Raw genomic sequence first — 461373 nt, forward strand, 5'->3', positions numbered from 1 at the left:
TGATTGAGCAACTCGGCGCCCGACACATCGAGGTCGGTCTTTGCCTGGATCTTGCCTTTGCCATTGTTCAGACGTTCATGGGCGACGACCTTGGTTTCGCCCTGGCTGGCAGCAATCAGGCCGCCAGCGTTGTCGAGTTGTCGGGTATCGAGATCCAGGCGTCCGGCAATGATTTTGCCGTCATCGTTTTGCAGCGCCCGAGCATTGAGCTTCAAATTGCCGCCGGCGATTTCGATTCGGCCCTTGCGGTTGTCCAGAGTATCGACAGAGAGCGTTGCCGCCTGGCCGTCGGCGAAGCGAATCAGACCACTGAGGTTGACGATTGCCGGGACGTTGAAGGCCAGGCTGGTCTCGCCGTAAATCCGTGCGTCAGCCCCTTGGTTGACCAGGCGAGTGGCGCCCAGCGCAACGGTCTTGGCCTGGACGATACCGTTCTGGTTGTCGAGCAAACCTGCGGCGCTGACGCTCAGGGAGCGACTGGCCAACAGGCTGCCACGGTTGCTCACCGCGCCGCTGTTGATGGCAACATCGCCATTGCCGTTACGGCTGTTGTCCGCGTTCACTCCGGCTTCGATCACGCCGGCGCTGGTCAGCGTGCCGCCGCTGGTGAGGCGCACGGAATCCCGGGCAGCGAGGCTTTGCTGGTTCACCAGGTCTTGTGCGGTCTGCACTGCCAGTTGCGTGCCTGCGTAAACCGCCTGTTGGGCTTCAAGACTGTTGGCCTTGATGTCGATCGCATTGCTGGCCGTGGCCTTGGCCATCGTCAGTTGGCCATTGGCGTCGATCTGGATATCCCCGGCGCTGGCCGCCAGTTCGCCAGCCAGTTTCACGCCGACACCCGCCTCGGTGCCCACCAGTTTGATCGCGCCGGCATACATCCCGCCGAGTGCCGATGAGTCGATGGCCAGTTGCGGTTTGGCGCTGCCGTCGTCGGCCCGCGCAGTGGCGTTGAGCGTTTCGGCGTTTACATCGTTGCGACCGGTGGTGATGTTCAGGCGTTTGGCGTGGATCTGCGCGTTGATTTGCGCACTGCGGGTGATGATTTCAAAGCTGTCGACAGCGCTGGCGTCCAGACCTTTGCCGTCGATGGAAACGCTGCCCTGATCGACCTGAAAGCGATCCAGACGTCCCGCGCCATCCAGCACCGGTTTGCCGGTGGTCAGTGTCACGCGTGGCGTATTGATGAAGCCGCACCCGTTACAGCTGATGCCATACGGGTTGGCGACGATCACCCGCGCAGACTGCCCAGCCACTTCGGTGTAACCGCGCAACTGGCTCGGGCTGCCGCCGTTGACTTCGTTGAGGATGGTCTGCGCTGCCGCTGCGCGCAGGTTCGGGTTGCCGAGAATGATCCCGCCCATCTGCGTCAGTTGAGTGCGACTGGTCGCGTTGTTGAGGATGACGCCTTGAGCGTCCACGTTGTAATCGTGGAACTGGTTGTGCGATAGCCCCGCGCCGTTGGGCGTGGCGATGTTGATGATCGGCACGCCGTTACCGGCCCGGTCGAGCGTGGTGCCGGGCGCACTGACCACGATTCCGTCCGCTTGCGCCCACATTGGCTGCCAGAACATGACATTGGCCAGCAGGAACGCCAGACCGCGCTTGGGCATGCCCCAGAAGTGATCGCGTTTTTCATAGGCAGCAGAAGGCTGCCTGGCCAGAAAGGCCAGGTGGCGAATGTTCATATCAGAAACTCAAAGCAGGCGGAATTAGAGGAAGAAATCCATGCGGAAATAGATCGGCGCTTCGCGCTCGGTGAGCGCGGCGGGTCGTTCCAGGGAATGGGCGAAGGTCACACTGGCTGCCACATGCTGGCCACGAGCAAACAACTCCAGCGAGTTGCTCGACATGCGTCCGTGCTGGTCACCGTTGTAGCGATCATTGCGAATCACGCCCTGGTCGTAGCCCAGGCTGGTGCCGTATTCGGCGAACACCGGACGCAGCCATTCGGCGGTCACCGGGCGTGCCCAGCGCAGGTCATTGCGCCAGTAGCCGCCGCTGTCGCCGGACAGCGATTGATCCTTGTAGCCACGGATCGATGACAGTCCGCCAAGGCTGGTGCGCTGCGGACTGAACAGCACGTCTTCACTGCGCTGGCCGGTCATCAGGCTGCTGAAGGTGAGCGACTCGCCCCACAGCTTGAACGGCTGCAGATAACTCAGGGTTGCGGTGTATTTGCGGTAGCGCGCGTCCGGCTCGCCGGGGCCCGGATCGTGGCTGCCCTGGGCATCGAACGCGCCGATGCCCTGCTGCATGCCGGCATCGAAGTTGACGAAGGCGCTGCCGATCCGCCGCCCGTGGTTGAAGCCGAACTGCGCTTCGCTGATGCGGTTGCTGCTCAGGCGCAGTTTGCTGTCTTCGATGAAATTGTTGCTGCGCAGGTAAGACAGGCCTGTGCTGAGGGAAGTCTTGCTGACGGCGTCGCGGTGGATCACACGCTCGGCGCGAAACTGGTGGTTTTCACTGTCGCCGGTCTGCTTGAAGTTGTAGCCGTTGGCGGCGATCTGCGAGCGGTATTCGCTCTGGCTGTAGGTGTAGCTGAAGTTCCACCAGCCCCACGGCAGGTTGTAATTGAGCATGGCGTTGTTGGAGGTGTGCTGATGGTCTGTCATCGCATCGTGACCGCCGCGCAGGCTCAACTGATCGGCCAGGCCCAACGGGCTGTCCCAGTCGAACGTGGTGCCCCACTGCTGCTCGCCGGTGCTGCGCTGGCCGTCGTTGCTGCGCGACAACCCGACACGCCAGGGCTTTTGCGGGGTGTTGTTGACCAGTACATCACTGCCACCGACGTTCTGGCCCGGCGAAAGCTCCATCTTGGCCTGATTGGACGGCAGGCGATTGAGCTGATCGACCATCTGCTCGATCTCGCGCAGATTGACCAGTTCGCCGGCCTTGCCAGGAAACGCCATCGACAGCTCACGCTCGGAAAGTTTGCTGTTGTCGGCACCTTTCAGGCTTTCGAGTTTGCCTTCGACCACCAGCACTTTCAGGTGCCCGGCGGACAGATCCTGTTGCGGCAGATAGGCACGGCTGGTCACCAGCCCCTTTTCGATGTAGTGGTCGGTGATGACTTTGAGCAGTTCATTGAGTTGCGGTACGCCCAGGCACTGGCCGATGTAAGGCTTGAGCAGGCGCGCCTTGTCGCTCTCCGACAGGCTGTCGGCGCCTTTGAGTTCGATGTCTTTGATCGGGAAGCAACGGGTGTCGGTCGGCGCCGCCGGTTGAACTGGCCTGGCTTCCTTGCCCGGCAGGTCCTTGAGTTCTTCGAGACGCCGCTGCTGCTCTTCGAGCAGGCGGTTCTGGCGGTCGCGAATCAGGTCGGTGTCACCGGGGGTGGGTGCAGCGGATACAGCATTAAGTGGAGAAAGGCACAGCAAAGCCAGGCACAACCTCGCCACGAGGGCGGGTGAGGACATGTTCGATCCCTCGAGACGGAAAGCGATATCAGAATAGTGGCGCCATGTTAAAGTGCCACTATTCTGACGTCAATTTAAGGATTTACCGAAATAGTGTTGCCGACGAACGGCATCGGTGAAATCGTCCGACTCCGACAGAGATGCAGGAGGTTTCGCAGATCAACCAAGGAAAACCGGCCACAGCATCAGCGAACGTTCCGAGAGGCAAAACATCCGACAGATCCGGCTCACTTCACCTCAATGCTCAACAGCCCGTTTCGTCGCCACATCCTCCGGTGCCAGTACCCGGCCATCGGCCGACAGCAACTCCAGCTTCCTGATCGGCTTCCCCTTCTGCGCATCGACCATTACCGATCCCGACTCACCGGGCTCGAACATGAACTCCCCGCCCCACTGCGACAGCGCGACGATCACGGTTTGCAGCGCCCGGCCCTTTTCCGTCAGCACGTACTCTTTGTAAGCACTGCCATCGGACGCCGGCACCAGGCGCAGGATGTCACGCTCGACCAGACCTTTGAGGCGAACGCTCAAGATGTTCTTGGCGATTTCCAGACTTCTCTCGAAATCGCCGAAACGACGGATGCCTTCCAGCGCATCACGGACGATCAGCAACGACCACCAGTCGCCGATCAGGTCCAGCGTCCGGGCGACCGGGCAGGCATTGCCGGCAAGGCTTTTGCGCTTCATTTCGTATATCTCCGGCAAACGAAAGATGGGATGCGGTTGCATCTTACAACTCATGTCGCAGAAGCGATAACACCCGCCACCACGAACTTAGCACCTGCGTACAAGTGGCCGAACTGCTTTGTCGCGATAGTGATCGCTGCCATCACGGCATCCACACAGGCCCATACCCAAGGAGTTTCCATGAGCACGTTCACCACCCAAGACGGTACCGAGATCTATTTCAAGGACTGGGGCAGCGGCAAGCCCGTGCTGTTCAGCCACGGTTGGCCGCTGGACGCCGACATGTGGGAATACCAGATGGAATACCTGAGCAGCCGCGGCTACCGCACCATCGCCTTCGACCGTCGCGGTTTCGGCCGCTCCGGGCAGCCGTGGACCGGCTACGACTACGACACCTTCGCCGATGACATCGCGCAGTTGATCGAGCACCTCGACCTGCGTGACGTGACCCTGGTCGGCTTCTCCATGGGCGGCGGTGATGTCAGCCGCTACATTGCCCGCCACGGCAGCGAGCGCGTTGCGGGGCTGGTGTTGCTGGGCGCGGTGACGCCGCTGTTCGGCAAGAAGCCGGACTTTGCCGAAGGCGTCGACAAGTCGGTATTCGACGGAATCAAGGCCGGCCTGCTGAAGGATCGCGCGCAGTTCATCGCCGATTTCGCCGCACCGTTCTACGGCACCAATCAGGGCCAGAAAGTCTCCGACGGCGTGCTGACGCAAACCCTGAATATCGCGCTGCTCGCCTCGCTCAAAGGCACCGTGGATTGCGTCACTGCATTCTCGGAAACCGACTTCCGCCCGGACATGGCGAAAATCGATGTGCCGACCCTGGTGATTCATGGCGATGGCGACCAGATCGTGCCATTCGAAACCACCGGCAAACGCGCCGCCGCGCAGATCAAGGGCGCCGAATTGAAGGTGTATGCCGGTGCGCCCCACGGCTTCGCCGTGACCCATGCGCAGCAATTGAATGAAGACCTGCTGGCGTTTCTCGATCGCTGAGTCCGTGTGATCCGAACACGCCTTGCAAAGGGCCGCCGACAACCCTGTCAGCGGCCCTTTTTTTCGTTGTCCCGGATTCCGGTGCCATGGCGAGGCCCAGCATTTACGGGGCTTTGAAGCCTCTGCATCACGTTTTTATCTTCACATGCCAGCTTAATAATATTTTACCGATAACCACCCCCTCCCTAGTCTGATCCCAAGCACAGAGAACAGGTCGACAGCGGCCTGAATCCAACGGCCTCGTGAGAAAGGATCAGAGATGACCACTGAAATAATAAAAACAGACACGCTTGTTGTCGGCGCCGGTCAAGCGGGTGTGGCCATGAGTGAACACCTGAGCAAACTCGGGGTGCCGCACCTGGTGCTGGAGCGCAGCCGCATCGCCGAACGCTGGCGCACCGGACGCTGGGATTCGCTGGTGGCCAATGGTCCGGCGTGGCACGACCGCTTTCCGGGGATGGAATTCGACGATGTCGATCCGGACGGCTTTGCCCACAAGGAGCGCGTTGCCGATTACTTCGAAGCCTATGCGAAGAAATTCAACGCGCCGATCCGCACCGGCGTGGACGTGAAGAGCGTAGTGCGCAATGTCGGTCGTCCGGGCTTCACCGTCGAGACTTCCGAAGGCGTGATCGAAGCCGCCCGCGTCGTTGCTGCGACTGGCCCGTTCCAGCGTCCGGTGATTCCGGCCATTGCGCCGAAAGATGAACGCCTGCTGCAGATTCACTCGGCCGACTATCGCAACCCGCAACAACTGCCGGCCGGTGCGGTGCTGGTGGTCGGTGCCGGTTCGTCGGGCGTGCAGATCGCCGATGAACTGCAGCGTTCAGGCAAGCAAGTGTTCCTCTCGGTCGGTGCCCATGACCGCCCTCCTCGCGCTTATCGCAACCGTGATTTCTGCTGGTGGCTCGGCGTACTCGGCGAGTGGGATCAGGCCGCAATGAAACCCGGCCGCGAACACGTGACCATCGCCGTCAGCGGCGCCCATGGTGGCCGCACCATAGACTTCCGTGGTCTGGCCCATCGCGGCATGACTCTGGTCGGTGTGACCGAGTCGTTCAGCAATGGCGTGGTGACCTTCAAGCAAGACCTGCGCGACAACCTCAAGCGTGGCGACGAGAACTACCTCGCGCTGCTGGATGCCGCCGACGCCTACATCGAACGCAATGGCCTCGATCTGCCGTTGGAACCGGAAGCCCGGGAAACCTATCCGGATCCTGAATGCGTGAAAAACCCGCTGGCCGATCTCGATCTGGCCGCCGCCGGCATCACCTCGATCATCTGGGCCACCGGGTTTGCCGTGGACTATTCCTGGCTGAAAGTCGCGGCATTCGACGACAAAGGCAAGCCGCAGCATCAGCGCGGCGTGTCCAGCGAAGCGGGTGTGTATTTCCTCGGCCTGCCATGGCAGTCGCGACGCGGTTCGTCGTTCATCTGGGGTGTGTGGCACGACGCCAAGCACGTGGCCGATCACATCGCCACCCAGCGCAAATACCTGGCCTATCGCGATGCCGAACAACGCGAAGCCGCGCTGCACAACAAAGCCGCCGACACCGTCGACGCTTGATTTCCCTCTTCAATCCCGGCGCCTGTCGCGCCGGGTCCGATTTCGTCAGGAGCCCCACATGAGTCAGCCAACCCACACCCGCATCCGCATGTTCAACACCAAGGACACCTACCCGAATCAAACCCTGGACAACGATTTGTGCCAGGCCGTGCGTGCCGGCAACACCGTGTATGTCCGTGGTCAGGTCGGCACCAATTTCGACGGTGAACTGGTCGGCCTCGGCGACCCGCGCGCGCAGGCCGAACAGGCGATGCGCAACGTCAAGCAACTGCTCGAAGAGGCCGGCAGCGACCTGAGCCACATCGTCAAGACCACCACTTACCTGATCGATCCGCGCTACCGCGAACCGGTGTATCAGGAAGTCGGCAAGTGGCTGAAAGGCGTGTTCCCGATCTCCACCGGGCTGGTGGTGTCGGCCTTGGGTCAGCCGCAGTGGCTGATGGAGATTGATGTGGTTGCGGTGATTCCCGAGTAATTCGACCTTAGCGAAAGGAGGCCACACATGACATTTTCCATCGCCGCCCGCTGCCCTGAAACCGGTCAGTTCGGCATCGCCATCAGTTCCTCCAGCATCGCCGTTGGCGCCCGCTGCCCTTGGCTGTTGCCGGGGGTCGGCGCGGTGTCGAGCCAGAACATCACCCTGCCGTCCCTCGGCCCGGAAGTGCTCACTTTGATGGAGCAAGGCCTGGCGCCCGAGGCGGCGCTGGACAAGGTGCTGACCCGCAATGGTTACAGTCAGTACCGGCAGATCACGGCGATCAACCACCTCGGCCAGACCGCGCATTTCAGCGGCGCGCAAACCCTGGGCGTGCACAACGCGGTGTCGGGCGAACAATGCGTGGCGGCGGGCAACATGCTCGCCGGGCGCTCTGTGATCGAAGCCATGGTCAGCGCGTTCGAAGACGGCGAGGGTCAATTGGCCGATCGCCTGCTCAAGGCCCTGCACGCCGCCCAAGCCTTGGGCGGCGAAGCGGGACCGGTGCATTCGGCAGCCGTGGTCGTGGTCGGCGAGTTGACCTGGCCCATCGTCAACCTGCGGGTGGACTGGGCCGATGAAGACCCGATCGGCCAGTTGCAGAAACTCTGGGACGCCTATCGCCCGCAGTTGCAGGACTACATCGACCGCGCCCTCGATCCGGCCAAGGCGCCGGGCTACGGAGTTGCCGGAGACGACCGATGAGCGACAGCGTCACGTTGCTCAAGACGCTGGTGGGGTTCGACACCACCAGCCGCGAGTCCAACCTGCAATTGATCAACTTCGTGCACGACTATCTCGAAGGTTTCGATGTGCCGTGCGAGCTGATTTACAACGATGAGCGCAGCAAGGCTAATCTGTTCGCCACGATTGGCCCGGCGGATTTGCCTGGCATCGTGTTGTCGGGACACACCGATGTGGTACCTGCCGATGGTCAGCCATGGACCGTGCCGCCGTTCGAACTCAGCGAGCGCGACGGCAAGCTTTACGGTCGCGGCACGGCGGACATGAAGGGCTACATCGCCTGCGTGCTGGCGCTGGTGCCGTCGTTGATCGAATCACCATTGCGCATGCCGGTGCACATTGCCCTGTCCTATGACGAAGAGGTCGGTTGCCTCGGCGTGCGCTCGTTGCTCAAGTTACTGGAGAAGCGTCCGGTCAAACCGCTGCTGTGCATCATCGGCGAGCCGACCGAACTCAAACCGGTGCTCGGGCACAAAGGCAAACTGGCGATGCGCTGCGATGTCCAGGGTCACGCCTGTCACTCGGCCTACGCGCCGCTCGGGGTCAACGCCATCGAATGCGCCGCCGAACTGATCGGCGAATTGGGACGCATCGGCCGGCAACTCAAGGATGAACACGTCGACCCGCGTTTCGACCCGCCCTACTCCACGGTGCAAACCGGCGTGATCAGCGGTGGCAAGGCGTTGAATATCGTCCCCGCCGATTGCCGTTTTGATTTCGAAATCCGTGCCCTGCCCTCGCAGGATCCGGCAGTCGTCGCGCAGCAACTCAAGGTTTACGCCGAGCAGCAGATGCTGCCGCGCATGCGGGCCGTCAGCGGGCAGAGCGATATCCGTTTCAGCGAGTTGTCGGCGTATCCGGGGCTGGCGACGGATGCCCGCAGCCAGGCGGCGCAATTGATCGCCACGTTCTGTGGCTCGGACGATTTCGGCACGGTGGCATTCGGCACTGAAGGCGGATTGTTCGACGCAGTGGGGATTCCCACGGTGGTGTGCGGCCCCGGCAGCATGGATCAGGGCCACAAGCCGGACGAGTTCGTCAGCCGCGATCAGCTCAAGGCCTGCGATGAGATGCTGCAACGGATGCTGACGTCGATTCGCCTTTGAAAAAACGGTCTGGCTGCTGGATAAGAATCCGCAGCCAAGCCGCAATAACACCGACAGACAGCTGCTCCAATGGAGGTCAGCTGCATTGTCGTTCATGGCGCTGAAACACCCGGAACAGAACACTTTCAGCTGACCGAAGAGCCTCGTATTTTTAACGCCTGAAGCAACAAAACTACTAATTTATCTCTCCCCTTTCCTTGCCCATGATCAACCCCAACAAGAAATGCGCCGTCCGTGCCGGCGCTCACTGAAGTACGTCCACGTACTCGTCCTTGCCTTGGAGTTCGTCATGGCCACCTCTGCAACAACGTCCGCACCGCTCATTGAGAAACACACGATCGGCTATGTGCCGCCCGAAGATCGCCACGGAAAGGTCAGGGATCTGTTCACCCTCTGGTTCGGCGGCAATATCGCGCCGTTGCCCATCGTCACCGGAGCCCTCGGCGTGCAGCTGTTTCACCTGAATCTGCTGTGGGGCATCGTCGCCATTCTGGTCGGCCATCTGGTCGGCGGTGTGCTGATGGCGCTGCACTCGGCGCAAGGCCCGCAGATGGGCATCCCGCAGATGATCCAGAGCCGCGCACAGTTCGGCTCACTCGGCGCGTTGTTGGTGGTGTTGATTGCCGGCGTGATGTACATCGGCTTCTTCGCCTCCAACATCGTGCTCGCCGGCAAGTCGCTGCATGGCGTGGTCGACAGCATTCCGGTGCCGGTCGGCATCGTCATCGGCGCGCTGGGTTCGGGGATCATCGGGATCATCGGTTACCGCTTCATCCACGTGCTCAACCGCATCGGCACCTGGGTGCTGGGGATCGGGATTGTGGTCGGCTTCGGCTACATCCTGACTCACGTGCAGACGGGTGACTTCCTCACCCGTGGCAGTTTCAATCTTTCGGGCTGGCTCGCCACCGTGTCGCTGGCGGCGTTGTGGCAGATTGCATTTGCGCCGTATGTGTCGGATTACTCGCGCTATCTGCCAGCCAATGTGCCGGTGGCCGCGACGTTCTGGACCACTTATCTCGGCTCTGCACTGGGCTCCAGCCTGTCGTTCATTTTCGGGGCAGTCGCCGTGCTGGCAACGCCGGTGGGCATGGACACCATGGACGCGGTGAAACTCGCCACCGGCTCGATCGGCCCGCTGATGCTGGTGCTGTTCCTGCTCAGCGTGATCAGCCACAACGCGCTCAACCTGTATGGCGCGGTGCTGTCGCTGATCACCCTGGTGCAGACTTTTGCCTACCGCTGGATTCCGACCGCCAAGAGCCGTGCAGTGATTTCGCTGATCGTGCTGCTGGCCTGCTGCTTCGCTGCGGTGGGTGCGTCGTCGGACTTCATCGGCCACTTCGTCGACATGGTGCTGGTGCTGCTGGTGGTGTTGGTGCCGTGGACAGCGATCAACCTGATCGACTTCTACGCCATCCATAAAGGTCAGTACGACATCGCCTCGATCTTCCAGGTCGACGGCGGCATCTATGGCCGCTACAACCCGCAGGCCTTGCTGGCGTATGCGATCGGCATCGTGGTGCAGATTCCGTTCATGAACACGCCGCTGTACGTCGGCCCGGTGTCGGCGCACATCAACGGCGCGGACCTGTCGTGGCTGGTGGGATTGCTGGTGACGTCGCCGCTGTATTTCTGGCTGGCCAGTCGTGACAGTGCTTATCGTCGGCGGCTGATGACCGGGAAACTGGCGGGCAGTCTCTGAGATAGATAAAAAAATGCCCGGTTCGGTAAACCACCGAACCGGGCATTTTTATCGAGTCACGCGTTCGATCAGGCCGGCACACCCAGAATGATGTGCGAAGCCTTGATCACTGCAGTGGCGCTGACGCCAGCCGCCAGGCCCAGTTCGTTCACCGCGTCGCGGGTCACGATCGAATAGACCTTCGAACCGCCGGCCAGCTCGATCACCACTTCGGCGTTGACGGCGCCATCGGTCACGCTCAGCACCTTGCCTTGCAGGCAGTTACGGGCCGACAGGCGAATGTCGCTGGACTCGGTCATCAGCATCACCCAAGGCGCCTTGACCAGGGCAACGGCTTCTTTGCCCACCGCGATGCCCAGGCTTTTGAGGCTGGCCAGGGTCACGACCGCCACCAGCTTCTCGCCGCCCGGCAGGGTCAGGACGACTTCCGCATTGACCGAGCCTTCCTGAACCTGGCTGACCTGACCTTTGAACACGTTGCGGGCACTGACTTTCATGATGGACGTCCTTTTGTTGACTTTGGAGTTAGGAAACGGCCTGCATCATCGAAGCAACCGCTATGTAGTTACAACTACAGCGCTACACCTCTTTGAACATCGACTCCTGACTCTAGCACCGCCAATGTGAATCAGATCAGCAGGTCTTCATAGAAAGCGCCGTACGGAAGCTCAGGGTGTTCGATCTGGATTTCCAGAATCCACACACCGGCATTCGGCGCCTGATCGAAGTCACCAAGATTGCCGCCACGGTAAATCGCGTGAGGAAAATCGCTGACCCGATGGCCCTTGATGTCCAGGTTCAACTCCCAGCCCATGGCCTGCGCCTGATCGGTGGCGTAGCGGTACAGCTCGACACCCGTTACGCCTTGGCGCCAGAAGGCTTCGACCTTGTCGAAGAGTTCCTTGGAGGCTGCCGCACAGGCAATCATTTGCGGATCGGACCCGGTGACGAACGTCGCCCCGGCATCGCCTTCGTGACCTTCCCAGACCACGCCCATGTCGATGAAGAAAATGTCTTCCTCACCCAGGACCGGATCGCCCTCGGAGCGCTCCTTGAAAGTCTTCAGCGTATTGGCGCCGAAGCGGATCAGCAGCGGATGCCAGATCCGGTCCATGCCCAGCTCCACGAGGATTTCCTTGCCACGTACATGGGCTTCGGATTCGCGCATGCCGGGTTTGATCACCTTGGCGATCTCGTCCACGGCCTTCCAGGTCAACTGCTGGGCGTGGCGCATGGTCTCCAGCACAAAACGCTCACCTACTGCTTCTTTACCGCTCAGGGCTGTGGTCATCGCTGATTCCTTCTGGCTAATCGCTTGCGCTGTATAGTTTTTTATATTTCGAAACAGGACGCCTAAGATACAACCATGACACAAAGTGTCAATTCTCTTCTGCACGCACCACGCCGCGCTCCTCGAGCAAGCGCACAAACATGCTCAGACTGCGCGACACCGTGCCCCGACGCCACACCAGCCACGTGGTCAAGTAGCGAAAGTCCGCCGCTAGCGGCCAGACGCTTACCGTCGCGCAACCGGGCATGCTCTGCAGCATGCTGCGCGGCATCAGGGCCAGACCCGCCCCCGCGCTGACGCAGGCGAGCATGCCGTGATAGGACTCCATTTCGAAGATCTTGCCGGGCACGGCCGCATCGGTACTGAACCATTTTTCGAAGTGATGGCGATAGGAGCAGTTCGAGCGGAACGCGTAGATATTCTCGCCATTCACGTCCGCAGCACGTTTGATCGGCCCGTGATGAAGCGGCGAGATGATGACCATTTCCTCTTCAAACGCCGGAATGCCTTCCAGTGCCGGGTGCAACACCGGGCCGTCGACGAACGCCGCCGCGAGGCGTCCGGAGAGCACCCCGTCGATCATCGTCCCGGAGGGGCCGGTCGAGAGGTCCAGATCGACCTTCGGATGTTGCTGGTTATAGGTCGCCAGCAAACCGGGAATCCTCACCGCTGCCGTGCTTTCCAGCGAGCCCAGCGGGAATGCACCTTGCGGTTCCTCGCCGGCCACTGTGGCGCGCGCCTCTTGCACCAGGTCGAGAATCCGCCGCGCGTACTCCAGAAAACTCCAGCCGGCGGGCGACAGCCGCAGACGGCTTTTCTCGCGGATGAACAGGTCGACGCCCAGATCCTCCTCCAACTGCTTGATGCGAGTCGTCAGGTTCGACGGCACGCGATGGATCTGCGCCGCCGCCGCGCTGATGCTGCCGTGCTCGGCCACGGCCTTGAAGATTTCCAGTTGCACCAGATCCACAGTCATTCTCCAATCGTGAAAGAAACGCTCTTTATTATTCAGTTTCCAGAAATCAAACGCCACCCTACTCTGAGCGCATCCACTGACCTCGCAGGACGATGCCATGAGCCCGATTTCCAGCCAGACCCACGCCATCTCGATCAACCCCGCCACCGGCGAGCAGATCGGTCACTACGCCTTCGAATCCGCCGCGGCCCTTGATGCCGCGCTGACCCGCGCCGCGTTCGGTTTCGGCAAGTGGAAACGCAAGCCGCTGCAGGACCGTTCCCGTGCCCTGACCGCGCTGGCCGGCGCGCTGCGTGACAGCAGCGAAGCCATGGCAACCATGATCACTCAGGAAATGGGCAAGCCGATCGCCCAGGCCCGTGGCGAAATCGAGAAATGCGCCAAGCTCTGCGAGTGGTACGCCGAACACGGCCCGGCCATGCTCAACGCCGAGGCGACCCTGGTCGAAGGCGGCAAGGCGCGCATCGAATACCGTCCGCTGGGGCCGATCCTCGCCGTGATGCCGTGGAACTTCCCGATCTGGCAGGTACTGCGCGGTGCCGTCCCGGCGCTGATCGCCGGCAACACCTACGTGCTCAAGCATGCGCCGAACGTGATGGGCAGCGCCTATCTGCTGCGTGATGCCTTCACCCGCGCCGGGTTTGCCGATGGCGTGTTTGAAGTGATCAACGTCACCCCGGAAGGCGTGTCCAGCGCCATCGCTGACCCGCGCATCGCCGCCGTGACCCTGACCGGAAGCGTCCGCGCCGGCATGGCCATCGGCGCACAGGCCGGTGCTGCATTGAAGAAATGCGTGCTGGAGCTGGGCGGTTCCGATCCGTTCATCGTGCTCAACGACGCCGATATCGATGAAGCCGTGCAAGCGGCAGTGATCGGTCGTTACCAGAACTCCGGTCAGGTCTGCGCCGCCGCCAAACGCCTGATCATCGAAGAAGGCGTGGTCGAAGAGTTCACCCGCAAATTCGTCGAAGCCACCCGCCAGTTGAAGATGGGCGACCCGTTGTCCGCCGACAACTACATCGGCCCGATGGCCCGTTTCGATCTGCGTGACGAGCTGGATCAACAGGTGCGCGACACCCTGGAAGAAGGCGCCACCCTGCTGCTCGGCGGCGGCAAGGTCGAAGGCGCAGGCAACTACTATGAGCCGACCGTGCTGGCCGACGTCACCGACCGCATGACCTCGTTCAAGCAGGAATTGTTCGGCCCGGTAGCCTCGATCATCACCGCTCGCGACTGCGCTCACGCCGTGGCCCTGGCCAACGACAGCGAGTTCGGCCTGACCGCCACGATCTACACCGCCAACGTCGCCCTGGCCCAGCAACTGACCAGCGAACTGGAAACCGGTGGCGTGTTCATCAACGGCTACTCCGCCAGCGATCCACGCGTGACCTTTGGCGGCGTGAAGAAAAGCGGTTTCGGCCGCGAGCTGTCGCACTTCGGTGTACGCGAGTTCTGCAACGCGCAGACCGTATGGCTGGATCGCCGTTGATCCGCTGAAAAAGAAGCCCGGAAGCGTTTTGCGCTTCCGGGCTTTTTCATTTATTCCGCAGCCTGTTGAGGCTCCGATACCGTCCGATCATTGCTCAACAGCCCCAAAACCACGGCTGCCGACGCCAGGGTGATGAGCGTCAGGATATGCAGCAGGTACTGGAACGCCGAAGCGTAGCCTTGCACCAGACGTTCATTGGCCAACCCTGGAATCGTGTTGATTGCGTGCGCCATGTCGCCTGTCGTCACCCGGTGCGCGGTCTCGGCAATCAAGGCAACGTCGGCGCTGCCGGCCACCGATTGCAGATCGGTATGCAGCAGCGAGGCAAGCATCGCCGCGACGCTGGCCAGTGCAATCCCCTCACCCGCCACCCGCACCGTGTTGAAGATCCCGGCTGCCATGCCGGCGCGCGCTTTCGGCACCACGCTGACCGACAGCCCGTCCATCAAGCCCCACGGCAAACCTGCGCCGATCCCGATCAACACCATCGGCACTACCAGCGCGAATTCCGGTTCGCCGACGTTGTACAGACTCAGCCAGTGCAGCCCCACGGCGGCAATCAAAAAGCCCACGCCTGACAAAATGCCGGCCGAGACAAAACGCGTCATCGAAGCCGCAAGCATCGGCACCACCAGCATCGGCGCCGACAGCGCCAGCAACAGCAGGCCGGCATCGATTTCACTCAAGCCTTCGACACCGATAAACCGCAGCGGCAGCATCACTACGAGCACGATGTAGCAATAGCAGGTGCCGACCGGCAGCATCTGCACCCCGATGAAGCGCGGAAAACGGAACAGGGTCAGATCGAGCATCGGACGTTTGACGCGCATTTCGATGAGGACGAACAGCGCCAGCAACAACGCCGAAGCGCCCAACAGACCGATCACCAACGGACTGCCCCAAGCGCTTTCGGGTGCCTGGATCACACCGAACGTGAACAGCGCGAGCATCGAACTGAACGTCACGGTGCCTGGCCAGTCGAGACCGGTGGCGTCGGGGTCGCGGGTTTCACGCATGCGCGGCAGGCCGAACACCATCGCGATCACACCGATCAGCGCGGTGAAGACAAAGATCGCGCGCCAGTTGAACGCCTCGATCAACGCGCCTGCCACCAACGGCCCGAACGCCAGGCCGATGCCAAACGTGGTGCCGAGCATGCTGTAGGCACGGGTGCGAGCATGGCCTTCGAATTCCTGCGCCAGCGCTGCCGAACCACTGGCCAGCGCCGCAGCACCGGCCACACCCTGAATCGCCCGAAGCACATCCAGCCAGAACACCGAAGGCGCCAGACTCTGGGCAATCGACGCCCCGGTAAACAGCAGCATGCCGCAGGTGAACAGGCGCTTGCGTCCATAAACATCAGCCAACGCCCCCGCCGCCATCAGCAGACTGCCGAACGACAACATGAACGCATTGGTGATCCAGGTCAGCGCCACAGGACTGCCGCCCAGGTCACGGCCGATGGCCGGCGTCGCCACCGCGCCACCGGTAAAACTTAACGGAAGGACCAGTGCCGACAGGCAAATGGCTGCGAGGATCAGCAGTTTGTCGCGGGCGCCATGGTATTGGGAGACGGTTTTCATGATTTCATCCAATGAAAAAAAATCAGGCTGCGATCAACAGAGCGCAGCCTGCGATGGCTTCAACGGGGGTTGTGTCAATCCTTGAAATCCGTGGACAGCGCCAGCGCATTCCACTGCGCCAGTTCCTGCGCCACCAGGCGGTTCTTCGCCTCGATTCGCGCAACCGTGTCGCTGCCCAGCGCCAACCGTTGCGGCGGGTTCGACGCATTGACAAGCGCCAGCATGGCTTCGGCAAACTTCACCGGATCGCCCGGCTGCGCATGGTTGGCGGCTTCGGCGAAGGTGCGCATCTTGCCGACTGTTTCGTCGTAGTCCGGCAGCACCAGCGCGGTCTTGACCAGCGATTGTTCGTCGAGGAAATCCGTGCGGAAGAAACCCGGTTCGACCACCGTGACCTGAATGCCCAGCGGCGCCAGTTCCTGATGCAGCGCTTCGCTGATGCCTTCGACCGCAAACTTGGTCGAGCCGTAGACACCCCAGCCCATGTAGGCCTGATAGCCACCGATGGACGAGATGTTGATGACCCGCCCGCTGCGCCGGGCGCGCATGTGCGGCAGCACGGCGCGAGTGACGTTGAGCAGGCCGAAGACGTTGGTGGCGAACAGGCGCTCGGTTTCGCTGGCGCTGGTTTCTTCCACCGCGCCCAGCACGCCGAAGCCGGCATTGTTGATCAGCACGTCGATACGACCGAAACGCTTGATGCCTTCTGCCACCGCTTGGTGGGCCTCGTCTTCACGGGTGACATCCAGACGCAGCGCCAGCAGGTTCGGGTGCTCGCCGAGACGATCCGTGATGTCCTGCGGTTTGCGCGCGGTAGCAATCACCGCGTCGCCGGCACGCAGGGCGTGTTCTGCGATGAGGGTGCCAAAACCACGGGAAGCTCCGGTAATCAGCCAGGTACGCATAGCAACTCCTCCTGTCGGTGACCCTGGCGTTATTGCCGGGCCTTCTCGATGAGTTGATGCGACTTTAAAGCCGTGCTACTGATGTGATAATCCCAACAAAATTACATGACTTTGTGAAAGGCGCTCATCAATGAAAAATCCGTCCACGGCGGATCTGTCGATCTTTCTGAGCATCGCGCAGCATCTGAATTTCAGTCGTGCGGCGGTGGATCTGGGCCTGACACCTTCGGCGCTGAGTCACTCGTTGCGGGCTCTGGAAAACCGCCTCGGCGTTAGGCTGTTCAATCGCACCACCCGCAGCGTGGCGCTGACCGAGGCCGGCGAACGGCTTTACGCGCGGCTGAAACCAGCGTTTCGCGATATCGAAGATGCACTTGAAGACCTCAACCATTTTCGCGACAAACCTTCGGGCAACCTGCGCATCACCTCCGGGCGCCAGGCGTGCGAACTGGTGCTGCTGCCGATTGCCAGCGAGTTTCTGCAGGCCTACCCGGACATTCGTCTGGAAGTGGTCGAAAGCGATGCGCTGCTGGATATCGTCGCTGCCGGATTCGATGCCGGCGTGCGTTTCGGCAATCGGCTGGAGGCTGACATGGTGTCGCTGCCTATCGGGCCGAACCTTCGCTCAGTGGTGGTCGGCTCGCCGGCGTTTTTCCAGCGACATCCCGCACCACAGAAACCGGAAGACCTGCATGCCCTGCCCTGCATCCGCCATCGGTTCCCGAGCGGCTCGATGTACCGCTGGGAATTCGAGCGCGGTGGCATTGAACAGGAAATCGAAGTCAACGGCCCGCTGACACTGGGCGATGTGAGCCTGATGGTCGGCCCGGCGCTGCAAGGCCTGGGGCTGGCCTATGTGTTTGAAGACATGGTGAGCGAACACCTCGCGGCCGGGCGTCTGGTGCAGGTGTTGGCGGACTGGTGCCCGTACTATCCCGGGCTGCACCTGTATTACCCGAGCCGACGCCATGTACCGGCGCCGCTCAAGGCTTTCATCGACTTTGCCCGCAATGTTCGCGACGGCAAAACCGGGTAGTTACAGGTACTTCAACCAGGCGATGTCCCGTCGCCGAGCCTTCAATGCCGAGAACCAACGCACAGCCGGAAACAACCCGACCGCCAGCACCATCGCCGCCAGCCACACCGCCGCCATCGATGAGAAGCCGAAATGACTGCCCTGATTGAGCCCGACCAACGCCACGCCGATCAGGTACAGCACCTTCAGCACATACAGGTGCAGCAGATAGAAAAACATCGGCGCCGAACCGAACACCGTCAGCCAGCGAATCCAGCGCCGATCCTGTGCACGCTCGAACACCAGCAACAGCAACAGCCCGACGCTCACTGTCAGCGTGATGAACAACAGCGACGGCGGGTATTTGGTGATGTTGAAGAAACTCATCAGGGTTTGCAGGCTACTGTCATTGATCGACCACGGTTTTTCGCCGTAACCGTTGACCAGTCGCAACGCCACAAAACCCAGCAGCCCGGCGATGCCGCCAATCAACAGGCGGCGCTGCCGCACACTTGCATCGGCAGCGCGAGCGAACCATGGCCCCAGCGCGTAACCCAGACCGATCACGCCAATCCACGGCAACAGCGGGTACGAGGTGCGCAGGCGCAAAGTCTCGCCAGCCTCGATCCAGCCCCGGTCGTGCAGGATCGCCCACGGCACATGCAGCGCCGATTCCGTTCCGAAATGCACACCATCGAGCAGGTTATGCCCGGCGATGATCGCCAGGCTCAACGTCAACAGCAGCCAGCGTGGCAGCCAGACCAGCAGCGACAGCGCGATCATGCTCAGGCCGATGGCCCAGATCACTTGCAGGTAGATCACGCTCGGTGGCAACTGGAAGGTCCAGGCGAAATTCACCAGGGTGAATTCGAGTACCACCAGGAACAGACCACGTTTGAACAGAAAGGCACTGACGTCAGCCTTGCCGTCGTACTTTTCCCCGAACAGCCATGCCGACAAACCGGTCAACAGCACGAACACCGGCGCACACAGATGCGCCAGCGTGCGGCTGAGAAACAGCTCCGGCTCGGTGCTGGCGATGTCCATCGGATCGGACACCTGACGATGCAACAGAAAGGTTTCGCGCACGTGATCCAGCAACATGAACAGAATGACCAGGCCTCTGAGCGCGTCAATGGACAGCAGCCGGCCAGTCGCCGGCGGGACGTTTCGGGGAACAGCAAGGGTCATGAAGGGTTCGCAATCGAGTGAGGAGTTCGATCGGGCCGCATGCTGACAGCCCGAACATTTGCGTTACCTTATAACACGAAAAATCGCTTCAATTGCCAACGGTTCTCAAGCAGAACGCAGCCTTTCAAGCAGCACCTGCAACGGATGACGCACCGTCCGGTCGGCCTGGCGCTTGACCTGGCTGCGGCAGGAATACCCGGTGGCCAGCGCTTCACCCTTCTCCACCGGTGCCTCGATCTGCTTCGCCCAGGACTGCTCGTAAATCACCGCCGAGGTTTCGCGATTGCGCGCTTCGTGCCCGTAGGTGCCGGACATCCCGCAGCAACCGGTGGCCTGAGTCGTCAGCTTCAGGCCGACACGTTCGAACACCTGCTCCCATTGCCGGGTCGCGGCCGGGGCGTTGGTTTTTTCGGTGCAGTGCGCGAGCAGACGGAAGGTTTCCTCGCGGCGCTGATCGGCTCGCTCCGGCATGACCTTGAGCAGCCACTCCTGCACCAGCGCCACCTCCGGGCATTTTTCCATCCCCGGCACTTTCAGATATTCCTGGCGATAAACCAGCGTCATCGCCGGATCGAGCCCCACCAGCGGCACACCGATCTCGGCCAGCGCGCGCAGTTGCCCGGCATTGCGCAACGCCGCGCGATTGAACGCCGACAGGAAGCCCTGCACATGCAGCGGTTTGCCATTGGCGCTGAACGGTGCCAGATAAACCTGATAGCCCAGTCGCGAAATCAGCTCGATCAGATCCGCCAACAGCGGCGCCTCGAAGTAACGGGTAAACGCGTCCTGCACCAGCACCACACTGCGCTCGCGTTGCGCCTGGGTCAGCGCCGAAAGCACCTCGACCGACGCCGGCTGAACCAGCCAGCGGCGCATCGCCGCGTGGAAGTCGAAACGACTGAGCAACGGCACATCGACCATGCCGCCGAGACGCTCGATCAAGCGACGGCTGAACGAGGCGCCCATCAAGCCGTTGTAGAGAAACGGAATCCGCGCCATGTACGGAATCGTGTACTCCAGCGATGCAATCAGATAATCCCGCGCCGGCCGCAGATAACGCGTGTGGTACAGCTCGAGGAACCGCGAACGGAAGTCCGGCACATTGACCTTCACTGGGCACTGCCCTGCGCAGGACTTGCACGCCAGGCAACCGGCCATGGCGTCGTACACCTCGTGGGAGAAGTCCTTTTCCTGGGCACGGCTGTTGCGCCAGCGCTGCAGCAATGTGCTGAAAAACGGCGGACGGCGACTGGCATCGGACAACACATCCACCCCTGCTTCGCCCTGCAAACGCAGCCATTCACGAATCAGCGAGGCGCGGCCTTTTGGTGATTGCGCACGCTGGCGGGTGGCTTTCCACGACGGGCACATCGCATCGTCGGGATCGAAGTTGTAGCAGGCGCCGTTGCCGTTGCAGTGCATGGCCGCGCCGTAGTCCTGCCAGACTTTCTCGTCGATCTGCCGATCGAGTTCGCCGCGCAGAGTCACTTCGTCGATCTTCAGCAATGCCGCACCGGGAATATTCGGTGTGGCAATCTTGCCCGGATTGAACTGGTTGAACGGATCGAACGCCGCTTTCAAGGCTTGCAGCGCCGGGTACAACTCGCCGAAAAAGGCCGGTGCGTACTCCGAGCGCAGGCCCTTGCCGTGCTCGCCCCACAACAGGCCGCCGTAACGCTGGGTCAGCGCGGCGACGCCGTCGGACACCGGTCGCACCAGTGCGGCTTGTTGCGGGTCTTTCATGTCGAGAATCGGCCGCACGTGCAGCACGCCGGCATCGACGTGGCCGAACATGCCGTATTGCAGATTGTGGCTGTCGAGCAGGTCGCGCAGTTCAGCGATGTATTCAGCCAGGTGTTGCGGCGGCACGGCGGTGTCTTCGACAAAAGGCTGTGGCCGCGCTTCACCGGCGACGTTGCCGAGCAAACCCACCGCACGCTTGCGCATGCCGTAGACGCGATTCACCGCCGCATGACCGACGGCCAGCGTATGGCCCAATCGCTCGACGGTGGCGTCGTTGCCCAGATGCTGGACAAAGGCCTCGACCCGACCTTGCAGCTCCTCGGGATCGTCGCCGCAGAACTCCACCAGGTTGATCCCCAGCGTCGGCCGGTCGGCGCTTTCCGGGAAATACTCGGCAACGCCGTGCCAGACGATGTCCTGCATCGCCAGCAACAGCACTTTGGAGTCGACGGTTTCAATCGACAGCGGCTTGAGCGCCATCAACGCCCGGGCATCGCGCAACGCGTCCATGAAGCCGGCGTAGCGAATATTCACCAGCATGGTGTGCTTGGGGATCGGCAACACGTTGAGCTTGGCCTCGACCATAAACCCCAGCGAGCCTTCGGCGCCGCACAGCACGCTGTTGAGGTTGAAACGGTTGTCGGCCTCGCGCAGGTGCGCCAGGTCGTAGCCGGTCAGGCAGCGATTGAGGTCGGGGAAAGTTTCCCGGATCAGCTCGCCCTGCTCATCGATGATCTGTCGCGCGCAGCGATACACCTCACCGGCCCGGCCCTCGCGGGCGCATTCCGCTGCCAGCTCGCGTTCTTCCAGTGGACGGCCGTGCAAGCGCTCACCACCGCGCAGGACCATGTGCAGTTCCAGCACGTGGTCGCGGGTCTTGCCGTAAGTGCAACTGCCCTGGCCGCTGGCGTCGGTGTTGATCATGCCGCCGACGGTGGCGCGGTTCGACGTGGACAGTTCCGGGGCGAAAAACAGCCCGGCGGATTTCAGGGCGGCGTTCAGCTGATCCTTCACCACGCCGGCCTGCACCCGCACCCAACGCTGTTCAACGTTGATTTCAAGAATGCGGTTCATGTGCCGCGACAGGTCGACGACGATGCCGTCGGTCAACGACTGACCGTTGGTGCCGGTACCACCACCGCGAGGGGTGATCACCACTTTCTGGTAAGCCGGCTCGGAAATCAGGCGTGCCAGCAGCGCCACGTCGTCGGCGTCGCGCGGGAATACCGCAGCTTGCGGCAAGCGCTGATAGATCGAGTTGTCAGTGGCCAGCACCACGCGGCTGGCGTAGTCGGCGCTGATTTCGCCACGAAAACCGCTGGTTTCAAGGGCTTTGAGAAACTGTTGGTAATCGGTGTTCAAGGCGGTGGAAGGCGACAGCTGGGCAATCATTGGGCGTGCAATCTCGGTCAAAAACGGGCCGTGTGGCGGTGAACAGTTGTGCGCAAGGAATGATTGCGTCACGCTCCCGCCATCTCATAGGCCTTATATTCAATGCAGAGCGATGTCGGGACAACCGTAAAATCGACCCGCAATCCATGACTAAAACGAATGAATCCGCGAACTCTCACTCCTTCGATGTCGTTGCTGCTGGCGTTTGAAGCCGCTGCACGCCATGAAAGCTACACCCGCGCCGCCCACGAACTGTCGCTGACCCAGAGCGCGGTCAGCCGTCAGGTGCAGATTCTGGAAAAGATGCTCGGCATGCGCCTGTTCAGCCGCGAAGGCCGGCGGGTGATCCTTACCGACGTCGGGCGCATGTACCAGCGCGAGCTGTCCGAAGCCCTTGGGCAGATCCGCAGCGCAACGCTGCAGGCCATGGCGTTTGGCTCGGGAATTCACAGCCTGCGCCTTGCGACCCTGCCGACCTTCGGCTCGAAATGGCTGCTGCCACGCTTGAAGGACTTTTACACGGCGCACCCGGGCATGACCGTGCACCTGCATTCGCGGATCGAAGCCATCGACTTCGACACCAGTGAAATCGACGCGGCGATTTGTGTTGGCGGCGGTGACTGGCCGGGGCTGACCGCCCACCGCTTGCACACCGAAGAACTGGTGGTGATCGCCAGTGCGCAACTGTCCGATGCCGAACGTCTGGCTGCCGATAGGGATATCGCCGGGCAACTGCTGCTCAACGTCAGCAGCAATGCTCAGGCTTGGAGCGAATGGTTCAGCCATCACGCCCTGCCCCATCGCAGCATGCGTATCGGCCCAAGTTTCGAGATGACCTCGCACCTGATCCAGGCCGTGCGCGCCAATATCGGTATCGGACTGGTACCAAGGATTCTGGTGGAGGATGAGCTGCACAGCGGTGAGCTGGTGCAACTGGGGGAACCCATCAGCAGTCGGCGCAGCTACTACCTGGTGTACCCGGCGCGCAATGAGTCGCTGGCGTCGTTGAAGGCATTTCGGGATTGGCTGGTGCAGACGCTCTGAGTTGATTTACCGATGCTCGGGTGGGCGGCGGCAACCCGGGGGCGAATAATCGCCCCCCTGCATTGGCTAGCGCTTCAGCGGTGGTGGCGCCTTTGGACCCTTGATCAGTGGTTTTTCCAACTGTTTCCCATCTGGCCCGTAGAACAGGCGCACGATGTGCGGCGGCATTGGCTGTGGCGCTCTGGCGGTCATGATGAACCCTCTGAAATCGGATTGAATTCAACCCATTTAACCTTCGCGGAATCTATCAACAAAAATTCAGCACCAAAAGGTACGTCGGTTCCATCGCTGTTGAGCCAACACGGAGATTGCAACAGAAACTGCCCACTTGAAGATTCGGGCGGCCACTCCACCGGCCAGCCTAGAACGCGCCTTTCATCATCCAGATGCAGGGTGATGACGCGATCATATTTCGCAAATGCGCTGAACCATTGGCTAGGGTAGGAAGATTGTTTCGTTACGTTTCTGCTACGCAACCAACCATGTAAGTTGCCACTGGCGGACAGGCAACAAGCCAGCAACCCAAACACCAGCGAAGCAAAAAAAGCCCATGCTGTTTCAGCCTTGGAATCCCACGTTCCTACAGAAAAACCCTCCCTCCCCACCCACAAACAGACCTCGCCAACGCCCAGAACGGTCCCTTGAATCACAAACGTAAAAATCAACGCCTGCACAATCTGCCCGAACGTATCCGGCCGCTTGAACGCCGTCAGGGTGTAGAAAATCCAGGTCGAGACAAACCCCGGGATCAGGTACTGCAACAGCGGAATCACCTCTTTCACCAGATCATCCATGATCGGTCACTCCTTGAATCAAAAAAAACAATCCTCCAGAAACAGCAATGCCGGCCCGTAATGGGCCGGCATTCAAAGCCTAGTGCACGCGGGAAAAACGCCCGCGATCAACTGTCACCGGGCATTACGCGTCCTGCAGAATCAGATCCGCGCCCTTCTCCGCCACCATCAGCACCGCCGCATGGGTGTTGCCTGACGTGACGTTGGGGAAGATCGACGCATCGACGATCCGCAACCCGTCCAGACCATGCACCTTGAGGCGCTTGTCGACTACCGAGGTCTGCTCGTCCGCGCCCATCGCGCAGGAGCCGCACAGGTGATAGATCGAGCCGCAGTTGTCGCGGAAGTACTGCAGCATCTGCTCGTCGGTTTCCACTGCCGGCCCCGGCAAGACTTCATCAACCGTGATGCCCTTCAGCGCCGGAGCACCCATGATCTTGCGCATCAGGCGACTGCCCTGGATCACCTCGTCGATGTCCTTTTGCGTGCTCAGGTAGTTCGGGTCGATCAACGCCGCATCGCGCGGATTTTTCGAAGCAATCTCGATGTGCCCGCGACTGGTCGGGCGGCACGGGTTGAAGCACAGCAGGAAGCCTGAATACGGCTCGGGCTTTAGGCTGGCCTTGTTGTTTTTCGGAATCTGGTACGACAGCGGGTTGAAATATAGCTGCAGGTTCGGATGGCTCTGCTCCGCGTTGCCCCGGAAGAAACCGCCAGCCTGATTGACGCTCATCGCCAGCGCACCCTTGCGGGTCAGCAGGTATTTCACGCCGAGTTTGAACTGGCCGAACAGCGAGCTGAGTTCATCGTTCAGGGTCGGGATATTGGCCTTGTAGTAGTAGCTGACGCACAGGTGATCCTGCAGGTTCTGCCCCACGGCCGGCAGGTGTTTGACCAGCGGAATCTGGTGTTTTTCCAGCAAGGTGCGATCCGCCACGCCGGACAGTTGCAGGATCTTCGGCGTGTCGACAGCACCAGCGCACAGGATCACTTCCTTGCGTGCCGTGAAGGTCCGCACCACGCCATGCTGGGTGATGGAAATGCCGGTGGCGCGCTGCTGGCTTTCATCGAACAGGACACGGTCGACCAACGCGTAGTGCTCGACCGTCAGGTTCGGCCGGCTCAGTGCCGGATGCAGATGGGCGAAGCTGCTGGAGCTGCGCTGACCGTTGCGGGTGTTGACGTCGTAGATGCCCGCACCTTCGAATTTCGGCCCGTTGAAATCGTCACTGCGCGGGTAACCGAGTTCGTCGCAGCCCTTGAGGAATACGTCGCAGATCGGGTGGGTCTGGCCGGCCATCGGGGTGATGCTGATCGGGCCGCTGCCGCCGTGGTATTCGCTGTCGCCCAGCGGATGGTTTTCCAGTTTGCGGAAGTACGGCAGCACATCCTTGAAGCCCCAGCCGTCGTTGCCGTTGGCCGCCCAATCGTTGAAATCATGGGCCTGACCGCGCACGTAGATCATCGCGTTGATCGAGCCCGAACCGCCCTGGACCTTGCCGCGCGGGGCGTAGATTTCGCGATTGCCCAGCTGCTTCTGCGGCTGGCTGTAGTACATCCAGTTGAAGGTCGGGTTGTAATACATTTTGGCGAAGCCGACCGGGATCTTGAACCACAGGGAACTGTCCTTGCCGCCCGCTTCCAGCAGCAGCACCGTGTGTTGGCCCGAGGCCGAGAGCCGGTTGGCCAGGACGCAGCCAGCGGCGCCTGCGCCAGCGATGATGTAGTCGTATGTCATGCACGGTTACCGCGTAAGTCTTTTTATCGAACCCGCCCGTTGCCGGGCGGGGAAATCCCGTCAGCCCTTGGCCGGCGATGTGTCTTTGACGTCGGCCGGGGTCGGGGCCATTTGCAGGTGCAGGCGCTCACCGGTGTACGGCGAATGCTTGCGCACCACGTCCATGTTCAGCTCCACGCCCAGGCCCGGCTCGGTGGACGGAATGATGTAGCCGTCCTCCCACTGCAACGGCTTTTTCAGGACCTCGGCGTGGAAGCCGCCCCAGGTCTCGATGCTTTCCTGGATCAGGAAGTTCGGCGTGCAGGCCGCGAGCTGGAAACTCGCCGCCGCGCCAATCGGCCCGTTGTACAGGTGCGGGGCGATTTGCGCGTAATAGGCCTCGGCCATGCTGGCGATCTTCTTGCCTTCGAGCAGGCCGCCGCAGCGCGCCACGTTCATCTGCAGAATCGACGCACCGCCGGCCTGCAATAGCTTGAAGAATTCGTACTTGGTGGTCAGGCGCTCACCAGTAGCAATCGGAATGCTGGTCTTGGCCGCGACTTGCGCCATGGCCTCTTCCTGTCCCGGCGGCACCGGTTCTTCGAACCACAGCGGGTCGTACTTTTCCAGGCGTTTGGCCAGACGAATCGCCGAAGACGGCACCATTTGCCCGTGAGTGCCGAACAGCAGGTCGCACTTGTTGCCCACCGCTTCGCGGATCTTGCGGCAGAAGGTTTCGCAGCGCTCCAGCACTTCCAGCGAAATCTGGTGCCCGGAGTACGCGGTGTACGGTCCGGCCGGGTCGAACTTCACGGCGGTGAAGCCTTTGTTCATGTTGTCGATGGCGCACTCGGCGGCCAGGTCCGGGTCGTCGTAGTCGTACTCGCCACGGCTGTTGACCGGGTACAGGTAGGTGTAGGAACGCAGGCGTTCGTGAACCTTGCCGCCGAGCAATTCATAGACCGGCTTGTTCGCGGCCTTGCCGATGATGTCCCAGCAGGCCATTTCCAGACCACTGACCACGCCCATCATGGTCAGGTCGGGACGCTGGGTGAAACCGCTCGAATAGGCCTGACGGAAGAAGCGTTCGATGTGGTGCGGATCCTGATTGAGCAGGTAGCGTTCGAACACGTCTTCGATGATCGGCAGCATGGCTTTGGGGCCGAAGGTGGCGGCGTAGATCTCGCCAACGCCTTCGATGCCGCAGTCGGTCTTGAGCTTGACGAACAGCCAGTACATGCCGCCGATGTGCGGTGGCGGTACGGCGACGATATGGGTTTCAAGGGCGACGATTTTCATCTCAGGCACCTGTTTTATACGAAGATTTTTTGTTGATCCGGGCACGCAGTGTCACGGCAGCCAGAGTGCCGATCAGACCGATAGTGGCGATGTAGCCGAAATAGAGTTTGTAGCCGAGGGCGCCGGGGAAATGTTCAGTGAGGTAGCCGTTGATCAACGGGATAAACGCATCCGGCATGTAACCGACCACCGAGACGATGCCGATGGCCAGTCCGGTGATGCGCAGCGGAATGTTGCAGCTGTCGAGGATCGCCCAGTACAGACCGCGAATCGCGTAGGTCATCAGGCCGATGAAGATCACTGTCGCGATCAGCAGCCCCATGCTGTTGAGCGCCGGGAACACGATCAGGCCGACGATTGCCAGACTCGCCAGCAACAGCGCAACGATCAGCACCGAGATGTTCGAAAACTTGTCCCCCAACCAACCGCCACCAATGCCGCCGATCGGGCGCATCCACAGTTTGATGGTGGTGATGGTGCCGGCCATGACGGCGGTCAGGCCGCTGCCTTGCAGGTAGTCCGAGAAGCTGTAGGTGGCCCAGAAGATGTGATAACCGCAGAACACGATCGCGGTGACCAGCCACAGCTCAGGGATCTTCACCAACGTTGCCAGATCAGTGAGCAGGTTGAACTTGCCCTTCTCCACCGGCGGCGTGTCTTCCATCGACTTCGGGTCCTTGATCAGCACTAGCACACAGCCGATGGCGATACAGGTGAAGGCGTAGAGGTAAACCACGTGCTTGAAACCTTCGGCGGTGGACTCGCCACGGGTTTCGGTGGCGAAGGCGAACAACGCCAGCGCGACCGTCGCCAGCAGCGCTTCGACCAGCCCGCGACCGCCATCAAGGATCCCGAAGAAACGGCCCTGCTCGGTGTGATGGGCAATCATCTTCACCCGCTTGAGCACCGAGGCCCAGAATGTCAGGCCGGTGGTCAGCCCCCAGCAACCGAAGATGATCATCAGCCCGGTCATCGAAGGCGCGGTCGAATACCACAGGCCCAGCGCGCCGGTTGCCACCAGCGAGAAGAAGATCAGGAAACGCGGCGCGATACGGTCGGCCAGCCAGCCGCTCGGCAAGTAGCTGAGCAGGAAAATCGTCCCAAGCATCGAGTACAGATAACCCAGCTCGCTGTGGCTGATCTGGAACACCTCGAGCATGGTGGTCTGGTAGACCTGGCGCAGGTACAGAATCGGGTAGATCGCACCGGCGGCGAGTACCAGCAACATCAGTTGGAAATAGCGACTTCCCTTGTCGCTGCGGCTTTTCGAAGCCGAATCGGAACCCTGAACAGCGGCAGCAGAGGATGCATGCTTGGACATTGAAGTGACCTCGGGCGACCCGTGCTCCGGGCGCCCCTGATAATTGTTTTTATAGGTGTAGCGTGAGGCGTGAGGCGGTGGATCAGTACTTCATGACCACGAGACGGGTCTGGGTAAATTCGAGCATGCCGTGCTTGCCGTCATCGCCGCCCAGGCCCGAGCGTTTCCAGCCGGCGTGGTAGCCCTGGTACGGATCGGCCGGCGTACGGTTGACGTACAACTCGCCGGCCTCGATGGCATTGGCGACTTTCTGCGCGGTGCGATAGTTCTCGGTGTACAGCACCGACGACAGACCGAACTGGTGGTCGTTGGCCATGGCCAGCGCTTCGTCGATGTCGCGGTACTTGAGCACCGGCAGCACCGGGCCGAAGATTTCTTCCTGGACGATTTCCATGTCCTGGCGGCAGCCGCTGAGCAGCGTTGGCGGGTAGAAATGCCCCGGACCTTCCGGCAGCACACCGCCGCTTTCGAGGACGGCACCTTCGGCAATCGCGCGCTCGACCATGGCGTGAATGTTCTTCTGCGAACTGGCGTTGACCAGCGGACCCATCAGGCTCGCGTCTGTGGCGCGGTCGCCAAACTTCACGGCGGCGATCTTGGTTTTCAGCAGCGCGAGGAAACGGTCGTAGACGCTTTCCTGCACGTAGACCCGCTCCACCGCCGTACACAACTGGCCGCAATGGGTGGTCTTGGAAGCAATGATTGCGCTCGCGGCCGCTTCAAGATCGGCGTCGGCCTCGATGATTGCCGGGGTCTTGCCGCCCAGCTCCAGCGACGGCTTGGCGATGTTGGCCTTGCAATAGTCGAGGACGATGCGCCCGGCGTTGACGCTGCCGGTCAGGGTGATCAGGCCCACGGCTTTGTGGGTGCAAACCGCAGCGGCGGTGGCGTGATCCATGGTCAGGATGTTGATTACGCCGGCCGGCATGCCCGATTGCTCCACGGCTTTGGCGATTTCGAACGCCGACGTCGGGGTGTTGTTGCTCGGGCGCACCACCACGGTGTTGCCGGCAATCAGCGCCGGAGCGATTTTGCGCAACAGGGTGTAGACCGGGTAGTTGAACGGAATCAGGCACGCGACGACGCCAATCGGCTCGCGGTGCAGGAACAGGTTTTCGTCGGGGCTGTCACTGGGAATGATCTCGCCTTCGATGCGGCGCGCCCATTCGGCGTGGTAACGGGTGATCTGCGCGGCATAACGGGCTTCGTTGCTGGCATCGCTCAGGCTCTTGCCGGACTCGGCGGCCAGGGCGGCGCCGATGGCGTCGGCACGATCTTCAAGGGCCGCCGCAAACGCTCGCAGGTGCTCGGCGCGCTCGATGCTGGTGAGTTTGCCCCAGACTTTCTGCGCTGCTGCGGCGGCATCTACGGCCGCCGTGGCCTCTTCGGCAGTGGCGGCCGACACCTGGCCGATCAACGCTTCGTTGGCCGGGTTGTAGACCGCGATCAGCGCCGCGCTGGCCGGCTCGATGAAGTGGCCGTTAACAAAATTTCGCTCGACTCGCATGTGCATCGCCCATCGTTTGTTTTTATCGATGGCGCCAGTCTTGTCATCGACAGCGGGTTCAACAAACGATTTATCCGGCGATCAAACATTCGAAAAATGCACGTTACTCAGAAAATCGCCTTCGAAGGCTCAAGTTGGCGCTGCGCCAGCCAGATCTCTTCCTGCAGCCACTGACTGAAGGCCTGCAATTGCGGCATCTGCGTCTGTTCCGGGCGGGTCACCAGCCAGTAGGACTGGTGCCCTTCCACGTGCACGTTGTGCACCTGGGTCAACTGCCCGCTGGCCAGTTCGGAGGCGACCATGTGCCAGTCGGCAATGGTGATCCCCAGACCATCGACAGCCGCCTGAATCGCCAGGTCCAGCAGGTCGAATTCATAACCGCCCTGGGTATCGACACCCGTGATCCGCGCCGCGTCGAGCCAGTGTTTCCAGGTCAGGTAGCGCTGATCCTCCCGGGCCAGCACATGCAAAAGGGTCAGGCGATTGAGGTCGATGCCCTGATCGCCGCCCTCCCGCGCATACAGGGTCGGTGCGCACACGGCGATGTGCCGTTCCTGAATCAGCAGCGAGCTGTCGAGCCCGTCCCACTCGCCGTCGCCAAAACGGATCGCGCAATCGAGGGTGCTGGTTTCCGCAAGACTGTCCTGCAAACGGGTGGTGATGCTCAGTTCCAGCTCCGGATGCTGCTCACGCAAGCGCCCGAGGCGCGGCATCAACCAGCGGCTGGTGAAGGTGGGCGGCGCGTTGATGTGCAGGCGGTTGGCATGGGTTTTCTGCTGGATGCTGCGCACGGTCAGCTCGATCTTGTCGAACGACTGATGCAGCGCCCGCAGCAGAATCTTGCCAGCACCGGTCAGTTCGAGATGGTGATGACGGCGCTCCAGCAGACTCTCGCCGAGCTGCTCCTCCAATTGCCGCACCTGACGGCTGACCGCGCTCTGGGTGACGTTGAGCAACTCGGCGGCGCGGGTGAAGCTGCCGGTGCTGCCGGCCACTTCGAATGCTTTGAGCGCATTCAGGCCGGGCATTTTGCGTTTCATACAAGGCACTCGAAAACCACAGACAAGGTGCGAAGCATCCCACGACGCTGGCGAATTGTCCTACAGGATTTTCCGAGTAACATGCATTCGATGCAGGTTCCCCTGACGTTTTTATCGTTTGTTCTGCAGCGGATAGATGGCAAAACTGCGCGGCATCTCTAATAAAAACAATCGAGAGCCGCTCCATGCCCTTCCCTGCATCTTTGCGCCTGCGCACAACCTCCATCGCTCTGTTCTGCAGCTTTGCCGCCCCGGCCATGGCGGTCCAGGTCACCGACAATCTCGACCTTGGCGGCGCCATTCGTGCCCGTTGGGACGTGGACCCGGATCGCGACATCCAGAAGTTCGGCCTCGACACGGTGTTCCTCAGCGCCAAGTACAACTCCGACTCGTGGATCGGCGAAGCGCAGTACCGCTTCTACGGTCGCTCCTACCCGTACCAGTACACCAAAAACTACGGCGACATCCGCTTCGCCAAGTTCGCGTGGGTCGGCTACAAGTTCAATCCCGACCAGCAAGTGCAAGTGGGCCTGAACACCGTGCCGTTCGGCTTGCAGCCGTACTTCGGCAGCACGTTCTACGAAACCCTGGGCAACGTCATCGGCCTGGAAGACGTGCAACAGATCGGCACCAAGTACATCCAGCAAAGCGGCGACTGGAACATTCAGGCCGGCTACTACCTGCGCCCGGCCTGGCAAGGCAAAGGCACCAGCAAAGGCGTGACGTATTCGAGCGTTGTGTCCGAAGCCGACAGCTATGTGGCCGACGGCAGCAACAACCAGGAACGCAACACCGTGGTACTGCGAGTGGCCAGGTCGCTGGATCTGGGACCGTGGAAATCCGAGGTCGGGATCTCCGGCCTGACCTCGAGCATCGAAAACAAAGACACCAACAACGACGGCCGGCGCAACGCCGTGGCCGTGCACTACATGGGCAAGAACGGCCCGTGGGGCATGCAGTTGCAGGCGGCGCGGCAGCAGATGTCACCGCGCAATCCCGGCAGTGATGAAGTGGTGACCCTCGGCGGTTACGACGGCACTTACAACGTCGCCAGTCGCGGCAATCTGTATGTGGCTGACCTGAGTTATGACGTCGGCGGCAAATACCTGTTCGACCAGATCAGCGGGATCAAGCTGTACGCCAACTACAGCGCGTTCGACAAGTCTGCCAGCGGGTTCAAGACGTCCGAGCGGATGATCCTCGGCACCTCGTTCTCCGTGAGTAAATTGTGGGTGGCCACGGAATGGCTGTTCGGCAAAAACGATCCGTACATCGGAGGCAGCAGCTACACCCAAAGCCTTGGCGCGGGCGGGCTGGATCAGTGGGAGAACCAGTTATATGTGAACGTCGGGTATTACTTCTGACGCTCGAAAAAATCGCAGCCAGGGCTGCGATTTTTTTTGCCTGCCCGTTGCGAATTCACCTTGCATCTGCGCCGCCCCGATAGTCAGATAGCCCTCACCCCAAAACAACAAAAACCGCCCGATCCGGAGTTCCGCCTCCATGCGTCAACTGCCCTCGCTCAACACCCTGCGCGTGTTCGAAGAAGTCGCCCGCCATCGCAGTTTCAGTCAGGCCGCCATCGGGTTGAGCGTCACCCAGGGCGCGGTCAGTCGCCAGATCAAACAGCTTGAAGACTACCTCGGCGTCGCGCTGTTCGTGCGCACGCCTCAAGGGCTGTCGCTGACCGAAGCCGGCAGCAATCTTTCCCCGCATCTGGCCGAGGCCTTCGACCACATTGAACGTGCCTTGCAAGCGGTGCGCGTGCCGAATCTGCGCCAGCGCTTGAAAGTGCTCGCACCGCCGACCTGGGCCACGCGCTGGCTGTCGCCACACCTGCGCGCGTTCTGTCAGCGCTACCCGGACATCAACCTCAGCGTGACCAACCAGATCGGCCACGACAGCCTCACGGAAGTCGATTGTCACATCCGCTTCGGCCTCGCGGCTGCACCCCACTGCGTCAGTCAGTTGCTGGTGATGGAACGCCACATCGCGGTAGCCAGCCCGGAACTGTTCAACGGCGATCAGCCACCGGACCTGCGGCAGTTTCCGTTGCTGCACATCCTGCACGACGGCAAACGTTTGAAGGTCTGGGAGAACTGGCTGGCGGCCATGGGACGGGATGACATTGACGCAGGGCAAGGGCTGGAATTCAGCACCCTGGATCAGGTGATCCACACCGCGCTGGCAGGCGGCGGTCTGGCAGTGATCGACCGGCAGATGATCGAAAAGGAACTGGCCAACGGCAGCCTGCTGCCGATCACCCCGATTGAGGTGATCGGCCCTTATGGGTATTGGCTGGATGTGGCGAATGACAAGCAAGGGTTGTCGAAGGTGAAGCTGTTTACCGAGTGGCTAGGGGTTGTCAGCAACCCCTGACCTGTATTCCTCAGACGGGCGTGGCGACTTTGCCGACCGGTCCTACCCCGACGTCCACCGGACTCTGCGCCTTGCACGCCTGACTCAACGTCAACGACTTGGTCTCCGGCGCCCACGCCCAAGACAGCAACGCGCCAATCGCCAGAATCGCCGCAAGAATCCCCATGGTCGGGCTCAAGCCGATCCCCGCCACACTCACCGGCAACAGGAACGTACTGACCGCCGAACCCAGACGGCTGACTGCAGTCGCCAGACCGATACCACTGGCCCGCACTTCCGTCGGGAAGCTCTCCGCCGGGAACACGCCCACCAGGTTGCTGACCGCCGACAGCACCAGCGTGAACACACCGAACACCAGCACCATCAGCCACGCCGCACTGCCCGGCAACACCGCCAGCAGAAACAACGCCACCGCCAGAATGATGAACGAGTTGATCAGGAACCCGCGTCGGGTGAATTTGATCGTGCACCAGATGCCGATCAACGCACCGAGGATCAGCAGCATGTTGAGCATCAGCTCGGTGCCGAAGCCTTCGGCCAGGCCCATCTTCTGCAGGATCGACGGCAGGAAGGTGTAGATGGCGAAGTACGGCATGACGATGCAGACGAAGAACAGGCAGTTGAACGCCGTGCGCTTGCGGTATTCGCGGCTGAACAGCACCGCGTAGCCCGAGCGGGTTTCCGTGGATTGGGTCTCGTCCAGCTCGACGTTGTCGCCCAGATGCTTTTTGACAATGGCACGGGCTTCGGCCACCCGGCCCTGATTGACCAGCCAGCGCGGCGATTCCGGCGTGCCGATTCGCGCGATCAGAATCAGCGCTGCGGGGATCGCCGACGACGCCAGCATCCAGCGCCAGGCATCATCACCGAGGCTGAGCATGGCGGTGCCGACGAAGGTCGCTGCGACATAGCCGAAAGTCCAGATCACACTGAACGAACCCAGCAACACGCCGCGATGTTTCTTCGGTGCGAATTCGGCGAGCATCGCGTGACCGACACTGAAATCCCCACCCAGACCAATGCCGATCAGCACCCGGCAGAGGAACAGGCTCATGGCGGTTTCGACGTAGAACTGCATCACCGAAGCGAGCGTGATGAGCACGAAACTGACCAGGAAAATTTTCTGCCGGCCGACCTTGTCCGAGATCCAGCCGAAAAACAGACTGCCGAGAAACAGGCCGATCAACGCCGACGCGCCGATCAGGCCCTGCCAGAACGCGTCGAGCTGCATTTGCGGGCTGAGCAAAGTGAATGCGATGCCGATCAGGCCAAGGATGTAGCCGTCGGTAAAGTGCGCGCCGAAGGTCAGGCCGGCGATCTTGATATGGAAGCGCCCGATGGGCAGGTCATCGATCTTTACGGGTTGAGCGGACATGTTCGTCTCCAATTGTTGTTATTGACGGAGAAACGGAAAGCTCTGGGAGAAAACTGCGGGAGCGAACTCCCACAGGTTTCGGGGAGGCCTAGAGGCCGCCCATCAACAGGTATTTGATCTCCAGATAGTCATCCAGACCGTACTTCGAACCTTCACGCCCAAGGCCCGATTCCTTGATGCCACCGAACGGCGCCACCTCCGTGGAGATGATCCCTTCGTTGATGCCGACCATCCCGGCCTCCAGCCCTTCGGCCATGCGCCAGACCCGACCGATGTCGCGGCTGTAGAAGTACGCCGACAATCCGAACGGCGTGTCATTGGCCCGCGCCAGCACTTCGGCTTCGTCCTTGAAGCGGAAGCACGCGGCCACCGGACCGAAAGTTTCGTCCTGGGCAATCAGCATGTCGCCGTTGGCTTCGGTGAGTATGGTCGGCTCGTAGAACGTGCCGCCGAGGGCATGGCGACGACCGCCGCACAACAGCGTGGCGCCCTTCTCCAGCGCATCGCTGACATGGGCTTCGACCTTGGCCAACGCGGCGGCGTTGATCAGCGGACCTTGCTCGGTGTCGCCGTCCAGCGCACTGCCCACGCGCATCGCCGCCACAGCTTCAGCGAGTTTGCCGGCGAAGGCTTCGTAGACGCCGTCCTGAATGAAGAAGCGGTTGACGCACACACAGGTCTGCCCGGTGTTGCGGAATTTCGAGGCCATCGCGCCTTTGACGGCCGCGTCGATGTCGGCATCGTCGAAAACAATGAACGGCGCGTTGCCGCCCAGTTCCAGCGAGACCTTTTTCAGGGTGTCGGCGGCCTGGCGCATCAGCAGTTTGCCGGTGCGGGTCGAGCCGGTGAACGACAGCTTGCGCACCACGCTGGACGCCTGCAGTGCACCGCCGATAGCCACTGCGTCGCCGGAAACGATGTTGAACACACCCGCCGGAATCCCGGCCTGCTCGGCCAGTACCGCGAGGGCAAATGCCGACAGCGGGGTTTCTTCCGAAGGCTTGAGAATCATCGTGCAACCCGCCGCCAGCGCCGGGCCGACCTTGCGGGTGACCATCGCCAACGGGAAGTTCCACGGAGTAATGGCCGCGACCACGCCGATGGCTTCCTTGGTCACGATGATCCGCGCATCGGCCTTGTGGCTCGGAATCACATCGCCGTAGGCACGCTTGGCTTCTTCACCGAACCACTCGAGAAAACTGGCGGCGTAGACCACCTCGCCTTTCGCCTCGGCCAACGGTTTGCCTTGTTCGCGGCTGAGCAGAGTCGCCAGTTCCTGCTGGTTGGCGAGCATCAGATCGCTCCAGCGCTTCAGGCGCTGACTGCGCTCCTTCGCGGTGAGTTTTCGCCAGGCCGGCAAGGCACGATTGGCCGCCTCGATGGCGAGATTGGTTTCCTCGGCGCCGGCCTTTTGCACGTCGGTGATCAACTCGCCATTGGCCGGGTTGCGCACCGGATAAGTCGCGCCGCCGCTACCCCACTGACCGTCGATAAAGTTGCCGTGACGAATCAACCCGCTCATGCCACCGCCCCCTGCAACGTGAAACGTTCCTGCCCCGGACGCGCCGTGCGCAGGATGCGTTTGCCGGCGGTGTAATCGTTGATCACGTCACACGGGGTGTAGTTGCGCTCCAGTTCATGCAGCTCTTCGGCGTCGAGCTTGGTCTCCAGCGCCGCCAGTGCGCTGTCGAACTGCGCGGTGGTGTCGGCGCCGACCAGCATGCAGTCCACGCCCGGATGGTTGGCGACCCAGGCCTGGGCGATCTGTGCGTTGGACACGCCACGGGCACGGGCCACGCGCTGCACCGAATGGGCGATCTCGAACGAGGCCTCGTCGCTGTACATCTGCTGGGTGAAGAAGTCGGTCTGGTTGCGGGTCGATTGCACGTCACCGGTCAACAGGCCACGGGCCAGCGGACTGAACACCGACACGCCGATGCCCTGGTCACGGCAGAACGGAATCATCTCGCGCTCTTCTTCGCGGTAGGCGCAGTTCAGTTGCAGTTGCATGTTGATCGGCTTGACCCAACCGTTGCGCTCGCAGGCCATGAGGATTTTCGCCAGCTGACCGGTGAGCATGGTCGAGACGCCGATGTAACGCGCCTTGCCGGATCGCACGATGTCGTTCAGTGCGCTCATGGTTTCTTCGACCGGGGTGTTCACATCGAAGTAATGCAGCATGAACACGTCGACGTAATCCATGTCCAGACGCTTCAGCGAGGCATCGATGCTGTCCATGATGTGCTTGCGCGAATGGCCGCTGGCGTTGATCGCGTTGCGGGTGCCATAGCCGACCTTGGTAGTGATCACCAGATCTTCACGACGAGCCAGACGCTTGACGATGCGCCCCACCACTTCCTCGCCGACGCCGGCGGAATAGAAGTCCGCCAGGTCGATGAAATTCACACCGTTGTTCAAGGCATGAGCGACGATCGGCTCGCTTTGTTTTTCATTGAAGATCCACGGTTTCCAGTCCGGGGTACCCATGTTCATGGTGCCCAGGCACAGGCGGGAAACTTGCAGGCCGGAGTTGCCCAAACGGATGTATTGCATGGCGCGGACCTCAGGCTTTTGGCGTGTAGAAAGGGTTGCTGATGTGGTTGACCACATCCTTGAGCTGCGCGGTTTCCGGCTTGCCGGTCAGGGCGGCGCGGATCGCGGTGCGGCACGCGTTGTAGTTGTTCAGGTAGACCGCATCGAGGTCATCGCAGGCCGGGTTGACCCAGTTGGCGGTGACGATCGCCCACTCGTCTTCGGCTTCCGATGGCAGCGTGCCGTCGAGCAGCGCTTCGAGCACAGCCTTGGCGATACCGGCCTGGGAAGCGCCCCAGGTTGCGTTGCCGTGCAGGTCACTGCTGATGGCAGCCTTGTTGACGTAAAGGGTCATCGGCTTGACCGGGATGTTCGGCTGGGCGATCACCATGAACGGGCAATGGCCCTGGCTCGGGGATGCCAGACTGTTGGCGAACGCCTGACCCGCCGGCCCGTTGCGCGGGCCGATCAGGATATTGATGTGCGCGGCGTTCACGCCCGGGCCTTCGAAACCTTCACCGATGTACAGGTCGAGTTCTTTCATCAGTCATTACTCTTTGCGATGCAGAGGGATTTTTTGGGGTGATCGACAGCTCACGCGGACCGAGAGGCCAACGGGATCAATAACGGACACGGGGAGACGCGAGGGGAGAATCGGGACATGGCTGCAAACGCTCTCTGGTTGTTATTGATGAGCTGTGTTTGCGATTTTTTAACACCGGGGATCGGGCCGGCCGTAACCATTAAAAATCATGGGGCAATGACTTTTAGTCATAGCCTTGATGCAGGTAAAAAAGGGCGGGCGAAAAAAATCCCGCTCGAGAGCGGGACTTCTTGGACTGCGCTTAGTTACGCGACAACCGGAATCATCGGATCAGCAGCCGCCAGCGCAATGGCACGGTCAGCGGCCGGCGGGTAGATCCACTGGGTGTTGATCTGGGTCTTGAGCGACTTGCCCTCCTCCTTGACCAGTTTCACCTGACGATCCCAGCCTTCGGTGTACACCGCGCCCCAGGCGCCGAGGTCGAGGCAGGTCACGTATTTCGGCTGGCTGTACGGGGTAGGATCGACACCGAGAATCTGCGCCGCGACATTGTTGCCGGCATGCCGACCGAGGGAAATCGCGTGCTGGCAGGTCATCAAGGCGAAGTTGCCGATATCGTCGGTGGCCGCATAAGCCACGTCGCCGGTGGCGAAGATATCGTCCTGGCCGATGACTTTCAGGTGTGCATCCACATGCAGACGACCCTGGCGATCGCGCTCGGCCGGAATCTGCTCGGTCAGGGAGCTGGCACGCACGCCGGTGGTCCAGACCACGGTTTTTGCCTCGATGCGCTGGCCGTCCGATAGAGTCACGCCGTTTTCATCGACCGACAGCACCGACACACCCAGTCGCCATTCGACACCCAGTGCTTCGCTCGCTTCGGCAATCGACACGCTGATGGCTTCGCCCATGGCCGCGCCGACTTTTTGCCCGCGGTCGACGATGATCACTTGAACGTCAGCCTGCTCGCCCAGCACTTCCCGCAGACGCGCCGGCATTTCGGTCGCGGTTTCGATGCCGGTGAAGCCGCCGCCAGCCACAACTACAGTGTTGCGCGCCTGGCTCGCAGACTGATCGACCAGGGATTTCAGGTGGTTTTCCAGGCGAATCGCGGCTTCGATCTGGTCAACGTCAAAGGCGTGTTCTGCGACGCCCGGGGTATCCGGCAGCGCCAGGCCACTGCCGGAAGCCAGTACCAGTTTGTCGTAATGGAAAACCTGAGCGGCGCCGTCGGCGTCGGTGTAACCCACGGTTTTGGCGTTCACGTCGATAGTGTTCGCGGCGCCCTTGATGAAGTTGACGCCTACCGCGTCGAACAGGTCGCCCAGCGGCGCAGCCAGCGTGTGGGCATTCGGCTCGTAGAAACGCGGACGTACACGCAGCTCAGCCTGCGGCGCCAGCACGGTGACATCGATGTTGTCGCGGTTGTGAATGTCGACCAGACGGGTCGCACTCAGCGCCGTCCACATGCCACCGAAACCTGCGCCGATTACCAGAATGTGCTGTTTCATTGTTGTCTCCAGGCCCGAAGCCAAGTCGTAGAAAGAGGTTCAAGAATTCACGTTTATCGGGAGTCGGCACGCTTGGGGTTTCTGAAAGCGCTGAACACTGCTCACCGGATAACGGCGACTGTATTGGTCGCCGTTATATCCAACAAGTCAGATTATCCGATCATTCGAATCGAAATATTCGATAGCTGATCTAACCCCTCCTGAGGATCTCGAAACCATAAAAGTCGCTGCATACCGAGCAAATACGGGTTTCAAGGCAAAGATTCAGGCACTTATCAGATTTGTCCGCCACGCATTACCCTGCTAATATCTGCGACAACTACAGTCGGAGATAGCTATGTCGCTTTACAGTGCGGGCGTCGAGTACGGCATCCATTGCCTGGCGTTTCTGGTGGGCAGCGGTGGTGACAGTCGCGAAGCGAGCGTGCGCGACCTGGCTGACCTGCAAGGGGTGCCGCTGGATTACCTGGCGAAGATCTTCACCAAACTGGCCAAGGGCAAACTGGTGGTGGCCACCGGCGGTGTACGTGGCGGTTTTACGTTGGCGCGCCCGGCGGATGAAATCACCCTGCTCGATATCGTCAACGCCATCGACGGCCCGAAAAACATTTTCGAATGCCGGGACATCCGCGGGCGTTGTGCGCTATTTGACGGCTCGCCCCCGGATTGGGCGGTGGACGGAACTTGTTCGATTCACGGGGCGATGATGGTTGCGCAGAAACGCATGGAAGAAGCCCTCGCCCAGCAGACCATTCTCGACATCGCCAGAAAGGTCGGACGCAAAGCGCCGGCGGAGTTCAACAGCCGGGTGGAAAACTGGATTCAGGAACGTCGCGACAAGAAGACAGCCGGCTCGGGCATCCCGCTCACCGACATCACCGACTGACAGGCAAAAAAAAGCAGAAACCGATCACACGGTTTCTGCTTTTTCATTTCGGCCGTTCTGCCTCAGAGGCAATCGCGTACCGATTTGCGCAGCGAGCCGGATTTGGCCCACGGCGGCCCCTGATAGAGCGACACGCGGCTGCCATCCTTGTACTTGACGATATCGAGGATCTCGTCGGCCGTGACGATGCTTGGCGCCGTGATCCGGTAACCGTTGGAAATCGCGACCTGTGAAGTCTTGGGAATATCCTGCTGCCACAACGGCAACACGCATGCGGCGTAGTCCTTGGGAGCCTTGCCACTGACCTTGCTAAGATTCGGCTCGCCCGGGACCAGCGATGCCGGAAGTGAACACCCGGCCAACGCGGCCATCAGCAGGCCCCCGATCAACATCCGCATATTGAATCCTTCATCTGAAAAAGCGCGAATTTACCCTGTTACTGGTTGAACATCCATCGTGGCGCAATGCTTTGCCCCCAAAAACCGGGCTCTCTGGCGTCACAAAAAACCATTGCTCCGACCAACGGCAGTTTGTTCACGCCCGTTCAGCTCATTGACCAGAACCTCTTGCCCCGCTCCCGAAAAATGCGGCTACTATTTTCTACCGAGAATGTTCCGGAGGTGATCATGCGGCTCAATGAATACGAACACGAACTTCAACGTGACCTGCAAAGCGTTGCATCGGACCTGAGATGGTCGGCGGTCGACCTCAAGCGTATTGCCGAGCAGTTGCGCAAGTCCGGCAACGAGGCGGATGCGCAAAGCGTGCTCAGGTCCTGCGAGGTGCTGCAAAGCGATGAAGAACGTTTGCAACTCTATGCCAGGGAAGTGAAGGCCCGCGCCATCAGCCGAACCAAAATCCACTGACACCTTCCCCCAAACAAAAAGCCCCGGAAAATCCGGGGCTTTTTCATTGCAGGCCTTCAGCCTGTCTTGCGGCCGTGGGTGCGGCTTTTGTAACCCGGAAGTGCAGCGGCGTACGCCAGTGCTTCCTCCCGGCTGGCGAAAGACGCCAGTCGATCACCCTGCGTGCAGACCCGCCACGGGCCGTTGTTCACGCTGAGTACGTCGTAGCCATTCATGTGCATTTTGTTCAGCATCGCCATGCTCATAGGCACCTCCTGTCGACTATCGATCAACTGCACTTTTGCACCTTACACCGGGTTCGACAGGGTGTGCCGACCAGACGTCGCCCCACAGCGGCGTCAAGCGTCTGGCACTTTTGCGCTTTTCGACCACTCTGACATCACAAGCGCCTCTAAACCAAGGCACGGCTTGAATATTGCATTTTCATGACCGATTCATGACAACCGGCAATCAGGTAACAAATGAAAGTACGTGCAACCATCATTTGCGAACAGGATCGACACATTCTCCTGGTGCGCAAACCCCGATGCCGCTGGAACTTGCCGGGGGGCAAGGTCGAGCCCGGGGAGACCAAGGTTGATGCCGCAACGCGTGAACTTGAGGAAGAAACCGGACTGCTCGCCGATGGCATGCTGTATCTGATGGAGCTGGAGGCTGGCGGCACGCGCCACCATGTCTACGAGGCGTCGGTACTGAATATTGATGAAGTACGGCCACAGAACGAGATCATCGATTGCATCTGGCATCCGTTGGATGCGGTGCAGAACCTGAGTGTCAGTGAAGCAACCCTGCAAATCGTCCGCGCCTTTCAGCGCCGACTGTGAGTCAACCGGCGAACGCCCGACGCCCGGCACTCATTTCAGTGCGCAATTCACCGATGAAGTTGGAGATGTCACGAATGGTGACCAGATGCTCCGGCGATACACCGTTGAGCAGCAGATCGACTCGCCCGCTGTCAGGTTCGTAAACCTTGATCTGCAACAGCCCCTGCCCCGTTTCCGTGCAGTCACAGTAAAGGGGCGAAAAGCCGGACTCGACGATGCGGCAAATGTCGGCAATGGCAAGCATGGGCGGGCGCCTCGCGGGCGATGGATCGGTCGATCGATTGAGCATAGATGAGCTTTTTCGACCTTGCGCGAGCGCTTGATCGCAGAAAATGCCAACCGCTTCACATCCTTGCGCAACACCGATCAGTTGGCGTCGCGCCCCCAGATCCAGTTCCAGATCCCCGGCAAGTGCACCGGATCCGAGCTCTTCTGCACCGTACGCGCCAGTGCCGCTTTTTCCAGCAGTGCGTGATCGTCGTAGAACGGTTTATCGGCCAGGCGCACGCCAGTGGCAGCAGCGCTGTCGAGCAGGATCTGCAGATACTCGCGGGCATGTCGCGCGGTATAGCGGTTGAGGTCATGGAAGGTCACCACCACCGGAATCACCCCGTCCACCGTCGGCAACTCACCGAGTGCGATCCGCTCTCGTACTTCCGACAGCTGACGCAACATATTGGCCCGGCGTCTGGGACTGCCGTTGAAGCCCCAGATCTTGCCGTCGTTGGCGCTCAGGTCCGTGAGCAATACATGCAGGCCATGTCGCTGATAGGCCGCGAACGTACGTTTGTCGTAGTTCCAGAAAGGTGGGCGCAGCAAAATCGGCGGCGCACCGGTGATCGCCGCGATGTCCGCCATGCCGTTGGTCAGTGAGGTTTCAAGCTCCTGCGAATCGAGCGAACGGTGATTGGTGTGCCAGTGCGTGGCGGTGTGAAAACCCAGAATGTGCCCTTCATCGTGCTCGCGATGCATGATCCGCCGACCGATCTCGCTGTTGCCGGCCCTCGGCGCGCGGGTCTGGACGAAAAACACCGCTTTGATATTCGGTTGCAGCGGGTTGTCTTTCAGGCTGTCGAGCACGGTTTCCGTGGGGTTGTAGAAACTCGAAGCGCTGGGGCCGTCATCGAAGGTCAGCAGAAACCTGACCGGCGCCTGCGCATCCAGGCGCGAGCGGGTTTGCGCGGTCAGTTCGATGGGAGCGGCAATGCAACCGGCCAGCCCGGTGATGATGGACGCAGCGCAGAAAAGCTTGAACCAGAGTTTCATGTTTTGCCTTGAGCCCGACCGTTGCGGTCACGTTGTCGATTGGCAAAACTCCCTCGCCGCTGCTGCCTCCCTGCGGCCCACCGAAATGGGCCGAGGTTGGATAAAGATAACAGGGTTTTGTTCCGGTGCTCACTCAGTGCGCCAATGCCTGCTGGAACGAGGTGTCGATAATCCCCGCAGTGGTCAACGGCGCCGGCAACGCCTTGACCTTGAACAGGAAGTCCGCAGTGCCTTGCAGGTCGGCGGCGGCTTGCTGATCCGCCGGGCCGACCGTCATGTGCGCCTGGCGCAACCAGTGCCGTGAGACTTCTTGATCGAGATTGGCTTTCTTCGCCCACAGATCCGCGTATTCGTCGGTGTGACTGTCGACCCAGGCCCGGGCCTGTTTCAGGCGCCCGAGAAAATCGGCAATCGCCTCACGCTTGCTGTCGATGGACGGCGCGGAAGCGGCGATGGCGCTCAACCCCGGCATCAGGTTTTTTGCAGTCAGAATCGGTCGTGCACCGGAGAACACGATCTGCTGGGAAATGTACGGTTCCCACACCGGGAAGGCATCGATGCTGCCCTGAGGTAATGCCGCCGCGGCGTCGATCGGCATCAGTTTGACGAAGTCGACGTAATTCTCCGGCAACCCATTCTGCTCCAGTGCCCGCAGGGTCAACTGCTGGCTCCAGGCGCCCGGCCAGTAGGCGACTTTCTTGCCTTTCAGATCCTCGATGGTTTTCACCGGTGAATCCTTGGGCACCAACAGTGCGATGGTGTCCGGGTTTTGCCGCGACACGCCGATCAGTTTCACCGGCGCCTGTTTCGCGGCGAGGAACAGAAAGCCCGAATCGCCGAGAAAGCCCAGATCCAGCGAACCGGTCTGTAACGCTTCGGCCAACGGTGCGGCGGCCTGGAAGTGTTTCCAGTCGATGGTGTAAGGCGCGCCCTTCAATACGCCGGACGCTTCTACCGAAGCGCGGATGTTGTAGTAATTCTGGTCACCGACGTGCAGGACCACAGGTTCGGCAGCGTAAGTCAGAGGTGAGGCAATCAAGGCGCTGGTCAACGCAGCACGTAGGAAACGGGAGAGCTTCATGGCAAGTCCTGCAAAGGGGATTTTTTATAGACCATAACGCTCTTATAAATCGCATTTGAAATTCGATTAATGAATAAGCTCAGTACCACCGACAACCGCTGTTGGCCTGGCAACAGTGGCACGGCACAGTGTTTTCCCGGCAACAGTTCAAAGCGCACAAATCGCATTAAAACCCCGTAAACATGGGACTCGGGACATATGGCACAGAGCCTGCAATATTCCATTCATGCAGGAAGCATTCGAAAAAAATATCTTTCTGGACATAAGAAACTGTTGCCTTGCCGGAGCGTGCCCATGAAATCCCGCTTACCCTTTTCTCGAGTCAAAACGCTGCTCGCGGCCTGCGCTGTAGCCCTGAGCCTGCAACCTCTCGCCCACGCAGCGGAAACGCCGCCCGCCGAAGTGCATCTGGACTATGCCTATTACTCCCCCGTCAGCCTGGCACTGAAACATTTGGGTTATCTGGAAAAGGCCCTGCCCCAGAGCAAGGTCAGTTGGGTGCTGAGCCAGGGCAGCAACCGTTCGCTGGAATACCTCAACAGCGGCGGCGTGGATTTCGCCTCGTCGGCCAGCCTTGCAGCGGTGCTGAGCCGTGCCAACGGCAGCCCGATCAAATCGGTGTACGTTTACAGCCGCGCCGAGTGGACCGCACTGGTGGTGCGCAAAGACTCGCCGTACCACACCGTCGCCGACCTCAAAGGCAAGAAAATCGCCGCCACCAAAGGCACCGACCCGTACCTGTTCACCCTGCGCAGCCTGCAACAGGCCGGGCTGAAAAAAGACGACGTGGAGCTGGTGCACCTGCAACACCCGGACGGCCGCACCGCGCTGGAGAAAGGCGACGTCGACGCCTGGGCCGGCCTCGATCCGCACATGGCCGCCAGCCAGGTACAGGCCGGTTCGCGCCTGCTGTATCGCAATCGCGACTTCAACAGCTACGGTGTGGTCAGCGTCACCGAGCAGTACGCCAAGGAACATCCGCAAACCATCGACACCGTGATCAAGGCCTACGAACAGGCCCGTGAGTGGTCGGTGAAAAATCCCGATGAACTGGCCAAATTGCTCGCCAGCGAATCTGGCCTGCCACTGGACGTGGCCAAACTGCAACTGTCGCGCACCGACCTGAGCAGCCCGCAACTCACCGCCAAGGACGTGCTGGCCTCGAAAGCCGCCGCGCCGATTCTGGTCTCCGAAGAACTGGTGCGCCGTGGGGTGAATGTCGATCAGGTCATCGATCAATTGATCGACACCGGTTTCCAGCAAGTCGCCGCCGCCCAGTAACCGATCAGGCTCACAACGAATCCGCGCCCGTCGCGGATTCGTTGTGAGCGGAGCCCTCTCCATGAGCAATGACCTGCCCGCCCGTCTCGCCGTCCCGGTGGCGCGCCGACAAATCCTGCCGTTGAATCCGCTCTGGCGGCGGCGCCTTAAGGGGCTGGCCCTGCCGCTGCTGATCGTGATCGCCCTGGAGATCATCGTGCGCGTCGGCTGGCTGCCGTCCTATCAGATGCCCGCGCCGAGCGAGGTCGCCCTGACCCTCACCGATCTGGCCAAAGGCGCACTGTGGAAACACATCGGTACCAGCATGATCCGGGTGCTGATCGGGTTTGCCATCGGCGCGAGTCTGGCATTGGTGTTTGCCGCGTGGGTCGGCCTGAGCCGTGAGGCCGAGGCATACCTGGAACCAACCTTCGCCGCGCTGCGCTCGATTCCCAGCCTGGCCTGGGTGCCGCTGTTGCTGCTGTGGCTGGGCATCGACGAGACCTCGAAAATCGTCCTGATTGCCATCGGTGCGTTCTTCCCGGTGTACGTCAACGTGGTCGCGGCGATCCGCAACATCGACCGCAAACTGGTGGAGGTCGGCCACATCTATGGTTTCAATCGCCTGCAACTGGTACGGCGGATTCTGCTGCCCGCCGCCCTGCCCGGCCTGTTCACCGGCCTACGCAGCGGTATGAGTCTGGCGTGGATGTTTCTGGTGGCGGCCGAACTGATCGCGGCGACCAAAGGCCTGGGCTATCTGCTGAGTGACGGGCGCGAAACCTCGCGTCCGGACATCGTGCTGGCGGCGATCATCGTTCTGGCGCTGCTGGGCAAACTCAGCGACGGCCTGCTCGCCACACTCGAACGTCGCTGGCTGGCCTGGCGCGACACCTTCACCGGCCAGGGCAGCAAGGACTGACTCGCACAACTAAGCTGAACCTTCAGGCAGTGTTCGCCGGAGGTTCGGCCAATGTGCGGAAGACTCTCGCAGTACCGGGGTATCCACGATTTCGTCGCGGTGCTGAGCATTCCCGATGCGCTGATCAATCACGTCGGCGATGCACCGCTGGCACGCTACAACGCGGCGCCCACCACCGCGCTGGCCATTCTGCATCAACACGAACAACGCTTGTACGCCGACAACCTGCGCTGGGGCTGGCGCCCGCACTGGGCCAGGGATCGCGCGGCACCGATTAATGCGCGGGTCGAAAAGGTCGTTCACGGCCCGTTCTTTCGGGCGATCTGGCGTCATCGCCTGATCGTGCCGGTCGACAACTGGTTCGAGTGGGTCGACGGGCCGGATAAAAGCCGACAACCCTGGCTGATCCATCGAATCGATCATCAGCCGGTTTTCTGCGCCGCCATCGGCCAATTTCCGACACCCGGATCAGAACCACGGGAAGACGACGGCTTTGTGATCATCACCGCCGACAGCGCTGGCGGCCTGCTCGATCTGCATGATCGCCGGCCTGTCGTGTTGTCCGCCGAGGGGGCGCGGGAATGGCTCGACCCGGCCACGCCCATGGAGCGTGCCGAGCAAATGCTCCTGTTCGAAGGGTTGGGCAGCGAAGCGTTCGAATGGCACAAAGTCGGCAAAGCTGTCGGCAACTCACGCAATCAGGGTGCGGAGTTGATTGAAGTAGTGGCTTAAATATTTTGTGGGCCAGCACGTCTATCGAATAGTCGGAAGACGTGAGTCAAATTGATATCACGCAGCAAGTGAGAACCGTTCGTTACAGTGAGTGTTTCAAACTCGAAACAATCATTGAATCAGTCGTTTGATTAAAACCAACCGCCTGTCTGACATTTCAATCGTCATACATACATTTAGTAACACTACAGATAGCATGCGCGCCGCATTTCCTATTGGCATACCAGTTGACCAAAGAGTCAACAAACCGGGAATACCCTACAAACTTACAAGCCTTGCAGAGAACTAAGTTGCGCGACGATTTTGCAATCAAACAGGCCAACGGCCTGGAGTGTATTTATCTGTCCATGACAGAACGCTTTCAACTCGACTGTTTTATCGCCCACTACATAAAGACTCGAAACCTGCGTGACGTACCCGAGATCGACCGCCTCCTGCGCGCTACTCTCCAGAACTATCCCTGCCACCCGCCGGTGATGGTCAACGAGCTGAATGCCTGGATCGACAAGACCTTGGGTTATCGGGCCTCACACCCCGATTTCACACAGCTGGACGATCTTTGATGAAACGAAAAAGCCCCGCAGTCGCGGGGCTTTTTCGTTGTGGCGTTCAGGGTTTCAGCGGGCGTTCCTGGTCGCGATCGGACAACTCGCGGCTGTCGTCATGTTTCCAGGTCTGCTCCTTGTGTTTCTCCCGCTCGATCTCTTCTTCGCTCGGTTCTTCATCTTCTTCGGGACGTTGCTGCTCCGTTGCCATGTTCACCTCGCCGTCATAAGTCATCAGTCATCCTTACAGCGTAGAACAGATTCAGACAGGCAACTTACAACCACCAGCGCAACAGAAAGAAGAACGCCATGCTCAACAGCATGCTAAGCAACGTATTACGCGTGTAGATCACGAGCCCGATGGCGACTAACGAACTCAGCAAATAGGGATTGTCCCACTGCAAATTCAGCTGTTTGTCCGGCATGAACACAATCGGCCCGCAAATCGCGGTCAACATGCCCGGTACGGCGAAACCCAGAAACTGCCGCGCATTGCTGCTCAAACGCACCGGCAGGCGCGGTTCGAGAAATACATAGCGGTTGAGGAACACCAGAATCCCCATGCCGAAAATCACTGCCCAGATCATCATGTGCGCTCCCGATACAGCTTGTTGCAGATAAACCCGGCCATCATTCCCGCCAGCCCCGACAGCACCAGCGCCGAACCCCACTGCCAATAACTGAACAGCACCGAGCAGAACAGCGACACCGCCACGCAGACAACGGTGGGCACATTGCGCACCACCGGGGTGATCAGGGCGATGAAGGTCGCGGCAATCGAGAAATCCAGCCCCAGGTGTTCAAGCCCCGGAATGCTGCTGCCGAGCACAATGCCGGCCAGGGTGAAGAGATTCCAGGCGATGTAGAACGTCAGGCCGACGCCCAAGGCATACCAGCGATTGAATTGCTGACGGTCGTGCTGGCTGGTCAGGGCGAACAGTTCATCGGTGAGCAAAAAACCCAGTCCGATGCGCCAGCGCCCCGGCAACGGCGAAATCACGTGGCGCATGCTCATGCCGTAGAGCAAATGCTGCGACGTCAGCAGCAGCGTGGTCAGCAGAATCGAGAAGATCCCGGCACCGCCCTTGAGCATGCCGATCGCCACCAGTTGCGCAGCACCGGCAAACACAATGGTGGACAAGCCCTGCCCCTGCAGTGGCGTGAGGTTGGCTTCGATCGCCATGGAGCCGGCCAGCAGCCCCCACGGCGCGGTCGCCAGGGATAACGGCATGATCGCCGCGGCTCCGCGAAGAAAGGCACTGCGCGGCATTAATGAGTCAGACATAACGCTCTTCAACCGTGAGACAAGACCCCGGACTCTGCCAGCAAATGCCTTTTGCTGGCTTGAACAATCTTGCGCAGTTGCCGCAAATCGCCCAGCTGCAAACCGATTAGCGGCGTACCATGACAACCATTCACATCCGCGTCAGGGAGACGACATGCTGTATCGAATTGCCGCCGACGGGCTGGTGCTGTTTCACCTTTCCTTCATTCTGTTCGTGCTGTTTGGCGGGCTATTGGTGCTCAAGTGGCACCGAGTGGCCTGGCTGCATTTGCCGGCCGCCACCTGGGGCGTGATGGTCGAGGTGTTGCACCTGACCTGCCCGCTGACCTACTGGGAAAACCTGATGCGCCACGCCGCCGGGCAGACCGAATACGCCGGCGGTTTCATCGAGCATTATGTCTGGCCGATCATCTACCCGGCGGGGCTGACCCCGCAGATTCAACTAGCACTGGGCAGCGTGGTACTGGTGATCAATCTGCTGGTGTACGGGCGCCTGATCCGCCAGTGGCAACTGCGCCGCGCCGCACGCATTCCGTTCTAACGCGACTTCAAGGTTTCCAGCCAGGCCGGATCGAGGCGCGCCTGATCGGTGTCCAGACCGAGCGCCTCCATCCGCGCCTTGTGTGCTTCGACTTCCCGGTGCAATTGCCCATGATCGCTGGAGTTGCCGTCCAGTTCATGCATTTGCGTCAGGCCAAGGTGATAGAAACGCAGCACTTTCATTGCCGTCGGATCGTCCTTCTCGACCGCCGCCGTCACCTGATGCATGACATTGGTGACGCTCATCAGGCTGCGCTTGAGCCGCCAGCCGTACACCGCCGGTGCCATCCAGGTCTGGGTCCAGAAACGCCCGCGCAGCAACGCTGCCGTCAACAGAAATGCGCCGAAGACACCGCCGACATTGAACCGCAGGTTATCCCCGCCCGGCTCGCCGAACAGCGCCACCGCCACGGTCGAAAACGCCATCGCCAGCACCAGGAGCAGCACCGCGATAATCAGCGTGCTGCGCCGGGTCTGCTGGCGATAGGTGATGGCATCGATCGGTTGAATCTCGAACATCGCGACAGGCTTCCATGGCTTGAAATAAAAAGAGGCCGGCGCATTATCGCCTCTGAGGCGGATTTAGCTATGCTGGAGCTCCTTTTCATCTTTTCATCGTCCAGCGGGGGACATGGCGATACCACGCAGATCGTGCCATCTTCATTCATGGATACACTCTATTCGGATGCCATTGACCAGGTCGGCAATGACATCGTTTTAAGGATCACTGCATGACCCAACGACACGTAATCAATGCCTCGGTCAGCCCAAAAGGCAGCCTGGAAACCCTTTCCCAACGTGAAGTTCAGCAACTGAGCCAGGCCGGAACCGGCAGTACCTACACCCTCTTTCGCCAGTGCGCCCTGGCAATCCTCAATACCGGCGCCCATGTCGACAACGCGAAAACCATTCTGGAAGCCTACAAAGACTTCGAAATCCGCATCCACCAGCAGGATCGCGGCGTGCGTCTGGAACTGCTGAACGCCCCGGCCGACGCCTTCGTCGACGGCGAAATGATCGCCAGCACCCGGGAAATGCTGTTCAGCGCCCTGCGCGACATCGTCTACACCGAAAACGAACTCGACGCCCTGAGCATCGACCTCAGCACCTCCCAAGGCATCAGCGACTACGTCTTCCACCTGTTGCGCAACGCACGCACCCTGCGTCCGGGCGTCGAGCCGAAGATCGTCGTTTGCTGGGGCGGCCACTCAATCAACACCGAAGAATACAAATACACCAAGAAAGTCGGCCACGAACTGGGCCTGCGCAGCCTCGACATCTGCACCGGCTGCGGCCCGGGCGTGATGAAAGGCCCGATGAAAGGCGCGACCATCGCCCACGCCAAGCAACGTATCCACGGCGGCCGCTACCTGGGCCTGACCGAGCCGGGCATCATCGCTGCCGAAGCGCCGAATCCGATCGTCAATGAGCTGGTGATCCTCCCGGACATCGAAAAACGCCTGGAAGCCTTCGTCCGCGTCGGCCACGGCATCATCATCTTCCCGGGCGGCGCCGGTACTGCCGAAGAATTCCTGTATCTGCTGGGCATCCTGATGCACCCGGACAACGCCGGCCTGCCGTTCCCGGTGATCCTGACCGGGCCGAAACATGCCGCGCCGTACCTGGAACAGCTCGACGCCTTCGTCACCGCCACCCTCGGCGAGGCAGCCAAGCAGCATTACGAAATCATCATCGACGACCCGGCCGAAGTGGCGCGGCAGATGACGGCGGGCCTCAAAGCCGTGAAGCAGTTCCGCCGCGAGCGCAACGACGCGTTCCACTTCAACTGGCTGCTGAAGATCGACGAAGGCTTCCAGCGTCCGTTCGACCCGACCCACGAAAACATGGCCAACCTCAAGCTGCACCGTGATCAGCCGGCCCATGAACTGGCGGCCAACCTGCGCCGCGCGTTCTCCGGGATCGTCGCCGGCAACGTCAAGGACAAGGGCATTCGCCTGATCGAAGAACACGGCCCGTACCAGATCCGTGGCGACGCCGCGATCATGCAACCGCTCGATCTGTTGCTCAAAGCCTTCGTCGCCCAGCACCGGATGAAACTGCCGGGAGGCGCGGCGTATGTGCCGTGCTATCGCGTGGTGTCCTGACCCTTCGTGATGGATGCAGCCTTGTGGGAGCAAACGCACTCCCACAAGGCGCATCGCCACTACCAAACCGCCCTGTTCTCTGACACAAAAGCCCCGCTGATTCCCCACGACAGCCACCGCGCGCGCGTACTAAGCTGGGCGATTGAATTTTCAGGGACGATCCATGAAACGTTTTGCCGCCTGCCTGTTGTCTCTTCTGGCCCTGACAGCCAATGCGGCAGATCTGCAACTGCTCACCGACAACCATCCTCCGCTGCATTTCCTTCAGGGCGATCAACTGGTGGGCTTCGGCGTGGATGTGGTGCAAGCCCTGGCAGCGCAGACCGGCGATCGCATTCACTTGCAGCAAGTGCCACTGCTGCGTGCCCTGCGCATGGCCAGCGAGACGCCGGATACCGGCGTATTTACCGTGCTGCGCACCGACGCACGGGATGACCGCTACCAATGGGTCGGGCCGTTGATCGAAGTGGAAACCGCGCTGTATGCCCACGACAACTTCCAGCCACCGGTCCGCAGCCTGCGCGAGGCCGATCACCTGGGGCGGATCACCGTGCCGCGCAAATGGCTGGTCTACAGCTATCTGCAGGAACAGGACCTGAGCAACCTCTACGGTGTGGAAACCCCGGAACAGATGATGCGTCTGTTCAGTCTCGGGCGAACCGACTTCGTGGTATCCGACACGCTGTCCAGCGCGTCCCTCGCCCGCGAGCAAGGCATGGAGCCGGGGCGTTTGCAGTATCAGATACCGCTGATGAAGCGCGACACCTATATCGCGTTCTCCCGCCAGACCGATCCCAGGCAGGTCGCACGCTGGCAGCAAGCGCTGGACACGCTGCGCGCCGACGGTCGTCTGGAGAAAATGCGCCAGCGCTGGCTGAGCAATACCCTGCCGCGCTGATCACGCATCAACGTCTTTGATAACAACTATCTGAAAAGGTGTTTTTTCTTCTGGTGCCCGTAGCCCTAAAGTGGCAGTCATCTTCCTCCCACTTTCTGGTACAGACCCATGAAAGACTTCATTGCCCTTGGGTTTATCGTCGCCCTGATCGGTGCCACTTCCGCCGCAATCGCCAGTGCGCAAGGCCACGGGCCGGCGGTCGCCATGACCGGCACCGTGAATGTCGACACCGTCGGCATTGACCGTGAGGCCAGGGGCAGTGTGGAGCAGAATCTTTACGTCGCGCAAAACGACTCGGGATTCGCCTACGATTATTGAGCCACCAGCCGCACCGCCAACGCCTTAGCCTGCGACGCAACATCGGTCACCGCCGTACTTTCCCACCACATCCCTCTCAGTGGCGGGCCCATCGCGAACAGTCGTTGTGACACCTTCCCCTGCGCATCCAGCACCGCACCGTCCACTGCCGCCGCAATCCCCAGCGCCAACGGCCCCGGTTGCACCAGCCCACGGGCCAGCAACTGCTGCGGCAAGGGCCGGTCCACCCGGCGCCAGTCGTATTCGATACCACTGGAATTGATCAGCGCCGCGCCTTGCACCACGTGCGTTTCACTCTCGCCCCGGCGGCGGACGCGAATGCCGACACCACCGCCCGACACCGGCTCGAGGCCCTTATAGGACGCGGCATGAATACGCAGGCGCCCTTCGCGGTGCAGCCGCTCGACCAGCTCTGCACTCAGCGGCGGCGAACGATGGTGATGGCTTTCCCACCACGGCCGCACATGCCGCACGAACTGCCGGCGCTGCACGTCGCTCGCCTGGCTCCACAACCGACCGATATGCGCGCGCACCGTATCGAGCGGCGCCTGCCAGTCGATACCTTGCTCGATCGCATCCCGGCAATGACGGCGCAATTCACGCAGTAACTGCCGGGGCGTACGGATGCTGTGATCCTCGGCGAGGAAGTCCACCCACGTCGGCGGCTGTCGTCGCACATGGGGCAACAGCCCGTGCCGTGAAAACACCTCGATCGGCCCGCGATGCCCGGCCTGTTCCAGCGACACCACGGCATCGACCATGGTCAGGCCGGAGCCGATGATCAGTACCGTCGATTGCGGATCGAGCTGGCGCATGGCGCTCACATCCCACGGATCGAGCCCGGCAGCGTTGAGACCGCTGGATTGCTTTTGCGGCGTACGGGCGGCGGGGAACATACCGGTGGCGAGCACCGCAAAAGCGCCTTGCAGTCTCTGGCCGTCGCTCAAGGTGAGCTGCACCGAATCGGCTGAAGCCTGTACATCAATCACCTCTGCGCGCACGTGCTCGACCGTCGAACCATGCCGCGCGCCCACCTGCTGCGCTTCGGCCAGTCGCTGCTGCACGTAGACACCGAACAGCCCCCGTGGCGGAAACAGTTCACTGACCGGCACATGCTGCTGATCCGACTCCGGCCAGCCGCCAGCGGCAATGTGAGCGGTCAGCCATTGAGTCAAGTCATCCGCGTTGTCCGGATCGACGCTCATCCGCGCCGCGTTACCGTTGAGCGTGTGGCCCAGTTCAACCGCACTGTACGCTTCACCCCGGCCCAGTTCGGCCCGAGGCTCGATCACCAGAATCTGTCGCCGGCCCGGCAGGCGCAGCAGTTGCACCGCCAGCATGGCGCCGCTGAGGCCGCCGCCGACAATCAGGATGTCGGCGTGACGGATCGTGGTCGTATCGGTTTGAGTCATGCCGTTCTCGCTGCCAAGGGTTTGCTCAAGTCAGTGTCGTGCAGACGCTGCGAGCGAGTCTAGACAGACGCGACCTTTTTCTCCCGCCGATGCAGCTCACCCAGATTTCGATACCCGCTGCCCGGATGAATCTCCGGCAACCTCGCTCCTTCGCCAAACAGCTTTTCGCGCAACGTCCCAGGTGCGTAATCGGTCTTGTAGACGCCACGCTTCTGCAACTCAGGCACCAGCAACTCCACGGCGTCGATGAAGGTTTCGTGGGTCAGCGCGTAGGCCAGGTTGAAGCCGTCGACGTCGGTTTCATCGACCCACTCCTGCAACAGGTCAGCCACCGTTTCCGGGCTGCCGACGAACAACGGGCCGAAACCGCCGATCCCGACCCAGTCGGCCAGCTCATTCGGAGTCCAGACTTTGTTCGGGTCCGCGGTGGAAAACGCCTCGACCGCAGACTGAATGGCGTTGGTGTGCACGTGCTTGAGCGGTTCGTCCGGTTTGAAGCGGCTGAAGTCGATACCGGTCCAGCCCGAAATCAGCGCCATCGCGCCCTCGTAACTTACCCAGGATTTGTACTCTTCGAACTTGGCTTTGGCCTTGGCATCGGTCTCGCCGAGGATCACGGTTTGCAGGTTGAAGATCAGGATCTTCGACGGATCACGTCCGGCCTCGGCGGCGCGGCGACGGATGTCGGCCACAGTTTTCTTCAGCAGCACTTTCGACGGTGCAGCGACGAAAACGCACTCAGCGTGTTCGGCGGCAAACTGCTTGCCCCGGCTGGATGCGCCTGCCTGATACAGAACCGGTGTGCGCTGCGGCGACGGTTCACAAAGGTGAATGCCCGGCACCTGGAAGTGTTTACCGTGGTGGCGGATTTCGTGGATCTTGCTCGGGTCACTGAAAATTCGCCGCTCACGATCCCGCAAAATCGCACCCTCTTCCCAACTGCCTTCCCAGAGCTTATAGCAGACCTCCAGATATTCCTCGGCGAAGTCGTAGCGCGCATCGTGTTCAGTCTGGGCTTGCTGGCCGATGTTCTTCGCGCCGCTCTCCAGATACGAAGTGACAATGTTCCAGCCGGCCCGGCCCTTGGTCAGGTGATCGAGGGTCGACAGGCGTCGGGCGAATGGATACGGATGCTCGAAGGACAATGAAGCGGTCAGGCCGAAACCCAGGTGCTCGGTCACCAGCGCCATTGGCGGGATCAGTTGCAAAGGATCGTTGACCGGCACCTGCGCCGCCTGCCGGATGGCCGCTTCGCCGTTGCCGTTGTACACGTCGTAGATGCCCAGCACGTCGGCGATGAACAGCCCGTCAAATTTGCCGCGCTCGAGGATTTTCGCCAGATCGGTCCAGTACTCCAGATCCTTGTATTGCCAGGAGCGGTCACGCGGATGCGCCCACAGGCCCGGCGACTGATGGCCGACGCAGTTCATGTCGAAGGCGTTGAGACGAATTTCACGAGCCATCAGACGGCACTCCCGATTTTCAGGAGGCGTTTAGAGGTTTGATTTGAAGCGGTCATGTGAGGCGACTCCGTGGTTCCGGATGAGGATCCACAACCCATAGCAGGAGTCATGCCTGAATATATTTTCTTTATATATCAATAAATTGAGATGCAAACCTAAAGCAATCTGCACGCAGAAAAGAACAAACTGTTCAACTGCTGTCGGCCCCGCAACAGTCAGATCACCACATTACGCACAAAGCGCGCCGCGACGTCCCCATCGTTGCGATAGGTGTGTGGCTGGTTACTGGCGAACATGAAAAACTCCCCGGCGGCGATGTGCTGCGGCTGGTCGCCGAGCATCAGGGTCAGGCAGCCTTCGAACACGAAAATCTGCTCGCTCCAGCCTTCGGCATCCGCCTGCGAGGGATAGACCTCTCCCGGTTGCAGGCACCATTCCCACTGTTCCACTTCCCGGGTGGCGGCTGCCTTGGACAATAGCACCGCTTTACTGCCGGGAATGCTGCCGGCCCAGGCCAGTTCGTTGATCCGGCTCGGATCGCGATTGTCAGGAGCCTGGATCAGATCGCTGAACGCTACTTCGAGGGCTTCGGCGACGCGGTCGAGGGTGGTCAGGCTGACGTTTTTCTCGCCGGCTTCTATCGCCACCAACATGCGCCGACTGACTCCGGACTTTTCCGCGAGAGTCGTCTGGCTCATGTCGGCGGCGTGGCGCAGGCGCCGGACGTTCTGGCTGACGTGTTGCAGGACCGAAGCCCGCTGAACAGAATCTTTGTGCACTATATTGCTCACTGGCTGGGGTTGGGCAGTATACTGCGCAACATTTGGCGCATTGTGCGTCCCCTCTTCAAAAGTGCGCAAGATCATGACGTCAGCCAGGTCCCCCCAAACTCCCCTGCGGTTTTCCCGTTTCAACAAAGCCGAGTGCGTGCTGGTCCTGATCACCATGCTGTGGGGTGGCACCTTTCTGCTGGTGCAGCACGCGATGACCGTCAGCGGCCCGATGTTTTTCGTCGGCCTGCGCTTTGCCGCAGCGGCGAGCATCGTGGCGCTGTTTTCGTGGAAGCACCTGCGTGAGCTGACCCTGTTCGAACTCAAGGCCGGCGCCTTCATCGGCGTGGCGATTCTGCTCGGTTATGGTTTGCAGACCGTTGGCTTGCAGAGCATTCCGAGCAGCCAGTCGGCGTTCATCACTGCGCTGTACGTGCCGTTTGTGCCTTTACTGCAATGGCTGGTGCTGGGCCGGCGCCCGGGTTTGATGCCGAGCATCGGGATCATGTTGGCGTTTACCGGTTTGATGCTGCTGTCGGGGCCGTCCGGCGCTTCATTGAATTTCAGTCCCGGTGAAATCGCCACGCTGATCAGCGCCATCGCCATAGCGGCCGAGATCATTCTGATCAGCACCTATGCGGGCCAGGTCGATGTGCGCCGGGTGACGGTGGTGCAATTGGCGACGACTTCGGCATTGTCGTTTCTGATGGTGGTGCCGACCGGTGAGGCGATCCCGGACTTTTCCTGGCTGCTGCTCAGCACAGCCCTGGGGCTCGGTGCAATGAGCGCAGCGATTCAGGTCGCAATGAACTGGGCGCAGAAAAGTGTTTCGCCAACCCGCGCGACCTTGATTTACGCCGGTGAACCGGTGTGGGCCGGGATCGCCGGGCGGATTGCCGGCGAGCGTCTGCCTGCGATTGCATTGGTGGGTGCAGGACTGATTGTGGCGGCGGTGATTGTCAGTGAGTTGAAGACCAAGGGCAAAGCGACACAAGCGGTCACAGAAGAGTTCGAGCGCGAGACAGAAGGCTAAGCGGGTTTTTTACGACTACCTTGTAGGATTCAGAGACATCCTCGCGTTTGGCGATCCGGGAGCTGGCACGTATGATGCTTCACAAACTTCCGCAGATTAGAAGCCTATGTCCCTGATAGTTCTACTGCTTCTGCCTTTTGTGGGCAGCTGTCTGGCAGCCGTGCTGCCGCACAACGCACGTAACGCCGAATCCCTGCTGGCAGGCCTGGTCGCTTTGATCGGTACTGTCTCGGTCGCCCTGCTATACCCGCAAATCGCCCACGGCGGCGTGATCCGCGAAGAATTTACGTGGTTGCCCAGCCTGGGCCTCAACTTCGTCCTGCGCATGGACGGTTTTGCCTGGCTATTCTCGATGCTGGTGCTGGGCATCGGTACCCTCGTTTCCTTATATGCCCGTTATTACATGTCGCCGGATGATCCGGTGCCGCGTTTCTTCGCGTTTTTCCTGGCGTTCATGGGCGCCATGCTCGGGCTGGTGATCTCCGGCAACCTGATCCAGATCGTGTTCTTCTGGGAGCTGACCAGCCTCTTCTCGTTCCTGTTGATCGGCTACTGGCACCACCGTCACGACGCCCGGCGCGGCGCCTACATGGCGTTGATGGTCACCGGCGCGGGAGGACTATGCCTGCTGGCGGGGGTCATGATCCTCGGCCATGTGGTTGGCAGCTATGACCTGGACAAGGTCCTGGCCGCCGGCGATCTGATTCGTGCACATGCCCTCTACCCCATCCTGCTTCCCCTCATTCTCATCGGCGCCCTCAGCAAAAGCGCCCAGTTCCCCTTCCACTTCTGGCTCCCCCACGCGATGGCGGCGCCGACACCGGTTTCGGCCTATCTGCACTCGGCGACCATGGTCAAGGCCGGGGTCTTCCTGCTTGCACGGTTGTGGCCGTCGCTGTCCGGCAGCGAAGAATGGTTCTACATCGTCAGCGGCGCCGGTGCCGCCACGCTTTTGCTCGGCGCCTACTGCGCAATGTTTCAGAACGATCTCAAGGGCCTGCTGGCCTACTCGACCATCAGCCATCTCGGCCTGATCACATTGCTGCTGGGCCTGAACAGTCCGCTGGCAGCGGTCGCGGCGGTGTTCCACATTCTCAACCATGCGACCTTCAAGGCTTCGCTGTTCATGGCCGCCGGGATCATCGACCACGAAAGTGGCACCCGCGACATCCGCAAGCTCAACGGCCTGTTCAAACTGATTCCATTTACCGCCACCCTGGCGATGGTGGCCAGTGCCTCCATGGCCGGCGTACCGTTGCTCAACGGTTTCCTGTCGAAAGAAATGTTCTTCGCCGAAACCGTGTTCATCAACGCCACCGCGTGGGTTGAAGCGACGTTGCCAATCGTCGCGACCATCGCCGGTACGTTCAGCGTTGCCTATTCGCTGCGTTTCACCGTCGACGTGTTCTTCGGCCCCACCGCCACCGATCTGCCTCACACCCCGCACGAGCCACCACGCTGGATGCGCGCCCCGGTTGAACTGCTGGTATTCACCTGCCTGCTGGTAGGGATTTTCCCGGCCCAGATCGTCGGCCCGTTGCTGGCGGCGGCTGCACTGCCGGTAGTCGGCGGCGTACTTCCGGAATACAGCCTGGCGATCTGGCACGGTCTCAACGCACCGATGATCATGAGCCTGATCGCCATGTCCGGCGGCATCGTGGTCTACCTGCTGCTGCGCAATCAGCTCAAGCGTGGCCGTTTCAAGTTCCCGCCGCTGGTGGGCCGCTTCAACGGCAAGCGCCTGTTCGAGCGCAGCCTCGTCGCAATGATGCGCCTGGCTCGGCGACTGGAGCGGCGGATCGGCACCAAACGCCTGCAAACCCAGCTGTTCCTGATGGTGCTGGCGGCGGTGCTCGCCGGGTTGATCCCGATGCTGCACAGCAGCCTGAGCTGGGGCGACCGGCCGAAGATTCCCGGCTCCATCGTGTTCGTGACCCTGTGGCTGCTGGCAATCGCCTGTGCCCTCGGCGCCGCGTGGCAGGCCAAGTATCACCGTCTCGCCGCCCTGACCATGGTCAGCGTCTGCGGCCTGATGACCTGCGTGACCTTCGTCTGGTTCTCGGCACCGGATCTGGCCCTGACGCAACTGGTGGTCGAAGTGGTGACCACGGTGCTGATCCTGCTCGGCCTGCGCTGGCTGCCACGGCGGATCGAAGAGGTTTCACCGTTGCCAAGCAGTCTGCGCAAGGCCCGTGTGCGTCGTCTGCGCGACTTGCTGTTGTCGATTGCCGTCGGCGGTGGCATGGCTTTGCTGTCCTACGCGATGCTGACCCGGCAGACGCCGAACGACATTTCCTCGTTCTACCTGAGCCGCGCCTTGCCGGAAGGCGGCGGCAGCAACGTGGTCAACGTGATGCTGGTGGACTTCCGTGGCTTCGACACCCTCGGGGAAATCACCGTGCTGGTGGCCGTGGCGCTGACCGTGTTCGCCCTGCTGCGCCGCTTCCGCCCGCCGAAAGAAAGCCTGCAACTGCCAGCCCAGCAACGCCTGCTGGCGCCGGACGTGGTCACCGATCTGGTCAACCCGCGTTCGGCCAGCGACACTGCGCTCGGCTTCATGATGGTGCCGGCGGTGCTGGTGCGCCTGCTGCTGCCGATTGCACTGGTGGTGTCTTTCTATCTGTTCATGCGTGGACACAACCAGCCGGGGGGCGGTTTTGTTGCCGGTCTGGTGATGTCGGTGGCGTTCATCCTGCAATACATGGTCGCCGGCACCCAATGGGTGGAGGCGCAAATGAGCCTGCGGCCACTGCGCTGGATGGGTACCGGACTGCTGTTCGCCACGGTCACTGGTCTCGGCGCGATGCTGGCGGGTTATCCGTTCCTCACCACGCACACCTGGCACCTCAGTCTGCCGGTGCTGGGCGATATCCATATCGCAAGTGCATTGTTCTTCGACATCGGCGTGTACGCGGTGGTGGTCGGTTCGACACTGCTGATCCTCACCGCCCTCGCCCACCAGTCGGTCCGGGGTCACAAAACCGCTGCCATCAAAGGAGCCGTCTGATGGAAGAAGTCATCGCAATCGCCATCGGCGTGCTCGCCGCGTCCGGGGTCTGGCTGATCCTGCGTCCGCGGACGTTCCAGGTGGTCATGGGCCTGTGCCTGCTGTCCTACGGCGTCAACCTGTTCATCTTCAGCATGGGCAGCCTGTTCATCGGCAAAGAACCGATCATCAAGGACGGCGTACCTCAGGACCTGCTCAACTACACCGACCCGCTGCCCCAGGCACTGGTACTGACGGCCATTGTCATCAGCTTCGCCATGACCGCGCTGTTCCTCGTAGTGCTGCTCGCGTCGCGGGGCCTGACCGGCACCGACCACGTTGACGGAAGGGAGCCCAAGGAATGACGGCGATGACCCACCTGATCGCCGCACCGATCCTGCTGCCGCTGCTGACCGCCGCCATCATGCTGATGCTCGGCGAAAAGCACCGGCCGCTGAAGGCGAAGATCAACCTGTTCTCCACCATGCTGGGCCTTGTGGTTTCCCTGCTGTTGCTGCAATGGACCCAGACCACCGGCGTACCCGGTTCCATCGGCGTCTACCTGCCGGGCAACTGGCAAGTGCCATTCGGCATCGTGCTGGTGGTCGATCGGCTATCGGCATTGATGCTGGTACTGACCGGCATCATCGGCGTCAGCGCCCTGCTGTTCGCCATGGCTCGCTGGGACGGCGCAGGCTCGAGCTTCCACGCGTTGTTCCAGATTCAGTTGATGGGCCTGTACGGCGCGTTCCTGACGGCGGACCTGTTCAACCTGTTCGTGTTCTTCGAAGTGCTGCTTGCAGCGTCCTACGGCTTGCTGCTCCACGGCTCGGGCCGGGCGCGGGTGTCGTCGGGGCTGCATTACATTTCGATCAACCTGCTGGCCTCGTCGTTGTTCCTGATTGGCGCGGCGCTGATCTACGGCGTCACCGGCACATTGAACATGGCCGACCTCGCGATGAAGATTCCGCTGGTGCCGGAAGCCGACCGTGGTTTGCTGCATGCCGGCGCGGCGATTCTGGCAGTGGCGTTCCTGGCCAAGGCCGGGATGTGGCCGCTGAACTTCTGGCTGGTGCCGGCCTATTCCTCGGCCAGTGCGCCGGTGGCGGCGATGTTCGCGATCATGACCAAGGTCGGCGTCTACACCTTGCTGCGCCTGTGGACGCTGCTGTTCTCCGGACAGGCTGGCGCTTCCGCCTACTTTGGCGGCGACTGGCTGATCTACGGCGGCATGGCGACCATGCTCTGCGCCGGCGTGGCGATCATCGCCGCACAACGCCTGGAACGCATGGCCAGCCTGAGCATTCTGGTGTCGGCGGGGATTCTGCTGTCAGCGGTGGGTTTCGCCCAGCCGAACCTGATCGGCGCGGCGCTGTTCTATCTGGTCAGCTCGACGCTGGCCCTGAGCGCACTGTTCCTGCTGGCGGAACTGATCGAACGTTCGCGCACCGCCGTCGAAGTGCCGCTGGAAGACGAAAACGAGCTGCTGCCGCGTCCGCAGCAATGGCAGCCACCGGTCAAGGGCATCAACCTCGACGATGACCAGAAAGCCGTGGTCGGCCAGGTGATTCCGTGGACCATGGCATTTCTAGGTCTCAGCTTCATCGCCTGCGCGCTGCTGATCATCGGCATGCCGCCGCTGTCGGGGTTCATCGGCAAGCTGAGCCTGATCGGCGCCCTGCTCAATCCGTTGGGGCTCGGCACTGGCGAACCGATCTCGAATGCTGCCTGGGCGTTGCTGGCACTGCTGATCCTGACCGGACTCGGCTCGCTGATGGCGTTCTCGCGCCTGGGCATCCAGCGCTTCTGGTCGCCGGAGGAGCGCCCGTCACCCGTGTTGCGCAAACTGGAATGCACGCCGATTTTCCTGCTGCTCGGCCTGAGCATCGCCCTGACCTTCCAGGCTGAACCGCTGCTGCGTTACACCCAGGCCGCCGCAGACGCGCTGAACAACCCGCAGCAATACGTGATGGCGGTGCTCGGCACCCGCGTCGTACCGAGCCCGGAAGCCAAGGCTGCGCTGCAGGAGGTGCAACCATGAAGCGCCTGTTTCCTGCTCCGTGGCTGTCGCTTGCATTGTGGTTGCTTTGGCTGGTGCTGAACCTGTCGATCAGCCCCGGTAACCTGCTGCTGGGGGCGGCGCTGGGTTTCTGCGCGCCGCTGATGATGCGCAAGTTGCGCCCGCAACAGATCCATATCCGCCGCCCTGGCACAATCCTGCGCCTGTTCCTGCTGGTCGGGCGTGACGTGATCATCTCCAATCTGGCGGTGGCGTGGGGTGTGCTCAGCGCGGGACGCCGGCCGCCTCGCTCACGATTCGTCAAGGTGCCGCTGGACCTGCGCGATGCCAACGGTCTGGCGGCGCTGTCGATGATCTGTACGGTAGTGCCCGGCACCGTGTGGTCGGAGCTGGCGCTGGACCGCAGCATTCTGTTGCTGCACGTCTGGGATCTGGATGACGAGGCGCAATTCATCCAGCACTTCAAGGTCACTTACGAGCAGCCGTTGATGGAGATTTTCGAATGAGCCCGCTGCTGTCGAATGCGATTCTGCTGACGCTGTTCCTGTTCTCGCTGGCGATGGTGCTGACGCTGATTCGCCTGTTCAAAGGGCCATCGGCACAGGACCGGGTACTGGCGCTGGACTACCTGTACATCGTCGCCATGCTGATGATGCTGACCCTGGGGATTCGTTACTCCAGCGACACCTATTTCGAAGCGGCGCTGCTGATCGCGCTGTTCGGTTTCGTCGGCTCGTTTGCCCTGGCGAAATTCCTCCTGCGTGGCGAGGTGATCGAATGAACGCTGAATTGTCTCTGTGGGTGGAAATCCCGGTGGCGATCCTGCTGGTACTCAGCGGTGTATTCGCCCTGATCGGCGCGACCGGCCTGTTGCGGATGAAGGACTACTTCCAGCGCATGCACCCACCGGCACTGGCTTCGACCCTCGGTGCGTGGTGCGTGGCGCTGGCGTCGATCATCTGCTTTTCCGCACTCAAGTCCGGGCCGGTGCTGCACGCGTGGCTGATCCCGATCCTGCTGGCGATCACCGTGCCGGTGACCACCCTGCTGCTGGCGCGTGCGGCGTTGTTCCGCAAGCGCATGGCCGGGGACGATGTGCCGGCTGAAGTGAGCAGCCGACGCACCGAAAGCGGCAGCTAGATCCAGGCAACGGCCAACAGCCCGGCTCCCAATATCAGACACAGCGGCGAGTAGACCCAAGTGTCGAGCCGGGCAAACCGCGACCCCTTCACTTCCTTGAAGAAACCCACCAGCTCCGAATCGCCGATCGCCCGCGCGAACATCAGCAGCGCAATCGCACTGATCACCCATTGCAACGCCCAGTGATGCACCGGCGAAAACCACCAGCCCACTCTCATGCACACCAGTGCGGCAATCAGTAGCAGGGCCGCCGCCACCACCAGCGTGATCCAGCCTGACGGCTTGAACGCCGGTCTGAGGGCCTGCCCGCCGTTATCCACCGGAACCTGCGGAATCACCGCCACGGCCGCCCACTGCCCACCCATCGCCCAATACACATGCATCAGGCTGATCGCCGCAAATATCGTCACCAGCCATTGAGCCAACACAAAGGTCATGGTCGAGAATCCTTTCAAGAGGCTTGAACAAAACATCCTAGTCGGCATTTTTCCATGTGCACGACCGGTCGGCGGTGCGGTAAAGTGCCGCCCCATGAAATTCACCCGTTCCGATCGCTCACTGCTGGCCTGGATGCTCTATTGCTGCGTCCTGTTCAACGTGTTCGCCTGCAGCATCGGTCACGGGCAAATGGTCGGGATGCAGCTCAACGGAATCGGTGGCCAGTTCTGCGCCGTCGACCCGAATACCCAGGCGCCACTCGCGTCCAATCCTTCCGAAGAAAAACTGCCAACCCTGGCCAAGGCTTTCGGTTGTCCGCTGTGCTCCACCGGCGGCATGGGCCCGGCGTTCAACTCCAGCCTGACCCTGGCGATCCTGCCGGAACAACACAGTCCGCCGCTGCCAGTCATCGTCAGTGCCGACCTCCCTGCCCGCTTCACCTGGCCTTCGGCCAACCCCCGCGCCCCGCCGCTCGCCTGAGTGTCTTTGCCTTTTTGATTTGTCAGCCCACTGCGCCAACGCGCGGCGTTCGCCTGTGCGCTGACTCCTAGACAAGCATTCAGGATTCAAACGATGAAACAACTTACCTTGCTGGCGAGCCTGTGCGGCTGCCTGTCCGTCAACGCCTGGGCCCAATCCACCGTGGATCTGGCGCCGATCACCATTGATGGCGAGTCCGCCGCCGAACCGGGCCTGAGCCTCGACCAGTCCAGCGGCATGGCTTCACGCCTCGGCTTGAGCGTGCGCGACACCCCGGCTTCGGTGGCCATCGCCAATCGCAATGACATCGAGCGTCATGGCTCGCAGAATTTTCAGGACGCTGCCAACACCCTGCCCGGCGTGAACGCCAGTGCGCCGCCAGGCTTTGGCGGATTCGTGTCCTATCGCGGCTTCACCAGCAGCCAGATCACCCAGATGTTCAACGGCATCAATGTCTCTAGCGGACTGGCAAGGCCAGTGGACTCGTGGATCTATGACCGAGTGGAACTGGTCGGCGGTCCGTCGTCGCTGATCAACGGCGCAGGCTCGGTCGGCGGTTCGCTGAACTACGTGACCAAACTGGCGACGCGCGACGAGCAAGCCGCCGAAGGCCGGGTCAGCTACGGCACCTACGACACCACCGAATCCGCGTTCGGCCTCAACCACGCCCTCAGCCAGCCCGGCGCCGACGTGCAGCATTACGCGCGCCTCGACGTCAGCCACAACACCAGCAACGGCTACATCGACCGTCAGGAACGCGATGCCTGGAGCATGGCGTTCTCGCTGCTCAGCGACCTGACGCCGAACCTGTCGCACACCTTGGCCCTGGAATATCAGGACGAACACGAAGACAGCCCGTACTGGGGCACCCCGGTGCTCAACCCCAAGGCTGGCGAGTTGAAAATCGACAGGCACAATCGCTTCAACAACTACAACGTCGAGGACGGTCGCTACGAGCAGCGGACGATCTGGGTGCGCTCGATCATCGACTACCGGATCAACGACAGCACAACCTTGCGCAACACGCTCTATCACCTCGACAGCCAGCGTGATTACCGCAATCTGGAAACCTACCAGTACAGCGCCGACAACAGCGCCGTGAACCGCTCCACGGCCTATCAGGTCCGGCATCAGGGTGAGCAGGATGGCAACCAGTTCGAACTGCGCCATGACAACACCCTGTTCGGCCTCGCCACCACTTGGTCCGGCGGCTTCGAATACAAGGTCAACCAGACCACCAACTCGCCGCTGAACGTCAAAGGCGCGAGCACCGTGGACCCGAACAATTATCGTCCGGGGCATTTCTACGACATACCGGGCACGAAGCCCGGTTTTGTCAGCGACAAGACCAACGAGGTCAGCACCAAGGCGCTGTTCGCCGAGAACCGCCTGGCGCTGACCGACAAGCTTTCGTTGCTCACCGGCCTGCGCTACGACGACATCGACCTGGACGTGACCAACCATCGCACGGTGACGGCGAGCAACCCGCGCCATCTCAAGCGCAGTTGGGAGCCTGTCACCGGGCGCGTCGGCCTGACGTATCAGTTCATTCCATCAGCCAATGTCTACGTGCAATACAGCACCGCCGCCGAGCAACCCGGTGGTACTCAGGACTTCGATGTTTCAACGGGCAAGCAATGGGAAATCGGCAGCAAGTTCGACTACCTGAATGGACGTGGGTCGGCGACGGTGGCTGCTTACACAATCGAGCGCAAAGACTTCGCGGTGACGGATCCACTGGATCCGACCAACAGCATTCCGGTCGGCCAGCAGACGTCCAAAGGCATCGAGATTGCCAGCTCCCTGCGGATCACCGACAAGCTGCTGGCCGAGGGTAATTTCGCCTGGGTTGATGCGCAATACGATGAGTTCAACGAGAAGAACGCCGCCGGCGTGGTGGTTTCACGCAAGGGCAACACGCCGACCAATGTGCCGGACCGGGTCGGCAATCTGTGGCTGACCTATGACTTTTCCCCACAGTGGCAAGGCGGGGTTGATGCGCGGTACGTGGCGTCGGTGTATGCGGACAATGCCAACACCATGACCGTGCCGTCGTACACCTTGTTCGGGAGTTTCCTCAGCTACAAGGTCGATACGCACACCACCGTCACCGGCCGGGTGCGCAACCTGACGAACGAGGTGTATGCCGAATTCGCCCATGTGTCACCGGCGTATTACCTGGGCACGCCACGCACCTTTGAGTTGGCCGTACAGACCCGGTTCTGAAACACAGCGGCGAGGGAGAAACTCCCTCGCCGCACTGCTATAAACCTGCCTGAACCTTGTCCGCCACATCCTTCGGCAACCACGCCTGCCACACATCCGGATGAGCCTTCATGAACGCCTCCGCCGCTTCCCGTGGCGGAGTGTGTTTCTCGCTCATATCAGCCAGCGCCTTGTTCAGATCCTCGATCGGAAAATCGACTTTGCTGAAGAACGCCGCGATCTGTGGGTATTGCTTCTGGAATGGCGCGGACACCCCGATCGACAGTTTCGAGGCCAGTGAACGGGTCGGTTTCGGGTTGGGATTGTCGGCGTCCGTCAAGGTCTTTCAGGCCTCGGCGTCGAACGGTGGCTCTTCCAGCTGCACCAGTTTGAACTTGCCGAGCAGTGGCGTCGGCGACCAGTAATAGAACAGCACCGGTTTGCCCCGGCGGATCGACGAACTGATTTCGGCATCCAGCGCCGCACCGGAACCGCTGCGGAAATTGGTGAAGTCGTCCTGCAGCCCGTACGCCGTAAGCTTCTGCTTGTTCACCACTTCCGAGGTCCAGCCGATCGGGCTGTTGAGAAACCGCCCCTTGCTCGGGGTTTCCGGATCCTTGAACACGTCCTTGTACTTCTTCAGGTCACTGACACTGCGCAGGTCCGGCGCCAGCGGCTTGATGCCTTTGGCGGCATCACCCTTGATCACGTACTCCGGCACCCACCAGCCTTCGGTGGCACCCTTGACCGTATCGCCCAGGCTGGCGACCTTGCCTTCGGCCTCGGCCTTGACCCACACCGGACTGCGCCCGGCCCACTCCTCGCCGATGACCTGGATGTCATTGTTGGCCAGCGCGGTTTCCAGGGTAATGGTGGTGCCCGGCAGCGTATCCGTCGGCAGGCCGTAACCCTTCTCGACGATGATCCGCAGGACATCGGTGATCAGGCTGCCGCTTTCCCAGTTCAGGTCGGCGAAGTGGATCGGGGTCTGTGCCGCATTGGCCGCCGGCACCGCAGCCATCAAGCCCATTGTGGCCAGCCCAGCGACCAGCAACCGTCGAAATCCGTTCATGCTTTTGCACCTCGTGCTGTTCACAGCAATAGCAGGATGGCCTGACAGAAGACCACAAGCCTCTGAATACTCAGTCAACTGACTGTAGACGAGGTTCCTGCTTTTTCAGAGGCATGAAACGGGCGAGGCTACTTTTCAGACATTTCCTGCAAGCGTTGAAGCTCGCGTCTGACCATGCTGGCGTATTCCGCAGGCTGCAAAGCGTAGATCTGCGAGGCGACCCAACCGAGCCAGGCACCCTTCAATTCGGCTTTCGCATCGAACAGGCGCCGGGCTTCATCGCGAGCGCTGTCGAGGTTCTGCAAATGGAAATCGGCGCGACTCACAGCCGTCACTCGCTGGCCTTGAAGGTCACCAGTTCGCCCTTGCGCCACTTGGCGGCTTTGGCAGTGACGGCTTTCAGGGTCTTGGTCAGGCCTTCCTGCAATTGCTCATTGGCGGCGAACACAGTGACTGCGCTATGGCCTTCCTTGAACACGATGGCATGGCCGTCGGCGGTGCTGACGAAGGCATAGTCGCCCAGTCCGTACACGGTCATCTTGATCTCGCGAAAACGGATGTCCATCTTGCCGCCTTCACGGCTGGGCAATACCGAAGCGCTGAAGTGATCGCCGACCTTGAGCTTGAGGCCGGGCTTGTCATCGACCACCAATGCGCTTTCGGTGTCGATTTCGGCAACGTAAATGCCTTCAGCGTTTTGCTCGGTGATGTAAACAAAACGCGACTGAAACTGCTTGACCAGCTTTGCCCGCAAATCACCCAGCACGAACAAAGCATGCATATCGAGGTTACTGACTGCCAAAGAAACATCCCCACACTTGAAAGAGTGCCACGCGCGAAAAACGCGCACGACGTTAAAAACGGCCAGGCCGATGGTATTGCGCAATGACTCGAATAAAAGCCTGAACGGGCAAAGTGCTTGTTCAGCGCGAGGTTCACAAGACTACTGGAATGGCGCTCGCGAAACCTGCAAAGACGTTCTCCAAATGTTGAAGGAAAAAGCTTCACGGTCGGCCAGGGAAAACTGACTACAAACTTTAGGGAAAATACTCACCAAGAAAAGAACTTTTCCGACATATCGCACGCAAAAAATTGCTTTAGATAACGCCATGCCGTCAACAGGTGTTGGCGATTCTAGAGCAGCGACGCTGCTTGCGACTACCCGCAACCGTCTGTAAATGCGGGTCAATCCATGAAAAGGACTTCATATGTGCACTTTGACGCATTTCGCCGTGGCTTACGAACAACCCTTTGTCCTGAATGCCCCAGACCTTGGCACTGACAACGCATCAGAGTCATGTGGCCGGGAACCGCGGTTTCAAGTGATTCCGGCCGGTAACGCCTTTTTCCATATCAGGGAAAAGTCGACCGGCCGTGTAAGAGGTTTCCGTGAGGATCACAACGCCGCCTGCGCCCTCGCCCGCTCGCTGGAATCACGGGTGGCCCACGATCATTAAACGCAATCAGTGCAGGCTGCCTGGCTCGTCTTTCAACTGCGCGAGCCACGCAGCCCTGCACTCTTCAGCCTCGTCACGACTGGCGAACGCCGTGCCCCGCCGCTCACCGTTGAGCAACACCACCCAGCAGACGCTTTGCCCCATCGCACGCAGCCCGGCCGGAACACCGCTGCCGATCATCACCGCGACATCGACTCTGCATTGCATGCTGACCTCCCAACTTCATTAGCTACCTAACTATGCAGGCATGTTAATGATTTGGATCAAGCGGATACAGCAACGCGCGTGCACAGCTTCATTGCAATTCCGGCAACAATGCCTCAGCGCGGATTCTCGGGTTTGTACCCCAGACGCAGCCCGCCCCAGTGCCGCCCCTTGACCATAATCGGTACCGACAGGTCGTGCATCAGCTCGCCGGTATCGCGGGTGTAGGTCTGCAACAGCACCGGTTGCTGATGACTGCCACAGCGGATGCCGGTGCGATCAGCAAACTTGCGCTTGGTGCGGTTGTGCACGGTGTCGGCCTGCACATCGCCGGTCAGCGGCTGGCTGAATGCCTGATTGTGGGTCGGCACATAACCCTGCTGCGTGCAGGCGATGGCGAACACCAGGCCTTCGTGGCGCGGCAGCAGGGGCTCCTGAATCGCCGGCAGCACCTGATCAGTGTAGCGGTCGAAACGGGTCTGGAACTTGGCAGGCTGAGTGTTCGGGATCAGCTGATACTGGCGATCGAACAAGTCCTCAAGACTGATCCGCCCTTGCTCGACATCGGCCTCGAAACGCGCAGCAATCTGACTCGCACCTTCACGAGCCAGATCGTAGATGCGCTGGTGATAGTCATCCAGCCCGACTTCGGCCAGGCGCTCGCTGATGGTTTCCGCCTGCCCTTCCATCTGCACCGCGGCTTCGGCCAGGCGCCGGGTCTGTTGGTCGCTGATCGCCAGATCGCTGCGCATTTGCTCGATGGCGGTGAACAGACTGTCGAGCTGTTCGCGATTGGTTTCGGCGCCCCGGGCGATTTCGCCGACCTGGTTTTCAACTCCGGCCGCCAGTCGCGCGATGTTTTCCAGGTGCTGACCGGTGTGTTCGACTTGCTCGACACCGGTGTGTAAATCGTCGGAGAGCTGGCGGATCTGCTCCACTACCTGCGCCGTGCGCTGCTGAATGTCGGCGACCATTTCGCCCACTTCACCGGTGGCCGTCGCAGTGCGAGCCGCCAGACCGCGCACTTCATCTGCCACCACCGCAAAACCGCGACCATGCTCTCCGGCCCGGGCCGCTTCGATGGCAGCGTTCAGTGCCAGAAGATTGGTCTGGCTGGCGATGGACTGAATCACCAGGGTCACGCGCTGAATGTCGTCGCTGCGCTCGCTCAAGGCTTCGATCAGTTCACGACTGGCGTTGGCGCGTTGACTGAGTTGATGCATGCGCGAAATGGAGTCGACCAGCTCGGTGCGCCCCGCTGCACTGCTGTGATGAGCTTCGCTCGCGGCGCCCAACGCTTCGCGGCTGAGTTGGGAAGTGGCTTGTTCCGTGGCGATCATCACTTCGGCGTTGTTGACGATCTGCGCGGCAGCATCGAGTTGTGACTGCAACTTGCCGGCCAGTTCCTTGACGGAAAACGCCACGCCGGCGGCTGACAGTGCGTTATGACTGGTTGTGTAGGAAAGGTCGCGAGTCAACTCGGACATCGCGTTGCTGCTATCGACCGGCTGCGCATCGGGGACAGCACGGGAGCGCAGGCGCGGCAGCCAGACAATCAGCACCGCCAGTGGCATGCCCACGTATAACGGCCATTCGCCGAAGCTCATCCCGGCCAGCAACAGCATCAGGGCGATGCTTTGCAGGGTCGGCGACAGCCAGCGATTCTTCGGCAAAACAACTGGTGCAGGCAGAGCCGCAACCAGAGATCCATCTCTCGTCATTTTGTTACCCCACGCTTGTTCTCATTGTTGTGACAGCATTAAACGCCACTACAAGGCCATTATCCATGGTCCGTTAGTCGTGGGTCTGTGGCAGGTCAATGGAACGGTGCGGGAGTTTCCGGCAGACGAGAAAAAGCAAAGATCGCAGCCTTCTGCCGCTTTAAACAAAAGCTGCAGAAGGCTGCGATCTTTTCGCGACGACCCGCATTGAAGGGGTCGCCTCAGGAATCAGGCCTGACGCTGGTGCTTGTCGATCTGCTCGTGACGCTCTTGAGCTTCGATGCAGTACTTGGTGGTCGGGCTGATCAGCAGGCGTTTCAGGCCGATAGGCTCGCCGCTGTCGTCGCACCAGCCAAAGCTGTCTTCCTTGATACGCTCAAGGGCTTGTTCCAGTTGAGGCAGCATGCGCTGGTCGCGATCGATCGCGTTTACCAGCCAGGTGCGCTCTTCTTCCACCGAGGCGGCGTCCGCCGGGTCAGCCGGGGTGTCCAGGCTCTCGATGGCAATACGGTTTTGCTCAATGCGCTCGTGGGTTTCGACTTTCATGTTCTGCAACAGCTCGCTGAAGAAAGCGTGTTGCTCGGCATTCATGTAGTCATCTGCCGGCATGGCCAGCAACTTGTCCTTTGTCATTGATATCTCTATAAAAAAACGTGCATTAAGGCGAATTAGGGAGCGTTCCGGCGAACCGTCTGCGGTCATCGGAAAGGCATCGTTTATTGCAAACGCCACCCGGCACTCAATTTACGAAGGGGCGGCAGTCTAAGGCCCGTTTGAGGCCTCAGCAACTGTAAATACAGGGAATTTGTCCGACAAAGCCCGGAAAGTGCTCTGACACAGGCCCCACGGCGCTCATCGGAGTGCGTTTATAGCAAGAAATTCAGTCGAGCGGCTGTATATAGAAGACAAACGGCGGATGAGCGGCGCTTTGTCGCATTTCTTTACAATCACCGACGGCAGAATCACCCCGCTTTCAGGACTGACAATCTTCCCAACCTCGGCTACGTTATGCCCTCCCCCGGTTCGACTTGAAGGAACGCGTCATGAAACTGATCGGCATGCTGGACTCCCCTTATGTGCGCCGCGTGGCGATCTCCGCCAGGTGCCTGGGAATCGAACTGGAACATGACCCGGTGTCGGTGTTCCGCCATTTCGAGCGTTTCCAGCAGATCAACCCGGTGGTCAAGGCGCCGACCCTGGTCCTCGATGACGGTGAAGTGCTGATCGACTCGACGCTGATCCTCGACTACCTCGAAGCCCGGTCCGGCAAAACCCTGCTGCCCACCGACTTGCCGCAACGGGTCAAAGCCCTGCGCCTGATCGGCCTGGGCCTCGCCGCCTGTGAAAAAGCCGTGCAGCTCTACTATGAACGCAACCTGCGCCCGGCCGACATTCAATATCAGCCGTGGGTCGAGCGCGTCGAAGGCCAACTCGCCGCCGCTTTCACCGCCCTCGAACACGAACTGCAAAAACATCCGCTGCCTACCGATGGCACCCTCCAGCAGGACGGCATCACCCTCGCCGTCGCCTGGAGCTTCACCGGCCTCGTCGTCCCCGACCAGATCGACGCCCAACGCTTCCCGCGCATCGCCCAGTACACCGCGTACGCCGAAGGCCTCGAAGCGTTCATCAGCACCCCGATGAACTGATCATGAGCACAACCGAAACCGCCGCCCCGGCCCTGAAAGAAATCTTCAACGCGGAGCGTCTGCAACACATCGCCAGCGAAATGAGCGCCGTGTACCCGGCGTTCAAGGCCAAGGCCTTTCTCAAGCACGCCAACGACGGCCTCGCCGACCTTTCGGTCATGCAGCGTATGGCCCGCGTCAGCGAAAGCCTGCACGCCGTGCTACCACTGGACTACACAGATTCCCTCGCCGTCCTGCGCGAACTCGCTCCACGCCTGAACAGCGGCTTCGTCAGCATGAGCCTGCCGCACTACGTCGCGAGCTACGGCGCGCACGCGTTCGACACCTCAATGGAAGCCCTGAAGTACTTCACCACCTTCGGCTCCTCCGAATTCGCCATCCGCCACTTCCTGCGCAGCGACCTGGAACGCTCACTGGAACTGATGCACGACTGGACCCGAGACGAAAACCACCACGTCCGCCGCCTCGCCAGCGAAGGCAGCCGCCCTCGCCTGCCATGGTCGTTTCGTCTGGAGCCGGTGCAGGCTGATCCACGCCTGGCCGCCGGGATTCTTGATCGGTTGAAGGCGGATGAGAGTTTGTACGTACGCAAGTCCGTAGCGAACCATTTGAATGACGTGACCAAGGAGCATCCGGAATGGGTGCTGGATACGATCGAGGGGTGGGCGCTGGAGAACAAGCACACGGCGTGGATTGCCAAACATGCCTTGCGGAGCTTGATCAAACAGGGGGATTTGCGGGCGCTCACTGTTATTGGTGCAGGGGCCAAGGCTGAGGTTGAGTTGCTGGATGTGAAGGTTGAACCGGCGGTTGTGCGGCTTGGGGAGACGATCACTTTGTCATTCACCGTGCGGTCGTTGGTTCCGGTTGAGCAACGGTTGGTGATTGATTATGCGATTGACTATGTGAAGGCGAATGGCGGGACTTCGGCCAAGGTTTTCAAGTTGAAGACGTTGGATTTGGCGGGGTTTGGGAGTGAGGTTGTGGCGCGGCGGCAGGTGATCAAGGATTTCACCACGCGCAAGCATTATGCGGGGGAGCATGCGGTGCATGTGATGGTTAATGGGGAGCGGTTGGGGACTGCTGCCGTTAACATCCTCGTTTCATAAATATAAAAAATAGTTTGGTCATCAAGCCACATAAGGATATCCCCTTGCGAAGATTGTTCCTCAGTAACAAAAAAATCCGAAACATCCCCCGTCACCTTCGCTCCTTGGAGCACTGGGCCGCTAGTTTTAGCGGCGAGTTCCATCCTCGCAGCGATGATCAAGAGCGTTACACACACTGGAAAATCCCGGTACTCAACAACCTCGTTCAAGGTCCGCAAGCACGTATCGAAGTGCAGGCCTTCTGTGTTCAGCAATTACTCGAAGCAGCGGCTCATCTTTCCCGCGCAGCGGATCGCAGCCAAGGTTACTACCGCATTGCCTGCCTGGTGGTATGGCCCTGGTTACACCAGAGCGAAGTGACAGTGTTCTATGACCGTGAGTACTACTTGAGTTTTCTGGGGCAGCATAACTCGCTTGCCCCGATACACTTGAGCGATAGGCTCGCGCTGAATGTGCCCGAGCAATTCATTGAGCATGGGCATGATGTAACCCACGACGATGATGAAGTCGACGTTCAGTGGTGGTGTATCGGGGAGCACGCCTGATCAGTAACAGCCTGTTGTCCGGGATGCTCCTGGCGGAAATTTTAATTTCCCGAATCTCAACTTCAGGCATCAAGTGATCGGTCGACTGATCTGACTGAGACGGTTACGCTGACGTTTTTCACCTGAACGGAAAGCGTATGTCAGAGGTGTACCAGGGAAGCTGTTTGTGCGGAGCCGTCGGTTACGAATTAATCACCTCACCAAAAGCAGTTAGCCATTGCCATTGCAGTCAATGTCGTAAAGGTCACGGGGCGGCATTCGCTTCGTACGGTAGTGTTCCGCAAAGCACACTTCGCATACTCCGTGGCTCCGCCAGCATTAAATCCTATGTTTCTTCGGAGTCGGTATTACGCGAGTTCTGCTCGGAATGCGGTTCTACTTTGTTCTGGTCACGGTCTCAAGATGAGTTTGCCGACTGGGTTTCGATAGCTCTGGGCACGCTCGATACGCCGTTCCTGCCTGAAAAGCAGAAGCACGTTCATACCGACTCTGCAGCTCCTTGGTATATGTCTGTCTAGTCCTCAAAAAGTGGGTACGGATTTTTTCCCTACTCCTGACCTTCAAGAATTACCAACTTCCGTACGGAATACCGAATTGATCGATATAGCGCTTGGACTTTTCACTGATCGGATATGCGTAACGCCCATCATTCTTGCCCTGACTAGGTCCCAACGGCTCGATCTCGGCTTGGGCTCGGGCCACTTTCACCGGATGGTGGCACGAGTCTCTGACCCAAACCTGCACGACACCACCAGGCGCCAGCCCCAGATAGATCGACGCCATATATCTTGCTTTTTGATCAGGCGTCTGCAGGCAACGCTGCTTGGTAGATGACACCATCACTTGCCTGGCCTCCTCAGGAATGTCCACCCAAGCCTGCCATGTCTTCTGCTCTACGATGGATTGCCAGCGGACGTAAATACGAATGGGAAGGTCGGCACCCACCACTTTCCTTCCACTGCCGCCAACGCCCTTCCAACCCTTGGCAGACTCTGTGCCGTCTTCAGGCTCACCGCCAGCGGCTGTGCCGCCGCCAGTCCTGGAGAAGACTTTGCCGGTGATATCTTGGACAGAGCTATCTTCCACCCAGACCTTCATGTAGTCCGGCTCAATAAAAGCCATCTCCCACCATTCGGACTTAGGATCATTTTTAGCGGAAAGTGGATTAGCAGACTGGCAGCCAGTCATGAAAAGTGCACAGATGAGAGTGACGAGTAACTTCATTACCAGAGCGTCCAGTCAGGTACGTGAGGATGTTGCACACGAATCGCGTCTGCCGTAGGCGCATTGATATACACGGCACGGAGACCACTGCCGTCTTTGCGACCAAGGGGATGGTTCCAGTTTGCGGACATGTGAATGTACTTCAGCTTCAGCTGTTTTTCCTCTTGTGGTGTAGTGCTGTAGTCACCTGCCACAAACCGGTTGCACAGTGATTGAAGCTCGGAAGGAACGGCTAACTCTGGCGTGTCCGGAATGTCGTTGAAACGAACACCCTTTTCTTTAGCCAACTGGTGCATTACACGCAGATATACCCTGGATAGCTTACCGCTCACGGGGCGCTTGAGCTGAACGGCCACGTAAACGCGTTTCTTGCGAGTACTGAGTCTATCTTGCAGATCTACCGGAAGGAGTCGCGCAGCGGGGGTGACGATTTCTAACATTTCCGCCGGCCAACCTTTGTCCAACCATTGTTTTTTCACAGCCAGCGCATCTTGGTAGATCGAGGTGGTGGACACATCGGTAAATTGCGAAACCTCAAGGGATTGCATAGGGCTGATGAGCACACACTCTTCAACCTCATCGCGGTAACCCCCACCAATATCCGAGTGAACGCCTGGCAGCGTGATCTCCAAATGGTCAGCTTTGACGCGACTCAGCGCAAAATTCGCTCGGCACTCATCTCGGGCAGATAATTGAACGACATCTGTAAAAAAACGACGGTCAAGGTACAACTTGATGCCCGTTGCGATTGGACTTTTGACGTCACCCAGATTCGACCATCCAGCAATCGAAGGCACCGTGTCAAAAAGGCCGATGAAGCCAATATTTATGCTGCTTTTGAATTGATCAACGAAGGTCCGGCTGAGGTGCTTTTCAATGTTTCTTAAAACATCCCCTAACGGTCCCTGTTTTCCACGGGCGACTTCGTTGGCGAAATGCCGAGCGGCAGCAGCTCCGCGACTAAAACCGAATACATCAAATTTCAGCGAGGTAATTTCCCCATTGGGATGTAGATCCAACACGTCTTTTATACGCAGTTCAATCTCCGCAAATGAGCTTTGAACTCGTCCTGCAACACCGGTATCACCTCGCCCAGTACCAGCACCGAATGTACTGTCCTGTTTACCAGATCGCGTTCCAATCCCCTCGACATACACCATCCGAAACGCTTGTTTGTACAAGCTATCCCCTTCGGCTTCCTGGGGTGCGAAATACAGCTCACTCAGTTTCTGCACATTACTTGTGTCGTTGGCGTAGCTGCTATCAGGATCACTCATGAAAGGCTTGCAACTGGTATCGATATCTTCGGGCGCAATTGGATGATGGGCACCACAAAGCAAGCCTGCTGCGGTGTTATTCGCATTGTTCCCCGTACCATCGAAGAACACTCCGATCCGCAGGGCTATGCCGATTTTTTCAGGCGCACGCGCAGGCTCTTTCCCGTGTTTCTCATACTCAGCCCAATGCTGGGCATGGATATCGACGGGTTTGGTGCCTGTGTTGCGGAAGTTTTTTGGCGGGTTGGGAATGTAGCCACTCAATCCTTGATTCCTTGTTCTGATCCTTTGAGAACGGACCGGAGGGTGACAGTCGAAGCGAGGTGACGCAAGGCGTGGCCCTGTGCCAGCGCTTGGCTTCCTGCAATGGTGGCGCCACGCCATGAATGATAAGGTTCAGCCTCAAAATCACGGACGACACCTCGTGCACAAACAATCTCTTGCTGCAGCCGCGATAACCTTCACCATCAGTCTTTCCGCTCTCGCCTCTCCTGTGCCGCAGGAAGAGCTGGAAGAGTGCCAACGAATAGAAAACTCGGCCAAACAGGTCATGAAAAGCAGGCAGCAAGGCGCGCCCATGGATTCGGTGTGGGAACTGGCCGAAGCGGCAGGCAAGCAGAGCGAGTATGTGGGTGAGTTGTTCAAGACGCTGATTCGCGAGGCGTACGCGATTCCGCAGTACTCAAGCGAGAGCTTGCAGCAGAAAGCGATCAGCGATTTCCATTCCAATTTCTACAAGGCTTGCATCGTGACGGCGCAAAAGCGAGCAGACGCCAACGGCTGAGTTCATCGAACAAAAAAGGGAGCAGATTCAGATAATGGATCTGCTCCCTTTTTACTTGCGTACAGCCTCTACGCTTTCAGCTCTACCTTATCCAGCGCCTGATTCACGGCCAGCCCTGCGACCATGACCACTTGGGCGATGCCCAGTGCGGTTTTGCGATGTGCAGGCTCAAGGATGGCGGCGAAGTTGCTGAGCATTTCGCTGGCGGAATCGAGGGATTCGCTGGCGTTGGCCAACAGGGATTCGCTGTTGTAGGCGGGGTTCGCCAGGAACATGGGGTCGTGTGTGGTGTGGCTGCCCATGATGCGTTGTTGCGGGGTCAGGTAATGATCGAGGGCGCGTTCGGCGGCTTCGTTGAGGGTTCGGGAATCGGGGAATTGGTAGGGTGAGACTGGATCGGTTTCTGGTGGATTCGGTGTTGGTTTGATCATGGTGAAACTCCTAATTATTGAAAAGGAGCCTTCACCCTCGCTACCAAACGAAGGGTGGCGGCCAATACGCGGGTTGGTAGACCGGTAACTAGGAACCCGGCGCACCCGAAGGTGCCCTGCGCATGGCCACCATTAAGCAGAGACCCGAAGAGGTCTGCGAACGATGTGCTATGCGACTAGTTAACTCGGGCTACCAAACCCGATCACTGTTTTTCAGTGACCCGGAAACGATAAAACCCGTGCCCCAGACGCACAAGCCGGCGGATTCTGTCTTAGGTGTAGGGCGTGGCGCAAGGCGTTGTGGGCATCGGGATGTGACGAGAGGCATCTCATAAACAGGCCTCGTGTTTCGTGTTTAATTTCTGACAAAAGAGACTGTTTCGCAGTCCGACGGGACTACGTAAATCAGCTCGTCCGCTTTCATCCAGACACCACAGTCCCCTGTGTCTAAAAAACCGGCCACCCTGCATAATCCGCGCAAATTCCACCATCAACCCAAGTCCGACCGTCATGCCTGAAGAGTTCGAAGTCCCCAGTCCTCACGAGCAACACGTTGAACACACCACCCATCATGCCCACGCAAAAGGCGATCGCTTTGCCAGCAAGATCGCGGTCATGACGGCGCTCATGGCGACGGTCGGCGCCCTGATGAGTTATCAAGCCGGTTCGACGGAGAGTGAGGCGGCCATGGACAAAAACAACGCCGCCATTCAGAAGACCGAAGCCGCCAACGAGTGGAACTACTACCAGGCCAAGTCCAGTCGGCAGAACCTGTCGGAACTGGCCAGCCATCTTCCGGGGCTGGACTCCGCTCATTACGTTGCCGAGACGCGGCGCTATGCGGAGCAGAAGGAGGAAGCGCGCAAAAAGGCGGAAACACTTGAGCTGCAGGCGAAAGAGTGGGACGAGAAGTCGGAACAGGTCCTGCACCAGCATCACCGCTGGGCCCAGGCCATGACTGCGATTCAAATCGCCATTTCACTGGCGGCCATCACCCTGCTGACGCGCAAGGAATGGCTCAGACGCGTCTCGTTTGGGGCGGCGGGTTTGGGTGTCATGCTGGGCTCGCTGGCCTGGCTGCATATTTGAGTCTTGAAAATCCTGCCTGCCGATACCTGAAGCATCGGCAGACCGGATCCCACCCTTCAATAACCTCAGAAAGGATTACACCGCTGCGCCACCGCCGTCGCCTGATCCACATACGGCCGCGCCGGTTCCAGGTTCCATTCCGGCTTGTTCCTCACAGGCTTGCCATCGAACGTCGCCGCCAGGTGACAAACCATCTGCCGGCGCAATGACCCGCCATTGACGCTGTACATCCGCCATTGCTCGTCGTCCTTATGTTTGTTGTACAGCTCGGCAAACATCCGGTCGGTCTGGTCATCCTTGATCGCACGGCCACACGCGGTGGGCACGACTTGCAGTGACCAGGTTTTCGGTCCGAGTTTCGGGTCATCGCGCTGGGCCCATGTGCTGGACTCGATGTACTTGTCGCAGAACTGCTGGGCCGGTGGTGCTGCGGTCTGGATACAGGAGAACGTCGCTTTGCCGTTGGGGGTTTTCGGGAAGTCGATCTTGACGACGTTGCGGTCCTTGCCAGTCCTGGCTTTGTAGTCGCGCTGGTTGGCCAGGGCGTCGTTCAGGCCCCGTGAATCGCTGTAGAAAAAGGCCAGGATCGGCAGCTCATCGGTCTTCGGGTTGCCCAGGCGCAGTTCGGTTTGGGTCTGGAATTCACGGGTGTTGATGACGCGCCGGGCGCCCATGAAGTTCTGGAAGGCGTTGACCCGATCCTGGCTGCTCATCGGCTTGCGCATGTTGAAGCCGCATTGCAACTGGTCTTGCTGGCGGTTGTTGTTGAACTTGGTGAAGTGCGCGACCCAGGCGTTGACGTTGGTGATCGGCGGGGCCATGGACTGGCAGACCGCTTCGGTCTGGCTGGTGTTCTTGTTGTTGCCGCAGCCACGGTCGTCGCGGAAGTCGGTCCAGGCATCGTTGGGAAACGCGCAGTAGACGTGCACCGGGGTTTCCGGGTCGCGCACCATGTCGACCGGGGTGATGATGTAGCCGTTCTGTGTGCTCATGCCGGGGTCTTCGTAGCTGATGCCATCGGCCCGCATGTAGGACGCGGCGAACGTGCCCAGCTCTACCGCTTTGGGGCTGGGGTTCCAGACATCCCACTTCTGCCCTTTTGCCGGATCGGCGCGGTGAGTGCCACGAATCAGCAATCCCGAACAGTCCGATGCCGGGTCCTTGCCGCAACTGGCGGTGGTGTTGTTGTACAAGGTTTCAACGCGTTTGAGCGTGTCTGCGCACGATTCGGCACTGGCCGAAGTCGCCTGCAGGAACAACGGCAACGCAAGCAGCGGGACGATCCTGTTCCAGCGTTCTTTCATGACGTGTTTCTCCCTGATTGTTCTTCTCGACTTCCCTGTTTGAAACCGAGTTAACGCGCCACCGGATTGCACCCCGCCGCCCGGGTCTCGGCGTCCGAAAGCGCAGGCCGGAACGGTTCAAGATTCCACGGCGTCTTGGCGCGGTAATTCACCAGTACGCAGTTCAGTTGCTGGCGCATGCTGCCGGCGGATTTCTCGTTGCTGCGCCAGTTGTCATCGGCACCTCTGAGGGCGAACAACTGCTGGTACAAGGCATCGATCTGCTCGTTGGGCAAGGCGCGCCCGGCGGCGGTCGGCACAACGCTCAAGGTCCACTCGTCCTGACGGGTGCCCGGGTCGTAGCGTTTGACCCAGTCGGCGGATGCAATGTACTGCGGCGTCTTGGCCGGCAGCGGGTTGCAACCGGCCTTGGCGGCTTCCTGTGGGCTGACGACGGGACGGAACGGCTCCAGGTTCCACTCGGTTTTGCCTGGATAGTTCTGCACCAGGCAACTGAGTTGCTGACGCATGCTGCCGGGAGATTTTTCGTTGTCGCGCCACTGGCTGTCGGCACCGCGCAGGGCGAACAGTTCCTTGTACAACGCTTCCTGATCGCTGGCCTGAATCGCCTTGCCCTGAGCGGTGGGCGTGACGTTGAGCGTCCATTCGTTTTTGCCGGTGCCGGGGTCGTGGCGTTCGACCCAATTGGCCGACGCAATGTAGCGAGACGTCACCGGTGCAGGCTGGCCGTTGCCGGCAACCGACAGATCGATCGCCTGATCCGCCGCCACATAGCTGAAGCGCTGCTCCGGCGGCTTGGTGAAGTCCAGCCGCAGGATCGGCACGCTGTAGCCTTGGGCCTGGAGTTTCTTCTGGAAATTGCGCGCACTGTTCAGGCCGTTTTCCGGTTTGGGTGGCGCCTGATCGCCACGGGTGGCGAAGTTCTGCGTGCTGTTGACGTTGTAGATAAAGGCATCGATGTACTTCATGTTTTCGCTGCCGTCGTTGGTGGCCGACGCGTTCTTCAACATGAATTCGTTGACCTGGGCACTGAAGGCGAAGGGGTCTTTGTTGGTGGTGTTCACCCGTGATTCGTGGACGCGGATCATCGCGTTCCAGTCGCTGGGTTTTTCCGCGTTCCAGGAGCACTGGCTGTACTGGATCGGCCCTTTCATCAACCCCGTGTACTTGCTGGTCCACTGTTCGGCGGTGTTCACGCCCGCTTCTGCGCAGGTGCCGTAGGCCAGTGCGGCGTTCCTGTTGTTCATCGGTGGCTGGGCAGCGCGCGGCGGTTCGCGGCTGTCGAAAAAGCCGCAGCCATACCACTTGCGTTCCGGCCCGGTGCCGCCATCGAAGGCGTAGATGCAAGTGAAGCCCTGCTCCTTGACCGGCAGGTTCAACGTCGCTGCATCGGTGGGTGTGCGCAGGATCAAACCGGCCGGGTGAATGAGGATCCGCGTGCTCAGATCCTTGCGAATCCACGAGTAGGACGTCGCGCCGATCTTGATCGCGTAAGGGCTGTAGTCCCACGGGTTGAACGGCCCGTCGTTGACCATGCGCAGGGTCACACCGCTGCAGTAGTAATGCCCGCGAGCGGCGCCGGTGTCGGGCTCCTGGCAGGAGTCTTTGAGGGTGTTGTAGTTGCGGTTGATGCGGTTAAGGGTTTCCAGCGGATCAAGCGGTGGCTGGGCAGCCACGGCGCTGAATGCCAGAGGCAGAAACAGGCTCAGGATAAAAGGCGAACGAACGGCTGCACGCATAACCGACACTCCTTGTCGTGCGAGATGACACTTCCATGAACAGCAGCGTAGTTAGCTCAATCCATACGGTCAAACCGCTGGCCGGGACGTCGTGAAAGTGCCCTCACTTTTTACCGCTGGCCAGATGATGGGCGACCAGTGCGTTCGCATGCCCGTGGCCCATGCCGTGTTCGGTCTTGAGCCAGGCGACCAGTTCCATGTGTTTTTTGTCGGTGATACTGGCGAGAAGCTTCAGCCAGTGATCGATGGGCTGGCCGTACTTCTTTTCGATTGAAGGAAAATAGGATGCCGGGCCTTTTACTTTGGTGTCTTCGGTCATGCTGCAAGCTCCCTGTTTGCGACGGAGTTTTATGAACTCACAGATTGAAGGCCAGGTTGGTCGCGTCGTCCAGTGCAGGCATGCGTCAGGGTGCAACGATCGGCGGCACAGGTCCTGGCAACCCGTCAGGTTCAGCACCGGACCGCGACACCGTCTCCGGCACCGCCACCCAAAGCAGCACCAGCGCCGCCATCGCTACCCCTGCCAACGTCAGGAACGCAGCACTGTACCCCGCCTCCTGAACCACAACCCCCGCCAGACTGTTGCTCAACGCCGCACCCAGACCGAACACCGTCGAAATCGCCCCAAGGCTGACGTTGAAGTGCCCGGTGCCCAGCGTCAGGTCTTTCACCACCACCGGAAACAGCGCACCGAAAATCCCCGCGCCGATGCCATCAAGCAGTTGCACCGAAACCAGCCACCACGGATCGTTGGACAGCACATACAACACGCCACGCAGCGGCAGGATCAGGAACCCCGCCAGCAGCAACGGCTTGCGCCCCCACACATCGGCCTTCGCGCCCACCAGCAACGCGACCGGCACCATCACCATTTGCGCCGCGACGATGCAGGCGGACGTAAGCGGCGTGGCCATCTGCAGATTGGCTTGCGCCAGCTTCTGACTCACCAGTGGCAGCATCGCCGCGTTCGCCAGATGAAACAGCGCACAGCAAATCGCGAACATCAGCAGCGGCCGGTTGGTGAGCAATACGGAAAGCCCCGAAGGCTGCTTGCCCTGCCCCGCTTCGCTGGGTGAAAGACCTCGGGCGAGATCGTGGTCAATGGCGTCGGCCGATACGAACGAGACAGCAATCACACTGGCCAGCGCCATGACCGCCATCAAATAAAACACCGCGACCGGGCCAAACAGATACGCGGACAAACCGGCCAGCAGTGCGGCGCAGGCGTTACCGGCGTGGTTGAAGGTTTCGTTGCGCCCGGTTCTGCGCGTAAACGCGCGAGGTCCGGTAATCCCGAGGGTGATCGCGCAGATGGCCGGGGCGAAGATCGAAGCGGCAGCGGCGCTGATGGCTTGCGTCAGGGCCACGAGGCTGAATGAGGTCACGAATGGCAGCAGCAGACAGCTTCCTGTTACCACCAATGCGGCAATCGCAATCAGCGCCCGTTTGACGCGTGTGCTGTCGACCAGCGCACCCGCCGGGGTCTGGGTGATGAGCGCGGCGATCCCGGCAATAGTCATGACCAGCCCGATACTTGCCGGCTCCCAGTGGTGAACCGCCAACAGATAAATCGCCAGATAAGGACCGAGTCCGTCACGCACGTCGGCGAGGAAGAAATTCAGGCTGTCGAGGGACAGATTGTTGCGGCGATCGAGGTGAGTGGCCACGGGTATCGTCTTCGTTGGCGAGGTTCTGCGAGATGACTCAACCTCTGCAAATCGAATGACCTTTTGCGGGGGATTTTAGTTGCATGAAACGGTGAGGCGCACTTGCCCCAAAAGCTGCGCAGTGCAGAAGAAATTGACGAGCACCCTGCAACGCTATCGCCAAGTGTTCTAAAGAACTGTCAGTTCTGTCAGGTTACTTAACGTTTGGCCGGGCATAGGCTCAACTCAACAATAGTAAGTCGAGGCGTTCAGCATGTTCCGGATTCTTCATCCATTGCCACAGGGAATTCTCCTGCTGGTGATGCTGACCCTGTTCAGCAGCGCACAGAGCGTTACGTTCACGTACACCCTCAATGTGGATTTTCAATGCGATAACGGCATAACGACACAGGGCTACAGTGTCTACGTGGTCGGCGCACCACCGGAGTTAGGCAGCTGGGATCCGGCCAAAGCCGTAAAACTCGATCCAGCTTCCTACCCGTCATGGGCAGGTACGATTCAATTCAAGGGCTCGAACCCCGGTGACGATGTGGCCTGGAAGTGCATCGTTCGCAACGAAACCAATCCTAGCGATGTGCAAATGTGGCAACCCGGCTCCGATAACCACGTGGCACTGGCTTTCAAACCAGTACCAAAAAGTGTTGGGCGGTTCTGAGCCGAACGAAGCCTTGTCTAGCCCATCAATAACTCACGCTCCCCCTCGCACAAGCCAACAACGTAATCCCAGACGACTCGAAGCCTGACCGACTTGTGCAACTCCCGCCGCGTGCTGATCCAGTAACTGCGCTCGATGCTCTCGTCCGGCAGCAGCGCCACCAGGTCCGGATCCGACGCCGCCATATAACAAGGCAGCACCGCAATTCCCAATCCCGAACGTGCCGCCTGCTGCTGGGCGATCACGCTGGTGCTGTGAAACACCACGCGCGGATTGCGGCAGAAGCTGTTGAGAAACATCAGCTCCTGACTGAACAGCAGATCATCCACATAGCCGATCCACGCATGCCGGCCAAGATCCTCGCGGCTGCGCAGCGGCGGTGCATTGTCGAGATAAGCTCGGCTGGCATAGAGCGCAAGCCGGTAATCGGTGAGTTTGCGGGTGACCAGCATGTCCGCCGCCGGCCGTTCCAGGTGAATGCTGATTTCCGCCTCGCGGTTGAGGATGCTGACGAAGCGCGGCACCGCCACCAGTTCCACTTCCAGCCCCGGATAACGCTCGAACAGCCCGATCATGCGGCTGGCGAGGAACATGATGCCCAGCCCTTCCGTCACGCCGACGCGGATCTTGCCCAGCGGCGCGGTGGACTGGGTGATTTCTTCCTGGGCCAGCAGCGCGACGTTTTCCATGGCCTCGGCGTGTTTGAGCAGTGCCTCCCCCGCCGGGGTCATTTCATAGCCTTGGGCGTGCTGAACGAACAGCGCGGTGCCGAGGCTTTTTTCGATGGCCTCGATATGCCGGGCGACGGTGGCGTGCGTGGTGTTCAGGCGGCGGGCAGCGGTAAGCAAACGGCCGCTGCGTTGCAATTCGAGAAAGAACCGCAGGTCGTTCCAGTCGAACATGGCTTGTCCTTGTCGGCTATCGTCAGGAAGCGCTGTTTGAAAACGCACAGCGGCTGCGCAAAAACTAACATTCTTTTGACGAAAGCTAACAACTAGGATGACTGACAACAAAAACAATAAGCGAGGTCAGGGAATGCAGACTTCCCTCGATGAATTCGATTACATCGTGGTCGGCGCCGGGCCGGCCGGCTGTTTGCTGGCCAATCGGCTGTCGGCGGATCCGCAGCGGCGCGTGCTGTTGCTGGAGGCCGGCGGGCGCGACAACTATCCGTGGATTCACATCCCCGTGGGTTACCTGTTCTGCATCGGCAACCCGCGCACCGACTGGTGCTTCAAGACCGAAGAACAACCGGGCCTCAATGGCCGCGCGCTGAGTTATCCGCGCGGCAAGGTGCTGGGCGGCTGTTCGTCGATCAACGGCATGATCTACATGCGCGGCCAGGCCAACGACTACGACGGCTGGGCCGCCGAGGGCAATCCGGGCTGGGCCTGGAACGATGTGCTGCCGCTGTTCAAACAGAGCGAAAACCACTTTGCCGGCGCGGCGGATTTTCATGGTGACAAAGGTGAATGGCGGGTCGAACGCCAGCGCCTGTCGTGGCCAATTCTCGATGCGTTCCGCAGCGCTGCCGAGCAAAGCGGCATCGCCAGCATCGATGACTTCAACCAGGGCGACAACGAAGGTTGCGGCTACTTTCAGGTCAATCAGAAGGCCGGGGTTCGCTGGAATGCGGCGAAGGCGTTTCTGAAGCCGATTCGCGATCGGGCCAATCTCACGGTGTTGACAGACGTCGAGGTGGATCGAGTGCTGTTCGAGGACGGTCGCGCCTCGAAAGTCAGTGCCCGTTGGCAGGGTCAGGAGAAGAGCTTCAAGGCGCGCAAGGAGATCGTGCTGTGCGCCGGCTCCGTGGGCTCGCCGAGCATTCTGCAACGCTCCGGGATCGGCCCGCGTCCGCTGCTGGAGAAGCTTGGGATCGGCGTGGTACATGAGCTGCCAGGCGTCGGCGGTAATCTGCAGGATCACCTGCAACTGCGGCTGATCTACAAACTGGAAAACGCCCGCACCCTCAACCAGATCGCCGGCAGCGTGTGGGGCAAGATGGGCATGGGACTGCGTTATCTGTATGACCGCAGCGGGCCGTTGTCGATGGCGCCGAGTCAGCTGGGCGCGTTTGCCCGCTCGGGGCCGGAGCAGACTTCGGCCAATCTCGAATACCACGTGCAGCCATTGTCGCTGGAACGTTTTGGCGAACCGTTGCACAGCTTCCCCGCGTTCACCGCATCGGTGTGTGATCTGCGCCCGCAGAGTCGTGGCCGGGTCGAGATCCGTTCCGCCGACCCGCAAGCAGCGCCGCTGATTCAGCCCAATTACCTGAGCCATCCCGAAGACCTGCGCGTGGCCGCCGACGCGATTCGCCTGACCCGGCGCATCGTCGGCGCCCCGGCCCTGCAAGCCTTCAACCCGGTGGAGTACCTGCCCGGCGCCAGCCTGCAAACCGAAGAACAACTGCACGAAGCGGCGGCGAAGATAGGCACAACGATTTTCCACCCGGTCGGCACCTGCCGCATGGGCAACGACGCGGACGCGGTGGTCGATGCGCAGCTGCGCGTGCATGGCGTACCCGGTCTGCGGATTGCCGATGCCTCGATCATGCCGCGCATTACCTCCGGCAACACGTGTTCGCCTACGCTGATGATTGCTGAAAAAGCGGCACAGCTGATGCTCAACCCCGAGACCAGGAACATCACACCGAAAACGGAAATGGCCCACACCCTGTAGACATCGCGCATCACCCGGACACGCAACACCAGTGGAAACAACAAAAACAATCACTGTGAGGGATACCGATATGTCAGAACACGCTCAGCCGCTGGACGCCGTGCGCAGCGCGGACGCCAGCCCCGATACCCGAAAGGTCATCTTCGCCTCGTCCCTGGGGACGGTGTTCGAGTGGTATGACTTCTTTCTTTACGGCGCCCTGGCGGCGGTGATCAGCAAGCAGTTCTTCGCCGGGGTCAACGACACCACGGCGTTCATCTTCGCGCTGATGGCGTTTGCCGCGGGCTTCATCGTGCGGCCGTTCGGGGCGCTGGTGTTCGGTCGGTTGGGGGACATGATCGGACGCAAATACACGTTCCTGGCGACCATCATCCTGATGGGTGTGGCGACCTTCGCGGTGGGCCTGCTGCCAACCTACGCCAGCATCGGCATCGCCGCGCCGATCATTCTGGTGGTGCTGCGCATGCTTCAGGGCCTGGCCCTCGGCGGCGAGTACGGCGGCGCCGCGACTTACGTGGCGGAGCACGCACCCATCGGCAAACGGGGTTTCCATACAAGCTGGATTCAATCCACCGCGACCCTCGGCCTGCTGCTGTCGCTGCTGGTGGTACTCGGTTGCCGTTACTTCACCGGTGACCAGTTCGAAGTCTGGGGCTGGCGCATTCCGTTCCTGCTGTCGATCGTGCTGCTGGGCATTTCCACCTGGATTCGTCTGAGCCTGCACGAGTCCCCGGCCTATCTGAAGATGAAAGAGGAAGGCAAGGCGAGCAAGGCGCCGATCCGCGAATCCTTCGGCAAATGGGAAAACCTCAAAGTCGTGCTGATCGCGCTTTTCAGCATCAACGCCGGGCAAGCGGTGACCTTCTACGCCGCGCAGTTCTACGTGCTGTTCTTCCTCACCCAATTCCTGAAAATGGACCCGGCGGTGGCCAACAGTCTGCTGATCATCAGCGTGGTGATCGGCGCGCCGTTCTTCATCATTTTCGGCTGGCTGTCGGACAAGGTCGGGCGCAAACCGGTGCTGATGCTCGGCCTGCTGCTGGCCACCGCGCTGTACTTCCCGATCTTCAAATCCCTGGCCCACTACGCCAACCCGGCCATCGACCACGCCAGCCAACAGGCACCGATCACCGTGGTGGCCGACCCGGCCACCTGCACCTTCCAGTTCGACCCGGTGGGCAAAGCCAAATTCGACAGCCCGTGCGACAAGGTCAAGACCTTCCTGGTCAAGCAGGGCCTGCCCTACTCCAGCGTCGCAGCGCCGGCCGGCAGCGCGGTGCAGGTGAGCGTCGGCGATGTGAAACTCGACGGCTTCGACGAAGCTGCCCTGCGCGGCGCAATCACCCTCGCCGGCTACCCGCAACAGGCTGACATGCAGCAGATCAACAAGCCGATGATCGTGGCCCTGATCGTCGCCCTGATCATCATCTCCTCCATGTGCTACGGCCCGCTCGCTGCGCTGATGGTCGAACTGTTCCCGACCCGCATCCGCTACACCTCGATGTCCCTGCCGTACCACATCGGCAACGGCTGGTTCGGCGGTTTCCTGCCGACCGTGTCGTTTGCGCTGGTGGTGTACACCGGGGATATCTTCTATGGGCTGTGGTACCCGGTGCTGATTACCGGGGTGAGCCTGGTGGTGGGGATGATTTGCTTGCGTGAAACGAAGAATATCGACCTCGACAAGAACTGATCCTGAAGCCTGTGGCGGGGGTTTCACGCCCTCGCCACAACCGGCCTGTCAGAGCTCCGGACCCAGCAATTCAAACTTCACCTGATCAGGATAGAACGCAACGTAATCCTTGATCTGGCTGACCGAAATCTTCGGATGTTCATACGACCACACCGCGTTCGCCCCCTCATGCCCGGGCACTTGCAGACTGAAATAATTGGCGTCGCCCTTGTACGGGCAATAACTCGTATGGTCGGTGCGGGCGAAGTACTTTTCGTCGATGTCTTCGCGGGGGATGTAGTAGACCGGCGGGTAATTGGCTTCGAGCAGCACCAGTGCGCGGGCCGAGGCGGCGACCTGGATGCCATGGAACTTCACCAACACACAACCTGGCTGCTCGGCGATGGTGATGACGGGGCTGGGACCGGAGGTTTTCATCGGTTTCTCCTGACTGCGACGAAGGGAGCGCTTCAGGTATAACCCATGTGGCCGGATCACGTCGGGTTCGCAGCCGAATGGTTTTTCCGCCCATAAAAAAACCGCAGCCGGCGAAGGCTGCGGTTTTCCGTTTTCAGATCAGGCGACGATATCGGTCGCCACGGCCTGCCCCACCATTCCTACTGCGAAATCAACCGAACCCTGGCCGGTCAGGTCGATCATCAGGCTGGTCTGGTTGGTCTCTGCGAAGTAAGTGAGGATCGCATCGCCCGCGTGGCCGGTGAAGCCGCTGACGAAGTTCAGCGTGGCCGCACCCGTGGCGAAACCGGCGATGCCCGACAGGTCGATCTTGTCCAGGCCGCTGGTGAAATCCATGATCCAGTCCGGCGCGGTCATGGTCGAGTCGCTGGCAGCGCCGAACACAAAGGTGTCCGCGCCTTCACCGCCCCACAGGGTGTCACCGCCGCCACCGCCGTAGATGATGTCGTTGCCGGCACCGCCGATCAGTTCGTTGGCCGCACTGTTGCCGATCAACAGGTCATTGCCCGAACCGCCGATGGCGTTTTCCACGGTGACGCCATAAGCGATGGACACGTTGCCCACCAGGCCGCCGACGTCGGAGAACGAACCTTCGTTGAGGTTGATCTTCTGGTTCTGGCTGAAGCCGGAGAAGTCCAGGGTGTCGTTGCCGCCGCCGTCCCACACCGAGAACACCACTTTGGAGGTGTTCGAAGTAGCGCTGTAGTAGTCGCGGTCGGCGTTGGAGTTGAAGCCGTACACGGTGTCATCGGCGCGGGTTTCCAGGTTGGCCCCGTAGAGCTTCTGCACCGCGACGATATCGTCCAGCAATGGAGCCGAAGCGTAGGCGCCGCTGCCGTCCTTGCTGAAGTTCTGGTCGGTGTTGGCTTCGCTCCAGTAGCTCATCAGGCTGTAGCCACGGGTGTCTTCGGCGTACTTGGCGTCGTTGTAGGTCGGGTTGCCGTTGCCGGCGTTGTAGGCGCCCGGGTGCGACAGGCCGAGGGTATGGCCGATTTCGTGGGTCAGGGTCTGACGCCCGTAGTTGTTGGTGTCCGGGTTCTTGTTGACCTGGTATTGGTCGTTGATCAGGTACCACGACTGGCCGTCATAGCTGCTGCCCTGTGGCAGGTAGGCGAACGCCGCGCCGCCGGTGCTGACGTCGTAGTTGCCGAAGGTCATGTGACCGTCGCCGCCCTTGCCTTCGGTGAAGGTGACTTTGGCCACGTCCGACCACGATTGCATCGACAGCACAGCCTGGGCTTTCTGCTGGGCGCTGAACTCGCTGAAGTTGCCGAGTTTCGGGTTGTAGTTCGACGGTTTGTCGGTCAGGAAGGTGTAAGTCAGATCAATCTTGCCGTCGGCATTCTTGTCCTGCCACGACATGCCCTTGCGCAGGATTTCATCGGCGGCCTGGTCGGCGGTGAACGACGGTTTGCCGTTGACGGTCCCGGTGCCACGGTCATACAGGTGGCTGAAGGTGTCGACCGCGGTGAAGGCGCTGCTGGCCTGGGAGGAAGGTTGAGACATGGTGTACGTCCTTGTTGCTGAAGAGTCAGTGTCAGACAGTAAAACGGCGATCTTCTGGCGAGATCGTCCTGTCACTCGCCCTGTTGAGGCGATTCGAACCTGACACAGTGCCGGTCGTGAGCGCCATTCAATTTCTCGATAACGTCCCCGATTGCCCCGACGCGGGCTGTCATGACCGGCAATCCTTTTATCTGTATATCCATACAGATAAAAGTTGCCCCGACGCCCGACTCAGGCCATTCTGTGCGCCTCTTCGGGCAATGATCGACGACGGTGGTTATGCGGCTGTACCTCTGTGAAAAACCTTCCCAGGCCAAGGATATTGCGGCCGTGCTGGGCGCCAGGCGCCGAGGCGACGGCTGCTGGCTGGGAACGGACGTCACGGTGACCTGGTGCATCGGCCACTTGCTGGAAACCGCCCCGCCGGACGCCTACGACGCCAAATACAAGCGCTGGGTGCTGGCAGACCTGCCGATCATCCCCGACAAATGGAAAATGACCGTCAAGCCGCGCACTGCCAGCCAGTACAAGGCAGTCAAGCGCCTGCTCGGCGAGGCCAGCGAACTGATCATCGCCACCGACGCCGACCGTGAGGGCGAGATGATCGCCCGGGAGCTGGTGGAACATTGCCGCTATCGCGGGCCGATCCGCCGCTTGTGGCTGTCGGCGCTGGACGAAGCTTCGATCCGCAAGGCGTTGGCGGCCCTCAAACCGGGCGCTGAAACTTTCAGCCTGTATCACTCGGCATTGGGGCGCTCGCGAGCGGACTGGCTGATCGGGATGAACATGAGTCGCCTGTTCACCCTGCTCGGCCGGCAATCGGGCTATCAGGGCGTGTTGCCGGTGGGCCGGGTGCAGACGCCGACCCTGCGGCTGGTGGTGGATCGCGACCGCAGCATTGCCGATTTCATACCCGTCGCGTACTGGGCGATCGATGTGCAACTGCTGCATGACGGCACGGATTTTACGGCGCAATGGCGTGCACCGAACGATGCCTGTGACGATCAGGATCGCTGCCTCAATCAGGCCCTCGCGCAGCAAGCGGCCGCCGCAATCAGCAGCGCCGCCAGCGCGCGGGTGGTCAAGCTGCGTACCGAGCGCATACGCGAAGTGGCGCCCCTGCCCTTCGATCTCGGCACCTTGCAGGAAGTCTGCTCGAAGAAGCTCGGCCTCGGAGCCCAGGAAACCCTCGACATCGCCCAGGCCCTCTACGAAACCTACAAAGTCATCACCTACCCGCGCAGCGATTGCGGCTACCTGCCCCTGAGCCAGCACAGCGAGGCGCCGGGGATTCTCTCTGCGCTGCGCCAGGCCGATCCGGGCCTCGAAGCCTTGCGCGATCATCTGGAGCCGCAGCGCCGCTCCCGCGCCTGGAACGACGCCAAGGTCAGCGCCCACCACGGCATCATCCCCACCGCCGCCGCCAAGAATCTGGAACGCCTGAGCGGTAAGCACCGGGCGGTCTACACGCTGATTCGCGCGCGGTATCTGGCGCAATTCCTGCCCAATCATGAATACGATCGCACCCAGGCCGATTTCGACTGCGCCGGTGAAGCCCTGCGCGCCGTTGGCAAGCAGATCATCGAACCGGGCTGGAAACGCGCACTGCCGGAAGCACTGGCCCCGGCCAAGGGCCGTGAAGCCCCCGCGCCACAAACCCTGCCGACGCTGACCCAGGGTGCCGAGTGCGCCGTGGCTGACGTGAAGCTCAAGGACCTGTGGACGCAACCGCCCAAGCCCTACACCGAAGGCGATCTGATCAAGGCAATGAAGAACGTCGCCAAACTGGTGGAAGACCCGCTGCTCAAACAGAAACTCAAGGACACTACCGGCATCGGCACCGAAGCCACCCGCGCCTCGATCATCCAGGGCCTGCTGGATCGCGGTTATCTGGTGAAGAACGGCAAGGCGTTATCCGCCACGCCCGCAGCGTTCAGCCTGATCGATGCGGTGCCTCGGGCGATTGCCGATCCCGGCACCACCGCGATCTGGGAACAGGCGCTGGACATGGTGCAGAGCGGCGAAATGAGTCTGGAAGAGTTCGTCACCAAACAGGCCGCGTGGATGAGCAAGCAAGTGACCCGTTGTGCCGGGCTGAGCCTGACCATCAGCGGCCCGCCGCCTGCCGGAAAAGCTGCAGAGCCGTGGAAGAACAAGCGCAAGACCACCCGGCGCAAAACCGCCGGAACCAGCAAACGTAAGGCAAAACCGGCTGCCAAATAGCCTGTTGCGCGCTACTGTTTCTGCAGTGATTGTCAGGAGCCAGCGGCATGTCTGTCATCGAACTGCGCGTCGCCCGGCGCGACGAACTGGACACCATCGAAAACCTGATGCAGTTCTACACCTACGACTTCAGTGAGTGGCTGCCGCTGAAGCTGGGCGGGCATGGTTTCTTCCCGATCCAGTTGAAAGACGATTACTGGCGCCAGCCGGCAACCCGGCCGTTCCTGATTCACGTCGACGGCGAGTTGGCGGGGTTCGTGACCGTGGACGACCATATCCTCATCGAAGGCGCCGACTACAACATCGGCTATTTCTTCGTCAGCCGACGCTGGCGTGGCCAAGGCGTCGCGCAGTTTGTCGCCTCTGCCCTCTTGAGCCATTTGCCCGGTCAATGGCAGATTTTCCATGTCGACGCCAACCTGCCTGCACAGCGGTTCTGGGCCAGGGTGATCCCTGAGGTGAGCGGCGGCGACTTCACTCGCCAGCAGAAAACCGTGGACGGTTACCCCTGCACCTTCTACTGCCTGCGCAGCCCTTCTCACGCTGCCTGAACGGCACTTTTCTCATTCCAGAATGACTTTGTCCGACAATATGTAGTGAGCAAAAATAATCACTACAAAACCGTTGACGGCGTCGTTTGGCTTTTGCATGATGCAGACGTCTCCCCGATCGGGAGCACTGGCAACACGCTTGAGCAAGCTCGTCTGACCGCCGAGCTGTTTTTTCCGGATACACGCTGCCCACAAGGCAGATTGAAGAAGCTGACCTGGCCTGAACGTCCAGTACAAGGACGAGAAGCGCTGGCGAAAATTCTCAAGACGCTTGTGGTCGACCCTGAAAACGTCGTCAAGGAGCCTCCCGGTTTTCGCTGCTTCTCCTCGTTGTGACGCTATTGCGTAGCAGTTATTCAACACGACTACATGCAACAGACGCATGACCCCGTACTTCACACGGGCGACCGCTGACGTCCTGGTTTCGGTGCCAGGGATCAACTAACCGATGGGCTACCTGTATTAGCGAATCAACTTTGAAAGATCACCAGACTGGTCAAGGGGCAATATCATGAATCTGAACAATCAACCTACTATCGAAGAACTGGCTCGTATGTTCGCTGCGCAAAAAGACAGCCACGACAGCCATATTCTGTGGATCAGCAAGTCGGGTCAGGTCCATATCGACTGCCTGTCGCCCCATGCTGGTGAAGAAGAGTTCGACCGGAACAACCAGAACCTGCTGGCCCGCCTGAAGATGTACCGCCGCGGCCACGGCTATGTCGGCAAGAAAGCCGCGGCCGACAAGGACTTCATCGGTAATGTTCTGCAAACGCTGAAACAGGCGTGGGACTCGATGCAGAACAAGAACGAAGTCCGGGTGATTGATCGGTTCTGCTAAGTTGAATCTTCAGTAAACAAAAGGGCCTGCTTCCGATAAGGAGCAGGCCCTTTTTTATAGATAACAAACAGTGCTCATGAACGGCTTTCCAACACCATCTCCATGAACGCCACCGCCGCCGCACTGTGATAGTTATTCTTGCGCCGCAACAACGCTGCCCCCCGCTGCGGCGCCTCACTCTCCACACGCAACCGGCGCAACGCCCGATCCTCCGTGGCTATCGCCTCCGGCAACATGGTCGCTAACGGCGCATGCCGGATCACTTCGAGCAAGGTACTCACCGAATTCACCTCGATCTGCACCTTGGGCGTGATGCCGTGTTGGCGAAAGTACTCATCGACGGACACCCGGGTGATGTAACCCGGCGCCAACAGTGCGAAATCAAGTTGCGCGATGTCATTGGGGCTCAGAACCAATGAGCTGTCATACAACGGATGCTCCCGCCCGACCATCACCCCCAGCGTCTCGACAAACGCCGGAATGCATTCAATGTCCGGATTGCGCACCGGGGTGAAGGCAATCGCGATATCCAGCGAGTCATCCGCCAGCCCCGCCTCGATGTCATCCATCGACAGCTCGAAAATCTCCAGATGAATCCCCGGATACCGCGCCACGTAGTCACGCACCAACGGTCCCACCAGATACGCCATGAATGTCGGTGTCATGGCCAGGCGCAGCGAGCCTCGGGACAAGTCCTTCACGTCATGCAACGCACGCTTGCCCGCCTCCAGTTCCACCAGCACCCGCCGCGCGCATTCGATGTAAGCCTGCCCGGCGTCAGTGGGTTTGACCGAACGCGAGGTGCGATCGAACAGATCCACACCGAGGCTTTCTTCCAGTTGGCGGATCTGTTGCGACAGGGTCGGCTGCGACACATGCAGAGCCTCGGCCGCCCGGGTGAAACCACCGTGATCGGCCACGGCCAGCAGATATCGCAAATGTCGCAGCAGCATGGGGCTCTCCATCTATAGGCAGTGCTTATGCTTTGCATTGTATATCGGTCTTGGACGCTATGGATCAATCGGCAGAAGATGAACCCCACACAGCAAGCCAACCCCGAAAGGAGAAGCACCATGCAATCCCAAGCCTACAACGACAGCCGCATCGCTCTGACCACCCGCGCCCTGGATGCCAAGGCACAGAAAAACCTGTCGTGGCAGGATCTGGCCGACGGCACCGGCCTGAGCCTGGCCTACGTCACCGCCGCCCTCCTCGGCCAGCACCCGCTGCCAAAAGCCGCCGCCGAAGTGGTCGGTGACAAGCTGGAACTGAGCGCCGAAGACGTCGCCGCCCTGCAAATCATCCCGCTGCGCGGCAGCCTCGACGGTGTGCCGACCGACCCGACCATCTACCGTTTCCACGAGATGATCCAGATCTACGGCACCACTTTGAAGGCACTGGTTCACGAGCAGTTCGGCGACGGCATCATCAGCGCGATCAACTTCAAGCTCGACATCAAGAAAGTCGAAGACCCTGAAGGCGGTTCCCGCGCCGTGGTCACCCTCGACGGCAAGTTCCTCCCGCTGCGTCCGTTCTGATCCCTCCGGGCCCGCACCCCGCGTGCGGGCCCATCCAAACCTGAATTGCCAAGTCGTCACCACATCTGTCTGGAGGCTGCCCCATGCAAAAAATCCTGCTGTCCCTGGCCCTGCTCGCCGGCCTCGCCGCCCAGGCCCAGGCCCAGGCTGATGAAGAGGCCGTCGCCTATCGCTACGGCATGCAACTGGACATCGCGCAAGTCGTGAGCATCACCCCGGTAGCCGACATCTGCGGCGTAGTGCCGGTCGAGATGACCTACCTCGACAGTCACGGCGCAAAACACATTCTTCAATACAGCGAATTCGGTACTGGCTGTTCGAACTGAGAGGACAACACCATGAAAAACCTGATCGAAGGCTTCCTGAAGTTCCAGAGCGAAGCGTTTCCGCAACGCACCGAACTGTTCAAATACCTCGCCACGACCCAGACCCCGGGCACCTTGTTCATCACTTGCTCCGACAGCCGTGTCGTGCCCGAGCTGCTGACCCAACAAGAACCCGGCGAACTGTTCGTGATCCGCAACGCCGGCAATATCGTACCCTCCTACAGCCCGCATCCGGGCGGGGTTTCGGCAACGGTGGAATACGCGGTGGCCGTGCTCGGCGTGACCGACATCGTGATCTGCGGCCACTCCGATTGCGGCGCGATGACTGCCATCGCCCAGTGCAAATGCATGGATCACCTGCCCGCCGTCAGCGGCTGGCTGCAACATGCCGAATCGGCGAAAGTGGTCAACGAATCACGGCCACACGCCAATGACGCCGCCAAGCTCAGTTCGATGGTGCGCGAGAACGTGATCGCGCAACTGGCGAACATTCAGACTCATCCGAGCGTGCGTTTGGCCCAGGAGAAAGGCCTGTTGAACCTGCACGGCTGGGTCTACGACATCGAGACCGGCTCCATCGATGCCCTCACCGCCGACCGTCGCACCTTCGTCTCGCTGGCCGAGCAACCGTCGATCTGCGCAGTGCATGGCCAAACGGTCAATGCCGCCTGAACCAAACGCCCCGCACCTGCCGGGGCGTTCGCTTTGTATCAGCGTGTAGCCAACGCCCCGCCAGACACAGTTTCATGCACCCGCGCCGGGAGGCGGACACATCCCCGATACAGCCGACGCCTTGAATAAGCCCGAACGCTGCATCCCTCCTCCCGACACAAGGAACACCCGATGAACAAGTTGTTTGCAGGTTTGGCCCTCGCCGCCGCCATGGCCGGCGCCACTTCGGCGATGGCCGCCGAGAAACCTACCGTGGTGCTGGTGCACGGTGCCTTTGCCGATTCCAGCAGCTGGAACGGTGTGGTGAAGATTCTGGAAAAGGACGGTTATCCGGTAATCGCCGCCGCCAACCCGCTGCGCACGCTCAAGGGTGATGCGCAATCGGTCGCCGACGTGCTGGCCGGGATCAAATCGCCGGTGGTGCTGGTCGGCCATTCCTACGGCGGGCCGGTGATCAGTGAAGCCGCTTATGGCAATACCAACGTCAAGGCGCTGGTGTATGTCGCGGCACTGGCGCCCGAAGCGGGTGAAACCGTGGCCGGACTAGCCGGCAAATTCCCCGGCAGCACCCTCGGCCCGACCCTTGCGCCGCCCGTAGCATTGAAGGACGGTGGCAAGGATCTGTATATCCAGCAGGACAAGTTCCACGACCAGTTCGCCGCCGATGTACCGAACGCCGAAGCGAAACTGATGGCCGCCACCCAGCGCCCGGTCACCGAGGTCGCGCTGAACGAAGCGGCCAGCGAGCCGGCGTGGAAATCGATTCCGTCGTGGTTCGTGTACGGCGACAAGGACAAGAACATCCCGCCGCAAGCCATGGCGTTCATGGCCGAACGGGCGCACGCCAAAAAGACCGTGGTGGTCAAGGGCGCGTCCCATGTGGTGATGGTGTCGAATCCGAAAGCCGTGGCCAGCCTGATCGAATCCGCCGCCACCGCCCAGTGAAACGAAAACGCCGCACCTGTCATTGCGACAGGCGCGGCGTTCTGGTTTTAGCGTTTTACGCCCAGATCGACCTGCGTCATGCGGCTGCGCACAGTGAAGACACCGTCACCCGAAAGAATCGCGCTACGGGCAAACAGGCGACCGCTTTCCCAGTTCGAAAGGCCCAGCTCCGGCTTGTTCAGCGCGTACTGGCCGTCGACCCAACGGGTAATGCCGTTGCCCACGAACGGCGCGTTGACCGCGCTGTAGAAACGCTCCTGAACGGCAGCGTCCTCGCTGATCAGCGACACGGTGAACTGCGGGCTGTAGCGGTTGAACAGTGCGATGGCCTGATCCAGATCATCGACGATCATCAGGCTGGTTTCCGGGGTTTCTTCCCATTCCCACTCGCGGCCCAGTTGCGCCTCAGGCAATGGCTCGGCCAGGGCTTCAGTCTGGTAACCCTCGGCGCGATAGACCTCGACCGTCGCGTTCTGCCAGTCGCTCGGCAGATAACCTTCACTGCCTTCGACGATGTGCAACTTGCAGCCCTGACCGCGCGCGGTGCCGGCTTGCTGCAAGGCATCGAGGAACAACGGCACCAGTTCGGCGGCGCGGTCGCGCTGGATCAGGCAGACGTTGAGGGTGTTGCAGACCTTGCGATCCAGCGAGTTGCGCACCACAGCAGCGAAGCGCTTGGCGTCGGCATCGCGATCGGCGATCAGCCATGCGCCACCGGTGCCGTGCAGGCTGACGGCGGTGCCGGCCTGCTGGGCGATGCTGCCCAACTGGCTGACTGCACGGCCCGAACCTCGGGCCACGGCCAGCGACAGACGCCGGTCGGCGAACATCGCCCAACCGGCGGCGTGGTTGACGCTCTCGACCAGCGACACCGCACCCGCCGGCAGGCCGGCATCGGCCAGCGCCGGGTTCAGGGCGTGAGTGACGATGGCTTGCGCAGTGCCCAGCGCATCGCTGCCTATGCGCAGCACGGCGGTGTTGCCGGTACGCAGTACGCCAGCGGCGTCGGCGAAGACGTTCGGCCGACCTTCGAACACAAACGCGACGATGCCCAACGGCGACACCACCTGCTCGACCTTCCAGCCGTCATGTTCGACGCTGCTGATTACTTTGCCGCGAGTGGCCGGCGCATCACGCCAGGCGCGCAGGCCGGCGATCATGTCGCGGCGCATGCGCTCGTCAGCGAGCAACCGGGTGGTGGACCGACCGCGGGCCTTGGCCCGTTCGATGTCAGCGAGGTTGGCGCTTTCGATCAGCGCCCAGGCGTCAGGGCTTTCCAGCCGTTGAGCGAACAGATCGAAGAAACGACTGATCGCTTCATCCGACACCGCGGACAACGCAGTAAACGCTGCCGCTGCACGTTCGATCGCAACCGAAGCGGCCTGCTGATCCACCACCGGAATCAGCAACAGCTCACCGCTCACCTGCTCCACCAACAGGTGGTCGCCGGGTCGGAAACGCTCGGCCAGTTCGGGGCTGACCACGGTGACGCGGTTACCGGCGAAAGGGATGGGCGTGCCAGCGACGAGACGTTCGAGCGCGAGAGACATGGAGCGGATTCACCATATTGAGGGCGGCCGGAAAATGTATAGCTTGCCCACCCTCAAAGCAACACAGGCTCAGAATACCGACCAGCCGATCCGCGAGCTGAGCATTTCCAGCGCCGCCATCCCCGCCAGCGAGTTACCCGCCGCGTTGAGTTCCGGCGACCACACGCACACTGTGAACTGCCCCGGCACCACCGCGACGATGCCGCCACCGACACCGCTCTTGCCCGGCAGACCGACGCGGTAGGCAAAGTTGCCGGCTTCGTCGTACAGACCGCTGGTGGCCATGATCGAGTTGACTTGCTGGGTCTGGCGGCGGGTCAGGATCTGTTCGCCGCTGTGTTTGCAATAGCCGTCGTTGGCCAGGAAGCAGAACGCCCGGGCCAGGTCGATGCAGCTCATGCGCAACGCGCAGTGACTGAAGTAGCTGCGCAGCACCGCTTCGACGTCGTTGTGGAAATTGCCGAAGGATTGCATCAGGTAGGCCATCGCCGCGTTGCGTGCGCGGTGCTGGTATTCGGACTCGGCCACTTTGCCGTCGACCATCACCTGAGGATTGCCCGACAGCCGTCGCACGAAATCGCGCATCGACAAGGCCGGCGCCGCGAAGCGCGACTGGTTGATGTCGCAGATCACCAGTGCCCCGGCATTGATGAACGGATTGCGCGGGCGGCCGCGTTCGAATTCCAGCTGCACCAGCGAGTTGAACGGCTGGCCCGACGGCTCGTGGCCCAGGCGTTCCCAGATCGCCTCGCCGGAGTGTTCGATGGCCTGCACCAGGCTGAACACCTTGGAAATACTCTGCACCGAGAACAGCGTCTCGGCATCACCGGCGCAATACATTTCGCCGTCGTTGCCATACACGGCGATGCCCAACTGGTCGGGCGGCACGGTGCCGAGGGCGGGAATGTAGTCAGCCACCTTGCCCTGCCCGATCAGGGGCCGGACAGCGTCAAGGATCTCGTTCAACAGCGCTTGCATGCCGGGTCTCGAAGTCTCGCCCCATGGGATTGCGGGGACACGGTGGCTAGACGCTGCGCCCGCCGGCCGAATCACACCGCCTTCGTGTATCGCACTGTATACGGCGCAGGCCCGGACACACGACAAGCACAAATCCCCCCGCTGACGACACATCCCCGATACAGCCCGACGTTCAAATGAGCCTGTCGATCGGCAGCCCCGATCAAGCCTTTGAACTCACATTTCTTATCGGAGATTCACCATGACCAAGCTCTCGAAAACCTCCCTGACCCTCGGCCTGCTGCTGGCCGGTGGCCTGGCCCTGTCCAACGCTGCATCGGCTTCCGAGGCGTTCAGCGTCAAGCAACTGGATCACGGCTACAGCCAGACTCAGGCCCAGGCCGACAACCCGGAAAAAACCTCGGAAGGCAAATGCGGCGAAGGCAAGTGCGGCGCTGGCGAATAACCCTCTGCACGGGGCACGCCGGTGCCCCGTTTTCCACTGAATTGAATGGAGTCGCACCATGACCACTGCTCTATCGACGGCCGTCAAAGGCCTGTACCTGAACCTCGACCGCGCCGGCCAGTGGCTGGCACCGCTGACCCTGCGCCTGTTCATCGCCTGGGAGTTTTTCGAATCGGGCCTGGAGAAATTCAACGGCCAGAACTGGTTCGAAGACATTCAGGACCGCTTCCCGTTTCCCTTCGATCGCTTGCCGGCGACGTTGAACTGGGAGTTGTCGATGTGGGCTGAGCTGATCTGCGCACTGGCGATCCTGATCGGACTCGGCACGCGGATTTCGGCGATTTCGCTGATCGTGGTGACGGTGGTCGCCACCGCCGCCGTGCACTGGCCGGCAGACTGGTCGTCGCTGAGTGAGCTGGCCCAAGGTTATGCGATCACCAATAAAGGCTTCGGCAACTTCAAGCTGCCGGCGATTTACCTGGCTGCGCTGGTGCCGCTGGTGTTCGCGGGGGCCGGCAAGTTGAGCGTGGATGCGTGGCTGGCGCGGTTTTTCTGGAAACGCGCCAGCCGTTGAGGATCAATGGGCCCGATCAAGGCCCGCGAGCAACGCGCTGTCACGGCTGTAGATGTCCGGCGCGTAGAGCACGCGGCCCTGCCCGTCGACCTGTGCCGTCCAGTACGTCATGAGGATCGGCACCGGGTTGCTCAGGCGAAACTCATGGGTGGTGCCGGTGGCGAGCAAGGTGTCGGTGCGCGCTCGTTCCGCCGGACTGAGCAGGAAGTCGCGCAGCTTCATCGGATGCTCGACCCGTACACAACCGGAACTGAACGCCCGTGGCCCCTTGTCGAACAGCGCCTTGCTCGGTGTGTCGTGCAGATACACCGAGAACGGGTTGGGGAAGCGGATGACCATCTGCCCCAGCGGATTGCGCGGCCCGGCGTCCTGGCGCAGAAGGATGTTGCCGGGGTTGTCCCAGTCGATGTCGGCGGCGGCCAGCGGCTGGCCGTTGGCGTCGAGCACTTGCAGGTTCTGGCGACTGAGGAAGGTCTGGTCCTTGCGGATTTCCGGCAGCTTGTCTTCTTTCCAGATGGTCGGCGGCACGGTCCAGGTCGGGTTCAGCGTCAGGCGCGTGACCCGGGATTTGAGCAACGGCGTCTGGCGCTCGGCGCGACCGACCTGAGTACGTGTCTGCCAAACCGGCTCTCCGCCCTGATACAGGGTCAGTTCCGCAGCGGCGACGTTGACCAGCAAACCATCGGGCTCCATGTCCTGGGCCAGCCAGCGGAACCGTTCAAGGTTAACCCGCAGTTGTTCGCGACGGGTCAGTGGGCTGATGTTCATCTCGGCAATCGTTCCCGGCCCGACCACACCGTCGGCCTGCAACGAATGGTTGGCCTGGAAGCTTTTCACGGCTTCGACCAAAACACCGTGATAAGCGTTGTCCGGCGTCCCGACCACGCTGCTCAGATAACCTTCGCTGTACAGCCGCCGCGCCAGCTCCGGCACGCGTTTGTCTTCCATGTCCGGGCGCAGCAACGGCCCGTTGCCCACCGACTGCCAGTGCGGCAAGGCCTGCAGGCGTTGTGCGGCGTAGAGATGGCGCAGATTCTGGTATTGCGCCAGGCGCGGGCGGGCCAGATCGAAGGCGGCGGCAACGTCATGCATGCCCGGCACGGCGATGGCGAGCAACTCCGCCTGACGGTCGCGGGGCGTGTCGTCGGAATGCCACAACGGTTCGAAATGCGATTGCAGCAGACGACCGTAATGCAGGTCTTGCAGGGCCTGCAGGTAATTGCGGCTGATGTCGATGTCGGCACACAGTTCGCCATCCTGCGGAGCCGTGTCGGCGACCGGATAGCGTTTCGGATTGAGGCCATCGTCGGCCAGCAACTGCAATTGCGCATGCAAGGCCGGCAATTGCCCGGCCGCTGCCCACACCGGCATCCAGTCCTGCTGCCGGTAGAAGGCCTGCAACTGTTCCAGGGCCGGGCCACTGAGACGGGAGGCAATTGCCGGGCAAGCCTGCGGCAGTCCGATCATCACGGCCTGCAACGGACTTTGCGGCTCCACGGGCACTTCCGCGGGCAGTGTCGGCAGTGCCTGCACCGGCTCTTCGGCACAAACGACAAACGGCGCAGCGAGCAGACAAATGCTCAAGTAGCATGCGTACTTTTTGAACAACTGCTTTACTCCAATCCATGGCCGTCATGATTGACGGCCAACCTTACATCAGGTGCGGTGATACAGTCAGGTCCGATTCGCGGGCCTGCCGGGGACGACTGGACGTCAGGAGCCAAAGTGCCAACCATGTAGCCAGTGAGGATTCACTTTAAATGTTGACGTTTTTGCGCCGACTTCTGCTGACTGCCGCTGCCCTGGGGCTGGGGACCAGTCAGGTTTTTGCCGCCGGCACCGCTTCGCCGGTTCTCTACAACAGCCTCGCCCACGCCGCTCCGGAACTCAATCCCCAGGCGCTGAAAGGTGCCCTGAACGCCATGCAATGCGCGATCAACAACGGCGCGAAGCAGTCCCGTCACCTGGCGATCATCGATTATTCGCAACCGTCCACCGAGCGACGCCTGTGGATCTTCGACCTGACGCAGAAAAAACTCATCCTGCGCGACCTGGTCGCCCACGGCTCGAAATCCGGGGACAACTTCGCCACCCGGTTCTCTAACCGTGAAGGCAGCTTCCAGTCCAGCCTCGGACTGTTCCGCACCCAGGAAAGTTACGAAGGCACCCACGGTTATTCGCTGCGCATGGACGGCCTGGAGCCGGGCGTCAACGACATGGCCCGGGACCGCGCCATCGTGATCCACGCCGCCGACTACGTGAATCTGTTCTGGAGCAAACGTACGGGCCGGCTGGGCCGCAGTCAGGGTTGCCCGGCGGTGCGTCCGCAGGTCGCCAGACGGGTGATCGACAGCCTGAAGGACGGCCAGTACATGTTTTCCTGGTACCCGGACCAGCACTGGCTTAAGTCCTCGCCGTACCTCAACTGCCAGCCGCAGCAGATTGCGAGCATTCTCAGTACCCACGGCAGTTGAAAACAGCCGCTTTCTAATCAATCCCCTGTTCTTACAGGGGATTTTAGTTTTCAGGGTTTCATTACAACTTTGTCATTGAGTTGTCGGTTTGCCGAGCGGATCGCCCGGTAGCCTGAAGTTGTTCCGGCACACCTGCCGATCCACTTCACCGACACGAGTGACTCATCATGAAAACCCTGATCCTGGCCTTCACCGCCCTCCTCGCCACCGGTACCGTGTTCGCTGCCGAAATGCCGGACAACACGGTCATTCACGACACCAACGGTTTCTACGTGCACCTGGATGTCGACAAAGTCCTCTCCAGCACCGATATTTCCCAGGCCTGCGGCGTCATTCCCGCACGACTCAACTACCTCGACCACCAGGGCCGCGAACATGTGCTGGACTATCAAGTGCAAGGCAGCGGTTGCACCAACTGACCAGTGAGGCGCAGTGCCCATGAATATCCTTGTCGTCGAAGACGAACCCAAGGCCGGCAATTACCTGCTCAACGGCTTGCAGGAACTGGGCTACAACGTGAGCCTGGCCCGGGACGGCGCCGACGGTCTGCACCTGGCGCTGGAACACGACTTCGACGTGATCGTGCTGGACGTGATGATGCCGAAAATGGATGGCTGGGAAGTCCTGCGCCGGCTGCGCAAGGAAGCCGACACGCCGGTGCTGTTCCTCACCGCCCGGGACGACATCGCCGACCGGGTCAAAGGCCTGGAGCTGGGCGCCGACGACTACCTGATCAAACCGTTTTCCTTCGCCGAACTGGTGGCGCGCCTGCGCACCCTGACCCGGCGCGGGCCGATTCATGAAGAAGAACAGTTGCAGGTGGCCGACTTGCAGATCGACGTGCTCAAGCGCCGGGTCACCCGCGCCGGCAGCCGGATCACCCTGACCAACAAGGAGTTCGCGCTGCTGCAACTGTTCGCCACCCACGAAGGGCAAGTGCTGTCGCGCTCGCTGATCGCGTCCCGGGTGTGGGACATGAATTTCGACAGCGACACCAATGTGGTCGATGTCGCCGTGCGCCGCCTGCGGGCGAAGATCGACGATCCGTTCCCGCTCAAGCTGATCCACAGCGTGCGCGGCATCGGCTATCGCTTCGATACCCAGCCATGAAAGTCGCCGGTTCGTATTCCCTGACGCTGCGCCTGGCGCTGGTGTTCGCGGTGCTCGCCTTCGCGTCCCTGGCGGGCCTCGGCGCGGCGCTGTACAACGCGCTGGATGAACAACTGACCCGCCGCGATGACATTCAGCTGGTCAGCCGCATCGATCAGTTGCGCACCATCCTCAACGACAGCAACACCCTGGAGCTGATCCAGAACAAACCGGCGCTGTTCCAGAACATGCTCGGCAACCGCGAAGCGCTGTTGACCATCGGCGCGCCGGGCCAGCCTCCCTTGTTCGTGGTCAATCCCAGTAACCTGACCTTGCCGACCGTACCCGCCGTGCCGATCAACCATGTGATGGCCCTCAACGATGTGCAACATCTGCCGAGCATCAATGGCGTGCCGTTCTCGGCGGTGGCGGCCAGTATCGACTCCGGCGATCAGGGTAATCTGCAAGTACTCATCGGCAAGGTGATGAGCGAACGCACGGCGATGCTCGCCAGTTACCGGCTCAGCGTGTATGGCCTGGCGTCACTGGCGGCGATTGTCCTGGCGCTGGTCGGCTGCCTGCTGGTGTATCGCGGCCTGCTGCCGTTGCGGCGGCTTGCCCGGCATGCCCACGGGATCGGCATCGCCAACCTCGGTGAACGCCTCGACCGCCACGGCACACCCCGGGAATTGCAGCCGATGATCGAAGCCTTCAACGCGATGCTGGACCGGCTCGACCGAGGTGTCACCCAACTGAGCCAGGTCTCCACCGACATGGCCCACGAACTGCGCACACCGATCAACAACCTGCTCGGCGAAACCCAGGTCGCCCTGCAACAGACCCGCAGCGTCGAGGCCTATCAGCAGTTGCTCGCCTCCAACGTCGAAGAACTCGAACGGCTGACGCGGATGCTCGACAACATGCTGTTTCTCGCCCGTACCGACCCGGCCAGTGCCTTGAGCCAGCGGCAGGAGCTGGACGCCTGCGATGAAATGCAGCGCATCGCCGATTACTTCGAAGGACTGGCGGCGGATGTCGGCGTCACCATCGAGGCCCGTGGCAGCGGCGTGATCTGGGCGGAGCCGATGCTGTTGCGCCGGGCCCTGGCCAATCTGTGCGCCAATGCGATCAAGTACGGCGCGGCCGATTCGACGTTGCAGGTTGAAGCCATCGCCGAACCGGACGGAAGCTACCTGCGGGTGCGCAATCACGGGGCGACGATTCCCCCCGAGCATCTGTCGCGGCTGTTCGAACGTTTCTACCGCGCCGACCCGTCCCGCGAGCGTTCGGCCCAGTCCAACGGTCTGGGCCTGTCGATCGTGGCGACCATCATGCAATTGCATCAGGGCCGCTACAGCGTCAGCAGCGCCGATGGCATCACCTGCTTTGAACTGTTCTTTCCGGCGCGGGAGACGCGAGACGCAGGTGTGTGAAGGCGCCGAGCCCGAGCGCCGCAAGCATCAATGCCGCAGCAACGCCGAAGGTCATGTGCAAACCGCTCGCGATGACCGCCGCCGTCGCCCGGGTCGGATCGTCCGTGGCCAGGGCAAACACCGCACCCATGGCCGCTGCCCCGGTGATCAACCCCAGATTGCGTGACAACCCGAGCATGGCCGAGACCACCCCGCGTTGATCCGGCCCGACACCCGCCATCAGTCCGGTATTGTTGGCCGCCTGGAACAGCGCATAACTCAAGGCCACCACCGTTATCGGCAACACATAGGCAAGCAGTCCGAGACTCACCGGCAACAGCGCCAGCAAACCACAACCGCAGGCCAGCCCGAGCAACGCACCCGGCACCATTCGCCGCGCCCCGAAACGATCCACCAGACGCCCGGCCGGCACGCCACTGAACGCCGCCAGCAACGGCCCGACCGACAACACCAGTCCGACCTGAGTGCTGCTGAGCCCCAAGCCTCGGCTCAGATAAAACGGCCCGACCACCAGCGTGGTCATCATGACCGTGGTCACCAGCAAGGTCAGCGCCAGACTGCTGCTGATTCGCGTGTCGGTGAACAATGACAAATGAATCAGCGGCGCCCTGCTCTTCTTCTCGATCAGGATGAACAACCCCACACCCAACAGACTGATCAGCAACAGCGACCGGGTGAATCCCTCAACCGTCATCGCCAGTGCATAGGCCGCCAGCGTCAGCATCAGCACCGCGGTGCCGGGATAATCGAACACTATTGGTTTGCGTACGATTCGGTCCTTGGGCAGATAGCGATACACCAGCCATGCGTTGAGCAAGCCCAACGGCACGTTGATCACAAAGATCGACTGCCAGCCGACATGCGCCATCAACAGCCCACCGAGCGACGGCCCGAGGGTGGTGCCGGTGGCCGACATCGTGGCCAGCAACCCCATCGCGCTACCGGCCCGGGCTTTGGGCACCGCATCGGCTACCAGCGCCACGGTCAACGCGAACATGATCGCCGCACCCACGCCTTGCACCGCACGCGCGCCGATCAGCCAGGCCAGGCTCGGCGCCAGTGCGCATGCAAGGGACGCGGCGGTAAAGATGCCGATGCCGACCAACAGCAAGCGACGCCGCCCGAAGCCGTCACCCAATCGCCCGACGCTGACAATCAAGGTGGTCACCGCCAACAGATAGGCCAGCACGATCCACTGCACTTGTTGAAACGTCGCATCAAACGCCGCAGCCAGGGTGGGTAGCCCGGCGTTGGCGATGCTGGTGTCCAGCGACGGCATCAACATCGACAGCGCCAGACTGGTCAGCGCCCAGCGGGCTGAAGGGCTCAGGGGTTCTCGGTGCATTGGGGGGCTCACAGGGCAGAAGTCATGGGGCATAGCCTGAGCCTCGACAATACAAGGCGCAAGACGCATGCTTTGCACTTGATACCTGCATGGAACGCCATGTCATGAATGCACCGGACCTGAACCTGTTGATCACCCTCGACGTGCTGCTGAGTGAAGGCAGCGTGGCCCGGGCCGCCACGCGCCTGGGTCTGAGTCCGTCCGCCATGAGCCGGGCGCTGGCCCGCCTGCGCGAAACCACCGGGGATCCGCTGCTGGTACGCGCCGGTCGCGGGCTGGTGCCAACCCCGCGTGCGCTGGAGTTGCGCGACCGGGTCAGCTATCTGGTGCAGGAAGCCGAAGCGGTTTTGCGCCCGGCAGAAGTGCTCGATCCCGGCCAGTTGCGCCGCACTTTCACCCTGCGCAACACCGACGGGTTTGTCGAAACCTTTGCCGCCGCCCTGCTCGCCCGCATCGCCGAAGAGGCGCCCGACGTGCGCCTGCGTTTTGTGCAAAAGGCCGACAAGGACAGCACGCTGTTGCGCGAAGGCCGGGTGGATCTGGAAACCGGCGTGGTCGACGACAGCACCGACCCGACGCTGCACAGCCGCATCCTGTTCCGCGATCAGTGGATCGGTGTGGTGCGTGAGGGGCACCCGCTGAGCAGCGGCAAAGTCAGCGCCAAACGCTTCGCTTCGGGCCAGCACATTCTGGTGTCACGGCGCGGGCGAAGCAGCGGCCCGGTGGACGAAGCGCTGCTCGCCTTCGGCCTGACGCGGGACATCGTCACTTCGTTCGGCGGGTTTTCCGCGGCGCTGACACTGGTCCGAGAATCCGACCTGATCGCCACCGTCCCGGAACGTCACACCAGCAAACTGCGAACAGGCCTGTTCAGTTTCGCCCTGCCGTTGCGCATGCCGGACATCAGCGTGTCGATGCTCTGGCATCCGCGCATGGACGCCGACCCGGCACATCGCTGGTTGCGCAACTGCGTGCGGGAAGTCTGCGCCTAGCGCGCCTCGCCATCCTTGGGTTTGTAGAACAGGAATTTCCCGGTCTCGGCGGTCTTGGTGTACTTCTTCGCCCAGCTCGGGTCGACGTTGTGGTCGTGGAAGTACAAAGCGCCGTGGGTACGATCGGGGAGCTGACGGTTCAGCGCCTTGCCGGCAATATCCTTGGCCAGCGCATATTCGGCGTCTTCCTTGACCTGATCCGACTTGCCGTCGCACCACCAGGAGAACTGGCAACTCTTGGTTTCCGAGCCTTGCTTGACCACTTCGCACACGGTGCCGGGGAAGCCGTCATGGCCGAGGCGATTCATCACAACGTTGGCCACGGCCTCCATTTCCGCCGTGTCCTTGCCTTTGGCCTCCCAATAGATGCTGCGTGCCAGGCAGGTGATCGGGTCGTCCAGCGGCGCTGTGCCGGCCGGGTCGACGGCTTGTACCTCTTTGGGGGTGATGGCTTCGGATTTCGGCGCCGGGGGCGCGTTGGGCTTGTCGGCCGCTTTCTCTTCCAGGACCTCGGCTTTCGCCTCGGCCTTTTCCTTGATCGGTGCCTGATCGGTAGCCAGCACCGCGCTGCTCAGCAGGGTCAACACAAGACAACAGATCAGCCCGTGCAATTTCATGATCGATTCTTCCGGCAGCGCCCGTTGCGGGCAAAGTGTTACGTGGCTGAGACGCCCGGTTTCCGGGGACTTCGCAGAGTGTAGACGGCAGAATCCGGCGCAACGTTCCGTGCTGAAAACCACACCATGAAGAAAAAAGACATTGCACGACCCCGGGGCGTTTCGCGCATCATGGGCGCACTCAGCCCAAGGGAGATTTCCATGCGCTTCATGCCATCCGTTCTGCGATTCGCCGCGTTGTCCACGGGCCTGGCGCTGGCCGCTTCGGCCATGGCCAGTGACGAGTCGCAATTGATCGAGTCGATCAACAGCTACCGCAGCCAGCCGCAGCGTTGCGGTACCCAGGCATCCAGTGAATTGCCGCCGCTGTCGGCCGACCCGCGCCTGCATCTGCCGGCCAGTGGTGTCGTCGATCTGCAACAGGCCATGGCCAGCGCCAGCTACCCGATGGTCAACGTGCAGGCGATCACCCTCAACGGCCCTCGCGACGCGGCGTCGGCAATGAAAGCGATTCAGGAGAGTTTCTGCCAGGTAGTGCTGGATCCGCAGTTCGTCGATATCGGCGTCAGCCGTGCCGACCGTGACTGGCGCATCACCCTGGCGCGACCGCTGCTGTCGGCACGCCTGGGTGACGGACAAGCCGAAGGCCAGAAACTGCTGACGCAACTCAACGCCGCCCGCAGCCAGCCGCGCCAGTGCGGCGGCCAGTCGTTCTCCGCGGCGGCACCACTGGCGTGGAACGCAGTGCTCGGAGGTGTCGCTCAGGATCACAGCCGCGAGATGGCCAACAACAACTATTTCGACCACAAGGACCGCAACGGCGGTACTCCCGGCGACCGCGCCGAACTGGCCGGTTACAGCGGCCAGCAGGTCGGCGAGAACATCGCCGCCGGGCAGGACACGGTGCAGAAAGTCGTCGCCGGCTGGCTCGCCAGCCCCGGTCATTGCGCCAACCTGATGAACCCGCAGTACCGCGAGCTCGGTGCCGCTTACGCAGTCGATCCGAAGAGCAGCGCCGGCATTTACTGGACTGCGATGTTTGGCGGGGAATAAACCTCAGCGCATCCTCCCCTCCAGGGGAGGATGCAAAATGCAGGCAATAAAAAACCGGAGCCAGGCTCCGGTTTTTTTATGGGTCAGTGGGTCCTCATCCCCGCCGCATACATCGCCAGTTTCAGCAGACTCGCCACCACTGCCAGCGACACCACGCTGCCGGACCAGATCAGCAGCAGCCAGCCCAGACGTTTGTACCAGCGGCTCTTCACTTCACGCATCTCAATGGTAGCCATCGCCGATCCTCACTTTGCCGCGGAACACGTAGTAGTTCCAGAAGGTGTACATCAGGATCACCGGCAGGATGAACAGCGCGCCGATCAGGGCGAACAACTGGCTGGTGGCCGGAGATGCCGCCGCCCACAGGCTGACCGACGGCGGGATGATGTTCGGCCAGATGCTCAGCGCCAGTCCGATGTAGCCGAGGAACATCAGCACCAGGGTGAACACGAACGGCCAGTGGGTGTGCCGCTGACGCAACGAGCGCAACAATCCGAACAGCGCCAGTGCCGCCAGCACCACCAACCCGGCGAACACGGTCAGGTGCGCATGGTTGAACCAGCGAGTGGCCAGTTCCGGATGCAATTGCAACGTCCACGCGCCGATCACCACCACCATCGCCAGCAGCAGCCACGCCAGCGGACGGCTGTAGTGACGCATCCGCGACTCGAGCATGCCTTCGGTTTTCACCAGCAGCCAGGTGCTGCCCAGCAAGGCATAAGCGACCACCAGACCGACGCCGCAGACCAGCGGGAACGGTGCCAGCCAGTCGAGACCGCCACCGGCAAACTGCCGATCCACCACCGGAATCCCGGCCACATACGCGCCGATCACCACGCCCTGGGAGAACGTCGCCAACAGCGAGCCGCCGATGAACGCCCAGTCCCACAGATGACGTTTTTCAGGCGGCGCCTTGAAGCGAAACTCGAACGCCACACCACGGAAAATCAGCCCCGCGAGCATGAAGATCAGCGGCAGATACAACGCCTCCAGAATCACCCCGTAAGCCAGCGGGAACGCGCCGTACAACGCCGCGCCGCCTAGCACCAGCCAGGTTTCGTTGCCGTCCCACACCGGTGCGACGGTGTTCATCATCACGTCGCGTTCCTGCTCGTCGCTGATCAGCGGAAACAGGATCCCGAGGCCCAGATCGAAGCCGTCCATGATCACGTACATCATCACCCCGAAGGCAATGATCACGCCCCAGATCAACGAGAGATCGATACCTTGAATACCCATGACTCAATGCTCCTTTATCAGTGGACCCGGGTCGCGGATTCGAGGTTGTCGGTAACCGCCGAGAGTGGCCGGCGCGGGGTCTGCAACGAGGTGCCTTCGGGCGGGTGTTCGTGGTGCGGCTGCGGGCCCTTGCTCACCAGTTTCATCATGTAGCCGATGCCCACGGTGAACACCGAGCAGTAGATGACGACGAACAGCGCCAGCGAAGTGCTCATCTGCGCCACCGAGTGATGGGACGCGGCGTCGTGGGTACGCATCAGGCCATACACCACCCACGGCTGACGCCCGACTTCGGTGGTGATCCAACCCGCCAGCAGCGCGATCAGACCGCTCGGCCCCATCAGCAACACCAGACGCTGGAAGCCGCGATGACGGTAGACCTTGCCGTTGCGCCGCAATGCGAGGCCCAGCACACCGACGAGGATCATCAACATGCCAAGACCGGCCATTACGCGGAAGCTCCAGAAAATCACGGTCGAGTTAGGCCGGTCTTCTTTCGGGAAGCTCTTGAGCGCCGGTATCTGCTTGTCGAGGCTGTGGGTGAGGATCAGGCTGCCGAGGTACGGAATCTCAATGGCGTATTTGGTCTTTTCCGCCTGCATGTCCGGGATGCCGAACAGCACCAGCGGGGTCGGCCCGTTGTCGGCGTTTTCCCAGTGACCTTCGATGGCGGCGATTTTTGCCGGTTGGTGTTCCAGGGTGTTCAAGCCATGGGCGTCACCGACCACTGCTTGAATCGGCGCGACGATCAGCGCCATCCACAGCGCCATGGAAAACATCTTGCGCACTGGTTGGGTGTCGTTGCCGCGCAGCAAATGCCAGGCTGCCGAAGCGCCGACGAAGAACGCCGTGGCAACAAATGCGGCAATCGCCATGTGCGCCAGACGGAACGGGAACGACGGGTTAAACACGATCGCCAGCCAGTCCAGCGGCATCACCCGGCCGTCGACAATGTCGAAACCCTGCGGGGTCTGCATCCAGCTGTTGGAGGCGAGAATCCAGAAGGTCGAAATCAGCGTACCGATGGCAACCATCACCGTGGCAAAGAAGTGCAAGCCACGGCCCACGCGGTTCCAGCCAAACAGCATCACCCCGAGGAACCCCGCCTCAAGGAAGAACGCGGTCAGCACTTCATAGGTCAGTAACGGCCCGGTGATGCTGCCGGCGAAGTCGGAAAATCCGCTCCAGTTGGTGCCGAACTGGTACGCCATGACCAGACCCGACACCACGCCCATGCCGAAGTTGACGGCGAAGATCTTCGACCAGAAATGGTAAAGATCGCGGTAAGTGTCGTTACGGGTTTTCAACCACAGGCCTTCGAGCACCGCCAGGAAACTCGCAAGACCAATGGTGATCGCCGGGAAAATGATGTGGAACGAAACCGTGAACGCGAATTGAATTCGCGCCAGGTCCAGTGCCTCCAGGTTGAACATGATGATGTCCTCATCAAGGCTGAAAAGCGGCAGCACACGGCCGGGCCACCGCCAGGCGCGAACGCCTGCAGCCAGTCAAAATGCAAAAGGGTTGGATCGCGTGAGCCGGTTACGCCACCGACGACGGAATCAGGTTGCTCGCTTCAGCCGCTTCGAGGCGGATCGCCACAAATTTGGAGGTCGGCGTGAAAGTGCGATCACCGTAGCTTTCCAGCGGCACCAGCGGATTGGTTTCCGGGTAGTACGCGGCAGCCTGCCCGGCCGGAATGTCGTAGGCGATCAGGGTGAAACCGCTGACCCGCCGCTCGCGCTCGTCGCCCCACAGCGCCACCAGATCGACCTTCTGCCCCGGTTCGAAACCGAGCCGGCGAATGTCCTGTTCGTTGGCGAACACCACGTCGCGCATGCCGTAGACCCCGCGATAACGGTCGTCGAGGCCGTACAGCGTGGTGTTGTACTGATCGTGGGAGCGCATGGTCTGCAGGATCAGATGCGGTTTGACCGGGAGGTTGCGCACGCCTTCGCTGATCAGATGCTCAGGCAGCACGCACGGGGTGAACTGAGCCTTGCCGGATTCGGTTTTCCAGACACGGTCGGAGGCGTCGTTGCCGAGGTGGAAACCACCGGGGATCAGCAGCTTCTCGTTGAAATTGTCGAAACCCGGAATCACGTCGGCAATGAGGTTACGGATGCGCCCGTAATCGCCCACTGCCCATTCCCAGTCGATCGGGTGTTTGCCCAACGTGGCGGCAGCGATCCCGGCAATGATCGCCGGCTCGGATTTCAGGTGCGCCGACTTCGGTTTCAACTGGCCGAACGACAAATGCACCATGCTGAACGTGTCCTCCACGGTCACGCCTTGCGGGCCTTCGGCCTGCACGTCGATGTCGGTACGGCCCAGGCACGGCAGGATCAGCGCGTCACGCCCGGTCACCAGATGGCTGCGGTTGAGCTTGGTAGAGATGTGCACGCTCAGGTCGAGTTTGCGCATCGCCGCGTGGGTGCGCGGAGTGTCCGGCGTGGCTTGAGCGAAGTTGCCGCCCAGACCGATAAACACCTTGGCTTCGCCACGCTCCATGGCACCGATCGCCATCACCGTGTTGTGGCCGTGCATGCGCGGCACCTTGAAGTTGAAGCGTTTTTCCAGGGCATCCATCAGCGCTTTCGGCGCCAGTTCGTTGATGCCCATGGTGCGGTCGCCCTGCACGTTGCTGTGGCCACGCACCGGCGACAGCCCGGCGCCCGGACGGCCAACGTTGCCGCGCAGCAATTGCAGGTTGATGACTTCCTGCAGGGTCGGCACCGAGTGCACGTGCTGGGTCAAGCCCATGGCCCAGCACATGATCACGCTCTTGGCGCGGGCATACATGCGCGCTGCAAGCTCGATGTCATGCAGCGGCACGCCGGACTGTTCGACGATGTGCTCCCAGCTCGTGGCATCGACTTCTGCCAGATAGCTGTCGAGACCCGACGTGTGCTCGGCAATGAAGGCGTGATCGAACACCGGCTCACCGCCGGTAGCCTGGGCTTCACGCTCCCACTCCAGCAGGAACTTGGCCATGCCGCGAATCATTGCCATGTCGCCGCCCAGTGCCGGGCGGAAGTACGCGGTATTGGTCGCTTCCCAGCCGTTGCTGAGCATCTCGATCGGGTTCTGCGGGTTCTGGAAACGCTCCAGCCCACGCTCCTTGAGCGGGTTGATGCACACCACCTGCGCGCCGCGTTTTACCGCTTCGCGCAGCGGTTCGAGCATGCGCGGGTGGTTGGTGCCGGGGTTCTGACCGATGACGAAAATCGCGTCGGCGTGGTGCAGGTCTTCATAGACCACGGTGCCTTTGCCGACGCCCAGGCTCTCGCCCATGCTCACCGCGCTGGCTTCGTGGCACATGTTCGAGCAGTCCGGGAAGTTGTTGGTGCCGTAGGCGCGAACGAACAACTGATAGAGAAACGCCGCTTCGTTGCTGGCGCGACCCGAGGTATAGAACTCGGCCTCGTGGGGGGACTTCAGGCCTTTGAGGTGCTTGGCGATCAGCGCGAACGCCTCGTCCCAGGTGGTTTCGACATAACGGTCGATCCGCGCGTCGTAACGCATCGGATGGGTGATCCGGCCCTGATATTCGAGCCAGTAATCGCTTTGCTCGGCCAGCGTCGACACCGTGTACTTGTTGAAGAATGCCGGATCGACCAGGCGGCCGGTGGCTTCCCAGTTCACCGCTTTGGCGCCGTTCTCGCAGAACTTCAGCATGCTCGCGCCGGGTGCTTCCCCCCAGGCGCAACCGGGACAGTCGAAGCCGCCATTCTGGTTGGTCTTGAGCATGGCGCGGATGTTTTTCAGGGCGTTTTCACTGCCCAGCCAATTCTTGGTGAGGCTGATCACAGCGCCCCAACCCGCAGCGGCGCCCTTGTAGGGTTTGTAACGGTCGACTTGTGACATGGGACTTCTCCATGACGATGCACACAGGCAAAAACCTGATCGGGTTTAAACAGCGACGACTGACTTTCAAGTTCAAAAGCGGTCGTTTCGTTTGACGGGGCCAAGGATATGAACCGCTGCAAAAACTTGTCTAATCGCTATTAATGACTGCGTTATCGAAAGCATCTATCACGGACGCAAACCCTTTAAATACGGCCACTTGCAAAACTAAGAAGCGTAAAAAAACGAATAATTATTTGATCATCGACAGCATCAATCGGCCGGTCATTAATAGTGATTGGACGCTGTTCCAAGTTGCTCATAACCTGCGCCGACCCAATCCCTTCAATAGCGGATTTCACCCAAGCGAGGCTGTCATGTCAGAGCGCGTCTTGATCGATGGTTACAACCGCCGCGTCGACTACCTGCGCATGTCGGTCACCGACCGCTGCGACTTTCGCTGCGTGTATTGCATGGCTGAAGACATGCAGTTTCTGCCACGCCAACGGGTACTGACGCTGGAGGAGATCTATCAACTGGCGCAGAGCTTCGTTGCGCTGGGTACCCGCAAGATCCGCCTGACCGGTGGCGAGCCGCTGATTCGCCCCGGCGTCGTCGGTTTGTGCAAACAGATCGCCGCCCTACCCGGCCTGCGCGAACTGTGCCTGACCACCAATGGCTCACAGCTCGGCAAACTCGCCGGCCCGCTGTTCGACGCCGGGGTCAAGCGCCTCAACGTCAGCCTCGACAGCCTCGATGCCGAGCGCTTCAAGCAGATGACCCGCACAGGCGACCTGGCACAAGTGATCAACGGCATCGATGCCGCCCGCGAGGCCGGATTTACCCGCACTAAACTCAACTGCGTGGTGATGCAGGGCCGCAACGATCACGAGATCAACGATCTGGTGCAGTTCGCCATCGAGCGGGATCTGGATATTTCTTTCATCGAGGAAATGCCGCTGGGCATCATCAGCGAACACAGCCGCGCCGAGTCGTTCTTCTCCAGTGCTCAGGTGCGTGAGCGGATTGCCGAGCGCTTCACCTTGATCGATTCCGCCGAATCGACCCAGGGCCCGTCGCGCTACTGGCGACTGGCAGAAGCGCCGCACATTCGGCTGGGGTTCATCTCGCCCCACAGCCACAACTTTTGCAGCACCTGCAATCGGGTGCGGCTGACGGTCGAGGGGCGTTTGCTACTGTGTCTGGGGAACGAGCATTCGGTGGACTTGAAAGCGGTGCTGCGGGCCCATCCGGGTCAACCGCAACGGCTGGAGAAAGCGATCATCGACGCGATGAAGCTCAAGCCTTACCGGCACAACTTTGAAGTGAACGACGACGTGCAAGTGGTGCGTTTCATGAACATGACCGGCGGCTGAACCGCCACGTCTTCAAGGCAAAAACAGCATGATCATCCGACCCAAGGTCAATCAGTTCGCCATCCTGTTCACCCTCAAGGGCTCGATTGCCAAACGCATCGCCCTGCGCACCCTGATGGTCACGTTGCTGGCGTCGGCCATCGTGCTGGTGGAAATCCTCCACCCGAGCAACTTCACCAAGGTCAACGCCACGCCGTTCACCCTGCTCGGCCTGTCGCTGTCGATCTTCATGAATTTTCGCAACAACGCCTGCTACGACCGCTGGTACGAAGCGCGCAAGGCCTGGGGCGAGGTGATCGTGCATGGGCGTTCGGTGATTCGCGAAACCCATGTCATCCGCGAATCGGCGCAACGTCGGTTATTGCTGCTGAATCTCTGCGGCTTTGCTCATGCCCTGAACGCACGGTTGCGCCGGGAAAACGAAGCCGCCGCCAGCGCCGAGTGGATCACCCCGCAACACGACGCGCAGGTGCCGGACTACAGCGGCCGCATCCTGCAAACCGTCGGCCAGCAGTGTTCCGATCTGCACGAGGCGGGGGATCTCAGCGAATGGCGCTACATGCTGCTGGCCAATCACCTGACCAGCCTGACCCAGGCGCAAGCGGTGTGCGAGCGGATCAAGAACACCCCGCTGCCCTTCCCTTACACCCTGCTGCTGCACCGCACGATCTACCTGTTCTGCATCCTGCTGCCGTTCGCCATGGCCGAACCGCTGGGCTGGCTGACGCCGCTGTTTACGGCGATTGTCAGCTACACGTTCTTTGGGCTGGATGCGATTGCCGATGAGCTGGAAGATCCGTTCGGCCGTGATGAAAACGACCTGCCGACCGATGCGCTGGTGCGGGGTATCGAGCGGGATATTCTGGCGGAACTCGGTGTCGAGCCTTTGCCTCCGGCGCTGAAACCGGTGGACTACGTGCTGAGTTGAACCGACACCTCCCCCTTCAGGGGAGGAAACTCCATCAATCCAGATGCGCCCAGGTCATGCGGAACGACGCCCCGCCCCACGGCGAATCGCCAACCTCAACCCGGCCGCCATGGGATTGCGACACCCGCCGCACCAATGCCAGCCCGAGGCCGAAACCACCAGTGCGGCGGTCGCGGCTGGCGTCCAGGCGCGAGAACGGTTCGAAAATCTTCTCCCGACCGGCCAGCGGCACACCCGGCCCGTCGTCGTTGACCTGCACTTCGTATTGATCGCCGATGCGCACCAGCGACACCTCGACCCGTTGCTCGGCATAACGAATGGCGTTACGCAGCAGATTGATCACCGCCCGCGCCATGAAACGCGGCTCGATCCGCACCTCTTCGACCCGGCATTCGCCGATCAGCAGTTGCACGCCGGCAGCCTCGGCTTCCAGGGCCACGCTGCCCACCACACTGTCGAGCCAGTTGGCCGCCTGAATATTCTCGCGGGTAATGACGGTTGCGCCACGTTCGAGGCTGGCGTAGGTCAGCAATTCGGAGACCATTTCCTCCAGCTCGCCAAGGTCGGCGTACATGTCGGCAATCAGTTCGCGGTTCTGGCTGGCGTCCGGTTGTTGCTTGAGCTGATCGAGTTCGAACGACAGCCGGGCAATCGGCGTGCGCAGTTCGTGGGACACGGCATTGGTCAGTTCACGTTGATTGGCGATCAGGCCTTCGATGCGCGCCGCCATCAGGTTGAAGTGTTCGGCCAGATCCCGGATGTTCGAGCGTTTTGAAAGCTGGATCCGCGCGGAGAGGTCGTTGTCGCCGAAGCGCTCGGCGGCCAGGCGCAGTTTTTCCAGATCACGCCAGTGCGGGCGCACCCAGAAGTACAGGACGATCCCGAGCAGCACGGCCAGCATCATGTAAGCCGCCGAGATGTAGAACGGCATCAGGCTCGGCTCGGGCGGCAGCTTGATGCTGAGCAGTTGCGAGCCGCCGTCGATGTTGCTGATGAACTGGGTGTAGTCGTGGCGGATCACCAGCAGGCCCTGGGCCAGTTCGGCTTTTTCCTCATCGCTGAGGTTCAGTTGATCGGCCTCGACCAGACTCAGCGTCAGCCCGTAGTGCGGGCGCAGCGCGTCCAGTTGCGCCTCGCGCGCCGCGCCTTTCTGGTCGCGCATGTGCTCGATCAGCGACCAGGCCTGACCACGCACCGCCTCGCGGTTGTAGGCCTGCATCTGGTTGTCGAGCAGCGCGTTGAAGGTGTGTTCGACGGTTTGCAGCGCCGCCACCAGCCCGACGGTCATCACCAGAAACAGCCCGAGAAATAACCGCAGCATCTACAACTCCCACGCAAACGGATTGAACAGATAGCCCTTGCCCCACACGGTCTTGATGCACACCGGTTCGCGGGGGTTGTCCTTGAGTTTGTTGCGCAACTTGCTGATGTACACGTCGACGCTGCGATTGAGGCCGTCGAAGGCGATGCCACGCATGCGGTTGAGGATGTCATCGCGCGACAGGATGTTGCCCGCTGCACTGGCCAGCAGCCACAGCAGTTCGAACTCCATGGTGGTCAGCTCGATCAGCTCGCCGGCCAGACGCACTTCGCGGCAGCTGCGGTCGATGTGCAACTGACCGAACTCCAGGGAACTGACCACGCCGCTGTCCGGCACTTGCCGGCGTTGCAGTGCGCGCAGACGCGCGAGCAATACAGGCGGCTTGATCGGTTTGATCACGTAATCGTCGGCCCCGGACTCCAGGCCCAGAATGTGGTCGAGATCGTCTTCTTTGGCCGTCAGGATGACAATCGGCGTGTCCGACACGCTGCGGATTTCCCGGCACACGTGCAGACCGCTCTGCCCCGGCAACATCAGGTCGAGCACCACGACTTTGGGCTTGAATTCAAGAAACGCGGCCACGGCCAGATCGCCGCGATGCACTGTGCGCACCTCGTAGCCGTGTTGTTCGAGAAAGTGGGCGATCAGCGCGGCCAGCCGCTCATCGTCTTCCACCAGCAAGACTCTGCCAAAACCCAGGTTATCCATAACGACCGTCGCCAACCCTCAGTGAAGTGGGCGACATTATGGCGGCATTCGCAGGCAAGACGATTATCGCGGGCAGCAAAAACCGGCCACTTGGGCCGGTTTTCGTTGATGTTTCATGCTCTTAAGAGTTTTTAACAATTCATGCCGCGACGGGTACGCCGCTGTGGAAACGGAATTCCTCGTCCGGCGACTCGATCAGGTCCTGCTCGGCGGCTCGGACTCTCTCGATCACCTGCGCGATGTCCCTGGCGTCGCCGTACTGGTAGGCCAGTTTCAGGTAACCCTGGAAATGCCGGGCCTCGCTTTTCAGCAGGCCGAAGTAGAACTTGCCGAGTTCTTCGTCCAGATGCGGCACCAGCGCTTCGAACCGCTCGCAACTGCGGGCTTCGATGAAGGCGCCGACCACCAGGGTGTCGACCAGTTTCACCGGTTCATGGCTGCGCACCACTTTGCGCAGGCTCGAGGCATAACGGCCGGCGTGAAGCTGGCGCAGCTCGATCTTGCGCCGCTTCATGATGCGCATGACCTGTTCGTGGTGCACCAGTTCTTCCCGGGCCAGGCGCGACATCATGTTGATCAGATCGACATGGGAATGGTACTTGGCGATCAGGCTCAACGCGGTGCTGGCGGCCTTGAACTCGCAGTTCTTGTGATCGATCAGCAGGGTTTCCTGATCGGCCAGCGCGGCCTGGACCCAGGCGTCTGGCGTGCGGCAGCCAAGGAATTCGTGGATTTCGGGAAGGATCATGGGGCTCACGGTCAAAGGTGTTCGAGCGAAGGGCGCCGATTATACCGGCCTGCCCGCAGACCACCAGCGCCAGCCCTTGATATGCATCAAGTCGCAGGCGCATCAGCAGCAACTATAGTTGTGCAACGCCGTGCCTTTTCATTGCTGGAGACTCACTCATGCAAGCCATTCGCAGCATTCTGGTGGTCATCGAACCCGAACACGCGGAAAGCCTGGCGCTCAAACGCGCCAAGCTGATCGCCGGGGTGACCCAGGCCCATCTGCACCTGCTGGTCTGCGACAAGAAGCACGATCACGCCGGCATGCTCAGCGTGCTCAAGGCCGCGCTTCTGGCGGACGGCTACAGCGTCACCACCGAACAGGCGTGGAACGAGAGCCTGCACGAAACCATCATCGACGTGCAGCAGGCCGAAGGTTGCGGGCTGGTGATCAAGCAGCATTTCCCCGACAGTTCGCTGAAAAAAGCCTTGCTGACCCCGGCGGACTGGAAACTGCTGCGCCACTGCCCGACCCCGGTGCTGCTGGTGAAAACCTCCGTCTCCTGGAAAGACCGGGTGATTCTGGCCGCTGTCGATGTGGGCAATGCCGATGGCGAACACCGCCACCTGCACACCACCATCATCGACCACGGCTATGACATCGCCAGCCTGGCCAAAGGGCATCTGCACGTGATTACCGCCCATCCGTCACCGATGCTCTCGGCGGCAGACCCGACCTTTCAGCTCAAGGAAACCATCGAGGCGCGCTATCGCGAGCAATGCCGGGCGTTCCAGGCTGAATTCGATGTCGATGACGAGCATTTGCATGTCGAGGAAGGCCCGGCGGATGTGCTGATTCCGTTCATGGCGCACAAGCTGCAGGCCGCCGTGACCGTGATTGGCACCGTGGCGCGTACCGGGTTGTCCGGGGCGTTGATCGGCAATACCGCCGAAGTGGTGCTGGATGCGCTGGAGAGTGATGTGCTGGTGCTCAAGCCGCAGGAGGTTGAAGACCATTTGGTGGAGTTGGCGGTGAAGCATTAAGCACTGTTGTCATCCTGTGGCGAGGACACTCGCCACAGGTAACGCTTACTCGCCCAGTGCATCCTTCAGGAAACCGGGTGCGATGTAGCGCTGATAGTGCGCTTCCGACAGCAGGAAAAATTCCCGATCAATGGCATCGCGCAGTTCCGGCAGGTTCCAGTCGCGAAACTCCGGCAGCAATACCATCCCGTAGGCTTCCAGATTAATGATCACCCGCGCGCCCCGGGCAATCAGCTGATACGCCCAGCAATATTCCGACTGATGCGGCACGAAGCGGATCTTGCGCTGTTCCAGCTGCTGGCGCAGGCGCGCCGGATCGAAGACCTCGACCTTGCTCGCCATCACTTGTGACAGCAATTGCTCAAGACGCAGCCACACCGCGCGCTTTTCCTCCTCGTTGTAACCGTTCCAGTGGATCACTTCGTGGTGGAATCGCTTGCAGCCACGGCACACCAGATCACCGTAAACAGTAGAGCAGAGGCCGACGCAGGGGGTCTTGATGGTCTGATTGGGCATAAATGGGCAGAACACTTGAAACGCGGAACAGGTCGGCATGTTAGCCCTTTGTCCGGCATTCATCACCCCTCAAACGTCAGGGGCAAGCGCTGGATCAAGGTTTGCCCCACCCACGCACAACGCCACCAAAGTCCAATAGAGCCCGACTTACCTTTAAATTTTTTTTGCCGTAGAATCAGCCAGCCTTTTTAGGCGCCAATGTCCGTTAGAAGCTGTTTTCAAAGCGTCACGAGCACAGTCGTTCCTTCAGAGCGGTGTTGGCGAAGGGTTTTTCCAGCGGGGAAAAGCCCAACGCCAACCCTCATCAGCTCCCCGTTCTGCAGGCGTAAAACTTTGAAAGCAGCTTCTGTAAGGAATTGCCGGTAATTCTGGCCGAACGACCCACAACGTCGTGAGGAGCATGAGTACGGCAATTTCGGGATGAGCGTCCCGGACACCCATTTGGGACCACTGATGAGGGTAATAACTGTGCTTGAAGCCTACCGCAAACATATCGAAGAGCGTGCAGCACTGGGTATCGTTCCCCAGCCGCTTAACGCCGAACAAACTGCAGGCCTGGTCGAGCTGCTGAAGAATCCTCCGGCTGGCGAAGAAGCTTTCCTCGTTGACCTGATCACCAATCGCGTACCACCAGGAGTGGACGAAGCCGCCTACGTCAAGGCCGGTTTCCTCTCCGCACTGGCCAAAGGCGAAGTCTCCTCCCCTCTGCTGGACAAGAAACGCGCTGTAGAACTGCTCGGCACCATGCAGGGCGGCTACAACATCGTGACCCTGGTCGAACTGCTGGACAACGCCGAGCTGGCGCCAGTGGCCGCCGAAGAACTCAAGCACACCCTGCTGATGTTCGATGCCTTCCACGACGTGGCTGAAAAAGCCAAGAACGGCAACGTTCACGCCAAGGCCGTGCTGCAATCCTGGGCTGACGGCGAGTGGTTCAAGAAGCGCCCTGTGCTGGCCGACAAGATCAGCCTGCGCGTCTTCAAGGTGACCGGCGAAACCAACACCGACGACCTGTCCCCTGCTCCAGACGCCTGGTCGCGTCCCGACATCCCGCTGCACGCCCTGGCCATGCTGAAAATGGCCCGTGACGGCATCGTTCCGGACGAGCAAGGCAAGACCGGCCCGATGAAGCAGATCGAAACCATGCGCGGCGAAGGCTTCCCGATCGCCTACGTCGGTGACGTGGTCGGTACCGGTTCCTCGCGTAAATCCGCGACCAACTCGGTCCTGTGGTTCTTCGGCGACGACATCCCTTACGTGCCGAACAAGCGCGGCGGCGGCTTCTGCTTCGGCAGCAAGATCGCTCCGATCTTCTACAACACCATGGAAGATGCCGGCGCACTGCCTATCGAGTTCGACGTATCGAACATGAACATGGGCGACGTGATCGACCTGTACCCGCACGCTGGCAAAGTCTGCAAGCACGGTACCGACGAAGTCATCACCACCTTCGAAATGAAGACCCCGGTCCTGCTGGACGAAGTCCGCGCCGGCGGCCGTATCCCGCTGATCATCGGCCGTGGCCTGACCGAGAAGGCTCGCGCCGAACTGGGTCTGCCTGCGTTCGACCTGTTCAAGAAACCTGAAGCACCGGCTGAAAGCACCAAGGGTTACACCCTGGCGCAGAAAATGGTCGGCAAGGCCTGCGGTCTGGCAGAAGGCAAAGGCATCCGTCCTGGCACCTACTGCGAACCGAAGATGACCACCGTAGGTTCTCAGGACACCACCGGTCCAATGACCCGTGACGAACTGAAAGACCTGGCGTGCCTGGGCTTCTCCGCTGATCTGGTGATGCAGTCCTTCTGCCACACCGCGGCTTATCCAAAGCCGATCGACGTGACCACCCACCACACCCTGCCTGACTTCATCATGACCCGCGGCGGCGTTTCCCTGCGTCCGGGCGACGGCATCATCCACTCGTGGCTGAACCGCATGCTGCTGCCGGACACCGTGGGTACCGGTGGTGACTCGCACACCCGCTTCCCGATGGGCATCTCGTTCCCGGCCGGTTCCGGTCTGGTCGCGTTCGCCGCAGCCACCGGCGTCATGCCGCTGGACATGCCGGAATCGATCCTGGTGCGCTTCAAAGGCAAGATGAAACCTGGCATCACCCTGCGTGACCTGGTTCATGCCATTCCTTACTTCGCTATCCAGAACGGTCTGCTGACCGTCGAGAAGAAAGGCAAGAAAAACGCCTTCTCCGGCCGCATCCTGGAAATCGAAGGCCTGGAAGGTCTGACCCTGGAACAGGCGTTCGAACTGTCCGACGCCTCGGCCGAACGTTCGGCTGCCGGTTGCACCATCAAGCTGTCGAAAGAGTCGATCACCGAGTACCTGCAGTCCAACATCACCCTGCTGCGCTGGATGATCGGCGAAGGCTACGGCGATGCGCGTACCCTGGAGCGTCGTGCTCAAGCGATGGAAGCCTGGATCGCCAACCCTGAGCTGATGGAAGCCGATGCCGACGCCGAATACGCCGAAGTCATCGAAATCGATCTGGCCGACATCAGCGAGCCTGTACTGTGCGCGCCGAACGACCCGGACGACGCCCGTCTGCTGTCCAGCGTTGCTGGCGAGAAGATCGACGAAGTGTTCATCGGTTCGTGCATGACCAACATCGGTCACTTCCGCGCTGCCGGTAAACTGCTGGATCAGGTCAAGGGTCAGCTGCCAACCCGTCTGTGGCTGTCGCCGCCGACCAAGATGGACGCTCACCAACTGACCGAAGAAGGCTACTACGGCATCTACGGCAAGGCCGGCGCCCGCATGGAAATGCCAGGCTGCTCGCTGTGCATGGGTAACCAGGCACGCGTCGAGCCGAACAGCACCGTGGTGTCGACTTCGACCCGTAACTTCCCGAACCGTCTGGGCGACGGCGCGAACGTCTACCTGGCTTCGGCTGAGCTTGCGTCCGTGGCTTCGATCCTGGGTCGCCTGCCGACCGTCGAGGAGTACATGGAATACGCTGGCAAGATCGACAGCATGGCGGCCGATGTTTACCGCTACCTGTCCTTCGACCAGATTGCCGAGTTCCGTGAAGCTGCTGCGAACGCCAAGATCCCTGTCGTTCAAGCCTGACGCTGCAACGCAATGAAAAACGCCGCCCATCGCGAGATGAGCGGCGTTTTTTTATGCCTGTGAAAACTCATGCATTCAGCTTGAGTGCCTGCTGAACCGCCTCATCCACACTCAATCCGCTCAACAGCACCTGCTCGCGTTCCAGCGCCGGCAATTGCGCCAGCACGGTCTGCGCCTCATGTTTGAGGCGGGCCAGAATCAACAGCTTGTCTTCGGCACGCACCTGCAGGAAGAACGCTTCCAGCGCTTCGATGCTGGTACCGTCCAGATCCGGTGATTCTTCCAGACTCAGGATGATTGTGTGCACCGTCGCCGGCGCATGACGGGCCAAGCGCAACGCGCCGCCGAGTATCCGTTCCACGTTGGCAAAGAACAGCGCCTCGCTCGGCCGCACGATCAGCACACCGGGGATTTCCCGGGCATCCGGATGGCGTTGCACGTCGACGTAATCGTGACCGCCGCCCATTTGTCCCAGCACCTGGATGTCCGCCGAGGACATCTGTTTGAGCATCAGCACCACGCTGATCGCCACTGCCAGCAGCAAACCGTCGAGCACACCGAGCACCAGCACCGCCGCCACCGCGCAGATCACCAACAGACGATCGCGGCGCCAGATGAAGTAGCGACCCAGCGGTTGCAGGCTCAACGCCCGTCCCAAGGCATGGATCACAATGGCGGCCAGCACCGGTTCCGGGGTCAGGGCGATGTAAGGCAGTACCGTCAACACGATCAGCAACACCACTGCCGCCGCGACAACTCCCGCCAACCGCGATGTAGCCCCCGCCGCCTCATTGGCCGACGTTGCCGAATAACCGGCGCCGGCGGGCATGCCGTGAAACAGGCCCGACAGCAGATTGGACGCGCCAAGGGCCAGCAGGTCGCGGTTCGAGGACACCCGATCGCCGTGTTTCAGGGCAAACGAGCTGATCGAGCCATAGGACTCGGCATACAGAATCATCACCATGGCAAACGCCAGCTCGCCGAGTCGCAGCCAGTCGGCAAACGGCATGTTCGGCAGTTGTGGCATCTCCAGCGCCAGATCGATGACCCCGATCAGCTTCACCCCGTGGGCCGGCAGATTCAGCCACTGACTAGCGGCGATGCCCAATGCGACAACAATCAAGCCACCCGGCACCCGGCGAAAACGGGCGCAGACCATCAGTACCAGCAACGCCACCAGCGCTACTCCAGCGCCTGCCAGATTCCATTTCGGCCACTGCTCGATCAACTGCGGCAGGAAGCGAACCAGGTTGCTTTCAGTCAGGTGGACATCGACGACGCTCGCCACCTGCTTGAGGATGATCGTCACCGCCAGTCCCAATGCGAAGCCACGCAACACCGGTTTGGCGATGAAGGATGTCACGCTGCCAAGCTTGAACAACCCCGCCAGCAGAAATAGAACTCCAGTCATCATCACCAGGCCGACCGCGAGACTCAGACGCAATGCCGGATCCCCGCCAGCCAGTGAAGCCGTCGCCGCCGCCAGCACCGCTGCCGAGGACGACGTGGCCGAGACCACGGCAAAGCGGCTGGTGCCCATCAACGCGTAACACAGCAGCCCGGCGAACAACGCGATCACCCCGGCCTGGGGTGGCAACGCGGCAATGCTGGAATACGCCACGGCCTCGGGCAGTAACAGACCGGCAATCGACAGCCCGGCCAGCAGGTCCTGGCTACGACTTTGCACTTCGGGTCGGGAAGCGGCACTCAGAGGTTCAGTTGACAATCGGACCCACCCACCCTGGCAGATAACGAGCTTCCTGACTGCGGGCCAGATTCATGGCTTTGGTCTGCAATTTGGGACTCAGGTCACTGATCTGATCACTGGCGATGCGGCTGCGAAAGAAATCCGCCCAGAGAAACTCGCTGTAGGGCGTGGCGTCCTTGGCGTAGCCACCGGCCCGGCGCAGGCGTCCGGCGAGGCTGCGATAAGGGTCGTCCTGCAGATCGGCGATGGACTTGGGAATGGCTTCAAAGGTGCGCCGGACACCGCGACCGTCGTAGGGGTGCGCCCACTGGTTGAAGTTCATCACGTTCCAGAAGGTTACCGTGTCGACAAACGAAAGATCCTTGAGCACCAGCAAGGAGGCCTTCTTGACCTCTTCCTCGATCAGCGCCAGACCAAAATGATGGTGATCGACGATGTAATAGACGCCTTCAGGCCCGAGCACACTGGGGAACCAGTGATTGTCCAGCGCTGCCGCCCGCTCCTTGCGTTTGAGTTTTTTCCATTCCTGGCGCTTGTCGGCGACTTCGGCGAGGCCGACCGTGAGCTGGGTGGGATGGAGTTTTTCCAGTTTGGCGCTGATCAATTGGGGTCGTGCACGGGGCATGAGGCATCTCCGGGGAAAAGTGCCTTTCAAGCGTAGCCGTTTATGCCTTGGGATGCGTGCCCTGGATCAGGCACTCGGGAGGTCTTGCAAAATCGGGGGCGAATGGCTCGCCCCCGTCTGGAACTGCTGGCCTGGAATCAGGCTGCCAGCGAGTAGATCAACGCCGAAATGGCCACCAGGCCTACGGCGGTAACAAACACGTTCGACGCCTGACCGCGATAGCGCGCCATGGCCGGCACTTTGCGGATCGCGTACATCGGCATCAGGAACAGGATCGCCGCGATGACCGGGCCACCGATGGTTTCGATCATGCCGAGGATGCTCGGGTTCAGGGTCGCCACGATCCAGCACACCACCAGCATGAACGCTGCGACGATGCGATCCAGAGCCTTGGCGCCCGGGCGCTTGCCGCTCTTGACGATCAAGCCTTTAAGGCCTTCGCTGGCGCCGATGTAGTGGCCGAGGAACGACTTGGAGATGGCCACGAACGCAATCAACGGCGCGGCGAACGCGATGGTCGGGTTGCTGAAGTGGTTGGCCAGGTACGACAGGATCGACAGGTTTTGCGCCTTGGCTTCAGCCAGTTGTTCCGGCGACAGTGTCAGCACGCAGCTGAAGACGAAGAACAGCACCATCACCACCATCAGCAGGTGGGCGCGGGACAGGATCTGCGAGCTGCGCTCGTCGGCGTGAACACCGTAACGACGCTTCTGATCCACCGCGAACGCCGAGATGATCGGCGAGTGGTTGAACGAGAACACCATCACCGGAATCGCCAGCCACAGCGTGTGCAGCAGCGCCGACGGCGCCGGCACCTGCGAAGCGGTGCTCAGGATGCCGCCGTTCCAGTGCGGAATCAGGTACACCGCCAGGAACAGCAGCGCGACGATGAATGGATACACCATCAGGCTCATCGCCTTGACGATCACTTGCTCACCGCAGCGAACAACCGCCAGCAGGCCGAGGATCAGCACGAACGACAGCAGCGCGCGCGGTGGCGGCGTGATGTGCAGTTGGTGTTCGAGGAAGCTGGCGACGGTGTTGGTCAGGCCAACGCTGTAGATCAGCAGGATCGGGAAGATTGCGAAGAAGTACAGCAGGGTGATCAGCGCGCCGGCCTTGATGCCGAAATGCTGTTCCACCACCTCAGTGATGTCGGCGCCTTCGCGACCGGAGAGCACGAAGCGGGTCAGACCGCGGTGTGCGAAGAACGTCATGGGGAATGCCAGCAGCGCGAGGATCACCAGCGGCCAGAAGCCACCCAGACCTGCGTTGATCGGCAAAAACAGGGTACCGGCGCCGATGGCCGTCCCGAACAGTCCCAACATCCAGGTAGTGTCATGGCGATTCCAGCTCGACAATTGGGCTGGTGCTGCCGTTTCAAAGCGTTGTTCGACGCTATTGGCCTGATCATTCATCCGGTCGGATCTCCGCATTCCGGTCACTTGCCACTCGGTCAGGACGCGTCGGAAAAAACCGACAGACATGCTCCGGCCGAAACAGGGGCGCGATTCTCCGCGATAAATGAGCGGAAGCAAAGACTTAGCTGAGGAATGGTTGTGCGGAGCAGATTGGAGGATTGTCGTTTTTGGGAAAAATACTGTCGGCATCAGATACGTCGCATGTCGTTTTATGGCAAGTACCGGCGTCCAATGTGACATGAAAAAACCCTATCAAATCGATCGGGCCAATATGAAGCCAAGGGACATGCAGAAGATGCCGAAGCCAAATAACCCCAACATCGGAAGCATTTCACCTTTGTGTTTGATGCGCATTCTCTCGACCCACTCATCGTGCTCTCGCTCTGAGCGTTCCATTCTGGCCTTGCGGTCATAGGTACTCATGTTGATCTTCCTTTGGGTCTCTTGGGCCTGACTGTTTTGAAATGCGAACACTTAAAATTTGAAAAAAAATCCTGCTACTGCAGTAAATGCGGTCACCACCCCACCCAATATCGCGACTGGATACAAGTTCGCCTCCCACCTCAGCTTTTTTTCCTCCGCCAGCAGCTTTTGTCTTTCAGCCACGAGCTTTCGTGATTCATTCTCCAGCCTTTCGAGTTCCAGATTTTCCCGATCGTTCTTGAGCATTCGCCTTCCCTGGCTAATGGCAATCCCCATTCAGGTTGCTGCCCCATCCTGAAGAGCACATCCCGTCTTGCCTGCATGATTTCGCGTTTCTCACCTGCCGAATAGCGGATAAATCCATCAGTCCCCGTAGGCAGCTTCCGTAACTTTCGCAGGACGGCACTTACACGGCCAAACGACTTTAAACACCCTCATCCAACGGCATTTTTCAGCTATACCCAATGGCGAACCGACTGACAGCCCTTCCAGTCCCCTGACCCATGGAGCCCTCCCATGCCCCTCGTCCGCGTCGAACTCAAGAAACGCCCCGACCCGACCTTCGCCAAACGCGTCGGCGAGCAGATCTACGCCGCCATGCGCAGCACGATCAATGTGCCGGAGCACGACAACTTCCAGATCCTGGCCGAGCACGACGGCGAGCATTTCGTCTTCGATCCGCAATACCTGGGGATCCAGCGCAGCGACCAGTTGGTGATCATCCAGATCACCCTCAATGAGGGCCGGACGCTGGAGCAGAAAAAGGCGCTGTACCAGACCATCGCCCGGAACCTGAACACGCACCTGTCGATCCGTCTGGAGGACGTATTCATCAACCTGGTCGAAGTGAAAAAAGAAAACTGGTCATTCGGCAACGGCATTGCTCAATACGCCAGTTGACAGCCTGTTGACGCCGCCAGCATGATCGGCCCCATGAACCTTCGCGCGCTGCACCTCACCTGCACCACCACGACCGCCACCGGCGGGTCGTGGTGTTTGCGCCTGAGGTAAAACCAGCGCAGCAAACCCAAGGCCCCGCCAGCAATGGACGGGGCCTTGTTGTTTCTCCCGTCCGTGCGGCACGTTCGGTACCCAAGGAGAAACACCATGTCCGCAGCACTGTTGATCATCGATATGCAGATCGGCCTGTTCCAGGGTCAGGAAAAACCCCACGACGGCGAACGCATGCTCGCCAACATCCAGCACTTGATCGCCCTGGCACGCCACCGCCAGGTGCCAATTTTTGCCGTTCGCCACACCGGCCCGGCGGGCTCGCCGATTGCCGCCAGCAGTGCGTTCTGGCAGTTACTGCCAGCGCTTGAGCTGGATGCCGCAAACGCCACCTTCGTCGACAAACTCCGCCCCAACGCCTTCCACGGCACCGAGCTGGCCCGGCAACTCAACTCCGCGAACATAGAAGACCTGTACATCGTCGGCATGAAAACCCAGTTCTGCATCGACAGCACTTGCCGTGCCGCGGCCGATCTGGGCTTCAAGCCATTGCTGGTAGCCGATGCCCACACTTGCATGGACACCCCCGTACTGCCGGCCCAGGCGATCATCGAGCATCACCACGCAACCCTCGGCGCGGCGTTCGTGCGGTTGATCAACACTGCCGACATCGCCTTCTGACGAAGCGCCCGCGCACTCCCCGCATCAGCTCCTACACTGGCTGGTGCGGGGCAATGTCGGCCATTGCCAAACCGCTCTGCAATCAGCACTCTGACACGACTTTCGCGACCGACCCGCCGACGATCACAGGAGCCGAGCAATGCCCGCCACCGTTCTGGTACTGGTTGAAACCATCAATGACTATTTGCCCATTCTTGAACGACAGGGCTTTCACCTGATTCTTGCCCCGACTCCCGCCGAACGCGCCCAGGCCATTGCCACTCACGGTGCTCGTATCGACGCAGTGCTGACCCGTGGCCCACTGGGTCTGTACGCCGAAGAAATCGCCGCATTGCCTGCGCTGAAAATCATCTGCGTGATCGGCGCCGGCTACGAACAAGTGGACCTGCAAGCCGCCAGCAACCGGGGCCTGACCGTCACCAACGGTGCCGGTGTCAATACGTTGTCGGTGGCCGACCATGCCATGGCGTTGCTGCTGGCGCTGGTACGCGACATTCCACGCTGCGATGCCGCGGTGCGCCGTGGCGAATGGCCGAAGATCATGCGCCCGTCCCTGGCGGGCAAGCGGCTGGGGATTCTCGGCCTCGGCGCGGTGGGCATGGCCATCGCCAAACGGGCGAACCTGGGTTTCGACATGGAGATCAGCTACCACAACCGCCAGGTGCGCAACGACGTGCCTTATACCTTCTGCTCGACCCCGACCGAACTGGCGCGGGCCTCGGATTTTCTGGTGGTGGCGACGCCCGGCGGCATCGGCAGCCAGCATCTGGTGACCCGTCCCGTGCTGGACGCGCTGGGGCCCAAAGGCTTTATCGTCAATATCGCCCGCGCCAGCGTGATCGCCACGGCGGACCTGATCACGGCACTTGAACAACGGCGAATTGCCGGCGCCGCACTGGATGTGTTCGACCACGAACCGCGGGTTCCGGACGCACTGAAAACCCTGAGCAACGTGATCCTCACCCCGCACGTCGCCGGGCTGTCACCGGAAGCCACCCAAGGCACCGTGGAACTGGTGGGGAAAAACCTGGTGGCGTTCTTTTCCGGGGAGCCAGTGCTGACACCGCTGACACTGCCGCCGAAGCAGAACAATCAGCGCGTGCACTAAAGCACGCCGAGCAACGTCCACAGCCGTCGCGATTCGGCGTCGGCCGAGATCAACTCGCCGAGCAGTTCGCTCAATGGCTTGTTGCCCCACTCCACCCCGCGCCGGATCAAGTACGGCACGGGGCTGTGGGGTTCGGTGCGGGCCAGGTATTCGGCGATCAGCAGCAATTGCCGATAGGCCTCTTCACGGCTCGCCGGCTCACGAAAGACCTGCGCCGCCACGGCGGCTTCCTCGACCGGTTGCGCCTCCACCACGGGGGCTTCGACGGGTGCGACCGGCGCCGGTTTTTGTGGATGCATGGCGATGAACTCCTGAACCAGTTTCAGCAGCGCTTGAATGATCTCCTGCAAGGGCTGCAATCCCGGCCCCTGATCACCCAGATACGTATCGCTCCAGGCGTTCAGGCGCTGCAGGTGTTGCTGGCTCAGCAGCAGGTTGCCTTGTTGGCGCAGCCAGAACGCCAATGGCGTGGCACGCACCTGTTCGCTGAGTTTCTTCTGTTCATTGCGTGCGGTCTCTGCCGAAGTCTTGGCATTCTTGCTGTCATTGACCTGCACCTGCTGCACCTGCAAGCGGCGCCAGGTTTCCAGGTTGTACGCCTCGAAATCGCTGTTGTGCGAGCCGAACAGCGGCACGCGGGTCAGCAGCACTTCACTGTACCGACGCACCAGCCACTCCAGTGGAATCACCCGCCACGACTGATCACCCTCCTCGGCCTGCGGGTGCAGCTGTTCGGGATAGCGCTCACACAATCCGGCGATCAGCGCCAGGCTGCCGGGCAATCCGTCCAATCCCTGAAGATGCAGCCAGGCCTCGCCGAGCCAGGCGCTGAGCATCAGGTCCTTGCTGCGCTCGATCAGCAGCGTAGTGGTGAGTGTTTCCACTGCCGGCCAGTTCGCCTGTTTCAACGTCGATTGCCAGACCCCGGTCGGCAGGCTCGCATCGTCTTCACGGCGCAGGTCGCGCAATTGATCGAACTCGCGCTCGTAACGCAGATCCGCACCACAAGGCGCATCGGTACTGATCGGTGCGAGCAACTGATCGATCAGGTCGGGCAAGGTTGCAGATGGCAGGCTCACAGGCCCTCCTCGCGGGATTCAATGGCGGCGGTGGTGCCGGTTACCTGGAACGGCGAACGCGGCGCCCGGGTCGGCAACGGTGGAATCGACAGCGGCAGTTTCGAACCCTGGCTCATCAACGACAGCCGCACGAACATCCGGGTGAATTCGCTGGTGACACTGTCATTGAGCGCAGTGACCGGCAGACGCAACGTCAGGGGAAAATCCGTGTAATCCATGCTCGGCTGGCGCTGCACCGAAAAATGCGCGCGCATCAGCCGCAACAATGACCACGGCCCGCCGTACTCCCAGCCCGCCTCCATGTCGCGCACCACCAGGTTTGGTTGCAGCGGATCATTGACCGGCCGCTCGCGCCCGTTGCGCGCCCAACGCAGGGTCAGGCGAATCGGCTGACCGACCATCCAGCGCAGGTTCGGCTGCTCGGCGGCGGGATAGCTGATTTGCTGACTGCCGGCCAGCAACCCCCCGGCGATTACCTGATCGGCGCCGCGCTCATCATCTCGATCAGTGCGCCAGCGAACGTCCATCTCGACACCAAGAATGCCGCTCTTGTCGCGCACGAACAGCGGCGTCAGCCACAGGCTCGCCTGTTTGAGACGGTTGAGAAAGTCTTCCGCCGCCAGTCGTTCCGGGGTCTGGCTCAGCACCAGTCCGGCCTGGGCCACCGGCAGACGCTTGTCGATGATTTCCAGAAAATGCTGCACCCGCGCCGGGTCCGCATCCTGCGCCTGCAAACCGTTGGCAAACGGAAAGCGATCGGCCAGGTACTGATTGAAATAATTGGCCAGTTCATTCCACGCCGCCGCAGCCTGCTGTTGTTGCAGGTACTGGCAACGCTGCATGGCCGACTGTTGCAACTCCACCGCACGCATTGCCAGGGTGCCGCGACCACCCGCCAGATTGGCGGTCTGCAACACCTGCACGCAGGAACCGGTGTCCATCTCGATGAAATCACGGCTGACCAGTTGCTCGATCTGCGCCGGCGAACTGGCCGGGTTCGAGTCCTTGTATTTGAGCAGTTCATCGTTGAGTGCGCTGAACTGGGTCACCCGCTCGTAATCCAGCGCCGACAGATTGCCCTGTTGAGTCATCAGCCACTGCAACGCCGAGGTGCGCCGCTCGGTGATGCCGAGCATGGTGTTGAATTGCTGCTTGAGGCTCAGCTTCAAATCCTGCACATCGCTGGCACCGTACAGTTGCAGGCCAAGGTTTTTCGAGCCGTCCCACTGACTGATTTCAGTCCGGCCACCGAACAGCGGTTGCGCGGTGATTTCATCCAGACCGTTGACGATCTGCGCCATGGCCCGACGATTCAGCGCGCCTTGCAGACGCGCCGCCAAATCGCTGCGATGGACTTCGACAAACGCCTTTTGCAAAGCCATCGCCTGCTCGGCCTGCACGTTGAACACCGCGTAAGGATGCGTCTGGTCGTTGTGATCCTTCAGACTCAGCCACATGGCCTGCGCCGCCGCGCCTTCTGCCGCTTGCAGCAACGCCTCGCGATAAACCGGCGGAATGCGCGGCAGTTCTTCGGCGACGTAACTCTTGTAGCTGGTGAAGTAGTTGAGGGAGGTATTCAGGTCGTCGCCATCGACGGTCTGACCTTGCAGGTTGACGTTGTCTTCGGTGGCGCGCATGGCGATGGACACGAAGTCGCGCTTGAACAGCGCCTGCACCGCGTTATTGAGTTTCACCACCTGATCCTGCAACGCCAGTTGCCCGCTGCCCTGTTGCACAAGCAAGTTGCCACGCGAACCGATCTGGGCGATCCACTGGTCACGGAAACTCTGCTGCAACTTGCCCGCCTGGGCGTCGAGTTGTTGCTCGACCGCAGGCCCGAGCAGCGTGCTTTTGCGCACCTTGTCGAGAAATTCGCGGTAGCCCGGCACCAGCTCCTGGCCCTTGCCGCGGCTCCAGGTCGAGTTGGTCAGGGCAATCGCGGCTTGCAGGTCATCGATCAGCGCGCGCAGGTCTTCCAGCTCGCTGAGGCTGTTGCCGCTCCCGGCCTCGAGCTGCTCCAGATGCAGTTTGAGGTAGCCGGCCTTGCTGACAAAGTTGTCGGCCAGGAAATACTGATCGAGCCAGCGCTCCATCAGTCCGTTGAAATTGCTGACGATCAACGGCCGCTCGACACTCAAATCCAGCGCCTGCAAATCACCACTGTCCCCCGCCGCCAGCAGCCGGTTGTAGTAAGCGGCGTGAGGTAGCGTCGCTGCGTTGAGGTTGAGCGACAGCGCGTTGTTGCTCAGTTGCACCAGATCGTCCAGTGGTACTCGCTGATTGTTCTGCACTTCGGCGAACAACTGGTTCTGTTGCTCCAGGCGCAGCGCCCGGTCCACCAGATCCGTGGCTTTCTGGTAGTTCTGCCACTGGGCCGGGTCTTCGCTTTCGACACTGTTGCGCCGATCCGTCGAGCGGATCGCCTTGAGCTTCGCCAGCTCCGCCACCAGCAATTCATGCAGCGGCTGGATCATATGACGCTGGGCGGCCTGGAACACCGCCCGTTCGATCTTCACATCGACAGAAGAAACCCACGATGAAGGAAACGCCAGCGACACGTAGTGCCAGTGCGGTGCCTTTTCCAGCACCCGCCAGAAGCTCTGAACGTTGCGCCGGGTCGGCTCGACGCGGTGAGCGTCATCGGTGACCGTGACGTAACTCTTCTGCGCGCCTTGCATCAGCCGCGCCAGCTCATGGGCATCCTTGACCGACTGGTTCCACACCCAGAACATCGCCAGCGCCCAGACGACCCCGACCACCAGCGCCACACCGGCCGTCAGCCGTTGCCAGCGCTGACGCAGGCGCAACAGACGCGGCACCCCCTGGGCCAGACCCCGCTCGCCCACCAGACGCTGGCGCCACAGCTGACGCATGAACACGCTGCGCTGCAGACCACTGTCATCGGCACTGAAGCCGTCCAGTGCGTCGTCGGCCGGTTGATTGGCGCTGAAGTACACGCCGCGAAAACACGGAGCCTCGCCCTGCGCGTTGCCCTGGAACACCGGTTCCAGCACGTTCTGCAGACCCCGACGCAGCGTTTCGAGACGCTCGGGCAAGGCATACAGATCTGCGGTCAACTGCCCGGACAACGTACCGAGTTCAATCACCGCTTCGGCAACCGCGCGGTGCAGGCGATCCAGTGCCTGATCACTCCACTGCCCCTGCCACACCGCATCTCGCGCAAACGGCGATGACCAGCCCAGGGTGCGTTCGCGTGCCTCATCCGGCAGCGCGCTGATCAGGTCCTGAAACCCCGGCAGTTCTTCAAGACCGGTGACAATCACGTAAACCGGCACGCTCAAACCAAAACGTTGCAACAGGTCGATGAAGCGTCGGCGCGCCGCCAGACCCAACTGCGTCGCCTGCTCCAGATTGCCCAGGCGACTGACCGGTACGGTCCAGATCACCCCGTCGAGCGGACGCTTGCTGCGCAGGCGCAGGATCAGTCCAAGCAACCGCCACCAGCCACCCCGTTGCAAATGCATGCCGTCTTCCGGCAGAAACAGGCCTTGGGGTACGACCAGCACCGCCCCTTCAGGGTCCGACCACCAACGGCCGAACCAGGCCGGTTTGTCGGTGGGTTGCAGGCGCCATTCGGTCACCAGTTGCGTGCCCTGGACCTCATCGCCGAGCATCAGCAGCCATGGCAACTGATAGCGATCGTGAGTGCCCTGCTCTTGCTCCATGTGCCGCACCGCAAGATAGAAGCTGCGGATCGCCGCACCGCTTCGAGTGCGCAGCCACCACACCGCCACCCCAACGATCACCAGCAACAACAGCACCGCCACCACCCACGCGACGATCGTCAAGGTACTCATGAGTCTTGCTCCGGCGCCGCCATCGAGTCGGTGGTTTGCAGCACCGGCTCCAGTTCGGAACGAATGTCGCTCCACAAGAACTGGCCGACCCCGGTCAGCAACAGCACCATCGCCAGAATCCCCAGCGCCAGACGAAAGCCGTCCGGCAACGCCGTGCGCACCGGCAGTTGCAACGGCGCGGCCAGCGACGGCTGCACCAGGCGCTGGCTGACATCGTCGTAACTGGCCTCGTCCTGCCAGGCAAAGGTGAACAGCGCCAGCCGCCACTTCTCCAGTTGCGCCTGGCTATGCTCGCCGCGCAAACGTCCGTGGAAACCGAGAATCAGGCATTGCAGATAAACGTTGGCGAGATCGCGGGTGGTGGGTTGCTGCTCATCGAGAAGAGTCTGGATCGCCGCCGGCAACTGCTCACCCGCCTGCCGGCTGGAGTAGAGGCGCGATTCCAGGGGTTTTTCCTGCCAGGCGCTCTGGCCCGGCCATGGGCTGAACAGCAGCGTTTCATCGACCAGCGCAACGAAGGCGTACACCAGCGCCTTGACCTGTTCGGTCGCCGAGTCGCCGACCCGCGAAAACGCCGTGCGCCACAGCCGTTGTGAAGCCTGGGTGGACAGCTCGACCACGGTTTCGACCAGCGCCGCATCGTCCTCGATGTCCTTGGGCAACTGCGTCCAGTCCAGTTGCCATTGCTGCCACGTCTGACGGAACGCGCTGCTCAACGGTGCGTCCTGCAACCCAAGGCTTGCGGCACTTCCTTGCGACATACGGCGTTCCTTGTGTGATCAGGCACTTTCACTGTTCTGGGCGACAAACAGCACCACTTGCCACGGACTGCTGGTCAACCGGGTGGCCGGCGCGGCGATCACCAGCGGCAATTGCGCGTCGAACCAGTTGCCTTCGGCGGTCACCACAAACAGTCGGGTGTCGTCGCCGACGCTGTAGGCCACTTGCTCGCTGCGACTCATGGCCTGGTGCGTCAGACCGCTCATGCGCTGGCGGCTGAGCAAGGCGATGTGTGGCGCCGAGGCGATGATCGCGCCGCGCAGCCACTCGCCGGCCGCCTGTTCGCTGGCGCCGTTGGGCATGCGCAGGCCGATGACCAGCCGCTGACTCGGCTGCTCGTCCGGCAACTGAATGGAAAAGCTGTGTTCACTGCGCTCGAATGCAATGCTGCGATAACCGGCGCGGATCAGCTCCAGCGTGGTTTCCAGCCAATCGAGCAGCGGTTCGTACCCACGCTGCAACTCGAAAAAATCCAGCGGCGCAAACGACGGCACCCCCGCCAGCGGATCCAGCGCCGACCACGCGCCGGCCAGCCCCAGCAACTGCACATACAACGCCTGCGGATGGGCAATGCGGCTGCTCAGCGCGCCCTCGACTTCCGGCAGCCGCGTCCATAACGCGGTAAGTTGACGACGAATCTCCAGCGCATCGTCCTGATTGCCGGACTGTTGTGCCTGACGCAGACGCCCGCCGAGAAACAGGCATTTCTCCCGGGCCCGCGCACAGAGCCCGGCAATCCGCCGGCCCAGCGGCGATTCCGGCAACAGGACCGGCGTCGGCGGTGTATACGGCAACGGCAGGAAACCGCCGCCCTCCCTGCGGATTTTCAGCAGCGGCAGGCAGATCGAATCCGCCTTGTTGAGTTGCGTGCACAGACGCGGATTGGGTCGCCACACCGTGATCGATTCGGGGAACTCGCCGCTGGTGAGATCCGGCAGGGCCTCGCCGACCACCGACTGCAAACGGCCCTTGAGCGGCAGCAATTGACCGGCGCGCCACAAAGGGCTGATCGCCAGGTACACGGTGACAGTCGCATCGTCGGTTTCGTTGATCGACGGGCCGACATCCAGCTCCAGCAACGGCCCGACTCCAACCTGCAGATTGACCGGCAACCCGTCGGGCATCGTCCCCTGCAAGGACATCACCCGCACCACCCCGGCACTCATCGCCGAAGGGTCGAACTCCATGTGACTGACCCCGAAGAACCACGGGTTGCACGCCTGGGCCAGATGCGCGCCGAGCGCTTCGGCCCGCAGGCCCTGCAACTGAAAATGCTGAGGCAGCAATTGCATGCCTTCATGCCAGCAGACCGCGTCAGGTAGCAGACTCATACGACTCCCTTCGACTGCACCGCGAACCGGCGGCGGACGGTTTTTTTCAGTTTTCCTTGCTGACCAGGGTCATCTCGCGGCTGTCGAACTTGAGCCACGCATCGCTCTGATCGTCCAGCCGCAAGCGGTGCGCTCCGGGTGTGTTATAGCTGGCGAAGACTAAAAGTCCAGCCGCCCGCTTGCCCCCCAGCGGGAAGGGTTGGCGGTCGATGAATTGCCCCGGCACCAGCTCCAGTCCCCACACGCTCATCAGCTGACGATAGTCGCGCTGGTACTGCTCGCGCCCGGCGAACCACTGCTGGGCGCTGATGCCCGACAGTTGCTTGAGCAGGTCAGGGTCATTGACCGCGATGAAATCCACGGCAATCGGTGTGTCGTCATTGGCCTTGGGTGCGACGTCGAGGGTCAGGCTGTCGAGGTCGACTTTCGGCCCGAAGAACGAACAGCCCGCGAGCAGCGCAAACCCGAATGTTAGAAAAAGTCGTGAAGACAAAATGAATTTTCCTTTTCGCGAGACAGTCCAAAAATGTTTTTCGCTTGCATTTTTATAGACCTGTTCTAGCGTCTTGGGTAGTTCGGTTCCTACAGCCGAATGTGGAAGGTTTGTCAAAGGAACGACAGGTCATCTGCCTCCCTTTCTAACCTGTGGTCCAGCAAGGGAAAGCGATGAACGGGCCTCCCCGATGCATTGCGCCCGCTCATCGCATCGGAGTCCGCCGACATGGCAGAAAGTACCCAGCACAAGCTCGACCGGGTTCGCCCGCCCCGAGTGCAAATCACCTATGACGTCGAAATCGGCAACGCCATCGAGAAAAAGGAATTGCCGCTGGTGGTCGGGATTCTTGCCGATCTCTCGGGCAAGCCGCTCGAACCACTGGCAAAACTGACTGAACGCCGTTTCACCGAAATCGACCGCGACAACTTCAACGACGTCCTCGCCTCCATCGCCCCTCGCGCCACGCTGCAAGTCAACAACACCCTCAGCGGCGACGACAGCAAGCTGAACATCGAACTCAACTTCAAACACATCGACGATTTCGACCCGGTCAAGGTGGTGGAGCAAGTCACCCCGCTGCGGCGCCTGTTCGAAGCCCGTCAGCGCCTGCGCGACCTGCTGACCAAACTCGACGGCAACGACGATCTCGACAAGCTGTTGCGCGATGTCATCGCCAACACCGAAGGCTTGCAAGAGATCAAATCGGCTCGCCCGGACACCGCTGTCCCGGCAGCTGATGCCGAGGCCCCGGCCGAACCGCAAGCCTGATCGTCCACCTGACCGAGGAAGAATTCGCCATGCCCGCCGCCGCCCAGAATCAAGCCAGCGAAAATGCTGCCGCCGAAACTTTATCCCTGCTTGACCGGATCATCGCCGAGGGCCGCATGGCCCATGACGACAGCCAGCAGGACTATGCCCGCGACATGCTCGCGGAATTCGCCACCCAGGTACTCGACGAAGGCATGGCCATCGACAAGGACACCGTGGCGATGATCAACGACCGCATCAGCAAGATCGATGAACTGATCAGCGCCCAGCTCAACGAAGTGCTGCACCACCCGGACCTGCAAAAACTCGAAGCGTCCTGGCGCGGCCTGCACATGCTGGTGCAGAACACCGAAACCAGCACCCGGTTGAAGTTGCGCCTGCTCAACGTGACGCAGAAAGAGCTGCAGAACGACCTGGAAAAAGCCGTCGAGTTCGACCAGAGCGCCCTGTTCAAGAAGATCTACGAAGAGGAATACGGCACTTTCGGTGGCCACCCGTTCAGCCTTTTGGTCGGTGATTACACCTTCGGCCGTCACCCACAGGACATCGGCCTGCTGGAGAAACTGTCGAACGTTGCCGCCGCTGCGCACGCGCCCTTCATCGCTGCCGCCAGCCCGCGGCTGTTCGACATGAACAGCTTCACCGAACTGGCCGTGCCCCGTGACCTGTCGAAAGTCTTCGAGAGCCAGGAACTGATCAAGTGGCGCTCGTTCCGCGAAAGTGAAGACTCGCGTTACGTCTCGCTGGTGCTGCCGCACTTCCTGCTGCGTCTGCCATACGGCCCGGACACCTCGCCGGTGGAAGGCATCAATTACGTCGAAGACACCAACGGCACCGATCACAGCAAATACCTGTGGGGCAATGCCGCGTGGGCGCTGTCGCAACGCATCACCGAGGCCTTTGCCAAGTACGGTTGGTGCGCGGCGATCCGTGGCGCTGAAGGCGGTGGCGCGGTCGAAGGTCTGCCGGCACACACTTTCCGTACCAGCTCCGGCGACCTGTCGCTGAAATGCCCGACCGAAGTGGCGATCACCGACCGTCGTGAGAAGGAACTCAACGACCTCGGTTTCATCGCCCTGTGCCACAAGAAGAACAGCGACATCGCGGTGTTCTTCGGCGGCCAGACCACCAACAAGTCCAAGGTCTACAACACCAACGAGGCCAATGCCAACGCACGAATCTCGGCGATGTTGCCGTACGTGCTCGCGGCTTCGCGTTTCGCCCATTACCTGAAGGTGATCATGCGCGACAAGGTCGGCAGTTTCATGACCCGCGACAACGTGCAGACCTACCTCAACAACTGGATCGCCGACTACGTGCTGATCAACGACAACGCGCCGCAGGAAATCAAGGCGCAATACCCGTTGCGTGAAGCGCGGGTGGACGTCACCGAAGTCGCCGGCAAGCCCGGTGCCTATCGCGCGACGGTATTCCTGCGGCCGCACTTCCAGCTGGAAGAGCTGACCGCGTCGATCCGCCTGGTCGCCACCCTGCCGCCTCCGGTAGCAGCCTGACCTGCCTGCGCCCGCAGGATTTCCCTGCGGGCGCTCCCCCGTTTGTCTAGCGCGACAACCTTCAGGAGTTTCAAGCGATGGATGCAATCATTCTCGACCTCGGCGGCGACATCAAAGGCGACAGCCTGCTCGAGGGCTACAAGGACAAGATCGAAGTCATGTCCTACAGCCACAACGTGGCGATGCAGGTGACCAACGACGTCAGCAACTCGGAGCGTACCTCGGGCCGGCCGCATATCGGTGAGTTTACCTTGTCGAAGTTCGTCGACAGCTCGACACCCTCCCTCAACGAATATTGCTGCGCCGGTAAACCGATCCCAGAGGCCAAGATCACCATCGGCCGCAACGCCGCCGAAGGCAGCGGGCAACTGATGCCGTTTATCATCTACACCCTGACCAACGTGGTGCTGTCCAACGTCAGCGTCAGCGGCGGCACTGGAGGTAAGCCGGTGGAAACCATTTCCTTGAACTTCACCAAAATCAAATGGGAACTTACCGCACAGAAAGACGACGGCACCAAGGAAGGCACCGCCGGTACGGTCTGGGACCTGGCCGCGAACAAGGCCAGCAAGTAACCGGACGTCTACGCCACCATGGCCGGCACCGGCATACGCGCACCGCTGTTCGAACGCCTCGCCTGGAGCGAGGCCGACGAACCGCCGGTGTTCGATCGCCAGGACTTGCTCGACTCGGTGCACGCCGAGCTCGGGCGCCTGTTCAACACCCGCCGTGGCCCGCGCGCACTGACGACACCCCCGAGCGTTATCGACTACGGCATCGCCGACTGGAGCGCCCTGCAACAACAGCGCAGCGATGACCGGCGTCGCCTGGCGCGGGACATTCGCGAGGCCATCACCCATTTCGAACCACGCCTGCTGCTGGGCGAGGTTCAGGTCAATCCCCTCCCCGAACAGCCCCAGCGATTGAGCATCCGCCTGCTCGGCGAATTGCGCAGCGGCTCGCTGCACTGGCCGGTGGCCTTTGTCATCGAGCCCGGCAACGAAGGGCTGGAGGTGCGCCATGAGCGACTCGATTGACCCGCAACTGCTCGACTACTACCAGCGTGAACTGACCTGGTTGCGTCACGCCGGCAGCCAGTTTGCCGAACGCTACCCGAAAGTCGCGCGGCGGCTGGAGCTGTCTCCCGGTGAGTGCCCCGACCCGCACGTCGAGCGATTGCTCGAAGGCTTCGCCCTGCTCGCGGCGCGTCTGCAACGACGTCTGGATGACGACTACGCCGAGTTCAGCGATGCCTTGCTGGAACAGCTCTATCCCTTGGCCGTGCGCCCGCTGCCGTCCTGCGCCATCGTGCAGTTCGAGCCGGACCCGAGCAAAGGCAAACTCGACGGCGGCTATCCCCTGCCCCGGGACACGCCGCTGTTCGTCACCACCAGCAAGGGCGAAAGCATTCACTTTCGCACCAGTTCCGCCGTGCGGCTGTGGCCGATCGAAGTGACTGAAGCGCTGTTGCTCGGCAGCGACGAAGCACAGGCGCTGACCGGCGTGGCGCAGTCCCGTTCGGCCTTGCGCCTGAGCCTGCGATGCCTGGGCGAAAGCCAATGGTCCGAACTGGAGATCGACAGTTTACGCATTCACCTGGCCGCCTCACCGGTGATCAATGCCGGGCTCTATGACCTGCTCGGCGCCCATGCCGTGCAGGTGCTCGCAGGCTCGCCGGGGAGCATTCCGGCGAAGGTGAAGGGACTGCCGCAGATCGTCGGGTTCTCCGACGACGAAGTGCTGCTGCCGGACGAGGACGGTGTACACCCGGGCATGCGCCTGTTGGCGGAATACTTTGCCTTCCCGGAGAAATTCCATTTCTTCGACCTGCCACTCGGCGGCGTTTCCAGCGACAGCCAGACGCTCTACCTCTATATCGTTTTCGACCGTGCGCCGGCGGGTCGATTGCACTTGCAGGCCAGCGACATCGCGCTTGGCTGTGCACCGGTGATCAATCTGTTCCCACGCACCTCCGAGCCGCTGCGCCCCGACGGCACCCGCAGCGAATACCGACTGGTCGCCGACAGCCATCGGGAAAACAGCGTCGAGATCCACAGCATCCGCGCGATGCGCTCCAGCTCCAGCGCCGGCGTGCAGCGCCTGCCCGCCTATTACGGCAGCCAGCACAGCGGCGGCGATCAACAGCGTTACTGGCATGCGCGGCGAGTCAACGGCCAGTCGCCGAACCGGCTCGGCAGTGATCTTCTGGTCAGCGTCGTCGACACCCGTTTTGAACCGCAAACCGATCTGCCCGACTACAGCCTAACGGCCGAACTGCTGTGCACCAACCGGCATCTGGCCCAGAGCCTGCCGGCCGGCACGCCGCTGGGATTCGAGCGGCCAGGCCCGGTGGCGTGGGCACGCCTGCGCAATCCGCCGAGCCCGCAGAGTCTGCCGCGACTGGACGGTGATTCGCGCTGGCGGCTGGTGTCGCAACTGACCCTCAATCATTTGTCGCTGGTCGAAGGGCCGCAGGCCATGGATGCGCTGAAGGAGATTCTGCATCTGCATAACCTGCGTGATGAAGCCAGCGCCCTGCGCCAGATCGATGGCTTGCTGAGCCTGGCTTGCGAACGGGTGATAGGCCATGTCGGCGCCGATGCCTGGCGCGGCTGGCGCAACGGACTTGAAGTGCAATTGCAGCTTGATCCGCAGCATTTCGTTGGTAGCAGCGCGGTGCTGTTCTCGGCAGTGCTCGCACAGTTCTTTTCGGTGTACGCCACGGCCAATCGCTTTGTGCGCACGGTACTCATGCAGGCAGACAAGGAGGTCAAGGCATGGCAACCCCAAGCCGGCATGCCCCTTTCGCTCTGACCCTGGGCCAGCGTCTGCGCCGCGATCCGCAGGCGTTCGAATGGTTGCAGGCGTTGCTGTTGCTGGAGCGCGAACAGCCGCAGGCCGACTCCCTCGGTTCAGGCACGTCGCCGCAGGTCGAAGCGCTGAAATTGCGCGGGCCGTTGACGCCCGTGTTCGCCGCCAGCCAGATCGAAAGCCTTGAAGAAAAACCGGGTGAACCACTGACCCTCAACTCGCCGATGTTCGGCCTCGGCGGCCCCGACGGCCCCCTGCCCTACGCCTATCAGGAATGGCTGCAACAACGGACCCGGGCCAAGGATCACGCACCTGCCGAGTTCCTCGATCTGTTCCAGCATCGGCTACTGAGTCTGCTGTACAAGGTGATGCGCAAACACCGGATCGCCCTCGGCTTTACCACGCCCGGCGCCTCGCCGGTGCAGGCGCAATTGCGGGCGCTGACCGGGTTGTTGCCCAAATCCCTGCAGGAACGCCAGGCGATTCCCGACTGCGCCGTGCTGGCCTGCACTGCGTTATACGCCGATGGCCGCCGGTCATTGGCCGGGTTCGCAGCCATTGTCCGCGAGCAATTTGCCGTGCCGGTGGAGCTGAGCGCCTATGAGGGCGCGTGGCGTGAGATTCCGGCCGCCAGCCGCAGCGTCATGAAGGCTGGCGGGCGCAATCTGCAACTGGGTCGCACCGCCGTGGCCGGCACGCGAGTCTGGGATGAGCATGCCGGGATTCGTTTGACGCTCGGGCCATTGTCCTCGGCGCAGGCCGGAAGCTTTCTGCCGGACGGCGAATCGCACCCGGCACTGGCGAGCCTGGCGGCGTTGTATTTCGGCCCGGATCTGGACGTGAAACTGGTGATGCTGGTGCGCGGTGCCGGGCCGCTGAAGCTCGGTCGCCAGGCCCCGGCGTTGTTGAGCTGGAACGGTGGTTTGCAGCGTCAGGCCAGCCTTGCAGTGCAACGGATCGAAACCCGTCTTCGTCAGCTGGAGATCACCTGAAATGGAACTGGCCAGCCTGATCGGACGCCTCAACCCGGACAACCGCCGCGCCCTCGAACGCGCCGCCCAGCGCTGTTTGCAGCGCGGGCATCACTTTGTCGAAATCGAGCATCTGTTGCTGGAATTGCTCGACATTGACGGTGGCGACTTTACTTTCCTGCTACCGCGTTTCGGGCTGGAACGGGATGCACTGACAGCTGAAATCAACAAGGCACTGGATCTGTTCAAGGCTGGCAGCACGCGTACCCCGGCGTTGTCATCGCACACGCTGGGACTGCTGGAGGATGCGGTGGTCCAGGCCAGTGTGCTGGGGATCGACAGCATTCGCTCCGGGCTCTTGCTACTCGCGTTGATTGATCGCGACGAGCGCCGAAGTCTGCTGCTCAACAGTGCGTCTTCATTGCTGCGGATTCCGAAAGAAGCCCTGCGCGCGAATCTGCTGGAGTGGACGGAGAACTCCCGCGAGCACGCTGGACCACGCTCTGTGTCTTCAGGAAATGCGGCGCCACGGCAGGATTCGGTACTGGACCAATACACCCAGGACCTGACCGCTGACGCTCATGCCGGGCGCATCGATCCCATCGTTGGTCGCGACGGCGAGATTCGTCAGTGCATCGACATTCTTTTGAGGCGCCGGCAAAACAACCCGATTCTGGTCGGCGCACCGGGCGTGGGCAAAACCGCCGTGGTCGAAGGCCTGGCGCTGCGCATCGCCGCCGGTGACGTGCCGCCGTCGTTACAGGAAGTCAGCCTGCGGGTGCTCGACCTGGGCCTGTTACAGGCCGGTGCCGGGGTCAAAGGAGAATTCGAACAACGGCTCAAAGGCGTGATCGATGCCGTTCGCAGCGCCGACAAGCCGATCATCCTGTTCATCGACGAGGCTCACACCTTGATCGGCGCGGGCGGAGCCGAGGGTGGCAGCGATGCGGCCAACCTGCTGAAACCGGCGCTGGCCCGAGGTGAGCTGCGCACTTTGGCCGCCACGACCTGGATGGAGTACAAGAAATACTTCGAGAAAGACCCAGCCCTCGCCCGCCGTTTTCAGCTGGTGCAGGTCGAAGAGCCGGACGAAATCACCGCTGTGGAAATGCTTCGCGGCGTGGCCGCCAAACTCGAACAGCACCACGGCGTGCAAGTGCTGGACGCGGCGATCCACGAAGCGGTGAAACTCTCCCATCGCTACATCTCCGGACGCCAGCTACCGGACAAGGCCATCAGCGTGCTCGACACCGCATGCGCCCGGGTCGCCCTTGGTCAGCATGACGTGCCGCCACCGCTGGAAAGCCTGCGCCACCGGCAGAACAGTTTGAAGGATGAAGTCGAGCGCCTGCGCCGGGAACAGGCCACGGGGCTGGATCATCGTGAGCGCATCACGCTGCTGGAAAATGAATCGAAAACCAATGTGCAAACCATCCGCGAACTGGAAACTCGATGGGGCGAAGAGCGCGTGGCTGTGCGCGAACTGCTCGAGACCCGTCGCGAGTTGCTGGCGTTGAGCGAAAGCGCCGACAGCGACAAGCCCGATGAAGCCACGGACAGCCGCATTGATCATCTGGCCGCCGAACTGCTGCGCCTGGAGGCAGGGCTCGATGCGATTCGCCAGGACGATCCGCTGGTGCCCGAACAAGTCGACAGCAAAACCGTCGCTGCCGTGATCGCCGGCTGGACCGGCATCCCCGTCGGCAAAATGCTCGCCGACGAAGCCCATGCCGTGCGCACCCTTGGCCAGCGCATGGGCTTGCGCGTGATGGGCCAGAAAACGGCACTCGCGACCATCGCACAGCGCCTCCAGGCCTACCGCGCCGGGCTCACTGATCCGCAAAAACCGGTTGGTGTGTTCTTGTTGGTCGGCCCCACTGGCGTTGGCAAAACCGAAACCGCGTATGCGCTGGCAGATGCCTTGTACGGCGGCGAACGCAACCTGATCAGCATCAACCTCTCGGAATATCAGGAAGCCCACACCGTCAGCCAACTCAAGGGCGCCCCGCCGGGTTACGTCGGTTATGGCAGTGGCGGCGTACTGACGGAAGCGGTACGGCGCAAACCCTATTCGGTGGTGTTGCTGGATGAGATCGAGAAGGCGCATCCGGATGTTCTGGAAGCGTTCTACAACGTCTTCGACAAAGGCTTGATGGAGGACGGCACCGGGCTGGTGGTGGACTTCAAGAACACCGTGATGCTCGCCACCAGCAATGTCGGCGCTGAGCTGTTGCTCGACACGCCCGTGGCGCAAATCGGTTCTGAAGCCTTCAACGAAGCGCTGCACAAAGTCCTTTTGCAAGCCTTCCGCCCTGCGTTTCTGGCGCGCATGACGGTGGTTGCGTACCGGCCGCTGGATGAGGCGACGCTGGAGGGGATTGTGTTGGCGAAGCTGGAGAAATTGCGTGGTCGTTACAAGGCCGCGACGGGCAAACAGTTCGAGTTTGATTCAGGAATCGTCAACGCAGTACTCGCCAAGTGCAGCGCAGCGGGTGCGCGTGATGTAGAGAATGTATTGATGACGCAGGTGACGGGGAAGTTGGCGGAATGGGTGCTGGAATAGCCAGTCTGACCTTTTCAGATGTCCGAAAAACAGGCGCCCCGACATTCACAGCAGGCGCCACCAGGAGGCCAAATGTCCCTGCAAGAAGCCGAATTTCTGACTAACTGCGGTCGTTACTGGTGCGCCAAGGTATGGCTGCGAAAGAGCGCAAAAGTGGCAACCACACTCTACACATCCACCCGGGTCATTGATGTCAAACCCCCAACTGATGAGGAGGTAAAAAAGGCGGATACCGCCAGAACAGACATAATTTCTGTCGTGAATGGTTACTTTTCCTCCATGAATCTACCCCACACAATAAAACTTGGTCGGGGCTGGCAGATTTATGATCCAGTCATCAGGGTCGACAACAAATGTCACCGATATCTTGATGTCGCAGCGTGGGCAGGGAGCATGCAGGACGGCGGAGTTGCACCAGCAATCAGTTTCCATAACTGGTACAGCGACACCGAAACCACACTTTTGAGCCTTCCCGTTCATTTACAGGCTTTGGCCGTCATTACTCACATGGCAGAAGTCGGTCGTGGCTATTCGAGTTCACTGGAAAGCGAACTCAAGCCCTGGATAGAGAGTATTTGCAACGCAAGCACCCCGCTCGAAGCGAAAAAACTATGGGGCGAAGTCAAAACACGTTTCACGCCATCGCTGACTTACCCCGAGGACTCGAGACTGGATTACATGGATTGAAACGTTATGAAATCAAAGGGGACAAATCAAAGGGGACAGATTTATTTATGAAACAAATAAATTCGTCCCCTTTTTTAGGACCAGTCATTACTCGATTGGCCCGACCACCAACAAGTCTGTCTGACCAAGGTGATCATGACGGCGCAAATGGCGCCTGCCGGGTGTGGGCGGTGTGATCTGGAACTTCAAATGACAAACGGAGATTCCAGCGATGCCATCGGTGCATGTGTTCCAGATGCAGCTGCATCAGAAAATCAAAAAGTCCCGCCTATGAGCTGAATCCAACAACCAGACGCGTGCTACGGACGCCCAGAATGAAACTAAAGAATCAGTACGACCTGGCCAAGATATCCACCACCATCGGCACACTGGCGCGCGGCCAGGAATGGAGTACTTCCGCCTATACAAAAGGCGAAAGTTATAAAGTCACCGAAGTGCAATGCGCGTTCTTCGAAGATGAAGAGCGAATTTTCATTGCCTGTAACAAGGGCGAACACGATCAGGTTCTGACCGCTCTCAACAGTTGCGGAGTGACGACCATCGCCAGTCTGCTGGAAGTACTGGAAGCCGCACATGGGGTGTTCTATCTCCAGGATGGTGACCGCAACAGACTGGGGATCAAACATTCCTACTCGAAGCAGGACAGGACTGCCTATGACCTGGTACATGCCACGGACGCGTCCTATGGCTCCATGGTGATGACCGCCCCCCAGATCAATAAAGTAAAAGCCGCCAGTAAGGTGGCGAACACAACATTACCGCCAGGCATTACCGCTGCCGATGTCTGGATGTTTAGAAAACTCTCGGGCAAAAAAGTCGAGACAGCTCGACCGGCGGGTAGCCTGCGAACTGTCAAAGGACCCGATAACGTCCGCGAGCAGACCATCAACATCATCGTCAACAGTGAAGATGCTCACGCGGAGCTGGCGATTTTGAAGTTTTTGACACGCGGCCTGGTGGAAGGTGTTTTTACCAAGTCGAAAATCTATCTGGGCGGAAGAAAAGTGGCATGTGCTAACTGCAAAACCTGGATAGACAACTATAAAAAAGTATTGAAAGCCGGCGTGACGCTGCATACCCCAGAAGATGCCCGTTCGGAAACACAGACAAACCCGGGAACCTGTCCCTCCGGGTTTGTACCGGCACTCACCGTCACAGTGACTTCCAAACTGCGCACCACCGAGCCCATGTTCGACAAGCTTTTCAGTGGCGAGCGGATAGACGGAGTCACATGGCCCGCCATCGCCGCGGAAACAGTTGCTGTGCAGCCACAAGAGGAAGCAGTCGAGTAGCCCTCGCGAGCGACGTAATCGAAAAACGATCGAGGTGAATCCATGCCACGCTCCACCGACAGCAACACCACCCTATCCCTCACCGCTGCCTCGCTGTCGGCGCTTTACCCTGATTCGCTGTCCGGCAATGAAGCGCTCAACATTCTGGGATCTCAAACCCTCAACGGCCTCAACGACGGCACATCCCTCACTCTGACAAACGCCATCGCCACCCACGTCACCACCACCCTGCACAACGATGCCCAACTCCGTCCCTTCGACGCGCTGGTCGCCGAGATCCGCCAACTCCCCGCCGACGCCACCGCCGAGCGATATCAACTGGTTTTACGTCCGTGGCTCTGGTGGCTGACCCTGGCCAGCAACAACCGCGTATTCCAGAACCTCGCCACCTCCGACATCGTCACCACAATCTTCAAAGCTCACGATTACACCGATTTCAAACTTTCACTGACCGGCAGTTACACGCCCCGCGAATACTGCGTGCAGTACGGCGAAACCGATTTCGCCTTCGTCTCTCGCCTGCTGGAAGAGGAAGGCATCTTCTGGTTTTTCACCCACGACGAGGGCAAGCACACGCTGGTGCTGGGCGACAGCAATGACGCCTTCGTGCAGATTCCCAACGGCCCGAAGGTCAAGTATCTGGGCCAGCAAATGGGCGAGCGCGAGTTGCATGGCATCCGCTCGGGCCAAGTGTGTCTGCAAGCGGTGGCCGGGGTGTACAAGGCAACGGATTACGAGTTCACCACGCCGACCACTTCACTCTATGGACAGGCTGAAGCCGTGGCCGGGCCACTTTCGTTTTATGAGCATCCAGGTGGCTACAACGCCAAGGCCCGTGGCGATGCGCTGACCAAACAACGGGTTGATGGGCTGCGCAGTGAGGAGAGGCGTTTCGTCGGCGAAAGCGACTGCCGCTGGTTGATCCCGGGCCACTGGTTCACCCTCGACGGCCACGATGATGCGAGCCTGAATATCGATTGGGTGGTCACGCACGTCACCCACGACGCCAGCCACGAAAGCTACCGCAACCGCTTCGAAGCCATCCCCAAAGCCACGCCGTTCCGCCCGCCCCGCACCACACCGAAACCGCGTATGCATCCACAAACCGCGATCGTCGTGGGCAAGTCCGGCGAAGAAATCTGGACCGATGAATACGGCCGGATCAAGTTGCAGTTCCCCTGGGATCGCGACGGCAAGAACGATGAAACCAGTTCCTGCTGGGTGCGTGTGGTGTTGCCGTGGAGCGGCAAGGGCTTCGGCATGCAGTTCGTGCCGCGCATCGGCCAGGAAGTCATCGTGACCTTTATCGACGGCGACCCGGACCGGCCGCTGGTCACCGGTTGCGTGTACAACGGCGACAACGCCCTGCCCTACGCCTTGCCGGCGAACCAGACACAGTCGGGGATCAAGACCCAGTCGTCCAAGGGTGGCGGCGGTTTCAACGAGCTGCGTTTCGAGGACAAGAAGGATGCAGAAGAGGTGTTCCTGCAGGCGCAGAAAGACCTGAAGATCAACGTGCTCAACGACACCACCGCCACCGTCGGCCACGACGAAACCCTCACGGTGCAAAACGCCCGCACCCGTACGGTCAAGGACGGCGACGAAACCGTCACGCTGGAGAAAGGCAAACGCAGCGTGACCATCCAGACCGGCAGCGACACCCTCGATGTGAAGGACAGCCGCACCGTGAAGGTCGGCGCCGACCAGAACCACAGCACCGGCGGCAATTACACCGACAAGGTCACCGGCGACTACAGCCTGACGGTGGACGGCAACCTGACGATCAAGGTCAGCGGCACCCTCACGCTGCAAAGCGGCGGCAGTTTCACGATCAAGAGCGGCGCGGATCTGGCGACCTCGGCCAGCACTTCGATCACCCAGAAGGCCGGCACCGCCATGACCAACCAGGCTGGCACCTCACTGGACAACAAGGCCGGCACGACGCTGACCAACGATGCCGGCATCAGCCTGACCAACAAGGGCGCGGCCTCACAGACCGTGGACGGTGGCGGCATGCTGACCATCAAGGGCGGACTGGTACAGGTCAACTGACAAGGAGTCGCCATGGCGATCACACCGCTGGATTTGCAGCAGAATGACAAACACCTCAAGGGGCGCCTCCAGGATGGGCAACTCGACGGTCCGTTGAATATCAAGGATGACGGTCGCCAGCAGGCAGAGCTGAATTACAGCCAGGGCCAATTGCAGGGCACGTCCCTGCTCTACCATCCCAACGGCAAGGTCTCGGCGCAGATGCCGTTTGTGCGCGACAAGCTGCAAGGTATCGCCAGTTTTTATGCGCCCGAAGGCTGGTTGCAGCGCAAGGCCACTTATCGGCGTGGGTTATTGCATGGCGAGGCGTTCAATTACTTTCCCGACGGGCAAGTGGCGGAGGCCGAGTTCTATCGCGATGGCGTGCGTGAGGGGCGTTATCAGCGCTTTCATCCCAACGGCAAACCGGCGGTGGATGCGCGTTATCTGAATGGGCAATTGATGGAACCGGAGCAAGGATTTGCCGAGGACGGGCGACCGCTGGATGCCGATGGCAAGCCGATTTCCCGGGTGCGCTGGTGGTTTCGCAAGTGGACGGATCCGCAGCAGGCCTGACTCAGGGAATCAACATCTGCATCTGCCCCGGCATCACGATCTTGATCACCCCCGCCCAGTTGCACATCAACGTGCTGTTGGCATCAATCGCCGGCATCCCGCCCAGCAGCAGAGTCGGTGCGCCGCCGGGGATCCACGGCGAAGCGGTGGCGGGAATGCACGGCATCGGTGTCAGTACGCCCATTGCCGCCGCCGTGGCAGCGGCGACCATCGGATTGGCCATGCTCATGCACATGCCGAACGTGGTGACGTTGACCAGCGGAATATGATCCATGATGTTCGCCGCCGGCATCCCGCCGGTCAGCGTGCGGTTGACCGGCAGCACGTTGAGCACCGCCGGTGCGGCGCCGAAACTGCATTGCAGGGTGGCGCTGGCACAGACTTGCGGGCAGCCCATTTCAAAGCTCCTTTCCGAACAAGGCATTCGTGCTAAACCTTAGTCGCCAGCGGCCCGCCGTGCACATTCCCAAAGGTGATTATCGTCCAACACGCTAACCTATAAGACCGAACCGCGCTTGTGACGACCCGAGCGCGCCATTAGATTAGCCAATGATGTCTGGCCTCCAAAATAAGCAGAAGGGATAAGCATGGCGCTTACTGACCAGTCCACCCGTATCCGCTCTGGCGAAGAACTCGATGCCAGCCTGATCGATCCGTACCTCAAGGCGCACATTCCGGGCCTGAGCGGCACGCCGCAGATCAGCCAGTTTCCCGGCGGCGCGTCGAACCTGACCTACCTGCTGGAATACCCGGACCAGGAATTCGTCCTGCGCCGTCCGCCGTTCGGCCACAAGGCCAAGTCCGCCCACGACATGGGCCGCGAATTCCGTATCCTCAACCAGTTGCGCGACGGCTTCCCGTATTGCCCGAAAGCCTACGTGCACTGCACCGACGATTCGGTGATCGGCGCCGAGTTCTATGTGATGGAACGGGTCAAGGGCATCATCCTGCGCTCGGACCTGCCGCCGGAACTGGGCCTGGACGCAGCAAAAACCGAAGCCCTGTGCAAGAGCTTCATCGACCGCTTCGTCGAACTGCACCGGGTCGATTACAACGCCTGCGGCCTCGGCGATCTGGGCAAACCTGAAGGCTACGTCGCCCGGCAGATCAAAGGCTGGAGCGAACGTTACGAAAAAGCGCTGACCCCGGACGCACCGCACTGGGAAAAGGTCAAAGCCTGGCTCAACGACAAGATGCCGGCCGATCACCCGACCTCCAGCATCGTGCACAACGACTACCGCTTCGACAACGTCATCCTCGACCCGAACAACCCGATGCAGATCATCGGCGTGCTCGACTGGGAACTGACCACCCTCGGCGATCCATTGATGGACCTGGGCAACACCCTCGCCTACTGGATCCAGGCCGACGACCCGGCCCCGGTGCAACTGATGCGCCGCCAGCCGAGCCACGCCCCGGGCATGCTGACCCGCCGCGAATTCGTCGACTACTACGCCAAGCGCTCGGGCATCCAGATCGACAATTTCGACTTCTACTACACCTACGGCCTGTTCCGCCTGGCCGGCATCGTGCAGCAGATCTACTACCGCTTCTTCCATGGCCAGACCCAGGACAAACGCTTCGCGCAGTTCATTCACATGAACAAACTGCTGGAGCATATGAGCCTGCAGGTCATTGCCAAATCCAGCCTCTGATGACGGCGTTATAACAAGGCTCACTACAAGGGAATCCCATGTCCAAGACTCAGTTGTTCGACCTCGACGGCAAGATCGCTTTCGTCTCCGGCGCCAGCCGTGGCATCGGTGAAGCCATCGCCAAACTGCTGGCCCAGCAAGGCGCCCACGTCATCGTTTCGAGCCGCAAACTCGAAGGCTGCCAGCACGTGGCCGACGCCATCATCGCCGCCGGCGGCAAGGCCACCGCCGTCGCCTGCCACATCGGCGAAATGGAACAGATCAGCCAGGTCTTCGCCGGGATCAAGGAACAGTTCGGGCGCCTGGACATCCTGGTCAACAACGCCGCGACCAACCCGCAGTTCTGCAACGTGCTGGACACCGACCTCGGCGCCTTCCAGAAAACCGTCGACGTGAACATCCGCGGCTACTTCTTCATGTCAGTGGAAGCCGGCAAGCTGATGCGCGAAAACGGCGGCGGCAGCATCATCAACGTGGCGTCGATCAACGGCATTTCGCCGGGGATCTTCCAGGGCATCTACTCGGTGACCAAAGCTGCGGTGATCAACATGACCAAAGTCTTCGCCAAGGAATGCGCGCAATTCGGCATCCGCTGCAACGCCCTGCTGCCGGGCCTGACCGACACCAAATTCGCTTCGGCCCTGGTGAAGAATGACGCGATCCTGAAGCAAGCCCTGACGCAAATCCCGCTCAAGCGCGTAGCCGACCCGAGCGAAATGGCCGGCGCCGTGCTGTACCTGGCGAGCGATGCTTCGAGCTACACCACCGGCGTATCGCTGAACGTGGACGGCGGTTTCCTGTCCTGATCCGCTTCTGACGCAAAACAAAAGGCAGCCCAAGGGCTGCCTTTTTCATGCCTCCAGTACCTTTGGCAATTGCCAGCCGAAATGCACCGACAGCAAGCGCAACAACAAACACGCCGCCCCCGCCAGCAACGCAGCCGCCACCGGCGAAACGCCCAGCCTGCGCCCGACGATCAACACCACCGCGCCGACAAACGCCGAACTGGCATACAGATCCGCCTGCAACACCACCGGCACCCGCGCCAGCACAATGTCCCGCAGCACCCCGCCACCAACGCCGGTAATCGTGCCCATCAGCATGGACACAAACGGCGAGATCCCGAAATTCAACGCCTTCTGCGCCCCGGCCACGGCAAACAGCGCCAACCCCGCCGCGTCCAGCACGATCAGCGTCGAACCGGACCAGCCCAGCACCTGCTCATGAAACACAAACGCCACCCCGCCCATGGCAAACGCCAGCGCCGGATAGCGCCAGTCGGCCACAGCCTTGGGCGGCGTAGCGCCGATCAACAGATCACGGGTCACCCCGCCGCCGAGCGCAACGATGAAGGCAATCACCATCACGCCCAGCAGATCGAGTTGAGCATGCATCGCCGCAATGGCGCCTTCAACGGCAAACACGGCGGTACCGACCAGATCGGCCACCAGCACAATCCACTCGACCCGCGCCTTCGACGGCGCGTGCGTTATTGAGTGACGCAACGCGTCTTGGTGATGTGTCGGGTTACCTGCCCGTCGGCATACATGTCACCGGCGACCTCGGTATTTTCCATCACCTGACAGGTGCGTTCAGGTGGCGGAGGCGGCGCTGCCGGCGGGGGGGGTGGAGGACTGGCACAGCCACTGAGCAGCACCAGACCGAAAGCCGACAACAACGAAAAACACACGCGTTTCCCAGGATTGTTCATAGGATGACCCGCGATAAAAGGAAGAAAAACTCCCGTCGCCGAGCGTGCAAATACCCGGTTATGGAAACCGAACCACTCATTCCTTATAGACCAGTGGGGGGTGAGTGCCAGTGGAATGGTGGGATTGGGGGGAAATGGCTGTCGATTTTGGGGTGGGGTGAACAAACGGACCGTGTGTTCCGACAGATTCTTGAACAACCTCAAGAACCAGCCCTCACCCCAGCCCTCTCCCGGAGGGAGAGGGAGCCGACGGAGTTGTTCATTCGAGTTGCATCGACGTGAAACACCGAGTTGAACTCAGGTTTTGAAGAGCACACAAGTCGGCTTCACGCTCTTCACCACTCAACACGATGAGCGTTAGCTCGAGTACCGCTTTTGACGTGCCGGCCCCGTCGGCAGGCTGAGTGGAGGGATTGATCCGGGGGTGGGCGCGTAGCGCCGTTCGACGAAGTCGAACACATCGAGAGGAGGTGCAGCGAAGCAAACCGGAGGCGATGCCCCCGGATGAATCCCGGAGCGAAGGAACACCGAGCCACAGCGAGGTGCCGAACGTTGGGGCCAAGCCTTTTGCTTACTTTTCGGCGTTTGGAAAAGTGAGCCGCTGTAAGAGCGGAACCGCCAGCCGCAACGCCCGAAGAAACGGATATTCACCCAAACCCACCCAGAGCATGGTCGGCCCAGAGGCCGCCAAGTTCACCCCGGCGACCGCAAAGAATTACTCTCAAGCTCATACCGCAATTCATCAATCAAGGCATCCACCGCTTCCGGCGTACGCAAGGCATCCAGACTCAACCCACTAATCACCAGATCCACCCGCCCCGAAACCGGCTCATAAAGCTTCACAGTAAGGGAGTGATCCCCATCCACCACACACTCACAAGCCAACGGCGAAAAACTGCGCTCAAGCTGCGCCCGCAACTGCGCCAGATAAATCATCGCGCAAGCTCCATAAAAAGGCGCAACACGCCAGACTCAACGACAAACAACACATTCATAAGGGGCTGATCCATTAGCAGGTTCAAAAGGGACGCGATCACGGAAAAAAACCGCACCGCACCTCACCAGACTAAGAACAGCCCGCCCGATCAAACACCCGAATTTGCACCCCATTAACTAGTGCATTTGCACCTTACCGCTGCCCCCGGCTGCTGCCCGAAAACAACCCACGCTCCCGAGCCCAGACAATCGCCTCGCTGCGACTGTGCACATCGAGCTTCGAATACACCGTCGCCACATGATTGCGCACCGTGTTCGGCGCCAGCTTCAACCGCGCAGCAATCTCCTTGTCCGCCAACCCCTCACAGATCAGCCCCAGCACATCACGCTCCCGGGCCGTCAGATCAGTGAACGAAACACTCGGCAGCTGCGGCGAGTTGACCTTCTTCACATTGGCCAGTTTTTCGATCAGCGTACGGCTGAACCACGACGCATCCTTCATCACCTCTTCAATCGCCGCCACCAGTTCAAGCTCGGTGCGCTTGCGCTCGGTGATGTCCATCAGCACCAGCAAATAGCACACCGTGTCCTGAATGTTGACGGTGTCGGCGGACACCGCGCACTCCAGCAGCTCGGCGTCTTTCCTGCGGATCCGCATGTCGACGCGGTCAACCCGGCCGGTCTTCTCCAGCGCCGCCAGCAACCGGGCGCGTTCCGCCGGTTCATCGATGAAGTCCAGTTGCGCGACGGTCTTGCCGAGCACGTCGTCGCTCTCGTAAGACAGGGTATCGAGAAAGGCCTGATTGACGTCGATCAGCCGCTGCTCGTCGGCGCTGCAGATCAGGATCGGCACCGGCGTCAGGCGAAAGGCCTTGGCGAAGCGCTCCTCGCTTTGGCGAAGGGCGACTTCGGCCTTGTGCCGCAGCTCCATGTCGACGAACGAAAACAGCATGCAGTCCTCGTCGTTGAGCACCAGCGGCTGGCCGGCGACGATCACCTGCTTGCTGCCACCGTCCGGCAGACGCAATTCAGCCTGCATCTGCGGAATGGTCGCGACATCGCGCAGGCGCTGGATCGCCAGTTCCTTGCGTTCGGCCTGTTCGAGAATGTCCAGCTCATAGGTCGAGGCGCCGATCACTTGATCGCGGGTGTAGCCAGTCATCTCCAGGAACCCCGGATTGACCTTGATGTAACGCAGATCACTGAGACGGCAGATCACCGCCGGTGCCGGGTTGGCGTTGAAGGTTTTTTCGAAGCGCTGCTCGGCGTTGGCCCAATCGGTGACGTCGCTCATGATCAGCACCAGCGATTCGGTCTCGCCGTCACGATCGGTCAGCACCATGCTGCGCACACTGTGTACCCAGGTGCGCTCTTCATCGCTGTGCGGGGTGACTTCCACCAGCACATCGCTGAAGGTTTCCCCCGCCGCCACGCGACTGATCGGGTACTGCTCCGGCGTCAGCGTGTGGTTGTTGCGATAACGCAGGTTGAATCGCTCGGCATACTCCCCGGCATTGTTGCCCAGCTCGCCGATCCGGCTGACGCCATGCATCGCCAGCGCGGCTTCGTTGGCCCAGAGGATGGTCTGGTCGAGTTCCAGCAGAATCACTCCGTCAGACAGACCGGCGATGATCTGTTGCAACTGGCGGCGATTGGTTTCGGTGGTCAGGACGTCCCGGCTCATTGGCTCTCCACAAGTACACGCATGTGAAGATTACGACCGCTGGCCGTCGCGATCGTGCCGGGCAATTTTGCCCTTGGTCAGCGCGATGAGTGATCCACCAGTTCCCGCAGCGTATCGAGAAACAGCTTGAGCACCGGTGAGGCATCATCCGCCCGATACGTCGCGTACAACGGCACTTGCGGCAACGCCGGGGTCAGGCGCCGGAACACCAGTCCGGCCGGCGCCAGTTGCTCGATGGAGGCCGGCAACAGCGCCACACCGAACCCGGCACGCACCAGACTGAGCAAGGTCTGCACCTCGATCACCTGCTGGCGGATCTGCGGGGTGAACCCTGCCTGAATGCAGCACTGATAGAGAAAATTGGCGAAGCGCGACTGCTTCAATTCCAGCGCCACGAACGGTTCCTGCGCAAGGTCGGCGGGCGCCAGCACCTCGCGACGAGCCAACGGGTGATCCGCCGGCATCACCACATGAATCGGCTCATGGATCAGCAATTCATTGCGCAACTGCGGGTCGTCATAACCGACCCGAAACACGCAGGCGTCGATGCGTTTCTCCTTCAGCGCCTTGACCTGGGCCGCCGGGGTCATCTCATGCAGACGCCAGGTCACCTGCGGATAGCGTTCGCGAAACAGGTGCAGCGCCTTGGGCAGCACGCCGACCATCACCGAACTGATCATGCCGATTTCCAGCTCGCCGAGCTGCCCGCGCCCGGTCTGCCGGGTCAGGTCCAGCGCCCGTTCGAGTTGTTCGAACACCAGCGGCGCCTGCTCCTTGAGCATCTGCCCCGCCGCTGTCAGCTCGACCCGGTGATGACTGCGCTCGAACAGCGGCGTGCCGAGCTCCTCCTCCAGCAAGCGGATCTGCTGGCTCAGCGGCGGCTGGCAGATGTGCAAGCGTTCGGCGGCGCGGCCGAAGTGCAGCTCATCGGCCAGGGCCATGAAGTACCGCAGCAATCGCAGATCCATGGCGGTTTACCCCAGGCTCAATGGCGTGGAACGCTGACGCACCCCGGTCAGGCTGAACAGCGCATTGGCAATCGCCGGGACCACCGACGGGCTGCCCAGCTCTCCGACGCCGCCCGGTTTGTCCGGCTGACCATCAAGCACGAGGATGTCCACGGGCGGCATGTCGGACATGCGCGTGACGCGATAGTCGTGGAAATTGCTCTGCACCACCCTGCCCTGCTGGATGTCGAGACGGTCGAACAGCGCATGGCCTAGGCCCCACATCAGCCCGCCGTAAATCTGCTCTTCGACTCCGCCGGGCGAGACCGCCAGTCCGCAATCGACCACGCAGGTCAGCTTCTCGACCCGGGCCTTGCCGTCCACTTTCGCGACCCGCGCCACCACGGCGATAAAACTGGTGTAACCCTGATTGGTGGCGATCCCCAGCGCCGTGTCCGGTGGCAATTTCTGGCCCCAACCGGCGCGTTCGGCCGCATGCTTCAGCACCGCGACATGCCGTGGTCGCTCCTGCATGTTGGCCAGCCGGAACGCCAGCGGATCTTCACCGGCCGCATGGGCCAGTTCATCCATGAAGCTTTCCACGGCGAATACGTTGGGAATGAAACTGACCGAGCGATACCAGCCGCTGGGCACGTTGCTTTCGTGTTTGACCCAGTTCAGTTCGAGATGCGGCGGACGGTAGGCGAAGTCCCACGCGGTGATCGCTTCGGTGGTGCTGTAATCCATGTGATCCGGGCGCTCGAAATAGCCCGGCTCCCACTGTTCCGGCGAGGCCGGCGATACCGCATGCAGTTGCAGCGCGGTGAGTTTGCCTTGGGCATCCAGCGCGCCTTTCACCCGATGAAGCGTGGCCGGGTGATTGAACAACGCGTGCATTTCGTCTTCGCGGCTGTTGAGCAGTTTCACCGGCACGCCGCTCTGCTGCGCCAGATACGCCACTTCGAACAGCCAGTATTTGGCTTCCCGCGCACCGAAGCTGCCGCCGGACACCAGCTCATGGATGGTGACCTTGTCCTTGGCGATGCCGCACACGGTCTGCGCCGCTTCCAGCGCCGACGAAGGCACCTGCACGCCGCCCCAATAGGTGATTGCCTTGTCCTTGACCTGCGCGGTGATACAGATCGGCTCCAGCGGGTTTTGCACCTTATAGGGCATGGTGTAATCGGCTTCGAGCAGCTTCGCCGCGCCCGGCCATTGTCCGGCGACATCGCCCTGGGCCATGGCTTTGACGGTTTGCGTTGCCGGGTCGCTGATCGCTGCGAGCTGTGCCTTGGGCAGCTCGGCGCTGTCGAAACCGGCCAGCGGGGAATCGCTCCATTTGATCTCCAGCAACTTGCGTCCCTGCTGTGCGGCCCAAAACGTTTCGGCCAGGACCGCGACGCCTTCGAGGTTGCCGCCGAGTACGTCCGGCCGGCCCGGAATCGCAATCACCTTGCGCACGCCCGGCACCTGCAACGCGGGTGCCGAATCCACTGCGACAACCTTGGCGCCCACCACCGGCGCACGCTGGATCACTGCTACCAGCATCCCCGGCAACTGCACGTCGATGCTGTATTTGAAGCGCCCGCACACCTTGGCCGCCGCATCGCGTTTGTGGCGCAATTTGCCGATGTATTTGAACTGCGCCGGATCCTTCAGCGTGACGTTGACCGGTACCGGCAGATGCGCCGCCGCGCCGGCCAGTTCGCCATAGCCGAGGCTGCGTTTGCTCGACGCATGCACGACCCGGCCTTCTTCGGTGGAGCAGCTGTCAGGGCTGACTTTCCACTGCTGCGCCGCCGCACTGATCAGCAGCGCCCGCGCCGTGGCGCCGGCCATGCGCAGGCGATCATATTCCAGCGACACGCTGGTGCTGCCGCCGGTGGAGAAGACTTTCCAGACCGGATGAATATAGGTTTCAAAGAACGGATCTTCCGGGGTGATGACCTGCACAGTCATCGGGTTCACATCCAGTTCCTCGGCCACACATGCGGCCAAAGCGGTCTGGGTGCCGGTACCGGAATCGTGCTTGTGCACCACCAGTTTCACCGTGCCGTCGGGCAGCACCCGCACCCAGGCGTTGGGTTCGAATTCGGTAGCCGAGGTTTTCGACTCAGCCGCCGCACCGGTTGGCAGATACAGCGCAATTGCCAGGCCGGACACCACCGTCACCGTCTGCTTTAGAAACACCCGACGCGACAGTTCGAAACCTGCATTTTCGACGAGGCTCATCACGCCTCCTTCGGCGCATTCGCCGCACGTTTGATCGCCTTGTTGATGCGCCCGTAAGTGCCGCAGCGGCAGATATTCCCGGACATGGCGTTGCGGATCGAGTCGTCGTTGACCGGCGCCCCGGTGTTGAGCAGCGCGGCGGCGGACATGATCTGCCCGGATTGACAGTAGCCGCATTGCGGCACATCTTCGGCGACCCAGGCCAGTTGCAGCGGATGGTTTTCGCTGGGCGACAGGCCCTCGATGGTGGTGATGCTGTGGCCCGCGACGGCGGCCAGCGGCAACTGGCAGGAACGCACCGCGACCCCGTTCAGGTGCACGGTGCAGGCACCGCACAGGCCCATGCCGCAGCCGAACTTGGTGCCGGTGAGTTTCAACTGATCACGCAACACCCATAACAAGGGCATGGAGGGGGACGCTTCATCCAGCTCGCGTCGTTCGCCGTTAACCGTGAATGCAATCATTGTCAGGCTCCAAAAGAGCGGCCCGTCTTTGTGCGGGCCTGGTCATCGATTATTGGAAGCCCGGGCAACACGCGGCCAGCGACGATTTCTGCCAACCGGTGTAAGCAGGACTAACAACATGTACAAGCGATACCCGTCGGTGCAGTCCATGAGCGCGTTCATCCACGCGGCGCGCAGCGGCAGTTTTTCCAGCGCCGCGCGCAAGCTCGACCTGACCCACAGCGCAATCAGCCAGCAGATCCGCGCCCTGGAAGAATTCATCGGCCAGCCGCTGTTCGTGCGCGAAGGCGGTGGCAGCAACCTGACCGACGCCGGGCAGTTGTTTGCCAGCGTGCTGTCGGATGGTCTGGCGCAGATTGACCGGGCATTGTCCTCGGTGAAAAACCGCAGCGTGGCCCAGCGTCTGACCCTGGATGTCGACAGCGAACTGGCCCAGAGCTGGCTCAATCCGCGCCTGCCGCAGTTGCTCGACGGTTTGCCGGATTTCGAAGTAACGATCCTTTCGATGCCGCGCAGTGATCGCAGCACGTTCGAACGGGTGGACCTGTCGCTGCGCTATGGCTACGGCGATTGGGATGATTGCGAGATGACGCAGATCTGCGGGGACCGGGTGCTGGCGGTGGCGTCTCCGGCGTTGCTGGAGCGGCATGGTTTGCAGCTGCCGTTGAGCCCGGCGCAGATTCTTGAATTACCGCTGTTGGGGTACACGCGACGGTCGTGGATTCCGTGGCTGGATGCAGCCGGGATGACGCCGACGGAGCCGCCGGCGCGGGTGGTTTTCGACAATGCGGCGAATCTGATTGCGGCTGCGGAGGCTGGCATTGGCGCCGGGCTGGTGCGCGGATTATTGGCTGCCGATGCGTTGCGCAGCGGGCGGCTGGTGGCGTTGAACGAGTCGCAGATTGCGGCGCATTACAACCTGTATGCGGTGTGGCCCCATGGGCAGGCCGAGCGGGTGGCGCCTGTTGTTGAAATGATCAAGCAGTTGGCCCGGCAAACACAGTTCTGACGCAATCGCTGGCAAGCCAGCTCCCACAGTGTTTTGTGCCGTGACACAAATCGGGTCAACACCTTCGATCCCTGTGGGAGCTGGCTTGCCAGCGATGGGGACAGCACATTCACCACAAAACCATATCGAACAAGTATCACCACCCCACCCAATTAATATTGTACGAACCCTCCCCCGCCTTCCAATACTCGCCTCAAGCAACCACCCACCCGGGCCGGATGCGAACAGGCGAGGGAATGCGCGAGTGCTGCGCATAGAAACGGCCGATTGCCCGGGACGTGGATGCTGTGAGCCGCAAGGCTCCCTTCCCCGCTATCAGGAGATCGACTTCAATGATCATCGATATCAGCTGCTATCCCACCGATCTGGTGGACCTCGCCTGGAGGCATGACGGTGACCCGTTCACCGGCGAGCGTCTGCTGGAGATGATGGATGGCCCGTACATGGTCAACGGCAAGCCTCGCCGCATCGACAAAGCCTTCATCCAGCCACCGCAAGGCAACACCATTTACACCTGGACCGACGGCGAACTGTCGGGCCGCGAATCCATCGACGCCTACATGGCCTACACCCTGAAAATGGTCCAGACCTACCCGGACCGTTTCATCGGCTGCTTCGTCTACAACCCGCGCTGCGGCGTGGAAAACGGCGTCGAGGCGATCGAGCGCTACGTCAAGGAACACGGTTTCAAGATGGTGCAGATGCAGGCCAACATGCACGCCTACCGTCCCGACCGTGCGCTGGACTGGGTGCGCCCGGCCTTCGAGAAATGCGCCGAACTGGGCATTCCGGTCAAACTGCACACCGGCGACGGGCCTTACAGCATCCCGTCGGAATGGGTGCCGATGATCAAGGAATTCCCCAACGTCGATTTCATCATGGCCCACTTCGGCGTGCAGACCGGCGGCGTCTACGTGTTCGAACCGATGCAGTGGGCAATGGAGCTGCCCAACGTCTATTGCGAATCCGGCTGGTGCCTGCAATCGCGGATCGTCGAGTTCGCCAAGGTGCTGCCGACCCACAAGATCCTGTTCGGCACCGACACCCCGCCGAACGAACCGGGCATGTGGCTGCGCCTGCTCGAAGTGCTGTGCCACGAGCCGCCGCAGGGCCTGAACCTCGACGAGGACACCCTCGAAGACTACCTGGGCAACAACACCGCACGGATGATCGGCCTTCAGCCGTCCCCGCCGCCGCGTTCCGTTTCCGAAGCAGAGGCGCAACTCAAGCGCCCCGTCACCACTCAACTGGCCAGGAGCTGAACCGATGATCATCGACACCCATCTGCACCCCACCAACCTGGTCGACGAGGCCTGGCGCCACACTGGCGAACCGTTCACCGGCGAGCGCATGCTTAAGCTGATGGACGGCCCGTACATGATCAACGGCAAGCCGCGCCGGATCGACATGGGCTTCATCCAGCCGCCACCGGGCAACACCGGTTATCGCGACGGCAACCGCCGGGGCCGCGAGGGCGTGCGCGACTACATGTCGTACGTCGCCGAATTGTGCGTGAAGTACCCGGACCGCTTCATCGGCAACTTCAACTTCAACCCACGCTGGGGGCCGGAAAACGGCGCGGCAGAGCTGGAATTCCACATCAAGGAATACGGCTTCAAGATGCTCAAGCTGCACGCCAACATGCACGGCTATCGCCCGGATCGCGCACTCGACTGGCTGCGTCCGGCGATGAAGGTCTGCGCCAAGTACAACATCGTGGTGCTGATCCACACCGGCGACGGCCCGTACACCATTCCGACGATGTTCTACCCGATCATCCGCGAGTTCCCGATGGTCAATTTCATCATCGGTCACTTCGGCATCCAGACCGGTGGCAACTACTCGTTCGAGGCGTTCTGGATGGCGATGGACACGCCGAACGTGTACTGCGAGTCCGGCTGGTGCTTCCAGTCGCGGATCGTCGAATTCGCCAAGGAGCTGCCGCGCAACAAGATCGTGTTCGGCACCGACTCGCCGCCGAACGAACCGGGCATGTGGCTGCGCGAGCTGGAAGTGTTGTGCTCGCCGGCACCCCAGGGCCTGGGGATCGACGAGGATCACCTTGAGGATTACCTGGGCAACAACATCGCCAGGCTGTGCGGGATCGAACCGACCCCGCCACCCAAGGACCTGGCCGAGGCGGACATTCGTCTGACCACGACCTACCTCTAAACCCGTACACAGCGACTTTACAGGCGCGAAGATGACCCGGCGTTCGCTCGACCGGCAGGCCAACGGCTTGTCGATCGAACGCCACCCTCACCCCTGCGCGCCTGCTTTTTACAAGGTGAAACCATGACCCGTTCGACGCTCGGCGACTCTCAGGATTTTCACGTATTCATCGACGCCTATCGCCGCCAGTACCCGGACGATGTGCTGACCATCACCCAACCTCTTTCCGCCGATCAGGACGTCACCGCCCTGGTCGATGCCCTCGCCGCCCAGGGCCGCGACCCGCTGCTGATCTGCGAACACGTCGGCAACCTCGGCGTGCCGGTGGCGACCAACCTGTTCGCCTCCCGCCGACGTATCGCCCGACTGTTCGGCGTCAGTGCCGCGCAGTTGCACGAAACCTTCCAGACCCGCGCCAACCAGCCGATCGCGCCGCGCTACGTCGAAACCGGCCCGGTGCTCGACGAGGTGTTCGAGGGTGAAGCGCTGGATCTGGCGCTACTGCCGATGCTCAAGCATTTCGACAGTGATCGCGGCCCCTACATCACCAACGCGATCATCATCGCCGAAGACCCGCTGACTGGCATCGCCAACATGAGCTACCACCGCTCGATGCGCCACGCCCGTCAGGCCCTGGCCACCAGCCTGCACTCGCGCGGGCACCTGTGGCGGATGTTGCAGACCGCCCGCGAACGCGGCGAAGAACTGCGCGTGGCCATGGTGGTCGGCGCGCACCCGCTGTTCATGCTCGCCGCTGCGGCTCGCTTGCCTTACGGCAGCGACGAACGCGCGGTGGCCGGCGGGCTGTTCGGTGCGCCGCTGGAACTGGTCAAGACCCCGCGCTATGGCATCGGCGTGCCGGCTTACGCCGAGTTCGTGCTCGAAGGCGCGATAGACCCGGCGGCCTATGCCGAAGAAGGTCCGTTCGGCGAATTCAGCGGTTACTCCTCGGATCGTTCGACCAACAATGTGTTGCGCGTCGACACCCTGTTGCGGCGCAAGGACGCCTGGCTGGTGGACGTGATGGGCGGGCGCTATGCCGAACACCTGACCCTGGCGCGGCTGCCCCGCGAAGCGGAAATGAGCGAGAAGCTCAAGGCGCGTTTCCCCGCCGTCACCGCCGTGCATTACCCGAATTCCGGCACGCACTTTCATTGCTACGTGGCGCTGGACCAGAGCCGCGACGGCGAGGCCCGGCAAATCATGCTGGCCCTGCTCGGCTGGGATCCGTACCTGAAAACCGTGATCGCAGTGGACAGCGATATCGACCTCACCGACGACAGCCAGGTGCTGTGGGCATTGGCCACGCACTTCCAGCCGCACCTCGACATTTTCACCATCGACGGTTTGCCCGGCAGCCCGCTGGACCCGTCGTCCTCGGTCAATGGCACCACCTCGCGCATGGGCCTGGATGCCACGCGCGGCTCGGGGTTTGACGGGATCAAGGCGCAGCTCGATCAGGACGTGCTCGAACGCGCCCGGCAACTGCTTGAGGGTCTGTCATCGTGAACCGCCAGCGGATGGTGGTCGGCATCAGCGGCGCGTCCGGGTTCATCTACGGCGTGCGCCTGCTGGAGTTGCTGGCCGAGTTGAATATCGAAAGCCACCTGATCATCAGCCGCGCCGCGCTGCTGACCATGGCCCACGAAACCGACTACAAACTGGCCGACGTCACCGCCCTCGCCAGCCATTATCACCGCGCCGACGACGTCGCCGCCGGGATCGCCAGCGGTTCGTTCCGCTGCCTGGGCATGGTGGTAGCGCCGTGCTCGATGCGCACCCTGGCGGAGATCGCCACCGGCACCTCATCGGGGCTGATCGGCCGCACCGCCGACGTCACCCTCAAGGAGCGTCGCACCCTGGTGCTGATGGCCCGCGAAACGCCGCTGACCCTCGCCCACCTGCGCAACATGACCGCCGTCACCGAGATGGGCGGGATCATCGCCCCGCCGGTGCCGGCCTTCTACGCCCGCCCCGACAGCCTGGCGCAAATGGTCGACCACAGCCTCGGCCGCGTCCTCGACCTGTTCGGCCTCGATGCCGGCACCGCACTGCGCTGGGGTGAAGCCCCGGCCACCGACCAAATCCAGCCTCACTCCCCTTCATCGTGCACCGGTCTATCAATACCAAGGAGCCTCACATGAACACCCCCTTCAACGCCCCGACCCCGAACACCAAAATCCCGGTCACCATCCTCACCGGGTTCCTCGGTGCCGGCAAAACCACCCTGCTCAACTACATCCTCAAGGAGAACCATGGCCGCAAGATCGCGGTGATCGAAAACGAGTTCGGCGAGGTCGGCATCGACGGCGATCTGGTGCTCAGCTCCGAGACCGAAGAGATCTACGAAATGGTCAACGGCTGCGTCTGCTGCACCGCCGAAGTCCGCGAGGATCTGGTGCGCATCGTCCGTGAACTGGTGGCGCGTCCGGTGCGGCTCGACCACATTCTGATCGAGACCAGCGGCCTGGCCGACCCGTACCCGGTGGCCCAGAGCTTTTTCATCAACGACCCGATTGCCGAGGAAGTCGAACTCGACGCCATCGTGACCATGGTCGATGCCAAGCACATCGCCCAGCACCTGGAAGACCTGCAACTGGACGGCGTCGACAATCAGGCCGTGGATCAGATCGTCTGCGCCGATCGCATCGTTATCAACAAGGTCGATCTGGTCAGTGCTGAAGAGGTGGAAACCCTGCGCGGCAAGATTCGGGGATTGAACGCCACGGCGGATCTGGTGACCTCGACCCATGCGCAGATCGACCTGTCGAAAATCCTCGGCATCGGCGCCTTCGAATGCACGCAGAAGCTGATGGAAATCGGCGCGGATCAGCACGATCACGATCACGATCACCACGACCATGACCATCACGCTGAAGAACCCGATCACGAGCACGACCCGAGCGTGTCCTCGGTGGGCATCGCCGTGGACGGCGCCGTCAACCTGATGGCCTTCCACCGCTGGATCAGCGAGTTGCGCAGTGCTCAGGCCGACAACCTGTACCGCATGAAAGGCGTGCTGGCGGTGGCCAACGAAGACCAGCGCTACGTGCTGCAAGGCGTGCACAGCCTGGTGGAATTTCGCGCCTCGACCGCGTGGGGCAGCGAGCCGCGCTCGAGCAAGATCGTGTTCATCGGCCGCGACCTGGATCGGGCGGCGCTGAACCAGGGCTTCGCCGCCTGCCTGGCCGGCTGAAACCCGGCATCGGAGCCGGTGGATGGCGGTTCCGGGCACACAGAACGAATACCCCTCTGTACCGAATAACAACAGCTAGAGGTGATTCCCCATGTCGTCAGCCAGTTCCTCCTCCACCGTCCACCCCGTCGACCGCGTCCTGCCGGTGCGACAGATGCTCACCCTCGGCCTGCAGCACATGGCCGTCTCGTACATCGGCGCCATCGCCGTGCCGTTGATTGTCGCCAGTGCCCTGAAGATGTCCCACGCCGACACGGTGGTGCTGATCAGCACCACCCTGTTCTGCTCCGGCATCGCCACGCTGTTGCAGACCGTCGGTTTCTGGAAGTTTGGCGTGCGCCTGCCGATTCTGCAGGGCGTGGCGTTCAGCAGCGTCGGGCCGGTGATTGCCATCGGCAGCAACCCGGAGGTGGGTTTCGCCGGGGTCTGCGGGGCGGTGATCGGCGCGGGGATTTTCACCCTGCTGATGGCGCCGTTCGTGGGCCGCTTGCGACGATTCTTTCCGCCGGTGGTGACCGGTTGCATCGTCACGGTGATCGGTCTGCAGCTGTTCCCGATTGCCTACGAGTGGGTCGGCGGCGGGCGCAACGCGAGCAATTTCGGCGCCCCGGCGTTTCTTGCCGTGGCGGTGCTGGTGCTGCTGACCATTCTGCTGGTCAACCGTTATGGCAGCCCGTTGCTGCGCAACATGGCGGTACTGGTGGGCATGCTGGTGGGCGCCGGTCTGGCTTACGCTCTGGGCATGGGTAACTTTCACAGCGTGCAGGACGCGCCGTGGCTGACCGTGCCCTACCCGTTCTATTTCGGTTTGCCGACCTTCAGCCTGATCCCCATCGCCACCATGGTGGTGGTAATGATCGTGCAGATGGTCGAGTCCATGGGCCTGTTCGTGGCCATCGGCGATATCGTCGACAAACCGGTGGACGACAAACAGGTGATCAACGGCCTGCGCGCCAACGGCCTGGCCAGCACCATCGCCGGGATGTTCGCCGCGTTCCCGTTCATTGCCTTCATGGAAAACGTCGGGCTGGTGATCCTGACCGGCGTACGCAGCCGCTGGGTGGTGGCGATCAGCGGTCTGCTGATGTGCTCGATTGCCTTGGTACCGAAGGCCGGGGCGATCATCGCCTCGATGCCGACCGCTGCGCTGGGCGGTGCCGGCATCGCCATGTTCGGCGTGGTCGCGGCGGCCGGCATCCAGACCCTGGCCAAAGTCGACTACGAGCGCAACCGCTACAACGTGCTGATCGTCGGTTTCACCATCGCCGCCGCCCTGGTGCCGGTGCTCGCCCCGACCCTGTTCAAACAATTGCCCGAGTGGTCACAGCCGTTCCTGCACAGCAGCGTGGTCATCGCCTGCCTGGTGTCGGTGCTGCTCAACGCGGCGCTCAACGGCGTCAGCGTGCCAGAAACCACACCCGGCAAATCCGCCTCGCACATCCTCTGACTGGAGCTGCCCATGACTCGACTTCAAAACATCCTGATCAAAAATCCCGTGGCGGTGATGACCGGCCTGCGCGGCCCCCGTGCCCGGGCCGGCGCCGTGGACATCCGCGTGGTCAACGGCCGCATCACCGAAATGGCCGCCAACCTTGAGCCGCAACCCGGTGAGCGAGTGATCGACGCGCGCAATTCGGTGGTCTATCCGGGCTGGATCAACACCCACCATCACCTGTTCCAGAACCTGCTCAAAGCCGTGCCCGAAGGCTTGAATCAGGACCTGCAAGGCTGGCTGGCCAGCGTGCCCTACCCGCGCCTGAACCGCTTCACCCCGCAACTGGCGCGGATCGCCGCACGACTGGGGATGGTCGAACTGCTGCTGTCCGGCGTCACCACCTGCGCCGATCACCACTACCTCTACCACGCCCACGGCAGCACCGAGACCGGCGACCTGCTGTTCGACCTCGCCGAGGAATTCGGCCTGCGTTTCGTGCTGTGCCGAGGCGGTGCGCTGGAGTCGGCGAGCGCGCATCCGGGTTTCTCGAAAACCGCGCTGCAACCGGAGTCCCTGGAACAAATGGTCGGCGATCTCGAACGGCTGAAATCGCGCTATCACCAGGACACCCCGGACGCGTTACGCCGGGTGGTCGTGGCACCGACCACACCGACCTTCTCGCTGCCGCCGACGCTATTGCGCGAACTGGCGCACATCGCCCGAGGCATGGGATTGCGCCTGCACACGCACCTGTCGGAAACCCAGAACTACGTGAATTTCTGCCGCGACAAGTACAACTGCCTGCCCGTGGAATTCGTCGCCGAACACGAATGGCTCGGTCCGGACGTCTGGTTCGCCCACGCCGTGCACCTGCAACCGGGGGAAATCCGCATGCTCGCCCAGACCGGCACCGGCGTCTCCCACTGCCCGGTGAGCAACGCCCGGCTGGGCAGCGGCGTCGCGCCGATCCCGCAGATGTACGAAGCGGGCGTGCCGATCTCCCTCGGCGTCGACGGTGTGGCCTCCAACGAATCCGGAAGCATGGTCGGCGAAGCCAACACCGCGTGGCTGATCCACCGCGCCGAACAGGGCGCCTCGGCCACCACCGCCGAAGACGTCATCCACTGGGGCACCGCCGGCGGCGCGCAAGTGCTAGGCCTCGGCGCGGTCGGCACACTGGAAGTCGGCCAGGCAGCGGACCTGGTGATCTACAGCCTCGACCATCCACGCTTCTACGGCTTCCACGACAGCGCCGTCGCACCGGTCGTCGCGGGTGAGCCGATTGCCGTGAAATACAGCCTGGTGGGTGGGCGGATCGTGGTCGATAACGGGGTGATTCCGGGGCTGGATATCGAGCGGATGCGGGCCGAGGCCTGGGAGGGTGTGCAGGCGATGATGAAGATCGACGATTGATGCATCTCCGGTGGGAGCGGCGGTGCGACGATTCGTCTCATCGGCTTCCACCGGCGGCATTAGCGCCTTCCCGTTTTGTCGACTAACGTTAGTACCTCATCGGATTGAGCCCCTGCCAGCTACACCGGGCTCTTGATCAAGGAGAGACTGATGACATCCAACCGCCTCATCGAACAGACCTATCGCACTTGGTCCAGCCCCATCCTGCTGGAGCTGAAAAGGCGCGAGCACGAGATGGCGCCGGCCGAGCGTCAGGCGCTTGAAAATGTAATGGTGGAAAGACGATTGCTGGACGTTGGCAACCCGAATGGCGTTGAACGGCGTAAAGGCGCGGCGAGTAAAACCGACAATCCCGGGTAATCACTTCACCCGTCCGGGTTCACGCTCAGCCCCAGTTTCAATAGCTCTTTGCGCAGGATCGAGGGCTTCAGAATCGCCAACCCAGCTTGCCATTCCATCGGCAGCAAACGACTCAACTTCTGCTGGCTGACCACGGGTTCGGCCAGCAAACAACTTTTGCGTTGGCTGATGCTGATGACGTTCAACAACCAGTCATCGCCCTGCCCGCCCATCCAGCGGCAAATCTCGCTGCGATACTTCTCGATCAATGCATCGGCGTCCCACACGGTCATCTGCGCAAAAACCTCGGGCAACCGGCTCTCGGGTTTCATGCGTTTGAGATCGGCGGCCAATGCAGCAGACATGTCTGATTCGATAGCCGCCTGACATTCGAGGAAGTACTGCTCGGGCCAGTCCGCCGTGAGTTTCCCGTGTGGCGCGAGTTCGGCGTAGGCGTCGACATCCGCCGCCGTGGTCATCTGCCCGGTGAAATTCAGCGTGTTGTCCAGAATCGCGGTGGCCAGCAGCGCGGCGCTTTGTTCGCTGATGCGCGGCAGCAAACCTGCGGCTTTCCAGCGCTGGAAAATCTGAGTCGCCGCCGCGCCGATCGGGCGGATATCGGCAGCAGATCCGAGCTTCTGCGCCCAATGGTCTTCAAAGCCCGGATGATGGTCGATGACTTCCACCACCCGGTCGAGTGCGACCATCGGGTCGAAGTGGTGGTAATCGGAGACATCGACCAGCACGAACTCATCGTCGGAGGTCGGACGGTAATCGTCCAGAACGGCGCCCCAGCCGAGCACGGTGTTCGAAACGCTGGCATTGGGTTTTGCGCTGCTGACGGCGCGGGCGGGAATGCCTTGCAGGTTGAGCAGTTCGGCGTAGGCGATGCAGCAGGCACAAGCGTCGATGTCCAGATACGCCGAGCCTGAAGTAATGATTTTGATAGGCGACATTGCGCGTCCCTGGCTTCCTTTTCCGGGGCGGCAACGTCGCACGAACAGATGACAGTTTGAAGTCAGGCAGCGCGTTGCCCACCCGCCACCGCCGCAGACGCCGCCAGCATCGCCCGCAGCAACACCGCACACCCGGCTGCCAGATCGTCCGGCGCGGCGTTTTCGATTTCGTTGTGGCTGATGCCGCCCTCGCACGGCACGAAGATCATCCCGGCCGGGCCGAGTTCGGCGAGGAAAATTGCGTCGTGGCCGGCGCCGCTGACGATGTCCATGTGCGACAGGCCCAGACCTTTGGCGGCGCCGCGCACCGCTTCGACACAGCCTTTTTCGAAGTACAGCGGCGGGAAGTCGGCGGTGGGGGTCAGCTCGTAGGTCAGGCCGTGTTCTTCGCAGGTGGTTTCGATGACTTGCTTGACCTCCGCGATCATCGAGTCGAGGCGTGCCGGTTCCAGATGCCGGAAGTCGAGGGTCATGCGCACCTCACCGGGAATGACGTTGCGCGAACCCGGATAGGCTTGCAGGCATCCGACCGTGCCGCAGGCGTGGGGTTGGTGTCCGAGGGCGGCGCGATTGACTGCGCCGACGATCACCGAGGCGCCCACCAATGCGTCCTTGCGCAGGTGCATCGGGGTCGGGCCGGCGTGGGCTTCGACGCCGCGCAGTTTCAGGTCGAACCACTTCTGCCCCAGAGCGCCAAGTACCACACCGATGGTTTTCTGTTCGTCCTCCAGGATTGGCCCCTGTTCGATGTGTGCCTCGAAATAGGCGCCGACCTTGTGCCCGCTGACCTTGCGCGGCCCGGCGTAGCCGATGGCGTTCAGCGCTTCGCCAACGGTTACGCCGTCGGCATCGACCTTGGCCAGGGTTTCTTCGAGGGTGAATTTTTCCGCGAACACGCCGGAACCCATCATGCACGGGGCGAAGCGCGAGCCTTCTTCGTTGGTCCAGACCACCACTTCCAGCGGCGCCTCGGTTTCCACGCCCAGGTCGTTGAGGGTGCGCAGCACCTCGACCCCGGCCAGCACACCGAAGCAGCCGTCGAACTTGCCGCCGGTGGGCTGGGTGTCGATGTGGCTGCCGGTCATCACCGGGGGCAGGTTCGGGTTGCGCCCGGGGCGGCGGGCGAAGATGTTGCCGACTTCATCGACCGTGACGCTGCAGCCGGCGTCTTTGCACCACTGCACGAAAATATCGCGGGCCTGGCGGTCGAGGTCGGTCAGGGCCAGGCGACAGACCCCGCCCTTGACCGTGGCGCCGAGTTTGGCCAATTCCATGAGCGACGCCCACAAGCGGTCGCGGTTGATGTGCTGATGGGTCGATTGCAGAACGTCTACGGCTGCGTTCATGGGGATCTCCTCAGGCAGTTTTCTTATGGATATTGCTGCGGTGACTGTCTGGCCACCATCGCTGGCAAGCCAGCTCCCACAGGGAATGCAGTCGTACACAAATGCTGTGTCCACCGGAAAACCTGTGGGAGCGAGCTTGCTCGCGATGAGGCCCTCCTCTACACCGGTGATTTCACGACAGAAGGCTGTGCCCGCATCGCGCACAACCCGTAATAGATCAACCCGCCCAACGCCGAGCCGGTGAACCAGCCGTAGCTGTAGAACCAGCTGAACGCGCTGCTACCCAGCGACAGCAGGGTCAGCACCACCGGCACGCCGAAGGCGATGAACCCGGACCAGTTCCACGCCGGGTACACGTCGTCGCGGTACAGGCCGGCCAGGTCCAGTTGTTGTTTCTTGATCAGGAAATAGTCCACCACCATGATCCCGGCAATCGGCCCGAGCAGGCTGGAATAGCCCAGCAGCCAGTTCGAATACACGGTTTCCAGGCTGACATCGGAGACGATCCAGCCGAGCTTTTTCAGCAACTCATGGCCCATCAGCGCCAGGCCGACGAACCCGGTGAGAATCACTGCCTTGGTGCGGTTGATGACCTTGGGCGCAATGTTCTGGAAGTCGTTGGTCGGCGAAACGATGTTGGCGGCGGTGTTGGTCGACAGCGTGGCGATGATGATCAACGCCATGGCTACCGCGACCCACACCGGGCTCTGGATGTGGCCTATCAACGTCACCGGATCGGAGACGCTGACGCCCACCAGTTTCACCGACGCGGCGGTCATCACCACGCCCAGTGCGGCGAACAGGAACATGGTCAGCGGCAGGCCGAAAATCTGTCCGAGGATCTGATCTTTCTGGCTGCGGGCATAACGGCTGAAGTCGGGAATGTTCAGCGACAGCGTGGCCCAGAAGCCGACCATCGCCGTCAGCCCGGCAGCGAAGTAACTAACCACGCTTGCGCCCTCGGGACGCTTCGGCGGAATCGCCAGCAGTTCAGTCATCGACACATTCGGCATGGCCCACACCAGCAGCCCGATGCCGACCGCCACCAACAGCGGCGCCGACAGGGTTTCCAGCCATTTGATCGACTCGGCGCCACGGATCACCACCCACAGGTTCAGCGTCCAGAAGATCATGAAACCGATCACCTCCCCCGTGCCGCCAAGGGTTTTCCAGCCCTCGAAGATCGAGCCAAGAAACAGGTGGATCGCCAGCCCGCCGAACATGGTCTGGATGCCGAACCAGCCGCAGGCCACCAGCGCCCGGATCAGGCACGGCACGTTGGAGCCGAGAATCCCGAAGGACGAGCGCAGCAGTACCGGAAACGGGATGCCGTATTTGGTGCCGGGAAACGCATTCAGCGTCAGCGGGATGAGGACGATGATGTTGGCGAACAGAATCGCCAGCAGCGCCTCGCCGACAGTCAAACCGAAATACGCGGTGAGCACGCCGCCCAGGGTGTAGGTCGGCACGCAGATCGACATGCCGACCCACAGGGCGGTGATGTGCCATTTGTTCCAGGTTCGTTCGCGCACCTTGGTCGGTGCCATGTCGTGGTTGTAACGGGGACTGTCGAGGACGTCGCTGCCGGCTTCGAGTTCGAACAAGCCGTCGCGCTCGGTCACTTGCGATCTGTTCTGTTGCATGGCCGCTCCACTGTTTCTTCTGATTATTTTTTTGCTCATCAGGCGGCTGCACACGCGGGTGCGAGCCGAACGATGGCCGGAGGAACTGACAACTTTCATGCACCGGCCATGGTGTCAGCGGCGGCATCAATAAACGTGCCGGGTGCCCCGCTTGCGCATCGGGCCGTGCTTTCAACTTTGCGTAACCAACTGATGTTTATCAGTTTTAATTATTCACCTTGTGAGGCCGCGAAAACTTGACTGAACACTCAGGCTAAATGCCAGGCAAGTTGTCCGAACTGTCAGGACTCAATCTGGTGCACCGCACTTTTTTTCATCGTGGGCGATCAGCCGCAGCTCAACTTCAAGCGGCTGATTTCACATAGGAAATCTTGCTCATATTTCCAACCTGTCAAGTGCGTCAAAATGGGGAAGCGCCTCACCATTTTGGTGATTTATGATTTTTATCGTTATTTATCAGCCATTTAAATCAGTCATAAGCTTATAAAAAATAATCTTGATCAATTGCAGAACTGCGACTAGCGTCTATTCCTGACAGCGCTGACAAGATTACACATTTGGCGCTGCAAACAATAAAACACTAGAACCGGCACAAGTCGGTCATGCCTGCGAGGAACTCGGAATGTCTCTGTTGATCCGTGGCGCCACCGTTGTTACCCATGATGAAAGTTACCGCGCCGATGTCTATTGCGCTGACGGCGTGATCAAAGCCATTGGTGAAAACCTGGATGTTCCCGCCGGCGCCGAAGTGCTCGACGGCAGCGGCCAGTACCTGATGCCCGGCGGCATCGATCCGCACACACACATGCAACTCCCGTTCATGGGCACCGTGGCCAGCGAAGACTTCTACAGCGGCACCGCCGCAGGCCTGGCCGGCGGCACCACCTCGATCATCGATTTCGTGATTCCCAATCCGCAGCAGTCGCTGCTCGAAGCCTTTCACCAGTGGCGCGGCTGGGCGGAGAAGTCGGCGTCGGACTACGGCTTCCACGTCGCGATCACCTGGTGGAGCGAGCAGGTCCGCGAGGAAATGGCCGAACTGGTCAGTCATCACGGGATCAACAGCTTCAAGCATTTCATGGCCTACAAGAACGCGATCATGGCCGCCGACGACACGCTGGTGGCAAGCTTCGAGCGCTGCCTGGAACTCGGCGCGGTGCCGACCGTCCACGCGGAAAACGGCGAGCTGGTCTATCACCTGCAACGCAAGCTGATGGCTCAGGGCATCACCGGGCCGGAAGCGCATCCGCTGTCCCGGCCCTCGCAGGTCGAAGGCGAAGCCGCGAGCCGGGCGATCCGCATTGCCGAAACCATCGGCACGCCGCTGTACCTGGTGCACGTCTCGACCAAGGAAGCCCTCGACGAAATCACCTACGCCCGCAGCAAGGGCCAACCGGTCTACGGTGAAGTGCTGGCCGGGCATCTGCTGCTGGACGACAGCGTCTACCAGCACCCGGACTGGCAGACCGCCGCCGGCTACGTGATGAGCCCGCCGTTCCGTCCGCGCGGGCATCAAGAGGCACTGTGGCATGGTCTGCAGAGCGGCAATCTGCACACCACCGCCACCGACCATTGCTGCTTCTGCGCCGAGCAGAAAGCCGCCGGCCGCGACGATTTCAGCAAGATCCCCAACGGCACCGCCGGCATCGAAGACCGCATGGCGGTGTTGTGGGATGAAGGGGTGAACACCGGGCGGTTGTCGATGCAGGACTTCGTCGCCCTCACCTCCACCCACACCGCCAAGATCTTCAACCTCTACCCGCGCAAGGGCGCGATCCGCGTCGGCGCCGATGCCGACCTGGTGCTGTGGGACCCGCAAGGCACCCGCACCATCTCCGCCAAGACCCACCATCAGCAGGTGGACTTCAACATCTTCGAAGGCAAGACCGTGCGCGGTGTGCCGAGCCATACCGTCAGCCAGGGGAAAGTGGTCTGGGCCGACGGCGACCTGCGCGCCGAGCGCGGGGCGGGCCGGTATATCGAACGGCCGGCGTATCCGGCGGTGTTTGATTTGCTGAGCAAGCGGGCTGAGTTGCATAAGCCGACTGCTGTGAAACGCTGAAAGCGGCCTTCGGCCTCATCGCTGGCAAGCCAGCTCACACAGGAATCCAGGGTGTTCATAAGCTCCTGTGGGAGCGGGCTTGCCAGCGATAAGGCCAGTTCAGACAACACAAAAGAACCACTGCCCGACAGAGGCAGAAAACCTCAAATAACCGTGAGGCAAAAAACCGTGATCGAGACCCTGAACCATCTCCCGCACCCGCACGAAAGTGCGGCCGCCCTCGCCGGCCATTTCACCGATCTGGCGCCGCCGCTCAACGACCGTCAGGCGCACCTGGAAGCCTCGCGCTGCCTGTATTGCTACGACGCTCCGTGCGTGAACGCGTGCCCGAGCGAGATCGACATTCCGTCGTTCATCCGCAACATCCATCAGGACAACGTGCCCGGTGCGGCGCAGAAGATCCTTTCGGCGAACATCCTCGGCGGCAGTTGCGCCCGGGTCTGCCCGACCGAAATCCTTTGCCAGCAAGCCTGCGTGCGCAACAACGCCCACGAATGCGCGCCAGTGCTGATCGGCCTGCTGCAACGCTACGCCGTGGACAACGCGCACTTCACCGAGCACCCGTTCCAGCGCGCCGCCGCCACCGGCAAACGTATTGCCGTGGTCGGTGCCGGTCCGGCGGGTCTGTCCTGCGCCCATCGCAGTGCGATGCACGGCCATGACGTGGTGATTTTCGAGGCACGGGAAAAGGCTGGCGGGCTCAACGAATACGGGATCGCCAAGTACAAACTGGTGGATGACTACGCACAGAAGGAACTGGATTTCCTCCTGCAAATCGGCGGCATCGAAATCCGCCACGGGCAGAAGCTCGGTGAAAATCTGACCCTCAGCGAACTGCATCAACAGTTCGACGCGGTGTTCCTCGGCCTCGGCCTCAATGCGAGCAAACAACTTGGCCTGGCCCACGAAGACGCGCCCGGCCTGCTCGCCGCCACCGACTACATCCGTGAACTGCGCCAGGCCGATGACCTGTCGCAACTGCCGCTGGCCGAGCACTGCATCGTCCTCGGCGCCGGCAACACCGCCATCGACATGGCCGTGCAAATGGCCCGCCTCGGCGCCCGCGACGTCAACCTGGTGTATCGCCGTGGCGCGGCGGACATGGGCGCCACCGGCCACGAACAGGACATCGCCAAGGCCAATCAGGTGCGGCTGCTGACCTGGGCGCAACCGGACGAAGTGCTGCTCGACGCTCAAGGCAAGGTGCGCGGCATGCGCTTCGCCCGCACGCATCTGGTGGAGGGTCGCCTGCAAACCACGGGCGAGACCTTCGAACTGGCCGCCGATGCAATCTTCAAAGCCATCGGCCAGGCCTTCGACGCCAGCGCCCTCGCCGACCCGCTGGCCCGCGAATTGAAGCGTCAGGGTGAACGGATTCAGGTCGATGAAAACCTGCGTACCAGCATCCCCGGCGTGTATGCCGGCGGCGACTGCACCAGCCTCGATCAGGACCTGACCGTGCAAGCGGTGCAACACGGCAAGCGCGCCGCCGAGGCGATCAACGCTCAACTGATGCTCAACGTGGAGGCTGCGTAAATGGCCGATCTTTCGATTGTCTTCGCCGGAATCAAAGCCCCCAACCCGTTCTGGCTGGCCTCCGCGCCACCGACCGACAAAGCCTACAACGTGGTGCGCGCCTTCGAGGCCGGCTGGGGCGGTGTGGTCTGGAAAACCCTGGGGGAAGACCCGGCAGCGGTCAACGTGTCCTCTCGCTACTCGGCGCATTACGGCAACAACCGCGAAGTGTTGGGCATCAACAATATCGAACTGATCACCGACCGCTCGCTGGAGATCAACCTGCGGGAAATCACCCAGGTGAAAAAGGACTGGCCGGACCGCGCGCTGATCGTGTCGCTGATGGTGCCCTGCGTAGAAGAGTCGTGGAAACACATCCTGCCGCTGGTGGAAGCCACCGGCGCCGATGGCATCGAGCTGAACTTCGGCTGCCCCCACGGCATGCCCGAACGCGGCATGGGGGCGGCGGTCGGTCAGGTGCCGGAGTACGTCGAGCAGGTCACGCGCTGGTGCAAGACTTATTGCTCGCTGCCGGTGATCGTCAAGTTGACGCCGAACATCACCGACATCCGCGTCGCCGCCCGCGCCGCGCATCGGGGTGGTGCTGATGCGGTGTCGCTGATCAACACCATCAACTCGATCACCAGCGTCGACCTCGAACACATGGTCGCCCTGCCCACCGTCGGCAGCAAAAGCACTCACGGCGGTTATTGCGGCTCGGCGGTCAAGCCGATCGCGCTGAATATGGTCGCGGAAATCGCCCGTGATCCGCAGACCCAGGGCCTGCCGATTTGCGGAATCGGCGGCATCGGCAGTTGGCGCGACGCGGCGGAGTTCATCGCCCTGGGCAGCGGCGCGGTGCAGGTGTGCACGGCGGCGATGCTCCACGGCTTCCGGATTGTCGAGGAAATGAAGGACGGCTTGTCGCGGTGGATGGACAGTCAGGGTTACGCCAGCATCGGCGAGTTTTCCGGGCGGGCGGTGGGCAACACCACGGACTGGAAGTACCTGGACATCAACTATCAGGTGATTGCGAAGATCGACCAGGAAGCGTGCATCGGTTGCGGGCGTTGCCACATCGCCTGCGAGGACACTTCACACCAGGCGATCAGCAGCCTGAAACAGGCCGATGGCACGCACAAATATGAAGTGATCGATGACGAGTGCGTGGGGTGCAATTTGTGTCAGATCACCTGTCCGGTGGCGGACTGTATCGAGATGGTGCCGATGGAAACGGGCAAGCCGTTTCTGGACTGGAATCATGATCCGAGGAATCCGTATCACGTCAGTGCCTGAATGATCGTTCCCACGCTGAAAGATCGTTCCCACGCTCCGCGTGGGAACGATCAGTTACGGTTCTAATCCGATCCCCCGCAAAATCACACTCGTCACCGTCTGCACCGCCCGCTCGAACTGCATGTCCGACAGCGGCTGATGCTCATTCAAAATATTCACCTGATGATCAAAGTCGGCATAGTGCTGGGTCGACGCCCAGATCATGTACAGCAAACTCGACGGTTCCACCGGCAGAATCCGTTTGTCCTCCACCCACTGACGGATCTTCGCTTCCTTCATCTTCGCCCAGTCGTACAGGCTGACATCCAGCGCCTCGCCCAGGGTCGGGGCGCCGTGGATGATTTCGTTGGCCCAGACTTTCGAGCCGTAGGGCCGGCTACGCGAGTGATTCATCTTGGCGCGGATGTAGCTGCTGAGCACCACCCGCGGATCGTCGAACATCTCGAAGCACAGCGCGTCCTGCTTCCACACTTCCAGCAGGTCGAACAGCACGGCGCTGTACAGCTCGCTCTTGGTTGAGAAGTAGTAATGCAGATTGGAGCGCGGCAGCTGCACTTCGGCGGCGATGTCGGCCATCGCGGTGCCGCCGAAGCCTTTTTCGGCGAACACTTTTTCCGCCGCCAGCAGGATCTTGTCGACGTTGGTGCGGCGAATTTCGATCTTGTGATTGCCCATGAGGGCTCCCTGAAGACAACGTTGTTGAAGACTAGCATCCGCTCTGGGCAAGGGGCGACAGGCGAGAACGATTCTTCACACACTTGGGCTTTTTTCTGGTTTAGGATCGCCCCCCTTCTCCCTGTCAGACACTGAAGGATCTTGTCCATGACCATTCGCCAACGTATTGCCGCGGACGATCAGCAACTTGCCGACCTGTGGGAACGTTCCGTCCGCGCCACCCACGATTTTCTTCCGGAAGACGACATTCACCGACTGTTCCCGCTGGTCCGTGACGCCTACCTGCCCGCGCTGGAGGTCTGGGTCTTCGAGAACCCCGACCGTTCCCCGGCGGGCTTCATCGCCACCGACGACGACACCGTGCAGATGCTGTTCATCGACCCGGCCCGGCGTGGCCAGGGCATTGGTCGACGCTTGCTCGACCATGTCCGCCGCCCGTTGCTGAAGGTCGACGTCAACGAACAGAATCCCCAGGCCCACGGCTTCTATCTGCACTACGGTTTCGAGGACATCGGCCGCTCGGAACTCGACGGTGAAGGCCGGCCCTTTCCGGTTGTGCACATGCGCCTGAAAAGCCTGTGATCCTCGCTCTATACTCAGTCCGCCATTTCACTGAAAGGACACTGCCCATGTCGATGAAAAAACTGTTCACCGCCGGCGCCCTGCTGGCTTCGCTGGTCGTCACCTCCCAGGCGTTTGCCCATGCTCACCTGAAAAGTGAAACCCCGGCCGCCGACAGCACCGTCGCCGCCCCTGCGGATCTGCGCCTGGTGTTTTCCGAAGGCGTCGAAGCCAGCTTCACCAAAGTCACCGTGACCCACGACGGCGCGCCGGTGAAGATCAAGCCGCTGACCACCGAAGGCGACAAGAAAACCCTGATCGTCACCCCCGAAGCGCCGTTGACCGCTGGCCAATACAAGGTCGAATGGCACGCAGTGTCGGTCGATACGCATAAGAGCGAAGGCGCCTATCAGTTCAAGGTTGGCCAGTAATTCATGAGCGACGCGCTGGTGCTCTGCCGGTTCCTGCATTTCATCGTGGTGTTGATGCTGTTCGGGGCCTGGCTGTTCCGGCCGCTGCTGCTCAAGGGTGAAGCGCCGGTGCTGGATCGGCAGCTGGCGCGGCTGGCTCGTTGGTTGACGGCGATTGCGCTGGCCAGCGGCGTTGCCTGGGCGTTGCTGATCACCGCGAGCATGGCCGGTTCGGCGGCTGCGGCGTTCGACCCGGACACCGTCGAGCTGGTGCTGGGCCATACGTTTTTCGGTCAGGTATGGCGCTGGCATCTGCTGATCAATGCCCTGTTGCTGGCGTTGCTGTTTACACCCTGGCGTTCGAACCAGCCCTTGCGGCTGGGCCTGAGTGCATTGCTGCTGATGACCCTCGCGCCGGTCGGCCACGGGGCGATGCTCGACGGAATCAGCGGCCAGATGCTGATCCTCAATCAGGTCATCCACCTGACCTGCGTCGGCGCCTGGCTCGGCGGTTTGCTGATGCTGGTGATGATCCTGCGCCAGTCCGGCGAAACGGTGCGCTACGTCTTGCAGCGCTTCAGCGGGGTCGGCTACGTGCTGGTTGCCGGTCTGCTGATCACCGGGCTGATCAACGTGCGCGTCCTCACCGGCCAATGGTGGCCGACGCCGCTGTTTTCGGGATTCGCCCTGATCCTGCTGATCAAGGCCCTGCTGGTGCTCGGGATGCTGGGGCTGGCGCTGTTCAATCGCTTGCGCATCCGTGATTGCGAACAGCGCGTCGACACCCTTAAACGCAGCGTAATGCTGGAGTGGCTGCTGGGAATCGGCGCGGTGGCGGCGGTTTCCGTGCTTGGCACCCTGCCGCCGATGATCGCCGCCTGACGTCAGTGTTTCTGAGTATCACCCTTTGCCGTATCGATGCTGACCACCACCGACATCCCCGGCCGCAAGCGCTCGATTTCCTGTTGGTCCGGATCGATGGTCACCCGCACCGGCACCCGCTGGGCGATCTTCACGAAGTTGCCGGTGGCGTTGTCGGCCTGCAATAACGCGAACTCCGAACCGGTGCCGGGCGAGATGTGCTGAACGTGGCCGGTGAATTTGCGGTGGTTCAGCGCATCGACGGTGAAGCTCACCGGTTGCCCGACCCGCACGTTATCCATCTGGGTCTCTTTCATGTTGGCGATCACCCACTTCTGGTCCGGGACCAGCGCCATCAGTTGTGCCCCGGAATTGACGTAGGCGCCGAGGCGCACGCCGATCTGCCCGAGCTGGCCGTCACGCGGGGCGATGATCCGGGTGTTGGACAGATCGATCCGCGCCAGTTGCACCGCCGCCTCGGCACTGGCCACTGCGGCTTCCAGCGAACCGCGATTGACGATCACCGTTTGCAGATCCTGCCGGGCGATTTCCAGATTGGCCTTGGCCTGGGCCACCGATGCAATGCTTTGCGCGTTGGCGGCCAGCGCCACGTCCATCTCGCGCTTGGACACCGAGCCGTCATTGACCAGCGCGGTGTTGCGGCGCAGGTCCGCCTCGCTTTTGCGCAACTGCGCCTCGCTGTCGGCTACCACCGCCTGCCGCAACTTGATGGTCGCCTCGGCGCTGTTGCGTTGCTGCACCACGTTGGCCAGTGAAGCTTTCTGCACCGCCAGTTGCGCCAGCGACTGATCCAGACGCTGCTGATAAATCCGGTCATCGAGACGCACCAGCAGATCCCCGGCCTTCACAAACTGAAAATCCTGCACCGGGACTTCATAGACATAACCGCTGAGCTGCGGACCGATGATCGTCACCTGCCCGCGCACCAAAGCGTTTTCGGTAGTCTCGACTGCACTGCTGAACGGCGGCAACTGCCACGCATACAGCACGATCAGCACGCCGACGATGGCAATCGCGGCAAAGCCCAGCGACGAGATGATCCGCACCCGCAACGAACGCGGCTCGGTGTTCGGCGATGACGGCGGCGCCTCGCCCTCGGGCGTGGCGGCAATGGCATTGGTGGTCGTGGTGGTCGGTTCGGTCATGAAGAAGTGGCACCGCTGGAAGGTACGGAAGGTGTCGGGGCGACGGCTTTGGTGGTGCTGATCAGCCATAGCGCACGGATGGAGATCCAGATCATGGTGAGGATCGCGATCACCGCGATCAGCATGAACACATCGTTATAGGCCAGCACGTTGGCCTCGCGGGTGGCGGCGTTGGCGAGGCTGCGAATGCCTTGCAGGTTGCGCAGGCTCGGGTCCGCTATCAGGGAGCCGACCGCCGAACCGCCACTCTGCACCCGAGCGGCCACCAACGGGTCGGACAGCACCAGCTGCTCGACGATATGGCTGGAATGGAATTTCTCGCGCACGATCTGAAACGTCCCCAGCAACGCCGCGCCGATCAGACCGCCGAGGTTGTTGCAGATCCCGAACAGCACGGAAAAGCTCACCAGATTGCGTGGATTGGTCAGCACGTTGCGGGTGCCAAGGACCATGGTCGGCCCGAGGAAAAAGGTGCTGCCGAAGGCCAGCAGGAACTGGCTGAAATACAGGTTTTCCGGACGGGTCAGGTTGTTCGAGGAACTGTCGATGATCGAACCGGTGGCCATCAACGCCAGCGAGACGATCAGCGGCATCAGCAGGTGTTTCGGGTCGATGGTCAGCGCACTGGTCAGCAGCCCGGCGACGCTGCCGATCAGCATCACCACATACAGGCTGTGCAACTGCTGGCTGCTCATGTTCAGGTTTTGCATGAAGCCGACAGCGCCGGTGGATTGCTCCGAGGTCACCATGCGAATCAGGATCACCGCCAGCGCCAGACGGATCATCACTCCGCTGCCGAGCCAGCGGGTCATCAGCATCGGGTTGCTGCGGTTGTGTTCGATGGCCAGCCCCGCGAGGATCAGGGCAATCGACGCGGCGAGGGCAATGCCGATCCATTGTGCTTCGAGCCACCAGTCAATCCGGCCCAGGGACAGCACCGCACACAACAGCGCCACTCCGGTGGCGAGGATGGCGAAAGTCAGGAAGTCGAGGGGCTCGAAAGTCTTGAAGCGGTCACCCGGCGGCAGCTTGAGCATCAACACGCAACCCAGCGACAGCAGCGCCATGCCCAGCTCGAACAGATACAAGCCGCGCCATTCGGCGATCTGCAGCAGGTCTTCGGAAAACAACCGCGCCAGCGGCAAGGCCAATTGCGAGGTGCCCAGCCCCAGCACCAACGCTTTCATCCGCCATTTGGCCGGAAACGCCTGCACCATGTAATACAGGCCCAGCGAACTCAGCGCCGCGCCGACCATGCCGTGGGCGGCACGCACGGCGACCGCCGAATTCAGGTCATTGACGAACAAATGGCCGAATGTCACCAGCGCATACAGCACCAGAAACACCTCGGTGAACGCCCGCAAGCCGAACTGCTGGCGAAACTTCACCAGCAGCAGGTTCATCGACACGTTGGTCATCACATACGCCGCCGGCAGCCAGGCCATCTCCGCCGTGGTCGCCCCGAGCGCGCCTTGCAGATAAGGCAGGTTGGCGACCACCAGCGAATTGCCCAACCCGCCGGTCAACGCCACCAGCAACCCGACCAGCGCATAGGCCAGGCGCTTGGGGTTGGAGTGCAGCGGTGTCGAGGGAGATCCGGGCAGACTGGGCTTCTCGTGAGGCTGCCAGTTGCGCGGGGCGTATCGATCCATGGAGAGGCCTTGTACGGTGATGGCTTGAGTGTGCCGCAAAACGGCAGCCAAACACATATCCCTGTGGGCGCTTGCTCCCACAAGTCAGTGGTGGATTCGTAAATTTTGTTTAAAGGTCATCTCGCCCGCAGCGGATTTTTCCCAAGCGTAGCGGATGCCAACCTTGCCGTACTTCTCAACCTGCAAGGTGCCCGTTATGACCACTTCCCGCTGGCAACGCTCCCCGCGTCTGCTGAAAAACCTGCTGGCAGCCGCCCTGTTGCTGCCCGCCCTCGCCTTCGCCCAGGAACGCCCGTGGCCGGATGGCTCGCAACTGGTGATTTCGGTGTCGATGCAATTCGAAACCGGTGGCCAGCCCGAGGGCGCGGAAAGTCCGTTTTCCGGCACACCGCTGCCCAAAGGTTATCCGGACTTGCCGGCGCAGACCTGGTTCGATTACGGCTACAAGGAAGGCCTGTGGCGCATGCTCGATCTGTGGGATCGCACCGGCATCAAAGTCACCTCCCACGTGGTCGGCGAAGCAGCGCTCAAGCATCCGGAACTGGCCAAAGCCATCGCCGAACGCGGTCATGAACTGGCGGCCCACGGCATGCGCTGGGCTGATTCGTACAACATGAACTACGCCCAGGAAAAACAATTCATCGGTGATGGCGTCGCGGCGGTGGAGAAAATCACCGGCCAGCGCTCGGTGGGTTACAACGCCAACTGGCTGCGGCGCAGTCCCAATACACTGAAGGTGCTGCAGGATTTGAACTTCACCTACCACATCGATGATGTCAGCCGCGATGAGCCCTTCGTGACTATGGTTCGCGGGCGCAAATTCGCCGTGGTGCCCTACACCCTGCGCAACAACGACATTGTGCTGATCGAAGGCCGGCACTTCTCCGCCGAGCAGTTTTATCAGCAACTGGTGCTGGAATTCGATCGCCTCTACGCCGAAGGCGCGAACAAGCGACGGATGATGTCGGTGAGTCTGCACGACCGCATCGGTGGCACGCCGGCGATGGTCGAGGCCATGGAACGCTTTATCCGCTATGCGCAGTCACATCCGAAGGTGACATTCATGCGCAAGGATCAGATTGCCCAGGTGGTGCTGACCGAGAAAAACCCGCTGATCGACAACACCGAGGCGGCGTACAACCAGTGACAAAAAAATCGCAGCCAAGGCTGCGATTTTTTTCTCTGCTTGACCACTCACGCCCGCAGCAGCATATAAGCCGCAACCACCAGGCACACACTGGCGAATCCCACCTGCAATGTCCTCGCCGGCACTCGCGCGCAAAGTTTGCGGCCAATGATCATGCCGACAATGCTGGCCACGATAAACGCCGCGCCCAAATGATCGATCCGCACGCCGGCATGAAACGCACCGATCACGCCGATGGCGGAAATCAGGCTGATCACCATCAGGGACGTGGCGACGATGCCGCGCATCTGCACATCGGTCAGTTGCTTGAACGCCGGCACGATCAGGAACCCGCCGCCGACGCCCAGCAACCCGGACACCACACCGGTGACCGCGCCCAACGCCGCGAGGGTTGCGGTGCATTTGGCGGTCCAGTCGAAACGGCCTGTCTGCTCATTGAGCATGCAGTTCTTCTGGCCCCAACTGGCGTGGCCATGATCGCTCGGCCCCTCTTGCTGGCGCTCGCGACGCAGCATGCGCCAGGCCACCATCACCATCAGCAGGCTGAAGAGGATCATCAGGACCTTCTCCGGCAACTGGTGCGCGAAGTAGATGCCCAGCGGCGAAAACACCGCCCCGAGCGCGGCGATCAACAGCGCAGCACGGTAGCGCACCAGTCCATGACGCAAACCGTCGATGGCCCCGACTGCCGCCGCACTGCCCACCGCGAACAGCGCCACCGGCGCCGCTTGCGTCATCGTCCAGCCCAGACCGAGCACCAGTGCCGGCACCGCGAGAATCCCGCCACCGGCCCCGGTCAGCCCGAGGATCAATCCCATTACCACGCCAAACAGACTTGCCAGCAACATAGGGAGTTCTCAGTCGACTTTGGACAGACTCGTCAGCCACTCGCGGCCCTTGAGCATGCCGTTCCAGTAGAACCACGGCAGCAGGGACGCCTTCAGCCACCACGCGGAACGGCGCGCCACGGTCGGATCGAGGGGAAAGGTCGGCAGCAACTTACCGCCATAGCCGAACTCGGCGAGGATCACCTTGCCCTTCTCCACCGTCAGCGGGCAGGAGCCATAACCGTCGTACTTCAGTGGCAACGCCAGAGACTTGCGCTGGGCCAACAGGTTCTCGGCGACCACCACGACCTGCTTGCGCACGGCAGCAGCGGTTTTCGCGTTGGTGGTGTTGCAGATATCGCCGAGTGCGAATACCTCGGGATAACGCGGATGTTGCAGGCTGTGCGGGTTGACCTCGCACCAGCCCGCGGCGTCGGCCAGCGGACTTTGCGCGATGAAGTCCGGGGAAACCTGTGGCGGCACGACGTGCAGCAGATCGAAGGTTTTGGCCACCTGACTGACGTTGCCGTCGGCATCCTTGATCTCGAACCAGGCGGTTTTCGCCGGGCCGTCGACCTTCACCAGATTGGCGTTGAACGCCAGGCGGGCGTTGTATTTTTCGATGTACTTCATCAGCGGCGGCACGAACGTCGCCACGCCGAACAGCGCCGCACCGGCCAGGTTGAATTCAACCTCGACCTTGTTCAATACGCCCTTCTTGAGCCAGTGATCGCAGGACAGGTACAGCGCCTTCTGCGGGGCGCCCGCGCATTTGATCGGCATTGCCGGCTGGGTGAACAGCGCCTTGCCGCCGCGCAGTTTCTGCACCTGATCCCAGGTGTATTGCGCATGCTGGTAGCTGTAATTGGAGGTGACGCCGTGCTGGCCGAGGTTTTCCTGCAGGCCTTCGATCTTCTCCCAGGCCAGACGCAGGCCGGGGCAGACGATCAGATTCTGGTAACTGACAGTCCGTTGATCGTTGAGGGTGAGCTGGCGTTTGTCGGGATCGACGGCCGTCACTGCCGCTTGAATCCAGGTGGCCTGACGCGGCATCACCTTGTTCATCGGTCTGGCGGTATCTTTGGCGTCGTAGGCACCACCGCCGACCAGCGTCCACGCCGGTTGGTAGTAATGCTGGGTACTCGGCTCGATCACCGTGATATTCAGGTGCGGATCACGCTTGAGCAGACTGGCGACAAAACCGATGCCGGCGGTGCCGCCGCCGATGACCACGATGTCTGCACTGATGGATGGGCCCCAGTGTTGATCGTTCATTGCTTGTTCCTTATTGCTGCACGCAAGGATAGCCGGGTCTATTGCGCCCAGCTTTTGAGCACGGCTCCGCAGTAGAGTCCGGACAGGGTTTTCATCACCTGGATGACTTCATGACTGGCGAGGCCGTAAAAAATGTACTTGCCTTCACGTCGGGTCGCGACCAGCCCTTCATCACGCAGGATGCCCAATTGCTGGGACAGGGTCGGCTGGCGCACGCCGGTCATTTTCTCCAGCTCGCCGACATTGCGTTCGCCCTGGGTCAACTGGCACAGGATCAGCAGCCGGTCCTCATTGGCCAGGGCCTTAAGCAGCGAACAGGCCTTGGAGGCCGAGGCCCGCAGTTGGGCGACTTCACATTCGGTCAGACTGGATTGCATTTGCAGGATGCCTTCAACGTCACTTAAGCTGCGGACATTATGTGTTTACATAAAGTGTTGCAACCCTGACTTTCCACCTTCCTGCACAGGACCCTGTCCATGCCCGCGCTGATTGAAGCTTTCCTCGACCCCGCCTCCTCGACCTATAGCTACGTGGTCTACGAGGCCGATGGCGGACAGTGCGCGATCGTCGATCCGGTGCTCGATTACGACGGTGCCGCCGGCCGCACCTGCACGGCCCAAGCCGACAAGATCATCGCCTTCGTGCGCGCCCACCATCTGCAAGTGCAGTGGCTGCTGGAAACCCACGCCCACGCCGATCACCTGTCCGCCGCGCCCTACCTGCGCCGCGAACTGGGCGGCAAGATCGCCATCGGCGAATCGATCAGCAAAGTGCAGAACGTGTTCAAGGCGCTGTTCAACCTCGAGCCGGAATTTCGTGTCGACGGCTCGCAGTTCGATCACTTGTTCGCACCGAACGAGTCCTTCCTGATCGGCAACCTCAAGGCCACCGCCCTGCACGTCCCCGGTCATACCCCTGCGGACATGGCCTACCTGATCGATGGCGAACAGATCCTGGTCGGCGACACGCTGTTCATGCCCGACGTCGGCACCGCCCGCTGCGACTTCCCTGGCGGTAATGCCCATCAACTGTTCCATTCGATTCAAAAACTGCTGGCATTTCCGGCGAGCGTGAAGCTCTACGTCTGTCACGACTACCCGCCGCAAGGTCGGGAATCGCAATGCCAGACCACCGTCGGCGAACAACGCAAAAGCAATATCCATGTGCATGACGGCGTCGACGAAGCCGCGTTTGTCGAGATGCGTACCAAACGAGATGCCGGGTTGGGTATGCCGACGCTGCTGCTACCGGCGATTCAGGTCAATGTACGGGCGGGAAATTTACCGCCAGCGGAAGGTAATGGCGTTGTCTACCTGAAGATCCCGGTTAACAAAATGTGAGTTCAATTGCCCAGATGATTATTCGCTCCCTCATTTAAAGGAGCGCTCTGGACCGTGCCCTAGCCAAAATGCCACTACCGTGTAATATCCGGAAACCTAAACCGCTACGGTAGACTCCCTGCGATTACAAATGCGCAGGTGAGCAATAACACGGACATCGTCGAAGTCACACTTCGTCGAGAAGACTTTTTGCAGGGAAACCATGAGTCAAACTTCTCCACAGGGGCAACCCCCTGAGCTGGAACCTGAAACATTCAATCGCCACCTCTCTATTTCCCGTCGCGCAATCGCCTACTTGTCATCCAAAGTCCTTGAGGCACTCAAAGCCATTGACGGGCGATCCTTCTTCGAGGGTAGAGAAGAAGGAATCAAGCTTGGCAATGACGCGGGCCTGCTTGCCGGAAAGGATCTCGGCTATGCTGAGGGTTTTGCAGAGGGGCGCGCCATTCTAGAGATCAACGACCTGCGCTCAGCCGCATCCTTGCCAGGAGAGGATCACTCCCTTTTTGATAATGAACTCATGCCCATCACCGATGATATCAAGCAGAAAATGCGCGACGAGGTGTGGGAAAAACTTGATGAGAAAGAACAACCGAGCGATCAGCAGTGGGCAATGATCTTTGCCGACACGACCTGTACTTCAGTGATCGCTGGCGCGGGCTCCGGGAAGTCCACGACGTTGGCCTTGCGTGTTGTGCTTAAACACTTTCACCTGGGCATCCCCCTTCATCACATGCAGGTGACTACCTTCACCACTGAGTCTAAAAAAGACTTGCAGAAAAAGATGGTGAAGATTTTCAAATCGTGGGGCAAAGACCTGAGTGAGAGTCAAACTAAGAGTTTGGTGCGCACCTTTCACAGCAAAGTATTCGGCTTCATGAAAGCGTTCTCGGATGCGCCTATCGACTATTTCGATTTCTTGGGCGCAAAAAAATCAGGTGAGGATGAGGACGAGTTGGAAAACCCCTTTTCGTCAAAGATCACGAATGAGCAAGGATTGGTTCTTTCCCAAGTATTCAATAGCCTTTACGAGAAAGACCTGACGTTCAAAAAACACATCCTGGATCTCTACCAATCGATCGTCTTCGTCAAGCCGGATCCTATGTCTGAGTCCATGCGAATCAAAAAAAATCAGATTCTCGGCAAGATGTCCGAAAAGGATGAAGCTGTCTGCGATGAAATTGAGGCCGCCTGGGTGGAGTTGGGTCTTTGGCCAATTCCAGGTGTGGCCGAGCGTCGAACCTTCAACATCGAGAGAAACCCGTTCATAGCCCATGGTTACTTGGAAGAGCTCGAAACACTGGTAATTCTTGGTTGGCCGGACACGAAAAACCAGTCGGCCGAAATTCCTAGGCGCGAAGGCCAGACAGTGAATCTCAAACAAGAGAGCTGGAGCCGCCAGGCGATGATTGGAGAATGTTATCGGGGGAAAAAATACATTCTCATCAATAACGCTATGGCCGCAAAGACGCTGATGGGCAATGCCCAGCACATGATCGTTCAGGACGCCGGTTTTGATTATCACTTGCCGGGCACGACTATCAAGGAAACGAAGCTGACCGAAGTGTTCTTTGCCGAAGCCAACTACATCGAGAACCTGGGGTTGGATGTAGTCCAGGCGATCGGTTCATTAGATTTTACGCCGGGCGACCCACGCCAGCCTTTCTACCTCGCCTTGCAGATCTATTGGCGCGGCTTTCATGATTATCTGGAAAGCATGTCACCCAAAAGATTGATCACCTTCAACAAGGCATTCGCACTGTTTGGCGAACACAATCCAGAAAATATTAAGCGCATTCCAACAGCCGAGCTAGACGGCATGCGGCACCTCATGATTGATGAGTTCCAGGACGTGTCCGGCCTGAACATTTCCTGGGTCCGGCAATGCTGCAAAGAGATCCGTAATCGTAATCAAGGCCTGCCCGGATTGGGCAACAGTCTGATGGCAGTCGGCGACGACTGGCAAAGTATCTATGGCTGGCGCGGTAGCTCACCCCAGTATCTGATGGACTTCCATAAGCATTTCCACGCCCATACGCGCAACACTCTGTACATGCAGAACAACTACCGTTCCCATCAGACAATCATTGATGCTGCCGAACAAGTTGTCCGTCCCACCACAACCGATAAAGCCAAGCATGGGATTGCAGCGAACGAAAAAGTCGTTAATCAAAAGACCCCCGTATACATGCACTACGTGGCTAAAGATAAAAAAATCGTCAAACCGGACGAAACGATTCTGCGACTCGTCAGACAAGCCTATGACGACGGCCATAGCATACTGATGGTGTTTCGCGTTGGCGATGTTGAAAAAGCATACAGAACAGCCCTACAAGGCCTATTGCACGACGCGCAAAAAAAACAGCGCAACGTCAAACTGATGACCTTTCACAAGTCCAAAGGATTGCAGGCACAATCTGTTTTCGTTATCGGTGATTGCTTCTATAACCCGACGAAATCCAAACGCAACGACATTTACAACCTCACCAATCTGGGCGACAAATCTCCAGCGCCTTATGACAACGCTCAATCAGATGAGGCACTGCGTTTAGCTTACGTTGGCATTACTCGCGCCGAACTCAGGTGTCATTGGCTGGTTGACCGCGAGGTCACCGCGACGACCAAACAAAGCGGAAGTAATGCTTCGGGGTATGCCGATCTTAAATCCGGATGCTACAAAAAGTGGACTGATCACGAACATCCGGAGTTTTAGCTCTTTCGCCGCAATAAGGTATTGATCCAGAGGCGGCGAAAGTGTCAGCGCTAGGTGCCCAACGTCAACCCATTCGCCGGTAAAGGCAGTGCCGTCTTGTAACGCACCTGCTTGAGCGCAAAGCTTGACCGGATGTTGGCCACCCCCGGCACTTTGGTCAGGAAGTCCATCATGAAGCGCTCAAGGGACTGAATGGTCGGCACCAGCACCCGGATCAGATAGTCCGGGTCGCCGGCCATCAGGTAGCACTCCATGACCTCCGGGCGGTCGGAAATCGCTTCTTCGAAATGCTGCAGCGCTTCCTCCACCTGCTTCTCCAGGCTCACGTGAATGAACACGTTCACGTGCAGCCCGAGCAGGTCGGCATCGAGCAGGGTCACCTGCTCACGGATCAGCCCCAACTCCTCCATCGCCTTGACCCGATTGAAGCACGGTGTCGGCGACAAATTGACCGAACGGGCCAGGTCGGCATTGGTGATGCGCGCATTCTCCTGAAGGCTGTTGAGAATGCCGATGTCGGTACGGTCCAGTTTGCGCATGAGACAAAACCACCTGTTTTTTATGTTTATGCAGATTTTCTATCTGCAAATGATCTCCAGCGCAACGAAACAGAGAGAAATATTCTTCTTGCCCGGGCCTATGATTGTTGTAGGACAAGATTTCTTTTATCGAAGAATGACTGCCAGCTCACTACAAGAAATTCACAAGATCGAGCGTAGAAGCCATGACCCAAGCGTATGAACCGCTGCGTCTGCACGTCCCTGAACCTTCGGGCCGCCCAGGCTGCAAAACCGACTTCTCCTACCTGCATCTGACCGATGCCGGCACGGTGCGCAAACCTTCCATCGACGTTGAACCCGCCGACACTGCCGACCTGGCCCGTGGCCTGATCCGCGTGCTCGACGACCAGGGCAATGCTCTCGGCCCATGGGCCGAAAACGTGCCGGTCGAGATCCTGCGCAAAGGCATGCGCGCCATGCTCAAGACCCGGATCTACGACAACCGCATGGTGGTCGCCCAACGTCAGAAAAAAATGTCGTTCTACATGCAGAGCCTTGGCGAAGAAGCCATCGGCAGTGCCCAGGCCCTGGCTTTGAACACTGACGACATGTGCTTCCCGACCTACCGCCAGCAAAGCATCCTGATGGCCCGCGACGTACCGCTGGTCGACCTGATCTGCCAGTTGCTGTCCAACGAGCGCGATCCGCTCAAGGGGCGTCAGCTGCCGATCATGTACTCGGTCAAGGACGCCGGTTTCTTCACCATCTCCGGCAACCTCGCCACCCAGTTCATTCAGGGCGTGGGCTGGGGCATGGCCTCGGCGATCAAGGGCGACACCAAAATCGCCTCGGCCTGGATCGGTGACGGCGCCACCGCCGAATCGGACTTCCACACCGCCCTCACCTTCGCCCACGTTTACCGTGCGCCAGTAATCCTCAACGTGGTCAACAACCAGTGGGCGATCTCGACCTTCCAGGCCATCGCCGGTGGTGAAGCCACCACCTTCGCCGGACGCGGCGTCGGTTGCGGCATCGCTTCCCTGCGCGTTGACGGCAACGACTTCTACGCGGTCTACGCCGCCTCCGCCTGGGCTGCCGAACGCGCCCGCCGCGGCCTCGGCCCGACCATGATCGAGTGGGTCACCTACCGTGCCGGCCCGCACTCGACCTCCGACGATCCATCCAAATATCGTCCTGCCGACGACTGGAGCCACTTCCCGCTGGGCGACCCGATCGCCCGTCTGAAACAGCACCTGATCAAGGTCGGCCACTGGTCGGAAGAAGAGCACGCTGCCGTCAGCGCCGAGCTCGAAGCCGAAGTGATCGCCGCACAAAAACAGGCCGAACAGTACGGCACCCTCGCCGGCGGCCAGATTCCAAGCGCCGCGACCATGTTCGAAGACGTCTACAAAGAGATGCCGGAGCACTTGAAGCGCCAGCGTCAGCAGTTGGGGATCTGACATGAACGACCACAACAACAATATTCAGTTGGAAACCGCCATGACCACGACCACCATGACCATGATCCAGGCCCTGCGCTCGGCCATGGATGTGATGCTTGAGCGTGACGACAATGTGGTGGTGTTCGGCCAGGACGTCGGCTACTTCGGCGGCGTGTTCCGTTGCACCGAGGGCCTGCAGGCCAAGTACGGCACCTCGCGGGTGTTCGACGCACCGATCTCCGAGAGCGGCATCGTCGGGACCGCCGTGGGCATGGGTGCCTACGGCCTGCGCCCGGTGGTGGAAATCCAGTTCGCCGACTACGTCTACCCGGCCTACGACCAGATCATTTCCGAGGCGGCTCGCCTGCGTTATCGCTCCGCCGGCGAATTCACCGCGCCGATGACCCTGCGCATGCCTTGCGGTGGCGGCATCTACGGTGGCCAGACCCACAGCCAGAGTATCGAAGCCCTGTTCACCCAGGTCTGCGGCCTGCGTACCGTCATGCCGTCCAACCCGTATGACGCCAAGGGCCTGCTGATTGCCTCCATCGAAAACGATGACCCGGTGATCTTCCTGGAGCCGAAACGCCTGTACAACGGCCCGTTCGACGGCCACCACGAACGCCCGGTAACGCCGTGGTCGAAACACCCGGCTGCACAAGTCCCGGACGGCTACTACACCGTGCCGCTGGACGTCGCCGCCATCGCCCGTCCGGGCAAGGATGTCACCGTGCTGACCTATGGCACCACCGTCTACGTGTCGCAAGTCGCCGCCGAAGAAAGCGGCGTGGACGCTGAAGTCATCGATCTGCGCAGCCTGTGGCCGCTGGACCTGGAAACCATCGTCAAATCCGTGAAGAAAACCGGCCGCTGCGTCGTGGTTCACGAAGCCACCCGCACCTGCGGTTTCGGCGCCGAACTGGTTTCACTGGTGCAAGAGCATTGCTTCCACCACCTGGAAGCGCCGATCGAACGCGTCACCGGTTGGGACACTCCCTACCCGCACGCGCAAGAGTGGGCGTATTTCCCTGGGCCGTCCCGAGTGGGCGCGGCGCTGAAACGGGTCATGGAGGTCTGAATGGGCACGCACGTTATCAAGATGCCGGACATCGGCGAAGGCATCGCAGAAGTAGAACTGTCGCAGTGGCACGTCAAGGTCGGCGATCTGGTCGTTGAAGATCAGGTGCTGGCGGATGTGATGACCGACAAGGCGATGGTGGATATTCCGTCGCCGGTACACGGCAAGGTGATTGCACTGGGCGGTCAGCCGGGTGAAGTGATGGCGGTCGGCAGTGTGCTGATCAGCATCGAGGTCGAAGGTGCGGGCAATCTGAAAGAGTCCGACAAACCGGCGCCTGTTGCAGCGAAGGAAGCACCTGTTGCACCGAAAGTTGAAGCGGTCGTTGAAAGCAAACCCGCCGCGCCACGTACGGCTCCGGTTTGCCAGGGCCCGATGGTTGCCCGTGAAGCCGATGAGCGCCCACTGGCCTCGCCGGCCGTGCGCAAACATGCGCTGGATCTGGGCATTCAGTTGCGCCTGGTGCGCGGCTCCGGCCCGGCCGGTCGCGTGTTGCACGAAGACCTCGAAGCCTACCTGGCCCAAGGTCAATCGAACGCTTCGGCGCCGGTCGCCGCCGCGTACGTCCAGCGTCACGATGAAGAACAGATTCAAGTGATCGGCATGCGCCGCAAGATTGCCCAGCGCATGCAGGACGCCACCCAGCGTGCTGCACACTTCAGTTATGTCGAGGAAATCGACGTCACCGCGATTGAAGAACTGCGCGCCCACCTGAACGAAAAACACGGCGCCAACCGTGGCAAGCTGACCCTGTTGCCGTTCCTCGTGCGTGCACTGGTCGTCGCCCTGCGCGACTTCCCGCAGATGAACGCCCGCTACGACGACGAAGCCCAGGTCATCACCCGCCTCGGCGCAGTGCATGTCGGCGTCGCCACCCAAAGCGATGTCGGCCTGATGGTGCCGGTGGTGCGTCACGCCGAAGCGCGCAGCCTGTGGGACAGCGCGGCGGAAATCTCCCGTCTGGCCACCGCCGCCCGCAATGGCAAGGCCAGCCGCGAAGAGCTGTCCGGTTCGACCATCACCCTGACCAGCCTCGGCGCCCTTGGCGGCATCGTCAGCACCCCGGTGCTGAACCTGCCGGAAGTGGCGATCGTCGGCGTCAACAAAATCGTCGAACGCCCGATGGTCGTCAAAGGCCAGGTGGTGATCCGCAAGATGATGAACCTCTCCAGCTCCTTCGATCACCGCGTGGTCGACGGCATGGACGCGGCGCTCTTCATCCAGGCCATTCGTGGTCTGCTCGAACAACCCGCGACCCTGTTTGTGGAGTGATGGCATGCAAACTCTGAACACCACGCTGCTGATCATCGGCGGCGGTCCTGGCGGTTACGTCACAGCTATTCGTGCCGGGCAACTGGGCATTTCGACCATTCTGGTCGAGGGCGAATCGCTGGGCGGCACCTGCCTGAACATCGGCTGCATTCCGTCGAAAGCGCTGATCCATGTGGCCGAGCAGTTTCACCAGACTCAGCATCACAATCAGCATTCGGCACTGGGCATCAGCGTTTCCGCGCCGACCCTCGACATCAGCAAAAGCGTTGAATGGAAGGACGGCATCGTCGATCGTCTGACCACTGGTGTCGCCGCGCTGCTCAAGAAAAACAAGGTTCAGGTCATCAACGGCTGGGCCAAGGTCATCGACGGCAAGACCGTTGAAGTCGGCGATACCCGCATCCAGTGCGAACACCTGGTGCTGGCCACCGGTTCGAAAAGCGTCAACCTGCCGATCCTGCCGATTGGCGGGCCGATCATCTCGTCTACCGAAGCGCTGGCGCCGAAGTCGGTGCCGAAACGTCTGATCGTGGTCGGCGGTGGTTATATCGGCCTGGAACTGGGCATTGCCTATCGCAAGTTAGGCGCCGAGGTCAGTGTGGTCGAGGCGCAGGATCGCATCCTGCCGGCCTACGACGCCGAGCTGACCCAGCCGGTGCACGAAGCGCTGAAGCAACTGGGCGTGAAGCTGTACCTGAAGCACAGCGTGCTGGGTTTCGACGGCACGTTGCAGGTGCGCGATCCGAACGGCGACACCCTGAACCTGGAAACCGATCAGGTGCTGGTGGCGGTCGGTCGCAAACCCAACACCCAGGGCTGGAACCTTGAAGCGCTGAACCTGGACATGAACGGCTCGGCGATCAAGATCGACAGCCGCTGCCAGACCAGCATGCGCAACGTCTACGCCATCGGCGACCTGAGCGGCGAGCCGATGCTGGCCCACCGCGCCATGGCCCAGGGCGAGATGGTCGCCGAGCTGATCAGCGGCAAGAGCCGCGAATTCAACCCGACCACCATCGCCGCCGTGTGCTTCACCGACCCGGAACTGGTGGTTGTCGGCAAGACACCGGACGAAGCCAAGGCGGCGGGACTGGACTGTATCGTGTCGAACTTCCCGTTCGCGGCCAATGGCCGGGCGATGACCCTGGAATCGAAAACCGGTTTCGTGCGGGTGGTCGCCCGTCGGGACAATCATGTGATTGTCGGCTGGCAAGCGGTGGGTGTCGGGGTCTCGGAGCTGTCGACCGCCTTCGCGCAAAGCCTGGAAATGGGCGCGCGACTGGAAGACATCGGCGGCACCATCCACGCGCACCCGACGCTGGGTGAAGCGGTGCAGGAAGCGGCGTTGCGTGCCCTCGGGCATGCGTTGCACCTGTAACTCTCAGCCTCAGATCGTTCCCACGCTCCGCGTGGGAACGATCAAAAGAACCGACGCGGGGGAGTTTTTTCATAAGCAGGCTAATAAATCTGCTGCTCCCCCCATCGCCCGGGCTGCGAAACCGCTCAAGAATGAAGTATTGTTGTGCCCATCCAAAAAAACGTCAGAAGCCTTGAACCGTTTCGACGGTTGTTAAGTGATAGAGGGTGTCATGGGTAACGAAAGCATCAATTGGGACAAGCTGGGTTTTGACTACATCAAGACCGATAAACGCTATCTGTCGTACTTTCGCAACGGCGAGTGGGACAAAGGCACCCTGACCGAAGACAACGTGCTGCACATCAGCGAAGGCTCCACTGCCCTTCACTATGGCCAGCAATGCTTCGAAGGCCTGAAGGCCTATCGTTGCAAGGACGGCTCGATCAACCTGTTCCGTCCGGACCAGAACGCCGCGCGCATGCAGCGCAGCTGCGCCCGCCTGCTGATGCCGCATGTGTCCACCGAGCAATTCATCGAAGCGTGCAAGGAAGTGGTTCGCGCCAACGAGCGCTTCATCCCGCCTTACGGCACCGGCGGCGCGCTGTACCTGCGTCCGTTCGTGATCGGCGTGGGTGACAACATCGGCGTGCGTACCGCGCCGGAGTTCATCTTCTCGGTGTTCGCGATCCCGGTCGGCGCCTACTTCAAGGGCGGCCTGACCCCGCACAACTTCCAGATCTCCACCTTCGACCGCGCCGCGCCACAAGGCACCGGTGCCGCCAAGGTCGGTGGCAACTACGCTGCCAGCCTGATGCCGGGCTCCCAGGCCAAGAAAGCGCACTTCGCTGACGCCATCTACCTGGATCCGCTGACCCACAAGAAGATCGAGGAAGTCGGTTCGGCCAACTTCTTCGGGATCACCCACGACAACAAGTTCGTGACCCCGAACTCGCCGTCGGTACTGCCGGGCATCACCCGTCTGTCCCTGATCGAACTGGCCAAGTCCCGTCTGGGCCTGGAAGTGGTCGAAGGCGACGTGTTCATCGACAAGCTGTCGGACTTCAAGGAAGCCGGCGCCTGCGGTACCGCTGCGGTGATCACCCCGATCGGCGGCATCAGCTACAACGACCACCTGCACGTGTTCCACAGCGAAACCGAAGTCGGCCCTGTGACCCAGAAGCTCTACAAAGAGCTGACCGGCGTACAGACCGGTGACGTCGAAGCGCCAGCCGGCTGGATCGTCAAGGTTTGATCTGACGCCCAGATGCACAAAAGCCCCCATCGAGTGATCGATGGGGGCTTTTTCATGGGGTCTGTTTTTGCAGCCACGTCAGAAATACCTGGGCCGCTGCGCAGGCCTGCGGTGCAACGCCGTAGTAATAACGGGGCAGCGGCATCCGCAGATCGGGCAACGGGCAGACCAGTCGACCGCTCGACAGGTGCGTGCCCAGCAACGTGGTCGGGCACAACGCGACGCCCTCGCCCGCCACAGCGGCCTCCATGACTCGGTGCATGTAATCGAACTGACGAATCTCCTGGGTCGCACTCTGACTCTGGCCGAAACGCAGCGCCCAGTGGTGCCAGTCTTCGCGTCGGGCCCTGACCGTCAACAAAGTGTGCCGGCCCAGATCCGCAAGATCCGCCAAGGGGATACGCTCGATCAGCTCGGGCGCCGCCACCATCAGCAACTCATCTTCAAACAGCGCGTGCGATTCGATGGTCGGTGCCCAGTCGTCTCGGCCACGGCGGATGACGATGTCGAAGCTGTCTCGCGCAGGATCCGGAGAGCGGGTCTGGGTGATCACCTGCGGTTCGATGTCTGGATGTTCTGCCGTGAAGTCATCCAGCCGGGGCATCAGCCACAACTGGGCAAAGGACGGTCGGGTGTTGATGGTCACGGTCGGCCGTGCGGCCTGCTGCCGCAACTCGGCAGCCGCGTCGGCGATCTGCGCCAGGCCGGCGCTGACCTGCTGATAAAAACGCTGGCCGGCAGGCGTCAGCAACGATTGCCGGATGCGCCGTTCGAACAGCAACACGCCCAAGTGTTCTTCCAGCAATTTGATGTGCCGGCTGACGGCGCTGTGGCTCACGTGCAGTTCTTCGGCCGCCAGCGTGAAACTCTGGTGACGGGCGGCGACCGCAAAGGCACGAACCGCATTGAGCGGCGGGAGTGATTTGTTCATGGGTCTAATTTAGTCACGTATGCGTTGCATTTAAAGCGTTTGTCACACGTTCGTCGCCACGCCAATCTGCCCGCACGCCCAACCCCGCGCCCCGACGGAGCCAGACATGCACAGCTACGGACTCTTTGTACTCTTCGCCACCCTGACCATTTTGAGCCCCGGCCCGGGCGTCGTGCTGACCCTGTCCAACGCCGTACGCCTGGGCTGGACCGGTGCGGTGCCGGGGATTCTGGGGATTGCCTCGGGAGCCTTTGTGGTTGCAGCCGTCAGTGCAACCAGTGTCGGCCTGATCCTCAGCGCCTCGGCGACAGCCTTCACTGTGCTGAAATACGCCGGCGCCGCTTACCTGTTGTACCTGGGTTTCAAGAGCTGGCGTTCGGATCGTTTCCGTACGCTGCAAGACGTTCGCCCATCGCGCCCGAGCTACCGTTTTCTGGAAGCCGCGTCCCTGCAATTTCTCAATCCCAAAGCTATCTTCTTTTTTCTGGCCGTGTTCCCGCAGTTCATCGACACCACACAGGCTTTCCTTCCGCAGTTCTTCAAACTGGTGGCTTCTTACGCCGTGCTGGTGATTCTGGTGCACGGCAGTTATGCGCTGCTCGCCAATGCCGCCAAAGGCTGGCTGTCGAGCCCGAAAGGGTCCTGGCTGACGGCGAAAGTTTCGGGGGTGACCTTTGCCGGTTTTGGTTTGTTGATGGCTTCGGCGACGCGCTGAACGGACGGCGGATGCTCCACCTGTTTCAACGCAATACGCTTGCCGCCGCGACCGGCAATTCCGCCGGCCTGCCCGTTCTGCTGTTTGCCCATACGCGCCTGGGTAATCAACCCGGGGATCAATTCGCCCTCCGGCAGGTTCTTCCAGAAACGCATGGGCAAGTGCCCCTGCATGACCTTCTCGTTCAACCGCGCCGGGTTGAAGATGTGACTGTAGTACGCCAGCCACAACTCACCCTGCGGGTCGTCAACGTTCTGCGCCAGTTGCTGCCATTCCATCGGGCACTGGCGCTGATGGATCAACTGTTCGCCATCGTAATAAACGCCGTCGCGGGGCGTCGCGATCAGCCAGCGATGCCGCCCCATGCGGCCGATGAAATGTTCGCTGGCGCTGCGCAGGATGTCGTGGGCCGCTTCGTGCCACGCCACGTATTGCGGACCCGGCAGCCCTGCCGGACGCTCGATGAAACGCACGAACGCATGCAAATGATGGGCTTCACGCTGCACCTGCTTGATCCGCCGCTGTAACTCGCTGCCGAGTTTGTCGCCGGCCATCATTGCGGTGCGATCGCCGTGGCTGACGCGCCAGAGCACTTCATACAGCAGACTCCAGCGCTGATCGCCACGGTAGCGTGACGCTTGTTCCAGGGTGTCGAGCAATGCACGCGGAATCCGCGCCTGAAACGGCCCCTGCCCTTCAGGCACCGACACGTCACTGGCAAACAGATCACTCACCCCTTCCGACGCCCAGCTCACCAGACTCGGATCGATTTCATGGCTGAGCAGCCAGCGTGCCTGTTGGCGCCAGGTGTCGAACAGGTCGTCGCAATCGAGATTGATCATCCCCACAACCCCATCTGCTGCGGCATCGGCCGGTCACGCAACTGTTGATAAAGCATCTGGCTGGTGACTTCCGCCTGCTGCGGGTGGTAATCGCTGGTGATGATGAACGGCTTGGCCTTGGCCAATACGCAGCGCATGCGGGCCACGTCTTCGTAGCGGATGCGCCGCTGCCGACGCAACTCCACCAATCGTTCGGTGGTACGTAAGCCAATGCCAGGAATGCGAGAGATCAACGCCGGCTCGGCACGATTGAGATCCAGTGGAAACACCTCGCGATTTTGCAGCGCCCAGGCCAGTTTCGGGTCGATATCCAGCGCCAGATTGCCCGGCCCCTGAAGCAATTCACCCGCGGTATAGCCATAACCGCGCAATAGAAAATCAGCCTGATACAAGCGGTGCTCGCGCATCAGCGGCGGCGCGGCCAGCGGCACGCTTTTCGGGCTGTCGGGAATCGGGCTGAACGCCGAGTAATAGACCCGGCGCAGACGGAAGTTGCCATACAACGCCTGAGCGCTGTGGAGGATGGTGCTGTCGTCGGTGTCATCGGCGCCGACGATCATCTGCGTGCTCTGCCCGGCCGGGGCGAACTTGGGTGCGCGAGGTTCGTTGAGTACGGTCTGCACACCGGTGTAGATGGTGTTCATCGCCTGCTTGATCGAGCCGATCTGCTTCTCCGGCGCCAGCGTCTGCAGACTGGCATCGGTAGGCAATTCGATGTTGACGCTCAAGCGGTCGGCATAACGCCCGGCCTCTTCGATCAGCGCAGGATCGGCTTCGGGAATGGTCTTGAGATGAATGTAGCCACGGAACTCATGCTCTTCGCGCAGCAACTTCGCGACGCGCACCAGTTGCTCCATGGTGTAGTCCGCCGAACGGATGATCCCGGAGCTGAGGAACAACCCGCTGACGCAATTGCGCCGGTAGAAATCCAGGGTCAGCGTCACCACTTCCTCTGGAGTGAAACGCGCCCGGGGCACGTCGCTCGAACGGCGATTGACGCAGTACTGGCAGTCGTAGAGACAGAAATTGGTCAGCAGAACCTTGAGCAGCGACACACAACGCCCGTCCGGCGTGTAGCTGTGACAGATGCCCATGCCATCGGTCGAACCCAGCCCGCTCTTGCCCTCGGAGCTGCGCTTGGGCGCGCCACTGCTGGCGCAGGAGGCGTCGTACTTGGCGGCGTCGGCGAGGATGCTGAGCTTGTCGATGAGTTGCATGGCACGGACCTATACTGTTTTTATATACAGTAATCAGCTCACTACCCAAACACAAGACTCTGCCGCTCACTTACCCTCATTCGCATTCAACGGTACTGGATACCCGCGCTCGCACGCCGGCGACGATATGAATTGGGAGCACTGCACAACAAAAGCTCAAATGATCACATCCAGTGCTTTCTCACCTGTCACCGCCATGACAAAAGCACACATGAATAATAATCCTTGAGCGATCATCCAAATAGTTGAAACGGCCAACAAATCAAAATTCACAAAATCTCCATATGGAAGAATTATCAAAGCCAGAGCACAATGAACCAAAGCAATCGTCACTTCTACGCTGGTCGATTTTATTGCACGAGAAAAATTGCCTGCCTCTTTAAATTTGTTAGTTCTAACCCACGGCATACTTACTTTAAAAACAGGCACAACAAAAGCGACAATAGCGGTCCATCGCAGCGCCCCTTTAATCATTATCGTCAAAAAGTAATCCTTGACACCTTGCCCGTTCAGCTTCCTTACACCGATCCATATCTTAATACAAAGCACGAGTAAAAGACTGGCCATCAGCAATAGCACGCCTGCGGGGAGAAGTATTTTTTTGTCATTCAATATTGAATACACACAAACCAGGAACAGCAGCATGTTAGCCGGAAGAATTATTGAGCGAATAAAATCCTTGAAAAAAGCAAGAACTCGGAAACTTCTCTGCGGCACGCTCAAACTCGTGGACTCATCAAAGCCCAAGTACCAACGCCAATGCACCATAAACTCTTGAGTGGCACCAGCCCACCAGCGAAACTGCTGTTTTTTTACACCCTCCATTGTTTCTGGAATCAAACCCCGCCCCCAGGTTTCCGCAAAAACGTGGCCGGTGTATCCGAGAGCCATAATTCTCACTGCCAGCTCAAGATCTTCTGTAAGGCTCCACTCTGCCCAGCCACCTAATTCATCAAGTATTGAGCGCCTGATCAAACACATAGTCCCTACCAAACAACCCGCACCATACTCATTAAGAGCAGGATGAACTGTCTTCTGCTGAATAAGGTAGTGAAAATAGACACTGGAAAGAAATGGGTTTTCCCGCCATTGGCGATAATCGTGACTAGTTTGAATAAAGCCTGTCGATTCATCGTTGAACAAGGGAACAAACCTTGATAGAAAATCCGGATAAGCAACATAATCCGCATCGATCACAGCAATAATTTCTGCATCAGGGTTGGTGTTTCGCAAAGCAAAGTTGATTGCACCTGCCTTCGCACCTGAAATGGGATCAATATGAAAAAACCGAAACCGGTCACCCAACAGCTGGCAGTAAGCCTCAACTGGCCTCCAGAGCCTCTCATCCTTTGTATTGTTATCTATCACTAAAACTTCAAAATTTTCATAATCAAGCCGAGAAATGGCCTTTAGCGTACCAATAACCAAATCCGGTGGTTCTGCATAGCATGGCACATGAATAGATACCATTGGGCGAACTGAATTCCCTTCCTTGCGCATCACTTCCAAAGCCCTATCTCGTTTATGGTAAACAATCGTAAATCGTGGCAATTCGGAAAGCGTAGAACAAAGAATATATAAAACAGACAGTGGAAAGGCCACAACCTGAGCCAAATACAATGTCAACTCAGACAAGAAATACTTTGACCACCCCCACTGACTGACAAGTTCATTCACAAGAACAAGAACACTGATAGGCAAGCAAAACCTGCAAGCTAACCACCCAATCCCAAAGAAACTTAAAATCGGTATGCGAAAACGAGCATACAGACTTAATAGCAACCCTCCAGCGGTTGGAATCATAACCCCATCGAAACTACCCGTTACTGCCAGTTTAAGGAAAGCAGAGATCGCCAAGCCTGCTCCCCACCACCAAACCCAAAAACGGTCAGGGGTACTTGTTAACTGAAACCTGACAAGAAGTGCGAACCCACCTACACAATAAAAAATAGCTGAAAAATATAAAGATTCCATTTACATAGACTCCTTTCCATCATTTCAACATACCCTCCCGATTGACTTTATCCACAATAAAAGCAGTAAGTCTACTGTCAGAAATGACAGTAGACTTGACGCCTATTGGCCGCTAGATTTTATTGAAATCGAAAAATGGTATCAGTAGAAAATGATGCAACACTTCTCCTCGAGCCCACCGAATACGGGAAACAACATGCAGCGTTGCAGATTGCCTAGCCTGGCTGATGGGTGGAAAACTCCAGAGACATCAGGGCACCATCTTCGGGCCGCTTACGATCTGCCAACATAACGCCAAACCGTGCCGCTATCTCCTTGCGCCCCGCCGCCGTCAATGTCAGCGCTCGACTGTCCAGATCCTGCGTCACCCACTTGCGCTTCAACGCGGTCTGCAACAGCGCCGCTCCAAGCGATCCACCCAGATGCGGCCGGCGCTTGCTCCAGTCCAGACAGGGGCAGGCAAAGCGTCGGCGCAAGGTCGACAGATCCTTGACCTCGATACCTAACCCTTCAAAAAACGCCTCGCCGCTTTCACTGAGGCGATAAACCTGCTCATCGGTTTCCACCAGCCAACCGTCCTCCAACAACCGGTCATGCAGCAACACCGCCAGCGTCCCGGCCATGTGGTCATAGCAGGTACGGGCAAATTGCAGACGGTCCGGCGTGTGCGGCTTGAAGGTCGGTGCGGGGTTCTGGCCGATCACCATCAGCGCTTCGAGCGCCTGGGCCACGCGTTTGTCGGCGAGGCTGTAATAACGGTGGCGGCCCTGCACGTGCAGGCGAACCAGCGCCAGGTCCTTGAGTTTGGCCAGGTGTGCACTGGCGGTGGAGGCGCTGACGTCGGCGAGGGTCGCGAGCTCCGTCGCGGTGCGGGCGTGGCCGTCCATCAGCGAGCACAGCATTTTGGTTCGCGCCGGTTCCGCGATGGCGGCGGCCACTTGCGAGACGCCGATGTCTTGATGTTCTGCGTGCATATTTCGCTCCCGGACGAATCATCGCCCCCAAGGACTGGAGATAGTAGCAACACTTTCCCCACCGACAAGGTTGCGATCCATGGACCCGATCATCGCTGCGACTCACGCCGATCCCTACCCTTATTACGCCGAACTGCGCGCGGCGGGTGGGCTGACCTTTCATCACGGACTGAAACTGTGGGTGGCCAGCGGTGCCCGGGCGGTTTGCGCAGTGTTGGCGCATGCGGATTGCCGGGTGCGTCCGGTGCAGGAGCCGGTGCCCAAGGCCATCGCCGACGGTATGGCGGGCAAGGTGTTCGGCCAGCTGATGCGAATGAATGATGGCGGAGATCAGCGTTGCCCGCGTTCGGCCGTTGAACCGCCGCTGGGGCTTATCAATGACAAAGATGTCAAAGCGCTGGTCGCCGCGCGGTTGATCACAAACGATGCCGACGGCTTATATAAGGCCATGTTTCGCGGGCCGGTATGCGTGGTCGCGGCTTTGCTCGGATTCACTCCGGCACAAGCGCGAACGATCAGTGAGCTGACCGCCGATTTTGCAGCGTGCCTTTCACCGTTGAGCAATGACCTGCAACTGGCGGCAGCCCATCGGGCGGCGGAGCAATTGCACGGTTACTTCATTGAATTACTGGCGGATCCGAACCCGTTTCTCGCCGACATTCAGCAACGCTTTTCAGGCGAAGAGGACGCACTGATCGCCAACCTCATCGGCCTTTGCTCGCAGACCTTTGAAGCCACCGCCGGCCTGATCGGCAATGCGCTGGTGGCGTTGCAGCGTCAGCCGGAATTACACAACGTGTCAGTCGATTCGCTGTTGGCAGAAGTCCAGCGCTTCGATCCTTCGGTGCAGAACACTCGACGTTTTGTCGCGAACACCTGCGAAATCGACGGCGTCCGACTTGAAGCAGGCGACGTGATACTGGTGTTGCTCGCCTCGGCCAACCGCGACCCGGCGCTGAATGAAAGCCCGGATCAGTTTCTGCCGGATCGCCCCAACCGCCGAAGTTTCACGTTCGGCAGCGGTCGTCACCAATGCCCGGGGCAAAGGTTGGCGATGACGATTGCCAGCGCCACCGTCGGTGAAATACTCGCCCATGACATCGACCTGAGCCGGTTCACCTGGCATTACCGCCCTTCACTGAACGGACGAATCCCACTGTTCAGCGAGCTACAGCCTTAAGCGTTACGCAACTCGATGGTCAGGTGCGACAACTCATGCACCGGCGCCAGTCGCTCGCGAATCGCCTCTGCCGTGACGCCCGCAGCCGCCACCACACTGACAATCGCCGCCCGCGCCTGCGGGCCGACCTGCCAGACGTGCAGGTCGCTGATGCGCACGTCGTCGGAGGTTTCCAGCAGTTCACGGATCTCCTCGGCCACCGGCTCATCGGTGGTGTCGAGCAGTACGGCGGCGCTGTCGCGCATCAGGTTCCAGGCCCATTTGGCGATGACGATGGACCCGACGATGCCCATCACCGGGTCCATCCAGACCCAGCCCAGATAACGACCGGCCAGCAGCGCCGCAATCGCCAGCACCGACGTCAACGCATCGGCGAGTACGTGCACGTAGGCTGAACGCAGGTTGTTGTCGTGATGGTGATGATGATGACCATGATCGTGGCTATGGCCGTGGTCATGATGACCGTGATGGCCGGCCAGCAGAAAGGCGCTAAGCAGATTGACACCCAGGCCGACCACGGCGATCAAGGTTGCTTCGCCGAACGCCACGCTGGTGGGCTCGAACAGACGGAAAACCGATTCCCCGGCAATGCCCAGCGACACCAGCCCCAGCACCATGGCCGAGGCAAAACCCGCCAGATCGCCGACCTTGCCGGTGCCGAAACTGTAACGGCGGTTGTTGGCATTGCGCCGGGCAAAACCATAGGCCGCCGCCGCAATACCCAGGGCACCGGCGTGGGTCGCCATGTGGAAACCGTCGGCCAGGAGTGCCATGGAGCCAGTGAGATAACCGGCGGCAATTTCGCCGATCATCATCACGAACGTCAGCGCCACCACCCACAAGGTGCGACGGGCGTTGTCGTCATGGGACGCGCCGAGGAACTGGTGGTCGTGGGAAAAGTCGTCAGAGCGCGTCGTCAGATTCATGGTGTCGGTGCTCACTTGGAATAACGGCGGATGGCTTGCAGCAACTCTTCCACGCCCTGGGCGCGGGCCTCATCGCTGAGGTCGGGATGGGCGACATGCTCGCGGGCGTGGGCCTCGATGAACTGCTCCATCAAACCGTTGACCGCACCGCGAATCGCCGCCATCAGGTGCAACGTCTTGGCACAATCGGCCTCGGACTCCAGCGCCCGTTCAACCGCCTGAACCTGCCCGGCAATACGCCGGACCCGATTGAGCAACTCGCCTTTGTGTTCGTGCGTGTGCGACATACCCATACCCCCTACCCCTATATGGTGAGCATAGTCGCTGTTCCAACCGAAAGGGGCAAGGCCTGTTTTCGACCGTCCGTCGCGGCTTGAGATTTTGATGTGGAAGAATGAGGCGGCGCGTCAGACGGTGCCGCCTCTGGAAGGCTTTTCAGAGGCAGGGCCGTTGGGAACCCTGGTCTGTCAGGCCCATTGCAGTGGCGGGGACGACGAGAAGCAGAGGTCTACGTCCAGTTGCGCTGCGGCCGACAGATTGACCAGCGCATCCAGAGAGAACTTGTCGATTTTGCCGTTGAGTACGTCGTTGAGGCGTGGCTGGGTGATGCCAAGACGCTTGGCCGCCTCCTTCTGCGGAAGCTCCCAGGCACGAATCGTTTCGCACAGCGTGCGCATCAGTTTGGCCCGCAGGCGCATGTTGGCCGCTTCCTGCGGCGTGTCTTCCAGTGCATCCCAGACGCTTGCGAAACGCTGGGAAGAGTTTTGATGATCCGTCATGGTTCAACCTATTTCCTGGTATCTGGCTCGTGCCAGTTCTATGTCTCGCGTCTCGGTTTTGCGCGTGGTCTTTTGCAGCGCGTGCAGCACATAAATCGCGTCAGGCCGGTTGACCACATAAAACACTCGAAACGCCCCTGAATCCTCGGTGATTCTGATTTCATTGACGCCCCGCCCGACTGTTTTCATGGGGCGCCAGTCAAAGGGTTCGTCGCCCTGTTGCAACAGATCCAGTTGGAATCCTGCGGCTCTGCGAGCATCGAGGGGAAAAGCTCTCAAATCCTTGAGCGCACTCCCGACAAACACCACGTCCTTGTGTCTTGGCATTGGCTTCTCCTGTGTTGGAAAGAAAAGCGTAATAGCCCGGACGGAATCGTGTCGCGGCGGTGTGTTGCAAGGAATGGCAGCGATCACATACCAGCAGACTATATCGAAACCGATATAAATCAAGTTTGAATTGGCTTATCTGACATTTGGTATCACAAAGCAGAAATTCGCGAGTCGGCACACTTGATAAGCCCACACAGAACCCCTGTGGGAGCGAGCTTGCTCGCGATGGCGGACTGAAAAATGACGCATCATTTTGCCCCCATCCGGGAGGCTACATTGCCTTGCGCCTTTGCCTACAACTACGCCAGAATCCGCCGGCTTGTGCGGTTTGGGGTCTGCCCGTAACTTGATTCGCATCACTGAATGGTCAGTGAACGGGTTTAGTCGCTCGGGAACCACAAACCATGCACAAGCTCCATCCAGTCAGATATTTCACATATCTGCACTCTATGGCGGCTGTGCGCAGGGCACCCTCGGGTGCACCGGGTTTGGTGGGTTCCCCGGTCGACTAACCTGTGTACAGCTGCCACCTCACTGTTTAGTCGCAAGGTGGTGTCGGCATCATTAAAGGGATACCCCCAAATGTTCAAACCTACGCCAAACCCACCAGAAACTGACTTACCGTCCGAATCCGACCCAACCTCCCCTTACTCCTCAACTGATTCAAAAAAACTCCACGAAGCCGCCGAGCGCGCCCTCGACCAATACCTGAAACCCACCGCCCCGAAACAGCACTGCCCCGGCCGCATGTTCCTCATCGCCCCCCACATCGATCAACATGCCTTGCTGGCCCACGCCTGCGAATCGATGGCTTCGGCCAGCGTGATGCTCAGCGACTTCGCCGCGCTGCTGGACCCGCCCTACCGCAGCACCGTGCTGGGCATCGCCCAAGTGGTGATGTGTGGCGAGCTCGCCGTGAACCGGGCGCTGGACACCCTCGATGCCACGACCTGAGGAACACACCATGGAAAGCAAATCCGATGCACACGTCGTCGCCGCCCTGATCTCCATCGGCCTCAACGAAAAAGACAGCCAATGGGCCGAAAAGGCCTGTCTGCTCCTGCTCGAAAGCGAAAGAAAATCCATCGTCACCGCCGCCCTCGAGGCCCTCGTCCAGCTCGCCCGCGATCACGGCAAACTGGACCGCAACCGAGTAATGCCGGTACTCAACAGCGTAAAACGCAGATTTCCGAGCTTGACCAGCACGGTTGCCGCAACGCTGGATGAGATGGCGATGGCTGCGTAACGCCTCAGGTAAAAGGCAAGAAAAAACCCGCTGCTCCATTATCGGAGGCAGCGGGTTTTATGACGTCAGCTGTAACGCGGAGCAATCAATCCTCCCGCGTCAACACTTCCAACAACTCAATCTCGAACACCAGATTCGAATTCGGCGGAATCTTGCCCATCGTCCGCTCGCCATACCCCAGATGCGCCGGCACCAACAGTTTGCGTTTGCCGCCGACCTGCATGCCCATGATCCCTTGATCCCAGCCCTTGATCACCCGGCCCGTGCCGATCACGCACTGGAACGGTTTGCCCCGGCTCCAGGACGAATCGAATTCGGTGCCGTCTTCCAGCCAACCGGTGTATTGGGTGGTGATCAATGCGCCTTTGACGGCGGCTTTTCCGTCGCCGGGCTGAAGATCGATTATCTGCAGTTCATCATTCATAACATTCACTCTATTGTTCCGCTGGCCGCCGTTTTCCCAGAAATGCCGGACATTGGCAACCGTTTGACCCAGCGTTGGCCGTGATGAATGATAGCCACCCGCCACCAACCCCGAATCGATACGCCATGTCAGCGATGCTTGAATGACTCAACTCTGGATCGGCTCTGCCCTTGTCGTTGTGCTGATGGTCGTGATCGCCGTGTTGATTCGTCGCGAGCGTGCCCTGCGTCGGCAACTTGCCGAATACCGTGAATTGCTCACTCGCGCGGCCGAAGGTCAGAACATCCACCAGGATGGCGACGCCGAGCGCTTCAAGCGCAGCCAGTATTTTGCGCGGATCGGCACCTGGGATTGGGAAGTCGACACTGACCGACTCTATTGGTCCGACGCGATCTTCGGCATGTTCGGCTTCAAGATCGGCGAAGTGACGCCGTCCTACGCCTTGTTCTGCTCCTGCGTCCACCCGGACGACCGCGCCAAGGTGCGCGCCGGGGAGTTGCGCTGTCTGGAAACCGGTGAGAATCACGACGAGGAATACCGCGTGGTCTGGCCCGACGGCACGATTCGCTGGCTGCGGGAAACCGGCAACGTGGTGAAGAACGATCATGACGCGATGATCAAGATGATGGGTGTGGTACGCGACATCACTGAAGAGAAGGCCTCGGCCAGTTACCTTCAGCACCTGGCCCACTTCGATCCGCTGACCGGTTTGCCCAATCGACTGGTGCTGGAAGAACGCCTGTCAGAAGCACTGGAACATGCGCGCGCTACCGAGACCCGGGTGGCGCTGGTGTTCATCGATCTCAACGGTTTCAAAAGCATCAACGACCGCTACGGCCACGCCGCCGGCGACCGCGTCCTGATCACCACCGCCACACGGCTGAAACGCATCCTGCGGGTCAGCGACACCGTCGCCCGCATCGGTGGCGACGAATTCGTGGTCATCCTGCAAGGCCTCGCCCCCGGCCTGAACCTGCAGGACGAAGCCCGCAGCATCTGTCAGAAAATCTTCATCGAACTGTCGCCGCCCATCACCATCGGCAACGACCAACGCCACATCGGCACCAGCCTCGGCGTCGCCGTGTTCCCCGACCATGCGCCGACCATGGACCGGCTGCTACACATTGCGGATCTGGCAATGTATGAGGCCAAGCGCAGCGGGAATAATCAGTATCGGTTGGGTGGTGAAAACCCGGTGCGGGCAAGTGCACCGGGATTTGGAATGTGAGCGTTAACGCTCCACCGGTTTAATGTCCACAATCGTCCCGTTGGTGATCATCACCATCACGTACTTGTCGTTCATCTGCACCCACTGTGCCTGCGGATCCGGTTGCTTGAGGCCTTTCTGTTTCCAGTTCTTGATGGCTTTTTCGCTGCGCTGGTAGACGTCCGGGGCGCGGTCGTTGACCTTCAGTTCGCGGCCGTCGGTGGGCGAGCGTTCGACGGTGTCGGTCGAGGGTTGCGCCGCTTGAACGAGTGGGGTGATCCCGGCGATGCCGGCGACGAGGGCCAGGCTGGCGATCAGGGGCTTGTTGTTCATCGGTGAACCTCCTTCAGATGTGTGATACCTGAACTCCGACTGCGGGGTTCGGGAATCATTCCTTGTTTTTAATCATGAACGCCTGAGTGAGGATAAATCAGCATCGACCCTCCCCGTAGAGAAGAAGATAGATACTGATTTTGACCGATGTGAAAAAGCCTACGGGTGTGCTGATCCTGTCTCTACGGCGTGCCTGCGGCAGTCTTTGCCCGTCGCCGCTGCACTCTCATTAAGTGGACTCTCTCCAGAACCGATGCGGCATAAAGTTCGGCATCGATACGACTCAATGCGGCTTTGGCCTTGAGTGCGATATCCGGAGGAGCCAAAGAAAGCCCTTGAGCCGACAACTCGGCATCGGTCTTGCGAAGTATTGCGAGTGCACCTGCGAGGTTGCCGGAGTCAGGAACCGGTCCGGAAAGAATGGCAGCCTCTGCCATTGGCGCCAGTCGCGCCCTGGTTCCCTTGATCACAGGTATGGGTGTGGGTAATGCGGCCAACGATTCTCGCGGCGTTGATAGCGACAGCAGGTGCAGCGGCGTGTTTGCTTCGGCATCCCGACGAGTCAACGCTGGCAAGCCCCACAAGGCTTCCAGCAAGGCTGGTACAGATGAGTGATCGTATGGCGTGGAATCTACCGTTCCCGGGGCGATCAGGGGAGATACGGCGACAGCAGGCACCCGAACACCGGCAGTCTTGAAGTCAAAACCGTGAGTGTTATAACCATAGGAGGGATTATCACCGGGGGCAGTAATATTCCCTGGCTTTACCGAATCGTAGAACCCGCCATGCTCGTCATAAATGACCAGCAGTAAACTGGTGTTCCAATAAGGCGAATTCCGGATGGCCGAGTAGACCGCACTGAGCATGTTCTCGCCGCCATAGACATCGTCCATCGGATGCTGCGATGAACCGCCGGCATAGGTTCCATTGGCCAGATTTCCGTAATGCGGCTCTATGAAGGTGTAGCCGTAGGGATAAGGACCTTGAAGGTCGTTGGCGAAAGACCCCAATGAATGCATATCCAACATGCTGATACCGTTCAGCGCTGAAACCTGAGTGATTGCTCCAAGCTTCGATCCGCTATTGGCGTCATCACTGTAGAGGCTGAGGCCATTGGCTTGAGCATCATGATAAATGCGATAGGGAATATTCGCGTTTTCCAAACGTTGAAAGATAGAACCGTTCGGGTATTTGAATCCACTCAGTTCCCACCCGGCCATCTGAGGCCCTGTCGGACTGTCATCGAAACCGGATGAAGACGCTCCATGCACAAAAAAACGGTTGGGCCATGTCGGCCCCGGCATCGAGGAGAACCAGTGATCGCAGACAGCGAATTGCGTTGCCAGGTTATAGATCGCCGGCAATTGATGCCGCGTGTCAAAGCAAGACATGACATCGATTATCTGTTCCGGTTGTGGTGGCTTGTGCGGGGTTTCAGAGGTGGATGTTGAATAGCTACTGGCAAACCCGGAGTTATTGATAGGAGGATAAGGAGCGACCGACGGCAAAGGGCCCGCACGACCGGTCAACTGCTGAACAACATCGGCAAATTCATGACCGGGATCTGTTGGCATATTTAGAGGCGCACTGCCTTGAACGAAATATTTTTGGTCATTGATTTCGTTGTAATCATTTTTGGTCGCAGCGCTTATTCCGGGAATTCCAGACATGGCAAAAACATTATCAAACGAATGATTCTCCAGCATCAGCACAAAGACATGAGTAATAGGCGCTGCCGGTGCCACACGCGTCATCCCGTCGGAACAACCGCCGGACCTCAGCGTCACACTGAATGTCGTGGAGCTGACAGAAAGAGTAAGGGTCTGGCCCGCGTCAGCACTTTGCAGTTGGCATTCTTTCCAGTATTCATCGGTGGAACTTCCAGAGTTAATGTAGAACCCCGCCGATGGACCATCCTTGACGTGTACCAGTACAGACCAATAATCCAGAATCGCGCCTGTTGCCAAACCTGTCTCGAAGAAAACCGTCATCGGGCCTGCGATCTGCCCCGGCTCGGCAGACCATGAACCGCGCTGCGTGCCGTTACTCTGGTTGGTGTGAAACAGGATAATCTCGGCGTTCCCGTTCGTGGCATTGATGATCTTGATACTGGCTGACTGTTGCGTTGCCATGTCGCTACCTCCGTGTAAGACATAGGTGGGAATTAATTAGTGTTTATCCAGGTTCGGCAGATCGCAAATGAAATTAATTCAAACGCCTCGCGCCGCTGGTTAAAACTAATAGCAGTGCCGTGACAGGGGCGCAAATATCACTTAGACGGAATAGCGAGCACTGCCTGCACAATCATGCAATTTTGCTATTGCCGGGCAATTCCAAAATTTCTTTTATCCACCCGGGCATTTAAAGTTAACTGGAACAACTCAACACTCCCTTCGCGAAACTTTCACACTTTATTGATTAATCGTGATTTCACTTAAAAAACGTTTTCCCGCCAAGGTCGATCCAAGTTGACACCTGAAGCAGCCTGGTTGCCTTCAGGGTCAAAGGTCACAGAAATTGATACGCTTTGAACATCAATCCATGCCAACTATGCAATTAACAGATCGATCCCCCTGCGCCACTATCCGCCCCAATAAAAACCGTGCGCCGCCTCCCCGTCGCGCACGTCATAAAAGCGGTGGAGTATTTTTCGATGACAGCCTCAATCCCACACGGCGGCTCGCGGGCCGGTGCCATTTTCCGGGTGACCTCGGGTAACTTCCTCGAACAGTTCGACTTCTTTCTGTTCGGCTTCTACGCCACGCAGATCGCGGCGGTGTTCTTTCCGGCGAGCAGTGAGTTCGCTTCCCTGATGATGACGTTCGCGGTGTTCGGCGCAGGCTTTTTGATGCGTCCGCTGGGGGCTATCGTGCTCGGTGCGTACATCGATGACGTCGGTCGTCGCAAAGGTTTGATCGTCACCCTGTCGATCATGGCCAGCGGCACAATATTGATTGTGCTGGTGCCCGGATACGAATCCATTGGCCTGTTCGCACCGGCGCTGGTGCTGATCGGGCGCTTGCTGCAAGGCTTCTCGGCTGGCGCGGAACTGGGCGGTGTGTCGGTGTATCTCTCGGAGATCGCCACCCCGGGCCGCAAGGGTTTCTTCACCGCCTGGCAGTCGGCCAGCCAACAGGTCGCGATCATCGTTGCCGCCGCGCTTGGCTTTGCCTTGAACCAGTGGATGGCGCCGGATGTGATTGCCGATTGGGGCTGGCGGATTCCGTTTTTCGTTGGCTGCATGATCGTGCCGTTCATCTTCCTGCTGCGTCGCAACCTGGCGGAAACCGAAGAGTTCGCCACCCGCAAACATCGCCCGAGCATGAAAGAAGTGTTCCGCACCCTCGGCCAGAACTGGGTCGTGGTCATCGGCGGGATGTTGATGGTTGCGCTGACTACCACCGCGTTCTACCTGATCACCGTGTACGCGCCGACCTTCGGTAAAACCGTGCTGCATCTGAGCACCTCGGATGCGTTGCTGGTGACGCTGCTGGTGGGCGTTTCGAACTTCTTCTGGCTGCCGATCGGCGGCGCGTTGTCGGACCGTTTCGGCCGTCGTCCGCTGTTGATCACCATGTCGCTGCTGGCCCTGGCGACCACTTATCCGGCGCTGTCGTATCTGGTGCAGGCGCCGAGCTTCAGCCATATGTTGCTGTCGCTGCTGTGGCTGTCGTTCATCTACGGCATGTACAACGGCGCGATGATTCCGGCACTGACCGAGATCATGCCGGTTGAGGTGCGTGTGGCCGGTTTCTCGTTGGCCTACAGCCTTGCCACCGCCATTTTCGGCGGCTTCACCCCGGCGATGTCGACCTTCCTGATTCAGTACACCGGCGACAAGGCTGCGCCAGGTTACTGGATGAGTGTCGGCGCGCTGTGTGCGTTGTGCGCGACGCTGTATCTGTATCGCCGTGCGGGCGGTCGTCTGCAACCTGTCGCTGCCTGAGGAGAGCATCATGAAAAAACTCATGACGGTTACTGCCCTGCTCGCCGGCCTTGCGTTCAACGTTGCGGCCCAGGCTGAAGAACTGCGGGTAATGACCTCCGGCGGCTTCACCGCCGCCTATAAAGTCCTCGGCCCGAAGTTCGCCGCGAACACCGGCAACACTCTCGACACCATCCTCGGCCCGTCGATGGGCAAAGCCCCGGAGGCGATCCCCAATCGCCTCGCCCGGGGTGAACAGGCCGACGTGGTGATCATGGTCGGCTACGCCCTCGACGACTTGATCAAACAAGGAAAGGTCGACCCGGCCTCGCGGGTGGAACTGGCGGATTCGCGGATCGGCCTGGTAGTGCGCGAAGGCGCGCCGAAACCGGATATCAGCAAAGTCGATGCCCTGAAGAAAACCCTGCTCGATGCGCAATCGGTGGCCTACTCCGACAGCGCCAGCGGCGTGTACATCGAGCAGCAGTTGTTCAAGAAACTCGGCGTCGAAGATCAGCTGAAACCAAAGGCGAAGATGATCCCGAAAATCCCGGTAGGCTCGGTGATCGCCACTGGCGACTATCAACTGGGCTTCCAGCAGGTCAGCGAATTGCTGCCGGTGCCGGGGGTGACGTATGTCGGGAAGATCCCGGAATCGGTGCAATCGGTAACGCGTTTCGCGGCGGGGATTCCAGTGGGTGCACAGCATCCTCAGGAGGCCAAGGCGTTGCTCGCCTATCTGGCCGCGCCTGCCGCTCAGGCCGACGTACAGGCCACGGGGCTGGATTCGGTCAAGCGCTGACCTTCGGCGGCTGGACTTTCATTTCCACCACCAGCCGCTCCAGTTCCAGTGCCGCCGGGGTCAGCGTACGACCCCGGCGCTTGATGATGCCGACACTGCGCATCACTTGCGGATCGGTCAGCGGCACCCGCGTCAGGATCGGATGATCCGCCGCCGGCATCGCCATCAGCGGCACCGCCGCCGCACCCAACCCCGCTTCCACCAGACCGATCATCGTCGTCACGTGCAGGGTTTCGCAGATGCTCGGCCGTTGCGGCACCACTTTCGCCAGCGCCTGATCGAGCAAGAAACGATTGCCCGACGTCTTGTCCAGCGAGATGTAATCCTGCTGGTAAAACTCGTCCCAACTGACGCTGCTGCGACCGGCCAAAGGGTGATCGCGGCGACAGGCCACCACGTAGCTCTCCTGCACCAGCGGCTCGAAATCCACACCCGCCTCCTGGGTGCCCATGAAACTCAGGCCGAAATCCGCCTCGCCATTGACCACCGCCGTCAGCACGTCGTGGGCGCTGGAGTCGAGGACTTTGACTTTGATGCGCGGGAACTGCTGGTGATAGCGGGCGACCACCCGTGGCATGAAGTAGTACGCCGCCGACGGCACGCAGGCCACGGTGACGTGGCCCTGTCGGTTAGAGGCGACTTCGCTGATGCCGAGCAACGCCACGTCCAGATCATCCAGCAAACGCTCGACACTCGGCATGAAGCCGCGCCCGGCCTGGGTCAGGCTGACCTTGCGCGTGGTGCGCTCGAACAACTTCACGCCGAGAGCGTCTTCAAGCTTCTCGATGCGCCGGCTCAGGGCGGGTTGCGAAATGCGCACGGTGTCCGCGGCCTTGCGGAAACTGCCCTGCTCGACCACCGCACGAAAGGCTTGCAGGTCATTGAGGTCGAAGTTGATGGCCATGGGAAACTCGGGAGGAATTGATTCGCTGAGGCTATAAATGTAACCAATTGATGCAAATTGTTACAGGAGCACATGCGCTCAAGCAGGGTCTGCGGTAGATCTGTAATCGTTTCAGCCTTTATCCTTGTCGCCCCCCGCCGTACCGCGTTACTGGAGTTCCGCTCATGCCCCATGAAGGCAATCTGTTGCAAGCCGCTGTCGTGTTTCTGTTCGCGGCCGTGCTCACCGTTCCCCTGGCCAAGCGCCTGCAACTGGGCGCGGTGCTCGGTTATCTGTTTGCCGGGGTGATCATCGGCCCGTCGGTGCTGGGCCTGATCGGCAATCCGCAGAGCGTCAGCCATATCTCCGAGCTGGGCGTGGTTTTGCTGCTGTTCATCATCGGTCTTGAGCTGTCGCCGCGACGTTTGTGGGTGATGCGTAAATCGGTGTTCGGCGTTGGCCTCGCGCAGGTGTTGTTGACCGGTTCGGTAATCGGCGTTCTGGCGTTGTCAGTGTTCGGCCAGCCGTTGAACAGCGCGATAGTGCTCGGCCTCGGTCTGGCCCTGTCGTCCACTGCGTTCGGTCTGCAAAGCCTGGCGGAACGCAAGGAACTGACCAGCCCCCACGGTCGCCTGGCGTTTGCAATTCTGCTGTTTCAGGACATCGCCGCAATCCCGCTGATCGCTCTGGTGCCGATGCTCGCGGGCGTCGATCATCACACCAGCACCGCCGACGATGTACGCCACAGTTTGCAGGTATTGGGCAGTATCGCCGTGGTCGTGATCGGCGGGCGTTATCTGTTGCGCCCGGTGTTCCGCATCGTCGCGAAAACCGGTCTGCCGGAAGTGTCTACCGCCACCGCGTTGCTGGTGGTGATCGGCACGGCGTGGATGATGGACATGGTCGGCGTGTCGATGGCGCTGGGCGCCTTCCTTGCCGGGCTGCTGCTGGCGGACTCGGAATATCGCCATGAACTGGAAGCGCAGATCGAACCGTTCAAAGGCCTGCTGCTGGGGCTGTTCTTCATCAGCGTCGGCATGGGCGCCAACCTCAGCCTGTTGTTCAGCGCGCCGATTACCGTGCTGGGGCTGACGCTGCTGCTGATCGCCTTGAAGTTGCCATTGCTGTTTGTGGTCGGGCGTCTGGCTGGCGGCTTGAGCAAAGTCAGTGCGATTCGCCTTGGCATCGTGCTGGCGGCGGGTGGTGAGTTTGCCTTTGTGGTGTTCAAGATCGGTCGCGATCAGGGTCTGTTCGAACCGCGCCTGTACGACTTGTTGGTGCTGACTATCACCCTGTCGATGGCCGTCACGCCGTTGCTGCTGTTGATCTGCGCACGGCTGGTCAGCCCGAAGGTGCAGCCGGTGGAAGTGCCGGAGAAGTTCCGCCAGATCGACACCGAAACCCCACGGGTGGTGATCGCCGGCATGGGCCGGATGGGCCAGATCGTGGCGCGGATCCTGCGGGCGCAGAACATCAAGTTCGTGGCGCTGGATACCTCGGTGGAAACCATCGAACTGTCCCGCAGCTTCGGCGGCGTGCCGGTGTTCTATGGCGACCCGATGCGCCCGGAAATCCTCAGCGCGGCCAAGGTTGGCGAAGCGGAGTATTTCGTGATTGCCACGGACGATCCGGAGACCAACATCAAGACTGCCGAGATCGTGCGCAAGCTTTACCCGCACATGAAAATCATCGCGCGGGCGCGTAACCGGCAGCACGTTCATCGTTTGGTGGATGTGGGCGCCGATCCGATCCGGGAGACTTACTACTCAAGCCTGGAAATGAGCCGTCGCACGCTGGTTGGCCTGGGTTTGACCCAGGCCCAGGCCGATGCGCGGATCAAGCGCTTCAAGCACCATGACGAACAGGTGTTGGAGGCTCAGCACGCGGTGTACGACGACGCGGCCAAAGTGCTGCAGACCGCACAGGAAGCGCGGGCGGAACTGGCCCGATTGTTCGAGTCGGATCAACTGGAAGAACAGTCCGGCAAGTCCTGAGCCCCGCCATCAAGCCTTCCCGCGCAATGCGCGGGAAGGTTCTGATCAGGCCATCTCCAGCGCCCGCTCTTCCTGCACGGGCGCCGCTGCAAACCGGTCCGCCAGAAACGGTGTGATGTCCAGCGGCAGCGGCTCATCGTTGACCAGTTTGTCCAGCAACACCCCGGTGATCGCCGACGTCAGCACGCCGGTGCGGAAGTGCCCGCAGGCGTTCAGGTAACCCTCCACCCCGGCCATCGGCCCGAGAATCGGCAACTCATCCGGCGAGCCCGGTCGCAGCCCGGCCCAGGTGCGTTTGAGGTTGATGTCCGCCAGTTCCGGCAGGCAGCGAACCGCGCCCTGCACCAGCCCGGCGATTTCCGGCCAGGTGGTGGTGACGTCGAAGCCTTTGTCCTCGGTAGTGCTGCCGATCAGGATTTCGCCGTTGTCCTTTTGCGCCATGTAGCAATCGCTGGTGGTCAGGCAACCGTTGAGGATTTTCGGCAGGCGTTCGGTCAGCAGGATCTGGCCTTTCACCGGTTTCACCGGAATGCGAATACCCGTGGCCCACTCGCTCAAGTCTGCAGCCCACGCGCCCGCCGCGTTGATCAGGGTCTTGCAGTGGAACACCCCGGCTTCGGCGGTTTGCACGCCGGTCACCCGTGAGCCGTGATGCAGCACGCCGGTGATGTTGGTGTTGACGTACATGTCCACGCCGTTCTGCCGGGCGCCTTCGGCGTAGGCGTCGGCCAAACGGAACGGGCTGACCTGGTGATCGCAGAGGAATTCCAGCGCACCGCGTGCTTCATGACTGACGCTCGGCTCGGACTCGCGCAACGCCGCCTGATCGAGCCAGCGCACCTGATCGGCCAGATGCGGAATGCAGCCGACGATGTGCTCGGCGTACAAGCGGTCCTCATCGTCATAGATCACGAATTTGAGCCCGGTCTTTTCGAACTTGAAGTCCATCCCGTGGTTGTCTTTCAGCTCACGGTGCAGCGCCGGGTACAGCGCGTTGGACTGCAAGGCGAAATCGAAGAACGATGGCGGCAAAATGTGCGGGGTGCTGGAGTCCACCGCCACCGCCGCGCCCTGGGTTTCACGCTTGCGGTTGGCCGACATCATGCGGAAGAAAATCACCCCGCAACCCAGCCCCACCGACTCACCGATGGCCCACAAGCCACCGGCCGAGGCGCGGGTCGCGTTACCCGGGCGCTTGGCGTCGATCATCGCGACCTTGAGGTTTTTGCGCTTGGACAACTGATAGGCGATGGACGCGCCGATCACACCGCCGCCGGCGATGACCACGTCATAGAACTTACTCATGGGAAACGGCCTCCGTGCCGAGGGACTGGAATGCGGAAAAGGGAATCGGATCGACCGGGAAACGCGGCCGCAGCCAGCCGACATCCTTGCGCCCGGTGGCCTGACGCAAACGGTCGCTGCAATAGCCGACGCACATCCGCCCTTGACAGTCGCCCATGCTCACGCGGGTGCGCATTTTCAGGCTGGCGATGTCTTGCACTCCCTGCTCCAGCGCCCGGTCGATGTCGGCGCGGGTGGCGTGTTCGCAGCGGCAGATCACCGTGTCAGCCGCCGGCAATGCAATCTGCCCGACGCCGCGTTCGGTGTAGCGATCCACCGCCGCACGGAATCGTACGATGGCTTTGAGTTTGCCCAGGTAACGGTCGCGGCGGACCCGCGCCAGCTCTTCTTCCAGCACACCGCGTTGCAACAGGATCGAAGTAGCGGCGATCTTGCCGGCCAGCATCGCCGCTTCACCGCCGCGAATCCCGCCCATGTCGCCGGCCAGATGCACGTGGGGTTCGCTGCTCTGCTGCCAGATGTTGGAATTGGCACGCAGGTAGCCGTCGTCGCTGAAGCCGTGATCCAGGCCCATTTGCTGACTCAACTGAGTACGCGGAATGAAGCCGTAGCCGACCGCGAGCGTCTTCGCTTCGAAGCGCTCGACGCGGCTCATGTCCGGCTCCCACGTCGCCGAGTACGGCGCCACGCTGACGCTTTTCAGTTCGCCTTCGCCGTGCGCCTCGACCACGCCCCAGCCGTAGTTCATCGGGATGCCGTGCAGTTTCAGGTAGGCCAGCATGCTCAAGCCGTCGAGGAACAGTTGCGGCTTGTTCAGCAGCGCCAGGCTTTCCTTGGCAATCTTGCCGAACGCGCAGGCCTCGTAGACACCGACCACGCTCACGCCGGACGCGTGCAACTGGGTCGCCACCAGTGGCAACAGCGGCCCGGTGCCGGCGATGACCACCGGCCCCTGCGGCTTGACCACACCACTTTTGATCTGCAATTGCAGGCCACCGAGCATGATCACGCCGGGCAGCGTCCAGCCGGGAAACGGCACGCTGCGTTCGTGACAACCGGCGGCCATCACCAGTTGCGGATAGCTGATTTCGTGCAGGCGCTCATCACCATCGAGCACCACCAGCGAGCGGGTGCCTTCGGCGCCGACCACCCGGTGATGCAGACGCACATCGATCAGCCCGGCCTGCTCCTGAAAGTCGCCGTGCAGTTTGCTCAGCGCTTCGGAGTAACGCGGCCCCAGATAATCCAGCTGCACGCCGTCACGCAGCGGTCCGCGATAGACCACACCGCCAAGGCGCGACGCCTCTTCCAGCAATGTGCTGCGCACGCCATGGCGCGCCAGTTCGATGGCCGCCGCCATGCCCGCCGGCCCACCGCCGACAATGACCGGATGCTGGCTCATGGCGCCTCCTGCCCGTGAATGCGGTTGACCTGGGTTTCGACCTGCATGCCGTCACGCACCACGGTCTGGCAGGCGCGGCGCTTGTGCCGGCCATTGATTTTCACCAGGCAGCACTGGCACACGCCCATGCCGCAATAGGCACCGCTGACCTGGTTGTGATCATTGCGCGCGACCTGGCGCACGCCGAGGGACTGAATGACGCTGAGCACGGTTTCGCCGATGGCGGCAGTGACCGGCTGGCCGTTGATGTGGACAGTCATATCCGCCTGCGTCAAAGGCTGGATATCGAAGGTTCTTTCTAGGCAGTGCATTGCGATGATCATCCGTGAAAAGGTTCAGGTGAGGTTGAAACAGCTCCTTGCTGCACTACACCTCGCCGGCTCGTGGAAGTTATCTCTCTATCGGGCCGGCAGGTCTGCTCTGATCGCGCAGCAAAGTGCGCGCAAGCAATGTAGTCGATCCAGCGGCAAGGGCCGGGAAATTTCACGGTAGGGGATATCGCGCCGGAGAATATTGATCCAGGCCATGGAAATGACTGTACGGTTCTGTACCGCTCCATCGACCGGACAGCAAAAAGCCGCTTTCACCCGAGGGTGAAAGCGGCCGAGGCATAAGCCCCAGAGGGATCAGTGCACGAACAGGGCAATCAGGATGATGATCGGGATTGGCACGCCGAGGAAAAACAACAGTAGTGAGCGCATGGTGATGCTCCTTGATTAACGGACTGGGGGCACAGTGGTCGTGGTGTAGGTGTCGACTTCAACGTACTCGACGGCATCCCGGCGGCGACCGCCGAAGGTGGCCGACAGGCTGGCGAAGAACGCGCCGGCCAGCAGCGCGATGAACATCCACAGCGAAGTCCAGGCAGCAACTTTGGCGGCGGTGTCAGCCGCCTGTTGCGCTTTCACTTTGGCGTCAGCGATGGCTTTTTGCGTGCGAGCGTAGATTTCATCCACGCGACGTTCGGCATCGGCCTGGCTCAGGTTGGTGCGTTGCGCCACGAGTTGCGCAAGGTAGGTACGATCCTCAGGGCTGAGCTGGCCGTTGGCCAGGCTCTGGGCGAAGATCCGGGTCACGGTGCCGCGAGCGGCGTCGTCACTGACGGCGGCAGGACGGTCATCGCGGAACAGACTGTCGACGAAGTAGCCGTACTGATCGCTGCTGGTGTTGGCCGCAGCCGTGCCGGCGGCTTGAGTCATTGCACTGGCGGCACCGCCGGCGACACTCGCACCGGCCTGCACGCCACCACTGACGATGCTGCTGACCGAGCCGACTACCAGCGTCGCAGTGACCAGCGTTGCCACGCACCAGGCGAGGAAGCCATGGGCGGTGTCGCGGAAATACACCTCGTCACCGTGCATGTTCGCCCACTTCACCCGCAGGCGACCGGCAATGTAGCCACCCAGGCCGGAAGCGATGATTTGCGTCGCCGCCAGCCACACGATTGTCGAAATGCCCACGCCCTTGGCGCTGACGCCCTCCCCGGCCCACGGTGAAACAGCAGAGAAGCCCAGACCGAAACCGAGCAGCACCAGAATCATCGACAGCGCCGCAGCCGCTGCGGCCCCGGCGAAGATCGCGCCCCAGGACACCCCTGAGACGTTGCTCGACTCTCCATCAAAGGCAGGATAAAACCCATCAGAGGATCTATTCATTGTTGTTCTGCTCCCGGCATGAAAAATGGTGTTACAACTCGTCAGCAGATGAATTGCAGTGACCGTGCCAGTCGCCAGCATTAAATAAATCGTTTTGATTCAATCAGTTAAAAAGACTGAACTTTAATAAACCATGCATTTTGCAAGTTCATCGAATAGTCACCGCTTTTATTGCATGAGTCTGGATCCGCACGCCACATCCCCCCCATTGGCTAGTTTGAGTTCTGGTAGCAGTGCTGCACTTCGGTGCCTTTGTAGGCAAGCTCGATCAAGCGATCAGTACACTTGTTTTTACTCGTGGGAAGCACATAACGAACATCCCCCTGCATATCGTGCATGAGGTTGACCATCAAAATCCTGGCCACCTCCGTCATACTGAACAGGTCCCCGCGCTCTTGCGCGCTCGCGCCCCAAAGCCCGAGAAAATTCACAATCCAGTTATTCAATTTCACCATCTGTGGAACACTGACGAACTCTTCGATCAGGTAAGTCAGTTCTCCCTCACGGATCAAGGATATTTCTTTTGCCTGGAATATCGCGTCAATGACGGACGATTCCATGACATCGCTCTCGCGCAACGACTCCGGGTTCAACCCTACAAACGAGCTATGGTAGGCACCGTAATCTTTATGCCGAACACCCTTCTCTTCAACCGTCTGCGAAAACACAGTCTTTCTGTAAAAAGGCTTACTTACCATATAAGCATAATCACTGAGCAGATGAGACATGTCATTCATGATTGCCTTGTCCCATGTGATCTTGTTTTTCTTTTTCCCCTCAAAATTTTCCAGACAGTTATGCGTCCAGTACCCTAGACGCTCCCAATAGATAGCAATCAATAAAGGCATACCATTATCGCGCGCATAATTATTGAGAGCGTGCTTTTGCTTCACCATAAGCTCACATGCTGTTTTCTGCCCCCGAACAGACTTCACTTCAACCAACAATGAAAATCTGCTTTTCTGCGAATCCTCAACCAGCAATGTATAGTCTGGAACCTGATATTCAGCCTTGTACTTCTCCTCTTGCCGCTGATGCATTCCATTAATATTTTTAATCCAGGGCAACGCGGAGAAGATGGATTTATAGTTATCTTCAACATCAAGCCCGCTTTTAATCCTGGCCAGATTCCCTTTAATCCCGGGATCAACAATTTGCTGATGAAGACGCTCCAGCATATCGGGAGGAACATCGAAATTCTTTGTCAGTTGATGGAGTAACTGCGCTCGCTCCATATCACTCATTACAGCATCCTTTTCCTGAAAAATGGCGGCATGTCGACTGGAAGACCAATCCATTTGCCCAAGCTGTCCAGGCGCCTCTCACATGCATCAATTGGGCTGGACATCCCGCGTTTCCCGTGTGAGGCTTGCGGGCGGAATCGTAATGCCATCATCACTCTCTGACAAGGATCGCCATGAACCTGGACAACCCTCAGCGTCTCAAGCTTGCGCTGAAACTGCTTATTCTGCTGATCGTCGTAGTTATGTTGTTCGCTGGAGGCTACTGTCTGCTTAGTCAGCAACTCAACACCGGACTATCCAAAGACAAGATCGTCGACTTTCCAGACTGCTTGTATTTCAGCATTGTCACCATCACGACCCTGGGTTACGGCGACCTGGCTCCGACAGGCGCAACACGAATACTAGCCGCTACGGAAGCACTCTTTGGTTTGATATTTGCCGGGTATTCGATTTCCCAGGTCATGTCGCTGAAACAAGAATCGCTGATCGAGTACCTGACCTCTGAAAGAATAAAATCCAACTACAACAAATGTATCGAAGACATCATTGATGCCAAGGAGCAAATCGGTGATCGCAGACGCTATCTTAAAATGTACCAGTCAGTAAATCCGATTGAATTTACGCTGTTTCGCGAACATCCGTTCTATCCAGCGCTCAAGAGCATGAAAGCACTCGCGGAATACTCTGCGCACATTGAACAGATCGGTCGCTCGCCCTCTCTAGTAGAAGAAATAAAGCTGACGGCTCATCATGTTGAAGAACTGGCAAGCTTCAGCAGAAAATACCTACACTGGCTTGTTCAATACAAAGTCGAGTGGAATACACGCCAGACAAAAGAAATAGTCATGGATCTTTGCAAGGAAATTGACAACTACGCTTCACTTCCCGCCATATCAAAGCACCTTTCAGCAACACCGTATAAAGGTGGCGGGAGTTACGTCCAGATTGTCAGCAACGCGACTCTGAATATTCGAAATAGATTCTAGCCATTCACAAAATAGTTCCCGGCGGAGGTCACAGATCAATCAAATACATCAGAACACGTTTGCGCACATGAATTTTTTTTCAGGTTGTGAAATCTGACTTATTGGCAAACTATACCCTTGACCGATTGATTTCAGATCAGGACTCACCATGACTCGCATCTTGACCATCGAAGACGACGCCGTGACCGCCCGGGAAATCGTCGCCGAACTGAGCAGCCACGGCCTCGACGTGGATTGGGTCGACAACGGCCGCGAAGGCCTCGACCGCGCCGTCAGCGGCAACTACGACCTGATTACCCTCGACCGCATGCTGCCCGAACTCGATGGCCTGGCCATCGTCACTACCTTGCGCACGATGGGTGTGTCCACGCCGATCCTGATGATCAGCGCCCTGTCCGATGTTGACGAACGCGTACGCGGCCTGCGCGCCGGCGGTGACGATTACCTGACCAAACCCTTCGCCACCGACGAGATGGCGGCCCGGGTCGAAGTGTTGCTGCGCCGCCAGAACAACGGCGGCACCCAGCCCACCACCCTGCGTGTGGCGGATCTTGAGCTGGACCTGATCAGCCACGAAGCCAGCCGCGCCGAGCAGGTGCTGACGCTGCTGCCGACCGAATACAAACTGCTGGAATTCCTGATGCGCAACAGCGGCCAGATCCTGTCGCGGATGATGATTTTCGAGGAAGTCTGGGGTTATCACTTCGACCCGGGTACCAACCTGATCGACGTGCACATCGGTCGCCTGCGCAAGAAGATCGACCCGCCGGGCAACGTCCCGCTGATCCGCACGGTGCGAGGCTCGGGTTATGTCATTGCCGAACCCGTCTGACGGTTGGCGTTCCTCCAGCAGCCGGTTGCTGGCGCTTTACAGTTCGTTGTTCGTGGCCTGGAGCGGGATCCTCATGGGGGTCATGTATTTCGAGGTGTCCGGTTACCTCGACAACCTGGCCAAGCATTCGCTGATGCAGCGTCAGCATCTGTTCTCGCACTTTCGCGGCGAGCAACTGGAAGACGCACTCGCCGCCAGCATGACCTTCGACATTCGCGGCATCGACGCCTACGGCCTGTTCGCCGCCGACCACACCTACCTCGGTGGTGCCTTGCAGCAGATGCCCGCCGGCCTGCCGCTGGACGGCAAGATCCACGAACTGCGCGACTGCTCCGAATCCGACGACCCGACCCTGCCCGCCGACAGCTGCGATGCGGTCGCCACGCCGACCCGCGACGGTCGCTGGCTGGTGCTGGTGCGCGACAACGGCTCGCTGTTCGCCGTGACCCGGATCATTCTGCGCGCCCTGCTCTGGGGTGTTTCGCTGACGATCGTGCCGGGGATCATCGGCTGGCATTTGCTGCGGCGCCGGCCGTTGCGGCGGATCCGCGCGATTCAGGCCAGTGCCCAGTCGATCGTTGCCGGTGACCTGACCCACCGCTTGCCCGTGTCCAATCGCCGCGACGAACTGGACATGCTCGCCGCCATCGTCAACGCCATGCTCGATCGCATCGAGCGCCTGATGAACGAAGTCAAAGGCGTGTGCGACAACATCGCCCACGACCTGCGCACCCCGCTGACCCGCCTGCGGGCGCAGTTGTATCGCATGCAGCAGCAGGCCGGCGAAGGCTCGCCGGAGGCGGCGCAACTGGATCTGGTGCTGGCCGAGGCGGATACGTTGATGGCGCGTTTTCGGGGTTTGCTGAGGATTTCCGAACTGGAAGATCGCCAGCGCCGTTCCGGATTCGTCGAGCTCGATCCGGTGCGATTGCTGCAGGAACTGCATGAGTTCTACCTGCCGCTGGCCGAGGAAGACGAACTGCGATTCGAGCTGAACATGCCGGAAACCCTGCCGATGCTGAATGGCGACCGGGCGCTGTTGTTCGAGGCGCTGGCCAACCTGTTGAGCAACTCGATCAAGTTCACCCCGCCGGGTGGCACGGTGATTTTGCGTGGAGTGAATGACGCGGGGCATACACGGATCGAGGTGCACGATTCCGGCCCCGGCATTCCCGAGTCGGAGCGGGAAGCGGTGTTTCAGCGTTTCTATCGTGCGGAGGGTGGACAACCGCAAAGCGGTTTCGGACTGGGGCTGTCGATCGTTGCGGCGATTGTCAGCCTGCACGGGTTCAGTCTTGAGGTGGGTCGCAGCGATCTGGGCGGGGCGAAACTGGTGCTTGATTGCAGGCAGAGCCTGATTTCACAGTCCTGACTTTTGGGCAGTGATCGTTCCCACGTTGCGTGGGAACGATCATGAAACTCAGGCCGGGTAATTGGCCCGCAGCGCCTCAAGTCCACCCTGATAGATGCCGCTGAACAGCGCCACCACTTCCTCATCGCTCACGCCCTTGGCCGTGAAGCGCCCTGACCACGTCACCTTCGCGCCCTGGCCCTGGGCTTCAACGCGAATCGTCGCCAGATAATCCGTGGCCGGAAACGGTGCCTGCAGGATCGAATAGCTGTAGGTCTTGCCGGCGTTATCAAAAGTTTCCAGGCGCTCGACCACCACCCCGCCGTCGGCGGTTTGCAGGCTGCGCACGCGCCCGCCTTCGCTCAGTTCACTCTTGGGAATGAACGGCAACCAGTCCGGCAGCGTGTTGAAGCCGCCGATCAATTGCCAGACCTGATCGGCCGAAGCCGGGATGTCGATGGATGCTGATGCTGTTGCCATAAATAAATGTCTCTCTCAAAAATTCAGATTGCCAGGCTGTCGACTACGCCGCCGTCGACGCGCAGTGCGGCGCCGGTGGTGGCCGAGGACAGCGGTGAAGCGATGTAGGTCACCAGGTGCGCGACTTCTTCGACATTCGCCACGCGCTGGATGATCGAGGTCGGACGGGCCCGGCGCACAAACGCGTCGGCTTCGTCCCGCAGGCTGCGACCGGATTCGGCGGCGGCATCCTTGAGCATCTCCTCGACACCGTCGGTGAAGGTCGGCCCCGGCAGGATCGCATTGACCGTGACGCCAGTGCCGGCCAGCCGTTTGGCCAGGCCATGGGACACCGCCAGGTTGGCGCTTTTGGTCACGCCGTAGTTGATCATGTCGGCCGGGGTCGCCACGCCGGATTCCGAAGACAGGAAGATCACCCGGCCCCAGCCCTGCTCGACCATCGCCGGCACGTAATGCCGCGACAGACGCACGCCGGAGATCACGTTGATTTCATAGAAGCGCGTCCACTCATCATCGGGCGCATCGAAGAAATCCACGGCGTTATAGATCCCGAGGTTGTTCACCAGGATGTCGGCTTTCGGTTCGGCGGCGAACAGTTTCTGCGCACCTTCGGCCGTGCCCAGATCTGCCGTCAGACCGCGCAGTTTCGCGCCCGGCACTTTGTCGCGGATGCTCGCCAGTGCCTGCTCGACCTTGGCCGTGTCGCGACCGATCACTACCACCGTGGCGCCTGCCTCGGCCAGTGACTGGCTGATGCCCAAACCGATACCCGCCGTGCTGCCGCTGACAATCGCCAGTTTCCCGCTCAGATCGATCTTCATGCTTTCACCTCGTCGATAGGTAATGGTGCACGTTCGGACACCAGTTTCGCTTCACGCATGGCCTGCCAGAAACCGGCAGGAATCACCGCCGACAACGCCGCCACGTCTTCGGCGATCCGCCCCGGTTTGCTCGCGCCGGGAATCACCGCCGCCACTGCCGGATTGGCCAGGGAGAATTGCAGCGCCGCTGCTTTTACATCCACACCATGGGCCGCCGCGATACGTTTGATCTGCTCGACCTTGGCAACGATCTCAGGGCTGGCCTTCTGGTATTCGAAGTGCGCGCCACCGGCCAGGATCCCCGAGCTATAAGGGCCGCCGACGACGATTTCAACGTTCTGTGCCCGCGCCGAATCCATCAGGCGTTGCAGGGCCCGTTCGTGGTCGAGAAGAGTGTAGCGGCCGGCCAGCAGAAAACCGTCGGGCTGCGCTTCGGCCAGATCAAGGGTCAACTCGCAAGGCTCGACCTTGTTCACGCCCAGCCCCCAGCCCTTGATCACGCCCTCTTCGCGCAGGCGGGTCAGGACTTTGAAGGCGCCGGTGCGGGCCTGATTGAAGTACTCCAGCCATTGGTCGCCGTAGAAGTCCTGAGCGATGTCGTGGACCCAGACGATATCGAGGCGATCGGTTTTCAGGCGTTCGAGGCTGTCTTCAATCGAGCGCAACGTGGCGTCGGCGCTGTAGTCGTTGACGATCTTGTTCGGGCGGCCGTGTTCGAACACCCCGCTCTTCTCGCCCAGATCCCGGGCGGCGGCGTCTTCGACTTCATCGAGAATCACCCGGCCGACCTTGGTGCTGAGCACATAGTCGTCGCGCTTGTAGCGGGACAGTGCTTCGCCGAGGCGGATTTCCGACAGGCCCGAGCCGTAGAACGGCGCGGTGTCGAAGTAACGCACGCCGGCATCCCAAGCCGCATGCACGGTGGCCTGGGCTTCTTCTTCAGGAATGGCGCGGAACATGTTACCCAGTGGCGCGGTGCCGAAGCCCAGTTGGCCGGGCAGTTTGTCTTTCAAACTCATGGGGATTTCCTCGTAGTGTCTGGGTCGTGGTTGACCGTTGAGCAGATCCTAGATTGCGACACTCAGACCGTCCAAGACATAATGCGCAGCACTTGAGTCCCTAAAGGTCTGACATGATCGATTTCCGCCAATTGCGCTACTTCGTGGTCGTCGCCGAAGAAGAGCACGTCGGCCGCGCGGCCGAGCGCCTGCATATTTCCCAGTCGCCCCTGAGCCGGCAGATCGCCCAGCTCGAAGAGCGCCTGGGCCTGACCCTGTTCGAACGCAGCCAGCAACGCATCCGTCTGACCCGGGACGGCCAGACGTTCCTCGCCGAAACCCGCGCCCTGCTGACCCACGCCAATCGCCTCGAATCCCTCGGCAAACGCCTGGGCCGTGGCGAGGAAGGTGGCTTGTGCATCGGCTATATCGAGAACGCCATGCACGCGGGCGTCCTGCCCAACGCCTTGCGCGTGCTGCGGGTGGATCGGCCGAACGTGCATGTCGCGCTGTACAACCTCAACTCCGCCGAACAGCTTGAAGGCCTGCGTCAACGCAGCCTCGATATTGCGCTGGTCAGTGAACCGCCGTCGGCGGACGATCCGGATCTGCTGGGTTTTCAGGTACTGGACGACCCGATGCTGCTGGCGCTGCCGGAACAGCATCCGCTGGTGGCAAAGGCTTCGCTGACCCCGGAGGATCTGGCCACTCAGGAATGGATCGGCGTGCAACCGCGCCAGGATGCCTGCGACGACTTCCTGAGCGCCTGTCTCCGTGCCGGCTTCACCCCGGATATGCGGATGCAAGCGACCGAGCCGTTCACCGCGCTGGGGCTGGTCGCTTCGGGGCTGGGGATTGCGATGATCCAGAAAGGCCTGAGCCACAACGCCCCGCCGGGTGTGGTGTTGCGGGAGGTGCCGTGGCTGGCGTTTACCACGCCGTTGTGGGCGTCTTGGCACCGGATCAATTTGCGGCCGTTGGTGGAGATATTCAGGACGATGCTGACGGGGCCGGATACTCCGGGCGCCTGATTGAAGGCGCGGTTCAGATTCCCATCCGCGCCCACCCCGCCACCAACTGCGCACTGATACTCACCCCACCACAAACAACAATCACCACATCCCGAGCCCCCGCCAGCGCCGGATGATCAAGATAAGCCACCGCCAGCGACACTCCGCACGCCGGCTCCACCAGTTGCCGCAAATCACTGGCGTAACGCACCACGCCCATGATCGCGTCATCGTCGGACAGCACCAGGCATTCGTGATCGAACTCGCCGATGTGCTGCACCGGCCACTTCGCCACCTGCGCGGCGCCCAGGGAGGTGGCGACCGTGTCGATCTTGCTCAGGCGCACCGGGTGGCCGGCCTCGACGGCGGCGGCAAACGACGCGGCGCCGCGGGTTTCGCAGGCGATGATCCGGCAGTCGCGCCGGTCGTGGCGCAGCAGTCCGGTGAGGATCCCTGCCAGCAATCCCCCGCCGCCGACCGAGGTGACCACGGTGTCGACCTGCGGGCAGTCTTCGAGGATTTCATCGATCATTGTGCTGTGCCCCTCCCACAACACCGGGTGGTCGAAGGCCGGGACGTATTCGGTGTCTGCCGCGCTGGCCAGCTCCCGCGCTCGCTGGTTGGCTTCGTCCCAGACTTTGCCGTGGACGATGACTTCGGCACCGGTACGGCGAATCCGTGCGCGGGTCGCTTCGGGGGTGGTGTGCGGCACCACGATGCAGGCTTGCAGCCCCAGACTGGCCGCCGCCACCGCAGTAGCCAGGCCGGCGTTGCCACCGGACGGGCAGACGACTTTGCGTTTGCCCTGCGCCGCCGCCTGACTGCACAACAAGCCCATGCCCCGCAGCTTGAAGGAGCCGCTGGGTTGCAGGTTTTCCAGTTTCAGCCAGATACGCCGGGAGGTGGTCGACAGAGTCGGATGGAGGATCAACGGCGTGCGGATGTGCAGCATGGCGGGCTCCTGATGACGCCACGCACGCAATGGCGCGTGGACGGTTGAAGTCGAAGCGTCCCTGTCTTCAGCTTAGTCCACCCTGTTCCCTGAACGGTAAACGCCGGGGATCGTGCCGGGATCTACACTGAACGGAACAGCCGTGAGGTGCCTATGAAAATGTCAGCGCAAATGACCGTCGTCGCGGTGCTCGCCACCCTCGCCTATCTGGGTCTGGCGATGTGGGGCATCGGTGGCGTGGCGGTGTTCTTCTCCCACGGATCACTGGTGGTCGTGGCCCTGGCGACGCTGGTGATGGTGGTGGTGTCGTTGTTCAGCGAAGTGAACCTCAGCTCCGGCGAACGCGAGGACCGGGCCAATCGCTGGGTGCTTCCGGCGTTCGGCGTGATCGGACTGGTCAGTGGTTTTCTGCCGGCGTATTGCGACCGTATCGGTTTCTGGACCGTAGGCAGCGAAGGCACCCGTTGGCTGGGGGCGTTGCTGTTCATTGTCGGTGGGGCGTTGCGGCTGTGGCCGGTGTTTGTGCTGGGGCATCGGTTCAGCGGACTGGTGGCGATTCAGCCGGGGCACCGTCTGGTGACCGATGGCATCTACACGCGCCTGCGCAATCCCAGCTATCTGGGGCTGGTCGTCAATGCGCTGGGCTGGGCCCTGGCATTTCGTTCGGTGGTCGGGATCCTGCTGGCGGCGCTGACGCTGATCCCGCTGATTGCCCGTATCCACTCGGAAGAAGCCTTGCTGCGCACCCAGTTCGGCGCCGAATACGACGCCTATTGCGCGCGCAGCTGGCGGTTGTTGCCGGGCGTTTACTGAGGTTGCAAACGCAACAGGCCGTCGCTGTCGATACTCAGCGCAACCTCGCGGTAGCTGGCGATGGTCGCGTGCGGAGCTTCGATCGGATGCTGGTGGGTCGACGTGATGACCATCAGCGGCGCACCGGCTGCCTCAGCCGCCTGGATGCCGACCGTCGCGTCTTCGAAAATCAGGCAATCGGCCGGTTTCAGACCCAGACGCCTGGCAGCCAGTCGGTAACCGGCCGGATCAGGTTTGCCGGCGCTCACATCTTCGGCCGTAATCATCACCGCCGGCTCCGGAATCCCCGCCGCCGCCATCCGCCGCAATGCCAGATCCCGTGGTGCCGAAGTCACCATGGCCCACTGATTTGCCGGCAAGGACTTGAGAAACGCCGCCGCACCCGGAATCTCGACAATGCCTTCAACGTCTTCGATTTCCGCTTCGGTGATGAACGCTGCTTGCGCCTCGGCGTCCACGCCCGGCAGGTTCAGACGCGTGATGGTATCGATGGCGCGCACGCCGTGGATGGTCGGCAGGAACGTTTCGACATTCACCCCGTGGCGCTCGGCCCAGGACGCCCAGATCCGCTCGGCGGCGGCGATGGAGTTGAGGACGGTGCCGTCCATGTCGAACAGGAACGCGCCGAACGCGCGGTTGAAAACAGCATCGTGAGCAGACAAGGGATCGCATCCTTAGGCAGAGCCGGGCAAATGTGCCCGGCAATGTAGCATCTGCCGCAGGCTTCAGTGCAGACGCGGCGCCTTGGATTTGAAGGCGCCGTCCACGCAATCGAGCAACTGACCGATGGCCCAGGGCTTCTTGATGAACGCCACCGGATGGCGGACGCCGGAGGTTTCCGGCGTTTCATAGCCGGACATGACCATCACCGGTTTTTCCGGCCAGCGCTCGCCTACCAGATTAGCCAGGTCCGCCCCATTGAGGGTGCCGGGCATGGTGATGTCGGTGAGCAGCAGCGCGACTTCCGGCGCGTGCTCTTCCAGGTACTGCGACGCCGCATCGGCACTGGTCTGCGGCTCGACCTTGAAACCTTCCTCCTGAAGAATTTCGCACAGAAACTCCAGAATCAACGGATCGTCTTCCACTACCAGAATCAACCCGCCAGGAAGGTGCGCGCTCGACGTCGGAATTGGACACATGAACTGGCACTCCCTGAATTGCATGAACGATTTAGCGGCATGATCCCGCTGCTTATCTGGTATGAGCAGCGCCTTGTACATAAATTCATTTTTGATACAGGTCTTTTCGATAACGTCGCTCGGCGGGCCATCGTGACGGCGCTTTTGTGGTTAAAATGCCCGCCCTTTTGCTGGCCGATCCCGATTGATGAACCCTCAAGCCCTCGCCGTTCTCCACGCCCACCTGCTTACCGCGCTGACTTCGGCACCGGCCGAAACCCGGCGCCTGTTCCATGGTCGTGGACGCTGCTGGCCGGGGCTGGAGCAAGTCACTGTGGACTGGCTGCAAGGCGTGGTGCTGGTGTCGCTGTTCAAGGAACCCGAGGCTTCGCAACTGGAAGACCTCAAGCGTCTGTTGCTGGAGATCACTCATTCGGAGCAATGGCAGCAGTCCGGCGCCCACACTCTGCTGATCCAGCACCGCTACCTGCCGCAAAGCACCGCCGAATGGCTGCTGGGGGAAGAAATCGACGAGATGACCATCGTCGAGGGTGGGCTGAAATACCGCGTGGATCTCGGCCGCAAGCAAAATGCCGGGCTGTTCCTCGACATGCGCTACGGCCGCAACTGGGTGCGCGAGCAGGCAGCCGGCAAACGGGTGCTGAACCTGTTCGCTTACACCTGTGGTTTCTCGGTGGCAGCCATCGAGGGTGGTGCCAGCCATGTGGTCAACCTCGACATGTCCCGCGCTGCTCTGAGTCGGGGGCGCGACAATCACCGTCTGAACGGGCATGACCTGAGCAAGGTGAGTTTTCTCGGCCACGACCTGTTCAAGTCCTGGGGCAAGGTCATCAACAGCGGCCCGTATGACCTGGTGATCATCGACCCGCCGTCATTCCAGAAAGGCAGCTTCCTGCTGACCAAGGATTACCAGCGCGTGCTGCGCCGTTTGCCGGAACTGCTGACGGCACAGGGCACGGTACTGGCGTGCATGAACGATCCGTCGTTCGGTTCCGACTTCCTGATCGACGGTGTAACCCAGGAGGCGCCGAGCCTGCGTTTCGAGCAGCGGCTGGAAAACCCGCCGGAGTTTCCGGATATCGATCCCGAAAGCGGCCTGAAGGCACTGCTGTTCAAGCAGATCGACTGATCCTGCTCAGCGCGGGCGCAACACCAGCGCAAACAACTCGCCATGCCCGGTGACGTTGAGCTTGTGATAGAGGTTGCGTCGATGGACCTTCACCGTCTCCGGCGAAATGTTCATGTGCTGGGCGATGGCTTTGCTCGAGAAGCCCTGGAGAATCAGGCGCGCCGTGTCGATTTCGCGCACGGTCAACCGCGCGTCGAAACGGTCCAGCAATGCCGCAATATCGCCGACCGGCGCCTCGACCGCCGCCCCTTGCGGTGGCATCAACTGCACATGCCGGCGCATCGCTGACAACACCCAGTCCCGTACGCAGAGCAGGCGTCCCTGCTCCTGCAAACTGAACGCCGTCGCCCGGCCCATCGACAAGCCGAGCACACCGTCATCGGTGTTGACCATGAATTGCAGTTCATCCGCGCCGACCACCGAACGGAAGTAGCTCAGGTAGTACTCGCTGTGCAGAAACTGGTCCGGCGCCACGGCTGCGAGACTGTGCAAACCGTCGGTGATCCCGGCGACGGCGGCCTGATAGAACGGATCGAGCAGGTACATGCCGGCGCAGTAACCGGCCAGTTCTTCCTGCTCGTCGGCGCGACCTTGGCTGTCGAAGTCGATCAGCAATTGCGGCGGCCGCCCCGCCTGCATCACCGCCACCAGCGCATTGTCCAGCGGCACCAGCAACCGCAAGGTATCGACCAGCGCCCGCCAGAAGCCGTCCTGACCGACTGTGGCGAACACCCGCGACAGGCTCTGATGCACCGGCAATTCCTGCAGCAACGCGTCCACGCTCTACCCCTTTGGAGTAACCCATGATGGGAATGGGTCTGGCATGGCCTGCCCGATAGGCTGACCACTCCTGTTCATCACCGGCCTGCCACAGGCCAGGAGTGCCGCATCATGCGTTGTCATCGTGGGTATATCAACCTGGGCCTGGCGGGCGTCGTGTCCGTCGCACTGACCGCGCAAGCGGCCGAAGCGCCGAGCGTGCATGTCTACAACTGGTACGACTACATCGGCCCGAACACCCTGCATGATTTCAAGCGCGACAGCGGCATCGAGCCGGTCTACGACACCTTCGACAGCGCCGAAGTGCTGGAAGGCAAACTGATGACCAGCCACAGCGGCTACGACGTGGTGGTGGCGAGCAACTTCAGTCTGCCGACCCTGATCAAGGCTGGCGCCCTCGCCCCGCTGCCCCGCAATCAACTGCCGGACTGGAAGAATCTCGACGATGATCTGCTGAACAAACTGGCCAACAACGATCCCGGCAATCAATACGCCGTTCCCTACCTATGGGGCACCAACGGCATCGGCTACAACGTCGACAAGGTGCGCGCCGTGCTGGGTGACAAGGCGCCGGTGGACTCCTGGGATCTGGTGTTCAAGGAAGAGAACCTGGCCAAACTCGGCGAGTGCGGCGTGGCGATGCTCGATTCGCCGTCGGAAATGCTCCCGGTCGCGCTGCACTATCTCGGCCTGCCGCCCAACAGCACCAACGCCGAGGACTATCAGAAAGCCGAAGCGCTGCTGCTGAAATTGCGCCCGCACATCGCCTACTTCAACTCCTCGAAATTCATCAGCGACCTGTCCAACGGCAACATCTGCGTGGCGGTCGGCTGGTCGGGCGCAATGCTCGAAGCCAAGACCAACGCCGAGCAGGCCGGCAACGGTGTGAAGATCCAGTACAGCCTGCCGAAAGAAGGCGCGCCGGTGTGGTTCGACACGCTGGTGCTGCTCAAGGACGCGCCGCATCCGACCCAGGGCCTGGCGTTCATCGACTACTTGCTGCGGCCCGAGGTGATTGCGCCGGTCAGCGATCACCTGTCCTACCCCAACGGCAACCGCGCCGCCACCGCGCTGGTCGCCGAAGCCACCCGCGACAACCCGGCGGTATATCCGTCGGCCACAGCGATGGCGACGTTGTTCACCCTTGAGCCCCTGCCCAAAGCCACCGAACGGGTGCGCACGCGGGTCTGGAGCAAGATCAAGAACGGCCAATAATCAAAAATGAACAGAGAAGAAAACACCATGAAATTACGTGCCCGCGACCTCGACATCCGCATCGGACAGCTGCAACCCGGCCCGCTCAACGCCATCACCGACGTACCCGGCGTGCGGGTCGGCCACAGCAATGTGCGGGGGCAAAGCGCCGTCGGACGCGACATCTGCACCGGCGTCACCCTGATCGAACCCCGTGCCGGTTCGACCAATGCACAACCGTGTTTTGCCGGCGTTCACGTACTCAACGGCAACGGTGATGCGACGGGGCTGGAATGGATTCGCGAAGCCGGCCTGCTGACCAGCCCGATCGCCTTCACCAACACCCACAGCCTCGGCGTGGTACGCGACGCCTTGATCGAACTGGACCGCGCGCAGCAACCGGACGACGGTCGTCTCTACTGGAACATGCCGGTGGTACTGGAAACCTTCGATGGATTGCTCAACGACATCAACGGCTTTCATGTGAAACCCAAACATGTGGCAGAAGCGATGAGCAATGCCGTTGACGGCCCGGTGCAGGAAGGCGCAGTGGGCGGTGGCAGCGGCATGATCTGCCATGAATTCAAAGGCGGGATCGGCACCGCATCACGCCGATTGAGCAAGGCTCAGGGCGGCTGGACAGTGGGCGCCATCGTCCAGGCCAACCATGGAATTCGCAACGAACTGCGGGTCGACGGCTACCCGGTCGGGCGTTACATGGAACAAGTGGATTCGCCGTTCCTGCGTGCCTCGCTGCCGCATCCTGGCATGGGTTCGATCGTGGTGTGTCTGGCCACCGATGCGCCGTTGTTGCCGCATCAATGCACGCGCCTGGCGCAACGGGCGAGCCTTGGTCTGGCACGTACCGGCGGTGGCAACGAAGACCACAGCGGTGACATTTTCATTGCCTTCGCCACCGGCAACGAACAGGTCCCGCCCGCCGCCTACGAGGGCAAAGGCGCGCCCACCTGCGACGGCTTGCGGATGGTCAACAACGATCACATCAGCGAGCTGTTTCTGGCGGCGACCGAAGCGGTTGAAGAGGCGATCATCAATGCCCTGCTTGCCAGCGACAGCACCGAAGGCAACGGGCATTCGGTGCCGGGGCTGGATGCCGCCACCCTGCTCGCCGCTCTCGAAAAAGCCGGCTGGCCGGGCGCTCGCTGAAACTGTTCCCAAGGAGCTTCAGCGAAACAGCCCTTGTCCGAGTTCGCATGCTGCCTGCAGCTGGATCGCAGGATCGCTCGACTCGGACTCCAGCAACAACGCCGAGCCTGCCACTGTCGCCCCGCAGTAATCGAAAATCCCGTGGTCGATCTGCGCTTTCATCGCCGCGCCGTAGCCGTGGCGTTCGTAGGTGCGTGCATCGGCCCCGCCGAGTGCAACCAGATGCACGCGCAGGCGTCCGAGCTTCTTGCGCGTCGAATCGCCGTCGAAATCAAACGCCCAGCCATTGCTGAACACCCGGTCGATCCAGCCCTTGAGCAGCGCCGGCATCGACCACCAGAACACTGGATACACCAGCACCAGCGCATCGGCGCGGTCGATGCGTGCCTGCTCGGCCAGGACGTCTGCTGGCGGCGCGGATTCGCGGTGATGCACGGCCCAGTCGGCCACGCCGAAACGCGGGTCGAATTCCTCGGCGTGCAGGTCAGCAATTTCGAAGGTGTTGGACGGATCGTTCTCCGACAGGCCTTTGGCGATTTTCTGCGCCAGTGCATGAGTCAGCGAACGGGGATCGTCATGAGCCACAACAATCAATGCGTGCATGGGAAATCTCCGGTTGGTGATTGCTGACCAAGGGCTTATCCTTTCGATAAGCTACACTTAGTAAGTTACCTTCAGTAAGTTACGTTTGGTATATAAGCAATGTCAACCACTGAAATCCCAGAATCCGTTCAGCCCCGCCGGCGACTCTCGCGGGAAGACCGCCAGCGCCAGTTGCTCGACATGGCCTGGCAATTGATTCGCGAAGAAGGCACCGATGCCCTGACCCTGGGTTATCTGGCGGAAAAGGCGGGTGTGACCAAACCGGTGGTCTATGACCACTTCACCACCCGCGCCGGTTTGCTGGCGGCGCTGTATCAGGATTTCGACAGGCGCCAGACCGCACTGATGGATGCCGCGCTGGACAATTGCGAGGCGACGTTGAGCGGCACTGCCTCGGTGATTGCCACGTCGTATGTCGACTGTGTGCTGACTCAGGGCAACGAGATTCCCGGGGTGATTGCCGCCCTGGCCAGCACGCCGGAGCTGGAGAAGATCAAGCGCGAATACGAGGCGATTTTCCTGGAGAAATGCCGCCGTGTGCTGTCGCCGTTCGCTGGCGGTGGCGACATTACCCAGGCGGGATTGCGCGCCATGCTCGGTGCCGCCGAGGCGTTGTCTCAAGCTGCGGCCACCGATGAAATCAGCGCCGCACAAGCCCGCGACGAGTTGTTGGCAACCATCACCGCGATGGTCGAAAGGGCCGCCGCCAGCGCTGCAAAGCAAGTGACTGACGGTACTTGAGACCGTCGGGGCACCTTCCTAGGATGGAGATACGCAGCCGCTTGGTTCGCCAAACCGCTGCGTAGGTGCGGGTGCCCTGAACCCCAATCAAGCCCGCACCTTGTTTCACGCGCATCTTGAGCCTCACGGGCTCTACTTCCTCCCCATCAAAGAGTCTTGAGGCTCTTTTTTTGTCCCTGAAAATCAGCGTTCCGGTTCGCGGCGGATCGAGCGCCACGTGGCCTGCGCCAGCAACTCGCGATAAGCCTTCGGACTGCCCTGCACTCTTCCCGACAACCACGCGCGGCAATAGCTGTCGGCCTGGCCGACGATCAGCGATGGCAGCAATTCGGCCGGGCATTCATTGAGTTCGGCGGCGCGTCCAGACTCGGCCAGCCAGGTGCGCAGACCCTGGTTGCGCGTCCTGTTACGGTCGGCGAGCTCGTCCTTGTGCGGCCCCCGGGTCACGGCATAACGCGCGTGATACTGGAACCGCGCCCATTCCGGCTGGTTTTCCACCCAGTCCACATAGCTGTAGACCAGCGCCTGCACGCCCTCCTCGGTCGTTGTCGCCTCGGCCAGATAGGCGTCACGCAAGCGCGCCTGATCTTCCAGCGCAGTGAAAAACAACGCGGCCACCAGCCCCTCCTTGTTGCCGAAGTGGTGGTAGATCGCACCGACACTGGTGTCGCACTCGGCACGGATCATTTCGATGGTGGTGGCCTCGATCCCCTGTTCGTTGAACAGGTGCAGGGCCTTGCGAAAGATGTCGCGCTTGAGTTCGGCCCGGCGGCCGGGGTAGCTGCGCTCGAGTAGATCTGCGGTGTCCATGGGGTTGAAGGCCTTGTAAATCCGGTTGAAAGGCACGCCCGTGCCGGTAATCGAAACGCGCCTAGGTTGACAGATTTCCCACGGACAGAATACCGTTCCGTTACAGAACAATATTCTGTAACGGAACATCATTCTGTAAATTCTCCTAATCGCGAGGCTTCACCATGAGTCAGTTTCTCAGCATGTTCACCAGCGCCGGCCCCCAAGCGTTCAGCCAGATGGCCTGTCAGGTCGCGCCGTATTTCAGCAGCATCAATCCGTTGGTCAGCGAGCTGCGCGCAGGCTCGGCGACGGTGCAGGTGCCGTTCCGCCGCGAGATCACCAACCATCTCGGCACCGTACACGCCATTGCCATGTGCAACGCCGCTGAACTCGCGGCCGGAATGATGACCGACGTGTCGATTCCCGCGGGCGCCCGCTGGATTCCGAAAGGCATGACCGTCGAGTACCTGGCCAAGGCCAAATCCGATGTCACAGCCGTGGCCAATGGCGAAGGGCTGGACTGGCAGACCGAAGGTGACAAGATCGTGCCGGTGGACATCCACGACGCCGAGGGCAAGAAGGTGTTCACGGCGCGGATCACCATGAACGTGAAGCTGTCCTGAAATCACGGGCACAAAAAAGCCCTTGCTGCGGTCATCGCAACAAGGGCTGTTTGCCGTTGGCCGGGTCAGTGCACGGTCAGGCGCTGGCGGACAAACTCTTCGGTGTGACGGGTGACTTGATCCAGGTGCCGGTCACGCTGCTTCTCGGCATCGACCATCGCCCGTTTGCCGTGCTTCTGCAGCAGGTAGGTGTGAATCTGCTGCACCTCCAGCGAGCGGTAGATCGGCGTGGTGTCGATAAAACCGCGCAAACCGTTGCTGCGGTAATGCCGGGTGCTCATCAGCACCTGAGTCTCCAACTGGCCCAGCACTTCAAAGCCCAGCGCTTCGAAATACGGGACTTTACCCACGCTGCACGTCAGTTCGGCATGGGGGTAACGCGCAACCATGTCGGCAATCAACGCACGGGCCACGCCCTGGCGGCGATGCTGCTGATCGACCGCCAGATAGGCCACATTGCACGCCTCCCAGTCGCCCTGCACCGGCAAGTACAACAGGAAGCCGATCACCTGTTCCGGATCATCGTCGTCGGTGGCCACCAGCAGCTCCACTTCGGTGCCCTTCTCGCCGTTCAGCGCCTCCAGATACAAATGCACCTCGTAGCCGACCGCGTACTGATAGACGTTGTACAGCAGGTTGCTCGGGCCCAGACCGATGGCGCTGATGTCGGTCAGGTAGTCGACCACCATCTGCAGGATCTGGCTGTTGACGCCTTCGGGGCACGGGGATTTGTAGTGGGTGATGCGGGGCATGGCGGGTGAACTCCGGCGGTAAAACACAGGTTGCCGGGCGGGTTGAGCGACCGGCGAACCGCGACATCATACCCTGTGCAAGCCTGACAAAAATTTCATCTGCCGGTGAGCGGACTTTTCGCCCGTTTGGCGTCCAATTCTTCAACTGCGTTCATTTTCCCGACGCAGGTCCTGAGGAGTTGTCATGAACGTTCTGCGTTCCCTGTTGAAATGGCGAAAAGCCCTGCTGCTGGTGCCCGTGACGCTGGCCGCGCTGGCCAGTTCCCCCGTGTTTGCCCAACCCGAAATGATCATCCGCGAAGCACCGCCACCGATGCGCATGGAACCGATGCCCGGTCCACGGGCAGGTTATGCCTGGGATCGCGGCCACTGGCGCTGGGAAGGCCGGGGTTATGTCTGGATGCCCGGTCACTGGCAACCGGTGCGTCACCACGGCGCACGCTGGGAACCCGGCCACTGGCAGGCGCGCGGGCCGAACTGGTACTGGATTGAAGGCCATTGGGTGCGTTGATCGCGCAACCGTCTGCCAACGTTACCCACCAGGAACATCACCATGTCGAAAACCATAAAAACCTTGATCACTGCCACGCTGGTGGCAATTACCCTGTCGGGTTGTGTCGTTGAACCGGCGCGCCCGCACCGGCCACCACCGATCGTCGAAGTGGTTCCGGCGATGCCTGCAGCGGGTTATCACTGGGTCGCCGGGCACTACCGCTGGGCCGGCAACCAATGGCGCTGGGTGCCGGGGCACTGGCGGGCGTATTGAGTCCGGTCACTGGGCCGGCGCAACGACCTTGAACTTGATCGCGATGTCGTTCGAAACCACGGTGTCGGCCCACTCGCCGGCACCGAGGCCGAAGGCATCGCGCTTGAGTACCAATTCACCGTCGAAGATGCCGATGCTGTTGTCCGGTTTCAGATGCACCGGCACCTGTACTTCATGAGTGATGCCTTTGAGGGTGAGCCGGCCGGCCACCAGGTAATGGTTTTCATCGACCCGGCTGAAACCGGTCGATTCGAACACTGCCGTCGGAAACTTTTGCGTGTCGAACCACGCCGGCTTCACCAGTTCGGTATTGGCGTCCTCGCTGCCGGCGTCGATGCTCGTGAGGTCGATGTGCAACGTGGTGCGGGCGTTGCCGAGATTGGCAGTGTCGAAATCCAGCGTCGCGTCGAACTTGCCGAACGTGCCGTACATCCGCGAGCCCATCTGGTTGTAAGTGAAGCTGATCTGGCTGGCGGCGGTATTGACCCAGGTGTACTCCACCGCCTGCGCCGTCGGCATGACGATCAGGCAACACACGGCAGCCAACAACAATCGAATCGACATGGGATGCTCCGGCGCCTCGGTGGGCCTCGATTGACTTAAGCAAACAACCGTCGCTTACGCCACTCCGTCCGGCATGTGCGCCTTCAAGTAGCCGATCAACGCCGTCACCTTGGGCGATGGCAGATGCTCGCGAGCCGTGACCGCGTGGAGATCTTGCGGCGGGCCGATCCACTCCGGCAGTACGCGGATCAGGCGTCCGGCCTGCACATCGGATTTCATGCTCTGATCCATCGCCAGACTCAGCCCCTCGCCGGCGAGCAACGCGTCGTGCAACAGCGCCGGGTCGTTGGCCAGGATGGAGGGTTCGACACGATAGTCTCTCAGTCGCCCCCCTTCCCGACGCAACGGCCAGACATAACCGACATCGCGCCGGGCCTGATGCAGCGTCAACGTCTGACGGTGAAGCAATTCTTCCGGCGTTTGCGGCGCACCGTGGCGGGCGAGATATTCCGGGGCCACGTAAATGCCCGTGGCAAAACTGGCCAGCCGCCGGGCGATCAGACTCGAATCCGGCAATGCCCCCAGCCGAAGTGCGACGTCGATCTCCTCGCCCACCAGATCCAGCGGCACATGAGAGGCCAGAATCTCCAGACGAATCTCCGGATACGCTTGACGAAACCCCGCCAGCAGCGGCGCAAACCAGCTCACCCCGAATGAAAACGGCACCGTCACCCGCAACCAGCCACGGGGCCCGTCACGCAATTGATGCACCGCCCGTTCGGCGTGCTCGAGTGTGTCGGCGATGGATTTGCACTGCTCGTAATACACCGCCCCGGCCTCGGTCAGGCTCAACTGGCGGGTGGTGCGACGCAGCAGTTGCACGCCGATGGCCTGCTCCAGCTCGCGCACCCGGCGGCTGACCGTGGTCTTCGGTATCTGCAAGGCATGGGCGGCGGCGGTGAAACTGCCGAGGCGCACCACGCAGACAAAAACCAGTGTGTCGTTCAAGTCACGGATCATTTCGGGCCTGCCTGAGAACAATCAACTGCGCCACCCATGGCACATTTCATGCCGCGATTATGGGCTAATCAGCTGAGATTCAGCGACCTAATATCGGTGCTCCCTTTCGGAGTGCTACCCATGAACCTCAACGAATACGCCGAACATGACGGCATCGGCCTCGCGCAACTGGTTGCCTCAGGCGAAGTCCACGCCAAAGAGCTGACCGCTCTGGCCATCGAAGCGATACAGCAGGTCAACCCGGCGATCAACGCCGTCATCGAGCACTGGACACCGGCCGCGACCACGGGCAGCGGCCCCTTGGCCGGGGTGCCGTTTCTGATCAAGGACCTGGCGATCACCGCAGCCGGACGACGCAATGAACTGGGCAGCCGACTCGCGCAAGGCCTGGTCGCGCAAAGTGATTCCACGCTGATGCAGCGCTTCAACGCCGCCGGGCTAATCACCCTGGGCCGAACTACCACGCCGGAAATGGCGTTCAGCACCGAAACCGACTCCCTTCTGCAAGGCCCGACCCGCAATCCTTGGAACCCGCAACTTTCCGCCGGAGGCTCAAGCGGTGGTGCCGGGGCTGCCGTCGCGGCGGGCATCGTGCCGATCGCCCATGCCACCGACGCGGCAGGATCGATCCGCGTTCCGGCCGCTTTCAACGGGCTGGTGGGCCTCAAGCCGACGCGCGGCCGCAGCTCCCACGGGCCATTGATGGACGAAGTGTTTGCCGGGCTCGGCGTGCAATTGGGCCTGTCCCGGACGGTGCGCGACAGCGCGGCGCTGATGGATGTGGTGCAGGGCTGTGCGCCGGGAGATCCTTATTACACGGCGGCACCGGCCGAAGGTTTTCTGGCTCAGGTCGGCCGCGATCCGGGACGCTTGCGTATCGGCTTGCTCGACACGCCGTGGAACGGAGCCAGCGTCGACCCCGAGATCAGTGATGCCACCGCCCGTGTTGCCCGTGAACTTGAAACCCTCGGTCATCAGGTTGAAACAGTCCGGGCACCGCTCGGTCTGTCGTGGGACGCGTTCGTCGAGGCCAACGCGCACATCTGGTGTGCCAGTCTGGTGCGCTGGATCAACCATCTCGCCGCCGCTACCCGGCGGCCAGTCGATCGCAGCACCCTGGAACCGGCCACCCTCGCCTGTTACGCGTTCGGCCAACAATCGCGCGGTACGGATTTCGCCGCCGCGCTGGAAGTGCGCAACAGCGTCGCCCGGCAAGTGGCCGCGTGGTTCGAGTCCATCGACATCCTGCTGACCCCGACCCTGCCACACCTGCCGCAAGCCATCGGTCTCTACAATCGCGGCGCCGACACGCTGGATGGCCTGCAATGGACGGCTCGGGTGTTCGAGCACTCACCGTTCACGCCAGTGTTCAACGTCGCCGGGACACCTGCCATTTCACTGCCGTTGGGGATGTCCCGCGACGGCTTGCCGATCGGCGTGCAACTGGCCGCTCGCTTCGGTGCGGAAGACAGGCTGCTGCGCCTGGCTTCACAACTTGAGCAAGCGTTGCCCTGGCGACATCTGCGCCCACGGATCCGGGCCGGCCACGCAGGCTGACATCACTCAGGCAACCGGTTCGCTACCGGGTGCCTGTGCCATGCCCGATCGCCCACCGGCCCGCAGTTTGTGACGCAGCTTCAGGGCCGGTTTTTCAATGACGTGGTAGGACACGATGCTCATGACAAATGACAGCGCCATCACCGCCTCGACATACCAGCCAATCCAGGCCAGCGGCCAGAGGGCACGCAGCAGGTACATCGCCACGAAATGATTGAGAAACACGCCATAACTGATGTTGCCGAAGAACTCGTCCAGCGGATGCTGTCGCAGCCTGGTCAACAGGTACACGGCGGGAATGCCCAGGGCGACGCCCAGTGTGACTTCGGCATTGAAGGGCCGACGCTCGATCCAGCCGGCCATGATTGCGACAAACAGCAATGCCGCAGCCACGAACGTGCCCATCGCGATCAGCCGGCCCTTGCCCTGCGCGTCATACAGGTAGCTGCCGCAGAGGAACATGAACAACACGCCCGGCAGCAGTCGGTAACCGTAGACATCCGTGTTGATGTAGCCCAGGCACGCGACCATGAACACGACCACGGACAGAGCAAACGCCACGCCCCGCAGCTTGAAGATCAGCAGAAACGGAATCGCCAGATAGAAACACAGCTCCAGCCCCAGCGACCACGCAGGCGGCATGAGTTGGGTGCCGGCCAGACCGAACATGTAGAAATCCAGTGGCACGATCGCCAGATTCGCGACGATATGCTTGAACGTCAGTTCGGCAGCCTGAGGTGTGCCGGGCAGCAGGAAATAGATCACCGCGCAGGACAGGCACAGATAAAACAGGAATTGCGGATAGAGTCTCAACGCCCGGTCCAGATAGAACGAACCGACTTTATCCAGCGCCTTGTAATTACGTTCGATGAGCGAGGTCATCACGAAACCGCTGATGATCAGAAACGAGATCACCGCGACCACACCCGGGTTCAGCCCCGCAAAATTGATCCCCATATGGGACAAAGCCACCAGCACCGCCAGCAACAATCGATAGACGCCCACGAACACCCTCACCTGTCCTTGTAGTTATGGGCGGCTAAGCTACGACGCTTTGCGACGGGACAACAGCTATTTTTCGCCGGGCGAAAGGATTCGGTTCAGAGGCTCTGCATCGGGCATGAAAAAGGGCCGTTCCCTGAGGAACGGCCCTTCTGGCTGCTGGGGGCAAGTACTACACCAACCGCTCGATTTTCTGATGCTGCCAGACCAGTTTGTAATACAGCGTCTGCAGTACCAGCATCCCCAGGTACGCCACCGGAAACGCCATCCACACGCCCTGCAAACCAAACTGTCCGTCCAGCCAGTATGCCGCCGGCAACTGCACGCCGACCACGCAAATGATCGCGATGGCCACCGGCACCAATACTGTGCCGCTGGCGCGCATGATGCCGCCGATGATTGCCTGGAAGCCGAAGATCAACAGGCTCCACAGCATGATGTGCAGCAGGTGCTCGGCCATGGCCCGGGTCGAGTCTTCGGTGAGGAACAGCCCCAGCAGCCAGTGCGACAACAGGTACCCGAGCACGATCAAACCACCGGTCAGGCACACGTTGATCCACAACCCGGTGCGCAGGATCGGGCCCATCCGCTCCAGCCGCCCGGCGCCAATCGCCTGGGCACCGAGGATCGATGCGGTGATCGCAATCGACAGCGCCGGAAACTGCACGTAGTTGACGATCTGCGTCACCGCGCCATAGGCCGCCGTTGCCTGGGAGCCGTGCTGGTTGACCAGTGCCAGGATCACCATCTCCGACAGCGACAACACAATCATCTGCACCCCGGTCGGCAGGCCGATGCGCAACACCTTGCCGAGAATCTCGCCGTCCAGCCGCAACGACGCAAAGAACTCCCGGTCCGGCGCCAGCGGATGCCCCTTGCGGATCAGACTCCATGACAGCCAGGCCATCGCCGCCAGCGTACCGGCCAGACCGGCGAACGCCGCGCTCTGAATGCCCAGTTGCGGCAAGCCGAACCAGCCGCGAATGAACGCCGGGGTCAGCGCCAGACCGACAACGGTCGACAGCAGCAGAGCGAGCATCGGCGACAGCGTGTCGCTCACCCCGCGCAACAGCTGGGTGAACAGCACGTACACCAGCACAAACGGCAAGGTCCACATCATCACCCGGGCGTAGGAAACCGCGTCATCAAGCACATCTGCCGGCGTGCCCAACCCCTGCAACGCCTGACGCGCAAACACACTGCCAAACACCGCCGCGACCAGCCCGATCAACACCCCCAGCAACAGCGTCGCCCCGGCAATCGCCTTCACCATATGCGACTCACGCGCGCCCCACGCCTGACCGATCAACACCCCTGCCCCGGCGCCCAGACCGATGACCAGCGCGATGAAGAAAAAGATGATCGGAAACATCCCCGACACCGCCGCCAGCGCCTGAGTGCCAAGCATCTGGCCGATGTAGATGCTGTTGACCGTACCTGACATCGACTGCAGGAAGTTCGACAGCACCATCGGGGCGAGGAACAGCAGGTAGGTTTTCCAGAGGGGGTTTTGCGCGGGGATTTGCATTGAGAGTCCGTCTCGGGAGGAGGCAATGTGAGAGAGTCTAAGGTATGCACAGCCGTTCAGGTCGTACCCCTTTGCATTAAAACTTCGTAATCTCCACCACCTGTCCAAAATGGAAGTGAACCGATCCAATGTCCCGCGTCTCGACCCTGCTGACCTCTACCCTTTTCGCCGTTCTGGCGACGACAGCCAACGCCGCCCCGACACCAGCGCCTGAAGCGCTGCAAAGCCTGCTGACTACCCTGAACGAACGCCTGAACATCGGCGACCTCGTCGCCCTGACCAAGTGGGACAGCGGCAAGCCGATCCAGGACAGTCCCCGCGAAGCCCAGGTCATCGCCAATGCCCGGACGCTGGCCGCCGAACGCAAGCTCGATCCGGAAGACGTGGCGCAATTGATCGCCGCGCAAATGGAAGCCAACAAACTGGTGCAATACGGTTTGCTCGCGAAGTGGCAGGCAGCCGGCGCTGCGCCGGACACCCCGCGTCCGGATCTGGGCAAACAGATTCGTCCGCGCCTGGATGAGCTGCAAACCCGGCTGTTGCAGCAATACGCCGACTTCACGCCCTATCGCCACGATCCGGACTGCACGGCGTGGCTGGCCAAGGCCCGCAGCGGCCTGGCTCAGGATGCGTTGCATGAACTGGCCCTGATCCGCGCCACCGGCGAACTGTGTATTCGGGCAACTGCCCCGTAAATCGGGGCTCAGGCGTCCATCGCTGGCGTCGATAGTCACCATCACGCCAATGAAGTTCTCATAAAAAATCCCGGGCGTAACATCAGCTCCATACCAACCAAACAACACCCCGGAGCACACGATCATGAAACGCCAAATCCTTCTCGGCATCGCTTTCTCGGTTCTCGCAGTCAACGCTTTTGCAGCAAAACCCGCTCACACCATGATCGCCGAAGGCGGTTCGGATCGATTGATCGAACAGCGTGTAGCTGAAGGTGGTTCGGATCGTCTGCTGGAACGCCGTGTAGCTGAAGGCGGCTCGGATCGTCTGCTGGAACGCCGTGTTGCTGAAGGCGGCGCGGATCGTCTGCAAGAACGCCGCGTAGCTGAAGGTGGCTCGGATCGTCTGCTGGAACGCCGCGTTGCCGAAGGTGGTTCGGATCGCCTGCAAGAACGCCGTGTCGCTGAAGGTGGTTCGGATCGTCTGCAAGAACGTCGCGTTGCCGAAGGTGGCTCGGATCGTCTGCAAGAACGCCGTGTCGCTGAAGGTGGTTCGGATCGTCTGCAAGAACGTCGCGTTGCCGAAGGTGGCTCGGATCGTCTGATCGAACGCCGCGTCGCATGACCTGAAAACGCTTTCGCAAGACAAAGAAAAGCCCGGCCTGATCAGCCGGGCTTTTTCACATCCAGCCGTCGCTTACTGAACGGTTTTCAGCTTGACCACATCACCGGAGACCTTGGTGGTGTAGCCGCTCAGAACCCATGCCCAGAACCAGTTTTCCTGAACCTGGGTGTTGATCATGGCATCGCCGCCCTTGGCCTGGATGGCGGCCTCTTGCGCGCGGACGAAACGGCTGTTCTGCCGGATCGGGATCACGCCGAACAGCATCAGGCCGGTGGCGGTCGCTTCGCTGTGGCCAATCACGGTGTACTGGTTGCTGTCGTAGTGTTTGGTGTTCATCGGGGTGCCGGTGCAACCTGCCAGAACCACACCGAACAGTGCGGCGGCGACTACTTTGCTGAGGTATTTCACTGCAAGACTCCATGGGTAAACGCCCGGGATCCATCTCTCGGGCGGCGCACACTTTACTGGAGGCAGTGGCACATTGGTATCAATCTGGAAATGTTTCATGAAGCGCGTGGAATACCGGCACTGCTCTCCACAACGCCCATGGCCCTTCGTTATTGCTCAGTGAATGACTGAAGATACGCCAACAAATTATCAATCTTCTCCTCGTCACTCAGCCCCCAGAAGATCATCCGCGTCCCCGGCACCACGCCCTTCGGATCTTTCAGATACGCCGTCAGCGTTTCCCGATTCCAGGTGATACCGGAGTTCTTCATCGCATCGGAGTAGACGTAGTTCGCCGATGTCCCCGCCGGACGACCGATGATGCCGTTGAGTTGCGGGCCGAATCCGGGGCGGGCGGATTCGCCGACCTGGTGGCAGCCGCCGCACAGGCGCGGGAAGATTTTGCCGCCGGCCTCGGCGTCGCCGGCCGCATAGGTGGCTGTGCTGAAAAGGCCTGCGTTGAGGATCAGGGCGAGGGTCAGTAATGCGGTGTTTTTCATCGGGAACATCCAGATCTTCGGCGGCGCCAAGGGTAATCCTGCGGGGAGCGTTGCGCTACAGGTAAGCCGCGATCACCTGCCGGACTTTGAGCAAGGCTTGACGCAGGACAAGCATGTCCACCGAGCCCAGCGCCAGCCGTATCGCGTGGGGCACATGGGCCGATACGGTGAACGGCTCGGCGTTGGTGACCGAGATCTGCGATTTCATCAGCTCGATCACCACTTGATCGGACCTTGCGTCTTCCGGCAGCGGCAGCCAGAGGAAATACGACGAAGGATGGCCAACCATCGGCAAGCCTTTCAGGATTTCAGCGGCCAGCGCCTGACGGGCCCGGGCGTCATCGCGCTTTTGTGCCTCCAGCAAGGTGACTGTGCCGTCGTCGAGCCAGCCGCAGGCCATCGCGGTCATCACCCCCGGCGTGTTCCAGGTGGTGGCGCGGATGATGCGTTCCAGTGCCGGGACGATTTTCAGCGGCGCGGCGATGAAGCCGACGCGCAGGCCCGTAGCGATGTTTTTCGAAAGCCCCGAGACGTACACCGTGCGCTCCGGCGCCAGATCCGCCAGTGGTGGCGGCGGGCTATCGACCAGAAAGGCGTAGGCAGCGTCTTCGATGATCGTCAGATCATGCTGTCGGGCAATCGCCACCAGTTGTTCACGCTGCGCCAGCGGCATCACCCAGCCCAGCGGATTGTGCAGGGTCGGCATGCTGTAGACGGCGCGCACCGGGCGGTTGCGGCAGAGTCTGTCGAGTGCCGCCAGATCCGGACCGTTCCCGGTCACGGGGATCGCGACCACTTCAAGGTGCAACGCTTCGGCGAGCACCTTGAAGCCCGAATAGGTCAGCGCATCGGCCGCGATCACATCGCCGGGGTTGAGCTGCGCCATCAGCGTCACCGCCAGCCCTTGCTGGGCGCCGTTGACGATCAACACCTGCTCGGCGTCGACGTTCAAGCCTCGGGCCTGCAAGTGTCGGGCAACCGATGCCCGCTCATGCTGGCGCCCGGCGTGGGGTTGATAACGCAGCAGCGCTTCGAGGTCGCCGGACAGCGCCAATTGCCGCAAAGCGGTGCGCAACAGATCGGCCTGCCCCGGCAGCGACGGGTAGTTGAAGTTGAGGTCGATCATGCCGACGGCAATATCTTTCTGATCGATCCCCTGCCCCGGCAATAACGAAGTTTCCCGGACAAACGTGCCGCGCCCGGTTTCGCCGCTGACCAGCCCCATCGCCTCAAGCTCCGCATACACCCGCGACGCCGTGACCAGCGCCAGCCCTTCGCTGGCGGCCAGTTGCCGGTGGGTCGGCAAACGCGTGCCGGGCAACAGGCGACCGCTGCGAATGTCGGCGGCATAGGTATCAACGAGGGTCTTGTACCGGGAGCGTGGCATGTCGGGATGTATCCATGACAATTCTTTGATTGTGCTGATTCTCAACCCTAGGATGAGCCACAAGCAACCCCACTTTTGAGCATGACCGACATGGAACGAACCACGAATCTGCCCGCACCGGCCCTGGAAATAACCAGTGGCTGGATCAACGGTTTCATCGGTGTCGTGATTTTCAGCGGCTCGCTGCCGGCCACGCGGCTGGCGGTGCTGGAATTCGACCCGGTGTTTCTCACCGTCATCCGCGCCACCATCGCCGGGGTGTTGGCGTTGTGCCTGTTGTGGCTGTTTCGTGAACGACGTCCGGCGCGGGATCAGTGGTTTTCGTTGTTGATCGTCGCGCTGGGCGTAGTCGTGGGATTCCCGCTATTGACCGCCCTCGCGCTGCAATATGTGACGTCGGCGCATTCCATTGTGTTTGTAGGATTGCTGCCGTTGGCGACGGCGATTTTCGGCGTGCTGCGCGGCGGTGAACGGCCGCGCCCGGTGTTCTGGGTCTTTTCGGTGCTGGGCAGTTCGCTGGTGGTTGGCTTTGCGGTTTCCCAGGGACTGACCGCTTCGCCCACCGGAGATCTGTTGATGCTGGCGGCGATTCTCGCCTGCGGTCTCGGTTATGCCGAAGGTGCAAAATTGTCGCGCACCTTGGGTGGATGGCAGGTGATCTGCTGGGCGCTGGTGTTGTCGCTGCCGGCGATGGCCGTGTTGAGCGTATGGCGGGCGCCCGCCTCGTTCAGCGGCATCAGCGTGTCGGCTTGGGTATGCCTGGCTTACGTTTCGCTGTTCAGCATGCTGATCGGTTTTGTGTTCTGGTATCGCGGCCTGGCCCAGGGCGGGATTGCGGCGGTCGGGCAGTTGCAGTTGCTGCAGCCGTTTTTCGGTCTGGCGCTGGCGGCTACGTTGCTGCATGAACACGTCAGCGTCGGCATGCTGGTGGTCACGTTGGGCGTGATTTTGTGCGTGGCAGGGGCGAAGAAATTCGCCAGATAAGCTTCAGCTCGTTCCCGCTTTCCACTCCCGTGGACTGAGCCCGGTCTTGCGCCGAAACGCCCGGGCCAGCGCCGAAGGACTTTCATAGCCGACTTCTTCGGCGATCAGGGCAATCGGCCGCCCTTCGCGCAGACGTTTCTGCGCGAGGCTGATGCGCCAGCTCACCAGATAATCCACCGGCGTCTGCCCCACCACTCGCCGGAAATGCTCGGCGAAACCGGCGCGGGACAAATGTGCGGTCGCGGCCAGTTCAGCGACGCTCCAGGCCTTGGCCGGTTGGTCATGCATCAGGCTCAATGCGCGGGCAATCTTCGGGTCGGCCAACCCCGCCATCATCCCCGGTTGCTGGTCGCGACTGCTGATCAGATGCCGCAACAGAAGAATCACCAACAGTTCGAACAGCCGATCCATCACCGCTTCGCGCCCACAATGACCATCGAATGCTTCCTTGAACAGCCAATCCAGAGTGCTGGTCATTTCCGGAAGGTCAGCGAGTTTCAGCACCAGATAATCCGGCAGCGCCGCCGCCAGTGCATTGCCCGCACCGCCATCGAAGGTCAGCGAGGCGCACACTAGTTGCGTGTTCATGGCCTCGTCGGCGAACAGTCGGTGAGCAAACGGTCGGGGGAAGAAAATCAGCGTCGGTTCGCTGAGCGTGAGTTCGGGGTCATTCCCCGGTTTGAGCAGCACTTGCCCGGCCTGCAGCAGATGCACATGGCCACACAACTGATCGCCACCATAGGCGCTGATGCCGCAGAAAGTACCGCTGTGGAAGGTGCCGGCATTCACGCCGAAGTGGCTGAGCAACGTGGACAAGCGATCCATGGACGAATCCTCGACGACAGGTTTGGACGATCTGTCGCATATCCTCGACGATTTGCACCCAAGGCACCAGCCTCGCTCAATAACATGACCTCCATCCCCGGCGCACTTCGCACCGGACTTTCGGAGAATCACCATGAGCCGCATTGCCCCGATCACCCTTGAAAACGCCACCGAAGCCACCCGCCCGACCCTGGAAGGCGTGCAGAAAAAAATCGGCTTCCTGCCCAACCTGTTCAAGACCCTGGCGGTTGCCCCCGCTGCACTGGATGCCTACGTGCAAGCCTCCGCCACGCTGGGCAAGACGTCCCTGAGCGCCAAGGAAAAAGAGGCGGTGTACCTCGCCACGTCGCAGGTCAACGGCTGCGATTACTGCCTCTCGGCGCACACCTTGTTTGCCGGCAAGGCCGGGCTGGCAGCAGAAGAAATCATCGAGGCGCGTCACGGCAGGCTGAATGCTTTTGCCACCCTCGCCCATCAACTGACGGAAACCCGTGGTCATCTGAGCGATGAGCAGATCGCCGCCGCCCGCGCTGCCGGTATCGACGACAAGAAGATCATCGAAGTGATCGCCATCGTCGCCGTGCAGACCCTGACCAACTACCTCAACAACACTGCACTGACCGACATCGATTTCCCGGCAATCGATGTCTGATCCGTGACCGGGGTCGATCTCAGTCGTGATCGACCCCGGCGCGTTTCAGCAGTTTCTTGCAGCGCTCGGACAGGTGAAACACCTGCAACTGCTTGCCGGCCTTGGCGTAGCGTTCGCGCAGGGTTTTCAGCGCGGCGATGGCCGAGTAGTCGACAAAGCTCAGGTGCCGGCAGTCCAGGGTTACCCGCTGAGGATCGTTGGCCGGGTCGAACTGATTGAGGAACGGCGTGGTCGAGGCGAAAAACAGCGTGCCGTGCAGTCGATAGAGTTTGCTGCCGTCGGCTTCCAGATGTTCATCGGCGTACAACTCGCGTGCCTGCTGCCAGGCAAAATTCAGCGCCGCGATGATGATCCCGCACAGCACCGCCGTAGCCAGATCGGTGAACACTGTGATGGTGGTCACCGCGATGATCACCAGCACATCGTTGAGCGGCACTTTGTTCAGCACCCGCAACGAGGCCCAGGCAAACGTCTGCTGCGACACCACGAACATCACCCCCACCAGCGCCGCCAGCGGAATCCGCTCGATCAGCGGCGACAGAAACAGAATGAACAGCAGAATCAGCACGCCCGCCACCACGCCGGACAATCGCCCGCGTCCGCCAGAACTGAGGTTGATCACGGTCTGGCCGATCATCGCGCACCCACCCATGCCGCCAAACGCGCCGGAGACCACGTTCGCCGCACCCAATGCCACGCATTCGCGATCCGGGTAGCCACGGGTTTCGGTGATTTCGTCGGTGAGGTTGAGGGTCAGCAGGGTTTCCAGCAGACCGACCAGCGCCATCAGAATCGCGTAGGGCGCGATGATGCGCAGGGTTTCGAGGTTGTACGGGATGTCCGGCAGCGCGAATGTCGGCAGACCGCCGGCAATGTGCGCCATGTCGCCGAGGGTACGGGTCGGCAGGCCCAGCAGATAGACCAGCGCCCCGACGCCGAGAATCGCCACCAGTGCCGGCGGAACAGCGCGGGTCAGACGCGGCAGGATGTAGACGATGGCCATCGTCAACAACACCAGCCCGGCCATCAGGTACAACGGCGTGCCGCTGAGCCACTGCTCGCCGCTCTTGAAATGTTCCAGTTGCGCCAGCGCAATGATGATCGCCAGACCATTGACGAACCCGAGCATCACCGGGTGCGGCACCATGCGCACCAGTTTGCCCAGGCGCAACAGCCCGAAGGCCATAATGATCAAACCGCCGAGCAACACCGTCGCCAGCAGGTACTGCACGCCGTGCTGCACCACCAGCGCGACGATCACCACCGCCATCGAACCGGCCGCCCCGGACACCATGCCCGGCCGGCCGCCGAACAGCGCGGTCAGCGTGCAAATGATGAAGGCGCCATACAGGCCCATCAGCGGATTGAGGTGAGCCACCAGCGCGAACGCAATGCATTCGGGCAACAGGGCGAACGAGGTGGTGAGTCCGGCCAGGACATCGGCGCGCAGACGAATCGGTTTCATGGCTTACCTGACAGCGCGGCCGCGACTGGCGGCCGCTGTATTCACGGGAAAAAGAGGGTTGCGGATGTTACGCAATTGCCCGGGCACGGGCCAGCGGTCGCTGACAGGGACGGCCCGGCGCTTTATGCTTGCGCGCTTCGTTGATCTTCGGGTTTGCACATGTCCTCTCTATCCGCCCGCGAAGTCTGCCAGCGCCTGCGCGATGCGGCATTGGGCGTTTGCGCATTACGGCGTATTGCACAGAAATCCGGGGCCGGCCAGATGTCGGTCGAGATCGACGGCTGGCACCTGTCGCTCGACTTTGACAGCCAACGCCTGCACCACTGCCTGCAATGCCGGTGCCCGGAAGGTCGCGTATGGACACTCGACACCACTCAACGTTTCGGCACCGACCCGGTCAGCCTGCTCAGCACTTGGGAACTGGCGCAGATCGAACGATTGCTGGCCCGGGCCGACTGACCGAATCAGCCCTGTCGCAGGTCCAGGTTGTAGGTGTAATAGCCTGTGTCACGCACCCAGCCAAGGGATTCGTACAAGCCCTGAGCCGTGAAATTGTCGGTCGCGGTTTCCAGCACCAGGCCCTTGGCACCGGTTTCCACGGCGAAGTCGCGGGCGGTGTTCATCAGCAATCGCCCGACGCCACGGCCTCGAGCGGCCGGTGTGGTGAACAGGTCGCTGAGCAACCAGGTGCGGTGGGCGTCTATCGAAGAAAACGTCGGGTACAACTGGACGAACCCCAGCGCTTCGCCGCATTGATCCTGAACCAGAAAAATCGCTGATTCATTGCCCGCCATGCGTTCGGCGATGAAGGCCCGCGATTGCTCAAGCTTCGATGGCTGGCCATAGAAGCCGCGATAACCGTCGAACAGTGCGGCCACGGCATCCAGATGTTCCGCGCTGGCGCGTATTGCCTGAAGACTCATATCCCCTCCCCGATCCCGTCAAATGATTGCAGCAGCATAGCGCTGTCCATCGAGTTCGCTGGCTTAATCGCTATATAGTTTTGTATATTTCGAACCCAAAACCGCCAGACTTTCAACGCCTTCCATGAGCAGCATCCGCGAACGCAACCAGCAACTGATCCTCAAGGCCGCCAGCGAAGAGTTTGCCGCCAACGGCTTTGACGCGACCCAGACCCGCGACATCGCCGCCCGCGCCGGTGTGCCCAAGGCCAATCTCTATTACTACTTCCAGAGCAAGGAAAACCTCTACGGCAAAGTGCTGCTCGGCTTCGTCGAACCGCTACTGGAGGCCTCGGCGGTGCTGCGCGAAAGTGACGACCCGCTGATCGGCCTGCGTGCCTACGTCGCGGCGCGCATCCGCATCGCCCGCGAGCATCCGGCGATTGCCAAGGTGTTCAGTGGTGAGCTGCTGCTGGGCGGTCGCCAGTTGCCCGACGAATGTCGCGACCTGCTGCACGCCGAAGCCCGGCGCAATGTCGAGTGCCTGCGCAGCTGGATCGAGCGCGGCTTGCTGGCGCCGGTGGATCCCGAGCATCTGATGTTGTTCATCTGGTCGGCGACGCGCACCTACACCAATATCGGCTGGCAGATGGGGCGCATCACCGGGCGTGAAGTGCCGCAGGATGAGGACTATGAAAGGGCGGCGGATACCATTACGCGGCTGGTGCTGGGCGGTGTGGTGTCCGAGCCGGTGAGTGATGTTCGCAGGTTGATGTTTGCGACTTGAGCGGCGGAGTCAGGGCATGATGTCCAGAGGTAACGCGCGGTCACCTTCCATCCGCTCGTACCATGCCTGGAACTGAGCAGGCAGGCGCTTTTTCCATTCCGGTACGTTGGTGTAATAACGGGCTCGAGTGTGTCCCCCTTTCTCAGGCACCAGCATCAGCACCCAGAAACGGTTACTGGCCGCACGCATCAGAATGGCCGCGTTCATATTGCCCAGTCCGCGCACCCACATCTCGATGACCTCGGCATCAGGCACATCAACCGCCGGGTCGCCGACGGTCATGGTACTCGTACGGTCCACCAGCTTCTGATAATCACCCTTGAGCAATTTATGCAACGCCTGATCCTCTTGCTGCGTACGAGCAAGTCCAACGCTGAGCAAGTTGTAATTCATCGAAAGTGGTTTATCAGACGCCACATAACGACCTGAGTAAAAGACACCCATACCGCCGCCGCAATCAACGTCATCGCCATTCTGCGTGACGTCCAGAACACCATTGATCGCTCGAAAAACAAGCGTGCAACTACCCTCTTCGAAACGAGCCTCACCACCGCTCAACACAGCAATGCCTTCCAGATCACCAGAGTTGGCGCCCTCCTGTGCCGAAACCTCAAAGCGGATGTGTGTGGCGTCCTGACGCTTGATGATCACTTCAGATCCCGAGTTCACCCCGTGAGGAATCAAATGCCATGTGGAATCCCAGTTGAACGCTCTGGCCGCATATTGCAGCTCAGTCAGGCGCATCAGATATTCACGACGCAAGCACGCCGGTTCAGCGCCACAAAGGCTGCGGTTCTTCAACCATGCTCTTTGATCAGCCTTGAGCGCTTTCGGATCAGCAACCTGCGCCAGCGTTGTCGTCCAGAGCTTCCCGAGTTTCTCATCAAGACTCGAGGTATACGGATCCGCACAAATGGCTTTTTCAACCGGACTGGAAGCGCCGGCGCAGTCGAAACTGGCAGCGTGGGAGTTGGCAGCAAAAACGAGGGACGTCAGCAGCAAGGCGTGACGGAGATTGAAAGCGAGCATCGACAGATTCCATTCCTGAGGCGGCGGCAGTATGCCGCGCCCGGGTTATCGATGCTCTGGAAATTTCACCGATTACTTCAAGAGAGTCAGAACGCGATCCCGGCCGCCGGTTTCACATCAATCCGCGCCACGGAACCGGTCAGGTGCGCCCAGTCCTTGTTGTGTTCGGTGATGATGTCTTCGGCGCTCATGTTGCCGTTGTCGACGGTGGAATGCGCGTCGGCTGCCAGTTCCACGTCATAGCCCAGTTGATGGGCCTGGCGTACGGTGGCGTTGACGCAGTAATCGGTCTGCAAGCCGCAGATCACCAGGCGATCGAAGTCTTCCCGGGGGATCAGCTTTGGCAGGTTGGTCTGGTAGAACGAGTCGTTGGCGGTCTTGTCGACGTGCAGGTCACTCGCTGCGGTATTCAGGCCATCGGCCAGTTGCCAGCCCTCGGCGCCGTAGGTGAGCGGGCTGTCCTTCTCGTTATGCTGGATCAGCACGACTGTGACGCCAGCCTTGCGCGCCCGGGCGCTGAGGCCGTTGATGGTGTCGATCACCCGTTTGATGTCGTGGCACTCGTATTCGCCTGTGCACAGGGCGCGCTGGACATCGATGATCAGCAATGCGGTGGTCATGGTGAGCCTTCCTTGATCGGTCCTTGAGACAGGGGCGGACGTGTGCCCGCCCCCTTTTTACCCTTCTCAGTAACCCAAAGACAACCCGGTGTTGCGCCGTGGATCGTTGGCGCCGTAGAAGCGATTCTTGCCCACCGGTTTACCCCCCAGCGACGGCGCGCCGACCAGAATCGCGGCGATGTGGTTGGCGTCCTGCGGGCCGGCAAACTTGTGACCCCAGCTCTCGAGAATCTTCTTCGTGTCGGGGCTGGCGGCGTAGTCTTCGAGGTTGGTCTGCTCCGGCATCCACTGCTGGTGGAAGCGCGGCGCATCAACCGCTTCCTGCAGGCCCATGCCGTAGTCGATGACGTTGAGCATGGTCAACAGAGTCGCCGTGATGATGCGACTGCCACCCGGCGTGCCCACCACCATCACCACCTTGCCATCCTTGGTGACGATGGTCGGGCTCATCGACGACAGCGGCGCCTTGCCGGGAGCGATGGCATTGGCTTCACCCTGCACCAGACCGTACATGTTCGGCACGCCCACTTTCGAGGTGAAGTCGTCCATTTCATCGTTGAGGATCACCCCGGTCTTGCTCGCCATCACACCCGCGCCGAACCAGTCGTTGAGGGTGTAGGTGACCGAGACCGCGTTGCCCCATTTGTCGACGATCGAGTAGTGCGTGGTGTTGCTGCCTTCGTGAGGCGCAACGCCAGGTTTCAGCTCAGCCGACACACCGGCCTTCTGTGGCTGGATCGCATTGCGCAATTTGGTGGCGTAGTTCTTGTCCAGCAGGTGCTCGATCGGGTTTTTCACGAAATCCGGGTCACCCAGATAGCTGTTGCGATCCACATAAGCGTGGCGCATTGCCTCGATCTGGTAGTGCATGCCCTGGGCCGAATGGAAGCCCAGATCCTTCATCGGATAACCTTCGAGGATGTTCATGATCTGGCAGATCACCACCCCGCCGGAGCTTGGCGGCGGCGCCGACACCACGTGGTAACCGCGATAGTCGCACTCCACCGGGGCCAGTTCGCGGGTCTTGTACTTGTCGAGGTCGGCCTGGGTGATGATGCCCTTGTTGGCCTGGCTGGAGGTAACGATGGCGTCGGCTACCCAGCCTTTATAGAAACCATCGGCGCCTTTCTCGGAAATGGTACGCAGGGTCTTGCCCAGATCCTTCTGCACCAGTTTCTGCCCGACCTGCATCGGCTCGCCGTTATGGAGGAAGATCGAGCCGGAATCTTTCATGTCCTTCTTGAACACGTCGGTGGCGTAGTCCAGCAGATCGACGTCACCCTGCTCCAGCTCGAAGCCTTCTTCCGCCAGTTTGATGGCCGGCGCGATCATGTCCTTGCGCGGCTTGGTGCCGTACTTGGTCAGTGCCAGCTCCATGCCGGAGACCGTGCCCGGAACGCCCACCGCGAGGTGGCCACGGGTACTCAGGTCAGGAATGACGTTGCCATCCTTGTCGAGGTACATATTGGCCGTCGCGGCCAGCGGGGCTTTTTCCCGGAAGTCGAGGAAGGTCTTGCGTCCGTCCGCCAGTTGAATGGTCATGAAACCACCACCACCGAGGTTGCCCGCCGCCGGGTAAACCACCGCCAGTGCGTAGCCCACGGCGACCGCCGCATCCACCGCGTTACCGCCACTTTTCAAGACATCGACACCCACGTGGGTGGCCAGGTGCTGGGCGGTGACCACCATGCCGTTTTCGGCGGCAACTGGGGCAACCGAGGCGGCGTGGGCCATGAGGCAGCTGAGCGCCAATGAGGTCGCAATCAGCGATTTGGCAAAAGGTTCGTACTTCATGAGTCGGTCTCTTCTTTTTATAAGGTAGGAAAGCGCTTCAAGAGCATCAGCCAGTATGGTCGCGATTGCGGTTTGCGCCTCCCCGATCGGGCAGTATGCTGGACGCTGTTGCCGACCCGACCCGGAGTTTTTCCCATGGCCTACACGTTCATCACCCTGCCCTCGCCCGTCGGTGAGTTGAAGCTGGTCGCGAACGATTCACGACTGGCCGCCATCCTCTGGGAAAACGACAAACCGAACCGGGTGCGCCTCGGACCAATGAACGAAGCACCGGACAACCCGGTGTTGCTGAAAACCGCGCGACAACTGGAAGAATATTTTGCCGGAACGCGAAGTGCGTTCGATCTGGAGCTGGACTTTGTCGGCACCGAGTTCCAGAAAAAGGTCTGGGCCGCGTTGCTGACCATTCCATTCGGCGAAACCCGTACCTACAGCCAGATTGCCCAGCAAATCGGTCACCCCAGCGCAGTGCGTGCCGTCGGTGCGGCGAACGGCAGAAACCCGATTTCGATCATCGCGCCCTGTCACCGGGTGATTGGTGCTTCGGGAAAACTGACCGGGTTTGCCGGCGGCCTTGAAGCCAAGGAATGCTTGCTGACACTGGAAGGTGGCCAGTGGTCAGACATCGGCAAAACCGGTGAGCTGTTTTAAGCGCCGAAGAAGTTATTCATCGCCGCGTATTGCAACAACATGATGGTCTTGGCATCGCAGATCTCGCCACGATGAAACGCGGCCATTGCATCGTCGAAGCGCCACTCCAGGACCTCCAGTTCCTCGGTTTCCTCCTCCAGGCCACCACCGTCGCTGACCTTTGACGCCGCATCGTATTCGGCAACGAAGAAGTGCAGCTTCTCGGTCACCGAGCCCGGACTCATGTACGCCTCGAACACCTTCCTCACATCGTGCACGCGGTAACCGGTTTCTTCTTCAGCCTCGTCGCGGATGCGCTGCTCCGGCGCCGCGCCTTCCAGCAACCCGGCAGCCACCTCGATCAGCAGACCGTCATGACCGTTGACGAACACCGGCAAGCGGAACTGGCGAGTCAGCACCACCGTACGCTTCTCACGGTTGAACAACAGAATCGCCGCACCATTGCCGCGGTCGTAGACTTCGCGGGTCTGGCGTTGCCATTCACCGTTGTTGCGCAGGTAGTCGAATGTGATTTTCTTCAGCAGATACCAGTCGTGGGATAACACCTGAGTGTCGATGATGTTGATCCGCTCGGCGGTGTTGGGCATGACGCTTCATCCTTTGTCTTGACCGGAAAAGCCCCATGTTAGGCGAAAAAAAGCCCGGCAGCGCTACCGGGCTTTTTCATTCGTTTACCGCTGACGGACCATGTCGGCCATTGCGACATCTGGCACATGCGCGGCTGCCGCCACGCCGTTGATCAGCGGCCCGTAACGCCGGCTGAACTCCCAGTTGTACGGCACACGATCCTTGCTGGTGCCGTTGTCCCAGTTCACCGACCAGGTCATCAGGCCCTTGATCGGATGCCCTTTGACCGCCAGACGTTTCATCGCGTTGCCGACCGCATTTTTGTCGATCACGTAACCGGTGGCAGCGGCGTCAACGTTGGCTGGCAGGCCGATGACGAACTTGTCCGCTGGGATCTTCGTGAACCCGCGCGTGCCGGTCACCAGACTTTCGGTCAGGTAATAGAGGAAGTCCTCTTTCATCGCATCGTTGTTCTGCGCGATCCACGCCCCGTTGCCGTTATTGGCTTCGGGGACCCAGACACCGTCACCACCCTGGTTGTAGAACTGCGGCGCGATGAAGTCGTAGTAGCCTTCCAGTGCCTGCAGGTAGCCGACGTATTTGCCGGAGGTGGTCAGGTATGGAAACTCCGGCGCCATGCTGATGATGAAATGCTTGCCCTGGCCTGCGTAGTGATCCTTGACCAGTTTCAGGGCGGCCGGCAGCACGGTCTTGTTGGCAGCGAAATCAATCGCGCTCTGTTCAAGATCGATGTCCAGCCCGTCGAAGCCGTAGGTTTCCACCAGACGGATGATTTCGTTGGCCAGCGGTTGCTCCTGACCGGCACGCAACTCGATGTGGGCATCAGCGCCGCCGAGGGATATCAGCACCGCCCGGCCCTGACTGTTGAGTACGCCGACCTGACGGCGGAACTCGGCATCGGAAACGTTGAACGGCTTGAAGGTCGGAATCCCGCTGCCCTTCATGAACGCGACCGCAACCACGTTGTAGTCCTTGGGCACGTTTTCCAGAGCGATGTTGGCGAACTGACCGCGCTGGTAGCCATCGCTCGGGCCCGCGGGCCAGTTGTGCCAGAAGCCCATGAGGATCTTCTTGCCGGCGATGCTCGGCATCAGCGAAGCCGCGTCGCTCGCCTGGTTTTGCATTAACGTGAAGTCGATATTTGACATGTTCTAATCCTTCAGAACGTGTAGGTAGGTGTTGCGGACTTATTTGAAGTCCACATCGAAAGCCTGATAGAAGGCGTTGCCGGTGTTGGCGACGATCCACATCAGGACGATCACGTGACGACCTTGCTTGTTGGCCGGAAGTTTCACTGCGTGATTGACCTTGGCCTTCAGCTCCGCCGAATGACTGTAGTACGGCACTTGCGGATAGAAGTCCTCGGCGAACGGTTTTGTTTCCAGTTGCGCACGGGTGATGCGTTGTTTCGGGTCCCAGCCATCCTTGGTGATCAGCCAGCGGTAACCGCGAGTGGTGTGCGGCGCGGTGTATTCCCATTTCACTTCGAGGGTCTGGCCAGGGGTGACGTTGAGCAGCGGCCAGGTGAACGGGCGACCGAGCTTCTTGCTCATTTCCTCGTCGGTGAAGTTCACACAGTCACGGGCGTCGTCCTTGCCGCCGCTGAGAAGGTGCCCGTCGGCCGGTGGCACGACACTCGGGTTGTCCGACTCGAAAGGCGCCGGGAACGGGCCGGCCACCAGTGCCGGGAAGTTCTTGCCGCCTTCCATCTCGTTGACCTGCCAGCCACCGAGCAATCCTTGTTCGATGGCCACCGCACCGCGGCTTGCAGGGGAAATGACGCGACCGTGTCGCAGTTGGGTTTGAGCTTGTGGTTGATTCATGTTTTTCACTCCATTGATTTAAGAACTCTCCTTTCCGGGGAGAGGCCTTCAAGCTAACGGAGGGGGATTTTTTGTCCATCGGCGGTTTTGTCGCAGCCTGCCGCAGTGACATCCGTAAAACACCGAAAATACTGGATATAAATACAGTGCATTGCGACGACGCTCACCCGACGCATGGCAAAAAGCCTACACGGCGTCATTACAAAAACCTGCATTCAAGCACTCAGGGAAGTTGCGCCTTGAACTCCTTTTCATACTGCCCGGCGAGCTGTTCTTTCTGTTTGTCGTCGAGCAGCTTGCCGGCCATCTGGAAGAACTTCTGCTCCTCTTCCTTCAAGTGGTGATGGACTTTGTCCGAGAGCTTTTTCGCCGTGGCCAGCCAGGCTGGACTGGACATTTCGGTCTCGTCGAGCTCCTCCATCATTTCGTCCATTTCATGGTGTTCGGCGATGGCGTGGCGACTGAGATCGACCCCGTTGTCGAACTCCATCAACGGGATGTAGAAGTGGCGCTCTTCGGCGGTCTCGTGGGCTTGCAGCTCGGCCTTGAGTTGCTTGTAGGCTTCGACGCGTTCCGGGGTGTCGCCGCTGGTCTTGATCAAGGTCTTGGCATAGCCGCGCTGGCGGTCGTGGCTCTCACGAAGGGCTTCGAAAATATTCATGGAATCTCCTCGGCAGACGCATTCGGAATGAACGCCTTCAAGGGCTAGACCCCGGCGCGGGAGCAACGGTTCCGGGCGATTGCTTCAATCGACTGCCACACGATAGGCTGTGAACTCATTACTACAAGGAAGACAACATGACGTTGCGGATCGAGCTGTCACAGGACCCCACCGAAGAACAGCGCGCAGCCATCCTGGCGCCCCTGCGTGCCTATAACATCGCCAAGGCCGGGCCTTCGCTGTACGAGCCGGTCGCGCTGCTGGTGCGCGACGATAACGACGCGATCCTCGGCGGCCTTTATGGGCACACGTTCTATCGGTGGCTGTTCATCGAGTTGCTGGCGGTGCCGGAAGAAGGCCGGGGCCAGGGTATCGGCTCGAAACTGATGCAGATGGTTGAGGAATTTGCGCGAGAAAAAGACTGCGTGGGAATCTGGCTCGACACCTTTGAGTTTCAGGCGCCCGGGTTCTACAAGAAGCTTGGCTATGTCGAGTGTGGCGAGATCAAGGATTATCCGCTGGGGCACAAGCGGCATTTTTTCCAGAAGCGCTTGATTGATTGAGTTCAGCGTCCCCCTCGCCAGCTAACTGGCGAGGGTCAGACACTTCAGCGCACTCAACCGCTCGTTACAGACAGGTCGCCAACGCTGCCAACCGGCGCTTGGCGACAAAGTCGTCCTTCTGCGCGTAGTAGTTCAGCACCGTGCCGGACGCATCCGTGGTCAAGTCGACGAACGACTCCGCCGAACGGGTGTAGACCGTCGAGCCGCCCTTCTTGCCCGGTTGCAGATAGGCCGCCGCATCCACGCCGAACACTGCTTCGTCCTGCCAGGCGAATTGCACACATTCGGCCACGACTTTTTCAGGCTTGTCCGAATTCAGGACCTTGTAAGGAGTTTGAGTGCGGGCGTCTTCCATCACCGAACCCGCGCAACCGGCCAGCAGGGTTGCCGCCAGTGCCACCATCAGCATTCGCATTGCATTCGCTCATTCGGAAAAAAGCGGACTGTATCACCGCAACGCGCAAAATCGTTCTGCTTTACTGCATTTAGCGCGCGACACCCGCCGACAGCTGCGGCACATTAAGGTCATCAGCCCACAAGGAACCCCCATGGCGCCTACCGACCAGCGACATGAACATGCTCTGAAACTGTTTCTCGACGCACGCCCCGAGCTGCGCGAAACCCTCGACCATCTCAATCCGTTACTGGCCCAGGCCAAGGGCGAAACCCCGGCACAGTACCGCGAGGAGCGTCTGCACGAGGCCTTTGAAGCCGAGGCCGAAAGCCAGGGCTTGTTCGCCTGGGAACTGACGCTGCAACTGACTGCAGCCACTCCCGAGGAATATCAGGCGCAACGCCTGGAAGTGCACCGCGAAGTCGCGGAGATGGCCGGGATGGACTGGTTGGAATATTGCGACCTTTATGGCATAGAACCCTGACCTCTACGCAAGGACCTCTGCGCCAATGCTGCCAACCGCCTCGACTCACCGCGCCAGCCCCGGCCACTTGCACACGCAAAAATGGCGCGGTCGCATAGGGCTGGCAATGGTGGCCGCGCTCTCGGTGCTGGCGGGGATGACCGATGCCATCGGCTTCATGGCCAGCGGCGACTTCGTTTCATTCATGAGCGGCAACACGACACGGCTGGCGGTGGCGATCAGTGATGGCGATGTGAGTCTGACGCTACGACTGGTGATCCTCGTCGCCACGTTCATCCTGGGCAACGCCCTCGGTGTGGTGATCGGTCGCCTCGGCGGGCGCCGCGCACTGCCGTTGCTGCTGTGCATCGCGATGCTGCTCTGCGGGGCCGCCGCCTGGCCGTCCGAGGTGCAACTCCCGGCACTGCTGGCGGCGATCATCGCCATGGGCATGCTCAATGCTGCGGTGGAGGAAGTGAACGGTCTGGCGGTCGGGCTGACCTATGTCACCGGTGCACTTTCACGGTTCGGCCGCGGTCTGGGGCGCTGGATCATGGGCGAGCGACGCAATGGCTGGCGCGTGCAGCTGGTGCCGTGGAGCGGGATGTTCATCGGCGCCATCCTCGGTGCCGTGCTGGAGCATCACCTGGGGCTCAAGGCGCTGTACGCCAGCGGTTTGCTGGCTGCATTGATCGGCCTGGTCTCGCTGAAAATCCCCCGGCGCTGGCAGTTGGGTTACATGCCGCGCTGACGTCTGCGGCAACATCGACTTCGCCGCCCCGCCGAGAAAGCTTTATCATGGCCGCAGTTTTGCTGATCGAGTCCGTCATGAAGTTCGCCATCGCACTGTTTTCCGCCGCCCATGCGCCCTCCTCGCGCCGCGCCCTGCTGTTCGCGCAGGCTGCGCTGGCCGGCGGGCATGAAATTGTCCGGCTGTTTTTCTATCAGGACGGGGTCTACAACGCGTCCGACGCCGTGGTCACGCCCCAGGACGAACTGGACCTGCCCAAACAGTGGCGAACCTTCATCACCGAACAAAACCTCGACGGCGTGGTGTGCATCGCTGCCGCCCTGCGCCGTGGCGTGCTGAATGCCGAGGAAGCCGGGCGTTATCAGCGTAATGCCGTGGCCGTCAGCGCACCGTGGGAATTGTCCGGTCTCGGCCAGTTGCATGATGCGGTACAGGATGCCGACCGTCTGATCTGCTTCGGAGGCGCATGACATGGCCAAGTCCCTTCTGATTATCAGCCGTCAATCGCCATGGTCCGGCCCCGGAGCCCGCGAAGCTCTGGACATCGTGCTGGCCGGCGGCGCCTTCGACCTGCCGATCGGCCTGCTGTTTCTTGACGACGGCGTGTTGCAATTGGCTGCCGGACAGAACGCCAAGGCCCTGCAACAGAAAGACCTGAGCGCCAACCTGCAAGCGCTGCCAATGTTCGGCGTCGAAGAGCTGTTCTACTGCGCCGACAGCGCCAGTGCTCGCGGCCTCGGCGATCGTTCACTGGACGAGGCGCAGCCTTTGGCCGCCGCGCAAATCACCGCCCTTATTGACCGTTACGACCAGGTGATCACCCTCTGATGTCGACTTTGCATGTGTTGTCTCATTCCCCGTTCGGCGACGAACGCCTGACCAGTTGCCTGCGTCTGCTCGGCACTGCCGACGCGCTGCTGCTGTGCGGTGATGCCGCTTATGCGTTGCAACCCGGCACCGCGCCGTTCAATGCGCTGGAAACTCGCCGGGTGAAACTGTTCGTCCTGGCCGAAGATGCGCAAGCCCGTGCCGTGCAGGTTCCAGACTGGGCCGAAGCCATCGATTATCCGGCCTTCGTCGAGCTGTCGATCCACCACGACAAGGTCAACAGCTGGCTATGAATGCGCTGACCGTCGGCGCACGCGCCATCGAACTGGACAAGGACGGCTTCCTGGTCGATCTCAACGACTGGTCGGCAGAAGTCGCCAGCGCCCTCGCCGCTGCCGAAGAGATCGAACTGAGCCCGGAACACTGGGAGGTCCTCGAACTGCTGCGCAGCTTCTATGCCGAATTCCAGCTGTCGCCGGCCACCCGACCGCTGATCAAGTACACCGCGCTCAAGCTTGGCGCGGAGAAAGGCAACAGCCTGCACCTGAACCGACTGTTCAAAGGCACCCCTGCCAAACTCGCCGCGAAACTGGCGGGCCTGCCCAAACCGACGAATTGCCTATGACCGACTATCCAACGCTGACCCTCGAAACGCCCGTCGAGCATCCGTTCGCCCAGTTCGTGCGCATCCTCGGCAAGGGCAAGCGCGGCGCCCGCGACCTGACCCGCGAGGAAGCCCGGGAAGCCATGGGCATGGTCCTCGACGAAGCGGTCGAAGAAACCCAGCTCGGCGCCTTCCTGATGTTGCTGCGGCACAAGGAAGAAAGCGCCGAGGAAATGGCCGGGTTCACCGAAGCCCTGCGCGAACGCTTGCAGGCGCCGGCACTGAATGTTGATCTGGACTGGCCGACCTATGCCGGCAAGAAACGTCACCTGCCGTGGTATCTGCTGGCGGCCAAGTGCCTGGCGCAGAACGGCGTGCGCATCTTCATGCACGGCGGCGGCGCGCACACTGCCGGGCGTTTGTATTCCGAACAACTGCTCGGTGAGTTGAACATTCCGCTGTGCCGCAACTGGCAACAAGTCGGCGCGGCGCTGGATAACGGCGGCCTGGCCTTCATGCCGCTGATGGACTGGGCGCCGCAGCTGCAACGGATGATCGACCTGCGCAACACCCTCGGTTTGCGCTCGCCGATCCACTCGCTGGCACGGATTCTCAATCCGTTGGGCGCGCGTTGCGGTTTGCAGAGCATTTTCCACCCCGGCTACCAGGCGGTGCACCGCGATGCCAGCGGGCTGCTCGGCGATACGGCGATCGTGATCAAGGGTGACGGCGGCGAAATCGAGATCAACCCGGATGCCGACAGTCACCTGTACGGCACATCCGGCGGCGAGAGCTGGGACGAGGAATGGCCGCAGCTGTCGGCGCAGCGTCACGTCAAACCGGCGTCGCTGGATGTCGAGCATCTGAAGGCTGTCTGGCGCGGCGATGTGGTCGACAGCTACCCGCAAATGGCGCTGATTTCGACTATGGCGTTGGCATTGCGTGGCCTTGGCCAAAGCCGGGAACAGGCGTTCGAAACCGCCGAGCAATACTGGGCTGCACGGAACAAATCGATTTAACCGATCATTCACGCCCGATCTTTGCGCTTTTTGTTCGAACTCATCGGAATAGACTCCACTCCAACGATTATTGGTTTCTGGAGTCTTGATCATGGGTTTACTCGTCGACGGCCGCTGGCAGGACAAGTGGTACGAAAGCAGCAAGGATGGCGCGTTCCAGCGCGAACAGGCGCAGCGCCGCAACTGGGTTACTCATAACGGCGAGCCGGGCCCGAGCGGTGAAGGCGGTTTTGCCGCCGAAGCAGGGCGTTATCACCTTTACGTCTCCCTCGCCTGTCCGTGGGCCCATCGCACGCTGATCCTGCGCAAGCTCAAGGGCCTGGAAAGCCTGATCGACGTTTCAGTCGTCAGCTGGCTGATGCTGGAAAACGGCTGGACCTTCGACCAGAACCTCGGCTCGACAGGCGACAAGCTCGACCACTTCGACTTCATGCACCAGCGCTACACCGCTGACACCGCTTACTACACCGGCCGCGTCACCGTGCCGGTACTGTGGGACAAGAAGCTCAAGCGCATCGTCAGCAACGAATCGGCGGAAATCATCCGCATGTTCAACAGTGCCTTCGATGACCTGACCGGCAACGATCTGGACTTCTATCCGGCGCCATTGCGCAGCGAGATCGATGCGCTGAACGAGCGGATCTACCCCGCCGTGAACAACGGCGTATACCGCGCCGGTTTCGCGACCTCACAAAATGCCTATGAAGAAGCATTCGACGATGTGTTTGCCGAACTCGATCATCTGGAGCAGCTGCTGGGCGCCAATCGTTATCTGACGGGCGAATACCTGACCGAAGCGGACGTACGGTTGTTCACCACGCTGATTCGTTTCGACGCGGTGTATCACGGGCACTTCAAATGCAATCTGCGGAGGATCAGCGATTATCCGAACCTGTCGAACTGGCTGCGTGAGATGTACCAGTGGCCGGGCATTGCCGAGACCGTGGATTTTCAGCACATCAAGAATCACTACTACGGCAGCCACAAGACCATCAACCCGACCGGGGTTGTGCCGAAGGGGCCGAAACAGGATTTCAAAGTTGCCCATGACCGGAACCGGTTGGGCGGAAAAGGGGTTTGGCGCAGAGGTTGAGAGCAGGATCGTTCCCACCGCGTGGGAGCGATCCCTTCAGAGTCAGACCTGACCCTGAGCGCCCTCGAACCACGCCAGTTTCTCGCGCAGTTGCACCACTTCGCCGACAATCACCAGTGTCGGCGCATGCACTTCATGCTCCGCCACCAGACGCGGCAGATCGGCCAGCGTACCGGTGAAGACCCGCTGATTGACCGTGGTGCCCTGCTGGATCAGCGCCGCCGGGGTATCGGCCGCACGACCATGCTTGATCAACTGCTCGCAGATGACCGGCAAGCCCACCAGGCCCATGTAGAACACCAGCGTCTGCGCCGGCGCGACGAGGTCGGCCCACGGCAGATCGGTGGAACCATCCTTCAGGTGCCCGGTGACGAAACGCACCGACTGCGCGTAATCGCGATGGGTCAGCGGAATCCCGGCATACGCCGCACAACCGCTGGCTGCGGTGATGCCCGGCACCACCTGGAACGGAATGCCATGGGCCGCCAGTTCCTCGATTTCTTCGCCGCCACGGCCAAAGATGAACGGATCCCCGCCCTTCAACCGCACCACACGCTTGCCGGCCTTGGCCAGGTCCACCAGTTGCTGGTTGATCTGATCCTGCGGCACGGCGTGATCGGCGCGACGCTTGCCGACGTAAACCCGCTCGGCATCGCGACGGCACAGCTCAAGAATCGCCGGAGCCACCAGGCGGTCGTACAGCACCACATCGGCTTGCTGCATAAGGCGCAAGGCACGGAAGGTCAGCAGATCCGGATCACCCGGCCCTGCGCCCACCAGATACACCTCGCCAGTGGTAACACTCGCTTCGCCGTCGATCTTCGCCTGTAACAGACGCTCGGCCTCGGCACCCTGCCCGGCCAGTTGCCGGTCGGCAATCGGCCCCTGAAACACGTCTTCCCAAAAACCGCGACGCTGTTGCACATCGGGAAACAGGCCTTTGACCTGATCACGAAACCGCGCGGCCAGCCCGGCCAGATGGCCGTAGGTCGAAGGAATCCAGGTTTCGATCTTGGCGCGAATCAACCGGGCCAGCACCGGCGCATCGCCGCCGCTGGACACCGCGATGATCAGTGGCGAGCGGTCGACGATCGCCGGGAAGATCACGCTGCACAGCGCCGGCGCATCCACCACATTGACCGGCACGCAACGCCGATGAGCATCAGCGGAGACTTGCGCGTTCAAGGCTTCGTCGTCGGTGGCGGCAATGATCAGCCCGCAACCGTCCAGATCCGTCTCGGCGTAACCGCGCAACAGGCACTCACCACCGCTGGTAGCGACCAGTTCGCGCAGTTGCGCTTCGATTTCAGGTGCGACCACCCGCAGCAGCGCACCGGCATCGGCCAGCAGGCGGGATTTGCGCAAGGCAATTTCCCCCCCACCGACAACCAACACACGACTGCCGCGCAGGTTGTGAAACAGCGGCAGATATTTCATTTAGCCGATGACCTCGAGGCCACCCATGTACGGCTTCAGCACGTCCGGTACCCGGATCGAACCGTCGGCCTGCTGGTAGTTTTCCAGCACGGCCACCAGGGTACGACCGACCGCGAGGCCGGAACCGTTCAGGGTATGCACCAGCTCAGGCTTGCCGGTTTCCGGGTTGCGGAAACGCGCCTGCATGCGGCGGGCCTGGAAGTCGCCGCAGTTGGAGCACGACGAGATTTCACGGTATTTGTCCTGGCTCGGGATCCACACTTCCAGGTCGTAAGTCTTGACCGCGCTGAAGCCCATGTCGCCGGTGCACAGCGCCAGGGTACGGTAAGGCAGACCCAGCAGTTGCAGGACTTTCTCGGCGTTGGCGGTCAGGCCTTCCAGCGCTTCCATCGACTTCGACGGCTCGACGATCTGCACCATCTCGACCTTGTCGAACTGGTGCTGGCGGATCATGCCGCGAGTGTCGCGACCCGACGCGCCGGCTTCGCTGCGGAAGCACGGGGTGTGGGCGACGAACTTGATCGGCAGCTGTTTCGAATCGACGATTTCGCCGGCCACGATGTTGGTCAGCGACACTTCGGCGGTCGGGATCAGGTACAGATCGGCTTCGCCTTCGCGACCGATCTTGAACAGGTCTTCTTCGAACTTCGGCAGTTGACCGGTGCCTTGCAGCGCCGGAGCCTGAACCAGATAAGGCGTGTAAGCCTCTTCGTAGCCGTGCTCGTTGACGTGCAGGTTGATCATGAACTGCGCCAGTGCGCGGTGCAGACGGGCAATCGGGCCGCGCAGCAGGGCGAAACGCGCGCCGGACAGCTTGGCGGCGGTTTCGAAGTCGAGCCAGCCGAACTTCTCGCCCAGGGCCACGTGGTCCTGAACCGGGAAGTCGAACGCGGTCGGCGTACCCCAGCGGCGGACTTCGACGTTGCCGTCCTCGTCTTCACCGACCGGTACCGATTCGTGCGGCAGGTTCGGAATGCCCAGCAGGATCGAATCCAGTTCGGTCTGGATCGCGTCCAGCTCGACTTTACCGGCGCTCAGTTCGCCCGCCATGCGCTCGACGTCCGCCATCAGCGGCGCGATGTCTTCGCCGCGCTGCTTGGCCTGACCGATGGATTTGGAACGCGCGTTACGCTCAGCCTGCAGTGCTTCGGTGCGGGTCTGGACGGTCTTGCGCTGTTCTTCCAGCGCTTCGATGCGCGCGACATCCAGGGCAAAGCCACGGGAAGCCAGGCGGTCCGCTACGTCCTGGAGGTTGCTACGTAACAGTTTGGAATCGAGCATGTCGGTTTCTCGTTATCAAAGTTTGGTCAGGGACAGGCCGGCCCACGTCGCGAGCAGCCCGCCGAATACGCTGATAGCCGCATAGCCCAGGGCCAGCGGCACTTGCCCGCTTTCCAGCAGGCGCACCGTATCCAGTGAAAAGGATGAAAAAGTCGTCAGCCCCCCGAGGAAGCCGACCATCAACCCGGCACGCACCTCGATGGGTACTTCCGGGCGTATCAAAAACAGGCCGTACAACACGCCGATCAACAGGCAGCCCACGATATTAACGGCCAGCGTCGCGGTATAGAAGTGCCGCGGCCAATTGGCGTTGACCCAATTGCCGGTGGCGAAGCGCAACAAGGTGCCGGCAATCCCGCCGACGGAGACTGCAACGATCAATGGAACCACTATTTTCTCCGCTGCCGGGGGCTTAAACGATCGAGTTGGGCAAGGTGGTTGAGCTTCTCGCCGATCTTCAACTCCAGGCCACGGGGCACGGGCTGATAGAACGGAATCGGGTCGAGTTCTTCCGGGAAATAGTCTTCGCCGGCGGCATAGGCGTCCGGCTCGTCATGGGCGTAGCGGTATTCGTCGCCGTAACCCAATTGCTTCATCAGTTTGGTCGGCGCATTGCGCAAATGCAGCGGCACTTCCAGCGAGCCGTGTTCGGCGGCGGCGCGCAGCGCGGTCTTGAAGCCCATGTACACCGCGTTGCTTTTCGGCGCGCAGGCCAGATACGTAATGGCCTGGGCCACTGCCAGCTCACCTTCGGGGCTGCCGAGGCGCTCCTGCACTTCCCACGCGGCCAGGCACAGGCTCAGGGCGCGGGGGTCGGCATTGCCGATGTCTTCGCTGGCCATGCGCACCACGCGGCGGGCCAGGTACAGCGGATCGCAGCCGCCGTCGATCATCCGCGCGAACCAGTACAGCGCGCCATCCGGATTCGAGCCGCGAACCGATTTGTGCAGCGCGGAAATCTGGTCGTAGAACGCCTCACCGCCCTTGTCGAATCGCCGGCGTGTGTCGCCGAGCAGGCTTTGCAGCAACTCGGTGCCCATCTCGCTGTTGTCTTCGGCCAGGTCCGAGGCGTTTTCCAGCAGGTTGAGCAAACGTCGGCCATCGCCATCGGCGGCGGACAGCAGCATCTGGAAGCCTTCATCGCTGAGGGTCAGATGACGCTTGCCCAGGCCACGGTCTTCGGTGAGGGCGCGGTGCACCAGTTTGCGCAACGCCGCTTCGTCGAGACTCTTGAGTACATAGACTCGCGCCCGCGACAGCAATGCGTTGTTCAATTCGAAGGACGGGTTTTCGGTGGTGGCGCCGATGAAAATCAGCGTGCCGTCTTCAACGTACGGCAGAAACGCATCCTGCTGGGACTTGTTGAAGCGGTGCACTTCATCGACAAACAGGATCGTGCGCTTTCCATACTGGCCGGCCTGCTGTTTGGCGATCTCCACTGCCTGACGGATCTCTTTGACGCCGGCCAACACGGCCGACACCGTTTCGAAGTGCGCATCCGAGACTTCCGCCAGCAGCCGCGCCAGGGTGGTCTTGCCCACGCCCGGCGGGCCCCAGAAGATCATCGAATGCAGGGCACCCTGCTCCAGCGCTTCGCGCAGTGGTTTGCCGCGAGCAAGCACGTGTTCCTGACCGACGTACTCATCCAGATTGGTCGCCCGCAAACGGGCGGCCAGTGGCTGGGCAATCGGTGCACTGCGAAACAGATCCATCACGTACCGTTGAAACCTCTGAGGTTATTCCTGGATCACATCGGCACCCTTCGGGATGTCGAACTTGAACTTCGAGGCCGGGACCGCTTCATTGGCCTTCACCCCGGTGAACAGGATGTTGGTGCGCTGGCCGACGCTGTCGATCAGTTGCATGTCATTGACCAGACCGTTGCGGAACGACAGGCGCAGGCTGTCGAACAGGGTGTCCTTGGTTTTCGGCTTCAGGGTGAAGTCGATCACGCCGCCCGCTTCTTTCGCGCTGATGTCGAAGCTCTGGCTGATCTTCGACACGTCACCGGACAGCAACAGGGCCGGGGTCTGGGTCAGACGCTCGTCCAGTTTCTTGATGGTGGCCTGCTCCAGGTCCGGGTCCCACAGGGTGACTTTCTTGCCGTCGGAGACCATGGTCTGCTCGGCCGGCGCATTGGTGTGCCAGTAGAACAGGCCCGGGCGCTGCAGGGTCATGTCGCCGGTGGTTTCCTGCAACTGGGTGCCGCTGCCATCGAGGGTCAGCTGGGAGAAGTTGGCGGTCAGGGTTTTGGATGTTTCCAGCAATTGGGTCAGGCGTGCCACATCCTTGTCATCGGCGTGAGCCGTGAGGGTGGTCAGAGCCAGTACCGGCAGCAACATGCGGATAAGACGCATGGGAGTCCTCTTGAATACGCGTGGGAAAGTGGACGGCGCTTCATGCACCGTCCATTGCATTTGAATCAGTCGCGCACCGGGCCAGGGGCCAGGACTTCGCGGGAACCGTTGGTGTTCATGGACGTCACGACGCCGGCCATTTCCATGGCTTCGATCATGCGCGCCGCACGGTTGTAGCCGATCTTCAGCTTGCGCTGCACAGCGGAAATGGAGGCGCGGCGGCTTTCCAGTACGAACTGCACGGCTTCGTCGTACAGCGCGTCGGCTTCCGGATCGTCGCCGTCACCGCCGCCGCTGCTGCCTTCAAAACCACTGCCCGCCTCTTCGACACCGTTGAGGATGTCGTCGTTGTATTCCGGCGCGCCGCGCAGTTTCCAGGCTTCCACCACCCGGTGAACTTCATCGTCGGATACGAAGGCGCCGTGAACCCGGATCGGCAGGCTGGTGCCTGGCGGCATGTAGAGCATGTCACCGTGGCCGAGCAGTTGTTCGGCGCCGCCCTGGTCGATGATGGTCCGGGAGTCGATCTTGCTCGATACCTGGAAAGCCATTCGTGTCGGGATGTTGGCCTTGATCAGACCGGTGATCACGTCCACCGACGGCCGCTGGGTCGCGAGGATCAGGTGGATACCGGCCGCACGCGCCTTCTGGGCGATACGGGCGATCAGTTCTTCTACCTTCTTGCCGACGATCATCATCATGTCGGCGAATTCGTCCACGACCACGACGATGGTCGGCAGCTTCTGCAGCAGCGGCGCTTCGTCGTGGATGCTTTCGCGCTTGTACAGCGGATCGCTCAGCGGCTCGCCGGCGTCCTGGGCTTCCTTGACCTTGGCATTGAAGCCGGACAGGTTTCGCACGCCCATTTTCGCCATCAGCTTGTAGCGACGCTCCATCTCGGCAACGCTCCAGCGCAGGGCGTTGGCGGCGTCCTTCATGTCGGTCACGACCGGGCACAGCAGATGCGGAATGCCTTCGTAGATCGACAGTTCCAACATTTTCGGGTCGATCATGATCAGCTTGGCGTCGTCCGGCCCGGACTTGAACAGGATCGACAGGATCATCGCGTTCACGCCCACCGACTTACCGGAACCGGTGGTACCGGCCACCAGCAGGTGCGGCATCTTCGCCAGGTCGGTGATGACCGGTTTGCCGCCGATGTCGTGGCCCAGGGCCAGGGTGACCGGCGATTTGAAGTTGTCGTACTCGGGCGTCGACAGCACTTCGGAGAAACGCACTATCTGGCGGTCTTCGTTGGGGATCTCGATACCGACCGTGGTCTTGCCCGGAATCACTTCCACCACCCGCACACTGGTCACCGCCAGCGAACGTGCAAGGTCTTTCGCCAGGTTGGCGATACGGCTGACCTTCACACCGGCAGCCGGCTGGATTTCGTAACGGGTAATGACCGGGCCCGGATGGATCGAGTCCACGGTGACTTCGACACCGAACTCCTTGAGCTTGATCTCCAGCAAGTGGCCGACCGCTGCCAGGGATTCGGGCGAATAATTGAGTTGTTTCTTTTCCGCAGGATCGAGGATCGAAATCGGCGGCAAGGTGCCTTCTACAGCGCTGTCGACGAACAACGGCACCTGCTTCTCTTTCTGCACGCGCTTGCTCGGCTCCGGCGCCTTGACCGGAGCCGGGGCGATGACCGGCGGAACCTGTTTCTCGCGCTCGGACATGTGCTTGCTCAGGGCCTGCTCACGCTCGATCAAGCGTTCCTTGACCTTGACCTGTTCGCGCTTGTCGGTGACGGTCGGTGCGACCACGTCGTGCACCCGGTCATCGACTTCACGCAGTTGCGCCACCAGTTGCTTGCGCTCGGTACGCGCCGACCACCAGCGATTGATCGCGCCCTGGAACAGTTCGAACAGATCGAGGGTGATCTTGCCGGTGACGTCCATCACCTTGAACCACGACAGGTCGGTGAATACGGTCAGGCCGAACAGGAACAGTGCGATGAACAGCAATGTGCTGCCTTGAATGTTCAGGGCATTGCGGGCCAGGTCACCGAGGCTTTCACCCAACGCGCCACCCGCACCGGCCGGCAACGCGGTGGCCGCATGGAAATGAATGTGCGCAAGCGCGGCGCCGGACAGCACCAGAAACACCAGGCCGATCAGGCGCCAGGAAAACAGCCAGCCGCTCCACTGCCAGGGTTCGTGGCGCTGACGGAAGATCTGATACGCCTTGATCGCCAGCAGCAACGGGAAGATGTACGCGAAGTAACCCAGCACCATGAACAGAATGTCGGCGCTGTAGGAGCCCGCCGGACCGCCGAAATTCTGCACGTCGTCGATCTTGCTGTTGTGGCTCCAGCCCGGATCATCCTTGCCGTAGGTCAGCAAAGCCATCATCAGGAACAGGCACAGAGCGCCGATGGCGATCAATGCACCTTCCTTGAGCCGGTAGTGCAATTGCTGGCGCCAAAGCGGAACGACTGTTTTTGGTGCTTCCGTGGATTTCTTCAAAACGCTTCTTTTCCTGCGCCAGCGGCGCGTCCATCTATTGAATGACGATAAAAAACTGCCCAATCCAGACAGGTAAAAAATTGACGGGCGCAACTGAGACTACTTTTAACACTGCGCCCGCTCTTTTATAAACATGACACACTGCGAATATTCTGTAACAGCCCGGCATTGTACGGGTTTGCGCGTTCGATGCCATGCTTCAAACCCCATGTTCAAGCATAGCCAAGCAGACCAAACCTGCGACGCAATTTGAGCATGCATTGTCTTTTGTGACAAAGGCTTATGAGGTGTATTTGATGAACGTAGCGAAGCATGCACCCTCAAGCTCGTCGCCCGTCTACGACCGCATCCCGGAAGGCAAGTTGCAGCAACGCCGACTTCGTGCAGGTTCGGGAGGACATTCGCGCCAATTAACGGCACACTTTGCAACGGGCCCCGCCGCCCACCGCCCTCCCCTTCTGCAAGCCTGGACGCCATGCTGACTTGGTTACAACGCAATTCACTGACTTTCCCGCCACTGGAAAAGGCCATGCGCGATCCCAACGGATTGCTGGCGGCTGGCGGTGACCTGTCCGCCGATCGCCTGATCCAGGCCTATCGCCACGGCTGCTTTCCGTGGTTCTCCGAAGGACAGCCCATCCTCTGGTGGTCGCCGGATCCGCGCACCGTATTGTTTCCCGACGAACTGCATGTCTCGCGCAGCCTGGGCAAACTGCTGCGTCAGCAACGCTATCAAGTGACCTTCGACAAGGACTTCGAAGCGGTTATCCGCGCCTGCGCCGCACCACGGGATTACGCAGATGGCACCTGGATCACCCAGGCCATGCAGGATGCCTATATTGAACTGCACCAGCGGGGCTTCGCCCATTCAGTGGAAGTGTGGGATGAGGGCAAACTGGTCGGCGGCCTCTATGGCCTGGCAATGGGGCAGCTGTTTTTTGGGGAATCGATGTTCAGTCGTGCCGACAATGCCTCCAAGTACGGCTTTGCCACGCTGGTGCGGCACTTGAAAGACTCGGGTTTCGTGTTGATCGACTGCCAGATGCCGACCGATCATCTGCACAGCCTGGGCGCCCGGGCAATTTCCCGCCCCGCCTTTGCCGAGTATCTGGCCCGGCACCTCGACCGGCCCAACCTGGCCACTTGGGTTTGCTGAGCGACTTTTGCGCGCGTGGCTTACACTTAATTCACCAGCTTACCCCTGAGGGTTGATCATGACCGAGTTGGCGCGGTTGAAGTTTTATGCCACTCAGCCTCATTCCTGCAGTTATCTGCCCGAGGAACAGGCCACTACCCTGTTTCTCGATCCGAGCCAGCCCATGGATGTGCATGTCTACGCAGACCTGTCGGAAATGGGCTTTCGTCGCAGCGGCGATCATCTGTACCGCCCGCATTGCCAGAACTGCAATGCCTGCGTGCCTGCGCGCATTCCGGTGGCGCAGTTCAACCCGAATCGCCAACAAAAGCGCATTTTCAAACGTAACGCCGACTTGCAGGTGCGCCCGGTCAAACCGGCCTTCAGCGAAGAGTATTTCGATCTTTATCAGCGCTACATCGAACAGCGCCATGCCGACGGCGACATGTACCCGCCGAGCCGTGATCAATTCTCGACTTTTCTGGTTCGCGACCTGCCCTTCTCACGCTTCTACGAGTTCCGGCTCGACGGACGGTTGCTGGCCGTCGCCGTCACCGATCTGCTGCCCAACGGCCTGTCGGCGGTCTACACCTTCTACGAACCGGAAGAAGAACGCCGCAGCCTCGGACGCTACGCCATCCTCTGGCAAATCGCTGAAGCCGGACGCCTTGGGCTTGAAGCCGTGTACCTTGGCTACTGGATCAAAAACTGCAAAAAGATGAACTACAAGACCCAATATCGGCCTATCGAACTGCTGATTAATCAGCGCTGGGTCATCCTGAACTGATCGAAAGCCCTAAACCCCTTGGCGTAAACCCCATTTTTCGGGCACAATGCACGCCGCTTTTGCCTGGCGCAGTTGCACCGGGCCATTCATTGGATACCGAGGGCTTTACTGCATGTCGAAAGAAGACAGCTTCGAAATGGAAGGCACTGTCGTCGACACCCTGCCCAACACCATGTTTCGTGTGGAGTTGGAAAATGGGCACGTCGTAACCGCGCATATTTCCGGCAAGATGCGCAAGAACTACATTCGTATTCTTACCGGTGACAAAGTGCGCGTCGAGCTGACGCCCTATGACTTGAGCAAAGGGCGTATTACTTACCGCGCTCGCTAATCAAGTCAATACAAGACGCCCGGCATTTGCCGGGCGTTTTTGTTTGTCTGGGATTTGGCGCTTTGGGTTTGTACTTGAGTTTTGAGTGTATATCCGTTGCTGCGGTAACGGCTTCTTAGGGTTCCGCCCTTACGGCCATCCCTTTCAAGGTCTTTGGTTAAAATGCCCCAAAAATTCAGTCAGGACGACGAAGCGATGTGGGCAGAGGTTTTAGCGAGGTTCGAGAAAAAAGCACCTGCCAGCGTTATGGCCAAATTGGCACTGGAGCACGCTATTGCCCCTGAGTGGGTTGATCAGGTCTTCGAAGAACATCGGCAACGGCAGTATTCTCGTGAGCTGTTGTTCTCGACCATTATCAAGCTGATGTCCCTTGTTTCATTGGGCTTGAAGCCTTCCCTGCACGCCGCCGCGCGGCAACTGGAAGATCTTCCTGTCAGTCTGGCGGCGCTCTACGACAAGATCAGTCGTACCGAGCCAGCTCTGTTGCGCGCACTGGTCACGGGCTGTGCGCAGCGCCTGGCTCCAACCATCAAGGAGTTGGGTTGCACGCAGATGCTGCCGGAGTGGCAGGTCCGGGTGGTAGACGGTAATCACTTGGCATCCACCGAGAAACGACTGGGGGCTTTACGCCACGAGCGTGGTGCCGCTCGACCCGGTTTCTCGGTGGTTGTCTACGACCCCGACCTGGACCAGGTCATCGACCTGCAGGCGTGCGAGGATGCCTACGCAAGCGAGCGTGTTTGCGTGTTGCCTCTCTTGGCCGATGCCGAGCCGGGCCAGGTGTGGCTGGCCGATCGACTCTATTGCACGCTCCCGGTCATGGAGGCTTGCGAGCAGGTCAAAACCTCCTTTGTCATTCGTCAACAAGCCAAGCATCCACGCCTGATTCAAGAGGGGCATTGGCAAGAACCAGTGCCTGTAAACACGGGCACTGTGCGTGAGCAGATTATTCAGGTCAGAGGCGGTTACCAGTGTCGGCGTGTTGAACTGACGCTTCACTCGCCAACGGACTCGGGTGACAGCAGCTTGATGTTCTGGAGCAACCTGCCTGAAAGCATCAGCGCACAGCAGATCGCGGAACTCTATCGCCGTCGCTGGAGCATAGAAGGCATGTTCCAGCGACTGGAAGCAATCCTGGAAAGCGAAATCGAAACCCTTGGTAGTCCAAAGGCTGCATTGCTCGGGTTCGCTACCGCGGTATTGGCCTACAACGTCCTGGCCGTACTCAAGCGAAGCGTCGAGCAAGCCCATCAGGATACTCAGCCTGACGGCTGGGAAGCCTCAACCTATCACTTGGCGGTTCAGGTCCGGAGTGGTTATGAAGGCCTGCAAATCGCGCTGCCCCTGGAATATTTTCCCGTCATACCTCTGGAAAAACTGGCCCAGCGCTTGTTGGAACTGGCCAGAAACATCCAACCCAAACAAGTTGCGAAAAGTCCACGGGGCCCCAAGGTGCCTAAACCCAAAACATGGGTGCAAGGCACTGCGGTGCATGCACATGTTTCAACGGACCGGGTAATCAAGGCCGCTAAAACGAAAAGACCTTGAAAGGGATGGCCGTAAGGGCGGAACCATAAGCCGCAGCACCCGAAGAAACGGATATTCACACCCAACAACCAGACAACAAAAAGGCGCCCGAAGGCGCCTTTTCACTTACCCGCCATCAAGCCATTTCTGCGGTGGTCTCGAAGTCAAACGTCAGCTCACCATCCTTGATGTCGATGTGCACCACACCGCCATGCTCGGCCAGTTCGCCAAACAGAATCTCCTCCGCCAGCGGACGTTTGATCTTGTCCTGGATCAGACGCGCCATCGGGCGAGCGCCCATTGCCGAGTCGTAGCCACCGGCCGCGAGCCAGCTGCGCGCCGCGTCGGTAACTTCCAGCAGAACCCGCTTGTCTTCCAGCTGCGCCTGAAGTTCGGTGAGGAACTTGTCCACCACGCTTTTGATGACCTCGTGACTGAGGCGACCAAATTGAATGATGGTGTCCAGGCGGTTGCGGAATTCCGGCGTAAAGCTCTTCTTGATCACTTCCATCGCATCGGACGAGTGGTCCTGATGAGTGAAACCGATCGAAGCACGCGCCGCAGTTTCGGCACCGGCGTTGGTGGTCATGATCACGATCACGTTGCGGAAGTCCGCCTTGCGCCCATTGTTGTCGGTCAGCGTGCCGTGATCCATCACCTGCAGCAGCAGGTTGAAGACTTCCGGATGCGCCTTCTCGATTTCATCGAGCAGCAATACGCAATGCGGTTGCTTGGTAATCGCCTCGGTCAGCAGACCGCCCTGGTCGAAACCGACATAACCCGGAGGCGCACCGATCAGACGCGATACGGTGTGGCGCTCCATGTATTCGGACATGTCGAAACGAACCAGCTCGATCCCCAGCGCCTTGGCCAATTGCCGCGCGGCCTCGGTTTTACCGACACCGGTAGGCCCGGCGAACAGGAACGAACCGACCGGTTTGTCCGGCGATTTGAGGCCGGCACGGGACAGCTTGATCGCGGTCGACAGCGAATCGATCGCCGCATCCTGACCAAACACCGTCAGTTTCAGGTCGCGTTCCAGGTTACGCAGCAGCTCCTTGTCGGAACTGGTGACGTGTTTCGGCGGAATCCGCGCGATCTTCGCCACGATATCTTCAACCTGTGGCACGTCGATGCGTTTCACACGCTTGTCGACCGGCTGCAGACGCTGGTAGGCGCCCGCCTCGTCGATCACATCGATGGCCTTGTCCGGCATATGCCGGTCATTGATGTAGCGCGAAGCCAGTTCTGCCGCGGCGCGCAACGACTCATCGCTGTACTCGATGTTGTGGTGCTGCTCGAAACGCCCTTTCAGGCCACGCAGGATACCGATGGTGTCTTCCACCGACGGCTCGACCACATCGACCTTCTGGAAGCGGCGGGCCAGGGCCCGATCCTTCTCGAAGATGCCACGGAATTCCTGGAACGTGGTCGAACCGATGCAGCGAATGTCACCCGACGACAGCAGCGGCTTGAGCAGGTTCGAGGCATCCATGACGCCACCGGACGCAGCACCCGCACCGATGATGGTGTGGATCTCGTCGATGAACAGGATCGCCTGCGGACGTTTTTTCAGCTCACCGAGCAGCGCCTTGAAGCGCTTCTCGAAATCGCCGCGATATTTGGTGCCTGCGAGCAAGGCGCCCAGATCGAGGGAGTAAACGACGCTGTTGGCCAGCAGGTCCGGCACCTGGTTGTCGACGATGCGCTTGGCCAGACCTTCGGCAATCGCGGTTTTACCCACACCTGCCTCGCCTACCAGCAACGGATTGTTCTTGCGCCGACGCGCGAGAATCTGCGCGACACGCTCGACTTCCGTTTCACGCCCGACCAGCGGATCGATCCGGCCCTGGCGTGCGAGTTCGTTGAGGTTGCTGGCATACGCATCCAGCGGATTGCCTGAAGAAGAAGACTCACCGCCCTCGTCGTCCTGCATATCTTGTTCACCTTCAGAGTGATCGCCATGCCCCGGCACCTTGGAAATGCCATGGGCGATATAGTTGACGACATCGATTCGTGCAACGCTCTGCTGTTTCAGCAGAAACACTGCCTGACTCTCTTGCTCACTGAAGATTGCAACCAGCACATTGGCGCCGGTTACTTCGCGCTTGCCCGAGCTCTGTACATGAAAGACAGCACGTTGCAGCACACGCTGGAAGCCCAGGGTTGGCTGGGTTTCGCGATCTTCGTCATGGACGGGGATCAGCGGCGTGGTGGAGTCGATGAACTCCTGCAGGTCGTGCTTGAGTTTGTCGAGGTTTGCGCCGCAGGCACGCAATACGGTGGCGGCAGCCTCATTGTCCAATAGGGCCAGCAGCAGGTGTTCGACGGTCATGAACTCATGACGCTTCGAACGAGCCTCCTTGAAGGCAAGATTGAGGGTGACTTCGAGCTCGCGGTTTAACATAGCTTCACCTCATACCCAAGTGGTCGGCGATTAACCGTCCTTCTCGATTTCACAGAGTAGCGGATGCTGGCTTTCCCTGGCGTACTGGTTGACCTGCATGGCCTTTGTCTCGGCGATGTCGCGGGTAAACACTCCACATACTGCCCGCCCTTCTGTGTGGACGGCCAGCATGACCTTGGTCGCCAGCTCGCGATTCAGGTTAAAAAACACCTCGAGCACTTCGACGACGAAATCCATCGGTGTGTAGTCATCATTAAACAAAACCACCTTGTACATCGGCGGCGCCTGTAACGCAGGCTTTGCTTCCTGAACAGCAACGCCTGCCGAATCGTCGTCGTGCTCCTGTGGAAGATCCTTTTGGAGAAGCGGGCGATCCTGATTGAATGTTAGTCGAATCTGGCTGATTGCATGCATGGAAAGAAAGGTTCGTCAGTTGTGCAAATACAGTGGTGGGGGCGGCTTGACACGTTTTCAACTCCGACTGCCCGGTCACCTTGACTATCGGGAAAACGGTGTTACAACCAATAGAACCCACAGTGGGTAAAAAAGATCCGCGGAGTCAATCTTTTTAACGGATTCGACTGCGGATGAATTGGATGATACTCCAGCGATGGAGACTGTTGCAGAGGGATTTGAGCATGGTTGTCGGCAAGGTGAAATGGTTCAACAATGCCAAGGGGTTCGGTTTCATCAACACCGACGCCCGCGAGGGGAAAGACGAGGACGGCAAGGAAATCGATTTCTTTGCGCACTACTCCGCCATTGAAATGGACGGGTACAAAACCCTCAAAGCCGGGCAAATCGTCAAATTCGAGATCGTGCAAGGCCCCAAAGGCCTGCACGCCACAAAAATTCAGAATGTCGAGGCCGCAAAAGACGCCGTCTCGCCAGCGGCTCATCACCAGTCAGTGACCAGCTGAAGCAACCAGAACACCTGCCAGAAAACAAACCGCCCGGCTCGATCACACGAGCCGGGCGGTTTCGTTGCAGCTGCCTTTCTTACATGTGCTTGACGATTGCCTCACCGAAGCCCGACGACGATACCAGTGTGGCGCCTTCCATCAGACGTTCGAAGTCGTAGGTCACGGTCTTGGCCTTGATCGCGCCGTTGGTGCCCTTGATGATCAGGTCAGCCGCCTCGGTCCAGCCCAGGTGACGCAGCATCATCTCGGCGGACAGGATCACCGAACCCGGGTTGACCTGGTCCTTGCCGGCATATTTCGGCGCAGTACCGTGGGTTGCCTCGAACATGGCCACGGTGTCGGACAGGTTGGCACCCGGCGCAATACCGATACCGCCCACTTCCGCCGCCAGGGCGTCGGACAGGTAGTCACCGTTGAGGTTGAGGGTAGCGATCACATCGTATTCGGCCGGACGCAGCAGGATCTGTTGGAGCATGGCGTCGGCGATTGCGTCCTTCACGATGACTTCGCGGCCGGTTTTCGGGTTCTTGAATTTCATCCACGGGCCGCCATCCAGCAGCTCGGCGCCGAATTCATCCCGCGCCACTTCGTAGCCCCAGTCCTTGAAGGCACCTTCGGTGAATTTCATGATGTTGCCCTTGTGCACGATGGTCAGCGACTTGCGATCGTTGTCCACCACGTATTGCAGGGCCTTGCGCACCAGACGCTTGGTGCCTTCTTTGGAAACAGGCTTGATGCCGATACCGCAATCCTGGTCGAAACGGATCTTGGTGACACCCATTTCTTCTTTCAGGAACTTGATGACCTTGGTGGCCTCAGGGGAGCCGGCCTTCCATTCGATACCGGCATAAATGTCTTCGGAGTTCTCGCGGAAGATCACCATGTCGACGTCGCCGGGCTTTTTCACCGGGCTTGGCACGCCTTCGAACCACACAACCGGACGCAGGCAGACATAGAGATCGAGCTGTTGACGCAGGGCAACGTTGAGGGAGCGGATGCCGCCACCGACTGGAGTGGTCAGCGGGCCCTTGATGGAAACGACGTAATCTTTGACGGCGTCCAGGGTTTCCTGGGGCAGCCAGGTGTCCTGGTCGTAGACTTGAGTTGCTTTTTCGCCAGCATAAACCTCCATCCAGGAAATCTTGCGCTTGCCCCCGTAGGCCTTGGCCACGGCAGCATCAACCACTTTGATCATCACAGGGCTGACGTCGACGCCAATGCCGTCACCTTCAATGAAGGGAATGATCGGGTTATCAGGGACATTGAGAGAATGGTCTGCGTTGACGGTGATTTTGTCGCCGACGGCTGGAACCTGAATCTTCTTGTAACCCATGCTGAACTCCATTGTTTGGATTGAACATCTGGCTTGGTTCGAGCGTAACCCAGTTGAATCAACACGCAAACCCTCTGTTCCGGGCGCGGCCACATCTCGTTTCGTACAAGCCTGAAAGCAAAGGGAAAAGCGCCAATCTCAAGCATTCACGGCGACTCTACGCCCCACCCCGCCCTGCGACCTTTAGACCAATGGACGAGAATCGTTGCATATGAACCATCGGCAGATTGCCAGCTACCTATGTATAATGCCGCCCGCTGACCAAAGGGTCACGACGGCTGGCCTCTCTAGCACGAGACTTTCCGCCTGATTGGTCGGGTTGTTACCGCAGTCCGACTGCTTGACGCTCTACTGATGCACCCAACATCACCGCGAAGATTCTCGACATTCGGTTCATGGATGACTTTGAACGAACGCGCTTACCCGGCGCCCCTCGAGTTTCTGCGCACGCTTTAGCAAAGAAGAGAGAGTTAATCCGAATATGCCCACCCGCTCGAAGATCATCTATACCTTCACCGACGAAGCTCCAGCCCTCGCCACCTATTCCCTGCTGCCGATCATCGAGGCTTACACCGCCTCGGCCGATATCGCCGTGGAAACCCGCGATATCTCTCTTGCAGCACGCATTCTGGCCAGCTTCCCCGAGCAACTGGGCGACAAAGCCGTAGCCGACCACCTCGCCGAACTGGGCGACCTGGCCATTACGCCTGAAGCCAACATCATCAAGCTGCCGAACATCAGCGCCTCGGTTCCGCAACTGCAAGCCGCGATCAAAGAACTGCAAGCCCAGGGCTACAACCTGCCGGACTACCCGGAAACCGTGACCAGCGACGCCGACAAAGACGCCAAGGCGCGCTACGACAAGGTCAAGGGCAGCGCCGTGAACCCGGTTCTGCGTGAAGGCAACTCCGACCGTCGCGCTCCGCTGTCGGTCAAGAACTACGCGCGCAAGCACCCACACAAAATGGGCGCCTGGGCCAAGGACTCCAAGTCCCACGTCGCTCACATGAGCACCGGCGATTTCTACGGCAGCGAAAAAGCTGCCCTGATCGACGCCGCTGACGCCGTGAAGATCGAGCTGATCGCCAAAGACGGCACCGCTACCGTCCTGAAAGAAAAAACCACCGTCCAGGCGGGCGAGATCCTCGACTGCTCCGTGATGAGCAAAAAGGCCCTGCGCGCGTTCATCGCCGCTGAAATCGACAGCGCCAAGCAACAAGGCGTGCTGCTGTCGGTTCACCTGAAAGCCACCATGATGAAGGTCTCCGACCCGATCATGTTCGGCCAGATCGTTGCCGAGTTCTACAAGGACGCCCTGACCAAGCACGCCGACGTGCTGGCCGAAATCGGCTTCAACCTGAACAACGGCATCGGCGACCTGTACGCCCGCATCAAATCCCTGCCGGCCGAGCAGCAAGCCCAGATCGAAGCTGACGTTCAAGCGGTCTACGCCGTTCGTCCGTCGCTGGCGATGGTCAACTCCGACAAAGGCATCACCAACCTGCACGTGCCGAGCGACGTCATCGTCGACGCCTCGATGCCGGCCATGATCCGTGACTCCGGCAAGATGTGGGGCACCGATGGCCAGCTGCACGACACCAAGGCTGTGATCCCGGATCGTTGCTACGCCACCATCTACCAGGCCGTGATCGAAGATTGCAAAGCCAATGGCGCTTTCGATCCGACCACCATGGGCAGCGTGCCAAACGTTGGCCTGATGGCCAAAAAGGCTGAAGAGTACGGCTCCCACGACAAGACCTTCCAGATCAAGGCCGACGGCGTGGTTCGCGTGACCGACAGCAAAGGCACCCTGCTGATGGAACAGGCTGTTGAAGCCGGCGACATCTTCCGCATGTGCCAGACCAAAGACGCGCCGATCCAGGACTGGGTCAAACTGGCCGTCAACCGCGCTCGCGCAAGCAGCACCCCGGCCATTTTCTGGCTGGACCCGATGCGCGCCCACGACGGCGTGGTGATCGAGAAGGTTCAGGCTTACCTGAAGGATCACGACACCGCCGGTCTGGACATCCAGATCATGGCGCCGGTCGACGCGATGAAGTACACCCTGGAGCGCACCCGCGAAGGCAAGGACACCATTTCGGTGACCGGCAACGTACTGCGCGACTACCTGACCGACCTGTTCCCGATCATGGAACTGGGCACCAGCGCCAAGATGCTGTCGATCGTGCCGCTGATGAACGGCGGTGGCCTGTTTGAAACCGGCGCTGGCGGTTCGGCTCCGAAACACGTGCAGCAACTGGTCGAAGAGAACTTCCTGCGCTGGGATTCGCTGGGTGAATTCCTGGCCCTGGCCGCTTCTCTCGAGCACCTGGGTGTGAACTACAACAACCCGAAAGCGCTGGTTCTGTCCAAGACCCTGGATCAGGCCACCGGCCAGTTCCTGGACAACAACAAGTCGCCATCGCGCAAAGTCGGCAACATCGACAACCGCGGCAGCCACTTCTACCTGGCCATGTACTGGGCACAAGCCCTGGCTGCCCAGACCGAAGACGCCGCACTGCAAGCGCAGTTCGCAACCCTGGCCAAGACCCTGACCGAGAACGAAGCGACCATCGTCGCCGAGCTCAACGCCGTTCAAGGCAAGCCAGTGGACATCGGCGGTTACTACCACGCCAATGCCGAGCTGATCAGCAAGGCCATGCGCCCGAGCGCAACCCTCAACGCGGCGATTGCTGCGCTGGTATAAGGTTGTAAAGGGAACATCACAAACCCCGGCCCCGTGCCGGGGTTTGTGTTTCCGGGCTTCAGGATCACCACAAGACACTGTGGGAGCTGGCTTGCCAGCGATGACGGCTTATCATCCAAAAAGGATGGTGCCTGACCCACCGCTATCGCTGGCAAGCCAGCTCCCACAGGGATAGTGTTTCAAGTTTTGGGAATTGAGGACGTTTTATGGAATGGCTCCCCCACATCACCGTCGCCACCATCGTCGAGGACAACGGTCGTTTCCTGATGGTCGAGGAACACAAGGCCGGCCGTAACGTGCTCAATCAGCCCGCCGGCCATCTGGACCCGGACGAAACCCTGATCGAAGCCGCCGTGCGCGAAACCCTCGAAGAAACCGGCTGGGACGTCGAACCCACCAGCGTGATCGGCATTTATCTGTACACCGCACCGAGCAACGGCGTGACTTACCAACGCGTGTGCTTCAGCGCCAAAGCCATCAAACACCGCCCGGATTATCAACTGGACGACGGCATCGTCGGCGCCAAGTGGCTGACCCGCGACGAATTATTGGCCCAGCGAGACAACTGGCGCAGCGAACTGATCATCCGCTGCATCGATGATTATCTGGCCGGCAATCGGTTCGGCCTCGAACTGATCCGCCCTTCCCTTTAGCCTTGAGGCCGTGAGCCTGATAGAATCGCGTCCTTTTTCAAGACACTCATTGAATCCCTATGCGTGATCCAGCCCCTTCTGACACATCCAAGAAGCGCGTCATTGTCGGCATGTCCGGCGGCGTGGACTCTTCCGTTTCCGCTCTCCTGCTGATCGAGCAGGGTTATGAGGTGGAAGGCCTGTTCATGAAGAACTGGGAAGAAGACGACGGAACGGAATACTGCACCGCCATGGACGACCTGGCGGATGCCCAGGCCGTGTGCGACAAGATCGGTATCAAGCTGCACACCGCCAACTTCGCCGCCGAGTACTGGGACAACGTGTTCGAGCATTTCCTGGCCGAATACAAGGCCGGACGCACGCCGAACCCGGACATCCTGTGCAACCGCGAGATCAAGTTCAAGGCGTTCCTCGACTACGCCATGATGCTCGGCGCCGACCTGATCGCCACCGGCCACTACGTGCGCCGCCGCGACATCGATGGCCGTACCGAACTGCTCAAGGGCCTGGATCCGAACAAGGACCAGAGCTACTTCCTGCACGCTGTTGGCGGCGAACAGATCGCCAAGACCCTGTTCCCGGTCGGCGAGCTGGAAAAGCCGGAAGTCCGTGCGATTGCCGAGAAATACGAGCTGGCAACTGCCAAGAAGAAGGATTCCACCGGAATCTGCTTCATCGGCGAGCGCCGCTTCAGCGATTTCCTCAAGCAATACCTGCCGGCGCAACCGGGCGAGATCAAGACCACCGAAGGCGAAGTCATCGGCCGTCACCATGGTTTGATGTACCACACCATCGGCCAGCGTCAGGGCCTGGGCATCGGCGGCCTGAAAGACGCCGGCGACGAGCCGTGGTACGTGCTGCGCAAGGATCTGGACACCAACGAGCTGATCGTCGGCCAGGGCAACAACCATCCGTGGCTGTTCTCCGGCGCCCTGCTCGCTTCGGAAATCTACTGGGTCAACCCGATCGATCTGAGCCAGCCGCTGCGCCTGACCGCCAAGGTCCGTTATCGCCAGAGCGATCAGGCCTGCACCCTGGAAAAAACCGCAACCGGCTATCGCGCCGTGTTCGACGAGCCGCAGCGCGCGGTCACGCCGGGCCAGTCGGTGGTGTTCTATGACGGAGAAATCTGCCTCGGTGGCGGCGTGATCGAAGTCGCCGAGCCGTGGAGCGGCCAGGCATGAGTCCGACTCAGGAGCAACTGACGGCTCTGGGCGGCGTGTTTCTCGCCGCCGTTCTGGTGGACCGGATCGCCAAGACCGGCCAGACCAACGAGGCCGGCCTGAGCTGCATGCTCGGCAGCCTGCTGGTTCGCGACCCGAAAGACACGCTGGACGTGTACGGCGGCGACGACATCAATCTGCGCGAGGGTTATCGCGCCTTGATCGGCGCCCTCGAGCGCGACCCGAGCACCTTGCAGCGCGAGCCGTTGCGCTACGCCTTGTCGATGCTCGGCCTTGAGCGGCAACTGGCCAAGCGCAACGACATGCTCGACGTGATCGGCAAGCGTCTGCCGCAGATCCAGTCGCAGGTCGAACATTTCGGCCCGGCCCACGAAAACGTGATCGCAGCCTGCGGTGCGCTGTATCAGGACACCCTGAGCACGCTGCGCCAACGCATTCAGGTGCACGGCGACATGCGCAACCTGCAGCAGCCGAGCAATGCCTCGAAAATTCGCGCCCTGCTGCTCGCCGGCATCCGCTCGGCACGCCTTTGGCGTCAGCTCGGCGGCCATCGCTGGCAGTTGGTGATCAGCCGTCGCAAGCTGCTCAAAGAGCTGTATCCGTTGATGCGCAGCGAGTAAATCACCGCGCAATAAAAGCTTTGTAGTCTGTAACGCGTAATACGCCGGTCAGTTGGCGACGGACCGGCGGATTTTTTCATGTATGATACGCGCCCCATTTCGTTGCCCGACTGTCCGAGAACACCCCATGCAGCTCTCTTCGCTCACTGCGGTTTCCCCTGTTGACGGCCGCTACGCCGGCAAAACCCAGGCCCTGCGCCCGATTTTCAGCGAGTACGGCCTGATCCGCGCCCGCGTTCTGGTTGAAGTGCGCTGGCTCCAGCGCCTGGCCGCTCACGCCGGCATCCCGGAAGTGCCAGCCTTCTCCGCCGAAGCCAACGCCGTTCTGAACGAACTGGCCGAGAACTTCTCGCTGGAGCACGCCGAGCGCGTGAAAGAGATCGAGCGCACCACCAACCACGACGTGAAAGCGATCGAGTACCTGCTCAAGGAGCAGGCGGCCAAGCTGCCGGAACTGGCCAAGGTCAGCGAATTCATCCACTTCGCTTGCACCAGCGAAGACATCAACAACCTGTCCCACGCCCTGATGCTGCGCGAAGGCCGTGACGACGTGATGCTGCCGCTGATGCGCCAGACCGCCAACGCCATCCGCGAACTGGCCCTGCGCTTTGCCGACGTGCCAATGCTGTCGCGTACCCACGGTCAGCCGGCTTCGCCGACCACGCTGGGTAAAGAGCTGGCGAACGTGGTTTACCGTCTCGAGCGTCAGATCGCTCAAGTCGCTGCCGTTCCGCTGCTGGGCAAGATCAACGGCGCTGTCGGCAACTACAACGCTCACCTGTCGGCCTACCCGCAGATCGACTGGGAAGCCAACGCCCGCGCCTTCATCGAAGACGAGCTGGGCCTGGCCTTCAACCCGTACACCACGCAGATCGAGCCGCACGACTACATCGCCGAGCTGTTCGACGCCATTGCGCGCTTCAACACCATCCTGATCGACTTCGACCGTGACATCTGGGGCTACATCTCCCTGGGTTACTTCAAGCAGCGCACCATCGCCGGCGAAATCGGTTCGTCGACCATGCCGCACAAGGTCAACCCGATCGACTTCGAAAACTCCGAAGGCAACCTGGGCATCGCCAACGCGCTGTTCCAGCACCTGGCGAGCAAACTGCCGATCTCCCGCTGGCAGCGCGACCTGACCGACTCCACCGTGCTGCGTAACCTCGGTGTCGGCTTCGCTCACAGCGTGATCGCGTACGAAGCCAGCCTCAAAGGCATCAGCAAACTCGAACTGAACGCTGACAAGATTGCTGCCGATCTGGACGCTTGCTGGGAAGTCCTGGCCGAGCCGATCCAGACCGTGATGCGTCGCTACAACATCGAAAACCCGTACGAGAAGCTGAAAGAACTGACTCGCGGCAAGGGCATCAGCCCTGAAGCGCTGCAGACTTTCATCGATGGCCTGGACATGCCGGCCGCTGCGAAAGCCGAGCTCAAGCAACTGACTCCGGCCAACTACATCGGCAACGCTGTAGCGCAAGCCAAACGCATCTGATCGACTGCTTGACCCGTTTGAGACGCCCGGCCGCGCCGGGCGTTTTTATTCCCGTCTGAAAAATGCTTTTTTTCAATAGGTTACATATGAATCCCGATATTCCTCTTCAACTTCTGGGTGGTCTCACGGCGCGCGAATTCATGCGCGATTACTGGCAGAAAAAACCACTGCTGATCCGTCAGGCGATTCCTGATTTCGAAAGCCCGATCGACGCCGACGAACTCGCCGGCCTGGCCTTGGAAGAAGAAGTCGAATCGCGCCTGGTGATCGAGCACGGCGAGCGCCCATGGGAACTGCGCCGCGGCCCGTTCGCCGAAGACGAATTCAGCAAACTGCCGGAGCGCGAGTGGACCCTGCTGGTGCAGGCTGTCGATCAGTTCGTGCCGGAAGTCAGCGAGCTGCTGGAAAACTTCCGCTTTCTGCCGAGCTGGCGCGTCGACGACGTGATGATAAGCTTCGCCGCCCCGGGTGGCAGCGTCGGCCCGCACTTCGACAACTACGACGTGTTCCTGCTGCAAGGCCACGGCAAGCGCAACTGGAAAATCGGCCAGATGTGCGATTCCGAGAGCCCGCTGCTGCAGCATGCGGACCTGCGCATCCTCGCAGAATTCCACGAGACCGAAGAGTGGGTCCTGGAACCGGGCGACATGCTCTACCTGCCGCCGCGCCTGGCCCACTGCGGCGTGGCTGTCGATGACTGCATGACCTACTCGGTCGGCTTCCGCGCACCAAGCGCCGCTGAAGTGCTGACCCACTTCACCGACTTCCTCAGCCAGTTCCTGACTGACGAAGAGCGCTACACCGACGCCGATGCGAAGCCGGTCAGCGATGATCCGCACCAGATTCAGCACGATGCTCTGGGCCGTCTTAAGGCACTGCTCGCCGAGCACATGAGCGACGAACGTCTGCTGCTGACCTGGTTCGGCCAGTACATGACCGAGCCGCGTTATCCGGAGCTGGTGGTCGGCCCGGAAGAAGTCGAAGAAGAAGACTTCCTCAGCGCCCTCGAAGACGGCGCCATCCTGATCCGCAACCCGAGCGCACGCCTGGCGTGGTCGGAAGTCGATGACGATCTGCTGCTGTTCGCCAGCGGCCAGAGCCGCTACCTGCCGGGCAAGCTGCGCGAGCTGCTGAAGCTGATCTGTTCGGCTGACGCCCTGCACACCGACAACCTCGGCGACTGGCTGAGCGACGAAGATGGCCGTGGCCTGCTGTGCGAACTGGTCAAACAGGGCAGCCTGGGGTTCGCCGACGATGAATAAGATTCGCGTACGTGTTGCAGACTGGCAAAAGGACAACGCCGAGATCCGCCGCATTCGCGAAACGGTGTTCATTGCCGAACAATCGGTTCCACCCGAGCTTGAGTGGGACGCCGATGACGCTACGGCGGTGCATTTCCTGGCCTTCGAGGGCGACTTTCCGATCGGCACCGCCCGCCTGCTGCCCGACGGGCACATCGGCCGGGTTTCGGTGTTGAAGGACTGGCGTGGGCTGAAGGTTGGCGATGCACTGATGAAGGCGGTCATCGCAGAAGCTGAAACTCGCGGGCTGAAGCAGCAGATGCTCAGCGCGCAGGTGCAGGCCACGGCGTTCTATGAGCGTCTGGGGTTCAATCTGGTCAGCGAAGAGTTCCTGGAAGCCGGGATTCCGCATGTCGATATGGTTCGCCATTCTGCATAACGCTTGATGAGCACCACAAAACGCCCCGCCATCGACCGATGCCGGGGTGTTTTGCTGTCTAGGATTCAACTTGCCCCACCCCGGGCCGACAAACTGGCAATATCAAGCCTTTCGAAAGCGGAGATAACGGACATGTCCCTACGCACCCTGCTCACCACCCTGCTGCTCGGTTGCAGTTTTTCGGTGATGGCAGCCACAGAAATCGTGCCCCTCAAGTACCACACCAGCGCCGACATGCTGCCGGTGGCCCAGGATTTCATCGGCAAGGACGGCCAGGTCAGCGCCTATGGCAATCAACTGATCGTCAAGGCTGAACCGGACAAGATCCAGGAATTGAAAGCCCTGCTCACCCAGCTCGATACCGCCCCCAAACGCCTGCTGATCACCGTCGACACCAACGAAAACAACCAGCAGAACACCGGCGACCAGCAAACCAGAATCATCAACTACAGCACCGCCAGCCGTGACGGCGGCATTCAGCAGGTTCAGGCCAGCGAAGGCGCACCCGCCCTGATCCAGGTCGGCCAGAGCGTGCCGATTACCAGCAGCCAGACCAACTCCTACGGCGATTACAGCAGTCAGACTCAATATCGCAACGTCACCCAGGGCTTCTACGTCACTGCCAGCGTCACCGGTGACACCGTTCACCTGGCAATCAGTACCAACCGTGACCGCATGAGCCAGGAACGTCCCGATGTAGTGAACGTGCAAAGCACCGACACAACTGTCACAGGGCGCCTGGGCGAATGGATCACCCTGGCCGGCGTGAACCGCGAGACTCAGGCCGACAAACAGGGCCTGGCCCGCAGCTACTCGACTCAAGGCCGGGATGACATGACGTTGCGGGTGAAAGTCGACACGCTGGACTAAAGCACCAAAAACTGACTGATTAGTCGTATTAGACGAAAGATGTAGTGCTTAAAAAAAAGCACTACAAAACGTTTGACGAGCCAAAAAAGCGAAGGCATGATGGCCTCGCTCCCGCTAATCAGAGGCCCTGGCAAGGGCCTTCGAAGCGATGCTCGCAACCATCCCCGCGAGCCGTTTCGTGTCTGTACCGCCCACAAGGTGTGTTTGACGAGGTTGCCGACTGGAACGAAGTTGTCCCGAGGGACGGAAGCGTAATTAGGTAACCCGGCTTTACACTGTAGTTCGCACAAAGGCCCACGACGCCCGAATGCGCCCGCCAGTTCGCCTTTACCTGCTCACTTCCCCTCGAGCCCATCGTTCATCCCGTCGCCTGCCCCGCCGAACCCGACCTGACCACCTAAGCTTCTGGTCAGCGAGCGCAAGGAATTTTCCACCGCAGAACAACTTTTCATAAAGACGCGACGAGGTTTATCTCCATGGCACTGACACGCGAACAGCAAATTGCAGCCCTTGAAAAAGACTGGGCTGAAAACCCGCGCTGGAAAGGCGTGACTCGCAATTACTCCGCTGCTGACGTCGTCCGTCTGCGTGGCTCGGTTCAACCAGAGCACACTTTTGCGAAAATGGGCGCCGAGAAGCTGTGGAACCTGGTCACCCAGGGTGCCAAGCCGTCCTTCCGCCCAGAGAAAGACTTCGTCAACTGCATGGGCGCCCTGACCGGCGGCCAGGCTGTGCAGCAGGTCAAAGCCGGTATCCAGGCGATCTACCTGTCGGGCTGGCAAGTCGCTGCGGACAACAACTCCGCCGAATCGATGTACCCGGACCAGTCGCTGTACCCGGTGGACTCGGTTCCAACCGTGGTCAAGCGCATCAACAACTCGTTCCGTCGTGCCGACCAGATCCAGTGGAAAGCCGGCAAGAACCCGGGCGACGAAGGCTACATCGACTACTTCGCACCAATCGTGGCTGACGCCGAAGCCGGTTTCGGCGGCGTACTGAACGCCTACGAGCTGATGAAGAGCATGATCGAAGCAGGCGCCGCCGGCGTTCACTTCGAAGACCAGCTGGCTTCCGTGAAGAAGTGCGGCCACATGGGCGGCAAGGTACTGGTTCCAACCCAGGAAGCCGTACAGAAGCTGACCGCTGCTCGTCTGGCTGCCGACGTTGCCGGTGTACCGACCATCATCCTGGCCCGTACTGACGCCAACGCTGCCGACCTGTTGACTTCCGACTGCGACCCGTACGACCAGCCGTTCGTAACCGGCACCCGCACTCAGGAAGGTTTCTACAAGGTGCGTGCCGGTCTGGACCAGGCAATCGCCCGTGGCCTGGCCTACGCGCCATACGCTGACCTGATCTGGTGCGAAACCGCCAAACCAGACCTGGAAGAAGCCCGTCGTTTCGCCGAAGCGATCAAGAAGGAATACCCGGACCAGATCCTGTCGTACAACTGCTCGCCTTCCTTCAACTGGAAGAAAAACCTGGACGACGCGACCATCGCCAAGTTCCAGCGCGAACTGTCCGCCATGGGTTACAAGCACCAGTTCATCACCCTGGCCGGCATTCACAACATGTGGCACAGCATGTTCAACCTGGCGCACGACTACGCCCGCAACGACATGACTGCCTACGTGAAGCTGCAGGAGCAGGAATTCGCTGACGCCGCCAAGGGTTACACCTTCGTGGCTCACCAGCAGGAAGTGGGCACCGGCTACTTCGACGACATGACCACCGTGATCCAGGGCGGCACGTCCTCGGTGACCGCGCTGACCGGTTCGACCGAAGAAGAACAGTTCCACTGATCGACTTCACCGAGTAAACGGCCTTTGCGGACCGTATAGAAAGCTAACCGCATAGCCGAAAGACTGACGCCCCGACTGGTTCGGGGCGTTTTTTTTGCCTGCCGCCTTCTGCACACCCCGGGACTGGCACAGCCTTTCAGGCGAAACATTGATCCAGAGCGCTATCCGCGTCACAAAAATCGGTTAAAACGGGCGCCGCCGCTACTTGCAGTAACGCGGATATAAGACAACTTCCCAACTGCCCAATCGCAGAACAGTTACAAAACCACTCCAAACGATATTAATTATCATTTAGCAGCAACTATGTTCGTTACATTTCCTACAAAACATAATTCGTGAAATCCCGCCTAATGCCCGCATTGCATGGGCTACAGGGCCATAGAGGTGCGCTATGTCCTTATTCCAATAAATAATTTCGCTATAGGAATTTTACTTGCAGGGTGTTTAGCCATAAAATCAGCGCGATTGATTGCTGCGACATATCGTCACTGCCTTATTTCTTTATCAAGCTCAGAGACCTTTGCTCTCTGTTAAGGATTTCCAGCATGCCCGAAGCGACAGGACTCATGGCCCACAACTGGGGCTTTGCCATTTTCCTTCTGGGTGTAGTCGGCCTGTGTGCCTTCATGCTCGGCGTCTCCAGCCTCCTCGGGTCAAAAGCCTGGGGCCGCAGCAAAAACGAACCGTTCGAGTCCGGCATGCTACCTACCGGTGGCGCCCGCTTGCGGCTCTCAGCCAAATTCTATCTGGTCGCGATGCTGTTCGTGATCTTCGATATCGAAGCCCTCTTTCTCTTTGCATGGTCTGTGTCCGTCCGCGAAAGCGGCTGGACCGGATTCGTCGAAGCTCTCGTTTTCATAGCAATTCTGTTGGCAGGTCTTGTCTACCTGTTCCGAGTGGGCGCCCTTGACTGGGCTCCGGAAGCTCGTCGCAAGCGGCAGGCGAAGCTGAAACAATGAGGCTTTGGCAATGCAATACAATCTCACCAGAATCGACCCCGATGCTCCTAACGAGCAGTATCCGATCGGCCAGCGGGAAACCGTTTCCGATCCGTTAGAAGATCAAGTCCACAAAAACATTTTCATGGGCAAGCTGGAAGACGTGCTGAGTGGCGCGGTCAACTGGGGACGTAAGAACTCCCTGTGGCCGTACAACTTCGGTCTTTCGTGCTGCTATGTGGAAATGACCACCGCCTTCACGGCGCCCCACGACATCGCGCGCTTCGGCGCCGAAGTTATCCGGGCATCACCGCGTCAGGCCGACTTCATGGTTATCGCCGGGACCTGCTTCATCAAGATGGCGCCGATCATTCAGCGTCTCTACGAGCAGATGCTCGAGCCGAAATGGGTTATCTCCATGGGTTCGTGCGCCAACTCCGGTGGCATGTACGACATCTACTCCGTGGTTCAAGGGGTGGACAAGTTCCTGCCCGTGGACGTCTACGTACCTGGCTGCCCGCCCCGTCCAGAAGCATTTCTGCAAGGCTTGATGCTGTTGCAGGAATCCATTGGCCAGGAGCGTCGCCCACTTTCCTGGGTCGTTGGCGATCAAGGCGTTTATCGCGCCGACATGCCTTCGCAGAAGGAACAGCGCCGCGAACAGCGAATCGCAGTCACCAATCTGCGTAGCCCTGACGAAGTCTGATCCAGATCTGTTTCAAAGAAACGAGAAGCTGGCTTCATTCTTTACGTTGACCGAAAGCGAAAAAATAACCATGACTACAGGCAGTGCTCTGTACATCCCGCCTTACAAGGCAGACGACCAGGATGTGGTCGTCGAACTGAACAACCGTTTTGGCGCCGAAGCGTTCACCGCTCAGCCGACCCGCACCGGCATGCCGGTGCTGTGGGTGGCCCGTGCCAAACTCGTTGAAGTCCTGACTTTCCTGCGCAACCTGCCCAAGCCGTACGTCATGCTCTATGACCTGCACGGCGTGGACGAGCGTCTGCGCACCAAGCGTCAAGGGCTGCCATCGGGCGCCGACTTCACCGTGTTCTATCACCTCATGTCGCTGGAACGTAATAGTGACGTGATGATCAAGGTCGCCTTGTCCGAGAGCGACCTCAGCTTGCCGACCGTCACCAGCATCTGGCCGAACGCCAACTGGTACGAGCGCGAAGTCTGGGACATGTACGGCATCGACTTCAAAGGTCACCCGCACCTGTCGCGCATCATGATGCCGCCGACCTGGGAAGGTCACCCGCTGCGCAAGGACTTCCCGGCGCGCGCCACCGAATTCGATCCGTTCAGCCTGAACCTGGCCAAACAACAGCTCGAGGAGGAAGCCGCGCGCTTCCGTCCTGAAGACTGGGGCATGAAGCGCTCCGGGGCGAACGAGGACTACATGTTCCTCAACCTCGGCCCGAACCACCCTTCGGCTCACGGTGCGTTCCGCATCATCCTGCAACTGGACGGCGAAGAGATCGTCGACTGCGTTCCGGACATCGGTTACCACCACCGTGGCGCCGAGAAGATGGCCGAGCGTCAGTCCTGGCACAGCTTCATTCCGTACACCGACCGTATCGACTACCTCGGCGGCGTGATGAATAACCTGCCGTACGTGCTCTCGGTCGAGAAGCTGGCCGGCATCAAGGTACCCGAGAAGGTCGACGTCATCCGCATCATGATGGCCGAGTTCTTCCGGATCACCAGCCACCTGCTGTTCCTGGGTACCTACATCCAGGACGTCGGCGCCATGACCCCGGTGTTCTTCACCTTCACCGACCGCCAGAAGGCGTACACGGTGATCGAAGCCATCACCGGTTTCCGTCTGCACCCGGCCTGGTACCGCATCGGTGGTGTCGCACACGACCTGCCGCGCGGCTGGGAAAAACTGGTGAAAGACTTCGTTGAATGGCTGCCAAAGCGCCTCGACGAATACACCAAGGCCGCCCTGCAGAACAGCATCCTCAAGGGTCGTACCATCGGCGTTGCCCAGTACAACACCAAAGAGGCCCTGGAATGGGGCGTCACCGGTGCCGGCCTGCGTTCCACCGGTTGCGACTTCGACCTGCGTAAAGCGCGCCCATACTCCGGCTACGAGAACTTCGAGTTCGAAGTACCGCTGGCCGCCAACGGCGACGCCTACGACCGCTGCATGGTTCGCGTCGAAGAGATGCGCCAGAGCGTCAGGATCATCGACCAGTGCCTGCGCAACATGCCGGAAGGCCCGTACAAGGCGGATCACCCGCTGACCACGCCGCCGCCGAAAGAGCGCACGCTGCAGCACATCGAAACCTTGATCACGCACTTCCTGCAAGTTTCGTGGGGCCCGGTCATGCCGGCCAACGAATCCTTCCAGATGATCGAAGCGACCAAGGGCATCAACAGTTATTACCTGACGAGCGACGGCGGCACCATGAGCTACCGTACCCGGATCCGTACTCCGAGCTTCGCCCACCTGCAGCAGATCCCTTCGGTGATCAAAGGCAGCATGGTCGCGGACCTGATTGCGTACCTGGGTAGTATCGACTTCGTTATGGCCGACGTGGACCGCTAAGCATGAACAGCACGCTTATCCAGACAGACCGTTTCACCCTGAGTGAAACCGAGCGCTCGGCCATCGAGCACGAGCTGCATCACTACGAAGACCCGCGCGCGGCGTCGATCGAAGCCCTGAAGATCGTCCAGAAAGAACGCGGCTGGGTGCCGGACGGCGCCCTTTACGCCATCGGCGAGATCCTCGGCATCCCGGCCAGCGACGTTGAAGGCGTGGCCACGTTCTACAGCCAGATCTTCCGTCAGCCGGTCGGCCGCCACATCATTCGCGTCTGCGACAGCATGGTCTGCTACATCGGCGGCCACGAGTCGGTGGTCAGCGAAATCCAGAACAACCTGGGTATCGGCCTGGGTCAGACCACCGCCGACGGTCGTTTCACCCTGCTGCCGGTGTGCTGCCTCGGCAACTGCGACAAGGCACCGGCGCTGATGATCGATGACGACACCTTTGGCGATGTCCAGCCTGCCGGCGTCGCCAAACTGCTCGAGGGCTACGTATGACCCTGACTTCTTTCGGTCCGGCCAACCGCATCCAGCGCTCGGCCGAGACTCACCCGCTGACCTGGCGCCTGCGTGACGACGGCGAAGCCGTGTGGCTCGACGAGTACCAGGCCAAGAACGGTTACGCCGCTGCGCGCAAAGCCTTCGCCGACATGGATCAGGACGCCATCGTCCAGACCGTGAAAGACGCCGGCCTCAAGGGTCGCGGCGGTGCTGGCTTCCCCACTGGCGTGAAGTGGGGCCTGATGCCCAAGGACGAATCCATCAACATCCGCTACCTGCTGTGCAACGCGGATGAAATGGAGCCGAACACCTGGAAAGACCGCATGCTGATGGAGCAACTGCCCCATCTGCTGATCGAAGGCATGCTGATCAGCGCCCGCGCGCTGAAAACCTACCGTGGCTACATCTTCCTGCGTGGCGAGTACACCACCGCCGCCAAGCACCTGAACCGTGCCGTGGAAGAAGCCAAGGCAGCGGGCCTGCTGGGCAAGAACATCCTGGGCAGCGGCTTCGATTTCGAGCTGTTCGTCCACACCGGCGCCGGGCGTTACATCTGCGGTGAAGAAACCGCACTGATCAACTCCCTCGAAGGCCGCCGCGCCAACCCGCGCTCCAAGCCGCCCTTCCCTGCCGCCGTTGGCGTGTGGGGCAAGCCGACCTGCGTGAACAACGTTGAAACCCTGTGCAACGTGCCGGCGATCATCGCCGACGGCGTGGACTGGTACAAATCGCTGGCCCGCGACGGCAGCGAAGACATGGGCACCAAGCTCATGGGCTTCTCCGGCAAGGTCAAGAACCCGGGCCTGTGGGAACTGCCATTCGGCGTGACCGGTCGCGAGCTGTTCGAAGACTACGCCGGCGGCATGCGCGACGGTTACAAGCTCAAGGCCTGGCAGCCAGGCGGCGCCGGTACCGGTTTCCTGTTGCCGGAACACCTCGACGCACAAATGTACGCCGGCGGCATCGCCAAGGTGGGCACCCGTATGGGTACCGGCCTGGCCATGGCGGTGGACGACAGCGTCAACATGGTGTCCCTGCTGCGCAACATGGAGCAGTTCTTCGCTCGCGAATCCTGCGGTTTCTGCACCCCTTGCCGTGATGGCCTGCCATGGAGCGTCAAGCTGCTGATGGCCATCGAACAAGGCCGCGGCCAGCCAGGCGACATCGAGACCCTGCTGGGTCTGGTCAACTTCCTCGGCCCGGGCAAGACCTTCTGTGCTCACGCACCGGGTGCCGTGGAGCCGTTGGGCAGTGCCATCAAATACTTCCGTCCAGAGTTCGAAGCCGGTATCGCGCCTGCAAGCGCCGCCGTCCCGCCTCTGGCGAAGCCGATTGTAGTCGGCGCGTAAACGCTTAAAAAAAGGCGAAGGGTCCGTGCCCTTCGCCTTTCGTCCGATGACGCCTTTCGGGGCTGACTGGATTCGGACGGATAACAAGATTCCATTAGCCACGCCCGCTGACACCGGGCCAACGAAGACCTTTGAACCATGGCCACTATCCACGTAGACGGCAAAGCGCTCGAAGTCGACGGGGCAGACAACCTGTTACAGGCATGTCTGTCGCTGGGCCTCGACATCCCATATTTCTGCTGGCACCCCGCGCTTGGTAGCGTCGGGGCCTGCCGCCAGTGCGCGGTCAAGCAGTACACCGACGAGAACGACACCCGTGGTCGCATCGTCATGTCCTGCATGACCCCGGCCACCGACAACACCTGGATCTCCATCGACGATGAAGAATCCAAGGCGTTCCGCGCCAGTGTCGTCGAATGGCTGATGACCAACCACCCGCACGACTGTCCTGTGTGCGAGGAAGGCGGTCACTGCCACCTGCAAGACATGACTGTGATGACCGGCCACAACGAGCGCCGTTATCGCTTCACCAAGCGCACCCACCAGAACCAGCAACTGGGCCCGTTCATTTCCCACGAAATGAACCGCTGCATCGCCTGCTACCGCTGCGTGCGTTTCTACAAGGACTACGCCGGCGGCACCGACCTGGGTGTATTCGGCGCCCACGACAACGTGTACTTCGGTCGCGTTGAAGACGGCACCCTCGAAAGCGAGTTCTCCGGCAACCTCACCGAGGTCTGCCCGACCGGTGTGTTCACCGACAAGACTCACTCCGAGCGCTATAACCGCAAATGGGACATGCAGTTCTCGCCGAGCATCTGCCATGGCTGCTCGAGCGGTTGCAACATTTCTCCGGGCGAGCGTTACGGCGAACTGCGTCGCATCGAAAACCGTTACAACGGTTCGGTGAACCAGTACTTCCTGTGCGACCGTGGCCGTTTCGGTTATGGCTACGTCAACCGCACCGACCGTCCACGTCAGCCACTGCTGGCCGACGGCACCAAACTAAGCCTGGACGACGCGCTGGACAAAGCCGCCGACCTGCTGCGCGGTCGCAACATCGTCGGTATCGGTTCGCCGCGTGCCAGCCTGGAAAGCAACTATGCGTTGCGTGAACTGGTAGGCGCCGAGCACTTCTACTCCGGTATCGAAGCCTCCGAACTGGAACGCATCCGTCTGGTCCTGCAAGTGCTGAAAGACAGCCCGCTGCCAGTGCCGAACATGCGCGACATCGAAGACCACGACGCCGTGTTCGTCCTCGGTGAAGACCTGACCCAGACCGCCGCCCGTATGGCCCTGGCCCTGCGTCAGTCGGTAAAAGGCAAGGCCGAAGACATGGCCGAAGCCATGCGCGTCCAGCCTTGGCTCGACGCCGCTGTGAAGAACATCGGTCAGCACGAACTGAACCCGCTGTTCATTGCCAGCCTGGCTGAAACCAAGCTCGACGACATCGCCGAAGAATGTGTACACGCCGCTCCTGACGATCTGGCCCGCATCGGTTTCGCCGTGGCTCACGCCCTGGACGCCAGCGCACCGGCCGTCGAAGGTCTGGACGCCGAAGCCCTGGAACTGGCCAAGCGCATCGCCGACGCCCTGCTCGCTGCCAAGCGTCCGCTGATCATCGCCGGTACTTCGCTGGGCTCCAAAGCCCTGATCGAAGCGGCTGCGAACATCGCCAAGGCCCTGAAGCTGCGCGAGAAGAACGGTTCGATCAGCCTGATCGTGCCGGAAGCCAACAGCCTCGGCCTGGCCATGCTCGGTGGCGAATCGGTTGATGCCGCGCTGCAAGCGGTCATCTCTGGCCGTGCCGACGCCATCGTCGTGCTGGAAAACGATCTGTACACCCGCACCTCGAAAGCCAAGGTCGATGCGGCACTGAACGCTGCGAAAACAGTGATCGTTGCCGACCACCAGAAGACCGCCACCAGCGATCGCGCGCACCTGGTTCTGCCAGCCGCCAGCTTCGCTGAAGGCGACGGTACGCTGGTCAGCCAGGAAGGTCGCGCCCAGCGCTTCTTCCAGGTTTTCGACCCGCAATACATGGACGCGAGCATTCTGGTCCACGAAGGCTGGCGCTGGCTGCACGCCCTGCGCGCCACCCTGCTGAACCAGCCGATCGACTGGACGCAACTCGACCACGTCACCTCCGCCGTTGCTTCGAGCACCGCGCAACTGGCCGGCATCGTCGACGCTGCACCGTCCGCCGCGTTCCGCATCAAAGGCATGAAACTGGCCCGTGAACCGCTGCGCTACTCCGGCCGCACTGCAATGCGCGCCAACATCAGCGTTCACGAACCGCGCACCCCGCAAGACAAGGACACCGCGTTCGCCTTCTCGATGGAAGGTTACTCGGGCTCCGCCGAACCGCGTCAGCAAGTGCCGTTCGCCTGGTCGCCGGGCTGGAACTCGCCCCAAGCCTGGAACAAGTTCCAGGACGAAGTCGGTGGTCACCTGCGCGCTGGCGATCCGGGCACCCGCCTGATCGAAAGCACCGGTGATTCGCTGAACTGGTTCGCTGCTGCGCCACGCGCGTTCAACCCGGCGCCGGGCACCTGGCAAGCCGTGCCGTTCTTCCACCTGTTCGGCAGCGAAGAGAACTCTTCGAAAGCCGCTCCGGTTCAGGAACGCATTCCGGCAGCCTACGTCGCTCTGGCCAAGTCCGAAGCCGACCGCCTGGGCGTCAACGACGGCGCACTGCTGAGCCTCAACGTTGCCGGCCAGACCCTGCGTCTGCCGCTGCGCATCAATGAAGAGCTGGGCGCAGGTCTGGTGGCATTGCCTGCGGGCATCGCCGGCATTCCACCGGCATTCGCCGGCGTATCCGTTGATGGTCTGCAGGAGGCAGCGCAATGACCTGGTTCACCCCTGAAGTGATCGATGTGATCCTGACGGTCATCAAAGCCATCGTGATCCTGCTGGCCGTTGTGGTCGCAGGCGCGTTGCTCAGCTTTGTCGAACGTCGCCTGCTGGGCTGGTGGCAGGACCGTTACGGTCCGAACCGCGTCGGCCCGTTCGGCATGTTCCAGATCGCTGCCGACATGCTGAAGATGTTCTTCAAGGAAGACTGGACCCCGCCGTTTGCCGACAAGGTGATCTTCACCCTGGCGCCGGTGGTGGCCATGTCCGCCCTGCTGATCGCGTTCGCGATCATCCCGATCACCCCGACCTGGGGTGTGGCGGACCTGAACATCGGCCTGCTGTTCTTCTTCGCCATGGCCGGTCTCTCGGTCTACGCAGTGCTGTTCGCCGGCTGGTCGAGTAACAACAAGTTCGCCCTGCTGGGCAGCTTGCGTGCCTCGGCGCAGACCGTGTCCTACGAAGTGTTCATGGGCCTGGCCCTGATGGGCATCGTGGTGCAGGTCGGCTCGTTCAACATGCGCGACATCGTCGAGTACCAGGCGCAGAACCTGTGGTTCATCATTCCGCAGTTCTTCGGCTTCTGTACCTTCTTCATCGCTGGTGTGGCCGTGACTCACCGTCACCCGTTCGACCAGCCAGAAGCGGAACAGGAACTGGCCGACGGTTACCACATTGAATACGCCGGTATGAAATGGGGCATGTTCTTCGTTGGTGAATACATCGGCATCATCCTGATCTCGGCGCTGCTGGTCACCCTGTTCTTCGGTGGCTGGCACGGTCCGTTCGGCATCCTGCCGCAACTGTCCTTCGTCTGGTTCGCACTGAAGACCGCGTTCTTCATCATGCTGTTCATCCTGCTGCGCGCTTCGATCCCGCGTCCGCGTTATGACCAGGTGATGGACTTCAGCTGGAAATTCTGCCTGCCACTGACCCTGATCAATTTGCTGGTGACCGCTGCAATCGTGTTGTGGAACACGCCTGCAGTTGCGGTTCAGTGAGGATTTGACCCATGTTCAAATATATTGGCGACATCATTAAGGGTACCGGTACCCAGTTACGCAGCCTGGTCATGATCTTCGGTCATGGCTTTCGCAAGCGCGACACCCTGCAATACCCGGAAGAGCCGGTCTACCTGCCGCCACGCTACCGTGGCCGTATCGTCCTGACCCGCGACCCCGATGGCGAAGAACGCTGCGTAGCCTGCAACCTGTGCGCCGTGGCGTGCCCGGTGGGTTGCATCTCGCTGCAGAAAGCTGAAACCGAAGACGGTCGCTGGTACCCGGACTTCTTCCGTATCAACTTCTCGCGCTGCATTTTCTGCGGTCTCTGCGAGGAAGCCTGCCCGACCACCGCGATCCAGCTGACCCCGGATTTCGAGATGGCCGAGTTCAAACGTCAGGACCTGGTGTACGAGAAAGAAGATCTGCTGATCTCCGGCCCCGGCAAAAACCCTGATTACAACTTCTATCGTGTTGCAGGTATGGCCGTTGCGGGCAAGCCGAAAGGCGCCGCACAAAACGAAGCCGAGCCGATCAACGTGAAGAGCTTGCTGCCTTAAGGAAGAACGATGGAATTCGCTTTCTATTTCGCATCGGGTATCGCTGTTGTGTCCACACTGCGTGTGGTCACCAACACCAATCCTGTGCACGCCCTGCTCTACCTGATCATTTCGCTGATCTCCGTGGCCATGACCTTCTTCGCCCTCGGCGCTCCGTTCGCCGGCGTGCTGGAAGTGATCGCCTACGCCGGCGCCATCATGGTGCTGTTCGTGTTCGTGGTGATGATGCTGAACCTGGGGCCTGCCTCGGTTCAGCAGGAACGCACCTGGCTCAAGCCCGGCATCTGGGCAGGACCGGTGATTCTCGCCGCCCTGCTGCTGGCCGAACTGCTGTATGTGCTGTTCGCTCACCAGAGCGGTCAGGCCATCGGTCAAACCACCGTGGACGCGAAAGCCGTGGGCATCAGCCTGTTCGGTCCGTACCTGCTGGTGGTCGAACTCGCCTCGATGCTGCTGCTCGCTGCAGCCGTCACGGCGTTCCATTTGGGCCGTAACGAGGCGAAGGAGTAAGACATGCCTGCTATCCCTCTCGAGCATGGACTGGCCGTTGCCGGCATCCTGTTCTGCCTTGGTCTGGTCGGCCTGATGGTCCGCCGCAACATTTTGTTCGTGTTGATGAGTCTGGAAGTGATGATGAACGCCTCTGCACTGGCGTTCATCGTTGCGGGCGCCCGCTGGGCGCAACCGGATGGACAGATCATGTTCATCCTGGTGATCAGCCTGGCAGCCGCCGAAGCCAGTATTGGCCTGGCGATCCTGCTGCAACTGTATCGCCGCTTCCACACGCTCGATATCGACGCTGCCAGTGAGATGCGCGGATGAACCTACTCTTTCTGACTTTCGTATTCCCTCTGATCGGGTTCCTGTTGCTGTCGTTCTCGCGCGGCCGCCTCTCGGAAAACCTGTCGGCGCTGATTGGTGTCGGCTCCATCGGCCTGTCTGCCATCGTCGCGGCCTACGTGATCTGGCAGTTCAACGTCGCTCCACCGGAAGGTGGCGTGTACGTCCACGTACTGTGGAAGTGGATCTCGGTGGAAGGCTTCCAGCCTAACTTCGCCCTGTATCTGGATGGTCTGTCCGTGACCATGCTGGGTGTGGTGGTCGGCGTGGGTTTCCTGATCCACCTGTTCGCCTCCTGGTACATGCGTGGTGAAGCCGGTTACTCGCGCTTCTTCGCCTACACCAACCTGTTCATCGCCAGCATGCTGTTCCTGGTGCTGGGCGATAACCTGCTGTTCATCTACTTCGGTTGGGAAGGCGTGGGCCTGTGCTCTTACCTGTTGATCGGTTTCTACTACAGCAACCGCAACAACGGTAACGCCGCACTGAAAGCCTTCATCGTCACCCGTATCGGCGACGTGTTCATGGCGATCGGCCTGTTCATCCTGTTCCAGCAACTGGGCACGCTGAACGTCCAGGAACTGCTGGTGAAGGCGCCTGAGCACTTCAAGGTCGGCGATTTCTGGATCGTGCTGGCAACTCTGATGCTGCTGGGTGGTGCGGTCGGTAAATCGGCTCAACTGCCGCTGCAGACCTGGCTTGCGGATGCGATGGCCGGCCCTACCCCGGTTTCGGCACTGATCCACGCTGCAACCATGGTGACCGCTGGTGTCTATCTGATCGCCCGTACCCACGGTCTGTTCGCCCTGGCGCCGGACATCCTGCACCTGGTCGGCATCGTTGGTGGTGTGACCCTGGTTCTGGCAGGTTTTGCCGCACTGGTGCAAACCGACATCAAACGTATCCTCGCCTACTCGACCATGAGCCAGATCGGCTACATGTTCCTGGCGCTGGGCGTTGGTGCCTGGGAAGGCGCGATCTTCCACCTGATGACCCACGCCTTCTTCAAGGCCCTGCTGTTCCTTGCTTCCGGTGCGGTGATCGTTGCCTGCCACCACGAGCAGAACATCTTCAAGATGGGCGGCCTGTGGAAGAAACTGCCACTGGCCTACGCCAGCTTCATCGTCGGTGGTGCCGCCCTGGCCGCCCTGCCGCTGGTGACCGCAGGTTTCTACTCCAAGGACGAAATCCTCTGGGAAGCGTTCGCCAGCGGCCACAACGGTCTGTTGTACGCCGGTCTGGTCGGTGCGTTCATGACCTCGCTGTACACCTTCCGCCTGATCTTCATCGCGTTCCACGGTGAAGCCAAGACCGAAGCTCACGCCGGTCACGGCATCGCTCACTGGCTGCCGCTGTCGGTGCTGATCGTGCTGTCGACTTTCGTCGGCGCCATGATCGTTCCACCGCTGCACGGCGTACTGCCGGAGAGCGTTGGCCATGCCGGTGGCGAAGCCAAGCACAGTCTGGAAATCGCCTCGGGTGCCATCGCCCTGGCCGGTATCCTGCTGGCGGCCCTGCTGTTCCTCGGCAAGCGTCGCTTCGTGACCGCGATCGCCAACAGCGGCATCGGCCGTCTCCTTTCGGCCTGGTGGTTCGCTGCCTGGGGCTTCGACTGGATCTACGACAAACTGTTCGTGAAGCCGTACCTTGCGATCAGCCACATGCTGCGCAAAGACCCGCTCGACCAGACCATCGGTCTGATCCCGCGCATGGCCAAGGGGGGTCACACCGCCCTGAGCCGTACCGAAACCGGTCAACTGCGTTGGTACGCTGCTTCGATGGCTGCTGGTGCCGTACTGGTAATCGGCGCTGTCGTGCTGGTAGCGGTCTGATATGAACCTTGCGAATTTGCGAAAGGAAACGAGCCCGTCATGATTCTGCCTTGGCTAATCCTGATCCCCTTCATCGGCGGCCTGCTGTGCTGGATGGGTGAGCGCTTCGGCGCTACCCTCCCCCGCTGGATTGCGCTGTTGACCATGACCCTGGAACTCGCCCTCGGCCTCTGGCTGTGGGCCCACGGTGACTATTCATTTGCTCCGGCGCCTGGCGCCGATCCGACCTGGGCGCTTGAGTTCAAGCACGTCTGGATCCAGCGCTTCGGCATCAACGTGCACCTGGCCCTCGACGGCCTGTCGCTGCTGATGATCCTGCTGACCGGTCTGCTGGGTATCCTGTCGGTACTCTGCTCGTGGAAAGAAATTCAACGTCACGTTGGCTTCTTCCACCTGAACCTGATGTGGATCCTGGGCGGTGTTGTCGGCGTGTTCCTCGCCCTCGACCTGTTCATGTTCTTCTTCTTCTGGGAAATGATGCTGGTGCCGATGTACTTCCTCATCGCGCTCTGGGGTCACAGTTCTTCGGATGGCAAGAAAACCCGTATCTACGCAGCGACCAAGTTCTTCATCTTCACTCAGGCTTCCGGCCTGATCATGCTGGTGGCGATCCTGGGTCTGGTACTGGTCAACTACAACAGCACCGGCGTGATTACCTTCAACTACGCCGACCTGTTGAAGACCAAGATGTCGATGACCACCGAGTACATTCTGATGCTCGGCTTCTTCATCGCCTTCGCGGTCAAGCTGCCTGTGGTTCCGTTCCACTCCTGGCTCCCTGACGCTCACGCCCAGGCGCCGACTGCAGGTTCCGTCGACCTCGCCGGTATCTTGCTGAAAACCGCGGCCTACGGTCTGCTGCGTTTCGCCCTGCCGCTGTTCCCGAACGCCTCGGCCGAATTCGCGCCGATCGCCATGACCCTCGGTCTGATCGGGATCTTCTACGGCGCGTTCCTGGCGTTCGCGCAAACCGACATCAAGCGTCTGATCGCCTTCTCGTCCGTTTCCCACATGGGCTTCGTACTGATCGGCATCTACTCCGGCAGCCAACTGGCGCTGCAAGGTGCCGTGATCCAGATGCTGGCGCACGGTCTGTCGGCGGCGGCACTGTTTATCCTGAGCGGTCAGCTGTACGAGCGTCTGCACACTCGCGACATGCGTGAAATGGGCGGTCTGTGGTCGCGTATCGCTTATCTGCCGGCGATCAGCCTGTTCTTCGCAGCCGCCTCCCTGGGTCTGCCGGGCACCGGTAACTTCGTTGGCGAGTTCCTGATCCTGATCGGCACTTTCGCCAGTGCTCCATGGATCACCGCGATTGCCACCTCCGGTCTGGTGTTCGGTTCGGTCTACTCGCTGATCATGATCCACCGCGCTTACTTCGGTCCGTCGAAATCGGATTCGATCCTGCACGGCATGGACGGTCGCGAACTGATCATGGTGCTGGGCCTTGCGGTACTGCTGATTTACCTCGGCGTCTACCCGCAACCGTTCCTCGACACTTCTGCCGCCACGATGCATGGCGTGCAGCAGTGGCTCGGCACCGCCTTCACTCAACTCGCTTCGGCCCGGTAAGAGCGCTATGGAATTCACGATTCAACACTTTATTGCGCTAGCGCCACTGTTGATCACCAGCCTCACCATTATCGTGGTGATGCTGGCAATCGCCTGGCGCCGCAACCACTCGCAGACCTTCCTGATTTCGGTGGCGGGTCTGAACCTGGCCTTGCTGTCGATCCTGCCGGCCCTGAAAGTCGCGCCTCTGGCCGTGACTCCATTGCTGCAGATCGACACCTTTGCCTGCCTGTACATGGCGCTGATCCTGGTCGCCACCCTCGCCTGTGTCACCCTAGCCCACGCTTACCTCGGCGATGGCGGTTCGGGTTACCCGGGCAACCGTGAAGAACTGTACCTGCTGATCCTGATGGCCGCCGCCGGTGGCCTGGTTCTGGTCAGCGCGCAGCACCTGGCCGGTTTGTTCATCGGTCTGGAACTGCTGTCGGTACCGGTCTACGGTCTGGTGGCCTACGCCTTCTTCAACAAGCGTTCGCTGGAAGCCGGCATCAAGTACATGGTGCTGTCGGCCGCTGGTTCCGCGTTCCTGCTGTTCGGTATGGCACTGCTGTACGCAGACTCGGGTTCCCTGAGCTTCGTAGGTATCGGTCAGGCACTGGCCACCACCAACCTGCCAAGCTCGCTGGCGCAACTGGGCCTGGGCATGATGCTGATCGGTCTGGCGTTCAAGCTGTCGCTGGTACCGTTCCACCTGTGGACGCCGGACGTGTACGAAGGTGCTCCGGCACCGGTGGCCGCGTTCCTCGCCACCGCGTCGAAAGTGGCTGTGTTCGCGGTAATGGTTCGTCTGTTCCAGATCTCCCCTGCCGCAAGCAGTGGTGTTCTGAGCAACGTGCTGACCATCATCGCCATCGCCTCGATCCTGTTCGGTAACCTGCTGGCCCTGACCCAGAGCAACCTCAAGCGTCTGCTCGGTTACTCGTCCATCGCGCACTTCGGCTATCTGCTGATCGCACTGGTGGCGAGCAAGGGTCTGGCGGTCGAAGCCATCGGCGTGTACCTGGTCACCTACGTGATCACCAGCCTCGGTGCCTTCGGTGTGATCACCCTGATGTCCTCGCCGTACAACGGTCGTGACGCAGACGCGCTGTACGAATATCGCGGCCTGTTCTGGCGCCGTCCGTACCTGACCGCCGTACTGACCGTGATGATGCTGTCCCTGGCCGGTATCCCGCTGACTGCAGGCTTCATCGGCAAGTTCTACATCATCGCCACCGGTGTCGAGTCGCACCAATGGTGGCTGGTCGGTTCCCTGGTACTGGGCAGCGCCATCGGCGTGTTCTACTACCTGCGCGTGATGGTCACCCTGTACCTGATCGAACCGAACCTGCGCCGCCACGATGCCCAGCTGCACTGGGAACAGAAGGCAGGCGGCGTAATGCTGCTGGCCATCGCCGTGGTCGCGTTCTTCCTCGGTGTGTACCCGCAACCATTGCTGACCCTGGTTCAGCAGGCGGGCCTGGCGGGCTGATTGCTCTGCTGGAATAGCTGCAAACAGAAACGGCACCTTCGGGTGCCGTTTTTGTTTTTGTGGGATTTGTTACCGCTGCGTTGCTCTCTTGCTGAATTTCCCGAAAACTCGCGCAAGACTGTCAGGTCCGTCCTACAGCCAGAATAAGGGGAGTGTCTCTATTCTGAGCGCCTGCGGAAAATATCAATCGAGGCAAAACAGATAATGAAACGCGAGACCTTTTACGAGTTGGTCGATGGTTATGGCGCTTTTGTGGGTGGATGCCAAAACAAAGTTCCGCCTGAGCGCTACAACGAAAAACCTCCACTTGCGTCATTCATCTGCACTGAAGCTTCGTTCAACTTTGCAGCCCCACGGAGTTCTGGCTATATTTGTCCAGAATACGAGGGACGAACCATGATCATTGTTCCGTTGGCCGAAGCCAAAAACAATTTATCCAAACTGGTCGATGACGCAGCTGCCGGACAAGTCATCACCATCGCCAAGCATGGCCGACCACTTGCTCGCCTGGTTCCTGTGGAGCGACCACGCGGGCAACGAATTGGCGCGATGAAGGGCAAACTTGTCGTGACCGACGACTTCGATGCCGCTCTGCCGGACGATCTGCTGGATGCCTTTGAAGGCCAGAAAGCATGAGGGTGCTACTCGATACCCATGTGTTGCTCTGGGTACTCGCCGATGATCAGAAGCTATCCGGTAAAGCCAGACAACTCATCAATAATGCAGCCGAAATCTATGTCAGTGCCGCGACGTTCTGGGAAATGGCAATCAAGGTCGGGCTGGGAAAACTGAGCGTTGATCTGGACGAGATCCGGCGATACTGCGTCGAAAGCGGTTTCATCGAGTTGCCCATCTCATCAGAACACGCGATAGCGGTGAAGGATCTGGAATCTCACCACCGTGACCCGTTCGACCGCCTGATTGTGGCAACAGCCATGACAGAACCCATGAAGCTTCTCACTGCTGATCCCATCGTTGCCAAATACACGCCATTGGCCATTTTGATCTAGCCCTCACGCCAGTTGCACTGAAGCTTTGCTCGCGCAATAAAAACGGCACCTTCGGGTGCCGTTTTTTGCGTTTATGCCATCACAGTTTCTTCACCATCGGCACGCAGGCCAGTTGCAGACCTGAAGGCGATTGATAAACCGCACTTCCCTCCCCGACGTAACCGCAGCGCCTGTAGAAATCGGCTGCATTCAAAGTCGCATCCAGGTAAACCTCTGCCACTCCCAGATCCCGTGCCAGCGCCTCAAGAAAGCTCAGCATCCGTTTACCCAGACCGCGCTGCATGAAATCCGGATGGATGAAAATTGCGCCAATTTCGCGATGTTCCAGATCGAGCATGCCGGTTGCCACGGGCTCACTCTCAACGTAACCCAGATAAAAATGCTTTTGCATGAGCGTGTCGTAACCGTCCTGCGCCGAGCCTTTTGTCCAGTCGAGCATTTGCTGCTCGCCGTAGGCACCGATGCATTGATGCCGGATCGCCAGTCGCCGGATCTCGAACGCTATCCAGGCATCCTCCGGGGTAGCTCTTTTGATATCGAACATTTCTCTCTCCATGAGCCATGTACGGACGGGTAATAAAAAGCCCCGTCCATTTCTGGCGGGGCTTTGGGTAACACGTCATTGACCAGACATGCATGACCTTATGGCCCGCCGGAAGCGGTCATAGCGGAGCACATCATGGTCATTCGGTGTTGGGCAGTCATGGCTGGATAGTGCTGCGGATTGTTCCGACGAGTCAATCGCAACACCACCTAACGAAATTGTAATTCCCCGATCACCTTGGCGTTATCCGCAGCCTGCAACGATGTCACCCGGCGACTCTCCCGGCGGGCCCTTGCCCGTCGAACAATAAAACCCACGCCGAAGCACGTTCCCGTTCTGCCGAACTCAGGAGTGATTGATGGTTAACAACACAAAAATATCGATGGCCGCTTTAGCAGTGGTCGTCGGCGCCGGGCCGTCCACGGTGTTTGCAGAAGACAAACCCGAAGGGTTTATCGAAGGCAGCAGCCTGACGGTGCTCAACCGCAACTTCTATTTCAATCGTGATCACCGCAACGGCCAATCCAGTCCCACCGGCAATGGTTATTCCGAGGCCTGGGCCCATTCGGTCATCAGCAAGTTCGAATCCGGTTTCACCCAGGGCACCGTCGGGGTCGGGGTGGATGCTTTCGCGATGATCGGCCTGAAGCTTGATACCGGTGACGGCCGCAACGGTGGCCGCAGTTCGTTCGATGTGTTGCCGGTCGACAGCGAAGGCAAAGCACGGGACGAATACACCAAGGTCGGCGGTGCCGCCAAAGTGCGGGCCTTCGATACGGTGGTGAAAATCGGCGATGTGTTCCCGGCCAACCCGGTGGTTGCGGCGGGTGATTCGCGACTGCTACCGGAAAGCTTTCGCGGTGTGACGGCGACCAACACCAGCATCGAGGGTCTGTCGATCCAGGGTGGCCGGTTGCATGCGATGAGCCAACCGGTGTCCAGCGACATGCGCGAGAACTTCGCGACCTTCTATGCCGGCCCGGTCAACTCGCCCTGGATTGCTTACGGCGGTGGCGATTATGCGCTGAACAAAAACCTCAGTTTCAGCCTGTACACCAGTCGCCTGAAAGATGCCTGGAACCAGTACTACGCCGGCACCGCCTGGACGTATCCGCTGTCGGATGACCTGTCGCTGTTCGGCGGCCTGAACTATTACAAGGCAGTCGACGAAGGCAAACAATTGCTCGGCAAATTCGACAACAATATCTGGAGCGGCCGCGTCGGTGTGAAGCTTGGCGCCCACTCTGTCGCCCTCTCCCACCAGCGCAACAACGGCAACAACGATTTCGATTATCTGCGCCAGTCCGACTCGATCTTCCTCGACAACTCGATCCAGTACAGCGACTTCAACTCGCCGAAAGAGCGTTCGTGGATGGTGCGCTACGACCTCGACATGACCACTTACGGCGTCCCGGGCCTGTCGTTCATGACCCGTTATGCCCGTGGCACCGATGCCGATTACTCCAACGCCAACGCCGTGTACATGCGCCGCGATGCAGACGGCAATCCGCTGACCGACCAGGAGCGTTGGGAGCGTGACATCGAAGTCAAATACGTGGTGCAGAGCGGTTCGATGAAAGACCTGTCACTGCGCCTTCGTCAGGCCACCACCCGTGCCACGGCGTTCGAGTCGGATCTGGATGAAGTCCGCGTGATCGTCGAATACCCGCTGGCGATTCTCTGAGTTTCACGAGCAACACATTCACCTTTAGAAGCTCCTTGCTCCTTTGGTAAGAGGTGAATTTTTTGGCGTCCTTCGGGGCGCCTTTTTTATGCCTGAAAAAAAGCCCGACTCACTCAACATGAACCGGGCGCTTGTGCCGTTACAGGCGCTATCCACCCTGCTGACGGCAGGTTCCCATGACGCTGTATGTGACGGTGTTGAGTTGCCCTTTGGAATCTTCATAAGTCATCGCAGCCGGCACCACCGCGCATTCATTTTTCGGCCGGACAACACTCACCACTTTCTTCACGTCCAGCTTCATTCCGTACGTATATTCCTTGACCACCGGCGCCGCTTTGCCCTGGGCCGCCGCGTACTGCTCCATGGCCTGGGCATTGGCGCTGAGCGCCCGGTCGAACGTTCTGTCGCCACCGCCTTCGGCCAACGCACTCAAGGACATCGCCATGACACCGGTGAATGCCAACAACTTTAGTAGTTTCATATCCAGCTCCTTCAAAACACGACTCATAAAAAAGCCCACCATCGATGCGCGATGACGGGCTCATTCACTGGCGGCACGCTTACAGGTCTTGGGTCTGTTCGGCCTTCTTGTCGTTCACGACAACGGGATCACGGGCCTTTTCCTTGGCAACGAACAGCTCCATGGAGCGGTCGTTGCTGGTCATCATCCGGTCGAAAGTGCGGTCGCCACCACCTTCGGCCATCGCCAGGGAAGACACCGCCAACGCCAACAAAAACGCACCGATCTGTACAGGTTTCATGTTTGATTCCTCATTTAAGTAACTGACGGGATCAAGGTAACAATCCGAACCTTTCGTGACGGTGGCGCCGAAATTACATATCCGTTATGTAGGAAGGCCCGCATTTGCGGGCCTTTTGTTAACGCAAAAAATGACTAGGCTGCAGTGGGTGACTCCTCGTCCCGGCGATGCGCAATCTGATACAGCGCCGGCAGGATCAGCAGCGTGAGAATGGTCGAGGACAGGATCCCGCCGATCACCACTGTGGCCAGCGGTCGCTGCACCTCCGCGCCAGTGCCGGTCGCCAGAGCCATCGGAATGAAGCCCAGGGAAGCCACCAGCGCAGTCATCAACACCGGTCGCAACCGCGTCAACGCACCGACGTTGATCGCCTCGGACAGCGAACGCCCCTCCTCCCGCAGATTGCGGATGAACGCAATCATCACCAGGCCATTGAGCACCGCCACACCGGACAACGCGATAAACCCGACACCCGCCGAAATCGACAGCGGAATGTCCCGCAGCCACAACGCCATGACCCCGCCAGTCAACGCAAACGGAATCCCGGTGAACACCAGCAAGCCGTCCTTGAGGTTGTTGAACATCATGAACAGCAACCCGAACACCAGCAGCAGCGCCACCGGCACCACGATCTGCAAGCGCTTGGCCGCCGATTGCAGTTGTTCGAACTGCCCGCCCCAGGTGGTCCAGTAACCCGCCGGCACCGGCACATCGCGCTCGATCACTTCGCCCGCCTCGGCGACGAACGATCCGATATCACGCCCGCGCACGTTGGCGCTGACGATCACCAGGCGCTTGCCGTTCTCGCGACTGACCTGATTCGGCCCCAGCACCAGATCGAGGCTGGCGACGTCCTTGAGCGCAATGAAACCGATCTGACGGGCGGCATCACCACCCGCCGCCGGTACCGGAATCAGCAGCGCCGACAGCCCTTCGATGTCCTTGCGCATGGCGTCGGACAAACGCACCACCATGTCGAATCGGCGGTCACCTTCGTACATCGTCCCGGCCTTCTGCCCGCCGACGGCCACCGCAATGGTGTCCTGCACATCGCCGACGTTGAGCCCGTAACGCGCCGCCTTGTCGCGGTCAATGTTGATGGTCAGCACCGGCAGACCGGTGGTTTGCTCGACCTTGACCTCGGACGCGCCGTTGACCTTCTGCATGGCGGCGGCGATCTTTGCCGCCGTGGCGTTGAGCACGTCCATATCATCGCCGAACACCTTGACCGCCACATCGCTGCGCACACCGGAAATCAGCTCGTTGAAGCGCAACTGGATCGGCTGCGACAGTTCATAGTTGCTGCCCGGCAGCGTGGCGGCGGCCTGTTGCAGCTCGGCCATCAAGGTTTCCCGGGACTTGCCCGGATCCGGCCATTGGTCTTTCGGCTTGAGCATCACGTAGCTGTCGGAGATGTTCGGCGGCATCGGGTCGGAGGCGATTTCCGCCGTGCCGGTGCGGGCGAACACGCGCTCGACTTCCGGCACTTTGCCCAGGATCAACTTCTCCAGCCGCTGCTGCATATCCACCGACTGCGTCAGGCTGGTGCCCGGCACGCGTAGCGCCTGCAAGGCAAAGTCACCTTCGCTGAGGCTCGGCACAAACTCGCTGCCCATGCGGCCGGTGACCACGCCACTGAGCACGATCACACCCAGCGCCGCGCCGACCGCCACAGTGCGGTGGGACATGACCCAGTTCAGCGCCGGTGCATAAACGCGACGCGCGACGCGCATCACCACGCCCTCTTCTTCCTTGACCTTGCCGGTGACGAACAGCGCAATCGCCGCTGGCACAAAGGTGACGGACAAGAGCATGGCGCCAAGCAACGCGATGACCACAGTGAACGCCATCGGGTGGAACATTTTCCCCTCGACGCCGCTCAGGGCGAAGATCGGCAGGTAAACAACCATGATGATCAACTGACCGAAAATCAGCGGTCGCCGCGCCTCTTTCGCCGCGGCAAACACTTCATGGAAACGCTCGGACCGCGTCAGCAACCGTCCATGGTGCTGCTGGGCATGGGCCAACCGTCGCAGGGTGTTTTCAACAATCACCACCGCGCCGTCGACGATAATGCCGAAGTCGAGCGCACCAAGGCTCATCAGGTTGGCGCTGACCTTGTTGCTGAACATCCCGGTGAAGGTGAACAGCATCGACAGCGGAATCACCATCGCCGTGATCAGCGCAGCGCGGATGTTGCCGAGGAACAGAAACAGGATCGCGATGACCAGAATCGCGCCTTCGACGAGGTTCTTCTTCACCGTGGCGATGGCCTTGTCGACCAGATGAGTGCGGTCGTATACCGGCACTGCGATCACGCCATCGGGCAAGGATTTGTTGATCTGTTCAAGCTTGGCGGCGACGGCCTGGGAGACCGTACGGCTGTTCTCGCCGATCAACATGAACACCGTGCCGAGCACCACTTCACGGCCGTTTTCCGTGGCCGCGCCGCTGCGCAGTTCGCGGCCGATTTCCACGGTGGCAACGTTCTTGATCCGGATCGGCGTGCCGTCGACGTTGGCCATGACGATGTTGGCAATGTCCTCGGTGCTCGCCACTTGCCCCGGTGCGCGAATCAGCAATTGCTCGCCGCTGCGTTCGATGTAGCCGGCGCCGACGTTGGCGTTGTTGCGCTCCAGCGCCGTCACCAGATCGGTGAGGGTCAGTTTGTAGGCCGCGAGTTTTTTTGGATCGGGCGCAATCTGGTACTCCTTGGCAAAGCCGCCGATGGTGTTGATCTCGGCCACACCGGGGACATTGCGCAATTGCGGCTTGATGATCCAGTCCTGGATCACCCGCAGATCGGTCGGCGTGTAGGGCGTGCCGTCATCCTTCAGCGCGCCTTCTTTCGTCTCGACCGTCCACAAAAAGATCTCGCCGAGCCCGGTGGAGATCGGCCCCATCACCGCCTCCACACCTTCGGGCAATTGCTCCTTGGCGGACTGCAACCGCTCGTTGACCAACTGCCGTGCAAAGAACAGATCTGTGCCGTCCTTGAAGATCACCGTGACCTGGGACAACCCCGAGCGCGACAGTGAGCGGGTCTGCTCCAGCGCCGGCAGGCCGGCCATCGCGGTTTCAATCGGGAACGTAATGCGCTGTTCGGTTTCCAGCGGCGAAAACCCGGCCGCGCCGGTGTTGATCTGCACCTGGACGTTGGTGATATCTGGCACGGCGTCGATCGGCAGTTTCTGGTAACTGGCGATGCCGAGGCCGGCCATGAGCAGAACGGCGAGCAGCACGATGATGCGCTGCTCGATGGCAAACTGGATCAGGCGTTCGAACATGGGAGTCTTCCGCGATTAATGACTGTGCTCGGCCGAGGCTTTGCCCAGCTCCGATTTGAGGACGAAGCTGCCGGCGCTGGCGACTTGCACGCCCGGTTCCAGCCCGGCGGTGACTTCCACCTGCCCCGCCGCACGACTGCCCAGCTCCACCGCTTGAGCCTTGAAGCCGTCGTCGGTGCGCACGAATACCGTGGGTTTGTCCTCGACAGTCTGGATCGCGGTTTCCGGTACGGCGACCTTGGCCTGACGGCTGTCGGTGGCGACCAGCGCGGTGACAAACAGACCCGGACGCCATGAGCCTTGCGGGTTTTCCAGGGTGACGCGCACGGTCGCGGTACGGGTCTGTTCGCCGAGCAGGCTGCCGACGTAAGCCACGGTGCCGCTGACTTCAGCATTCAGTTCCGCCGCGCTGACGGTGACGGGTTTGCCCACTTGCACCTTGTTCAGGTCTTTGGGAGAAACGCCGAAGGTGACCCACACCCGGGACAAGTCCGAGAGCGTGAAGGCCGCTGTGGTTTCATCGACCACCTCGCCCGGCGTCAGGTGTTTTTCCACCACCACGGCGTCGAACGGCGCCCGCAGTTCATAGCGATTGCCGCCGGTGGCGACCACGCTGCCGCTGAGGACGCTGATCTTTTGCCGGGCGTTGCTCACGGCGATTTCGGCTTCTTCCAGGGCCTGTCGCGCCTGGAGGAAATCCTGTTCGGCGGAGATCTTGTCCTGCCACAGTTTCTTCTCGCGCTCGAACGTCGTACGCGCCAAGGCCAGCCGGCGCTGCGCGGCTGCCTGCTCGCTGCGCTGATCGGAAATCTGCTGACTGGCAATCACCGCCAGCAACTGACCTTTCTTCACCGATTGCCCGAGATTGACCGACACCGACTCGACCACCCCCGGTACACGCGGCACCACATGGGCGGTGCGGTCCTCGTCGAAACGCACTTCACCGGGGAACGGCAGGCCGAGACTGATGCGCTGCGCCTTCGCTTCAGCCACTTGAATCCCCGCCGCCGTGATCTGCTCCGCCGTCAATTCGATGTGTCCTTCTTCGCCATGCTCGCCTTCGGCGGCTGCGCCTTCTTCAGCGTGATCCGCATGCTCGGAGGCTTCATCGGCATGCGCATCGATGCCCGAGTTGCCCGCCCACATCGACCCGATGCCAATGCCCAGCGCCAAGGTCGCCGCAGCGACCACGATCAGTTTTTTATCCATGGAAACTCCTCTGCGCCGTGCCATCGCGCAGTGATCAGAAAATTGAAATTCAACGGTTGACGCCGAGGTCGCCGAAAATGCGTTCGATGCGGACCCGGGCGTCGGTCGCCTCGCTCACCGCCTGGATGTATTGGCTGCGAGCGGCGATCAATGTGCGCTGGGCGTCGAGCACGTCGAGGAAGCCGAACTTGCCCATTTCGAATCCGCGAGTGGCGCTGTCGACCGCACTTTGCGCGGCGGGCAGGATGGTCTGATCGAACGCTTTGATTTCGCCGTTGGCGGTCTGCCATTGCTCAAGGGTGGTCTGGATTTCCGTGCGCAGACGCAGCTCGGTGGCGTTGCGCAGGTCCCGTGCCTGATCGGCACGCCGTGCCGCCGCCAGCACATTGCCCTGATTGCGGTTGAACAGCGGAATCGGCATCGACAGCCCGACCACGTTGACCCGCTCGCGCTCGGTTTCGCTGTACTGGCTGCCGATGCTGACGGTGAGATCGGGAATCCGCTGGGACTTCTCCAGTCCCAGAGACGCGTCGCGCTGATCGATCTGCAATTTCGCCAGACGCAGCTCCGCCGTTTCGTTGAGGCGCTCAAGCAAACGGGTCGGTGGTGGGACGCTTGGCAGGCTTTGAGCGGCGCTTTGCACCGTGGTCGAAGTCGGCAACGGTGCGCCCATGACCTGGGCCAGTTGCTGGTACGCATTGGCCTGATCACGCTCGGCGCGGCTCAGTTCCAGGCGAACCTCAGAGAGCTGTACTTGCGCCCGCGTGCCTTCTACCGGCGATGACTTGCCCGCCTCGATCCGCCCCTGGGCCACACGCAACCCGTGTTCGGCGAGTTGCAGCGACTGCCGGGCCAGTTGCAACCGTTGCTGCGCCGTTTGCGCGCCGTTGAACGCTTGAATCACATCGGCGCGCAACGCATTGCGCTTGCGCTCCAGCTCGAGGCCGGCGGCATCCTGCGCACGGCTCGCCACATCGATCCGCGCGCCACGCTTGCCGCCCAGCTCGATCGGCTGACTGAGCATCACCGTGGTGGTGCGCGACTGGCGCCGGGTGTCTTCGGCCTCCCACGAAACCTCGGGATTGGGGATCAGGCCCGCCTGTTTGCGGTCACCTTCGGCAATGCCGATTTCCCACTGCGCAGCGGCCAGATCCGGGTTACCGGCGAAGGCGGTTTGCAGGGCCTGATCCAGGGTCAGGGTCGATGCACTGGCAAGACCTGTACAGGCCAGCAACAAGAGGCCGCTGGCGGTTTTTTTCAGGCGTGAGCGCGCCGTCCGTTCTATTAAACCGGGCAATGGAAGACTTCCTTTAATCAAGAATCTTTGATTGCGCCACGGTAGGGTTTTGAACTTATCGACAAGGTGACTGGAAAATTACAAATCCGTTATCAACAGTTCATCGAAGTTGTTTTGCTCTAGGATTCCGGATTCGAATGGCGTTGTAGCAACACATGGAAACAAATACTGGTTAGTTATCTGCCGAACAGCACTTGCCGAAATCGAAGTCATGAAAAAACCGTTCTATTGCTGCGACAGGCTGTCGCGGACAGCCGGTTTAAAGGCCTTTAACGTTGACTCTGTAGCCACTACAGCCTTTACCTTGCATGCCATCCAGCAACAGAAACCGTCCGGAAGACCTTACAAAAACAACAACTTTCCTGGCCACCTTAATTAAATATCCATTGAATAAAAGTGGTGAAAGATCATGCGAATCCTTGTCGTCGAGGACGAGCTTAAAGCTGCCGAATACTTGCATCAGGGACTGACCGAAAGTGGTTATATCGTTGACCACGCTGTTAACGGCGCCGACGGTTTGCACCTGGCGCAACAACAGGTTTATGACCTGATCATTCTGGATGTGAATCTGCCGGAACTCGACGGCTGGAGCGTGCTTGAACAACTGCGTCGTACTCACTCCACCCGGGTGATGATGCTCACCGCACGCGGTCGCCTGGCGGACAAGATCCGGGGGCTGGATCTGGGCGCCGACGACTATCTGGTCAAACCGTTCGAGTTTCCGGAACTGCTGGCCCGGGTGCGCACCCTGATGCGCCGCAGCGAAAACATCCCGGTGCCGCAGGTACTCAAGGTCGCCGATCTGGAACTTGACCCGGGCCGTCACCGGGCGTTTCGCGGCACGCAGCGCATCGACCTGACAACCAAGGAATTTGCCCTGCTGCACCTGCTGATGCGCCAGTCCGGCGAAGTGCTGACCCGTACCCAGATCATCTCGCTGGTGTGGGACATGAACTTCGACTGCGACACCAACGTGGTCGAGGTCTCGATCCGCCGCTTGCGGGCGAAGATCGACGACCCGTTCGACAGCAAGCTGATCCACACCCTGCGCGGTGTCGGCTATGTGCTGGAGGCCCGGGAATGAAGCCGGCCAGCCTGTCGCTGCGACTGGGACTGACCGTCAGCATTCTCGGTGCATTGCTGGTGGTGTTTCTGGCGATCCTCGCGTATTTCGCCCTGACCCATGAACTAAATGCGTTGTCCCGGGACAGCCTGGAAAAGAAGATGGCGCAGGTGGAACACAGCCTGTCGCTGTACGTCGATGCCAATGAAGTCAGTGGCAAGCCGCACATTCTGCTCGATCAGGTCATGGGGCATGACAACCTGACGCTGACGATTTATGACCGGGGCAATTTGCGCTCACCGCTGCTCAAGTCCGGGTCGGGATTGACGGACCCACGGATTGAATTGAAAGCGGTGCGGGCGACAACCGATCAACTGACTTACACCGACAGCGCCGATGCCGAAGGCGCGAAATTTCTTACTGCCTCGAAGCTGATCCGCCTGAAGGACGGCAGCAACGTGCCGGTGCTGTTGTCGATGGACAATGCCCACGATCAGGCCCTGCTCAGCGCCTATTTGCGCTCGACGCTGATGGCCTTGCCGTTGCTGCTGGTGTTCATCGGCCTGACCGCCTGGGGCGCAGTGCAGCGTGGACTGGCGCCGCTGCGCGAGTTTCGCAAAGTGGCGGCCCGGGTGACCACCCAGGACCTCGACCACCGGCTTTCAGTGGTGAATATGCCTCAGGAACTGAGCGAACTGGCGCAGGGCATCAACGTCATGCTCGATCGCCTGGACAGCGGCGTGCAGCAGTTGTCGCAATTCTCCGATGACCTGGCCCACGAACTGCGCACGCCGATCAACAACCTGATGGGCAAGGCGCAGGTCACGCTCTCGCGCAAGCGTACGGTCGAGGACTACAAGGACGTGTTGGTGTCGTGCACTGAGGAACTGGAGCGCGTCGCGCGAATTGTCTCGGACATGCTGTTTCTGGCCCAGGCCAGTCAGCCGATGGCGCACGCGTCGTTCGAGCCGATTGCACTGGAAGATGAGGCGTTCAGGGTGGCCGACCTGTTTTCCCTGTCGGCGCAGGACAAGCAGATTCATCTGAAGGTGGTCGGCAGCGCCCGGGTGTCGGGCGACCGTTTGATGATCCAGCGGGCGATATCGAACCTGCTGTCCAATGCCCTGCGCCACTGCCCGCCCGGCAAAACCGTTTCGCTGTTCATTGAACAGTCACCGACACAGGTGGCGCTGCGGGTGAGCAATCCTGGTGCCGGCATCGAAGCGCAGCACTTGCCGCATCTGTTCGACCGCTTTTACCGGGTCGACAGCAGCCGTGCTCGCTCGCAGGGCAGCACCGGTCTGGGGCTGGCCATCGTGCGCTCGATCATGAGCCTGCATTCGGGCACCGCGCAGGTGCAAAGCCGTCCGGGGGCGATGACGGTTTTCAGCCTGGTGTTTCCCGTGTTCGCGGAAAAGCATTAAAGCCTTCAAGCAGATTTGTGCGGTGTTTTCTCAATCTTCGTCAGAAAAATCACCGCACAAGTGCGCCATACCTCCATGCAAATCCTTCAGTGCGATTTTGCGTCAGTCTCACGATGAATCGTCTGACATGGACAGGGAAAAACTTCGCAGACGATTGGTTCCTTATCGTTTCATTCGCCTTCTTGCACGCCGCTCCCGCCCCTCCAAAACAAGCCTTTGCGTTAAACCTGACGCGTCTATTCAAGATTTATCAGTACGTATTTCGGCGCGGGTAAAAACCGCGAACGGAAACGTCTGGATATTTTTGACCCCCTCGACACTGCCCTCTTAGATTCGGCTCGTGCTTGCAACAGCACACTCAAACAACAACCAAGGAGAAACCTCATGGGCTACATGGGCAGCTGGAACGCCAACCAGATCGACGAACTCGACGAACAGGAAACCCCTTCGGCCGAGCAGATCGAAGCACTGCAACTGACCGAAGAAGAACAGACGGAACTGAACGCCGAGTGACAAGACCCGCGAGGGCCGCGCGCCCTCGCGGGCTTTCCAGGAAGGTATCCATGGACAAGACAAGGATGGCCGAGCGTGAGCTGACGGCCGATCAGGCAGAGCGACGTATCCAGGCCGAGCTTGCACGCCTTGGCCTCACGCCGGTAACCCGCACACTCGGCAACAAGGTGGTCGCCGTTCAGGCGAGTCTTCACGGCAGCGACAATCGTCATGCCCGTGGCGGCGGCAAGGGTTATGCGGATCAGGCACACCTGGGCGCGCTGTATGAAGCGCTTGAGCATTATTGGACGGATGAACGCTTTGCGACCGATGTTCACCACGAGACGGAGCGCTATTTCAAAGACACACCGATCTTTGCCGATGACTCGCTTCTGCAGAGGCTCTGTCAGCAAAACGTGCGCATCCCCTGCAGGACCTACGTCTGTCCGCCGTGGCATGACCGTTTTTCCTATCCGGTTGCGCTGACTTCTCCCAACGGTTCACTTCAGCCTTCTTCACCGGACACGGCCGACTGCCGCGTGGTACGACGCTACGCCAGCAACAGCGGCACCGCCATTGGCGCCACTTACAGCGAAGCGATGCTGCACGCCACCAACGAATGCATCGAACGCGATGCCGTGTCGCTGTTTCTGCTCAACCATTTCTATTACGAAAACCACCCGCCCCTGCGACGGGTGGCCCGCCTCAGTGACGGCGATGACCTCGGTCGTCTGTGGACCGATGCCGAACAGGAAATCGGCGGCGAAATCGTGCTGGTGGATATCAGCAGCGAATTCAAGGCACGAACCTTTCTGGCCTTCACGACGAAGCCGGGGCCTCATCCACAGGTTTACGGCAGCGGCTGTTCACTCGACCCACGTCACGCCGCATGGCGTGCGCTCAGTGAACTGGTGCAATTGCAATTGAATGCCGCCGAGTCCGAATACCACCAGACGCTGACCAATGCACTACGCAACCTGCAGCCCTTCCCGCGCCTGCTGCGCTGCGCGCAATTTGATCCGCAGACGCTGTTGCATCGCTGCCCGCAACACGAAGTAGCGCTGCCCGGCGTCAGTGAGGACATGTCCGTGGACGATCAACTCCACTTGCTGACTCAAGACCTGCAAAGCCACGGCCGTACGCTGGGCGCTTCGATCCTGCAGCGAACCGAGCTCGGCACAACCCTGCTCAACGTGGTGATTCCCGGACTGGAGTGGTTCTTCGTGGTTTCCAGCGGCAACGTTGTCATCCCCCAGGCCCGGGGTCGTACTCTGGAGAGAACCGCCCCATGAACCGACTCGATCGCTCCCGGGAGCTGGCATTGGCAAGCTCCATGGCCCGACACCTGAACGAGAACGGTGGCGTCGGCCATTACCTCGAACCGCCAGGCAGCGGACTGCATCACGTATTTTTCCTGCGGGTGAATGGCGAGGTCTGGGTCGGCCGCAAGCGCCTGCAACGTGACCGGCATTTTCGATGGCAGGCCAGCAGCGTGCTCAAACCCTGCATGTTGCTGGGTCCGCATCTCCACTCACTATGGGGGGATGAAGGTTTGTCGATCGGCTATCGGACGGCCTCTGTCGAACAGAAAGCGCAGACCTTTGAACGAGCACTGCGTCTGGCTGACAGCGAGATTCTGTTCCCGTTTCCGATAGTTGACGCGGCAGGACGGGAAGTGGTCTGTCCGGCTGATTTCTGGCAATGCAGCGAATCACTGGCCGAACAATTGAACAACGATGAACAACACCTGCGCGAACAGTGCGCGGGGCTGCTCCAGGCAATCACCGAAACCGGCGCGTTGATCTACGACCCGGCCTGTTCGACGGGCGAGTTCATTGCCTACCTCGCCCGCGCCCTCCCTGACTGTCTGTGTCTGGGGAGTGATCGCTCAGCCTCAATGATTGAACACGCCCGACAAGTTCATGGGAGGACGTCAGTCGAGTTTCGTTTGCTCGATGCGCGTGACGCCTTTGATGCCGGAATTCACTGCGATGTACTGATCCTGCGTTTCCTCAATGCCGAAGTCTTGACCCGCCGGGAAGCCCGGGCCGCATTCGAATCACTGATCCGTTGCGTCAAACCTGGCGGCACCCTCCTCGTTTTCGGTCACACCCCGGTGCTGATCCCTGTCGTCTGGCTCGCCGCCGCCCACAAACTGCAACTGGAATCCAGCGTCGCGGCACGTCCGGGACAAATGGAACTGTTCCAGTTCTATCGCCTGAAGGTCGCGACCGCATGACGTTTTCCCTGCAAGGCAAAGGCTTTTACCCGACCGACGACGGTCATCAACTCTATTGGGAACGGCATGGGGTCACGGGAGGCGAACCGGTGTTTTTCCTGCATGGAGGCCCCGGCGGGCGAATCAGCCGCCATCACCTGGAATTCTTCGACCTGCGCCGTTTCGACATCATCCTGTTTGACCAGCGCGGTTGCGGGCGCTCGACGCCTTACGGCGAATTGCGCAACAACACCACAGGCCTGTGTGTCGAAGACATCGACGCTCTGCGCCAGCATTTCGGCTTCGAAAAGATCAGTGTGCTCGGCGTTTCGTGGGGCAGTTGGCTGGCGATCCAATACCAGCAGCGATATCCGCAGCACCTGCTGAAAACCACACTGGTATCAGTGTTCGTACCTTTCGCGACCAATGTCCGGGCGTACGACCGGGCTCTCAATGAGGGGCTGGCGCAATCGCCACCAGCGACCTCAAGCCATCGCGCCAAAGACATCTTCCGGATACTCGGCGAAGGCTGCCCGTTGCAACAGCGCGTCGCCGCCATCGAATGGTTGAATGCTGTTCTGCGCCGCACGGGCCAGACGGTTTGCCCCGGCACACTGGGGAGCTTCGTCGATCAGGAAGCGGTACTCGCCATCCGTCTGGAATTGCATTACCACCTTCAAGGCTATTTCTTCCAGCCAAGGGACCAGAAGCTGACCCTCGACGACAACACCCTGCTGATCCAGGGCATTCGCGATACCTTCGGCATGGCCAGCGTGCGCTGGCTCAGGCAACGCATGAACATTCACTGCCGTTTGCTGCATGCCGGGCACAACGCCTTCGAAAGCGCCATTCTCAAAGCCGTGCGCCGGGCGGTGAAACGTGAAATCGAGGGCTGAAAAAAACGACACCCGAAGGTGCCGTCCTGTCCCGCAAAAACGCTTACTTGCGTGCTGCCTCCCACGACTTGAGCAGTTCGTTGTAGCTCACGGTCTCGCCTTTCGGTTTCTCGTTGGCCAGTTTCGGCTTCGGTGCACCCGGCTGGTCGAACCAGTATTGCGCGTCGCGCTCGGGGTTCATTTTCGGGGCACAGGTGGCCTGGGCCTTGGAGCGCTCCAGACGGGTCATGATCGCGTCCTGATCCTTGGCCAGGCCGTCGAGCGCCTGTTGCGGGGTCTTGTCGCCGCTGGCGGCTTCGGCGATGTGGCTCCACCACAGTTGTGCCAGACGTGGGTAGTCCGGCACGTTGGTGCCGGTCGGCGTCCATTGCACCCGCGCCGGGCTGCGGTAGAACTCGACCAGACCGCCGAGTTTCGGTGCCAGGTCAGTCATGGCTTGCGAGTTGATGTCCGACTCGCGGATTGGCGTCAGGCCGACGATGGTTTTCTTCAGCGACACGGTTTTCGAGGTCACGAACTGCGCGTACAGCCAGGCCGCGAGTTTCTGTTTCTCAGGCGTGGACTTCATGAAGGTCCAGGAACCCACGTCCTGATAACCCAGCTTCATGCCCTCTTCCCAGTAAGGACCGCGCGGCGATGGCGCCATGCGCCATTTCGGTGTGCCGTCGGCGTTGACCACCGGCAGACCCGGTTTGGTCATGTCGGCAGTGAACGCGGTGTACCAGAAAATCTGCTGAGCGATGTTGCCCTGGGACGGCACCGGGCCGGACTCGGAGAAGGTCATGCCCGCCGCTTCCGGTGGCGCGTAGGCCTTGAGCCAGTCCACATACTTGGTCGTGGCGAACACCGCCGCCGGGCCGTTGGTATCGCCACCGCGGGTCACGCTGGAACCCACCGGGTGGCAGTCTTCGACGCGGATGCCCCACTCGTCCACCGGCAAGCCGTTGGGCAGGCCCTTGTCGCCGCCACCGGCCATGGAGAACCAGGCGTCGGTGAAGCGCCAGCCCAGGGACGGGTCTTTCTTGCCGTAGTCCATGTGCCCGTAAATGCGTTTGCCGTCGATTTCCTTGACGTCTTCGCTGAAGAATTTGGCGATGTCTTCATAGGCGGACCAATTCACCGGCACACCCAGGTCATAACCGTATTTTTCCTTGAACTTGGCTTTCAGGTCGGCGCGTTCGAACCAGTCGGCGCGGAACCAGTACAGGTTGGCGAATTGCTGGTCGGGCAATTGATAGATCTTGCCGTCCGGCGCGGTGGTAAAGGAAATGCCGATGAAGTCCTTGATGTCGAGGGTCGGCGAGGTGAAGTTTTTGCCTTCGTTGGCCATCAGGTCGGTGATCGACTCGGTCTTGCCATAGCGAAAGTGTGTACCGATCAGGTCCGAGTCGTTGACCCAGCCGTCGTAGATGTTCTTGTCCGACTGCATCACCGTCTGCATTTTTTCCACAACGTCGCCTTCCTGCAGCAGGTCGTGGGTCAGCTTGATCCCGGTGATTTCGCTGAAGGCCTTGGCCAGCACCTTGGATTCATATTCGTGGGTGGTCAGGGTTTCCGAGACGACCTTGATGTCCATCCCGCGAAACGGCTCGGCGGCCTTGATGAACCACTTCAGCTCTTCAAGTTGCTGCTCCGGTGTCAGGGTCGACGGCTTGAACTCGCTGCCGATCCATTTTTTTGCCGCGTCCTCGTAGGCATCGGCCCAGGCGGATGCGCTCAAACCGCTGAGTGCCAGCATGGCTGCCAATGAAATGCTATGTCGCAGCTTATTGTTTTTGTCGAACATAGAGACCTCCTGTTTAAGTTCTGGAGCACGATTGCCGAGCGATTCGACTAGCCCCAACGCATCACAGCCAACAGCCACACCAGGGACAACGCGGACGCTACCCAGATGCTCCAGTCGGTTACGCCGATCACCAGCAGATGCAGGTAGGCGCTGCCGAGAAGACCGATGAACAAGCGATCGCCACGGGTGGTGGCAATCGGCAGAAACCCTCGCCGCAAGATGCTCGGCGAGCGCAGCTCCCAGGTGGTCATGCCCACCAGGATCAAACCAATCACGATGAAAAATGCCGCCGTCGGGACGGTCCAGCTCATCCATTCCATCATCAGTTCCTCAGACCCGGCCCAGGGCAAAGCCCTTGGCCACGTGGTTGCGAACAAACCAGATCACCAGCATGCCCGGCAGGATGGTCAGCACCCCCGCCGCTGCCAGCACGCCCCAGTCGATGCCGGACGCCGACACCGTGCGCGTCATCACCGCCGCGATCGGCTTGGCATTCACCGAGGTCAGCGTGCGGGCCAGCAGCAGTTCGACCCAGGAAAACATGAAGCAGAAAAACGCTGTCACCCCGATGCCGGAACCGATCAGCGGGATGAAAATCTTCACGAAGAACTTGGGAAAGCTGTAGCCATCGATGTAGGCGGTTTCATCGATTTCCTTGGGCACGCCGGACATGAATCCTTCGAGAATCCAGACCGCCAGCGGCACGTTGAACAGGCAGTGCGCCAACGCCACGGCGATGTGGGTATCGAACAGGCCAATCGACGAATACAACTGAAAGAACGGCAGCAGAAACACTGCCGGCGGCGCCATGCGGTTGGTCAGCAGCCAGAAGAACAGGTGCTTGTCACCGAGGAAGCGGTAACGGGAAAACGCGTAAGCCGCCGGCAATGCCACGCTCAGGGAAATCACCGTGTTCAGGCTCACGTAGTACAGCGAGTTGAGATAACCGGTGTACCAGCTCGGATCCGTAAAGATCACCTTGTAGTTGTGCAAAGTGAAATCCTGGGGAAACAGCGTCAGGCCGCCGAGGATTTCGGTGTTGCTCTTGAACGACATGTTCAGCAGCCAGTAGATCGGCACCAGCAGGAACAGGATGTAGAGCAGCAGTGGGATCACTTTTCTCTTGCTCATGGCCGGGCCTCAGCGGTTGGCATCGCTGTGGGTCATGGCGGTATAGAACAGCCAGGACACCAGCAGGATGATCAGGAAGTACACCAGCGAAAACGCCGCCGCCGGCCCCAGGTCGAATTGGCCTACAGCCATCTGGGTCAACGTCTGACTCAAGAAGGTCGTGGCATTGCCCGGCCCGCCGCCGGTGAGCACGAACGGCTCGGTGTAGATCATGAAGCTGTCCATGAAGCGCAACATCACCGCGATCAGCAGCACGCTCTTCAGTTTGGGCAACTGGATGTGACGGAACACCGCCCACGCCGAAGCCCGGTCGATCCGCGCCGCCTGGTAATACACATCGGGAATCGCCCGCAGCCCGGAGAAACACAGCAGCGCCACCAGCGACGTCCAGTGCCACACGTCCATCACCAGCACCGTGACCCACGCATCCATGGTGTTGGCCGCGTAGTTGTAGCTGATGCCCATGGCATTGAGGCTCGATCCCATCAAACCGATATCGGCGCGGCCGAAGATCTGCCAAATGGTGCCAACCACGTTCCATGGAATCAGCAGCGGAATCGCCAGCACGATCAGCACCACCGATGACCAGCGGCCCTTGGTCGGCATGGTCAGCGCAATGGCAATTCCCAGCGGAATTTCGATCAGCAGCACACACGCCGAATAGATGAACTGGCGCAGCAACGAGTCATGCAGACGCGGATCAAGCAGCACCTGCTTGTACCAGTCGGCGCCGACGAAGTAGCGGCTGGACTGATCAAAGATGTCCTGCACCGAGTAATTGACCACGGTCATCATCGGTATCACCGCACTGAAGGCCACCAGCAGGAACACCGGCAACACCAGCCACCAGGCCTTGTTGTTCTGCACCTTGTTCATGGCTGCACCTCTTCGCTGGCTTCAAGCAGGAATTCATCGGCGTAGACCATCAGCCACTGCGCCGGAAAGCTGATGTACGACGTGCCCTGGGGCACCGGTTTGTCTTCGGCCAGACGCACCTTCAGTGCTGCGCCGTCCAGATCCAGGGTCATGATCTTGTAGGTGCCAAGGTCTTCGACGTGTACGACCCGCGCCTGCATCGCGTCATCGAACGGCTCGTCCCACACATGAATGAACTCAGGGCGGATGCCGACTTTCAGATTTTTCCATTGGCCGTGTTCGATATGGCGTTGCAAGGCGTCGGAAAGCGGCAGATGGGTCGAGTTGAAACCCACCCCGCCCGGTTGCGGCTGCACCTCGATCAGGTTCATTCCGGGGCTGCCGATGAAGTAGCCGACAAAGGTGTGGCTCGGCCGCTCGAACAATTCCCGGGGTGTGCCGAACTGCACGATCTGGCCGCCGTACATCACCGCAATCTTGTCGGCGAAGGTCGAGGCCTCCAGCTGATCGTGGGTGACGTAGACCATGGTGATGTTGAATTGCTCGTGGATCTGCTTGAGCTTGCGCCGCAGTTTCCACTTCAGATGCGGGTCGATCACCGTCAGCGGCTCGTCGAAGAGGATCGCCGAAACGTCGTCGCGCACCAGACCACGGCCCATGGAGACTTTCTGTTTTTCGTCAGCGGTGAGGTTGCGCGCCTTTTTGCTCAACAGGTTTTGCAGGTCGAGGACTTCGGCGATTTCCTGCACTTTGCTGTGGACTTTGGCCTCGGCCATGCCCTGATTGCGCAACGGGAAGGCCAGGTTGTCGAACACGGTCATGGTGTCGTACACCACCGGAAACTGGAAAACCTGGGCGATGTTGCGCTTCTCCGGGGTCAGGTCGTTGACCGCTTTGCCGTCGAACAGCACATGACCCTGAGACGGGCTGAGCAGGCCGGAAATGATGTTGAGCAAGGTCGACTTGCCGCAACCCGACGGCCCGAGCAAGGCATAGGCACCGCCCTGCTCCCAGATGTGATCCATCTCGCGGATGGCGTAGTCTTCCGGTCCGCCCGGGGTTTTGCTGTAGCTGTGGGCAAGGTGTTGCAAACGGATTTCGGCCATCAGGCAACCCTCGCGACACGCCGGCCCGGCGCCTGCACCAGACGGCCCTGCGCATCGAACACAAACAGTTTATGGGTCGGGATATAGATGCGGATCGGCGCATCGACGTCGTATTCGTGAACGCCGGGCAGGTGCAGCACCAGCAGGAAATGCTCGTTGCGCACGTGCAGGAAGGTTTCCGAACCGCTGATCTCCGCCACCTCGACGGTCACGGCCAATTCGAGGTCGTCATCGTTGCTCGGCACCAGCGAGATGTGGCTCGGACGCACGCCGAAACGGAACTCGCCCTCGCCCACCGGCCGCAGGTCAACGTTCAACGGGAAGTGCACGAAGTTGGCGAAACTCACTTCGTTACCGGCGATGCGCCCCGGCATCAGGTTGATCGGCGGCTCGGAGAACAATTCCGCCGCCAGCACCGTTTGCGGCTGGTGATAGACCTCGGTCGAGGGACCGCTCTGGATCACCCGGCCTTCGTGAAGAATGGTGGTCGTACCGCCCAGCGCCAGCGCTTCGTTGGGCTCGGTGGTGGCGTAGATGGCGATGGTGTGGCGCGCCTTGAACAGCTCGCGCATTTCCTGGCGCAGTTCTTCGCGCAGTTTGTAGTCGAGGTTGACCAGTGGCTCATCGAACAGGATCAGTTCGGCATCCTTGACCAGCGCCCGGGCCATGGCGGTGCGCTGTTGCTGGCCGCCGGACAGCTCCAGCGGATAGCGCTTCAGGAACTTCTCGATGCGCAGCATCTTTGCGGTTTCCTGCACCTTGCTCTGGATCTGCTCGTTAGAGATCCCGGCTTGGCGCAGCGGCGAGGCGATGTTTTCGAACACCGTCATGGTCGGGTAATTGATGAACTGCTGATAGACCATCGACACGTTGCGCAGACGCACCGGGCGTTGGGTGACATCGACGCCGTTCATCAGGATGCGGCCGCTGTCGGGCTTGTCCAGACCGGCCATCAGGCGCATGAGGCTGGTCTTGCCGGACAGCGTGCGCCCGAGCAGGACGTTGAAGGATCCGGCTTCGAATTTCAGGTTTGCATCGTCGATCCAGGTCTGGCCCTCGACGGTGCGGCTGACGTGCTCCAGGGTGAGTGACATGGCTCGGCCTTTTTATTATTGGAGTCAAGCGACGTGTGCAAGAGAGCGACATTCGTGCCAGAAATCCCAAGCCGTTGATTCGCCCCGAAAATCGCCAAAAACGCGGATAAGCCACCTTCATTGCTGAACACATTTGAACAGTTCAACGATTGACAATGAACAATAGTGAACAACACTCTATCGATGCTTTTCAGGTCCCGAGGGGCCTCATAACAATAATAAAAACGCTGCTTTCAGAGGCTGACTGCCATGTCCGCACCTGCCCCGCCGCTTTCCCACGAAGCCATCGTCCAGGACTCCTGGTCCCGTTGCCGCGCCTTCGGTCTCAAGCATCAAAGTGCACCGGCATTCGACCAGTTGCCCGCCTCCGGTATCGCGCAGTTGCTCGACAGTCACCATTCGCTGGTGCAGACCACCCATCAGGAAGTGCTGCCGTACTACGAGAATATCCTGAGCAACTCCAACTGCCTGATCATGCTGGCCGACAATCAGGGCCAGGTGCTGACGTCCTGGGGCACCCAGCGCTTTATCGAGCCTAATCTGGCACGGGGTTTTCAGGCCGGGGCAAGCTGGATGGAACACGCCAGCGGCACCAATGCCATCGGCACGGCGCTGGCCTGCGAGCAGGCGGTGCATATCGAGCACGACGAGCATTTCCTCAAGGCCAACCGTTTCATGACCGGCTCCGCCGCGCCGATCTTCAACGCCGAGCGCAAGGTCATCGCCGTGCTCGATGTGTCGAGCGACAGCTACCTGCCGCCCTCCCACACCCTCGGCATGGTCAAGATGATGAGCCAGACCGTGGAGAACCGGCTGATCCTCAACCTGTTCCATGGCCAGCATTTTCAACTGACCTTCAACACCGGGTTGAACAACCTCGACAGCCAATGGGCGGGTTTGCTGATTTTCGATGAGAGCGGTCAGGTGCTGTCAGCCAACCGCCGGGCCGACAATTTGTTGGGCGTGCGGCTGTCGCGGGTGAGTGTCGAGAGTCTGTTCAAGGTGTCGTTGCTGGAGTTGCTGAATCAGCCGGACGGGTTGCCGTTTTCCTTGCAGACGTCGGGGCGCAATCGATTCCAGTGCCTGTTGAAGCGGCCCAAGCAGGCACCCATTCAAGCACGAGTGTTTGCGGAGTCCGGACCCACCGAACCGAAAGTCGCCGCACCGACGGGAATCAGCCTGAGCACCCTGCACTTCGGCGACAGCCGCGTGGAAAAAGCCGTGCGTCAGGCCGAGCGCCTGCTGGAAAAAGACATTCCGCTGTTGATCCACGGAGAAACCGGCGTCGGCAAGGAAGTCTTCGTCAAAGCCCTGCACCACGCCAGTTCCCGCAGCAAACAGGCATTCATCGCCGTGAACTGCGCAGCGATCCCCGCCGAACTGGTGGAGTCCGAATTGTTCGGCTACGAGAAAGGCGCCTTCACCGGCGCCAACCAGAAAGGCAGCATCGGCCTGATCCGCAAGGCCGACAAGGGCACGCTGTTCCTCGACGAGATCGGCGACATGCCGCTGCCGACCCAGGCCCGCCTGTTGCGGGTATTGCAGGAACGTTGCGTGCAACCGGTGGGCAGCAGCGAGTTGTTTCCGGTGGATCTGCGGATCATCTCCGCCACCAACCGCTCGTTGCGCGAACAGGTGCAACTGGGGCGCTTTCGCGAGGATTTGTACTACCGCATCGGCGGCCTGACCCTGGAACTGCCACCGCTGCGCGAACGCAGTGACAAACAAGCGTTGTTCAAGCGCTTGTGGGAACAACATCGCGAACCGACGCAATGGGCGGGATTGAGTCGCGAAGTATTGGAATTGTTCGACCGGCATCCATGGCCGGGCAATCTGCGCCAGGTCAGCAGCGTGATGCAGGTGGCGCTGGCCATGGCCGAAGAGCAACCGGTAAGACCTGAGCATTTACCGGATGATTTCTTTGTCGATCTGGAGATGGAGCCGCTGGAAACGCCAGAGCCCTTGGGTATCGATCTGAATGACAGCGAGGCGTTGAATCGGGAACTGCAGGCGGCAGGGGGCAATATTTCCCATCTGGCTCGGCGGTTGGGGGTGAGCCGCAATACCCTTTATAAACGCTTGCGCCAGGCTGAAGGCTGACTGCCGCTCGCGAAGGCGTCAGTCCCGCCCCCCTAAAAAACCCTTCACTGCACCCATTGACCGTACCAGCTAGACTGTGACGAAATGTTTCAGGTTTTCGCCCCCTCTTCCTGATCCTCACAGGGTAAGTTCTTTGACCAACATCTGTTCTACCGGCCTTGATATCGGCTTCGCCTCGCTGGATTACCTGCAGATCGGCATCCTCGGCGTCATTCAAGGCATCACCGAATTGCTGCCCGTTTCCTCCACCGCCCACATGCGCATCGTTCCGGCCCTTCTTGGCTGGCCGGATCCCGGCTCGGCGTTTTCCGCCGCCATGCAACTGGCCGCACTGGCGGCGGTGGTCAGTTATTTCTGGCGCGATGTGAGACAGGTCGCGACCGGCAGTCTGGAGGCAGTGCGACAACGGGATTTCAACAATCAATGGTTCATCCTCGCGGTAGCCATCGTGCTGGCGACTATCCCCATCGGTATTGCCGGCATCGCCTTGTCGTCGACGCTCAATGCCTGCAACTCGCCGTTGCGCGGTTTGATGGTGATCGGGATTTCCTGCGTGGTGATGGCGGTGCTGCTGGCCATCGCCGAACTCACCTGTCGCCATCGCCGCACAGTGGGCGAAATGCGTCTGCGCGATGCGCTGATCGTGGGTATCGCTCAGATCGGGGCGCTGATTCCCGGCGTTTCGCGCTCCGGGTCGACGCTGACGGCGGCGTTGTTCCTTAACTTCAAACGTGAGGAAGCAGCACGCTTCTCCTTCCTGCTCGGGCTGCCGGCCATCGCGCTGGCGGGGTTGAAGGAGTTGTGGGTGTTGTTCCATGCGCAATTGCCGGCGCAAGCCTGGGCACACCTGATTTTCGGGCTGGTGATTGCCAGTATCTCGGCGTTTTTCGCGATCTGGGGCCTGATGCGGTTTCTGGAGAAATTCTCCACCTGGCCATTCGTGATTTACCGCGCAGTACTGGGGATTTTCCTGATTGTCGCGGTCAGCACCGGGCTCTTGAGTTAAGGCCCGCCGCAAAAAACAAAACCCGCCTGGTGCGGGTTTTGTTTTTTGTGGCTTCATACAACGCAGGTTACTGGCAGGTCGGTTCAACACTCGTTGATACGGCACCCAAGGTACGCAGCCCGGCCAGCACCACTATCAGCATCCCCAGCCCGGCGAAAACGGCGACGCCGAAACCGGCCCGAGCGCCATAGGCATCAACGATCAAACCCGAGAGCAAACCACCCAGGGCGACGCCGATGCTGATGCCGGTGGTCATCCATGTCAGCCCTTCGGTAATCCTCGACGGCGGGATGATGATCGTCCCCAGCTTCATGACCACGACCATGGTTGGCGCAAAGGATATGCCGGCGATAAACAGCATCGCCGAGAGGACATAAACGTCAGGTGAGAACAGCGGCAATACGCCTGTGATGGCCGTGACCAATATCCCGATAAAGAACTGCTTCTCTATCGGCAGGGTAACCCTCAAGGCACCGAACGTCAGGCCCGCCACCAGTGAGCCGAACGCATAGGCGGCGAGGATGAAGGTCGCTGAGGCAGGCCAGCCTTGCGCATTGGCGAAGGCGACGACGGCGACATCGATCGAGCCTCCGATTGCGCCCATCGCCAACAGCGCCAGCACGATGGTGGGAACGCCGGGAATCAGCAGGGTTGAACCTGTATGCCTTGTATGGCCCACAACAACCTTGGGTTCGGTCTGACGCTGCAGGAGAAACGCCGTCACCCCGACGGCCAGCAGCCCGACTGCGACCAGCGGCCCGGCTTCGGCAAAAAGACTCACGCTCAAACCGATCGCCAGGGGTGGGCCGATGATGTAAGCGAGTTCGGTCAGCACCGTATCCAGGGAGAACGCCGTGTGCAGCTGCGGCTTGCCCCGGAACAGTTGCGTCCAGCGGGCACGGATCATCGACGGCATGCTCGGCATGGTGCCCGCCAATGCAGCCAGAACAAAAAGTAATGCCGCCGGTGCTCTCATATAGACGGCAAAGATCAGCGCCAGCAGCATGCCGATGCTGAAAGTCGTCACGACAGGCAGCACACGGCTCTGGCCACGCTGATCGACGAGTTTCGAGATGTACGGGCCGATCAGTGCATTGGCGAGGGTGAACGTTCCGGCGACTGCACCGGCCAGCCAGTAGATACCGGTTTGCTCCACCAACATGGTAATGATGCCAATGCCGATCATCGCCTGCGGTAATCGTGCGATAGCGCTCGCGAGCACCAACCCCGTTGCGCCGGGGGTTGTCAGGAGTTCGCGATAGTGGTTTGCCATGATTTCTCCATCCCATAAACGTCGCCGACCAGCATCCCGCTACAAGGGCTGCTGCCCATGTTGGTCGCGTCAGTCATCAAGACCTACGCGCAGAGTAAAAGCAACACCACCTGAACAGCAGAAAAACAAAAACCCGCACAAGGCGGGTTTTGTTTTGAAGCCAAACACAACAATCAGTCAGCCAGACGCCAGGTCGTGCCGCCCTTGCCGTCTTCCAGCACCACGCCCATGGCGGTGAGCTGGTCGCGGATGCGGTCGGATTCGGCCCAGTCCTTGCCGGCACGTGCCGCCAGACGCGCAGCGATCAGCGCTTCGACTTCGGCTGCATCGACACGCCCTTCGGCGCCGGCCTGAAGGAAGTCATCGGCTTCGAGCTGCAACACACCCAGCACGCTGGCCAGTTCTTTCAGGCGTGCCGCCAGACCGGCCGCCGCATCGAGATCGCTCTCGCGCAGACGGTTGATCTCGCGCACCATCTCGAACAGCACCGCGCAGGCTTCCGGCGTGCCGAAGTCGTCGTTCATCACCGTAGTGAAACGCTCGACGAAGGCTTCGCCGCCCGCCGGAGCAACGCTCGGCAGACCTTTCAACGCGTGGTAGAAACGCTCCAGTGCGCCCTTGGCGTCCTTGAGGTTGTCTTCCGAGTAGTTGATCGCGCTGCGGTAGTGGCTCGACACCAGCAGGTAACGCACGACTTCCGGGTGGTACTTGTCGAGCACGTCGCGAATGGTGAAGAAGTTGTTCAAGGACTTGGACATCTTCTCGCCATTGATACGGATCATGCCGCAATGCATCCACGCGTTGGCGTAGGTCTTGCCGGTGGCCGCTTCGCTCTGGGCGATTTCGTTTTCGTGGTGCGGGAACTCGAGGTCGCTGCCGCCGCCATGAATGTCGAAAGTCTCACCGAGGCAGCAGGTGGACATCACCGAGCACTCGATGTGCCAGCCCGGACGCCCGGCGCCCCACGGCGACTCCCAGCTCGGCTCGCCCGGCTTGACGCCTTTCCACAGCACGAAGTCCAGCGGATCCTCCTTGGCTTCGTCGACCTCGATCCGCGCACCGATGCGCAGGTCTTCGATCTTCTTGCGCGAGAGCTTGCCGTAGCCCATGAACTTGCCGACGCGGTAGTACACGTCGCCATTGCCCGGGGCGTAGGCGAAACCCTTGTCGATCAGGGTCTGGATCATCGCGTGCATGCCAGGGATGTGATCCGTGGCGCGCGGCTCCATGTCCGGCTTCTTGATGTTCAGACGCGCTTCGTCTTCGTGCATCGCGGCGATCATGCGCTCGGTCAACGCTTCGAACGACTCGCCGTTCTCGTTGGCACGGTTGATGATCTTGTCGTCGATGTCGGTGATGTTGCGCACGTAGGTCAGGTCATAACCGCTGAACCGCAACCAGCGGGTCACCAGGTCGAACGCGACCATGCTGCGGCCGTGGCCCAGGTGGCAGTAGTCGTACACGGTCATCCCGCAGACGTACATGCGCACCTTGTTGCCATCCAGCGGCTTGAAGACTTCTTTGCTCTTGGTGAGCGTGTTGTAGATCGAAAGCACGATGGTTCCTTAAGACTTGATCACTGGCCCCACGAATCACGCAGGGTCACGGTACGGTTGAATACCGGATGACCTGGTTTCGAGTCCTTGATATCCGCGACGAAGTAGCCTTCACGCTCGAACTGGAAACGGTCTTCCGGCTGTGCATTGCCCAGCGAGGGTTCAGCACGACAACCGGTCAGCACTTGCAGTGAGTCAGGGTTGATGTTGTCCAGGAAACTCGCGCTGTCTTCGGCCTTCTCCGGGTTCGGAGAACGGAACAGGCGATCGTACAGACGCACTTCGCACTCGACGCTGGCAGCGGCCGGCACCCAGTGGATCACGCCCTTGACCTTGCGGCCTTCAGGGTTCTTGCCCAGGGTGTCCGGATCGTAGGAGCAACGCAGCTCGACGATGTTGCCGTCGGCGTCCTTGATCGCTTCGTCGGCACGGATCACGTAGCTGCCACGCAGACGCACTTCGCCGTTCGGCTCCAGGCGCTTGTAGCCTTTTGGCGGCTCTTCCATGAAGTCATCACGGTCGATGTAGATTTCACGGGCGAACGGCAGCTGGCGCACGCCGAGTTCTTCTTTCTGCGGATGACGCGGCAGTTCGAGGTTTTCGACCTGGTCTTCCGGGTAGTTGGTGATCACGACCTTCAACGGACGCAGCACGCACATGGCGCGCGGAGCGTTGGCGTCCAGGTCCTGACGGATGCTGAACTCGAGCATGCCGAAGTCGACCACACCGTCGGAACGGTTGGTGCCGATCATGTCGCAGAAGTTGCGGATCGACGCCGGGGTGTAGCCACGGCGGCGGAAGCCCGACAGCGTGGACATGCGCGGATCGTCCCAGCCATTGACGTGCTTCTCATCGACCAGTTGCTTGAGCTTGCGCTTGCTGGTGATGGTGTAGTTGAGGTTCAGACGGCTGAATTCGTACTGACGCGGGTGCGCCGGCACTGGCAGTGCGTCGAGGAACCACTCGTACAGCGGACGATGGCTTTCGAACTCCAGGGTGCAGATCGAGTGGGTGATGCCTTCGATGGCGTCCGACTGACCGTGGGTGAAGTCGTAGTTCGGGTAGATGCACCACTTGTCACCGGTCTGGTGGTGATGAGCGTGGCGGATGCGGTACATGATCGGGTCGCGCAGGTTCATGTTCGGCGAGGCCATGTCGATCTTGGCGCGCAGCACGCGGGCACCGTCCGGGAACTCACCGGCGCGCATGCGGGCGAACCAGTCCAGGTTCTCTTCCACCGAACGGTCGCGGAACGGGCTGTTCTTGCCCGGCTCGGTCAGGCTGCCGCGGTATTCCTTGGCCTGCTCAGGCGTCAGGTCGTCGACGTAGGCCTTGCCGGCCTTGATCAGCTCGACGGCCCAGTCGTGCAACTGGTCGAAGTATTGCGAGGCGTAGCGCACTTCGCCGGACCATTCGAAGCCCAGCCATTTGACGTCGCTTTCGATCGCGTCGATGTATTCCTGGTCTTCCTTGGCCGGGTTGGTGTCGTCGAAACGCAGGTGCGTGACGCCGCCGAACTCCTGGGCCAGGCCGAAGTTCACGCAGATCGACTTGGCGTGGCCGATGTGCAGGTAGCCGTTGGGCTCAGGCGGGAAACGGGTGACGATCTGGGTGTGCTTGCCCGAGTCCAGGTCTGCCTGGATGATCGGCCGCAGGAAATTGACCGGCACGGCAGGGCCGGACTTGGCATTCGAGGTAGGGTCGACAGTGGGCTTGCTCATAGGATCCTTGACTTACATGTGCGCGGCCGCAAAGGGGGCCAGACAAAACAAAGCCGCTATCATAGCCGATGCTGTCAAGGGGCTGACAGAGCAGGCTCTTATAAAGGTATGCATTTAATCGCCGGCAATTGAAAAACAGCCTCGAAATTCGCGCCTGTCACGCTAAACTGCGCTCCTTGGCCGAAGCAGGCTGAACCGGTTGCGGGGTGTGAGGCTCCAAGACCACGAATTCCTTATGAAGAGTACTGACCATGACTCAAGTCAAACTGACCACCAACCACGGTGACATCGTCATCGAACTGAACGCTGAAAAAGCCCCGATCACCGTGGCCAACTTCATCGAATACGTCAAAGCCGGTCACTACGAAAACACCGTTTTCCACCGTGTCATCGGTAACTTCATGATCCAGGGCGGCGGTTTCGAGCCAGGCATGAAGGAAAAGAAAGACAAGCGTCCAAGCATTCAGAACGAAGCCGACAACGGTCTTTCCAACGACAAGTACACCATCGCCATGGCCCGCACCATGGAGCCGCATTCGGCATCCGCGCAGTTCTTCATCAACGTGGCCGACAACAGCTTCCTGAACCACAGCGGCAAGAACGTTCAAGGCTGGGGCTACGCGGTATTCGGTAAAGTGACCGCCGGTACTGAAGTGGTCGACAGCATCAAGAAAGTCTCGACCGGCTCCAAGGCTGGCCACCAGGACGTACCAAGCGACGACGTGATCATCGAGAAAGCCGAGATCATCGAAGCGTGATATTGCTGATTTCAGACTTGCATCTGGAAGAGGAGCGCCCGGACATCACCCGGGCGTTTCTGGATTTGCTCGCCGGACGCGCCCGCTCGGCGAGTGCTCTGTACATTCTGGGCGACTTTTTCGAGGCGTGGATTGGCGACGATGCCATGACACCCTTCCAGCGTTCCATCTGCCAGGCCCTGCGCGAATTGAGCGACAGCGGCACGGCCATATTTCTGATGCACGGCAATCGCGACTTCCTGCTCGGCAAGGCTTTCTGCAAGGAAGCCGGCTGCACGCTGTTGAAGGATCCGAGTGTCGTGCAGCTCGCAGGCGAGCCGGTGCTGCTGATGCACGGCGACAGCCTCTGCACCCGCGACGAAGCCTATATGAAGCTGCGTCGCTACCTGCGCAACCCGGTGACTCTGTTCATCCTGCGGCACCTGCCGTTGAGCACCCGCCACAAACTGGCGCGCAAGTTGCGCAGTGAGAGCCGGGCGCAGACGCGGATGAAGGCCAATGACATCGTCGATGTCACGCCGGAAGAAATTCCGCGGATCATGCAGGAATACGGGGTGAAAACCCTGGTCCACGGGCACACCCACCGCCCGGCCATCCACAAGTTGCAGATCGGCGATCAGGCGGCGAAGCGGATTGTGCTGGGAGACTGGGATCGTCAGGGCTGGACGTTGCAGGTGGATGAGAACGGGTTTGTGTTGGCGCCTTTCGACTTCGCGCCGCCGCTGGCATTGCCGCACGGCTGAAGATCGCTCCCCCTCACCCCAGCCCTCCCGAAACGTCGGACCGCCCCCAAGGGGGCGAGGGGGAAAGGGAGCCGATCTTCGTAGTTTTCAGAATCTGAGTTCGACTCTGTTTCGCAAATTCGCAATTCAGGGCCTGTGTTCAACTCGATCTGTCAGGTCGGCGTACCTCGAAAGAACGCCTCGGTCAGTCCCCTCTCCCCCCGGGAGAGGGTTAGGGTGAGGGGCTTTTGATCTTAGTGCCCGGACGCAGCAGGACCTGCTTTAGCAGCAAACGGTGGCTTGGCCAGCCAGACAATCAAGATCAACCCCATGAACCCCCACCCCAACAGCGTGAAGTAATCCACGGTCGAAAGCATATACGCCTGACTGGTCAGCACATGATCCAGCTGCGCATACGCCGGATTCCCCGCCCCGCCCAGATTGTTCAGCGCTTCCCGGGTCGTCGGCTCATAGGTGCTGATGCTCTCACTCATGTAGGCATGATGCTGGTCCGCCCGGCGAATCCAGATCCACGTGGTCAACGACGCCGCAAAGCTGCCGCCCAGTGTCCGCAGGAACGTCGCCAGACCGGCGCCGTCGGCGATCTGGCTCGGCGGCAGGTCCGACATCAGGATGCTCAGGGTCGGCATGAAGAACAGCGCCACACCGATGCCCATGAACAGTTGCACCAGCGCGATGTGCTGAAAGTCCACCTCGCTGGTGAACTCGGCACGCATGAAGCAGCTCAGGCCGATCGCCAGGAACGCCAGCCCGGCCAGCAGGCGCAGGTCGAACTTGTGCGCGTACTTGCCGACAAACGGTGACAGCACCACCGGCAGAATGCCGATTGGCGCCACCGCCAGACCGGCCCAAGTCGCGGTGTAGCCCATCTGGGTCTGCAACCACTGCGGCAGGATCAGGTTGATGCCGAAGAACCCGGCGTAACCCAACACCAGCACCAGCGTGCCGATGCGGAAGTTGCGGTGGGCGAACAGGCGCAGATTGACCACCGGATGCCGGTCGGTCATTTCCCAGATCACGAACACTGCCAGAGCAATCACCGAAATCGCCGCGCCGATGATGATGAAGTTCGATTCGAACCAGTCCAGGTCATTGCCTTTGTCGAGAATCACCTGCAACGCACCGACGCCGATGATCAGCGTAATCAACCCGACGTAGTCCATCGGCTGACGGCTGGTCACCACCGGACGCTTGGCCAGTTGCGAACGCACCACCATCACCGCGAACACGCCGATCGGCACGTTGATGAAAAAGATCCACGGCCAGCTGTAACTGTCGGTGATCCAGCCGCCGAGAATCGGGCCGGCAATCGGCGCCACCACCGTAACCATCGCCAATAACGCCAGGGCCATCCCTCGTCTGGCGGGCGGATACACCGCGATCAGCAGCGTCTGGGTCATCGGGTACAGCGGCCCGGCCACCAGCCCCTGCAGGACACGGAAGCCGATCAGCTCAGGCATCGAAGTGGAAATGCCGCAGAGGAACGAGGCCAGCACGAACAGCATGGTGGCCCAGAGAAACAGCTTCACCTCGCCGAAACGCCGGCTCAGCCAGCCGGTGAGCGGCAGCGCGATGGCGTTGCTCACGGCGAACGAGGTAATGACCCAGGTGCCCTGCTCCGAACTCACGCCGAGGTTGCCGGAAATGGTCGGCAGCGCCACGTTGGCGATGGTGGTGTCGAGCACTTGCATGAAGGTCGCCAGCGACAGACCAATGGTGCTGAGCAACAGGCTGGGCGGCGAAAAAGAGGCGTTATTGCTCATCGCGAATCCTTTGGAACCGGGTTGACGCTGTGCCCTGTGGGAGCGGGCTTGCCCGCGATAGCGGATTCACATTCGACATGTGTGTTGAATGTTGCGCCGTCATCGCGGGCAAGCCCGCTCCCACAGGGTCGGAGTAAGGGCGAATCAGCGTTGCGCGGTCTTGCTGACTGCAGCGCTGTTGTCGTGGATCAGTTGCGCGATCATCGCGTCGGCTTCGCCCAGTTGGCGGTCGTAGACGCTGGTGCTGAACGAGGCCTGTTGCGGCGGCTGCTGGGCCAGTACCGGGCCGCTCTGGTCGTGCAGGTTGACCTCGACATTGGTCGACAGACCGACGCGCAGCGGATGCTTGGCCAGTTCTTCGGCGTTGATGTGGATCCGCACCGGTACACGCTGCACGATCTTGATCCAGTTACCAGTGGCGTTCTGCGCCGGCAACAGAGCGAACGCACTGCCGGTGCCCGCGCCGAGGCTGTCGACGGTGCCGCTGAATTTCACGTCGCTGCCGTAGATATCGGATTCGATGTCCACCGGTTGGCCGATGCGCATGTCACGCAGCTGGGTTTCCTTGAAGTTGGCGTCGATCCACAGCTGATCCAGCGGAATCACCGCCATCAGCGCGGTGCCCGGCTGTACGCGTTGGCCGAGCTGCACGGTGCGCTTGGCGACGTAACCGGTAACCGGTGCGATCAGCGTGCTGCGAGCGTTGGTCAGGTAAGCCTGACGCAGATCGGCAGCGGCCGACATCACGTCGGGGTGCGACGAAACCACGGTGTCATCCACCAGCGCGCTGGTGGTTTTCAGTTGCTGCTGGGCGTTGGCCAGGGCGTTTTGTGCCGAGGTCAGGTCATCGCGAGCATGGGACAGTTCTTCCTGGGAAATCGCGCCGCCGGCGGCGAGGTTTTTCCGGCGGTTGTAGTTGTCCTGGGCTTTCTGCACGTTCGCCTGTTGCGCGTTGACCTGGGCCTTCATGCCATCGACGTTGCTGTACAAACCGCGAACCTGACGCACGGTGCGCGCCAGTTTGGCCTGGGCACTTTGCAGGCCGACTTCGGCGTCGTTCGGGTCGAAGTTGACCAGTACCTGACCTTCGTGAACCAGATCGCCATCGTCGGCGCCGATGCTGACCACGGTGCCAGTCACCAGCGGGGTGATTTCCACGACGTTGCCGTTGACGTAGGCGTCGTCGGTGCTTTCGTTCCAGCGACCGATGAATTCGTGATACGCCCAGACGCCGGCACCGGCGAGGGCAACCACGACGGCCAGTACCAGCAGCATCACTTTACGTTTGCGCGGATTGCCGGTGTCGGGGGTGTTGTCTTGAGCTTGAGTGTTTTCGGCAGTGGCCATGACAAATACCTTGAATTAGTTGTGCGTGGTGGCTGGGCTGGCGTTGGCGGCGGTCAGGGTCTGCCCCTGAAAGCCGCCACCCAGCGCTTGCATCAGTTGAATCGACAGGTCGATCTGCTCGGCATTCAGGGTCGCCAGCTGACGCTGGGCCTGCAGCAATTGCTGCTCGATGCTGAGCACGTCCAGGTAGTTGCCGATTCCGGAACCGTAACGCTGGACCACGGTGTTGTAAGAATCCTGGGCAATCTCGGTCGCGTGCTGCTGGGCGCCGATCTGCCGGCCGATGTCACGCAACTGGTTGATGGTGTCGCCGACATCGCCCAGGGCTTTCACCAGGCTTTTGTTGTACTGCGCCACGGCCAGGTCGTAATCGGCGTCGCGAGCGTCGAGGTTGGCGCGCAGGCGGCCACCGTCGAAGATCGGCAGCGAAATGGTCGGGGCGATATTGAAGAAACGACTGGCGGAACCGAACATCGCGTCACCCAATAACGATTCGGCACCAGCGGTGGCCGACAGGTTCAAGTTGGGATAGAAGCGGGTCTTGGCCGAGTCGATGTCCTTGCTCGCGGCCTCGACACGCCAGCGCGCGGCGACCAGATCCGGGCGACGGCCCAGCAATTCTGCCGGCAGTACCGAGGGCACAGCGACGGCACTGGCCTGCAGGACTTTCGGCCGGGCGATTTCGTTGCCGCGATCCGGGCCTTTGCCGAGCAATACGGCCAGAGCGATCTTCGCGCTGTTCAGGCGCTTCTCGGCGTCGATCAGGCTGGCTTCGGAGCTGGCTTCCAGGCTTTGGGTCTGCTGGAACTGGTACTGGCTGTCGATCCCCGAGCTCAAACGACGCTGGCTCAGGTCGAGCATCTGCTTGGTGCGCTTGAGGTCTTCGTTGGCCAGGTCATAAACGATATGGGCCTGACCCAGATCGCTGTAGGCCCGGGCCACGTCGGCGGCGAGGGTCAATTGCGCGGCCTGACGGTCGACTTCGGCAGCACGAGCCTGACCGAGCGCAGCTTCCCACGCGTCACGCTGACCGCCCCAGAGGTCGAAGTTGTAATTGAAACCGGCGCTGATGTTGCGCGTAGTGGCGTAGGCATCGCCCTGCCCTCGCGGGTCCTGATCCTTGGCCAGACGCGAACGGGTAATGCCGGCGCTGGCGTCGAGGGTCGGATAACGTTCGGCATCGGCGGCATACGCGGCAGCGCTGGCCTGATGGGCGCGGGCGTCGGCGATCTGCATGTCCGGGCTGTCGTGCAGGGCTTCGCGGATCAGGCCGTCGAGTTGCGGATCGCCGAGGCTGGTCCACCAGTCGCTCTTCGGCCACGCGGCCGGCGACAGCGTCACGCCATTGAGGGACTGGCCGACCTTGAGGTCTTTCGCATCAAGGTTTTTGCCATGGGTATCGAGGCCACTGTAGTTGGCGCAACCGGCGAGAATCATCGCCGACAGCACCAGTGTCAGGCTGCTGCGCAAGGTTTTACCGCTCATTGTGTTCACCTAACCGCTGGATGGTGATGGGGTCACCGGCCGCCAGCAAAATTTTCTTGAGGATGTATTCCAGGGTTTTCAACTCGTCCGGAGTAATGCCGCCGGCCAACTCGTTCATGGCGTCGGCACCGATGTGCGGCAGACGATCGGCCAGCGCCTGACCTTGCCCGGTGAGCTTCAACTGCACCTGACGGCGATCGCCTTCGCTGCGCTGGCGCACCAGGAAGTCTTTCTGCTCCAGACGGTCGAGCATGCGGGTCATCGAACCGCTGTCCAGCGACAGGTGCCGGCACAGCTCGGCCGGGGTGTCGACGCCGTACTGGGCCATGATGATCAACACCTTGAACTGCGCGGCGGTGATGCCGTGGGGTTCCATGTGGGTGTCGATGATCCTGTCCTTGAGCAAGGCTGCACGGCCGAGCAACAGGCCGAGATGGCAATGCTTGAATTCGTCCGGGGTGAAATGCTTCATGTGCGCACCTAATAACTGCCTAGGCAGTGAATGTATGTCGAGATGTTACTGCCTAGGCAGCGAATGTCAACGTAATAGTTAGGTTGCTTTGTAATTACTTGACCAGCGGACTGGGTTTTTCTGCCGGGCAGCGACTCGGCATGAAGTGGTTCAGGATTTGTCGGAGGGATGATTCATCGAGGGTGGCTGAAGGGGATGGACTTCCTGTCCACGCAAAGCGGTCGCCACATAACCGCAGGCGCGTCGGGCTCCCGCGTAAATGCCGTGCCAGCCCGGCGGTGCCGGTTCGATGGCCGCGTGCAATGCCAACGCATAATCGAGCACCAACCCCGGCGTCCAGGCCATGGCCTCGGCGCGCTTGCGCACCTGGGCCGCGACCCAGAATTCAGGACTGATGATGACCCGGGCAAAATCCAGCATGCTCGAATGCCCCCGGTTCATCGCGCCTTCCAGCGCCGCTTCCAGGCTGTGCGCAACGGCACTCGAGCAATTGCGACTGGTGAGGTTGTAGGTGGTGTTCTGCCGATAGTCCGCCCAGAACGCCTGAAGCCGTGCGGCATCGTAGTGCACGAAACTGACCTGAACCGACGACGGGCACCAGTCGGCAACTTCGCTCGCATAGTCCTGCAGAAACCTGCCGGGAACATCGTTGTTCGGCGTGGCCCGCAGCAACCGCACGAAATCCCCCGCCGAACGATCGATATCGTCCAGCGGGTAATGGCTGATATAGAGGTTCGGCCCATATTCCAGTGCCGCATGACCGGCGGAAATAACGCCATTGTTGTCGACGGCGGCGATGTAACGGTTGAGCAACCGGTTACGCACGAGGGTGTCGTCAACCGTACCGCTGGGCGTCCAGACGTGGATCACCAACGCGCCACCGTTTGCCGGTGCGTACACCGGGGAAGGTGCCACCGGCGTATGCCCGTTCCTGAACCGCAAGGCCTGCTGCAACAAGGCGCAGCCCGAAAGAAAAATGCTCATGCCAATGCAGAACGGCACCGTCCCCTTGTAAAGCGTCGGGTACGGCTCGAGGATGAACAGCGCGAAGCCGATCTCGAACAACCCCGCCAGCAGTGACATTTGCCAACCGACGAAGCGCACCACCACCGCAGCCGCCAGTCGAAAACCGCCGTCGAGCAGAAAAGCCGCACCGAACAGCACCGCGAGAATCAGGCCGGCAGCATGTTGCCGATCGACAATCAGCAGCCCCAACAGCAGAAAAGCCAGCCCCCGCGCCTTGCGCAAAGCCGCCGCCGTGCCGGTTTGCGGGGCCGGCACCAGCAGAATGATCAGGGCCTCGAGCAACAACAGATAGCCGAACACATGCAGCGGGAAGTACAGAACGCCGTCCAGTGCATCGATGAAGATCGCCACTCCGGCCGCGCCCCAGACAACACCGGTCAGCGCCAGTGCTGACCAGCGCCGGCGGACAAAGTCGTTACCGAGCAAAACCATACTCAAACGGACCATGGGTGCCCCCGGGGACGTTTCGGGCAGTCGCCATCTGCAGCCTTGAAGCTGAGGTCAGTCTAATACATCAAAAAAAAGCCGGATCGTGGTGACACGATCCGGCTCTGTGGGAACGCGGTCTAGAAGTCCCGCTTGTAGAAGATGTCCAGCGAACTGGCCACGCCGCTGGCGGCTTCGAGGTAGACCTTTTTGCTCAACTTGTAGCGCAAGGCGATGGTGTTGGCCGGCTCGAATACGCCGACGCCGTAACGCAGGCTGAGCTTCTCCGAGATATTGCCGCTGGCCACCACGCTGGTGGTGTTGCCGCTACCCTGGGTGTCGAGCTGGAAATCCTGGATGCCCAGATCCTTGGCCAGGTTGCTGGTCACCCCGGAACTGCCCATCAGCCCCAGACCCAGCGCCGCTTGCGCGAGCATGTTGTTGTCTTCGCCGTTGCTGCTCAGCGGACGCCCCAGCACCAGATAGGACAACGCCTGCTCCTGGCTCATCGCCGGCTCCGAGAAGATCTGCGTGGTCGGTTGCTCGGCGCTGCCGCTCAGGCGGATGCCGGCGATCACGTCGTCGGTCTGGCGAATCGCTTCGATGTCGAGATACGGCTGATCGATCGGCCCGGCAAACAACAGACGCGCACGGCGCACCGTCAGGCGCTGGCCGTAGGCACGGTAGCGCCCGTCGTTGAGCCAGAGTTCACCACGGGTGTCCATGTTGTCGCCGATGTGCACATGGCCTTGCAGATTGGCGGTCAGGCCGAAGCCGGCGAAACTCAGTTTGTCCTCGCCGACCACCACGTCGATGTCCATCTTCATGGCCATCGGTGGTTTGCCCTCTTCGGTCTGCGCGCCGACGATGATCGTGTCATCGGAGACTTTCACCGTCGATGGCGGCAACTCGCGCACGGTGATTTCGCCTCGGGGTACCAGCACCTTGCCGGCGATCGCCAGTTCGTCGCCGGCCATGGAAATCTTCAGGTCCGGCGCCACTTCAAGCTTGGCGTAGGGCTCGACGGTGACCGGCAGTTGCGTGCCCTTGAGCGCCAGATCCACCATCAGCGCCTGGCCCCAGGCGACGTTGCCGCTGAGGCTGCCCTGCCCGGTCTTGCCGCTCTTCCAGCCGCCGTCCAGGCGCACCGATTCGCCGGCGATCACCGCTTGCAGTCGCAGATCCTGCAACTGCAACGGCAGTTCCGGGCCGGACACTTCACCGTCACTGAGTTGCACGGTGCCGTTGACCAGTGGCGCGAGCAGGCCGCCTGAAATCGTGCCGCTGCCATTCAGGCGCCCGGTGAGTTTCTCGACCATCGGCACGAACGGCCGCGCCACCGACAGATCCAGCCCGCTGAGACGGAACGAGCCATTCAGCGGCTTGTTCTTCGGCAGCGGATTGAGCTGTGCCTGCACCATCAGCTCACCAAGTTTGCCACCGACGAAGTTGAGGTCGGTGTCGATGCGCTTCGGCGTGAGTTTGCTGGTGAGCTTGAGGGTCTGGTACGGGAAGTCCAGCCACTGATCCTTTTCCTTCATGCGCAAGGTGCCGCCGCTGGCATCGACGCTGATCTGGCCGTTCGGGCCGCTGGCCGGCAGGTCCAGTTGCAGGTCGGCATTGAGCTTGCCCTGCCAGGCGAAATCCTTGGGCAGCCATTGCGCCAGGCTTTCGATCGGGAATTGCTTGAGGTGGTAACGCAGCTTCGGCTCCGGCATCAAGCGCTGGTCTTCGCCGCACAGGCTGGCATTGCCGGACATCCAGCAATGGGCGCCGAAGTTGATCTTGGCGTCGGCCAGACGCTCGAGTTTCGCCGGGTTTTGCAGCTTCCAGTCCTGACCGCCGGCCTGAATGTCACCGCTGGCCAGACGCCCGCGCCAGTTGCCTTTATCCAGATTGCCGTCCAGGCCCAGTGCGAGTTTCAGCTTCGGCCCGAGCAGATCGAGGTTGAGCTTCTGATTTTTGATATCGCCCTGCGCGCTGACGGTCAGCACACCCAGGTTCGTGTCGCCAGCCTGGATGCCGCTGCCCTTCAGATCGATTTTCGCCCGCTGTGCGCTGTCGAGGGTGGCATCGAGGTTGAGGCTTTGCAGGCGATTGTCCTGGAACACCAGTTGCGAGCCTTGCAGATCGAGTTTGCCTTGCGGGGCTTTCAGCGTACCCGCGACATCGACCCGACCGTTGACCTGCCCGCGCAGTTGCGGCCAGAGCTGGGCCAGACGCGGCAGCTTGATGTCGATCTGCCCGGCGAGCTTCTGTTGCAGGCTGCCCTTGCCGTTGATGCTGTTGTCGCCGAGGCGGATTTGCAGGGCATTCAGATTCCACTGCTCGCCAGCGCCATCAGCCTTGGCTTGCAGCACCGCCGGTTGCCCGCGCAGTTTGCCTTTGAGATCGAGGTCGGCGTTGAAGCTCAGGCGCTCGTTCTTCATTTCGCCCGTGCTTTTCAGCGGCCCGGCCAGTGTGCCCGGCAGCTCCGCCATCCAGTAAGCCGGGTTGAGCGCGGACAGTTCCAGTGCCGTGTCCCAGGCGATACCGTCGGCAAACTGCACGTTCACATGCCCTTCGGCCTTGCCCTGCCCCGCTTCGAGCTTGAATTGCGGCAAGAAGATCTGCTTGAGATTGCCGCTGAACGGACTGCTCAGGCTGAACGCCCCGGCCGGGCCATCCAGTGCGGCGGCGAAATTGCCGAGGTATTGGCCGTCGGTGTAGGAGACTTCCCCAGTGAACGTGCGCAAGGCGACTTGCGGCTCGTCGATCTCGGAATAGAGCCGATGCCACGGGAAATCCTGCCAATTGATGTTGGCCTGGGCGCTGAGGCCTTTGCTCCAATCGACATTGCCAGTGAGTTTGAGGCTTTGCTTGTCATTGGCCGTCAGGTCGAGGCCGGCGACTTGCGCACCCTTGGCGTCAACCTTGCCTTTGAGCAACAGCGCTACCGGGCCTTTGTCGGCTGGCAGCGTCGCATTGCCGAGCAATTGGTAACCGTTTTTCAGGTCGCCTTCGCCGGTCAATACCAGTTGATTGAGTTGCAGAGTGTCCGGCAGGTCGGCGCTCGGTTTGAACGCTTCCGAAGTGATGCGCACCTTGGCCGGCAGGTTTTCCGCCAGCGGTTGCAGCTCGCCGCTCAACTGGCCGTCGAGGTAGCCACGGCTGTCGGCGTGCAGGTTGAGGGTCTTGAGCAGATCGCCATCGACTTTCAGTCCCAGCGTCCATGGACCGGTGCCCGGTGACGGCAAGGTCAGATCACCGGCAATGTTCAACGGCCAGTTACCGGTGGGCTGCAACAGGCCGGAAAGATTCAGGCTCAGGTCGTCGCGCTGCAGTTTCACGCTGTCGATCTGCATGCCCTTGGCAGTCCAGTGCGCCGCCAGTTGCAGGCCTTTGAGCTGTTCGCTTCCGTTGAACAGCAGGCTGCCGACCTGCACGTCACCCAGCTCGATGGCCACCGGCAATTGCAGGTCCGGCAGTTTGATCGGACCGCTGTCGGTGGTTTCTTCGCCGGGCGGGAATTGCAGAATGACCTGATCGGCCTTGAGCTGCTCAATGCACAGCGTCATGCGTGTCAGGCACAGCGGCGACCATTCGAAGATCGGCTTGTTGAGCTCGACGCGGCTGCCATCCTGTTGCCAGAGCAAATGATCGGCGCTCCACTGTCCACCGAGGCGACCCTGGAAATTATCGACACTCAAACCCGGAACCAGACCCAGCACCCAACGGCTGCCAGCCTGGGTGCCGAGTACAGCGGCAATACTCAATACAATCAGCAGCACCAGCGACAACAGCGCCAGCGCCGAAATTTTCAAACCACGCTTCACAGCTCAGGCCCCATGGAAAAGTGCAGCCGGATGCCGCCATCGTCGTCCAGCGCATGGGCCAGGTCGAGGCGGATCGGCCCCACCGGCGAGACCCAGCGCACACCGATACCGACCCCGGTCTTGAGGTTCGGCAGTTCGAGTTTGTTGAAAGAGTTGCCCTGGTCGACGAAGGTCGCGACCCGCCATTTCTCGGCAATCGAGTATTGATACTCGACGCTGCCGGCCACCATGTAGCGCCCACCGATGCGGTCGCCTTTGGAGTTCTCCGGGGACAGGCTCTGATAGTCGTAACCACGCACACTCTGGTCGCCACCGGCGAAGAACCGCAGCGAGGGCGGCACCGAGCTGTAACCGTTAGTGGCGCTGCCACCGACCTGGACACGTCCAAGGAACCGGTGATTGTCGAACACCGTGGTCAGGCCTTTGATCAGCGCCGTGCCGTACAACAGGTTGTTGTCCGAACCGAGGCCTTCTTTCGCCACCTTGCTTTCGAAGGTCAGGCGATAACCGTTGTGCGGGTCGATGCGATTGTCACTTTTCAGGTAGGAGTAACTGATGCCGGGCATCAGCAAGGTACTCAGGCCCGAGTCGTCACCGAGCTGGTATTCCTCGCGCTGCCATTTCAGCGAGATCACCCGCTGCCAGCCGCTGGGCAGCTTGCTGTGCCATTCCGGGCCGAAGGTCAGCAGTTTGCTCAGGGTGTCGGAGCCGTCGATGTCTTCGTACTGATAACCGCCGGCCCAGCGCAGTTTGTCGGTCAACGGCGGGTCCAGCGGAATGTCGTAGAACAGACCGACGTTCTGCCGTGGCGCCGAGAGCTCGGCCTCCCAGCCGTAACTGTCGCCCTGCGGGTTGACCCAGTGACGGGTCCAGTTGGCCTTGATCCGCGGGCCGACGTCGGTGGAGTAACCGAGGCCGAGACCCATGGTGCGCGGCTTGCGGGTGTCGAGTTTGACCGCGACGGGGATTACGTCGTCCTTGGCGGCGGTCGGCGCCGCGTCGACCCGCACGCCTTCGAAGTAGCCGCTCGATTGCAGGTCACGGTTGAGTTCGGCGATCAGCTCGGAGTCGTAAGGCTCACCCGGTTTGAACGGCACCATGCGTTGCAGCAGGTCTTCGTCGAACGGTGTATCGCCCTCGAAACTGACCTTGCCCAGCGCATAACGCGGGCCGCTTTCGTAGATCAATTCGACATCGGCGACCCCGGCGCGGGGATCGACCATCAGTTTCTGGCTGGTGAAATGACCACTGAAGAAACCGAAACGCGAGGCCTGATTCTGGATCAGGCGCTTGGCGTCTTCGTAGCGGCCATGGTTGAGCACCGCGCCGGGCTTGAGCACGTCGCTTTTCGGTACACGAAAGGATTTGAGGGCGGCAGCGGGTCCGTCGACCCGCACGGTGACATTGCGCAGGCGAATCGGCTCGCCGGGATCGATCTTCAGCACCAGGCGCGGCTTTTCACCGCCCTTCACTTCGCTGTCGATCTGCGGCTGGTAGTAGCCCAAGGCCTGGGCGGCCTTGCGCGCCTGCTCTTCGGCACCGCGACTGAAGCGCTGCAAGGCTTCTTCGTCACGATCGCCGAGGCTGCCGATATAGCCTTCTATATTGGCCTTGAGTTCATCGTTGGACGGTTTGACCCGCACATCCAATTCACTTTGCGCCAGCGCCGCGCAGCTGGTTAACAGCATGAGCACGCCACTGGTAAATCTTCCTGGAAACTTCATAGGGGCGGATGCTATCACGTGCTTGGGAGCGTGATAGAACCAGACTTTTCTGAAAAAGTTCGATGGTTATGCCGTTGCAGTTTGCAACACCTGTGGATTGGCATGGAAAAACACGTGCTCACGTACCGGGCCGACGGCGACTTCGCCGATCTCCTCATACCCCTGACGTTTGTAAAACTCCAGGTAACGCGGATTGCCGGTATCGAGGATCACGCCCTGGGAGCTTTCATCCACCGCGCACCAGTTGTGCACCGCTTGCAGCAGCTGTTCACCGAAGTGTTTGCCCTGAAACTGTGGATGAACCCCCAGCAGCGGCAGCATGTGCACCGAGTCGGTCGGCACACAGGCTTCAACGGCGGCGTGATACTCCAGATAACGCCGGGTACAGCGGAAACCGGTGCTCAACACCATGCGCAAACGCCAGGCCCAACTTTCGGTGACGCCCAGACGCCGTTGTGGCGGCGCGATCAGGGCGATGCCGATCAACCGATCATTGACCAACAAGCCGATGGCCGGCAGATCCTGCAGGAAATGCTGTTTGACCAGTTCCCGCACCGTGGCACGCACCCGTTGCTCGTAACCCGGGCGTTCGGCCTCGAACAGATAAGCGAAGGTCGGCTCATGACGGTAAGCCTGATACAGCAAGGATCGCGCTTCACGGGAATAGCCGCGGTCGAGCATGTGGATGTCGGCGATGGCGGTCGAGGTTTCAGGCATGACGGTGATTCTCCCTGGACGGGACTCAACAGGCCCCGTTCTTGTTATACGAGCCTTGGGCTGAAGGGATCGTTCCCACACCCGAAAGACATTAGCAGCGCATATGGACTACCGCCACGCTGGCCCAGATCCTACATGTCAGCTAGCATCGCCCTTTTGCCAGGACTGCCGACCATGAAGATCGTTTCCTTCAACATCAACGGACTGCGGGCCCGCCCGCATCAGCTGGCGGCGCTGATCGAAAAGCATCAGCCGGACGTCATCGGCCTGCAGGAAACCAAGGTCCACGACGACCAGTTCCCGCTGGAAGAAGTGCGGGCCCTGGGTTATCACGTGTATTTCCACGGCCAGAAAGGCCATTACGGCGTTGCCCTGCTCTCGCGCCAGGAGCCGATTGCCGTGCACAAAGGCTTCGCCACCGATGAAGAAGACGCGCAGCGGCGCTTTATCTGGGGCACCTTCGCCGACGCCAACGGCGTGCCGGTGACGATCATGAACGGCTATTTCCCACAAGGTGAAAGCCGTGATCATCCGACCAAATTCCCCGCCAAACAGCGCTTCTACAGCGATCTGCAAACGCTGCTGGAAAGCCAGTTCAACAATGAACAGCCGCTGGTGGTGATGGGCGACGTGAACATTTCCCCGGAAGACTGCGACATCGGCATCGGCCCGGACAACATGAAGCGCTGGCTGAAAACCGGCAAATGCAGCTTCCTGCCGGAAGAGCGCGAGTGGATGGCCCGCCTGAAAAACTGGGGCCTGACCGACAGCTTCCGTCACCTGAACCCGGACGTGGCCGACGTCTTCAGCTGGTTCGACTACCGCAGCCGCGGCTTTGAAGACGAGCCGAAGCGTGGTCTGCGGATCGATGTGATTCTGGCGTCCCATGGTTTGCTGCCACGGGTGAAAGCCGCCGGTGTCGACTATGAACTGCGCGGAATGGAAAAGCCTTCGGATCATGCGCCGATCTGGCTGGAATTGAGCTGATAGCGCAATCACCGTAAATGGCTGTGGGAGTTCGCTCCCACAGCCTGAGCACTGTCATCTTTCAGAAACGTCCCTGACTTAATCTCCCCGGCAATCCCCTTGGCTGCATTCGGTGCCGGCATGACCCTGCGCGTTCTGTTCGTCTTTCTCCTGAGTGCCTGGCTGCAGGTTTCGGCCGCGGCATTGCCCATTCCCGAGAACGGCCCGGTATTGCGCATCCAGGGTTCCAACACCATCGGTGCGGCCCTCGGCCCGGCACTGGTTGAGGGACTGCTGGAAGAACAGGGGCTGGTGAAAGTCCACAGCGAAACCCCGGACACCGCCAACGAACAACGGGTCGTCGGCCTCACGGCTCAAGGTAAACGTGTGGTGGTGGAAATCGCCGCCCATGGTTCCAGCACCGGTTTCTCGGCACTCAAAAGCAACAGTGCCGATCTCGCTGCGTCTTCGCGCCCGATCAAGGACAGCGAACTCGCCAGCCTTGTTTCGCTTGGCGATCTGAAAAGCCCCGGCGCCGAGCAGGTCATCGCCATCGATGGCCTGGCGATCATCCTTCACCCCGACAATCCGCTGAATCAACTGAACACCGAGCAACTGGCGCGGATCTTCAGCGGCGAGGCCAAGACGTGGGAAGAACTCGGCGGCAAGGGTGGGACAATTCATCTGTATGCGCGGGATGATCAGTCCGGCACCTACGACACGTTCAAGGAACTTGTCCTCAGCCGTCGTGGGAAAACTCTGAACAGTTCGGCGAAACGTTTCGAGTCCAGCGAGCAATTGTCCGATGCGGTCAGCGCCGATCCACAAGGCATTGGCTTTATCGGCCTGCCCTATGTGCGGCAGGCCAAGGCCGTGGCCATCGTCGACGGGCAATCCCAGGCCATGCTGCCACTGGCCAGCCTGATCGCCACCGAAGACTATCCGCTGTCCCGCCGGCTGTTCTTCTATTTGCCACCCGACAATCAAAATCCGTGGGCCACCGCCTTGGTGGATTTTGCGCAAAGCCGTCAGGGCCAGGCGATTGTCGCGGCCAACGGCTTTATCGCCCAGACCGTGCACGCCATCTCGGTCACGCCGAATGCGCTGATGCCCGAGGGTTATCAATCCCTCAGCCGCCACGCCCAGCGTCTTACGGTGAATTTCCGTTTCGAAGAAGGCAGCGCCAGCCTCGACAACAAGGCCCGCCAGGATCTGGCCCGGGTGTTCGACTATATAAAGCACCACGACAAGACCGACCGCGCGGTAACACTGGTGGGATTCGGCGACGCCAAGGACGACCCGGCCCGGGCGGATCTGCTGTCGAAGCTGCGGGCGATGGCGGTACGCCGGGAGCTGGTGAAGAACGGCGTGGTGTTGCGCGAGGTGCGCGGGTTTGGTGCGCTGATGCCCGTGGCGACCAACAGCGGGGATGAAGGCCGGATCAAGAATCGGCGGGTTGAGGTGTGGGTTTACTGAGCTGACGCTGTCCGATCCCACGTTTTGCGTGGGACCGAACAGGTGCTGAATCAGCGCTCGCTACGCAGCATTTCCTTCGGCACGTACTTGCCGATCTCGAACTTGCCGATCGCCGCACGATGCACTTCGTCCGGGCCGTCGGCCAGGCGCAGGGTGCGTTGCATGGCGTACATGTAGGCCAGCGGGAAATCGTTCGACACCCCTGCCCCGCCATGAATCTGGATCGCCCGGTCGATCACCCGCAACGCGACGTTCGGCGCGACGACCTTGATCTGCGCGATTTCGCTCTTGGCGACCTTGTTGCCCACGGTGTCCATCATGTACGCCGCTTTCAGCGTCAGCAGGCGAGCCATGTCGATTTCCATCCGCGAGTCGGCGATCTTGTCGACGTTACCGCCCAGACGCGCCAGCGGTTTGCCGAACGCGGTGCGGCTCACCGAACGTTTGCACATCAGTTCCAGCGCACGTTCGGCCATGCCGATCGAACGCATGCAGTGGTGAATCCGGCCTGGGCCAAGGCGACCTTGAGCGATTTCGAAGCCGCGTCCTTCACCGAGCAGGACGTTTTCGTACGGCACCCGCACGTTGTCGAACAGCACTTCGGCGTGACCGTGGGGTGCGTCGTCGTAACCGAACACCGGCAGCGGACGGACGATCTTCACGCCGGGGGTGTCGACCGGCACCAAAATCATCGAGTGCTGGGCGTGGCGCGGGGCGTCGGGGTTGCTCAGGCCCATGAAGATCAAGATCTTGCAGCGCGGATCGCAGGCGCCGGAAGTCCACCATTTCTTGCCGTTGATGACCCACTCGTCACCATCGCGCACGGCACGGGCGGCCATGTTGGTGGCATCTGAAGACGCTACGTCCGGCTCGGTCATGGCGAACGCCGAGCGGATCTCGCCGCGCAGCAGCGGTTCGAGCCAGCGCTGTTTCTGTTCTTCGTTGGCGTAACGCACCAGCACTTCCATGTTGCCGGTGTCCGGCGCCGAGCAGTTGAACGGCTCGGGGCCGAGCAGCGAACGGCCCATGATTTCCGCCAATGGCGCGTATTCGAGGTTGGTCAGGCCGGCGCCGAGTTCCGACTCAGGCAGAAACAAATTCCACAGCCCTTCGGCCTTGGCCTTGGCCTTGAGCTCTTCCATGATTGCGGTCGGCTGCCAGCGGTCGCCCTCGGCAACCTGCCGTTCGAATACGGCTTCGGCCGGGTAAACGTAAGTGTCCATGAACGCGGTCACGCGCTCACGCAGTTCCTGAACCTTGGGCGAATAAGCGAAATCCATGAGCAATTACCTTCTGTGGCAGAGGTTGTTTAGGTCATGCAATCGATGCTAGAACAGCGCTGATAATTTACCTAGCCTATTCTCGGCGTGTATAAACATTCATCACCGATATATGATTGGTTGATTTTCCTGGCCGCCCTGACCCGCGCCATCCACCTATAAAAAGAGAGCCGCGTAATGAATCTGAGCAAGGTCGACCTCAACCTTTTCATCGTCTTCGACGCGATCTACACCGAAGCCAACCTGACCCGCGCCGGGCAGATTGTCGGCATTACCCAGCCGGCGGTGTCCAACGCATTGGCGCGGTTGCGCGAGACCTTCAACGACCCGCTCTTCGTACGCACGGCCCAGGGCATGGTGCCGACGCCCATGGCGCAGAACATCATCGGCCCGGTGCGTAACGCGCTGTCGCTGTTGCGGGTGTCGGTTCAGGAAAGCCGCATTTTCAACCCTTCGCAAGCGGTCAAGACCTACCGCATCAGCATGACCGACCTGACCGAAGCGGTGATTCTGCCGCCACTGTTCCAGCGCCTGCGTCGCCTGGCGCCGACGGTGATCATCGAAAGCTTCCTGTCCAAACGCCGGGAAACCACCAAGGAGCTGGCCGCCGGGCGCCTCGACTTTGCGGTGGATGCGCCGCTCAACACCGACCCGCAGGTGCGCCACGTCAAGCTGATGGAAGACCGTTACGTCTGCGCGATGCGCAAGGGTCATCCGCTGGCAACCAAGGAAAAATTCACCCTCGACGATTACCTGTCGCTGACCCACATTCATATTTCCAGCCGTCGCAGTGGCCTGGGCCACGTCGATCTGGCGCTGGGCAAAATGGGCATCCAGCGCAAGATCGCCCTGCGCTCGCAGCACTATCTGATGGCGTCCCAGGTGTTGCAGCAGACCGACATGGTGATGACCGTGCCGGAGCGTTTCGCCCGACGCCATGACCTGCACGCGTTCAATCTGCCGGTCAACGATGTGCCGCCGGTTGAAACCCATTTGTACTGGCACGAAAGCACCGATCAGGACCCGGCCAACCGCTGGATGCGCGAGCAGATGATCGAGCTGTGCCAGCAAGTGACGGCGCACGAGAAGAAGCTCGACAAGCTGCAGGCGCCCGCTACTTGACGTAAACGTCAACCTGCCATTAGCTTAGCGCCAAGACCTTATTTCGAGCGCTTTCATGAGCAGCCAGACCTACAGCATTTCCGACCTCGCCCGCGAGCTGGACATCACCACCCGGGCGATCCGCTTCTATGAAGAACAAGGCCTGCTCAGCCCCGAGCGCCGAGGCCAGGAACGCATCTATTCGCCGCGCGACAAGGTCAGCCTGAAGCTGATCCTGCGGGGCAAGCGCATCGGTTTTTCCCTGGCCGAGTGCCGCGAGCTGATCGAGCTCTACGACCCTTCCAGCGGTAACACCAAACAACTCAACAGCATGCTGGCGAAAATCAGCGAACGTCGGGAACAGCTCGAGCAGCAACTGCTGGACATCGAACAGATGAAGCTGGAACTCGACACCGCCGAAGAACGCTGCGTGCAGGCGCTGGAGCAGACGCTCAAGAGTCAGCAAGTCGCGCAGTAGCCTCCCGACAATTACAACAGGTCAACGCCATGTCCCTCCCCTCCCAAGTACGCCTGATCGAAGTCGGCCCCCGTGACGGCCTGCAGAACGAAGCCCAGCCCATCAGCGTCGCCGACAAGGTGCAACTGGTCGACGCGTTGAGCGCTGCCGGTCTTGGTTATATAGAAGTCGGCAGTTTCGTCTCGCCCAAGTGGGTACCGCAGATGGCCGGTTCCGCCGACGTATTCGCGCAGATCCAGCGCAAGCCCGGCGTGACCTACGGCGCACTGGCGCCGAACCTGCGCGGCTTTGAAGACGCGCTGGCCGCCGGGGTCAAGGAAGTCGCGGTGTTTGCAGCTGCATCCGAAGCGTTCTCGCAACGCAACATCAATTGCTCGATCAGCGAAAGCCTGGCGCGGTTCGCGCCAATCATGGAATCGGCGAAACAGCACGGCGTTACCGTGCGCGGTTACGTGTCCTGCGTGCTCGGCTGCCCTTATGAAGGCGAGGTCGCGCCGGAACAAGTGGCCATGGTGGCCCGCGAGCTGTACGCGATGGGCTGCTACGAAGTGTCGCTGGGTGACACCATCGGCACCGGCACCGCTGGCGCGACCCGTCGCCTGTTCGAAGTGGTTTCGAAGCAGGTGCCGCGAGAGAAACTCGCCGGCCACTTCCACGACACCTACGGCCAGGCCATGGCCAACATCTATGCCAGCCTGCTGGAAGGCATCGCGGTATTCGACAGCTCTATCGCCGGCCTCGGCGGCTGCCCGTACGCCAAAGGCGCCAGCGGTAACGTCGCCACCGAAGACGTGGTTTACCTGCTCAACGGCCTGGGCATTGAGACCGGTATCGACCTCGACGCCTTGATTGCCGCCGGCCAGCAGATCAGTGCCGTGCTGGGTCGCGCGACCGGTTCGCGCGTGGCCAAGGCCCGTAGCGCACAGTGAGGGCAAAGGTGTTACCGCTGTGTCCGAAACGTGGGCATAGGCGAGTAACACGGAAACAAATTGTCTGGTTTTGCCTGAAGGAAAAATCCTTCAAAAATCTCAAGCCATTGATTTGCATGGATTTTTAAAAGTTGGCACGGCTTCTGCTATCTCTATGGCATAACAAGAATAAAAAGCAGCAAACCAATAAAAATAAGACGTACCGACTCTGACATAACAAAAACAACACGGCAGAGACGCAGCTAACAGATTTTTTTGGAGAAGGTGTGCTTTTCAGGGTGTTCCTCGGAATGACCCGCAACCGGGCAGAGAACAATAAAACTACCTTCAGGTAGCTCCCGAATCGGTTGGATCGCTTAGCGAGAAAGCAGATCAGCGCTCAAAAAAATACGTTTGCTCTTGACCCCGGATGGGGGTCGCCAAAAACAGCGGTAAAGGGCCACGGTTGCCAAAAACAACAACAGACCGCCCCTCAATAATAAAAAAGAGCACGCGACGACAAAATTAAAGGGGAGCTTCGGCTCCCCTTTGTGCTGTCTGACGTTTTGAAATTGTCCGCGACGGATCTCCTCCCCCCATCTCGATTTTCCTATAAGCGCTCACTCTGCATGGTTTCACGCGCCTCGACTTCCAGCCACTCACATGCTGGCAACCCCATCTAAATCACTAAGGATTCACGGCTTTCGCTGTGTGTAAACACGACGGCGCACGGGCGTTTAAAATACACGAACCGTTACGCCATAAGGGCTACAACACCTTGCGTCGTTGCCTACGCGTACGCCAGAATCCGCCGGCTTACGCGGCTATGGGGCGGGCTATATCGTTTCCCTGTCACTGAAAAACAGTGATCGGGTTTGGTAGCCCGTCTGTAATAGCTGTATGGCAACACCGACTGCAGTCCCTTTTTGGGGCTCTGTTTTATGGTGGTCATGCGTGGGGCTCATTCGTGAGCGCCGGGTTCCTATTGCAGCCGGTCTACCAACCCGCGTATGGCCGCCACCCATCGTTTGGTAGCGTGGGTGATGGCTCCTTGAAGTCTGCGATAGGAGTTACACGTATGTTCAAAGCCACACCAAACCCGCCAGAAACCGATTCAATCCCCTACGACGCCGCACTCGAAGCCGAAAACATAAAAACGGCAACCGAGCGGGCGATCAATCATTACCTCGATCCCGGGGCGCAGAAGACGTCCAAGCCATCGCGCAAGCCCGGCAGGATCTATCTGGTCAATCCAACGGTGGATGACGAAACGCTGCTGGTCGAAGCGTGCGAAACGCTGTCGTCGGCCAGTGACATGGCCCGGGATATTGGCGACACCGTCGATCCGTCGCAGCGCAAGGCGATGCAGATACTGCAGCAGGTCATCATGCTGAGTGAGCTGCTGGTCAATCGTGTGCTGGATAACCATCACGTCTCGCGGTAGTTGCCGCCTCGGTGAGGGGCTTGTCCCCTCACTGCCTGGCAGCCGTCTACACAAATCCTCAAGCGACTCTTGTCCGGAGTTTTAGCTGATGTCCACGACCGTCATTCCACCGTTAGAAGATCCGGTGTCCCCCTACGAATTTCCCGATTCAAGAAAACTCCATGACGCCGCCGAACGCGCCCTCGACTATTACCTGACCCCGACAGCCAAGATCATGGCCACGCCTTACACCCCAAACGACATGTTCATGGTCAACCCGCAAATTGACACGGAGTCCTTGCTGGCCAACGCCTGCGAATCTCTCGCGTCAGCCACGGTCATGCTCGGTGACTTTGCCGGCCTGCTGGAAGGACCGAACCGCAAGACCCTGTTGGGTATTGCGCAAGTGGTGATGTTGGGTGAGTTGGCAGTGAATCAGGCGTTGGAAAATGTAGAGGTAAAGCAATAAGCGCCGCTTTCGAAGCCAGGGTCCGTGCCCTGGCTTCGAAGGCTCTGATCGATATAGAACGTTGAAACTGTGTCAGCCCTCGTTGCTACGCAACTCCTCAATACTGATCTCGCGCATCCGGAATTTCTGGATCTTGCCCGTCACCGTCATCGGAAACTCCTCCACAAACTTGAAGTACCGCGGCGTCTTGAAGTGAGCGATGCGCTCCTTGCACCACGCTTGCAGTTCTTGTTCGGTGGCGCTGTGGCCGGGATGGAATTTGATCCAGGCGACGATTTCCTCGCCGTAACGCGAGCAGGGAATGCCGATCACCTGCACGTCCGCCACCGCCGGGTGGGTGAAGAAGAACTCTTCCAGTTCGCGCGGGTAAATGTTTTCGCCGCCACGGATGATCATGTCCTTGTTACGGCCGGCGATGCAGACGTAACCCTCGTCATTCATGCTCGCCAGGTCGCCGGTGTGCATCCAGCCCGCCGCGTCGATGGCTTCAGCGGTGGCCTGCGGGTTGTTCCAGTAGCCGAGCATCACGCTGTAGCCACGGGTGCACAGTTCGCCGATGGTGCCGCGTGGCACCGGGTTGCCGGCCTCGTCGATGATTTTGCTTTCGAGTTGCGGCTGCGTGCGGCCGACGGTGGTGACGCGCAGTTCCAGTTCGTCCGATGGGCCGGTCTGCAGGGACACGGGGCTGGTTTCGGTCATGCCGTAGGCGATCTGCACTTCACTCATGTGCATTTCGCTGATGACCCGGCGCATCACCTCGATCGGGCAAGTGGCGCCGGCCATGATTCCGGTGCGCAGGGTCGACAGATCGAACTCGGCGCGTTGCGGCTGATCGAGCATGGCGATGAACATGGTTGGTACGCCGTACAGCCCCGTGGCCTTTTCTTCGGCGACGGTGTTCAGGGTCAGCAGAGGATCGAAGGCATCGTTCGGATAAATCATGGTGCTGCCGTGGGTGATGCAGCCGAGGTTGCCCATGACCATGCCGAAGCAGTGATACAGCGGCACCGGGATCACCAGGCGATCGGCGGCGGTCAGGCCGAGGCTTTCGCCGACCATGTAACCGTTGTTGAGGATGTTGTAGTGACTGAGGGTCGCGCCCTTGGGGAAACCGGTGGTGCCGGAGGTGTACTGGATGTTGACGGGTTGATCGAAGTGCAGGCTGTCGCTGCGTTCACGCAATTGTTCTGGAGAGACACTGGCGGCCAGATCTGCCAGTTGCGACCACGGGAGAAAACCCGAAGGCGGCTGCGGATCAAGGCTGATCAACCCGCGCAGCTCCGGCAGGCGCTCACTGCGCAGTTCGCCGATGGATTGCTGGGCCAGTTCCGGCAGCAAGCCTTGCAACATGCCGTGATAGTTCGAAGATTTGAAGGCACCGGCGCAGACCAGCCATTGGCAACCCGATTGCTTGAGCACGTATTCGAGTTCGGAGCTGCGGTAGGCCGGGTTGATGTTGACCAGAATCACGCCGATTTTCGCGGTGGCGAACTGAGTGATGCACCACTGCGCGCAGTTCGGCGCCCAGATGCCGAGCCGGTCACCGGCCTGCAAACCCAACGCCAGCAGGGCTCTGGCATGCACGTCCACCGCATCGGCCAGTTGCCGCCAGGTGTAACGCTGCTGCTGATGGCGCACCACCAGCGCCTCGCCGTCCGGGTACTGCGCGACGGTCTCGTCGAACTTCTGCCCGATGGTCATCGCCAGCAAGGCTTTGTCCTGGGAACCACGGGTGTAGCTGCGCTGCGGGTTTGCACTGGGTTGATCCATGACGACCCCTATTGTCTTTATTAGTGGGTGTTGGACCGGAGCCATATGAGCTCCGACCATTCAGAACTGGCCCTACTCTCGCTCAAGTTGACGTTAACGTAAAGGGTGATTGACAGCCATTCGTCACAGGCTTACGTTAACGTAAAGGTGAGAGCCAAACCGCCGCCCTCCCCGCCCTACAAAAAAGCCAAAAGGTGACCCATGAGCTACCCATCCCTGAACTTTGCCCTCGGCGAAACCATCGACATGCTGCGCGATCAGGTTCAGTCCTTTGTCGCCAAAGAGATCGCCCCGCGTGCCGCGCAGATCGACAGCGACAACCTGTTCCCCGCCGATCTGTGGCGCAAGTTCGGTGACATGGGCCTGCTCGGAATCACCGTGCCGGAAGAGTACGGCGGCGCGGGCCTGGGTTACCTGGCGCACGTCGTGGCAATGGAAGAAATCAGCCGTGGCTCGGCTTCGGTGGCGTTGTCCTACGGCGCTCACTCCAACCTCTGCGTGAACCAGATCAACCGCAACGGCAACCACGAACAGAAAACCAAATATTTGCCGAAGCTGATCAGCGGCGAACACGTCGGCGCACTCGCGATGAGCGAGCCGAACGCCGGTTCCGACGTGGTTTCGATGAAACTGCGCGCCGATAAACGCGGCGACCGTTTCGTGCTCAACGGCAGCAAGACCTGGATCACCAACGGCCCCGACGCCAACACCTACGTGATCTACGCCAAGACCGACCTGGAAAAAGGCCCCCACGGCATCACCGCATTTATCGTCGAGCGCGACTGGAAAGGCTTCAGCCGCAGCAACAAGTTCGACAAGCTCGGCATGCGCGGCTCCAACACTTGCGAGCTGTTCTTCGATGACGTCGAAGTACCGGAAGAAAACATCCTCGGCGTACTCAACGGCGGCGTGAAAGTGCTGATGAGCGGCCTCGATTACGAGCGCGTCGTGCTGTCCGGTGGCCCGACCGGAATCATGCAGTCGTGCATGGACCTGATCGTGCCGTACATCCACGACCGCAAACAGTTCGGCCAGAGCATCGGCGAATTCCAGCTGATCCAGGGCAAAGTCGCCGACATGTACACCCAGCTCAACGCCAGCCGTGCCTACCTCTACGCCGTGGCCCAGGCCTGCGAGCGCAACGAAACCACGCGCAAGGACGCCGCCGGTGTGATCCTCTACACCGCCGAACGCGCCACGCAAATGGCCCTCGACGCAATCCAGATTCTCGGCGGTAACGGTTACATCAACGAATTCCCGGCCGGCCGTCTGCTGCGTGACGCCAAGCTGTACGAAATCGGTGCCGGTACCAGTGAGATCCGTCGCATGCTGATCGGTCGCGAACTGTTCAACGAAACCCGCTAAACGGAGCTGTCCATGGCTATCCTGCATACCCAGCTCAACCCCCGTTCAGCGGAGTTCGCCGCCAACAGCACGGCGATGCTCAAACAGGTCGACGCCCTGCACACCCTGCTCGCCCAAGTGGCTCAGGGCGGCGGCGCGAAAGCTCAGGAACGGCACACCTCGCGGGGCAAACTGCTGCCGCGTGAGCGGATCAACCGCTTGCTCGATCCGGGCTCGCCGTTTCTGGAAATCAGTCAATTGGCCGCCCACGCCGTGTATGGCGAAGACGTGCCGGCCGCCGGCGTGATTGCCGGCATCGGCCGCGTGGAAGGCGTCGAATGCATGATCGTCGCCAACGATGCGACGGTGAAAGGTGGCTCGTACTATCCGTTGACCGTGAAGAAACACCTGCGCGCCCAGACCATCGCCCAGCAAAATCGCCTGCCGTGCATCTATCTGGTGGACTCGGGCGGCGCCAACCTGCCGCGTCAGGACGAAGTGTTCCCGGATCGCGAGCACTTCGGGCGGATCTTCTTCAACCAGGCCAACATGAGCGCCATGGGCATTCCGCAGATTGCCGTGGTCATGGGCTCGTGCACCGCGGGCGGGGCTTATGTGCCGGCGATGGCTGACGAAGCGATCATGGTGCGCAATCAGGCGACGATCTTCCTCGCCGGCCCGCCGCTGGTGAAAGCAGCGACCGGTGAAGTGGTCAGCGCCGAAGACCTCGGCGGGGCCGATGTGCATTGCAAGATTTCCGGGGTCGCCGACCACTACGCCGAAAGCGATGAGCACGCCCTCGCCCTCGCCCGCCGCAGCGTCGCCAACCTCAACTGGCGCAAGCTCGGCGAAGTGCAGCAGCGCGCACCGATTGCGCCGCTGTACGCCAGCGACGAGTTGTACGGTGTGGTGTCGGCGGACGCCAAACAGCCGTTCGACGTGCGTGAAGTGATTGCGCGACTGGTCGACGGTTCGGTGTTCGATGAATTCAAGGCCTTGTTCGGCACCACGCTGGTATGCGGTTTCGCCCATCTGCACGGCTACCCGATCGCGATCCTCGCCAACAACGGCATCCTGTTCGCCGAAGCCGCGCAAAAAGGCGCGCACTTCATCGAACTGGCCTGCCAGCGCGGCATCCCGTTGCTGTTCCTGCAGAACATCACCGGCTTCATGGTCGGCCAGAAATACGAGGCCGGCGGCATCGCCAAACACGGTGCGAAACTGGTTACCGCCGTGGCCTGCGCCAAGGTGCCGAAATTCACCGTGATCATTGGTGGCAGCTTTGGCGCCGGTAACTACGGCATGTGCGGGCGGGCCTATGATCCGCGTTTCCTGTGGATGTGGCCGAACGCGCGGATTGGCGTGATGGGTGCCGAACAGGCGGCCGGCGTGCTGGTTCAGGTCAAGCGCGAGCAGGCCGAACGCAGCGGTCAGGCGTTCAGTGCCGAGCAGGAAAGCGAGATCAAGCAACCGATTCTCGACCAGTACGAAGAACAGGGTCACCCCTACTATTCCAGCGCACGGCTGTGGGACGACGGCGTCATCGACCCGGCGCAGACCCGCGATGTGCTGGCCCTGGCCTTGTCCGCGTCGTTGAACGCGCCTATCGAACCGAGCCGCTTCGGCGTGTTCCGGATGTGATCGGGAGAACCTCATGAGCGACTTCAACACCCTCGAATTACAGAGCGATCCACGGGGTTTCGCGACCCTGTGGCTGAGCCGCGAAGAAAAGAACAACGCATTCAACGCCGAGATGATCCGCGAACTGATCCTGGCGCTGGACAAGGTTGCCAGCGACGCCAGCCTGCGTTTTCTGCTGGTGCGCGGACGCGGCAAACACTTCAGCGCCGGCGCCGATCTGGCCTGGATGCAGCAATCGGCCGAACTCGATTACCACACCAACCTCGACGACGCCCGGGAACTGGCGGAGCTGATGTACAACCTCGCCAAACTGAAAATCCCGACCGTGGCCGTGGTGCAAGGCGCGGCGTTCGGCGGCGCGCTGGGTCTGATCAGTTGCTGCGACATGGCGATTGGCGCCGATGACGCGCAGTTCTGCCTGTCGGAAGTGCGCATTGGCCTGGCACCAGCGGTGATCAGTCCGTTCGTGGTGCAAGCCATCGGCGAGCGCGCGGCACGGCGTTATGCGCTGACGGCCGAGCGTTTCGGCGGGCAGCGGGCGCGGGAAATCGGTCTATTGTCCGAGAGCTATCCGGCGACCGAGCTTGAACAGAAAGTCGAACAATGGATCGACAACCTGCTGCTCAACAGCCCCGCCGCCATGCGCGCCAGCAAGGATCTGCTGCGTGAAGTCGGCAACGGCGCACTGACCCCGGCCCTGCGCCGCTACACCGAAAACGCCATCGCCCGCATCCGCGTCAGCCCGGAAGGCCAGGAAGGTCTGCGGGCCTTTCTGCAGAAGCGTCCGCCGAGCTGGCAAGCCGCAACCACCACCAAGGAGCCGCGTTGATGAGCGCACCTGTTCTCACCACCCTGCTGGTGGCCAACCGTGGCGAAATCGCTTGCCGGGTCATGCGCACTGCCAAGGCGCTGGGCCTGACCACCGTCGCCGTGCACAGCGCCACCGACCGTGAAGCGCGGCACAGCCGCGAAGCGGATATTCGTGTCGATCTGGGCGGCAGCAAAGCGGCCGACAGTTATCTGCAAATCAACAAACTGATCGCGGCGGCCAAGGCCAGCGGCGCTCAGGCGATTCATCCGGGTTATGGCTTTCTGTCAGAGAACGCCGGGTTTGCCCGTGCCATCGAAGCGGCCGGCCTGATTTTCCTCGGCCCGCCGGCCTCGGCCATCGACGCGATGGGCAGCAAATCCGCCGCCAAAGCGCTGATGGAAACCGCCGGCGTGCCGCTGGTGCCGGGTTATCACGGCGAAGCCCAGGATCTGGACACATTCCGCGATGCTTGCGAGCGCATTGGCTATCCGGTGCTGCTCAAGGCCACTGCCGGCGGTGGCGGCAAGGGCATGAAAGTGGTTGAGGATGTCAGCCAACTGGCGGAAGCCCTCGCCTCGGCTCAGCGTGAAGCGCAGTCTTCTTTCGGCGATTCGCGGATGCTGGTGGAGAAATACCTGCTCAAGCCGCGTCATGTGGAAATCCAGGTGTTTGCCGATCAGCACGGCAACTGCCTGTATCTGAATGAGCGCGACTGCTCGATTCAGCGTCGTCACCAGAAAGTGGTCGAAGAAGCTCCGGCACCGGGTCTGAGTCCGGAATTACGCCGGGCCATGGGCGAAGCGGCAGTGCGTTCGGCGCAGGCCATCGGTTATGTCGGCGCCGGCACTGTGGAGTTTTTGCTGGACGCTCGCGGCGAATTCTTCTTCATGGAGATGAACACGCGGTTGCAGGTCGAGCATCCGGTCACCGAAGCCATCACCGGGCTCGATCTGGTGGCCTGGCAGATTCGCGTCGCCCGTGGTGAGGCGTTGCCGATCACTCAGGATCAGGTGCCGCTGAACGGGCATGCGATTGAAGTGCGGTTGTATGCGGAAGATCCGTCGAATGATTTCCTGCCAGCCACCGGGCGTCTGGAGCTGTACCGCGAATCCGCCGCCGGGCCGGGGCGCCGCGTGGACAGTGGCGTTGAGGAAGGCGATGAGATTTCGCCTTTCTACGACCCGATGCTCGGCAAGCTGATTGCCTGGGGCGAGGATCGTGAGCAGGCGCGTTTGCGGCTGCTGAGCATGCTCGATGAGTTTGCGATTGGCGGCTTGAGGACCAACATCAACTTCCTGCGGCGGATCATCGGTCATCCGGCGTTCGCGGCGGCGGAACTGGATACCGGGTTCATTCCGCGTTATCAGGAACAGTTACTGCCAGCGCCTGCTGCGCTGAGCGATGAGTTCTGGGATGCGGCGGCGCAGGCTTTTGCGCAGAGCCTGTCGGGGACGGCTCGGGTGGATGATCCGGCTTCGCCTTGGGCACTGCACAGCGGTTTGCGCGCAGGGTTGCCACGGGAAATCACGCTGCATTTGAGTTGCGAGGGGCAGGATCGGGCGTTGACGCTCGGTGCTGGCGGCAGTGCAAAACTGATCGGCGAGCAATTGGTGATCGAGCGTGATGGTTTGCGTCGTCAGTTGCGTGCGATTCGTCGTGGAGAGGTTCTGTATCTGCAATGGGACGGCGAGTTGCGGCGTATTGAAACGTACGACCCGATCAGCGCTGTCGAAGCCAGCCACAGTCATCAGGGCGGCCTGACCGCGCCGATGAACGGCAGCATCGTGCGGGTGCTGGTGGAGGCCGGCCAATCGGTTGAAGCCGGCGCACAACTGGTGGTGCTGGAAGCGATGAAGATGGAGCACAGCATCCGCGCGCCCCATGCCGGCGTGATCAAGGCGCTGTATTGCCAGGAAGGTGAAATGGTCAGCGAAGGCAGCGCACTGGTCGAACTGGAAGAGGTGTGAAAGGTGGATCGATCCTACGCCTGGCGAGGATCGATCTGACTAGTATTTGGCCGATGCCTGAACCACGACACCGATAATTCGGCACTCGTCGGTGAACAATGCTTTCGGCCAGGTCGGATTGAGCGGTACCAGGTAACGCTGGCCGCCCTCTTCGACCAGTTTGCGGAAAATCGCTTCATCGCTGTCCGGCCATTGGACGATCACCAGTTTTCCGGGTTCTGCCTCCAGCGCCGGATCCACCAGAATCAGCATGCCCTCGCCGATGCTCTGCCCGGTGGGCGCGGTCATCGAATTGCCCACCACTGTGAGCCAGAACGCCGGGCCACGGGCGTGGTAATCCGTCAGTTCGAAACGTCGCTTGTCCTTGCCGCTCGAATAGACCGGTTGGGCTTCACGGGCCTCGATAGGGGCTTTCCAGTCGCTGACCGGGTAGCGGAAATAAGGGTTGTACTTCTGCGCCAGCGGCATTTCGTCGTCCTTGTCGACTTGCGGTTCGCGGATCACCACCGCGACTTCGAGATACTCCATGCCCAGCGCTTTCAGCACACGGTTCATCTGCGTGATACCGGGCTCACGGCGTTTGTTCAGCCAATGGCCGATACCGCCCTGAGACATGCCGACGCGCTCGCCGAGCTCGACTTGAGTGACGTTGAGTTCACTCATTTTGGCCTTGACCAACTCAATCCATTTATCCATGTGCGGCACCATACGTGCCCGCCTTCGGCCGGCAAAACACATATTGTAGTATTTAAATTCTGGTCACAAATACTCTAGGTACTATTCTTGAGTCACGGATTTGAATCGACCAAGGAGTGACCTTTCACCATGAACATCACCAGCAACGACCTGCCCGACCTTCAAATGGACACCACTTTCAAGTCTCCACAGGGTTGCGCTGCCGCGCAGCGGGCATTGGACTATTACTTGAAACCGGCCGTGTCAGAACAGGAAGTGGAAGAGCGTTTTTTCGGCGTGAACAGTAATTTGAGTGGCGAAGAATCCCTGGTCCACGCCTCGGATTTGCTGCGATGTGCGGCGGCCACGGCATTCAAGGCTGCAGACGGCTTGCAGGGCGTCAGTCGGGATCTGGCGTTTTCGGTCGTGCACATGGTGGACATGGCACGGGCGATGGTCGATCACTCGCTGGACGGCGGTGTTCGCTAAAGACGGACAGGAAAGAATTTTCCAATCGAGCAGATAAAAACGTTTGACTTGCAAATGATAATGATTATTATTGCAAGCAGCTGGTCGCGAGATCAGTCGATGGACCAGAGACCTTAGGTCGGTCTTCTGGACTATCTCCTCATCAGGCTAATCACGGTTTTTGACCCGGCTTTTTGCCGGGTCTTTTTTTTGCCAGTTTTCTGGCTTTTGGCTTCAGGCTAATGAAGTCTTTGGGTGCTACAAATTCGGTGGCGCGGATAATATCAAAAGAATATCGCTTGGCAAGGGAACCCCGTCCGCATTGGGGAAAAGTAATGCCAATTAGCACTTGAGAATCAATCGCACAGCTACTAAGCTGCACCCGCGTCATGGAAGACGCCCCCCGCCACACCCCGCAATTTCCCTCGGTTTCACCCCTGTCTTGCGTGTAAAGTAGCCGCCATAAAAATCATATTCAGGAACCGATTATGACCGTGGCCAAATCTTCGTTCGACATCAGCGCCAACTTCGACAGCGGCAACATCCAAGTCATCGACATCAGCAACCCGCTCAACCCGGTTCTGGCAATTCGGCCAGATACCCGCAGCGCTCATTTCCAGTGGTTCCACTTCAAGGCCAGCGGCCTGCATGTTCATCAGGAACACTGGTTCCGCCTGGTCAACGCCAGCCAGTCTTCCTACAACAAGGCCTGGACCGGCTATCAGGCCGTCGCTTCCTACGACCACGTCAACTGGTTCCGCATTCCGACCCAATTCGAAGGCGACAGCCTGCGCTTCTGCCTTGAAGCCGAACAGACCCACGCCTGGTTTGCCTACTTCGAACCTTACAGCCGTGGCCGTCATGACTGGCTGATCGAGCAAGCGCTGACCAAGGCCGGCACCGAACTGCTGGCCACTGGCAAAAGCGTCGAAGGCCGCGACATCCAACTGCTTCGCAAAGGCACCGGCGCCGAAGGCCGACGCAAGATCTGGATCATCGCCCAGCAGCATCCCGGCGAACACATGGCCGAGTGGTTCATGGAGGGCGTGATCGAGCGTCTGGAACATCACAACGATCCAGTGCTGAACAAACTGCTGGAAAGTGCCGATCTGTACCTGGTGCCGAACATGAACCCGGACGGCGCGTTCCATGGCCATCTGCGCACCAACGCCATGGGCCAGGACCTGAACCGCGCCTGGCAGAGCGCGAGTCAGGAAGTCAGCCCGGAAGTCCTTTTCGTACAGCAGCAGATGGAAAAGTACGGCGTCGATCTGTTCCTCGACGTACACGGCGACGAAGAAATTCCCCACGTATTCACCGCCGGATGCGAAGGCAACCCGGGCTACTCCCCTCGGATCGAGAAGCTCGAAGAGCACTTCCGCAGCCATCTGAAACACACCACCAAAGACTTCCAGACCAAGTACGGCTACACCCGCGACGAACCGGGTCAGGCCAACATGACCCTGGCCTGCAACAGCGTCGGTCAGAAATTCGACTGCCTGTCGTTGACCCTGGAAATGCCGTTCAAGGATCACGACGATGCGCCGAACCCGCTCACCGGTTGGTCGGGCCAACGCTCGAAACAATTGGGCAAGGACGTGCTGACCACTATCGCCGACATGGTCGACACCCTGCGCTGATCCCCCCTGTTTCTCGCCCCATGAAAGATCGCAGCCCTGTCTGCGATCTTTTTTTTGCGCCGCACTTTTTCCCAATCAGGTTGCAAAACAAAACCAGATTACTTACCGTCATTCCAGTTTCCATTTGAAACCAGAAAAGGAATCAGGACATGAACGCGCAAAATCTCGGCAGTGGCGTGGTACTGCTGTTCGCCATCGCCTGCGGTCTGGCCGTGGGCAACGTGTATTACGCCCAACCGCTGCTGGACGCCATGGCTGACGCCTTCAACCTGTCGCCCGCGAGCATCGGCATCGTCATCACGTTGACCCAGGTCGGCTACGGCATCGGGCTGGTCTTGCTCGTGCCGCTCGGCGATCTGCTCAACCGCCGACGCTTGATTGTCACGCAAACCCTGCTGGCGGCTGCAGCCTTGCTGTTGATCGCGCTGGCAACCAACAGCACCTGGCTGCTGATCGGCATGACCCTGACCGGCTTGCTCGCTGTCGTGACTCAGGTGCTGGTGGCCTATGCCGCAACCCTGGCCATTCCGGCGCAACGCGGTCGTGTCGTCGGCGTGATCACCAGCGGCATCGTGGTCGGCATCTTGCTCGCACGCACCGTGGCGGGCGGGATGGCGGATCTGGCCGGTTGGCGGGCGATTTATCTGTTGTCGGCGGGGCTGACGCTGGTCATGGCAATGCTGCTGTTTCGCGTGCTGCCCAAGGACGAGAGCCCGCAACCGGCAACCTCCTACGCCGCGTTGATTACCTCGGTGTTCAGCCTGTTTCGAGAGGAACCAGTACTACGGCAACGGGCGATTCTGGCCCTGCTGACCTTCGCCAGTGCCATGGTCCTGTGGACGCCGATGGTTTTGCCGTTGGCCGCCCCGCCGCTGTCACTTTCCCACAGCGAAATCGGACTGTTCGGACTGGCCGGCGCGGCTGGCGCATTGGCCGCAGCAAGAGCCGGACACCTGGCGGATCGAGGTCTAGGGCAATGGGTCAGCGGACTTTCATTGCTGCTGATGCTTGGTTCGTGGCTGCCAATTGCATTCACCCAATCCTCATTGTGGGCGCTGTTGCTCGGCGTGATCACCCTGGATCTGGGCTTGCAGGCCGTGCATGTCACCAGCCAGAGCATGATCTATAGCGTCCGCCCAGAAGCACAGAGCCGTCTGACTGCCGGCTACATGCTGTTTTACTCGATTGGCAGCGCCCTGGGCTCAATCGCCTCGACGGCCATGTACGCCTGGGCAGGATGGCCGGGCGTCTGCTGGCTGGGTGCTGGAATCAACATCATCGCGCTGCTGTATTGGTGGCGAACATTGGCACCGCAAAAACGTGGCGAGCAGATGTGCACACTCGCCACGCCGGATTAACGTCTGCGGTCAGTTGCGATTACGTCCCCGCAGCATGCTGTCGAGCACCTCGTCGCGGCGCACCCAACCATGGAACAGCGCTGCCGCCAGGTGGAGCAACACCGTCAGAAACAACAGATACGCCAGATAACCGTGCGCCTTGCGCAACAGCGCAAACACTTGGGCATCTGCCGGCAGGATCGACGGCAATTGCAACGAATGGCCAAGCATTACCGGATCCCCCGCCGCGCTGATCATCGCCCAGCCCAGCAGTGGCAACACCAGCATCAAGGCGTACAGCAACAGGTGCGATGCCTTGGCCGCCATCACCTGCCAGCCCGGCAGATCCTCCGGCAGCGGCGGCTGACGCGTGCCCAGTCGCACCAGAATGCGCACGATCACCAGCAACAGGATCGCGATACCCAGCGGCTTGTGCAGGTTGATCAGCCATTCATGCCGCGCCGACACCGAAGTGACCATGCCGGCCCCGATGAACAACATGGCGATGATCATGAGTGCCATCAGCCAGTGCAGAAGTCGCGCCAGCGGATTGAAATGCGTCGGTGGCGTTCTCATGGGCGTGCCTCCTGTTTGCCAGTGGGCAATTGACTGACTTCGCTGGTGCGACGCAGGTAGGAATCGGCGTAACCGGCTGAACGAGCGGCGAGCAACGGGTCGTCGGAGCCTTCAATCCCGGCAGGCAGGACCAGTGGGTCGTAGTTGATGTCGCGGCATTCGCCACTGAGTTGCGGTTGGGTCTTTTCCAGCACCAGGGTGCCGGCGTTCAACATCTTGCGGCCGGCGGGCCAGGTCTTGCTCGCATCGTTCACCGGATCGTCAGCGTTGGCCAACGTGATATTCAACTGAAAGCGCAGCGGCCCTTCGGCCAGACGCTGCACCAAGTCCTTCTCGAGAAAATCGCTACCTTCCGGCGCCGTAGCGCCCGCTGCATCCTGGGCCAACGGCGCCATGCTCCAGCGCACGGCCTGCTTCTTGCCGCTCGCGTCGACCAGATAGAACGCGTTCACACTGTTGTAAGTCTCGGTCACGTAGCTGGCCGAAGGTTTGGCCGTCTTCACCCAGGTCAGGAACGGCACGGCTTCCGGATGGGCAGCAAAAAATGCCGGCACCTTGGCCGGATCCGGTTTACCTGTGGCGGGATCCGGCGATTGCGCCTGCTGCAACTGGTAGAAAGCCTCGGGTGTGCCGACCGGAAAAACCGGCATGCTGTTCATCCCGGTGCGCCACTGCTGGCCGTTGGCCTGAGTGAAACGCAGCGCCAGGCTACGAATCGGTACGGCGCTGTCCGGTGCATAAGGATTACCCGCCGGCAGCGCGAACCGCCCGACTACCGGAGTACGTGGTTCATTGAACACCTGCGCGACAGAGTAAGGACGCGCCTCGCCACTGCTTTCGAAATGGCCGATGACGCAAACACCCTTGGCGTGATTGCGACGAAACCCCGGATGCACGCCGTTATTCTTTTCCAGCACATCGACCAACGCCTTGGGCGTCAGTCGCTGCGGGTCAAAGTTACCGTGAACGTAGGCAAACGCCCCGGCCACGGCTGCGACAACCACGGCGATACCGCCGAGACGCAACACCAGGCTCGCGGCACTCAATGGCGGGCGTTGTGGGCCGCCGGGCGGTGAGCTGCGATCAACCATGAAAGACTCCAGGGCCATCGGCCACAAGTAGGAAGAATCAGCAAGACGCACGCCATCAGGATTTATTCCACGGCCCGGTATTTATTTTTCCGAACGTGGAATAACCTCGAATACCGGGCGTCTTCCTAGTCCACAGCGTAGTGACTAGCAGAGCTTCATGAGCGAATTCGACGAACAACTGAGAGAAATCATTCCCAGATTGCGGCGCTTTGCCGTGTCGTTGACGCGCAACGCCAGCAGCGCCGACGATCTGGTCCAGGCCAGCCTTGAACGTGCCCTCTCCAGTTGGGGTGACAAGCGCGCCGAGGGCGATCTGCGCGCGTGGCTGTTTTCGATCCTGTACCGCCAGTTCCTCGATGCGCACCGACGTTCCCGGCGCTACGCCCGGATGCTCGAATTCTTCACCGGCCGCGATGACGCCGAACCCTCGGTAGAACGCACCGTCATTGCCCAGTCAACCCTGCAAGCCTTCGATCGCCTGCCCACCGAGCAACGCGCCCTGCTGTTGATGGTGTCGGTGGAAGGCTTGACCTATAAGGAGGTCGCCGAGATTCTCGACGTCCCCACCGGCACCGTGATGTCGCGCCTGTCCCGCGCCCGCCAGGCTTTGCGCCAGCTCAGCGACGGCGAAATCAGCAGCCCTTCCTTGCGGATACTCAAATGATCAGCCTGCCCCCCAGCGAGCGTGATTTGCACGCCTACATCGACCACCAGCTCAGCGACGCCGACCGGCGTGTGCTGGAAAACTGGCTGGCCAGCCACCCCGACGACGCCGCGTTGATCCGCGCCTGGCAACAGGATGCCCAGCACCTGCGCGCGGCCCTCGGTGGCGCGTTGCAACAACCGGCCAACCCGGATCTGGACCCGGCGCTGATCCGCCAGCGGCTCAAGCATCGATCACACCGGCGCTGGGCCAGCGCGGCGGTGTTGCTGATAGCGGTCAGCCTCGGCGGTGTCAGTGGCTGGCAGGCCCGGGAAATGACCCTCGTGCGCTCGATAGCGCCGATGAGCGATGCCCTGCAGGCGTACCGCCTGATCGCTCAGCAAGGGATCCTGCCGGCGGACTACAAGGACGGCGGCGCAGGTGACATGCAGCGTTGGCTCGACCGCTACTTCACGCAGGCCAACCGTCTGCCGGACCTGACGGCAGCCGGGTTTCAACCGGTCAGCGGCCGCCTGCTGAGCACCGAAGAAGGCCCGGCGGCGATGGTCATGTATGAGGATCAAACCGGGCACAAGGTCAGTTTCTACGTGCGCCCGCCAGGGCCGAAAAATACCTTTCTGCCACGGGGTAGCCGTCGCGACGGGGATCTGCAGGCCGAGTACTGGTCCGGCGACGGTTACAACTACGCCATGGTCAGCCCGACCGATACCCCGGCGGCGCCGTTGCTCCAGCACACCGAGCGCTTCTGACCGGTTCAGAAGCCGACATCCAGCACCACGTTGTCCAGATAGGTGCCGGCGGGCGGCGTGGTCTGGTCGGTGTAGATCTTCGCGTTGTAGTTGAATATCTGGCTGCCGGTGCCCAGGCCATTGCCGGGATTGACCTCGGCATCGGTGCTGGCCCGACGTGCTGCGCCGACACTGCCCCAGCGGGTGGTGCCGGCGCTTTTGAAAATGTCGTAGGCCAGATAGTTGCTGCCCGAAATCATTCGCCGTCGGCCACCGACACTGATCGCGTTCTGCCCGTCGCCCAAACCCACGGTGTAGGCGCTGCCCTTGGTGCACGCCAGATTGATGGTCTGTCCGGTCACCGGGGTAAACGCGCTGATCACCGGTGCGCTGCCGAAGGCAATGTTGGGCGCGGTGATGGTGCAATCGTTGGACACGGTCAGGTTGACCGTCAGGGTCGTGGTGCCGCTGTTGATGTCGCGGCCCAGGCAGAGTCCCCCGACCCCGATGCCCGAACAGTAATTCCAGTTCCAGAAAATACTCAGGGTTTCGGTGTACACCCCGGCTGCCACGTTGCTGCCAATCGTGGTGCCGAAGTACAGCGGCACGGTTTTCGGCACCGTGCCGCCCAGCAATCCCAGCGCATCGATAATACCGTTGCGGGCGAAGTCGTAGGCCGTGCCTCGGGTCAGCGGGTAACTGGTGCTGTTGTTGGCGTATATCGTGTAGCTGATGACATCACCGGTTGGCCCGAGCAGACCGCTTTGAGTCGAAGTCACCGTGGCCCAGAAATGGTCATTGTTGGCCAACAGTGACAAGAGCGAGCCGGTGCAGCTCAGACCTCCGTTGAGTGTAGAGCTCGGTTGCGACGTGGTGCGCACCGCAATCGAACTGATCGTGCCGAACCCGGCCGGCGTGGTGGGAACCACCGAACACAGCGCCTGCGCCGCGCCCGGCAGCATCAGTGCCAGCCACAGGCAGAGCCGTACCCACGTCATTGACACACCAGCGGCCCGATCAGCGGGATCTGATCCTGTTGCAGGTCAACTTTGAACTGCGCCTGACAGGTCTTGCCATCGGCCAGCGTCACCCTCAGCGAGTTCTGCGCCTGCAGGTTTTCCAGATAGACCAGTCCGTCCCAGCCCACCACCGTACGCGTGCCACTCTCCTCATGCAGCACGCCGCTGCCCAGCGGCAATTCCTGTTGCTGCGCATCCACCAGCACGATGCTCGCGGCAATCACCCGGCTCAGTGGAAACTCCAGCAGGTAGCCACTGCCACGGCGCACGGCAATGCGCTGTTCGACATTCGGGCTGCGTACGTTGGCCGGCAGGTTCAACGGATCGATTTCATATTTGCCACGGTAGTAGGCGCTGCTCCACGGCACCAGCAAATGGCCGTTGCGATCGGTCTGGCCGACCTGCTGGTTCTCGTAACGCACCGGCACATCCGCGTAACCGTCGGTGCTGACCACCACGAAGGCATCATCGATGCGGTTGGCCGCGAACACTTGATGGTCCATCCACACCAGCGAACCGCTGGCATCGGCCCAGCGGGTTTCGGCCTCCGAAGTGCCGTAGACACCCGCCTGCAACTGCACCGATTGCAGACGCCACGTCACGTCAGCCTGACGGTAATCAGGACCGTCGCCGTTGGCGTAACCGAGGTTGAAGCCCACCCCGCCCTCGGACGGTACGGCGCGGCTGTAGTTGACGCGTTGTTGAGTCTGCCCGGTCTTGCTGCGTTCGCTGCTGATGGCCAGGCTGCCGCGCAGGTCGAAGGGGATCACCAGTTGCGCCTGCACCGCCCAGTTGGCGTCGCCGATTTCGCGGTTGGCCGACAGGTAGAAACTGCTGTTGCGCCACAACGGCTTGCTCCAGCTCAGGTTGAGCAACCGCGTGCGGGAATCGTCCGCCGCCCGGATATCGAAATAACCGACACCCAGACTGCCCCAGCGCTCAAGGTTGAGGCTCAGGGTCGCCTGCTCGCTGCGCTTGCTGAGGCTGGTGTAAGGACTGTCGACCACCGTGAGGTCGGCGTACTGGTCACGCCGTTGCAACCGTTGCCAGGAAAAGCTGAAGCGCTGGGCGCTGTACTGATAACCGAGGCTGTATTGCTGACCGCCGTCACCATCGAAACGGCTCTGGCTGATCGCACTGTTGAGCACCCCGAAATTGCCCAGCCGCAGATTGCCGCCGAGTCCGCCGAGGGTCAGTGAATCGGCCGCTTCGGCGTGGCTTTCCAGCGTGAAACTATCGCTGATGCCGTAACGCAGGCTGCCGGACGTTACGCCCGGCCCGTAGCTGAAATCCTTCAGCCCGTAATCCCGGCGCAGCGTACCGGCGCTGATCGAGAAATCGCTCAAGCCCTTCTGCAACAGGCTGCTGGTGACATAGAACGGCACGGTGGTCGATACCTGCCGACCCAGCGCATCGGTGGTCACCACCACAGCTTCGCCCGCACCGTTGATGAAGGGGATGTTGGTCAGGGTGTACGGGCCCGGTTGCAAATCGGTGCTGCTGGACTTGTAGCCGTTGATGAACAGATCCACCGAGGACGGCACCGCCGCTTCACCGGCGAACTGCGGCAGTGGATAAGTCACCAGATCCGGGCGCACCGCAAAATCCCGGGAGAACTGCACGCCCCCCAGACGCACCGAACTGCTCCACGGCAAGGCGCCGCTGACCACGTCCCCCGCCTCGTAAGTCAGCATCCGTTCATCATCGGAATAGCGCCACGTAGTGTCGTAGCGCAGATAACCGTTGCTCAGCGTGCTGACCGAATCCCCCGACAAGGTGCGCCGGTACTGCCCGGTGTTGGACAGCGTGCCCCAGCTGTCGAACACCCGCACCTCGTTCCACGCCGCCAGATAAGTCCCCGCGTCATCGGTGTCGTTGAGGTACAGGTCATAGTTGAACAGCGCGCCGAAACTGCTCAGCGCCGGGGTACGTGGATAGACCTGACGATTGCCGATGAACTGCTCCGGCAGCCAGTCCGGCGGCACGTCGAGCAGCAGTCGCTGGCCGACGCTGTCGTAGTCGCTGTGCAGCCCCGGCAGACCGTCGAGATCGACCTCGCCCCCCGCACTTTCGGGCAGTTTCATGCCGGTATCGCGCAACACGCTGGCCGGCAGGAACAGCCGCCCGCCGCGCTGCTCCACCGCCACTACGCGTCCGGTATTCATCTGGTTAACCACCAGTTCCAGGAACAACTGTGCATCGCTGACGGCCTCCATGCCGCTGGGAGGCGGCGGCAGTTCGCCGGCCCCGGATGGATGAATGAACATCAGGCAACACGCGCCGGTGACAAGCCACAACGGACGCTGAATACGGCGAGCCCATCCCGGGCTCATTAGCGTGCTTCGTCCGTCAATGGACTGGTTCCTCCTGAAACCGCTGCTGCCCGCCGGCCAATCGCTAGCCCGGCGGCCCCGCACTACCCGGCCCGCAGGCCGAAATCCTTACTTCGCCGGAGCGATGCTCTGTACCTGTGCCGCGCCATTGATCCGACCGGCCAGTTCTCCCGTTGTTGATCCCGGCGCCGGCCAGCGCATGACCGCGCCGGGCAGCACATAACCCAACAGCCCCTCCGCCAACGGCTTGCTCTGCCCGCCCTGCTTGAGCGCGACATCGGTCAACCGCGCATGCACCGCGCCCTGGTTGCGCACTTCCACATAGGGTTTGCCGTCGACCGAGACCGTGCGCCAGCTCAATTGCGGCAGGCCGATGCCCTTGGGGTCACGCTGTCGGGTCGTGTCTTCCTTGCTCCACAAGCCGGCACCGTAAGCAAACAGGGGCACCGAATAGCGCATCTGGAAGCGAATGGCCGCAGCCGTCTTTCCTGCATCGGCGACAGGTGGCTGCGCCGAAGGAATTTCGTCGATGATGATCCGGTAGGCCAGTTCCTGGCCGGGCGGCACGTCTTTGGTCCGGGTCAGGCGCACCAGTTGTTTCTGCCCCGGCTCGATCTTCGCCACGGGCGGACTGCCGATCACGTCACGCTGGTTCTGGTATTGCTCCTGGAAGCCGTTCTGGCTCCAGCCAAACACGCGGATCTGCAGATTCGCGGTTTCACTGCCACGATTTTCCAGCCATAACGCGCTGGCCTGCTGATCGGCTTCGAGCACCGGATCGATCGGCCAGATCAGCACCGAACTGGCCGCCTGCGCCTTGACCGCTCCGAGTGAAGCCAACACCAGCATTGCGCAACCCGCCCGCAACAGCCGTGACGAGACAACCCCCATAAACCCGCTCCTTGTGCCATTCATCACCACGACAGTTGCACCTGCAACACGTCGCTGTACGTCCCCCCAGGCTGATTGCCCGGCAATTGCACCTGACCGTAGATCGGCAGGCTGATGTTGTTCGCATCGCTATAAGCCACTGCCACGCTCTGACCGATGCCCAGACTCTGGCTGTAGGCCGCATCGCGAAACAGCGCATACGCCACCTTCGCGCTGCCGCCACTGATCTGCATGCGCCGCCCGCCGCTGTTGTACTGGCCGCCATCGACCGTCATGTTCAGCGTCACCCCCGGCGTGCATTGCAACTGCACGCCGCCGGTCAATGCCACTTGCACCGTGCCGGTGGCCAGCGCCGAACTCGAACCGAAATTCAGTCCGCCATAGTTCGACACGCCCCCCACCACCAGGCAGCCCGGTGTGATCGTCGCGCTGACCTGAAAGCTCTGGCTGGTCACCGCCGCCAGCGGCAATGGCACAACCCCCGCGCACAACAGAAGCAGCGCCGCACAACCATGCCGGCCCATGGCACTAGAACGTCAGCTCAACGGAAATCGTGTCGGTGTAAGTGCCCGCCGGCAGGCCGGCCTTGCCCACCGCCTGACCGTAGAGGTTCACGGTCTGCGCCACGCCGGTGCTGGCGGCGAGGTTGATCACGCCGTCGATAGCCAGCAATTGCGAGTGCCCGGCATCGGTGTACAAGTCGTAGGGCACATAGTTGGCAACACCGTCGTACAGCGCGCGGGTGCCGCCGGGCGACAACCCGTCATGAGCACCGGCCCGCACCTTGACCGACGGCGTAGTGCCGGCCGAGCAGAGAATCGACAACGCCCCGCCACCGCCGCCCAGCACCTGCCCGGTCGCGGTGGTGAACAGGCTGTTGGCGGTACCGAAGTTCAGGGCACCGAAGTTCAGGCCTGTGGAACCGCCGGAACCGTTGACCTGGCAACTGCTGATCAGGATCAGGCTGGAAGTGATCTGACCGGTGACCGTGGTAGCGGCATTGACGCTGGTGGCCAGCGTCAGGCCGAGCAACGACAAACCTATCCTTGATGCAATCGTACCCATGGTGTCCTTCCTCTACGGTTTACCAATCGAGCGTCACCGTCAGGGTGTCGGTATAGACACCGGCCGGTACCGCACGGGTGTTCGCCACCACCGAGCCAAATACCGGGATGGGTATCTGCGCGCCGCTGGTGACAGCGAAATTGTGTTGCTGGCCGATGCTGTAGCTCTGGCTGCCCGAAGCATCGAGAAACAGTTGATAGGGGATGGTCTGGCGACCGTTGCTCAGGCGACGGGTATTGCCGTCGCCGTGAGTGCCGCCGTCGATGCTCACGGTGAAACCGGTCACTGAAGGGTTGCAGGCCACGTTGAGCCTGCCGCTGCTGTCGTTGGCCAGGCTGGCCTTGATGGGAGCATTCCAGGTCGGGCCCTGCTGGCCGAAATCGAGTTTGCCGAAATCGCCTACCGGGCTGGCGGGGCTGGATGTATTGGTCACTTCGCAGCCGGCGATCAGGGTCAGGCGGGCGTGAATCTGCCCGTTGATGGCCGCCTGGGCATCTTCGGTGAGCAACAGCAATGCGCCTGCGGTGATGACCAGCCAGTGCTTGCCTGTCATTGCATCCCTACTCCTTCCGATCCCTGACCGCGTTCGTCATTGAACGCTCCTTCCGCACACGCTCCCGGCCGATCACCAGGTCACCGTCACCTTGACCAGATCCGAATACCGACCGGCTCTCGGCACCTCGGCCATCCGTTCGATCCGGCCGTACAGCGGCAGGTCCACCGAACCGCTGTCGGGCACCCGCCCGCTGACCGGCACGTCCACCACCAGCGGCACCCGCCGTGCGGCGTCCTGGTACAAACGGTAAGGAATGGCTTTGCCACCCGCCTCGCCCGTCATGTAGCGCACTTCTCCGGTCCCGCCATGCAGCCCGCCATCAACGCGCAGCTGATACGGCGTGTCGGGATTGCATTCCAGACGCGGCAATCGCGCATTCATCAGCGCCGCCCCGAGTGGCCCGGCCGGATCGTCAAGGCGTGCCGTGCTGCCGAAGTCGAGCACACCCAGTTGTTCGATACCGGCTCCGCGCTGCTGACCGATCAACTGGCAACCGCGCTGCACATCGACCCGCACTTCGACCTGCAGGTCAGCCGCCTGCACCGGTGTTGCGAGCCCGCCCAGCAATGCCCAGACCACCCTTGCATTCACTGCCCGTTCCTTGTCGGCGACAGCACCTGTGTCGTTACAGTGTTTCAGGTTAGCAACGGACGCCGATTGCGCCAGTCGATTGGATCCACTGAACGTGCGGGATATGTTTCGAAAAGTTGTCGATCCGTTACCCCATGGCACTGAAAAAAACTGTACGCGCCGCAGATTACTGTCCAGAAAGACCGTTGGCCGATAAAGCGCAGTGGAAGGAAAACTACCCGTCTGGTTACACTACGCCGCCGCGCTCGGGGGGAGCCGGCCCGACGATGACGGAGTGACCTCACCGTGCCCGCCCGACCGCCCGAACGTTCGCGTCTGTCCCAGCGCCTTTCAGGGTTGCGCCGTTTGTTCGGCAAGCGAAATCTGGCCAGTGCCGGCCATTGCGCCAGCGCCCAGTCAATCCGCGATTACTTCCGGCTCAAGGCCCATGGCCAGGGCTATACCCTCAGCCACAGCCAGCAGCGGGTGATCGACTGCATGGCGCAACAGGCCGGAATGTTGTTCGGTCCTGCCGCGCAAACCCCGCCCAGTCTTTATCTGTACGGTGCCGTCGGGCGCGGCAAGAGCTGGTTGCTCGACGGTTTTTTTCAGGCCTTGCCGATCCAGCAGAAACAACGCCTGCACTTCCATGAATTCTTCGCCCGCCTGCATCAGGGCATGTTCCGGCATCGCGAAGAGGACGATGCCCTCGGCGCCACCCTTGATGAATTGCTGCAGGACTGCCGGGTGCTGTGTTTCGATGAATTCCATGTGCATGACATCGGCGACGCGATGCTCATTACCCGGTTGTACAAGGCCTTGTTCCAGCGCGGGATCCTGTTGCTGGTGACCTCCAACTATCCGCCGGAAGGCCTGTTGCCCAACCCGCTGTATCACGCTCGCTTCAAACCGGTGATCGACCTGATCAACGCGCGCATGCAGGTCATGGAAGTCGGCGGCCCCCATGACTACCGCAGCCAGGCGCGCAATCACGCGCATCAGCTGTTCACCCAGGGCCATTACGTGTGGCCGGCCACACCGGCACAACGGCTGGCGCTGGATTTGCCGCCACGGGATACCGCGCCGCAACCGATAACGGTTGGCAACCGGGTCTTGCAGGCGCGGCTGTGCGAAGGCCGCCGCGTCGGTTTCACCTTCAATGACCTGTGCGAACAGCCCACGGCCGTGATGGATTATCTGGAATTGTGCCGGCGCTTCGACCACTGGATCATCGATGAACTGCCCGAGCTGGACGAATGCTCGATCGCCGTCCAGCAGCGCTTCATCAACCTGATCGACGTGCTCTACGACCAGGACAAACACCTGACGCTGCTCGGGCGCCAGCCTCTGCATGAAAGCCTGGCCGGCAACGCCATCGACCTGGCCCGCACCCGCAGCCGGCTGGGGCAATTGGCGGAAGTGCGCGAACCGGCCTGATTTGCCGTTATCATGCCGCCCATTCCCGGCGTCACGGCGCCCTCTCGATAGCGACCTTATTTACATGCACACCCTTGCTCAATTGCGCGCCGGCGAACTGTCGGGCATCACCCGGCTGGATCTGGTCGAAGGCTTGACCGAGTTCCCACAAGAGATCTTCGACCTGGCCGATACCCTGGAAGTGCTTAACCTAAGCGGCAACAAACTGAGCAGCCTGCCGGACGACTTACATCGTTTGTCCCGTCTGCGAGTGCTTTTCTGTTCGGACAACCGGTTCACCGAGCTGCCCGAGTGCCTCGGTCAGTGCCAGGCCCTGAGCATGATCGGCTTCAAGGCCAACGGGATCGTCCGAGTGTCCGGCACCGCCCTGCCACCGCAGTTGCGCTGGCTGATCCTGACCGACAACCTCATCGAAACCCTGCCAGCCGAACTGGGCGAGCGCCCGCTCCTGCAAAAACTCATGCTCGCCGGTAACCGTCTGCGCGCGTTGCCGCCATCCTTGAGCCAGTGCCATCGGCTGGAACTGATCCGCATCGCTGCCAACCAGTTGACGGAACTGCCGCAGTGGCTGCTGACCCTGCCGAGCCTGACCTGGCTGGCCTACGCCGGCAATCCGCTGGAAACCGAAGCCGATGCCGCCGCGCTGGAAGCCACGCCGTTGATCGACTGGTCGAGCCTGCGTCTTGAGCAGCGGCTGGGCGAAGGCGCGTCCGGGGTCATTTCCCGTGCGTCGTGGCAGCCGGTCGGCCAGCCTGAGCGTTCTGTGGCGGTGAAGCTCTACAAGGGCGAGATGACCAGCGACGGCTCACCGCTGCACGAAATGAACGCCTGCATCACGGCCGGGTTGCACCCGAACCTGATCCGGGTCGAGGGCCGCATCGGCAATCATCCCGAGGGCCAGCAAGGGCTGGTGATGCAACTGATCGATCCGAGCTATCGCAACCTCGCCGCTCTGCCGAGCCTGGCGTCCTGTTCGCGGGATATCTACACCGATGACTGCCGGTTCAGTGCCGATGTCGCCTTGCGCATCGCAAAAGGGATTGCGTCGGTCGCCGAACATCTGCATGAACAAGGCATCACCCATGGCGACCTTTATGGGCACAACATCTTGTTGAACGATCAGGGCGACTGTCTGCTGGGGGATTTTGGCGCGGCATCGTTCCATGCCACCACCGACAACCCGGAAACCCGCGCGCTGCAACGCATCGAAGTGCGAGCCTTCGGGATTTTGCTGGGGGAATTGCTGGCGCGAATCGACTCGGGGCTGAGTGCGGATCGGCGTGTGCGGCTGGAGGCACTGGAACAGCGCTGCTGTCAGCCGGATGTGCTGGCGCGGCCGGGGTTCAGCGAGGTCGTGCAGCAGCTGGAAGCGTTGTAAACGCTACACCGCCATCGCGAGCAAACTCGCGATGGCGGCATCATTGACGCAGTGGATCAGCCGGCCAGGCCGACGAACATTTCCTGCACGTCGTCGTGGTTGTCGAGGCCTTCGAGGAACGCTTCAACTTCTGCCATCTGCTCGTCGCTCAGACCGCTGACCGGGTTCTTCGGCTGATAGCCCAGCTTGGCCGACAGCACGGTGAAGCCTTGCTCCGGCAGGGCTTTCTGCACGGCGTCGAGGTCGGTCGGATCGGTCAGGAACAGGGTCGCGCCCTCTTCGCCCGGCTCGAAATCCTGGGCACCGGCTTCGATTGCGGCCATTTCCGGATCGGCGTCCGGGGTGTCCGGCGAGGCTTCGATCATGCCGACGTGGTTGAAGTCCCACGCTACAGAACCGGAAGCGCCCAGTTGGCCCTTGCGGAACGCCACGCGGATTTCCGCCACGGTGCGGTTGATGTTGTCGGTGACGCACTCGACGATCAACGGAACCTGGTGCGGAGCGAAACCTTCGTAAGTCACGCGATGGTACTGAACGGTCTCACCCAGCAGGCCCGCGCCTTTCTTGATCGCGCGATCCAGGGTTTCCTTGGGCATCGAGGCTTTTTTGGCCTGTTCGACCACCAGACGCAGGTGTGCGTTGGTGGCGGTATCGGCACCGTTGCGGGCAGCGATGGTGATTTCTTTCACCAGTTTGCCGAAGATCTTGCCCTTGGCGTTGGCTGCCGCTTCTTTGTGTTTAACCTTCCACTGTGCGCCCATTACTCACTCTCTTGATCTGTGGCGCCGAGACATCTATTGGCCGACGCGTGGCGCCAAGTTTATACGGCCTAAAGTCGGCAATCGACCAAAAATTCCGTCGCGCGTCGACATCTTCTACGCACCTTGTAGGGCGATTCTGAAAAACCGGTTTGCCATGACCATTTCGCACTGCGGTTTCGTACCCTCTGTGGCCCGTATTACCCGACAGAGCCCGTCCGAATGCTCAATGACAAGGAAAGTCCCTTCACGCTGACACTCACCGACGGTGGCCTGTGCCTGCCGGTATTGCGCTTCAGCGGCCACGAAGCGCTGAACCGCCCCTACCGATTCGAGATTGAAGTCATTGGCCTGGCTCCGGCCCTGGCCCCCGCCAGTCTGTTGCATCGCCCGGCATTCCTGCAGTTGAGTGAAGAGCATGGCCTTCATGGCACCCTTCACAGCGCCGGTTGCGAACACCGCGGCGCCCACCGGATCGGTTATCAGGTGGTGCTGGTGCCAGACCTGCAGAAACTGGAGCAACAGCCCAGACGCCGGGTGTTCACCCGATTGAGCGTGCCGGACATTCTCGAACGCTTGCTGACAGAACATCGCCTGCCCGCACACGGCTTCCGCTTCGATCTGACGGTGGGGTACTACCCGCCGCGCCCGTTCTGCATCCAGTACGACGAGTCGGACCTGGCACTGCTGCATCGACTGTGTGAAGAAGAAGGCATCCACTATCACTTCGAGCACCGGCCGGATGGCCATGTCGTGGTGTTTGCCGATGACAGCCTGAGCCTGCCGCAGCCCCCGATACCCGTGCCTTTCAGCCCGGAGAACGCGACACGTGCCCCCACCCTCAGCACCCTGTTTCTGCGTCACGACCCCGTCACGGCGCAGGTGTCGCCCACCGTCCGCGAACGCGGGCAGCCAGGCAGCGACGATGCAGCGGCCAATCACGCGGTGACAGGCGTCATACCCCTGCGAGGATGTCCGCCAACCGGCCAACGCCACGCAGATCAACGCAGCCGTCGACAGATGGAGCGCCAGCGCTGCCACTACCGCTGCATCGAGGGGCGCAGCGATTGCCTGCAGTTGCTCAGCGGCCGTTTGCTGCAGGTCACGGATCATCCGGTGGGTGCGTTCAACGACCAGTGGCTGATCACCGAATTGCGCCATCAGGGTCAACAGCCGTCGATTCTCGATCCGATGTCCACACCCCGTCGTTATCACAACGATTTCACTGCACAGCCCTGGTCAACCGAGTTTCGCCCGCCGTTGCGGCAGCCACGTCCGAGCATTCCGGGCTATCACCCGGCGCAAGTGCTGGGCTCGCCCGGGCAACCCGCGCAGCTGGACGATCTGGGTCGGCTCTCCGTGCGATTATGGCCCGCGCTGACACACAATGCCGACACTGACGGCTTGTGGCTGACGATTGCCGTGGTCGGCACCGGTGGCCGGATCAACAGGGAGGCGCTGCCCCGCGCCGGCAGCGAAGTGTGGGTGAGTTTTCTCGACAGCGATCCGGATCGACCGATCCTGTGCCTGGACGTCAGCCAGCCTCGCCCGGCACGCAAAACCCCGGAACCGTCCGACAACGGTCTGTTGCTCGACTGGCTGCTCAACCGCACCCCGCCTTCGTCCTGATGTTCACCCCTTGTCGGCCTTGCCGGCAGCGGCGGCGAATTTCGCCAGGCGCACATCGAGATGCCGTGGTCGCCGCCCGTGGTCTTCGGCGCGTTCCTTGCGGCGAATGGCGTTGCGCACCATCAGCGAGCCGAGATAACGGATCGGCTCCGGCGGGAAGTAGCCCAGCGGTCCGTTGACCAGCGGCGAACGTGTCCACGGGTTGTCGAGGCCTTGTACCAGCGAGGCGAGAATCTGCCCGCCCATGTGGCACGGCCCGACACCGCTGCCGGAATAACCGAAACCGTAGAACACATTGCCGCTGGCACTCATCTGGCCGAAAAACGGCAGGCCGGTGACCGAGCGGTCCGACGGGCCGTTCCACGTTGCGTCGACCTTCACATCGGCAAAGGCCGGGAAAAAATCGTCGAGGCTGCGCTTGAGCAACCCGGCGTAAGGCGATGGCTGGTCGAACACCGGCAACATCCGCCCGCCATAGGCGAAGGTATTGCCACCCTTGCCGAGCATGATCCGGCCGTCCGGGGTGTTGTGGTAGTAGTGCACGAAGATCCGCGAATCGAGCACGGTCACGCCGCTGGTCAAACCGATTTCCTGCAGCAGTTCCGGGCGCGGTTCGGTGATCAGCATGTCGCTGGAAACGATCGCCACGCTGCGTTCGAACTGTGGAAAAGCCCGGGCCATCCAGGCATTCATCGCCAGCACCACGCGGTCGGCGACCACGCTGCCACTGGCCGTCTGAATGCGCGCCGGACGGCCCTCCTCAAGCCCGGTCATCGCGGTGTTTTCATGGATCCTGACGCCGAGTTGCAGCGCGACTCGCCGCAACCCACGCACCAGTTTGCCCGGCTGCACACTGGCGGCGGCCGGCGAAAACCAGCCTTCCAGATGCTTGTCTGAACCGGCCATACGCTGCACGTCGGCAACGGGACGCTGGGTGAACGAGTTGATGCCGTTGCGCTCGAGCGCGGCAATCACCGCATCGGTCGAGCCGCACTGCGCCCGGTTGGTCGCGGTGTAAAGCGTGCCGTCGAGCCGATAATCGGCCTCGACGCCGTACTGCTCGCAGAACTCGCCGATGGCATGGATGCTGCGCTCGGATTCCTTGACCAGCCGTACCGCCTCTTCGACGCCGAACAACCGTTCCAGGGTGAAATACTTCGCCGACCACGACAACGCACAACCGCCGTTGCGCCCACTGGCGCCGGCGCCGCAGATGTCGGCTTCGATCAGCAACACATCGAGTTCGGGGTTCTGTTGCTTGAGCATGATCGCTGTCCACAACCCGGTGTAACCACCACCGACGATGCACACATCGGTGCGCACTTCGCCCTGCAATGGCGGGCACGGTTCGGACGTGTCGAGCTGCAAGGCCTGCTCCAGCCAAAACGGTCTCATGAACATTCTCCAGTCAGTCGGCCACGGCACAGCCTGCCGCGAATGCCGCAGCAGGCCGCGAGGCAGGTTTTTCAGTTACGCAGAGGTTTGATGGTCAGGGCCCGATTGGGCACCGAGGCACGGGGTTCCATGACGCCGACCGGGCGGCTGTTCCAGTGTGGTATCAGCACCAGCGCCGAGAACAGCGCACAACCGGCGAACACGATGAACACCGTCACCGAATCGAAGTAACCCGGCAGCAAACCACCGAGCACTGCACCGACCGAACCGCAACCGTTGACGAATCCCGCCGCCGTGGCGCCAGCCTTGGCCTTGCCGAAATCGATGGCGGCCGCGCCGCTGATCATCGAGTCCGGGCCGTACAGGGTCAGGCCCATCACGAACAACAACGCGACTACCAGCATCACGCTGCCGGTGTGCAAGGCGCCCATGAACAGCGCCAGGGTCACGGTCAGCGCCAGCAGGCTCAGGACGCAGGCCGGCATGCGTCGTGCGCCGAACAGTTTGTCCGAAGCCATGCCGATCATGATCGGCCCGAGCAGCCCGGCCAGTTCGAACGCGGTAGGAATGATCGCCGCCCCGACCTTGCCGACCGTGGGCATCTGTTCAAAGACGATCACCGGGCCCCACAGCAGAATCGCGTAACGCGCCGGTTTCAGCAGAAAGTACGCCAGACCCAGCACCAGCACCGTGCGGTTGCGCAGGATTTCCTTGAGCGGCTCCCACACGCTGAGTTTGCTGTTGGCTTCGGCTTCCTCGGCACTGATGACCGGTTCCGGCTCCACGGCGGGCAGACCGACGTCTTCCGGTTTGTTGCGCTGAAAGATGAAGAACAACAGCGCCACCACGGCCACCACCGCCGCACTGGAAATGAACGCCGCGTGCCACGAACCGATCAGCGTGTACGCCCACCAACCGGCGAACGGCGACGCCACCAGGCCGCCAAACGCGTAGCAGGAACTCCACAAGCCGAGCACCCGCCCGCGCTGTTCGGCGGGGAAGAAACTGCCGAGGTTCTTGCACAATCCCGACCAGCCGGTGGACTGCGCCAGGCCCTGAATCAGCATGCAGGTGGCGAAGATCGGCAAGGTCGCGAAACTGCCCATCACCAACGCGGCAGCGGCGGAAATCAGCAAACCGCCGAGCACCACGACCCGAGGGCCGAAGCGGTCGGCGAGCATGCCCCAGGTGAACTGGCCGATGGCGTAGGCCGCCAGATAAATCGCGTCGAGGTTGGCCATGGCCATTTTGTCGAGCATGAAGGTGGGATCTTCGGCGATGCCCAGTTTGGCCACCGAAAAGGCTTTGCGGGTGAAATAGAACGCGGCGTAAGCGAGCCAGGTGACAGCGAAGATCTGCATGCGCCAACGCGCAATGGTGCCGATGTGCTTGTTCATTGTGGTTCTGACCTCAGGGTGTGAGTGTGCCGGCAGAATCGTTAAGTAAACGCCTGTGTTTTTTATTGTTGAGCACTGCGATATCACCCCGTCCCTTCGGCGATACCGGTCAGATGAGTCCTGCTGTTGCACGCACAGGCTCATGGCCAGCGTCGCTGCCCGACCGGGCAGTCAGCGTTGGCGTGAGCGGATCAAAGCAATTACTGTTTAATAAATAAAATCGATTTATCGTATTTCACACATAAGCTCAGCTTGTTACTGAGTGTCATCTGTAAATGAGGAATCAGCGATGTCGGTTTCCCACGCCCAGCTCAAAGCCTTTCACGCCGTGGCCGTACACGGAAGCTTCACCAGAGCCGCCGAGCGGCTTTATCTGACGCAACCGGCGATTTCCGATCAGGTGCGCAAGCTCGAAGAGCGCTTCGGTGTGTTGCTGTTCCATCGCAACAAACGCTCGGTGCGCCTGACGGATCTGGGCGAGCGCCTCCTGGCAATCACCCAGCGCCTGTTCGTGGTCGAGGCCGAAGCCCAGGAGTTGCTGCAGGAATCCCAGGCGTTGCAGACCGGCAGCCTGATTCTGGCGGTGGACGCGCCGGTGCACGTGCTGCCGCAGATCGCCCGGTTCTGCGAGCGCTACCCCGGGATCAGCGTGAAGATCGAAACCGGCAACACCGATGAATCATTGTTCCGTCTGTTCAACTATCAGGCCGATCTGGCGCTGCTCGGGCGCGATGTCAGCGATGAACGCCTGCTGTGCGTGCCATTGCGCAACGATCCGATGGTGGCATTCGTGTCGCGCCATCATCCGTGGGCCGAGCGCGAATCGATCTGCCTGGCCGACCTCGATGACACGCCGCTGGTGTTGCGCGAACACGGCTCGGTAACCCGCCAGACCCTGGAAGAGGAAATGGCCCGCGCCGGATTCCGCATCCGCCCGGCGATCCAGGTCGAAGGCCGGGAAGCGGCGCGGGAAGCGGTGGTGGTGGGGATTGGCGTGGGCGTGGTGTCGGCGGCGGAGTTTGGTGCGGACTCACGGGTCTGCGCCCTGCCGATCACCGATTGCACCCGGCGGTTGACCGAGACACTGGTGTGCCTGCGTGAGCAGAGTTCACGGCGGGTGGTGGCGACGTTTCTCGAGATGGTGCGCGAAAGCCTCCTATAGATCGCTCCCACGCTCCGCGTGGGAACGATCAGCTGGGGGCCAAACCGAAGAACGCCTGAATCAAGCGCAATTCGCGCCGCCGCTCCACGCAGCCGATCATGTGCCGGTTCACCAGACCTTCTCCCGCGATGGGAATCGCCACGACACGGGGGTCATGGCTGACCTCCACCGATGACACCACGCCAACCCCCAGTTCAGCCGCCACCGCTTCCGTCACCGCTTCACGGCTGTCCAGTTCCAGCAACACCCGTGGACTGACCGACGCCTGCGCACAGGCCTGATCAAACGTGCGCCGGGTAATCGAACTCGGCTCGCGCAGGACCATGATCACCTGATCCAGCTCCTTGAGCCTGACCTCGCCACTGCGAGTCGCCCAGGGATGCCCGGCCGGCACGAGTGCGCAGATCCGCGATTCGCTCAGGGCTTGCAGGTGCAGGCCCTTGCGCGGCTCGACTTCAGTCAGCACCGCCACGTCCGCGTGCTCGGACAACAACGCCGCCAGGGTTTCCTGAGCGTTGCCCAAACGCAAATTCACCGTGATCCCCGGATAGCGCGCCCGCAGGCTGGCAAGCATCGGCATGACCATGTGCGGGCCGTCCGCCGCGACCTCCAGACGCCCGGTCAGCAACTGCCGATTGGCTTCGAGCAGCGCCTGGGCCTCTTCGGCCATGCCGAACATCGCCCGGGTGATCGCCGCCAGTTTGGTGCCCTCCTCGGTCAGCTCGACCCGGCGCGCCGTCCGTCGCAACAGGGTGATCTGGTAATGCTCCTCCAGCGCCTTGATGTGCCCGGTGACCGCCGGCTGACTGATGAACAACCGCGCGGCGGCACGGGTGAAGCTGCCTTCCCGGGCCACGGCGTCGAAGGCGCGGAGCTGGAACAGATTCATGAATAACCCTCACTGATGGCTGGCATAACAACAAACAATTTGATTGATGATCCGCCGAATTGCAACGTATGCCCCGTAGCTTCATCCCACAGCGCTATCGCGAGGACACACGAATGAGTACTGCCGCACCCATCCTGCTCACTCCCGGCCCGTTGACTACCTCGGCCCGCACCCGTCAGGCGATGATGGTCGACTGGGGTTCATGGGATGACCGCTTCAATCAACTGACCGCCAGCCTCTGCGAGCAACTGCTGGCCATCATCAACGGCGCCGACAGCCACCACTGCGTGCCTTTGCAGGGCAGCGGCACCTTCGCCGTCGAAGCCGCCATCGGCACCCTCGTGCCCCGTGACGGCAAGGTGCTGGTGCTGATTAACGGCGCCTACGGCAAGCGCCTGGCGAAGATTTGCGAAGTCCTCGGCCGCTCGTTCAGCACCTTTGAAACCGCTGAAGACGAACCGACCACCGCCGCCGACGTCGATCGCCTGCTGCGCGCCGACAGCGACATCACCCACGTCGCGCTGATCCACTGCGAAACCAGCACCGGCATCCTCAACCCGCTGCCGGAAATCGCCCAGGTCGTCGAACAGCACGGCAAACGCCTGATCATCGATGCCATGAGTTCCTTCGGCGCGTTGCCGGTGGATGCGCAGAAAGTCCCGTTCGATGCGCTGATCGCCGCTTCCGGCAAATGCCTCGAAGGCGTACCGGGCATGGGCTTCGTGTTTGCCCGCAAGGAATCCCTGGCCGCAGCCGCCGGCAATTCGCATTCGCTGGCGATGGACCTGTTCGACCAGCACAGCTACATGAAGAAGACCGGCCAATGGCGCTTCACCCCGCCGACCCACGTGGTCGCGGCGCTGCACGAAGCCCTGCTGCAATACAACGAAGAAGGCGGCCTGCCGGCCCGGCATGCACGCTACGCCGCCAACTGCCAGGCACTGATGGAGGAAATGGGCAAGCTCGGCTTGCGCAGCTTCCTGCCCGCCGCGATCCAGGCACCGATCATCGCGACCTTTCACGCACCGAAAGATCCGCGCTACCAGTTCAAGGACTTCTACGAACGGGTCAAGGCCAAGGGTTACATCCTCTACCCCGGCAAGCTGACCCAGGTCGAAACCTTCCGCGTCGGCTGCATCGGCCACGTCACCCCGGCGCAGATGCGCGAAGCCGTCGCGGCGGTGGGTGAAGTGCTGCGCGAGATGGAAGTGCTCGACATCTGATTCACCCGGCCCGCTCCCTCATTTGAATTGCATTGCCAACACAGGATTCTGACCAGCATGAACTACAACAACCCAAGCAAGCTGCAAGCCGCCATCCTCGACTGGGCCGGTACCGTCGTCGACTTCGGTTCGTTCGCCCCGACCCAGATCTTCGTCGAAGCCTTCGCCGAATTCGATGTCCAGGTTTCCATCGAAGAAGCCCGGGGCCCGATGGGCATGGGCAAGTGGGATCACATCCGCACCCTGTGCGACCAGCCGCAGGTTGCCGAGCGCTATCGCAAGGCATTTGGCCGCACCCCGACCGACGATGACGTGACCGCGATCTACAACCGCTTCATGCCACTGCAGATCGAAAAAATCGCCGAGCACTCGGCACTGATTCCCGGCGCACTGGAGACCATCGCCAACCTGCGCCAGCAAGGCATCAAGATCGGCTCCTGCTCCGGTTATCCGAAGCAAGTGATGGACAAGGTCGTGGCCTTGGCCGCCACCAACGGCTACGTCGCCGATCACGTGGTGGCCACCGACGAAGTGCCGAACGGCCGCCCATGGCCGGCCCAGGCCCTGGCCAACGTGATTGCACTGGGCATCGACGATGTCGCCGCCTGCGTGAAGATCGACGACACCGTACCGGGGATTCTCGAAGGTCGTCGCGCCGGGATGTGGACCGTGGCGCTGATCTGCTCCGGTAACGCGCTGGGCCTGGATTACGAAGGCTACCGCGCACTGGGCAGCGACGCCCTGGCCAGCGAGCGCAAGCGTATCCACGCCCTGTTCGAAGGCTCGCGTCCGCACTACATGATCGACACCATCACCGACCTGCCGGAAGTGATCGCCGACATCAACAAGCGCCTGGCCAAGGGTGAGATGCCGCAAAGCAGCTGATAACGCGGCCTGCAGCAAACAAAAACGCCAGTGTCTGCCCGACACTGGCGTTTTTTTTGGGCAAACCCCTGATTTCGCGCAATGAAAGAGTTTTTAGACGCGGGCAATTCGGCCAAAGCGGATTACAGTTAAAGCATGCCGTCGCTCAAGAACGGCACGTTTCGACCCTGATCCGTGAGGAAATACCGTATGCCGTGGACAAGTTCCGAATCACGCTACAGCACCGTGTCAGTCCTGTTGCACTGGTTGATGCTGGTGTTGTTGGTGCTGGTGTATGCCAGCATGGAATTGCGAGGCATCTTTCCCAAGGGCAGTGGCGGCCGCTCGCTGATCCGCGAAGTGCATTACATGCTCGGCCTGACCGTGTTCGTGCTGGTGTGGTTTCGCCTGCTGGCCCGCAGCATCGGCCCGGCGCCGAAGATCTTCCCCGCCTCACCGCAGTGGCAGACCGCACTGGCCCGGCTGATGCACTGGGTCTTGTACCTGTTCATGATTGCCATGCCGATCCTGGGCTGGCTGATCACCAGCGCCGAGGGCCATCAAGTGATGTTCTACGGTTTCGACCTGCCGTTGCTGGTGCACGAGGACAAAGCCTTCGCCAAACAGGTTGAACACTGGCACGTACTGATCGGCAACATCGGCTACTGGCTGATCGGCCTACATGCACTAGCCGGGCTGTATCACCATTACGTGGTGGGCGATAACACGCTGCTGCGGATGATGCCCAAGCGCAATCAGGGTTGACCGTCGAATCCACGCCGGCCCTGCAAGCCGCCGGTGTGGACGAAGATCAGGCGCGTTCCGCTCTTGAAACGGCTGGCCTCGATTTGCTGTTTGAGCGCGAGCAAGGCCTTGCCGGTGTACAGCGGTTCAAGGGGAACGCCGCTGGCCTGTTCGGTCTGCGCGATGAATTCAAGCAGTGACGCATCGACTTTGGCGAAACCGCCACGGCTGGCGTCGATCAGCTCGTAGCCGCCGATATCACCGACGATCGCCTCGACATTGGCCGCGACACCGTGATCGTCGGGCACGGCCATTGCGCCGTACACCGGGTGTTCACCCGCCTCTGCCAGCACCAGTCCCGCGAGCGTGGTGCCGGTGCCACAGGCCAGCCACCAACCGTCATGGTTGTCCCAACCGAGCTTGCCGAGTTGTTGACTGACCTGATCCTTCAGTGATGCGCAACCCTGCGCACCTGACAACCCACCGCCACCTTCGGGCACCGGATGCAGCGTCGGGTATTGCGCCAGCCACGAGTCCCAGAATCCCGGCTCATGCCGCGCCCGATAACCACCAAACCCGAGCCAGTGCAACTGCATGCCGAAATCCTGCAGATCCTTGACCGTCGGCGTGTCCTGCGGATGCCCGCGCAACAACCCGACCGTTGTGAATCCCAGGCGTTTCCCCGCTGCGGCCAGTGCATGCAGATGATTGGAGTGCGCACCGCCCAGGCTGATGATGCCTTCGGCACCCGCACGGTCGGCGGCCTTGAGGTGTTCGACGAGTTTGAACCACTTGTTGCCGCTGATCAGCGGGTCGATCCGGTCCAGACGCAGGATCGCCACTTCAATGCCGGCGGCACTGAGCCAGTCCAGATGAAGCGGTTCGAGAGGGGCTGGGGCCAGCCAATCGGAGGGAGGCAGAAACATGAAGGCCGGCTCTGTAAAAAGAGCCGGCATTCTAGGGTGGATCAGAGCTCGGCGGCCAGACGCGAGCCTTGATTGATCGCACGCTTGGCATCCAGCTCGGCCGCGACATCGGCGCCGCCGATCAGGTGCACGTTCTGCCCGGCAGCCACCAGGCCGTCGTGCAGCTCGCGCAACGGATCCTGGCCGGCGCAGATGACAATGTTGTCCACCGGCAGCACTTGCGGCTCGCCGGTTTCGCCGATGCGGATGTGCAGGCCTTCGTCATCGATCTTCAGGTATTCGACGCTGTTGAGCATCTGCACCTGCTTGTTCTTCAGGCCGGTACGGTGAATCCAGCCGGTGGTCTTGCCCAGACCGTCGCCGACCTTGGATTTCTTGCGTTGCAGCAGGAACACGTCACGGGCTGGCGCGTGCGGTGCAGCCTTGATCCCGGCCACGCCACCACGGGCTTCCAGATTGGTGTCGATGCCCCACTCTTTCCAGAACGCAGCACGGTCCTGACTGGTGGCCACGCCTTCATGGACGAGGAATTCCGACACGTCGAAACCGATACCGCCGGCGCCGATCACCGCCACACGCTTGCCCACCGGTTTGCGCTCGAGCAGCACATCCAGATAGCTCAACACTTTGGCGTTCTCGACACCCGGAATCGCCGGCACTCGTGGTGCAATGCCGGTGGCCAGGATGACTTCGTCGTAACCGCCCTCGACCAGTTTTGCCACATCGACGCGGGTGTTCAGGCACACCTCGACGTGGGTGGTCTGCAGTTTGCGTTTGAAGTAACGCAGGGTTTCGTAGAACTCTTCCTTGCCCGGCACACGCTTGGCGACGTTGAACTGGCCACCGATCTCGCTGGCCGAATCGAACAGCGTCACCTGATGGCCACGTTCGGCAGCCACAGTGGCAGCGGACAGGCCCGCCGGGCCGGCACCCACCACGGCAATCTTCTTGATCTGCTTGACCGGCAGATAGTTGAGTTCAGTCTCGTGGCAAGCACGCGGGTTGACCAGGCAACTGGTGAGTTTGCCGCCGAAGGTGTGATCGAGGCAGGCCTGGTTGCAGCCGATGCAGGTGTTTATTTCGTCGGCTCGGCCTTCGGCAGCCTTGTTGACGAAATCCGGGTCGGCGAGGAACGGCCGCGCCATCGACACCATGTCGGCATCGCCTTCGGCCAGGATCTGCTCGGCGACTTCCGGGGTGTTGATGCGGTTGGTGGTGATCAGTGGAATGCTCACCGAACCACGCAGCTTGGCCGTGACCTTGCTGAACGCCGCACGCGGCACTTTGGTGGCGATGGTCGGAATCCGCGCTTCGTGCCAGCCGATACCGGTGTTGATGATGGTCGCACCGGCCTGCTCGATGGCTTTGGCCAGGGTGACGATCTCTTCCCAGGTGCTGCCGCCTTCCACCAGATCGAGCATCGACAGACGGAAGATAATGATGAAGTTCGGGCCAACCGCTTCACGCACCCGGCGAACGATTTCCACCGGCAGGCGCATGCGGTTTTCGTAACTGCCGCCCCAGCGGTCGGTGCGGTGGTTGGTGTGGGCCGCGAGGAACTGGTTGATGAAGTAGCCTTCGGAACCCATGATTTCCACGCCGTCGTACTCGGCGGTCTGGGCCAGTACCGAGCAGGTGACGAAATCACTGATCTGTTTCTCGATGCCTTCCTCGTCCAGCTCTTTGGGCTTGAACGGGTTGATCGGCGCCTGGATTGCGCTCGGTGCGACCTGTTTCGGGCTGTAGGCATAACGGCCGGCGTGGAGGATCTGCATGCAGATCTTGCCGCCCGCCTCATGCACGGCGCGGGTGACGATGCGGTGCTTGAGGGCTTCTTCCTCGGTGGTCAGCTTGGCTGCGCCGGAGTACACACCGCCCTCGTCGTTCGGGCCGATACCGCCGGTCACCATCAGGCCGACGCCGCCACGGGCGCGCTCGGCAAAATACGCCGCCATGCGCTCGAAACCACCCGGTTTCTCTTCCAGGCCGGTGTGCATCGAGCCCATCAGGGTGCGGTTGCGCAGCGTGGTGAATCCCAGGTCCAGCGGGGCCAGCAGGTGCGGGTAAGTGGCGGTCATTGGTAACTCCACAGCGAGCGATCACGGAAAATGCGGGAGCTCTGCGTCCCCCGTCAGTCATGTTCGACAGCCTAAGAGTCGCATCGCTGTCACTCAATGACCGTAACTGACAAGTTATTGATCCAAATGCGCAGCGCCCCTTGGCAAGCGCAGGCATGGGCCCTACCCTAGTCCCACACTCTGTACCCGGCTGTTGTTGGATTTCATGCGCAAACTTCTGTACCTGACCTTTTCCATGGCGCTCGTTGCCGCGCTCACTTTCTACGCCATGTGGGCGGCTGACCGCCCGGCCGGTCATTACCTGTCGGACCTGCGGATCAAACTGGCGGTCGATCAGGGCACCCGCGCCGACCGTGGCAACCTGCTGGGCATCCAGCCGGAACTGTTCCCCACCGACTACCAAAGCTCCGAGCGCCTGCACCGCAAACTCGCGGCCTATCTGCAGCAGGCGCAGGATCAGGGCCTGCTCAATGACAAAACCATCGTGGTGCTGCCCGAGCATGTCGGCACCTGGCTGATGATCAGCGGCGAAAAAGACGAGTTGTACCAGGCACCCACCCTCGAAGAGGCGATGAACTGGCTGGCCGCCAGCAACCCGTTGCAGTTCGCCCGCGCCTGGCTCACCGCCAGGGGCAGCAGCCGTCTGGATGACGCCCACCTGCGAATGAAATCCCGAGACATGGCCAAGGACTATCAGCTGCTGTTCGGCGGCCTGGCCAGGGAATTCCATATCACTCTGGTGGCGGGCTCGATCGTGCTGCCGGAACCGAACATCATCGACGGCCGACTCAAGGCCGGCAGCGGCGCGCTGTACAACACCAGTGTGGTGTTCGGTCGTGACGGCGCGCCGCTCGGCCAGCCGCAGCGGCAGATGCGCCCGATCTTCGATCAGGATCAAGCAGCCGGCACCAGCGAAGCTTCACAGATCAATGTGGTCGACACCCCCGCCGGACGCCTCGGCGTGCTGATCGGCAACGACAGCTGGTACCCGGACAACTATCGCAGGCTCGACGAGCAAGGTGCGCAACTGATCGCGGTGCCTGCGTTCGTCATCGGGCATGGCGTGTGGGACCAGCCCTGGCAGGGTTACAGAGGCTTGAACGTGCCGGACTCGGTCAGCCTCAAACCGGGAGAGGTCAGCGAAGGCCAGGCCTGGCACCGCCTGACCCTCACGGCACAACCACCGGGGAGCCGGGCGATTGCCGGCATGAGCGTGTTCCTGCGCGGGCAGTTCTGGGACAAACCGAGTTCAGGACAGAGCTTCCTGAGCAGCAATGGCCAGCAGTTCGCCGACGGCGAAGCCCGTGGCGCGCGCTTGCTCAATCTCTGGTTGTAGACCATGAAGCCGCTGCCGATGCGTCTCGGGGATCTGTCAGTGGGCTTCGTCCATAGCCTGGCCGATGCCGTGCGCAGCCATGACGCCGACCCGCAGCCGTTACTCGAACAATACGGCCTCGACACCGCACGACTGGCCGAGGCCGGCGCACGCCTGTCGATCCCGCGCTACATGCGCCTGGGTCACGGTGCAATCCAGTTGACCGGCGATCCGGCCCTCGGCTTGCGCATGGGCCAGCTCAGTCGTCTGAGTCAGGCCGGACTGGCGGGCGTCACCGCAGCGCAGGCGCCGACCGTGCGTGAAGCCGCCCGCTGCCTGACGCGCTTCGAGCCGTTGTACGGCTCCAATTATCGTGGTCAGTCGAGTTTCCACGAAGACGCCAGCGGCGCATGGCTGCGGTTCTACTCGATCAGCCCGTACAACGCCTATAACCGTTTTGTGGTGGATTCGATCATCGCCGGGTGGCTGCATCAGTTGTCCAGCATCAGCTCCGAACCACTGCGCGCCGAACGAATCGAGATCGAGTTCGACACACCGGACTACCGCGATGCCTACGCCGTGCTCGGCGAGTGCCCGACCCAGTTCGGCGCCGAACACAATCAACTGCGCCTGAGCCTCCCCAGCCTGGCCGCACGCAACCCGGAACATTGCCCCAGCACCTGGAAACACCTGCTGCAACTGTGTGAACGGGAACTGGAACAACTGACGAGAACCCGCAGCCTGCGTGAACGCATCACGCAATTGCTCGGGCCGTTGCTCAATGGCGGCCGGGAACCCGACCTGGAAGAAGTGGCGGCACGCCTGAAGCTGCCGACCTGGACGTTACGGCGCAAACTGGCCGAAGAAGGCACGCAGTTTCGCGCGATCCTCAACGACACTCGCCGTGATCTGGCGATGACCTACATCCGCGACACTGAACTGGCGTTCGGTGAAATCGCCTACCTGCTGGGTTTTGCCTCGGCCGAAGCTTTCCAGCGCGCCTTCAAGCGCTGGAACGGCCAGACACCGGGCGAGTTTCGCCGCAGTCACCGCAAGACGGGCTGAAGCCTCAGAGCTCGGTGGCGTCTTCCGCAGGCTCCGGCGAATCCAGTTCGTAAGCCTGGAATTCAAGCAGTTCTTCTTGATAGTCATCCATCGTGTAATCCCCCTCACTGCTTTACTGAAATGGCCTGGAGCAAATGACCAGTGCTTCGAGCATAAAGTGCCCGTATGAAGGAAAAATGAAACACGGCCTTCATGAAATAAACGTAGCAGGCGGTCAGGGATTTATCGCGGGGATATTTTCAGAAGGTGTAAACCGACGTTTCAGCTCACACAGGAAACGAAGCGGGAGCGACATTGCATCGCTCCCGCAACCGGTCAATGCCCGCTTGGCATCGCCGGGATCGGCTCGGACGGTGGCGGCAAGTCAGTCGGATTGGCCGGTGGCGTGATGACTTCCGGTGCCGGCGCTGATGTTGGAACCAGCTCCGAACCCGGAGCCGGGGTGATCGGCGCCGCCTCGGCTGGTGGAACGACCGGTTCCGAGCTGGCCGGAGTAGTCTCGGCGGCGGCAGGCGCCGGGGTCGCGGCAGGTTCGGCGGCCGGGGCTGGCGTCGGAGTCGGCTCGGCCGCTGGCGTCGGGGCCAGCGCGGCCGGCGCTGCCTTGGGTTCCGGTACGCCCAGATCGGCCTTCGGCTTCTCGGTGATATGGGCGGCTTTCTTCGCATCGGCCGGCAGGAACAGCTCGACCAGGGTGAAGAAGCGCTCGTAGAACTTCTGCGAGGACACGGTTTCGCTGGCCACCTTGACCATCGAGTCGTCAGAGGAACCGATCGGCATCGACACCGAGCCCAGCACACCCACCCCGAGGCTGGCCGAGTTGTTGGTCTTCTTCAGCGCGTAGCGGTCCTGCAGGGCGTTGGCGAACACCGTCGCGTGGTGCGCGGAGCTGCCGTCATCGGTACACACCACGTTGAAGCTGATCTCCATGTGGGTTTCACCGGTCTGCTGGAAGCTCTTGTGCCCGCTGACCAGTTTCGGGTCGCTGCTTGTGATGATGTAGCCCTGGCTGAGCAACGCACGGCGCGCCGCTTCGCAGCTGGCGGCATCGGTGACCGGATAGTTGCGCGAAAAGGTGCCGGAGTCGTCGAAGTTCTCATGCTCGTAGATAGGCTTGTCCTTGGAGCAGCCGGCAGCGGCGGTCAGCAACAACGCCAACCCGAAAAAACGCACGGGAATAGAATTCAACATTAAACATCCTGAGGGAAAACGGTCCGGGGCGTATTGTGCAACAGATCGCTGCCCCGCGGCGTACGGATTAGTGTCTTAAAACAGTTACAACTCTACTGACCCTCGGCGACAGGAAAAAGTCGCGCCGACAAATGATCAATGAACACCCGCAATTTGGCGGTTGCATGGCGACTGGATGGCCATAGCACCCAGAACTGTCCGGTATGCTCCAGATGCTCATCCAGCACCCGCTGCAGGCACCCCTGCCTTTGCGCCTCGTGGATCATGAAGTCCGGCAGGCAGGCGATGCCCAGGCCGGCCAGTGCCGCATGGCTGACCGCTTCAATTGACGTACTGACCAAGCGTGTCGGCAAACCTGGCTCGGGAACGCCCTCCTCGCGCTTCAGCGGCCAGGGTTCCAGTTTGCCCGTCGCGTGAAACGTGTGGCGCAGACAAGCGTGCTGCGCCAGATCGGCGGGGACCAGCGGCACACCGCGCTCGCGCAGATACCCGGGACTGGCCACCAGCACCATGTGAAATTCTCCCAGCGGCCGGGCCATGAGTCGCGAATCCCGAGGTTTTCCTGTGCGGATGACAGCATCGAAGCCTTCCTCGACAACATCGACCATGCGGTCGGTCAGGTCCAGATCCAGCTCGATCTGAGGGTACAGCGCCATGAATTCATTCATGACCGGCATCACCAGTTCATGCACCTGGGGCAAGCTGACCCGCAACTTGCCGTGAGGCGCCGATGCGGCATCACACAACTCGAATTCAGCCGCTTCGACCTCGGCGAGAATCTTGCGGCAGCGTTCAAGAAACAGCGCGCCTTCACTGGTGAGCGTGATGCTGCGGGTGGTGCGATGGAACAACCTGACCCCAAGCCGCGCCTCCAGCCGCGCGATGCTCTTGCCCACTGCCGAAGATGACACGCCTTGCAAGCGGCCTGCCTCGGTAAAGCTGCGGGTTTCTGCCACCTGCACGAACACCGAAATACTGCCCAGACTGTCCATTCTTCCCCCCAGATTCACGACATTCCTGTCCGAGATGTTCGGAACCCTAACCTGTTTTTCCCGAATGCGCAGCGCCCTACCCTGTGGCCTTCATCTCCCTCGGCAAATTGGATGCTGGCTCATGAACGATGCACAACTCACTTCCGCAACGCTTGCCAACCCGGTCGAACCCGCAGAACGATTACCGTTGGGTGCCTTGCTCGCACTGGCTACCGCCGGATTCATTACCGTGCTGACCGAAGCCATGCCCGCCGGACTGTTACCGCAGATGAGCGCGGGTCTCGATGTCTCTCAGGCACTGATCGGGCAACTGGTCACGCTGTACGCCATCGGATCGATGCTGGCGGCCATTCCGCTGACCATCGCCACCCGAGGCTGGCGTCGCCGACCACTGCTGTTGTCGGCCATTGGGGGGTTTGCCATCGCCAACAGCATCACCGCGTTGTCGGAGCTGTACTGGTTAACGCTGATAGCACGCTTTATTGCCGGCGTGTTTGCCGGGCTGCTCTGGGCGCTGCTGGCGGGGTATGCGAGCCGCATGGTTGCCCCGCATCTACAGGGTCGCGCCATTACCGTGGCCATGCTCGGCGCCCCTCTCGCGCTTTCGTTGGGCATACCGGCCGGCACGCTGCTGGGTACCGTGGTCGGCTGGCGGCTGAGCTTCGCGCTCATGAGCGCAATGACCGTGCTGCTGGTGATCTGGGTACGCTGGCAAGTGCCAGACTTTGCCGGCGAACGTGCCGGAAAGCACCTGCCCCTGCGTCAGGTCTTTACCCTGCCGGGCGTGCGGTCTGTGTTGTTCGTGACGCTGTCCTACGTGGTCGCTCACAACCTTCTGTACACCTACATAGCGCCATTCCTTGAACCCTCCGGCCTCGGTGCCGAAATCGACCGCGTGTTACTGGTATTCGGCCTGGCGTCGGTGTTAAGCCTGTGGATTGTCGGCAGCCTGATTGTTCGCTGGCTGCGAGAGCTGGTACTGATCAGCACCACATTGTTCATGCTTTCCGCCGTAACCCTGGCTCTGTGGCGGGAAATACCCGGCGTGGTCTACGCCGCAACGGCGGTATGGGGGCTGGCCTTCGGCGCAATGCCTTCGCTGCTGCAGACGGCCTCGGCGAAAACCGCAAAGGACGCCGCCGACACCGCGCAATCGATGCTGGTGACCCTGTGGAATGTCGGCATTGCCGGTGGCGGACTGGCAGGTGGCCTGTTGCTGGCGAATCCGGGTGTCAGTGCCTTTCCCTGGATCGTTGCGGGCTTGTTGATTCTGACCCTCTGGGCGACCGCGAATGCCCGACAACATGGATTCCCACGCGCTGAATAGCGGGCAAAAAAAAGCCCCGGACTTTCATCCGGGGCTTTTTTTATCGCTCTGTCAGGCATCAGAAACGCTTGATGTCCGCTTCGCTTTCCAGCTGCTTGCGGTACGCCGCGAAGTCCTGCTGGCCTTCACGCGAAGCGAGGAAGCGACGGTATTGCGCTTTCTCTTCATCGGTCGGCGCAGCGGCTTCGTTCACAGCGTTCAGACGCACGATGGTCAGACTGCCATCAGGCAGTGTCACACTGCTGAAAGTCGGCTTGTCCTTGGCTGCCGGTTTCGGCATGCGGAACAGTGCTTGCAGCACTGCAGGATCAACACCTTCCTGGGCACGGGTGGCGGCCTGGGTGACTTTCCAGTTCTGACCGTCGATAGCCTTGTCCAGCGGGGTCTTGCCGTCACGCAGACCGGCGATCAGTTGCTCCGCCTTGGTCTTGGCAGCCGCGCTGGCGTGCTCTTTGGCCAACTGGGTGCGGATGGCAGTCGCCACAGCTTCCAGCGGCAGTTGCGCAGGCTTGAGGTGTTCCTTGGCGCGCAGCACGATCACGGTATCCGGATCCAGCTCGATGGCGGTGCTGTTGGCACCATCATCCAGCACTTCGTTGCTGAACGCGGCAGTGACCACGGCGCGGTTGGACGCAACACCTTCGCCACCCTCACGGCCGAACGGCTTGGAGGTGTGTACGGTCAGTTTCAGATCCTGCGCCGGCTGCGCCAGGTCAGACGCCTCGAACGAGGAGTCTTCCAGCTGCTTGGTCGCCTCGACGAAACGCTGCTCGACCTGCTGGGCTTTCAGCTCGTGGGTCAGCTTGTCTTTCAGGCTGGCGAAGGTCGGCACTTCCGGCGCTTCGACGCCCAGCAGCTTGATCAAGTGGAAACCGAAATCGGTGCGAACCGGCTCGGACACTTGATCCTTGTTCAACGAATACAGGGCTTTCTCGAAGGCCGGGTCGTAGACACCAGGACCGGCATAACCCAGGTCACCGCCGTTGTTGGCCGAGCCCGGATCCTGCGAGAACTCCTTGGCCAGCGCTTCGAACTTCTCGCCCTTGGCCAGACGTGCCTGGACTTCCTCGATCTTCGCCTTGGCCTGGGCCTCGGTGGTCTTGTCGTTCACTTCGATCAGGATATGCGCCGCGCGACGCTGTTCCGACAGGTTGGCGATTTCTTTCTGGTACGCCGCCTGCAGGTCTTCGTCCTTGACGGCGACCTGATCGAAGAACGAAGCCTTCTTCAGCTCGAGGTAATCGATGACCACCTGATCCGGGGTCATGAATTCCTTGGCGTGCTCGTCGTAGTAAGCCTTGACCTCATCGTCGGTCAGCTTCACGGCGGCCGGGTCAGCCTTGATGTTCAGCGAGGCGAAATCACGGGTCTGCTTTTCCAGACGGGCGAAGGCCAGCACTTGAGCGTCAGTCACGAAACCGCTGCCGGCTACGCCGGCGCGCAGCTGACCGATCAGCATTTCCTGAGCCAGCATCTGGCGGAATTGCATGCGGCTGTAGCCCAGCTGACGGATCACCTGGTCGAAACGGTCGGAGCTGAACTTGCCGTCAACCTGGAATTCAGGCGTTTGCAGGATCACTTGATCCAGCGCCGCGTCGGAGAAGGCAAACTTCGATTTTTCTGCGCCTTGCAGCAGCAGCTTGCGATCGATCAGACCCTTGAGGGCCGATTCGCGCAGCATTTTTTCGTCGAGCAAGGAAGCATCGAAGTCCTTGCCCAGCTGTTGCATCAGCTGACGGCGTTGCATGTCAACGGCCTGGCTCAGCTCGTTCTGGCTGATTTCTTCACCATTGACCTTGGCCGCCTCGTTGGTGTGAGTCGTGGCCTTGAAAATGGCATCGAAACCGGTCAGGGCCATCAGTGCAACGATGACCCCGATAATGGTCTTGGCAATCCAGCCTTGTGAATTGTCCCTGATATTCTGCAGCATGCGTCCCCCAGAAACGGTTGAACTTCAAAAATTAGGCAACCGTGGAGCGTGGGTAGAATCCGGATAGAAGAAAGGCGCATCCGAGGATGCGCCTTCTCGTAACTGGCGGAGCGGACAGGGCTCGAACCCTCGATCCCGGCGTAGCAGACAATTATTCCAAACTGCCTGCTCTACCGCTCCGCTGCCAAGTCAGGAATGACCCCGACCCGGATGGGTAAAAACCTGAATCAAACTTAGTTGACGGCTTCTTTCAGGGCTTTACCGGCTTTGAAACCTGGCTTCTTGGCTGCCGCGATTTCCAGAGTCTTGCCGGTCTGTGGGTTACGACCGATGCGAGCTGGACGATCGGTTACCGAGAAAGTACCGAAACCTACCAGAACTACGGAGTCGCCAGCCTTCAGAGCGCCAGTGACGGATTCGATTACAGCGTCCAGCGCACGGCCAGCAGCAGCTTTCGGGATATCAGCGGATGCAGCGATAGCATCAATCAGTTCCGACTTGTTCACTCTAAGTCCCCTTATATCTATTTTGAGATGATTCTAAGTTTTTTGGTGAAAGCAAAAACGAGTGCTGAATGGCCTACAGACACTTAAGAGCCGCTTTATAACAAGGGCTCTAAAAAACTGTCAACAAGCCCCCCAGCCAAAGACGTATTAATGCGTGCTAATTCTTTCCTTGGAATCGGACTCGCGTTTTTCATCCTTCGCGACAATCTCCGGAGCCACATCCGGCAAGGGCTCCGGCGCGTATTGCAGCGCAATTTGCAGGACCTCGTCAATCCATTTAACCGGTTTAATCTGCAGATCCTGCTTGATATTGTCAGGAATCTCCTTCAGATCACGCACGTTCTCTTCCGGAATAATCACGACCTTGATTCCACCACGGTGTGCGGCGAGGAGTTTTTCCTTCAGGCCACCAATGGCAAGGACTTGACCACGCAGGGTGATCTCGCCGGTCATGGCGACATCGGCGCGCACAGGAATACCCGTCAAAGCCGACACCAGCGCGGTGCACATGCCTACACCGGCGCTCGGACCGTCTTTCGGCGTAGCACCTTCCGGCATGTGAATATGGGTGTCGCGCTTCTCGTGGAAGTCCAGGGGAATGCCCAGGCTCTTGGCACGGCTGCGCACAACGGTCAGGGCCGCAGTGATCGATTCGACCATTACGTCGCCCAGCGAACCGGTCTTGATCAGTTGGCCTTTGCCCGGCACGACGGCCGCTTCGATGGTGAGCAATTCACCGCCGACCTGAGTCCAGGCCAGGCCGGTCACCTGACCGATCTGATCCTGCTGCTCGGCCAGACCGTAGCGGAATTTGCGTACGCCAAGGAAGTGCTCCAGCAGATCAGCTGTCACTTTCACCGAGAAACGTTTTTCCAGTGCATGCTCTTTGACTGCCTTGCGGCAGACCTTGGCAATCTGCCGCTCGAGGCCACGCACACCGGCTTCACGGGTGTAGTAACGGATGATGTCGCGGATCGCTTCCTCGTCGAATTCCAGCTCGCCTTTCTTCAGGCCGTTGGCGGCAATCTGTTTTGGCGACAGGTACTTGACGGCGATGTTGATCTTTTCGTCTTCGGTGTAGCCCGGCAGACGGATCACTTCCATCCGGTCCAGCAGCGCCGGCGGAATGTTCATCGAGTTGGAGGTGCAGAGGAACATCACATCCGACAGGTCGTAATCGACTTCCAGATAGTGATCGTTGAAGTTGTGATTCTGCTCCGGATCGAGCACTTCCAGCAACGCAGACGCCGGGTCGCCACGCATGTCACTGCCCATTTTGTCGATTTCATCGAGCAGGAACAGCGGGTTGCGGACGCCCACCTTTGTCATCTTTTGAATCAATCTTCCTGGCATCGAACCGATGTAAGTCCGACGGTGACCACGGATTTCCGCTTCGTCACGCACACCACCGAGGGCCATGCGCACGAATTTACGGTTGGTGGCGTGGGCAATCGACTCCGCCAGCGAGGTTTTACCCACGCCCGGAGGACCGACCAGGCACAACACCGGGCCACGAATCTTTTTCACGCGCTTCTGCACGGCGAGGTACTCAAGGATGCGTTCCTTGACTTCTTCCAGACCATAGTGATCGGCGTCGAGAATGTCTTCGGCACGGGCCAGATCCAGGCGTACCTTGCTCTGGGCCTTCCACGGCACCTGTACCAGCCAGTCGATGTAGGAACGCACGACGGTGGCTTCGGCCGACATCGGCGACATCTGCTTGAGCTTGTTCAGCTCGGCAGTCGCCTTGGCCAGGGCATCTTTCGGCAGACCGGCAGCGTCGATGCGCTTTTTCAGGTCTTCGATTTCGTTGTGGCCTTCGTCGCTGTCGCCGAGTTCCTTCTGAATGGCCTTCATCTGCTCATTCAGGTAGTACTCGCGCTGACTGCGCTCCATTTGCTTTTTGACGCGACCGCGGATGCGTTTTTCGACCTGCAGCAGGTCGATTTCGGCGTCCAGCAGAGCCAGAACGTGCTCGACCCGGGCAGCCAGATCGATGATTTCGAGGATTTCCTGCTTCTGCTCGATCTTCAGCGCCATGTGCGCAGCCATGGTGTCTACCAGACGGCCCGGCTCATCGATGCTGTTGAGCGACGACAGGACTTCAGCCGGGACTTTCTTGCCCAGCTGAACATATTGTTCGAATTGCGACAGCAGCGTGCGCACGAAGACTTCGGACTCGCGCTCGGCGGCGTCGACTTCGTCGATCAGGGAAACTTCGGCACGGCAGTGGCCATCGACCTCACTGAAACGCTCGACAGTACCGCGCTGCTCGCCTTCAACCAGAACCTTGACGGTGCCGTCAGGCAGCTTGAGCAGTTGCAGAACGGTGGCAATGGTACCGACGCGATACAGAGCGTCTTCTCCGGGATCGTCGTCAGCCGGGTTTCTCTGGGCCAGCAGCAGGATCTGCTTGTCGCCCGTCATCGCGGCCTCGAGGGCTTCGATGGATTTCTCGCGCCCCACGAACAGCGGGATAACCATGTGCGGATACACAACGACATCACGCAATGGCAGGAGAGGCAATTCGATGGTGGTCTTCATGATTTCGCCTCTACGGCGGCCATATGGCCGTAATCAGATGGAATTAAGCTTGAAACCAAGATGGGGGCTGCCTTGAAAAAAAACAAGCGCAAAGCGGATGTAAAAAACGACATAAAAAAAAAGAGGCCCGAAGGCCCCTTCTTTGTTCCGGCAGGGTGGACACTTACGCGTCCGGCGCTGCCTTGGCCGTCGGCTCACTGTTTTCGTAGATATACAGTGGCTTGGACTTGCCTTCGATCACGCTTTCATCGATCACGACTTTGCTCACCTCGGACTGCGAGGGGATTTCATACATCGTGTCGAGCAGCACACCTTCGAGAATCGAACGCAGGCCACGGGCACCGGTTTTACGCTCCAGGGCACGCTTGGCGACCGATTTCAGCGCGTCGGAACGGAATTCCAGATCCACGCCTTCCATCTCGAACAGCTTGGCGTACTGTTTGGTCAGGGCATTTTTCGGCTCGGTGAGAATCTGCATCAATGCAGCCTCATCCAGCTCGTCCAGCGTCGCAAGAACCGGCAGACGACCGACGAATTCCGGGATCAGACCGAACTTGACCAGATCGTCAGGCTCGACTTCACGCAGGGATTCACCAACCTTCTTGCCTTCTTCCTTGCTGCGCACTTCTGCGTTGAAACCGATGCCACCCTTGGTGGAACGGTTCTGAATCACTTTCTCCAGACCGGAGAAGGCACCACCGCAGATAAACAGGATGTTACGGGTGTCGACCTGCAGGAATTCCTGCTGCGGATGCTTGCGGCCACCTTGCGGCGGAACGGAAGCGACCGTGCCTTCGATCAACTTGAGCAAGGCCTGCTGCACGCCTTCGCCGGAAACGTCCCGGGTGATCGACGGGTTGTCGGACTTGCGCGAAATCTTGTCGATCTCGTCGATGTAGACAATGCCCATCTGGGCTTTCTCTACGTCGTAATCGCACTTCTGCAGCAGCTTCTGAATGATGTTCTCGACGTCTTCACCCACGTAACCCGCCTCGGTGAGGGTGGTTGCGTCGGCGATGGTGAACGGAACGTTCAGCAAGCGGGCCAGGGTTTCGGCCAGCAGGGTTTTACCGGAGCCTGTCGGGCCGATCAGCAGGATGTTGCTCTTGCCAAGTTCGACGTCGTCAGCCTTTTTGTCACGCTGGTTCAGACGCTTGTAGTGGTTGTATACCGCTACCGCGAGAACCTTCTTCGCACGCTCCTGACCAATGACGTACTGGTCAAGGATGCCGCTGATTTCTTTAGGCGAAGGCAATTTATGCGCGCTGCTTTCGGCCTGTGCTTCCTGCACCTCCTCACGGATGATGTCATTGCACAGGTCGACGCACTCGTCGCAGATAAAGACCGAGGGGCCGGCAATCAATTTGCGCACTTCATGCTGGCTTTTGCCACAGAAGGAGCAATAGAGCAGCTTGCCGTTGTCCTCGCCGTTGCGGGTGTCAGTCATTCGTTCGATCCAAATCCGATAGGCTTGCAACACAAGATGAAGGCTATTGCGGGCTTTTTCAAGCCCGCCACTGATCGGACCAGCCGATCAGGCCTGTTTTGAGCTGCTTATTTTAAGCTGGACGCTGGTTGATCACTTCGTCGATCAAGCCGTATTCCTTCGCAGCTTCTGCACTCATGAAGTTGTCGCGGTTGGTGTCGCGCTCGATTTCTTCCAGAGTGCGCCCGCTGTGCTTGGCCATCAGCGTGTTCAGACGCTCGCGGATGAAGAGGATTTCCTTGGCGTGGATTTCGATATCCGACGCCTGGCCCTGGAAACCGCCCAGTGGCTGGTGAATCATCACTCGCGAGTTCGGCAGGCAGTAACGCTTGCCCGGTGCACCTGCGGTCAGCAGGAATGCGCCCATGCTGCAGGCCTGACCGATGCAGGTGGTCGACACGTTCGGCTTGATGAACTGCATGGTGTCGTAGATCGACATGCCTGCAGTGACCGAGCCGCCCGGGGAGTTGATGTAAAGATGGATGTCCTTGTCCGGGTTTTCCGCTTCAAGGAACAGCAATTGCGCGCAGATCAGGTTGGCCATGTAGTCCTCTACCGGACCCACCAGAAAGATCACTCGTTCCTTGAGAAGACGCGAGTAGATGTCATAGGCGCGCTCGCCACGAGCAGATTGCTCGACAACCATCGGGACCAGGCCGCCGGCGGCCTGGATATCAGAGTTCTGCTGAATATAGGAATTACGGAACATGCTCTGCAGTCACTCCCAAATAGTCATGTCTTGAATACGCATAAGCCAGCTCGAAGGCTGGCTTATGGTGTGTGCTTCTAACGCAGAAACAATCAGTCGGCTTTTGGAGCTTCTACCGGCTTGACCGCTTCTTCGTAAGAGACCGATTTGTCGGTCACGCTAGCTTTCTGCAGAACAGTATCCACAACTTGTTCTTCCAGCACAACCGAACGGACTTCGTTCAGTTGCTGCTCGTTCTTGTAGTACCAGGACACGACCTGCTCAGGCTCTTGGTAAGCCGAAGCCATTTCCTGAATCATTTCGCGAACGCGGGCTTCGTCTGGCTTCAGGTCGAATTGCTTGACCACTTCAGCCACGATCAGACCCAGGACAACGCGGCGCTTGGCTTGCTCTTCGAACAGCTCGGCCGGCAGTTGGTCAGGCTTGATGTTGCCACCGAACTGCTGAACAGCCTGCACGCGCAGACGGTCAACTTCGTTGGACAGCAGAGCCTTTGGCACTTCGATCGGGTTGGTGGCCAGCAGACCGTCCATTACCTGATTCTTGACCTTGGACTTGATGGCCTGACGCAGTTCACGCTCCATGTTCTTGCGAACTTCGGTGCGGAAGCCGTCGATGCCGCTTTCCTTGATGCCGAACTGGGCGAAGAACTCTTCGTTCAGCTCTGGCAGTTTAGGCTCGGAAACGGTGTTTACAGTCACGGTGAACTCGGCGGTTTTGCCAGCCAGGTCCAGGTTCTGATAGTCCTCTGGGAAAGTCAGGTTCAGAACGCGCTCTTCGCCGGCTTTAGCGCCAACCAGGCCTTCTTCGAAGCCAGGGATCATGCGACCGGAACCCAGCACCAGCTGAGTGCCCTTGGCGGAACCGCCAGCGAACACTTCGCCGTCAACCTTGCCAACGAAATCGATGTTCAGTTGGTCTTCGTTCTGGGCAGCGCGATCGGCCACTTCGAAACGGGTGTTCTGCTTGCGCAGGATGTCCAGCATCTTGTCCAGATCGGCGTCAGCCACTTCAGCGCTCAGACGCTCAACGGTGATGCCTTCGAAACCGGCAACGGTGAACTCAGGGAACACTTCGAATACGGCTACGTATTCCAGGTCCTTGCCAGCTTCGAGCGACTTAGGCTCGATCGACGGCGAACCGGCCGGGTTCAGCTTCTGCTCAACCACAGCTTCGTAGAAGGAGGACTGGATCACGTCGCCAATCGCTTCCTGGCGCGCATCAGCACCAAAACGGCGCTTGATTTCGCTCATAGGCACTTTGCCTGGACGGAAGCCAGCAATCTTGGCCTTCTGGGCAGTCTGCTGCAGACGCTTGTTGACCTGAGTCTCGATGCGCTCAGCCGGCACGGTGATGCTCATGCGGCGCTCAAGAGCAGTAGTATTTTCAACAGAAACTTGCATGGATATTCCTCGTTGCACAGACGTTAGCCGGCCGTTTCCGACCCAAGAATCAAGGGCAAGCATTCTAGTAGGTCAAACTCAAGAAGTCACCCTACTGAAAACGGGTAAAAAAACAGCAGGCAAATTGAAGGCGGGGACAAACGGTTGCGCCTCGCCCTGTTAGCAAATACAGCCAATCAAGCCAGGGCCCTGCACCAACCTCTTCTATATATAGAGGCGGTTGAATCATCTCCCTGACAGCCAACCTCACAAGCAAGGTCAGTGGGCAGCGCAGCATCATCGAGCAACATTAATACGACGAAGCACCCTGCCCTGCGACCCGAAACCAGCTGTCGCCAGAAACTCGAATTCCTGAAACAAAAAAGGCGCCAGACTGTTAAATCTGGCGCCTTTCGAAATATGGGGTGGACGATGGGGATCGAACCCACGACAACGGGAGTCACAATCCCGTGCTCTACCAACTGAGCTACGCCCACCATATTGCGTGTCAAAGAAGCCAAACAACTTCTTTGTAGAACTTCACCCTACCAACGGCATGAATGAAGCTTTGATTGGTGCGGATGAAGAGACTCGAACTCTTACGCCTCGCGGCGCTGGAACCTAAATCCAGTGTGTCTACCAATTCCACCACATCCGCGGATGAAGCTTTTTAAAGCAAAGGCGCCAGACTGTTACATCTGGCGCCTTTCGAAATATGGGGTGGACGATGGGGATCGAACCCACGACAACGGGAGTCACAATCCCGTGCTCTACCAACTGAGCTACGCCCACCATATCGCGCTACTTGTGCCAAAGCTGCCTAATGGCGCACCCGGCAGGACTCGAACCTGCGACCATCCGCTTAGAAGGCGGATGCTCTATCCAGCTGAGCTACGGGCGCCTTGTTAGCTGTACCCTTGGAGGACTACAAACTAAGTGCTTTCCAGTCTCGCAAAACCTTGATTTCGCTCGACCTTCTTAACCAGTGCTAGGCTGTGCCCGACAAGTGCGACGAATAGTATAGAGCGACCTGCAGGTCGTCAAATCCTTTTTGAAAAAAATTCATTTAATTAAAGGGCTTAGGGGAATTTGCTGACCAAGCGCCTTTGCCCTCACCGTTTGACATGCGAGAATGCGTTCTCTTTTTTTCCCCTCTCGATGGTTAATCACGCGCAATGACTGCACAACTAATCGACGGCAAATCAATCGCCGCCAGCCTGCGCCAGCAGATCGCTCAACGGGTAGCCGAACGTCGCGAGCAAGGCTTGCGCACTCCCGGCCTCGCGGTGATCCTGGTCGGCAGCGATCCTGCCTCTCAGGTTTATGTCTCGCACAAGCGTAAAGACTGTGAAGAGGTCGGCTTCCTCTCCCAAGCCTACGACCTGCCTTCTGAAACCACTCAGGAAGCACTGACCGATCTGATCGATCGACTGAACGACGACCCGGCAATCGACGGCGTTCTGCTTCAACTTCCTCTGCCTGAGCACCTGGACGCGTCCAAGTTGCTGGAGCGCATCCGCCCGGACAAGGACGTCGACGGTTTCCATCCTTATAACGTCGGTCGCCTGGCCCAGCGCATTCCGCTGCTGCGTCCGTGCACGCCGAAAGGCATCATGACCCTGCTGGAAAGCACCGGTGTCGATCTGTACGGAATGGATGCAGTGGTCGTCGGCGCTTCCAACATCGTCGGTCGCCCGATGGCCATGGAGCTGCTGCTGGCCGGCTGCACCGTGACCGTGACCCACCGTTTCACCAAGGACCTGGCCGGCCACGTCGGCCGCGCCGATCTGGTGGTGGTTGCCGCCGGCAAGCCGGGCCTGGTCAAGGGCGAGTGGATCAAGGAAGGCGCGATCGTGATCGACGTCGGCATCAACCGTCAGGACGACGGCAAACTGGTCGGTGACGTGGTGTACGAAACCGCCCTGCCCCGCGCCGGCTGGATCACACCAGTACCGGGCGGCGTCGGCCCGATGACCCGTGCCTGCCTGCTGGAAAACACCCTCTACGCGGCAGAAACCCTGCACGCTTAAAGCGCTTTTTCCGCTCCAGAAGAACCCCGCCTTGTGCGGGGTTTTTCGTATCCTCGAAAAAACCTTTACCGTTCGCCGGAAACCCCTATTTTTACAGGGCTTTTCACGACTTTTTCATGCCCTTCAAACAACCATCGACAGATCTTCAGCCATACTCCTAGAATGCGTCGTTTTACGATACAGTCCGTTACAAAAAACGGCATTTCCAACCTTCATGAGTTCGCCCGCGTGAATATTCGTCTGTCCATCCTGAGCCTGGTTTTTGCATTTTCAGGCACGCTCCTCACGCCAACGGTCAACGCCGCCGAAACCACCGCTGCCCCCCGAGACGCTTCACAGTTGAAGATTGCCTCCGGCAGCGCCCTGCTGATGGATCTGCAGACCAACAAAGTCATCTACTCCAGCAATCCGGACGTGATCGTGCCGATCGCTTCCGTCAGCAAGTTGATGACCGGCCTGGTCGTGGTTGAAGCCCACCAGAACATGGACGAATGGATTGACGTCGACATCAGCCACACCCCGGAAATGAAAGGCGTGTTTTCCCGGGTCAAACTGCGTAGCGAACTGCCGCGCCGGGAGATGCTGCTGATCGCTTTGATGTCCTCGGAAAACCGCGCCGCCGCCAGTCTCGCCCATCACTATCCGGGCGGTTATGCAGCCTTCATCGCCGCGATGAACGCCAAGGCCAAGGCGCTGGGCATGACCAGCACCCACTTTGTGGAACCGACCGGCCTGTCGGAGCGCAACGTTTCCACCGCCCGGGACCTGAGCAAGTTGCTGATGGCTGCGCAAAAGCATCCGATCCTGACCGAACTCACCACCACCAAGGAAAAGACCGTCTCGTTCCGCAAACCCAACTACACCCTGGGTTTCCGTAACACCGACCACCTGGTGAACAAGGCCGACTGGGACATCAAGATCACCAAGACCGGCTTCACCAATCCGGCCGGCCATTGCCTGGTGCTCGTGACCCGGATGAGCAACCGCCCGGTCGCCCTGGTGATTCTCGATGCATTCGGCAAGTACACCCACTTCGCCGATGCCAGCCGCATCCGCAGCTGGGTGGAAACCGGCCGGAGCACCAACGTTCCGGCGGTGGCCCAGCAATACAAGGCCGAGAAGAACCTCAAGGGCCGCCAGAGCGGCGTGGTCGAAGCGTCCAAGTAAATCGCGATACAAAAAAGCCCCGAACATTCGGGGCTTTTTTTCGTCTGCCGGTTCAGTCGTTGGGCAGCGGCATCTGGTCATCATCGGGAATGCCGTCGCCGGCACTGGGATCTCGGTGATGTTCCGGAGTCACCACGGCCGGGCGAGCCAATGGATCGCGTAGCGGGCTGTCCGGATCCAGCACCGAATCGACGTCCGTCTCCGGTGTGGTCGGCACACTGTCCGGTTTATGGTCGTCAAAGCTCGAATCGGTACTCATACGCACCTCTCATTCGGGTAATCACCCGAAAAACCGGGCGTTACCCTTAAGAGCGTAGCTGCGCGCCAGGGTGCCCGTCAGGAGACGGACGGAACCTCACTTCGCTTCCAGAGCCTTGCGCGCCTGCGCCGCCTCGCGTTCCTGGCCAGCCTGCGCCAGTTCATCAGCGGCTTTCAGCCAACGCTGGCGATCGACCGCTGCCGGGAGCTGCGAAGGCTTCTGAATCAATACCGCCCAGCCACCCGACTTCTCGAGCGCCGATTCAAAAGAACTGAAACTCATCAGTTCACGACGATTCATCCCCGCGCGCAGCAGAACCTTCTGCTTCTTGCGGTCATAACCGGAAAGGATTGCGTACCGCGGCTCGGCCCAGAACGCCGATCCCTCGCTAAAACGCACCATCACCGGGTAACCCGCCGCGACCTGGGTCAGCAGCGCCGGCAAACGGGCATCTACCGGGTACACGACCATGCCGTATTCGCGGGCCAGGTTCTGCATATTCTGTTGAAGCTTGTCCTCGGCGCCCGGCAGGTGCAGAGGCTTTTCCAGCAACCCCGGGGTGATCACGATGCCTTGCTGCGACAGCAGACTGGCCAACACCTGCGGCCCGCTCTGATTGGCTTCGCCCCGATAGAAGGTGCCGCTGAGTTCAACGCGCTCCGGCAGGCGCTGGACTTCCGGCGCCACACTGCCCGCACACCCCACCAAAGCTGTCACGCAACCGGCCACCAGCAGTGCCATGCGAATCCGGGAAAATAGCTGCACCATCGTCACTCTCTTGATCAGTTACCGGTCATCGTGTTCCGGCTTGGTCGAGGATCATAGGACGGCGCAACGCTGCGGTATAGCCCAAAGGGGCAGATGCATCGGCTGTATAGAGCGAAGTGATTGGTCACCACCGACCTTTGGTCAATAGCCTGAAACACGCCAGCGACTAGACTGTCACTCGAAAGACAGCAAAAGAGTGAGCGCCCGATGCAGGGCAAAGAGGAGGCACCGATGAGCCTGACCATGACCATTGTGATGTTGATTGCCGGCTGGCTGGCCGTCGCCGCCGCCATGTTGTGGGGCGTGCTGCGGATTTCCCGCCGCCACCACCACCCTGTGCAACCTGCACCGATCAAGAAGATCGAGAAACACAGCGCCCGTCACGCCACCGCGCACTGACATCTTTCAATCGACTCAAACGAAAAAGGCCGCGTGACTCTTGCGAGTGACGCGGCCTTCGATTTTCCAGCGGTTACGCCTGGGCAGCCAGCTTCTTCTGCTTCGCCCGACGGGACATCATGTTCAACACCTCGATCGCAGCCGAGAACGCCATGGCGGCATACACATAACCTTTCGGTACGTGGGCGCCGAAACCTTCGGCGATCAGCGTCATGCCGATCATGATCAGGAAGCCCAGGGCCAGCATCACCACCGACGGGTTGTCGTTGATGAACTTGGCCAGCGGGTCAGCCGCAAACAGCATCACCAGTACCGAAACCACCACCGCGATCACCATGATCGGCAAGTGTTCGGTCATGCCGACCGCGGTAATGATGCTGTCGATCGAGAACACCATGTCCAGCATCAGGATCTGCCCGATGGCGGCGGCAAAGCCCAGAGTCACCGTCGAGGTAGCCGACTTCGGATCGTCCGGCACCGGGTCCATGCTGTGATGGATTTCGGTCGTCGCCTTCCACACCAGGAACAAGCCACCGGCGATCAGGATCATGTCCTTCCAGGAAAACGCCTGGCCCAGGATCTCGATGACCGGCGCGGTCAACTGCACGATGAACGCGATGGTGCTCAACAGCGCCAGACGCATGATCAGCGCCATGCCGATACCGAGGCGGCGTGCCTTCTGCCGATACTGCTGGGGCAGCTTGTTGGTCAGGATCGAGATGAAGATCAGGTTATCGATGCCAAGCACGATTTCCATCACCACCAGTGTGGCCAAGGCAATCCAGGCCGTCGGGCTGGAAGCGAGTTCTAACAGGTATTCCATGGGTCAGTCCTGACTCTTGTAAGACGGTTTAGATGGTCTTGGAGGAAGATTCGGATTTTTCCGCATCTTTTTCCGGGGCTTCTTTTTTCTCGATCAGGCCGCCAGTGGCTTCGCTGAGCGCCTGCTCGGCGGCTTTGTGCGTGTCGTCGATCGCTTGTTTGGCGCTTTCGGCGGCCTTGCCCATCAATTGCTGGGCGCTTTTTTCGGCCTGGTCGCAACCGGTCATTAGCAGTAAAGACGTAAACATCAGTGCCGGGATTGTGTATTTCATAAGGCTTCCTTCGAATGAACAGACAGGGTCGCAGACCGCCCGTCGATGGCTGGGCATTCTAGGGAGACAAACACTTCAGGAAAATTCGTATTTTTAGCGGCTATACTTCGATTTATACGAACTGTATTTGACGGACCAAACCCCATGCTCAATTACCGACAACTGCATTACTTCTGGGTGGTGGCCAAGACCGGCAGCATCGTGCGCGCCTGCGAGCAACTGAACCTCACGCCGCAGACCATCAGCGGGCAGATTTCCCTGCTGGAACAGACCTACGGCATCGAGCTGTTCCAGCGGGTCGGCCGGCAACTCGAACTCACCGAAGCCGGGCGCCAGGCCCTGCCCTACGCCGAGCAGATGTTCCAGCTCGGCGGCGAACTGGAACTGATGCTGCGTGCCCAGCCCAACGAACAGCAGATCCTGTTCCGGGTAGGCGTGGCGGATGTGGTGCCCAAATCCATCGTCTATCGCCTGATCGCACCGACCATGGAATTGAGCGAACCGCTGCGCATCACCTGCCGCGAAGACAAACTCGAGCGATTACTGGCGGACCTGGCGATCCAGCGCCTGGATCTGGTGATCTCCGACAGCCCGATGCCGTCGCACCTGGACATCAAGGGCTACAGCCAGAAACTCGGGGAATGCGGGATCAGTTTCTTCGCCACCGCCGAGCTGGCGGCGTTATACGGCCAGGACTTCCCCCGCAGTCTGCACGGCGCGCCGCTGCTGATTCCCGGCGCGGAGACCGTGGTGCGCAGCCGTTTGCAGCGCTGGTTTGCCGAGCAGCAGATTCAGCCAAGAATTGTCGGGGAGTTCGATGACAGCGCCTTGATGCAGGCGTTCGGCCAGTCCGGCAGCGGGATCTTCATCGGGCCGAGCGTGATTGCCGATGAGGTGAAGCGCCAGTACGGCGTCGAGTTGATCGGCCAGACCGATGCGGTGAGCGAGTCGTTCTACGCGATCTCGGTGGAGCGCAAGGTCAAGCACCCCGGCATAAAAGCGATTACCGAAGGTGCCCGACGCGAGCTGTTTACCGAGTTTTAAGCCTGTGCGCAGACCTCGCGCGGCTTGAGCACCATCAACACCATGGCGAGGAAAATCGACAGCAGGATGAACGCGGCGGCCGCAAAGCCTACGAAGCCCAGGCCGGCACTGTCGATCACTCGACCGCCAATGATCGCGCCCAGACCAATCCCGAGGTTGGCCCCGGCAATGTTCAGAGACGCGGCGAAGGCCGGCGCTTCAGGCGCAGCCTTCATCAAACGCACATGGCTGACCAGAAACAGCGCCGCCTGCGTCACGCCCCAGATCCCCATCGCCGCCGCCAGACCCAGCGACGAATTGATGTTCGGCACCAGCGCCACCATCCCGGGGATCATGAACGCGCAGAACATCACCGAGGCCATCAGCGGATGGCGATCCACCGCGCGCCCGCCCAGTGAGTTGCCGATCAGCCCGACTGCGCCGAAGCCCATCAGGCACCAACCGACCACGGTGCCATTGAAGCCGGCCAGACGCTCGAGAATGTCCGCCAGATAGGTGTAGGCCGTGAACATGCCGCTGAACACCAGGATCGACAGCAACACATGGCCAAGCATCAGCGGGCTGCGCAGGATCTTGAACTGCGAAGCGAAGCTGACCTGATGCTGGTGCAGGCTGGTTTTCGGCAGGTAGACAAACAGCAGCAAGGCCTTGGCGAACGCGATCACCGCCAGAATGGCGAATGCACTGCGCCAGCCGAATGCGTCGGAAATCAGCGTGCCCACCGGAATCCCGAACACCGTGGCGCAAACGATGCCGAAGCCGATCTTGGCAATGGCGCGACCGGCGAAGTCCGGGCCGACGATGTCCACGGCGGTTTCACTGGCCAGGGCCCAGAACACCGGCAACCCCAGCGCCGGAATCAGCCGGGCAATGGCCATGACCCAGATGTTCGGCGCCAATGCCGCTACGGTGTTGGCCAGACCGAACATGATCAGGATGGTGATGAACAGTTTGCGCCGTTCGAATCGGGCGAAATAGGCGGTCAAGAAAGGACCGAACATGGCCACGGTGAAAGCGAATAGAGTCACCAGCAACCCGGCTTGCGGGATGGTGACTTCCAGGTCGCGGGCAATCGCCGGCAACAGGCCGACGATGACGAACTCCGTGGTCAGCACCGTGAATCCGGCGGCAGACAACAGAAGGATGGGCAACAGCATGAGGAACTCCAGCAAAACGACGACACCAGCGCTAACCCGAGGGCCCGCCGGCAGAACTTGAAAATAAGGATGCGCAATCTTAACAGAGTGTTTCCCGAGTGACTTGCACAAACCTGTCTATGTTGCCGGACGTTTCGGTGGCAGATCGTCACAGGCCTGAAGGATAAGGCCTACGCTGTGATAAAGTCCGCGCCCTGAAAAACGTACACCCTGTTCAGCCGCCCGTTTAACGGTGTGGCTGTCGCGTCATTCCTTTCGGTTCGTGTCTGTGGCCTGCCCCCGATTCATCGCCCGGATCACGCAACCTTGCACCCTATAAAAAGCAGAGATGCCGTTATGACCGCTTCATCCCCTTCTCTATTGCAACGCCTGAAAAGCCTCAGCCTGGTCACGCAGATCCTGATCGGCCTGATTGCCGGCATCGCCCTGGCGCTGCTCGCACCGGAGGCCGCCAAAGGCACCGCTTTCATCGGCAAGGTGTTCGTCTCGGCGCTCAAAGCCGTGGCACCGATTCTGGTGTTCGTGCTGGTCATGGCCTCGATCGCCAACCACAAGCACGGCCAGGAAACCCATATCCGGCCAATCCTGTTCCTCTATCTGCTGGGCACTTTTGGCGCTGCGGCGGTGGCCGTGGTTGCCAGCACCCTGTTCCCGTCGCATCTGGTGCTGTCCACCGACAACGTCGCCGTGACGGCACCGGGCGGCATCGGTGAAGTCCTGCAAAGTCTGCTGCTGAGCGTGGTCGACAACCCGGTCACCGCGCTGATGAACGCCAACTTCATCGGTATTCTGGCCTGGGCCATCGGCATGGGCGTCGCCATCCGCCACGCCGGTGACACCACCCGGGAAGTGGTCAGCGACCTGTCCAACGGCGTGACCCTTATCGTGCGCGTGGTGATTCGCTTCGCGCCGCTGGGGATTTTCGGCCTGGTGGCTTCGACCCTGGCCACGTCCGGTTTTGGCGCACTGGTCGGCTACGCCCACCTGTTGGCGGTGCTGTTGGGCTGCATGGCCTTCGTGGCGCTGGTGATGAACCCGCTGATCGTGTTCTGGAAGTTGCGCCGCAACCCGTACCCGCTGACGCTGAAATGCCTGCGTGAAAGCGGCATCACCGCGTTCTTCACCCGCAGCTCGGCGGCGAACATTCCGGTCAACCTGGAGCTGAGCAAGCGACTGGGCCTGCACGAAGACACCTATTCGGTGTCGATTCCGCTGGGCGCGACCATCAACATGGCCGGCGCGTCGATCACCATCACCGTACTGACCCTCGCTGCCGTGCACACCCTGGGCATCGCCGTGGACATCCCGACCGCGATCCTGCTCAGCGTCGTCGCGGCAATCTGCGCCTGCGGCGCCTCGGGTGTGGCCGGTGGTTCGCTGTTGCTGATCCCGCTGGCGTGCAGCCTGTTCGGCATTCCGAGCGAAATTGCCATGCAGGTGGTGGCAGTCGGCTTCATCATCGGCGTACTGCAGGATTCGGCCGAGACGGCGCTGAATTCCTCCACCGACGTGCTATTCACCGCTGCAGCTTGCCTGGGCGAAGAACAGAAAGCCCAACGTCCGGCGTAAACACCGAGCGCAATAAAAAGCCCGCCAAGGCGCAAACCTTGGCGGGCTTTTTTATGCGTCGGGTTTAGAACGCGCCCATGTAATCGCGCTTGCCGACTTCAACACCGTTGTGACGCAGCAAATCGTAAGCAGTAGTCACGTGGAAGAAGAACTGCGGCAGGCCGTAGCTCAGCAGGTAAGCCTGGCCACTGAAGCGCTTCTCTTTCGGGGTGCCCGGACGGGTCACGATCTCGATGCCTTCCTTGCCGTTGATTTGCTCAGGCTTGATCTCGCCGATGAAGGCCAGAACCTTGGTGATCAGCGCTTGCAGCTCGGCGAAAGTGGTTTCGGTGTCGTCGTATTTCGGGATTTCGACTTCAGCCAGACGCGAGGAAACGCCTTTGGCGAAGTCCACGGCGATCTGCACCTGACGCACCAACGGGAACATGTCCGGGTACAGACGCGCTTGCAGGAAGGCGTTCGGGTCGATGTTTTTCGCGGTGGCGTGGGCTTCGGCCTTTTTCAGCACATCGCTCAGGGCGTTGAGCATTTGTTGGAAAACCGGGACGGATGCGGCATACAGGGAAATGGTCATGGCAGTCTCACGTGGTGGCTGGGTGAATCGTGGGGCGATTATAGCCATGCTCGCGGGCCGCGCGACTTGTCTTTTATCCAGCAAGGATTAGGCTAGGCGCCTTCGACTGCAGAGGGAACGCGCGATGTCCACAGAATTTGAAACCAACGTCAACGAACCACGGCTCAACGCCACGGAAATCCGCATTCTGGGTTCGCTGATCGAGAAGCAGGCCACCAGCCCGGAAACCTATCCGCTGACCCTCAACGCGCTGGTACTGGCCTGCAATCAGAAAACCAGCCGCGAACCGGTGATGAACCTGACCCAGGGCCAGGTCGGCCAGAGCCTGCGTGCCCTCGAAGGTCGCGGTTTCGCCAAGCTGGTGATGGGCAGCCGCGCCGACCGCTGGGAGCACAAGGTCGACAAGGCGCTGGAACTGGTGCCGGCACAAATGATTCTGACCGGGCTGATGTTCCTGCGCGGCCCGCAGACCGTCAACGAACTTCTGACCCGCAGCGGTCGCATGCATGAATTCGAAGACGCCGAACAAGTGGTGCATCAACTGGAACGCCTGATCGCCCGGGATCTGGCGGTGCTGATTCCGCGTCAGGCGGGCCAGCGCGAAGATCGCTACACCCATGCACTGGGCGATCCGGCGGACATCGAGGCGATTATCGCGGCGCGACAGAATCCGAGTGATCGCGGCGCTGCCAGCGGTGTGTCAGTGGAGCGCATCGAAGAGCTGGAAGCGCGGATTGCGGCGCTGGAAGAGCGTCTGGCCCGACTCGAATAAGCGGAATGGGGCGGCGTTACTCGCCGTCCCAGTAATCCACCCCGTCCGACTGCCGCGCCACCGCCACGAACCCCGAGGCATTGCCCTCGGCATCGATGCTGAAATTATCCATCACCGCATATTTGTTCGAGTCCGGGTACTCGCAGATGTCCGGTTGCTGCTGGGTGCTGACTGCCAGATAGCGCAGCTCCTGCGAGCTGGTGTTGATGATTTGATGCGCCTTTTCCGGGCCGCCCGGCGGGCAGGCGATCACGTCGCCGGCGCGGATCGGGAAACGCTCGGCGCCCAAACGCACCTCCCCTTCCCCGGCCACCACGTAGAACATTTCCTCATTGACCCGATGACTGTGAAACGGGCTGCCGCGCATGCCCGGCGGCAGCGCATACAGCCGATAACCGAGCTTTTGCGCGCCCAGTTGCTGGCCGATTCGGGCGAACCGCTGCTGATAACGCCCGGCGGTTTCGCCTTCGGGGGCCAGGGCTTCGGGCAACGGTTCGAGTTCGACATCATTCAGGTTGAGAATGGGCGGGTGCATGCAAACCTCGGTTTTTTGTCGTGGGGCAAGTCTGTGCCTGCTGAGCCGGCAGTATAGGCAATGACCAACCCCGACACCGAGATCAATCAGCTGCGGGCAAACGCCACCGCTGCATCGAACTGCTCGACCGTCGGCCGCACACCGGTGTACAGCACGAACTGCTCCAGCGCCTGGATCGCGATCACTTCCAGCCCGGTAATCACTTTTTTGCCTTCGGCGCGGCCGCGCACGATCAGTGGGGTTTCCGAGGGGATCGCCACCACATCGAACACGGTGTCGGCAGACTTGATCACATCTACCTCAAACGCCAGTTGCCCCGCTTCCGGACCACCGTCCATGCCGACCGGCGTCACGTTGATCAGCATCTGCGGGCGCTCGTCACCCAGATCCGCCTGCCAGCGATAACCCAGGGAATCGGCCAGCGCCCGGCCGGCGCGCTCGTTGCGGGCGACAATCAGACCATTTTTGTAACCGCCGTCGCGCAAGGCACTGGCCACCGCTTTGGCCATGCCGCCGCTGCCGCGCAGGGCGAAAGTCGAGTCTTTCGGTACCGCGTGGGTTTCCAGCAACTGGGCGATGGCGATGTAATCGGTGTTGTAGGCCTTGAGATGGCCATCGGTGTTGACGATGGTGTTGATCGACTGGATCGCCGCTGCCGAGGCATCCAGCTCATCGACCAGGGCAATGCAGGCCTCCTTGAACGGCATCGACACCCCGCAACCGCGGATGCCCAGCGCCCGGATCCCGCCGACGGCGCCCGGCAGATCCTGGCTGCTGAAGGCCTTGTAGTAGAAATTCAGGCCCAGTTGCTCGTACAAATGGTTATGAAAACGCAGACCGAAATTCCCGGGACGCCCAGACAGGGACATGCACAATCGGGTGTCTTTGTTGGGGTTCATCTGCATGGGAGTCTCCTTCGAATGCACTTTCGGATGGACGGGATTAGCCAGACCATCGGGTTCTGAACGATCATAGGGCGGTCTGTTCCGGGCATCACAGCCATTGCCTGAAACCCGGTAAGCAAGCCGGTACAAGACCTTACACAAAATTTACCCAGCCGCCGTGCTGTTTTTCCAAATGTTGCTGTCTTAGAAGTATCCCCGCGCTATCCCGAGCCTGTTGCAGGCCTGGACGCCGGGTTGAAGAACCGAGGATTAATCATGATTCGTAAACTCCCCATCGTGGCCTTGTTGATTGGTGCATTCGCGATCACGGGTCAGGCAGAAGCCCACGGCGGTGGCTGGCAGGGTCCGGCGGTATTTGGTGCGATCGTCGGCTCGGCCATCATCGGCTCGGCGCTCATCAACCAGGATCGTCCGGTGTATGTTCAACAGCCTGTTTACGCTCAACCGGCGCCGGTGTACGTGCAACAACCGCCACCACCGGTCTACTACCAGCCGGCCCCGGTTTACGTACAACAACCGGTTTATGTTCCAGGCCCGGTCTACTACGGTCCGCCCCGTGGTTATTACGGCCACCCGCACTACTACGGTGGTCGCTGGTAAGCACACAGACAGAGCCCCGCTTTACAGCGGGGCTTTTTTTTGGCCTCAAGAAAGCCAACCGTCCGTCGGCCAACGTCTGAAAAAATCTCGCCAAGGTCGCTGTGGGGACAGTTTCACCCGCTAAAGTCGGCATGATGGACTCGACCGTCGGGCCGAAACACAAAACGGTCATCTATTTGTCATGACGGAACCGCAATCTGAATCCGTCCGCATACAACAGGTTGATAAAAACAAGGACGACTGGAATGCCAACACAGAATCCGCACCGCATCGTCGGTTTATGCACCTCGAGCAAGGTGTACAACGCCCTGACCGAGCTCAAGCACCTGGAAGGCCATCGCACGGCGAAGTTTGTGTCGCTGCTGGCGGAAAACCTGGTGCGCAAGGGTTTGCTCAACGAGCACGAGATCGTGCACATGCTCGATCAGGTGGTCGATTGATCCGGCCCTCAACGGCATCAATGTCCACTATCGAAAGCGTTGATTGTCCCTGAAACGGCCAAGTCCCTAAGGTAGCTCCATAGATTGATGGAGGTACTTTTCATGGCTCAGGTTCAAATCATGTCCGTTGTCGGCAGCGCGGTTCCCGCATCCCTCAGAGAGCTTGGACTGCTCGCCTGCTGGTATCTGGTGCGCGACGGCGAACCGGTCAGCGGCCCGCTCACCTCTTTGCCAGCCGCCCAGGCGCTGTCGCAACGACTGATCAACGGCCCGTTCAAGGCTTAAGGCAACTGCACCTTCGGTCTGGTTTCGACGAACAGCGCCCAGCTCGACATGAATAATGCGGCGATCAGCGGCCCGATCACGAAACCATTAAGACCAAACACCGCCATGCCGCCCAGCGTCGAGATCAGGATCATGTAGTCCGGCATGCGCGTGTCCTTGCCCACCAGCACCGGACGCAGCACGTTATCCACCAGACCGATCACGAATACCCCGAACAGCCCTAGCACCACGCCCTGCCAGATCATTCCGCTGAGCAGGAAGTAAACCGCCACCGGTGCCCAGACGATCCCGGCCCCCACCGCCGGTAACAGCGACAGAAAGGCCATCAACACCGCCCAGAGCAACGCACTGGGTATGTCGAGAAACCAGAAAATCGCCCCGCCCAGCGCGCCTTGCGTAATGGCCACCAGCAGGTTGCCTTTGACCGTGGCGCGCACCACCCGATTGAATTTCAGTTGCAGGCGCCGCTTGTGATGCTCTTCCAGCGGCACCGCCGTGCGCACCTTGCGCGCCAGTTCGGCACCGTCGCGCAGAAAGAAGAACAGCAAGTACAACATGATGAAAAAACTCACCACGAAATCGAAGGTGCCCTGGCCGAAACTGAACGCCTGGGTCGCCAGCACCTGACTGCCCTGCATCGCCGCCTTGACGATCTTCTCGCGCAAGGCATTGAGTTCGCCCATACCGAAACGGTCGAGCAGGTGCTGAAAGTACGGTGGCAGGCTGTGCTTGAACTGCGCCAGATACGCGCCGATATCGAGCTTGCCGCTTTCGATGTTGTCGTAGAGCGTCGCCCCTTCCTGCACCAGCAACACGCTGATGACGATCACCGGCAGAATCGCGATCACCACGCAGACACTCAGGGTGCACAGTGATGTCAGGTTGCGTTGCCAGCCGAATTTCTGCTGCAACCGGCGCTGCATCGGCGCGAATACAATGCCGAGAATCACCGCCCAGAACACCGCACCGTAGAACGGCAGCAGGATCCAGATAAAGGCCACCGTCACCAGCAGCAACAGCACGGTGAGGGATTTGAATTGCAGACTCTTTTGGTTCATGTCCGGTCCATGTCAGTCAGGCGCCACGCGCACCCGCCCAACTTAGTCAGCCCACGCCCGCGCGAGTGCCATCTTTGTTCATGGAGCATAGATCCAGATCAATAAACCCTCGCCGCACCTCGTTTACCCTCCCGCGCTTTTGCGACCGACACCGCCATGACGCCCTCCTTCACCCCGGAATTGCTCGCCCCCGCCGGCACCCTTAAAAACATGCGCTACGCCTTCGCCTACGGCGCCGATGCGGTCTACGCCGGCCAGCCGCGCTACAGCTTGCGGGTGCGCAACAACGAATTCGACCACGCCAACCTCGCCCTCGGCATTCGCGAAGCCCAGGCCCAGGGCAAGCGTTTCTACGTGGTGGTCAACATCGCGCCGCACAACGCCAAGCTCAAGACCTTCCTCAAGGATCTCGCGCCGGTGATCGACATGGCACCGGACGCGCTGATCATGTCCGACCCCGGCCTGATCATGCTGGTGCGCCGGCACTTTCCGCAGATGCCGATTCACCTGTCGGTGCAGGCCAACACGGTGAACTGGGCGAGCGTCGAGTTCTGGCAGCAACAGGGGCTGAGCCGGATCATCCTGTCCCGGGAACTGTCGCTGGAAGAAATCGGCGAAATCCGTGAGCAGGTGCCGGGCATGGAACTGGAAGTGTTCGTCCACGGCGCGCTGTGCATGGCTTATTCCGGCCGCTGCCTGCTCTCGGGTTACATGAACAAGCGCGACGCCAATCAAGGCACCTGCACCAACGCCTGCCGCTGGAAATATTCGGCGCAGGAAGCCACCGAAAACCAGCTCGGCGAGATCGTGCAGACCTTCGAACCGCAACCGACCCTCGGCCTCGGCGCCCCCACCGATCAGGTGTTCCTGTTGCAGGAAGCCAATCGTCCCGGCGAGATGATGCCGGCCTTCGAAGACGAGCACGGCACCTACATCATGAACGCCAAGGATTTGCGCGCCGTGCAGCACGTCGAGCGCCTGACCCGCATGGGCGTGCACTCGCTGAAGATCGAAGGCCGGACCAAATCCCACTTCTATTGCGCGCGCACCACCCAGGTCTACCGCCGGGCCATCGACGATGCGGTGGCCGGTCGCGAATTCGACCGCAGCCTGATGACCGATCTGGAATCCCTCGCCCAACGCGGCTACACCGAGGGCTTCCTGCGCCGGCACGTGCATGATGAATACCAGAACTACCAGAACGGCAGCTCGGTGTCGGAACGTCAGCAGTTCGTGGGCGAGCTGACCGGCGAACGCCGGGATCGGCTGGCCGAGGTCAAAGTGAAGAACCGCTTTGCCCTGGGCGATCATCTGGAACTGATGACGCCCAAGGGCAATTTCCATTTTGATCTGCACGAATTGCAGAGCCTCAAGGGCGAGGCCATCGACGTGGCGCCGGGGGACGGGCACACCGTCTACCTGCCGATTCCGGATGCGGTGGATCTGCGCTTCGGCCTGTTGATGCGCGACGTGAGCGGGACCTGATCCGGCTCAGGCAAACTCCTCGCGCAACATCGCCACAAACGCCTCACGCGCCGGGTGCACCCCGGCGTTTTCATGCCAGTAGAACAAGTTGTCGATGGCCGTCAGTTCGGGGAATTCGTAACCCGCACATCCGGCGCCTTTGGCGTACTGCTCGAACACGCCTTTGGGCACCAGCGCCACGCCAGCGCCGGCACTCACGCAACCGACAATCGCCCCGTAACTGGCCAGGCTGACAATCGGCAACGCCAGGCCCTGACGCAACAGCCAGTGCTCCAGCGCGGCGCGATACGGGCAGCCTTGCGGCCACATGAACACGGTCTTGTCCTGCAAGTCGTCGAGGTTGCGTATCGGCCCGAAAGAAGTCGAAGCGATCAGTAGCAGTTCCTCTCGATACATCGGTGTGCGCTTGAGCTGGGAGCGCTCGACGTCCACCGCGACGATCGCGCCATCCAGACGATGACTGACCGTATCGTCGAGCAACTGGCCCCAGGTGCCAGTAGTCAATTCCAGTGCCACGTTCGGATAGCGCTTGTGAAATTTCGCCAGCAGCCGCGGCAGACGCCCGGTGGCCGAAGATTCGATGGCACCGATGCGCAGCGGCCCGGACGGTTCGGCGGCAGGATCGACTGCGCGTTTGGCTTCAGCCGTCAGTGCCAGAATTTTTTCCGCGTAAGCCAGAAAGGTCTGCCCGGCAGGGCTGATCCGCAGCCCGCGCCCCTCACGCAGAAACAGCGCCACCCCCAGTTCCGCCTCCAGGGACTTGATCCGCGCCGTGATATTCGACGGCACGCAAAACAGCTTTTCAGCCGCTTTGGCGATGCTGCCGACCTCGGCCACGGTCTTGAACATGCGGATTTGCGCCAGCTCCATAATCATCACTCTGAGTGAACGGTTTGCGCAGTATAAGTCAGTTGTGGCGAATGATTGGCCACCCGGATACTCGGCGCATCAACCCTCTCGGTGCCTCGCTCATGCCTTCCACTTCGCCTTTGAAAATCCTCTTGGCCATGGCTTTCGTCGTCGGCTGCTGGGCCTATTCGCCGACCGGCATCCACCTCGGCCTGCAAGCCTACGATCCGGGTCATCTGGCGTTGCTGCGGTTTCTGCTGGCGTCGCTGTTCATGGCGGTGATTGCTGGTTTCAAAGGCATTCATCTGCCGCGCCTACAGGATTTGCCACTGTTATTGGCCCTTGGCTTTTTTGCCGTCAGCCTGCATCACGTGGTGCTGAACATCGGCCAGCAAAGCGTCAGCGCTGGCGCGTCGAGCGTACTGGCGCAATCGACGCCGCTGTTCAGCACGCTGCTGGCGCGGTTTCTGTTCAAGGATCGGGTCAGCGTCTGGCGCTGGGGCTGCGTGCTGACGGGATTCGTCGGCGTAGTGATTGTGGTCAGCGGCGATCGCGGCCTCGGCAGTATCGACGCCCACGGTTTGCTGATTCTGCTGGCCGCCGTTTCGTGGAGCGTTTACTTCGCTCTGCAAAAACACCACGCCCGGCGTTACGACGGGCTGACGCTGGTTTGCTACACGGTGTGGTCCGGCACGTTGTTGCTGTTGATTTACTTGCCGGGGCTGGCCGACAGCGTGGCCAGTGCGCCGCTGCGGGTGCAATGGGCGGTGCTCGCTCTGGGGGTGTTTCCCAGCGCCCTCGCCTATCTGGCGTGGGCGTTCGTGCTCAAGCATGTCGATCTGAGCCGGGCGACGATGACGCTGTATCTGATTCCGCCGACCGCGATGGGGATTGCTTCGGTAGGTCTGGGCGAACGGCCGACGCTGTTGGTGCTGGTGGGTTCGGCGGTGGTGTTGATCAGCGTGCTGGCGTTGAATCTGGAGCGGCAGGCGGTGGTCCGGGCCATCGAAACTTGAGTCGCGGCATCAGGCGCCGCCCGCCGAAAACCGGTCGCGGCTGTTGCTCAGGTGCAGCCACATCGCCGCCCGCGCCGCTTCCGGATCCTGGCGCTTGATCGCGTTGAAAATCGCCTCATGCTCCAGGTTCGCCAATTGCCCGAGCTTGCTCAAATCCACCGCGCCGCGCTCGGCCGCATTGACCCGCGTGCGCGGAATCATCGCGCTGCCCAGGTGCTGCATGATTTCGGTGAAGCAGACATTGCCGGTGGCTTCGGCAATCAACAGATGAAAGCGCCGGTCGGCCTCGACGCAACTGTCGTTGTTGGCCAACAGACGCTGGTAGTCGTCCAGCGCCTGGCGCATCTGCACCAGTTGTTGTTCGCTGCGGCGTTGCGCGGCCAGTGCCGCCGCTTGCGTCTCGAGGCCCATGCGCAATTCGAGAATGCTGCGCACGCCCAGCGCGGTGTCGACATTCAGCCGCAGCCCCTGCTCCGGCGCGCGCTCGATCACGAACGTGCCGATGCCGTGCCGCGTCTCCACCAGCCCCGACGCCTGCAACTTGGAAATCGCCTCGCGCACCACGGTGCGACTGACGCCGTGTTCCTGAACGATCGAGTTTTCCGAAGGCAACTTGTCACCGGGCAACATCTGGCCGAGCAGGATGCTCTGGGTGAGTTTTTCCACCAGGTCATGGGCCAGGTTGTGGGCGCGTTTGCGAGCAGGTGCGTCGAGGTCTTCTTGCATGGTCGATTCCGGTGAACGGGGCAAGCCGATCGTAGCACTGCAGGCGATGACTTATATGAGCTCCTATGATTTCAGGCGCTCAACTTGTATGACAACAAGCGATTTTCGCTAGAAAACTTTCAATAATTTCACGCCAACACTCCACATTCGCTGGCCTGGCACTCTGCACTTCGGCCCGCCGCCACCCCTTAAAGCCCAACAAATACGACACTTAAAATCCAGAAAAGCATAAAAACCCTTCGCCGTAGATAAATTTGATTGAGCGCTCCCACTTGTAGGACAAAAAATTGCAGTTGTATGATGTCTATCAACAACGCAGCACCCAGCCACACCCCGCATAAAAATAACGAGTGGGAGAAAACCAAGTGAAATCATCCATTGCCGGGATGAACGAGGGCGCCGATTCGGTGCTGTCCTCCGCCATTGCCAAAGTCAAACGCCACGTCCTGCCGCTGTTCGTGATCATGTTCATCGTCAATTACATTGACCGGGTGAACATCGGCTTCGTCCGCACCCACATGGAACATGACCTCGGCATCGGTGCCGCTGCCTATGGGTTCGGTGCCGGGCTGTTCTTCATCGGTTACGCGCTGTTCGAAGTCCCCTCCAACATGCTGCTGCAAAAGGTCGGCGCGCGCATCTGGCTGACCCGCATCATGCTCACCTGGGGCCTGGTGGCCGCCGGCATGGCGTTCATCCAGAACGAAACCCACTTTTACATCCTGCGCTTTCTGCTCGGCGTGGCCGAGGCCGGGTTCTTTCCCGGGGTGATCTACTACTTCACCCGCTGGTTGCCGGGGGCCGAGCGCGGCAAGGCGATTGCGATTTTCCTCAGCGGTTCGGCCGTGGCCTCGCTGATTTCCGGCCCGCTGTCCGGCCTGCTGCTGCAGATCGAAGGGCTCGGTCTGCACGGCTGGCAGTGGATGTATTTCATTGAAGGGATGTTCTCGGTCGGCCTCTGCGTGTTCGTCTGGTTCTGGCTCGACGCCAAACCCCACGACGCCAAGTGGCTGACCCGCGCCGAGCAGGATGCGCTGGTCAAAGCCATCGATGACGAACAGAAGGCCCGCGAAGCCGCAACGCCGATCCGGCCGTCCCTGGGCAAACTGCTCAAGGATCGCCAGATCATCCTGTTCTGCCTGATTTACTTCTTCATTCAATTGACGATCTACGCCGCGACGTTCTGGCTGCCGAGCATCATCAAGAAGATGGGCGAGATGAGCGACTTCCAGGTCGGCCTGTTCAACTCGATTCCGTGGCTGCTGTCGATCATCGGCATGTACGCGTTCGCCTCGTTCTCGGCGAAATGGAAACACCAGCAGGCATGGGTCGCCACGGCATTGCTGATCGCCGCTGCGGGGATGTTCATGTCCACCACCGGCGGGCCGATTTTTGCCTTCGTCGCGATCTGCTTCGCCGCACTGGGTTTCAAATCTGCATCGTCGCTGTTCTGGCCGATCCCGCAGGCCTATCTCGATGCGCGAATCGCCGCTGCCGTGATCGCGCTGATCAACTCGGTGGGCAACCTCGGTGGCTTCGTTGCCCCCACCACGTTCGGCCTGCTGGAACAACACACCGGTTCGATCCAGGGCGGCCTCTATGGTCTGGCCGCGACCTCGATCATCGCCGCGATCATCGTGTTCGCCGCCCGCATGACACCCAAATCCGCACCTGACGTCGCCGTGGCCGATGCCGCGCCGAAACACGCTTGAAAGGACAATCCCAAATGACCGCACACGACATCGCCAAAGCCCCGATCATCACCGAGATGCAAGTCATCCCGGTGGCCGGCCACGACGGCATGCTGCTCAACCTGAGCGGCGCCCACGGGCCGTTTTTCACCCGCAACATCGTCATCCTCAAGGACAACGCCGGCCACACCGGCGTCGGTGAAGTGCCCGGTGGCGAACGCATCCGCCAGACGCTGGAAGACGCCCGCAGCCTGGTGGTCGGCAGCCCCATCGGCACGTATCAGAAGATCCTCAATCAGGTGCGCCAGACCTTCGCCGACCGCGACGCCGGCGGCCGTGGCCTGCAGACCTTCGACCTGCGCATCACCATTCACGCGGTCACCGGGTTGGAAGCCGCGCTGCTCGACCTGCTCGGCCAGCACCTCGACGTGCCCGTGGCTGCTTTGCTCGGCGAAGGTCAGCAGCGCGACGAAGTGAAGATGCTCGGTTATCTGTTCTACGTGGGCGATCGCCGGGAAACCGACCTCGCCTACCGCAGCGAACCGGATGCCGACAACGACTGGTTCCGCGTACGTCACGAGAAAGCCATGACCGCCGACGCCGTGGTGCGTCTGGCCGAGGCTGCCCATGCGCGCTATGGCTTCAAGGACTTCAAGCTCAAGGGCGGCGTGCTCAGCGGCGATGCCGAAATCGAAGCGGTGACCGCACTGGCCGAGCGCTTCCCCGACGCCCGCATCACCCTCGACCCGAACGGCGCTTGGTCACTGAAAGAAGCGATCCGCCTGTGCCGCGACCAGCATCATGTGCTGGCCTACGCCGAAGACCCGTGCGGCGCGGAGAACGGTTATTCGGGCCGTGAAGTGATGGCCGAATTCCGTCGCGCCACCGGCCTGAAAACCGCCACCAACATGATCGCCACCGACTGGCGCGAAATGGGCCACGCAATCCAGTTGCAGTCGGTGGACATTCCGCTGGCCGACCCGCATTTCTGGACCATGCAGGGCTCGGTGCGCGTGGCGCAGATGTGTCACGAATGGGGCCTGACCTGGGGCTCACACTCCAACAACCATTTCGATATTTCCCTGGCGATGTTCACCCACGTCGCGGCCGCCGCGCCGGGCGACATCACCGCCATCGACACCCACTGGATCTGGCAGGACGGCCAGCGCCTGACCAAGGCACCGCTGCAAATCGTCGACGGCTGCGTGCAGGTGCCGAAGAAACCGGGACTGGGCGTGGAACTGGACATGGATCAGGTGGCCAAGGCCCACGAACTCTATAAAGGCATGGGACTGGGCGCGCGGGATGACAGCGTGGCGATGCAGTTTCTGATTCCGGGCTGGACGTTCGATAACAAGAAGCCGTGTCTGGTGCGCTAAGCCTGCGCAACCTCCAGCAACCAGTGCCTGAACGCCGCCATCGCCGACGTCTCCGGCCGTGACTGCAACCGCGTCAGCCAATAGCTGCCGGTGGTGATTTCGATGGCAAAAGGTTGGCGGATCAGGTCCGCCGCCAGTTGCCGGGCAAACATCAACGGCGGCGCCAGTGCCACCCCGCCGCCCTGCAACGCCGCCTCCATCATCGCCAGCGACGAGTCGAACACGATGCTCTGGGGTGGCGCGACATGGGTCGCCAGACCGGCCGCGTGAAACCATTCCGGCCATTCATCGGTGCGATAGGAGCGCAGCAGACGCTGCTGCAAAAGATCCCCCGGCGCGTGCAATTGCCGGGCGATTTCCGGCACGCAGAGCACGGTCAACGGCGCCTCCAGCAAACGGGTCGCCTCGATACCATGCCACGCCCCGGCGCCGAACCGGATCGCGTAATCCAGCCCTTCGGCGGCCACGTCCACCCGATTGTTGTTGGTCGACAGCCGCAAATCTATGAGCGGATGTTTCGCCTGGAAGTCCGCCAGCCTCGGCAACAACCAGCCCACCGCGAAAGTGCCCACCGCGCCGACCGTGAGCATTTCCCGATATTGCCCGCCCGCCAGACGCTCGAGCATCTGCGCGATATGATCGAACGACGTGGTCAGCACCGGCAGCAGCGTTTCGCCCTCGCCGGTCAGCATCAGCCCACGGGGCAGGCGTTTGAACAGGATCACGCCGAGTTGCGCCTCCAGGCTTTTGACCTGATGGCTGACGGCAGCCTGAGTCACGCACAACTCCACGGCAGCGCGAGTGAAGCTCAAATGACGCGCAGAAGCTTCGAAAGCACGTAATGCATTCAAAGGCAATTGAGGTCGAATCATGCCCAATCCCAAATTTTTCTAATGGCTCGTCCGAGTTTTCATCGTTTGTCGAAAGACACCGGACTGCCTAGATTTGGCGGCGCCGATCAGCCGGCCCGACGGAAAACGCTCGCAGTGTAGCGGGATAACACCATCAACACTCATGGAGAGTGGCCCAAGCATGTTTTCGATCAACCTGAACAAACTCAAGTCCGCCTGCGCTTTCGGACTTTTCTTCAGCGCCGCCACCTGCCTGGCCGCCCCGCAAACCGACGATCAGTTGCAGGCGCTGGTAAAGGCTGCCGTGACACCGGTCATGCAGCAACAGGACATCGCCGGTCTGGCCGTGGCCGTGACCGTCGATGGCAAAGCGCATTACTTTAACTACGGTGTTGCCGACAAGAGCACCGGGCAAGCGGTGAGTGAAAACACCCTGTTCGAAATCGGTTCGGTGAGCAAAACTTTCACCGCGACCCTCGCCGCCTACGCCCAGGCCAGCGGCAAACTGGAATTCGCCGACAAGGCCAGCCAGCACTGGCCCGAGCTGAAAGGCAGTGCCTTCGACCAGATCAGCCTGCTGCAACTGGGCACCTACAGCGCCGGCGGCCTGCCGCTGCAATTCCCGGATGCCGCGGATTCTTCCGACAAGATGCTCGGCTATTACCAACAGTGGAAACCGACGTATCCGGCCGGCAGCCAGCGCCTGTACTCCAACCCGAGCATCGGCCTGTTCGGCTATCTGGCGGCGAGAAGCCTCGGCCAGCCGTTCGATCAGATCATGACCGAAACCCTGCTGCCGAAACTCGGACTCAAGCACACCTTCCTGTCGGTGCCCGCGTCTGAACAAAAGCTCTATGCCCGGGGCTATGACAAGAACAACAAACCGATTCGAGTCAGCCCCGGCGCACTCGATTCCGAAGCCTATGGCGTGAAAACCAGCACCTCAGATCTGCTGCAATTCGTCCAGGCCAACCTCGACAGTGCAAAACTCGAAATACCGCTGCAAAAAGCCATCGCCCTCACCCACACCGGCTACTACACCGTCGGCGACATGACCCAGGGCCTGGGTTGGGAACGCTACGCCTACCCGATCAGCCTCGACCGCCTGCTGGACGGCAACTCGACGCCGATGGCCATGGAGCCGCACAAGGTCAAATGGCTGAATCCGCCACAACCTGAGCCGGCGAATGTGCTGCTGAACAAGACCGGCGCCACCGGTGGCTTTGGCGCGTATGTCGCGTTCGTACCGTCGAAGAACGTCGGGATCGTGATTCTGGCGAACCGCAACTACCCGAATGGAGAGCGGGTGAAAATCGCGCACAAGATTCTGGGTGAACTGACCCGGTGATCACGCCATAAAAAACGGGCGACCTGAGAAGGTCGCCCGTTTTCGTTTGGGGGTTTGAAAACTACGCCTGTAGCTTCCAGCCCAGCACATCCATCAGGTCGCAGCTGTCGCGCAGAGGGATTGCCAACACCCGGGCGAAGTCCTGCAGCAACAAGGCGTCGTGGCCGGTGCCTTCTCCGAGCGAAATGGTTTCCAGCAATTGGGTCACGCTACGTAATCGGTATGCAGCGGTGCCGTGGAGTACGTCTACCGGGGCTTCGCGGTCGATCAGGAGACAGGGAATCTGGCAGTCGATGCCAGTGATGGGGATGTAGCGGGGTTTGGGGGAATCTGTGTTCGTCGGCGTTTCGGGTGCGTTTGGGCCTGATTTTTCCATGTGTGAATATCTCGATAACTAAAGGAACACGCCAGCGGGTACTGGCGCAAATATGTTCTCGGTGATCATCGGACTTCCACATCCGGCCGCTGATTTTGCAGCGACCCAAATAGATTATCGGCCTATCACTCAAGCCACCAGTTCACCAACGCCGCCGCGCTTTGAAGGAAACGTCCGACGGTTTTGAAGGGTGTTACCGCGTAAATTTCCGGGCACATTCAGCAATGATTTTCAAAGGTGACCGGCTGAAAGAGATGCATCTAAACTGCACCGCATTACCCGGTTATCGCGGATGAGATGACGTTCGCCAAACATCTGAGCGACTGAAAAACAGAGGGGGATTAGTGAAGATCAACAGCCTCAAACTCACGAATGTCGGTCGGTTCAATGACATCACCGTTCATTTGGCTCCTCTTTCCGGATCCCCTTCCCGCGTCACCGTGTTCGTGGGAATCAATGGCGCCGGCAAAACCACTCTGCTGAAAGCGCTCACCACCTGCCTGAGCTGGCTGATAGCAAGGATTCGTACCCGAAAAGGCAATGGCAGCCATATCGCAGAGGAAGACATTCGAAACGGGACTTCTGCTGCCATCGTCTCGATCGCGGTAGCAGAACCTGCACATCCCCGAGTCAATGCCGAGTCTGATCCCGATGAAGAAGACGATGTATTCGTATGGGGCATGTCACACAGCAAACAGGAAGGGAAAACAACTCTGCGCAGCTCCTTGGAAGACGTAAACCTGCTCGCCGATCACTATCGCACCCTGCTGACAGCCGATGACAACGCCTCACTTCCCCTGATCGCCTACTATCCGGTGGAGCGCTCGGTTCTCGAAATTCCGCTGAAAATCAAAAGCGGACAAACCTTCGATCAACTGGCGGGCTACGACGACTCACTGAAACACAGCACCGACTTTCGCCGCTTCTTTGAATGGTTTCGAGAACGTGAAGACAGCGAAAACGAGTCCGGCATTTCCGATTCCGCATTGAACGAAATAGCTCAAAAGCTTGGTGCCGAGAGCGAAGCCTGGAAAACGTTATCCAATCTCAAAGCTTCCTCCCGTGACTCCCAACTGACGGCCGCCCGCTCCGCCATCGCGGCCTTCATGCCGGGCTATACCAACCTGCGAGTACAACGAAAACCTCGCCTGCACATGGCGATCGACAAGGACGGTGTCACTTTCAATGTCGCCCAACTGTCGCAAGGCGAAAAGTCGATGCTGGCACTGACCGGTGACATCGCCCGTCGACTGGCCATGATGAACCCGTCAATGGGCAATCCGCTCCACGGCGAAGGCATCGTACTCATCGATGAAGTGGATCTTCACCTGCATCCGGAATGGCAAATCAACCTTATCCAGCGGTTGAGCAAAACATTTCCAAACTGCCAATTCGTGCTGACAACCCAGTCTCCCTTGGTCATCGCGGATGCAAAAGAGGCTCTGGTTTATGCCTTGAGAGATGGTGAACTTCACGAGTTCAATGTCGGTTAAGGGGTAATACCCCTCCCCCCTGATAAAAAGTTACACCCCAGCGCCAAAGATACCTCTGCACGACACCTCCCATTGCTTCCCCCCGTAAACCTTGTAGGATCGCGCCTTTTTTTCACTGCCCCACCACCACGCATCCGATCTGCCGGGCCTGCCATCCCCTGCGGACTATGCTGAAACAGGGCCTGAGGGTTGATCCATGAAAGTGCTGTTGGTCGATGATCACGCGGTAGTGCGCATGGCGATCGGGATGATTCTGGCCCGCGAGGGCCATGAGGTTGTGGGTGAGTGCGACAACGGTGTGGATGCGTTGAGCCAGGCGTTTGCGCTCAGGCCCGATGCGATTGTGCTCGACCTGGATATCCCGCAGCTCGACGGCATGGCGGTGATCGACCGCTTGCGCATCGGCGGCAGCAAGGCTCATGTGCTGGTGCACACCGGCCTGAAAAGCCAGGCCTATGCGGCGCAATGCCTGCGGGCCGGGGTGTCGGCGTTTTTGTCGAAGGTCGACGATCCGGTGGAGATCGTCACCGCGCTCAAAGCGGTGGCCAGTGGCAAGACATGGTTTCCGGTCAATGCGCTGAATTCGGTGCGGGCCAGCGACTTTGCCCGAGACGATGCGCAACTGCTCGATGGCGTGTCGCGCCGCGAACTCAAGGTGTTGCACGGATTGGCCCAGGGCAAGAGCAACAAGCAGATCGCCGATGACATGCTGCTCAGCAACAAGACCATCAGCACTTACAAGACCCGTCTGATGCAGAAACTCAACGCAGGCACGTTGCTTGAGCTGATCGATTTCGCCAAACGCAATCACCTGGTCTGAACCATGAGGTTCGGGCGATGGCTGAGCGCGTTGAGCCTTACGCTGCTGACGCTGGCGGCGAATGCCGGGCCGCTGAGCCTGCTCAGCCGTGCCGCAGACAATCAGGTCGCCCTGCCCCTCAACAACGCTCAGCATCAATGGTTGGCCAACAAAAATGTGCTGCGCGCCGGGGTGTATTCGCCGGATCGGCCACCGCTGGACATCACCGCCAACCAGAAAGATTACGAAGGCCTGTCGGCAGACTATCTCGATGTGATCGCCCGCAGCCTTGGCCTGCGAATCGAGATCCAACAATACGCCAGTCAGGCCCAGGCCCTTGCCGCGCTGCAACGGGGCGATGTCGATCTGGTACCGCGTATCAACCACCTTAAAACGAACTACAGAGATCTGAGACTGAGCGCGCCTTACGCTTACGACCAGGCTGTATTGATCAGCCACTTCGGCACCCACTGGCCCAGTGACCGGTTGCCGACCGGCACCACCGTGCTGTTCGATCAGGACTGGATCACCCGGGAACGAGTGGCGTCGTTGTTTCCCGAACACCCGCTGCAAGCCGTCGACTCGACCCAGCAAGGCCTCGGCCGGGTGGCCTACGGTGAAGGCTCGGTGCTGCTGACCGATGCGATCACTGCGCAATACCTGCTCGAACGCAGCTACCAGCAGAGCCTGAAACAGACCATTCAACGAGACTCTGAGGGGCTGGGTTTCAGTTTCGCCGTGCAGCAGGATAATGCGCGGTTGTTAAGCCTGCTCAATGCGGCGATGGCGAGGATCACACCCCAGGAGCGCACGGTCATTGCCCGGCGCTGGGGCATCGGCGCCAATCCGAAACTCGGTTACAACCGCCTGCAACTGACGGCCGCCGAACAGCAATGGATCAAGGATCATCCACAGATCGAGGTCCTGGCCAACGACCGCTATTCACCGTTCAGCTTCTTCGACAACGAAGGCCAGTTGCGGGGTATGGCCGCCGATCTGCTGGAGACGATCAACGACCGCACCGGCCTGACATTCCGGCCGGTCAAGATGTCCTCCGTCGACGCCATGACCGGCCGCGCGCAACGGGATCCGCCCAGCCTGATCGGTGCGATGACCTACAGCGCCCGCCGCGACGAACGCCTGACGTTCTCTCGGGCCTACGTGATCAACCCGTTCGTGCTGGTCACCCGCACGCAACCGGAACGTCAGGGGCTGGCCGGCCTCAAGGGCCATCGGGTCGCGATCATCAAGGATTCGGCCGCCGCCAACTGGCTGGAGCGTGAATGGCCGGACATCCGCACCGTGCAGGTCGACACGCCAATCGAGACCTATGAACTGCTCGCCGAAGGCCAGGTCGATGGCGTGATCCAGCCGCAAATGGGCGCGGCATATTTGATCGACCGATTCTTTCGCGGTCGCCTGCAAATCGATTCGGTGCTCGGTGCACAACCGGCGCTGATCGGTTTCGCCACCGGCAAACAGAACGCCATGCTGGTTTCGATTCTCGACAAGGCACTGCTCGATATCGCCCCGGACGAGTTAAGCGACCTGGCCAGCCGCTGGCAGAATTCCCAGGACAGCCAGGACACCTGGAGCACTTACAAAAACTGGATTCTGCGTGCGGTGTTGGTGCTGCTGACCGTGCTGCTGGTGATTCTGGCGTGGAACCTGGGTCTGCGGCGGCAGATCGCCGAGCGGCAAAAGGCACAAAAAGCCTTGAGCGATCAGTTGCTGTTCATGCAGGTGCTGGTCGATGGCACGCCGCACCCGATCTACGTGCGTGACCGCAAAGGGCTGCTGTTGAGCTGCAACCGCGCGTATCTGCAAGTGATGGAAGTGGAGCCGCACCAGGTGCTGAACAAAGGCCTGATCGAGGCGAACATCCTGCCGCTGGACACCGCCCACCAGTACAAACGCATCCACCGCGCCACCCTGGAAAGCGGCGAACCGTCGTTCGACAGCTTCACCATGACGGTCAAGGACAAAACCTACCACATCTACCATTGGGCCCTGCCCTACCGTGATTCCGACGGGACCATGACCGGCGTGATCGGCGGCTGGATCGACTTCACCGAACAGCAGCATCTGCAACACGCCTTGCTCGCGGCCAAACATCAGGCCGAGGCAGCCAACCGCGGCAAGAGCCATTTCCTGGCGGTGATGAGCCACGAGATCCGCACACCGATGAGCGCATTGATCGGCGTACTCGAACTGCTGCGTCACCAGTCCGCACCGCGTCCGGACGACACCGAACTGATCGATATCGCCCAGCAATCCGCCGGCGGCATGATGGAATTGATCGGCGAGATTCTCGACCTGACCCGAATCGAGGCCGGCCAGTTCGAACTGCGCAACAGCCGCTGCCATCCCGAACCGCTGGCGCGAACCGTGACCGAGGGATTCGCCAGCCTGGCCCGGCAGAAAAACCTTGAGCTGAACTTCATCAGCAACCACGCCGACAGCGCCGTGGAGCTGGACTCGCTACGGTTCAGGCAGATTCTTTCCAACCTGCTGAGCAATGCAATCAAGTTCACAGCTCAGGGAACCGTCACCGTCGAGCTGCGCCTGGAGCCCGACGGCGAACTTGCCCGACTGCGCCTGGTGGTGCGCGACACCGGCATCGGGCTCGACGAACAGCAGCGTCAGCGCCTGTTCCAGCCCTATACCCAATTCGAGGTCGGTGATCGTGAGGTTCAGGTCGGCAGCGGTCTCGGGCTGTCGATCTGTCGGCAATTGACCGAGCAGATGGGCGGCCGACTGACCTGCGAGAGCCAGCCGGGACAAGGCGCCTGCTTCACCCTGGAACTGCCGGTCAAACGCCTGCCGGACGACGAGGCAACTCCGGCAACCGACGATGCAACGCTGCCGCCACTGCCCGTGCGTCATGTGTTGATCGTCGAGGATCACGAGTTCAACCGCGTGGTGCTGCAGCGCCAGCTGGAGTCCCTGGGCATGCGTGTCACCTGCGCCGAAAACGGGATCGACGGCCTGCGCCTGTGGCGCGAAGACACCTTTGATTACCTGATCACCGACTGCAACATGCCGCTGCTCAACGGCGACAAGATGACCCGCCAGTTGCGCGCCATCGAAGCCGCCGAAGGCCGTGCACCAACCCATGTGCTGGGGCTGACGGCCAACGCCCGCCCCGAGGAAATCCAGCGCTGCCTCGAGGCCGGAATGAACGACTGCCTGTTCAAGCCCCTCACCCGCCCTGTGCTCGAACGCTACCTGCGCGAGGCCGAACGGGCCAGACAGGCCACTGCGCCGTGCTTCGATCTGTCGAAGGTCACTGCCATCACCGCAGGCGATCTGAGCATGACCCGGCAACTGCTCGCCACGGTGCTGCGCACCAACCAGGAAGATTTCGAAACCATGCAGGCGCTGTTTCAGGCCGGTGACTTTTCCGAGATGAAACGCTGCTGCCACAAAATCCTCGGCAGCGCGCGGATCATTCACGCCGCGCCGTTGATCGCTGCATGCGAACAACTGGAAGCGACCTGCGAAGTCAGCACCACGCGCCAGGAAGTGCACCGCTTGTTCGAAGCCTTCGGGCAGCAGATGAAGCGTTTGCAGTCGCACCTGCAAGTGGCCTTGCACAGTGCTTCTGTGTAGGACGCTTCCTACAAATACTTGGGAAGTGCCTGCGTTACCCCGACCACTCGCCTGAGCAGAATTCGCCGCCTCTTATAGCGGTTGTCGGCGGATCATCATGCTTGCGTTGAATGTACGGTTTTCTCGGGTTTCACTTTCGGGTGCCCTGCTGGTGCTCAGTGCCGCGCCCATGGTGGTACAGGCCGCCAGTTGCGACGGTTTGCCTTGCCTGACCTCGCCACAAAGCAACCTGTTGGTCGATAACGGCTCAACGGTCCTGGCCGGCACCGGCGCAACACTGACCGACAGCATCGTGAGCCTTGGCACCCTTCAGTTGCTTGATGAGAGCGTGGCCAGCAGCACCACGATCAAGGACAGCGGATGGCTGGAAGCCCGTGACAGCGCGAAGCTCACCGACACCCTGATGGAAAACGGCACACTGGTATTGATCGGTTCTGCCACAGCGCTGACGACCCGGGTCAACGACGGCTTTTTTGAAGTAACGCAAAACGCCGCAGTCAGCGACACCCGGCTCGACGGTGGCCAGATGTATGTCTACGGCGATGCGCTGGCCAAGAATACCCTCGTCGCCAACAGCCTGATGACCGTCTACCAGAATGGTCATGCGCAACAGACCACGGTCAATGCCGGCGGCGAACTGGCGGTCAACGACACCGCGTCGGTCGACGATACGCGGATCAATCAGGGCGGTACGATGACAAGCGTGGCCGGCACGACGGTCTCCAATACCACAGTCAATCAGGGCGGCGTGATGGTGCTGGGCGCCGCAGCCACCGCCAGCGACACCACGCTGAACGACGGTGCGCTGCTGCGCCTCAAGGGTGACGCCGCATTGAACGGAGCCAACCGCCTCGATGGCCGGGTCGAGTTTGCCGATCCGGCCATCAGCGGGGCATTCCACACCCTGACCATCAACGGCCCGCTGACCGGCAACGGAACGTTCGCAATGAACACCGATCTGGCGTCATTGCGCGGCGACCTGCTCAAGGTGCAAGGCACGATCAGCGATCTGCACACCTTGGTGGTGGCGGATTCCGGCAATGCACCGAGTGGCGCACAGCAGGCTCTGAAGCTGGTCGAGGGCAATGGCGGCAATGGTGATTTCCAGCTGTTCGGCGGCACGGTCGATGCCGGGGCCTACCGCTACTCGCTGCAGAAACAGGGGAATGACTGGTATCTGGGCAAACCGGCGATCAGCACACCGGATGAAAGTATCCAGGAGCCGCAGGTTCCACCGGTCGATGGCCAACCGGAAACCGCGGTGCAACCGGTAGTGATTCAACCGCCAGCGACACCGCAACCGCAGCCTCAGCCGCAATCACAGATTCTGAGTAAAGGTGCGAACGCCGCCGTCGCCAACCAGGCCGCCACTGCCGCATTGCTCGATGCGCAAAACGGCAGCACCCGACAGCACTTTTCCGATTTGCGTTCGGGCAAGGATCAGGGCGGCATCTGGGCTCGAGGTTACGGCACAGAACAGAAACTCGACACCCGCACCAGCCGCGCTTTTCAGCAACAGGCCAACGGCATGGAAATCGGTGCCGACACCGCGCTGCCGACGGCCAGTGGAACGCTGTATGTCGGCGCCCTGTTCGGTCAGGGTCAGGGCCGCCAGGATTTCGGTGAGCGCAGTAAAGGCACGATCGACAGCACCACGCTGGGCGCCTACGCCAGCTATCAGGATCAGAGCGGCTTGTATGTCGACGGTGCCCTCAAATATTCGCGGCTGAACAATGAGATCAAGATCACCAGCAACCTCGGCGACCCGGTCAAGGCCCATTACGACAACCATGCCGTCAGTGCCGAGGCGCAGATCGGCAAGGTCATCGATCTGGGCCGGGACTGGTTCGTCGAACCTCAGGTGAGCGTGCAGGTGACGCGCATCAGCGGCGGACGTTACACCGCCAGTAATGGACTGGATGTACAGCAGGATGCGATGACCTCGGTGCAGAGTCGGGTCGGTGCGCAGTTCGGGCGCGAACTGCAACTGGACAAGGGCCTGCGGATCAAACCGTACGTCAAGGCTGCCTGGGTCACCGAACATGCCGGCGACAGCGAAGTAAAGGTCAACGGCGCACGCCTGGACAGTCGCCTGCCGGGATCACGGGCGGAACTGGGTGGCGGGTTGATGCTGACTGCAGCACAAAACCACCATGTGTATGTCGAGGGGCAGTACGCCAAAGGCAGTGACATCGAGCAGCCCTGGGCGGTGAATGTCGGGTATCGCTACAACTGGTAATTTGCGGGCAATAAAAATGGCGAACGGAAATATCCGTTCGCCATTTTTTGTTCAGGTCACCCGAACCGTGCTCTCAATCATCCGGCATTTCCGGCGGCTTGGCGGGTTTCGCAGGTTTTGCCGGTTTGCCGTTCTTCGCCCCCTTGGCCGGTGCTGCCTCGGTGGCTGCTGGAGGTGGAGGCGCGGCGACCAGTTCCTTCTCGGCGGCCGGCAATGCATCGATGGTGTCGAAGACTTTCTTCAGGTCCACCGACTTCGCCTCGTCCCCGGCGGCCGACAGTTTGGTTTCCCCATCCTTGCCCATCAGAAAGACTTTCGGATAGGCCCCGGCACCCAGCTTCAGCGAGCGCAACAGCGCCATGGTGTCCTGTTGCCCAAGATCCTTGCCGTCAAGCTGTCCGGCCATATTGAGGATGGTGTAGACCTTGAGCTTGCGGTCGGCGATCCCCTGCTTGTTGGCCGGGTCCTCTAGGGATTTTTTCAGGCTCACCCAGACCGGGTCGACCGTACTGCTGGCGATGACGATCAAGGGGCGGTAATTGCCTTTGTCGACATCCAGAGGGGAATCGTTGTCCCCGGCGAACAAGGGGCCGGCAATCGCCAGCAAGAGTGTCAGGGTCAATGACCTGATGAGCATGCGCATCTCCTTTTGATATCCACGCTCTAATGATTGCGCATCGTGGCGATTGTTCCGGGGTTGCCCGGCAAATATGTTTCGCCTTGTTCAAAGCGTAGGTCAGCAACGATTTTGCGCAACCGGACGGGCGCGATCCTGTCGCCCATTTGTTTACCTTTTATGACCGCCCCGGAGCGACTGTCGAGCTTGCCGGGTCATGCCGGCACGCGGATCAGAACGCCAGCTTGTACCCGATCAATACCAGCATCGTCGCCAGGCACGGACGCAGCAGTTCATCGGAGACCCGACCGGTCAGGTGACTGCCGAGCCAGATGCCCGGCAGCGAACCCACCAGCAGGAAGCCCAGCACGCCCCAGTCCATGTTGCCCATGCTTGCGTGGCCGAGGCCGGCGACCAGGGTCAGTGGTACGGCGTGGGCGATTTCGGTGCCGACCAGACGGCGGGTCGGCAGCAGCGGATAGAGGATGAACAGCGCGACGGTGCCGAGGGCGCCGGCGCCGATGGAGGTCAGGGCGACCATGGTGCCGAGGATCAGGCCGGTGATCACCGTCATGATATTCAAGCGAGTGCCGCTGGGGTTGTAGTTGCCGCCCGCGCGTTTGTGGGCGAATTCCAGCAGGCGCTTCTTGAACAGAATCGCCATCGCCGTGGCGAACAGCACGTAGCCCAGCGCCTGCTTGATGATGGCGTTCATCGCATCCGGTGCGGTGTGCAGGGTACTGAGGAACCACAAGGTCATCGCCACCGCCGGCACACTGCCAAGGGTCAGCCAGCCGGTGATGGCCCAATCGATGTTCTTGTTCTTCCTGTGCACCAGCACGCCGCTGGATTTGGTGATGGCGGCGTACAGCAGGTCAGTGCCCACCGCCGTGGCCGGGTTGATGCCGAACCACAGCAGGATCGGCGTCATCAACGAACCGCCGCCGACACCGGTCATGCCGACGATAAAGCCCACCACCAGCCCGGCAATCACCAGGCCGAAATTTGCCAATTCCATGAAGACATCCAGAAGACGACAGGAAAAATCTGGCCCGCAGCATAGCGATTTTTCTTATAACCACCTATATCGATCCGATCTATCGTTATGCCATTTCATGCTTCAGTGTTGCCGCCGGCCGGGTTTGAAACTGTGGGTGGAATTGATCCACACCGTGGCCAGCGCAATCAGCGACAGAATCAACAGCGCCCACGGAAACGACATCGCCCCCGCCCGGTCCAGCAGCAACCCGCCAAACAATCCGCCGCCGGCAATCGCCACGTTCCACGAAGTGGTGAGCATCGCCTGCACCACATCGACATGTTCACCGGCAGAGTCCGCAGCAGCGGTAAGCAGCAATGTGGCCGAACCGCCGAACGACAACCCCCACACCGCCATGCACGCATAAATCAGCCACGGCGAAGGCGCGGCCAGCGCCAGCACCAGTGCGGTCACGGCAAACACCGCGAGGCTGATCAGGGCCAGCCCCCGCAACCAGCGATCCACCAACAGGCCGATGATCCAGATCCCCAGCAGCGAGCACAGGCCAAAGACCAGCAGCACCAGATCGACCCGCTCGCCAAGACCGGCCTGCATCAGAAACGGCGCGATGTAGGTGTAGAGAATGTTGTGGCCGAGCATCCAGGTCAGCACCACGAACAGCACCGGGCGTACGCCGGGCAAGCGCAGTGACTGCATCAGCGGCAAACGCTCGGCGCGGGCCTGGCCCGGACGGTCCGGCACCGCGATGACGATCCACGCTGCCAACACCAGAGCCAATGCCGACATGATCCCGAACGAGGCGCGCCAGCCGATCGCATTGCCCAGCCAGGTGCCGGCTGGCGTGCCCAGCGACAACGCCACCGGGGTGCCGAGCATGGCAATCGCCAGCGCCCGGCCCTGCTGATGCACCGGCACGATCCCGCGCGCGTAACCGGCCATGATCCCCCAGGAAAGCCCTGCCGCCATCCCGGCCAGAAACCGCGACGCCAGGGTCACGCCGTAATGAGTGGAAAACGTGGTGACGGTGTTGAACAGCAGAAACCCGCCGACCGTCATCAGCAGCACCCGCTTGCGCCCCCAGCCTCGGGTGGCGACCGTCAGCGGAATCGCCGCGACAATCGAGCCCAGCGCATACAGCGTCACCAGTTGCCCGGCCAGCACTTCACTGACGTTGAGGCCCGCGCCGATCTGCGGCAACAGACCGGCCGGCAAGGTTTCCGTGAGGATGGCGATGAAGCCGGTCATGGCAAACGCCAGCAGCGCGGCGTAAGGCAGTTTGTCGGTGCGGATGGCCCTTTCCAGGCTCGTGTATTCGGCGCTTGCGGGGTCGGTCATGACAGGTGCAGCTCCCTTTGAGTCAAATCGGACGACGGATTGTATACAAATCTCATCGTCCGCCACTCTACCCGACCTGGCTTACTGCACGGGCAAAAAATTCAAAAACAGCAGGCTCTGGGCGTAGTTCAAACCAATACGCCGGTAGCGCTCGTCGAGCATCTGGGTCAGCAGATCGAGACGCGCCACGACTTTGCCGAACTCCGTGGCGAAGCTCAGGTTGCTGCCCTCCTCCGATATCTCATTGGAGAACAGCAGCGGCTGACCTTCCTCGTTCTGCCGTTGGGCGAGGATCCACGTGGCTTTCTCGATGTTGCGCGCGGCGTTGTTGACGAAGGTCGGGTTGATCGCATCGGTCATGTAGAACTCGGTGCGATTGCCGTGGGCGGTGACCAGCATGCTGCCGATGGCATAGATGAAGGCACCGACCCGGTCACCGAGAAACTCCGGACTCATCGCATAGCTCAACGCCGCCAAGTCTTTTTTACCGCCGAGGGTCGGCAGCGGTTGCTGCTGCTCAATGGCCAACCGCACTTGCTTGACCGCCGTGCGAATGTCGAGGAAGCCGGATTTGCGCAATTCGTCCGGGTTGCGCAGGTACAACTTGCCCATCAGGCGATAGAGGCTGTCGAGGTTGTCGCGCATCGCCAGGGTGGCCATGCGGTCGACGCTGGTCTGAAGAAACTCCTGAGGCCTGCCCTCACGCATCTGGCTGACGAAATTGTTGCCGTCCTGATGACTGCAAGCGCCGAGCAACAGGGTCGACAGGCAGGCCAGCAACAGGCACGGGCGATGAATGAATGCAGCGATGTGGGGCAAAACTCTCGGCATGAATTCTTTGACAGACACGTTCCTGTGCGGCGGGAGTCACCGCAACCTGGCCATGGATAGAGCCGGGGATTGCGCAAAAGTGCAGTGCCGCAGCGTTTTCCCGACTTTCGGTGTTTGACGAATCATCATTTAGTCCGACTTTATTTTTGCAATAAACGTTTAATCGTCTATAAATTTTCATTCAAACGACAATTAGCATGACTATTTAGTGATTTTGAAAACAACAACAAAAAGGAAGGTCAACCATGCTTCAATCCCGACACTTACTCTGCGGCCTCGGACTGTCCCTGATGATCGCCAGCCTCTCCGCCCAGGCCGCCGGCCTGTCCAGCGAACACAAAGCCTTCGGCAAAACCAATGACGGCACCCCCGTCGAGCAATACATCCTGCGCAACAGCCACGGCATGCAAGCCACGGTCATCACCTACGGCGCGACCTTGCAGGCGCTGCAGGTGCCGGACAAGCACGGCAAGCTCGACGACATCGTCCTCGGTTTCGACGATGTGCAGGGTTACCAGAAAGGCACCGCGTACTTCGGCGCGACCATCGGCCGCTTCGGCAATCGCCTGGCCGACGGCGCCTTCGAACTCGACGGCAAACGCTATCAAGTGCCGCAGAACGACAAGACCAATGCCTTGCACGGCGGCACTCAGGGCTTCGACAAAAAAGTCTGGAAGGCGACGGAAACCAAGGACAAGGATTCGGTAGGCGTGACCCTGACCTACCTGTCGGCGGATGGCGAAATGGGTTTCCCCGGCAACCTCACCACCGAAGTGACTTACCGCCTCACCGACAACAACGAACTGCGCATCGACTACAAGGCCAGCACCGACAAACCGACGGTGCTCAACCTGACCAACCACAGCTACTTCAACCTCGCCGGTGCCGGCAACGGCGACATTCTCAAGCAAGTCGCCACCCTGCATGCCGGCCATTACACCCCGGTGACCGCCAAACTGATCCCGACCGGAGAACTGGCGCCCGTGGCCGGCACGCCGATGGACTTCACCAAACCCACCGCCATCGGCCAGCACATCAAGGCCGATCACCCGCAACTGAAATTCGCCGAACCGCAACACGGTGGCTTCGATTTCAACTGGGCGCTGGACACCAAAGGTGACGTCAGCAAACTCGCCGCCGAAGTCAGCGACCCGCAATCCGGTCGCCACTTGCAGCTGTACACCAACGAACCCGGCGTGCAGTTCTACACCAGCAACTTCCTCGACGGCACGGTCAAGGGCAAGGGTGGCAAGGTCTATCCACACTGGGGCGCGTTCACCCTGGAGACCCAGCACTACCCGGACTCGCCGAACCAGCCGAACTTCCCGAGCACCCGGCTGGATCCGGGACAGACCTACACCCAGAGCGTGGTGTTGAAGTTTTCTGCGAAGTAAAAGCAAAAGATCGCAGCCTGCGGCAGCGTCTACAGGGGAGAATCAATCCTCATGCAGAGCTGTCGCAGGCTGCGACCTTTTTGCTTTTTGAACACTGGGACTGGCCCTGCCCACTCTAAATATCGATCAAGGCAGACAGAAGTAACCGAAATTCAGGGACTCAGCTGATTACGGCGCCTTTCGGGCCACTGGAGATCAACGCGGCTCCACAGGCGGTTTTCATGCCGTCCAGCGCGATGGGCACGCCATCGACGGTGTAGGTGCTGCTGCCCTCGGCAATAGGGAAAACCCCTTTGCATAAGGGACAGCTGACTTTGTGACCCACCCCGGCAATTGGCTTACCGTTGAGGTTGGTTTGGGAGAATGCTTCGAGCACCTTGCCACCGTGAGTGGTGGAGTCGCCCAAGCGGATTGCGTCTTTCATCACGTCACTCCATTGACAAGTATTGACTACTCATACTTCAACGTTGTCTTGAGCAGCATTGAAACCGGTTTTCCTCCGGTTCCTCTATTTATCGTTTCTCAGTCATCCATACGTCTTCATACCCTTGCGCATCAGTAATGAACTTTGCCCCTGTGGGCAGAGAGAGAAAGCTCACCGTCTGCGGCAGAATTTCATTCAAGTGGCGAACATGGACAGCCTGGTAAAAATCATCCGCCGCAGCGCAATACTCTCCGCAGTGAATGAACCAACTTACATTTCCTCCCTCAGGTGGCTCCACTCTACTGCCGTAAATGGGAGATCGGCCGAGTGTCTTCAGGGCGACAGCAACCATGTCCTCAGGGGGCTGGATGGCGAGCCCATATTTTTCACAGAGTATTCTCTGAGACGAGTCAGGAGTGGTCGTTTCAAGCTCGCTCAAGAGATTTTCCTCCGACCACCGTGTTGTTCCTCGCCCATCACTTCAACTCTGTAGCCACCAGTTCAGAAGCGTCTCGTCCTCGTCGTCATCAATGTTTTTATAGATGTTTGCGTAATACCATTGGATGCCGGTTTTCTCGCTAAACCGATCAAAAAACTGATTGATCTTATCCATCCCATTGATCGCCGGGACGGCTAGCGAGAGGTTGCCCTCATGTACACCGTCCAGTGTTCCACCCAGCTCAAGACCGACACCTCGTTCAAGTCCGTCTATTTCCTCAGGGGGAATGTAATCGGCATAAATGTGGATGCAAAAATTGCCACCTCGCTTCAACACGTCTGCATGGGCGTTTTTGTTCTTGATCGAGATCACATCACCCCGTGCCAGATTCAGCGCCAGGCCCGGAGAGGAAAGCAGCTCATATGTATCCTCCGCAACCTGTCGAGCCGGCAGTTCCTCATACACCGGGCCATCGTCATCTGCGACGAATACTTGAATCAAAACAGGTGCGCTTCTATCGTCCATACGGTGCTCCGCAGCTTCCACGTTCAACACACGACATACCTTCTTTCACGTAACCACTGTTCCCAGCGCTCAGGTTACAGGATGCACCCTCAAGATCCACGTTTACATCGGCGAGGTTGCCACCATTGGACGTCGCCACGTTCTTGTGGCCCAAGTGCATGTCATCCGGGTTTGTAGAGGTATGTCCACAACGCCAGCACTTGTAGACACCCACAGGCTTGCTCTTGGCGATAAGCTTTTTGCGGCAAGCAGACTGCCCTTTCCGACTGCCACCACCGACCTTGCTCGCCGCCATGTCTTGAGCCGATGCTCCATGACCATCTTTCAGTGCGACCTTTGACGGGGCTTTTTTCACCAGACCAAGCGGGTCGATCCACTGGGTTGGATTAGGTGCGTATTGGTGAAGGTTGATACCACCAGCCAGGCCTATCGGATCCTTCGAGATGAAGCGCCCGACCTGCGGATCGTAGTATCTGTAGCGGTTATAGTGCAGACCCGTTTCATGGTCGTGATATTGCCCCTGGAAACGTATGGGGTTGGTCAATCCGTGCTGGACAGCAAAACTGGTCTTCTCTTCCTTTACTTGTCCCCACGCCTGGTAACGAGCTGCCCACACCACCTGCCCCTTTTGGTCTGTCAGCTCGAGGGGAGTCCCCAGATGATCACACTGATACCAGGCCAACACATCGAAAGGTTGCGCCTTCGGCTCATGAGCCCATAACGGGTCATCATCGAGGCTGTAACTCCCGAGGTACTCAGGCTGACCAACCAAATTGATCGGACTCTGTCGAAGCGCCTGCGCTATGGGTATAAACGTGCCCGGCTCATAAATGTAATGCACGGTACGCCCGGTACCGCCGTCCATGTCGGCAGGGCTGCTTTCCCACGACAAATTGTCTCCATCCCAGCCGTAGAGTGTCAGGCTGCAACCGAGCTCACGCTGTATGCGTCCCTGTTCATTTCGATTCCAGTGCGAACCGGCTTCGTGACGATGCTTGAAGTGCGCCGTCGAATTCTTGTAAATCCGACGCCCCAGCGCATCGTAAGCAAACTCGACAGAGAGACGAGAGTCTTCAAAATGAACCAGTCGATCAAACAAATCCCACCGCATTTGACTGCGGTTGCCATTGTGCCAACGCAGCGTCTGATTTCCGCGCTCGTCGTATTCATAGTGGGTACCGGCATACTCGCGTATCAGGTTATCCAGAAGCTTGCTGCGTGGAGGATCGAGTTCCAGAGGCCTGCGTACCTCTGAAGCCTTTTCATCGAGCAGGTTACTGGCCGGGTCGAAAGAGAATGTCTCCAACCCATTACGGCTCACGGCACTGAGCAATCGCCCGACCGGATCATAGCGATAGACTGCTGGGCCTCGGCGACTATCGTTGAGCTCCGACAATTGGCCGACAGCGTCATACTTGTATTCGCGCTTGAGCAATGTGGACTTGTCATCCACTCGCGCCAGTAATTGCTCTTGCAGACGACCAGCAGGGTCCCACTTCTGCGTTTGCAATAAATGGTTGCCCTGATGACGGGCAACCTCTCGATGCAGGTCGTCACGCTCATACCCGACCAGCTCGTGCTCATCCAGACGCAGCGCAAGCAAGTGGCCACTGCCATAGGTCAGCCAACTGACACGGTGACCGTCTGGGCGAGTCGTCGCAACGCATTGATTGAGCACGTCATACTCATGCTTCCAGATAGCAACTGTCGGCTGCTCAAGACCCAGATAGTGCTGGTGCTCTCTCGTCAGATTGCCCGCCGGATCATAGAACCACTGCAGGCGGCTCTGATCGTTCGTGGCCATGACCATGTTTCCATTGCCGTCGTAAGCAAAGGTCTCGCTTTGAGCTGTCTCGCCAAGACTCGCGTGACGACCGATCAATCGTCCCATCGGATCGAATGTCATCGAGATAACGCGCTCTGCGGATACAGCCTGAGCCAATCGGCCAGTTTCGGGATCGTACTGATATCGAGTCGTGTGACCGTCGAACCCCGTCTCCTCAAGGAGTCGTCCTGCCGGATCGTAATGGAACTGGGTACGTTGATTGTTTTCGTTTTCGAGTGCCACCAGGCGCCCCAGCCGATCCCAGCGATAACAAAGACTCTGTTCGCAAGCATCGACTCTTTCGGCGATCAACCCCGCTGCCGTGTAAGTCCAGGTCGTGCAGCGATCCAGGCCATCAACATGGGTCAGCAAACGCCCTTCGGCGTCGCGTTTAAAGTGTTCTTCAGTTTTATCGGAATGCGTAACAAGTACAACATGTCCCGACTCGTACTGGTATTCAGTACTCTGTCCCGCTGCATCAGTGAAGCAGATCATCTGACCGCGTTCGTTGTATTCCCAGGCACTGGCCTTACCCGAACAGTCTGTGTATTTCAGCAACAAGCCTGCATCGTTGTATTCGAGTTTCTTTTCGTTGCCATTGGCGTCCTTGATAGCAACAGGTCGACCAGCCTTGTCATAGGAATACTCCGTCTTATTGCCCAATGGATCGACGGACTCCACCAGATTTCCAGCGTCATCGTAGGCGCGTTCCCACTGCCCCCCCTCCGCATCGCTGATCCTGATCAACTGATTCTGATCGTCATAAGCGTAGTGAGCCACACTTCCGTCGGGACTTATGTGCTCGAGCAAGTTACCTCGCTCGTCATAACTGTAACGTTCAGTACTTCCGTCGGTATGAACGTGACGAATCACATTTTTGGCTTCATCGCGGAAGAACCACTCCGATCGTTCGTCCGGATATCGAATTCGATAGGTGTAGCCCAAAATGTCGTAGTAGTGCCAGGTCTCATTGCCGTGTGCGTCAGTAACGTACGTGAGACGAATGTTTTCGTCCCAATCCAGGCGAGTATCGAAACTGCCGTCGTCAGCCCATTCGCGAACAGCTTTGGCATCAGCGGTGTGCCCTTGCCATTGCAGATTCATGCCACGGCCGGTGCGATCGGTATATCGGGTGAGTAGATGGTGTTGGTATTGGTATTCCCAGGTCGCCCCGTTCTCGTCTTGTGCCTGAACCAAATCCCCGAAGTCATCGTACTGATAGCTGCAGAGTTGCCGCCGGGGTGCACCATCGCAAATTTCCCAAAGGCCTGTTATCCGGCCATGGTCGTCGATGAGAGTACCTACATGTAGGAGAACCTGAGTCACGTCATCCTGATAAGTGATCAGATCTGAAAGAACAGAGACATCACCGTGGCGATGCTCGTAATGCAGCATTAACCCGGCACCATTACGCATCACCACATTCGTCAGCCAGTAACTGCGACCACGGCGCACATAGGTTTCTTTTCGCTCGAAACCAAAGCAAACCAAAAGTTGATCTTCGCTCAAGCGTACGAGTGTGACATTTTCAACGGCGTTGTATTGGAATTGGCCAACCTTGGGCAATGGGAAGTCAATACTTCGACCGTCGGCGCCAAAAAACACTAATCCGTCGCCCCGACAGTCAAACCGGGTGGAAAACTCCGTCACCCACCGTGCTCCCAACTCGCTCGTGTCAAATGCATCAAATCGAGAGCTGTAAGTACGCACCCATTCAATCGGGAATAGACCGGGCAGGCTGAAGTCGGTGTGGCTCAAGGATTCTGAGCCCAGTGCAAAGTTGATACTGTTGCAAGTACCGGTACAGCAACCGTTCTTATCCCCCTTCGCAGCCTGACTTGCCGGGCTTTCCTTACTGCTCGCGCCCAGTTGACCATCAGTACCCTGACGTTGAGCTTTACTGGTCGCACCCGGTTTGACACTGGCGCTCTGTCCATGAGCATTACGCTT

General features: G+C 60.6%; 434 protein-coding genes, 4 tRNA genes and 6 pseudogenes (2 of these 444 cut by a window edge). 222 read left to right on the forward strand and 222 right to left on the reverse strand.

The genetic code is table 11. The features are described from left to right. The 3 genes from IF189_RS16315 to IF189_RS16325 all read right to left on the reverse strand — a co-directional run. Window positions 1-1685: the beginning of a DUF637 domain-containing protein gene (locus IF189_RS16315; protein WP_192551905.1), read on the reverse strand. 6937 nt of this gene lie to the left of the window's left edge; the window shows 1685 of its 8622 coding nt (coding positions 1-1685); its start codon is at window positions 1683-1685; the stop codon falls past the left edge of the window. Window positions 1686-1709: 24 nt separating this feature from the next. Next, window positions 1710-3416 carry a ShlB/FhaC/HecB family hemolysin secretion/activation protein gene (locus tag IF189_RS16320; RefSeq protein ID WP_134826417.1) on the reverse strand — a complete coding sequence of 569 codons (1707 nt, stop codon included), beginning with the start codon at window positions 3414-3416 and terminating at the stop codon, window positions 1710-1712. 237 nt (window positions 3417-3653) lie between these two features. Beyond that, complete coding sequence (locus IF189_RS16325; protein WP_085711606.1) at window positions 3654-4103, reverse strand: winged helix-turn-helix transcriptional regulator; 450 nt, start codon at window positions 4101-4103, stop codon at window positions 3654-3656. A 180-nt stretch (window positions 4104-4283) separates the two neighbouring features. Here IF189_RS16325 and IF189_RS16330 point away from each other — a divergent pair, with 180 nt between their 5' ends. From IF189_RS16330 to IF189_RS16355, 6 genes are all read left to right on the forward strand, one after another. Beyond that, window positions 4284-5102: an alpha/beta fold hydrolase gene (locus IF189_RS16330; protein WP_134826416.1), complete on the forward strand. Its 819-nt coding sequence runs from the start codon at window positions 4284-4286 to the stop codon at window positions 5100-5102. Window positions 5103-5361: 259 nt separating this feature from the next. Beyond that, a complete protein-coding gene (locus IF189_RS16335; RefSeq protein ID WP_192551906.1) occupies window positions 5362-6669 on the forward strand; it encodes a flavin-containing monooxygenase in 1308 nt (435 codons plus the stop codon). A gap of 58 nt (window positions 6670-6727) precedes the next feature. Then, window positions 6728-7144, forward strand: coding sequence for a RidA family protein (locus IF189_RS16340; protein ID WP_085711367.1), 417 nt, complete (start codon window positions 6728-6730; stop codon window positions 7142-7144). 27 nt (window positions 7145-7171) lie between these two features. Next, entirely contained in the window at window positions 7172-7849 is a 678-nt protein-coding gene (locus tag IF189_RS16345; RefSeq protein WP_192551907.1) for a DUF1028 domain-containing protein, read from the forward strand. Then, window positions 7846-8994 carry an acetylornithine deacetylase gene (argE, locus tag IF189_RS16350; RefSeq protein ID WP_192551908.1) on the forward strand — a complete coding sequence of 383 codons (1149 nt, stop codon included), beginning with the start codon at window positions 7846-7848 and terminating at the stop codon, window positions 8992-8994. The genes IF189_RS16345 and argE overlap by 4 nt, the downstream gene beginning before the upstream one ends. Window positions 8995-9283: 289 nt before the next feature. Continuing rightward, the gene (locus IF189_RS16355) at window positions 9284-10699 is read left to right on the forward strand and encodes a purine-cytosine permease family protein (protein ID WP_192551909.1); all 1416 of its coding nucleotides are present in this window, start codon (window positions 9284-9286) and stop codon (window positions 10697-10699) included. A 68-nt stretch (window positions 10700-10767) separates the two neighbouring features. On the opposite strand, the gene IF189_RS16360 is transcribed toward IF189_RS16355, so the two are convergent. The 3 genes from IF189_RS16360 to ptrR all read right to left on the reverse strand — a co-directional run bounded on the left by IF189_RS16360 (window position 10768) and on the right by ptrR (window position 12960). Beyond that, a complete protein-coding gene (locus IF189_RS16360) occupies window positions 10768-11196 on the reverse strand; it encodes a TOBE domain-containing protein (RefSeq protein ID WP_007950468.1) in 429 nt (142 codons plus the stop codon). A 131-nt stretch (window positions 11197-11327) separates the two neighbouring features. Then, window positions 11328-11990, reverse strand: a complete 663-nt coding sequence (locus IF189_RS16365) for a M24 family metallopeptidase (RefSeq protein ID WP_134826412.1) — start codon at window positions 11988-11990, stop codon at window positions 11328-11330. Window positions 11991-12078: 88 nt separating this feature from the next. Further along, window positions 12079-12960: a putrescine utilization regulator PtrR gene (gene ptrR, locus IF189_RS16370; RefSeq protein ID WP_085711607.1), complete on the reverse strand. Its 882-nt coding sequence runs from the start codon at window positions 12958-12960 to the stop codon at window positions 12079-12081. A gap of 103 nt (window positions 12961-13063) precedes the next feature. Between ptrR and IF189_RS16375 the strand changes: the two genes are divergently transcribed. Further along, window positions 13064-14455, forward strand: coding sequence for an aldehyde dehydrogenase family protein (locus tag IF189_RS16375; protein ID WP_134826411.1), 1392 nt, complete (start codon window positions 13064-13066; stop codon window positions 14453-14455). Window positions 14456-14505: 50 nt separating this feature from the next. Here the strand turns inward: IF189_RS16375 and IF189_RS16380 are convergent, their stop codons facing one another. Both IF189_RS16380 and IF189_RS16385 read right to left on the reverse strand, forming a co-directional pair. Then, window positions 14506-16038, reverse strand: a complete 1533-nt coding sequence (locus IF189_RS16380) for an MFS transporter (RefSeq protein ID WP_192551910.1) — start codon at window positions 16036-16038, stop codon at window positions 14506-14508. Window positions 16039-16112: 74 nt separating this feature from the next. Continuing rightward, window positions 16113-16943 (reverse strand): oxidoreductase, encoded by an 831-nt coding sequence (locus IF189_RS16385; RefSeq protein ID WP_134826409.1) that lies wholly within the window; start codon window positions 16941-16943, stop codon window positions 16113-16115. A 130-nt stretch (window positions 16944-17073) separates the two neighbouring features. Between IF189_RS16385 and IF189_RS16390 the strand changes: the two genes are divergently transcribed. Continuing rightward, window positions 17074-17979, forward strand: a complete 906-nt coding sequence (locus tag IF189_RS16390) for a LysR family transcriptional regulator (RefSeq protein WP_085711376.1) — start codon at window positions 17074-17076, stop codon at window positions 17977-17979. Here IF189_RS16390 and IF189_RS16395 read toward each other — a convergent pair whose 3' ends face one another. Both IF189_RS16395 and IF189_RS16400 read right to left on the reverse strand, forming a co-directional pair. After that, window positions 17980-19149, reverse strand: coding sequence for a DUF1624 domain-containing protein (locus IF189_RS16395; RefSeq protein ID WP_134826408.1), 1170 nt, complete (start codon window positions 19147-19149; stop codon window positions 17980-17982). It abuts the gene before it with no gap. 105 nt (window positions 19150-19254) lie between these two features. Beyond that, the gene (locus IF189_RS16400) at window positions 19255-22284 is read right to left on the reverse strand and encodes an FAD-binding and (Fe-S)-binding domain-containing protein (RefSeq protein WP_192551911.1); all 3030 of its coding nucleotides are present in this window, start codon (window positions 22282-22284) and stop codon (window positions 19255-19257) included. 159 nt (window positions 22285-22443) lie between these two features. Here IF189_RS16400 and IF189_RS16405 point away from each other — a divergent pair, with 159 nt between their 5' ends. After that, a complete protein-coding gene (locus IF189_RS16405; protein WP_134826406.1) occupies window positions 22444-23328 on the forward strand; it encodes a LysR substrate-binding domain-containing protein in 885 nt (294 codons plus the stop codon). A gap of 188 nt (window positions 23329-23516) precedes the next feature. On the opposite strand, the gene IF189_RS16410 is transcribed toward IF189_RS16405, so the two are convergent. The 6 genes from IF189_RS16410 to IF189_RS16435 form a co-directional block, all read right to left on the reverse strand. Further along, window positions 23517-24122, reverse strand: coding sequence for a DUF6338 family protein (locus IF189_RS16410; RefSeq protein ID WP_134826405.1), 606 nt, complete (start codon window positions 24120-24122; stop codon window positions 23517-23519). 124 nt (window positions 24123-24246) lie between these two features. Further along, window positions 24247-25860: a GMC family oxidoreductase gene (locus IF189_RS16415; protein WP_134826404.1), complete on the reverse strand. Its 1614-nt coding sequence runs from the start codon at window positions 25858-25860 to the stop codon at window positions 24247-24249. A gap of 60 nt (window positions 25861-25920) precedes the next feature. Next, window positions 25921-27138 carry a mandelate racemase/muconate lactonizing enzyme family protein gene (locus IF189_RS16420; protein WP_085731929.1) on the reverse strand — a complete coding sequence of 406 codons (1218 nt, stop codon included), beginning with the start codon at window positions 27136-27138 and terminating at the stop codon, window positions 25921-25923. Between the two features lies 1 nt (window position 27139). Then, a complete protein-coding gene (locus IF189_RS16425) occupies window positions 27140-28459 on the reverse strand; it encodes an MFS transporter (protein ID WP_192551912.1) in 1320 nt (439 codons plus the stop codon). Window positions 28460-28541: 82 nt separating this feature from the next. Continuing rightward, window positions 28542-29966, reverse strand: a complete 1425-nt coding sequence (gene aldA, locus IF189_RS16430) for an aldehyde dehydrogenase (RefSeq protein ID WP_192553590.1) — start codon at window positions 29964-29966, stop codon at window positions 28542-28544. A gap of 107 nt (window positions 29967-30073) precedes the next feature. Then, window positions 30074-31006: a LysR substrate-binding domain-containing protein gene (locus IF189_RS16435; protein WP_096820112.1), complete on the reverse strand. Its 933-nt coding sequence runs from the start codon at window positions 31004-31006 to the stop codon at window positions 30074-30076. A 185-nt stretch (window positions 31007-31191) separates the two neighbouring features. Here IF189_RS16435 and IF189_RS16440 point away from each other — a divergent pair, with 185 nt between their 5' ends. Continuing rightward, on the forward strand, window positions 31192-32370 hold the full coding sequence (locus tag IF189_RS16440; protein WP_192551913.1) for a hypothetical protein: 1179 nt from the start codon (window positions 31192-31194) through the stop codon (window positions 32368-32370). 139 nt (window positions 32371-32509) lie between these two features. Beyond that, window positions 32510-33385, forward strand: a complete 876-nt coding sequence (locus tag IF189_RS16445; protein ID WP_134826401.1) for a LysR substrate-binding domain-containing protein — start codon at window positions 32510-32512, stop codon at window positions 33383-33385. 10 nt (window positions 33386-33395) lie between these two features. On the opposite strand, the gene IF189_RS16450 is transcribed toward IF189_RS16445, so the two are convergent. From IF189_RS16450 to IF189_RS16470, 5 genes are all read right to left on the reverse strand, one after another. Further along, on the reverse strand, window positions 33396-34760 hold the full coding sequence (locus IF189_RS16450; protein ID WP_134826400.1) for an MFS transporter: 1365 nt from the start codon (window positions 34758-34760) through the stop codon (window positions 33396-33398). A gap of 88 nt (window positions 34761-34848) precedes the next feature. Next, complete coding sequence (locus IF189_RS16455) at window positions 34849-36282, reverse strand: NAD-dependent succinate-semialdehyde dehydrogenase (protein ID WP_192551914.1); 1434 nt, start codon at window positions 36280-36282, stop codon at window positions 34849-34851. Then, window positions 36279-37313: an aldo/keto reductase gene (locus IF189_RS16460; RefSeq protein ID WP_192551915.1), complete on the reverse strand. Its 1035-nt coding sequence runs from the start codon at window positions 37311-37313 to the stop codon at window positions 36279-36281. The genes IF189_RS16455 and IF189_RS16460 overlap by 4 nt, the downstream gene beginning before the upstream one ends. A gap of 10 nt (window positions 37314-37323) precedes the next feature. Further along, window positions 37324-37836 (reverse strand): formaldehyde-activating enzyme, encoded by a 513-nt coding sequence (gene fae / locus IF189_RS16465; protein WP_085687829.1) that lies wholly within the window; start codon window positions 37834-37836, stop codon window positions 37324-37326. Window positions 37837-38141: 305 nt separating this feature from the next. Beyond that, window positions 38142-39347: an NAD(P)/FAD-dependent oxidoreductase gene (locus tag IF189_RS16470; protein WP_192551916.1), complete on the reverse strand. Its 1206-nt coding sequence runs from the start codon at window positions 39345-39347 to the stop codon at window positions 38142-38144. Window positions 39348-39684: 337 nt separating this feature from the next. Between IF189_RS16470 and IF189_RS16475 the strand changes: the two genes are divergently transcribed. Then, entirely contained in the window at window positions 39685-40233 is a 549-nt protein-coding gene (locus IF189_RS16475) for an RrF2 family transcriptional regulator (RefSeq protein WP_134826397.1), read from the forward strand. A gap of 62 nt (window positions 40234-40295) precedes the next feature. Here the strand turns inward: IF189_RS16475 and IF189_RS16480 are convergent, their stop codons facing one another. After that, window positions 40296-40631, reverse strand: a complete 336-nt coding sequence (locus IF189_RS16480; RefSeq protein WP_065259781.1) for a hypothetical protein — start codon at window positions 40629-40631, stop codon at window positions 40296-40298. 228 nt (window positions 40632-40859) lie between these two features. On the opposite strand from IF189_RS16480, the gene IF189_RS16485 reads away from it, so the two are divergent. After that, complete coding sequence (locus IF189_RS16485) at window positions 40860-41099, forward strand: hypothetical protein (RefSeq protein ID WP_085711391.1); 240 nt, start codon at window positions 40860-40862, stop codon at window positions 41097-41099. Between the two features lie 56 nt (window positions 41100-41155). On the opposite strand, the gene IF189_RS16490 is transcribed toward IF189_RS16485, so the two are convergent. Next, window positions 41156-41344, reverse strand: coding sequence for a DUF2188 domain-containing protein (locus IF189_RS16490; protein WP_114883693.1), 189 nt, complete (start codon window positions 41342-41344; stop codon window positions 41156-41158). 216 nt (window positions 41345-41560) lie between these two features. Between IF189_RS16490 and IF189_RS16495 the strand changes: the two genes are divergently transcribed. Next, on the forward strand, window positions 41561-41923 hold the full coding sequence (locus IF189_RS16495; RefSeq protein ID WP_134826396.1) for an NUDIX hydrolase: 363 nt from the start codon (window positions 41561-41563) through the stop codon (window positions 41921-41923). A gap of 1 nt (window position 41924) precedes the next feature. Here the strand turns inward: IF189_RS16495 and IF189_RS16500 are convergent, their stop codons facing one another. Next, a complete protein-coding gene (locus IF189_RS16500) occupies window positions 41925-42167 on the reverse strand; it encodes a DUF1652 domain-containing protein (RefSeq protein WP_096820123.1) in 243 nt (80 codons plus the stop codon). A gap of 122 nt (window positions 42168-42289) precedes the next feature. Continuing rightward, entirely contained in the window at window positions 42290-43189 is a 900-nt protein-coding gene (locus tag IF189_RS16505; protein ID WP_134826395.1) for a polysaccharide deacetylase family protein, read from the reverse strand. A gap of 133 nt (window positions 43190-43322) precedes the next feature. Between IF189_RS16505 and IF189_RS29150 the strand changes: the two are divergent. Continuing rightward, a pseudogene (locus IF189_RS29150) lies at window positions 43323-43430 on the forward strand (hypothetical protein); the annotation flags it as partial. Here the strand turns inward: IF189_RS29150 and IF189_RS16510 are convergent. Further along, a pseudogene (locus IF189_RS16510) lies at window positions 43404-44270 on the reverse strand (ABC transporter substrate-binding protein); the annotation flags it as partial. The pseudogenes IF189_RS29150 and IF189_RS16510 sit on opposite strands and share 27 nt — an antisense overlap. A gap of 294 nt (window positions 44271-44564) precedes the next feature. Here IF189_RS16510 and IF189_RS16515 point away from each other — a divergent pair. From IF189_RS16515 to IF189_RS16530, 4 genes are all read left to right on the forward strand, one after another. Beyond that, on the forward strand, window positions 44565-45551 hold the full coding sequence (locus IF189_RS16515) for an aliphatic sulfonate ABC transporter substrate-binding protein (RefSeq protein WP_192551918.1): 987 nt from the start codon (window positions 44565-44567) through the stop codon (window positions 45549-45551). Window positions 45552-45612: 61 nt separating this feature from the next. Next, window positions 45613-46452, forward strand: coding sequence for an ABC transporter permease (locus tag IF189_RS16520; protein WP_192551919.1), 840 nt, complete (start codon window positions 45613-45615; stop codon window positions 46450-46452). Between the two features lie 51 nt (window positions 46453-46503). Further along, entirely contained in the window at window positions 46504-47184 is a 681-nt protein-coding gene (locus IF189_RS16525; RefSeq protein WP_192551920.1) for an SOS response-associated peptidase family protein, read from the forward strand. Window positions 47185-47474: 290 nt separating this feature from the next. Next, window positions 47475-47747 carry a hypothetical protein gene (locus tag IF189_RS16530; protein WP_134826390.1) on the forward strand — a complete coding sequence of 91 codons (273 nt, stop codon included), beginning with the start codon at window positions 47475-47477 and terminating at the stop codon, window positions 47745-47747. A 46-nt stretch (window positions 47748-47793) separates the two neighbouring features. Here the strand turns inward: IF189_RS16530 and IF189_RS16535 are convergent, their stop codons facing one another. From IF189_RS16535 to IF189_RS16545, 3 genes are read right to left on the reverse strand one after another with little or no spacing between them, the layout of a single operon-like run. Continuing rightward, a complete protein-coding gene (locus IF189_RS16535) occupies window positions 47794-47964 on the reverse strand; it encodes a hypothetical protein (protein WP_167748741.1) in 171 nt (56 codons plus the stop codon). A 40-nt stretch (window positions 47965-48004) separates the two neighbouring features. Continuing rightward, window positions 48005-48316: an AzlD domain-containing protein gene (locus IF189_RS16540; protein WP_167443797.1), complete on the reverse strand. Its 312-nt coding sequence runs from the start codon at window positions 48314-48316 to the stop codon at window positions 48005-48007. Beyond that, complete coding sequence (locus IF189_RS16545; RefSeq protein WP_085711402.1) at window positions 48316-49014, reverse strand: AzlC family ABC transporter permease; 699 nt, start codon at window positions 49012-49014, stop codon at window positions 48316-48318. The genes IF189_RS16540 and IF189_RS16545 overlap by 1 nt, the downstream gene beginning before the upstream one ends. Before the next feature lie 154 nt (window positions 49015-49168). Between IF189_RS16545 and IF189_RS16550 the strand changes: the two genes are divergently transcribed. Continuing rightward, window positions 49169-49555 carry a DUF2784 domain-containing protein gene (locus tag IF189_RS16550; RefSeq protein WP_114883708.1) on the forward strand — a complete coding sequence of 129 codons (387 nt, stop codon included), beginning with the start codon at window positions 49169-49171 and terminating at the stop codon, window positions 49553-49555. Here the strand turns inward: IF189_RS16550 and IF189_RS16555 are convergent. After that, window positions 49552-50073 (reverse strand): DUF3087 domain-containing protein, encoded by a 522-nt coding sequence (locus tag IF189_RS16555; RefSeq protein WP_192551921.1) that lies wholly within the window; start codon window positions 50071-50073, stop codon window positions 49552-49554. The two genes, IF189_RS16550 and IF189_RS16555, sit on opposite strands and share 4 nt — an antisense overlap. Before the next feature lie 212 nt (window positions 50074-50285). On the opposite strand from IF189_RS16555, the gene ppnN reads away from it, so the two are divergent. The 3 genes from ppnN (at window position 50286) to IF189_RS16570 (ending at window position 52875) form a co-directional block, all read left to right on the forward strand. After that, window positions 50286-51659: a nucleotide 5'-monophosphate nucleosidase PpnN gene (gene ppnN / locus IF189_RS16560; protein WP_085711405.1), complete on the forward strand. Its 1374-nt coding sequence runs from the start codon at window positions 50286-50288 to the stop codon at window positions 51657-51659. Window positions 51660-51822: 163 nt separating this feature from the next. Next, entirely contained in the window at window positions 51823-52557 is a 735-nt protein-coding gene (locus IF189_RS16565) for a substrate-binding periplasmic protein (protein WP_192551922.1), read from the forward strand. Window positions 52558-52665: 108 nt separating this feature from the next. After that, entirely contained in the window at window positions 52666-52875 is a 210-nt protein-coding gene (locus tag IF189_RS16570; protein ID WP_192551923.1) for a hypothetical protein, read from the forward strand. Here IF189_RS16570 and IF189_RS16575 read toward each other — a convergent pair. From IF189_RS16575 to IF189_RS16585, 3 genes are all read right to left on the reverse strand, one after another. Next, window positions 52869-54287, reverse strand: a complete 1419-nt coding sequence (locus IF189_RS16575) for an FAD/NAD(P)-binding protein (protein ID WP_192551924.1) — start codon at window positions 54285-54287, stop codon at window positions 52869-52871. The genes IF189_RS16570 and IF189_RS16575 overlap by 7 nt on opposite strands. A 59-nt stretch (window positions 54288-54346) precedes the next feature. Next, complete coding sequence (locus IF189_RS16580) at window positions 54347-55750, reverse strand: LLM class flavin-dependent oxidoreductase (protein ID WP_192551925.1); 1404 nt, start codon at window positions 55748-55750, stop codon at window positions 54347-54349. 215 nt (window positions 55751-55965) lie between these two features. Next, window positions 55966-56529 (reverse strand): helix-turn-helix domain-containing protein, encoded by a 564-nt coding sequence (locus IF189_RS16585; RefSeq protein WP_134826383.1) that lies wholly within the window; start codon window positions 56527-56529, stop codon window positions 55966-55968. A gap of 85 nt (window positions 56530-56614) precedes the next feature. On the opposite strand from IF189_RS16585, the gene IF189_RS16590 reads away from it, so the two are divergent. The 7 genes from IF189_RS16590 to IF189_RS16620 all read left to right on the forward strand — a co-directional run bounded on the left by IF189_RS16590 (window position 56615) and on the right by IF189_RS16620 (window position 63699). Further along, a complete protein-coding gene (locus IF189_RS16590; protein ID WP_192551926.1) occupies window positions 56615-57553 on the forward strand; it encodes a DMT family transporter in 939 nt (312 codons plus the stop codon). 106 nt (window positions 57554-57659) lie between these two features. After that, entirely contained in the window at window positions 57660-60560 is a 2901-nt protein-coding gene (locus IF189_RS16595) for a monovalent cation/H+ antiporter subunit A (protein WP_192551927.1), read from the forward strand. Next, a complete protein-coding gene (locus IF189_RS16600) occupies window positions 60560-60904 on the forward strand; it encodes a Na+/H+ antiporter subunit C (protein WP_003192163.1) in 345 nt (114 codons plus the stop codon). The genes IF189_RS16595 and IF189_RS16600 overlap by 1 nt, the downstream gene beginning before the upstream one ends. Continuing rightward, complete coding sequence (locus IF189_RS16605; RefSeq protein ID WP_192551928.1) at window positions 60901-62580, forward strand: monovalent cation/H+ antiporter subunit D; 1680 nt, start codon at window positions 60901-60903, stop codon at window positions 62578-62580. The genes IF189_RS16600 and IF189_RS16605 overlap by 4 nt, the downstream gene beginning before the upstream one ends. Further along, window positions 62577-63065 carry a Na+/H+ antiporter subunit E gene (locus tag IF189_RS16610; protein ID WP_192551929.1) on the forward strand — a complete coding sequence of 163 codons (489 nt, stop codon included), beginning with the start codon at window positions 62577-62579 and terminating at the stop codon, window positions 63063-63065. Before IF189_RS16605 ends, IF189_RS16610 begins: the two co-directional genes overlap by 4 nt. Further along, a complete protein-coding gene (locus IF189_RS16615) occupies window positions 63062-63340 on the forward strand; it encodes a K+/H+ antiporter subunit F (RefSeq protein WP_003225959.1) in 279 nt (92 codons plus the stop codon). Before IF189_RS16610 ends, IF189_RS16615 begins: the two co-directional genes overlap by 4 nt. After that, complete coding sequence (locus tag IF189_RS16620; protein ID WP_085711416.1) at window positions 63337-63699, forward strand: Na+/H+ antiporter subunit G; 363 nt, start codon at window positions 63337-63339, stop codon at window positions 63697-63699. Before IF189_RS16615 ends, IF189_RS16620 begins: the two co-directional genes overlap by 4 nt. Here the strand turns inward: IF189_RS16620 and IF189_RS16625 are convergent. Beyond that, on the reverse strand, window positions 63696-64136 hold the full coding sequence (locus IF189_RS16625; protein ID WP_192551930.1) for a DUF3995 domain-containing protein: 441 nt from the start codon (window positions 64134-64136) through the stop codon (window positions 63696-63698). The two genes, IF189_RS16620 and IF189_RS16625, sit on opposite strands and share 4 nt — an antisense overlap. A gap of 94 nt (window positions 64137-64230) precedes the next feature. On the opposite strand from IF189_RS16625, the gene IF189_RS16630 reads away from it, so the two are divergent. Together IF189_RS16630 and IF189_RS16635 are read left to right on the forward strand one after the other, a co-directional pair. Further along, complete coding sequence (locus IF189_RS16630) at window positions 64231-64617, forward strand: DUF2946 domain-containing protein (RefSeq protein ID WP_192551931.1); 387 nt, start codon at window positions 64231-64233, stop codon at window positions 64615-64617. Window positions 64618-64710: 93 nt separating this feature from the next. Continuing rightward, on the forward strand, window positions 64711-66843 hold the full coding sequence (locus IF189_RS16635; RefSeq protein WP_192551932.1) for a TonB-dependent receptor: 2133 nt from the start codon (window positions 64711-64713) through the stop codon (window positions 66841-66843). Between the two features lie 37 nt (window positions 66844-66880). On the opposite strand, the pseudogene IF189_RS16640 reads toward IF189_RS16635, so the two are convergent. From IF189_RS16640 to IF189_RS16650, 3 genes and pseudogenes are all read right to left on the reverse strand, one after another. Beyond that, a pseudogene (locus IF189_RS16640) lies at window positions 66881-67894 on the reverse strand (ABC transporter substrate-binding protein). A gap of 128 nt (window positions 67895-68022) precedes the next feature. Continuing rightward, on the reverse strand, window positions 68023-68220 hold the full coding sequence (locus tag IF189_RS16645) for a hypothetical protein (protein WP_119427404.1): 198 nt from the start codon (window positions 68218-68220) through the stop codon (window positions 68023-68025). 5 nt (window positions 68221-68225) lie between these two features. After that, a complete protein-coding gene (locus IF189_RS16650) occupies window positions 68226-68696 on the reverse strand; it encodes a hypothetical protein (protein ID WP_085711422.1) in 471 nt (156 codons plus the stop codon). Window positions 68697-69102: 406 nt separating this feature from the next. On the opposite strand from IF189_RS16650, the gene IF189_RS28875 reads away from it, so the two are divergent. After that, window positions 69103-69351 (forward strand): hypothetical protein, encoded by a 249-nt coding sequence (locus IF189_RS28875; protein ID WP_134826375.1) that lies wholly within the window; start codon window positions 69103-69105, stop codon window positions 69349-69351. A gap of 6 nt (window positions 69352-69357) precedes the next feature. Here the strand turns inward: IF189_RS28875 and IF189_RS16655 are convergent, their stop codons facing one another. From IF189_RS16655 to IF189_RS16665, 3 genes are all read right to left on the reverse strand, one after another. Then, window positions 69358-69558, reverse strand: a complete 201-nt coding sequence (locus tag IF189_RS16655) for a hypothetical protein (protein WP_134826374.1) — start codon at window positions 69556-69558, stop codon at window positions 69358-69360. A gap of 113 nt (window positions 69559-69671) precedes the next feature. After that, a complete protein-coding gene (locus IF189_RS16660; RefSeq protein ID WP_134826373.1) occupies window positions 69672-71276 on the reverse strand; it encodes a methyl-accepting chemotaxis protein in 1605 nt (534 codons plus the stop codon). A gap of 228 nt (window positions 71277-71504) precedes the next feature. Further along, window positions 71505-71909: a TraR/DksA family transcriptional regulator gene (locus IF189_RS16665; protein WP_007935965.1), complete on the reverse strand. Its 405-nt coding sequence runs from the start codon at window positions 71907-71909 to the stop codon at window positions 71505-71507. A gap of 410 nt (window positions 71910-72319) precedes the next feature. Between IF189_RS16665 and IF189_RS16670 the strand changes: the two genes are divergently transcribed. The 4 genes from IF189_RS16670 (at window position 72320) to IF189_RS16685 (ending at window position 75097) form a co-directional block, all read left to right on the forward strand. Further along, a complete protein-coding gene (locus tag IF189_RS16670) occupies window positions 72320-72925 on the forward strand; it encodes a glutathione S-transferase (protein WP_192551933.1) in 606 nt (201 codons plus the stop codon). A gap of 2 nt (window positions 72926-72927) precedes the next feature. Beyond that, window positions 72928-74034, forward strand: a complete 1107-nt coding sequence (locus IF189_RS16675) for a DNA alkylation repair protein (protein ID WP_192551934.1) — start codon at window positions 72928-72930, stop codon at window positions 74032-74034. A gap of 44 nt (window positions 74035-74078) precedes the next feature. Beyond that, window positions 74079-74579 (forward strand): DUF3916 domain-containing protein, encoded by a 501-nt coding sequence (locus IF189_RS16680; RefSeq protein WP_192551935.1) that lies wholly within the window; start codon window positions 74079-74081, stop codon window positions 74577-74579. A 137-nt stretch (window positions 74580-74716) separates the two neighbouring features. Continuing rightward, window positions 74717-75097 (forward strand): GFA family protein, encoded by a 381-nt coding sequence (locus IF189_RS16685; protein ID WP_192551936.1) that lies wholly within the window; start codon window positions 74717-74719, stop codon window positions 75095-75097. Window positions 75098-75146: 49 nt separating this feature from the next. Here IF189_RS16685 and IF189_RS16690 read toward each other — a convergent pair whose 3' ends face one another. Continuing rightward, complete coding sequence (locus IF189_RS16690) at window positions 75147-75803, reverse strand: DUF2931 family protein (protein WP_192551937.1); 657 nt, start codon at window positions 75801-75803, stop codon at window positions 75147-75149. Then, window positions 75803-77344: a T6SS phospholipase effector Tle1-like catalytic domain-containing protein gene (locus IF189_RS16695; RefSeq protein WP_192551938.1), complete on the reverse strand. Its 1542-nt coding sequence runs from the start codon at window positions 77342-77344 to the stop codon at window positions 75803-75805. The genes IF189_RS16690 and IF189_RS16695 overlap by 1 nt, the downstream gene beginning before the upstream one ends. Before the next feature lie 118 nt (window positions 77345-77462). Between IF189_RS16695 and IF189_RS16700 the strand changes: the two genes are divergently transcribed. Continuing rightward, the gene (locus tag IF189_RS16700) at window positions 77463-77864 is read left to right on the forward strand and encodes a hypothetical protein (RefSeq protein ID WP_225739907.1); all 402 of its coding nucleotides are present in this window, start codon (window positions 77463-77465) and stop codon (window positions 77862-77864) included. 68 nt (window positions 77865-77932) lie between these two features. On the opposite strand, the gene IF189_RS16705 is transcribed toward IF189_RS16700, so the two are convergent. Beyond that, on the reverse strand, window positions 77933-78295 hold the full coding sequence (locus IF189_RS16705) for a DUF6124 family protein (protein WP_192551939.1): 363 nt from the start codon (window positions 78293-78295) through the stop codon (window positions 77933-77935). A 510-nt stretch (window positions 78296-78805) separates the two neighbouring features. Between IF189_RS16705 and IF189_RS16710 the strand changes: the two genes are divergently transcribed. Then, on the forward strand, window positions 78806-79384 hold the full coding sequence (locus IF189_RS16710) for a DUF4337 domain-containing protein (RefSeq protein ID WP_192551940.1): 579 nt from the start codon (window positions 78806-78808) through the stop codon (window positions 79382-79384). A gap of 65 nt (window positions 79385-79449) precedes the next feature. Here IF189_RS16710 and IF189_RS16715 read toward each other — a convergent pair whose 3' ends face one another. The 4 genes from IF189_RS16715 to IF189_RS16730 form a co-directional block, all read right to left on the reverse strand. Then, window positions 79450-80688 (reverse strand): DUF2599 domain-containing protein, encoded by a 1239-nt coding sequence (locus tag IF189_RS16715; RefSeq protein WP_192551941.1) that lies wholly within the window; start codon window positions 80686-80688, stop codon window positions 79450-79452. A gap of 50 nt (window positions 80689-80738) precedes the next feature. Then, the gene (locus IF189_RS16720; protein ID WP_192551942.1) at window positions 80739-82427 is read right to left on the reverse strand and encodes a DUF2599 domain-containing protein; all 1689 of its coding nucleotides are present in this window, start codon (window positions 82425-82427) and stop codon (window positions 80739-80741) included. A 103-nt stretch (window positions 82428-82530) separates the two neighbouring features. Continuing rightward, the gene (locus tag IF189_RS16725; protein WP_192551943.1) at window positions 82531-82746 is read right to left on the reverse strand and encodes a DUF4287 domain-containing protein; all 216 of its coding nucleotides are present in this window, start codon (window positions 82744-82746) and stop codon (window positions 82531-82533) included. An 85-nt stretch (window positions 82747-82831) separates the two neighbouring features. Next, a complete protein-coding gene (locus IF189_RS16730; protein ID WP_192551944.1) occupies window positions 82832-84094 on the reverse strand; it encodes an MFS transporter in 1263 nt (420 codons plus the stop codon). A 253-nt stretch (window positions 84095-84347) separates the two neighbouring features. Here IF189_RS16730 and IF189_RS16735 point away from each other — a divergent pair, with 253 nt between their 5' ends. Next, window positions 84348-84749, forward strand: a complete 402-nt coding sequence (locus IF189_RS16735) for a carbohydrate-binding module family 20 domain-containing protein (protein WP_134826362.1) — start codon at window positions 84348-84350, stop codon at window positions 84747-84749. A 17-nt stretch (window positions 84750-84766) separates the two neighbouring features. Here the strand turns inward: IF189_RS16735 and IF189_RS16740 are convergent, their stop codons facing one another. Then, window positions 84767-85651 (reverse strand): LysR family transcriptional regulator, encoded by an 885-nt coding sequence (locus tag IF189_RS16740; protein ID WP_134826361.1) that lies wholly within the window; start codon window positions 85649-85651, stop codon window positions 84767-84769. A gap of 133 nt (window positions 85652-85784) precedes the next feature. On the opposite strand from IF189_RS16740, the gene IF189_RS16745 reads away from it, so the two are divergent. Both IF189_RS16745 and IF189_RS16750 read left to right on the forward strand, forming a co-directional pair. Next, a complete protein-coding gene (locus IF189_RS16745) occupies window positions 85785-87431 on the forward strand; it encodes a GMC family oxidoreductase (RefSeq protein ID WP_192551945.1) in 1647 nt (548 codons plus the stop codon). A 70-nt stretch (window positions 87432-87501) separates the two neighbouring features. Then, window positions 87502-89124: an MFS transporter gene (locus tag IF189_RS16750; protein ID WP_192551946.1), complete on the forward strand. Its 1623-nt coding sequence runs from the start codon at window positions 87502-87504 to the stop codon at window positions 89122-89124. 48 nt (window positions 89125-89172) lie between these two features. Here IF189_RS16750 and IF189_RS16755 read toward each other — a convergent pair whose 3' ends face one another. Together IF189_RS16755 and IF189_RS16760 are read right to left on the reverse strand one after the other, a co-directional pair. Beyond that, window positions 89173-89541 carry a DUF427 domain-containing protein gene (locus IF189_RS16755; protein WP_192551947.1) on the reverse strand — a complete coding sequence of 123 codons (369 nt, stop codon included), beginning with the start codon at window positions 89539-89541 and terminating at the stop codon, window positions 89173-89175. A 138-nt stretch (window positions 89542-89679) separates the two neighbouring features. After that, window positions 89680-91086, reverse strand: coding sequence for a serralysin family metalloprotease (locus IF189_RS16760; protein WP_192551948.1), 1407 nt, complete (start codon window positions 91084-91086; stop codon window positions 89680-89682). Window positions 91087-91365: 279 nt separating this feature from the next. On the opposite strand from IF189_RS16760, the gene IF189_RS16765 reads away from it, so the two are divergent. Next, entirely contained in the window at window positions 91366-93309 is a 1944-nt protein-coding gene (locus IF189_RS16765; protein ID WP_192551949.1) for a DNA topoisomerase III, read from the forward strand. 47 nt (window positions 93310-93356) lie between these two features. Continuing rightward, window positions 93357-93860, forward strand: a complete 504-nt coding sequence (locus tag IF189_RS16770) for a GNAT family N-acetyltransferase (RefSeq protein ID WP_085711451.1) — start codon at window positions 93357-93359, stop codon at window positions 93858-93860. A 12-nt stretch (window positions 93861-93872) separates the two neighbouring features. On the opposite strand, the gene IF189_RS16775 is transcribed toward IF189_RS16770, so the two are convergent. Continuing rightward, complete coding sequence (locus IF189_RS16775) at window positions 93873-94244, reverse strand: hypothetical protein (RefSeq protein ID WP_085654241.1); 372 nt, start codon at window positions 94242-94244, stop codon at window positions 93873-93875. 127 nt (window positions 94245-94371) lie between these two features. Here IF189_RS16775 and IF189_RS16780 point away from each other — a divergent pair, with 127 nt between their 5' ends. Next, complete coding sequence (locus tag IF189_RS16780; protein WP_047293552.1) at window positions 94372-94701, forward strand: hypothetical protein; 330 nt, start codon at window positions 94372-94374, stop codon at window positions 94699-94701. Window positions 94702-94775: 74 nt separating this feature from the next. On the opposite strand, the gene cynR is transcribed toward IF189_RS16780, so the two are convergent. Then, complete coding sequence (cynR, locus tag IF189_RS16785) at window positions 94776-95654, reverse strand: transcriptional regulator CynR (protein ID WP_192551950.1); 879 nt, start codon at window positions 95652-95654, stop codon at window positions 94776-94778. Between the two features lie 120 nt (window positions 95655-95774). Here cynR and cynS point away from each other — a divergent pair, with 120 nt between their 5' ends. The 4 genes from cynS (at window position 95775) to IF189_RS16805 (ending at window position 98182) form a co-directional block, all read left to right on the forward strand. After that, complete coding sequence (cynS, locus tag IF189_RS16790; RefSeq protein ID WP_011334741.1) at window positions 95775-96239, forward strand: cyanase; 465 nt, start codon at window positions 95775-95777, stop codon at window positions 96237-96239. Between the two features lie 83 nt (window positions 96240-96322). Beyond that, window positions 96323-96565, forward strand: a complete 243-nt coding sequence (locus IF189_RS16795; protein WP_192551951.1) for a DUF2790 domain-containing protein — start codon at window positions 96323-96325, stop codon at window positions 96563-96565. 12 nt (window positions 96566-96577) lie between these two features. Then, window positions 96578-97237, forward strand: coding sequence for a carbonic anhydrase (locus IF189_RS16800; protein WP_192551952.1), 660 nt, complete (start codon window positions 96578-96580; stop codon window positions 97235-97237). Between the two features lie 171 nt (window positions 97238-97408). Continuing rightward, window positions 97409-98182 (forward strand): alpha/beta fold hydrolase, encoded by a 774-nt coding sequence (locus tag IF189_RS16805; protein ID WP_192551953.1) that lies wholly within the window; start codon window positions 97409-97411, stop codon window positions 98180-98182. 47 nt (window positions 98183-98229) lie between these two features. Here the strand turns inward: IF189_RS16805 and IF189_RS16810 are convergent, their stop codons facing one another. Both IF189_RS16810 and glsB read right to left on the reverse strand, forming a co-directional pair. Continuing rightward, window positions 98230-99732: an aldehyde dehydrogenase family protein gene (locus IF189_RS16810; protein WP_192551954.1), complete on the reverse strand. Its 1503-nt coding sequence runs from the start codon at window positions 99730-99732 to the stop codon at window positions 98230-98232. Window positions 99733-99801: 69 nt separating this feature from the next. Continuing rightward, window positions 99802-100710, reverse strand: a complete 909-nt coding sequence (gene glsB / locus IF189_RS16815) for a glutaminase B (RefSeq protein WP_096820185.1) — start codon at window positions 100708-100710, stop codon at window positions 99802-99804. Window positions 100711-100951: 241 nt separating this feature from the next. On the opposite strand from glsB, the gene IF189_RS16820 reads away from it, so the two are divergent. After that, on the forward strand, window positions 100952-101155 hold the full coding sequence (locus IF189_RS16820; RefSeq protein ID WP_134826352.1) for a hypothetical protein: 204 nt from the start codon (window positions 100952-100954) through the stop codon (window positions 101153-101155). A gap of 58 nt (window positions 101156-101213) precedes the next feature. Continuing rightward, window positions 101214-101729, forward strand: coding sequence for a DoxX family protein (locus IF189_RS16825; protein WP_134826351.1), 516 nt, complete (start codon window positions 101214-101216; stop codon window positions 101727-101729). Between the two features lie 3 nt (window positions 101730-101732). Here IF189_RS16825 and IF189_RS16830 read toward each other — a convergent pair whose 3' ends face one another. Further along, window positions 101733-103337, reverse strand: coding sequence for a L,D-transpeptidase family protein (locus tag IF189_RS16830; protein WP_192551955.1), 1605 nt, complete (start codon window positions 103335-103337; stop codon window positions 101733-101735). A gap of 152 nt (window positions 103338-103489) precedes the next feature. Between IF189_RS16830 and IF189_RS16835 the strand changes: the two genes are divergently transcribed. The 4 genes from IF189_RS16835 (at window position 103490) to IF189_RS16850 (ending at window position 106725) form a co-directional block, all read left to right on the forward strand. Then, on the forward strand, window positions 103490-104203 hold the full coding sequence (locus tag IF189_RS16835) for a murein L,D-transpeptidase catalytic domain family protein (protein WP_085711462.1): 714 nt from the start codon (window positions 103490-103492) through the stop codon (window positions 104201-104203). 167 nt (window positions 104204-104370) lie between these two features. Next, window positions 104371-104622 (forward strand): DUF2790 domain-containing protein, encoded by a 252-nt coding sequence (locus IF189_RS16840; RefSeq protein WP_085711463.1) that lies wholly within the window; start codon window positions 104371-104373, stop codon window positions 104620-104622. A 19-nt stretch (window positions 104623-104641) separates the two neighbouring features. Next, on the forward strand, window positions 104642-105313 hold the full coding sequence (locus tag IF189_RS16845) for a heavy metal response regulator transcription factor (protein ID WP_085711464.1): 672 nt from the start codon (window positions 104642-104644) through the stop codon (window positions 105311-105313). Beyond that, window positions 105310-106725 carry a heavy metal sensor histidine kinase gene (locus IF189_RS16850; RefSeq protein WP_192551956.1) on the forward strand — a complete coding sequence of 472 codons (1416 nt, stop codon included), beginning with the start codon at window positions 105310-105312 and terminating at the stop codon, window positions 106723-106725. The genes IF189_RS16845 and IF189_RS16850 overlap by 4 nt, the downstream gene beginning before the upstream one ends. Here IF189_RS16850 and IF189_RS16855 read toward each other — a convergent pair. Next, window positions 106670-108070, reverse strand: a complete 1401-nt coding sequence (locus IF189_RS16855; RefSeq protein WP_192551957.1) for an MFS transporter — start codon at window positions 108068-108070, stop codon at window positions 106670-106672. The two genes, IF189_RS16850 and IF189_RS16855, sit on opposite strands and share 56 nt — an antisense overlap. 104 nt (window positions 108071-108174) lie before the next feature. On the opposite strand from IF189_RS16855, the gene IF189_RS16860 reads away from it, so the two are divergent. After that, on the forward strand, window positions 108175-109062 hold the full coding sequence (locus IF189_RS16860) for a LysR family transcriptional regulator (RefSeq protein ID WP_114883793.1): 888 nt from the start codon (window positions 108175-108177) through the stop codon (window positions 109060-109062). On the opposite strand, the gene IF189_RS16865 is transcribed toward IF189_RS16860, so the two are convergent. After that, entirely contained in the window at window positions 109059-109679 is a 621-nt protein-coding gene (locus IF189_RS16865) for a cell wall hydrolase (protein WP_134826344.1), read from the reverse strand. The genes IF189_RS16860 and IF189_RS16865 overlap by 4 nt on opposite strands. 201 nt (window positions 109680-109880) lie before the next feature. On the opposite strand from IF189_RS16865, the gene IF189_RS16870 reads away from it, so the two are divergent. Beyond that, on the forward strand, window positions 109881-110732 hold the full coding sequence (locus tag IF189_RS16870) for a CAP domain-containing protein (protein ID WP_192551958.1): 852 nt from the start codon (window positions 109881-109883) through the stop codon (window positions 110730-110732). 83 nt (window positions 110733-110815) lie between these two features. Here the strand turns inward: IF189_RS16870 and IF189_RS16875 are convergent, their stop codons facing one another. From IF189_RS16875 to IF189_RS16890, 4 genes are all read right to left on the reverse strand, one after another. After that, window positions 110816-110968, reverse strand: a complete 153-nt coding sequence (locus IF189_RS16875) for a DUF2474 domain-containing protein (RefSeq protein ID WP_074688757.1) — start codon at window positions 110966-110968, stop codon at window positions 110816-110818. Beyond that, window positions 110955-111971, reverse strand: coding sequence for a cytochrome d ubiquinol oxidase subunit II (gene cydB / locus IF189_RS16880; protein ID WP_192551959.1), 1017 nt, complete (start codon window positions 111969-111971; stop codon window positions 110955-110957). The genes IF189_RS16875 and cydB overlap by 14 nt, the downstream gene beginning before the upstream one ends. A 17-nt stretch (window positions 111972-111988) precedes the next feature. Beyond that, window positions 111989-113404, reverse strand: a complete 1416-nt coding sequence (locus tag IF189_RS16885; protein WP_192551960.1) for a cytochrome ubiquinol oxidase subunit I — start codon at window positions 113402-113404, stop codon at window positions 111989-111991. Between the two features lie 109 nt (window positions 113405-113513). Beyond that, window positions 113514-115838, reverse strand: a complete 2325-nt coding sequence (locus IF189_RS16890; RefSeq protein ID WP_192551961.1) for an FdhF/YdeP family oxidoreductase — start codon at window positions 115836-115838, stop codon at window positions 113514-113516. A 356-nt stretch (window positions 115839-116194) separates the two neighbouring features. On the opposite strand from IF189_RS16890, the gene moaA reads away from it, so the two are divergent. Both moaA and IF189_RS16900 read left to right on the forward strand, forming a co-directional pair. Then, window positions 116195-117193, forward strand: a complete 999-nt coding sequence (gene moaA / locus IF189_RS16895) for a GTP 3',8-cyclase MoaA (RefSeq protein ID WP_134826339.1) — start codon at window positions 116195-116197, stop codon at window positions 117191-117193. Between the two features lie 28 nt (window positions 117194-117221). After that, window positions 117222-118121, forward strand: a complete 900-nt coding sequence (locus IF189_RS16900) for a bestrophin family protein (protein ID WP_192551962.1) — start codon at window positions 117222-117224, stop codon at window positions 118119-118121. A gap of 34 nt (window positions 118122-118155) precedes the next feature. On the opposite strand, the gene IF189_RS16905 is transcribed toward IF189_RS16900, so the two are convergent. From IF189_RS16905 to IF189_RS16915, 3 genes are all read right to left on the reverse strand, one after another. Beyond that, on the reverse strand, window positions 118156-119442 hold the full coding sequence (locus tag IF189_RS16905; RefSeq protein ID WP_134826337.1) for an ATP-binding protein: 1287 nt from the start codon (window positions 119440-119442) through the stop codon (window positions 118156-118158). Continuing rightward, window positions 119443-120150, reverse strand: coding sequence for a response regulator (locus IF189_RS16910; RefSeq protein WP_085711475.1), 708 nt, complete (start codon window positions 120148-120150; stop codon window positions 119443-119445). It abuts the gene before it with no gap. Between the two features lie 139 nt (window positions 120151-120289). Next, window positions 120290-120898 carry a tRNA-(ms[2]io[6]A)-hydroxylase gene (locus IF189_RS16915; RefSeq protein WP_134826336.1) on the reverse strand — a complete coding sequence of 203 codons (609 nt, stop codon included), beginning with the start codon at window positions 120896-120898 and terminating at the stop codon, window positions 120290-120292. Between the two features lie 158 nt (window positions 120899-121056). Between IF189_RS16915 and IF189_RS16920 the strand changes: the two genes are divergently transcribed. Beyond that, the gene (locus IF189_RS16920) at window positions 121057-121920 is read left to right on the forward strand and encodes a universal stress protein (protein WP_192551963.1); all 864 of its coding nucleotides are present in this window, start codon (window positions 121057-121059) and stop codon (window positions 121918-121920) included. Window positions 121921-121965: 45 nt separating this feature from the next. Here IF189_RS16920 and IF189_RS16925 read toward each other — a convergent pair whose 3' ends face one another. Continuing rightward, the gene (locus IF189_RS16925) at window positions 121966-122436 is read right to left on the reverse strand and encodes a DUF1289 domain-containing protein (RefSeq protein WP_085711613.1); all 471 of its coding nucleotides are present in this window, start codon (window positions 122434-122436) and stop codon (window positions 121966-121968) included. 468 nt (window positions 122437-122904) lie between these two features. Between IF189_RS16925 and acnB the strand changes: the two genes are divergently transcribed. Then, window positions 122905-125514, forward strand: a complete 2610-nt coding sequence (gene acnB, locus IF189_RS16930; protein WP_134826535.1) for a bifunctional aconitate hydratase 2/2-methylisocitrate dehydratase — start codon at window positions 122905-122907, stop codon at window positions 125512-125514. A gap of 67 nt (window positions 125515-125581) precedes the next feature. Here acnB and IF189_RS16935 read toward each other — a convergent pair whose 3' ends face one another. The 5 genes from IF189_RS16935 to IF189_RS16955 all read right to left on the reverse strand — a co-directional run bounded on the left by IF189_RS16935 (window position 125582) and on the right by IF189_RS16955 (window position 129937). Then, window positions 125582-127240 carry a SulP family inorganic anion transporter gene (locus tag IF189_RS16935; protein ID WP_225739908.1) on the reverse strand — a complete coding sequence of 553 codons (1659 nt, stop codon included), beginning with the start codon at window positions 127238-127240 and terminating at the stop codon, window positions 125582-125584. Further along, window positions 127230-127847: a ParB-like protein gene (locus IF189_RS16940; protein WP_119427308.1), complete on the reverse strand. Its 618-nt coding sequence runs from the start codon at window positions 127845-127847 to the stop codon at window positions 127230-127232. Before IF189_RS16940 ends, IF189_RS16935 begins: the two co-directional genes overlap by 11 nt. A gap of 137 nt (window positions 127848-127984) precedes the next feature. Next, window positions 127985-129265 carry an HAAAP family serine/threonine permease gene (locus tag IF189_RS16945; protein WP_085732019.1) on the reverse strand — a complete coding sequence of 427 codons (1281 nt, stop codon included), beginning with the start codon at window positions 129263-129265 and terminating at the stop codon, window positions 127985-127987. A gap of 255 nt (window positions 129266-129520) precedes the next feature. Next, on the reverse strand, window positions 129521-129691 hold the full coding sequence (locus tag IF189_RS16950; protein WP_167748742.1) for a hypothetical protein: 171 nt from the start codon (window positions 129689-129691) through the stop codon (window positions 129521-129523). Window positions 129692-129742: 51 nt separating this feature from the next. Beyond that, the gene (locus IF189_RS16955) at window positions 129743-129937 is read right to left on the reverse strand and encodes a hypothetical protein (protein ID WP_134826333.1); all 195 of its coding nucleotides are present in this window, start codon (window positions 129935-129937) and stop codon (window positions 129743-129745) included. Between the two features lie 270 nt (window positions 129938-130207). Here IF189_RS16955 and IF189_RS16960 point away from each other — a divergent pair, with 270 nt between their 5' ends. The 3 genes from IF189_RS16960 (at window position 130208) to IF189_RS16970 (ending at window position 132431) form a co-directional block, all read left to right on the forward strand. Next, window positions 130208-130591 (forward strand): tautomerase family protein, encoded by a 384-nt coding sequence (locus IF189_RS16960; protein WP_192551964.1) that lies wholly within the window; start codon window positions 130208-130210, stop codon window positions 130589-130591. A gap of 207 nt (window positions 130592-130798) precedes the next feature. Then, entirely contained in the window at window positions 130799-131323 is a 525-nt protein-coding gene (locus tag IF189_RS16965; protein WP_192551965.1) for a cysteine hydrolase family protein, read from the forward strand. Between the two features lie 139 nt (window positions 131324-131462). Then, window positions 131463-132431 carry a 2-hydroxyacid dehydrogenase gene (locus IF189_RS16970; protein WP_192551966.1) on the forward strand — a complete coding sequence of 323 codons (969 nt, stop codon included), beginning with the start codon at window positions 131463-131465 and terminating at the stop codon, window positions 132429-132431. Here the strand turns inward: IF189_RS16970 and tssA are convergent. From tssA to IF189_RS16995, 5 genes are read right to left on the reverse strand one after another with little or no spacing between them, the layout of a single operon-like run. After that, window positions 132428-133510, reverse strand: coding sequence for a type VI secretion system protein TssA (gene tssA, locus IF189_RS16975; RefSeq protein WP_134826329.1), 1083 nt, complete (start codon window positions 133508-133510; stop codon window positions 132428-132430). The genes IF189_RS16970 and tssA overlap by 4 nt on opposite strands. After that, window positions 133507-137328: a type VI secretion system protein gene (locus IF189_RS16980; RefSeq protein ID WP_134826328.1), complete on the reverse strand. Its 3822-nt coding sequence runs from the start codon at window positions 137326-137328 to the stop codon at window positions 133507-133509. The genes tssA and IF189_RS16980 overlap by 4 nt, the downstream gene beginning before the upstream one ends. Beyond that, entirely contained in the window at window positions 137325-138089 is a 765-nt protein-coding gene (locus IF189_RS16985; RefSeq protein WP_114883823.1) for a DotU/TssL family secretion system protein, read from the reverse strand. Before IF189_RS16985 ends, IF189_RS16980 begins: the two co-directional genes overlap by 4 nt. Before the next feature lie 18 nt (window positions 138090-138107). Next, the gene (gene tssK / locus IF189_RS16990) at window positions 138108-139439 is read right to left on the reverse strand and encodes a type VI secretion system baseplate subunit TssK (RefSeq protein ID WP_134826327.1); all 1332 of its coding nucleotides are present in this window, start codon (window positions 139437-139439) and stop codon (window positions 138108-138110) included. A 46-nt stretch (window positions 139440-139485) separates the two neighbouring features. Next, on the reverse strand, window positions 139486-139932 hold the full coding sequence (locus IF189_RS16995) for a type VI secretion protein (RefSeq protein WP_134826533.1): 447 nt from the start codon (window positions 139930-139932) through the stop codon (window positions 139486-139488). A gap of 228 nt (window positions 139933-140160) precedes the next feature. On the opposite strand from IF189_RS16995, the gene tssB reads away from it, so the two are divergent. The 11 genes from tssB (at window position 140161) to IF189_RS17050 (ending at window position 153148) form a co-directional block, all read left to right on the forward strand. Continuing rightward, on the forward strand, window positions 140161-140703 hold the full coding sequence (gene tssB, locus IF189_RS17000) for a type VI secretion system contractile sheath small subunit (protein ID WP_007958861.1): 543 nt from the start codon (window positions 140161-140163) through the stop codon (window positions 140701-140703). 29 nt (window positions 140704-140732) lie between these two features. Beyond that, on the forward strand, window positions 140733-142217 hold the full coding sequence (gene tssC, locus IF189_RS17005) for a type VI secretion system contractile sheath large subunit (RefSeq protein ID WP_085711487.1): 1485 nt from the start codon (window positions 140733-140735) through the stop codon (window positions 142215-142217). Between the two features lie 77 nt (window positions 142218-142294). Then, on the forward strand, window positions 142295-142792 hold the full coding sequence (locus tag IF189_RS17010; RefSeq protein ID WP_134826326.1) for an Hcp family type VI secretion system effector: 498 nt from the start codon (window positions 142295-142297) through the stop codon (window positions 142790-142792). Between the two features lie 18 nt (window positions 142793-142810). Beyond that, a complete protein-coding gene (gene tssE / locus IF189_RS17015; RefSeq protein ID WP_085732028.1) occupies window positions 142811-143254 on the forward strand; it encodes a type VI secretion system baseplate subunit TssE in 444 nt (147 codons plus the stop codon). After that, the gene (tssF, locus tag IF189_RS17020; protein WP_134826324.1) at window positions 143238-145031 is read left to right on the forward strand and encodes a type VI secretion system baseplate subunit TssF; all 1794 of its coding nucleotides are present in this window, start codon (window positions 143238-143240) and stop codon (window positions 145029-145031) included. The genes tssE and tssF overlap by 17 nt, the downstream gene beginning before the upstream one ends. Beyond that, the gene (gene tssG / locus IF189_RS17025) at window positions 144995-146020 is read left to right on the forward strand and encodes a type VI secretion system baseplate subunit TssG (RefSeq protein ID WP_134826323.1); all 1026 of its coding nucleotides are present in this window, start codon (window positions 144995-144997) and stop codon (window positions 146018-146020) included. The genes tssF and tssG overlap by 37 nt, the downstream gene beginning before the upstream one ends. Before the next feature lies 1 nt (window position 146021). Beyond that, window positions 146022-148562, forward strand: a complete 2541-nt coding sequence (gene tssH, locus IF189_RS17030) for a type VI secretion system ATPase TssH (protein ID WP_134826322.1) — start codon at window positions 146022-146024, stop codon at window positions 148560-148562. A 72-nt stretch (window positions 148563-148634) separates the two neighbouring features. Next, window positions 148635-149249 (forward strand): hypothetical protein, encoded by a 615-nt coding sequence (locus tag IF189_RS17035; protein WP_192551967.1) that lies wholly within the window; start codon window positions 148635-148637, stop codon window positions 149247-149249. 314 nt (window positions 149250-149563) lie between these two features. Then, the gene (locus IF189_RS17040) at window positions 149564-150541 is read left to right on the forward strand and encodes a hypothetical protein (protein ID WP_134826320.1); all 978 of its coding nucleotides are present in this window, start codon (window positions 149564-149566) and stop codon (window positions 150539-150541) included. 42 nt (window positions 150542-150583) lie between these two features. Continuing rightward, window positions 150584-152593 carry a type VI secretion system tip protein VgrG gene (gene tssI, locus IF189_RS17045; protein WP_192551968.1) on the forward strand — a complete coding sequence of 670 codons (2010 nt, stop codon included), beginning with the start codon at window positions 150584-150586 and terminating at the stop codon, window positions 152591-152593. 12 nt (window positions 152594-152605) lie between these two features. Further along, window positions 152606-153148 carry a toxin-antitoxin system YwqK family antitoxin gene (locus tag IF189_RS17050; protein ID WP_134826318.1) on the forward strand — a complete coding sequence of 181 codons (543 nt, stop codon included), beginning with the start codon at window positions 152606-152608 and terminating at the stop codon, window positions 153146-153148. A gap of 1 nt (window position 153149) precedes the next feature. Here IF189_RS17050 and IF189_RS17055 read toward each other — a convergent pair whose 3' ends face one another. After that, window positions 153150-153545, reverse strand: coding sequence for a DUF4280 domain-containing protein (locus IF189_RS17055; protein ID WP_192551969.1), 396 nt, complete (start codon window positions 153543-153545; stop codon window positions 153150-153152). A gap of 190 nt (window positions 153546-153735) precedes the next feature. Here IF189_RS17055 and IF189_RS17060 point away from each other — a divergent pair, with 190 nt between their 5' ends. Both IF189_RS17060 and IF189_RS17065 read left to right on the forward strand, forming a co-directional pair. Further along, window positions 153736-154803 carry a phosphotransferase family protein gene (locus tag IF189_RS17060; protein WP_192551970.1) on the forward strand — a complete coding sequence of 356 codons (1068 nt, stop codon included), beginning with the start codon at window positions 153736-153738 and terminating at the stop codon, window positions 154801-154803. 38 nt (window positions 154804-154841) lie between these two features. Next, window positions 154842-155609 (forward strand): SDR family oxidoreductase, encoded by a 768-nt coding sequence (locus IF189_RS17065; protein WP_085687598.1) that lies wholly within the window; start codon window positions 154842-154844, stop codon window positions 155607-155609. A 45-nt stretch (window positions 155610-155654) separates the two neighbouring features. Here the strand turns inward: IF189_RS17065 and IF189_RS17070 are convergent, their stop codons facing one another. The 6 genes from IF189_RS17070 to IF189_RS17095 form a co-directional block, all read right to left on the reverse strand. Next, on the reverse strand, window positions 155655-156308 hold the full coding sequence (locus IF189_RS17070; RefSeq protein WP_225739909.1) for a trimeric intracellular cation channel family protein: 654 nt from the start codon (window positions 156306-156308) through the stop codon (window positions 155655-155657). Window positions 156309-157207: 899 nt separating this feature from the next. Beyond that, window positions 157208-157450, reverse strand: a complete 243-nt coding sequence (locus IF189_RS17075) for a DUF1652 domain-containing protein (RefSeq protein WP_192551971.1) — start codon at window positions 157448-157450, stop codon at window positions 157208-157210. Window positions 157451-157643: 193 nt separating this feature from the next. Next, on the reverse strand, window positions 157644-159134 hold the full coding sequence (locus IF189_RS17080; protein WP_192551972.1) for a helix-turn-helix transcriptional regulator: 1491 nt from the start codon (window positions 159132-159134) through the stop codon (window positions 157644-157646). Window positions 159135-159211: 77 nt separating this feature from the next. Then, window positions 159212-160102: a LysR family transcriptional regulator gene (locus IF189_RS17085; protein ID WP_085711502.1), complete on the reverse strand. Its 891-nt coding sequence runs from the start codon at window positions 160100-160102 to the stop codon at window positions 159212-159214. A 6-nt stretch (window positions 160103-160108) separates the two neighbouring features. Then, on the reverse strand, window positions 160109-162313 hold the full coding sequence (locus tag IF189_RS17090; protein ID WP_192551973.1) for a xanthine dehydrogenase family protein molybdopterin-binding subunit: 2205 nt from the start codon (window positions 162311-162313) through the stop codon (window positions 160109-160111). Then, window positions 162313-162777, reverse strand: coding sequence for a (2Fe-2S)-binding protein (locus IF189_RS17095; RefSeq protein ID WP_085602752.1), 465 nt, complete (start codon window positions 162775-162777; stop codon window positions 162313-162315). The genes IF189_RS17090 and IF189_RS17095 overlap by 1 nt, the downstream gene beginning before the upstream one ends. A gap of 118 nt (window positions 162778-162895) precedes the next feature. Here IF189_RS17095 and IF189_RS17100 point away from each other — a divergent pair, with 118 nt between their 5' ends. From IF189_RS17100 to IF189_RS17140, 9 genes are all read left to right on the forward strand, one after another. Further along, window positions 162896-163786: a LysR substrate-binding domain-containing protein gene (locus IF189_RS17100; protein WP_134826312.1), complete on the forward strand. Its 891-nt coding sequence runs from the start codon at window positions 162896-162898 to the stop codon at window positions 163784-163786. A gap of 332 nt (window positions 163787-164118) precedes the next feature. Then, window positions 164119-165048, forward strand: coding sequence for an amidohydrolase family protein (locus IF189_RS17105; RefSeq protein ID WP_011334798.1), 930 nt, complete (start codon window positions 164119-164121; stop codon window positions 165046-165048). A 4-nt stretch (window positions 165049-165052) separates the two neighbouring features. Then, window positions 165053-165958, forward strand: coding sequence for an amidohydrolase family protein (locus tag IF189_RS17110; protein ID WP_007952854.1), 906 nt, complete (start codon window positions 165053-165055; stop codon window positions 165956-165958). Window positions 165959-166081: 123 nt separating this feature from the next. Beyond that, window positions 166082-167467 carry a UbiD family decarboxylase gene (locus IF189_RS17115; protein ID WP_192551974.1) on the forward strand — a complete coding sequence of 462 codons (1386 nt, stop codon included), beginning with the start codon at window positions 166082-166084 and terminating at the stop codon, window positions 167465-167467. An 11-nt stretch (window positions 167468-167478) separates the two neighbouring features. Further along, on the forward strand, window positions 167479-168102 hold the full coding sequence (locus IF189_RS17120) for a UbiX family flavin prenyltransferase (RefSeq protein WP_192553592.1): 624 nt from the start codon (window positions 167479-167481) through the stop codon (window positions 168100-168102). Further along, on the forward strand, window positions 168099-169154 hold the full coding sequence (locus tag IF189_RS17125; RefSeq protein WP_192551975.1) for a CobW family GTP-binding protein: 1056 nt from the start codon (window positions 168099-168101) through the stop codon (window positions 169152-169154). Before IF189_RS17120 ends, IF189_RS17125 begins: the two co-directional genes overlap by 4 nt. 91 nt (window positions 169155-169245) lie before the next feature. Continuing rightward, on the forward strand, window positions 169246-170601 hold the full coding sequence (locus tag IF189_RS17130) for a nucleobase:cation symporter-2 family protein (RefSeq protein WP_134826308.1): 1356 nt from the start codon (window positions 169246-169248) through the stop codon (window positions 170599-170601). A gap of 12 nt (window positions 170602-170613) precedes the next feature. Further along, the gene (locus IF189_RS17135) at window positions 170614-172002 is read left to right on the forward strand and encodes an amidohydrolase family protein (RefSeq protein WP_192551976.1); all 1389 of its coding nucleotides are present in this window, start codon (window positions 170614-170616) and stop codon (window positions 172000-172002) included. Between the two features lie 150 nt (window positions 172003-172152). Then, complete coding sequence (locus IF189_RS17140; RefSeq protein WP_134826306.1) at window positions 172153-172362, forward strand: hypothetical protein; 210 nt, start codon at window positions 172153-172155, stop codon at window positions 172360-172362. A gap of 5 nt (window positions 172363-172367) precedes the next feature. Here the strand turns inward: IF189_RS17140 and IF189_RS17145 are convergent, their stop codons facing one another. From IF189_RS17145 to IF189_RS17155, 3 genes are all read right to left on the reverse strand, one after another. Continuing rightward, on the reverse strand, window positions 172368-173288 hold the full coding sequence (locus IF189_RS17145) for a DHH family phosphoesterase (RefSeq protein WP_192553593.1): 921 nt from the start codon (window positions 173286-173288) through the stop codon (window positions 172368-172370). Window positions 173289-173359: 71 nt separating this feature from the next. Then, on the reverse strand, window positions 173360-174643 hold the full coding sequence (locus IF189_RS17150; protein WP_192551977.1) for a Zn-dependent hydrolase: 1284 nt from the start codon (window positions 174641-174643) through the stop codon (window positions 173360-173362). A 158-nt stretch (window positions 174644-174801) separates the two neighbouring features. Beyond that, window positions 174802-176286, reverse strand: a complete 1485-nt coding sequence (locus IF189_RS17155) for an NCS1 family nucleobase:cation symporter-1 (RefSeq protein ID WP_192551978.1) — start codon at window positions 176284-176286, stop codon at window positions 174802-174804. Window positions 176287-176908: 622 nt separating this feature from the next. Between IF189_RS17155 and hydA the strand changes: the two genes are divergently transcribed. From hydA to preA, 3 genes are all read left to right on the forward strand, one after another. Beyond that, window positions 176909-178348, forward strand: a complete 1440-nt coding sequence (gene hydA / locus IF189_RS17160) for a dihydropyrimidinase (protein WP_134826302.1) — start codon at window positions 176909-176911, stop codon at window positions 178346-178348. A gap of 168 nt (window positions 178349-178516) precedes the next feature. After that, window positions 178517-179884 (forward strand): NAD(P)-dependent oxidoreductase, encoded by a 1368-nt coding sequence (locus IF189_RS17165; RefSeq protein ID WP_134826301.1) that lies wholly within the window; start codon window positions 178517-178519, stop codon window positions 179882-179884. Then, window positions 179885-181159 carry an NAD-dependent dihydropyrimidine dehydrogenase subunit PreA gene (preA, locus tag IF189_RS17170; RefSeq protein WP_192551979.1) on the forward strand — a complete coding sequence of 425 codons (1275 nt, stop codon included), beginning with the start codon at window positions 179885-179887 and terminating at the stop codon, window positions 181157-181159. It begins immediately after the preceding gene. A 54-nt stretch (window positions 181160-181213) separates the two neighbouring features. Here the strand turns inward: preA and IF189_RS17175 are convergent, their stop codons facing one another. Next, on the reverse strand, window positions 181214-181834 hold the full coding sequence (locus tag IF189_RS17175; RefSeq protein ID WP_007952885.1) for a TetR/AcrR family transcriptional regulator: 621 nt from the start codon (window positions 181832-181834) through the stop codon (window positions 181214-181216). 147 nt (window positions 181835-181981) lie between these two features. Between IF189_RS17175 and IF189_RS17180 the strand changes: the two genes are divergently transcribed. The 3 genes from IF189_RS17180 to copD are packed head-to-tail and all read left to right on the forward strand — an operon-like array spanning window position 181982 to window position 183687. Further along, a complete protein-coding gene (locus IF189_RS17180; protein WP_134826299.1) occupies window positions 181982-182416 on the forward strand; it encodes a GNAT family N-acetyltransferase in 435 nt (144 codons plus the stop codon). Between the two features lie 47 nt (window positions 182417-182463). Further along, complete coding sequence (gene copC, locus IF189_RS17185; RefSeq protein WP_085711519.1) at window positions 182464-182826, forward strand: copper homeostasis periplasmic binding protein CopC; 363 nt, start codon at window positions 182464-182466, stop codon at window positions 182824-182826. Window positions 182827-182829: 3 nt separating this feature from the next. Next, the gene (gene copD / locus IF189_RS17190; RefSeq protein WP_192551980.1) at window positions 182830-183687 is read left to right on the forward strand and encodes a copper homeostasis membrane protein CopD; all 858 of its coding nucleotides are present in this window, start codon (window positions 182830-182832) and stop codon (window positions 183685-183687) included. A 2-nt stretch (window positions 183688-183689) separates the two neighbouring features. Here the strand turns inward: copD and IF189_RS17195 are convergent, their stop codons facing one another. Together IF189_RS17195 and IF189_RS17200 are read right to left on the reverse strand one after the other, a co-directional pair. Then, the gene (locus tag IF189_RS17195) at window positions 183690-184832 is read right to left on the reverse strand and encodes an HlyD family secretion protein (RefSeq protein WP_085711521.1); all 1143 of its coding nucleotides are present in this window, start codon (window positions 184830-184832) and stop codon (window positions 183690-183692) included. Beyond that, window positions 184829-186484: an MFS transporter gene (locus IF189_RS17200; RefSeq protein ID WP_134826297.1), complete on the reverse strand. Its 1656-nt coding sequence runs from the start codon at window positions 186482-186484 to the stop codon at window positions 184829-184831. The genes IF189_RS17195 and IF189_RS17200 overlap by 4 nt, the downstream gene beginning before the upstream one ends. Before the next feature lie 196 nt (window positions 186485-186680). Here IF189_RS17200 and IF189_RS17205 point away from each other — a divergent pair, with 196 nt between their 5' ends. Then, on the forward strand, window positions 186681-187631 hold the full coding sequence (locus tag IF189_RS17205; RefSeq protein ID WP_134826296.1) for a polysaccharide deacetylase family protein: 951 nt from the start codon (window positions 186681-186683) through the stop codon (window positions 187629-187631). A gap of 47 nt (window positions 187632-187678) precedes the next feature. Here IF189_RS17205 and IF189_RS17210 read toward each other — a convergent pair whose 3' ends face one another. Genes IF189_RS17210 through IF189_RS17220 form a run of 3 tightly spaced genes read right to left on the reverse strand, consistent with a single transcriptional unit; the run spans window position 187679 to window position 190110 of the window. After that, window positions 187679-188479, reverse strand: coding sequence for a sulfite exporter TauE/SafE family protein (locus tag IF189_RS17210; RefSeq protein WP_065258956.1), 801 nt, complete (start codon window positions 188477-188479; stop codon window positions 187679-187681). A gap of 9 nt (window positions 188480-188488) precedes the next feature. Then, the gene (locus tag IF189_RS17215) at window positions 188489-189733 is read right to left on the reverse strand and encodes an FAD/NAD(P)-binding oxidoreductase (protein WP_192551981.1); all 1245 of its coding nucleotides are present in this window, start codon (window positions 189731-189733) and stop codon (window positions 188489-188491) included. A 38-nt stretch (window positions 189734-189771) separates the two neighbouring features. Next, complete coding sequence (locus tag IF189_RS17220; RefSeq protein ID WP_007952897.1) at window positions 189772-190110, reverse strand: ArsR/SmtB family transcription factor; 339 nt, start codon at window positions 190108-190110, stop codon at window positions 189772-189774. A gap of 99 nt (window positions 190111-190209) precedes the next feature. On the opposite strand from IF189_RS17220, the gene IF189_RS17225 reads away from it, so the two are divergent. Beyond that, a complete protein-coding gene (locus tag IF189_RS17225; protein WP_134826294.1) occupies window positions 190210-191073 on the forward strand; it encodes an MBL fold metallo-hydrolase in 864 nt (287 codons plus the stop codon). Between the two features lie 202 nt (window positions 191074-191275). Then, on the forward strand, window positions 191276-193786 hold the full coding sequence (locus tag IF189_RS17230) for a UvrD-helicase domain-containing protein (RefSeq protein ID WP_134826293.1): 2511 nt from the start codon (window positions 191276-191278) through the stop codon (window positions 193784-193786). Between the two features lie 50 nt (window positions 193787-193836). On the opposite strand, the gene bkdR is transcribed toward IF189_RS17230, so the two are convergent. Further along, complete coding sequence (gene bkdR / locus IF189_RS17235; protein WP_008059350.1) at window positions 193837-194325, reverse strand: Bkd operon transcriptional regulator BkdR; 489 nt, start codon at window positions 194323-194325, stop codon at window positions 193837-193839. A 185-nt stretch (window positions 194326-194510) separates the two neighbouring features. Here bkdR and IF189_RS17240 point away from each other — a divergent pair, with 185 nt between their 5' ends. The 5 genes from IF189_RS17240 to IF189_RS17260 all read left to right on the forward strand — a co-directional run bounded on the left by IF189_RS17240 (window position 194511) and on the right by IF189_RS17260 (window position 200687). Further along, entirely contained in the window at window positions 194511-195746 is a 1236-nt protein-coding gene (locus tag IF189_RS17240; RefSeq protein ID WP_114883893.1) for a 3-methyl-2-oxobutanoate dehydrogenase (2-methylpropanoyl-transferring) subunit alpha, read from the forward strand. Between the two features lies 1 nt (window position 195747). Next, the gene (locus IF189_RS17245) at window positions 195748-196806 is read left to right on the forward strand and encodes an alpha-ketoacid dehydrogenase subunit beta (RefSeq protein WP_085711528.1); all 1059 of its coding nucleotides are present in this window, start codon (window positions 195748-195750) and stop codon (window positions 196804-196806) included. Further along, window positions 196807-198078: a dihydrolipoamide acetyltransferase family protein gene (locus IF189_RS17250; protein WP_134826292.1), complete on the forward strand. Its 1272-nt coding sequence runs from the start codon at window positions 196807-196809 to the stop codon at window positions 198076-198078. 4 nt (window positions 198079-198082) lie between these two features. Continuing rightward, on the forward strand, window positions 198083-199456 hold the full coding sequence (lpdA, locus tag IF189_RS17255; RefSeq protein ID WP_134826291.1) for a dihydrolipoyl dehydrogenase: 1374 nt from the start codon (window positions 198083-198085) through the stop codon (window positions 199454-199456). A gap of 211 nt (window positions 199457-199667) precedes the next feature. Beyond that, window positions 199668-200687: a branched-chain amino acid aminotransferase gene (locus tag IF189_RS17260; protein ID WP_011334831.1), complete on the forward strand. Its 1020-nt coding sequence runs from the start codon at window positions 199668-199670 to the stop codon at window positions 200685-200687. Between the two features lie 52 nt (window positions 200688-200739). Here the strand turns inward: IF189_RS17260 and IF189_RS17265 are convergent, their stop codons facing one another. Then, window positions 200740-201618 (reverse strand): LysR substrate-binding domain-containing protein, encoded by an 879-nt coding sequence (locus IF189_RS17265; protein ID WP_134826290.1) that lies wholly within the window; start codon window positions 201616-201618, stop codon window positions 200740-200742. Window positions 201619-201724: 106 nt separating this feature from the next. On the opposite strand from IF189_RS17265, the gene IF189_RS17270 reads away from it, so the two are divergent. Next, complete coding sequence (locus IF189_RS17270) at window positions 201725-202333, forward strand: LysE family translocator (RefSeq protein WP_134826289.1); 609 nt, start codon at window positions 201725-201727, stop codon at window positions 202331-202333. Between the two features lie 23 nt (window positions 202334-202356). Here the strand turns inward: IF189_RS17270 and IF189_RS17275 are convergent. The 4 genes and pseudogenes from IF189_RS17275 to IF189_RS17290 form a co-directional block, all read right to left on the reverse strand. Next, window positions 202357-203175 (reverse strand): annotated as a pseudogene (locus IF189_RS17275) (TIGR03915 family putative DNA repair protein); the annotation flags it as partial. Beyond that, on the reverse strand, window positions 203172-204392 hold the full coding sequence (locus IF189_RS17280) for a putative DNA modification/repair radical SAM protein (RefSeq protein ID WP_085711534.1): 1221 nt from the start codon (window positions 204390-204392) through the stop codon (window positions 203172-203174). The pseudogene IF189_RS17275 and the gene IF189_RS17280, both read right to left, overlap by 4 nt. A gap of 156 nt (window positions 204393-204548) precedes the next feature. Beyond that, window positions 204549-206366 carry a glycosyltransferase gene (locus IF189_RS17285; RefSeq protein ID WP_134826287.1) on the reverse strand — a complete coding sequence of 606 codons (1818 nt, stop codon included), beginning with the start codon at window positions 206364-206366 and terminating at the stop codon, window positions 204549-204551. Between the two features lie 215 nt (window positions 206367-206581). After that, window positions 206582-207340: an ArsR/SmtB family transcription factor gene (locus tag IF189_RS17290; protein ID WP_225739910.1), complete on the reverse strand. Its 759-nt coding sequence runs from the start codon at window positions 207338-207340 to the stop codon at window positions 206582-206584. Window positions 207341-207419: 79 nt separating this feature from the next. Between IF189_RS17290 and IF189_RS17295 the strand changes: the two genes are divergently transcribed. After that, the gene (locus IF189_RS17295; RefSeq protein ID WP_134826286.1) at window positions 207420-208520 is read left to right on the forward strand and encodes a cytochrome P450; all 1101 of its coding nucleotides are present in this window, start codon (window positions 207420-207422) and stop codon (window positions 208518-208520) included. Here IF189_RS17295 and dmeF read toward each other — a convergent pair. From dmeF to IF189_RS17315, 4 genes are all read right to left on the reverse strand, one after another. Then, entirely contained in the window at window positions 208517-209446 is a 930-nt protein-coding gene (dmeF, locus tag IF189_RS17300; protein WP_134826285.1) for a CDF family Co(II)/Ni(II) efflux transporter DmeF, read from the reverse strand. The two genes, IF189_RS17295 and dmeF, sit on opposite strands and share 4 nt — an antisense overlap. Window positions 209447-209457: 11 nt before the next feature. Continuing rightward, a complete protein-coding gene (locus IF189_RS17305) occupies window positions 209458-209733 on the reverse strand; it encodes a metal/formaldehyde-sensitive transcriptional repressor (RefSeq protein ID WP_065258432.1) in 276 nt (91 codons plus the stop codon). Window positions 209734-209913: 180 nt separating this feature from the next. After that, window positions 209914-210225 carry a helix-turn-helix domain-containing protein gene (locus tag IF189_RS17310; RefSeq protein ID WP_114883906.1) on the reverse strand — a complete coding sequence of 104 codons (312 nt, stop codon included), beginning with the start codon at window positions 210223-210225 and terminating at the stop codon, window positions 209914-209916. A 3-nt stretch (window positions 210226-210228) separates the two neighbouring features. Next, window positions 210229-210552, reverse strand: coding sequence for a type II toxin-antitoxin system RelE/ParE family toxin (locus IF189_RS17315; RefSeq protein WP_065258430.1), 324 nt, complete (start codon window positions 210550-210552; stop codon window positions 210229-210231). Between the two features lie 585 nt (window positions 210553-211137). On the opposite strand from IF189_RS17315, the gene IF189_RS17320 reads away from it, so the two are divergent. Further along, on the forward strand, window positions 211138-211509 hold the full coding sequence (locus IF189_RS17320; protein ID WP_192551982.1) for a DUF6124 family protein: 372 nt from the start codon (window positions 211138-211140) through the stop codon (window positions 211507-211509). A gap of 10 nt (window positions 211510-211519) precedes the next feature. Further along, entirely contained in the window at window positions 211520-211801 is a 282-nt protein-coding gene (locus IF189_RS17325) for a hypothetical protein (RefSeq protein WP_085711540.1), read from the forward strand. An 85-nt stretch (window positions 211802-211886) separates the two neighbouring features. On the opposite strand, the gene IF189_RS17330 is transcribed toward IF189_RS17325, so the two are convergent. Beyond that, window positions 211887-212225, reverse strand: coding sequence for an FKBP-type peptidyl-prolyl cis-trans isomerase (locus IF189_RS17330; RefSeq protein ID WP_007952931.1), 339 nt, complete (start codon window positions 212223-212225; stop codon window positions 211887-211889). 142 nt (window positions 212226-212367) lie between these two features. Between IF189_RS17330 and IF189_RS17335 the strand changes: the two genes are divergently transcribed. Further along, window positions 212368-213453, forward strand: coding sequence for a sensor domain-containing diguanylate cyclase (locus IF189_RS17335; protein WP_192551983.1), 1086 nt, complete (start codon window positions 212368-212370; stop codon window positions 213451-213453). Between the two features lie 3 nt (window positions 213454-213456). On the opposite strand, the gene IF189_RS17340 is transcribed toward IF189_RS17335, so the two are convergent. Continuing rightward, on the reverse strand, window positions 213457-213765 hold the full coding sequence (locus IF189_RS17340; RefSeq protein ID WP_134826282.1) for an RcnB family protein: 309 nt from the start codon (window positions 213763-213765) through the stop codon (window positions 213457-213459). 182 nt (window positions 213766-213947) lie between these two features. Then, on the reverse strand, window positions 213948-215897 hold the full coding sequence (locus IF189_RS17345) for an alkaline phosphatase family protein (RefSeq protein WP_205884484.1): 1950 nt from the start codon (window positions 215895-215897) through the stop codon (window positions 213948-213950). 521 nt (window positions 215898-216418) lie between these two features. On the opposite strand from IF189_RS17345, the gene IF189_RS17350 reads away from it, so the two are divergent. Together IF189_RS17350 and IF189_RS17355 are read left to right on the forward strand one after the other, a co-directional pair. After that, window positions 216419-217711 (forward strand): MFS transporter, encoded by a 1293-nt coding sequence (locus tag IF189_RS17350; RefSeq protein ID WP_192551984.1) that lies wholly within the window; start codon window positions 216419-216421, stop codon window positions 217709-217711. A gap of 10 nt (window positions 217712-217721) precedes the next feature. Next, window positions 217722-218492: a substrate-binding domain-containing protein gene (locus tag IF189_RS17355; RefSeq protein ID WP_134826280.1), complete on the forward strand. Its 771-nt coding sequence runs from the start codon at window positions 217722-217724 to the stop codon at window positions 218490-218492. Here IF189_RS17355 and IF189_RS17360 read toward each other — a convergent pair. Further along, the gene (locus tag IF189_RS17360) at window positions 218482-219396 is read right to left on the reverse strand and encodes a LysR family transcriptional regulator (protein ID WP_192551985.1); all 915 of its coding nucleotides are present in this window, start codon (window positions 219394-219396) and stop codon (window positions 218482-218484) included. The genes IF189_RS17355 and IF189_RS17360 overlap by 11 nt on opposite strands. A 164-nt stretch (window positions 219397-219560) precedes the next feature. Here IF189_RS17360 and IF189_RS17365 point away from each other — a divergent pair, with 164 nt between their 5' ends. Further along, entirely contained in the window at window positions 219561-221369 is a 1809-nt protein-coding gene (locus IF189_RS17365; protein ID WP_114883912.1) for a monovalent cation:proton antiporter-2 (CPA2) family protein, read from the forward strand. Between the two features lie 45 nt (window positions 221370-221414). Here the strand turns inward: IF189_RS17365 and hcnC are convergent, their stop codons facing one another. The 5 genes from hcnC to IF189_RS17390 form a co-directional block, all read right to left on the reverse strand. Further along, on the reverse strand, window positions 221415-222674 hold the full coding sequence (gene hcnC / locus IF189_RS17370) for a cyanide-forming glycine dehydrogenase subunit HcnC (RefSeq protein WP_192551986.1): 1260 nt from the start codon (window positions 222672-222674) through the stop codon (window positions 221415-221417). After that, window positions 222667-224076, reverse strand: coding sequence for a cyanide-forming glycine dehydrogenase subunit HcnB (hcnB, locus tag IF189_RS17375; RefSeq protein WP_134826278.1), 1410 nt, complete (start codon window positions 224074-224076; stop codon window positions 222667-222669). Before hcnB ends, hcnC begins: the two co-directional genes overlap by 8 nt. Continuing rightward, window positions 224073-224387, reverse strand: a complete 315-nt coding sequence (gene hcnA / locus IF189_RS17380; protein WP_114886732.1) for a cyanide-forming glycine dehydrogenase subunit HcnA — start codon at window positions 224385-224387, stop codon at window positions 224073-224075. Before hcnA ends, hcnB begins: the two co-directional genes overlap by 4 nt. Window positions 224388-224792: 405 nt before the next feature. Continuing rightward, complete coding sequence (locus IF189_RS17385; RefSeq protein WP_192551987.1) at window positions 224793-225731, reverse strand: hypothetical protein; 939 nt, start codon at window positions 225729-225731, stop codon at window positions 224793-224795. 212 nt (window positions 225732-225943) lie between these two features. Beyond that, window positions 225944-226975 carry a hypothetical protein gene (locus IF189_RS17390; protein ID WP_192551988.1) on the reverse strand — a complete coding sequence of 344 codons (1032 nt, stop codon included), beginning with the start codon at window positions 226973-226975 and terminating at the stop codon, window positions 225944-225946. A 173-nt stretch (window positions 226976-227148) separates the two neighbouring features. On the opposite strand from IF189_RS17390, the gene IF189_RS17395 reads away from it, so the two are divergent. The 3 genes from IF189_RS17395 (at window position 227149) to IF189_RS17405 (ending at window position 230165) form a co-directional block, all read left to right on the forward strand. Then, entirely contained in the window at window positions 227149-227961 is an 813-nt protein-coding gene (locus tag IF189_RS17395) for a potassium channel family protein (RefSeq protein WP_192551989.1), read from the forward strand. Between the two features lie 148 nt (window positions 227962-228109). After that, complete coding sequence (locus tag IF189_RS17400) at window positions 228110-228793, forward strand: response regulator transcription factor (RefSeq protein WP_085711556.1); 684 nt, start codon at window positions 228110-228112, stop codon at window positions 228791-228793. Continuing rightward, on the forward strand, window positions 228771-230165 hold the full coding sequence (locus IF189_RS17405; protein WP_114883917.1) for a sensor histidine kinase: 1395 nt from the start codon (window positions 228771-228773) through the stop codon (window positions 230163-230165). The genes IF189_RS17400 and IF189_RS17405 overlap by 23 nt, the downstream gene beginning before the upstream one ends. A gap of 48 nt (window positions 230166-230213) precedes the next feature. On the opposite strand, the gene IF189_RS17410 is transcribed toward IF189_RS17405, so the two are convergent. Genes IF189_RS17410 through IF189_RS17420 form a run of 3 tightly spaced genes read right to left on the reverse strand, consistent with a single transcriptional unit; the run spans window position 230214 to window position 232464 of the window. Beyond that, window positions 230214-230624: an SRPBCC family protein gene (locus IF189_RS17410; RefSeq protein WP_134826277.1), complete on the reverse strand. Its 411-nt coding sequence runs from the start codon at window positions 230622-230624 to the stop codon at window positions 230214-230216. A gap of 23 nt (window positions 230625-230647) precedes the next feature. Beyond that, on the reverse strand, window positions 230648-231445 hold the full coding sequence (locus IF189_RS17415) for an SDR family NAD(P)-dependent oxidoreductase (RefSeq protein ID WP_134826276.1): 798 nt from the start codon (window positions 231443-231445) through the stop codon (window positions 230648-230650). Then, window positions 231442-232464: an aldo/keto reductase gene (locus IF189_RS17420; protein WP_134826275.1), complete on the reverse strand. Its 1023-nt coding sequence runs from the start codon at window positions 232462-232464 to the stop codon at window positions 231442-231444. Before IF189_RS17420 ends, IF189_RS17415 begins: the two co-directional genes overlap by 4 nt. Before the next feature lie 113 nt (window positions 232465-232577). Between IF189_RS17420 and IF189_RS17425 the strand changes: the two genes are divergently transcribed. Next, window positions 232578-233474: a LysR substrate-binding domain-containing protein gene (locus tag IF189_RS17425; protein WP_192551990.1), complete on the forward strand. Its 897-nt coding sequence runs from the start codon at window positions 232578-232580 to the stop codon at window positions 233472-233474. Window positions 233475-233487: 13 nt separating this feature from the next. Here IF189_RS17425 and IF189_RS17430 read toward each other — a convergent pair whose 3' ends face one another. Further along, a complete protein-coding gene (locus tag IF189_RS17430) occupies window positions 233488-234405 on the reverse strand; it encodes a pyridoxal-phosphate dependent enzyme (protein ID WP_134826273.1) in 918 nt (305 codons plus the stop codon). Between the two features lie 153 nt (window positions 234406-234558). Between IF189_RS17430 and IF189_RS17435 the strand changes: the two genes are divergently transcribed. After that, the gene (locus IF189_RS17435; protein ID WP_085711563.1) at window positions 234559-235218 is read left to right on the forward strand and encodes a methyltransferase family protein; all 660 of its coding nucleotides are present in this window, start codon (window positions 234559-234561) and stop codon (window positions 235216-235218) included. Here IF189_RS17435 and IF189_RS17440 read toward each other — a convergent pair. Both IF189_RS17440 and IF189_RS17445 read right to left on the reverse strand, forming a co-directional pair. Beyond that, a complete protein-coding gene (locus IF189_RS17440) occupies window positions 235212-235880 on the reverse strand; it encodes an HAD family hydrolase (RefSeq protein ID WP_134826272.1) in 669 nt (222 codons plus the stop codon). The genes IF189_RS17435 and IF189_RS17440 overlap by 7 nt on opposite strands. 63 nt (window positions 235881-235943) lie before the next feature. Continuing rightward, the gene (locus IF189_RS17445; protein WP_085711565.1) at window positions 235944-236357 is read right to left on the reverse strand and encodes a response regulator; all 414 of its coding nucleotides are present in this window, start codon (window positions 236355-236357) and stop codon (window positions 235944-235946) included. 187 nt (window positions 236358-236544) lie between these two features. Here IF189_RS17445 and IF189_RS17450 point away from each other — a divergent pair, with 187 nt between their 5' ends. Further along, window positions 236545-237486: a class I SAM-dependent methyltransferase gene (locus IF189_RS17450; protein ID WP_192551991.1), complete on the forward strand. Its 942-nt coding sequence runs from the start codon at window positions 236545-236547 to the stop codon at window positions 237484-237486. A 6-nt stretch (window positions 237487-237492) separates the two neighbouring features. On the opposite strand, the gene IF189_RS17455 is transcribed toward IF189_RS17450, so the two are convergent. Then, on the reverse strand, window positions 237493-238266 hold the full coding sequence (locus IF189_RS17455) for a helix-turn-helix transcriptional regulator (RefSeq protein WP_134826270.1): 774 nt from the start codon (window positions 238264-238266) through the stop codon (window positions 237493-237495). 111 nt (window positions 238267-238377) lie between these two features. On the opposite strand from IF189_RS17455, the gene IF189_RS17460 reads away from it, so the two are divergent. Together IF189_RS17460 and IF189_RS17465 are read left to right on the forward strand one after the other, a co-directional pair. Continuing rightward, window positions 238378-239481, forward strand: coding sequence for an extracellular solute-binding protein (locus tag IF189_RS17460; RefSeq protein ID WP_192551992.1), 1104 nt, complete (start codon window positions 238378-238380; stop codon window positions 239479-239481). A 27-nt stretch (window positions 239482-239508) separates the two neighbouring features. Beyond that, a complete protein-coding gene (locus IF189_RS17465; RefSeq protein ID WP_192551993.1) occupies window positions 239509-240627 on the forward strand; it encodes a P1 family peptidase in 1119 nt (372 codons plus the stop codon). A gap of 18 nt (window positions 240628-240645) precedes the next feature. On the opposite strand, the gene IF189_RS17470 is transcribed toward IF189_RS17465, so the two are convergent. Then, window positions 240646-241230 carry an NAD(P)H-dependent oxidoreductase gene (locus IF189_RS17470; protein ID WP_134826267.1) on the reverse strand — a complete coding sequence of 195 codons (585 nt, stop codon included), beginning with the start codon at window positions 241228-241230 and terminating at the stop codon, window positions 240646-240648. A 99-nt stretch (window positions 241231-241329) separates the two neighbouring features. Here IF189_RS17470 and IF189_RS17475 point away from each other — a divergent pair, with 99 nt between their 5' ends. Further along, window positions 241330-241971 carry a TetR/AcrR family transcriptional regulator gene (locus IF189_RS17475; protein ID WP_192551994.1) on the forward strand — a complete coding sequence of 214 codons (642 nt, stop codon included), beginning with the start codon at window positions 241330-241332 and terminating at the stop codon, window positions 241969-241971. Between the two features lie 183 nt (window positions 241972-242154). On the opposite strand, the gene IF189_RS17480 is transcribed toward IF189_RS17475, so the two are convergent. Beyond that, a complete protein-coding gene (locus IF189_RS17480) occupies window positions 242155-242781 on the reverse strand; it encodes a TetR/AcrR family transcriptional regulator (RefSeq protein ID WP_134826265.1) in 627 nt (208 codons plus the stop codon). Window positions 242782-242945: 164 nt separating this feature from the next. Here IF189_RS17480 and IF189_RS17485 point away from each other — a divergent pair, with 164 nt between their 5' ends. Beyond that, window positions 242946-243386, forward strand: a complete 441-nt coding sequence (locus IF189_RS17485) for a hotdog fold domain-containing protein (protein WP_134826264.1) — start codon at window positions 242946-242948, stop codon at window positions 243384-243386. A 65-nt stretch (window positions 243387-243451) separates the two neighbouring features. Here IF189_RS17485 and IF189_RS17490 read toward each other — a convergent pair whose 3' ends face one another. Continuing rightward, the gene (locus IF189_RS17490) at window positions 243452-244138 is read right to left on the reverse strand and encodes a GNAT family N-acetyltransferase (protein ID WP_134826263.1); all 687 of its coding nucleotides are present in this window, start codon (window positions 244136-244138) and stop codon (window positions 243452-243454) included. A gap of 184 nt (window positions 244139-244322) precedes the next feature. Between IF189_RS17490 and IF189_RS17495 the strand changes: the two genes are divergently transcribed. Continuing rightward, the gene (locus tag IF189_RS17495; RefSeq protein ID WP_119427072.1) at window positions 244323-244649 is read left to right on the forward strand and encodes a YXWGXW repeat-containing protein; all 327 of its coding nucleotides are present in this window, start codon (window positions 244323-244325) and stop codon (window positions 244647-244649) included. Window positions 244650-244691: 42 nt separating this feature from the next. After that, complete coding sequence (locus tag IF189_RS17500) at window positions 244692-244904, forward strand: YXWGXW repeat-containing protein (protein ID WP_192551995.1); 213 nt, start codon at window positions 244692-244694, stop codon at window positions 244902-244904. A 6-nt stretch (window positions 244905-244910) separates the two neighbouring features. Here IF189_RS17500 and IF189_RS17505 read toward each other — a convergent pair whose 3' ends face one another. Then, on the reverse strand, window positions 244911-245468 hold the full coding sequence (locus tag IF189_RS17505; RefSeq protein WP_192551996.1) for a YceI family protein: 558 nt from the start codon (window positions 245466-245468) through the stop codon (window positions 244911-244913). Between the two features lie 54 nt (window positions 245469-245522). Continuing rightward, a complete protein-coding gene (locus tag IF189_RS17510) occupies window positions 245523-246428 on the reverse strand; it encodes a LysR family transcriptional regulator (protein WP_134826261.1) in 906 nt (301 codons plus the stop codon). A 120-nt stretch (window positions 246429-246548) separates the two neighbouring features. Here IF189_RS17510 and IF189_RS17515 point away from each other — a divergent pair, with 120 nt between their 5' ends. Next, window positions 246549-247985 (forward strand): amidase, encoded by a 1437-nt coding sequence (locus IF189_RS17515; RefSeq protein ID WP_134826260.1) that lies wholly within the window; start codon window positions 246549-246551, stop codon window positions 247983-247985. Window positions 247986-247991: 6 nt separating this feature from the next. On the opposite strand, the gene IF189_RS17520 is transcribed toward IF189_RS17515, so the two are convergent. Together IF189_RS17520 and IF189_RS17525 are read right to left on the reverse strand one after the other, a co-directional pair. Continuing rightward, complete coding sequence (locus IF189_RS17520) at window positions 247992-248990, reverse strand: acyltransferase family protein (protein WP_134826259.1); 999 nt, start codon at window positions 248988-248990, stop codon at window positions 247992-247994. Window positions 248991-249159: 169 nt separating this feature from the next. Next, a complete protein-coding gene (locus IF189_RS17525; RefSeq protein WP_134826258.1) occupies window positions 249160-250515 on the reverse strand; it encodes an MATE family efflux transporter in 1356 nt (451 codons plus the stop codon). 128 nt (window positions 250516-250643) lie between these two features. On the opposite strand from IF189_RS17525, the gene IF189_RS17530 reads away from it, so the two are divergent. Together IF189_RS17530 and IF189_RS17535 are read left to right on the forward strand one after the other, a co-directional pair. Further along, window positions 250644-251210 (forward strand): chorismate mutase, encoded by a 567-nt coding sequence (locus IF189_RS17530; RefSeq protein ID WP_134826257.1) that lies wholly within the window; start codon window positions 250644-250646, stop codon window positions 251208-251210. Between the two features lie 124 nt (window positions 251211-251334). Beyond that, complete coding sequence (locus tag IF189_RS17535) at window positions 251335-251814, forward strand: phage infection protein (protein ID WP_134826256.1); 480 nt, start codon at window positions 251335-251337, stop codon at window positions 251812-251814. Window positions 251815-251886: 72 nt separating this feature from the next. Here IF189_RS17535 and IF189_RS17540 read toward each other — a convergent pair whose 3' ends face one another. The 3 genes from IF189_RS17540 to IF189_RS17550 all read right to left on the reverse strand — a co-directional run bounded on the left by IF189_RS17540 (window position 251887) and on the right by IF189_RS17550 (window position 254148). Further along, on the reverse strand, window positions 251887-252222 hold the full coding sequence (locus IF189_RS17540) for a hypothetical protein (RefSeq protein ID WP_085711582.1): 336 nt from the start codon (window positions 252220-252222) through the stop codon (window positions 251887-251889). Window positions 252223-252371: 149 nt separating this feature from the next. After that, on the reverse strand, window positions 252372-252761 hold the full coding sequence (locus IF189_RS17545) for a c-type cytochrome (RefSeq protein WP_134826255.1): 390 nt from the start codon (window positions 252759-252761) through the stop codon (window positions 252372-252374). Window positions 252762-252816: 55 nt separating this feature from the next. Continuing rightward, window positions 252817-254148 (reverse strand): PLP-dependent aminotransferase family protein, encoded by a 1332-nt coding sequence (locus IF189_RS17550; RefSeq protein WP_192551997.1) that lies wholly within the window; start codon window positions 254146-254148, stop codon window positions 252817-252819. Window positions 254149-254238: 90 nt separating this feature from the next. Between IF189_RS17550 and IF189_RS17555 the strand changes: the two genes are divergently transcribed. Beyond that, window positions 254239-255132, forward strand: a complete 894-nt coding sequence (locus tag IF189_RS17555; protein WP_192551998.1) for a DMT family transporter — start codon at window positions 254239-254241, stop codon at window positions 255130-255132. 3 nt (window positions 255133-255135) lie between these two features. Here the strand turns inward: IF189_RS17555 and IF189_RS17560 are convergent, their stop codons facing one another. Then, on the reverse strand, window positions 255136-255957 hold the full coding sequence (locus IF189_RS17560; protein WP_134826252.1) for a cupin domain-containing protein: 822 nt from the start codon (window positions 255955-255957) through the stop codon (window positions 255136-255138). A 133-nt stretch (window positions 255958-256090) separates the two neighbouring features. Here IF189_RS17560 and IF189_RS17565 point away from each other — a divergent pair, with 133 nt between their 5' ends. Next, complete coding sequence (locus IF189_RS17565) at window positions 256091-256609, forward strand: carboxymuconolactone decarboxylase family protein (protein WP_192551999.1); 519 nt, start codon at window positions 256091-256093, stop codon at window positions 256607-256609. A 19-nt stretch (window positions 256610-256628) separates the two neighbouring features. Here the strand turns inward: IF189_RS17565 and IF189_RS17570 are convergent, their stop codons facing one another. After that, window positions 256629-258074 carry a SulP family inorganic anion transporter gene (locus tag IF189_RS17570; RefSeq protein WP_192552000.1) on the reverse strand — a complete coding sequence of 482 codons (1446 nt, stop codon included), beginning with the start codon at window positions 258072-258074 and terminating at the stop codon, window positions 256629-256631. Window positions 258075-258233: 159 nt separating this feature from the next. On the opposite strand from IF189_RS17570, the gene IF189_RS17575 reads away from it, so the two are divergent. After that, complete coding sequence (locus IF189_RS17575) at window positions 258234-258533, forward strand: hypothetical protein (protein WP_192552001.1); 300 nt, start codon at window positions 258234-258236, stop codon at window positions 258531-258533. 5 nt (window positions 258534-258538) lie between these two features. Here IF189_RS17575 and IF189_RS17580 read toward each other — a convergent pair whose 3' ends face one another. Beyond that, window positions 258539-258997: a GNAT family N-acetyltransferase gene (locus IF189_RS17580; protein WP_134826248.1), complete on the reverse strand. Its 459-nt coding sequence runs from the start codon at window positions 258995-258997 to the stop codon at window positions 258539-258541. A 124-nt stretch (window positions 258998-259121) separates the two neighbouring features. Between IF189_RS17580 and IF189_RS17585 the strand changes: the two genes are divergently transcribed. Beyond that, window positions 259122-259763 (forward strand): TetR/AcrR family transcriptional regulator, encoded by a 642-nt coding sequence (locus tag IF189_RS17585; protein WP_085711594.1) that lies wholly within the window; start codon window positions 259122-259124, stop codon window positions 259761-259763. 9 nt (window positions 259764-259772) lie between these two features. On the opposite strand, the gene IF189_RS17590 is transcribed toward IF189_RS17585, so the two are convergent. From IF189_RS17590 to ggt, 3 genes are all read right to left on the reverse strand, one after another. Then, on the reverse strand, window positions 259773-260792 hold the full coding sequence (locus IF189_RS17590) for a lysozyme inhibitor LprI family protein (protein ID WP_192552002.1): 1020 nt from the start codon (window positions 260790-260792) through the stop codon (window positions 259773-259775). Between the two features lie 86 nt (window positions 260793-260878). Beyond that, window positions 260879-261412, reverse strand: coding sequence for a cysteine hydrolase family protein (locus IF189_RS17595; protein WP_134826245.1), 534 nt, complete (start codon window positions 261410-261412; stop codon window positions 260879-260881). Between the two features lie 66 nt (window positions 261413-261478). After that, window positions 261479-263206, reverse strand: coding sequence for a gamma-glutamyltransferase (ggt, locus tag IF189_RS17600; RefSeq protein WP_085711597.1), 1728 nt, complete (start codon window positions 263204-263206; stop codon window positions 261479-261481). Window positions 263207-263341: 135 nt separating this feature from the next. Between ggt and IF189_RS17605 the strand changes: the two genes are divergently transcribed. After that, a complete protein-coding gene (locus IF189_RS17605; RefSeq protein WP_134826244.1) occupies window positions 263342-263857 on the forward strand; it encodes a methylated-DNA--[protein]-cysteine S-methyltransferase in 516 nt (171 codons plus the stop codon). On the opposite strand, the gene IF189_RS17610 is transcribed toward IF189_RS17605, so the two are convergent. From IF189_RS17610 to IF189_RS17625, 4 genes and pseudogenes are all read right to left on the reverse strand, one after another. Next, complete coding sequence (locus tag IF189_RS17610) at window positions 263854-264444, reverse strand: NUDIX domain-containing protein (protein WP_192552003.1); 591 nt, start codon at window positions 264442-264444, stop codon at window positions 263854-263856. The two genes, IF189_RS17605 and IF189_RS17610, sit on opposite strands and share 4 nt — an antisense overlap. Before the next feature lie 147 nt (window positions 264445-264591). Next, window positions 264592-265593 (reverse strand): annotated as a pseudogene (locus IF189_RS17615) (chitinase); the annotation flags it as partial. A gap of 39 nt (window positions 265594-265632) precedes the next feature. Further along, window positions 265633-266268 carry a lytic polysaccharide monooxygenase auxiliary activity family 9 protein gene (locus tag IF189_RS17620; protein ID WP_192552005.1) on the reverse strand — a complete coding sequence of 212 codons (636 nt, stop codon included), beginning with the start codon at window positions 266266-266268 and terminating at the stop codon, window positions 265633-265635. A gap of 223 nt (window positions 266269-266491) precedes the next feature. Beyond that, entirely contained in the window at window positions 266492-266929 is a 438-nt protein-coding gene (locus IF189_RS17625; RefSeq protein WP_085712365.1) for a hemerythrin domain-containing protein, read from the reverse strand. A 137-nt stretch (window positions 266930-267066) separates the two neighbouring features. Between IF189_RS17625 and IF189_RS17630 the strand changes: the two genes are divergently transcribed. Further along, window positions 267067-267492 carry a GNAT family N-acetyltransferase gene (locus IF189_RS17630; RefSeq protein WP_085712366.1) on the forward strand — a complete coding sequence of 142 codons (426 nt, stop codon included), beginning with the start codon at window positions 267067-267069 and terminating at the stop codon, window positions 267490-267492. A 64-nt stretch (window positions 267493-267556) separates the two neighbouring features. Here IF189_RS17630 and IF189_RS17635 read toward each other — a convergent pair whose 3' ends face one another. Beyond that, window positions 267557-267907 carry a hypothetical protein gene (locus IF189_RS17635; protein ID WP_085712367.1) on the reverse strand — a complete coding sequence of 117 codons (351 nt, stop codon included), beginning with the start codon at window positions 267905-267907 and terminating at the stop codon, window positions 267557-267559. 133 nt (window positions 267908-268040) lie between these two features. Between IF189_RS17635 and IF189_RS17640 the strand changes: the two genes are divergently transcribed. The 8 genes from IF189_RS17640 to IF189_RS17675 all read left to right on the forward strand — a co-directional run bounded on the left by IF189_RS17640 (window position 268041) and on the right by IF189_RS17675 (window position 272644). Next, window positions 268041-268370, forward strand: coding sequence for a DUF6388 family protein (locus tag IF189_RS17640; protein WP_085712368.1), 330 nt, complete (start codon window positions 268041-268043; stop codon window positions 268368-268370). Between the two features lie 25 nt (window positions 268371-268395). Beyond that, a complete protein-coding gene (locus IF189_RS17645) occupies window positions 268396-269100 on the forward strand; it encodes a YoaK family protein (RefSeq protein WP_134826239.1) in 705 nt (234 codons plus the stop codon). Between the two features lie 77 nt (window positions 269101-269177). Next, the gene (gene tusD, locus IF189_RS17650) at window positions 269178-269570 is read left to right on the forward strand and encodes a sulfurtransferase complex subunit TusD (protein ID WP_134826530.1); all 393 of its coding nucleotides are present in this window, start codon (window positions 269178-269180) and stop codon (window positions 269568-269570) included. 1 nt (window position 269571) lies between these two features. Next, window positions 269572-269928 carry a sulfurtransferase complex subunit TusC gene (tusC, locus tag IF189_RS17655; RefSeq protein WP_134826238.1) on the forward strand — a complete coding sequence of 119 codons (357 nt, stop codon included), beginning with the start codon at window positions 269572-269574 and terminating at the stop codon, window positions 269926-269928. Further along, window positions 269928-270221 (forward strand): sulfurtransferase complex subunit TusB, encoded by a 294-nt coding sequence (tusB, locus tag IF189_RS17660; protein WP_114883996.1) that lies wholly within the window; start codon window positions 269928-269930, stop codon window positions 270219-270221. Before tusC ends, tusB begins: the two co-directional genes overlap by 1 nt. Continuing rightward, the gene (locus tag IF189_RS17665; RefSeq protein WP_134826237.1) at window positions 270218-270553 is read left to right on the forward strand and encodes a TusE/DsrC/DsvC family sulfur relay protein; all 336 of its coding nucleotides are present in this window, start codon (window positions 270218-270220) and stop codon (window positions 270551-270553) included. Before tusB ends, IF189_RS17665 begins: the two co-directional genes overlap by 4 nt. After that, the gene (locus IF189_RS17670) at window positions 270550-271551 is read left to right on the forward strand and encodes a glycosyl transferase family protein (RefSeq protein WP_134826236.1); all 1002 of its coding nucleotides are present in this window, start codon (window positions 270550-270552) and stop codon (window positions 271549-271551) included. The genes IF189_RS17665 and IF189_RS17670 overlap by 4 nt, the downstream gene beginning before the upstream one ends. A 91-nt stretch (window positions 271552-271642) precedes the next feature. Further along, the gene (locus IF189_RS17675; RefSeq protein ID WP_134826235.1) at window positions 271643-272644 is read left to right on the forward strand and encodes a glutathione S-transferase family protein; all 1002 of its coding nucleotides are present in this window, start codon (window positions 271643-271645) and stop codon (window positions 272642-272644) included. A gap of 42 nt (window positions 272645-272686) precedes the next feature. On the opposite strand, the gene cysG is transcribed toward IF189_RS17675, so the two are convergent. The 6 genes from cysG to IF189_RS17705 all read right to left on the reverse strand — a co-directional run bounded on the left by cysG (window position 272687) and on the right by IF189_RS17705 (window position 280193). After that, complete coding sequence (gene cysG / locus IF189_RS17680; RefSeq protein WP_134826234.1) at window positions 272687-274081, reverse strand: siroheme synthase CysG; 1395 nt, start codon at window positions 274079-274081, stop codon at window positions 272687-272689. Next, window positions 274082-275362, reverse strand: coding sequence for a serine--tRNA ligase (gene serS, locus IF189_RS17685; RefSeq protein WP_134826233.1), 1281 nt, complete (start codon window positions 275360-275362; stop codon window positions 274082-274084). A 15-nt stretch (window positions 275363-275377) separates the two neighbouring features. Next, entirely contained in the window at window positions 275378-275752 is a 375-nt protein-coding gene (gene crcB, locus IF189_RS17690) for a fluoride efflux transporter CrcB (RefSeq protein ID WP_007958188.1), read from the reverse strand. After that, window positions 275752-277074, reverse strand: a complete 1323-nt coding sequence (locus IF189_RS17695) for a replication-associated recombination protein A (protein WP_114884005.1) — start codon at window positions 277072-277074, stop codon at window positions 275752-275754. Before IF189_RS17695 ends, crcB begins: the two co-directional genes overlap by 1 nt. A 24-nt stretch (window positions 277075-277098) precedes the next feature. Further along, window positions 277099-277719, reverse strand: coding sequence for an outer membrane lipoprotein chaperone LolA (gene lolA, locus IF189_RS17700; protein WP_007958184.1), 621 nt, complete (start codon window positions 277717-277719; stop codon window positions 277099-277101). 65 nt (window positions 277720-277784) lie between these two features. Continuing rightward, window positions 277785-280193, reverse strand: coding sequence for a DNA translocase FtsK (locus IF189_RS17705; RefSeq protein ID WP_134826232.1), 2409 nt, complete (start codon window positions 280191-280193; stop codon window positions 277785-277787). Between the two features lie 475 nt (window positions 280194-280668). On the opposite strand from IF189_RS17705, the gene aat reads away from it, so the two are divergent. The 4 genes from aat to IF189_RS17725 all read left to right on the forward strand — a co-directional run bounded on the left by aat (window position 280669) and on the right by IF189_RS17725 (window position 283994). Then, window positions 280669-281349: a leucyl/phenylalanyl-tRNA--protein transferase gene (aat, locus tag IF189_RS17710; protein ID WP_134826231.1), complete on the forward strand. Its 681-nt coding sequence runs from the start codon at window positions 280669-280671 to the stop codon at window positions 281347-281349. A 58-nt stretch (window positions 281350-281407) separates the two neighbouring features. Further along, window positions 281408-282115, forward strand: coding sequence for an arginyltransferase (locus IF189_RS17715; RefSeq protein WP_119427033.1), 708 nt, complete (start codon window positions 281408-281410; stop codon window positions 282113-282115). Window positions 282116-282227: 112 nt separating this feature from the next. Further along, entirely contained in the window at window positions 282228-282446 is a 219-nt protein-coding gene (infA, locus tag IF189_RS17720) for a translation initiation factor IF-1 (RefSeq protein WP_002553999.1), read from the forward strand. Window positions 282447-282692: 246 nt separating this feature from the next. Continuing rightward, on the forward strand, window positions 282693-283994 hold the full coding sequence (locus IF189_RS17725; RefSeq protein ID WP_134828704.1) for an IS4 family transposase: 1302 nt from the start codon (window positions 282693-282695) through the stop codon (window positions 283992-283994). 115 nt (window positions 283995-284109) lie between these two features. On the opposite strand, the gene clpA is transcribed toward IF189_RS17725, so the two are convergent. Both clpA and clpS read right to left on the reverse strand, forming a co-directional pair. Further along, entirely contained in the window at window positions 284110-286380 is a 2271-nt protein-coding gene (gene clpA, locus IF189_RS17730; RefSeq protein WP_085712381.1) for an ATP-dependent Clp protease ATP-binding subunit ClpA, read from the reverse strand. A gap of 30 nt (window positions 286381-286410) precedes the next feature. Beyond that, on the reverse strand, window positions 286411-286794 hold the full coding sequence (clpS, locus tag IF189_RS17735) for an ATP-dependent Clp protease adapter ClpS (protein WP_011334948.1): 384 nt from the start codon (window positions 286792-286794) through the stop codon (window positions 286411-286413). Between the two features lie 224 nt (window positions 286795-287018). Between clpS and IF189_RS17740 the strand changes: the two genes are divergently transcribed. Continuing rightward, on the forward strand, window positions 287019-287300 hold the full coding sequence (locus IF189_RS17740; RefSeq protein WP_114884011.1) for a cold shock domain-containing protein: 282 nt from the start codon (window positions 287019-287021) through the stop codon (window positions 287298-287300). Between the two features lie 79 nt (window positions 287301-287379). Here the strand turns inward: IF189_RS17740 and icd are convergent, their stop codons facing one another. Next, window positions 287380-288636, reverse strand: coding sequence for an NADP-dependent isocitrate dehydrogenase (gene icd, locus IF189_RS17745; RefSeq protein ID WP_085712383.1), 1257 nt, complete (start codon window positions 288634-288636; stop codon window positions 287380-287382). A gap of 481 nt (window positions 288637-289117) precedes the next feature. On the opposite strand from icd, the gene IF189_RS17750 reads away from it, so the two are divergent. From IF189_RS17750 to IF189_RS17865, 24 genes are all read left to right on the forward strand, one after another. Continuing rightward, window positions 289118-291343, forward strand: a complete 2226-nt coding sequence (locus IF189_RS17750; RefSeq protein ID WP_192552006.1) for an NADP-dependent isocitrate dehydrogenase — start codon at window positions 289118-289120, stop codon at window positions 291341-291343. A 206-nt stretch (window positions 291344-291549) separates the two neighbouring features. Continuing rightward, window positions 291550-291996: an NUDIX hydrolase gene (locus IF189_RS17755; RefSeq protein ID WP_134827359.1), complete on the forward strand. Its 447-nt coding sequence runs from the start codon at window positions 291550-291552 to the stop codon at window positions 291994-291996. A gap of 59 nt (window positions 291997-292055) precedes the next feature. Beyond that, on the forward strand, window positions 292056-293180 hold the full coding sequence (mnmA, locus tag IF189_RS17760) for a tRNA 2-thiouridine(34) synthase MnmA (RefSeq protein WP_085712386.1): 1125 nt from the start codon (window positions 292056-292058) through the stop codon (window positions 293178-293180). Beyond that, complete coding sequence (hflD, locus tag IF189_RS17765) at window positions 293177-293800, forward strand: high frequency lysogenization protein HflD (protein WP_064380694.1); 624 nt, start codon at window positions 293177-293179, stop codon at window positions 293798-293800. Before mnmA ends, hflD begins: the two co-directional genes overlap by 4 nt. Window positions 293801-293927: 127 nt before the next feature. Beyond that, window positions 293928-295298, forward strand: a complete 1371-nt coding sequence (purB, locus tag IF189_RS17770) for an adenylosuccinate lyase (RefSeq protein ID WP_085712387.1) — start codon at window positions 293928-293930, stop codon at window positions 295296-295298. Between the two features lie 86 nt (window positions 295299-295384). Then, window positions 295385-296560 carry a cupin domain-containing protein gene (locus IF189_RS17775; RefSeq protein ID WP_114884016.1) on the forward strand — a complete coding sequence of 392 codons (1176 nt, stop codon included), beginning with the start codon at window positions 295385-295387 and terminating at the stop codon, window positions 296558-296560. After that, complete coding sequence (locus tag IF189_RS17780; protein ID WP_134827362.1) at window positions 296553-296978, forward strand: GNAT family N-acetyltransferase; 426 nt, start codon at window positions 296553-296555, stop codon at window positions 296976-296978. Before IF189_RS17775 ends, IF189_RS17780 begins: the two co-directional genes overlap by 8 nt. Window positions 296979-297110: 132 nt before the next feature. Continuing rightward, window positions 297111-297848 carry a secretin N-terminal domain-containing protein gene (locus IF189_RS17785; protein WP_134827363.1) on the forward strand — a complete coding sequence of 246 codons (738 nt, stop codon included), beginning with the start codon at window positions 297111-297113 and terminating at the stop codon, window positions 297846-297848. 476 nt (window positions 297849-298324) lie between these two features. Then, window positions 298325-299650 carry an isocitrate lyase gene (aceA, locus tag IF189_RS17790; protein WP_039767419.1) on the forward strand — a complete coding sequence of 442 codons (1326 nt, stop codon included), beginning with the start codon at window positions 298325-298327 and terminating at the stop codon, window positions 299648-299650. Between the two features lie 545 nt (window positions 299651-300195). Continuing rightward, entirely contained in the window at window positions 300196-300609 is a 414-nt protein-coding gene (locus tag IF189_RS17795) for an NADH-quinone oxidoreductase subunit A (RefSeq protein ID WP_003223812.1), read from the forward strand. Window positions 300610-300619: 10 nt separating this feature from the next. Next, window positions 300620-301294, forward strand: a complete 675-nt coding sequence (locus IF189_RS17800) for a NuoB/complex I 20 kDa subunit family protein (protein ID WP_007951456.1) — start codon at window positions 300620-300622, stop codon at window positions 301292-301294. Window positions 301295-301364: 70 nt separating this feature from the next. After that, window positions 301365-303149 (forward strand): NADH-quinone oxidoreductase subunit C/D, encoded by a 1785-nt coding sequence (gene nuoC / locus IF189_RS17805; protein ID WP_134827364.1) that lies wholly within the window; start codon window positions 301365-301367, stop codon window positions 303147-303149. Between the two features lie 2 nt (window positions 303150-303151). Further along, entirely contained in the window at window positions 303152-303649 is a 498-nt protein-coding gene (gene nuoE / locus IF189_RS17810; RefSeq protein WP_003223804.1) for an NADH-quinone oxidoreductase subunit NuoE, read from the forward strand. After that, window positions 303646-305001, forward strand: a complete 1356-nt coding sequence (gene nuoF, locus IF189_RS17815; RefSeq protein ID WP_064380702.1) for an NADH-quinone oxidoreductase subunit NuoF — start codon at window positions 303646-303648, stop codon at window positions 304999-305001. Before nuoE ends, nuoF begins: the two co-directional genes overlap by 4 nt. 138 nt (window positions 305002-305139) lie before the next feature. Further along, window positions 305140-307854, forward strand: a complete 2715-nt coding sequence (gene nuoG / locus IF189_RS17820; protein ID WP_134827365.1) for an NADH-quinone oxidoreductase subunit NuoG — start codon at window positions 305140-305142, stop codon at window positions 307852-307854. After that, entirely contained in the window at window positions 307851-308858 is a 1008-nt protein-coding gene (gene nuoH, locus IF189_RS17825; RefSeq protein WP_007951460.1) for an NADH-quinone oxidoreductase subunit NuoH, read from the forward strand. The genes nuoG and nuoH overlap by 4 nt, the downstream gene beginning before the upstream one ends. A gap of 11 nt (window positions 308859-308869) precedes the next feature. Continuing rightward, complete coding sequence (gene nuoI / locus IF189_RS17830; RefSeq protein WP_085712394.1) at window positions 308870-309418, forward strand: NADH-quinone oxidoreductase subunit NuoI; 549 nt, start codon at window positions 308870-308872, stop codon at window positions 309416-309418. 9 nt (window positions 309419-309427) lie between these two features. Then, window positions 309428-309928: an NADH-quinone oxidoreductase subunit J gene (nuoJ, locus tag IF189_RS17835; protein ID WP_085690004.1), complete on the forward strand. Its 501-nt coding sequence runs from the start codon at window positions 309428-309430 to the stop codon at window positions 309926-309928. Between the two features lie 3 nt (window positions 309929-309931). Further along, window positions 309932-310240 carry an NADH-quinone oxidoreductase subunit NuoK gene (gene nuoK, locus IF189_RS17840; RefSeq protein WP_003180046.1) on the forward strand — a complete coding sequence of 103 codons (309 nt, stop codon included), beginning with the start codon at window positions 309932-309934 and terminating at the stop codon, window positions 310238-310240. After that, entirely contained in the window at window positions 310237-312090 is a 1854-nt protein-coding gene (nuoL, locus tag IF189_RS17845; protein WP_085712395.1) for an NADH-quinone oxidoreductase subunit L, read from the forward strand. The genes nuoK and nuoL overlap by 4 nt, the downstream gene beginning before the upstream one ends. A gap of 39 nt (window positions 312091-312129) precedes the next feature. After that, entirely contained in the window at window positions 312130-313662 is a 1533-nt protein-coding gene (gene nuoM, locus IF189_RS17850; protein ID WP_007951464.1) for an NADH-quinone oxidoreductase subunit M, read from the forward strand. 7 nt (window positions 313663-313669) lie between these two features. Further along, window positions 313670-315133, forward strand: a complete 1464-nt coding sequence (nuoN, locus tag IF189_RS17855) for an NADH-quinone oxidoreductase subunit NuoN (RefSeq protein WP_085712396.1) — start codon at window positions 313670-313672, stop codon at window positions 315131-315133. A 204-nt stretch (window positions 315134-315337) separates the two neighbouring features. Then, entirely contained in the window at window positions 315338-315769 is a 432-nt protein-coding gene (locus tag IF189_RS28880) for a type II toxin-antitoxin system Phd/YefM family antitoxin (protein ID WP_225739911.1), read from the forward strand. Then, complete coding sequence (locus IF189_RS17865; RefSeq protein ID WP_134827367.1) at window positions 315766-316143, forward strand: type II toxin-antitoxin system VapC family toxin; 378 nt, start codon at window positions 315766-315768, stop codon at window positions 316141-316143. The genes IF189_RS28880 and IF189_RS17865 overlap by 4 nt, the downstream gene beginning before the upstream one ends. A gap of 79 nt (window positions 316144-316222) precedes the next feature. Here the strand turns inward: IF189_RS17865 and IF189_RS17870 are convergent, their stop codons facing one another. After that, window positions 316223-316687 carry a GNAT family N-acetyltransferase gene (locus IF189_RS17870; protein WP_134827368.1) on the reverse strand — a complete coding sequence of 155 codons (465 nt, stop codon included), beginning with the start codon at window positions 316685-316687 and terminating at the stop codon, window positions 316223-316225. Window positions 316688-317045: 358 nt separating this feature from the next. On the opposite strand from IF189_RS17870, the gene IF189_RS17875 reads away from it, so the two are divergent. Further along, entirely contained in the window at window positions 317046-318371 is a 1326-nt protein-coding gene (locus IF189_RS17875; RefSeq protein ID WP_134827369.1) for an OprD family porin, read from the forward strand. Between the two features lie 148 nt (window positions 318372-318519). Here IF189_RS17875 and IF189_RS17880 read toward each other — a convergent pair whose 3' ends face one another. The 5 genes from IF189_RS17880 to IF189_RS17900 form a co-directional block, all read right to left on the reverse strand. Next, window positions 318520-318852, reverse strand: a complete 333-nt coding sequence (locus IF189_RS17880) for a DUF2790 domain-containing protein (RefSeq protein ID WP_134827370.1) — start codon at window positions 318850-318852, stop codon at window positions 318520-318522. A gap of 79 nt (window positions 318853-318931) precedes the next feature. After that, complete coding sequence (locus IF189_RS17885; RefSeq protein ID WP_134827371.1) at window positions 318932-319132, reverse strand: co-regulatory protein PtrA N-terminal domain-containing protein; 201 nt, start codon at window positions 319130-319132, stop codon at window positions 318932-318934. A 134-nt stretch (window positions 319133-319266) separates the two neighbouring features. Next, on the reverse strand, window positions 319267-322419 hold the full coding sequence (locus IF189_RS17890; protein ID WP_192552007.1) for a CusA/CzcA family heavy metal efflux RND transporter: 3153 nt from the start codon (window positions 322417-322419) through the stop codon (window positions 319267-319269). 15 nt (window positions 322420-322434) lie between these two features. Then, a complete protein-coding gene (locus tag IF189_RS17895; RefSeq protein WP_192552008.1) occupies window positions 322435-323628 on the reverse strand; it encodes an efflux RND transporter periplasmic adaptor subunit in 1194 nt (397 codons plus the stop codon). Window positions 323629-323677: 49 nt separating this feature from the next. After that, a complete protein-coding gene (locus IF189_RS17900) occupies window positions 323678-324925 on the reverse strand; it encodes a TolC family protein (protein ID WP_192552009.1) in 1248 nt (415 codons plus the stop codon). Between the two features lie 409 nt (window positions 324926-325334). On the opposite strand from IF189_RS17900, the gene IF189_RS17905 reads away from it, so the two are divergent. The 6 genes from IF189_RS17905 (at window position 325335) to IF189_RS17925 (ending at window position 331018) form a co-directional block, all read left to right on the forward strand. Continuing rightward, complete coding sequence (locus IF189_RS17905) at window positions 325335-326009, forward strand: heavy metal response regulator transcription factor (protein ID WP_007951475.1); 675 nt, start codon at window positions 325335-325337, stop codon at window positions 326007-326009. Then, window positions 326006-327412: a heavy metal sensor histidine kinase gene (locus IF189_RS17910; protein WP_192552010.1), complete on the forward strand. Its 1407-nt coding sequence runs from the start codon at window positions 326006-326008 to the stop codon at window positions 327410-327412. Before IF189_RS17905 ends, IF189_RS17910 begins: the two co-directional genes overlap by 4 nt. 384 nt (window positions 327413-327796) lie before the next feature. Then, the gene (locus IF189_RS29015; protein ID WP_263974432.1) at window positions 327797-327925 is read left to right on the forward strand and encodes a hypothetical protein; all 129 of its coding nucleotides are present in this window, start codon (window positions 327797-327799) and stop codon (window positions 327923-327925) included. A gap of 50 nt (window positions 327926-327975) precedes the next feature. Then, a complete protein-coding gene (locus IF189_RS17915; RefSeq protein WP_192552011.1) occupies window positions 327976-329196 on the forward strand; it encodes a YcaO-like family protein in 1221 nt (406 codons plus the stop codon). Further along, window positions 329193-330143, forward strand: a complete 951-nt coding sequence (locus IF189_RS17920; protein WP_192552012.1) for a class I SAM-dependent methyltransferase — start codon at window positions 329193-329195, stop codon at window positions 330141-330143. The genes IF189_RS17915 and IF189_RS17920 overlap by 4 nt, the downstream gene beginning before the upstream one ends. After that, window positions 330140-331018 (forward strand): alpha/beta fold hydrolase, encoded by an 879-nt coding sequence (locus tag IF189_RS17925; RefSeq protein ID WP_134827378.1) that lies wholly within the window; start codon window positions 330140-330142, stop codon window positions 331016-331018. Before IF189_RS17920 ends, IF189_RS17925 begins: the two co-directional genes overlap by 4 nt. Before the next feature lie 43 nt (window positions 331019-331061). Here IF189_RS17925 and IF189_RS17930 read toward each other — a convergent pair whose 3' ends face one another. The 6 genes from IF189_RS17930 to IF189_RS17955 are packed head-to-tail and all read right to left on the reverse strand — an operon-like array spanning window position 331062 to window position 337011. Beyond that, the gene (locus IF189_RS17930) at window positions 331062-332804 is read right to left on the reverse strand and encodes an ABC transporter substrate-binding protein (RefSeq protein ID WP_085712410.1); all 1743 of its coding nucleotides are present in this window, start codon (window positions 332802-332804) and stop codon (window positions 331062-331064) included. A 47-nt stretch (window positions 332805-332851) separates the two neighbouring features. After that, the gene (locus IF189_RS17935; protein ID WP_039767461.1) at window positions 332852-333124 is read right to left on the reverse strand and encodes a DUF2160 domain-containing protein; all 273 of its coding nucleotides are present in this window, start codon (window positions 333122-333124) and stop codon (window positions 332852-332854) included. 10 nt (window positions 333125-333134) lie between these two features. Further along, entirely contained in the window at window positions 333135-333935 is an 801-nt protein-coding gene (locus IF189_RS17940) for a carbohydrate ABC transporter permease (protein ID WP_119428986.1), read from the reverse strand. Between the two features lie 9 nt (window positions 333936-333944). Next, window positions 333945-334811: a carbohydrate ABC transporter permease gene (locus IF189_RS17945; protein ID WP_085712412.1), complete on the reverse strand. Its 867-nt coding sequence runs from the start codon at window positions 334809-334811 to the stop codon at window positions 333945-333947. Beyond that, on the reverse strand, window positions 334808-335917 hold the full coding sequence (locus IF189_RS17950) for an ABC transporter ATP-binding protein (RefSeq protein ID WP_134827379.1): 1110 nt from the start codon (window positions 335915-335917) through the stop codon (window positions 334808-334810). The genes IF189_RS17945 and IF189_RS17950 overlap by 4 nt, the downstream gene beginning before the upstream one ends. Next, complete coding sequence (locus tag IF189_RS17955; RefSeq protein ID WP_192552013.1) at window positions 335917-337011, reverse strand: ABC transporter ATP-binding protein; 1095 nt, start codon at window positions 337009-337011, stop codon at window positions 335917-335919. The genes IF189_RS17950 and IF189_RS17955 overlap by 1 nt, the downstream gene beginning before the upstream one ends. A 249-nt stretch (window positions 337012-337260) precedes the next feature. Here IF189_RS17955 and IF189_RS17960 point away from each other — a divergent pair, with 249 nt between their 5' ends. Further along, window positions 337261-339111: a sigma-54-dependent Fis family transcriptional regulator gene (locus IF189_RS17960; protein WP_192552014.1), complete on the forward strand. Its 1851-nt coding sequence runs from the start codon at window positions 337261-337263 to the stop codon at window positions 339109-339111. A 133-nt stretch (window positions 339112-339244) separates the two neighbouring features. Beyond that, complete coding sequence (locus tag IF189_RS17965; RefSeq protein WP_085712416.1) at window positions 339245-340117, forward strand: undecaprenyl-diphosphate phosphatase; 873 nt, start codon at window positions 339245-339247, stop codon at window positions 340115-340117. 67 nt (window positions 340118-340184) lie between these two features. On the opposite strand, the gene IF189_RS17970 is transcribed toward IF189_RS17965, so the two are convergent. The 3 genes from IF189_RS17970 to IF189_RS17980 form a co-directional block, all read right to left on the reverse strand. Then, entirely contained in the window at window positions 340185-341390 is a 1206-nt protein-coding gene (locus IF189_RS17970; RefSeq protein ID WP_134827382.1) for an MFS transporter, read from the reverse strand. 173 nt (window positions 341391-341563) lie between these two features. Next, window positions 341564-342946, reverse strand: a complete 1383-nt coding sequence (cysS, locus tag IF189_RS17975) for a cysteine--tRNA ligase (protein WP_134827383.1) — start codon at window positions 342944-342946, stop codon at window positions 341564-341566. Between the two features lie 20 nt (window positions 342947-342966). Then, entirely contained in the window at window positions 342967-344667 is a 1701-nt protein-coding gene (locus tag IF189_RS17980) for a glutamine--tRNA ligase/YqeY domain fusion protein (RefSeq protein ID WP_134827384.1), read from the reverse strand. Window positions 344668-344918: 251 nt separating this feature from the next. Between IF189_RS17980 and IF189_RS17985 the strand changes: the two genes are divergently transcribed. Continuing rightward, window positions 344919-345425 carry a peptidylprolyl isomerase gene (locus IF189_RS17985; protein WP_085712420.1) on the forward strand — a complete coding sequence of 169 codons (507 nt, stop codon included), beginning with the start codon at window positions 344919-344921 and terminating at the stop codon, window positions 345423-345425. Beyond that, window positions 345422-346168, forward strand: coding sequence for a UDP-2,3-diacylglucosamine diphosphatase (gene lpxH / locus IF189_RS17990; protein WP_134827385.1), 747 nt, complete (start codon window positions 345422-345424; stop codon window positions 346166-346168). Before IF189_RS17985 ends, lpxH begins: the two co-directional genes overlap by 4 nt. 233 nt (window positions 346169-346401) lie before the next feature. Here the strand turns inward: lpxH and IF189_RS17995 are convergent, their stop codons facing one another. The 8 genes from IF189_RS17995 to IF189_RS18030 all read right to left on the reverse strand — a co-directional run bounded on the left by IF189_RS17995 (window position 346402) and on the right by IF189_RS18030 (window position 358943). After that, window positions 346402-347931, reverse strand: a complete 1530-nt coding sequence (locus IF189_RS17995) for a DHA2 family efflux MFS transporter permease subunit (protein WP_134827386.1) — start codon at window positions 347929-347931, stop codon at window positions 346402-346404. A 144-nt stretch (window positions 347932-348075) separates the two neighbouring features. Then, window positions 348076-349278: an efflux RND transporter periplasmic adaptor subunit gene (locus tag IF189_RS18000; protein WP_085712423.1), complete on the reverse strand. Its 1203-nt coding sequence runs from the start codon at window positions 349276-349278 to the stop codon at window positions 348076-348078. Between the two features lie 15 nt (window positions 349279-349293). Then, the gene (locus IF189_RS18005) at window positions 349294-350763 is read right to left on the reverse strand and encodes an efflux transporter outer membrane subunit (RefSeq protein WP_134827388.1); all 1470 of its coding nucleotides are present in this window, start codon (window positions 350761-350763) and stop codon (window positions 349294-349296) included. Further along, window positions 350753-351235 carry a MarR family winged helix-turn-helix transcriptional regulator gene (locus tag IF189_RS18010; RefSeq protein WP_085712425.1) on the reverse strand — a complete coding sequence of 161 codons (483 nt, stop codon included), beginning with the start codon at window positions 351233-351235 and terminating at the stop codon, window positions 350753-350755. The genes IF189_RS18005 and IF189_RS18010 overlap by 11 nt, the downstream gene beginning before the upstream one ends. Before the next feature lie 150 nt (window positions 351236-351385). Then, window positions 351386-352708, reverse strand: coding sequence for a hypothetical protein (locus tag IF189_RS18015; RefSeq protein ID WP_192552015.1), 1323 nt, complete (start codon window positions 352706-352708; stop codon window positions 351386-351388). 119 nt (window positions 352709-352827) lie between these two features. Then, a complete protein-coding gene (locus IF189_RS18020) occupies window positions 352828-356502 on the reverse strand; it encodes a translocation/assembly module TamB domain-containing protein (RefSeq protein ID WP_192552016.1) in 3675 nt (1224 codons plus the stop codon). Next, window positions 356499-358226: an autotransporter assembly complex protein TamA gene (locus tag IF189_RS18025; RefSeq protein ID WP_119428995.1), complete on the reverse strand. Its 1728-nt coding sequence runs from the start codon at window positions 358224-358226 to the stop codon at window positions 356499-356501. Before IF189_RS18025 ends, IF189_RS18020 begins: the two co-directional genes overlap by 4 nt. 66 nt (window positions 358227-358292) lie before the next feature. Continuing rightward, window positions 358293-358943: a GNAT family N-acetyltransferase gene (locus tag IF189_RS18030; RefSeq protein ID WP_085712429.1), complete on the reverse strand. Its 651-nt coding sequence runs from the start codon at window positions 358941-358943 to the stop codon at window positions 358293-358295. A gap of 174 nt (window positions 358944-359117) precedes the next feature. Between IF189_RS18030 and xthA the strand changes: the two genes are divergently transcribed. Next, a complete protein-coding gene (gene xthA / locus IF189_RS18035) occupies window positions 359118-359930 on the forward strand; it encodes an exodeoxyribonuclease III (protein WP_085712430.1) in 813 nt (270 codons plus the stop codon). A 120-nt stretch (window positions 359931-360050) separates the two neighbouring features. Next, window positions 360051-361385, forward strand: a complete 1335-nt coding sequence (locus tag IF189_RS18040; RefSeq protein ID WP_192553594.1) for a substrate-binding domain-containing protein — start codon at window positions 360051-360053, stop codon at window positions 361383-361385. 50 nt (window positions 361386-361435) lie between these two features. Here the strand turns inward: IF189_RS18040 and IF189_RS18045 are convergent, their stop codons facing one another. Next, window positions 361436-362665 carry an acyl-CoA dehydrogenase gene (locus IF189_RS18045; protein ID WP_041075051.1) on the reverse strand — a complete coding sequence of 410 codons (1230 nt, stop codon included), beginning with the start codon at window positions 362663-362665 and terminating at the stop codon, window positions 361436-361438. Window positions 362666-362842: 177 nt separating this feature from the next. Here IF189_RS18045 and IF189_RS18050 point away from each other — a divergent pair, with 177 nt between their 5' ends. The 5 genes from IF189_RS18050 to IF189_RS18070 all read left to right on the forward strand — a co-directional run bounded on the left by IF189_RS18050 (window position 362843) and on the right by IF189_RS18070 (window position 367044). Continuing rightward, window positions 362843-363787: a LysR family transcriptional regulator gene (locus IF189_RS18050; protein ID WP_011334997.1), complete on the forward strand. Its 945-nt coding sequence runs from the start codon at window positions 362843-362845 to the stop codon at window positions 363785-363787. Between the two features lie 55 nt (window positions 363788-363842). Next, entirely contained in the window at window positions 363843-364244 is a 402-nt protein-coding gene (locus IF189_RS18055) for a MerR family transcriptional regulator (RefSeq protein WP_007951507.1), read from the forward strand. A 29-nt stretch (window positions 364245-364273) separates the two neighbouring features. Continuing rightward, window positions 364274-365173 (forward strand): hydroxymethylglutaryl-CoA lyase, encoded by a 900-nt coding sequence (locus tag IF189_RS18060; RefSeq protein ID WP_192552017.1) that lies wholly within the window; start codon window positions 364274-364276, stop codon window positions 365171-365173. A 1057-nt stretch (window positions 365174-366230) separates the two neighbouring features. Continuing rightward, the gene (locus IF189_RS18065; protein ID WP_179694406.1) at window positions 366231-366596 is read left to right on the forward strand and encodes a DUF6124 family protein; all 366 of its coding nucleotides are present in this window, start codon (window positions 366231-366233) and stop codon (window positions 366594-366596) included. 88 nt (window positions 366597-366684) lie between these two features. Further along, complete coding sequence (locus IF189_RS18070; RefSeq protein WP_192552018.1) at window positions 366685-367044, forward strand: DUF6124 family protein; 360 nt, start codon at window positions 366685-366687, stop codon at window positions 367042-367044. Window positions 367045-367116: 72 nt separating this feature from the next. Here IF189_RS18070 and IF189_RS18075 read toward each other — a convergent pair whose 3' ends face one another. Next, window positions 367117-368814 (reverse strand): AMP-binding protein, encoded by a 1698-nt coding sequence (locus IF189_RS18075; protein ID WP_192552019.1) that lies wholly within the window; start codon window positions 368812-368814, stop codon window positions 367117-367119. Window positions 368815-369015: 201 nt separating this feature from the next. Between IF189_RS18075 and IF189_RS18080 the strand changes: the two genes are divergently transcribed. From IF189_RS18080 to IF189_RS18095, 4 genes are read left to right on the forward strand one after another with little or no spacing between them, the layout of a single operon-like run. Then, window positions 369016-370179 carry an isovaleryl-CoA dehydrogenase gene (locus tag IF189_RS18080; RefSeq protein ID WP_064597789.1) on the forward strand — a complete coding sequence of 388 codons (1164 nt, stop codon included), beginning with the start codon at window positions 369016-369018 and terminating at the stop codon, window positions 370177-370179. A gap of 12 nt (window positions 370180-370191) precedes the next feature. Continuing rightward, entirely contained in the window at window positions 370192-371799 is a 1608-nt protein-coding gene (locus IF189_RS18085; protein WP_192552020.1) for a carboxyl transferase domain-containing protein, read from the forward strand. 13 nt (window positions 371800-371812) lie between these two features. Then, window positions 371813-372628 (forward strand): gamma-carboxygeranoyl-CoA hydratase, encoded by an 816-nt coding sequence (locus tag IF189_RS18090; protein ID WP_085712437.1) that lies wholly within the window; start codon window positions 371813-371815, stop codon window positions 372626-372628. Further along, window positions 372628-374577 carry an acetyl/propionyl/methylcrotonyl-CoA carboxylase subunit alpha gene (locus IF189_RS18095; protein ID WP_192552021.1) on the forward strand — a complete coding sequence of 650 codons (1950 nt, stop codon included), beginning with the start codon at window positions 372628-372630 and terminating at the stop codon, window positions 374575-374577. The genes IF189_RS18090 and IF189_RS18095 overlap by 1 nt, the downstream gene beginning before the upstream one ends. Window positions 374578-374616: 39 nt before the next feature. Here the strand turns inward: IF189_RS18095 and IF189_RS18100 are convergent, their stop codons facing one another. Further along, entirely contained in the window at window positions 374617-375273 is a 657-nt protein-coding gene (locus IF189_RS18100) for a LexA family protein (RefSeq protein ID WP_192552022.1), read from the reverse strand. A gap of 129 nt (window positions 375274-375402) precedes the next feature. Between IF189_RS18100 and IF189_RS18105 the strand changes: the two genes are divergently transcribed. Beyond that, window positions 375403-375741, forward strand: coding sequence for a DUF6124 family protein (locus IF189_RS18105; protein WP_114884082.1), 339 nt, complete (start codon window positions 375403-375405; stop codon window positions 375739-375741). A gap of 151 nt (window positions 375742-375892) precedes the next feature. On the opposite strand, the gene IF189_RS18110 is transcribed toward IF189_RS18105, so the two are convergent. Continuing rightward, window positions 375893-376111: a hypothetical protein gene (locus IF189_RS18110; protein WP_192552023.1), complete on the reverse strand. Its 219-nt coding sequence runs from the start codon at window positions 376109-376111 to the stop codon at window positions 375893-375895. Window positions 376112-376208: 97 nt separating this feature from the next. Here IF189_RS18110 and IF189_RS18115 point away from each other — a divergent pair, with 97 nt between their 5' ends. Together IF189_RS18115 and IF189_RS18120 are read left to right on the forward strand one after the other, a co-directional pair. After that, window positions 376209-377360, forward strand: a complete 1152-nt coding sequence (locus tag IF189_RS18115; protein ID WP_134827405.1) for a M14-type cytosolic carboxypeptidase — start codon at window positions 376209-376211, stop codon at window positions 377358-377360. Between the two features lie 149 nt (window positions 377361-377509). Continuing rightward, complete coding sequence (locus tag IF189_RS18120) at window positions 377510-378718, forward strand: MFS transporter (RefSeq protein ID WP_134827406.1); 1209 nt, start codon at window positions 377510-377512, stop codon at window positions 378716-378718. A 9-nt stretch (window positions 378719-378727) separates the two neighbouring features. Here IF189_RS18120 and IF189_RS18125 read toward each other — a convergent pair whose 3' ends face one another. Both IF189_RS18125 and IF189_RS18130 read right to left on the reverse strand, forming a co-directional pair. Further along, window positions 378728-379273: a cytochrome b gene (locus tag IF189_RS18125; RefSeq protein WP_114884090.1), complete on the reverse strand. Its 546-nt coding sequence runs from the start codon at window positions 379271-379273 to the stop codon at window positions 378728-378730. After that, the gene (locus IF189_RS18130) at window positions 379270-380364 is read right to left on the reverse strand and encodes a catalase family peroxidase (RefSeq protein WP_134827407.1); all 1095 of its coding nucleotides are present in this window, start codon (window positions 380362-380364) and stop codon (window positions 379270-379272) included. The genes IF189_RS18125 and IF189_RS18130 overlap by 4 nt, the downstream gene beginning before the upstream one ends. Window positions 380365-380521: 157 nt before the next feature. Here IF189_RS18130 and IF189_RS18135 point away from each other — a divergent pair, with 157 nt between their 5' ends. Both IF189_RS18135 and IF189_RS18140 read left to right on the forward strand, forming a co-directional pair. Next, the gene (locus tag IF189_RS18135; protein WP_085712444.1) at window positions 380522-381028 is read left to right on the forward strand and encodes an RNA polymerase sigma factor; all 507 of its coding nucleotides are present in this window, start codon (window positions 380522-380524) and stop codon (window positions 381026-381028) included. Further along, window positions 381025-381777 (forward strand): anti-sigma factor family protein, encoded by a 753-nt coding sequence (locus IF189_RS18140; RefSeq protein ID WP_192552024.1) that lies wholly within the window; start codon window positions 381025-381027, stop codon window positions 381775-381777. Before IF189_RS18135 ends, IF189_RS18140 begins: the two co-directional genes overlap by 4 nt. 5 nt (window positions 381778-381782) lie before the next feature. Here the strand turns inward: IF189_RS18140 and IF189_RS18145 are convergent, their stop codons facing one another. From IF189_RS18145 to IF189_RS18175, 7 genes are all read right to left on the reverse strand, one after another. Next, a complete protein-coding gene (locus tag IF189_RS18145; protein ID WP_192552025.1) occupies window positions 381783-382754 on the reverse strand; it encodes a spore coat protein U domain-containing protein in 972 nt (323 codons plus the stop codon). Beyond that, a complete protein-coding gene (locus IF189_RS18150; RefSeq protein ID WP_192552026.1) occupies window positions 382751-385108 on the reverse strand; it encodes a fimbria/pilus outer membrane usher protein in 2358 nt (785 codons plus the stop codon). Before IF189_RS18150 ends, IF189_RS18145 begins: the two co-directional genes overlap by 4 nt. Before the next feature lie 108 nt (window positions 385109-385216). Then, window positions 385217-385999 (reverse strand): molecular chaperone, encoded by a 783-nt coding sequence (locus IF189_RS18155; RefSeq protein WP_134827411.1) that lies wholly within the window; start codon window positions 385997-385999, stop codon window positions 385217-385219. 23 nt (window positions 386000-386022) lie between these two features. Continuing rightward, the gene (locus tag IF189_RS18160) at window positions 386023-386523 is read right to left on the reverse strand and encodes a spore coat U domain-containing protein (RefSeq protein WP_134827412.1); all 501 of its coding nucleotides are present in this window, start codon (window positions 386521-386523) and stop codon (window positions 386023-386025) included. Between the two features lie 4 nt (window positions 386524-386527). Further along, the gene (locus IF189_RS18165) at window positions 386528-387064 is read right to left on the reverse strand and encodes a spore coat U domain-containing protein (RefSeq protein ID WP_134827413.1); all 537 of its coding nucleotides are present in this window, start codon (window positions 387062-387064) and stop codon (window positions 386528-386530) included. A gap of 19 nt (window positions 387065-387083) precedes the next feature. Beyond that, window positions 387084-387617: a spore coat U domain-containing protein gene (locus IF189_RS18170; RefSeq protein WP_085712451.1), complete on the reverse strand. Its 534-nt coding sequence runs from the start codon at window positions 387615-387617 to the stop codon at window positions 387084-387086. A gap of 72 nt (window positions 387618-387689) precedes the next feature. Beyond that, window positions 387690-388211, reverse strand: coding sequence for a spore coat U domain-containing protein (locus IF189_RS18175; protein ID WP_085712452.1), 522 nt, complete (start codon window positions 388209-388211; stop codon window positions 387690-387692). A 285-nt stretch (window positions 388212-388496) separates the two neighbouring features. On the opposite strand from IF189_RS18175, the gene zapE reads away from it, so the two are divergent. Next, entirely contained in the window at window positions 388497-389627 is a 1131-nt protein-coding gene (gene zapE, locus IF189_RS18180) for a cell division protein ZapE (protein ID WP_134827414.1), read from the forward strand. Between the two features lie 64 nt (window positions 389628-389691). Then, window positions 389692-391005 carry a leucine-rich repeat-containing protein kinase family protein gene (locus IF189_RS18185; protein WP_134827415.1) on the forward strand — a complete coding sequence of 438 codons (1314 nt, stop codon included), beginning with the start codon at window positions 389692-389694 and terminating at the stop codon, window positions 391003-391005. 56 nt (window positions 391006-391061) lie between these two features. Here the strand turns inward: IF189_RS18185 and IF189_RS18190 are convergent, their stop codons facing one another. Continuing rightward, window positions 391062-391766: a YebC/PmpR family DNA-binding transcriptional regulator gene (locus IF189_RS18190; protein ID WP_085712455.1), complete on the reverse strand. Its 705-nt coding sequence runs from the start codon at window positions 391764-391766 to the stop codon at window positions 391062-391064. Window positions 391767-391985: 219 nt separating this feature from the next. On the opposite strand from IF189_RS18190, the gene IF189_RS18195 reads away from it, so the two are divergent. Then, window positions 391986-393392: a type VI secretion system Vgr family protein gene (locus IF189_RS18195; protein WP_192552027.1), complete on the forward strand. Its 1407-nt coding sequence runs from the start codon at window positions 391986-391988 to the stop codon at window positions 393390-393392. A 3-nt stretch (window positions 393393-393395) separates the two neighbouring features. Here the strand turns inward: IF189_RS18195 and IF189_RS18200 are convergent, their stop codons facing one another. Together IF189_RS18200 and IF189_RS18205 are read right to left on the reverse strand one after the other, a co-directional pair. Further along, window positions 393396-394793, reverse strand: coding sequence for an FAD-dependent oxidoreductase (locus IF189_RS18200; RefSeq protein WP_192552028.1), 1398 nt, complete (start codon window positions 394791-394793; stop codon window positions 393396-393398). Between the two features lie 65 nt (window positions 394794-394858). After that, entirely contained in the window at window positions 394859-396184 is a 1326-nt protein-coding gene (locus IF189_RS18205; RefSeq protein WP_085712458.1) for an MFS transporter, read from the reverse strand. 289 nt (window positions 396185-396473) lie between these two features. On the opposite strand from IF189_RS18205, the gene IF189_RS18210 reads away from it, so the two are divergent. Further along, on the forward strand, window positions 396474-397346 hold the full coding sequence (locus tag IF189_RS18210; protein ID WP_134827419.1) for a LysR family transcriptional regulator: 873 nt from the start codon (window positions 396474-396476) through the stop codon (window positions 397344-397346). 28 nt (window positions 397347-397374) lie between these two features. On the opposite strand, the gene IF189_RS18215 is transcribed toward IF189_RS18210, so the two are convergent. After that, window positions 397375-398235 (reverse strand): LysR substrate-binding domain-containing protein, encoded by an 861-nt coding sequence (locus IF189_RS18215; RefSeq protein WP_134827420.1) that lies wholly within the window; start codon window positions 398233-398235, stop codon window positions 397375-397377. Between the two features lie 113 nt (window positions 398236-398348). On the opposite strand from IF189_RS18215, the gene IF189_RS18220 reads away from it, so the two are divergent. The 3 genes from IF189_RS18220 (at window position 398349) to IF189_RS18230 (ending at window position 401087) form a co-directional block, all read left to right on the forward strand. Further along, window positions 398349-399458: a 2-aminoethylphosphonate--pyruvate transaminase gene (locus tag IF189_RS18220; RefSeq protein ID WP_085712460.1), complete on the forward strand. Its 1110-nt coding sequence runs from the start codon at window positions 398349-398351 to the stop codon at window positions 399456-399458. Window positions 399459-399515: 57 nt separating this feature from the next. Beyond that, entirely contained in the window at window positions 399516-400343 is an 828-nt protein-coding gene (gene phnX / locus IF189_RS18225) for a phosphonoacetaldehyde hydrolase (protein ID WP_134827421.1), read from the forward strand. Window positions 400344-400532: 189 nt separating this feature from the next. Next, a complete protein-coding gene (locus tag IF189_RS18230; protein WP_085712462.1) occupies window positions 400533-401087 on the forward strand; it encodes a cytochrome b in 555 nt (184 codons plus the stop codon). On the opposite strand, the gene IF189_RS18235 is transcribed toward IF189_RS18230, so the two are convergent. Next, on the reverse strand, window positions 401078-401992 hold the full coding sequence (locus IF189_RS18235) for a 1-aminocyclopropane-1-carboxylate deaminase/D-cysteine desulfhydrase (RefSeq protein ID WP_192552029.1): 915 nt from the start codon (window positions 401990-401992) through the stop codon (window positions 401078-401080). The two genes, IF189_RS18230 and IF189_RS18235, sit on opposite strands and share 10 nt — an antisense overlap. 41 nt (window positions 401993-402033) lie before the next feature. Further along, window positions 402034-404070, reverse strand: coding sequence for an NADPH-dependent 2,4-dienoyl-CoA reductase (locus IF189_RS18240; RefSeq protein WP_134827424.1), 2037 nt, complete (start codon window positions 404068-404070; stop codon window positions 402034-402036). A 205-nt stretch (window positions 404071-404275) separates the two neighbouring features. Between IF189_RS18240 and IF189_RS18245 the strand changes: the two genes are divergently transcribed. Both IF189_RS18245 and IF189_RS18250 read left to right on the forward strand, forming a co-directional pair. Continuing rightward, entirely contained in the window at window positions 404276-405406 is a 1131-nt protein-coding gene (locus IF189_RS18245) for a carbon-nitrogen hydrolase family protein (RefSeq protein WP_134827425.1), read from the forward strand. Between the two features lie 3 nt (window positions 405407-405409). Then, window positions 405410-406450, forward strand: a complete 1041-nt coding sequence (locus IF189_RS18250) for an AraC family transcriptional regulator (protein ID WP_134827426.1) — start codon at window positions 405410-405412, stop codon at window positions 406448-406450. 315 nt (window positions 406451-406765) lie between these two features. Here the strand turns inward: IF189_RS18250 and IF189_RS18255 are convergent, their stop codons facing one another. Both IF189_RS18255 and IF189_RS18260 read right to left on the reverse strand, forming a co-directional pair. After that, window positions 406766-407638, reverse strand: a complete 873-nt coding sequence (locus IF189_RS18255; protein WP_192552030.1) for a DUF2242 domain-containing protein — start codon at window positions 407636-407638, stop codon at window positions 406766-406768. A 92-nt stretch (window positions 407639-407730) separates the two neighbouring features. Then, window positions 407731-408630 carry a LysR family transcriptional regulator gene (locus IF189_RS18260; RefSeq protein ID WP_134827428.1) on the reverse strand — a complete coding sequence of 300 codons (900 nt, stop codon included), beginning with the start codon at window positions 408628-408630 and terminating at the stop codon, window positions 407731-407733. A 121-nt stretch (window positions 408631-408751) separates the two neighbouring features. On the opposite strand from IF189_RS18260, the gene IF189_RS18265 reads away from it, so the two are divergent. Beyond that, complete coding sequence (locus IF189_RS18265; protein ID WP_192552031.1) at window positions 408752-409957, forward strand: MFS transporter; 1206 nt, start codon at window positions 408752-408754, stop codon at window positions 409955-409957. Between the two features lie 58 nt (window positions 409958-410015). On the opposite strand, the gene IF189_RS18270 is transcribed toward IF189_RS18265, so the two are convergent. From IF189_RS18270 to IF189_RS18315, 10 genes are all read right to left on the reverse strand, one after another. After that, complete coding sequence (locus IF189_RS18270) at window positions 410016-411887, reverse strand: SurA N-terminal domain-containing protein (RefSeq protein WP_085712470.1); 1872 nt, start codon at window positions 411885-411887, stop codon at window positions 410016-410018. Window positions 411888-412120: 233 nt separating this feature from the next. Continuing rightward, entirely contained in the window at window positions 412121-412393 is a 273-nt protein-coding gene (locus tag IF189_RS18275; RefSeq protein ID WP_002552737.1) for an HU family DNA-binding protein, read from the reverse strand. 147 nt (window positions 412394-412540) lie between these two features. Continuing rightward, complete coding sequence (gene lon, locus IF189_RS18280; protein ID WP_085712471.1) at window positions 412541-414937, reverse strand: endopeptidase La; 2397 nt, start codon at window positions 414935-414937, stop codon at window positions 412541-412543. A gap of 163 nt (window positions 414938-415100) precedes the next feature. Next, entirely contained in the window at window positions 415101-416384 is a 1284-nt protein-coding gene (gene clpX / locus IF189_RS18285) for an ATP-dependent Clp protease ATP-binding subunit ClpX (protein WP_016775335.1), read from the reverse strand. 112 nt (window positions 416385-416496) lie between these two features. Continuing rightward, window positions 416497-417132 carry an ATP-dependent Clp endopeptidase proteolytic subunit ClpP gene (gene clpP, locus IF189_RS18290; RefSeq protein ID WP_053161532.1) on the reverse strand — a complete coding sequence of 212 codons (636 nt, stop codon included), beginning with the start codon at window positions 417130-417132 and terminating at the stop codon, window positions 416497-416499. 92 nt (window positions 417133-417224) lie between these two features. Beyond that, complete coding sequence (gene tig / locus IF189_RS18295; RefSeq protein ID WP_085712472.1) at window positions 417225-418535, reverse strand: trigger factor; 1311 nt, start codon at window positions 418533-418535, stop codon at window positions 417225-417227. A 400-nt stretch (window positions 418536-418935) separates the two neighbouring features. Next, window positions 418936-419011: transfer RNA gene (locus IF189_RS18300), tRNA-His, on the reverse strand. Window positions 419012-419087: 76 nt separating this feature from the next. Further along, window positions 419088-419172 (reverse strand) — tRNA-Leu (locus IF189_RS18305). Between the two features lie 58 nt (window positions 419173-419230). Then, window positions 419231-419306, reverse strand: a tRNA-His gene (locus IF189_RS18310). A gap of 32 nt (window positions 419307-419338) precedes the next feature. Then, window positions 419339-419415: transfer RNA gene (locus IF189_RS18315), tRNA-Arg, on the reverse strand. A gap of 274 nt (window positions 419416-419689) precedes the next feature. On the opposite strand from IF189_RS18315, the gene folD reads away from it, so the two are divergent. Both folD and pbpG read left to right on the forward strand, forming a co-directional pair. Then, the gene (gene folD, locus IF189_RS18320) at window positions 419690-420544 is read left to right on the forward strand and encodes a bifunctional methylenetetrahydrofolate dehydrogenase/methenyltetrahydrofolate cyclohydrolase FolD (RefSeq protein WP_085712473.1); all 855 of its coding nucleotides are present in this window, start codon (window positions 419690-419692) and stop codon (window positions 420542-420544) included. A 228-nt stretch (window positions 420545-420772) separates the two neighbouring features. Continuing rightward, window positions 420773-421711, forward strand: coding sequence for a D-alanyl-D-alanine endopeptidase (gene pbpG / locus IF189_RS18325; RefSeq protein ID WP_085712474.1), 939 nt, complete (start codon window positions 420773-420775; stop codon window positions 421709-421711). 52 nt (window positions 421712-421763) lie between these two features. Here pbpG and IF189_RS18330 read toward each other — a convergent pair whose 3' ends face one another. Then, window positions 421764-421970: a hypothetical protein gene (locus IF189_RS18330; RefSeq protein ID WP_192552032.1), complete on the reverse strand. Its 207-nt coding sequence runs from the start codon at window positions 421968-421970 to the stop codon at window positions 421764-421766. Between the two features lie 96 nt (window positions 421971-422066). Further along, window positions 422067-422738 (reverse strand): peptidase C39 family protein, encoded by a 672-nt coding sequence (locus IF189_RS18335; protein ID WP_114884145.1) that lies wholly within the window; start codon window positions 422736-422738, stop codon window positions 422067-422069. 231 nt (window positions 422739-422969) lie between these two features. Between IF189_RS18335 and IF189_RS18340 the strand changes: the two genes are divergently transcribed. After that, window positions 422970-423137, forward strand: a complete 168-nt coding sequence (locus tag IF189_RS18340; protein WP_167443780.1) for a hypothetical protein — start codon at window positions 422970-422972, stop codon at window positions 423135-423137. 73 nt (window positions 423138-423210) lie between these two features. Here the strand turns inward: IF189_RS18340 and IF189_RS18345 are convergent, their stop codons facing one another. Together IF189_RS18345 and IF189_RS18350 are read right to left on the reverse strand one after the other, a co-directional pair. Continuing rightward, entirely contained in the window at window positions 423211-423960 is a 750-nt protein-coding gene (locus IF189_RS18345; protein ID WP_192552033.1) for a TerC family protein, read from the reverse strand. Window positions 423961-423988: 28 nt separating this feature from the next. Further along, on the reverse strand, window positions 423989-424231 hold the full coding sequence (locus tag IF189_RS18350) for a hypothetical protein (RefSeq protein ID WP_134827433.1): 243 nt from the start codon (window positions 424229-424231) through the stop codon (window positions 423989-423991). 144 nt (window positions 424232-424375) lie between these two features. On the opposite strand from IF189_RS18350, the gene nhaR reads away from it, so the two are divergent. Beyond that, window positions 424376-425275: a transcriptional activator NhaR gene (nhaR, locus tag IF189_RS18355; protein ID WP_085712480.1), complete on the forward strand. Its 900-nt coding sequence runs from the start codon at window positions 424376-424378 to the stop codon at window positions 425273-425275. Here nhaR and IF189_RS18360 read toward each other — a convergent pair. After that, window positions 425272-426432: an MFS transporter gene (locus IF189_RS18360; protein ID WP_119428001.1), complete on the reverse strand. Its 1161-nt coding sequence runs from the start codon at window positions 426430-426432 to the stop codon at window positions 425272-425274. The genes nhaR and IF189_RS18360 overlap by 4 nt on opposite strands. Before the next feature lie 336 nt (window positions 426433-426768). Here IF189_RS18360 and sstT point away from each other — a divergent pair, with 336 nt between their 5' ends. After that, window positions 426769-428001 carry a serine/threonine transporter SstT gene (gene sstT, locus IF189_RS18365; RefSeq protein WP_134827434.1) on the forward strand — a complete coding sequence of 411 codons (1233 nt, stop codon included), beginning with the start codon at window positions 426769-426771 and terminating at the stop codon, window positions 427999-428001. 64 nt (window positions 428002-428065) lie between these two features. On the opposite strand, the gene IF189_RS18370 is transcribed toward sstT, so the two are convergent. Continuing rightward, window positions 428066-428575, reverse strand: coding sequence for a DUF1993 family protein (locus IF189_RS18370; protein WP_134827435.1), 510 nt, complete (start codon window positions 428573-428575; stop codon window positions 428066-428068). 124 nt (window positions 428576-428699) lie between these two features. Between IF189_RS18370 and IF189_RS18375 the strand changes: the two genes are divergently transcribed. Then, window positions 428700-429347, forward strand: coding sequence for a YceH family protein (locus tag IF189_RS18375; RefSeq protein ID WP_192552034.1), 648 nt, complete (start codon window positions 428700-428702; stop codon window positions 429345-429347). A gap of 16 nt (window positions 429348-429363) precedes the next feature. Here the strand turns inward: IF189_RS18375 and IF189_RS18380 are convergent, their stop codons facing one another. Next, a complete protein-coding gene (locus IF189_RS18380; protein ID WP_114884155.1) occupies window positions 429364-429882 on the reverse strand; it encodes a cupin domain-containing protein in 519 nt (172 codons plus the stop codon). Window positions 429883-429968: 86 nt separating this feature from the next. Further along, entirely contained in the window at window positions 429969-430787 is an 819-nt protein-coding gene (locus IF189_RS18385; RefSeq protein ID WP_134827436.1) for a shikimate 5-dehydrogenase, read from the reverse strand. A 255-nt stretch (window positions 430788-431042) separates the two neighbouring features. Here IF189_RS18385 and IF189_RS18390 point away from each other — a divergent pair, with 255 nt between their 5' ends. From IF189_RS18390 to IF189_RS18400, 3 genes are all read left to right on the forward strand, one after another. After that, window positions 431043-431387, forward strand: coding sequence for a hypothetical protein (locus IF189_RS18390; protein ID WP_025108898.1), 345 nt, complete (start codon window positions 431043-431045; stop codon window positions 431385-431387). Window positions 431388-431632: 245 nt separating this feature from the next. Next, window positions 431633-431827, forward strand: coding sequence for a hypothetical protein (locus IF189_RS18395; protein WP_085712486.1), 195 nt, complete (start codon window positions 431633-431635; stop codon window positions 431825-431827). A 102-nt stretch (window positions 431828-431929) separates the two neighbouring features. Continuing rightward, the gene (locus IF189_RS18400) at window positions 431930-432112 is read left to right on the forward strand and encodes a hypothetical protein (RefSeq protein WP_085712487.1); all 183 of its coding nucleotides are present in this window, start codon (window positions 431930-431932) and stop codon (window positions 432110-432112) included. On the opposite strand, the gene IF189_RS18405 is transcribed toward IF189_RS18400, so the two are convergent. Then, window positions 432109-433170 carry an AI-2E family transporter gene (locus tag IF189_RS18405; RefSeq protein ID WP_119427996.1) on the reverse strand — a complete coding sequence of 354 codons (1062 nt, stop codon included), beginning with the start codon at window positions 433168-433170 and terminating at the stop codon, window positions 432109-432111. The two genes, IF189_RS18400 and IF189_RS18405, sit on opposite strands and share 4 nt — an antisense overlap. 156 nt (window positions 433171-433326) lie before the next feature. On the opposite strand from IF189_RS18405, the gene yegQ reads away from it, so the two are divergent. Continuing rightward, window positions 433327-434655: a tRNA 5-hydroxyuridine modification protein YegQ gene (gene yegQ, locus IF189_RS18410; protein ID WP_192552035.1), complete on the forward strand. Its 1329-nt coding sequence runs from the start codon at window positions 433327-433329 to the stop codon at window positions 434653-434655. A gap of 6 nt (window positions 434656-434661) precedes the next feature. On the opposite strand, the gene IF189_RS18415 is transcribed toward yegQ, so the two are convergent. Further along, a complete protein-coding gene (locus IF189_RS18415) occupies window positions 434662-435525 on the reverse strand; it encodes a LysR family transcriptional regulator (protein ID WP_114884163.1) in 864 nt (287 codons plus the stop codon). Between the two features lie 101 nt (window positions 435526-435626). On the opposite strand from IF189_RS18415, the gene IF189_RS18420 reads away from it, so the two are divergent. Then, entirely contained in the window at window positions 435627-436520 is an 894-nt protein-coding gene (locus IF189_RS18420) for a DMT family transporter (protein ID WP_225739912.1), read from the forward strand. A gap of 9 nt (window positions 436521-436529) precedes the next feature. On the opposite strand, the gene IF189_RS18425 is transcribed toward IF189_RS18420, so the two are convergent. Beyond that, complete coding sequence (locus IF189_RS18425) at window positions 436530-437246, reverse strand: FadR/GntR family transcriptional regulator (RefSeq protein WP_085712492.1); 717 nt, start codon at window positions 437244-437246, stop codon at window positions 436530-436532. A gap of 365 nt (window positions 437247-437611) precedes the next feature. On the opposite strand from IF189_RS18425, the gene IF189_RS18430 reads away from it, so the two are divergent. Beyond that, on the forward strand, window positions 437612-438958 hold the full coding sequence (locus IF189_RS18430) for an MFS transporter (protein ID WP_134827439.1): 1347 nt from the start codon (window positions 437612-437614) through the stop codon (window positions 438956-438958). A gap of 14 nt (window positions 438959-438972) precedes the next feature. After that, window positions 438973-440316: a glucarate dehydratase gene (gudD, locus tag IF189_RS18435; RefSeq protein WP_085608310.1), complete on the forward strand. Its 1344-nt coding sequence runs from the start codon at window positions 438973-438975 to the stop codon at window positions 440314-440316. On the opposite strand, the gene IF189_RS18440 is transcribed toward gudD, so the two are convergent. Then, complete coding sequence (locus IF189_RS18440) at window positions 440313-441188, reverse strand: LysR family transcriptional regulator (protein ID WP_192552036.1); 876 nt, start codon at window positions 441186-441188, stop codon at window positions 440313-440315. The genes gudD and IF189_RS18440 overlap by 4 nt on opposite strands. Window positions 441189-441348: 160 nt before the next feature. Between IF189_RS18440 and ampC the strand changes: the two genes are divergently transcribed. Further along, window positions 441349-442515, forward strand: coding sequence for a class C beta-lactamase (gene ampC, locus IF189_RS18445; protein WP_192552037.1), 1167 nt, complete (start codon window positions 441349-441351; stop codon window positions 442513-442515). 61 nt (window positions 442516-442576) lie between these two features. Here ampC and IF189_RS18450 read toward each other — a convergent pair whose 3' ends face one another. Then, on the reverse strand, window positions 442577-442891 hold the full coding sequence (locus tag IF189_RS18450) for a hypothetical protein (RefSeq protein ID WP_134827443.1): 315 nt from the start codon (window positions 442889-442891) through the stop codon (window positions 442577-442579). 344 nt (window positions 442892-443235) lie between these two features. Here IF189_RS18450 and IF189_RS18455 point away from each other — a divergent pair. The 4 genes and pseudogenes from IF189_RS18455 to IF189_RS18470 form a co-directional block, all read left to right on the forward strand. Next, window positions 443236-444369, forward strand: a pseudogene (locus IF189_RS18455) (AAA family ATPase); the annotation flags it as partial. Between the two features lie 211 nt (window positions 444370-444580). Then, complete coding sequence (locus IF189_RS18460; RefSeq protein WP_085712498.1) at window positions 444581-445204, forward strand: response regulator transcription factor; 624 nt, start codon at window positions 444581-444583, stop codon at window positions 445202-445204. A gap of 3 nt (window positions 445205-445207) precedes the next feature. Continuing rightward, window positions 445208-448795, forward strand: a complete 3588-nt coding sequence (locus IF189_RS18465; protein ID WP_134827445.1) for an ATP-binding protein — start codon at window positions 445208-445210, stop codon at window positions 448793-448795. 97 nt (window positions 448796-448892) lie between these two features. Continuing rightward, window positions 448893-451034 carry an autotransporter outer membrane beta-barrel domain-containing protein gene (locus IF189_RS18470; protein ID WP_134827446.1) on the forward strand — a complete coding sequence of 714 codons (2142 nt, stop codon included), beginning with the start codon at window positions 448893-448895 and terminating at the stop codon, window positions 451032-451034. Window positions 451035-451107: 73 nt separating this feature from the next. On the opposite strand, the gene IF189_RS18475 is transcribed toward IF189_RS18470, so the two are convergent. The 4 genes from IF189_RS18475 to IF189_RS18490 all read right to left on the reverse strand — a co-directional run bounded on the left by IF189_RS18475 (window position 451108) and on the right by IF189_RS18490 (window position 454816). Next, a complete protein-coding gene (locus IF189_RS18475) occupies window positions 451108-451671 on the reverse strand; it encodes a DUF4174 domain-containing protein (protein WP_134827447.1) in 564 nt (187 codons plus the stop codon). 211 nt (window positions 451672-451882) lie between these two features. After that, window positions 451883-452668, reverse strand: coding sequence for a sulfite exporter TauE/SafE family protein (locus IF189_RS18480; RefSeq protein WP_085712503.1), 786 nt, complete (start codon window positions 452666-452668; stop codon window positions 451883-451885). A gap of 102 nt (window positions 452669-452770) precedes the next feature. Continuing rightward, a complete protein-coding gene (locus IF189_RS18485) occupies window positions 452771-453985 on the reverse strand; it encodes an MFS transporter (protein ID WP_192552038.1) in 1215 nt (404 codons plus the stop codon). Window positions 453986-454066: 81 nt separating this feature from the next. After that, window positions 454067-454816 carry a hypothetical protein gene (locus IF189_RS18490; protein ID WP_192552039.1) on the reverse strand — a complete coding sequence of 250 codons (750 nt, stop codon included), beginning with the start codon at window positions 454814-454816 and terminating at the stop codon, window positions 454067-454069. Window positions 454817-455061: 245 nt separating this feature from the next. Between IF189_RS18490 and IF189_RS18495 the strand changes: the two genes are divergently transcribed. Then, the gene (locus IF189_RS18495; protein ID WP_192552040.1) at window positions 455062-456210 is read left to right on the forward strand and encodes an aldose epimerase family protein; all 1149 of its coding nucleotides are present in this window, start codon (window positions 455062-455064) and stop codon (window positions 456208-456210) included. Window positions 456211-456370: 160 nt separating this feature from the next. On the opposite strand, the gene IF189_RS18500 is transcribed toward IF189_RS18495, so the two are convergent. The 4 genes from IF189_RS18500 to IF189_RS18515 form a co-directional block, all read right to left on the reverse strand. Then, complete coding sequence (locus tag IF189_RS18500) at window positions 456371-456634, reverse strand: PAAR domain-containing protein (protein WP_134827451.1); 264 nt, start codon at window positions 456632-456634, stop codon at window positions 456371-456373. 88 nt (window positions 456635-456722) lie between these two features. Further along, window positions 456723-457073 carry a hypothetical protein gene (locus IF189_RS18505; RefSeq protein ID WP_134827452.1) on the reverse strand — a complete coding sequence of 117 codons (351 nt, stop codon included), beginning with the start codon at window positions 457071-457073 and terminating at the stop codon, window positions 456723-456725. A 42-nt stretch (window positions 457074-457115) separates the two neighbouring features. Next, complete coding sequence (locus tag IF189_RS18510; RefSeq protein ID WP_065259374.1) at window positions 457116-457598, reverse strand: DUF4265 domain-containing protein; 483 nt, start codon at window positions 457596-457598, stop codon at window positions 457116-457118. After that, on the reverse strand, window positions 457588-461373 hold the 3' portion of the coding sequence (locus IF189_RS18515; protein WP_134827453.1) for an RHS repeat-associated core domain-containing protein. Its footprint extends 900 nt past the window's final position; 3786 of the gene's 4686 nt are visible here — the last part of the coding sequence; its start codon lies beyond the right edge, outside the window — the gene reads right to left on this strand; its stop codon occupies window positions 457588-457590. Before IF189_RS18515 ends, IF189_RS18510 begins: the two co-directional genes overlap by 11 nt.

The sequence above is a fragment of the Pseudomonas sp. IzPS59 genome (genome assembly GCF_014863505.1).
GTDB classification, from domain to species: Bacteria; Pseudomonadota; Gammaproteobacteria; order Pseudomonadales; family Pseudomonadaceae; genus Aquipseudomonas; species Aquipseudomonas kribbensis.

Coding starts and splice junctions, on each gene's coding strand:
- IF189_RS16440 (WP_192551913.1), top strand. CDS start 31,192: ATGCCCTTCCCTGCATCTTTGCGCCTGCGCACAACCTCCATCGCTCTG.
- IF189_RS17665 (WP_134826237.1), top strand. CDS start 270,218: ATGAATGCGCTGACCGTCGGCGCACGCGCCATCGAACTGGACAAGGAC.
- IF189_RS17670 (WP_134826236.1), top strand. CDS start 270,550: ATGACCGACTATCCAACGCTGACCCTCGAAACGCCCGTCGAGCATCCG.
- IF189_RS17525 (WP_134826258.1), bottom strand. CDS start 250,515: ATGCAAATCCCCGCGCAAAACCCCCTCTGGAAAACCTACCTGCTGTTC.
- IF189_RS18030 (WP_085712429.1), bottom strand. CDS start 358,943: ATGCCTGAAACCTCGACCGCCATCGCCGACATCCACATGCTCGACCGC.
- IF189_RS18055 (WP_007951507.1), top strand. CDS start 363,843: ATGAGCAGCCAGACCTACAGCATTTCCGACCTCGCCCGCGAGCTGGAC.
- IF189_RS16855 (WP_192551957.1), bottom strand. CDS start 108,070: ATGCACCGAGAACCCCTGAGCCCTTCAGCCCGCTGGGCGCTGACCAGT.
- IF189_RS16940 (WP_119427308.1), bottom strand. CDS start 127,847: ATGCCCCGTGCACGACCCCAATTGATCAGCGCCAAACTGGAAAAACTC.
- IF189_RS16725 (WP_192551943.1), bottom strand. CDS start 82,746: ATGACCGAAGACACCAAAGTAAAAGGCCCGGCATCCTATTTTCCTTCA.
- IF189_RS17485 (WP_134826264.1), top strand. CDS start 242,946: ATGAGTCAGTTTCTCAGCATGTTCACCAGCGCCGGCCCCCAAGCGTTC.
- IF189_RS28875 (WP_134826375.1), top strand. CDS start 69,103: ATGTGCACTTTGACGCATTTCGCCGTGGCTTACGAACAACCCTTTGTC.
- IF189_RS18130 (WP_134827407.1), bottom strand. CDS start 380,364: ATGGTTGATCGCAGCTCACCGCCCGGCGGCCCACAACGCCCGCCATTG.
- IF189_RS17320 (WP_192551982.1), top strand. CDS start 211,138: ATGTTCAAACCTACGCCAAACCCACCAGAAACTGACTTACCGTCCGAA.
- IF189_RS16405 (WP_134826406.1), top strand. CDS start 22,444: ATGAATCCGCGAACTCTCACTCCTTCGATGTCGTTGCTGCTGGCGTTT.
- IF189_RS17470 (WP_134826267.1), bottom strand. CDS start 241,230: ATGCACGCATTGATTGTTGTGGCTCATGACGATCCCCGTTCGCTGACT.
- moaA (WP_134826339.1), top strand. CDS start 116,195: ATGTCAGAGCGCGTCTTGATCGATGGTTACAACCGCCGCGTCGACTAC.
- tssI (WP_192551968.1), top strand. CDS start 150,584: ATGCCACGCTCCACCGACAGCAACACCACCCTATCCCTCACCGCTGCC.
- IF189_RS18105 (WP_114884082.1), top strand. CDS start 375,403: ATGAACATCACCAGCAACGACCTGCCCGACCTTCAAATGGACACCACT.
- cysG (WP_134826234.1), bottom strand. CDS start 274,081: ATGAAATATCTGCCGCTGTTTCACAACCTGCGCGGCAGTCGTGTGTTG.
- nuoF (WP_064380702.1), top strand. CDS start 303,646: ATGACCCTGACTTCTTTCGGTCCGGCCAACCGCATCCAGCGCTCGGCC.
- IF189_RS17325 (WP_085711540.1), top strand. CDS start 211,520: ATGGAAAGCAAATCCGATGCACACGTCGTCGCCGCCCTGATCTCCATC.
- IF189_RS17315 (WP_065258430.1), bottom strand. CDS start 210,552: ATGCCAAGACACAAGGACGTGGTGTTTGTCGGGAGTGCGCTCAAGGAT.
- IF189_RS18485 (WP_192552038.1), bottom strand. CDS start 453,985: ATGACCGACCCCGCAAGCGCCGAATACACGAGCCTGGAAAGGGCCATC.
- IF189_RS17630 (WP_085712366.1), top strand. CDS start 267,067: ATGACGTTGCGGATCGAGCTGTCACAGGACCCCACCGAAGAACAGCGC.
- IF189_RS18510 (WP_065259374.1), bottom strand. CDS start 457,598: ATGGACGATAGAAGCGCACCTGTTTTGATTCAAGTATTCGTCGCAGAT.
- IF189_RS17980 (WP_134827384.1), bottom strand. CDS start 344,667: ATGAGCAAGCCCACTGTCGACCCTACCTCGAATGCCAAGTCCGGCCCT.
- IF189_RS17410 (WP_134826277.1), bottom strand. CDS start 230,624: ATGGCAACAGCATCAGCATCCATCGACATCCCGGCTTCGGCCGATCAG.
- IF189_RS18380 (WP_114884155.1), bottom strand. CDS start 429,882: ATGCACCCGCCCATTCTCAACCTGAATGATGTCGAACTCGAACCGTTG.
- IF189_RS18495 (WP_192552040.1), top strand. CDS start 455,062: ATGCTTCAATCCCGACACTTACTCTGCGGCCTCGGACTGTCCCTGATG.
- IF189_RS18205 (WP_085712458.1), bottom strand. CDS start 396,184: ATGAACAAGCACATCGGCACCATTGCGCGTTGGCGCATGCAGATCTTC.
- IF189_RS16925 (WP_085711613.1), bottom strand. CDS start 122,436: ATGCCCAATCAGACCATCAAGACCCCCTGCGTCGGCCTCTGCTCTACT.
- IF189_RS17950 (WP_134827379.1), bottom strand. CDS start 335,917: ATGGCCGAAATCCGTTTGCAACACCTTGCCCACAGCTACAGCAAAACC.
- IF189_RS18145 (WP_192552025.1), bottom strand. CDS start 382,754: ATGACGTGGGTACGGCTCTGCCTGTGGCTGGCACTGATGCTGCCGGGC.
- IF189_RS17400 (WP_085711556.1), top strand. CDS start 228,110: ATGACTCGCATCTTGACCATCGAAGACGACGCCGTGACCGCCCGGGAA.
- IF189_RS17910 (WP_192552010.1), top strand. CDS start 326,006: ATGAAGCCGGCCAGCCTGTCGCTGCGACTGGGACTGACCGTCAGCATT.
- IF189_RS16455 (WP_192551914.1), bottom strand. CDS start 36,282: ATGAGCGGGTTGATTCGTCACGGCAACTTTATCGACGGTCAGTGGGGT.
- serS (WP_134826233.1), bottom strand. CDS start 275,362: ATGCTCGATTCCAAACTGTTACGTAGCAACCTCCAGGACGTAGCGGAC.
- tssH (WP_134826322.1), top strand. CDS start 146,022: ATGGAACTGGCCAGCCTGATCGGACGCCTCAACCCGGACAACCGCCGC.
- IF189_RS16735 (WP_134826362.1), top strand. CDS start 84,348: ATGTTCCGGATTCTTCATCCATTGCCACAGGGAATTCTCCTGCTGGTG.
- IF189_RS17010 (WP_134826326.1), top strand. CDS start 142,295: ATGGATGCAATCATTCTCGACCTCGGCGGCGACATCAAAGGCGACAGC.
- IF189_RS17245 (WP_085711528.1), top strand. CDS start 195,748: ATGAACGACCACAACAACAATATTCAGTTGGAAACCGCCATGACCACG.
- clpX (WP_016775335.1), bottom strand. CDS start 416,384: ATGACTGACACCCGCAACGGCGAGGACAACGGCAAGCTGCTCTATTGC.
- IF189_RS28880 (WP_225739911.1), top strand. CDS start 315,338: ATGAAACGCGAGACCTTTTACGAGTTGGTCGATGGTTATGGCGCTTTT.
- IF189_RS16765 (WP_192551949.1), top strand. CDS start 91,366: ATGCGGCTGTACCTCTGTGAAAAACCTTCCCAGGCCAAGGATATTGCG.
- IF189_RS17225 (WP_134826294.1), top strand. CDS start 190,210: ATGCCCGCGCTGATTGAAGCTTTCCTCGACCCCGCCTCCTCGACCTAT.
- nuoC (WP_134827364.1), top strand. CDS start 301,365: ATGACTACAGGCAGTGCTCTGTACATCCCGCCTTACAAGGCAGACGAC.
- IF189_RS17110 (WP_007952854.1), top strand. CDS start 165,053: ATGATCATCGACACCCATCTGCACCCCACCAACCTGGTCGACGAGGCC.
- IF189_RS17280 (WP_085711534.1), bottom strand. CDS start 204,392: ATGCAACTCATCGACAAGCTCAGCATCCTCGCCGACGCCGCCAAGTAC.
- IF189_RS16850 (WP_192551956.1), top strand. CDS start 105,310: ATGAAAGTCGCCGGTTCGTATTCCCTGACGCTGCGCCTGGCGCTGGTG.
- IF189_RS17495 (WP_119427072.1), top strand. CDS start 244,323: ATGAACGTTCTGCGTTCCCTGTTGAAATGGCGAAAAGCCCTGCTGCTG.
- IF189_RS18195 (WP_192552027.1), top strand. CDS start 391,986: ATGCTCAATGACAAGGAAAGTCCCTTCACGCTGACACTCACCGACGGT.
- IF189_RS17635 (WP_085712367.1), bottom strand. CDS start 267,907: ATGCGAATGCTGATGGTGGCACTGGCGGCAACCCTGCTGGCCGGTTGC.
- IF189_RS16550 (WP_114883708.1), top strand. CDS start 49,169: ATGCTGTATCGAATTGCCGCCGACGGGCTGGTGCTGTTTCACCTTTCC.
- IF189_RS17565 (WP_192551999.1), top strand. CDS start 256,091: ATGAGCCGCATTGCCCCGATCACCCTTGAAAACGCCACCGAAGCCACC.
- IF189_RS17075 (WP_192551971.1), bottom strand. CDS start 157,450: ATGATTTATCTGGCGCAGTTGCGGGCGCAGCTTGAGCGCAGTTTTTCG.
- IF189_RS18050 (WP_011334997.1), top strand. CDS start 362,843: ATGAATCTGAGCAAGGTCGACCTCAACCTTTTCATCGTCTTCGACGCG.
- IF189_RS16720 (WP_192551942.1), bottom strand. CDS start 82,427: ATGCGTGCAGCCGTTCGTTCGCCTTTTATCCTGAGCCTGTTTCTGCCT.
- purB (WP_085712387.1), top strand. CDS start 293,928: ATGCAGCTCTCTTCGCTCACTGCGGTTTCCCCTGTTGACGGCCGCTAC.
- IF189_RS18160 (WP_134827412.1), bottom strand. CDS start 386,523: ATGGGCCGGCATGGTTGTGCGGCGCTGCTTCTGTTGTGCGCGGGGGTT.
- IF189_RS16770 (WP_085711451.1), top strand. CDS start 93,357: ATGTCTGTCATCGAACTGCGCGTCGCCCGGCGCGACGAACTGGACACC.
- IF189_RS16945 (WP_085732019.1), bottom strand. CDS start 129,265: ATGAATGATCAGGCCAATAGCGTCGAACAACGCTTTGAAACGGCAGCA.
- IF189_RS16505 (WP_134826395.1), bottom strand. CDS start 43,189: ATGAAACTCTGGTTCAAGCTTTTCTGCGCTGCGTCCATCATCACCGGG.
- IF189_RS17935 (WP_039767461.1), bottom strand. CDS start 333,124: ATGGAATGGATGAGCTGGACCGTCCCGACGGCGGCATTTTTCATCGTG.
- IF189_RS16860 (WP_114883793.1), top strand. CDS start 108,175: ATGAATGCACCGGACCTGAACCTGTTGATCACCCTCGACGTGCTGCTG.
- IF189_RS18260 (WP_134827428.1), bottom strand. CDS start 408,630: ATGGACAGTCTGGGCAGTATTTCGGTGTTCGTGCAGGTGGCAGAAACC.
- IF189_RS17100 (WP_134826312.1), top strand. CDS start 162,896: ATGTACAAGCGATACCCGTCGGTGCAGTCCATGAGCGCGTTCATCCAC.
- IF189_RS16450 (WP_134826400.1), bottom strand. CDS start 34,760: ATGTCCGCTCAACCCGTAAAGATCGATGACCTGCCCATCGGGCGCTTC.
- IF189_RS16795 (WP_192551951.1), top strand. CDS start 96,323: ATGCAAAAAATCCTGCTGTCCCTGGCCCTGCTCGCCGGCCTCGCCGCC.
- IF189_RS18500 (WP_134827451.1), bottom strand. CDS start 456,634: ATGAAAGACGCAATCCGCTTGGGCGACTCCACCACTCACGGTGGCAAG.
- IF189_RS17095 (WP_085602752.1), bottom strand. CDS start 162,777: ATGATTGCATTCACGGTTAACGGCGAACGACGCGAGCTGGATGAAGCG.
- IF189_RS18220 (WP_085712460.1), top strand. CDS start 398,349: ATGAGTACTGCCGCACCCATCCTGCTCACTCCCGGCCCGTTGACTACC.
- IF189_RS17360 (WP_192551985.1), bottom strand. CDS start 219,396: ATGGCCATCAACTTCGACCTCAATGACCTGCAAGCCTTTCGTGCGGTG.
- IF189_RS17695 (WP_114884005.1), bottom strand. CDS start 277,074: ATGGATCTGTTTCGCAGTGCACCGATTGCCCAGCCACTGGCCGCCCGT.
- IF189_RS18230 (WP_085712462.1), top strand. CDS start 400,533: ATGCCGTGGACAAGTTCCGAATCACGCTACAGCACCGTGTCAGTCCTG.
- IF189_RS18345 (WP_192552033.1), bottom strand. CDS start 423,960: ATGGAATACCTGTTAGAACTCGCTTCCAGCCCGACGGCCTGGATTGCC.
- IF189_RS17545 (WP_134826255.1), bottom strand. CDS start 252,761: ATGAAAAACACCGCATTACTGACCCTCGCCCTGATCCTCAACGCAGGC.
- preA (WP_192551979.1), top strand. CDS start 179,885: ATGGCCGATCTTTCGATTGTCTTCGCCGGAATCAAAGCCCCCAACCCG.
- IF189_RS16660 (WP_134826373.1), bottom strand. CDS start 71,276: ATGACGAGAGATGGATCTCTGGTTGCGGCTCTGCCTGCACCAGTTGTT.
- IF189_RS17970 (WP_134827382.1), bottom strand. CDS start 341,390: ATGGCAAACCACTATCGCGAACTCCTGACAACCCCCGGCGCAACGGGG.
- hcnC (WP_192551986.1), bottom strand. CDS start 222,674: ATGAGTAAGTTCTATGACGTGGTCATCGCCGGCGGCGGTGTGATCGGC.
- IF189_RS16875 (WP_074688757.1), bottom strand. CDS start 110,968: ATGGCTACCATTGAGATGCGTGAAGTGAAGAGCCGCTGGTACAAACGT.
- IF189_RS16335 (WP_192551906.1), top strand. CDS start 5,362: ATGACCACTGAAATAATAAAAACAGACACGCTTGTTGTCGGCGCCGGT.
- IF189_RS18395 (WP_085712486.1), top strand. CDS start 431,633: ATGCCAACACAGAATCCGCACCGCATCGTCGGTTTATGCACCTCGAGC.
- IF189_RS18405 (WP_119427996.1), bottom strand. CDS start 433,170: ATGAACCAAAAGAGTCTGCAATTCAAATCCCTCACCGTGCTGTTGCTG.
- IF189_RS18135 (WP_085712444.1), top strand. CDS start 380,522: ATGAGCGAATTCGACGAACAACTGAGAGAAATCATTCCCAGATTGCGG.
- IF189_RS18400 (WP_085712487.1), top strand. CDS start 431,930: ATGGCTCAGGTTCAAATCATGTCCGTTGTCGGCAGCGCGGTTCCCGCA.
- aat (WP_134826231.1), top strand. CDS start 280,669: ATGCTGACTTGGTTACAACGCAATTCACTGACTTTCCCGCCACTGGAA.
- IF189_RS16490 (WP_114883693.1), bottom strand. CDS start 41,344: ATGAGCATGGCGATGCTGAACAAAATGCACATGAATGGCTACGACGTA.
- nuoJ (WP_085690004.1), top strand. CDS start 309,428: ATGGAATTCGCTTTCTATTTCGCATCGGGTATCGCTGTTGTGTCCACA.
- IF189_RS16885 (WP_192551960.1), bottom strand. CDS start 113,404: ATGTTCAACCTGGAGGCACTGGACCTGGCGCGAATTCAATTCGCGTTC.
- IF189_RS18440 (WP_192552036.1), bottom strand. CDS start 441,188: ATGATTCGACCTCAATTGCCTTTGAATGCATTACGTGCTTTCGAAGCT.
- IF189_RS16380 (WP_192551910.1), bottom strand. CDS start 16,038: ATGAAAACCGTCTCCCAATACCATGGCGCCCGCGACAAACTGCTGATC.
- IF189_RS17500 (WP_192551995.1), top strand. CDS start 244,692: ATGTCGAAAACCATAAAAACCTTGATCACTGCCACGCTGGTGGCAATT.
- IF189_RS18040 (WP_192553594.1), top strand. CDS start 360,051: ATGACCCTGCGCGTTCTGTTCGTCTTTCTCCTGAGTGCCTGGCTGCAG.
- IF189_RS18165 (WP_134827413.1), bottom strand. CDS start 387,064: ATGGGTACGATTGCATCAAGGATAGGTTTGTCGTTGCTCGGCCTGACG.
- IF189_RS18185 (WP_134827415.1), top strand. CDS start 389,692: ATGCACACCCTTGCTCAATTGCGCGCCGGCGAACTGTCGGGCATCACC.
- hflD (WP_064380694.1), top strand. CDS start 293,177: ATGAGTCCGACTCAGGAGCAACTGACGGCTCTGGGCGGCGTGTTTCTC.
- IF189_RS17445 (WP_085711565.1), bottom strand. CDS start 236,357: ATGTGTCCAATTCCGACGTCGAGCGCGCACCTTCCTGGCGGGTTGATT.
- IF189_RS17580 (WP_134826248.1), bottom strand. CDS start 258,997: ATGAGTCTTCAGGCAATACGCGCCAGCGCGGAACATCTGGATGCCGTG.
- IF189_RS18080 (WP_064597789.1), top strand. CDS start 369,016: ATGAGCTACCCATCCCTGAACTTTGCCCTCGGCGAAACCATCGACATG.
- IF189_RS29015 (WP_263974432.1), top strand. CDS start 327,797: ATGGGCTACATGGGCAGCTGGAACGCCAACCAGATCGACGAACTCGAC.
- IF189_RS16395 (WP_134826408.1), bottom strand. CDS start 19,149: ATGACCCTTGCTGTTCCCCGAAACGTCCCGCCGGCGACTGGCCGGCTG.
- IF189_RS17925 (WP_134827378.1), top strand. CDS start 330,140: ATGACGTTTTCCCTGCAAGGCAAAGGCTTTTACCCGACCGACGACGGT.
- IF189_RS16600 (WP_003192163.1), top strand. CDS start 60,560: ATGGAAGAAGTCATCGCAATCGCCATCGGCGTGCTCGCCGCGTCCGGG.
- IF189_RS16500 (WP_096820123.1), bottom strand. CDS start 42,167: ATGCTTGCCATTGCCGACATTTGCCGCATCGTCGAGTCCGGCTTTTCG.
- IF189_RS18330 (WP_192552032.1), bottom strand. CDS start 421,970: ATGAGTACCGATTCGAGCTTTGACGACCATAAACCGGACAGTGTGCCG.
- IF189_RS16760 (WP_192551948.1), bottom strand. CDS start 91,086: ATGTCTCAACCTTCCTCCCAGGCCAGCAGCGCCTTCACCGCGGTCGAC.
- IF189_RS17785 (WP_134827363.1), top strand. CDS start 297,111: ATGTCCCTACGCACCCTGCTCACCACCCTGCTGCTCGGTTGCAGTTTT.
- IF189_RS18210 (WP_134827419.1), top strand. CDS start 396,474: ATGTCGGTTTCCCACGCCCAGCTCAAAGCCTTTCACGCCGTGGCCGTA.
- IF189_RS18005 (WP_134827388.1), bottom strand. CDS start 350,763: ATGAGCGGTAAAACCTTGCGCAGCAGCCTGACACTGGTGCTGTCGGCG.
- IF189_RS16745 (WP_192551945.1), top strand. CDS start 85,785: ATGCAGACTTCCCTCGATGAATTCGATTACATCGTGGTCGGCGCCGGG.
- IF189_RS17510 (WP_134826261.1), bottom strand. CDS start 246,428: ATGATCCGTGACTTGAACGACACACTGGTTTTTGTCTGCGTGGTGCGC.
- IF189_RS17780 (WP_134827362.1), top strand. CDS start 296,553: ATGAATAAGATTCGCGTACGTGTTGCAGACTGGCAAAAGGACAACGCC.
- clpA (WP_085712381.1), bottom strand. CDS start 286,380: ATGTTAAACCGCGAGCTCGAAGTCACCCTCAATCTTGCCTTCAAGGAG.
- IF189_RS17035 (WP_192551967.1), top strand. CDS start 148,635: ATGTCCCTGCAAGAAGCCGAATTTCTGACTAACTGCGGTCGTTACTGG.
- IF189_RS16320 (WP_134826417.1), bottom strand. CDS start 3,416: ATGTCCTCACCCGCCCTCGTGGCGAGGTTGTGCCTGGCTTTGCTGTGC.
- IF189_RS16900 (WP_192551962.1), top strand. CDS start 117,222: ATGATCATCCGACCCAAGGTCAATCAGTTCGCCATCCTGTTCACCCTC.
- IF189_RS16820 (WP_134826352.1), top strand. CDS start 100,952: ATGACCAAGCTCTCGAAAACCTCCCTGACCCTCGGCCTGCTGCTGGCC.
- IF189_RS18415 (WP_114884163.1), bottom strand. CDS start 435,525: ATGGAGCTGGCGCAAATCCGCATGTTCAAGACCGTGGCCGAGGTCGGC.
- IF189_RS16910 (WP_085711475.1), bottom strand. CDS start 120,150: ATGGATAACCTGGGTTTTGGCAGAGTCTTGCTGGTGGAAGACGATGAG.
- IF189_RS18115 (WP_134827405.1), top strand. CDS start 376,209: ATGACCGTGGCCAAATCTTCGTTCGACATCAGCGCCAACTTCGACAGC.
- IF189_RS17150 (WP_192551977.1), bottom strand. CDS start 174,643: ATGAACGCAGCCGTAGACGTTCTGCAATCGACCCATCAGCACATCAAC.
- IF189_RS17090 (WP_192551973.1), bottom strand. CDS start 162,313: ATGAGCCTCGTCGAAAATGCAGGTTTCGAACTGTCGCGTCGGGTGTTT.
- sstT (WP_134827434.1), top strand. CDS start 426,769: ATGACCGCTTCATCCCCTTCTCTATTGCAACGCCTGAAAAGCCTCAGC.
- IF189_RS18025 (WP_119428995.1), bottom strand. CDS start 358,226: ATGAAGTTTCCAGGAAGATTTACCAGTGGCGTGCTCATGCTGTTAACC.
- IF189_RS16980 (WP_134826328.1), bottom strand. CDS start 137,328: ATGAGTACCTTGACGATCGTCGCGTGGGTGGTGGCGGTGCTGTTGTTG.
- IF189_RS16470 (WP_192551916.1), bottom strand. CDS start 39,347: ATGAAACAGCACATTCTGGTAATCGGCGCAGGTTTCGGTGGCATGTGG.
- IF189_RS16475 (WP_134826397.1), top strand. CDS start 39,685: ATGTCGCTTTACAGTGCGGGCGTCGAGTACGGCATCCATTGCCTGGCG.
- IF189_RS17230 (WP_134826293.1), top strand. CDS start 191,276: ATGAGTCAAACTTCTCCACAGGGGCAACCCCCTGAGCTGGAACCTGAA.
- IF189_RS16775 (WP_085654241.1), bottom strand. CDS start 94,244: ATGCGTCTGTTGCATGTAGTCGTGTTGAATAACTGCTACGCAATAGCG.
- IF189_RS17715 (WP_119427033.1), top strand. CDS start 281,408: ATGACCGAGTTGGCGCGGTTGAAGTTTTATGCCACTCAGCCTCATTCC.
- IF189_RS17585 (WP_085711594.1), top strand. CDS start 259,122: ATGAGCAGCATCCGCGAACGCAACCAGCAACTGATCCTCAAGGCCGCC.
- IF189_RS17210 (WP_065258956.1), bottom strand. CDS start 188,479: ATGTTGCTGGCAAGTCTGTTTGGCGTGGTAATGGGATTGATCCTCGGG.
- clpP (WP_053161532.1), bottom strand. CDS start 417,132: ATGTTCCGTAATTCCTATATTCAGCAGAACTCTGATATCCAGGCCGCC.
- IF189_RS16445 (WP_134826401.1), top strand. CDS start 32,510: ATGCGTCAACTGCCCTCGCTCAACACCCTGCGCGTGTTCGAAGAAGTC.
- tig (WP_085712472.1), bottom strand. CDS start 418,535: ATGCAAGTTTCTGTTGAAAATACTACTGCTCTTGAGCGCCGCATGAGC.
- IF189_RS18170 (WP_085712451.1), bottom strand. CDS start 387,617: ATGACAGGCAAGCACTGGCTGGTCATCACCGCAGGCGCATTGCTGTTG.
- IF189_RS17740 (WP_114884011.1), top strand. CDS start 287,019: ATGGTTGTCGGCAAGGTGAAATGGTTCAACAATGCCAAGGGGTTCGGT.
- IF189_RS18360 (WP_119428001.1), bottom strand. CDS start 426,432: ATGCTGTTGCCCATCCTTCTGTTGTCTGCCGCCGGATTCACGGTGCTG.
- IF189_RS17985 (WP_085712420.1), top strand. CDS start 344,919: ATGACTCAAGTCAAACTGACCACCAACCACGGTGACATCGTCATCGAA.
- icd (WP_085712383.1), bottom strand. CDS start 288,636: ATGGGTTACAAGAAGATTCAGGTTCCAGCCGTCGGCGACAAAATCACC.
- IF189_RS17940 (WP_119428986.1), bottom strand. CDS start 333,935: ATGAGCAAGAGAAAAGTGATCCCACTGCTGCTCTACATCCTGTTCCTG.
- IF189_RS16635 (WP_192551932.1), top strand. CDS start 64,711: ATGAAACAACTTACCTTGCTGGCGAGCCTGTGCGGCTGCCTGTCCGTC.
- IF189_RS16905 (WP_134826337.1), bottom strand. CDS start 119,442: ATGCTGCGGTTATTTCTCGGGCTGTTTCTGGTGATGACCGTCGGGCTG.
- clpS (WP_011334948.1), bottom strand. CDS start 286,794: ATGCATGCAATCAGCCAGATTCGACTAACATTCAATCAGGATCGCCCG.
- IF189_RS17865 (WP_134827367.1), top strand. CDS start 315,766: ATGAGGGTGCTACTCGATACCCATGTGTTGCTCTGGGTACTCGCCGAT.
- nuoI (WP_085712394.1), top strand. CDS start 308,870: ATGTTCAAATATATTGGCGACATCATTAAGGGTACCGGTACCCAGTTA.
- IF189_RS16460 (WP_192551915.1), bottom strand. CDS start 37,313: ATGCAATACATCCGTTTGGGCAACTCCGGCCTGCAAGTTTCCCGCCTG.
- IF189_RS18100 (WP_192552022.1), bottom strand. CDS start 375,273: ATGGATAAATGGATTGAGTTGGTCAAGGCCAAAATGAGTGAACTCAAC.
- IF189_RS17645 (WP_134826239.1), top strand. CDS start 268,396: ATGCTGCCAACCGCCTCGACTCACCGCGCCAGCCCCGGCCACTTGCAC.
- IF189_RS16325 (WP_085711606.1), bottom strand. CDS start 4,103: ATGAAGCGCAAAAGCCTTGCCGGCAATGCCTGCCCGGTCGCCCGGACG.
- IF189_RS16535 (WP_167748741.1), bottom strand. CDS start 47,964: ATGACTTATGACGGCGAGGTGAACATGGCAACGGAGCAGCAACGTCCC.
- IF189_RS17610 (WP_192552003.1), bottom strand. CDS start 264,444: ATGCCCAACACCGCCGAGCGGATCAACATCATCGACACTCAGGTGTTA.
- IF189_RS16890 (WP_192551961.1), bottom strand. CDS start 115,838: ATGTCACAAGTCGACCGTTACAAACCCTACAAGGGCGCCGCTGCGGGT.
- IF189_RS17890 (WP_192552007.1), bottom strand. CDS start 322,419: ATGTTCGAACGCCTGATCCAGTTTGCCATCGAGCAGCGCATCATCGTG.
- IF189_RS17920 (WP_192552012.1), top strand. CDS start 329,193: ATGAACCGACTCGATCGCTCCCGGGAGCTGGCATTGGCAAGCTCCATG.
- IF189_RS18240 (WP_134827424.1), bottom strand. CDS start 404,070: ATGACCGCCACTTACCCGCACCTGCTGGCCCCGCTGGACCTGGGATTC.
- IF189_RS18420 (WP_225739912.1), top strand. CDS start 435,627: ATGCCTTCCACTTCGCCTTTGAAAATCCTCTTGGCCATGGCTTTCGTC.
- IF189_RS18390 (WP_025108898.1), top strand. CDS start 431,043: ATGATTCGTAAACTCCCCATCGTGGCCTTGTTGATTGGTGCATTCGCG.
- IF189_RS17085 (WP_085711502.1), bottom strand. CDS start 160,102: ATGGATCTGCGATTGCTGCGGTACTTCATGGCCCTGGCCGATGAGCTG.
- IF189_RS16805 (WP_192551953.1), top strand. CDS start 97,409: ATGAACAAGTTGTTTGCAGGTTTGGCCCTCGCCGCCGCCATGGCCGGC.
- IF189_RS17945 (WP_085712412.1), bottom strand. CDS start 334,811: ATGAACAAGGTGCAGAACAACAAGGCCTGGTGGCTGGTGTTGCCGGTG.
- cydB (WP_192551959.1), bottom strand. CDS start 111,971: ATGGGTATTCAAGGTATCGATCTCTCGTTGATCTGGGGCGTGATCATT.
- IF189_RS17055 (WP_192551969.1), bottom strand. CDS start 153,545: ATGGGCTGCCCGCAAGTCTGTGCCAGCGCCACCCTGCAATGCAGTTTC.
- cynS (WP_011334741.1), top strand. CDS start 95,775: ATGCAATCCCAAGCCTACAACGACAGCCGCATCGCTCTGACCACCCGC.
- IF189_RS17295 (WP_134826286.1), top strand. CDS start 207,420: ATGGACCCGATCATCGCTGCGACTCACGCCGATCCCTACCCTTATTAC.
- IF189_RS16580 (WP_192551925.1), bottom strand. CDS start 55,750: ATGGCTCGTGAAATTCGTCTCAACGCCTTCGACATGAACTGCGTCGGC.
- IF189_RS18235 (WP_192552029.1), bottom strand. CDS start 401,992: ATGTTTCTGCCTCCCTCCGATTGGCTGGCCCCAGCCCCTCTCGAACCG.
- IF189_RS16740 (WP_134826361.1), bottom strand. CDS start 85,651: ATGTTCGACTGGAACGACCTGCGGTTCTTTCTCGAATTGCAACGCAGC.
- IF189_RS17330 (WP_007952931.1), bottom strand. CDS start 212,225: ATGAATGATGAACTGCAGATAATCGATCTTCAGCCCGGCGACGGAAAA.
- IF189_RS17180 (WP_134826299.1), top strand. CDS start 181,982: ATGACCATTCGCCAACGTATTGCCGCGGACGATCAGCAACTTGCCGAC.
- IF189_RS17535 (WP_134826256.1), top strand. CDS start 251,335: ATGAAACGCCAAATCCTTCTCGGCATCGCTTTCTCGGTTCTCGCAGTC.
- tssC (WP_085711487.1), top strand. CDS start 140,733: ATGCCCGCCGCCGCCCAGAATCAAGCCAGCGAAAATGCTGCCGCCGAA.
- IF189_RS16520 (WP_192551919.1), top strand. CDS start 45,613: ATGAGCAATGACCTGCCCGCCCGTCTCGCCGTCCCGGTGGCGCGCCGA.
- IF189_RS16525 (WP_192551920.1), top strand. CDS start 46,504: ATGTGCGGAAGACTCTCGCAGTACCGGGGTATCCACGATTTCGTCGCG.
- IF189_RS17880 (WP_134827370.1), bottom strand. CDS start 318,852: ATGAAACTACTAAAGTTGTTGGCATTCACCGGTGTCATGGCGATGTCC.
- IF189_RS16390 (WP_085711376.1), top strand. CDS start 17,074: ATGAAAAATCCGTCCACGGCGGATCTGTCGATCTTTCTGAGCATCGCG.
- IF189_RS17575 (WP_192552001.1), top strand. CDS start 258,234: ATGTCCTCTCTATCCGCCCGCGAAGTCTGCCAGCGCCTGCGCGATGCG.
- IF189_RS17050 (WP_134826318.1), top strand. CDS start 152,606: ATGGCGATCACACCGCTGGATTTGCAGCAGAATGACAAACACCTCAAG.
- IF189_RS16685 (WP_192551936.1), top strand. CDS start 74,717: ATGTCAGAGGTGTACCAGGGAAGCTGTTTGTGCGGAGCCGTCGGTTAC.
- IF189_RS17125 (WP_192551975.1), top strand. CDS start 168,099: ATGAACACCCCCTTCAACGCCCCGACCCCGAACACCAAAATCCCGGTC.
- ampC (WP_192552037.1), top strand. CDS start 441,349: ATGTTTTCGATCAACCTGAACAAACTCAAGTCCGCCTGCGCTTTCGGA.
- IF189_RS18370 (WP_134827435.1), bottom strand. CDS start 428,575: ATGACCATTTCCCTGTATGCCGCATCCGTCCCGGTTTTCCAACAAATG.
- tssB (WP_007958861.1), top strand. CDS start 140,161: ATGGCAGAAAGTACCCAGCACAAGCTCGACCGGGTTCGCCCGCCCCGA.
- IF189_RS16825 (WP_134826351.1), top strand. CDS start 101,214: ATGACCACTGCTCTATCGACGGCCGTCAAAGGCCTGTACCTGAACCTC.
- IF189_RS16750 (WP_192551946.1), top strand. CDS start 87,502: ATGTCAGAACACGCTCAGCCGCTGGACGCCGTGCGCAGCGCGGACGCC.
- IF189_RS16570 (WP_192551923.1), top strand. CDS start 52,666: ATGAAAGACTTCATTGCCCTTGGGTTTATCGTCGCCCTGATCGGTGCC.
- IF189_RS18070 (WP_192552018.1), top strand. CDS start 366,685: ATGTCCACGACCGTCATTCCACCGTTAGAAGATCCGGTGTCCCCCTAC.
- IF189_RS17875 (WP_134827369.1), top strand. CDS start 317,046: ATGGTTAACAACACAAAAATATCGATGGCCGCTTTAGCAGTGGTCGTC.
- gudD (WP_085608310.1), top strand. CDS start 438,973: ATGACCGCACACGACATCGCCAAAGCCCCGATCATCACCGAGATGCAA.
- bkdR (WP_008059350.1), bottom strand. CDS start 194,325: ATGCGCAAACTGGACCGTACCGACATCGGCATTCTCAACAGCCTTCAG.
- IF189_RS17430 (WP_134826273.1), bottom strand. CDS start 234,405: ATGCTGCACATCCGCACGCCGTTGATCCTCCATCCGACTCTGTCGACC.
- cynR (WP_192551950.1), bottom strand. CDS start 95,654: ATGCTGCTGCGACATTTGCGATATCTGCTGGCCGTGGCCGATCACGGT.
- IF189_RS18425 (WP_085712492.1), bottom strand. CDS start 437,246: ATGCAAGAAGACCTCGACGCACCTGCTCGCAAACGCGCCCACAACCTG.
- IF189_RS17240 (WP_114883893.1), top strand. CDS start 194,511: ATGACCCAAGCGTATGAACCGCTGCGTCTGCACGTCCCTGAACCTTCG.
- glsB (WP_096820185.1), bottom strand. CDS start 100,710: ATGCAAGCGCTGTTGAACGAGATCCTTGACGCTGTCCGGCCCCTGATC.
- IF189_RS16970 (WP_192551966.1), top strand. CDS start 131,463: ATGCCCGCCACCGTTCTGGTACTGGTTGAAACCATCAATGACTATTTG.
- IF189_RS16780 (WP_047293552.1), top strand. CDS start 94,372: ATGAATCTGAACAATCAACCTACTATCGAAGAACTGGCTCGTATGTTC.
- infA (WP_002553999.1), top strand. CDS start 282,228: ATGTCGAAAGAAGACAGCTTCGAAATGGAAGGCACTGTCGTCGACACC.
- IF189_RS17215 (WP_192551981.1), bottom strand. CDS start 189,733: ATGAACGATCAACACTGGGGCCCATCCATCAGTGCAGACATCGTGGTC.
- IF189_RS18190 (WP_085712455.1), bottom strand. CDS start 391,766: ATGGGCGCACAGTGGAAGGTTAAACACAAAGAAGCGGCAGCCAACGCC.
- IF189_RS17140 (WP_134826306.1), top strand. CDS start 172,153: ATGACATCCAACCGCCTCATCGAACAGACCTATCGCACTTGGTCCAGC.
- IF189_RS17130 (WP_134826308.1), top strand. CDS start 169,246: ATGTCGTCAGCCAGTTCCTCCTCCACCGTCCACCCCGTCGACCGCGTC.
- lon (WP_085712471.1), bottom strand. CDS start 414,937: ATGAAGACCACCATCGAATTGCCTCTCCTGCCATTGCGTGATGTCGTT.
- IF189_RS16840 (WP_085711463.1), top strand. CDS start 104,371: ATGAAAACCCTGATCCTGGCCTTCACCGCCCTCCTCGCCACCGGTACC.
- IF189_RS17480 (WP_134826265.1), bottom strand. CDS start 242,781: ATGGACACCGCAGATCTACTCGAGCGCAGCTACCCCGGCCGCCGGGCC.
- IF189_RS18010 (WP_085712425.1), bottom strand. CDS start 351,235: ATGAAGCATTTCACCCCGGACGAATTCAAGCATTGCCATCTCGGCCTG.
- IF189_RS18075 (WP_192552019.1), bottom strand. CDS start 368,814: ATGGATCAACCCAGTGCAAACCCGCAGCGCAGCTACACCCGTGGTTCC.
- IF189_RS18335 (WP_114884145.1), bottom strand. CDS start 422,738: ATGGTGCAGCTATTTTCCCGGATTCGCATGGCACTGCTGGTGGCCGGT.
- IF189_RS16985 (WP_114883823.1), bottom strand. CDS start 138,089: ATGTCGCAAGGAAGTGCCGCAAGCCTTGGGTTGCAGGACGCACCGTTG.
- IF189_RS18375 (WP_192552034.1), top strand. CDS start 428,700: ATGTCCACAGAATTTGAAACCAACGTCAACGAACCACGGCTCAACGCC.
- phnX (WP_134827421.1), top strand. CDS start 399,516: ATGAACTACAACAACCCAAGCAAGCTGCAAGCCGCCATCCTCGACTGG.
- IF189_RS17915 (WP_192552011.1), top strand. CDS start 327,976: ATGGACAAGACAAGGATGGCCGAGCGTGAGCTGACGGCCGATCAGGCA.
- IF189_RS16670 (WP_192551933.1), top strand. CDS start 72,320: ATGAAACTGATCGGCATGCTGGACTCCCCTTATGTGCGCCGCGTGGCG.
- yegQ (WP_192552035.1), top strand. CDS start 433,327: ATGACGCCCTCCTTCACCCCGGAATTGCTCGCCCCCGCCGGCACCCTT.
- IF189_RS16355 (WP_192551909.1), top strand. CDS start 9,284: ATGGCCACCTCTGCAACAACGTCCGCACCGCTCATTGAGAAACACACG.
- IF189_RS18200 (WP_192552028.1), bottom strand. CDS start 394,793: ATGTTCATGAGACCGTTTTGGCTGGAGCAGGCCTTGCAGCTCGACACG.
- IF189_RS17995 (WP_134827386.1), bottom strand. CDS start 347,931: ATGAGCAATAACGCCTCTTTTTCGCCGCCCAGCCTGTTGCTCAGCACC.
- IF189_RS16955 (WP_134826333.1), bottom strand. CDS start 129,937: ATGCTCAAGAACGATCGGGAAAATCTGGAACTCGAAAGGCTGGAGAAT.
- copD (WP_192551980.1), top strand. CDS start 182,830: ATGAGCGACGCGCTGGTGCTCTGCCGGTTCCTGCATTTCATCGTGGTG.
- IF189_RS17550 (WP_192551997.1), bottom strand. CDS start 254,148: ATGCCACGCTCCCGGTACAAGACCCTCGTTGATACCTATGCCGCCGAC.
- IF189_RS16755 (WP_192551947.1), bottom strand. CDS start 89,541: ATGAAAACCTCCGGTCCCAGCCCCGTCATCACCATCGCCGAGCAGCCA.
- IF189_RS18490 (WP_192552039.1), bottom strand. CDS start 454,816: ATGCCGAGAGTTTTGCCCCACATCGCTGCATTCATTCATCGCCCGTGC.
- aceA (WP_039767419.1), top strand. CDS start 298,325: ATGGCACTGACACGCGAACAGCAAATTGCAGCCCTTGAAAAAGACTGG.
- IF189_RS16565 (WP_192551922.1), top strand. CDS start 51,823: ATGAAACGTTTTGCCGCCTGCCTGTTGTCTCTTCTGGCCCTGACAGCC.
- IF189_RS17345 (WP_205884484.1), bottom strand. CDS start 215,897: ATGGCAACGCAACAGTCAGCCAGTATCAAGATCATCAATGCCACGAAC.
- IF189_RS18060 (WP_192552017.1), top strand. CDS start 364,274: ATGTCCCTCCCCTCCCAAGTACGCCTGATCGAAGTCGGCCCCCGTGAC.
- IF189_RS18340 (WP_167443780.1), top strand. CDS start 422,970: ATGAGCCTGACCATGACCATTGTGATGTTGATTGCCGGCTGGCTGGCC.
- IF189_RS17405 (WP_114883917.1), top strand. CDS start 228,771: ATGTCATTGCCGAACCCGTCTGACGGTTGGCGTTCCTCCAGCAGCCGG.
- IF189_RS18215 (WP_134827420.1), bottom strand. CDS start 398,235: ATGAATCTGTTCCAGCTCCGCGCCTTCGACGCCGTGGCCCGGGAAGGC.
- IF189_RS17755 (WP_134827359.1), top strand. CDS start 291,550: ATGGAATGGCTCCCCCACATCACCGTCGCCACCATCGTCGAGGACAAC.
- IF189_RS17355 (WP_134826280.1), top strand. CDS start 217,722: ATGAAAAAACTCATGACGGTTACTGCCCTGCTCGCCGGCCTTGCGTTC.
- IF189_RS17205 (WP_134826296.1), top strand. CDS start 186,681: ATGACCACTTCCCGCTGGCAACGCTCCCCGCGTCTGCTGAAAAACCTG.
- IF189_RS16415 (WP_134826404.1), bottom strand. CDS start 25,860: ATGACATACGACTACATCATCGCTGGCGCAGGCGCCGCTGGCTGCGTC.
- IF189_RS17115 (WP_192551974.1), top strand. CDS start 166,082: ATGACCCGTTCGACGCTCGGCGACTCTCAGGATTTTCACGTATTCATC.
- argE (WP_192551908.1), top strand. CDS start 7,846: ATGAGCGACAGCGTCACGTTGCTCAAGACGCTGGTGGGGTTCGACACC.
- IF189_RS18015 (WP_192552015.1), bottom strand. CDS start 352,708: ATGGTCCGTTTGAGTATGGTTTTGCTCGGTAACGACTTTGTCCGCCGG.
- IF189_RS17895 (WP_192552008.1), bottom strand. CDS start 323,628: ATGGATAAAAAACTGATCGTGGTCGCTGCGGCGACCTTGGCGCTGGGC.
- IF189_RS16375 (WP_134826411.1), top strand. CDS start 13,064: ATGAGCCCGATTTCCAGCCAGACCCACGCCATCTCGATCAACCCCGCC.
- fae (WP_085687829.1), bottom strand. CDS start 37,836: ATGAAAGAACTCGACCTGTACATCGGTGAAGGTTTCGAAGGCCCGGGC.
- IF189_RS16495 (WP_134826396.1), top strand. CDS start 41,561: ATGAAAGTACGTGCAACCATCATTTGCGAACAGGATCGACACATTCTC.
- IF189_RS16845 (WP_085711464.1), top strand. CDS start 104,642: ATGAATATCCTTGTCGTCGAAGACGAACCCAAGGCCGGCAATTACCTG.
- IF189_RS18140 (WP_192552024.1), top strand. CDS start 381,025: ATGATCAGCCTGCCCCCCAGCGAGCGTGATTTGCACGCCTACATCGAC.
- IF189_RS17065 (WP_085687598.1), top strand. CDS start 154,842: ATGTCCAAGACTCAGTTGTTCGACCTCGACGGCAAGATCGCTTTCGTC.
- nuoE (WP_003223804.1), top strand. CDS start 303,152: ATGAACAGCACGCTTATCCAGACAGACCGTTTCACCCTGAGTGAAACC.
- IF189_RS17960 (WP_192552014.1), top strand. CDS start 337,261: ATGTCCGCACCTGCCCCGCCGCTTTCCCACGAAGCCATCGTCCAGGAC.
- IF189_RS17795 (WP_003223812.1), top strand. CDS start 300,196: ATGCCCGAAGCGACAGGACTCATGGCCCACAACTGGGGCTTTGCCATT.
- IF189_RS17340 (WP_134826282.1), bottom strand. CDS start 213,765: ATGAACAACAAGCCCCTGATCGCCAGCCTGGCCCTCGTCGCCGGCATC.
- IF189_RS17390 (WP_192551988.1), bottom strand. CDS start 226,975: ATGAGTGATATGGAGCGAGCGCAGTTACTCCATCAACTGACAAAGAAT.
- tusD (WP_134826530.1), top strand. CDS start 269,178: ATGAAGTTCGCCATCGCACTGTTTTCCGCCGCCCATGCGCCCTCCTCG.
- lpdA (WP_134826291.1), top strand. CDS start 198,083: ATGCAAACTCTGAACACCACGCTGCTGATCATCGGCGGCGGTCCTGGC.
- IF189_RS18155 (WP_134827411.1), bottom strand. CDS start 385,999: ATGGGGGTTGTCTCGTCACGGCTGTTGCGGGCGGGTTGCGCAATGCTG.
- IF189_RS17060 (WP_192551970.1), top strand. CDS start 153,736: ATGGCGCTTACTGACCAGTCCACCCGTATCCGCTCTGGCGAAGAACTC.
- IF189_RS16915 (WP_134826336.1), bottom strand. CDS start 120,898: ATGATCCTTCCCGAAATCCACGAATTCCTTGGCTGCCGCACGCCAGAC.
- IF189_RS17195 (WP_085711521.1), bottom strand. CDS start 184,832: ATGACCGAACCGACCACCACGACCACCAATGCCATTGCCGCCACGCCC.
- IF189_RS16340 (WP_085711367.1), top strand. CDS start 6,728: ATGAGTCAGCCAACCCACACCCGCATCCGCATGTTCAACACCAAGGAC.
- IF189_RS17460 (WP_192551992.1), top strand. CDS start 238,378: ATGCGTTGTCATCGTGGGTATATCAACCTGGGCCTGGCGGGCGTCGTG.
- tusB (WP_114883996.1), top strand. CDS start 269,928: ATGTCGACTTTGCATGTGTTGTCTCATTCCCCGTTCGGCGACGAACGC.
- nuoK (WP_003180046.1), top strand. CDS start 309,932: ATGCCTGCTATCCCTCTCGAGCATGGACTGGCCGTTGCCGGCATCCTG.
- nuoG (WP_134827365.1), top strand. CDS start 305,140: ATGGCCACTATCCACGTAGACGGCAAAGCGCTCGAAGTCGACGGGGCA.
- IF189_RS16625 (WP_192551930.1), bottom strand. CDS start 64,136: ATGACCTTTGTGTTGGCTCAATGGCTGGTGACGATATTTGCGGCGATC.
- IF189_RS17250 (WP_134826292.1), top strand. CDS start 196,807: ATGGGCACGCACGTTATCAAGATGCCGGACATCGGCGAAGGCATCGCA.
- IF189_RS16655 (WP_134826374.1), bottom strand. CDS start 69,558: ATGCAATGCAGAGTCGATGTCGCGGTGATGATCGGCAGCGGTGTTCCG.
- IF189_RS17570 (WP_192552000.1), bottom strand. CDS start 258,074: ATGAAACCGATTCGTCTGCGCGCCGATGTCCTGGCCGGACTCACCACC.
- tssE (WP_085732028.1), top strand. CDS start 142,811: ATGGCCGGCACCGGCATACGCGCACCGCTGTTCGAACGCCTCGCCTGG.
- IF189_RS17725 (WP_134828704.1), top strand. CDS start 282,693: ATGGCCAAATTGGCACTGGAGCACGCTATTGCCCCTGAGTGGGTTGAT.
- IF189_RS17675 (WP_134826235.1), top strand. CDS start 271,643: ATGGGTTTACTCGTCGACGGCCGCTGGCAGGACAAGTGGTACGAAAGC.
- IF189_RS16425 (WP_192551912.1), bottom strand. CDS start 28,459: ATGTCCAAGCATGCATCCTCTGCTGCCGCTGTTCAGGGTTCCGATTCG.
- IF189_RS16865 (WP_134826344.1), bottom strand. CDS start 109,679: ATGAAATTGCACGGGCTGATCTGTTGTCTTGTGTTGACCCTGCTGAGC.
- IF189_RS16365 (WP_134826412.1), bottom strand. CDS start 11,990: ATGACCACAGCCCTGAGCGGTAAAGAAGCAGTAGGTGAGCGTTTTGTG.
- IF189_RS16610 (WP_192551929.1), top strand. CDS start 62,577: ATGAAGCGCCTGTTTCCTGCTCCGTGGCTGTCGCTTGCATTGTGGTTG.
- IF189_RS16620 (WP_085711416.1), top strand. CDS start 63,337: ATGAACGCTGAATTGTCTCTGTGGGTGGAAATCCCGGTGGCGATCCTG.
- IF189_RS16480 (WP_065259781.1), bottom strand. CDS start 40,631: ATGCGGATGTTGATCGGGGGCCTGCTGATGGCCGCGTTGGCCGGGTGT.
- IF189_RS18245 (WP_134827425.1), top strand. CDS start 404,276: ATGCGCAAACTTCTGTACCTGACCTTTTCCATGGCGCTCGTTGCCGCG.
- IF189_RS18465 (WP_134827445.1), top strand. CDS start 445,208: ATGAGGTTCGGGCGATGGCTGAGCGCGTTGAGCCTTACGCTGCTGACG.
- IF189_RS17590 (WP_192552002.1), bottom strand. CDS start 260,792: ATGCTCGCTTTCAATCTCCGTCACGCCTTGCTGCTGACGTCCCTCGTT.
- IF189_RS17775 (WP_114884016.1), top strand. CDS start 295,385: ATGAATCCCGATATTCCTCTTCAACTTCTGGGTGGTCTCACGGCGCGC.
- IF189_RS16420 (WP_085731929.1), bottom strand. CDS start 27,138: ATGAAAATCGTCGCCCTTGAAACCCATATCGTCGCCGTACCGCCACCG.
- folD (WP_085712473.1), top strand. CDS start 419,690: ATGACTGCACAACTAATCGACGGCAAATCAATCGCCGCCAGCCTGCGC.
- nuoH (WP_007951460.1), top strand. CDS start 307,851: ATGACCTGGTTCACCCCTGAAGTGATCGATGTGATCCTGACGGTCATC.
- IF189_RS16590 (WP_192551926.1), top strand. CDS start 56,615: ATGACGTCAGCCAGGTCCCCCCAAACTCCCCTGCGGTTTTCCCGTTTC.
- nuoN (WP_085712396.1), top strand. CDS start 313,670: ATGGAATTCACGATTCAACACTTTATTGCGCTAGCGCCACTGTTGATC.
- IF189_RS17220 (WP_007952897.1), bottom strand. CDS start 190,110: ATGCAATCCAGTCTGACCGAATGTGAAGTCGCCCAACTGCGGGCCTCG.
- aldA (WP_192553590.1), bottom strand. CDS start 29,966: ATGCGAGTCGAGCGAAATTTTGTTAACGGCCACTTCATCGAGCCGGCC.
- IF189_RS16555 (WP_192551921.1), bottom strand. CDS start 50,073: ATGTTCGAGATTCAACCGATCGATGCCATCACCTATCGCCAGCAGACC.
- IF189_RS18000 (WP_085712423.1), bottom strand. CDS start 349,278: ATGGCCACTGCCGAAAACACTCAAGCTCAAGACAACACCCCCGACACC.
- IF189_RS16345 (WP_192551907.1), top strand. CDS start 7,172: ATGACATTTTCCATCGCCGCCCGCTGCCCTGAAACCGGTCAGTTCGGC.
- IF189_RS16835 (WP_085711462.1), top strand. CDS start 103,490: ATGTTGACGTTTTTGCGCCGACTTCTGCTGACTGCCGCTGCCCTGGGG.
- IF189_RS16710 (WP_192551940.1), top strand. CDS start 78,806: ATGCCTGAAGAGTTCGAAGTCCCCAGTCCTCACGAGCAACACGTTGAA.
- IF189_RS16615 (WP_003225959.1), top strand. CDS start 63,062: ATGAGCCCGCTGCTGTCGAATGCGATTCTGCTGACGCTGTTCCTGTTC.
- IF189_RS16605 (WP_192551928.1), top strand. CDS start 60,901: ATGACGGCGATGACCCACCTGATCGCCGCACCGATCCTGCTGCCGCTG.
- IF189_RS16715 (WP_192551941.1), bottom strand. CDS start 80,688: ATGAAAGAACGCTGGAACAGGATCGTCCCGCTGCTTGCGTTGCCGTTG.
- nuoL (WP_085712395.1), top strand. CDS start 310,237: ATGAACCTACTCTTTCTGACTTTCGTATTCCCTCTGATCGGGTTCCTG.
- dmeF (WP_134826285.1), bottom strand. CDS start 209,446: ATGAATCTGACGACGCGCTCTGACGACTTTTCCCACGACCACCAGTTC.
- tssG (WP_134826323.1), top strand. CDS start 144,995: ATGGCAACCCCAAGCCGGCATGCCCCTTTCGCTCTGACCCTGGGCCAG.
- IF189_RS17335 (WP_192551983.1), top strand. CDS start 212,368: ATGACTCAACTCTGGATCGGCTCTGCCCTTGTCGTTGTGCTGATGGTC.
- tusC (WP_134826238.1), top strand. CDS start 269,572: ATGGCCAAGTCCCTTCTGATTATCAGCCGTCAATCGCCATGGTCCGGC.
- IF189_RS17450 (WP_192551991.1), top strand. CDS start 236,545: ATGAACCCTCAAGCCCTCGCCGTTCTCCACGCCCACCTGCTTACCGCG.
- IF189_RS17290 (WP_225739910.1), bottom strand. CDS start 207,340: ATGCACGCAGAACATCAAGACATCGGCGTCTCGCAAGTGGCCGCCGCC.
- IF189_RS17305 (WP_065258432.1), bottom strand. CDS start 209,733: ATGTCGCACACGCACGAACACAAAGGCGAGTTGCTCAATCGGGTCCGG.
- IF189_RS17515 (WP_134826260.1), top strand. CDS start 246,549: ATGAACCTCAACGAATACGCCGAACATGACGGCATCGGCCTCGCGCAA.
- IF189_RS17080 (WP_192551972.1), bottom strand. CDS start 159,134: ATGAGCCGGGACGTCCTGACCACCGAAACCAATCGCCGCCAGTTGCAA.
- IF189_RS18350 (WP_134827433.1), bottom strand. CDS start 424,231: ATGAAATACACAATCCCGGCACTGATGTTTACGTCTTTACTGCTAATG.
- IF189_RS17800 (WP_007951456.1), top strand. CDS start 300,620: ATGCAATACAATCTCACCAGAATCGACCCCGATGCTCCTAACGAGCAG.
- IF189_RS16515 (WP_192551918.1), top strand. CDS start 44,565: ATGAAATCCCGCTTACCCTTTTCTCGAGTCAAAACGCTGCTCGCGGCC.
- ggt (WP_085711597.1), bottom strand. CDS start 263,206: ATGAAGTACGAACCTTTTGCCAAATCGCTGATTGCGACCTCATTGGCG.
- IF189_RS17870 (WP_134827368.1), bottom strand. CDS start 316,687: ATGTTCGATATCAAAAGAGCTACCCCGGAGGATGCCTGGATAGCGTTC.
- tssK (WP_134826327.1), bottom strand. CDS start 139,439: ATGAGTCTGCTACCTGACGCGGTCTGCTGGCATGAAGGCATGCAATTG.
- IF189_RS17260 (WP_011334831.1), top strand. CDS start 199,668: ATGGGTAACGAAAGCATCAATTGGGACAAGCTGGGTTTTGACTACATC.
- IF189_RS17885 (WP_134827371.1), bottom strand. CDS start 319,132: ATGAAACCTGTACAGATCGGTGCGTTTTTGTTGGCGTTGGCGGTGTCT.
- IF189_RS17905 (WP_007951475.1), top strand. CDS start 325,335: ATGCGAATCCTTGTCGTCGAGGACGAGCTTAAAGCTGCCGAATACTTG.
- IF189_RS16330 (WP_134826416.1), top strand. CDS start 4,284: ATGAGCACGTTCACCACCCAAGACGGTACCGAGATCTATTTCAAGGAC.
- mnmA (WP_085712386.1), top strand. CDS start 292,056: ATGCGTGATCCAGCCCCTTCTGACACATCCAAGAAGCGCGTCATTGTC.
- IF189_RS17640 (WP_085712368.1), top strand. CDS start 268,041: ATGGCGCCTACCGACCAGCGACATGAACATGCTCTGAAACTGTTTCTC.
- IF189_RS16870 (WP_192551958.1), top strand. CDS start 109,881: ATGCGCTTCATGCCATCCGTTCTGCGATTCGCCGCGTTGTCCACGGGC.
- IF189_RS17475 (WP_192551994.1), top strand. CDS start 241,330: ATGTCAACCACTGAAATCCCAGAATCCGTTCAGCCCCGCCGGCGACTC.
- IF189_RS18090 (WP_085712437.1), top strand. CDS start 371,813: ATGAGCGACTTCAACACCCTCGAATTACAGAGCGATCCACGGGGTTTC.
- IF189_RS17270 (WP_134826289.1), top strand. CDS start 201,725: ATGCACAGCTACGGACTCTTTGTACTCTTCGCCACCCTGACCATTTTG.
- IF189_RS17135 (WP_192551976.1), top strand. CDS start 170,614: ATGACTCGACTTCAAAACATCCTGATCAAAAATCCCGTGGCGGTGATG.
- IF189_RS16665 (WP_007935965.1), bottom strand. CDS start 71,909: ATGACAAAGGACAAGTTGCTGGCCATGCCGGCAGATGACTACATGAAT.
- IF189_RS16700 (WP_225739907.1), top strand. CDS start 77,463: ATGAATGATAAGGTTCAGCCTCAAAATCACGGACGACACCTCGTGCAC.
- IF189_RS16675 (WP_192551934.1), top strand. CDS start 72,928: ATGAGCACAACCGAAACCGCCGCCCCGGCCCTGAAAGAAATCTTCAAC.
- nuoM (WP_007951464.1), top strand. CDS start 312,130: ATGATTCTGCCTTGGCTAATCCTGATCCCCTTCATCGGCGGCCTGCTG.
- IF189_RS17595 (WP_134826245.1), bottom strand. CDS start 261,412: ATGACCACCGCATTGCTGATCATCGATGTCCAGCGCGCCCTGTGCACA.
- xthA (WP_085712430.1), top strand. CDS start 359,118: ATGAAGATCGTTTCCTTCAACATCAACGGACTGCGGGCCCGCCCGCAT.
- IF189_RS17265 (WP_134826290.1), bottom strand. CDS start 201,618: ATGAACAAATCACTCCCGCCGCTCAATGCGGTTCGTGCCTTTGCGGTC.
- IF189_RS16705 (WP_192551939.1), bottom strand. CDS start 78,295: ATGATCAAACCAACACCGAATCCACCAGAAACCGATCCAGTCTCACCC.
- IF189_RS17200 (WP_134826297.1), bottom strand. CDS start 186,484: ATGGATCGATACGCCCCGCGCAACTGGCAGCCTCACGAGAAGCCCAGT.
- IF189_RS17415 (WP_134826276.1), bottom strand. CDS start 231,445: ATGAAGATCGATCTGAGCGGGAAACTGGCGATTGTCAGCGGCAGCACG.
- IF189_RS17750 (WP_192552006.1), top strand. CDS start 289,118: ATGCCCACCCGCTCGAAGATCATCTATACCTTCACCGACGAAGCTCCA.
- IF189_RS16800 (WP_192551952.1), top strand. CDS start 96,578: ATGAAAAACCTGATCGAAGGCTTCCTGAAGTTCCAGAGCGAAGCGTTT.
- IF189_RS18470 (WP_134827446.1), top strand. CDS start 448,893: ATGCTTGCGTTGAATGTACGGTTTTCTCGGGTTTCACTTTCGGGTGCC.
- IF189_RS16545 (WP_085711402.1), bottom strand. CDS start 49,014: ATGTCTGACTCATTAATGCCGCGCAGTGCCTTTCTTCGCGGAGCCGCG.
- IF189_RS18450 (WP_134827443.1), bottom strand. CDS start 442,891: ATGGAAAAATCAGGCCCAAACGCACCCGAAACGCCGACGAACACAGAT.
- IF189_RS16400 (WP_192551911.1), bottom strand. CDS start 22,284: ATGATTGCCCAGCTGTCGCCTTCCACCGCCTTGAACACCGATTACCAA.
- IF189_RS18045 (WP_041075051.1), bottom strand. CDS start 362,665: ATGGATTTCGCTTATTCGCCCAAGGTTCAGGAACTGCGTGAGCGCGTG.
- IF189_RS17435 (WP_085711563.1), top strand. CDS start 234,559: ATGAAAATGTCAGCGCAAATGACCGTCGTCGCGGTGCTCGCCACCCTC.
- IF189_RS17285 (WP_134826287.1), bottom strand. CDS start 206,366: ATGGAATCTTTATATTTTTCAGCTATTTTTTATTGTGTAGGTGGGTTC.
- IF189_RS16920 (WP_192551963.1), top strand. CDS start 121,057: ATGCAAGCCATTCGCAGCATTCTGGTGGTCATCGAACCCGAACACGCG.
- IF189_RS17505 (WP_192551996.1), bottom strand. CDS start 245,468: ATGTCGATTCGATTGTTGTTGGCTGCCGTGTGTTGCCTGATCGTCATG.
- IF189_RS18110 (WP_192552023.1), bottom strand. CDS start 376,111: ATGACGCGGGTGCAGCTTAGTAGCTGTGCGATTGATTCTCAAGTGCTA.
- IF189_RS18065 (WP_179694406.1), top strand. CDS start 366,231: ATGTTCAAAGCCACACCAAACCCGCCAGAAACCGATTCAATCCCCTAC.
- IF189_RS16960 (WP_192551964.1), top strand. CDS start 130,208: ATGCCCCTCGTCCGCGTCGAACTCAAGAAACGCCCCGACCCGACCTTC.
- IF189_RS18250 (WP_134827426.1), top strand. CDS start 405,410: ATGAAGCCGCTGCCGATGCGTCTCGGGGATCTGTCAGTGGGCTTCGTC.
- IF189_RS18265 (WP_192552031.1), top strand. CDS start 408,752: ATGAACGATGCACAACTCACTTCCGCAACGCTTGCCAACCCGGTCGAA.
- IF189_RS16360 (WP_007950468.1), bottom strand. CDS start 11,196: ATGAAAGTCAGTGCCCGCAACGTGTTCAAAGGTCAGGTCAGCCAGGTT.
- IF189_RS16385 (WP_134826409.1), bottom strand. CDS start 16,943: ATGCGTACCTGGCTGATTACCGGAGCTTCCCGTGGTTTTGGCACCCTC.
- IF189_RS17040 (WP_134826320.1), top strand. CDS start 149,564: ATGAAACTAAAGAATCAGTACGACCTGGCCAAGATATCCACCACCATC.
- IF189_RS17955 (WP_192552013.1), bottom strand. CDS start 337,011: ATGTCACTCACCCTGGAGCACGTCAGCCGCACCGTCGAGGGCCAGACC.
- IF189_RS18095 (WP_192552021.1), top strand. CDS start 372,628: ATGAGCGCACCTGTTCTCACCACCCTGCTGGTGGCCAACCGTGGCGAA.
- IF189_RS17420 (WP_134826275.1), bottom strand. CDS start 232,464: ATGAGTTTGAAAGACAAACTGCCCGGCCAACTGGGCTTCGGCACCGCG.
- IF189_RS16540 (WP_167443797.1), bottom strand. CDS start 48,316: ATGATCTGGGCAGTGATTTTCGGCATGGGGATTCTGGTGTTCCTCAAC.
- IF189_RS17120 (WP_192553592.1), top strand. CDS start 167,479: ATGGTGGTCGGCATCAGCGGCGCGTCCGGGTTCATCTACGGCGTGCGC.
- IF189_RS16435 (WP_096820112.1), bottom strand. CDS start 31,006: ATGAAACGCAAAATGCCCGGCCTGAATGCGCTCAAAGCATTCGAAGTG.
- IF189_RS17155 (WP_192551978.1), bottom strand. CDS start 176,286: ATGCAACAGAACAGATCGCAAGTGACCGAGCGCGACGGCTTGTTCGAA.
- IF189_RS17530 (WP_134826257.1), top strand. CDS start 250,644: ATGTCCCGCGTCTCGACCCTGCTGACCTCTACCCTTTTCGCCGTTCTG.
- IF189_RS18085 (WP_192552020.1), top strand. CDS start 370,192: ATGGCTATCCTGCATACCCAGCTCAACCCCCGTTCAGCGGAGTTCGCC.
- IF189_RS18480 (WP_085712503.1), bottom strand. CDS start 452,668: ATGGAATTGGCAAATTTCGGCCTGGTGATTGCCGGGCTGGTGGTGGGC.
- IF189_RS16810 (WP_192551954.1), bottom strand. CDS start 99,732: ATGTCTCTCGCGCTCGAACGTCTCGTCGCTGGCACGCCCATCCCTTTC.
- IF189_RS18460 (WP_085712498.1), top strand. CDS start 444,581: ATGAAAGTGCTGTTGGTCGATGATCACGCGGTAGTGCGCATGGCGATC.
- IF189_RS16595 (WP_192551927.1), top strand. CDS start 57,660: ATGTCCCTGATAGTTCTACTGCTTCTGCCTTTTGTGGGCAGCTGTCTG.
- IF189_RS17175 (WP_007952885.1), bottom strand. CDS start 181,834: ATGGGCAATCACAAGATCGAAATTCGCCGCACCAACGTCGACAAGATC.
- IF189_RS18120 (WP_134827406.1), top strand. CDS start 377,510: ATGAACGCGCAAAATCTCGGCAGTGGCGTGGTACTGCTGTTCGCCATC.
- IF189_RS17560 (WP_134826252.1), bottom strand. CDS start 255,957: ATGGATCGCTTGTCCACGTTGCTCAGCCACTTCGGCGTGAATGCCGGC.
- IF189_RS16690 (WP_192551937.1), bottom strand. CDS start 75,803: ATGAAGTTACTCGTCACTCTCATCTGTGCACTTTTCATGACTGGCTGC.
- IF189_RS17625 (WP_085712365.1), bottom strand. CDS start 266,929: ATGAATATTTTCGAAGCCCTTCGTGAGAGCCACGACCGCCAGCGCGGC.
- IF189_RS18150 (WP_192552026.1), bottom strand. CDS start 385,108: ATGAGCCCGGGATGGGCTCGCCGTATTCAGCGTCCGTTGTGGCTTGTC.
- IF189_RS16950 (WP_167748742.1), bottom strand. CDS start 129,691: ATGAGTACCTATGACCGCAAGGCCAGAATGGAACGCTCAGAGCGAGAG.
- IF189_RS17465 (WP_192551993.1), top strand. CDS start 239,509: ATGAAATTACGTGCCCGCGACCTCGACATCCGCATCGGACAGCTGCAA.
- IF189_RS17385 (WP_192551987.1), bottom strand. CDS start 225,731: ATGAATAGATCCTCTGATGGGTTTTATCCTGCCTTTGATGGAGAGTCG.
- nhaR (WP_085712480.1), top strand. CDS start 424,376: ATGCTCAATTACCGACAACTGCATTACTTCTGGGTGGTGGCCAAGACC.
- IF189_RS17605 (WP_134826244.1), top strand. CDS start 263,342: ATGGCCTACACGTTCATCACCCTGCCCTCGCCCGTCGGTGAGTTGAAG.
- IF189_RS18385 (WP_134827436.1), bottom strand. CDS start 430,787: ATGCAGATGAACCCCAACAAAGACACCCGATTGTGCATGTCCCTGTCT.
- IF189_RS16410 (WP_134826405.1), bottom strand. CDS start 24,122: ATGGATGATCTGGTGAAAGAGGTGATTCCGCTGTTGCAGTACCTGATC.
- lolA (WP_007958184.1), bottom strand. CDS start 277,719: ATGCGTCTTATCCGCATGTTGCTGCCGGTACTGGCTCTGACCACCCTC.
- IF189_RS17310 (WP_114883906.1), bottom strand. CDS start 210,225: ATGACGGATCATCAAAACTCTTCCCAGCGTTTCGCAAGCGTCTGGGAT.
- IF189_RS18125 (WP_114884090.1), bottom strand. CDS start 379,273: ATGAGAACGCCACCGACGCATTTCAATCCGCTGGCGCGACTTCTGCAC.
- IF189_RS17620 (WP_192552005.1), bottom strand. CDS start 266,268: ATGAATCAACCACAAGCTCAAACCCAACTGCGACACGGTCGCGTCATT.
- IF189_RS16485 (WP_085711391.1), top strand. CDS start 40,860: ATGCGGCTCAATGAATACGAACACGAACTTCAACGTGACCTGCAAAGC.
- hcnA (WP_114886732.1), bottom strand. CDS start 224,387: ATGCACTGCCTAGAAAGAACCTTCGATATCCAGCCTTTGACGCAGGCG.
- IF189_RS18255 (WP_192552030.1), bottom strand. CDS start 407,638: ATGTTGAATTCTATTCCCGTGCGTTTTTTCGGGTTGGCGTTGTTGCTG.
- IF189_RS18475 (WP_134827447.1), bottom strand. CDS start 451,671: ATGCTCATCAGGTCATTGACCCTGACACTCTTGCTGGCGATTGCCGGC.
- IF189_RS17350 (WP_192551984.1), top strand. CDS start 216,419: ATGACAGCCTCAATCCCACACGGCGGCTCGCGGGCCGGTGCCATTTTC.
- IF189_RS17555 (WP_192551998.1), top strand. CDS start 254,239: ATGGAACGAACCACGAATCTGCCCGCACCGGCCCTGGAAATAACCAGT.
- copC (WP_085711519.1), top strand. CDS start 182,464: ATGTCGATGAAAAAACTGTTCACCGCCGGCGCCCTGCTGGCTTCGCTG.
- IF189_RS17365 (WP_114883912.1), top strand. CDS start 219,561: ATGCCCCATGAAGGCAATCTGTTGCAAGCCGCTGTCGTGTTTCTGTTC.
- tssF (WP_134826324.1), top strand. CDS start 143,238: ATGAGCGACTCGATTGACCCGCAACTGCTCGACTACTACCAGCGTGAA.
- IF189_RS17105 (WP_011334798.1), top strand. CDS start 164,119: ATGATCATCGATATCAGCTGCTATCCCACCGATCTGGTGGACCTCGCC.
- IF189_RS16630 (WP_192551931.1), top strand. CDS start 64,231: ATGAAATTCACCCGTTCCGATCGCTCACTGCTGGCCTGGATGCTCTAT.
- IF189_RS16965 (WP_192551965.1), top strand. CDS start 130,799: ATGTCCGCAGCACTGTTGATCATCGATATGCAGATCGGCCTGTTCCAG.
- IF189_RS17490 (WP_134826263.1), bottom strand. CDS start 244,138: ATGCCCCGCATCACCCACTACAAATCCCCGTGCCCCGAAGGCGTCAAC.
- ppnN (WP_085711405.1), top strand. CDS start 50,286: ATGACCCAACGACACGTAATCAATGCCTCGGTCAGCCCAAAAGGCAGC.
- IF189_RS17930 (WP_085712410.1), bottom strand. CDS start 332,804: ATGTTCGACAAAAACAATAAGCTGCGACATAGCATTTCATTGGCAGCC.
- IF189_RS18270 (WP_085712470.1), bottom strand. CDS start 411,887: ATGCTGCAGAATATCAGGGACAATTCACAAGGCTGGATTGCCAAGACC.
- IF189_RS16575 (WP_192551924.1), bottom strand. CDS start 54,287: ATGACTCAAACCGATACGACCACGATCCGTCACGCCGACATCCTGATT.
- hydA (WP_134826302.1), top strand. CDS start 176,909: ATGTCTCTGTTGATCCGTGGCGCCACCGTTGTTACCCATGATGAAAGT.
- IF189_RS17395 (WP_192551989.1), top strand. CDS start 227,149: ATGAACCTGGACAACCCTCAGCGTCTCAAGCTTGCGCTGAAACTGCTT.
- hcnB (WP_134826278.1), bottom strand. CDS start 224,076: ATGAGCCAGCATCCGGTCATTGTCGGCGGTGGGCCGGCGGGCATGGCG.
- IF189_RS17425 (WP_192551990.1), top strand. CDS start 232,578: ATGATCGATTTCCGCCAATTGCGCTACTTCGTGGTCGTCGCCGAAGAA.